Source organism: Rhodococcus sp. PAE-6, assembly GCF_025290685.1.
GTDB classification, from domain to species: Bacteria; Actinomycetota; Actinomycetes; order Mycobacteriales; family Mycobacteriaceae; genus Rhodococcus; species Rhodococcus pyridinivorans.
In genome coordinates this window covers 167,904-601,382 of record NZ_JAOCLZ010000003.1, presented here as the reverse complement: position 1 = coordinate 601,382, position 433,479 = coordinate 167,904, and the positions used below count along the sequence as shown (strand labels likewise).

Sequence of the window (433,479 nt, the reverse complement as noted above, 5' to 3'; positions counted from 1 at the left end):
ACCCCACGTCCTCTTTTCACGCCACACCGTTCGGATGTCTTTGCTGTCGTCGGTGACTCTCTGGTGAGAAAACCTCAATAACTAACCTGTGCAATTTCTGACGCAGGACACTAGATGAGCTTGGCCCAACCACAGGCTACGGAAGACGATCCGTGCGATCCGACCCGAGCACGCCCTACCGTTCCCGTAGACGAAGCCGATCACGAACCGCGCTACGTTATGGAAGCAATTATGCACGGATCTGAGGCCCAGGAGCCAATCCTCTTGTCTGCGCAGCAGCAACGGGAACGCCACTTTATCGATCGCAGCTTCGACGACCAAGGGAGCGCATCGTCTACTCATGCCCGATACGTCGTGGACTCTGGTCCTAGCGGGCGAGAACCAGAGTCCACGCGCGAAGCGCCTACGAACGCAACCGAGTCATATTATCCCGGTACCAAGAGATCGTTGAAGCGATCCCCTCGCGCAAACCGATACGCGGCGACCAGCCAGAAGCTCGCAGCTTCGAGACATCGAGAAGCTTTCGGGGCGTCCCGTCGGGTTTACTGGTATCCCAATCGATCCGACCTACATACCCAACCTCGTCGGCAACGACTTGAGCGATCTCCGCGATCGTATGGTCGACGCCCGTCCCAACATTTACATGCTCGGGTCCGTCGTAATTCTCCATGAGGTGTAAGCACGCTGCCGCCATATCATCGACGTGAAGGAACTCTCGACGTGGTGCCCCCGTGCCCCAATTAGTTACGGATTCGGAACCAGTCAATCGCGCCTCATCGAACCTACGAATCAGCGCTGGCAACACGTGGGATCCCTCAGGCGAGAAGTTGTCTCCTGGACCGTAAAGGTTCGTCGGCATGGCAGAAATCCACGGCATATCGTACTGGCGTCGCACTGCTTGGACATGAAGAATTCCCGCAATCTTCGCAATCGCGTACGCGTCATTCGTAGGCTCTAGATGACCTGTTAGGAGGTACTCTTCCTTTATCGGTTGTGGAGCGAGTTTGGGGTAGATGCACGAGGACCCTAAGAAAAGCAAGCGCTGTGCACCATACTCCCGAGCAGCATCTAGCACGTTCGTCTGGATCCGCAGATTGTCAGACAAGAAATCGACCGGGCGCGTGCTATTCGCAAGAATTCCCCCGACCTTGGCGGCCGCAAGCACGACGTTTAAAGGTCGCTCCGTCGCGAAAAAATTGAAAACCGCGTCACGGTCACGAAGATCAAGCTCGCTTGAGGACCGACCAATAAGCCTACTAAAACCCTCCAATTGGAGAAGCCGCCATACGGCACCGCCGACCAAACCCCGATGGCCAGCAACATAGAACGGGGCGGACCTGTCAAGCGCCTGAGGTTCGAAGATACCTGACATCAGAGGATCTCCCAGTCGGGATGAGCCGGTCGGTCGATCCACGGCCGCCCCTCGTGACCGAGCGCATCGATGTCCGCGTCGACCATAATCCGAGCAAGCTCGGGGGTATGAACCCGCGCTTTCCAGCCCAATTTTTCCTGAGCTCTTGTAGAATCACCAATTAGGGAGTCTACCTCAGTGGGTCTGAGGTACCGCTCATCAAACTTGACGTGCTCTTCCCAGTCCAATCCGGCGTGTTCAAACGCGACCTGGAGGAAGTCTCTTACGGAATAGGCCTGGCCAGTGGCAAGAACAAAGTCGTCCGGTTCGTCTGCCTGAAGCATACGCCACATACCTTCGACATACTCCGGCGCATACCCCCAGTCGCGAACCGCGTCGATATTTCCCATGTAGAGGTGTTTCTCGACGCCAGCTTTAATCCTGGCTACAGCGCGGGTGATTTTCCGAGTGACAAAGGTCTCTCCTCGTCGCGGTGACTCATGGTTGAACAAAATTCCATTAACCGCGAACATATCGTAGGCTTCACGATAGTTCTTTGTAACCCAGTAAGAATACACTTTGGCCGCACCGTAGGGCGACCTCGGGTAAAAGCGCGTATCCTCATTCTGAGGCGGCGGACTTGCTCCAAACATTTCAGAGCTGGACGCCTGGTAATATCGACACTTGACGCCGGCCAATCGCACCGCTTCCAACAATCTGATCGAGCCGATCCCGGTCGTATCGCCAGTGTGTTCCGGCTCGTCAAAGCTCACCCGAACATGAGATTGAGCTCCAAGATTATATACCTCATCAGGGTTAATCGATGATAGTAGCGTGACCAATCGCGCCCCATCGCTTAGATCACCGTAGTGGAGAAACAGCTTTGCATCCGGCTCGTGCGGGTCAACGTACAGATGGTCGATGCGCGAAGTGTTGAAGGACGAGGATCGGCGAATAAGGCCGTGCACTTCGTACCCCTTCGATAACAGCAACTCCGCTAGGTACGATCCGTCCTGCCCAGTGATACCGGTGATCAACGCAACTTTCACAGTCATTTACCTTTCTCGTGGAGATATTCGTATGCGAGCTAAAAGGTCAGATTTGCGATGATTTTTCCAAAATCACCACGGGCCCAAAGGCGTCCGCCCACTCAATCGGGGAGAACGCGCGTCCCACCTGAGCGCAAGACGCCACGAAGGACTGCGCGCACAAAGGTCGCGTTGCCGAACAGATAACGCTTCCACAATCTCTTCGGATCCGACATCAGTCGATATGCCCACTCAAAGCCCGACCGTTGCGCCCACTCAGGCGCTTCTCGGCTTGACCCCGCAGAGAAATCAAATGCCGCCCCGACACCTAAACACGGAAGCTCAAGCATCTGCGACAGACGAAGAGCTACGTAGTCTTGTTTCGGGGTACCTAGACCAACCCAAACGATATCAGCCCCTGATTCTAATACCGCTGCTCGGCACGCCCCCATGAAGTCATCGTCAACCGGCGCGAACGGAGGGGCGTACGAACCAGATACAAGAAGGCCGGGAAAATCCTCCTTCAGACTTCGTTCCAGTTTCGTCAGTGTTTCAGGAGTAGTTCCAAGCAAGAAGTGCCGAAGCCTGTACGGCCGGCCCTTGTCAACCACCTCGCGGAAAAAAGAAGGCCCACGAACCCGTCCCGGCGATTTTACCGAGTTGGCACTCAGTAATCGCATCGCCCAAACCACCGGCATCCCATCCGGGAAGTTAAGCCCCGGCCCGTTCAAGAGTCCGCGATAATCATCGTCGCCTTCAGCGAGGGCCACACAGTATGCATTCGATAAACGAACAGGTAAAACTCCTCCTTTGGTCGCCGCCTCTATTGTCACGCGCACGGCATCGTTCATGGAGACACATTCGAACGGAACTTTCCCCACTTCGATTCGATCGAAAGATCGGTAGTCGTTTTCTGTAGTAATTTTTGCCTCCTGGCTGACCGTCGGGGAGCCGCCGGTATATTTACTTACCAAATTACGCAACATTCAACACGCTCTCGTAGATCTTTAGCAAAGCTTGCCCGCCCCCCTTTGGGGAGTACCGATCGGCCCATATGGATTCAGCCGTGCTCGATTCGTGGCGAAATTGGACTTCCGTCAGGTCCACGATCGCTCTCACGATTGACGAATACGATGCCACCGTGTTCTCTTGTGCCACAAGCGAGAGCCCTAATCCCTGCACGATCTCGGGTAAACCCCCGTAGGATGGAACAATTGGTAGCGCACCAACGCTGATTGCCTCAGCAGCGACTCGGCCGAATGGTTCTTCCCACTGGGACGGGACGACCACAGCTCGGACGCTGGCCATGATCCCGGCGCAGCCCTCGTGGGTCAATTCGCCCTTATAAATGACATTTCTGCACCTATCTGCCACCACACGAACTTTTCCCTCCAGCGGTCCCGATCCGACGATAAAGAAATCGACCTCCGGGTTTTCCTCTGCCACCCTTAGAAAGACGTCAATTCCTTTCTCCTCCGTAAGACGTCCCACAAACGCGCAGCCAGCGCGCTTGCGTTCGCCCGGGGTTATAGCTGGACGCGAAACGATATTTGGCCGGATGTGCAGAGGGACGTCTGAAATACGCGCACTGAGGCGCTGCTGCATCGCTGCGCTGAGAACAATATAAGCCGAGGGTTGAAATTTTTCCGCCGATTTCTTCTCAATGGCGCTGTACACAAGCGCGCCGGCACTCGCGGCAGTGCTATTCCGATAGCATGCGTGTCGCACTCCCGGATACGCTGTTGCACTATCGTTGCAATCGAAGCAGGCTTGGCCGTCCCGGCGGTGATTTGCAGACAGGCAAGTCAATCTATAGTTTCGCAGTGTCCGGACCCAAGGCACCCGTGCACGCCCCACGGCGTTAATAGCGCCCCCTCCCAATCGAGGGAACAAGTTCTGCGCATGCACGATATCAGGTCGAAAACGTTCGATCGCATGCTCCACTTCTCGACGACCACCTCGAAAAACCGTGCGTATCACGTCGATTTTTGACGAGGACCCAGCGCCCAACTGATCATTGGTCACGGTAAATAGGTGTACGTCAACTCCAATCGATCGTAGGGCTTCGGCTTCTGCGCGCACAGAGAAATACTCCCCACCAACTTGCATATAATCGTTATGCAACATGAGAACTCGCATTATTTGACCCCGTATGAATTACGTAACACGGACACCAAGGCCGACTTCGTCCATCCCCGAAAAGTGTGGTCACTGTCCTTGTTGACCGCGTCAAGCACTGCCATCGCTAAACGGTCCGGCAACGAGTCCGTAGGGGAGTGGGGCACCACGTAGGCTTTTGTGCCGGCCACATGGGCGACACCGGACACGTCTAAACAAACCACTGGAACTCCAATCCCAGCCGCCTCAGCGGCGACCCAAGGTGCAGAGTCATGAAAACTCGGCAAAATCAATACATCACTCTGCGCCAGCTCGTGCAGGAATTCATCACGGGCCATACGATCGATATGCCTGACGCGCCGCAGAACGTTCTCCGTCGCATTCTGTTTCAGAAGTTCCCACTCACCGTCTCCGACAACGGAAAACGTCCACTCATCTGGTAGCCGAGAAAAGGCTTGAAATGACAGCGACAAGCCTTTCCAGGCTAAAAGACGACCTGCGAACAACAATCGCTTGCCCTCATTCGAATTCCCCCGCCGGGGTAGGGACGAGTAGGCGATTACCGCATTTGCAGCGAGCTTTACATCGCCCAGCTGCTTGAGCGAACGGACCGAGTCGGGATTGAGCGCCAAAGTTGCGTCTACGCGACCGCGGAGTAACCTGAGAGTGATCTTCCTAAATATCCTCGTCGCCGCCGACCGTACCAAATCGGCTCTTCTTGCCCGAGGAGATAAGAACTTTCGCAATTCTGGCGGCGTATATGTTGAACCGCCCACAGGGCCCCAGACAGACCGGTTCTGACTCTTTCGTGAGACACCTAGAAGAGGCGTAAGAAACCAATCGCTTGCGTAGGTTGCGTGATGAAATACCAATCCGCGCCGGATTTGGCGATCGTAATTGTAAACGAGGCGGATGGCAGACAAAATCCAACCAAAGTACTTTACGTATACCCGACGAGAAGATGAAAAAGCGCCAGCCACGCGGATAACGTTCACGTTCGGACCAAGGACACTACATTCCTCTTCGAGACAACGATTGCATGTTTCCCTTGTGATTAGATCGATCGGCATTCCAAGCTCTGCTACGGCACTTAGGACTGCCCACCCCGCGCCGGGCTCGCTTCCGGAATGCGGGTCGCAGGCATATGCAAGCAGTACGACTTTCTGCGGTCCTCCATTTTCGACAGCCTGCTGAAAATCGCTTAACTTCGCGACTTCTTCAGGCTCTTTACCGTGCCACACTTTGAATGCGCTCCTTGTTCAGATCAATCTCGGATTGAAGATTCTCGCGCAGCGCCGCCACGTTGTTCTTGAGATTGCGACGAATTTCAAGCTCCCGACTCGATAGCACCTCAAACACCTCCACCATCTGGGTAGATGAAACCGCATCGCTCGGAATCGACCATTCCTCCATGCATACAGAGAGGGAGAAATCCAAACACTTTGGCTTGTACATGACGGAAATAAAGGGAACGCCGGCCGCTGCTGCGAGAATACAAAGATGAAGTCGCGGACCAACCACGACATTACATTCCGAGATAGCCCTGACAGTTTCGTCAACAGAGTTTCTGTAATTAAACAACTCTACGTGGGGGTGCTCTCTGACGAAATGCTCGGCCAGCCTTTGGTCTCCGGCCGTCATGGACAAGAGGCGAGACGACACTCCGAGCGCCCGGAGGCGTTCGACAAAGTGTCCAAGTTCAACCACATATCGCGACATTGAGCCGCCCCACGAGTCTTCAACCTGTGCAACATTAATGCCCACCACGTGCTTTTCGCGCTGTGGTACGGGACGGGAAATTGGAACGTTGAGCAAGAGAGCGGGGTCTCCGACCACGCGGGTCTCAACGCCATATTTTTCCAGAATAGCGGCAGATAGCGGGCCTCGTACGCTGACCGAATCAAACCCTTGCAGGCGCGTACTCCAAGCACGCATATGTTCGTCCGAGGTATACACGCGCCGTCCGGTAAAGCTCGGATCTTCGACCCCGACACCAGTTGCAAACTTCAGTGCATCTGGAAAAGTACCTGTGATCCTATCCACCCTCGGAAGCCAATCGTGCCGGCCAACGAGGGTCCCGCCTCCAAGAAGGACGGCCTTGGTCTTAGCAGATGGTCGAGCCAACCGCGCGAAGCGATCCGCAGGATATGGCGCCATAGAACCAAGGCCGCTTCGTCGATGGGCAAGATAGATCGCCTCATCGCCGAGATTCCCTCGTCCGGTCCAACCCAGGTAGGCAACTTCGCGAGGCCGACGATTCATCATTGAGACCGCCCGCAAGTCCACCGCAGCGTTGCGCAATTGAGCAAATCGGTGTTCTAGAAAACCCATCGGTAACTCTCCGGTCGATTGACATAGGAAATCAGGACTCGAGTACCCGAAACCGCGAGGTAGCACAGAGCCGCCACGAATGCTGCTGTCGTTAGATCGTTCAGGAATACCGTTGCCGCCAGCAGCAATCCGCAGTAGAAGACACACACTGCACCCACCATCCAGTTCCTTAACACTCGCGAGTCTATCCACCATCGCGTAGGTATACTTACGACCTGGATTGAGTACATTGAACAGAAATAGAGAGCAAGAGGCCACAGAACGTTTGTTGTTTCGTTCCAATTCTCCCCGAAAACTTTAATTAGCGTAGCGTTCAGTAGGCCCGACGAATAAAATGCTAGGGACACGGTTCCGCATCCGAGTATGGCGAGCCAAATGAGCAGGACCCGGACCGGGATAACTTGTTGAGTCATCTTATCGCGAACAATCCGACCCAACGAGGCCGATAGGGCCTGACTAACCATTCCCGTCGGCGTCCCAATTACCTGGTATACCAGGAGGACACCAACTGCCACACCTGGGGATATAGAGGTTAAGAGGACCGTTGCCGTCGACTGAAGCAGTGCATTGCCGGCAGTTTCGAATCCAAAATTTCGCGCAAAACGCCCGTGAGCGGTGCTAAACCACGACACCCCTGCATTTCTGCACGCACGCAATTGCAAAAAATAGATCGCCGCAAATGCACAGTTGCTGGCGGATGTAACAATGAGAATAGTGATAACAGAGACGCTACCTGATCCTACTAGATAGAAAATACAGCTGAAGGAAAGCTGCGCAGTTGTTGTCCAGCTATGGCGCCGCATCCGGGTGTCGAATCGAGCGCCTGCAAATCTCCAAATATCTATAAATACGGAAGTTGAAACCCATGCAGCAGCAGCGGACGCAATAGACCAGCGCCCTGTCAGCGCGATAGCCAGTAGGAATGAGACAACGAGGTGAAAAAGAGCGGTCCGCCAACTCCAGATCAATATCTGGCGAAGATCGTTTGAAAATATGTTGTCGGAGTACCTTTGAACCCGTGCTACCACAAGGGCCTGGCGCCCCCACGCCATGGATACGGATTGTATAGCGTAGCAGGTTAATATTGCGCTTAGTGCCACCACATCTGCGGTTCGCGAAAGCATGGCCGTTGTGAATAACACGGCTAGGCTGAAACATATCTGGCTATATAGCGGTGCACCAGCGAAATGGACTACTCTTCGAGCGAGCGCAGGAAAGACTTTTCTCTTTACATTACCTGACGGAGCTCGCATCACGAATCTGCATTCTTGCGCGGATCAGCAGGCCGGCGCCAAAGGATCGAATCGTCCCAGGTAGGTTCGGTGTGCTTCGACGAAGAAAATGAAGCGCATATAATCCCAAGCACGAACGTACTATATCCAAATGGGGATTCCATGATGACGCCAACGAGACTCGCGACCAGAACCCCGGAAATTACGCACCACCCGAAAATCTCAAGTTCACTTGCCCGATATGCACGGGCGGCCTGCCATAGCAGCGCACCAAGTGCTAGGAGCACGATCAGGGTGCCGGCTGCCCCCAGCATGGCATACCAACTCACCACAAAATTATGAGGTTGCCGAACCGACGGGTCGCCCGATAAGAACTCGATCGCTCCGCTTCGCTGGATATAGTCGGTTCCAAAACCCAAACCAAGCATTTCGCCGTCTTGATATTCGACATAGCGCATGATTCGGCTCCAGGCTAATGACCGTGCCTCGGAAGTGTTTAACGCGCTTGCATAATCGCTGTTCTCGGAAGGAATGAGCTTTCTGAGGACCTTAGACCATTCCATATTCAGGGTATCTGCCGCGAGCATTACAAGCGAAATGGCAGCGCCGATACAGACAGCAGATATGATGTAAGGACCGTTCTTTCGGGATTGCCAGGGCCGCTGCAAGACCGCATAGACGGCTATCGCTAACAACGCCCCGAGAAATCCTGCTCGGGAACCGTTAGCTAGAATGCACACCGAAGCACCAAGCACCAAAAGCCACCTGGCAGAGACACGCCCAATTCCAAGGACAAAAGCTGCGACGATGGCGAGTCCAGACACCAAAGCGTCAAAGTCATTTCGCGGCAAGAATGCGGGCACGCTTGATATTAGGCCCAAGCTTATTGGCTTCAGTAGACCTAGAGTGATCGGTAAATACCACAATGTGTGAAAAATTAGTGCTCGAAACAGCCACTTACGTACCAATTGGCCGTCCAGAGACCTTATTGCAGAAATAAATATTGGCAATAGAAGGAGGTACACGAAGGTTGCAGCATCACGGAGGACCAGACTTGAGAACGTGCCGGTAATATACAGCGCTACGACGATCACTAGCGCCAAGCATAAGGAATACAAACCAACCAAGCGTCCACGTAAATTGACGTATTGGGTCGAACTCAAGTAAATGGCGACTCCTGCGAGTACCAGCATGTCGGCAATCGATACGCCAGCTAAGGATATACCCAGGTACGAACCCCACCGTCCGCACGCAACGCCAATGAGGAGCCCAAACAGAATGAGCTTCGCTCCAACAAGTGCTGTTCGTGGGCGCGGCTGGTCCATCGAGGAGAAACCGAATACGTCGGCGTCCGATTGTCCGGGCCTCAAATGTTTTTCCCTCCGCGTTGACGGGATCCAAGTACGGACTGCCTGATGATGCCGACGCCGCGCCATACTAGCGCCTCGGCATCGTTATACCGCCAGGAAGGGATCCGTGAGACGGGCGTGAGGGAGGCGAGTTTTGAGAGAAGCGTCTTTCCAATGCCTGCTGCGATCCGAAGGGTGCCAGCGCCCAACAACCACGTCGTCGATTTATCATGGTAAATGGTTAAGGCCAATATCTCGCCGTTGTTCTGAAACCGACGTCTGATGTATTGGCGATTGAGACGGTCGGCAGCAACAAACTCCGCGACGGAAACGCCATTCGACCAAACGATGCGTGCACCATCGCGATGTAACCTCATCGTCCAATCGGTATCTTCACCCCCGGTGAAATTGTACTGTTCATCAAAATTCGGAAGATTTCTCAGGCGACTCGTGTCGAGGAACAAGTTGTTGGAGCTACAAACCTCTAATTCCTGTCCATCTTTCCGGTCAGGGGATGAAAATACGCGCCTTGCGTGAATCCATCCGGCTGCAGGATCTGAGATGATGTACTGGACGGGTCCGGCAATGACATCGGCGTTATACTTCCGCAATTCTGACAAGCCTGTCGCTATCCAGTCTGGATTGACGACTTCGTCGTCATCGACCATTGCGAGTACGCTTGCGTCCAGGTTTTTTATTATGGCGTTTCGCGCGTTGGAGTATCCTCGGTTGGGTTCGTGGACCGTCTCGATTTCTACGTTATCGGGAAGAAAGTAATCCATGTGTCCGTGAACGGAAGCCGTGGTGCCGTTAAAAACGAGAAGTATCTTTACCCTACAATCGGTGCGGGCGGCAGAATTTATTACGCTGTCGATTGTGGCGGACAAGGATTCCCGTCCCATGGTCGGAATCGCCACCATGACGTGATATCGGGGTTTCCCTGTTCCCACCCTGTTCCTCCAGCCAATCGCAGTAATTAGTTCACCATCGAGACAGATTCAACCGACCCGCGACCAAGTCCACGGTACGTCCATTCGTCTTTAAGCCAGTCCGCTGGATTTAGGCAGTTGCGCCCGTCGAGTATGACTTTTTCTCGCACGACACCCCCCAGTGTCCGCGGGTCCAAGTTCTTGAATTCTTCCCACTCTGTAAGGACGAGGACGGCATCCGCTTTATGGCAGGCGTCAAGCGCGGTATCCGCGTATTCAAGGGTGGGAAAGAGTCGCCGTGAGTTTTCGATCGCCTTCGGATCGTAGACAACTACGGAAGCTCCTTGGAGCTGTATCTGTCCAGCGATATTTAGTGCTGGTGAGTCACGAACGTCATCGGAATCGGGTTTGAATGCCGCTCCGAGAACGGCGATTCGCGAGCCCAAAAGGGTGCCTCCGATCGCCTCTGCAGTCAGCTCGACCATCCGCGATCGCCTTCTCATGTTGATCGTGTCGACCTCCCTCAGGAAGGTCAAAGCCTGATCGGCTCCTAGTTCACCGGCACGCGCCATGAAGGCTCGGATATCCTTTGGAAGGCAGCCGCCTCCAAAACCAATGCCCGCGTTAAGGAACCTGCGGCCGATTCGGGCGTCGTACCCGATTGCATCCGCTAGGATTGTGACGTCAGCATTCGCAGCCTCACATACTTCCGCCATTGCGTTAATGAATGAGATCTTCGTGGCGAGAAAAGCATTAGCAGCGGTTTTTACGAGTTCGGAAGTAGCTAGATCCATAACGAGCAGCGGAATATTATTATTCAGCAGCGTCTTGTATACTTTTCGAGTTTCCTCTTCGGCGCGACCGTTCCTGGCCTGGTCGATTCCGAGCACGAGTCGATCTGGCTGGAGGGTGTCTTGTACAGCGTACCCTTCGCGCAGAAATTCTGGGTTCCAAGCGAGTTCTAGTGCGTCGCCAATAGGGGATAATTGGCGAGCTCGTTCACCGAGCCTTGCGGCCGTGCCGACGGGAACTGTTGACTTGCCGAGAATCACTGCAGGGCGCGTGATGAGCGGTGCGAGGTTCTCAATTACTGCCTCTACAGCGGTCAGATCAGCACCAAATTCACCCTTTTTTTGAGGCGTCCCGACACCAATAAAATGCACATCGGCGAAGTCAGCGGCTTCTTGGTACGAACTCGAAAAGCGAAGTCTGCCGTTGTCAAGATTCTTTCGAAGAACTTCTTCCAGACCCGGCTCAAAGAAGGGAACCTGTCCGCTCTCAAGTTTGGCGAGTTTGGAAGGATCGATATCGACTCCAATGACTTCGTGGCCTAGCTCGGCCATACAAGCAGCGTGTGTGGCGCCCAAGTAGCCGGTGCCAAAAACGGCGATACGACAGTTCATTTACGTTGCTCCCACAGGTCGTGTCAATGATTTCAGGCTAGCGATGGGTTCCGTTAGCTCTCGGGGTGCTCAGTAGGCGCCGTCGCTGTCGAGCACTGCCTTGACGGTTTTACCGATGATCAACACATCCGAGACCATCGACCAGTTCTCCACATACGACAGGTCCAGGCGCACCGACTCGTCCCACGACAGATCCGAGCGACCCGACACCTGCCAGAGCCCGGTGACTCCGGGGCGCACCAGCAGGCGGCGCTTGACCCGACCGTCGTAGGCCTCCACCTCACGCCGCAGCGGCGGACGCGGACCCACCACACTCATCTCCCCGCGAATGACGTTGAGGAACTGCGGGAGTTCGTCGATGCTGAACCGCCGCATCACCTTGCCGATACGGGTGACGCGCGGATCGTCCTTCATCTTGAACAACGGGCCCGCGCCCTCGTTCTGCGCCAACAGGGTGTCGACCATCTTGTCGGCATTGGTGACCATCGACCGGAACTTGATCATCCCGAACGGCGTGCCATCGATGCCGATGCGCTCGGCCTTGTAGAAGACCGGACCCCGATCCTCGAGCTTGATCAACAGGGCAACGACCGCGAACACCGGCGCCAACGCCACCAGCGCCGCACCGGCGAAGACCAGATCGAAGATCCGCTTCCCCGACCGCTTCGCCCCGTGATAGCTGGGCTTCTCGACGTGGATGAGCGGCAGACCGGCCACCGGACGCATCTCGATCCGCGGCCCCGCCACATCGACCACACCCGTGGCGACGACCAGGTCGGTGTCGAGCGGCTCGAGCTGCCAGACCAGATCGTGCAAACCGTCGCTGCCCAGGGTCTCGGTGGCGGTGACCACCACCGTGTCCGCCCCCGACAACTTGAGCGCCTCGACCACCGAATGCTCATCACCGTAGATAGTGATCTCCCGGCCGTCGACATCGATCACATCACCCGGCGCCCCCGAATAACGCGGCACACACACACCGACGACGCGATAACCCTCCCCGTCCTTGCGGGAGAAGGTGCTCGCCATGTGCCGCACCGCCCGCGCACCACCCACAACGAGTACCGACGTCTGAAAGTCGCCCCGAGCACGCTTGCGCGCGATCACCTTCCGCCACACCCACCGAGTGAGCAGCAAGCCCGCGAGGCCGACCGGCAACGCAATGGCAAGGAATCCGCGCGCGATCTGCTCGTTGGTGATGAGCGCGATGATGGCGATGGTGCCGAACATGGCGAGCGTCGCCGAAATGACTCGCTGATACTCGTCGTAGCCGGCACCGATCACTCGACGCGACCGGGAGCGAAAGAGTGAGAGAGCGGTCCACCAGAGACCGACGAGACCTGCCGAGATCAGCGTGTAACCTGGCTCCGAAACCGAATCCGTCGTCAGTAGGTCGCTCTGTCCGAAACGTAAGCTGTGTGCCACAACTACGGCAAATACAACGACAATCGCGTCGGACCAGATCACACGGCTGACGTAGAGCTGCTGCCAGTTTCGCCGGTATGCCGACTGTGACGGCTGGCATTGTCCGTGAGCGGAATTAGGGTTGTTCCCCACGAGTGCGTCAGGCGCAATGCGACTCGCCGCCCCGATGGCAGTCATAGACCAACCACCCTCATCGTTGTCTCCTCCCCGAGACATCTCCTGTTCCCTCAAACAAGCAACACCGGACCCGATCCGCGAACCCTCCCCGGTCGCGTGATCTGCCCGTTGCGTGCCCCGTCGGGTTCAGGTCCTCCAGTTGTGCGCGCATCGCGTCCATGCGAAATCGCTCTTTGAGACTGTAACGTTACGTACGAGATATAGCAGCTTGAACCACCGTCCAGTTCTAGGCTCGCTCGGGCGAGCCGCGTGTCGGGCTTCACGTCAAGCAACAGTGCTCCGGAAACAGCCGATCTTGCAATTACCCCTGCTGTCTTGGACTTTCAGCGCATTCTTCGATTCGCGAAGGAAGAAGGCGGCCCTTAGACTGCGCTTACCGACCCCACGCTGCGTGGGATTGATGGTCGGGATCTGTTAGGTGAGATGCATCTCACCATCGTTCAACGTTTTGACCGCGCACACCGGGGTACCCCGGCGCGGTCATGCGCTCGACAGGGGAGGCGAGGGTAGAACCATGCACGAAAAAGTAAGAGTAGGTTTCCGAACAGCTGTGGTGCCGGCAGCAGGCATGGGGACCAGATTCCTACCGGCCACAAAGACTGTGCCGAAGGAACTTCTGCCCGTGGTCGATACGCCGGGTATCGAACTTGTAGCGACGGAAGCCGCCCACTCGGGAGCTCAACGACTACTCATCGTGACGTCCCCCGGAAAGGACGGAGTTGTAGCGCATTTCGTAGACGACTTCGACCTTGAGGAACATCTCGCAGCAAAGGGCAAAGTCAAGCTGCTCGAGAAAGTACGACGCGCACCCAACCTACTCATGGTGGAATCGGTCGTCCAGGAGAAGCCGCTTGGCCTGGGCCACGCTGTCGGCTGCGCAGAAGCCGCGCTGGAGCCGGATGAAGGCGCGATCGCCGTTCTTCTCCCCGACGATCTCGTGCAACCTAGCGGCATCCTGGAAACGATGGCTCGTGTCCGCGCTATCCATGGCGGAAGTGTGCTGTGCGCGATCGATGTCCCGAAGAGCCAAGTGAGTTCGTATGGCGTGTTCGAGGTCGAGGAAGTGCCCAATATCGCGAATCCGGATGTTCTGCGAGTCCGTGGAATGGTGGAGAAGCCGGCGCTTGCCGATGCCCCATCCACACTTGCGGCCGCTGGCCGTTACCTCCTGGACCGTGAGATCTTCGACGCCCTACGTCGAATCAAGCCAGGCACTGGCGGAGAACTCCAACTGACCGACGCGATTGCGCTGATGATTGAGGAAGGTCATCCGGTACACGTCGTCGTGCATCGCGGAACCCGCCACGATCTCGGCAACCCGGGCGGATATCTTCGGGCGGCGGTCGATGCAGCACTCGAAAGCGATGAATACGGCGACGGGCTCCGTAAGTGGCTCCACCAGCGACTGCAACTCGATGATCCCGACGCTAACTGAACAGCGCCTTCGAACGTATAGGACTTAGGTCCTCACCCGCGCGCCGAAAGGCACCGGTTCTGGTTAAACTCTCAAGCGTGTTGCCTCCCCGCAACATGCCGCGCGTCCCGTCTCCCCGGGAGGGCGGTGATTGAAGCCCCGCTGGCTCCTCCCCTTTGCCAGCGGGGCTTGCCGTAATCAGGTAACACCGACCTATCTCTGCGATCCACCTAGCACATTTTCTGGGACGTAGACCGATTGGTAAGTCGGCGCCGAATCTCGAGCTTGGCTTGCCACCACACCCCCGACGAGTACCGCAACCCCAGTTACCAACGCCGCGATCCCAGCGATAAACCACAGGTCAGGAACCTTCCGCTCCTTAAATACAATCCGCTTCGAAGAAGAGCGATCTGCCGATGCTTGCAAGCGCTCTGAACCGCCGCCGTTATTGGAAGACAACGTACGGGCGCGACGACGCGACGTCCCGTCCTCGACGCGCTGGAACTGGACCGTATCGGCCGCTTCGCCGCCCAACAGACGTTCACTCATGGGGACCCCTATCGAAGATGCACTGACACTGCACTGTTCGTGAAGTCCGATTGTCCCGTTACGTAATTTACGAAATCGCCCCGACATTTCATTCGAACGGGGGACAATACGCGCCCGCGACGCGACATAGCGGCCATATATGAAGTTGTTGACGCGTCCAACCTGGGGTGTAAGGATGGTCAACCACACTCGAACGAGCGTGCGAACAACTTCAAAACAGATGGCCCGCCGCGACTGGCATCGCGACGGGCCGGATGTCCGACTAATAGGGAGTCGAACATGCGTCAGCATACCTATGCGCAGGTGACGTCGTGAGCATCGAAGCGATCACGTGGGCGCTCGAACGTGCCGACATTCCGTCCCCCACTCCTCCCGGCATGCCCTCGGCGCCGGCGCTGACAGTAGTGCTACTCGGCCTGGCCAATCATGCGTCCCGACATGGCGCGGATGCGTATCCGTCCGTGCGGACGCTCGCCGGGTACGCCCGCATCAGCGAACGTCAGGTACAGCGTTGCCTGAAGGCGCTTGCCGCACTCGGCCTCATTTCCAAAGGCGATCAAGAGCGGATTGCGGCGACTATTCCTCGCGAAGACCGCCGTCCCGTCCTGTACAACCTGTCGATGAATCGGGGTGACACGTCGTCACCCTGCAGTCCCGAACGAGGTGACAAGGTGGAGCGCGACGGGGTGACAGGAATGACCAAGCGGGGTGACACCCCGGTCACCCGAACCGTCCTTGAACCAAGAGATGAACCCGCTGCACTCCCCCACCCGAAAAATCGCACCGGCGACGCAACACGCGAGCAGCAGCCATCTCCCATCGACCGACTGGCCACGGCGTGCCGCCGGGCCGGTCTGTCTGCACGGTTCGACACCCTGACGCCGGCGAAGTGCACCCTCGTCGAGCAATCGATCGACACTCACGGCGTAGATGCTCTCGTCCGCGCCGCGCTCGAACGCCATCGACCGTGGGACCCAGCTCGCTCCGCAGCAGCATGGATACCGCTCTGGCAGTCACTGCAACCGCCCCGTCAGAAGCTCCCGCCACGATGCGGTCGGTGCGACGAATATGGCTGGTTACCCGATGACGACCTCGGGCGAGCGGTGCGGTGCCCATGCCGCCGAACGACGTCGCATAGGATTCCCACCTCACCTCAGGAGCCAATGTTGTTGGCATCGTGAGTGTGCTCTCCCCTGTCGGCAGAGAGCCGACACCGTAGTTGCCCTCATAACAACAGATTCCAATCGACTCGACGGTGCTGCGGGAGATGTGACACCGCCGTGAATCAGGCATCGCAGATTCCCCCGCTCGGTACCATGAGCCCGTATTTCGTGGAGACGAGCGGCGGTATGCCACGGAGGATGTGAAGCAACTGGCACCCGAAAAGATCCAGCGTCATCCGAAAGCAGTGTGCGTGGTCGGGACTGGCGCGATCGGACATACGGTGATTGACGCTCTGCACGCCGGCTCGGTGCCGGACGTAAGCCTCACGGCCGTGTTGAACTCACGAAGCGGCCCTGAGGAAGCCGCTGCTGCGTTCGACGCTGCTGACATCGTGGTCGAAGCTGCCACGGTCGATGCAGCCCGGACAGTGCTACCCGACGTGGTGAAGCGCGGTAAGGACATCATCGTCTGTTCGTGTGGAGTCTTCGCCGACCGCGGCTTCGAGGTGGAATCGTTCGGCTCCGGACCAGGCCGTGTACTGCTCCCGACGGGCGCGATCGGCGGCTTCGATGTTCTGGCCGCAGCGGCACGAGCAGGAACACGTGACGCACGCCTGACCCACACGACGATCAAGCGACCCAGTGCTCTCGGCATCGAAGAAAGTCTGGATGTGGAACGGGAGGTGTTCCGAGGATCGGCCAGGGAAGCGGCGCTGACTTTCCCTCGAACCTCGAATTCGTCGGTGGCTCTCGCGCTCGCGACGCTCGGGCTCGATCGGGTCGAGGTGGTGGTCGTTGCCGACCCGGATGCCACCAGTACACGCCACGTCGTCGAGTGGGAGTCACCGCTGGGCCGGTACGAGTTGATGTTCGAGAACGCGATCGACCCGGCGTCGAGTGGACGCACGTCTTCGATCACTGCGTGGTCGGTGATCGAGGTTCTTGCTGCGTTACCGCTCGGGATCGGTCCCGGCGCGGTCGTGCTCGGGCCTCCCTATAGGTCGTAGCCGACGTCGGCCCCGACGCTTCGAGGAGGATTAGTCGCTTTCGCGTGTTTGGACCAAAATTTCGGGACGAAAGTCCCCAACGCCTGGGCGGAATCGTAACCACTTCTGTCACATTCGTGTTTCCTGATAGTTGCCCGGGTAGCGGAGCGTGAACGAGTCCTGTACACAGTGTGAAACAACACATTTCACAGGTGAAGGTGTAACTCCCTACCGGGAGTGGCAATTCGGTTTCACCTGACCTACTCGCACCCTGGAGCAGCCTGTGACGACATCATCGCTTTCGGACCGACCGGCACGGGTACTTTTCCTCGGCACTCCCTCCAGCGCTGTCGCACTCGACAGGTGGACAGAACTGCAGGATCGCCTCGACCTCGCGGGGATCGAGACCACCACCGCTTTCGAAGGCGAGGTGGACTACGCGATCCTCACCGAGGATATTCTCGACGGCTACTGCACCGCTGCGGAGGCACTCACCCTGCAGAAGCTCCGTGCTCGCGGGATCACATGCGCAAGCACTTGCACCGGTCCCGAGCAGCTTCTCGCTGCGCTGGCGGAAACCTCCGCTGACGTTGCTTCGGTGGTACCGATCTCGGCGGCCAGGGCACGCACTTACGGACGCGCTGTAGGCAACGCGGTCTAACCACGGAACGAGTCGTGCGCGTCGGTGGACATCCACCGACGCGCACGATTACTTTGGACAGCTCTCTACGGTGAGGGCATCCCGCCGTTGACGTGGATCGTCGCCCCAACCACGTAGCTCGATTCGGGCGACGCCAGGAACACGTACGCCGGCGCCAGTTCGGTCGGCTGCCCGGCCCGCCCGAGCGGGGTGTTCTGGCCGAACTCGGGCAGTTCTTCCTTCGGCTGGCCGTCCGAGGGCTGGAGGGGCGTCCAGATCGGTCCGGGCGCAACCGCGTTCACGCGGATACCCTTCTCCGCCAGCTGGGTCGCCATGTTCTTCGTGAAGTTGTTGATTGCGGCCTTTGTCGATGAGTAGTCGATCAACGCCGGTGACGGCTGATAAGCCACGATCGACGTGGTGTTGATGATCGTCGAACCTGGCTGCAAGTGCTTCAATGCAGCACGCGTGGTGCGGAACATCGCGAGGATGTTCACCTGGAAGGTCTGCTCGAGCTGATCGTCGGGCAGGTCGTCCAACCCCTCGACTGCAATCTGCTTGCCAGCATTGTTGACGAGGATGTCCAGTCCGCCGAGCTGCTCGACCGCCTGGTCGACGACGTTGAAGCAGAACGAGGCATCCGTCAGATCGCCGGGGAGAGTGACTGCCTTGCGACCGCTTTCGGTGATGATGCGTGCGACATTTTTCGCGTCGGGTTCTTCGTCAGGCAGATACGAGATCGCGACGTCGGCGCCCTCCCGGGCAAAAGCGATGGCCGTGGCTGCGCCGATGCCCGAGTCACCCCCGGTGATCAGCGCCTTACGACCTTCGAGCCGGCCCGTGCCTCGGTAGGAGAACTCGCCGATGTCTGCCTTGGGCACCATGTCGGCGTCGAGGCCCGGCTCGGGTTGATCCTGCTTCGGAGGGGATATGGACGGGTAGCGGGTAGTCGGATCTTGAAACCTCAGTTGATCGGTCGTATTGGTGTGTACGTCTTCTTCAGCCATGGATACCCTCCTGTGGATCGAGGTTGTCTTCAAATGGGTAGGCGCCGCTAATATTTATGCCTTCCCATGGCAGTGAGGACGCAAACCCTCAAAGTCACGATTGTCTATGACCGTCCTTCTAGACCAGATTCCGAAAGTCCGTTGCTTCATAACTTGATTGATCGCAGCGATCTGAACGGTGGCAGACGAAACGCGTTGGAGCGCGCGGTCACCGGCCGGGAGATCGAACACTGGCGCACGCTCAGCACCCGAACCACGGCAGCGACGGTAGGCGAGGCGACCAAAGGAGCGCAGAGACCGATCCGACGTTGCTGCGGATAGGATCGGATCGCATAGAAACTGAGAGTTATTCACCGACGCAAGCGAGGGAGCCCAGGCCAGACCGAAACATGCTGCACGCCGTCCACAACAACGACGAACTGCAGACTGCCACCGAGCTGGCTGGCGCTAAGCAAGTGCGAGCGGACGTAAATGCTGTGCAGCTTCGTCGCCCCATAGTAAAGACTTCTGTGCACAATCAGGGTAGGTTCACTCATCACTCCGCCGGGTTACTCAACCTGCGTGCCCTCGTGTGGGTGAAGAAATAATCCTTGCCTTTTGCCCTATCGCGACGGCACCAGCGGGCACGTCGGTTAGCACAATGGCGCCTGCTCCGATGTACGCGTCATCGCCTACGGTGATCCCGCCTAGGAGGACGGCATTCGCCCCAATGGTCACATTGTTGCGCAATTGAGGGGCCGCATTGTCCTTTTCACCAAGAGTAACGTTCTGGTGAATTTCACACCCGTCACCGATGGTGCTTTTCCAGGAGATAACAATCCCCTGACCATGGCGCAGTATCAATCCGGGGCCAATTTGCGTCTGTAGCGGCAAAGAGATTCCCATAACGATATCCACAATGACGTAATAGACCGGATGGTAGAGACGCCGGACTCGGGGAGGTAGCGCCTGTCCGAGTCGGAATAGTTTCATTACTAAGCGGCCTTTCGCGCTGCCTTGGTTTGCAACAAGGTCGGCCTGAAGCGCGTGTCGATTGAAAGCCATGCACAGAATCTTGCCGGATTTCATCCTGATCGGCATTACAAGTTCTCCGCACGCAGACTAGGTCAACGGTAGAAGGCCCCGCCGGAAGGGCATGCGAGTAGCCTCCCGGCGGGGCCGATCGTCACCGTGCAGGGGACGGCGACAGCTTGAGACACTACCGCGAAGTTGATCTTGGGGCGAGGACTGTTTCGCCCGAAGATCAGTACGCGCCTTCGCTGGCGACGACCGCCTTCACCGTCTTGATGATGATCAGAACGTCGGAGACCATGGACCAGTTCTCTACGTACGACAAGTCCAGACGCACCGACTCGTCCCACGACAGATCCGACCGGCCACTGACCTGCCACAGGCCCGTCACACCCGGACGCACCAGCAGGCGACGCTTGACCCGACCGTCGTAGCTCTCCACCTCACGGCGCAGCGGCGGACGCGGACCCACCACGCTCATCTCGCCGCGCACGACGTTGATGAACTGCGGCAACTCGTCGAGGCTGAAGCGACGCAGGACTCGACCCACACGGGTGACGCGCGGGTCCTCCTTCATCTTGAAGAGCAGGCCGGCGCCCTCGTTCTGATCGAGCAATTGGTCGACCAGCTTGTCGGCGTTCTGCACCATCGAGCGGAACTTGATCATTCCGAACGGAGTTCCGTCGAGTCCGATGCGCTCGGCCCTGTAGAAGATCGGGCCGCCGTCCTCGAGCTTGATCAGCAGCGCGACGACAGCGAAGACCGGAGCGAGGCACAGCAGCGCGGTGAGCGAGAACGCGAGGTCGAACAGACGCTTCCCGCTGCGCTTGGCGCCGTGATAGCTCGGCTTCTCCACATGGATCAGCGGCAACCCGGCGACCGGACGCATCTCGATGCGCGGGCCGGCGACGTCGACGACGCCGGTCGCCACCACCAGATCGGCGCGCTCGGGTTCGAGCTGCCACAGCAGGTCGCGGATGCCCTCGTGACCGAGGGTCTCGGTGGCGGTCACCGCGACGGTGTCGGCACCCGAGGCACGCAACGCTTCGACGACGGTGTTCTCGTCGCCGTGGATCGGGATCTGACGACCGTCCACATCGATGCTCTCGCCCGGCACACCGGAATAACGCGGCACGCACACACCCACGACGCGATAACCCTCACCGCTGCGACGCTGGAACGTGCTGGCCATGTGACGAACTGCGCGAGCACCGCCCACTACCAGCACCGACGTCGTGAACTCGCCCTTCCGGCGACGGCGTGCGACGGCCCTCCGCCAGACCCACCGGAAGAACAGCAGACCCGCCAGACCGACGGGCAGAGCGATGGCCAGATAACCGCGGGCGAGCTCCATCCGGAAGATGAGCGCCACGATGGCAACGAGGCCGAAAAGATTGAGCGTCGCCGAAACGACGCGCTGATATTCCTCGAAGCCGGCGCCGATCACCCGCCTGGAGCGTGTACGGAACAGAGAAAGAAATGCGATCCACGCGGCGCCGAGCGCAACGGAGATCAGCGTGTAACTCAGCGTTCCGATGCCGTCCATGGTGACGAGTGAGTCCTGACCGAACCGCACCACATGCGCGAGCGCGACAGCCAGCACGACGACCAGAGCGTCGGTGACGAACAGAGTGTTGACGTAGGACTTCTGCCAGCCCCACCTGGTGGACATCCGATTACCGGCCGGAGCGTCAGTACCGGCATCGACACGTGAAATGCTGTGCACAGCATCGTAGTTCGCTGGACGAACTGTGGTCATGACGGAAGAACCCTCATAGTGTGTCTCCTCCCCGAGACGCTTCGACGCTCGAGCACCTCCCTGCACTCGGACGTCGACAACCCCGTATATCGAAGCCGCGTCCTCCGTAGCGGCTCCGATACGTTATGCGATTGAGATCGTCTCACAGAACTGTTGCGTGCGCGCGACAACAAAAGGGAAGTTATCGAGAAACTCATCCGTGGGTAGCGTGCTCGGGGTCGAGATTGAGGCGCCGGAGCGTCTGCGCGTTGAGCGCCACGACGATCGTCGACGCCGACATGAGCACCGCGGCGAGAGCCGGCGAGATCGCGACACCGGCGAAAGCGAGCACACCGCCTGCCAACGGAACGGCGACGACGTTGTATCCGGTTGCCCACAGCAGGTTCTGCCACATCTTGCGGTAACTCGCGTGCGAGAGTTCGACGATCGACAGCACCGCTCGCGGATCGTTCGCGGCGAGGACGACGCCGGCCGACTCGATCGCGACGTCCGTGCCCGCTCCGATCGCGATGCCTACGTCGGCCCGCGCGAGGGCAGGCGCGTCGTTGACCCCGTCGCCGACCATCGCGACGGTGTGCCCGCGCTTCTGCAACTCGGCGACCTTCGCGTCCTTGTTCTCCGGCAACACTTCGGCGAACACTTCGTCGATGCCCAGATCGGCGGCCACCGCGTCGGCCACCTGCTGGGCATCACCGGTAATCATCGCGACCGTCACGCCGCGCGCATGCAGAGCGTCGACGGCCTGCCGCGATTCGTCGCGCACGGTGTCCTCGAGCGCCACTGCTCCGAGTACCCGCCCGTCGGAGGCGACGTGCAGCACCGATGCGCCACGTCGTACCCATCCGTCGGTGACAGCAGCGACGTCGTCGGGCACCGACAGTTGCAGGGAGCTCAGCATGGACGGTCCGCCGATCGTCACCTCCACTCCGTCGACCAGTCCACGCACGCCGCGGCCGGGCAACGAGCGGAAGTCCGTCACTGCCATTCGCTCGGCCGACGGCACGCGGGCATGGGCGGCAGCGACGATGGCTCGCGCGACCGGGTGCTCGCTGTCGGCTTCGACCGCTGCTGCCAGGGCGAGCAGATGATCCTCGTCCGTTCCCGCCGTCGCGACGACACCGGTGACCTCGTGCCTGCCCTGCGTGAGGGTGCCGGTCTTGTCGAACAACACCGCGTCGACGGTACGCATGCGTTCGAGCGCCAACCGATCCTTGACGAGCACACCCGCGCGAGCTGCGCGCTCGGTCGAGATCGCGATCACCAATGGAATTGCCAGACCCAGCGCGTGAGGGCAGGCGATGACGAGAACGGTCACGGTACGGACCACCGCTTCGTCGAGATCGCCGAGCAACGTCCACACGACGAAGGTGAGAACACCCGCGATCGCGGCGAAGTAGAAGAGGAAGGCCGCGGCGCGATCCGCCAAGGCCTGTGCGCGGGACGAGGACGCCTGGGCATCGGCGACCATGCGCTGGATACCGGCCAAGGCGGTGTCCTCCCCCACCGCCGTGATTCGCACCCGCAGCGCGCTGTCGGTGGCGACGGTGCCCGCGACCACCGTGTCGCCGACGTCGCGGGTGACCGTCTTGGATTCACCGGTGACCATCGACTCGTCGACCTCGGCGGTGCCGTCGATGACCGTGCCGTCGGCGGGCACACGTGCGCCCGCGCGCACGAGCACCACGTCGCCGAGAGCCACGTCGTGCAGCGGCACCTCGACCACACCGTCGTCGGTGACCTTCTCGGCGGTGTCGGGCAGCATCGCGGCCAGCGCTTCGAGTGCTCCGGAGGCCGACCCCAGTGCCCGCATCTCGAGCCAGTGACCGAGCAGCATGATGACGATCAGCAGCGCCAGTTCCCACCAGAAGTCCAGGTCGAAACCGCCGACCTCGAGAGTCGTGGCCCACGACGCGACGAAGGCGACCGTGATGGCCATCGCGATCAGCAGCATCATCCCCGGTCGGCGGGAACGTAATTCGGCCCAGCCTCCGGTCAGGAACGGCACGCCGCCGTAGAAGAAGATGACAGTGCCCAGCACCGGTGGGATCCACTCGATGCCCGGAACATCCGGAAGGTGATAACCGAAGAGCTCGGCGACCATGTGGCTGAAGACCACGACCGGCACCGACAGGACCAGACTGACCCAGAACCGTCGCCGAAACATCTCACCGTGCGCGCCGTGCCCCGCGTGACGATCGTGGCCGGCGTGCTCGTGGGTGTGTTCGTGCACATGCTGGGACATCGACAGCTCCTGACTCGGCCGGCGGGACGACCCCGCGACGCGGATCGGCTACAGAGTGGTCAACAACTGACGCATCGTGTCGATTTCCTTCTGCTGGGTGTCGGCGATGGTGCGGGCCAGCTCGACGGTCGCGGGGTACTGCCCGTCCTCGATCTCGTCCTGCGCCATCTCGATCGCTCCCTCGTGGTGGACGATCATCTGCTCCAGATACAGGCGGGCCGCGTCGACACCCTGCGCGTCGGACAGTGCCTGCATGTCCTGCTCGCTCATCATCCCGTCCATGTGCGGCATATCGTCCATACCCGGCATGCCCGAGACAGACGGCATGCCGGACATGTGGCCGTTCATTCCAGGAGCGTCGTCACCGCGCATGGGCATGCCCCATTCCTCGAGCCATGCCTCGAACTGCTCGATCTCGGGTTGTTGCTCTGCCTTGATCTGCTCGGCCAGCGCCCTCACCGGCTCCGGGATGCCGTCCTTTGCCAGCAGCATGTCGCTCATCTCGATGGCCTGCGCATGGTGCGGGATCATCATGCGCGAGAACATCACATCGTCCTGGTCGAACCGCGCGGAGTTCGTCTCGGCGGATGTCGGGGCCGAAGTGGCGGTCGCCGTGGTTGCTTCGTTGCCACCGGAATCACTGCACGCAGACGTCGTGAATGCCACTGCCAGCGCGATCGCACCGGCGGCCAGAGCCTTCTTGTTCATGGCATCCACCCTCGCGTGTGCGCTCCCGGGTTCCGGTGGAGATCTCATGAAGATTTGCTCAAGAAGTGCGGGCACATCGTCAGCACCACGGCGGGTGGTGATGATGGATGCCATGCCTTCCTCTGTTCGCCCGACGGGACCATCCGGCGGATCCGCACCCGCCCCGAACTCGACCGGCCGGATGCGAGCCATGGTCGTCGAGGACGAGGAGTCGTTGGCGAATCTCGTGGGTTCGTATCTCGAACGCGACGGCTTCGACGTGACGATCACCGGCGACGGATCCGAGGCCGTGACCCTCGCGCGGCAGGTCGACCCCGACATCCTGGTGCTCGACCTCGGCCTACCCGGACTCGACGGTGTCGAGGTGTGCCGGCAGCTGCGAACCTTCTCCGACGCGTACGTCGTGATGCTCACCGCGCGCACCGAGGAAGTCGACACCCTGATCGGCCTGTCCGTCGGAGCCGACGACTACCTCACGAAACCGTTCAGCCCGCGCGAACTCATGGCCCGCATCCAGGCCATGCTGCGTCGTCCCCGGACCGCCGCGCCGATCGCAGCCTCTCCGGACCGACAGGACCGCGTGTTCGGAGATCTGTCCATCGACGTCGACGGACGCGAGGTCACCGTGTGCGGCACACCGGTCGCGCTCACCCGCACCGAGTTCGACATCCTCGCCGCCCTGTCCCAGGACCCCGGCGTCGTGTTCACCCGCGCACAGCTCATCGCGGCCGTGTGGGGGCAGAACTGGGTCGGCGACGACCACCTCGTGGACGTGCACATCGGCCATCTGCGCCGCAAACTCGGCGACGACGCGAACCGGGGACGTTTCGTGCGCACCGTCCGCGGCGTCGGCTACCGGATGGGAACAGGGCGATGACGTCCCGCTCCCCCACCGCGACGAGTTTCGGCACCCGCCTGTTCCTCGCGTTCGTCGCCGTCGTCGTCGGATGTGCCGTCAGCGCATGGCTGGTCGCGTCCGCTCTCGCTCCCGGGATCTTCCACGACCATCTCGGACAAGCAGGGATCGATCACGATTCGAGCCAGGCCGCCCACGTCGAAGAGGCCTTCACCTGGGCCATCGTTCTCGCGTGGGGTCTGGCGGTCGCGATCGCGGTGCTGTTGGCCTCGGCGGTCAGTTGGTACATCGCGCGTCGCATCCAACGGTCGCTCGATACGGTAACCACCTCTACCGCGCAGATCGCGGGAGGTCGTTACGACACACGCGTCCCCGGCCCCGAGCTCGGCCACGAATTCGACGAACTGGCAACCAGTTTCAACGAGCTGGCACGACGCCTCGAAGCCACCGAAATCACAAGGCGCAGAATGCTCGCCGACCTCGGGCACGAAATGCGCACACCCATCGCCACACTCGACTCCTATCTGGAAGCACTCGAGGACGGCGTCCGCACTCTCGACGACGACACCCGGCAGATTCTGCGAGCCGCCACCCACCGGCTGAACCGCCTGGCACAGGACATCACCGCGGTCTCCCGGGCGGAAGAGCACCTCACCCGCATCCATCGGGTGCCCACTACCACCGGCACCCTCGTCGCCACGGCGGTCGACGCGGTGCGCGAGCAGTACGACGGCAAAGGCGTGACGTTGCAGGCCGAGGTCGTCGAATCTGCGCCGGTGACGGTCGATCCCGACCGGCTCGGACAGGTGCTGGCGAACCTGCTGGACAACGCCCTACGGCACACCCGGGAAGGTGGCACCGTCACCGTCGCCACGCGCATACTCGACCGCGCGCGGACAGAGATCACCGTGACCGACACAGGCAGCGGAATCTCGTCCGATCACCTCGACCATCTCTTCGACAGGTTCTACCGCGCGGACACCGCGCGCGACCGGAACCACGGCGGCACCGGCATCGGGCTGACGATCGCGCGGGCACTCGTCGAAGCCCACGAGGGTCACATCCACGCGCACAGTGACGGACCGGGCTGCGGAGCCCGGTTCACTCTGGAACTGCCGACGGCGAGTCAGGCGTAATTGGACAGGACGAACTCGGTCAGCCCCTTCCGGACCGCTTCGACCGCATGCTTCTGCCCGCGCTTCAGCACGAAGCCGGGAACCGGAACCTTCGGTTCGAGCGACATGGTGACGTGCACCCGGGTGCCGCGCGCAATCTGTTCGAGGGCGTACTCCCCGTCCTGGCTGCGCTGCATCCCACTCTCGACGAGCGTCCACGACGTCGAACTCTCCGTCCACGAATGCTCGATGGTCTGGGTGTCGGAGAAGCCGAGCAGCGACAGGGTCATGCGGATCCGGAGCGGCCGGCCGTCGTCGTCCCGGGTGAGTACCTCGACGCTCTTGTGGGCCGACGACCACTCGGGGATGCGCTCGACATCCTCGAGGGCGCGCATCACCTGCTCGGGTGTGGCGTCGATGTCGAAACGGTCGGAGACGCTGGCCGCCATGTCGGATCCTCCTCGTCGGGAAACGCGGTACAGGGACCAGATGCCCCCGGATACCGCACGGCGAAACCCTGCCGATGGTGCCGGCGGGGTTCGGTCCGTGCTGTCGATCAGCTGTCGACGCGCACCTCATCGCCGGTGATGAGGAAGGTCATCAGGTCGGTGCCGACGGTCAGCGGGCCGTCGTAGTTCTCGCGGGTGCGTTCGACGAGCATCTCATCGGAGATGCCGGGGACGCGGCCGGGGATGCCGTTGACGATGTGGCTGTAGACCGCCATCTTCGGCTGGGTCTGCTCGAAGATGTCGCCTGCCTGCTGCGGGTTCGTGTGATGCGCGTACACGCTGGGGAGCGCCGACGGATCCTCGAAGTCGGCGACCTCGTGCACCAGCACGTCGACGCCTTCACCGAACTTCAGGACGTTCTCGGTGGGAACGGTGTCGCCGCTGATAAGCACCGACTTGCCCGCATAGTCGACGCGATAGCCGACCGCCGGCTGGATCGCACCGACCGGATCGTGCTCCACGGTGAACATCGTGACGGTGACGCCGTCCTGGTCGAAGACGACGCCGTCTTCTGCGAACTCGTGCGATTCGATCGGCGTGGTCGCGGGATCGACTTCCTTGTCCGCGACGCGCACGTCGATGTCGTTGCGGTAGGTGCTCTGCATTCCGTCGCCGATGTTCCGGACGCCGACGGGTCCGTAGAGCTGGAAGGCGCCCTCGCGCCCACCGAGTGCCGGGACGTAGCTACTCATCCAGAGGTCGGACAGACCGTTGATGTGGTCGGAATGGAAGTGGGTGAGGAAGACGGCATCGACCTGACCGACCGGAACGCCGGCCTGCGTCAGGCGCACCGTGGCTCCGCGTCCCGCATCGAAGACGAGGTTCAGGCCGTTGGCCTGGACCAGCGTGGACATGCCGTAACGCTCGGTGCTCGGCACCGGGCTGCCCGTGCCGAGCAGCGTCACGCGCATTTCGCCCTCGGCAGGGGCGTCGGCCGCGGGGTGGGCGGAGTCCGAGGCAGAGCCGTCCGACTCCGCCGTTTCCTGCACAGTCTCCTGAGCAGCGGATTCTCCGGTGCTGCAGCCTGCGAGGACGAGCGCAAGCACACCCGACCCCACTATTGCCGCAGTGCGGAGTCGGCCGAATTCGAATGAGCGTCGTGACACCGGAGGTTCCTTCCGAGGGAACGAGAGATTCTGTACGCACTGCGTACGACATGAACGCTGTGCGTACATACTGTGCGGGTCATCACAGCGGAAAGTCAAATCACGGTTGGGTGTCGGAGATCGAGAACGGCCCCGGAGTCGAAACCCCGAGGCCGTTCCGATCGAACTGCGGTCAGTTCTGCATGAGGACCTGCTGGCTCTTCACCAGCGGATACGACGCCAGTTCGCTCCCGTCGAGGTCCTCTTTGTGCATGTCCACGCCGGTGATCTGGCTGTTCTCGTAGGTGCGGTAGTAGTAGATGCCTTTGTGGGTGTTGCAGCATGACGAGTAGATGGTGATCTCGTACTTGTCGTCGAGCCGAACACATCCGCGTTGTTGCTCCACGGAACCGAGGATGTGGAAGAACTGGCTGATCGCCTCGGACTCCGATTCGCCCGATACCGAATTCACCTTGGTGAAGGCGGCCTTGACGAAACGCGACATCGAGGACAGGTCTCCCGGCAACCCCACAGCACCGAGGCCGCGACTGTAGGTATCGAAGGGGATCTCCTTCGAGAAGCGCGGCTCGGGTGGATCGACCGACAGACTCATGTAGTTGTTGATGTTGAACAACTGGATGTCGAACGTCGGGTTGTTCGTGAGGACCTGGATCGGGTTGTCGTGGACCTTCAAGCCCTCGTCGACGGATTCGACGGTGATGGACTCGTCACGGTCGGAAATGATCCAGTGCAGTGGAGACGGCGGGAACTCCTCACTGAATGCGAGGTCGACGATGCGCACGTCCGATAGTGCGTCCCGTACCTGCGCGACGGTCTCGAACTGCCCGAGGACCCAGGGAATGAACTCGAACGACGCGACGTTCGTCCCGTCCTCCGATACGGGCTTGTAGTCGGCATTGTCGGGGAAGTTCAGCCCCGCCATGCTCAAGCCCTTCTCGTTGGTCGCGTCGTAGTAGAGCGGATAACCGTCGGCGACGGTCGCCATGCCGATCATGGCGTGATGAGTGTTCAGCGGGGGCACCTTGCGGAACTCGAAGGGGAAGTTTCGCGGCGTGACCGTCACCGCTTCCCGGTAGGAGAATTCGAGATCGAGATTCCGGCCGAAGTAGTGGTCCTTGGCAATGTAGTTGGCGGCTGTGCACATGCGACTACCTCCGAACGTTTCGTCCACGGTATCCGCCTGTGCATGTACTCATCGCGATTCGAGCCTTTCCGCAGCACGCCGCTTCAGTTCCCGAGCCGCATGCCGGTACGAGGACGGACGAGCAGGGAGCAGCCACTGCAGCAGACGGGTGGCCGGCCCGACATTCAAGCCGATCTCGTCGAGGACCTCGTCGACCTGCCGAAGAGAGAACGGGATGATGTTCGTACCGCGTGCCTGCTTACCCTCGGTGCGCTCGATCATCCAATCCAGTCGCGTACGGACGAACGCGCGGCGCTCCTCCACCGGCGGGATCTCACCACCCAGCATGTGGTTGACGGTCCACAGCGCTGCGGCCTCCGCACTGAGCGGACTGAACAACGACGATCCGTAGCCGACGAAGTACAGGTTGGCCACGTCGTTGGGCAGGATCTGGCGGTAGAGCAGGAAGTTGCCGTCCTCATCGAACAGGCGCGCCTGAACCTCCGCCTGGAGGAACGGCGCTTGCTGTACGAACCCGGTGGCGCAGACGACCACGTCGGCCGGCAGTACCGATCCGTCGTCGAGTTCGGCGACCGGCCTTCCGTCCTTCTCCCGCAGCACCGCGATGGACCTGCCTCGCCGCACCGAGATCGTGCCGGCCTCGACCTTCTCGTAGAAACCCTCGGTGGCGAGGCTGACCGCGTGACGGACGATCCGTTCGAACGAGCCCTCCGGCACCAGACCGGTCCGGTCGAGTCGCAGTTGCCGACGCGCGATCCTCTCGATGGCACCGAGCAGACCGTTCCGGACGAACTTCCCCCGTCCGATCAAAAACCGCCCGAATCCCCGCTGCTCGATGTGCTCGAACAACCCCTCGCTGAGACGAGTGAGCAGGATGTACTTGTAATTGAGCACGTTCGCGAGCTTGCGCGGCATCTTCCAGGTGACCTCGCGGGCCACGACGGCGGTGGACGCCGCCACCTCACTCAGCGCCTCTGCGACATCGCAGGACGACTTGCCGTACCCGACCACCAGCACGTCGCGGCCCGCTGCATCGGCGAGATCATGGAAATCCGACGCCGCACAGAGCCGTCCGCCCGCAGCCTCGTACTCCTCCTTACCTTCGTAGGGAGGAATGAACGGGTCGCAGAAGATGCCGTTGGCCACGACCAGATAGTCGTACTCCCCTACCGCGGTCTCGTCCGAATCGACGCTCCGGCTGGTGACCGTCCACCGTTCCGATTCCGGGTCCTGTTCCGCAGCGACCACTTCGGTGCTCAGACGCAGCAGGCGCCGGAGCCCGAAATGCTCGACGTAGTCCTCGAGATACCGCTGGACCTGTTCACCGGTAGGCCATTCCGGGTACTCGTCCGGCATCGGGAAATCCGAGAACGCATATGTGCCCTTGTTGTTCTGAGTGGTGACACCGGGATACCGGCGCGTCGCACTCCACACTCCGCCGACATCGGGGGTCCGATCGTAGACGTGGACGTCGAACCCGAACTCCGACAGAAGTTTCGCCGAACACAGGCCGGCTATACCCGCACCGACCACTGCAACGCTTCGTCCCCGGACGGTCATGCCTCGTTCGCCTCCGCAGAGTCCTCGGCGAAGAAAGCGCTCACCAATTGTTGGAAGCGCGCGGCGTGCTCGATCTGAGTCCAGTGCCCGCACTTGCCGAAGACGTGCAGTTGGGAGTTCGGGATCAGATCGAACATCTTCTGCGAGGCCGCAACCGGTACCACCCGATCCTCGCGTCCGTGCAGGATGAGCACCTCGTGTTCGATGGCGGCCAGGTCTTCATCGGGCACGATCTGCGCATCCAGCCACCGCTGCCGGGGCTCGGGGAAGACCTGCTCGAAGGCCTCCTGTGCGCCGGGTCGTGCGGTCGCCTTGTACCGCAATTCGGCCAGTTCGTCGGTCACCAGAGACCGATCGTAGGCCATGATGTCCATGATCTTCTTCATGTTCTCGACCGAGGGGGTGTAGCCCCAGAGCGCATCGAGTTCGGGTGTGAAGTCGAACTGCACGCCACCGGCTCCCATCAGCACGATCCGGCCGAGTCGCTGCGGGTGCCGGACCGCGAGGTGCAGCGCGAGGCCACCACCGAACGAGTTGCCGACCACGTGCACCTTCGGGATCTCGAGTCCGTCGAGGAGAGCGAGAATCTGATCGATCCAGGTATCGAAGATCTCGAACCGGACCGGATCGGGAAGGGTGGTGTATCCGAAGCCGACCAGGTCGGGAGCGATCACTCGACACTGTTCTGCGAGGACGGGGATCAACCCCCGCCAGTTGGCCCAGGCCGAGACACCGGCGCCGGAACCGTGAAGGAGCAGCACCGGAATGCCGTCTCCCTCCCCCACGTCGTGATAGTTGGTCTCGAATCCGCCGGTGCGGATGGTCTGCGCGACTTCGGGGTTGGTATCGACCTGCATCAGGACTCCTTGGAAGGGAAGACGGAAGCCACCGCGGCGAGCAGGTCGTCCTGCGGCCGTTCGGGAGAGGGGTAGGCCTGCTTGCTGTGCGACAGGCCGGTCTGCACGAGCATCTCGCACATCTTGTAAGCGACAACACCGGGATTGAGCACCGGCACGTCGAGGACGGTGGACAGGTGGGCGTGACTCTGGTGCATCGTCGTCGAGCCCAGAATGATGACGTCGGCGCCGTCCTCCGCGATCGCGGCCTTCGCCTCGCGCTCGAGTGCGGCAAAGACGAAGTCCTCCTTGCCCGCGAGCAGTTCGGCGGCGTCGGGGCGGACACCGATGTCACGCACGGAGGCAAGCCGGGACGTGATGCCGTTCTCGCGAGCGGCCTTGTGGTACAACTCGTGCCACTGCGGCCACATGGTGATCACCGAGAACTTCTTGCCGAGCATGCATGCCAGCAGCATGGTGGCCTGACTCGGTGCGACGACCGGGATGGACAGTCGCGAGCGCAGGGCGGCGAGTGCCGAATCGCTCATCGAGTTCACGCAGACCCCGACGTAACCCTGTTCTTCCGCCCGACAACCCGCGTCGAGCACGAAGGCGTCCGCGAGGGTCGTCTCGTAGGCGCTGTCGAGGGTGCCGCCGCCGTTGCGTGCCGAAACGAAGACATTCTCGAACGCGGGGTGCACGAAGTCACCGGAGAGCTGGGCAGCGAAGGCGTCCAACGCTTCCGGTGGAAGCGGAACGGGGACGATGTTCAGTACGCGCTTCACAGGTCGAGTTCCTCTCGGGTACGGGTCAAAGTGTCGACGACCGCGAACGCGATCGCCCGGGTCGCCATCATCACGTCGGTCACCGAGGCGACACCCATGCCGCCGAGACCCTCGTCGAGTTCGGCCGGGGCGCTTGCCGGCGGCCAGGGGTAACCGATTCGGGCGCAAGGGACTCCGAGACGACGGATCAGAGTGCCGTCGGTCTGCCCACCCAGCAACGGGGTGGACTCGTAGGGCCTGCCCTCGACTTCCTCCCAACCTCGCTGACAGCTCCGGATGATCCAGTTGTCGGGATCGGTCATGCCGCCCGGCAGGGATCCGTACATCTCCCAATCGAGTTCGATGTCGGGATGCCGCGCGCGCAAGGTCCGGATCATCTCGGCGAATTGGTGGCGCACCTCGCCGGGTGTGGTCCGCGGATTGACCCGCACATCGAGGTAGATCTCGGTCGCGGCAGACGGGAAGGCCGGCTTGTCGGGATTACCGGAACGGACCGCCGAGATCCAACCCTCCGGCAGAGTCGATCCGGACGTGTTGCGCGCGGTGTACTCCGGCAGCCAGGCCTCGATCTCCTGGATCACGGTGGCCGCGGGCACGATCGACGACCGGAAACCCTCCGTGCCGCGGCTGATACCGGCATATCCGAAGGTGCCGCGCACGGTCACCTTGAACCAGCACATGCCGGGTTCCTCCGGATACACCGCCCACCACGGCTTCAGCACGATCGCGTGATCGGGCATCATGCCGTGGGTGAGCAGATGGAACACACCGGAGCTCATGCCGACCTGGTCGCGATTGCTCATGCTCACCGGCATTCCGCCGCCGGCGAAGCCGATGGCGAGATCACCCAGCAGGGGCAGGTCGGCGTCGACGACCGCGTGCAGCACCTCGGTCAGTCCCGCCACCATGCACTTCGGATTGGAGGCACCGAGCCCGATCACCAGATCACCGTCGACCTTCGCCTCCGGAATCATGTCGGGCCGCAGCGACTTCCCTACCCACGGCACGTCGGCTTCGGGATCGATGTGGGTGTCGATGGGTGCGTACAAGAGCAGTCGGCTACCGCCACCACTGCCCGGTAACTCACCGATCGCGTTACCGGTGTGCTCGGAGATCGGTTGGTATCGGGCACCGATACCAACCTTCTCCTGGAGGTAGGTCGCCATGTACTCGGACGCAGGTCGCTCGCGACCGGTCGGGCTGTGGATGTTCACCAGGTCGACGAGCAGATCGCGGAACCGATCGGGATTCAGTTTCGCCAGAACCTTCTCGTACATCTCCCGCCGGGCGGGATCGAGTGTCGCAGTGTCGGTGGTATCGAGAGTGTCGGTCACGGTCGGCCCCCTTCGTCATGAACCTCGAAGCGATGCGCCAGTCCGACGCGGTCGGTCAGACACGTTGCAATGCGGACCAGCCCCTGGTCGGCATGGTGTGGTGCGATGATCTGGATGCCGAGGGGCAGACCATGTGCCCCTCGCCCGGCGGGTAATCCGACAGCAGGACATCCGGCGATGCTGGCGAGCTTGTTGAACACCGGGTCCCCGGTGCCGGACTCGATCGGAGGCGCCTCGCCCGGCGCCGCGAGAGTGACCAGCACATCTACCTCGTCGAAGGCACGACCGACGAACGCCCGGACATCCCGCAGCACCTGACGCGCCCGCTGAATCTCGCTCGGGGCAGCGGTGCGCCCGTCGTTCAGGAACCGATGCAGTTGCTCGGACACCCGCTCGACATGCGGACGAGCAATGCGGTCGGTGAGCGATGCGGACGCCTCGACCGCCATGATCAGGGTGTGTGCCCGGTCCAGTGCGTCCAACTCGTCGGGTACCGGCACGTCCCGTACCTCGGTGACGACCCCGCACAGGTTCTCCGCGAACTCGTCGAGCAACGCCACTGCGGCCGGGGTGGCCCGATCGGCCCACGGCGGCCGGATAATCCCCACCCGCAGGTTCCGCAGCGCAGGAAGAACAGTGGTCCGCGGGGTGGTGATCCCGTCAGTCGAAAGCGACTCGTCCACCGCCCCCAGCCACGCCGGATGGCGGGCGAACGCACCGACGGTGTCGAAGGTCAGTGCGACGGGCAGGACGCCGTCGAACGGCCAGCGCCCGTAGGTCGGCTTCAGGGTGAACACACCGCAGAACGAACCCGGTCGCAGGACCGAGCCCGCCGTCTGGGTGCCGAGCGCGAGCGGCACCTGACCGTCGGCGACCGCGGCGGCGGATCCACTCGACGATCCGCCCGGAGTCCGGTCGAGTCCGTGCGGATTGCGGGTCGCAGTGGGTCGGTAGGTAGCAAACTCCGTGGTGGTCGTCTTGCCGAGGATGACCGCGCCGTCCCGCCGGAGCCGGCGGACGACCTCCGCATCCTGGGGCGGCTGCCATCCGGACCACAGGTTCGACCCGTAACCGGTCGGTTGATCGCCGGTCTCGATGATGTCCTTGAGACCCACCGGAATACCGTGCAGCGGTGAGCGTCGCTGCTCTCCGTCTCGCGCCCGCGCCTGCTCGATCGCAAGGCCCGGGTCGAGGTGCGCCCAAGCCCCGACGACGTGGTCACGCTTCGCGATCCGGTCCAGACAATGTTCGACGGCGGAGACACTCGGGTGCTCGTCGGCGAGGATGTCCGCGATCGGGGAGACGGTATTGGACCCGGTCACGGTACTCATCCGACCTTCTGCGGTTCGTGGCCCCATCGCGACGGCGAACGGAAGGTCTTGACCTCCCAGTCGTCGGAGTCGATCGTGTCGCCTCCGTAGCCGATCTCGATTGCGAAGCCGGACGGTGTGCGCATGTAGAAGGAGGTGACGCCGTCATTGGTGTGCCGGCCGAAGGTCATCTGCAGCGCGATGCCCGCGCCGGTGACGAGATCGTAGGCGCGGCCCACGTCGTCGAGTGATGCCACCTCGATCATCAGATGGTTGAAGTCGCCACCCGTGAAGCTGAAGCACTCGTTCATCAAGGCAAGGCTGTGGTGTCGCGGATTGCAGTGCAGGAAGGTGGCATCCGCACCGTCCCAGACGATGTAGTCGGTGAGCCGGAACCCGAGGACCCGGGTGTAGAAGTCCACAGCCGCGGGGTAGTCCTTGCACATCAGGACCACGTGACCGAGACCGAGTTCACCGGTGACGAACCCACTGATCACCCCTCCCCCGGCAAGCGGGGTGTGGTCGATGGTGGGCCCGAAGACCACCTCGTTCGGGAAACCGTCGGCGTCGGTGAACCGGAACGCCGCGACGGCCAGTCGCTCCTCCGGCGAACCGGTATCGATCCACTCGACGTCGATGCCCTCCGCCGCGACCCGGTCCGCGACGCCGCGGAGCTCGTCGAGCCCGTCGACCTCCCACGTGATGGCCCGGATCCGGTCCTCGGATGCGGGGTACAACGCGATGCGGTGGTGATGGTCGTCGAGCCGAATCAGCAGCGGATCGGTGTCATTGTGCCGAGGTCGTGCCTGCAGTCCGAGCAGATCGACCAAGACCTGACGCCAGGTGTCGAGATCGGAGACATCGACACTCAGAGCGCCCAAGCGGGTGATGCTCATATCGTCCTCTGTTTCGAAAGGGGTGCCGCGAGCAGGCGGCTAGCTGGGAAGGAATTGCTCGGCGTGAATGCGCTCGGCGGGCAGGCCGAGTTCGACCAGCCGGTCGTGCGCGGCGGCGAGCATCGCAGGAGGTCCGCACAGGTACGCGGACGTACGCGGGTCGCGAACGTCGTCCTCGGTGAGGACGGTGACCGGGTTCCCGGTGAGGACCCCGCCGAGGGAGGTCGGCTCGTCGGACACCACCCGCACGTCGAGGGTGCGCATGAAACTCCGGCGGGCTTCGAGTTCGTCGAGATGGAACAGGTCCGCCTCCCGGGCGCATCCGAACACCAGACGGATCGGGTGGTCCTCGCGGGCGGTCTGCAGGTTCTCGAGCATGGACAACATCGGTGCGAGACCGGTGCCGCCGGCAATCATCAACGTGGGGCCAGGTTCGTCGGAGAGACCGAAACCTCCACTGGGTCCTTCGATTTCGATCGTGTCACCGACGGTGGCGACGTTGCGGAGATAGTCCGACATCGCCCCGGACGGCAGGACCCGGATCGTGAAGGCGAGCTTCTTTCGGTCGCGCTCCCCCGAGGCCATCGAGTACGAACGCCACTCCTCGGTGCCCGGCACCTGCATCCGGACGTACTGACCCGCGCGGAAGGCGAACCGGACGGACTTCGGCAGTTTGAGTACGAGCTCCACCACCGACTCTCCGAGCCAGGTAATCGCCCCGACCTTGGCGGTGGCGGCAACGAGCGGATACTCGTCCAGCATCGAGGCCGGATAGTCGAGTTCGACCTCACTGTCCGCGCACGCCACCGACTGGCACAACAGTCGCTGGCCCTCGCGGATCTCGTCTTGACGCAGAGAGAACACACGAGCCTGCGGCATCGCGAGGTCGCCACGAACGACCTTGCCGACGCACGTGCCACACGTCCCGACGGTGCACTGGCTGACCAGTCGGACCCCGGCGGCCGTGGCCGCCTCGAGCACCGTCGAACCGGCCGGCACGGACACCGTCTTGGTGCCGTCGGCGAAGGTCAGATCTACCGTGTGGACGACTCCGGCCTCGGACGCCGCCACCGCTTCGGTCGAGGTGATCGTCATGGGTCAGTCCTCGTCCAGGTACGGCGACTCGAAGAAACCGCGCGGGTGACGAGCCGCCATCTTGCGCCAGGCGATGATGGAATAGTCCATGTCGCACAGCATCTCGTTGTTCCATCCGTCGAAGCGGGTGTAGTGCTCCTCGGTGGCCTCACGAGCGAAGACGTCGCTGTTGTTGAAGCCCTCCAGCGCCAGCGGCAGCATGAAGTTGTCGTACTTGAAGTTGAACTCCGCGATCTCCTCGTCGGTACGGGCGCGAGTCGCGATGATCTCCCAGTACTCGTGGTGATGGTCGTCGATCGGGACGTAGAACTCGTACTGGACGTGGTCGGTGATGGGCCAGTGCTCGACCATCAGGACACCGGGGACCCACAACGAGGTGCGGAAGTAGTGCGGCACCGTGCCGCGGGCCTTCATGTTGACCTTGGGATTGTCGAGCACCGGCTGGTACAGGTCGGGGCGGTCGTAGCGGTTCATCACGCCCTTGGGACCGTCCTCGATGTCGATCTCCTCGGTCGCCGAGTCGGTGAGAGCGTTGACGCCGAGAGGCAGGGCACGGTCCAGAGCGACGAGAATCTGGTTGTCCCAGTGCACCAGCAGGTGGCCCGGGTCGAGACCGTTCTCGGCCGCAAGGCGCCAGTTGCCGACCAGCTTGCGGTGGATGCCGCGGATCACGATGCCCTCGTCGAGCAGGTGCGGCACCGGAGAATCGTTGGGATCGTTGGTGACCGGCGCAGGAAGGTCGCTGGCCAGCGGAGGCGGAGTCCCGAAGTCCTCCTCACCCACGAACACGTAGATGATCCCGTTGACCTCTTCCACCGGGTACGTCCGGATGCCGGCCTTCCCGATCAGCGAGTCGTCGGGATTGCCGACGATCGTGGTCAGGCTGCCGTCCTCGAGCCCGTAGGTGAAGCCGTGGTACCAGCAGGTGATGGTGCCTTCGGACAGGCACATCGGCTTCGCCGAGAGCTTCACGCCGCGGTGGATGCAGCGGTCGGATACGGCGTAGGTCTTGCCTGCACTGCGGCGCAACGCGATGTCGTGCCCGCCGATGGTGACGCCCTTGGCGCTGCCGTCCTCGAGTTCACTGGACAACAGAGCGGGATACCAGTGGTTGGCGAAGCCCCAGTCTGCCTGGACATACGGGGCGTACTGGCGGGTGACGCCCGCCGAGGATCCGCTGTGCGAGATAGCGGTCATGGGATGACCTCCCTGGAGGTGGTGGGTGGAGTTCGGTCGGCCCTGTGGGCTGAGGCGCGACCGCTGGGGGGACCCGGAAGCCGGGATTTCAGAGAAGTGTGGGGTGACACATCGCTGTGTCTGAAGCCACAGTATCGAAGTTTCGTGGAACGTCAATAGAAAATCCACGTAATTTACATTGATGACATGTGCGCAATCTTGATACCGTTGACCCGCGCGGCGCACCCCGCCGCGGGGCGATGAGCCCGGGCCTATCGCGGAAGACAGTGATGACCAGCGCAGACTCCGAGCCGACCAGCGACACCACGCCCCTGCCCACCGGCAGGCGTTGGCATCTCGCCGAGAACGCCTACGAGGACGCCCTGACGTCTTTCGAGTTCGCGATCCTCCAAGCCGAAGGCGGCTTCCAACGCTTCGCCATCCAGGCGATCCGGGCGGCCACAGACCTCGACCTGGCTTTCAACGAGATCGTCGCGCTGCACGTCGTGCGAATGCAGGAGCGCTCGAAAGACACCGCAACGATCGCCCAACTGACCAACCGGGAGGATCTGCCGAACCTGCAGTACAACCTCCGCAAGCTCGTCAGTCTCGGCCTACTGGAACGACGGAAGGCCGGCACCTCCTCCGTCTTCACCGTCACCGAGAAGGGCCGGGCCGTCACCGACCGTTACGCCCAGCTGCGCCGCGAGACCCTGGTGTCCAACCTCGAGGAACTCAGCGACATCACCACGAAGATGCGGCACGCGTCGCGATCGATGCAGGTACTGACCGGCCTGTACGAGGCCGCGAGCCGCGAACTCGCCACCCTCAACACCGCCGTGCTGTTCGAGCCGCTGGAGAACGGGTCGCGGTCACGCCGTTCGACGAAGCGCGCTTCCGACTGAGCCGCATCGCCGCGGTCGGACACTTACGCAAGAACGGCCCCGGAGTCGAAACTCCGAGGCCGTTTGTTCAAGTTGTTGGTCAGTAGGCGCCGTCGCTGGCGAGCACGGCTTTGACGGTCTTGCCGATGATCAGCACATCGCTCACCATCGACCAGTTCTCCACATACGACAGGTCCAGTCGCACCGACTCGTCCCAGGACAGATCCGAGCGGCCCGAGACCTGCCACAGCCCGGTCACCCCTGGGCGCACCAACAACCGGCGCTTGACCCGACCGTCATAGGCCTCGACCTCACGCCGCAACGGCGGACGCGGACCCACCACACTCATCTCCCCGCGAATGACATTGAGGAACTGCGGCAACTCGTCGATGCTGAACCGCCGCATCACCTTGCCGATACGGGTGACCCGCGGATCCTCTTTCATCTTGAACAACGGGCCGGCGCCCTCGTTCTGCGCCAGCAACGTGTCGACCATCTTGTCTGCATTGGTCACCATCGACCGGAACTTGATCATCCCGAACGGCGTGCCGTCGATACCGATGCGCTCCGCCTTGTAGAAGACCGGACCCCGATCCTCGAGCTTGATCAGCAGCGCGATGACCGCGAACACCGGCGCCAACGCCACCAGCGCCGCGCTCGCGAAGACGAGATCGAAGATCCGCTTCCCCGACCGCTTCGCCCCGTGATAGCTGGGCTTTTCCACGTGGATCAGCGGCAGACCTGCGACCGGGCGCATCTCGATGCGCGGGCCGGCCACATCCACCACACCCGTGGCGACGACCAGGTCGGTGTCGAGCGGCTCGAGCTGCCAGACCAGATCGTGCAAACCGTCGCTGCCCAAGGTTTCGGTGGCGGTGACCACCACCGTGTCCGCCCCCGACAGCTCGAGCGCTTCGACGACGGAGTGTTCGTCGCCGTAGACGGTGATCTCCCGGCCGTCGACATCGATCACATCACCTGGCGCACCCGAACAACGCGGCACGCACACGCCGACGACGCAATACCCCTCCCCGTCCTGACGGGCAAAGGTGCGGGCCATGTGCCGCACCGCCCGAGCACCACCGACCACCAGCACCGAGGTCTGGAACTCACCCCGAGCACGCTTGCGCGCGATCACCTTCCGCCACACCCACCGAATGAGCAGCAAACCGGCCAGACCCACCGGCAGAGCGATAGCAAGGAAGCCACGCGCGATCTGCTGGTTGGTGATGAGCGCGATGATGGCGATGGTGCCGAATACGGCGAGCGTCGCCGAGATGACCCGCTGATACTCGTCGTAGCCGGCACCGATCACGCGACGCGACCGCGTACGGAAGACGCTCAGCGCGCCCAGCCAGGCCACGATGAGGACGGCAGATACCACCGTGTAATCGAGCTGACCGCCACCTCCGGCGCGGAGTAGATCCTCGTAGCCGAAGCGGACGGTCTGCGCCAGGATCACGGAGAGGACCACGGTGATCGCGTCCGTGAGGCACAGCCTCTTCACGTACACGTTCTGCCACTTCCACCGGTTGACACCGGTGCCGGGCGACGCGTCCGCGGGCGCACGGTCAGGTGCGCGCCGCGGAGCGTCGGACGAGTCGAGCCCTCGATCATCGACCGTCGTCATCCCGCAGTCCTCCCCATGAATGTGTCTCCTCCCCGAGACAAAACTATTTCCCGACGAATCCGGCCCCGGCGCTGGAACCGGACTCGAGCGAGCGTTACCCGAACTATCCCTGAGAAATAACTGAGCGTTACGTGTGAATCGAAGTCTTGTCGCAGATCAGCCGGGAAATCCAGACCCTGTTCGGTAGCCGGTCATGGGATCGTGTCGCGTGTTCGGTTGAATCCCTTGGTCTTCGAGTGCATCTACCTGGTCGTAGTCCGAACGATGGGAATACGAGAAGTGATGATAATCACGTTTATGTGACGTTCTTTCCAACCCGGGACCCGATCGATTTCCCGAGATCGACGAGAGCCGGGCGCCGAATAGTGTTACTTCGAGTTTCCGAAACATCAAGCGCCCCCTGCCAGGTGGTGAGGACACCACGCGGCCCGCGCAACCCGACCGCCATGCCGATAGCCGGAGATGTGGCCGGGATAGGCTTCGGTATCGCTAGCGAGAGCCCCGAGGAGAACTGTTGAGCACCCTCCAGACCCTTGATCGCGGTCTACGCGCGCTGGACATCGTGTCGCAGCGACCAGGGGGAATCTCGATCGCGGAACTCTCGGCCGAGCTGGAGGTCGCTCGGGCCATCGGCTATCGAATCGTTGCGACTCTCGAAGCACACTCGCTCGTAGCTCGAACACAGGACGGCCGGATCAGACTGGCGGTCGGAGCGGCCCTCCTCGGCTCACGCTTCCGCCCCCGCTTGCGCGAGGTGACGCAACCGCTCCTGCGAGACCTGGCACAGCAGACATCGGCCACTGCTTTCCTGTCGACCCTCGAGGGCGACGAGTGCGTAGTGATCGCGGTGGCCGAACCCGATTCGGGCATCCTCCGAGTGGGTTACCGAGTCGGCACCAGACATCCGGTGTCCAAGGGCGCGGCCGGTATCGCCATCCTCGCCGGGCGCCCCGCATCGGAATCCGACACCGACGCGATCCGACGCGCACGCGAGGACGGCTTCAGCATCACCGCCGGCGAACTCGAACACGGCGCTGTCGGCGTGGCAGCAAGCGTGCGTTCCCCCCTCGGCCACGAGGGCATGGGATTCGAGGCGAGCGTCGGCGTCGTCGCGATCGAAGGTCTCGATACCGACACTGCGGCAACCGCCGTTGTGGCGACCGCCGCACGGATCAACAGCCTGCTCGATACCTGACCAGTACAGCCGCGCTCGAGGACGCCCGCTGAGGGCGTCCTTTTCTTGCCCTCAGCACAGAGATCCAACCCCGGCATTGACGCCGAGTGTGACCACCGTTACCGTCTGGATGTGCGTTCAACGAACACATATGTTCGATAAAAGTAAATTCGCAGTTCGCAGATGGAGAGCATCATGACGAGTCAGTCGATCGGCACCGTCCTCGACACCCCGCAACCCGCCGCGGAGAGCCGCTGCCCCATCGACCACACCGCCTTCACCTCCCCGACCGGCTGCCCCGTCTCCCCGCGCGCCGCATCGTTCGATCCCTTCACCGGGCCGTACCAGGTGGATCCGGCCGCATCTCTGCGCTGGTCCCGTGACGAAGAACCGGTCTTCTACAGTCCCGAACTCGGGTACTGGGTGGTCACGCGCTACGAAGATGTCAAAGCCGTCTTCCGCGACAACGAACTCTTCTCGCCTTCGATCGCGCTCGAGAAGATCACCCCGACCTCCGACGAGGCGAACGCTGTTCTGGCCCGCTACGGCTATGCCATGAACCGCACCCTCGTCAACGAGGACGAACCTGCACACATGCCGCGACGGCGAGCGCTGATGGAGCCCTTCACTCCCGCCGCGCTCGCCCACCACGAACCGATGGTGCGCCGGCTGACCCGCGAATACGTCGATCGTTTCATCGATGCCGGTCACGTCGACCTCGTCGACGAGATGCTCTGGGAGGTTCCGCTCACCGTCGCCCTGCACTTCCTCGGTGTGCCCGAGGAGGACATGGACACCCTGCGCGAGTACTCGATCGCGCACACCGTCAACACGTGGGGACGTCCGGCTCCCGAGCAGCAGGTCGCCGTCGCCGACGCGGTCGGGAAGTTCTGGCAGTTCGCGGGCACCGTTCTCGACAAGATGCGCAAGGATCCCGACGGGCACGGCTGGATGCCTTTCGGCATCCGCGTTCAGCAGGAACAACCGGATGTCGTCACCGACTCCTACCTGCACTCGATGATGATGGCCGGCATCGTCGCCGCGCACGAGACGACGGCCAACGCCTCCGCGAATGCCTTACGGCTACTGCTCGAGCACCGCGACGTATGGGAGGAGATCTGCGCCGACCCGAGCCTGATCCCCAACGCCGTCGAGGAATGCCTGCGTCATTCCGGATCGGTAGCGGCGTGGCGGCGTCTCGTCACTGCCGACACCACGATCAACGGTGTCGCCATTCCTGCCGGGGCGAAGTTGCTGATCGTCAACTCGTCCGCCAATCACGACGAACGTCACTTCGATCAGGCCGACGACTTCGACATCCGGCGCGACAACGCCAGCGACCATCTCACCTTCGGGTACGGCAGCCATCAGTGCATGGGAAAGAACCTCGCACGCATGGAGATCCAGATCTTCCTCGAAGAGCTGACCCGGCGCCTGCCCCACATGGAACTGGTGCCCGATCAGGAATTCACCTACCTGCCCAACACCTCGTTCCGCGGACCCGATCACGTGTGGGTTCGTTGGGATCCGGCGCGCAACCCCGAACGAGCCGATCCGGAACTGCTGTCCCGGCGACAGCCGGTGAAGATCGGCGAACCGTCGAAGAACACGATCGCACGCACGATGGCGGTGTCCGGGCTGGAAAGCATCGCCGACGACATCCTGCTGATCACCCTGCGCGACACCTCCGGGCGGCCGCTCCCGAAGTGGTCGGCGGGATCGCACATCGACGTCGACTGCGGTGCGGTGTCGCGGCAGTACTCACTGTGCGGTGATCCGCACGACCGCACCACTTTCCAGGTGGCCGTCCTCCACGATCGGGAGAGTCGGGGCGGGTCGCGCTGGATCCACACGGAACTTGCCGTCGGCGCCACGCTGCGTGTACGCGGTCCCCGCAACCACTTCAAACTCGACCCCGACGCGAAGCGGTACGTCTTCGTCGCCGGCGGCATCGGCATCACCCCGGTGATCGCGATGGCCGACCAGGTCAAGGCCGCCGGCGGCGACTACGAGATCCACTACGCCGGGCGCTCGCGTACCTCGATGGCGTTCCTCGACCGGCTCGCCCGCGACCACGGCGAGAGTGTCCGGGTCTATCCCGGCGACGAAGGTGTCCGCATGGACCTTCCCGCTCTCTTCGCCGACCCGGAAGAGGGCACGCAGGTGTACTCGTGCGGTCCCGAGCGTCTGCTCTCCGCACTCGGCGAGGCCACCGCACATTGGCCCGACGACACCCTGCACGTCGAACACTTCTCCTCCACGCTCGAAGAACTCGATCCCTCCAAGGAGCACGGCTTCGAGGTAGTGCTGAAGGATTCCGGCATCACCGTCCCGGTCGCTGCCGATCAGACAGTGCTCCAGGCACTTCGAGCCGCCAACATCGACGCCCAGAGCGATTGTGAGGAAGGCATCTGCGGCGCATGCGAGGTACCTGTCCTCGACGGCGAGGTCGACCACCGCGACCTGGTCCTCACCAAGGCCGAGCGCGCAGCCGGAAAAACCATGATGACCTGCTGCTCCCGCGCATGCGGCGACAAGCTGACCCTCCAGCTGTGACACAGCAACCCTCGAAACTGATCCGAAAGGCACGACATGACCACCATCGAGCAGTCGGGTACGCCGTCCGTCCCACCGGACTCCGGCACACCGACCACCAGAACGCCGTTCAAACGGGTTCTGGCCGGCAGCATGGCCGGCGCCGTCCTCGAGTGGTACGACTTCGCGATCTACGGCATCCTTGCCGCGACCGTCCTCGGCCCTCTGTTCTTCCCCAGCGGCAACCCGGTCGCCTCGTTGTTGATGGCACTTGCGACACAGGGACTCGGGTTCGTCGCCCGGCCCCTCGGCGGCATCGTCTTCGGTCATCTCGGTGACAAGTTCGGACGCAAACCCATCCTGGTTGCAACGTTCCTCATGCTGGGCGGCGCGACCGCCGCGATCGGACTGCTCCCCACCTACGGCCAGATCGGCATCTGGGCCACCGTCGCCCTGGTCGTCCTGCGCATGATCCAGGGCTTCGCCCTCGGTGGCGAGTTCGGTGCCGCAGTCATCCTGGTCAGCGAATACGGCGAACCCAGGCGCCGGGGATTCTGGGCGGCATGGCCGCAGTCCGGAGCTCCGGCCGGTACCGTCCTGGCCACCGTCACGGTGGGCATCCTTGCGGTCGTCTTCCCCGGGGACGCATTCGACGACTGGGGCTGGCGCGTCGCCTTCCTCCTCGCCGTGCCGTTGCTCGTCATCGGATTCCTCATCCGACGGGGTGTCGAGGAATCGCCGGTCTACCGGGCCGCGCAGGCGAAGGCCGAGTCCGCCGAGAACAAGGCTGCCCGCAAGGAATCGTCCAGCATCATCGAGGCTCTGCGCAAGCCGCGCCCGCTGCTCCACGGCCTCGGCATGCGCCTGGGCGAGAACATCGCGTTCTACGTCTACACGATCTTCGTCATCGCGTACGCCACGACCTATTTCGACTACACCCGCGGCGCGATCGTCACCACCGTCGCCTTCGCATCGGTCTGCCAGTTCCTCGGAATGATCGGCGGCGGATGGTGGTCCGACCGGGTGGGACGCAAGATCGCCATGCTCGTCCCGGCCGTCTCGCTCATCATCTGGGCGCCGATCTTCTTCTCCCTGGTGCACACCGAGAACATGACCGCGCTCGGTGTGGGTGTGTGCGTCGGCGCACTGCTGCACGGCATGCTCGCCGGCCCGGAAGCCGCATGGATCACGGAACTGTTCCCCACCAAGTACCGCTTCGCCGGTTCGTCGCTGGTGTTCCAGGGCTCGTCGATCATCGCCGGAGCGCCTGCCCCGTTCATCGCGGTGTGGCTGGTCGACCGATTCAGTGCCACCGCAGTCATCGTCTACCTGGTGATTACCATGTCGATCACCGTGATCGCCGTGGCCACCAGTCGCGAAACCAAGGGTGTCGATCTCGACAAGCTCGAAGAGCTCTACTGAGCACACCTTGATGTCGAGCCCCACCGACGCTGTCCCCGGCGCCGGTGGGGCTCGGCTTTTGCGAAACAACTTCGCGCGGTGAAACGAGGTTCGCCCGGCGTGTTGCAGGGGCGAACCTCGTTTCACCGCGTCAACCGGTGGGGGTCAGACGCCTTCGGGCGCGAGCACGATGTCGAATCGGGCCTTGGCCCAGGAGCTGCCCCCGAGGTCGCGTCCGTCCGGCGTCGGGGTGCCGGGCGCCTGCTGCGCGAACTCCTTGACGAGTGAGTCCTTCACGCCGAAGACGCTGTCGCCGATCTCGAGCTGCGGGTCGCCGTCGACGAAGATGTGGGTGACCAGGGTCCGCAGCTCGTCGGCGCTCACCATGAAGTGCAGGTGCGCGGCACGCACGGGTGAGCGACCGGTCGCGTCGAGCATCTTCCCCACCGGACCGTCGTGCGGGATGGGATACGGGACGGGTGTCAGTGCCCAGAATCGGTAGGCGCCCTGGTCGTCGGTGAACAGATGCGCGCGACCCGCGATACGCCCGTCGGTGTACTGCACGTCGTAGAAGCCGTCCTCGTCGCACTCCCACACCTCGATGCGAGCATTGGGCACGGGGTTGCCGTCGGTGTCGGTGACGGTGCCCTCGATCCAGCACGGCTGGCCCGACGCGCCGCCGGCCATGTCGCCGCCGAGCGGGATCTCGGGTGCGTCCTCGACGAAGAACGGGCCGAAGACGGTCGCGTCGGTCGCACCCTTGTACGCCTGGTTGTTCACGGCGATGGTCTGCATCGACGCACCGAGAACGTCGGAGAGCAGGACGAATTCCTGACGCTTGTCGTCGGTGATGTGCCCGACGGCGGTGAGGAACTCGATGGCCTTGTTCCACTCGGCTTCGGTCAGGCGCACGTCGCGGATGAAGGCGTGCAGGTGCGTCGTCAGCGATTGCATGATCTGCTTCAACCGTGGGTCGGGGGTGTTGTCGAAGGACGCCAGCACCCGGCCGATCAGTTCTTCTTCGAGGGCCTGTTGGGCGGGGGTGGTGCGGGTACCGGGTTCGACGGTCATGGCCGCTGTCCTTTCTACGACGGGAAGTTGTCGCCGGCGTGCGCACTGCGGAGCAGATCGCGCAGGTCGTCGGCGGAGACGGAGCGAGGGTTCGACGGTGGTACGACGGGCAGGACCAGCTCGACCGCTTCGTCGATATTCGACTCGTCGAAGCCGTAGTCCTTCAGCGCGCGCGGAGCATTCAGCTCGGCGCGCAACGCGTTCAGGCCGGCGACGGCGGTATCGGCACCGAAGGCCGCGGCCATCCGGCGTTCGGCATCAGGCGCTGCCGGCGCGTTGAACGCCAGCACGTAGGGCAGCACCGTGGCGTGGGTCTGGGCGTGTGGCAGGTCGTAGGCGCCGCCGAGGACGTGACAGATCTTGTGATGCAAGCCCGAACCGGCGGAGGCGAACGCCACCGCCGAGAGGTAGGCGCCATAGAGGGCCTGTTCGCGCCCCTCGAGATTCGACGGGTCGGCCTGGATCGCCGGCAGTCCTTCGGTGAGCGCCCGGATGCCTTCGGCGCCGAGTGCCCGGTTGATCGGGTCGGCGCGCGGTGCCCACATGGAGTCGACGCAGTGCGCGAGCGCGTTGAGACCCGACGCCACCGACAGTTCTGCCGGCAGCGACAGGGTGAGCTGTGCGTCGTAGACGACGCTGACGGGCAGCACCGCTGTGTCCACGCCGGTGGTCTTCCGCGAGGCCTCCGTCAGACCCCATACGTTTGTTGCCTCGGATCCGGCGTAGGTAGTGGGCACCGCGACGATCGGGATGCCGGACGTGAGTGCGACGGCCTTGGCGAGTCCGGTGGTGGAGCCGCCTCCGACGCTCACGATCAGGTCGATTGCATGCTCTGCGGCCGCCTTTCGTGCAGCCTCGGCGCGCTCGACCGGCACGTGCGGGGCGACACCGTCGTGGAAGACGGCGACGTCGATGTCGCGGCACACCTGCTGCGCCACAGTCTCTTCGGCGGGTGAGGCCACAACCATCACGCGGGTCGCGCCGAGGCGGGACACCTCTCCGGCAACGTTCTCGGCCGCTCGTCCCGCTCCGAACAACACGCGTTGGCCGAGGGTGACGTGGTGGAAATCCATAGCCATGGTCGATCTTCCTTTCACGCGGCCGGGGCGGTCACGTCGACGGTCAGGTGGAGGCCGGCGAGGATCGTGTCGAGCGAGGCCTGCAGCCCGGCAGTATCCGACGCGGTGGCGGCGACATAGAAGTCGGGTCGCAGAATCACGAACTCCGCTCCGATCTCGTCGAGCCATGCGCTGTACATTCCGTCGACGTCCGTCACGTCGCACTCCGCTTCTCCGATACGCACGCAGCGACCGTCGAGATCGGCCCACCGCCGCGACTGTTCGACGGTCAGCAGGTCGGCCGGTGACTCTCCACGTCCCAGGATGATCCACCCGCGCCCGACCACGTCGTCGAACCGTCCGGACCGGCCGTTCGCCTCCACGATGCCCTGCACCGACAGTTCGCCTGCGTGCGCGGAGCCTTGCTGCCAGATGCCCGGTCCGAGGGAGGCGATGTCGGTGTCGACCGGGGCACCGTCGGACGAGGCTGCCTCTGCGATCATGCGACGATCTCGCTCCGCCGCCTCCTCGGGGTCGGCGATGCAGATGACCTGCCCGAGACGCATCGAGAAGTCGATGTAGTGACGCACGTGCCCCTTGCGTTCGGTGCCGTACGAGTCGAGAACGGCGTCGTCCGCCCGGCCCGACAGCACCAGGTCGAGGCGCCACGCCAGAGCGACGGAGTCGCGCAGGCCCGCACACATACCCTCGCCCGCGAAGGGCGGCATGAGGTGTGCGGCGTCTCCCGCGATCAGTCCCCTTCCGCGACGCCATGTCTCGGCCCAGCGCGCCTGGAACCGGTAGACGGCGGAGCGTTCGAGCTCCGCATTGTCGGGGTTCACGCCCCACGGCTCGAGCAGTCGCCAGGCAGATTCCTCCGACGCAAGTTCGGTCGGGTCCTCGCCGGGCAGCACCATGTACTCCCAGCGGCGCCGGCCGGGGCCGCCGGGAACGATGGTCGTCGGTCGCACCGGGTCGCACAGCTGCCAGTGAGTGGGACCCAGGTCGGGCAGGTCGCCCTTCGGGATCATGTCGAGGATCAGCCAGTCGAAGAAGAAGCCGTGGTCGGTAAAGTCCAGCTCGAGGGCTTGGCGGACGAAGCTGTTGGCACCGTCGGCTCCCACGACGTACTGCGCGCGGATCTGTTCCTGCACGGACGCACTGGCGATGTCGGTCACCGTGCCGCTGACTGTGATGCCGTTCTCGTCCTGTTCGAGACCCACTGCGGTCCAGCCGCGCCGGATGGTCACCGTGGGCAGTTCGGCCGCGACCTCACGCAGACGTTTCTCGAGCTCGGGCTGGGAGAACCAGTAGCGCGTGCGCCACCCCGAGGCAGCGACGGACTTCCAATCCACCTCGAGCAGGGTCTCCCCGGCGGCGTTGCGCCAGTAGTAGAGATCGTCGTGGAACTCGATCGCCGGATCGTCGTCCGAATCGATGCCGAGAACGGCAAGGATGCGGGCGATCTCGTGATCGAACGTCACGGCGCGCGGTTGCTCGTAGGGGGTGGGCCACTTGTCGACGACGGTGACGCGATGCCCTTGCCGGCCGAGAAGGACCGCCAGGAGGGTGCCGACCGGTCCGCAGCCGACGACGGCGACATCGGTGTCGAACTGTCGGACGTCGTCCGCGGGAAGAGTGTGGAGGTTCGTCATGGCGAGTGGCCTTTCGGGTGATCTACGTCATACCGACTGAGACTATGGTGACACAGTCCTCAATATTGAGCAATCCCTCAGTTTTGATTGCATGCTCATATCCCTGTTCGCCTGGCGTACGGTACGGACGTGCCCACCACTCCGAACGAAGCCGCAACGCCTGCCACGTCGCGCCACCAGCGCCGACGCGAGAAGACTCGCGCGCGCCTCATCGAGGCTGCGCGCACGTTGGTCGCCGAACGGGGCGTGGACGCGGTCGGACTGTCCGACATCACCGAAGTCGCCGACCTCGGCGTCGGCACGTTCTACAACTACTTCGCGTCCCGCGACGAGATCGTCGAAGCCGTCGCCGAAGAATCCATCGAATACCTCGGCGCCCGTATGGATTCGATGACCGAGGACATGCCGGATACGGCGGAGAGGTTCGCGTCGTCGCTGCGACACCTCGTGCGGCACGCGATGAGCGACCCGCTGTGGGGATGGTTCGTCGTCCGGCTCGGTATCGCACACCCGAAACTCATCGGTATCCTCGGCCCGCGCGCCGCGCGCGACCTGCGCTACGGCGTCGACGCCGGCCGGTTCACCATCACGGATATCGACATCGCGACGGCCTGCGTGTTCGGCTCTCTGCTGTCGACGCTGCACCACGTGGTCTCGGCCGAGGCTCCCGAGAACATCGACGAGATCTACGCACGGGCGATGCTGTGCATGGTGGGGATGGATCCCGCGGAAGCGGAAGAAGTCGCCACGCGCCCGCTGCCGGAACTGCCCTGACGGGCGTCGTTCAGAGACGTTTCAGGAAGCTGAAGAAACCGGGGGTGTGCACCTCACGCAGACGCGTGAGCTTGCGGTAGGAGATCAGCCAGACACCGTCGACCTTGCGGTACTTCTCGTGGTAGTGCCCCCACCCGTGCAGCGACTCCTCGACGCCGTCGTTGTCCCACCACAGCTCGTCTTCCATCGCCCAGATGCCTCGCGCGGTGGTGGCGGATTCGAGGACGATCTCGGGGCAGTGGCCGTGGTGCGCCGAGGTGATCGCCACCGGTCCGTCGAGGAAGTTGCTGATGGCGCGGGTGAGTGCCTCGCGACCCACCACGCGACCGGCTTCCTCACCGGTGCGGGGCTGCTTGTCGCTGGGGAGTCCGCCCCACGTCTCGCTCACGACGTCCTCGGTGTGCAAGGTGGGGTACAGCTCCCACTGCTTGGTGTCCATCACCCGCAGCCGGGCCGAGAAGACCTGCTGGATCTCGTGGATGGCGAGAAGCTGTTCGGCCGCAGACAGGTCGCTGGTCGGGCGGTCCGTGGTCTCGGTCATGGCGATCCTTCCGGAGCGGGCGGTCAGCTGCTTGTCTACCGATCGCCGGACGGAATCTCCTGCGACATCCCGTTGATCGGAACAACCGGCATCCTCGCGCGGTGAAACGGGTCCGGCGCGGCGTGTTGCAGGGGCGAGCCTCGTTTCATGGCGTCAACATGAGCGCGGCCCCTCCGAGTTGCCCAGGATGTTCCGTTCAACGGAAACACCGGTGCGCGCTCACATCACAGCTGGGACTGTTCGACACGCCACACCTGCACAGCGCAAGTCGCTCCGTACCGCGGAGCACCCCTCCACGTAGTCCCGGCTCGTCAGCAGCCGATTCCCAGGAAGAGTCACCGTCATGGGCCAAGTATTGGACAGGATCATGCAGCACGCGGACGAGATCCGCAGTGAAGGCATCGTCGGCGACGAGCAGATGCGACTGTCGGACATCTCGGCGAAGCACCTGCGCGACTCCGGCATCATCCGCATGTTGCAGCCGAAGGAATTCGGCGGCGCGGAAGCCCACCCCCGCGAGTTCGCCGAGACCGTCATGTCCATCGGTGCTCTCGACGGTGCGACCGGCTGGGTGGCCGGCATCGTCGGTGTGCATCCGTGGGAGCTCACCTTCTTCGACACGAAGGCCCAGGAGGAGATCTGGGGCGACGACAACGACATGTGGATGGCGTCGCCGTACGCACCGATGGGTGTCGCTGTGCCGGTCGACGGGGGTTACATCCTCAACGGCCGCTGGTCGTTCTCGTCCGGTACCGACCACTGCGGTTGGGTGATGATCGGTGCTGCCGTCGGCGACAAGGACGGCAACCGCACCGGCCAGGTCCTGCACGTGCTGCTCCCCCGCTCGGACTACGAGATCGACGCGGACAGCTGGAACGTCATCGGCCTGCGCGGCACCGGATCGAAGGATCTGATCGTCAAGGACGCGTTCCTGCCCGAGTACCGCACGATCGATGCGGACATCGTGCTCAGCGGAAACGGCTGGCGACACGCGGGTCGCGACGAGACGCTGTACAAGTTCCCCTTCTCGTACATCTTCCCGCTGGGCATCACCTCGTCGCTGATCGGCATGACCGAGGGCGCGCTGGCCTGCTACATCGCCGCGCAGAAGGAGCGCGTTCAGGTCACCGGTGTCCCGATCAAGGAGGACCCGTACGTCCTGTTCGCAATCAGCGAGGCAGCCGCCGAGATCTCCGCGTCGCGGCTCGCGTTGCTCGAGACCGTCGACCGGTTCTGGGACAAGACCGACCGCGGTGAGGAGATCAGCTTCGAGGAGCGCGCCATCGGCCGGCGCACCCAGATCTCGTCGGCGTGGCGTGCGGTGCGGGCGATGGACGAGATCTTCGCGCGCGCCGGCGGTGCGGCAGTGCACCTGAAGACACCGATGCAGCGCTTCTGGCGCGACGCGCACGTGGGTCTGACCCACGCCATCCACGTGCCGGGCATGATCTACCACTCCGCAGCTCTCACTCAGCTCGGTGGCGACCCGCAGGGCCCCTACCGCGCAATGATCTGATTCCCTTCCACTTTCGAGGACGACGACATGACTGAACTGAGAGGTCTCGGCTACCTCCGCATCCAGACGCAGGATGTGCCGCGCTGGCGCGCCCTGCTGCTCGACGGGCTCGGCATGGCCGAGGGAACCGGGCCCGAGGCCGACGGCTTCTACGCCCGCATCGACGAGCGTCGCTCGCGCATCCAGGTGCTGCCCGGCGAGTCCGACAAGGCACTGGCCGTGGGCTGGGAGGTGCGTGACGAGTTCGCGCTCCAGCGCGTGCGTGAGGCCGTAGAGAAGTCGGGACGCACCGTCGAGGTGCTCTCGCACAAGGAAGCGACCTACATCGACGCCGAGGGTGCCATCGCGTTCGAGGATCCGGCCGGAACCCGTCTCGAGGTGTTCTTCGGGCCGGTGCTCGACCACAGCCCGGTCGTGACGCGGTTCGGTGGACGCTGGGTGACCGGCGGCCTCGGCCTGGGCCACGTCGTGCTGCCGACGGCGAACTTCGCCGAGACGTACGAGTTCTACACGCAGGTGCTCGGTTTCCTGCCGCGCGGCTCGATCCGCCTCGACGAGGACGGTCTCGTGCGCGTCCGCTTCCTCGGCATCAACGAGCGGCACCACAGCCTCGCGCTGTGCCCGGCTCCGCCCAACAAGGAACCCGGCCTGGTGCACTTGATGACCGAGGTCGACACGCTCGACGCGGTCGGCCAGGCGCTCGATCGGGTGAACAAGCTCGACTTCTCGATCTCGTCGACACTCGGCCGGCACACCAACGACAAGATGATCTCGTTCTACGTTCGTGCACCCGGAGGCTGGGACCTCGAGTTCGGCACCGAGGGCATGCTCGTCGACGAGCGTCACTACACGTCCGAGGAGATCACGGCAGATGCGTACTGGGGCCACGACCAGTCGGGATCCGAGCCGTTGAAGGCGTTCCTGCCACCCACTGCCTGACACCCCACGGTCCGTCCGACGAAAATGCACCGCGACTTCCGGTCGCGGTGCATTTTCGTTGTTCCTGAAATTCGTTCTTCCGCGGAGCTCCGAGTGGCGCTACAGTCGTAGATACTCATTGATCGGTCGATCAATCAACGAATATGCCACGGAGAAGACCATGCCCGAAGTCCTCCCCACCCCCTCGTCCGTCATGGATCGCCTCGGCCTGCTGCTCGAACCGTTCCGCGACACGGACGGCCTCACCCTCACCGAGCTGTGCCGACGAACAGGCTTCCCCCGTTCGTCCGCTCATCGGATGCTTCTCCAACTCGTGCGGGTCGGGTGGATGCGTCGCAGCGGCACCACCTATCACCTCGGTCCGAAGATCGTCGAGCTCGGCGCCCTCGCGCAGGCACACGACCGCATCCACAGCGCCGCCCTCCGCTCGATGTACGACCTGCACCGAGAGACCGGCCTCGCCGTCCACCTGACCGTTCTCGACGACGACCAGGTCGTCTACCTGGAGAAGGTGAGCGGCGCGCAGTTCACCGACACCACATGGGCGGGCCAGCGGCGCCTTGCCGAGGACACCGTCGCCGGCCTGGCGCTGCTGGCGCGACGCGACGGAACCCACCCCGCCCTGACGGGCAGCAACGGGCACTCACTCGTCGGCGGTGTCGTACACGGAGGCGAGTGCTTCCGGCACGCCGTCGCCGCCTTCGCTGCGGGCGACGGCGAGATCGCCGCACTGTCGCTGGCCGGCCCGGTGGAGGCGATCAGCGAGGACGCGGTCCGGCGGTTGCGTCGGGCAGCCGACCATCTGGAGACGACCTTGACCGCCTGACATCACACCCCTCAACCGATCCGCTGATCAATCGATCAGTCGATGGCTTCGATGTATTGCGAGGATCCCATGGCACTCGACGACGAGTTCTCCAACGCCTTCATCGCCCGCGTGGCCGGACTGCTGGACGAGTTCCACACCGGCGATCGGCTCACCCTCTCCGAGCTCTCGACTCGCACGGGTCTGCCACGCTCGTCCACTCACCGCTTGCTCACACAGCTCGTCGAGCACGGCTGGGTGAGCAAGCGCGGCAAGACCTACGCCCTCGGACGCACCCCCCTCGAATGGGGCGCGTTGGCTCGGAACCACGACCGTCTGCACCGAGCGGCCCATCCCGTCCTGCACGACCTGCATTCGGCGACGGGTCTCGTCGTGCATCTGGCCGTCCTCGAAGGTGGCGACGTGCGCTACGTCGACAAGATCGGACGTGGACCCCTCGTGCTCCCTTCGCGCATCGGCGGGCGGCAGCCGGCACATCGCACCGCCCTCGGTAAGGCCCTTCTGGCCCACACCCGACTGCACGCCTCCCTTCCTGCAACAGGATGCACGTACCCCAGTGCCCCGAGAGCAGAGCATCTGCTGTCCCGCAACGAGATCGCACATATTCGCGAGCGACGTGTCGCGCACGAGCGTGAGGAATCGGTGCCGGGTGTCGCGTGCGTGGCGGCGCCCATCGGAAACGGGCAGACGTGCGTGGGCGCACTGTCCGTGACAGGACCCGTCGACATCGTCGACACCGTCGGCCTGGCCACCCCGGTCCGGCTCGCGGCGCGGGCGGTGTGGCGTGCCCTGTCCCCGAGCGATTCTCGGCCACACCTCACCCGATCGGTGGGTCAGCGCACCAGCGCCTGACCTCCGTCCACCGGAAGCGAATGGCCCGTGATGTAGCGGGCCGCCTCGCTGCACAGGAAGACGACAGCGGGTCCGATGTCGGTCTCGGGATCGCCGAGCCGACCGAGCGGGATCGAACTCGCGTACGCGGCTGCTTCTTCCGGCTCGCGTTCCGCCCACTCCTGCATTGCTACCGAATCGGCGAGGGGCAGAATCGAATTGACGCGGATCCCGTCCGCCGCCCACTCACAGGCGGCGGTGCGGGTGAGAACCCGGATCGCTTCCTTCGCAGCGGCGTATCCGCCCGTCCCCAAGGGGTTCCACCGAATACCGGCCGCCGATCCGAGATTGACGATCGAACCACCGCCACGCAGGTACGGATGGCAGGCCCGCATCATCCGCCAGGTCGCGGTGGGCCCGGATTCCATACCTCCGCGGTACACGTCCTCGTCGAGTTCGAGGAGCGTTCCCGGCGCCGGCGACTGCGCGTTGTTCACCAGGATGGACAGTCCGCCGAACTCCTGCACCACGGCGGCGACCGTCTCCTCGACCGCCGCACCATCGGTCACGTCGCACACATACGGCACCGCGCGACCACCACGGTCGGTGATCTCCACGGCAGTCGCACCGATCGTCTCCGCGGTGCGACCCACGACAGCAACAGCGGCGCCGGCGGCGGCGAGCGCGAGTGCAATCCCCCTCCCGATACCCTGACCTGCGCCGGTCACGAGAGCTGTGGCGCCTGCCAGCGGCGTAGCGGGAACGATCGGGTCCATCCGGGACACGGCCATGCATACTCCTGAAGACGTGAAGAACATGAACCCATTGATCGGTTGATCAATGGGTGTGGCAGAATACGGTCCGAAGCAGGCCTGTACGGGCCTTACGAGAGGACGACGGTGGACCCGCAGGAGCGAAAGCGGCAGATACTCGACCGGTCGGCGGAGATCTTCGCCCGCAAGGGGGTCACCGCCACCACCATCCGCGAGATCGCGGACGCGGTCGGTGTCTATTCCGGAGCGCTCTACCACTACTTCCCGTCGAAGGAAGCGATCGTCACCGAGCTCATCCGCGAATACATCACCGACCTCAACCAACGATGCCGCGAGGTGCTGGCGCGGTCGCTACCGCCCGTCGAGCGACTCGTGGCATTCACACAGATCGCACTGGAGACCTCCGAGGACTACCACGGAGCAACCTCCATCTGGCGACGCGAAGGCGAGTACATGCGTGAGCGCGTCGTCGAGGCCGACATGGTCTCCTCGGCCGACGCCATGCAGGTCGCGTGGCGAGAAGCCATCCGCGACGGCATCGCCGAAGGCGTCTTCCGTACCGACATCGATCCCGAGACGTTCCGGGAACTGATCTACGACGCGGTCTGGCACGCCTCCCGCTGGTACCGGCCCGGTCCGGACCGTACTCTCGCCGCCCTCGCGCGCACCATCGTGTCGGTGTTCGTCGACGGTTTCCGTCGCCGCGAAGCGTGATCCGTCCCGCCGCACGCAGCGGGACGGATCATCGGATCACTCCGCCGAACCGGCGAGGTTCTCCTCGACTTCCTTGTGCCACGATTCGAGCGCACGGGAGGTATCCACTTCGAACTCGAAACGCTGGGTCATGTCCGGTGTGACGTCCTCGAGGTCGACGTAGAACTGGTTGTACCAGCGACGCAGCTGATAGACCGGGCCGTCCTCCTCGGTGAGGAGCGGATTCTCGATGCGGGACTTGTGCTTCCAGATCTCGATGTCCTGGGCGAACTGCTCCTCGAGACCGTCGGTGAACATCTTCGCCATCTCGGCGGCCTGCTCCTCGGACATACCCTCGATCTTCTTGACGATCGTGCCGAACTGCAGCACGAACGAGTTGTTCGTGACCGGGTAGTGGCAGTTGATCAGCTTCGACTCGATGGTCGTGCCCTCGGAGACCGTGTAGATCGTATCGAGCATGAAGGACGGACCGTAGTAGAAAGCGTCCGAGATGGTCTGCGCCTCCGGCAGATCCATCTGCACACCGGTCTTGATGTCGTCGCGTCCGTAGGAGCGCATGTGCTGGCCGGCGATGTGCCCGTCGAAGACGTTCTTGAAGTACTCGGGCATCTGGAAGTGCACGTAGAAGAAGTGCGCCATGTCGACGACGTTGTCGACGATCTCGCGGCAGTGCGAACCCTCGACGTGGATGGTCGTCCACGTCCAGTCGCTCCACTGACGGTCCTCGTAACCCTCGATCTCGGGGATCGCGAGTTCCGGTGTGGGTTCGCTGTTCTGCGGGCAGTGCCAGACGAACAGAACACCGTTGCGTTCCATCGTCGTCCACGCCTTGGTGCGACCGAGCTTCGGCGTGCGGCGCGCGTACGGTACGGCTTCGCAACGGCCCTGTCCGTTCCAGCGCCAGTCGTGGAACGGACAGGCGATGGTGTCGCCCTTGATCTCACCACGCGCGAGGTTCCCGCCCATGTGCCGGCAGAAGGCATCGAGCACGTGCAGCTTTCCGGCCGTATCGGCGAAGACCACCAGATCGGTGCCGAACACCTTGACCTGGTGCGTCTTTCCGTCGCGGAAGTCCTTTGCGAGGCCGATGCAGTGCCATCCGCGCGCGAAGCGGGTGGGGTTGGTACCTGGATCGATGTTGCGGATCTCGATCCGCTCCTGGGGGACGGTCATGTTTTCTCCTGCGCTGACGAGAGGTGATGGGGCTGACGAGAGTCGAAGGCGAGCGACGGTCACCGGGCTGGGGCGACCGTCTCCGTGGAAGCGAGAGGAGCGATCGTAGGATCGATCCGGTTCCCGGTCCGGATCACACCGTCGGCCACCGCCTCGTCCACGGCGCGATCGAGCGCCTCGCACCGCATCACGTAGGCACCCGGACCAGCGGTGGCGATCTCTCGGCACGACTCCCGGGCCTCGTCGGACCATTGGATGCTGGTATGAGCTGGGCTGTACTTCGCGACGAGCACACGAGCGCCGCAGGTATGACAGGCGAGCGACTGCATTGTTGCCGGTTCCCTTCCTCGGATGAGCCGAGACTAGGAACCGCGATGTGGGCGGCGACACAGCTTTTCAGCCCAGCGGGACAAACGGAGTTCTATCGAACGCCCGGCGACTTCTCGTCGCGCGGTGAAACGGGGTTCACGCGGCGTGTTACAGGGGCGAACCCCGTTTCAGCGCGTCAGCTGGGGAGTAGCCGTGGGATGCGGACACGGAAGGTAGAGCCGACACCCTTCTCGGACTCCACCTCCACCTTCCCGCCGTGCGCCGCGACCAGCGCAGCGACGATCGACAGGCCCAGACCACTCCCACCCGACGCGCGGGTGCGGGAGGCGTCGGCGCGGTAGAAGCGTTCGAAGACGCGCTCGCGGTCGTCGGGATCGAGGCCGGGGCCGGTGTCGGCGACTTCCAAGATCGCATCGGAGTCCGAGGTACCCACCCGCACCGTGACATCGGCGTCTGGTGGGGTGTGGGTCAGGGCGTTTGTGACGAGATTGCTCAACACCTGACGCAGACGGGCGTCGTCGCCGAGAACCTCGGGAGTGCCTGGGCCGTCGATGATGTCGAGGGTAACGGTCCGTTCTGGTGCGACGGCGCGCGCGTTGTGCACCGCGTCGGCGGCGACCGCGAGCAGATCCACCGGGGAACGGTCGAGCGGACGTTGTTCGTCGAGTCGCGCGAGCATCAGCAGGTCTTCGACGAGCAGGCCCATGCGGCGGGCCTCGCGTTCGATGCGGTCCATGAGCATGCCGGTGTCGGTACTCGCGCCCTGCCGGTACAACTCGGCGAAACCGCGGATGGTGGTGAGCGGAGTTCGGAGTTCGTGGCTGGCATCGGCGACGAAGCGACGCATCTTCTCCTCCGAGCGTCGCGCCGACTCCTCGGATGCTGCGGTTGCTGCGAAGGCTGATTCGATCCTGCCGAGCATGGCGTTGAAGGTCACCGACAACCGCCCGATCTCGGTTCGGGGATCGCCCTCGGGCACCCGCTCGCTGAGGTCGCCTTCAGCGATCGCGGCGGCGGTGCGCTCGACCTCGTCGAGGGGACGCAGGCTCATCCGCACGACGACACCGCCGCCCACCGCCAGTGCGACCAGCACGACCGCACCGATCACCGTCTGCAGCACGACGAGGCTGTCCACCGTCTCGTCGGCCTCGGCCAGGCTCATCCCGACGGTGGTCACGACACCCGACGCGTTCTCGGTGCTCATCACCCGCCAGTGCGGACCGTCGTTGCCCACGGATCCGACGGTGACGGGCCTACCCGTCGGATCCTCAGGCACATCCGGTGCGGTCGACTCGTCATTGACGACGAACAGCACTTGTCCGTCGGCGTCGACGACCTGCACGTAGAAGGGGCTCGGCGGTCGCCGGGAGGTGGGGGCGTCCAGCGGTGGCGTCAGTGGGGGTCGGTCGGGTCGCGCCCAGGTCCGTGCGGCCTCCTCGAGGTCCCGGTCGACGCGCGACAGCAGAGAGTTCTGCAGAGCCGAGGTGACGGCAACACCCGACGCGAGCAGACCGATGCCGGCCAGGAGCACCAGGGCGGCCACCAGCGTCCAACGGAGTGGCAGCGCCCGCAGCCGGTTCATGTGCGGGGTTCCCGCATCACGTAGCCCACCCCGCGAACGGTGTGGATGAGGGGGACGTCGCCGATGTCCACCTTGCGTCGCAGATACGACACGTACGACTCGACAACCCCGACCTCACCGCCGAAGTCGTAGTTCCACACGTGCTCGAGGATGCGGGGCTTGCTCAGCACCGTCCCGGCGTTGAGCATGAAGTACCGCAGCAGCGTGAACTCGGTCGGCGACAGCGACACGGGCTTGCCGGCCTTGAACACCTCGTGGGTGTCCTCGTCGAGTTCGAGGTCGGCGAAGGTGATGCGGGAACTGCGTTCGGTCTCGGACACCTTGCCGGCGCGGCGCAGGATCGTGCGCAGCCGGGCGATGACCTCTTCGAGGCTGAACGGTTTGGTGACGTAGTCGTCGGCGCCGAGCGTCAGGCCCGCGACCTTGTCCTCCACCGCGTCTTTCGCGGTCAGGAACAGCACGGGCGCGTCGATGCCGTCGGCGCGCAGGCGGCGCAGCAGGCCCATGCCGTCCATCCCGGGCATCATCACGTCGAGGATCACTGCGTCGGGCCGGAAGCGTCGCGCCTTGTCCAGTCCTTCGGCGCCGTTGCTCGCGGTCTCCACCTCGAAGCCCTGGAACTTCAGGCTCACGGACAGCAGTTCGACGATGCTCGGCTCGTCGTCGACGACGAGCACGCGCGCTTCGGGAATCCGGTCGGTCACGACTTCGATTGTCGCGGGTAGGGCTGGCACCGCGCTCGAGATTTCCTGGCAGGTTCCTGTGAGCTTTCCGATTGTCAGGAAGTTGCCAGGAGAACTTCACGGAACCTCGAGATCACGAGTGTGTGCTGTGGGGGTGAACAACGGCTATCAACAGACCGCGAGCAGACTGCACGCGTTCAACCGGTACGAGATCAAGTATTTCGTCGACGAGATGAAGGTGCCCGAACTACGGCGCGAGCTCGCCGCTCGGATGGACACCGATCCGTACTCCCCACACGGGGGCTATCCGGTGACGTCGCTGTACTACGACACCCCGGATCTGCGGTTCTACTGGGAGAAGATCGAGGGCCTGAAGTTCCGCCGCAAGGTACGCATGCGGCTGTACGGCGATCCGGCCGCATGCACCGACGACTCTGCCGTGCAGGTCGAGATCAAGCAGCGCGTCAACCGGGTGACCCAGAAGCGTCGCACTGCCCTCCCGTACGGCGTCGCCCTGCGATGGCTGAACGGACGCGAGGACATCGAGTGCGACGACTCGCAGCGGCCGTTCGTCGACGAGGTCTCCGGTCTCGTGGGGAATCTGGATCTGCGACCGATCGTGACCACCGGCTATCTGCGCGAGGCGTTCGTCGGACGCGACGCCGACCTCGGCCTGCGCGTGACGATCGACCACAAGGTGCACGGCCGCGACCGCGACTTCCACTTCGCGTCCGGCGCAGAGAACCGCTTCATCATCCCGCCGAAGCTGGCCGTCGTAGAGCTCAAGGCCAACGAGCGGGTGCCCTACTGGGCGACTGATTTGACGGCCCGGCTGGACATGTCGGTGATCCGGGTGTCGAAGTACTGCCAGTCGGTCGAAGCGTTCGGGCTCGCACCCAGGTCCCGTTTCGGTGCACCGGAACTGGTGTCGCCGGACGGCTCCGACGCGCGGGTACCCGCCGATCTTCTGTCCACCGAACCGATCCCGGCTCGCTGACCTTCCCTTCTCCGAAACAAGGACGGATATGAACTTCGATTTCCAAGATCTCAGTGGCACGTTCACGACCTTCGACATCGTGGTGTCGCTGGCGTTGTCGTTCGTGCTGTCGAGCGTCATTGCGTGGGTCTACCGCTACACGCACAAGAACGTCTCCTACAGCCAGTCCTACGTGCAGACGCTGGTGCTGGTCGGCATGGTCATCGCGCTCATCATGTTGGTGGTCGGATCGAACATCGCCCGGGCGTTCGCTCTCGTCGGCGCGCTCTCGGTGGTGCGATTCCGCAACGCCATCAAAGAAACTCGCGATGTCGGGTTCATCTTCCTGGTGATGGCCATCGGCATGACCACCGGTACCCGCTTCTACGTGCTCGCCATCGCGGCGACCGTCGCGATCTGCCTCGTACTGCTGATCATGAACAAGTTCAACTGGTTCACGCTCGACGTGCAGCGTCAGGTGGTCAAGGTGCAGGTGCCGCCGGAGCCGGCCTACACCAGCACCGTCGAGGACATTCTCATCAAGCACTGCAGTGAATACGAGTTGGTGTCCACCGAATCCGTCCGCGCCGGCGCCCTGGTGGAGCTGTACTACACGGCTCAGCTGAAGAAGGGCACGAGCTCGAACGACCTGATCGCTGCATTGAGCGCCGTCAATGCCGGCCAGCGGGTGAGCGTCCTGACCGGATACGACCAGACCGACCTGTGATGACGGCACCCACCCCGCGGCGCCGTCTGCGGCACCGGATACCGACCTCGCTGCGGCGGCACTGGAAACTGCCAGTGGCGTTCATCGCGTTCGTCGCGATCGTGGCCACGGCATTCGGAGCGACACGCGTGCGGCCCTACATCACAGGCGACCCGACGATCATCTCCTCGGAGATCACCCAGAACGTCGCCGGCACAGTCGATCTGTTCGACACCTCCGCCACACACGAGTTGTCGCTCGAGATCGGCGACGCCGAGTACGACGACATGATCTCCGCATACGAGAAGGACGGCGACAAGGAGTGGGTGGTCGCCGATGTGGTCATCGACGGCACCCGCATCGACGACGTGGGTGTGCGCCTGAAGGGCAACTCGACGCTGCGCGGCCTGCAGGGCGAGGGTTTCGATCAGGCGCAAGGCCCGCCCGGGATGGAGGGCACGGTTCAGGTGGATCCGGAGGATCCGACCTCGTTGCCCTTGCTGATCCGTTTCGACGAGTACGTCGACGGTCGCGCGTATCAGGGCATGACAGAACTGTCGGTGCGGCCCGGCTCGCCGGTGATCAACGAGGCGATGGCGTTGTCGCTCACCGCCGAGACCGATCAACCGACCCAGCGGTACGCGTACACGGTGTACTCGGTCAACGACAGCGCCACCGCGACGCGACTGGTGCTCGAGCATCCCGATGAGCAGTACGCCAACTCGCTGTTCGACTCCCCTGGCTATCTCTACAAGGCCGATGCGTCGTCGCGGTTCGAGTACGTCGGCGACGACCAGTCGGACTACGCCGACCAGTTCGAGGAGATCAATGCCGCCGACTCCGGGACGCTGCAACCCATCATCAGCTTCCTGAAGTGGATGGACTCGGCCGACGACGCAGAGTTCGACGCGCACCTCGCCGACTGGGTCGACGTCGAGTCCTTCGCCCGGTACGTCGCCACACAGAACCTGCTCGTCAACTTCGACGACATGGCCGGACCCGGTCAGAACTACTACCTCTGGTACGACCTCGACACGAAGAAGCTCTCGGTGGTCTCGTGGGATCTGAACATGGCCATGCAGGGTGATACTTCCGCCGGCCCGGACGACTCCATCTCCATGATGGGCGGCATGGGACCGGGCGGTCGCCCGCAGGGCATGGCGGACGCCACGCCACCGGAGGGGATGCCTCAGGCCATGCCACCTGGAATGCCTGGAGGTGAGAGTCGCGGACCAGGCGGCGGCAATACCTTGAAGACCCGTTTCCTCGAATCCGACGCCTTCACGGAGATCTACCACCGGGTGTATCAGGAGCTGTCCGAGCAGATCTACGGCAACGGTCTGGCGCTCGAGGTGCTCGACGAGGTGGCGGAGTCGGTGCCGACCTCCGACGGACTCACCGCCGAGGCGCTGCAGGAGAGCGTCGACTCGATGCGCTCCTGGATCGGGGAACGTACGCAGGCACAAGTTCAGTGGATTCAGCCCCGCTGAGCGAGGTCGGATCCACCGAAGTTACGGATACTGTCGGGCCATGACTTCCGAAGAAATCCTGCTCGTCGAGCAGCGCGATTCCGTCCGCATTCTCACCTTCAACCGCCCGGAGGCGCGGAATGCGCTGAGCTCGGCGCTCATCGATGCTCTGCGCACCGAGATCGCTGCAGCGGAGGCGGACGACGAGACGAACGTCGTGGTCCTTACCGGCACCGACCCGGCCTTCTGCGCCGGACTCGACCTGCAGGAACTCGGGGAAGGTGGAGGCAACCTGTCGCTGGTGTCCGGCGCCGACCTCCCCGTCGGTCATCCGTGGAAGCCCATCTCCAAGCCGATCATCGGCGCGGTGAACGGCGCCGCCATCACCGGTGGTCTCGAAATGGCACTCGCGTGCGACTTCCTCATCGCGTCCGAGCGCGCCCGCTTCGCCGACACCCACGCGCGAGTCGGCGTCCTGCCGGGTTGGGGACTCACCCAGCGCCTGCCCGCGGCGGTGGGTCCGGGCTTCGCGCGTCGCATAAGCCTGTCCGGCAACTTCGTGGGTGCCGAGGAGGCGCTGCGTGCGGGTCTGGTGACGCAGGTCGTCGCGCATGACGAACTGCTCGGCACGGCCGTGGAGGTCGCGCGGACGATCGCCGGCAACGACCAATCCGGTGTGCGGGCGTTGCTCGCGTCGTACCGCCGGGCCGAGGAGCATGTCGTCGAACCGGCCCTACGGGTGGAGCAGCAGACCTCGGAAGAGTGGATGCGGGAGTTCTCGCCGTCGCGGGTCGCCGAGCGACGGGCTGCGGTGATCGAACGCGGAAAGTCCCAGAACGCCGTGAATCCCAAGTCCTGAAACGCCCATGATCAAAGGGCATTTCGGTCTAGTCGGACACTTTTATCACAGAAATATAACAACTAGTGACGGCAGGTAACAGGCTTTGAGGCCTTCGCGAAGTATGGGACGGAAGTGAATTGATCTTGCGGATCTATTCACTTCCCGCGCTCGTTCGCGGGCGTGCCCATCCACAACAACATGGAGGTATTCCTATGCTGCTCGGATCTCTCGCACTGACCCTCGGTGGACTGCTCGCCGCTCTCGGCATCATTCTCTGACAGCTGGACGATCGACTCCGCGCCCGCACCACCCCCTGCGTGCGGGCGCGGTTCGGTCTATTCGGACGGATTCACTTCCGGCGTCCGGAAAACCGTGTCCTCACTACGCTTCTCGGACATCCTCTTCTCGAGTTCGTCCTTCTCGCGCTGCGCCATCTCGGGGTCGACGTCCTCACCCGGGACGGGTCCGGGATCTGTAGCCGGTGCGCCCTGACCGGGATCGGCCGCGTCGATCTCGTCGGAGCCGGTGTGCTTGATCGGGAGAAACGGTTCCATGCTTGCCATGGATACGGATTCCCGACACCGATGCGCGCAAACAACTACTCCGGCAACGGAACGTTCTGCAGTCGCAGCTGACCGCGAGCGAGGACCTTGCCGGTCGTGGTGTCGGTGATGATCACCAGCCACAGTTGCTGAGTCCTCCCCTGCTGCAACGGTTCTGCCGTGACCGACGCACGGCATCCCGTCGTCGAGCGCAGGAAGTCGGTCGAGTTGTTGACGCCGACGGCGAACTGACCGCGCTCGAGTACCGCGGCGCTTGCGCCGATGCTGCCGGCAGTTTCGACGATGGTCGCATAGAGCCCACCGTGCACGACTCCCCACGGGGTGTGATGGTCGGGGCCCAGGTCGACGTATCCGGCGACCTTCGTTCCGGTGGCTTCCTCGACGACGAAGCCGCTCGCCTCGACGAATCGGCTCGGCGGCTTCTGGCCGTAGTCCTCGATGGTCGGACGGGCCTCGGTAGTTCCGGTCATGACAACTCCTCGTTCACGCTGACTTCGATATCCACAGTTAGCCAGTGCCTAGGCTGACTGTCAAGGATTAAGTCAGCTACCCTGTGGGCATGCAGTGGCTCGACTACAGCACCGACAACTGCTCGGTCCAGCGCACGATGGACGTCATCGGCGAGAAATGGACGATGATCGTTCTCCGCGAAGTGTTCAACGGCGTGCGACGTTTCGAGCAGATGCGCCGGCACACCGGCATCTCCGACCCCGTGCTGTCCGCCCGACTGCGCACCCTCGTCGAGGCCGGGATCCTCGACACCGTCCCCTACCGCGAGGAAGGCCGCCGCACGCGCAACGAGTACCGGCTCACCGACAAGGGTCGCGATCTCTATCCGATCCTCGTCGCCCTGCTCCAGTGGGGGGACAAATACTGTGCAGATCCCGACGGCCCGTCACTGCTCATCGAACACCGCGACTGTGGCGCTCCGGTCGAAGCGGTCGTGCAATGCGCCCACGGCCACGGTCCGCTGCGGCCGAGCGAGTCGCAGACCCGGCCGGGTCCGACCGCGCGAAAACTCCCCGAGGGCACGAAAACATAACGAAGTGAATTTTCGGTCCGCGGCAGTGTTTCGCACCGAGGCGGCGGGTACTCCTCGGTCAGCGTCCCGGTGCGGACGCAGTCCGGATAACCGAACGACAGGAGGAACACATATGCACTTCGGATCTCTTGCGCTCCTCGGCGGACTGCCTGCGAAACCGGGCATCGCCCACTGAGCCAGCGCACACCGCGTCCGCATCCGTGATGGGTGCGGACGCGGTCGTATGTGCGATGAGTTTTCCGGGTGGCGCGAGTCGGTATGGTCACCGACCCCAGAAGGAGCCGACATGCCCGAATTCGTCACCCACTCGATCGACGTCCCCGGCGCGACTCTCGTCTACGACGTCCGCACCGTCCCCGGCGACGCCACCCCGCTGCTGCTCGCCGGATCCCCGATGGACGCGAGCGGCTTCACGAGCCTCGTCTCCTACCTCGACGACCGGACGGTGATCACCTACGACCCGCGCGGCACGGGCCGCGGTACGCGCACCGACACGTCGATGCAGTCCACTCCCGCTCTGCACGCCGACGACCTGCACCGGATCCTCGTCGAACTCGATCTCGGTCCCGTCGACATCTTCGCCAGCAGCGGCGGCGCAGTCAACGCGCTCGAACTCGTCTCGCGCCATCCCGAGCAGGTGCGCACGCTGGTCGCGCACGAACCGCCGATCATGGAACTGTTGCCCGATCGCATCGGGGCCGAAGCGGTGCGCGACGACATTCGCGACACCTATCAGCGCAGCGGCCTCGGACCGGCCATGGCGAAGTTCATCGCCCTGGTCAGCTACGAAGGCGAACTGACCTCCGACTATCTCGACCGGCCCGCTCCGAGCCCGTCCGAGTTCGGACTGCCCAGCGAGGACGACGGGACCCGCGACGACGTGCTGCTGGGTCAGAACTGGATGTCGTGCACGGGCTACCACCCCGATCTCGACGCTCTCGCGAACGCGTCCACGCGCATCGTCGTCGCAGGTGGTCGCGAGTCGGTACGCCAGCTGTGCGGCCGCGCCTCGGCAGCGCTCGCCGACCGGCTCGGCACAACTCCGACGCTGTTCCCCGGCGATCACGGTGGCTTCATGGGGGCCGCAGAGGGTATGTCCGGCGATCCCGGAGCTTTCGCCGCCGTGCTCCGCGACGTGCTCCAACCGAGCCGCGTGTAATCCGTCCGATTGTCGAGTTCATGGGCTACACCCAGCCCTGGTATTCGGTGCGCGACCTCGCCGAACCCGTGGGCGGAGCGATGATGCCGCGCGCCGTGGCCGCGCCTTCGTCTACATCCCGAAGAGCGGGTACGTCGGCATCGGAGTCGTCACCGTGATGTCGTTCTTCGAGAGTGCTCACAACAGGGATGGGTGACAGCAGAAGCTTTTTCGCACGATCACTCCGTGTCGCGCAGCACGTTTCTGCGTTCGACGCGGCGCCGATCGGCCAGGTGGGCGTCGCGCAGCACTTCGAGCAGACGCGGTGTGGTCCGCTCGCCGGGTTCGACGACCGCGACCCATCCCAGTGAGCCGTAGAGCGGATGAGGGATGAAGACGTCGGCCTCGGCGAAGTCGATCGTCGAGGGGTCGACGGACCGGGGTGGGTAGCCGAGCAACTCGGTGAACAGCTGCGTCCCCGCATGCACGTTCACGCGCCATCGGCCCGGCTCGTCGAGGCGTGAATCCCCATCGTTCGGATAGTTCTTCGTCACGATCGTCGCGTAGGGCTGCCGATTGGGCGGGACCTCGCCGTCCGGGGCGTAGTAGAAGAAATGGTCGCCCCACGAAATCTCGGGGAGCCCACTCCCTTCCTGTGGTGCGAGCTCGAGGACACCGCTGAAGCTTCTGATCTGCGCGAGGATCTGTTCCATGGTCATACTTCGAGTGTCATCTTGAAGTGCTTATGGAGGGTTCGAGCAGTGGAGCACACGATGACGACGGGGCGCCTGGCCGCAGCCACCGGATACTCCGTGCAGCAGGTGCGCGATCTCGAACGCCTCGGAGTGATTCCTCCCGCCGTACGAATGCCCAACGGCTATCGCAGATTCGGTCCCGAACACGTCACGGCCCTGCGTGCGTACCGCGCACTGGCTGTCGCGGTGGGTCCCGTCGAGGCGCGCAGTGTCATGCACGATGTGCAGGTCCTCCCCTACGACGAAGCACTCGCCCGTGTCGTCGAACTCCACAGTGGGCTCGCGCGGGCACGCGCCGAGAGTCTCACCGCGCTCCGCGCACTCGACACCATCGTCGACGAGGCCGCCCACGACGCGCCTCCACTACCCGGCGACGCCATGAGCATCACCGAGGTGGCGAACGCCATCGGAGTGCGATCGTCCACCCTGAGGTTCTGGGAGAAGGAGGGATTGGTCGCGCCCGAACGGATCGACCGTAACGCTGCGCGGAGCTACTCCCCCGCCGCGGCGCGGGATGCACGGATCGTTGCCGCACTACGCGCGGGTGGCTACCGCATCCCGGCGGTCCGGGCGGTGATGGCAGCGATCGGAACCGACAATGACACCGATACTGCTAGGGACGCACTCCACGAGCGCCTGCACACCATCGCAGTGCAGTCCGAAACGTTGCTGCGAGCCGGTGCAGACATCGCGAACCTGATCGAGAACCGGACTCCGCGCTCGTCTAACTCGAATCCGAAGAGTGCAACCGCCACGGCACACTCGTCACCATCACCCCGGGCTGGAACAGCAGACGACTCTTGAGTCGCAGCGCGCTCTGATTGTGGAGCAGATTCTCCCACCAGTGCCCCACGACGTATTCGGGGATGAAGACGGTCACCACGTCGCGCGGCGAGTTGCCACGCACCCGCCTGACGTAGTCGAGTACCGGTCGCGTGATCTCCCGGTACGGCGACTCCAGCACCTTCAACGGAATCGTGATGTCGCTGGCTTCCCATTCGCGCACGAGAGCGCGGGTGTCCTCCTCGTCGACGTCGACGGTGATCGCTTCGAGGGTGTCGGGGTGGGTGGCCGAGGCGTACGCGAGCGCGCGACGTGTCGGGTGGTGCAGCTTGGCCACGAGCACGATCGAATACGTGCGGCTGGGCAGCAGACCGTCCCATTTGCCGGCGTCGAGTTCGGCCGCCACGCGTCGGTAGTGGTGGTTGACGGCCCGCATCGTCACGAAGACGATCACCATGGCGAGGATCGCGATCCACGCGCCGGCGAGGAATTTCGTGATGAGCACGATGATCAGGACGGTCCCCGTCATCGCCAGACCCACACCGTTGACGACGCGCGAACGCTGCATTCTCCGGCGGTGACGCGAGTCGGTTTCGGTGGCCAACAGCCGTGTCCAGTGACGAACCATTCCGGTCTGGCTCAACGTGAAGGAGACGAACACTCCGACGATGTAGAGCTGGATGAGATGGGTGACCTCGGCGTCGAACACCCATACCAGCACGATCGCTCCGAGAGCCAGGAAGACGATGCCGTTGCTGAACGCGAGCCGATCGCCCCGGGTGCGCAGCTGGGTCGGCAGGTGTTTGTCCTGCGCGAGTACCGACGCGAGAACCGGGAACCCGTTGAATGCCGTATTCGCGGCGAGGACGAGGATCAACGCGGTCACGGCGGTGACGAGGTAGAAACCGAGCGGGAAACCGGTGAAGACCGTCTCGGCGACCTGCGCGATCAGTGTCTTCTGGTGATAGTCGGCCGGTGCCCCGCTCAACTGTGTCGCGGGATCTGCGGCGACGACGACCCCCAGTCGCTCGGCGAGGACGATGATGCCCATCAGCAGCGTGATCGCGATGGCGCCCAGCAGGAGCAGGGTGGTGGCAGCGTTGTGCGATTTCGGTTTCCGGAAGGCCGGCACCCCGTTGCTGATGGCCTCCACTCCCGTCAGGGCCGCACATCCCGACGAGAACGCGCGGGCGAGGAGGAAGGCGAAGGCCAGCCCGGCCAGGTGGGATTGTTCGGCGGGGAGTTCGTAGTGCGACGACTCGGCGCGCAGAGGGACGTCGGACACGACGAGACGCACGAAGCCCCAGACGAGCATCACCCCGACACAGAACATGAAGGCGTAGGTGGGCACGGCGAAAGCTGTTCCGGCTTCGCGGAGTCCGCGCAGATTGACCGCGGTGAGGAGTGTGATCGCGGTGATGGCGAACAGCACTTTGTGGTGTTCGACGAAGGGGACGGCCGACCCGATGTTCTGGGCGGCCGACGAGATCGACACGGCGACCGTCAGCACGTAGTCGACGATCAGCGCGCTGCCCACCGTCAGGCCGGCGATCGCACCGAGGTTCTTCGTCGCCACCTCGTAGTCGCCGCCCCCCGACGGATAGGCATGCACGTTCTGCCGGTAGCTCGCGACCACTACGACGAGGACGACGGCGACCGCGAGACCGATCCACCCGGAGAATGCGTAGGCGGACAGGCCCGCCACCGACAACACGAGGAAGATCTCCTCCGGCGCATAGGCGACGGACGACAGAGCGTCGGACGCGAAGACCGGCAGGGCTATCCGTTTCGGCAACAGCGTGTGGCCGAGCGTGTCGCTTCGCAGCGGCCTTCCCAGCAACATCCGTTTGGTGATGTTGTCACGGCCCTTGTGGATGGTTACGGCCACGACCATCGACTCCTGTCCGGCGCATACCCGCGCACGCAGAAGGGAACGGTACGCTTGTATTACCACGCTCGCCATGGGTGCAGATAGGCAAATTCACCCCGTCGATCACCCGTCGGCAACGTTGGCAGATGAAAGAATCGTGGGTAGCGTGGAGTCGTTGTTGCTCCTCGCAACAAAGCGTGCCGTGTCTCCTCCCCTTTGACACGGCACGAACGGACCCCGTCGGCCCCTCCCCTCGTTGAGCCGACGGGGTTCACTCATTGGTTCCCGTCTATGCCGCGGTTCACACGTTTTCGTACAGAACGGTCCGTTTTACGGATTTTGCGGCGATCCCGGACAGCGGCAGCAGAACTTGACTCGTCCACAGTGCGCGCGGTCGACTACTTTCTTTCACCACGCTCACGATCCGGAGAACCCTGATGACCGATTCCATCCTCGAGCTCTACGTCAACGACGGATTGTCCGACGAGGAAATCGATCAGCAGAGGGCCACCTACGGTCCGCTCACCGAGGACGTGCGCGAGCTGATCCAGCTCGCACTGCAGACGCGTGTGGATGCCGACGACGTCGCGCGGGCGCGGGAACATCTCGCAGCTGCGCGCGAGATCCTCGAACGCGACCGGGAGGACGGGCCGTACGGCACCCGGTTCAACGATTCGGGCCGATTCCGTAACTGGGGAAACGCCGCAATAGGCCTGCGCAACGCCATCGCCCCGATCGGCGACATCCACGAGGACGACGACGGCCGCGTGTGGGCGGACATCCACCTCGGTCCCGTCTACGAGGGGCCGGCCGGGCACGTGCACGGCGGGGTCTCCGCACTGCTGCTCGACCAGATCCTCGGCGACGCCGCGCGCATCTCGGGACATCCGGGAATGACGGGCACGCTCACCATCCGCTACCGCAAGCGCATTCCCCTCGGCGCTCTGCGCGTGGAGGCGAAACTCGACCGCGTCGAGGGACGTAAGGCGTTCGTCGTGGGGCACATCGCCGACCCGGAGGGGATCTGCGTGGAAGCGGAAGGCATCTTCATCGCTCCGGTGTGGATGGTTCAGCAGCGCGACTCGTTCGCGGAGATACCGAGACCCGAATAGGCTCACAACGCCCATGGTCGACCATCAGGGTTGTGAGCCTCACCCGTGTGTTGTGAACCTCCGGACGCCGGAGCCGACGATCAGGTGCTTGCTCTGATGACCGTCACCCTGCAACGCCTGAGCTGATGCTCCTGTTGCGAGGGTCACGACTTGCGACTCGGTAGGTCCGGCTCCTCCGCCAGTACAGTTGATCGATATCCGGCAGGAGCGAGAGGAGTCGACCGTGCAGAACGCCGTGTTCTACTCGCTCGTCGCGATGTGTTCGTTGTTCGCCGCGTCGACGTGGTGCCTCTCGCGCCCCCACCTGCTGTCGAGCTCGGCCGCGTTCGTGGCCTCCGGGCTCTGGGTGCTGATGAACGGACCTCTCGAGGGCCGTGTGCTGCACTCGGTGACGCCGAACCACGGACTGACCGAGGCCGACCTGCTCTCGGGAGTGGGCGTGTGCATCGCAGCCTGGGGTTTCTGGACGACGCGGAACCGTCGGCGACGGCGGCGTTCGCAGCGACCGGCGTCGTACCGCAGGCATCCCGACCGGTCCAGAGCCATGCCGACCCCCGTCTTTCCGGCGGAAAGCGACGTCGAAACGGGCCCCATCCGCCGCAAAGCAGGATGAACGTCTCGGTTCGACCCCGAGAAGATTCTCAGGTCTCGTTTCAGTATCGACTCTGGACGAGTGCCCAGCTGTCACCTAAGCTCCAAAGCGGCCACGGCGTAGGTGGCCGTGTCTCCCTAGAGTCCTCCCCGACACAGGAGATACAGCGCGAGGCCCCCGCCGGCTCCTCCCCTCGAATCGCTGGCGGGGGCCCTTCCCTGTCGGCCTCCCCGACGACAGGGGCAGATCGATGGTAATCAGGTCCCGATGTCCGATTCGTCCTGCGTTCGGACGAAACGCCGGGTAACCCTTGTGACCTTCGTCTCTGCGGCGCTGTCCACAGCATAGAGCAATCTGCTCACTCGCGTGCATAGGTCTTTCTCGAGTTCACCGAAAGATCAACTCGCAGAGTCCGTTCTGCCGCTTTCGCGCGCTTCGCACTCTTCCGTCAGGCACGATCCGCCAGCTCGGCGTGCCCGGCCTGACGAGCACAATGCGCGCAGCAGAAGACGGCATCCGCCGACTCCACGCCGTGCCCGAGGATGCGGCAGTGACAGTGGGCGCACTGCGGCGCCATCTCCTCCTCTTCCGGCGTCACGATCGGACGGTGTCTGCTTTCCTTCCGGTCGGGTACCCGGAACCGCCGGAACACACGAGCCCGCCCACACCGATTCGGTGCGGGCGGGCTCGTGGACGACGGATCTATACCGGTTCAGGTTCCCTCGCTTCGTGCTTCGCGGCTTCCTGCTGCGCGGCCTCGAGCTTCAGGCGTTGTCCGAGCACCGACTTGCGGCGACCGTAGACGAAGTAGATCGCCACTCCCAGGATCATCCAGACGGTGAAGCGGATCCACGTCTCGACCGAGAGGTTGAGCATGAGCCAGCCGCAGGCGAGGACCGCGAGGATCGGGACCAGCGGCACGAGCGGCACCCGGAATCCGCGGGGCAGGTCGGGGCGGGTACGGCGGAGTACCATCACGCCGACGCAGACCAGGACGAAGGCGAACAGCGTGCCGATGTTGACCATCTCCTCGAGCACACCCATCGGGAACACCGCGGCGAGGACGGCCACGACACCACCGACCATCAGGGTGATGCGCACGGGCACACCCTTGTGGTTCGTGACGGCGAGCTTGCGGGTGACGAGTCCGTCGCGGGACATCGCGAACAGCACGCGGGTCTGGCCGAGCATCATCACCATCACGACGGTGGTGAGGCCGGCGAGGCCACCGATGTTGATGGCCATCTGCGCCCAGGTGATGCCGTGTGCCTCGAAGGCCGTGGCCAGCGTGGCACTGCCGTCACCGACCAGCTCGCTGCCGGTGCGCAGGTCGGTGTACTTCACCATGCCGGTGAGCACGAGCGTGACGCCGACGTAGAGGACGGTGACGATCGCCAGCGAACCGAAGATGCCGCGGGGTAGGGCCTTCTGGGGGTTCTTGGTCTCCTCGGCGGTGGTGGCGACGACGTCGAAGCCGATGAAGGCGAAGAAGACCAGGCTCGCTGCGGCGAGGAGGCCGTACCAGCCGTAGGTGCTGCCGCCCGCGCCGGTGAGCGCCGAGAACAGCGACTGATGCAGACCGGATGCGGCGCTCTCCGCCTCTTCGGCCTGCGGGACGTACGGCGAGTAGTTGGACTTGTCGATGTAGAAGATGCCGACGACGATGACGAGCAGGACCACCGCGACCTTGATGGCGGTGACGACGGCGGAGACCCGCGACGAGACCTTGGTGCCGATCGCGAGGATGATCGTGATGGCGCCGACGATGAGCAGCGACCCCCAGTCGACCGTGATCGGTCCGAGGTCGATCGACGCGTCCCCGCCGAACATGCCCCCGAGATACATCGACCATCCCTTGGCGACGACCGCGGAGGCGAGGGCGAACTCGAGGATCAGGTCCCATCCGATGATCCAGGCGACGAACTCACCGAAGGTGGCGTAGGAGAAGGTGTAGGCGCTGCCGGCGACCGGTACCGCAGAGGCGAACTCCGCGTAACACAGTGCGGCGAGACCGCACGCGATCGCGGCGAGGACGAACGCCAGCGAGATGGACGGTCCGGCGAGATTGCCGGCGGTGCGGGCGGTGAGGGTGAAGATTCCGGCTCCGACCACGACGGCGACGCCGAACACGGTCAGATCCTTGGCGGTCAGTTCTCGTCGTAGCCGCGAACCGGGTTCATCGGTATCCGCGATCGACTGTTCGACGGATTTGGTCCGCCAGATGCCGACTCCGGGCATTGTGTGCTCCTCGGGGTGATTGCGGCGCCCGCCACGCCCGGTCCGGGCGAGGGGTAGGCATGTCGCTCACTTCGCGCGCATTACGTTGCAGCAAGCAGTGTTTGCGTGAGCATTTGATGTAGCAATCATGGCACTGGCTCGTGAAGTGTCAATATCTTTCTGTTCGGCTGAGCATTATGCTCGAGTGGTGACGCGCATCACAACGGAAAGGGTGTCATCGTGTTCAGTCTCGACCGGCTCGACGCAGCTCTCCTCGGAGAGCTCACGCACAACCCCCGGGCAGGAATCGTCGACCTGTCGGCGAAGCTCGGCATCGCCCGCAACACCGTGCAGTCGCGCATCAGAAAACTCGAGGAGTCCGGTGCCGTCACCGGATACCGACCGGTCGTCGACCTGCCGAAGCTGGGTGTGCCGCTGCAGGCGTTCATCGGCGCCGAGCTCGTCCAGGCACAGATGGGGCATGTGATCGCCCAATTAGGCCGATTCCCAGAGGTATTGGAAGTCCACGCGACAACGGGCCGGGAGGATCTCCTGATCCGGATGGCGGCGCAGTCCCAGGAGGACCTCCTGTTGGTCCTCGAACGGCTCCACGCCATCGAGGGCGTCGCGCACACCACCACGACGCTCGCGCTCACCACGCCGATCGAGTACCGGACGCAGCCACTCGTCGAGCACATCACCCGCAATGCGGGGCACGGGCGTTCCTCGTCGGCCGGAAACTCCTGAAGACACGAGAAGGGGAGGCACCTCGCGGCGCCTCCCCTTGTTCCCCTGTGCGGATCAGTTCCCCTGTGCGGATCAGTTCCCCTGTGCGGATCAGTTCCCCTGTGCGGATCAGTTCCCCTGTACGGATCAGGCAGTATCGATGCGGCGCTCGGCGATCCGGTTGGCCGCTGCGCCCGGCGTGACGCCGAGAGTGCTGGAGACGTCGAAGATCTCGGCGGTGCGCTCGAAGATCGACTCCACTCGTGTGCGGACGACGTCGGCGGCGGATCCGTCGACCTCGCCGGCGACCTGGATCAGTCCGCCCGCGTTCGCGACATAGTCGGGCACCCAGACGATTCCGCGCTTGCCCAGCAGGCCCTCCACCTCGGGCTGCGCGAGCTGGTTGTTGGCCGCACCGCACACGAGACGTGCGTCGAGGTGGGCAGCGGTGGTCGAGGTCAGCGTGCCGCCGAGAGCGCACGGGGCGTAGACGTCGGCGGACGAGGCGACGACGTTGTCGGTGACCTGCGCCGGGAACTCGTCGACCACGCGGGCGACCGCGGCGGGGTTCACGTCGGAGACGATCACCTCGGCACCGTCGGCGACGAGCAGCTTCACGAGTTCGTAGCCGACCTTGCCGAGACCCTCGACACCGACCGTGCGACCCGCGAGAGTCGTTTCGCCCCAGACCGTCCGAGCGCCGGCACGCATGGCCTGGAAGACACCGAGTGCGGTCAGCGGCGAGCTGTCGCCGGATCCGCCGGCGGCGACGGTGCGCCCCACGGCGTGGGCGGTGTGCCGACCCACCACGTCGAGGTCCTCCGCGCGGGTTCCCACGTCGGCGGCGGTGATGTAGCGACCACCGAGTGACTCGACGAATCGTCCGTAGGCGGCGAGCAGTTCGTCGTTCTTGTCCATCTTCGGATCACCGATGATGACGGCCTTGCCGCCACCGAGGTTCACACCGGACACCGCGGCCTTGTAGGTCATGCCCCACGACAGTCGCAGCACGTCCTCGAGTGCCGACATCTCGTCCGCGTAGGGGTAGAAGCGGGTGCCGCCGAGGGCGGGTCCGAGTGCGGTGGAGTGGATCGCGACGATGGCGCGCAAGCCGGTGGCCGCGTCGTGATGGAAGACGACCTGCTCGTGCGGACGGTCGGTCAGACGGGCCGAGCGGCCGAACACGCCGTCGGACGTGGTGAACTCGGGGAGGTCGAGGGCAGAGGTGGTCATCGGTGGGTTCCTTTGCAGCAGAGGGTGTTCGTGCTTCAGAAGTCGGTGTCGATGCCGAGCTCGGCGAGGCGGGCCCGGTACTGCTCGACGGAGCGGAGCTTGACGTCCTCGTAGCCGCGCACCATCTCGGGCAGGGCCGCGATCTCGACGGCGCGGTCGTAGGAGTCGACGTCCAGGCCGGCGGCGAGCCGCTGGATCGTGGCGGTGTAGTGGGCGAGCAGAGCACGCTCGACGCGGCGGACGTGGGCGTAGCCGAAGGGATCGAGCTTCGTGCCGCGCAGACGCTTCGCCTTGGCCAGAGCCTTCAACGCGACATGCGATTTCGGTCCGAAGCCGACCTTCTTCTCACGGCCGAGTGCACGCAGCGCCGGCGGGTGCAGGCGGTAGGTGAGCTTGCGCCCACCGGGGACCTGGCCCTGCACCTCGTCGAGGAAGGCCGGGTCGACGAGCATGCGGGCGACCTCGTACTCGTCCTTGTAGGCGGTGAACTTGAACAGTCCGCGGGCGACGGCCTCGCTGAAGTCCGTGCGGTTCGTGACGCGACGCTCGGCCTCCCAAGCCGCCTGCACCTGCGCGATGTAGCGGGCGGCGAGGGCTTCGCTCTGGAAGTCGATCAGCGACGCGGCGCGGATCCGCACGAGCCGCTCGACCTCGCCGGTGAAGGTGGTGCCGGCGAACAGACGCTCCGGTGCGACGGTGGCGGCGCGCTCCGTGGGGGCCGGTGCGGTCGCGGCGGCGAAGGCCGCGGGATCCGCGACGGCCACCCGGCCCCAGCGGAAGGCGGCGATGTTGGTCGCGACGGCCACACCGTTGATCTCGATGGCCTCCTCGATGGCGTCGGCGGGGATCTCGAGTCCGCCGAGCTGATGGGCGGCGCCCACGACGAGGAAGTTCGCGGCCGAGGTCTCACCGAACAGCGCCTGGGCTGCGGCGAGGGCGTCGAACGAGACGGTCGTGCGGGTCGCGGTGTCGAGGCGGGCGAGCAGGTCGTGCTCGTCGGGGTGCCGGACAGAGCGGTCGTAGACCATGTCGCCGGTGGGGACGCGGCTCGTCGACGCGACTGCCACGGTCTCCTCACGGTTCGCGTAGGCGAGGTTCTTCGGCTCGGTCGCGGTGAGCAGGTCGAGCGCGAGCAGAGCGGTGGCACCGCCCGGGCCGACGCGGTTGCCGGGCTCGAGTCCGTCGGCGGCGAAGCGCAGGTGGGAGACCACCGGGCCGGCTTTCTGGCTCATGCCGATCTGGTCGAGCGACTCGACCTCGAATCCGGCGCGTAGCGCGGCCGTGGCGAGCACCTGGTTGACGGTGACGATGCCGGTGCCGCCGATGCCCGCGAGGAAGACGTTGCGGGTGCCCTTCGGGGTGTCGATGGCGGCGTCCGGGATGCGCGGCGGGGTCGGAGCCTTGCGGCGCTTGGGCTTCTCCGGCGACGTCTCGACGGTCACGAAGGACGGGCAGTCGCCGTCGAGGCACGAGTAGTCGGTGTTGCAGGAGGTCTGATCGATGCGGGTCTTCGAACCGAATTCGGTGTCGACCGGCTGCACCGACAGGCAGTTGCTCTTGACGCCGCAGTCGCCGCAGCCCTCGCACACCGCTTCGTTGATGACGACGCGGGTCGTGCGGGCGGGCAGGGTGCCACGCTTGCGCTGACGGCGTGCGTCGGCGGCGCAGTGCTGGTCGTAGATGAGCACGGTGACGCCCTCGATCTCGCGCAGCAGCTTCTGCGCCTCGTCGAGCCGGTCGCGGTGCCAGACCTCGGTGCCGCGGGCAAGGGTGCGCTTGCGGAGGCGCTTCGGTTCGTCGGAGCAGACGATGATCTTGCGGACACCCTCGGTGGTGAGCTTGTGGGTCAGCGCCGGGATCTTCAGGGCGCCTTCGGCGTCCTGCGCGCCGGTCATCGCCACGACGTCGTTGTAGAGCAGCTTGAAGGTGATGTTCACGCCGGCGGCGACGCACGCCTGGACGGCGAGCTGACCGGAGTGGAAGTAGGTTCCGTCGCCGAGGTTCTGGAACATGTGGCCGATGTCGGTGAACGGCGCCTGGCCGATCCACTGCGCACCTTCGCCACCCATCTGGGTCAGGCCGGTGACGGCGCTGTCCTTGCGGCCGGACAGGGTGACGAGGGTGTGGCAGCCGATGCCGCCGCCGCCGATCGAACCCTCCGGCAGTGCGGTGGATCGGTTGTGCGGGCAGCCGCTGCAGAAGTAGGGGGTGCGCTGGGTCGACAGCACCTCGAGCGACAACTGCGGCAGCGGTGCGGGGCCGAGTTCGACGTGGCCGCGGAGCACGCGACGCAGCGGGCCGCGCAGGCGACCGGCGGTGAGCTCACCGTCGACGGGCACGAGCGGGCGGCCGTCGGCGTCCTTCTTGCCGACGATCTGCGGGGCGTTCGCGGTGCCGTAGAGGATCTCGCGGATCTGGGTCTCGACGAAGGCGGTCTTGTCCTCGACCACGATCAGTTCGTCGAGGCCGCGGGCGAATTCGCGGACGATCTCGGGACCGATGGGGTACGGCATGCCGATGCGCAGCAGGCGGATGCCGGCGCGGTGCAGCGCGGCGTCGTCGACACCGAGGTCGAGCAGGGCCTGGCGCAGGGCGTCGAAGGTGGTGCCGGTGGCGGCGAGGCCGACGCGGGCCTGCGGCGGGTCGACCTCGATCACGTCGAGGCCGTTGAGGCGACCGTATTCCTGGACGATCTTCCAGCGCGGGCCGTAGAGGTCGGCCTCGGCGATGACGCTGTCGCCGGGCGCGGCCATGGGGCGCTGCTTGTAGACGAACGGCCGTCCTTCCCATTCGATCTCGGGGACCGTGATGGGCAGGTCGGAGATGGAGCCGTCGACGGACCAGGCGCCGTCGGCGACGTCCGCGACGATCTTGAGGGCGACGAGGCAGCCCGAGGCACGCGACAGCGCGACGCCGTGCAGGCCCAGGGTGACGATCTCGGCGGCGTTGCGCGGGAACAGGACTGGGATGCCGAGGGCGGCGAGGGATCGCTCGCTGACGGCGGGCACGGTCGACGACTTCGACGCGGGGTCGTCGCCCACCATGAGCAGCACGCCGCCGTTCGGGTTCACGCCGTACATGTTGGCGTGACGCAGTGCGTCGGTGGCGCGGTCGAGGCCGGGGCCCTTGCCGTACCAGACGCCGACGACGCCGTCGTGAGTCGGTGTGCCGGCGCCGAGCTGTCCCTGGCTGCCCCACACCGCGGTGGCGGCGAGTTCCTCGTTGAATCCGGGCACGAAGGTGATGTCGTGCTCGGCGAGGACCTTCGGCATGCCGTGGAGCATCTTGTCGAGACCACCGAGGGGGCTGCCCTGATATCCGGAGACGAAGGTCGCCACCCGGCGACCGTCCCGCATGGCCCGTACCTGCTGTTCGACGAACAGCCGGGCGATGGCCTGCACGCCGGTGAGCAGCACGGTGCCGGAGCCCGAGCGATATCGGTCGTCGAGGTCGTAGGGAAGTCGTTCGCTCTCCCGGATTGCGGTCTCGGTCATTGCGTACCACCCGTCCTTCGTCGCGGCGTCCGATTGTGTCTGCGCCACTTCGATCGCGTCATTTGGTACAGCAATAGTTGATTGAGCTAGGCGAACTCGTCAACATAAGATTTTCCAGCGCATCATTTTGATTAGATGTGATGCACGACACACTGGATGGATGCGCACGGTGCTCAGTTCCGGACGATCCGGCGCATCCGCCTGGGGAGGATTCGCTCTACCGTTCACGCGGAGGTCGGGCGGTCTCGACCACTTCGACGGCAAGGTCGCGCACGAGTTGATTGCGCTCCTGGGACAACCTGCGCAGCATTTCGAATGCGCTCTCCGCGTCGATGCCGAAGCGTTCCATGAGAACGCCCTTCGCCTGCCCGATGACATCCCTCGAAGCCAGGGCCGCGCGGAACTGCTCCTCGCGCACCGCGGCCACCGCGTCGAAGGCCGCATGCGTCGCCAGGGTCGAGGCGATGTCGATGCTGCCGTCGTCGAACGCACCCGCGTGCGAGCTGTGCAGATTGAGGGCTCCGATCGTGTCGTCCGTCGTGTACAGCCGGACCGCGAGCATGGAGCGAACACCCAGACGGGCCGCTCGGGAAGCGAACGCGGGCCATCGGTCGTCGTGCATCTCACGAGCGAGTTCCTCGATGGATTCTCGCAATTGTCGTTCGAACCTCACCGAGTTCGCACTACGAGCGCCGCGGCCTTCACCGGTGTCCATACTGCATCGTGGCATCGAAACGGCGACGGGGTTGCAGCGTTCGACCGAGGGGTATTGCCCTCGGTAGCCGGAATCGGTGTCCGGACGCCGCACCCGGTGAGGTGCTGCCGGTTCAGACATGCAGCCGGCAGCACCGCCCGGGGCTACTGCACCGAACCGGTCAGCGTGAACGGTCCATCAGGCCGGTTCCCATCGCAGCCGCGGCCACGCCCAGGACGAACACGATCGCACCCACGATGACGTGGGACCAGATCATGGACGTACTGGTATCTACTCCGCTGACCAGCCACGGCGAGACGAACAACCACAGACCGAGCAGCGGCGCGACGAACGCCAGGCCGTGGGTGCGGCCGTAGGCCGAACCGAGCGCCATGGCGAGCAGTGCGACCGCGAGGCCGCAGATCAGATTGGTGGTGGCGAGTGCCGTCTGATCGGCGAAGCCGATGATCCAGGCGGATGCCGCCGCGTACAGACCGGCAACCATCATCAATCCGTCGGTGACCTGGACTGTGGGCTGTTCGCCCATCCGGTCGTAGCGTTCGCGCATCTCGACGATGTCGGGATGGGTGTGCATTGCAGAATGAGCCGATGATGTCGACATTGTCCTCATCTCCTCGTGGGTGAGAAGTCCGAGGGGCCCTCCTGGGTCCGACACTATTATCGTCGTCCCGGGCGGGATGTTCCCGTAGGGTAGAAAGTCCCGACTTGGTGATCTCGGGCGGAGCGCACCGTATCGATCCGGACCATCAGGGGACGAGGACGGCAGCGCCGCGCACGCGGTCGCCGGCGAGATCCGCCAGCGCGCGATCGGCGTCGTCCAGCCCGTATCGCATCGTCGCGACCCTGATGCGGTGCTGCCCCGCGAACGCGAGGAACTCCCGGGAATCCTTACGGGTATTGGCGGTCACCGACCGGATCTCGCGCTCGTAGAACAGGTGCCGCTGGTAGTTCAGCTGCGGAACGTCGGTCAGGTGGATGCCGGCGATCGAGAGGATGCCGCCGCGGTCGAGTGCTTCGAGTGCAGGCGGCACGAGGTCGCCGACCGGTGCGAAGAGGATGGCGGCGTCGAGGGGCACCGGTGGTGCGTCCGCGGCGCCCTGCACCGACGCGGCCCCGAGTTCGCGAGCGAGATTCCGCGCGTCCTCACTCCTCGTCATGACGTGCACCTCGGCACCTCGCGCCAGGGCGACCTGCGCCGCGATGTGGGCGCTGCCGCCGAAGCCGTAGATGCCGAGCCTCCCGCCGTCGGGGACCGAGGCGCGCTTCAGCGCGCGGTAGCCGATGATGCCGGCACAGAGGAGCGGAGCGAGTTCGATGTCCTCGTATCCGTCGGGCAGCGGGAGGGCGTACGCCGCCGGTACGGCGACGAACTCGGCGTACCCGCCGTCCTCGTCCCAACCGGTGTATCTCGAATCCGGACACAGGTTCTCGTCGCCACGACGACAGTAGCGGCACTGCCCACAGGTCGAACGCAGCCAGGCCACGCCGACGCGGTCGCCGTCGGCGAACCCTTCGACCGCCTCCCCCGCTCGATGGACTACCCCGACCACCTCGTGCCCCGGGACGACACCCGCCCGGTGGACGGGGAGATCGCCCTCGGCGACGTGCAGGTCGGTGCGGCACACACCGCACGCCAGCACGCGCACCAGAAGATCGTTCGGTCCGGTCTCGGGAAGCGGGACGGATTCGAACCGCAAAGGGTGACCGGCGACGGGGCCGGGCTCCACCACGCGCCACGCTCGCATCGACTCAGGCAGAGCCCGCCGAACCCCCGCCCTCCGGACCCCCGCCCTCCGAAGCTCCGCCGCCCGGACCTTCGGTGTGCCAGGGCCGCACATCCGGATCGTCGTCGGCCGGCGGCTCCGGATCGCGTGCCTCGTCGGCGCGGGTCGGACGGTTGGCGCGGATCATTCCTTCGGTTTCCTCTGCGAGCGCGTCGTCCTTCTTCGGACCGTGCTTGTCGCTCCCTCGTTCCATCTCTCTGCTCCTTCCGATGGTTCGCCGAGAATCCGTCTGTAACGCAGCGGCTACTCGGTTGCGGGTGGGACGTGGTCGGGGTCGTAGTCCTCGACGCCGGCGGCAATGCGTTCCTGCTCCGTGCGGTACTCGAGATAGTCGTCGTCGACGCGGTCCGGCGACTTGCCGTGCTCGCGCCGATCCTTGGGCGCGGACTCGGTCGGGTCGATCACGTCGTCGAGATCGGGAGTGTCGTGCGGTCCGGTCATGATCTTCCTCCGAACATTTCTCGGTGAAAGGCGGTCTCCCTAGGACTACCCCCGCCCGGCTCCCCGAACCACCTACCCCGGCAGGATGCGAATCCCCGTCGGTCGCCGGAGTGTTTGCCCTCGCCGGTAGTGGTGAACCCCTTGGTACATGAGCAGCACAGACGGTTCTGCCGATCCGTACGACGCAGCCGAAGATCCCGACGCCGATCCCGACAACCTCCTCTCCAAGGCTCCGCAGCAGCCCGACCAGGCGGAGGGCGAGGACGAACCGGACGAGACCGGCGATACCGGACGATCCTGACCGTTCGAAGGAGACATCGATGACCGAAACCGCCCACGAGGGACCGAATTCCGGCGGCACGGATGTCGTCACCATCCTCACCGAGGACCATCGGGAGATGCTCGAACTTCTGGGCCGAGCGGAGACCACGCTCGACGCGGAGGAGCGCCGCGATCTCACCGATGCGGCGATCGCCGAGGTGATGAGGCACTCGGTCGCCGAGGAAATGTTCGTCTATCCCGAGATGGAGAAGCACCTCCCCGGCGGCACGGACGCCGTCGAACACGACAAGGAGGAGCACGACGAGATCGTGCAGGTGATGAAGCAACTCGAGGGCGCGGAAGCATCGAGTGCGGAGTTCACGACGTTGGTGAAGAAGTTGCAGGATCTTCTGCGCCACCACGCGAACGACGAAGAATCCGACCAGTTCCCGGCGTTGAGGACGCATCTCGGGCAGGACACCCTCGTGGAGGTCGGCACCAAGGTACAGGCCGCCAAGAAGCTGGCCCCGACCCGACCGCATCCGTCCGCGCCGCATTCCGAACTGTTCCACAAGACCGTCGGACCGGGGGTCGGCATGGTGGACCGACTGCGCGACGCACTGACCGGACGCAATACCTGAGCGTCAGGACGGCGCGGCACCCCGTCACGCCGGGTCGGGTTCCTCCGGCGCGCCGTCCTGAGCGCTCGTCCGGGCGAAGAAGGAGATCCTCCCGTTCGTCTCGAGCACCGCGAGGTCGATGTCGGCGAACCGCCGGATGCCCTGTTGACGCGCGGCGGCCATGAGGTCGTCGAGGGACAGACGTTCCCGTTTCAGGTTCTGCAGGTCGGGTTCACCGTCCTGGACGATCACCACGGGGACCCCGTGCGTGATGCCGCGCATCCGCGGAAATCGGGCGTTGATCATCGACAGGGCCAGGGTCAGCACCGCGAAGACACCGATGGTGAGGACCGCACTCGTCATCGACACGTCGTCCTGGGTGATCCCCTGCTGCACGAGATCACCCATAGCCACGAACAGCACGAGTTGGAAGGTGCTCAGTTCGCCGACACTCGACCGGCCGACGAGGCGGGTGATCCCCCACAGGAACAGGAACAGGACGAGCGCGCGGATCACGATTTCCATCAGGGCACCAACCAGGTCTCGAAAAAGATTGTCACTGCCGATTTCTCGCCGTCCATCACCGAGACGGAGCCCGATTCGCCCCATTGCCTCCCGGCCCGGATCCGCACGTCGAGCGCGAAGGTGAACTCGTCGCCGGGTGGCGGGTCGAAGGTCAGGTACGCCAGCCCCTCGCCCGCGGTCTCCGAGGACGGCTCGGGCAGCCGGCCCCGCATCTCGAGGACCTCGAAATAGGACGTGTCGATCGCCAGGACGATCTCCCCGTCGAAACCGCCGTCACGGCGCACCGTCACCTCCCAGGGAACGTCGAGACCGGAACGCGCGATGCGCGGATAGGTCAGGTCGAGTTCGTACCCGCCGCCCTGCACGGTGGCCGTCGAACTCCGGACGCCGAGAAAGCCCAGCACCCCGGCCACCAGCACGATCACGAGCACGGCCGCTGCAGCGGTCCGCAACCGCGCCACGCCCTTGCTGCGAGCCACCTTCCCGACATCGTCGAGGGTGGATTCCGGCCCGTTCTCCATCTGTCCACGTTGACACACAACCGGTGACAAACGGTGGATATCCCCAGGCGTTTGAGCTGCTCGAGCAGGGGTAGCCGCACATAGCACCACGGGCCAACCGAGGCGGCGTCGAGACCAGGCGCCACGGGGTGTCTTCACGGGCGCGTCTTCATGCGCAACGCGTCTTCGCACGACAATCGGCATTCGAGGGAGCAACATGTTTCGTCACACAGACCATCTGCAGTTCGACGCCAAGCCGGAGAAGCCCGATCCCGTCTACGCCCGCAAGCTCCAGGAGCTGATCGGCGGCGCGTACGGTGAGATGACCGTGACCATGCAGTACCTGTTCCAGGGCTGGAACTGTCGAATGCCCGGCAAGTACAAGGACATGATCATGGACGTCGCCACCGAGGAGATCGGGCACGTCGAAATGATCGCCACCATGGTGGCGCGTCTCCTCGAAGGCGCACCCGCCACGGAGTCCACCAAGAACGCCGCCGCCGACCCGGTGGTCGCAGCGGTACTCGGTGGCATGGATCCGCAGCAGGCCATCATCTCCGGTGGCGGCCCCACCCTCTCCGACAGCAACGGTGTGCCCTGGAACGGGCGTTTCATCGTGGCCAGCGGTAATCTCCTCGCCGACTTCCAGGCCAACGTCGCCGCCGAAGCGCAGGGCAGGGTGCAGACCGCACGCCTGTACAACATGACGGACGATCCGGGCGTCAAGGACATGCTCCGGTTCAACCTCGCCCGCGACACCTACCACCAGAACCTGTGGCTCGCGGCCATCGAGGAACTGAAGGCCGACGGTATCGAGCCCAGCCCGATCGCACCGAACGCGTTGTTCGACGAGGAGCACTCCGAGCACGCATCGAGCCTGTGGCACCTGTCCGACGGCGCGGCCTCCGATCAGGGTCGCTGGGCGCACGGCACCGGTCCCGACGGCACGACACCCATGTCGTTCCTCGCCGACCCGGTCCCGCTGGGCGATGTGGCGAGCGCACCGCCGCCGGACCCGAAGCTGTACGCGAGCTACGACGGATCGCAGGGCAAGCCCCGTTCTGCCGCAATGGGAACGGAGAAGGGACTCATGGGCAAGATGAAGGACGCCCTCGACCCCGACAATCCCTGATACTTCCTTCCGATGCAACCGCCCCGGCTCCCCGTGAGCCGGGGCGGTTGCGCGTGAAAGTACCTTCCCGACGGTTTGTTTCGTTACCGGTTTGTTTTGTGACGTGAGGGAGCGGGAAGGCTTCATCAATGAGCACCAACATTTTCGTCCTCGGACTCACCGACATCCAGCGCAAGGAACTGGAGACCGTACGCGGCGCCGACCAGCTGAGCTTCCACGGCCTCCTCGACTACGAAACATTGGTGGAGCCCGACGAATACGTGTTCGACGATCTTCTCGACGCTTGCCGGCGCGAACTCGACGACTTCCCCGGCAGCGTGGACGGGATCATCGCCCACTGGGACTTCCCCACGAGCGTCCTCGCCCCGATCCTCGCCGCCGAACGGAACATCCCCTCGCCGTCGCTGCGCAGCATCGTCGCCACCGAACACAAGTACTGGAGCCGTCTCGCCCAGAAGGAATCGGTTCCCGAGTGCGTCCCGCAGTTCAACTCGTTCGACCCCTTCGACGACAACGCCCTCGACAGCATCGAGCTCGACTTCCCGTTCTGGGTCAAGCCGGTGAAGTCGCATTCGTCGCAACTCGGATTCGAGATCCACAACGAGCAGGAGTTCGCCGACGCCCTCGTCGAGATCCGCGAGAAGATCGGACTCGTCGGTAACGCCTTCGACGAGGTCCTGCGCCGCGTCGACCTCCCCGACGAGATCGGGAAGAGCTCGGGCACCACCTGCCTCGCCGAGCAGGTCGTCAGCGGTATCCAGGCCGCCCCCGAGGGCACGATGTTCCAGGGACAGTTCAACGTCCACGGCGTGTTCGACATGCGCAAGGACGCCGCCGGGCACAGCTTCGAACGTCTCGACTACCCAGCGAGCACCGTGCCCGAAGAAGTGCAGGCACGCATGATCGACATCACCGAGCGCTACCTGCGCCACGTCGGCTTCGACAACGGCTGCTTCAACTCCGAGTTCATGTGGGACGAGGAGAACGACAAGCTCTGGCTGATCGAGGTCAACACCCGGATCTCCCAGTCGCACAGCGAATTGTTCGCCAAGGTCGACGGCAGCTCCAACCACGAGGTGGCCATCGACATCGCCCTCGGCCGGCAGCCCCGCATGCCGTACCGGCAGGGCGAATACGCCGTCGCGGCGAAGTGCATCATCCCGCACTACGAGGACGGCATCGTCACCTCGGTGCCTTCGGAAGCCGACATCGCCCGTCTCCGCGAACGGATCCCCGGCGCGCTGGTGTGCATCGACGTCGCTCCCGGTGACCGGCTCGCCGATCTGCCCAACCAGGACGCCTACCGCTACGAACTGGGCACGATGTACATCGGCGCCGACAGTGTCGAACAGCTCGAGCAGCGCTATCACGAAGGCCTGGAGACACTTCCGTTCGCCTTCGATCCGGCACCCGAGGACTAGGAGGAGCACTACATGCGCACGATCACAGACCTCCCCCATGAGGTCCGTGTCATCGAGAACGTCTTCATCACGATGCGCGACGGCGTTCGGCTCGCGGCGCGGGTCTGGCTGCCCGTCGACGCCGAAGCACATCCGGTACCCGCTGTGCTGGAATACATCCCGTACCGCAAGCGGGACTCCACGCGCGGACGTGACGCGTTGAACCACCCCTACATGGCCGGCCACGGCTACGCCTGCGTGCGGGTGGACATGCGCGGCAGCGGCGACTCCGACGGGGTGCTACGCGACGAGTACCTCGCCGACGAGCACGACGACGCCTGCGAGGTCATCGAATGGCTTGCGGCGCAACCGTGGTGCGACGGTTCGGTCGGCATGATGGGCATCTCGTGGGGTGGCTTCAACAGCCTGCAGGTCGCGGCACGCCGGCCACCCGCCCTGAAGGCCATCGTCAGCGCTTCCGCCACCGAGGACCTGTACGTCGACAACATGCATTACATGGGTGGTTGCCTGTTGTCCGACAACCTGTCCGAGGCGACGGTGATGTTCGCCTTCAACAGCCTGCCTCCCGATCCCGCCATCGTCGGCGATCGCTGGCGCGAGATGTGGCACGAACGTCTCGAGGGCAGCGGCCTGTGGATCGAGAAGTGGCTCGAACATCAGCACCGGGACGACTACTGGAAGCGCGCCTCCGTCAATGAGGACTACTCCTCCGTGCAGTGCCCGGTCCTCGCTGTGGGTGGCTGGGCCGACGGCTACACCAATGCCATCTTCCGGTTGATGGAACATCTCGACGTCCCCCGCAAGGGGCTGATCGGACCGTGGGGCCACAAGTACCCGCATCTCGGGGTCCCCGGCCCGGAGATCGGTTTCCTGCAGGAGGTCGTGCGGTGGTGGGACCACTGGCTCAAGGGCGTCGACACCGGAGTGATGGACGAACCGATGGTGCGCGCCTGGATGCAGGATTCCATCGAACCGAACCCGTCCTACGCGGAACGTCCGGGCCGCTGGGTGGCCGAACCGTCGTGGCCGTCGCCGAATATCGAGAACCGCCGCTACACCTTCGACCGGTACGCGCTGCATCCCGACGACGACGGCACCCTCACCGTCGACGAACGGCCCCTGGCACTGCAATCCCCGTTGGGTGTCGGCATGTTCGCCGGCAAGTGGGCGTCCTACGCCGCGACTCCCGACCTGCCGTCGGATCAGCGCGAGGAGGATGGCGGTGCGCTCGTCTTCGAGACCGAGGCGCTCGACACCACGACGGAGGTTCTCGGCCGTCCCGAGCTGGAGCTCGAGGTCTCGCCCGACAGACCGGTGGCGATGCTCGCCGCCCGGCTGTCCGACGTCGCGCCCAACGGCGAGGCGACACGCGTGACCTACGGGTTGCTCAATCTCACGCATCGCGACAGCAGCGAGAAACCGGAAGCTCTCGAACCGGGACGGCGTTATCGCGTCCGGATCGAGCTCAACGGCATGGGCCACGTGTTCCCGGCAGGTCACCGTCTGCGGTTGTCGCTGTCCACCTCCTACTTCCCGCTGGCGTGGCCGTCGCCGACACCCGCCGAGGTGACGGTGTACACCGGTGGCGGTCTGTATCTGCCGGTGCGCCCGTCCCGAGCGGAAGATGCGCATCTCCGCGAATTCGGTGAACCGGAAGCGGCTCCGGAGCTCGGGATCACCCTGCTGCAGCCGGGCGAGCACCATTGGCGGACCACCCGCGACCTCGCGACCGGCGTGTCGACGCTCGACATCCTCGACGACCAGGGGTCGTTCCGGATCGACGAGACCGGTACGGTCATCCGGCGTCGCACCCAGGAGTGGTTCAGTTTCGGGGGTAACGATCCCAACTCGGTGCGCGGCGAGACGCAGACCCTGCGCCGCTACGAGAGGGACGACTGGCGCACCGAGGTCCGTACCCGCACGATCCTCACGTCCACCACGGAGGAGTTCGTGATCAACGCCGAGCTCGACGCTTTCGAACTCGACGACGATCACGGCGATCGACGGGTCCACTCGGAGAGCTGGCAGCGACGGATCCCGCGTGATCTGGTCTGACGACGGCGATCCGGCCTGACGGAATCACAACGGAAGCCCACCCTGCGACGTGGCGCGGGGTGGGCTTCCTGCGTTCTGCGCGAACAGTGTTCAGGCGCTCCTGCGCGAATCGTTGCCGACGTCGAAGTGCTCGTCGTACCACTTCTTCGCCTCGTCGAGCACACCCTTGCTCAGGCGGGCATGGGGCCGGACGTCGACGAGCAGCGGCTCGTGGTCGGGACCGCGCCCGGCCATCCTGCCGGTCAGAAGCCACGCGAACCGCCCGTCCTCCTCGGCGAGCTCCGAGTACTTGCAGACGCGACGGGCGACCCAGTCCTTGACGGGTCGTCGCCACCACGGTTCGGGAGAGAGCGTGGTGGCCGAGAGCCCCGGCAAGGTCACGTTCGCCTCGTAGTCGCGGCTCGGTCCGTCCTCGGCGTCCGCCGCCGGCCCCTTCGAGTACCGCAGGTAGAGCAGCGGATCCGTCGCCAGATCGGCGAGCTGGTCGAGTGAGGTGATCAGCGGGATGTCGTCGGGGTCGGGATGGAAACTTCGGACGGACGTGCTCACCTTCTCCTCCTGCCGATACTCCAGGACGAATTCGAAGAGTTCCCCGCTCCCCTGCCGCGAAACCCCGCACCGCGGTCGGGTCAGCGCGGTCGGTCAGTAGGCGCCGTCGCTCGCGAGCACCGCCCGCACCGTCTTCACGACGATGAGCAGATCCTGCACCATCGACCAGTTCGCCACATAGAACAGATCGAGGCGGATGCGGTCGGCTTCGGACAGATCGGATCGCCCGGAGACCTGCCACAATCCCGTCATGCCGGGTCGCACCAGGATGCGGCGCGGAACGAAGCCCGGGATCTTCTCGCCCTCACCCACCGCGAGGGGACGCGGCCCCACGAGACTCATGTCGCGGGCGAGGACGTTGAACAGCTGTGGCAGTTCGTCGATGCTGGTGCGGCGGATGAACCGTCCCACCTGCGTGATCCGCGGGTCGCGGGCGGACTTGTAGAAGGTCGCGTCCTCCTGACCGGTCTGCGCGCGGACCGTATCGACCATCCGGTCGGCATCGACGACCATCGATCGGAACTTCCACATCCGGAAGACGGTGCCGCCCAGGCCGACGCGTTCCTGCCGATAGAAGACCGGACCGCCGTCCTGGAGTTTGATCAGCGCGGCGACCACAAGCATGACCGGCGCCGCGATCGTGAGGGCGAGGACCGCGCACACGAGGTCGAAGGTCGTCTTGGCGATCCGATGCGACCCGCGGTACTGCGGCTCCTCGACGTGCACGAACGGCAACCCACCCACGGGATGCATCGACAGTCGCGGCAGGGCGATGTCGGTGACGCCGGGAGCCACCACGAGATCGACGCGATACGGCTCGAGTTCCCATGCGAGCTCGCCGATATCACCGTTCCCCCAGTGCGTTCCGGCAGCGATCGCGACGGTGTCGGCGCCGGAGAGCTTGACGGCGTTGATCACGTCGGTTTCCGCACCGAGTACCGGGATCTCCTGTCCGGCGACGGTGATGGTGCGCCCGCTCTCCCCCGTGTACCCGGTGGTGCACACACCGGCGACGCGGTATCCGGCCGAGGTGTCGCGGACGAACGATCCGACCATCGCATCCACCGCGCGTTCGGAGCCGACGACGAGCACCGAGGTCCGGAACTCGCCCCGCACACGCCGGCGTTCGATCGAACGACGGCACCATCGACGTCCGAGCGGCAGAACGACCAGGCCGACCGGCATGGCCAGCAACACGTAGACCCGGATCGTGTCGAGGTCGGTGGCGAACGAGTCGACGAGGAACGAGGCGATCGCGAGCAGACCGAAGGTCTGCAGGGTCGCCCTCGTGACGAGCCGGTACTCCTCCTCGCCGCTGCCCACGATCGGCTTCTTGCGAGTTCCGTTGAGTGCCAGAATCGCAAGCCACAGGCCGGCCACCACGATCGCCGAGGCGAGTCCCCGGGTCACCGAGGACCCCGGGTCGACCGGTCCACCGATCATCGTTCCGGCCCCCTGCGCCAGGACGACGGTAGTGACGACGATCGTCGTGTCGGTGATCGCCAGCGACCGGAGATAGGTGCGCTGCCATTGTCTGCGCGGGACACTTCCGTGACCGTCGCTCGTGTCGTGGGTCGGCGCGTTGCGGCGCGCCAACTCGGGTCCGATCCCCATACTTCTCCTGCTTGCCTACTCCACGCGAAGTGGCCCCGACAGCCAGATGAACGATTCGGTGATTATGTCCGTTCTCTCGAAGGAACGCGAATCCTGTTTCAGTGCAACGGATCACAGTGACGCGGGTGATTCCACCCTGAAGCGAAGAAGCTACGCGTAACTCGAATTACTTGTGCGCGTAGTTACTTCAGCAAAGAACACATTCATGAAGCGGCGACGAACGCAGCCCGGCCGGCGGCAGTGAGCCATGACGATCCCCCATCGAACCCCATCAGCAGGCCCCCGACCCGGGAGAAAGGTACAACAGAGACGAACCGGCGACAAGAGTTCGTCTACTCGTCGGTAGTATGATGTGAGTCACGCCGTTCCGATCCCCTCCCCGACCCAGTCGCGGATGTGCTGCCGGAAGTTTTCCGAGGACAGCGCGGCGACGGCCTCGTTACGGCCCTTCGGCACACCGTCGATCGCCGCGATGCACTCGGCGACCGCCTCCACCCTGTCCTCGCGGAAACACAACCCGTCGACCCCCTCGGCAACCGTCTCACCAGCACCTCCGAGCGCGTTGACGACCACACGCGCCCCTGCCGCACGTGCCTCGACGGGCATGATCCCGAAGTCCTCCAGCGCAGGAAAGACGTAGACGTGGGCCTGCTGGTAGAGCGCGTAGAGCAGGGCGTCCGACGGCCGAGCGAGCACGTGGACCGGCACCGTCGCCTCGTCGGCGAGCTGCCGCAGCCGGCCCTCCTCCGGCCCCGATCCCGCGATCACCGCCGGCACCCCGGCGAGGTCGGCTGCCCGGATCACCCAATCCAGTCGCTTGTACGGCACGAACCTCGACGCCCCCAGCACGAAGGTCTCCGGAAGCCCCTCCAGCAGGGCGGATTCGGCGGCGGACAGTTCGTCACGCCAGTCGGGCACCGACGAGATGCGGGCCGTCTCGACGGGAGGGAAGATCACACGCGCCTCGACACCCCAGGCCCGCTCGATGCGACGACGCACGAAATCGCTGTTCGCGGCGAAGTGTGCACCTTCCCGCGCGCGACGCCGATCGAGGGCACGCAACGGAGGTGCCGCGCACCGCACCGCGAGCGAGGCACCCCGATCGTCGAGTTCCGGATTCCACAGGTAGCGCGCCGGAGTGTGTACGTAGACGAACTTCTCGAACCCGCTCGGTGCGCCCCGGAAGGTCACGTGGTGGGCGAAACAATGCGAGCTGACCAGGGCGAAGTCGTACGAACCGGGTCGGCGACGCCAGACGTACGGCATGGCCGACAACGCCAGCGCCTTGCTCCTACGCAGAGGTGTGCGTGCCAGACCGCTCTCGTGCACCGTCCGCCCCGGATACCGGTCGGCGTCGTCCCACAGGCACAGGACGTCGGCGTCGGGAAAGGTGCGGACGAACTCGTCGAGAACCTTCTCCGAACCTCCGTCGCGTGCGATCCATTCGTGCACCAAGATTCCAGGCACAGCCATCCCTCCGAAGACCCCGAGCCGATCGGGAGGGTACTTTATGACCCTGCCGACGCCGAGAGGTAACGGGTCGGCACAATCCCTCGATACGAATGCGTCCGAACGGCAAGAAGATTCAGGGTCCGAGACGGGGCGGGAAATCACCCCCTCTTTCACCCCCTCGACAGTGGAGGTCACGGAGTGGATGTGCGACACGCGTCGTGGTTCGGCGACCCTGCGTCCCCGATCCTCGGGCACGTCCACCTTCCCGCCGACCGCCGCGCGCGCGGCGCGGTGGTGCTGTGCCCACCCCTCGGCAAGGAACACCTCGACACCTATCGAGGCGTCAAGGCTCTCGCCGAGCAACTCGCCGAGCGGGGACTGGCGGCAGTGCGCTTCGACTACACGGGCACCGGAGACTCGGCCGGCGATCAGGATTCGCCCGACGCGGTCGCGGCATGGCAGCGCAGCGTCGTCACCGCAGTGGAGACGGCCCGCGCGAGCGGCGCCGAGCACATCACCGTCGTCGGACTGCGCGCCGGCGCACTGATCGCGGCGACGGCACTGCCCGAGTGCGGACGGGCCGACGCCGTCGTGCTGTGGGATCCGATCGTCTCGGGCCGAGCGATGTTGCGCGAACAACGCGCCCTCTACCGTCTCGCCCTCGGCGCCGACGATCCCGAAGACCCCCGGGTTTCGATCGTCGGCGGGGTTCTCGCCCCCGAAGCTGCCGACGCGCTCGGCGCCCTGAAGATCGATCCGAGGTCGCTGAACGGCACACGAACCCTGCTCGCGACCCGACCCACAGCCCGCGAGACCGCCGCGGTGTCGGCGCTCGCCACCGCACTCGGCGGTGACGAGCTCTCCCTCGACGCCCACGAATCCTTCGTCACCCCCAGCACACTCCACTCCGCGATCCCGATCGAGCAGCTCACCCGGATCGCCGATTGGGTAGTTGCGGGCGCGCCGGCTGCCACCCGCGAGGTCCACTTCCCCGAGTGCGGCCGCGCGGTCGTCGCGACCACCGACTCCGGGCTCCCGATCCACGAGAGCGTCGAATATCTCGGCCCGAACGAGATGTTCGCGCTGCGCACGCACGGGGTCGCCCCCGAACGGTTCGACACCGAGGGGTTCGACACCGAGGGGTTCGACACCGAGGGGTTCGACACCGGCAGGTTCGGCGCCCCGCGCCGGTCCACCCCGACGGTGTTGTTCTTCGGCACCGCCTACGAGCACCGACTCGGCCCGAGTCGTCTCTGGGTCGAGCTCGCACGCGAGTTCGCCGCGCACGGCATCTCCACTATCCGGTTCGACCGGACCGGGGTCGGCGATACCGGCACGGCACACGGGGCGACGCCCACGCCGCTGTACTCCGACGACTCCGACCGCGACGCCCTCGATGCTGTCGCCGCCCTCGGCATCGATCCGCAGGACCTGGTGGTGATCGGCCTGTGTTCGGGTGCGTGGTACTCGTCGTGGGTCGCCCTCCGGGGTGCAGCACACTCCGCCGTGCTCGTGAACGTGATCCTGTGGTGCACCCACCGCCGGAAGTCGTTGCGCGCAGATCTCGGTCCGAACGCACCCGATGTTCCGGCGATCGCAGCCCCGGCGGAACCGCAGACGATCTCCCTGCGAGCCCGCATCAAACCGTGGGCGCAGAAGTACCTGCCCTATCCATTGTGGCTGCTGCTGGGCCGAATCGGCGTGACCCAGGTTCCCGAGGTCGGGTTGGAGGCACTGCGTCGCGCGGGTGTGTCGACCACGGTCGTGCTGTCCGCCGAGGACCACCGGTGGTTCCTGACCCAGCGCGGAGAAGAAGGACTTCGCCGCCTGCGCCGACGGGGCTTCACCGGGGACATCCTCACCAGGGAGGTCGGTGAGCACAGCGGTCGGCAGCGGGACGGGCGCGAGTTCCTCCGCACGGCGGTCACCTCGACCGTGCTCTCCCGTTTCGGGTCCCGCACCGCGGATCCCGCTGCAGGCGAGTACGTCTCATGACTCCCCTGCTGATGCTCGCCGTTCCGGTCGTGCTCGTGCTGGGAGTGTTGCTCTGGCGGCGACCCCAACGCGGGTTGCTGGCGATCGCCGCGCTCACGCCGTTCCACGGCCTGCTCGCGATCGTCCCCGGCGGTGAATCACTGTCGCCGTGGAAGGAGGGGCTGCTGCTCCTCACTCTCGCCGCGACCTTCGTCAGCCCCTACCGACGGCGGCTGCCGGCACCGTCCTATCCGTGGTGGCCGGCCGTGGTCGCATGGGTGGCAATCGGAGTCCTGTCGGCGTTGCTCGTCTCGGGGCTCGCCGGCATCATCGCCATCAAGATTACCTACTTCTACCTCGTCATCCCGGTGATCCTGTGGCGTGCACCGTTCGACGCCCGCGACCGCGACCACCTGGTGACGATCCTCATGGGCACGACGGCCGTCACCGCCGTCATCGGACTCGCGCAACAGGTGATCGGCGGTGAGCGACTCGCCGAACTCGGCTACCGCTGGGACGAGCATCTGCGCATCAGCGGCGGAATCCTGCGCAGTTTCAGCACGTTCACGACACCCTTCGCCTTCGGCCTGTTCGTGATGATCGGACTGATCGTGGGGTGCTCGGTCTCCTTCGCCGATCCGCACCGGCTCCGCAACAGACTGTTCCTGTGCGCGACACCGATCATGGTGCTGGGCATGGGTGTGACGATCGTGCGCGCCAGCTACATCGGTCTCGCCGTCGCATTGTTGTGGCTGGCGGTCCACCGCTACCGCACCCTGCTCCTCGGTTTCGGCGCCACCGCGGCGCTCGCACCGCTCGTCCTCTTCGCCGTGCCGAGTTCGATTCTCGCTCCACTGTTCTCCTCGTCGAGCCTCGGTGAGCGCGGGGACGGCTGGTCGCAGACCCTGTCGTCGCTGTGGGTGCACCCCTTCGGTCAGGGTCTCGGCGCGACCGGCTCGGCTGCCGCCGACACGGTGGCCCAGAGCAACCCGATGCTGTCGGAACTGTCGTACACGGCGGCCGTGCAGTTCGGGTTCATGCCCTATCAGCCCGACAACTACTACATGAAGCTCGCCGTGGAACTCGGCCCGATCGGCGTGTGGCTGTTCGTCCTCGTACTCGTGTGCGCCGCGGTCTCGACGCTGCGTGCATCCCGGGTGCTGAGCGGGCAGGACGCCGCACTCGCACTCGGGGTGAGCGGCACGATCGTCGCGGCGGCGGTCGCCTCCACCGTGGCGACCTATCTCGAGATCTTCCCTCTCGACGTCTATTTCTGGCTACTGTTAGGAACTGTCGGATGCGCACTGACGCAACACTGGTCACCTCACCGAAGCTCGCTCACCGCATCGGATTCGGCGCCCTCGCACTCCGTCCGTCCGGCAGTGGAGTCCAGACCTACGTCCGCGAGCTGCTGACCGCGCTCGACCCGTTGTTCCCCTCGGCTGCGCTGCGCGCGACGGTGCAGTGCGATGCCGTGGGTGAACTGCCCCCTCGCGTGACCCCGTCGGTACGACCGGTCGCCGACGGGGTGCGGCGGATGCTGTACGCCAAGATGCCCGTCCGCGGGGTCGACCTGTTCCACAGCCTCGACGTCGACCTGCCCGTCCTGTGTTCCGGTGTCACCGTCTCGACGTTCCACGATCTCGCCGTCTTCGACACCCCGTGGGCGTTCAGCAAGTACCGCGCCGCCGGTGAGCGCGCGCTGCTGCGCGATGCCATGCGACGGGCCGACGTGCTCGTCGCGGTCTCGAACTTCACCGCCGAACGTCTCCACGCGCTGTGCGGCCGCGACGCGGCGGTCACCCCGCTCGCCCCCGCGGCGTGGGCGAAACCTCCCACTCCCGAGGAGGTGCGGGACATCCGCCGGGTCTACGGGCTGGCCGAACGGTTCGTCCTGCAGGTCGGCACCGTCGAACCCCGCAAGGACGTCGCGCTCGTCGCCGACGCGTGCCGTATCCTCGACGTCCCGCTGGTGCTCGCCGGAGCCGGATCCACCGGACCCGACGCACCGGCCGGTTCGATCGGTCTCGATTACGTTCCCACCGCACACCTTCCCGCGCTGTACGCCGCAGCGACCGCCGTCGCATACGCCTCACGCTACGAGGGTTTCGGGTTACCGCCGCTCGAGGCGATGGCGTGTGGTGGGGCGGTGGTGACGAGCGCTGTCGGTGCACTGCCCGACGTCGTCGACGACGGAGCGCTGCTCGTCACCGAACACACCGTGACCTCGTGGACCGCGGCCCTGCGCGTCGTCGTCCACGACCGTGATACCGCGGATGCGCTGCGTACCCGTGGACGCGAGGTCGCCGCGACCTCGACATGGACGCGCACCGCCGAGCTCACGCGCGATGCCTACCGCTCCGCGGGCCTGAGAATCTGACGAGGCCGTCGCGTGGGTAGACATTCGCTGGCCGACCGGATGGCCGAAACCGTCGTGATGGAGCGGATCGTCGCGGCGCACGACCCCGGCGGTACTCTCCACGAACCGCAGACCCTGGAGCTCGACGGGCGGGCCGCGCGACGCAACACCGTCGTGATGCTCGGCAGCCGGTTGGCCGTCGCCTCGATGGGCTGGGCCGGTTCGATGATCGTCGCCCGCGCGTTGGCACCGGACGACTTCGGCAAGTTCTCCTTCGTATTCGGCCTGCTCGGGTTGCTGTCCGTCGTCACCGATCTCGGCGTGGGCCGAGTGGTGCTCGCCAAGCTCGTCGAGTGCAATCCGTGGGAGGTCTCCTACGTCACCACCGCGTTCATCGCGTTGCGCGGTGTGCTCGGTCTGCTCGGGTACGCGCTGGCCATCGGGTACGTGCTGCTGCTCGGATACTCGTCCGATGTCGTCTGGGCGACGGTGATCGCCGGTCTCGTCGTGGTGATCGCGACGCCCAACAACGCCCTGTCGGTGATGTACCAGAGTCGACTACGCATGGCATCGGTCGCGGTCGCCGAGACCTTCGGCCAGCTCGCGCAGCTGATCGCCACCATCGCCGCGGTGCTGTGGAATCCGGTGCTGCTCGTGCTCGTCGTGCCGGCCGTGATCAACGAGGTCGTCGGCGCAGGCATCCTCGTGCGCGGCGTGCGAGCGGGCAAGGCCGGTCCCCTGCCCGCCGCACGTGCCCAGTTGTGGCGGTGGCGCGAGATGCTCGTCGAGGCCGTCCCCCTCAGCATCGGTTTCGCTCTGCTCACCCTGCTGTCGAAGATCGACGTGCTGATGCTCGGGCGGATGGACACTTTCGACTCGGTAGGTCTCTACACCGTCGGATACAAGTTCGCCGATCTGCTGTCGATGGTGTCGTCGACCGTCGTGGGTCCGGTGACCACGCTGCTGGTCGCCACCTGGCCGGCGCAGAGCGAGATGTTCCGGCAGCGCACGCGGGAGGCGGCGATGCTCCTCGCGGTGCTGGGCGCGACCGCTACCGCGGCCTTCTGGTCGTCGGCGGACGGCGTGCTGTCCCTCCTCTACGGCGAGCGGTTCGCCGAGGCGGCCGGCGCCTCGCGCATGCTGGTGCTCGGCAGCGCTCTGTCGATGCTCACCGAACTCGGTCTCATGGTGCTCATCGCGACCGGACGCCACCGCGTCTACCCGTGGGTGGCACTGGCCGCGCTCGCCGGGAACATCGGTGCGAACCTCGTCCTCATCCCCCGCATGTCGTTCGACGGGGCGGCGCTGGCGACGGTGCTCACCGAGGCTGCGATGCTCGTCGCCATCTGGATCGTGGTGGTCCGGAGCGTCCGGATCAGGGGTCTGTTCCCCTTCACCCAGACCATGGCGATCGCGATGCTGGGTGTTTCGGTGGCCGTGTGGATGTCGCTCTTCGCGGAACGCTACGATCTTCCCTGGCCCGTCACCGCTGTCCTCTCGGCTGTCTGTGTTCTGGCCGGAACCCATGTCCTTCCCATCACCGGCGGGCTCGGCCTCGCCGGTCTCGTCAAGTCCCGTTGAGGTTGCAGTGTCCCTTTCGCGGTCGATGCCGCGTCGCGTGTCGCGGTCCATGCCGCTCCGCGCCGTTCTCACCCTTGTCGGTGTGTTCGCTCTGTCGTGTACCCAGAGCACCGAGGCACGCGACTGCCGAACAGATCTGACCGCCGACAGTCTCGGGGTCGCGACGGGAGCCGGTCTCGACTCCCTCGACGCCGACGACCTCGACGCGTACATGTCGAAGGTCGCCGACAGCGGCGCCGGCTGGATCCGGTTCGACATGGACTGGTCGATCATCGAACCCGCGCGCGGACGCTTCGACTGGAGGGGCACCGACCGGGTCGTCGCCGCGGCCGACGCGCACGACCTGCAGGTGCTGGGCCTGCTCACCCACACTCCGCACTGGGCGCGGACGTCGGAGGCCGACCCCGGCGATCCGCACGGGATGCCTGCCGACCCCGGCGAATTCGGGCGCTTCGCAGGCGACGTCGCCGATCGCTACTCGGACAGTGTCACGCACTGGGAGATCTGGAACGAGCCGAACCTGACGGCCTTCTTCACCCCGCAACCCGACGTCGGCGCGTACGCCGACCTGCTCGTGGCGGCGTCGGAGGCGATCCGCAACGTCGACCCCGGGGCGGTGGTGATCACCGGCGGCCTGTCCCCCGGCACCGACAACGGCTCCGACATCGCCCCGACGACCTTCCTCACCGAGTTGTACGATCAGGGCGTGTCGCCGGCCTTCGACGTGGTGGGCATGCATCCCTACAGCTATCCCGCTCTCCCGTCCGACGCCTCGACCTCCGACTGGAACTCCTTCTACCGCATGCGCGAGATGCGCACCGTCATGGTCGAGCACGGGGATTCCGACAAGCCCATCTGGGCAACGGAGTTCGGGGCACCGACGGGCACGGACACCGACGCGGTCGGGCCCACGGAGCAGGCCGACATCCTGCGCGACGGGATCACCGAGCAACGCGCGTTGGGCTTCGTCGACAAGCTGTTCGTCTACAGCCTCCTCGACCGGGGCACCGAGGTGGCCGATCGCGAACAGAACTTCGGGGTCCTCACACACGACGGGTCGCCCAAGCCGGCCTGGGACGTGCTGCGCACGGCCGCGGTCACTCCCGGTTGCCTCTGATCAGCAGCGATTCGACGTGAGAGCATCGCGCGCCGCCAGGCGCAGGGGACGGACGAGGTCGGCTCCGAGATCCGCGGCGCGGAGGGTCCATCGGTGGTGCGGTCGCGAGGTGGGGACGGCGACGATCCGCCCCACCCGGTAGTCACCGTTCGACCACTGCTCCTTGAATTCCGATGTGCCGAGCAGATAGTCGAAGCGGTCGATGCCCAGCTCGTCGTGGCGGTCGGCGAGGTGGCGCTGCAGCAACTGGCCGGGCTGGTAGCGGCGTGCCTCGGGATGGAAGCGGCTCAACCACATCTCGGCCGTGGTCCCGGTGCGGAACATGATCTCGTGTGCCGTCCATCGGTCGCCGACGAGCAGGCCCACGATGAGCAGCCGGCCGGCGCGGGCCTCGGCGTCGAGCAGCGGCCGGGTGAACGCGGTGAACGGCGGCGCACAGAAGTTGTCGCGCCCGCTGTGTGCGTCGGCGGCCGCGGCGACCGCGGTGATATCGCGCCACCTCTGCGCGAGATGGTCCGGATCGCGCACCACTTCGACGGAGACCGGGGTGCCTTCGCGTTCCAGCGAGCGTTCGAGCCGGGACAGTGTTCTCAGTGTGCGCCGACCACGCAGCGATTCGGCGCCGGCACCGGTGGCGACATCGACAGTCAGGCACCGCTCGGTTCCGGCGATGTCGATGCTCCAGCGAGGCGAGGCATGCAGCATCTCGACGAGAGGGTCGGTGAGATCGACGTGGTCGAGTTGCAGTGCCATGTTCCGATCGGCGATGCCGTCGAGCAGGTCGGCGAGCGCGGCCTCGTCGGTCGCGAGGAAGGTTCCTATCGTGGCGAGGCCGTGAGCCGGGAGTCGTAGAGCGGTGACCCCGAGACGGGTGCGGGCGTGCAGGGGCGCGAGTCCGACGAGGCGCCCGTCGCGCCGGACGGTGCACACGGCCGATCGGCCGCGCCCCATCCGATTCCAGGCCAGTAGGTAGGAGGGGCGGGTCGCGACGCGCCGACCCACCTCCTGGGCGAGATCGTCCCATTCCGCGGAGAGCCGGACTGCGGATGTTTCGTCGTGGATCTCGAAATTCACGGTGCGCATGCACCGAAACCTTCGGTCCACGAATCCCGCATCTTCCGGCCTCCTGCTCGTTACAGTGAATTCGCGGCGTCGGTCTGCCGCTCGCTCCACCGCAAGAATCGCAGGTCGGCGGCGCGACGTTACGACCGATGCCTGAATTGTCCGAATGGTACATCAGGAGAGTCGATGGGTCGTCTCGCACACGTTGCACTGGCCACAGCCCTCTCGTGCACCCTCGCCGCACTCGCAGCGTGCGCTCCACCGCCCCAACCCCCTCCGCCGACCACCTGCGCGACCGACGACATCGGCATCGCCGCCGGCGCACCGCTGATGTATCTGCCGGACTCCGAACTCGACCGCGAACTCGACACGATCCGGGCGGTCGGCGCCCGGTGGCTGCGCGTGGACATCGACTGGTCGGTGATCGAACCGAACCGCGGACAACAGAACTGGTCGGTGCCCGACCGTGTGGTGGATCGTGCTCGGGCCCGCGGACTCGAGGTGGTCGGCATCGTCGCGTACACCCCGGCCTGGGCGCGCGTCGCGGGCGGCGGCGACACTCACGGATACCCCGCCGACCCGGCAGCCTTCGCCGGTTTCGCCCGGCAGGCGGCACAGCGCTATTCGACCCGCGTGACGCACTGGGAGATCTGGAACGAACCGAACCTGACGAACTTCTTCCGTCCCCGTCCCGACGTCGGCAAGTACGTCGAGTTGCTCGCCGCGGCCGCTCCGGCCGTCAAGTCCGTGCAACCGAATGCCCGGATCCTCAACGGCGGACTCGCACCGGCGGTGGACAACGGTTCCGACATCTCCCCCGTCACCTACGTGCAGCAGCTCTACGCGCGCGGGGCGCACCAGTACTTCGACATCCTCTCCGTCCACCCCTACAGTTATCCGGCACTGCCGTCCGATGTGAGCACGCAGAGCTGGAACACCTTCTACCGCATGCGTCTGATGCGCGACACCATGGTGCAGTACGGCGACGCCGCGACACCGGTGTGGGCCACCGAGTTCGGCGCCCCGACCGGCACCGCCGCGAACGCGGTGAGCACGCAACGGCAGGCCGACATCATCGCCGACGGTATCGCAGAGGCCCGCCGGCTCGGCTGGGTACAGAAGGTTTTCGTCTACTCGATGCGCGACCGCGGGACGAACCAGGCCGACGTCGAGCAGAACTTCGGGCTGCTCTACCAGAACTTCTCGGCCAAGCCCTCACGCGCCGTGGTCGCTTCGGCGACCTCCGGATGCGCGGCCGCGAACGACACACTCGAGTCCACGAACACCCCGGCCGACGCGGTGTGGTGACGGGGTGTGCTGACGATCAGGCACCGAGCGCGTCGGTGATCCCGTCGAGGATGCGATCGAGGATCGGCCCCGACGTCGCGAAGTTGATGCGCAGGACGTTGCGTGCGCCCGACCCGAACCGCACCCCACCGTCGGCGAGGACACGTCCCCGATCGCGGACGGTCGACACCGGATCGTCGATGCCGAGCGGCCCGGTGTTCAACCACGTCAGGTAGGTACCCTGCGGCAGGTGGTGCCGCAGATCCGGAATCCGTTCGCGCAGAACCTCGTCCACCCGTCGACGGTTCCGGTCGAGGACCTGCAGCAGGTCGCGCTGCCATGCACCGCCCTCGCGCCACGCGGCGAGCGTCGCGACCACGCCCGGCACCGAGACCGTCCCGTACAGGTCGAACGGCTCCGCGTCCCGGCGCTTCAACAGGGCCTCGGAGCCGTAGTGCACCACCGCGCACCGCATCCCCGCGAGATTGAACGCCTTGCTGGCGGAGGTGAGAGTCACCGTGCGGGCAGCGGTCTCCGGCCCGAGCGAAGCGAACGGGATATGCCGGTGCGGTTCGTAGATCAGTTCGGCATGGATCTCGTCGCTGACGACGAGCATGTCGAGCCGTTCGGCGAGATCGGCGATCCGCTCGAGTTCCTCACGCGTGAGCACCCGTCCGGTGGGGTTGTGCGGGTTGACGAGCACCAGCACCCGCGGACGACGACGCGCCGCCAACAGCTCGAACACATCGAAGTCGAGCACCCACCCGTCGCCCCGGTCGACGAACGGAAAGTCGATCTGCTGCAGACCCATCCGTCGCACTGACGCGAGGAACGGCGGGTAGTTCGGTGTCTGGATCGCCACCGCATCGCCGCGCGTGGTGCTCAGGTGCAACACGAGCTGCAACGCCTGGATGAGATCCGTCTGCTCGCGCACGGCTCCGGGATCGGGTTCCCATCCGTAGCGCGTTCGCATGCGCTGTGCGAACTCCTCGCGCAGCGGCGTCCCGTGGAACCAGTCGGGATAGCCGAGATCGCTACGGTCGACCAGCTCGTGCAGCGCACGCGCGATCGGCGGTGCGACCGGGAAATCCATGTCGGCGACCCAGGCGGGGGCCAGCCCGTCGGCGGCCGCCCGTGCCCACTTGGCACCGGACCGCACCGACAGAGCATCGAAGTCGAGGTCGTCGAACCCGGGCACCCCAGGACCGCCGACCGAGAGGCGCTCGTCGCGGGTCATGGTGAGAGAATCGCACGGTTCGCGGCAGTGCGCGCGGCGAAGTCAGGCAGCCGGTCGTTGGCCCGTGACGAAGAAGATCAACCGATCGGCGACGTCGACGGCCTGGTCGCCGAACCGCCCGTAGAAACGCGCGAGGAGTGCGGTGTCGACCGCGGTCCGGATGTCGCCGTCCCATTCGGGGCTCTCGAGCAGGGTGAGCAGTCGCGAGTGCACCGCATCGAGTTCGGTCTCGATGGCGTGTGTGCCCTTGATCGTCTCGAGGTCGAAGTCGGTGAACGCGTCGCGCAGGATCGCGACGATCTGCGCGGCGAGTTCGGCCATCCGGCGAAGATCGTCGCGCAGGAGGTCGTACACCAGCGACTCGGGATGGCGACGCCGTACGACCCGCGCGATGTGCAGGCTCAGTTCGCCCATCCTGGTGAGATCGCCCGTGATACGAACCGCGGAGAAGACCAACCGCAGGTCGGCCGCCACGGGACCCTGCAGGGCGAGGATCCGCACCGCTCGCTCGGCACAGTCGGTGTCGAGTTCGGCGATCCGTGCATCGAGATCGAGGGCGGCCTGGGCTGCGTCGAGATCGGTGTCGAACAGGGCGCGAGTGGCCAGGTCGAGCCCTTCGGCTGCGACCGCAGCGAGCTCACCGAGACGTTCGACCAGGTCGTCGAGCTGTCCTCGGAACAACTCCCTCATGTCTCGCTCCCTCCGTCGCCCGGTTCACGGCACGTGTACCCGGCTGGTCCTCTGTGCAGTCCTGGAGATGAGCCTAACGGCGCGCGTCGACGACACTCTCGGTGGCGATGTCCTCGGAGGGCGATGCGGAGCCCGCACCGTCGTCCATGCGGGCGAGATGAGCCTTGATCCATTCGGTGCTTCCCGGCGTCGCGGTGCTGTGCTGCGGTGTGCCGGCAATGCAGATAGACAAATCATTTTCCTCGTCGTGACGCCGATATGCTCGGCTGCGCAGGCCAAACCCATCCCCTGGAGTGACCGCCATCACTATAGCCTGTCGGCGCGAAGCTTCAACTCGGGCGGGAACACGGTCAGTAGCGCGACGTCTCCCGAGATTCGCCGTAACCGTTCTGCTCGGGATGAGCGTGCCCGTCCCGGTAGCTCTGTTGGTCGGCGTATCCGTAGTCGTGCCCCTCGTCGTAGCGGTACTGCCGGTAGGCCGAATCCTGGGGCGGGACGAACAGCGACTCGGGTTGCGACGGCACCGGCTGCGGAGCCCGGTGACGGTCGTCGGGCACCGGTCGCGGTGCAGGCGCCGCAGGTGCAGGTGCAGGTGCAGGTGCGGGCTGAGGTGCGGCGGCCGGGACGGGAGCCGGGGGCTCGGGAGCCGCCTCCACGGCCGTTTCGCGGCGCCGGGCCGGAAGCACGGGCACCAACTCGCGTCCTGCACCGAGCAGGACGAGACGCGTGGGCACCTCGATCTCGGCCAGGGCACGCAGTGTGTCCTCCGCCTGCGCTCGCTCCTCGGCCCCGGCCTGCAGCACGATCACGGCGAGCGCGAGCCCCTCGGTCTTCGCGCGGATCCACCACTGTTCCCCGACTCCGCAGCACACGATCCGGTCGCGGGCATCGCCGAAGGCGTCGGTCTCGACGGTCACGCCCTCGCCGGTGAGGAGGAGGATGTGGTCGCCGAGCGAAGCGCGCTGTCCGAGCATGACGATCGTGTCGAGAGGAAGCGTCTCCCGATCGTCGCGCTCGATCTGCACAGCTGTCCGGTGGCGACGCGCGACCCGCCGGGCCCAGGCCGGGCTGTTCGACGCTCCGAAGCGTCCGTTCAGCGCGACCAGCAACTCGGCGACGAGGACGAACACGGCGAGAAAGGCGACCGCGGCCTCGGCGCGCGGCATCGGGGACACCTTCGTCCCGGTACCGGCGGGCATCGACAGCACCTGGAGGTATTCGAGGCTCGCGCCCGAGCGTGCCTGCCGGAGCTGCTCGAGCCGCGCATCGAGTTCGGCCTGCACCACCGGATCGGCTACGCCCTCCTCGTCGGTGGCGATACTCGCGGCGAGGTCGGCACGCAGACCGGCGACGACCGCGTCCAGCTCGGCGATGCGCGCGTCGAGGGCGACGCGATTGCGTTCGGTCTGCGCGCGGTCGAGCTGCGTGACGACCGTCTGCGCGAGCCGGTCGGCGTCTGCCTGCGAGTCGTCGCGGGCGGTCACGGTGAGCAGGGTGGGCGACGAGCCGTAGCCGACGTCGATCCTCGACGGCAGCTTCGCGGGGTCCTCGTTCGTCTCGGCTGCGATCGCGGCCACGACCGCCGAGTCCTGCGACAGCGCGACATAGGGAGCGATGAGCTGCCCGAGGGTCGCGTCGTTGCCGGACACGGATGCCGACGAGCGGATCTCCGCGACGAGCGACGACTCGTACACCCCGGGGCCGCTGTCACGGACGAAGAAGACCGCGACCGCGGCGAGCGCGGCGACGAGTGCGGCGGGCACGGCCACGCGAGCGAGATCGCGGGCATGCCCCACAAGATCGACGGTGGGAGGAACACCGAGCTCACGACGCAGTTCGGCGTCGCGGATGCTTCGTTCGGACACGATGCACAGGCCTTTCGCTGTCGCCCCGGGGAGTGGGCACGTCGCCAGTGTGTCGCGACGAATCGGGCAAATGTTACCGACCCGAACGTCCGTCAGCTGCCGAGCAGCCAGCGCGGACGGGACCACATCTGCCAGGTCTCGGCGACGCGCGCTCCGGCCGCGAGATAGAGCGGGGTGACACGCGGCCTGGTGAGTCCGCACATCGCGACCGGGCCGCGCTGCGTGTGGGTGTGGGCGGCGCCGGCCCGGATCAGCCGGTTCGCGTATCCGCGACGTTGCCGGCCGGTGCGGGTGCCGAGCGACCACACCGTCCGGATCGGTCCGCTGTCGACGAGCAGGGTGCAGGACTGCAGAACTGCAGCCCCGTCGTCCGCATCCGCGTCGTCGAAGATCCCGATCACCTCGACGCCGGTGGTGCGGGCGACGACGTCGGCGTAGGCGACCGCGGCGGTCCCCGGGGCGATCCCGAAGGTCGCGGCGGCGAGTTCGCGGGCATGCACCATGTCGTCCTCGCCGAGAACCCGAAGGCCCGGATCGATCGGAGCGTCGTGGGCGACGAGGTAGGTCAGGTCCAGCGAACCTGCACACACCCAGCCGTGGTCGGCGAGAACCTGGGCGGCGCCGAGGCCGTCCCCGGCGAGCAGGACGATCGACGGGTGACCGGCCTCCGTCAGCGTCTCGTAGACATGCTGGGCGTGAGCGGTCACGTCGCCGCCGTGGACGAGCGCGAGGTTGTAGTCGGGGTCGGGGGCTGCGGTGATGCCGATCCACCAGCCGTCACCCTCGGACCAGTGGCCCCCGGACGTCAGCGGCCGCATGCTCGCGCCGTACGCACGTCGCAGTTGCAGCGACGATGCGAGAACCGTCGCGATCGAGGCGGCGTCCACCCCTTCTCCTTCCACTGCCACAGAAATCGACCCCGGACCACATCTACAGGGTCGGCACGAAAACGGCATCGGCGGCACCCGATGGGTGCCGCCGATGCCGTCACGTGCGGATCGGAGTGTGGACTCCGATCAGAGGTAGGCGCCGATCAAGTCGCGCAGGAACTTGATCGCGAACTGGAGCGGGTCGACCGGCTCCGGCTGCGACTGGGGGGCCGGCGGAACATTGTCGGCCTGGGGCGCGGCCTCGCCCTGCGGTGCGGGCGCGGACTCGGCCTGCGGCGCGGACTGTGCCTGCGGAGCCGACTCGCCCTGCGGTGCGGACCCGCCGTCGCCGACCGTCACGGAGATGCCACCGGTGAAGGGGCGACCGGACGCGTCGAAGATGTTCTCGTACTGCGCACCCGAGGCGTCCTGGCAGCCCCAGAAGACGTTGTAGGTGCCGTCGGTGATCGACTCCGGGCCGGCCTGCGAGGGTGCGCCGTCCTTGATGTACAGCGCGCTCGAGGTGCTCGTGTTGGTCACCGAGAAGCTCGTGCCGGCGGGCTGCGCGTCGATGCGGCCCGACGGATCGGCCGTGTCGACGGTGCCCGGCTTCAGGACGTAGGTGACGCAGGTGACGCCGCGGTCGACGTCGGCGCGCGTCAGATCGAAGTCGACGACGATGGCGCCGTTCTCCGCCTTCGCCGAGACGCTCGGACCCGCAGCGGACGAGACGCCCGGAACGACCAGTGCCAGCAGTGCGGCACCGGAGGCCGCGACTGCAGCCTTCTTCGCAACAGAATTCATCGATTTTCCTCCCCGTATTTCGATGTCGGCGACCACTTTCGTGAGCGGCACGCCGTCGACCGTGCCCGACGCGCGTAGAACGCGGGCACATATACGAGAACGTTACCGCTAGATGTCGTTGCTGTCGCGACGAGGTGGGGCATCGGCCCGGGCGGCCCGATCCACATGCCCGAGATCACGATCCGGCTCCACGAGATCACGCACTCGCCGTTTGAGCACGACGATCTCGGGAAAGCCCTTGTCCTCCTTGCGGTCCCACACGACCGTGTCGTCGACAACGATGCGGAACACTCCCCCCGTCCCGGGAACGAGCGCGACCTCGCCGAGAGCGGTACCGAAAGTGTTCAGCATTTCCTGCGCCATCCATCCGGCGCGCAGCAGCCACTCGCACTGCGTGCAATAGGTGATCGCGACGCGGGGAGCCTGCTCGGTCATGAGCGACAGGATATCTCCGCCGGAAACAGGCCCGAGAATAGGTGAAGCCCCGGCAATCGTGGTGGTGGATCGGCCGGGGCTTCTGCACGAACCGGTGATGGGGGGTAACCGACCCGTGCGGCCGTCCTCACATGGGGGACAGGAGGACGACGCGGAACCGAGTCTAGACACGAGAAATTGTTACTCGCGAGTATCGCGCAGGCGGACGTCCGGCGTGTCAGGAAGCGACGGGAGGATTCGCAGGATCGCGCTGCTCCCGCTGCATCTCGACGAGCTGTTCCTCCCTCTCGGAGACGAACAGGAACCGACCGACCGCGAGCGCGCCGAGAGCCGAGAGGCCCAGCCACGCCGCCAGCGCCGATGCGATCCACACCCACATGGCTCACAGTGTGCGCGAATCCGCCGGGAACACCAAACATCGGCGATCACAACATGGTTGCAAAAGCAATACTCGAGGCCGCCTCACGATGTGACGCCCGTCGCCCACAAGGCGTTCACCATGGCCGGCAACGTGACTTCGATGTCGTGGCGCTCCTCCACCCGGCGACGCGCGGTGACGGCAATGTCGTTCCGCAGGTCGGGAGCGGACATCAGTCGCCGCAATGCCTCTGCCAGAGCCTTCGCATCGCCGGGCGGAACGAGCAGTCCCGCGCCGTCGGCCAGGTGCTCGGCGGTCCCTCCGTGATCGGTGCCGACGACGGGCACACCGTGCGCCATCGCCTCCAGTGCGACCAGCGGCCCCGCCTCCGGCGAGGTGCTCGCGGAGACCATCACGTCCCACACCGCGAAGACCTCGGCGGGATCGACCCGACCCAGGAACGACACTCGTCCGCGCAGGTCGGGGGCGTGTGCGCGACGCCGCAGTTCGTCGAGGAAGGCTTCGTCGCCGGGGAACGGTTCCCCCGCCACATCGAGACGGATCCCGGGCACCTCGGCCACCGCCTCGAGAAGGACGCGGTGTCCCTTCCATTCCGTCACCGACGCGAGGATGCCCACCCGCACGGTCGAGGCATCGGGAGTCGAGTCCTCGGGAGTCGAGGCATCGGGAGATGTCGACCGGGACGGAACAGGCGGGATCGGGACGCCGTGCGGTGCGACGACCACCGGATATCCGCATTCACGGACCGGCACGGCCGAGGCCCGCGAGACGGCGACCGCTCCACCCACGGCACCCCTGCCCATCCGGGCGACGATGCGCTGCTTTCGGGAGGACAGAGTGTCGTGCACCAGCCACCCGGCACGTTCACGGTGGGACGTGCCGAGCACGGCGAGCCGCAGGGACGGCAATGCGAACAACGAGTTGCACACGACCCGCGGCCGCTCCGCGGCGAGCACGCGACGGAGCCTGCGCGCTCCCACCAGCCACCGCACCGGAAGACCCGCCAGGCCCGCGATCCGCCCGACTCCCCTCTGACCCCACATGCCCAGCCGGGGCAACCGGACACGGACGCATCCGGCCGGGAGGGCGTCGGCGAGCGGCCCGTCAGGGCACGCCACCACGACCCGACGCCCCTGCGCGAGAGCGACGTCGACGAGCATCAGCATGACCTTCTCGGCACCCGACCGCTCACCGGTGTGCGCGACGAACAACAGCGGATCGCTCACGGCGCCGCAACCGTCCGATCCCTCGCTGCTTCCGCCACGGGGCCTCCTGATTCGTCCGATTCGAGTCGTCGGCTGAAATCGAGGCCGGCCGTCGTTCCGTTACAACAGCGCAACGTCACACCGAATTGTCGCCGCGTCTGCAATATTCTCGTGATCGGACGCAATACGCTGCTCGAGTGACATCGCCCAGAACCGGTCGCCGTTCCCGTCGCACCCTCGTGCTGGCTCTTGCCGCCTCGATGACGTTGTGCGCGAACCCGCTTACCGCTGCAGCGCAGGATCTCGAACCGACGGAACCGACTCCTCCGGGCGAGGTCGCATTCCCGACCCGCAAGCTCGGGCTCGGGCCGAACATCGAATTCCGTGGCAATTCCGATGTCGTCACACTCGCATTTCCTGTCCCGGCCGGAAATACTCCCGCCTTCCTGGACACCACCGCCGAACTGCCCACGAATGTCGCGCGCGGATGGATCGACGTCGTCTCGGACGGGCGCCTGCTCACCCGCGTGGAACTGCCGCCCGGTGGCGCCATCGTGCCCCTGACGATTCCGCTCGCCGGGGCGAAGGTGGAGAACGGCGCCGCGGTGGTCTCGCTCGATCTGCACCTGGTCGCCGTCGACAACATCTGCCCCGACGACTGGACGCTGGGTTCGGTACGTCTGCGCGACGGTCTGGTCCGGTACGCGGGCACACCCGCGGCGCCGCAAGCGGTCGCCGACTACCTCCCGCCGGTCCTCGATCGCCTCGAGTTGTATCTGGCCGAGGACCCCACGGACGCCGAAGCGGGCGTCGCCCTCGACCTCGCAGCGACCGTGAGCGCCCGGTATCCCGGGCGGCAGGTGCCCGTGGACGTACGTGAACTCCCGGCGAACGGCGTACCCCCCGCAGCCGACACCCCGCTCGTCCGGCAGATCGTCGTCAGCGAGGGCGACCAGACGGGTGCGGAGGTCGTGCCGGTGCCCGACGGGCCGCCCGCCCTGTACGTCCGAGGCGACGCCCAGACCCTCCTCGACCAGGTAGGCCTGGTGAACAGCATCCTGTCCGGTCTTGCCGTCGGTTCCGACGTCGCCGTCGGCACCTTCGACGTCCCGCCCATCCTCGCTCCGGACTCGACCACCCTGTACGACCTACGCGTGTCCGACCTCGAGACGAGCGGCCTCGGCCTCGCCGACGTACACCTCTTCCTCGACCAGACCGAATTCGGGCGGCCGGTGCGCGATGTGCGCATCGACCTGCAGGGCACCTACACCCCGCTCCCCGCCACCCAGGGCGGGTCGATCACCGTCTCCGTCGGCGACATCATGCTCGATTCGTGGGCCGCCGACGCGAGCGGCGTCATCGACCGTGTCGTCACGGTTCCGAACTCGGCCCTCGGGCGGCTCACCGACATCAGTGTCGAACTCCGCACCACCGGCGCGCAGCAGCAGTGCGGTCTGCAACAACCCGTCACCCTGCGCATCGACGGCGGCAGTCGTGTCTTCAGCACCCTCGCGGATCCTCCGCTGCCCGTCGGCTTCCCGTCGCTGCCCCAGACGCTGATGCCGAAGGTCGACGTCGCCACCTCCGATCGCAGCCTCGTCGACGTCGCCCGTGCCGTCGAGCTCGTCGCCGGGCTCCAGTCGCTCACCAGCCGTCCGCTCGACCCCGCATGGGTGACGATCGACGAAGCGCTCGCCTCGTCGGGACCGGCAGTGATCGTAGCCGCGAACGGTCTCCTGCCCGAAGATCTGCAGTCGCAGCTGCCGCTCGTCCGCACCGAGGACCGCCGGTTCGAGTTCCGCAACGCCGACGGCGAGAGCACCAGCCTCACTTTCGGCACCGAGGTGGACTTCGCCTCGTTGCAGGTCGTGCGGGACGACGGACGCACCGTGCTGGTCGCCACGTCGACCGGTGCTCCCGAGGAACTCGATCGGACGCTCGACTGGCTCGCCGCCGAGCCCGGTCGCTGGTTCGAACTCGAGGGCAGCGTGCTGTTCACCGCGCCCGACCGCGAACCGATCACCCTCATCGATCCCCACACCCGGGACGACGACGTCGACGCGGCGTCGTCGGAATCGGACAGCACGGTGACCGCAGTGGTCGTCGCGGGGATCGTCCTGCTCGTCGTCGGTGCGGCGGGCGCCGCGGTGTGGTCGCTCACCCGTCGGCGCCGTCCGCAGTCGCGGTGAACACGATGACCACGACAACCGAGCATCCGTCGTTCATCGAGCGGTTCTTCACGAACGCGATGCTGCACACCACCAATCGGTGGATCGCGATAGTCGCCGCAACCCTGATCGGCTTCCACTCCACCTGGCTGCAGCTGCTCGACGAGATCCGCACCGGCACCACGGGTGGTTACGTCCTCATCGTGCCGCCTCTCGTCGCGATCGTTGCGATCGGCATCACGCGGCAGCGGAAGAACGAACTGCCGATCCACGACCGGCAGACCGACATCATCACGTCGGTGCTCCTGCTGCTGATCGCGCTCGCGATCAAGGGGCTGCTGATGCCGCGCTACGCGACGAACTATCAGGTGATGCACCTCGACGTGCTCGCCGCGTGGGTGTTCGTGTGCGGGGCGTGCGTCGCGATGTTCGGCCTGCGCGTGACCGCGGCGTACTGGCAGGCGTGGGCGATGCTCTTCCTGAGCTCGCCCGTGCTCTACCGGATCGTGCTCGTCGAGGCCGGGGGCACGAAGCTCGCGGCGGGACAGGTCACGCTCGTGCTCGCCGCCACGGCTGTCGGACTCGCGACGCGGCGCAACCGGGCCCGCGGATTCTTCTACGGCTCCGCAACATTCGTGACCGGTCTGGTGGTGCTCGTCCTGGTCGATCAGCGGTGGCCGGACGCACCCATCGCCGTGTCGCAGTACGTGCCGGCGGTGGTCGCGACGGTGGTCGTCGGGGCCGGTGCCTATCTGTGGACCTACCGCGGGCTCGCGCCACGCACGCTGCCACCGAATCCGGTGTCGGTTCCCCAGGCCGTGCGCGGAGCGATGTGCGTCGCGGTGGCCACCCTGCTCGCCGCACTCCTGCCGCTTCCCGACCAGCGCCTGACGCCGGTCTCGGTCGGGCCCCCTTACTCGGGCACCGCCACCCAGATCGTCCCATCCGGATGGGTGCAGTTGTCGTCCGTCGACTACGACTGGCCCCGCGCATACTTCCGTCAGGGATCGGTGCTGCGCCGGCAGATGCTCCGGGCGGAGGAACCGAACCCGGAGTGGGATCGGCTGCTGCGTCCCCGCACCGTCGCCGTGCAGACCCTGCAGGTGCGTCGTGTCGGTTCGTTCGCGGTGTACCCCACCGAATCGATGTACGCACTGGGCAAATCACGGGTGAGCCCGAAGGAATATGTCGATCTGGGTCGCGGCGTCACCGCCGAGTACTTCACCGTCGTCGACGACAACCTGCTCCTGACGTGGAGCCTGCTCAGCTTCGTGTGGACCCGCAGCGACACCGTCGCCCAGCGGGTGAGCCTGCTGACGGTGGACAACCACGAACTCGATGCGCCGTTCCCGCAGCCCGAGCCGAACACCGTCACCAATGCGCGCACGTTGATGCGAGTGTTGCTGCGCGGCAACGGCACCGTCGAGGACACCGATCCCGAGTACAAGGACCGTTCCATGCTCATCGAGGTGGGTCGCGAACTCGTGGAGGCGCAATGGCAGGGCGAGTGAACGTCGGCTCGGGACACGATGTTCCGCCCGAAGACACCGTCGAGTTCGACGCCTACCGGACCGCGGCCCTGCACGAAGCGGTGCACGGACTGCGCGAACGCAGCCCCGTCTCGTCGGCGTCGGCCGCGTTCGTGCCGTGGCAGAAATACCTCGGATTCGCACTCGCGGGGGCCTTCGTGCTCGCGCTCGTCGTGGCGACGAAACCGACCCTGATCGTCTTCACCGTGCTGTGCACCTTCGGGTACATCGCGACCCTCGCCGACCGGCTGCTGCTGTTCACCCGCGGCATGGCACGCGACGCGCAGTTCATCGTCGACGACGAGGAAGCTCTCGCCCTCACCGACGACCAGTTGCCGCCGTACACGGTGCTCGTCCCCGCTTACAACGAACCCGAGGTGGTGGGCGATCTGCTCGCCGCGATGGCCGCGCTCGACTATCCGGCCGACAAGCTCCAGGTGTTGTTGCTCCTCGAGGAGGACGACACCGTCACGATCGAGGCCGCGGAGAAGGCCGGGCTCGGCGAGAGCGTCGAGATCCTGCTCGTCCCGGCCGCCGACCCACGGACGAAACCGAAGGCGTGCAATTACGGACTGCACTTCACCACCGGTGAGATCGTCACGATCTTCGACGCCGAGGACCTCCCCGAGCCCCTGCAGTTGCGTCGGGTGGTCGTCGTCTTCGACCGTCTCGGCGACGACGTGGCATGTGTACAGGCGAAGCTGGCTTTCCACAACGGAACCCAGAATCTGCTGACCGGCTGGTTCACCGCCGACTACGCACTGTGGTTCAACTTCATCCTGCCCGGACTGATGAAGTCGCACTCGCCGATCCCGCTCGGCGGGACGTCGAACCATATCCGCCGATCGGTGTTCGACGAGATCGGTGCGTGGGATCCGTACAACGTCACCGAGGACGCCGACCTCGGCGTCCGGATCGCCGAATCCGGCTACTCCACTGCGGTTCTCGACTCGACCACGCTGGAGGAGGCGAACAGCGATCCGATCAACTGGGTGCGGCAGCGATCCCGGTGGTACAAGGGCTATCTGCAGACCTGGCTGGTCCACATGCGCCGGCCCGTCCGGTTGTGGCGGGTGATCGGCACCGCGGGGATGCTGCGTTTCACGACCCTGCTCGCGGGCACGCCGATCATCGCGTGCCTGAACATGGTGTTCTGGATGACGACGCTCGCGTGGCTGCTCGGCCAGGCGGAACTGATCGAGGAGATCTTCCCCTGGTACGCCTACTTCCCCGCGCTGATCTCGCTCGTGTTCGGCAACGTCGCCGTGATGTACATGAACTTCGTGGCGTGCCGCGAGACGGGCCACTCGAACCTGTGGTGGCCGTGCCTGACCGTGCCGTTCTACTGGGTCCTCATGTCGATCGCGGCGATCAAAGGCACCTATCAGCTCATCCGTAATCCTTCCTACTGGGAGAAGACCTTCCACGGGTTGTCGTCGTGAGGACCCGCAGCACGTGGGTGTTCTGGACCGCCTGCCTGATCTATCTGGTGGTAGGACTGTGGCTCGCGCTGGACGTGCAGTACTACCAGGGTGATTCGCTCAGCCGTGTCAGCGCTGCGCGGTCGGTGCTGCTCAGCCGCGACCCGCACCTCGCCGCCATCGGTTTCGTGTTCACACCCCTCACCGCGCTCGTCCAGGTGCCCCTCACAGGACTGTCGGCGTGGTTCCCGGGACTGTCGGCCTATGCGGTGACGGCCGTGCTCATGTCGGCGCCGTTCATGGCCGGCGCGGCGGTGCAGATCCACCGCATCGCGTGCGATCGCGGCTGCACGCCGTGGTTCGTGTGGACGGTGACGGCGATGTTCGCCCTGAACCCGATGATCGTCTACTACGGCGCGAACGGGATGAGCGAGGCGCCGTTCCTGTTCGCCTTGTGCTGGGCCGCGCGTCGTCTGATCCGCTGGTGCAGCACCGACGACATCCACGACCTGGCGCTGGCCGGAATCGCCCTGGCACTGGCGTATCTCGCGCGGTACGACGCGCTGGCCGTCGGCGGGGCGGTGACGGTCTTCGTCGCACTGCTCGTCCGGTACCGATCGCGACGATACGCTCCCGGCTCGGGATGGCAGCCGGCGATCATGGACGCGATCCTCGTCGCCGCTCCCCTCGCTCTGGCCTTCGTCGCGTTCGTCGTGACGAGCTGGCTCGTCACCGGTGAATGGCTCGCGCAGTTCACCTCGGCCTACGGCAACGCCGCCATCCTCGAGCAGAGCGGTGGCGGGTCGTCGGGCGGGCTCGGTGCGATCGCCTTCTCGCTCGCCGAGACCGTCGTGCTCGGGCCGGCGCTTCCGCTGCTGATCCCGGTCGTGGCGGTGCTCGCATGGCGACGACGCGATCTCGAACCGCTCGTGCCGTTCGTCGTCTTCGGCGCGGTCCTGGGCTTCGCGGCCCTGTCCTATGCACGCGGAATGACCTTCCCGTTCCTGCGCTTCTACATCTGCGCGATCCCGCTGCTCGCGGTGTGGGTCGTACAACTGGCTCCGCGACGTGGACTGCTCACGGCACGACGCCCCGGGCCGCATGCCGTTCCGAGGACGGAGGACCCCAGCGGCGCAGCACCCTTGGGTGCGGTGCTCCTGGTGTGCAGCCTGCCCGTCACGTTCGTCGCGATGGGCTCGCCCACCCTGTCGCAGGAACAGCACGCGCTGCGCACGGTCCTGTTCCCGGACGACAACGATCCGTCCGAGGTGCGTGAGAAGCAGCGACAGGTGATCGCGGCATTCTCCACAGAACGGCGCATCGCCGAATACCTCGACGCGATGGACCTACCGCCGGGCTCGGTGCTGATGGACACGGTCTACGGGTTCGCGATCTTCTCGGCCACCGAACGCCCCGAGACGTTCGTCATCCCTTCGGACTCCGACTTCACGGCCGTGCTCAACCGCCCTTCCGCCTCCGGGGTCGAGTACATCCTGACCGTCCCCAACGAGGGCCGCGGAACATCGGACGCCGTCAACCGCCGCTACCCCACCATCTACGAGACCGGCAGCGACATCGCGGTACTCGAACTCGAAATCCCCAACGACGGTGCCGACCAACCCGATTGGCGACTCTTCCGGGTACTCGACCGGACGTCACCCTGAGCCGTGGTGACGCCGTAGGACGTAGTGGACCGGGTCGTCCGGGCCGATGTCGTAGGTGCACTCGTCCGGTCGCGGGTCGGGGACGAACGACCACATCAGTGCGCCGTCGGCCCCGAGATCGCGGTACCGCGTGAGCGTGCGGTCGACGATATCGGCACGTTCGCTCACCGCGCGGCACGAACCGGCCCGGACACCGAGTTCGGCGACGAGCATCGGCTTCGACAATCCGTCGAGCCGCCGTTCGAGGAACTGTGCGTCGTCGTAGTCGTGGTACTGCACCACGTCGAGCTGCTCGGCGTCGGTGACGGTCGCGAAATCGTCGCCGGCGGAACCGCACTGGTCGCCTCCGATGGTGCCGACGGTGACGAGCCGGTCCGGGTCGTGCTCGCGGACTATGCCGGCTGCTTCGTCGATCCAGTTGCGGAGCAGCCGAGCACCGCCGGGCAAGCACTCGCGTCGTTCGAGGGTGCACTCGTCGTCGGTGCAGGTCGCGGTCTCGGGTTCGCCGATCAGCTCCCACATCGCGACCGCCGGTGACGAACCCCACCGTTCGACGGCGGTCGCGACCCAGTCGTCGTAGGCGAGCACATGACCCGGCAGCGGGTCGTGCCAAGCGGCGTCGTACCAGTCCGCCTGCTTGTATCCACCCGCGTCGCAATCACTGTCCTGCGGGGCGAGCACCGGGATCAGGTACACCCTGTGCCGCTCGGCGGCGTCGAAGACGGCATCGAGCGCCGTGAAGTCGAGCGTGCCGCCGATCCGGTGGACAGTGTGGGACTGGAAGGCGTCGAAACGCACGATCGAACGCGGCGCCAGCGTGCCGAAGAAGTCGTCGAGGTCCACCTCGGCACCGCATCCGTGGTTGACCTCCCAGCGGGTACCGAGCTGGTATGCGTTGAGTCCGGCGGGCCACCACGTCCGGCCGTCGAGGACGAGCCGGTCACCGTCGGCACGCACTACCGGGAGATCCTCGGGAGGCGAGGGGCGCGACGAGGTGTCCTGCGCGCAGGCCGCGAGCAGGAGCAGCAGTGTGGTGGCGACCGCAGCGACGCGCACATGCAGAGATTAACCCGGGCGAGAGGGTGCCCGACCCGCACGGACGAGATTCACCCCGGGGTTCGTCTGCGACGTGCGCAGGACGAACTAGCTCGGGCGCGCGTCGGGATGCTTGTGCACGAAGTTCAGGTACGCCTTCGACGGCGTAGGCCCGCGCTGGCCCTGGTACTTGGACCCGACCTTCGCGCTGCCGTACGGGTGCTCGGCGGGGCTCGTCAGCCGGAACAGGCACAGCTGACCGATCTTCATGCCCGGCCACAGGGTGATCGGCAGGTTAGCGACATTGGACAGCTCGAGGGTGATGTGCCCGTCGAAACCCGGGTCGATGAACCCGGCCGTCGAGTGCGTGAGCAGACCGAGCCGGCCCAGCGACGACTTGCCTTCGAGGCGACCGGCGAGGTCGGCCGGCAGGGTGCACCGCTCCATCGTCGATCCGAGCACGAACTCGCCGGGGTGCAGCACGAACGGCTCACCCTCGGGAACCTGCACCAGCGACGTCAGTTCGTCCTGCTGCTTCGCCGGGTCGATGTGCGTGTAACGCGTGTTGTTGAAGACGCGGAACAGGCTGTCGAGTTTGACGTCGACACTCGAGGGCTGCACCAGCTCCGGATCGAACGGGTCGATGCCCAGATGTCCGGAGGCGATCTGGGCGCGGATGTCGCGATCGGAGAGCAGCACGCGTAGAGGTTAACAATCGCGCGGCCGCGGGGTTCTACGTGGCCGAGTCGCGTCGCAATTGGGCCGACATCGTGATCAGCAGTTCGGTGCACTCCTCGACGACGTCGTCGTGGCTCAGCGGCACGGTGCCGTCGAGCCAGGCCGTCAGCGCCTGGGCGAGTCCGCCGACGACGTAGTGCGCCGCCAGGTCGAGCCGGGGGCTCGGGGTGATGGCGTAGATGTTCTCGGCCTGGGCGGTGACCAGCCCGGCGAACATGCGGGTCGAGTCGAGGCGCCGCTTCGCGAGCTGCGTGTTGGCCTGGCTGACGGAGAACAGCATGCGGCCGAGCCGCGGGTCCTCGTCGATCTCGCGGACGATGTTCTCGACGCAGGCCCGCACGATCGCGCGGTCGTCGTCGGCCGGTGCCGAGGCCACGGCGGCGAGCGTGCTCTCGGCGATGCGCTGGACGACGTGGTCGTAAACGGCACCGGTGAGCTCGTCGCGGTCGGCGAAGCTCTCGTAGAAGTAGCGCGAGGCCAGACTTGCGCGCTTGCAGACACCGCGCACCGACAGGGTGGCTTCGCCGTCGGCAGCTCCGAGGAGATCGAGACCGGCCTCGATCAGCTGCGCTCGCCGATCGGCCTGTCGTTCCTCGCCTGCGCGTCCACCGTAGAGCCGTCCAGTTGCCATGCCTCTATCTTCGCAGCGCCCGCTTCCGTGCCGCGCAACCTCCGGTCTTTACCGTCGGCGCGCATCTGGGTGACAGTCGTGGTCACTTCTGACGATGGAGGGACATTCGATGACGACGCCCGTCGACAAGGCACACGCGCAGGTGCGCTCCACCGAGTCGAGCCCGGTCGAATACAACGCGATGGACCCGGAAAGCAGTACTGGGAGGACAACCTCCACAAGATGAAGATCGACGACACGATTTTCGAGCAGATGCTGCTGCCGTGGACGCCGCGCGACCAGCGTCGCTTCGACCGCGTCTGCGGGCTCTCGGTGTGGTCCAGGGGTCCCGCGATCGACCCGGAGAGTCTGCTACAGTTTGCTCCGAAAGCTCGGGCCGGAGTCGACGAGAATCGGCAAAAGCCCAGCGTGCCGATGTAGTTCAATGGTAGAACATCAGCTTCCCAAGCTGAATACGCGGGTTCGATTCCCGTCATCGGCTCTCACACGAAGCCCCGACCACACGGTCGGGGCTTCGTCGTATGCGGGGCCTTCGTCGTATCGGGGCCGACGTTGTTGTCGATTTTCCCGCGTTCTTCGACAACAACACCTACCTCGACAGCCCTACCGGCAGCCTTCGAGGTACGCGCGGCTCCCCGAAGTTCACTGGAGGTACGACGCGTAATCGGCGTAGGGCACCTGACCCGTGGGGCTCGCCTCGATGGCCTCGGCAACCTCGGGCGGGATGGGAGCCCAGTAGGCCGGCATCGCGGCCGCGAGGGAAGGGCTCACGGCGTAGATGAGAGCGAAGTTCACGATCCACAGCGGTGGCGCCATCGACATGCCGACGGTCGAGACGACGTCGCCCTTCGTATTGGTGACCAGCTGTGCGGCGCCGGATATCTGTTGCGCCGCGAAACCGAAGGTCGCTTCGATCGGGTACGCCGACCGGTACAGCGCCACCAGCGTGTCCGTCGCGTCGTTGTTCCGCAGCCAGGTGTCGACGTACCCGCCGGGCGCGATGAGCGTGTTCACCTGCCTCGTCGGCGCCGACGCGTTGGCCGGGCTCTGCAGCATCCCGTCGGGCGTCACGTAGAGGCCGTAACTGCCCAGCACCGTCGGGGTGGAGACACCGTTCACGTCGGAGTACAGGGGGTGGCCGGTCGTATTGATGAGGATGTCGATGGAACCCTGGATGATCTCGGCGGCCTCCTTGCTGCCGCCCACTCCCCCGCCGGTGGTGAAATCACGGGCCTGCTGCTCCGACAACGCATCTTCCGGCTTCAGCCCGATCTGCCGGGCGATGTCCTCGGCCCATTCCCGACCGAGCGGAGCGTGCAACCGGGACGGGTCGGTGACCTGCGTCGGCGCCAGATGCTCGTAGGCCGGTGCTCCGGAGAAGGGAAGCGAGAATCCCGTGGACTCGTCCGCCAACGCCGCGGGATTCACCCACAGGGCGACCAGTCCCATGAGCGCCACCGCCGTGGCGGCTCTGCGATACAGGCGTCCTTCGCGTCTGCGCCGCCGTTCGGACTTCCGTGTGCTGCGCATAGGTCGACCTCCTGGGACACCGTCGCGATGGGGACACACGTACGCATTTCAGTGAAGCGCCGGGGTAAAGAGCGCGTCAATGCCTGTGCTGGGTGAATTGGGGGAGGATATGGGCGATTTCCGCAGAATCTTCGACAACAACCTCCCCGAGGAAGCAACGTGGCCGCCACCCGGAAGGGGTGACGGCCACAGGGCTGCAGTGACGCCTAGACGGTCGCAGCGACCGCTTCCTCGGCCTGGGCCGGGGCGCTCGTGCGGATGAGGTGGTCGAACGCGCCGAGCGCGGCCGTCGCACCCGCACCTGCGGAGACGATGATCTGCTTGTACGGGACGGTCGTGCAGTCGCCGGCGGCGAACACGCCGGGCACCGAGGTGCGGCCGTGATCGTCGACGACGATCTCGCCGCGCGGACTGAGTTCGACCGTGCCGGTGAGCCATTCGGTGTTCGGCAGCAGACCGATCTGGACGAACACGCCGTCGAGCTCGAGGGTGCGCGACTCGTCGGTGGTGCGGTCGGTGTAGGTCAGGCCGGTGACCTTCGAACCGTCGCCGAGGACCTCGGTGGTGAGGGCGCTGACGATGATGTCGACGTTGGGCAGGCTGCGGAGCTTGCGCTGCAGCACCTCGTCGGCGCGCAGGACCGAGTCGAACTCGATGAGGGTCACGTGGGCGACGACGCCGGCGAGGTCGATCGCGGCCTCGACACCGGAGTTACCGCCACCGATGACCGCGACGCGCTTGCCCTTGAACAGCGGGCCGTCGCAGTGCGGGCAGTAGGTGACACCCTTGTTGCGGTATTCCTGCTCGCCCGGCACGTTCATCGCGCGCCAGCGGGCACCGGTCGCGAGAACGACGCTGCGCGAGAGCAACCGGGCGCCGTTCTCGAGCTCGACCTCGACGAGACCACCCTCGGTGGGGGCCGGGGTGAGCTTCGAGGCCTTCTGGACGTTCATGATGTCGACGTCGTACTGGCGCACGTGGTTCTCGAGCTCGGCGGCGAACTTCGGGCCCTCCGTGTAGGGAACGGAGGAGAAGTTCTCGATGGCCATGGTGTCGAGCACCTGGCCGCCGAAGCGCTCGGCGAGAACGCCGGTGCGGATTCCCTTGCGGGAGGCGTAGATCGCGGCAGTCGCGCCGGCGGGGCCGCCACCGACGACGAGGACGTCGAAGGGATCCTTCTCGCTGATCGCGGCGGCGGTGCGCTCGGCGGAGCCGCTGTCGAGCTTGCCGACGATCTGCTCGAGGTTCATCCGGCCGGAGCCGAACAGCTCACCGTTGAGGAAGACGGTCGGCACTGCCATCACCTGGCGTGCGTCGACCTCGTCCTGGAAGAGCGAGCCTTCGATGGCGGTGTGCTTGATGCGCGAGTTGGTCACGCACATCACGTTCAGGGCCTGCACCACGTCGGGGCAGTTCTGGCACGACAGCGAGAAGTAGGTCTCGAAGTGGAAGTCGCCCTCGAGGTCGCGCACCTGCTCGAGCAGCTCCACGGCCTCCTTCGAGGGGTGTCCGCCGACCTGCAGCAGGGCGAGCACGAGGGAGGTGAACTCGTGGCCGAGCGGGATGCCCGCGAACTCGACCGCGATGTCGGTGCCGACCCGGCGGATCAGGAAGGAGGGGCGACGGGCGGCTTCACCGTCGCGCACATGGGTGACCAGATCGGACATGCCGGCGATCTGATCGAGGAGGTCGGCGAGTTCCTTCGACTTCGGCCGGTCGTCGAGGGACGACACGAGCTCGATCGGCTGGGTGACCTTTTCGAGAAGGGACTTCAACTGGGCGGCGAGGGAGGCATCGAGCATGAGGATTCACTCCAGAGGTGGAAGAACTGTGACCGGAAGAGATGGGAGTCGGCGAACTTCTCAGCTCGAGCCGAGCGGACCCGGACGGTGCCCGGTGGCACGGGACGTTCGATCCCGTGCCACCGGAACGAATTTCCGTCGACGAATCAGATCTTGCCGACGAGCTCCAGCGACGGAGCGAGGGTGTCGTCGCCCTCTTCCCACTTGGCCGGGCAGACCTCGCCCGGGTGGCTGCGGACGTACTGAGCGGCCTTGACCTTGCGGACGAGCTCGGCGGCGTTGCGGCCGATGCCCTCAGCGGTGACCTCGGTGAACTGGACGACGCCGTCCGGGTCGACCAGGAAGGTGCCGCGATCGGCGAGGCCCTGGTCCTCACGGAGGACCTCGAAGTCGGTGCTGATCTGCAGGGTCGGGTCACCGATCATGGCGTACTTGATCTTGCCGATGGTCTCCGACGAGCCGTGCCACGCCTTGTGCGTGAAGTGCGTGTCGGTCGAGACGGAGAAGACCTCGACGCCGAGCTTCTGCAGCTCCTCGTAGTGGTCCGCGAGGTCGCCGAGCTCCGTCGGGCAGACGAACGTGAAGTCTGCGGGGTAGAAGAAGAAGATCGCCCACTTGTCCTTGATGTCCTCGTCGGACACGGTCACGAAGGCGCCGTCCTTGAAAGCCTCGGCCTTGAAGGGCTTGATCTTCTTGTTGATCAGCGACATGTAAGAACCTCACTCGTCTCGATGGGGTTGACGGCTTCGACGTTATCCGCGAACTATTAATTGTGCCAATCGATAGTTTCTAGAAATTCGATAAGGAAGGGCTATAACACGCCGTTCGACCAGGTCGTTGTTTTTCCTCCTTCACAAATGTGACAGAACACACAACCTTTGCGACAGAGCACTCCGGCCCGCCCGACAGGGAAGAATGGAACCGATGCACTCACGACTGAGCTACCGCCGCACCGGATCCGGTGAACCCCTACTCCTCCTGCACGGGATCGGCGCCACGATGGACGACTTCTCCACCCTCGTCCCGCGACTCGCCGAGCACTTCGACGTGCTGAACGTCGACCTACCCGGCCACGGCTCGTCGCCGAAACAGAGCGGCCGACCCACCATCGGCGCCCTCACCGACACTCTCGAGGCGGAACTCGACGCCCACGGACTCGACCGGGTGCACGTTCTGGGCAACTCGCTCGGTGGACGACTCGCGATCGAACTCGCCGTGCGCGACCGCGCCCTGTCTGTGGTCGCCCTGTCACCCTCCGGACTCGGACTGCCGCCGGAACGCGTCTACCAGGGCGCGCTCATGACGACCGCGCGCCTGCTCAACAAGGCCCGCAGGCCGCTCATCGAACCGATGTCGCGCAGCGTCCTCGGCCGTACCGCACTCACCGCGGGTCTACGCGCGAAGCCGTGGAAGACGACCCGTGCCGAAGCACTGGCGGTCAAGGGCGGATTCGCCGATTCGGCCGGTTTCTGGTCGATGCTGTGGGACGCGATCCTGACCGATGTGCCGACGGGTCTCGACCGGATCGACTGTCCCGTCACTCTGGCGCAGGGCGTCCTCGACACGGTCGCGTCGGCGCAGACCGTGCGGTACGTCCCGCTGATCCCCGGGGCACGGTTCGTGCCGCTCCCCTGGGCCGGCCACGCGCCGCAGTCCGACCGCCCCGAGGACATCGTCGACCTTGTGCGCCGGACCGCCGCGCGTGCGAGCACCTACTGCCGATAGGACTCGACCTCGTCGACCGGTCGTGCCTGCGCCTCGTCCGGATCGTCACCGAACTCGGCCTTCGCGCGACGCTGACGCAGCAGGTCCCAGCACTGGTCGAGTCGCTTCTCGACGGCGCGCAGGCGCTGCAGATCCTCGTCGCTCAGACCGTCCGCGCCCGTCCGCGAGCGCAGCGTCTTCTCCTCGTCCACCAGCTCCTCGATGTGCTGGAAGAGATCGTTCTCGTCCATGTGTGGCTCCCTCGATGTGGTGTTCCGACGGCATAGCCTGATCCGCCCGGAGTGAAACCGCCGACGGTTTCGCACTCGCCCGGCCGGGTATCTCCTCGACATGAGCATCGAAGATGGTCCCGGCGACACCCTCAGCCCCAGCGAAGGCCTCGACGCCGACGAGGTGCGGAACGACGACGGCGACGAGGTCGTCGATCCGCCCGAGGACTGGAGTGGAGCCGACAAGTTCGGAACGACCCAGCGTGAGGAGCAGGAAGGCGAGTCGCTCGACCAGCGTCTCGCCGAGGAGGAACCCGACGTCGAACCCGCCGAGCCGCTCGACAAGCCTGTCGCGGCGACGCCGGAGGACGAACTGACCGAAGACGTGGACGAGGTGGTCGACGACGCCACCACCGGCGCTCCGGAGGATCAGAAACTCGCCGATGACGTCGACGGGGTGATCGTGGAGGATTCGCGCGTCGACCGCGGTCAGGTCAGCGGCGCACCCGAGGACGGAGAGTCGATCTTCCCGATCGTGGAGTAGGAGTTAGGCGAACAGACGAAGGGGAGGTTGTGTGCGTGTCCGGTAGACGGACACGCACACAACCTCCCCTTACTTCGCGCTACAGCACCTTCGAGCCGTACATCTCGCCGAGCGGGTCGGCGATGAGTTCGAGGCGGGCTCCGTCCGGGTCGCGGAAGTACAACGAGACGTCGCTGTGTTCGACGAGCTCGACGCCCGCGTCGATCAGCTTGGCGCGCAGACGCTCCCAGGTGGGCAGGGCGACACTGATCGCGATGTGATGCAGACCGCCGAAGACCTCCTGATAGGGGCCGACGTCGAGGCCGGGGAAGTCGAAGAAGGCCAGTAGGTTGCCGTTGCCGATGTCGAAGAAGAAGTGCGAGGAGCCTGGATAGTCGCGGTTCTCGATCAGCTCCGTCAGCGGGAACTCGAGGAGATCCTGGTAGAAGCGCACGGTTCGTTCGACGTCGCTGCTGATCAGCGCGGTGTGGTGCAGTCCCCGCGCCGACGACTGCGGGCGCGCGTCGGCGGGCTTCAGGTACGCGTCGCGGATGAGTGCACGCCGACGCTCGAATTCTTCGGAGCGCTGCTGCTCGTCGGCGATCATCGATCCACCGTCCTCCCATGTAGTTGCATTCTCAACAACCAGAATGATCCCTATTAGTTGCGTTGTCAACTAGTTTGGTCGAAGTGGTAGCACTTCGTGACCCGGGGAGTCACGGACCGAGTACGACGATCTCGTCGCCGTCACGCCTTCTTCACGAACATCCGATTCGCCCGTTCCCGCAGGTATCGGGTGCGGACGATGAATGTGTCGGGGGCTCAACGCCGTTCCGAGGAGATCCCATGAACCATCGCAGGACCCTGCGTGCGACGGTCGCGTCGCTCGCACCGCTCGCACTGCTCGCCGGTTTCGCACCCGCCGCGAGCGCAGCAGCGGACACCGACACCCGAGGACTGTGGACTGTCAGCACCCGCGGAGACACCGTGCTGGTGAAGCTGATCTACACCTCCCCACCGGACGAGGACTACCCCTACCTCTGCGTCGCGGCGCTCGGCACCGGCGAGTCCGGAACCGCGGAGATCTACGGAGCGAACTACCAGACCATCGAGTTCACCGGGATCGCCGCTGGGCCCAATGTCGCTACCGCCAGTTGCGAGGACAACGACGGGGAGCTGCGGCCGGTGGGCGCGATCGAATTCGACCTGCCCGGCCCACCGACCCTCCACTACGTCGCGACCGAGTCCTTCTGGTTCGACGACGCGGACGACTGAGCGTCACATCTTCGCGTCGCGGGCCATGACGAAGCTGTAGAGGCCGTAGACCGCGATACCGAGACCCATGAGGACGAGCAGCACCGTGCCGAAAGGCTGCGAGCCCAACGTCTTCAGCGCGCCGTCGAGCCCCGCTGCCTTCTGCGGGTCGGCCTGGAAGACCGCGACGATCACCAGCACACCGACGAGACCGAGCGCGAGACCCTTCGCGACGTACCCGACGAGCCCGAGGCGCTTCACGAACGTGCTCGGGTGGCTCTTCAGGTCGTCGACGAAGTTCTTCGACGCGCCCTTGTAGACGTGGTAGGCGCCCACCCCGAGGATGACGAGTCCCGCGACGACGAGGACGAACTTGCCGGCACCGGACTGCAGCAGCTTCGCCGTCAGTCCCGCGTTCTGTTCACCGCTCGACTTGCCGCTGCCGCGGGCGAACCCGAACGCGGTGTACGCGAAGGCGAGATAGACGACACCGACGCAGGCGGCCTTGAACCGGTCGAACGCCTTGTCCTTCATGTCGGCGCCGGACTGCTCCGGCTCGGACGCCTTGCCGAAGGCCGCCTCGGCGAACCGCCACAGGCCCATCATCACGAAGACGACGACGGCGACCCACAACGCGATCTTCCCGCCGGGCTGCTCACCCAGCTCCGCCATCGCACCGGACTGCGATGCCTCCTGCTCGCTGCGACCGAACGCGACCCTGATCGCGAGGTAGCCGATGAGCAGGTGCACGATGCCACTGCCGACGTAGCCGGCACGGGCGAACTTCTCGAACACACCGTTCTGCGCGACGCGCTCGGCGGATGTCGCCGCGCCACGCGACGCCGGGGCCTGACGGTTCACTCTCGTCTCCTCATCGGTCGGGACTGTCCCCTCGCGCTGTATTCCCGACACCGCGGACCACAAACGCGAACCGGCTCCGGTGGGTAGATTGGCGTCAGGTTCGAAACGCCGTCGATCGGAGGCGCATCGTGCGGATCGTCGAGGATGCTGTCGCCCTGGCCCGCCGGTGGGTGGAGGAATCGTCGGAGGTCGCACCCGACCGTGCGGCCCGCCACCTCGCCGACGTCCTGAAGGACCCCCACGGACTCGAGTTCACCGTGCGCTTCGTCGACGAGGTCATCCGCCCCGAGGATCCTGCGACCGCCGCGCACGCCCTGGCCGAATTGTCCCGGAACATACCGGATTTCCTTCCCGTCCATCTCCGCGCGGCCGTGCGGGCGGGCGGCACGATCGGTCCCCGCTTCCCGCACCTCGTCGTCCCCGCCGCGCGTCGCGCGCTCCGGGCGATGGTGGGGCACCTCGTCGTCGACACGGACGAGGCCGCGCTGGGCCGGGCCATCGCACGACTGCGACGACCCGGCATCCGGCTCAACCTCAATCTGCTGGGCGAGGCCGTCCTCGGCGACGACGAGGCCCGCCGCCGTTTCGAGGGCACCCTCGCACTGCTGGCACGCGACGACGTCGACTACGTCTCGCTCAAGGTCTCGGCGGCCGTCGCGCCGCACTCGCCGTGGGCCTTCGACGAGACCGTCGCCGACATCGTCGAGCGGCTCGCCCCGCTGTACCGCCTCGCCGCGACCTCGCCGACGCCGAAGTTCGTCAACCTCGACATGGAGGAGTACCACGACCTGGACGTGACGGTCGCGGCGTTCACGACGCTGCTCGACCGTCCCGAGTTCCTCCATCTCGAGGCTGGGATCGTGCTGCAGGCGTATCTGCCCGACGCCCTGACCGCCATGATCGAACTGCAGCGGTGGGCGGCGTCGCGACGCGCGCGCGGCGGCGCCGCGATCAAGATCCGGGTGGTCAAGGGCGCCAACTTGCCGATGGAACGGGTCGACGCGTCGCTGCACGGGTGGCCGCTCGCGACGTGGAGCACCAAGCAGGAGACCGACACGAACTACAAGCGGCTGCTGCACTACGCGTTCACACCCGAGCGGATCGAGAACGTGCGGATCGGAGTGGCCGGGCACAACCTTTTCGACATCGCCTACGCGTGGGAGCTCGCCGGTCGCCGGCAGGTGCGCAACGGGATCGACTTCGAGATGCTGCTCGGCATGGCGCAGAGCCAGGCCGAAGTGATCCGTCGGCACGTCGGCAGCCTGTTGCTCTACACGCCCGTCGTCCGTCCCGACGAGTTCGACGTCGCGATCTCGTATCTGGTGCGTCGACTCGACGAGGGTTCGGGGCAGGAGAACTTCATGTCGGCGGTGTTCGATCTCGCCGACGACCCCGCCCTGTTCGAGCGCGAGGAGCAGCGGTTCCGCGCGTCGGTGGCGGCGCTCGACGAGGACGCCCCCTCCCCCAACCGCACGCAGAACCGACAGGAGCCGCCCATCCCAGCGCCGCCGGTGTTCACGAACACGCCGGACACCGATCCGTCCCTGCCGCAGAACCGGGAGTGGGGTCGCCGCATCCTCGAGCGGGTGCCGTCGTCGAAGCTCGGCATCGACACCGTGCGTGCGCACGCCCTCTCCTCCGAGGAACAACTCGAACGCGTGCTGGTCGATGCGACGGCGGCCGGTCGCGCCTGGGGTGCCCGCAGCGGTGCCGAGCGCGCACGGATCCTCGAACAGGTGGCCGATGTGCTCGAAGCGCGTCGCGCCGATCTGCTCGAGGTGATGGCGGCCGAGGGCGGTAAGACCCTCGACCAGTCCGATCCGGAGGTCTCGGAAGCGATCGACTTCGCGCGGTACTACGCCGAGCGGGCCCGCGCGCTCGACGAGATCGACGGTGCGCGGTTCGTGCCGTCGACCCTCACCGTCGTCACGCCGCCCTGGAACTTCCCCGTCGCGATCCCGGCGGGGTCGACGCTCGGAGCACTGGCGTCCGGTTCGGCGGTGGTCCTCAAGCCCGCGACCCTCACGGCACGGTGCGGGTCGGTGCTCGCCGAGGCGATGTGGGATGCCGGTGTGCCCCGCGACGTTCTGCACCTCGTCCACGCCGACGAACGGTCGCTGGGCACGAAGCTCGTCTCCGATCCCCGCGTCGACCGGGTGGTGCTCACCGGTGCCTACGAGACCGCCGAACTGTTCCGTTCGCTGCGTCCGGGGATGCGGCTGCTCGCCGAGACGAGCGGCAAGAACGCGATCGTCGTGACGCCGAGCGCCGATCCGGATCTCACGGTGCGCGACGTCGTGCAGTCGGCGTTCGGGCATGCCGGGCAGAAGTGCTCGGCGTCGTCGCTCGTGATCCTCGTCGGCTCCGTGGCGACCTCCCGCCGTTTCCGCGACCAGCTCGTCGACGCGGTGCGGTCGCTGCCGGTCGGTCCCGCACACGATCCGCGAACCCGCATGGGGCCGTTGATCGAACCGGCTCGGGGCAAGCTGCTCACCGCGCTCACCGAACTCGAGGACGGCGAGTCGTGGCTCGTCGAACCGCGACGGCTCGACGAGGAGGGTCGGCTGTGGACGCCCGGCGTACGCACCGGAGTGCGACGCGGGTCGCGCACGCATCTCGTCGAGTTCTTCGGTCCGGTGCTGGGGGTGATGACCGCGGCCGATCTGGACGAGGCGATCGCGATCCAGAACGAGGTGGACTACGGACTCACGGCGGGTCTGCACTCGCTGGATTCGGACGAGATCGCCCGCTGGCTCGATCGGGTGCAGGCCGGGAATGTGTACGTCAATCGCGGTATCACCGGTGCCATCGTGCGACGGCAGCCGTTCGGCGGTTGGAAGAAGTCGTCGGTGGGAGCCGGCTTCAAGGCGGGCGGGCCGAACTATCTCTTCGGCTTCGGTTCCTGGGAACCGTGCATCTGGGACGAGGACACGCTGCGTCGGGCGTTCGAAGACGACGAACAGGTGTGGACGTCGGAATTCGCTGTGGCACACGATGTCACAGGACTCTCGGCAGAGCGGAACCTGTTCCGGTACCGGCCCGTTCGCACACACGTACGCCTCGGTGAGGCCGGGCGGCCCGACGAACTCGTGCGCGTACTCGGTGCCGCAGCCCGGGCGGGCGCGCCGGTGGAAATCTCTTCGGCTTTCGCCCTCGATCTCGTAAGATGCTCGAATACAGCACGTTTCGGCGGTCGCGTGCGCGTGGAGAGTGATGTGGAATGGGAGGAACGGATCGTCGACACGACCCCGGCGCGTGTCCGCCTGATCGGCGCCGCGCCGCCCGCCGAATGGAACACCCGATGCGACATCGCGGTGTTCGACCATCCGGTGACCGGATCCGGACGAATCGAAATGCTGCCGTTCCTGGCCGAACAGTCCGTCACGATCACCGCTCATCGATTCGGCACACCGCACCGGCTCACCGACGAGATCATCTGAAAACAAACCCCGAAGCGGTTCTGCCGAAGCCCTGTGAACCCCGACACTGTGAGGTGGAATAGGAAAATGGAAATCGCCACGACACCCCCTACCGAACGTCGCAAGCTCGCACTCGCCGCAGTGAAGGAACTCGGACCCCAGCGCACCGAGAAGGCCGTCCTCAAAATTCGTTGTCCCAAGGGCCACACCGTAGCGGCGGTGTACAACACCACCGAGGGTCAGGTCGTGGTCTCCCGCAGCGGTCCCGGCGGCCGCGGCAACCGCGACCGCGAAGCGACACCGCACAACGGCACATCACTCAATTCGGAGTATGTGGACACCCTGGAGGTGACGCAGTTCGAGGACGACGCCATTCCGTCGGGATGCGCGTGCGGTCCGCGCTCGCTGTCGCGGAAGAAGATGCAGGACGCCGTGGCGACACACGCTCACGTCATCAACCTGACCTGATCCCTCACAGACCTAAACGCAACTGCACCCGGAACACGTCGAGCACCTCGTCGACCCACCCCAGGATCGACAGCGTCGAATCGATGTTCTGCGGTGGCGTACGCACAAGGGTGTCGTGCCGGAGCAGACGCTCGAAATCCACGGCGACAGGACCGTTTCGCACCGTTCCGTTCGGCGACCGGAATTCGACGCCGGCACGCACCATCACGTCGATGATCTCCTGGGCGAGAATCCCGTAGGCGACCGTCGTCGGGTGCACACCGTCCAGGGAGAACAATCCCCCGCTGTCGCGACCGCCGTGACCGTCGGCCGACAGGAAACGCGTGTCCGGTACCGGGTCGAGCGCGGCGAGCGCCGGCGGTAGCGGGTACGGCTGCCACCACGCGGGTCGCGCATCGAGGTCGTCGACGTAGCGGCGCGCGGCCAGGCGGTCGAGGATGCCCGCGGTGTCGAGCAGATACCAGTCCAGTCCGGCACGTCGCGCGTCGGCGACCGCTTCGGTGATCGTCTCGTCGAACAGGTCGATCGCGGCGTCGACCATGCGGGCCTGCGCACCGGTGATGTGTTCGTCGCGGCTCGCATCGAAGCGGCGCGCGTCCACCCACGGCCGGGTGTAGTAGGGGAAGTACGGCGAGCCGTTCTTCGTCCCGATCCCCCGGGCGATCGGGGCGATGGTGACGTGTGGGACGGTGCACAGCACCACGTGCCGCGCGTCGATATCGCGGAGCTTCGCGACGACCTCCGCGAACTCGCTGTCGAAATGTTCGGGCCGCCAGATCGTGTAGGCCTGTTTCGCGTCGAGGTCGCGGAAGTCGTCGCCGCTCCACACGACCTGCAATTCGGTGACGGTCTGCAGCGCGTTGTTCGAACCGAGGAAGACGACGAGTGTCTCGATGCCCGCCTCGGTGTCGCCGTCGTGCTCGGCACCGAGTTCGGCCGCGACGTCGAACAGTGTCATCTCGCGGCGCCGGTCGTCGGTGTTCGGATAGACGTACAGCGCCGCCCGCTCCCCGTTGTTCTCGACGAGTTGCCGCACGAGATCGTCGCGGGGTGTGGCGATGCGTTCGGCGCAGACGCGGGCGGTCTTCTGCAGCGCGTCGCGCAGATCCCAGCCGAAACACGACAGGTTGTGGAGATATCCGACGAGCGGTGGTGTCGCGCCGGGTCCGCGTTCCCAGTAGTCCTCGACCTCGTCCATGAAGCCGCGCGCCGTGAACAGCGCCGTCGGCAGCTCCCACGGTTCGAGCGTCGATCCGTGCCGGTCCTCGATCCGGCGCAACAGCACTTCGACGTTCAGCGGCAGTCCGCCCGGTCCACCGAAGCGCGGGTATCGGAGATCGGCGCCGAGCTCGTGGGCGACGATCGCCGGGACGGAGACGTCGGTGTTGTAGATCGCGCCGCTCTGGAAGCCCTGCAGCAGGGAGTCGCCGAGCGCCACCAATCGGTGTGGCGGTGTGCCGCGGAAGGACCGGGGAACGTCGATGCCGAGGGTCGGGTCGAACACCGGCACCCGCGGCGGCCGGGCGGCACGGGCCACGACCGTGTCGGGTGTGCCCTCCGGGATCTCGTCGGCCGTCATCACGCCTCCTCGGCCCCCTCATCGAGGGTAGACAGACGGCAGCACCGTCGTGGCCGGATCCGGGATCGTCGACGGTGAACCCGATCCGGGCCGGCGCGTACCTTCGGAGCATGAGCGACGCCGACTTCGCCCACACCGATCGCGCCGAGAAGAACCGGCGGGACAAGGCCGTGACCCTGGCCCGGTATGCATGGAACCGCGGCATCTCGGGAGCCGAACTGCTCGCCATGACCGACGAGACGCGACGCAAGCTGGCGCGGGCCGCGGATGCGCATCCGCCGCGCACGATGGAGACCTGGGAACTCGCCGCGAGATTGATGGACGAGAAGACGGCGTGGGCGCAGAAGCACCCGGATCATCCGGCAGCGGTCCGCACCGACGAGGACGAGAAGATCATGTGGGTCAAACCGCCCGTGCGGTCCTGGTTCGAGTGACCCGGAGGAAATTGCCTTGCAGCAGAAGTTACCGAGTGCAACAATTTCCGATCGCCTCACCTCTGTGCAGGCCACATTCGCCTAACAGCTCGATATTCCTATTCCGACAGGAACACCGTGACCACCACTTCGGAACCTCTGGTTCTCACCCAGCGACGGATCTGGATCATCTTCTCCGCGCTCATCGCGGGCATGATGCTCGCCAGCCTGGACCAGACGATCGTCTCCACTGCCATGCCCACGATCGTCGGGCAACTCGGCGGCGTCGAACACCAGGCGTGGATCACCACCGCCTACCTACTCGCGGTGACCATCGTGATGCCGATCTACGGCAAGTTCGGCGACGTCTTCGGGCGCCGGTACCTGTTCCTCATCGCGATCGGTGTGTTCACCCTCGCCTCCGCGGCGTGCTCGATGACCGACGACTTCTGGACCTTCGTGGTCTTCCGCGCGATCCAGGGCTTCGGCGGTGGCGGTCTGATGATCCTGTCGCAGGCGATCATCGCCGACATCGTGCCCGCGAGCGAACGCGGTAAGTACATGGGCCCGCTCGGCGCGATCTTCGGTCTGTCGGCCGTCGGTGGCCCGCTGATCGGCGGCTTCTTCGTCGACCACTTGACGTGGGAGTGGTGCTTCTACATCAACGTGCCGGTCGGCATCATCGCGTTCGTCATCACCTGGTTCGCGCTGCGCCTGCCGGTGAAGAAGCCGACGAAGCGGATCGACATCCTCGGCGTGCTCACGCTCTCCCTCGCCACGACCTGCCTGATCTTCTTCACGGATTTCGGTGGCGACGCCGATCGCGGCTGGACCGCTCCGCTCACGTGGATGTTCGGCGCCGGACTCGTGGTGTTCGTGTGCCTGTTCGTGCTCGTCGAGTCGCGGGCGCAGGATCCGATCATCCCGCTGTCGCTGTTCCGCAACTCGATCTTCGTCAACGCCACGGCCATCGGCTTCGTCCTCGGCCTCGGCATGTTCTCGGCGATCGCGTTCATGCCGACCTTCCTGCAGATGTCGTCGCGCACCTCGGCCGCGGTCTCGGGTCTGTTGCTGCTGCCGATGATGGCCGGTCTGATGATCACCTCGATCGGCTCGGGTCTGGCCATCACCAAGACCCAGCGCTACAAGATCTATCCGATCGTCGGTTCGCTCATCACCGCGGCGGGCATGCTGTGGCTGACCACGCTCGAGGGCGACACCCCGCTGTGGGTGATCTGCTCGATGCTGTTCGTCTTCGGTCTGGGTCTCGGCCTGATCATGCAGGTCGTCATCCTGATCGTGCAGAACGCGGTGCCCGCCGACGAGATCGGCACCGCGACGAGCTCGAACAACTACTTCCGTGAGGTCGGTGCGGCGCTCGGTGTCGCGATCTTCGGCACCATCTTCACCAACCGCCTGGCGGAGAAGCTCGTCGAGGTCTTCACCGCGGCCGGTGCGACACCGGAGCAGGCCGGCCAGGCCACCGCGACCGTCGATCCGGCGGCGATGAAGCTGCTGCCCGATCCCGTCCGCGAAGGCATCGTCGACGCCTACGCCGACTCGCTGGCGCCGGTGTTCTGGTACCTCATCCCGTTCCTGCTCATCGCATTCGTCCTGGCGTGCTTCATCAAGGAGATCCCGCTCTCCGACGAAGCACTCATGGTCGCGCGTGGCGAGGCGATCGCCGACCCGTCGAAGGCGGCGAAGGACGACGCCGTCGTGGTCGTCGAGGGGACCGAGTCCGGTGCGGACACTGCGGACAGCGGTTCGAAGCGGTCGTGATCGAATAGGGCCGATCATCGGACGAGGGAACGGAGACGGCACGTGGGACGAACGATCACACCGGTTCGCGTCAAGGACGTGGTGATCGGTGAAGGCGCACCCACGATCCTCGTCCCCGTCACCGGCCGCACCCCCGAGGTGCTGCGCGAACAGATCGCGGCCGTCGCCGAGCGGGCCGACGTCGTCGAATGGCGCGTGGACTTCTTCCACACCGTCGACGACGTCGCCTCGGTGGTCGCGCAGGCCGGCTCGTTGTCCGAGCAGTTGCAGGGCACTCCCCTGCTCGCGACCTGCCGCACCGCCGACGAGGGCGGCGAGATCGCGATCGACGACGAGGCGTACGCCGATCTGACGGTCGCACTCGCCGAGAGCGGCGCGGTGGATCTGGTGGACGTCGAGTACCGCCGCGACCGTGCCGCCGTCGAGCGGATCGTCGCGGCGGCCCACGCCTGCGGTGTTGCGGTGGTGGCGTCGAACCACGACTTCGACGCCACTCCGCCGAAGGACGAGATCGTCGCGCGGCTACGCGAGATGCAGGAACTCGGCGCCGACATCTGCAAGATCGCTGTCATGCCGCAGTCGACGGCCGACGTGCTCACCCTGCTCGACGCGACCCGCACCATGCACGAGGACCACGCCGACCGCCCGTTGATCACCATGTCGATGGGCGGCCTCGGCGTGGTGTCGCGGATCGCCGGGCAGGTCTTCGGATCGGCGGCGACGTTCGGGATGGTCGGCACCGCCTCGGCACCCGGACAGGTCGACGCCGACGAACTGCGCTCGGTGCTCGGCCTCATCGACCGCGCTCGCTGATCACCACACGGCGGCGAGCGCGAGCCCGGCGGCCGCCGCGATGAGCGTGGTCGCCAGGGTGCCCAGCGCGATCGCGCAGGCGGCACCGTAGCGGCGCGCCACGATCAGGCGGACGGAGTCGACGCTGGTCGTGCTGAAGGTGGTGAACCCGCCGCAGAACCCCACCCCGACGACGGCGAGCAACTCCGCGGCGGCGTCGTGGAACAGCACCGCACCGGTGAGCAGCCCCAGCAGCAACGAACCGATGACGTTGATCAGCACGGTCGGCCACGGCAGGGACGATCCGGAGCGGGCACGCAGAGCACCGTCGACGACGAACCGCGTCACCGCACCGGCGCTGCCTGCCAACGCCACCCACACCGCGATCATCGCCGTGCCGCTCGGCGACTCCCGAACCACGTGCCCAGCGCGACACCGATGCCGGTCGCGAGAAGGCCGACGAGCACCGTGCCGAGCGCATAGGTTGCCGCGGCGACGAGTTCACCGTCGCGCAGCAGCAGGTCGGTGTCGACCGCGAGCGCGCTGTAGGTGGTGAACGAGCCCAGCGCACCGGTGCCCACCCCGAGCCGGACCACCTGACGCCAGGAGGTGTCGGGACCGATGCGGATCAGTGCCTCGAGCAGGAATCCGAGCAGCAGCGCACCGAGGACGTTGATCGCGAAGGTCGTGACCGGCCAGCCCCCGGACTCGACGGGGAACCACCGGCCGAGGCCGTAGCGGGCACTCGTCCCGAGCAGACCGCCCACGGCGACCGCCGCCAGCGCCGACGGTCGCAGGTGCAGCGCTCTCGGCAGCGGGCGTTCGCCCTCGGTCAGTCCTGGTCCCACAACTTCAGAACCGTAGTGAGGATCTCCTCCGACGCACCGAGACCCCCGAGATGACTCTCGCCGGGCAGGTGGTGGAACTGGGCGTCGGGCAGCAGGTCCACCATGTGCAGGCCGTGTTCGATCGGGATGATGTGGTCGGTGTCGCCGTGCCACCACCGCACGGGCACCTTCACGTCGGAGACGCGGAAACCCCAGTCGCGGGTGAATACGACGATGTCGGCGAACGGCGCGGAGATCTGACGTCGGCTGCCGTTGAGCAGGTCGTCGAGGAACATCGTCTTGAACTCGGGACGGGCGAGCAGGCGGCGGTCGGCCTCGGGTGAGAACCGTCCGTACAGGTCGATGATCGGCGACGCGAACGGGCGCACCACGCGGATCGCCGCGCTCATCGCCACGCCGATGGGGACGCCCGCGGTCTGCAGTGCCGGCGCGACGAAGGCGCCCAGCTTCATCAGGTTGCTGTCGATCGACTCGGGACCGACGACCGGTGCCACACCGCCGAGGACCGCAGCCGCGACGACCCGTTCGCGCAGTGCATAGGCCGCGGCGAGGGTGTAGGGGCCGCCGCCGGACAGTCCGACGAGGGCCATGCGGTCGACCCCGAGGGTGTCGGCGACGATGCGCAGGTCGTCGCTGAACGCGAGGACGTTCTCGTAGATGTGCGGTGTAGACGAGCCGATCCCCGGGCGGTCGATCCCGATGAGGCGGATGTGGTTCCGTTCGGCGAAGGCGCGGGCCTCGATGGGAACCTGGCGGCGCGCACCCGGCGTGCCGTGCAGCCAGAACACCGTGCGGCCCTGGGCCGACCCGAACTCGGCGAAACCGAGCCGGCGGCCCTCCCCGACCGCGACGGTGCCTTCGAGCTTGGGGCGTTCGACGTCCATGGCGCCAGCATGGCACGCACCCGCACGCCCGACCAGCGACCGTCCCGTGGGACGAATCGACGCAACCGAGATGTGATGCACGCTTCCCGAGCGGTTCTCGCCGGAGCGCCGCGAGGACAAGGTGCACAAGTACGCGCGTGGGCGCCCTTCGGCGGTGGCGCGCATCGGTGCCTGGGCATGCATTTCTCGGGAGCGGAGATCAAGACGGTGCTGCACCATCTGCTGTTGCGTTCCGCTGGCACGTGCCGGCCGACTACGTCGCGCCGATGAACTTCACGTCGTTGCCGTTCCCGAACGACGGGGGGCCGATCCACCTCTTTCCGAGGTGATCGGGCGTAGAAAGAAGGAGTGACCGCCGCCGACGAACTCGACGAACGTTTCGTCACCGCGGTGCGCGCTCTGCCCGGGCACGCACCGCCGACGCGTCCGGTCGACCGGCGGGTCGACGGCGACCTGTTGGTGCGGTACTTCGACGCCCAGGTGCAGTCGCGGCACCTCGATGTCGCGGCCCGCACCCTGCAGGGACGCGGCGAAGGCTTCTACACCATCGCATCGGCGGGCCACGAATCGAACGCCGCGCTGGGCCTGTGCACGCGGGTGACGGATCCCGCTCTGCTGCACTACCGTTCGGGCGGTTTCTACGCGGCTCGCGCGTCGCTCGTCGAGGACAGCACCCCGATCCGCGACGTGCTCGCCGGATGTGCGGCGTCCACGCTCGATCCGATCTCGGCGGGCCGGCACAAGGTGTTCGGCAACGCCGGCCTGAACATCCTGCCGCAGACGTCGACCATCGCCTCGCACCTGCCGCGGGCCGTCGGTCTCGCCCTCGCGCTACCGCGGATGCAGCGACTCGGGCTCGACGCGGCGTGGCCGTGGGATTCGGTGGTGGTGTGCAGTTTCGGTGATGCCTCGGCGAACCATTCGACGGCCGTCGGCGCCCTGAACGCGGCCGCCTACTGCCGGCACCGCGGGTTGCCGTTGCCGTTGCTGCTGGTGTGTGAGGACAACGGACTCGGCATCAGTGTGCCCACCCCGCCCGGCTGGCTCGAGCGGTCGCTGTCGTCGTATCCGGGGATCGAGTACCGGTCGGTGGACGGCGCCGATGCGGTGGAGATGCTCGCTGCCGCAACCGATGCCGTGGAGACGGTGCGCACGACCCGGGCTCCGGTCCTGTTGCACGTGCGGGCAGTGCGTTTCCTCGGCCATGCCGGTTCCGACGTCGAGTCGGCCTACCGCAGCCCGTCGGATCTTGCCGCGGACCACGAGCGGGACCCACTGGTGGGTACGGCCCGTGAACTCGTCGCACGCGGAATGCTCGATGCGGCAGGGGTTCTCGACCGGTACGAGCGGATACGGGTCGAAGTCGGCTCCGTCGCGGACTCACTGACCCGGCCGCCGCGACTGGCGACCGCCGCCGACGTGATGCGCCCGCTCGAATCCGGGCTCGTGCTCGTCGACGACGATCCGCATCCTGCCGGTGAACCGCTCACGCTCGCCCGGGCCGTCACCCGCACGCTCGGACAGCTCCTCGAGGAGGATCCCCACGCCTGCGTGTTCGGCGAGGACGTCGGCCTCAAAGGCGGGGTCTACGGCGTCACCCGAGGGCTGCAGGAGCGCTTCGGGCGCCTGCGCGTGTTCGACACCCTGCTCGACGAGCAGACGATCCTCGGCACCGCGCTGGGCTTCGCCGTCGCGGGCATGCTGCCGATCCCGGAGATCCAGTACCTGGCTTACCTGCACAACGCCGAGGACCAGTTGCGCGGGGAGGCGGCGAGTCTGGCGTTCTTCTCCGACGGGCGGTACCGCAATCCGATGGTCGTGCGCATCGCGGGCCTGCCCTACCAGCGCGGCTTCGGCGGGCACTTCCACAACGACAATTCCGTCGCCGTGCTGCGCGACATCCCCGGTCTCGTGCTGGCCGTGCCGAGTTCACCCGCCACGGCCGGCGCCCTGCTGCGCACGTGCGTCGAGCTGGCTCGTCAGGAGGGCCGGGTGTGCGTCTACCTGGAACCGATCGCGCTGTACCACCGGCGCGACCTCTACGACGAGGGCGACGGACTGTGGCAGCAGATCCCCGACACCGCCGGGCTTCCACCGGGATCGGTGTGCGTCTACGGCGACGGGCGCGACGTGCTGGTGGTGACTTTCGGGAACGGGGTGCCGATGAGTCTGCGTGCCGTCCGTCGCGCGGAAGTCGCGGCAACCGTCCTCGACCTGCAGTGGTTGTCGCCGCTGCCGACGACCGCGCTGCTCGAGCACGTCCGCCGCTTCGAGCGCGTGGTGGTGGTCGACGAGACGCGCCGCAGCGGAGGTGTCGCGGAATCGGTCGTCGCGACGCTCGTCGACGATGCGTGGCAGGGCCGGATCACGCGGGTCTCCTCCCACGACAGCTACGTGCCCCTCGGGCCGGCCGCGGCGCACGTACTGATGTCGGAGGATGACATCGCGCGGGCCCTGCTGGAGGCGTGATCAGCAGGAAGCGGTATCAGCAGGAGGAGAGGATCCGCGACATCGCGTCGTGTTCAGCCTGGGTGACCCACAGTTCGTAGGTCGTCTTCACCTCGATCTGCCGCACGACGTACTCGCAATGGAAGGCGGTATTCGGCGGCAGCCACTCCGACGCGTCGGAGTCGCCCTTGCCCTGGTTGGTGGGGCCGTCGACGGCGATCAGGTTGCGCGGATCGTTCGCAAGATTCCGCTTCTGCTGGTCGTCGAGATGGCGGGCGCCCTTCTTCCACGCATCCGACAGGGCGACGACGTGGTCGATCTGCACGGCGGACGAGGTCTCGACCCCGCGACGGAAGGAAATCGTCTTCCCCGTGTACGGGTCCTCGAGCGTGCCGGCAGTGACCGTGCACTGCTTCTTCCCGGGCTCGAAGGAGACGTCGACGAGATCGCGCTGCAGGATGTCGTTACGAGTGTCGCAGCCGTTGCGCCCCAGGTCGACGGTCACTTCGTCGGTCCACGCCGAGCCGAACAGTGAGCGGTCGTAGCCGCTCTGCGATTCGGCGGGCCGGACGGGCAGTGCCTCCAGCGCCTCGAGGGCTTCGGAGGGGTTCTCGACCGTGCCCCCGCCGGTACCGCCCGGCTCGTCGTCCCCGATCGGTTCGAGGAGGACGACGGCCACGGAGACCACGACGAAGCACAGGATCCAGACCCAACGGGGAACGGACGACGTGCGAATACTCGCCATATGTCGATACTGCTACGAAGTCGTATTGCTACCGCTGCTTCCTACTTCGCGAGCGGGGGCATCTTCACGACCTGGCCCGCATAGGACAGGCCGGCACCGAACGCGAGGAGCAGCGCGGTGGATCCGACCCCGACCTGGCCGGTGCGCAGCATCTTCTCCATCGCCAGCGGGATGGACGCGGCGGAGGTGTTGCCGGTCTCGATGATGTCGTCGGCGACCGCGACGGTCTCGGGCAGTTCGAGCTGCTTGACGATGACGTCGTTGATGCGCAGGTTGGCCTGGTGCGGGACGAAGGCGTCGAGGTCCGCGAGGGCCACGCCGGCCTTGTCGGCGATCTGCCGGGCGAACTTGCTCATCTCGAAGGCGGCCCAGCGGAAGACCGCGGTGCCCTCCATGATGATCCAGGGACGCTTCTGGTCCGGGTTGGTGGCGAAATCGACCCAGTCGGGTTCCTGACGGATCGCGTTGGCCTGCGAACCGTCGGAGCCCCAGACGGTGGGACCGACGCCGACCTCGTCGGACGGGCCGACGACCACGGCACCGGCCCCGTCGCCGAAGATGAAGCGCACCGAGCGATCGGTGGGCTCGGTGGTGTCGCTCATGCGCTCGACACCGACGACGAGCACGTGCTCGGCCGTTCCGGCGCGCACGAGATCGGAGGCGACACCGAGGGCGTAGCAGAAGCCCGCGCAGCCGGCCTGGATGTCGAGCGCCGCGGCACCGCCGGTGCCGATGCGGTCGGCGACGAGAGCTGCCGCCTGCGGGGTCTGGAAGGGGTAGGTGGAGGTCGCGACGATCACGGTGTCGATCTGCGCACCCGTGAGGCCGGCGGCCACGAGGGCCTGCTCGGCGGAGCTCGTCGCCATGTCGACGACCGACTCCTCCGGATGCTGCTTCGCGAAGCGGCGCTCCTTGATGCCGGAGCGCGACTGGATCCATTCGTCGCTCGAGTCGATCTGCTGGCAGATCTCGTCGTTGGTGACGATGCGCTCGGGGCGGTGCACACCCAGACCGAGCAGCGCGCTGTTCCTCAGCGGGGCAGGGACAGCGATCTGTGCACCCATCAGACGAACTCCTCCTCCTCGACGTACCGCGTGTCGGCACATCGCATCCGGTCAACGATATCGCAGGTCACGATTTCGTCACAGCGCCACCCCGACGATGCGCTTCCGTAACCCTCACCGCAAGCGGGGGTCCCAATCGCCACGCGAGGCTAGCGTCGCGGTCATGGATGCACAGGCCTGGAACGAGAAGTACGCGGCGTCGGAACTGATCTGGGGCGCGCCGCCCAATCCGGTGATCGTCGAACACGTGGCGTCGCTACCGCACGGTCGCGCCCTCGATCTCGGCTGCGGTGAAGGTCGTCACTCCCTGTGGTTGGCGACGCGCGGATGGGAAGTCGTGGGCGTCGACTTCTCCGAGGTCGCCCTCGACAAGGCCCGGCAGGTCGCTGCGCAGGCGCCGTCCCGCTCACGAGACCGGCTCCGCTACGTCCGCGCGGATGTGACGGCCGACTCGTTCGACGGAGAATATGACCTGATCCTCTCGGTCTTCCTGCATTTTCCTCCGCCACAGCGGAAGGCGCTTCTCGACCACGCGATCAATTCACTGAAACCTGAAGGAATCCTCATATTCCTGGGGCACGACGCAATAAATCCCGACGAAGGAGTGGGCGGACCCCAGGACAAGGAAATCCTCTACACACCAACCGATCTCGTCGAGGAAATCGACGGCAGATTGGACATCAGGATTGCCGAACGGCGATATCGGGAAACCGATGCGGGAACCGCGATCGACGCGCTCGTCGTGGCGAGCAAACCACCTCTTGGCAGTTAGTTGCCCGACGAGTAACATGGAGATGTTACCGACGAGTAATAACTTGGGCGGTACTTGAAGCCAGCTGGACCGCACCACACTGGGAGACACCGACGACATGGGCCATTACAAGAGCAACCTCCGCGACCTCGAGTTCAACCTCTTCGAGTTCCTGAAGATTCAGAAGGTCCTCGAAGCAGGCAAGTTCGGCGACCTGGACGAGGACACCGCGCGCGGCATCCTCGCCGAGGTCAAGACACTGACCGAGGGGCCGGCAGCCGAAGGCTTCGCCGACGCCGACCGCAACCCGCCGGTCTTCGACCCCGAGACCCATTCGGTGTCGCTTCCCGAGCCGTTCAAGAAGTCGTTCCGCGCCTGGTGGGACGCCGGTTACTGGTCCATGGGCATCCCCGAGGAGCTCGGCGGCACCGACTCACCGCGCAGCCTCCTGTGGGCCGTCAACGAGATGATGCTCGGCGCCCAGCCCGCGGCCTTCATGTACGCGGCCGGCCCCGCCTTCGCAGGCGTGCTCTACGACAACGGCACCGATGAGCAGAAGAAGTGGGCCGCCACCTGCGTCGAGCGCGGCTGGGGCGCCACCATGGTCCTCACCGAGCCCGACGCCGGCTCCGACGTCGGCGCCGGTCGCACCAAGGCGATCAAGCAGGACGACGGCTCCTGGCACATCGAAGGTGTCAAGCGGTTCATCACCTCGGCCGACTCCGACGACCTGTTCGAGAACATCTTCCACCTCGTCCTCGCCCGCCCCGAGGGTGCCGGCCCCGGCACCAAGGGCCTGTCGCTGTTCTTCGTCCCGAAGTTCCACTTCGACTTCGAGAAGGACGAGTTGGGCGAGCGCAACGGCGTGTTCGTCACCAACGTCGAACACAAGATGGGCCTCAATGCCTCCGCGACCTGCGAGGTCACCTTCGGTGGCCACGGCGTTCCGGCCAAGGGCTGGCTCGTCGGCGAGGTTCACAACGGCATCGCACAGATGTTCGACGTCATCGAGCACGCCCGCATGATGGTCGGCACGAAGGCCATCGCGACCCTGTCGACCGGCTACCTCAATGCCCTCGACTACGCCAAGGAGCGCATCCAGGGCGCCGACCTGACCCAGATGTCCGACAAGACCGCCCCGCGCGTGTCGATCATGCACCACCCGGACGTGCGGCGTTCGCTGGCGATGCAGAAGGCCTACTCCGAGGGTCTGCGCGCCGTGTACCTGTACACCGCGGCGCACCAGGACGACGTCGTCGCCGAGCAGGTCTCGGGTGCCGACGCCGCTCTCGCGCACCGCATCAACGACCTGCTGCTGCCGGTCGTCAAGGGTTGCGGCTCCGAGCGGGCCTACCAGTACCTGAAGGATTCGCTCCAGACCCTCGGCGGTTCGGGCTTCCTGCAGGACTACCCGATCGAGCAGTACATCCGCGACTCGAAGATCGACTCGCTGTACGAGGGCACCACGGCCATCCAGGCGCAGGACTTCTTCTTCCGCAAGATCGCCCGCGACCGTGGCGTGGCGCTCGCCCACATCGCCGGTGAGATCAAGAAGTTCGTCGAGCGCGACGACGCCGACCAGCGTCTGAAGAAGGAGCGCACGCTCCTGGCCACCGCGCTCGGCGAGACCCAGACGATGGTCGCGACGCTCACCCAGTACCTCATGGGTGCGCAGGAACAGCCCACCGAGCTGTACAAGGTCGGCCTCGGTTCGGTCCGCTTCCTCGAGGCGTTCGGCGACCTGATGATCGGCTGGCTGCTGCTCGAGCACGCCGAGATCGCTCTCTCCGCGCTCGATGCCGGCGTCGATGCCTCGGACAAGGCGTTCTACGAGGGCAAGGTCGCGGCCGCGTCCTTCTTCGCCAAGAACGTCCTGCCGGAGCTGAGCGTCGCGCGTCAGATCATCACCGACGTCGACCTCGACATCATGGAGCTCGACGAAGCAGCGTTCTGATCGAACCGCTCACGGCGGTAGCGCGATAGACGAGACCGACGTTGTGCGCGATTTCCCCCACGGATTTCGCACACGACGTCGGTCTCGTCGTTTCTCGGGAGCAGCTCCGCATCCTCGACGGCCAGATCCCCGACGTGGTGCCGCTTCCGGAGTGACGAAGTAAGGGGAGGTTGTGTGCGTGTTCCTTCACCGGAACCGCACACAACCTCCCCGAAGTTTCGAGGACGTCCGCTACTCCTCTTCGGTTCCACCCGCTGCAGGTGCCTCGACTGCCGGCGCTTCGGCCGCAGGCGATTCGGGTGCGGGCGCCGGTGCGTCCTCGGCCTCGGCGTCCTCCGATCCGGTGTCGCCGGAGGTCGCGTCGTCGCCGCCGCCCGAGGGCTCGTCGCTCGGTTCCGGTTCGGGGCTGATGCACTTCACGATCGGGACCGGGTCGTACCGGACCGTGCGGGTCGCGCTCGAGATCTGCGCGCCCGTCCGTGCGTCGGTGACGATCCGGGTGTCGGTGACGGTGAAGCCCTGCGCGCCGCTCGACGGAATGCAGGCCGAACCGGCGGGCAACGTGATCGTGTTGGGCGAGGTGAAGTTCGTGCGGTTGCCGGTGACCGACTGGACGTCGACGGTCTTGGTGCCCCAGATGCGCACCGTGATGTCCGAGCTCGTGCCGATCGTCTGGATCAGGACGCCCGTGTCGAACGGGTTGCGGAACTTCAGGTCGATGGCGCCGTCGTAGATCGTGGCCTCGCGGGCCGCCGGGTACCGGGAGATGTAGTAACTGTGCTCGGTGTGCTCGACGTCCTCCATCCCGGCGAAGTAGGTCGCGTTGTAGAGGGTGGTCGCGAGCTGGCTGATGCCACCGCCCACGGCCTTACCGGGACGTCCGGCCTCGATGATGCCCGACTCGATGTACCCCTGAGCCGCACCGCGCGGACCGGTGTAGTCGTTGAAGGAGAAGGTCTCCCCCGGCTTCACGATGGCGCCGTTGATCTCCTGCGCGGCCAGCCGGATGTTGACGCCGGAAGCGTATTCGAAGCCGCTGGTGGTGAACTCCGAGACCACTTCCCTGATGCCGAGCTTCTCGGCGCCTTCGGTGGTGAGTTCGGGTTCGGCCTTCCTGTACACCGCGTCGGTGCTGCGGTCGCCCGCTTCCTTCAGCAGGTCGGGCAACCTCTCGAGGGTGACGGGCCAGTCGACCATCTCGCCGGTCTCGCTGGGCACGATCGTCGGACGACCACCGTCGAGGACGATCCGCGCATCCTTCGGTTCGGTCTCCGACGGGGCGAGCTGCGGCGCCAGGACGCCGATCGCGGCCTCGGTGTCGTACTGCGGTTCGAGTCCGCCCGAACCGTCCGGCACGAACGACAGGACAGCGCCCACCGCATCGCGCGGCAGCACACCGACGGCCCCGTCGAGTCCCCGGACGACCAGATCCTGTGCCACGGCCGGAACGGCGACCTCCGCCAGCGCCCGGTCGAGGCCCTCGCGGGTGACGGTGACGTCGACGCTCTCGACGGGCAGCGAGACATCACCGTAAGGCCAGCGCTCGGCGAAGACGTCGCCCGCGACTGCGACGTCGAGCTGCTGGCCGGGCTGCGGCGTCACCGGAACGGGTGTGCCGTCCTCGAAGACGATGTTGCCCTCGCGCGGTTCGTGCGCGGCGGCAGCGGCGGCCTTTTCGATGGCTGCGGACAGGGCGACCTCGTCGCGTGTGGAGACCACGCCGACCTCGTCGTTCCCGAAGAACGACGCGAGTCGCGTGAACGGATTGAGCGGCTGCGAACCCACCTGGTCGAGGGTCGCGGGCCAGTCGATCCCGATCCCGGCCTCCGAGGGCACGATCTGCCCCTGAGTGTCGCCGGCGGTGACGTCGACGGGCATGTCGAGCCGCGGCGTCAGTTGTTCGGTGAGCTCTGCCTCCGCCGCGTCGAGCGACATGCCGCCGATCTCGACACCTGCGACGGTGACACCGCGCGGCACCTTGCCCGACGACAACGCCAGATCGGCCACGTAGAACACGGCGAACAGTGCGACGACGCCACCGACGACGAGCGCGATCGTGCGCCGGGGCAGATTCGATCCAGACTTGCCCGGTTCGTCGCCGTCTCCGCCGGAACCTCGCGGTCCGCCGGTGGGCGGAGGAGTGACAGGAGGCGGTCCCTGCGGCGGCGGACCCGCCTGCATCTGCTGGGTCGGCTGGTCGCCTTGCGGTGGGTGGGCGGCCGAGGGCATTGCCGTCGACGTGGGTGGGACGGGAGCCCCCGCCTGTTCGGGACCGGGCTGTGCCGGGTTCTGTTGCCCCTGCAAACGGAGGAGCCGATCGGTGGCGGCGGACGATCCGTCACCCGGTGCCCGGTTTCCCGGCGCGACGACCGGGATGACCGCGGTGGGCTCCTCCGAGGGATGGACCTTCTGGGTCGGGGGTTCGTCAGCACCGGTGGGAGCCGCCTGGTTCGTGCCATCGGCTCGGACCTCTGTGGGAGCCTGCGAGGCAGCCGGGGCCTCGGTTTGCGGCTCGGTCACATCACTCGCCTGCGACTCGGTGACACTGCTCGCCTGCGACTCGGTCACATCACTCGCCTGCGACTCGGTGACACTGCTCGCCTGCGACTCGGTGACACTGCTCGCCTGCGACTCGGTGACACTGCTCGCCTTCGCCTCGGCCACCTCCCGGTGAGGATCGACCGCTTCGAACCGCTCGGTAGGAGCCGACGCGCCTTCACCCTCACGAGCGGATTCCGGCGACGAACCGATGTTCTCGGTCCGTGCGTCGTCGTGCTCGTGAGGGGACTCGTCGGTCCCGTTGCTGCCGCTCACCCAGATCCCTTCGCAAAGCTGGGCACGCCTTCGAATTCGCGCGCCGACTACCTGCTTTCAAGGGTAGTGCCCCGGTTCAGAGCGGCTGCGCCCGGAATGCGAAGACCCCGCGTTGCTACCAGGTCGGGGGTCAGGCAGCAGCGCGGGGTCGATGGGTCTATCGCTGTCCGTCGCGGAGCGTTACACACCGAACGGAACTTTCCTCTCTCAACGACTTCCGAGGGGTATCGATCAGGCCTCGAGAATCGCCGTCACACCCTGTCCACCTGCGGCGCAGATGGAGATCAGGCCGCGGACGGGCTTGCCGGTCTCCTGCTTCTTCTCGTGCAGCATCTTGGCCAGCGAGGCCACGATCCGGCCGCCGGTCGCGGCGAACGGGTGGCCGGCCGCGAGCGACGAGCCGTTGACGTTGAGCTTGCTGCGGTCGATCGAGCCGAGCGGGGCGTCGAGGCCCAGCTTGCCCTTGCAGTACTCCTCCGATTCGAACGCCTGGAGGGTGGCGAGCACCACGGAAGCGAACGCCTCGTGGATCTCGTAGAAGTCGAAATCCTGCAGGGTCAGGCCGTTGCGCTGCAGCAGGCGCGGGATGGCGTAGGTGGGTGCCATGAGCAGCCCGTCGCCACCGTGGATGTAGTCGACCGCGGCGGTCTCGGAGTCGACGAGGTAGGCAAGCACGGGGAGCTTACGCTCGGCGGCCCACTCCTCGCTCGCCAGCAACGCGGCCGACGCGCCGTCGGTGAGCGGCGTCGAGTTACCGGCGGTCATGGTGGCGTCGCCCAGCTTGGTGCCGAAGACCGGCTTCAGCGTCGACAGCTTCTCGACCGACGAGTCGGGACGCAGGTTGTCGTCGCGGGTCAGCCCGAGGAACGGGGTGACGAGGTCATCGAAGAAGCCCCGGTCGTAGGCGGCGGCCATGTTGCGGTGGCTCGCCACGGCCAGTTCGTCCTGCGCCTCGCGGGAGACACCGAATTCCTTGGCGGTGATCGCGGCGTGCTCACCCATCGACAGGCCGGTACGCGGCTCGCCGTTGCGCGGGATCTCGATGCCGAGCATCGACGGGCGGACGTTGCCGAGCAGCTTGACCCGGTCGGCCGTGGTGCGGGCCCGGTTCAGGGAGAGCAGGAACTCGCGGAGCTGGTTGTTCACGGCGATCGGGGCGTCGGAGGTGGTGTCGACGCCGCCGCCGATACCCGCCTCGATCCGTCCGGCGGCGATGGCGTCGCCGACCGCGATGATCGACTGCAGGCCGGTGCCGCAGGCCTGCTGGAGATCCCAGGCCGGGGTGTAGGGGCTCAGCGCGCTGCCGAGCACGCTCTCGCGGACGAGGTTGAAGTCGCGGGCGTGCTTGAGGACCGCACCGCCGACGACGGCACCGAGGCGCTCACCCTGCAGGTTGAAGCGGCCGACGAGACCGTCGAGGGTGGCGGTGAACATGTCCTGGTTGGACGCGCGGGCGTACTTGCGGTCGGACCGGGCGAACGGGATCCGGTTGCCTCCGAGAACGGCGACACGGCGCTGCTGCGTGGAACGGGCTTTGGTGGTCACTGGTGTCTCCCGGTTTCGGACGGATTCGAATTCTGGCTACTATTCTTACTCACGGGTAAGTTTGTTGTCGAACACGCTTGCTGTCGAACACTGCACCGACGACCGAATCGAAGAAGGTGGAATCGTGGCCGAAGCCAAGGGCGCACCCAAGCTCTACGCCCAGCTCATCTCGTCCGCACCCGGAGCGTTCCTCGCCAAGCAGTTCGGTCTGCCACAGCCCGAGAAGCTCCGGCGCTACCAGCCCGGCGAGCCCCCGCTCCCCGGCCCCGTCCTGCTCGGCGGCAACGGCCGCCTGGTCGAACCGATCCGCAACCTCCTGAGCGACTACACGTTCGCCGAGCCGTCCGACACGAAGTTCGGCGCACTCGTCTTCGACGCTACCGGCATCACCGACCCCGCGGGGCTCGAACAGCTCTTCACGTTCTTCCAGCCCACCCTGCGCAATCTCGCCCCGAGCGGCCGCGTCGTCGTCCTCGGCACCACGCCCGAGGAGGCCGGGTCGGTCGACGAGCGCATCGCCCAGCGCGCCCTCGAGGGCTTCACGCGCAGCGTCGGCAAGGAACTGCGTCGCGGTGCCACCGTGCAGCTCGTCTACGTCTCCCCGAAGGCCGCGACCGGCCTGACCGGCGTGGAGTCGACGCTGCGCTTCCTGCTCTCGGCGAAGTCGGCCTTCGTCGACGCCCAGGTGATCCGTATCGGTGAGGGCGACGCCACCGCCCCCGAGTCCTGGGACCGTCCGCTTGCCGGCAAGGTCGCGGTCGTCACCGGCGCGGCCCGCGGCATCGGCGCGACGATCGCCGAGGTCCTCGCCCGCGACGGCGCGACCGTCGTCGCCGCCGACGTCCCCGCTGCAGGCGACGCGCTGACGCAGACCGCCAACAAGGTCGGCGGCACCGCCTTCGCGCTCGACGTCACCGCCCCCGACGCCGGCGAGAAGCTCGCCGCTCACCTGCTCGAGCGTCACGGCGGCGCCGACATCATCGTCCACAACGCCGGCATCACCCGCGACAAGCTGCTCGTCAACATGGACGCCGCTCGCTGGAATTCCGTGATGGGCGTGAATCTGATCGCCCCGCGGAAGATCACCGACGTGCTCGTCGAGAAGGGCGCGCTGAAGGAGGGTGGCCGGGTCATCGACGTGTCGTCGATCGCCGGTATCGCCGGTAACCGCGGCCAGACCAATTACGGCGCCTCGAAGGCCGGTGTCATCGGCCTCGTCCAGGCGACCAGCGAGGCGCTCGCCGACAAGAAGATCACCGTCAACGCCGTCGCTCCGGGCTTCATCGAGACCGCCATGACGGCCGCGATCCCGGTCGCCACCCGCGAGGCCGGTCGTCTGATGAGCTCGCTGCAGCAGGGCGGTGAGACCGTCGACGTCGCCGAGACCGTCGCGTGGTTCGCGAACCCCGCGTCGAGCGCCGTGACCGGGCAGGTCGTGCGCGTGTGCGGCCAGTCCATGCTGGGGGCCTAGATGGCACGGATCGAACTGCCCTCGCTGCCGTCGACCTTCGACATCTACAGCCGGGCCGTACTCGGGGCGCTGCCCGTGGTGGGCGCGTCGGGCGACAGTCTGCCCGAGGACGTCCTGGTCCTGCGGTCGCTGAAGGTCGATCCCGACGATCTCGCCGAGTACACCAAGGTGTGCGGGTTGCGGTTCGGCGACAGCCTGCCGCTGACCTATCCGTTCATCCTCACGTTCCCGCTCGTGATGAAACTGATGGTGTCGAAGGGCTTTCCGTTCGCCGCCGTCGGTTCGGTGCACGCCGAGAACGTGATCGAGCAGTTCCGGCCGATCTCGGTCACCGAGCCGCTCGACATCGCGGTGCACGCGGAGAACATGCGCGAACACCGTAAGGGCCTGCTCGTCGATCTCGTCAGCGAGGTCAACGTCGGACGCGAGTTGGTGTGGCGGCAGACGTCGACCTTCCTGCACCAGCAGCGCACGTCGCTGTCGGGTCAGCCCAAGCCGGAGCCGAAGGAGGAGGAGATCCCCCCGGTCCCCACCTCCACACTGCGGGTCGACCAGAAGGTCATCGACCGCTATGCGGCGGTCTCCGGTGACCGCAACCCGATCCACGTGTCGACCCTGGGCGCCAAGGCCTTCGGATTCCCGAAGACCATCGCCCACGGCATGTGGAGCGCGGCGGCCACCCTCTCGGCCGTCGAGGGACGGATCCCCGGCAAGGTGACCTACGCGGTGCGATTCGGGAAGCCGGTCCTGCTGCCGTCGTCGCTGAGCCTGTACGCGCAGCACGTCGCCGACGGATGGGATCTGGCACTGCGGCATCCGAAGAAGCAGTACCCGCACCTGACCGCCACCCTGCGGTAGGGCGGGGAATCACCGAGATTTCGGGCGGGGCGGGACGCGATGGGGGCGTCCCGCCCCGCCCGAACCCTCGTGCGGTGAATATCCTTGTGGCCGAGGTGTTCCCGGCGGGACGGATCAGTGCATCCGATCGGAGCGCTTGCGTCCCGCGAGACCGCGCCACGCGAGGTTCTCGAGCAGATCCGCTGCCTGCTGCACATCGATCTCACCGCCGGCGATGCGATCGGCGACGGCCTCACCGGCACCGACGAGCGCGACGGCCATGATCGTGAAGTTCGTGTCGGGTTCCGGATCGCGCGTGCTCGATTCGAGCAGGTGCGCGGTGAGTTCGATCAGCCGGTCGCGGCTGCCCTGCACCTGGGGCGCGAAGGCCTGCTGCGACAGCGCCTGACGATAGAGGACCATCCACGACGGCCGGTGCTCGTCGACGAAGCCGAGGAACGACTCGAGCGCGACCCGCAGTTGTTCACGCGGGGCGAGGGTGGGGTCGCCCGCCGGTGTGAGTGCCTCGACGAACCGCTGCCCTTCGCGGGCGATACACGCCGCGAACAACTCGTCCTTCGACCCGTAGTACAGGTAGAGCATCGGCTTGGAGATCGACGCCCGCGCCGCGATGGCGTCCATGGATGTGTTGTGGAAACCGTGCTCGGAGAACACTTCGACGGCGGCGTCCAGCATCTGTTGCTCGCGGACCGCACGCGGCAGTCGCTTGGTTCCGCCCGCCATGACTCCTCCCGGACTCCTCGAATGAAGTTCTTACTCTACGGTAGGAAGCCTGCGGTCGAAGCAACCTGCGACATTTCAGCAGTCCAGAGCGCCCTTCGCGCGTGTCACGGTCCGTACCGACTCGTCGACCCATTCCGGTGAGAGCGTGCCCTCCGCGACGACCTGCTCGAGATGGTCGAGCACGGCGGGCACCTCGTCGGTGGTCAGCCACAGTGCCTGGTTCACGCCCGCCACCATCGCGGCCTCGACGGCCTCGGTGATGCCGTAGGTGTCGGTGATCGCGCGCATCCCCGACAGATCGTCGGTGAAGATCACGCCACCGAAGGCGGGGCCGCCGTAGGCACCCGAGCGGAGCAGGTCCACCGCTGCCGGGCTGATGCTCGCGGGCAGCCCGCCGGTCAGACCCGGCACGTCGAGGTGGCCGAGCATGACGCCCACCTCGGGCGAGACCAGGCTGCGGTACGGCACGAGATCGCTCTGCTGCAGTTGCTCGATCGGCGGGGTGGTCACGGCACCGGTGTGCGAATCACCGGAGGCCGAGCCGTGTCCCGGGAAGTGCTTGAGCACCGGCATGATGCCCGCGTCGATCAGTCCCCGCGCATAGGCGCCGGCGTACTGCGTGACGACCTCGGGATCGTCGGAGAACGAGCGGTCGCCGATGACGGAGTCGTCGGGCTGGCTGCTCACGTCGACGTCCGGCGCGAAGTCGACCGTGATGCCCAGCGACTTCAGTTCCTGTCCACGTTCGAACGCCATTCGGTAGGTCTCGTCGACCGTCATCGTCTGCGCCGTCACCCGCGCGGACGGATCGGGCCCGAACAGGTCGCCCACGCGCGACACGCGGCCGCCCTCCTCGTCGATCGTGACCATGAGCGGCAATGCGCTCCGCGCGGCCACCTGCGGCACGAGACGGTCGGTGAGCATCGACGCGTCGGTCCAGCTGCCGATGAAGATGCCACCGATCTGCTCGGATTCGACGACGGCCTGCGCGTCGGCGGCTCCGGTGACCCCGACGTTGAGCAACTGGGCGAGCTTCTGCCGCAGCGTCAACCGGGCGAGCAGATCGTCGCCGCAGGTCGCCGACGTCGCGGCCGCGGTCGCCTCGGTGGTCGTGGCGGTCGCTGTGGTGGACGAGGCGGGCGCGGTGTCGGACGTCGTCTCGACCGGGTCGTCGCCGCCCGAATCGGACGAACCGCATCCCGCGGTGGTGAGGGCGACCGCGAGCACGGCGGCGACAGTGTGACGGATCCGCATGGTGCCGACGGTAGCGGACGAACCTCGCGGATCCACAGCTCGAACCTCCCCCGGGGACGCTCCGGCGGGTTAAGGTGCACCCGAGCATCCGAATCCGACCCAGGGGGTACGCGGTGGGCGCAGATCTGATCCTCATCGCCTACGACGGTTCCGAGAACTCGAAGCGTGCCGTGCAGTATGCGGGTCGTTTCCTCGAGTCGTGCCGTGCCGTCGTCGTCACCGCCTGGGAGCCGATGGTCCGGCAGGCCGCCCGCATGTCCGGCCTGTCCGGTGTCATGCAACCCGACTGGGTGCCCGACGAGGACAGCGAGGACGTCGCCCTGTCCGACGCGCGCATCACCAACGACGAGGGGCTCGAGATGGCCCGCTCGGTGGGTCTGCACGCCGAGGGCCGCACCGTCGAGGTCGTCAACGCGGTGTGGTCGGCGATCATCGAGGCCGCCGACGAGCTGGACGTCGACATCATCGTCACCGGCACCCGCGGCACCACCGGTCTGCGGTCCCTGTTGCAGTCGTCGGTGGCCGATCACGTGCTCCGGCACAGTCACCGGCCGGTCCTGATCGTGCCGCCGGGTCGCTGACGCCCCGCACCGGGTCACCGGCGCCGGGTGCGGGCAGGGATATTGTCGATCCACCATGGACGGATTCCTGCTCTCGCGCACCGAACGCTCGGTGCACGCCACCGGCACCCGCCGGTTCTTCGACGACGTCCACTCCGCCACGCAGGCACTCCGCAGCGGTAAGGCGACGATCGTCGTCGGTGCACTGCCGTTCTCGCGGCACCGTCCGGTGGCCCTCGCGCAGCCCGACGACGTCGAGATCCTCGACGGCCCGTGGCAGGCCCCGCCCGACCTGTCGGACCTGCCGCCGGTGCGGATCTCCGCCGAACTGCCACTGCCCCGCGTGCACGTCGAGCGGGTGCGCCGGCTCGTGGAGCAGATGTCCCTCGGGGAGATGGAGAAGGTCGTCGCCGCCCGGCGGGTCGCCCTCGAGGCCGACGCACCGCTCGACCCGCTCGCTCTCGCGGCCCGCATGATCGAACGCCATCCCGACGCGGCGACGTACGCGCTGGATCTGAGCGCGGCGGGCGAACGCTATTGGGGTCACACGCTGGTCGGGGCGACGCCCGAACTGCTCGTGAGCCGCCGTGGCGAGACCGTCACGTGCCGTCCCCTCGCCGGGACCGCCGCGCGCCGGGCCGATCCGGACGAGGACCGCCGCGCCGGTGAGGATCTGCTGACCTCGGACAAGAACCTCACCGAGCACGGTTACGTCGTCGACTGGATCCGCACGCGACTGGCCCCGCTGTGCAGCGACCTCGACATCCCCGACAAGCCCGAGCTCACCGCGACACCCGATGTCTGGCATCTCGCCACGCCGATCACCGGCACCCTCCGCGACCCCGACACCGACGCGCTCACCCTCGCCCACGTTCTGCACCCCACCCCGGCCGTGGCGGGCACCCCCACCGAGGCCGCGCTGGACGTCATCTCCCGGGTCGAGGGCGACCGGCGCTTCTACGGCGGCGCGGTGGGCTGGTGCGACGAACAAGGCGACGGCGACTGGTTCGTCGCCATCCGGTGCGCGGAGCTCAGTTCCGACGGCCGACGCGCCGTGGCCTGGGCAGGAGGCGGCATCGTGGCCGACTCCGACCCCCTCGCCGAACTCGACGAGACCACCGCGAAACTGCGCACACTGCTCGGCGCACTGGGCGTCTAGCGCACCGCGGCGACGGTAAAGATCGACTCGGAGGCTCGCATCGTCCGCCACCGCCTTCCGGGGTGATAGTTTGACGCGGACCGATAGACAGCGTGGCGGCCGGCGATGACTGCCTGCGTCACTGGAGATGGGGAGACGGAATGGGGAAGTTCCTGGGACCGGGCCTGGGTAGCGTGGTCGTCGGTGCCGTACTCGGCGCCGTGGCGGTCTTCGGCGTAACGGCCGCTGTGCAGGAGAATTCGCGTCCTCAGATCGATCGCAGTGGCAACGCCGATTCGTCCCTCCTGAACCAGGTTGAGTACGGCAGCCGCTGACGGCGCCGGCAACGCTTCGAGTTCACGCACGTACCGAGGCGAGACGGAGCTCCCGTCCGCCGAACCGCTGTCCCGCCGGTGGCTGTACGCAGTCACCGCGGTGGCGGTGGTCCTGTCCTTCGCCCAGGTTCCGGGCCTGGTCGTCGCCGACACCAAGTACGACCTGACGCAGAACCCGATCGGATTCCTCACGCGCGCCGCTCACCAGTGGAGCAGTGTGGCGCCGCTCGGGCAGGTGCAGAACCAGGCGTACGGCTACTTCTTCCCGCACGGCTCGTTCTTCGCCGCGGGTCAACTGCTGCACATCCCCCCGTGGATCACCCAGCGGGTGTGGTGGGTGCTGCTGCTCGTCGCCGGATTCTGGGGTCTCGTCCGCCTCGCCGAAGCCCTCGGTATCGGGAGCCGTAGCTCCCGTCTGATCGCGGCGACGGTGTTCGTGCTGTCCCCGCGCGTCCTCACGACGCTCGGTTCCATCTCGTCGGAAGCACATCCGATGATGTTGGCGCCGTGGGTGCTGCTGCCGCTGGTGCGGTATCTGAACACGCAGAATCCGGGCTCGGCCCGCCGGCTCGCCGCGCAGTCCGCCGTGGCGGTGGCGCTCATGGGCGCGATCAACGCGGTCGCGACCGCCGCGGCCTGTCTCGTCGCGGCGCTGTGGTGGGCCGCGCACCGTCCGAACCGGCGCTGGTGGCACTTCACCCTGTGGTGGCTGCCGCTGTGCGTCGTCGCGGTGACCTGGTGGATGGTGCCGCTGCTGCTGCTCGGTCGCGTCAGTCCGCCCTTCCTCGACTTCATCGAATCGTCCGGTGTCACCACCGAATGGACGTCGCTCGCCGAGGTGCTGCGCGGCACCAGCAGCTGGACGCCCTTCGTCTCCCCCGAACGCATCGCGGGCGCCGTGCTCGTCACGCAACCGGCCGCGGTCCTCGTCACCGGCGCCCTGGCCGCGGCCGGTCTCGCCGGTCTCGCGATGCGGTCGATGCCCGCGCGCGGTCGTTTCACCCTGATCCTCGTGGTGGGTCTCGTCGGCATGGGCGTCGGTTACGTCGGCCAGCTCGACTCGCCGTTCGCCGAGCAGGTCCGGTTGTTCCTCGACACCGCCGGTGCGCCGCTGCGCAACGTCCACAAGCTCGAACCGCTCGTGCGACTGCCGATCGTGCTCGGGATCGCGCACCTACTGCGCGCCGTTCCTCTGCCCGGATCGGTGCCGTGGACGCGTGCCCGGAACGCCTTCGCGCATCCCGAACGCAATCCGATGGTCGCGGTGACGACGCTGATCCTCGTCGCGATGACGCTCGCGACCTCACTCGCGTGGACCGGGCGGCTCGCTCCGCGCGGCGCTTTCGACGAGGTCCCCGAGCACTGGCACGCCACGGCGGCCTGGCTCGAGGACAACACGAGCGAGCGCGGCGAACGCGCCCTCATCGTTCCCGGCGCGCCGTTCGGCAGCCAGATGTGGGGGCTCACCCGCGACGAACCGCTGCAGGCACTCGCATCGACGCCGTGGGCGGTGCGCGACGCCGTCCCGCTCGTGCCACCCGGCGCCATCCGTGCCCTCGACGCCGTGCAACGCGACATCGCCGACGGCCGCCCGTCCGTCGGTCTCGCCGCGACCCTGCGCGGTCAGGGCATCGGCTTCCTGGTGGTGCGCAACGACCTCGATCCCGACACCTCTCCCGCCGCGCGACCGGCACTCGTGCATCGCGCGCTCGACGGTTCGCCGGGCATCGAGCGGGTCGCCGAGTTCGGTGACGACATCGTCTTCGACAACCCCGACGACTTCGTCACCGACGCCGACCTGCGACCTGCCTATCCGGCCGTGGAGATCTACCGCGTCGCCGAACCCGCCGCGGCACCCGTCGGTCCCTACGTCGTGGACATCGCCGACGTGCCGGTCGTGCAGGGCGGCCCCGAAGCGCTGCTGCGCCGCAACACCGCGCAGCCCGAGTTCGTCGGTCCCACGCTCCTCGCCGCCGACGCGGCCCGCGCGGGTCTGCCCGTCGACGAGGTGACGGTCACCGACACCCCGACGGACCGCGAGACGGACTACGGGCAGGTCGACCATCATTCGTCGACGATCCGGACCGCCGACGACCCGCGTCGCACCCACAACGCCGTCCCCGACTATCCGGTGCCCGACACCGAACTCGTCCGGGCCGAATGGGAAGGCGCCCGCATCAGCGTGTCCAGCGCGGCGTCGGATGCCACCCAGCTCGGTGGCACGTCGGTCGCAAGCAGCCCGGCCGCGGTGGTCGACGGCGATCCGACGACCGGCTGGCACAGCAACGGACTCGAATCGGCGATCGGCCAGTGGCTGCAGCTCGACCTCGACCGGCCGATCGAAGCGGGTCTGCTGCACCTGACGACCAGCTCCGGTGCTCTCGGCGATCCCGTCAAGTGGCTCGAGGTGTCCACCGACCGGGGCAGCACGGCGGTGCGCGTCGACGAACCGGGACGCGAACAGACGGTCGCGCTGCCGCTGGGCACCACCTCGTGGATCCGCATCACGTCCGTGCACACCGAACGCGGCACGGTCGGCAACCAGTTCGGTCTCACCGAGGTGGTCGTCGAGGACTTCACCGACCGGAACGAACCACGCCCGATCGACATCCGTCGCCGCATCGTGGTGCCGGGCCCGGTCGAGGACGCCGCGGTACGCGGATGGCAGCTCGGCCAGGAATTCCCCGGCCGCGGCAGCTGCGTCGACACCGACGACCGTGTCCGTTGCGCGCGGGGACTCGCCACCTCCGCCGAGGAACCCGGCATGTTCACCCGCACCCTGGACGTGCCGCAGGAGACCTGGGTCCGCCCGGAACTGCTGCTGCGCGCGCGCCCCGGGCCGGCGCTCGAGGACCTCACGGACCGTTCGGATCGGGTCGTCGCGCGCGGTGACGCCGACGTCGTCGACCTGCATGGCTCGGCGTTCGCCCTCACCGACGGCGACCCGCGGACGTCGTGGACCGCGGAGGAGAGCTCGCTCGAAGCGGGTGCGCCGCGGCCGTCGCTCACGCTGGAGCTTCCTGAGGAACAACGCGTCACGGGATTGGAGATCAGGACGGCGCTGGGAGCGCTGCCGGTCGCGCCGTCGCGGGTCGCGGTGAATCTCGGCAACGGACCGCAGGTGCGCGAACTCGACGGTGACGACACGATCGTCGATCTGACCCCGCACGTCACGGACCGGATCGAACTCACCGTGGTGCACTGGCGCGACACCCTCGATCGCACAGTGCTGGGTTTCTCGAAACTCACCCCGCCCGGGCTCGCCGAGGTGTCGGTGCTCGGCGACGACGGGCCGATCGGGGCACAGGGATCCGTCTACGACGAGACGGTGACCGTCGACTGCGAGCGCGGACCCGTCGTGGAGATCGACGGACGCAGCTACCGCACGTCGCTCACCGCGCGGGTCGCCGATCTCGCGGCGGGCGTGGAGGTCCCCGCGACACTGTGCGGCACCGACGTCGTCGGCATGAACCCGGGCCGGGTCGACATCGACGTCGATCCCGGTGCGGCCTTCGTCGTCTCGGGCCTTCGGCTCGACGTCCCCGGTCCCGACGCGCCCGTCGCGGAGCCGACGGAACTCGACAAGGGCCGCTGGACGGAGAACCTGCGCGAAGTGATGGTTCCGGCGGGCGACGAGGACCGGCTCGTGGTGGTGCCCGAGAGCACGAACGTCGGCTGGGTGGCGCGCACCCCGGACGGTGCCGTGGCGACGCCGGTCGTCGTGGACGGCTGGCAGCAGGGCTGGATCGTGCCGGCCGGGCCGGAGCAGACGCTGACACTCGAGTTCGCGACCGACCGCTGGTACCGGCTCGGGATCTTCGGCGGGTTGCTGTTGCTCGTCCCGTTGTTCGCGGCGGCCGTGTGGCCGCGGCGGCGGGTCGAGGATCCGGGTCCGATGCCGCGCACCTGGGGTTCGTCGGTTCTCGCGCTGACCGGTGTGCTGGTCGCCGCGACGCTCCTCGCGGGATGGGCCGGTGCCGCCGTCGCGGTCGCCGGCGCGGTGGGGATCGGTGCGCTCGCGGTGCGCCGCGGCCCCGTCCTGGCGTCGCGTGTGCTCGTAGGCACCGCGGGTGGCGCGACGATGCTGGCGATGGCGCTGCTGTCCACCGGGCCGTGGCGATCACCCGACGGATATGTCGGGCACTCGTTCCTGATTCAGTTCGCGGCGCTCGTCGGCGTGGTCGCGGTGGGCCTGGCGGCGGTACCGCGCCGGGCCTTGTCCCAACGGTGGAAGGCGGCCCGCGCCGGCTCCTCGACGAGGGCGTAGCTGACGGACGCGACGGCCAGACTCAGCACGACCGTCACCGTCAGGACGAACCAGAAGTGCCCCGCAAAAGCCGGGATCCCGAAGACGGGGAAGACGATCGACAGCACCGCGAGATGCCAGATGAACACGCCGTACGACCAGCGTCCGACGGCCAGTGCGGCCGGGCTCGCCAGGACGCGGTGCTGGCGGCGCGGTGCGAGGGTCAGCGGGGCGAGCAGGGCGAAGCTCATGATCGCGCCCAGGGCGATCTTGGCGAGATATTCGGTGGGTGCGAGATCGGTGAGCGTCTCCGGTCCGGCCAGCGGGGTGGTGGCGGCAGCGAAGGCGGCGACGGCGATCGCTCCCATCACCGCGCGCCGCGCCGCGAACCGGTGCATCCACGTCTCGGGGCCGGTGACGAGTTCGGCGAGGATCATTCCCGCCGCGAACCAGGGCAGATAGCCGGGCAGCCAGTTGGTGTGGTTGATGTGGTCGGGGGTGCCGACCGGTAGCCACGCCCACAGCAGCGACAGTGCGCTCACGGCGAGCAGCAGCGGGACGCGGTAGCGGGCGGCGTCCCCGCGCAGCCCGCTCACCGCCAGCGCCAGCAGCGGCAGCACGAGATAGAAGGCGACCTCCACCGACAGACTCCACATCTGGGTGAGGCCCTCGGTGAGGGTCAGTGGGACGAACACTTGCACGAGCGCGAGATTCGACCACCACACCGTCGCGCCGCCGCCCGCGCCGGGCAGCAACCACAGCACCAGGATCACGACGGTCCAGTAGGCGGGGAGGATGCGGGTCGCGCGGGAGAGGAAGTAGCGGGTCGTCGAGGGGGACGGCCCGAGCGCGCGGGCCGCGGCGGCGTGCGGTCGCCACAGCAGGAAGCCGGACAGGGCGAAGAACAGGGCGACGGCGAGGTCGAACCGCGCCCACACCCGGCCGATCAGTGGGTCGTGCACCGCGCCGGTCTGGAACGCGACGTGGGTGATCAACACGCCCACTGCGGCGAAACCGCGCATTCCTTCGAGTGCCGGAAGGAATCCGCTCATGCTGCGGTTCCGGTCGGTGGTGGTGGTCATCGGGCACCAGTGTGCCGTGTCGCGGGGGCGGTGGACAGAGCAGGATCACCCGGCACGGGACGATCCCGGCAGCGACGAAGATCGACTACCGATCCGTCCCAGCGGCGAGCGAGCGCGCATATTGCCATACCGGGCTGTTAGTGTCTGAGCTCACGTGGTGTTCGCGGGCCGGATGCCAGGCGATCCGTGCAGCCCTGCTGCTGCCGGTGGGGGTACTCGATGACGACCGTTGAGTGAGGAGAAAGCATGGCTGAGCGTTCGAGCTCCGGCCGGATACTGGCAATGATTCTGGTGGGCCTGGGGGCCTTCCTCCTGGTGATCGCGATTCTCGTGCCGACGTACACGCTCGGGAAGCTGAGAACGACACCGCTCGATCTCGAGGTGACCACGGTCGCCGAAGGCACGGGCGACATCCTCAATTCCCGTCAGCTGCTCGCCGGCAACGCGCAGGTCGACCGCGACGTGCCGATCGTCGCGCAGCGCTTCGTCACCGTCGAGGATCCCTCGAACGCCGAGGTCATGACGCTGCAGGCAGGCCAGACCGTGCGACGACTCGACATGCAAGGGGACACGGGCCTGGTCTCGGCCGTCGTCGACCGTCTCACGATCGACCGGAAGACCTCCATGCCCGTCTCGGAGGAGGAGTTCCCGGAGCGCGTGAGCACGATCCAGGTGAGCGCCGACAAGCCGCCGGTGGAGATCGACAACCGCGCCGGACTGCAGTACAAGTTCCCGTTCGACGTCCAGCAGGAGTCGTACCCGTACTACGACATCAACGCTCGCGAGAACTTCCCCATCGACTTCGTCGGTGAGGAGGAGATCAACGGCATGAAGGTCTACCACTTCAGCCAGGAGATCGGGCCGATCGACCTCTCGAAGGCCGACCCCGAGGTCCCGACCTACAAGCTCAGCCTGCCCGCCTCCACCTGGGGTGTCGGTGAGGGCGACGAGCCGATCACGATGACCCGCTGGTACAACAACATCCGCGACCTGTGGGTCGACCCGGTCACCGGTGTCGTCGTCAAGGGCCAGGAGCAGCAGGACCAGTACTACGCCCGCGAGGCCGACAAGCCCGAGGTGACGGTCCTCAACGTGACACTGCCGTTCGACGAGGAGACGATCGAGTACCAGATCGGCCAGGCCAAGGACGGCCAGGACACCATCTCGCTGTTCGGCCGCACCCTGCCGATCATCCTCGGCATCCTCGGCGTCATTCTGCTGATCGTCGGCTTCGTGCTCGGCATCCGCGGTGGCGGCAACCGTCGTCCCGCCACCGCGACCGGCGGTCCCGCCCCGGCAGGCCCGGCCACGACCACGGTCGGCCCGGCGCATTCGGGCGGCGCGCGGCGCGATCACACCGAGGACCGCACCGAGGTCATCCCGCGCCAGACCGATCCGAACGCGCAGCAGCGTGATTGGACGACGGATCGAACGCAGGAGATCCCGCGCACCGATCTGCGGAAGCCTCCGACGCAGGAGTGATCGTCCGGTAGACGAACCGAGCCGCCCCTCACCGATCCCGGTGGGGGGCGGTGTCGTTCGCGGGTGACTCGTCGGTGGACGGGGTCGCCGCGTCGTCCGTGGACGACCGGGTCGCCCCAGCACCGCGCAGAGCGAGCACCGCGACCACCGCGGCCGTCGCGGCGGCCACACCGACAGCGACGGCGATGAACTGCCGCAGGGTCGACGCCACCGTGAACATCAGCACCGCCTCGAGGGCGAGGCCCACCCACGCGACGAGCGCGAGATGGGTACGTTCCCCGGCGATCGCCGACAGCAGCGCGCCCTGCAGGACGGCCAGACACGCGCCCTGCAGTGCGAACAGCCACAGCAGCGACTGCACCGGCCCGTAGGCGTCGCCGACCAGCATCGGGACGATCGGTGCGCAGATCGCCGCGCCGGCGACGAGCACCGCGCCGATCGCGACGAGGACGGTGAGCGCCGACCGCACCGCGGCCGCCGACTGGGCGGGATTCGCCATCCGCGGATAGAGCACCACACCGACCGCCTGCGGCAACCAGAAGGCGACCTTCGTCGCCACCGCCCCCAGCGCGTACAACCCGGCGGAATCGGGATCGAGCAGCATGCGGGCGAGCAGCAGGTCGAGCGACGTGAGCGCGATGAGGGCCAGCTGCACCTGGGAGGCACGCAGCACCGCCCCGGCGGTCGGGACCGGTTCCGTCCGTCCACCCGACGTCCGGCCCACGAGCACACTCGCGGCCAGCGCGACCGCACCCGTGCCGAGCGCCCCGGCGAACAGCGCGGCACCGGGGCCGCCTCCGACGGCGAGCACCGCCACGGCCGGCACCACTTTCGCGACGCCCGCGGCGGACAGGACGACGCTGAGCGCTGCGAACCTGCCCCGCCCCTGCAGCAGGCCCTGTTCGGCGGCGAGGAGGACGAGCAGCGGCGCGGTGACGAGCGACCCGAACGCCCCGCCGACACTCGTGTCGAGCGCCCACGCCACGACGGGCACGAGGAGCATCGCGACGACGATGGCGAGCACGGCGCAGCGGTAACCGAGACGACGCAGCGCCGCGGCGCCGGTGCCGTGCACGGCCTCCCGGGCGACGACCGTCTGCAACGCCAGTGCCGGCACGGCGAGGACGAGCTGCGCGGCGAGCAGGCTCGCGAACTCGCCGTATCCGGCGGGCCCGAGCCAGCGTCCCGCCGGCAGGTGCAACAGATAGGACGCGAGGTTCGCGGTCATCGCGCCGACCGTCACCAGTGTCATGCCGGTGACGGCGGTTCCCGTCGTCGAACCACGAGTGGTCTCGGTTCCCTCCGACGCGGGTCGGGGTGTTCGCGGCATCCGCTCATCCTCCCATCCGGAACGACACCGTATTCTGCCGCCATGTCCCGCCCGGAGTCGTCCCGCATGTCCACGACGGCGGCTCTCCCGGCGGTCTGGTCCCTCGTCCTGACGGTCGCGGTGCTCGGTCCGTTCCTCGTCTCCCCCGGCTACCTGGTCTTCCGCGACGCGGTGAGCACTCCCCGATCGTTCCTCACCGATTCTGCGCTCGGTCTGTCCGACGCCGCCGCCCGCGCGGTGCCGCAGGACGCCCTGCTGGCGTGGGTGAGCACCGTCGTCGACGGTGGTGTCGCGGTCACGGCGCTGCTCGTCGCGTCGTTGTGGGCGGCGGGATGGGGTGCGGCACGGCTGGTCGCGGTGGTGCTGCCGACGAGCGGAACCGGCGCCCGGCTCGTCGCGGCGACGGTCGCGATCTGGAATCCCTATGTCGCCGAGCGGCTGCTGCAGGGCCACTGGAGTCTGCTCGCCGGGTACGCCGCGCTGCCGTGGACGATCTGTGCGGCCGTCGCGATCCGGCGACGGAGACGCGGCGGCTGGGCGTCGCTGGCGGTCTGCCTGGCCGCTGCAGGGCTGACCCCGACCGGTGCCCTGCTGGCGATCGTGACGGCCTGCGCCGTCCTCGTCGCGCCCGGTGGGCGGACGCGGGTGCTGCCGCGCGTGGGCGGCGCACTCGCGCTGGGTGTCGCGGTGTCGTTGCCGTGGCTGATCGCGACGGCGCTCGCCGGTGGCGGTACCGAAGCGGACCCGGCCGGTGTGCGCGCCTTCGCCGCCCGGGCCGAACCACTGCTCGGCACGATCGGTTCGGTGGCAGGGCTCGGCGGGATCTGGAACGCCGAATCCGTCCCCACCTCGCGCACTACCGCATGGGCGCTGATGGGCACCTTGCTGCTGCTCACGGTGGTGGCGTGCGGGGTGCCGGCACTGTGGCGGCGACGTAGGAACTCCGTGATCGTCGCGGTCGCGGTGCCTGCCGTCCTTGCGGTGCTCGTCATCGCCCTCGCCGCGACCGGCCCGGGACTCGCCGTCGGCGAATGGGCGATGGTGAACGTGCCCGGCGCGGGACTGCTGCGCGACACCCAGAAGTGGGTCGCGTGGGCGATGCCCGCCTACGCGCTCGCCGCGGCGGCCGGCACGACCGTCCTCGCCCGGCGCTTCGTGGCGCCCGAACCGGTGTGGGCGGCGGCCGCGATCGCCGCCGTGCTGGTCGCGCTGCCCGACCTGGTGTGGGGTGTGGGCGGGCAACTGCAGCCCGTGCGCTATCCGTTGGGCTGGGAGAAGGTGTCGCAGATCGTCATGGCCGACGACGGCGACGTGGCGGTGCTGCCCGTGGGCATGTTCCGGGTCTTCGACTTCTCCGGGCCCGTACCGGTGCTCGATCCGTCCCCGCGCATGCTGCGCGCCGACGTCCTGCAGACCGGAACCCTGATCGTCGCCGAGGGCAGTGTCGCCGGGGAGGGTCGTCGCGCGGAGGACGTCGAAGCCCTGCTGCTGTCCGGCGCGGATCCGAGTGCGCTCGCCGCCCGCGGGGTGGGCTGGGTGCTCGTCGAGCACGGCACGCCGGGCGAACTCGGTGACGCGCAGAGCACGCTCGGAGCCCTCGAGACCGCTTATCAGGACGAGGATCTGAGCCTGTACCGGGTGGAGGGAGGCACTTCGACCCCGTCACCCCATCGCGCCCTGGCGATCGGGGCGCACGTCGTGTGGCTACTGGTACTGGCCGGCGGCGCTGGCTGCGCGCTCGGGCAGCGGGTCGGCGAGCGTCGACGGCTCGTCGGCGCGCGGGAACAGTCCTGAGACGGTGTGCCCGAAGGTCGTGACGGACAGGACCTCGTGCACGCCCTCTCCCGTGGCCTCCCACGAGAACTCGCCCGCGCGGATGCGGGCCTTGTTGCCGAGCTGACGACGACGGTCGGCGTCGGCGATCAGATCGGCGACGGCGGCGGTCAGTTCGGCGGGCGAGTCCACGAGCACACCGGTCACGCCGTCGATGATCGAGTCGGTCAATCCCTTGGAGCTGCGGTAACCGATGGTGGGCACACCGTGCTGGGCGGCCTCGACCACCGCCAGTCCCCACCCCTCCTTGCGCGAGGGCATCACGTGAATCCAAGCGCGGGAGAGCAATTCGTGCTTGCGCTGCTCGTCGACATGGCCGTGGAAGGTGACGGCGTCGCCGATGCCGAGTTCGGCGGCCGCATCGCGGAGGTTCTGCTCCCACCAGCCGCCGCCGATGACGTCGAGATGCAGACCCGGGACGGTGCCGCGCAGCGCCGCGACCGCGGCGAGGGCGTCCTCGATCTGCTTGTGCGGCACCAGCCTCGAGAGCACGCACACGCTCGGGTGGGCCGTGCGCGTGTCGTCGCCACCCACCGCGACACCGGCGGGAACGGCGTCGACACCGTTGCGGACCACCGCGATCCGCTCCCGGTCGACCCCGAGAGCGCGCAGTTCGTCGGCGGACGGAAGGGAGACGGTGAGGTACTGGTTGCGGTGGTGCACGCGCGGCGAGAGCGACGACTCGATCCACCAGCCGAGCTTGGCCATCAGCCTGCCCGCGACCGGCCACTGTTCGCGGTGGCAGTGGTGCACGAGCACCGTGACGGGCGCACCGGCGACGAGCCGGGCGAAGAACGGAATGCCGTTCTGGGTGTCGATGACGGCGTCGGGACGGATACCGGCGAGGGGGCCGACACCGAATCTGCCTGCGAGGATCGCGGCGAGCGCGCGCGGATAGACGGTGAGCCGTCCCCCGCCGCGGCTGACGGTGATGCCGTCGATCCGGTCTCGCTCGGCGGCTCCGGGATAGGAGGCAGTCCGCAGGACGACGCGGACGCCGCGCGCCGCGAGCTGCGCCCCGACCTGTTCGAGATACCGCTCGCTGCCACCACCCTGCGGATGTCCGCTATCGCGCCAGCAAAGCAGCAGAACCTCCCGCACGCGGTGACCCCCTGTATGTCGACTCGACCACCCGGCCGGGCAGATGTGACTCGGACGATGACAGGGACACAGTAGCGGGTGCCGGGCGGCAACAGGTGAGGGACGAGTGTGAGGCCCGCACTAAGGTGACTGGACGTGCCATCGACGACCCGACCCCGCACCGACGTGACCCGGCTGTTCGCCCGCCGCGCCACACTGCGCCGCTCCGTGGGGTTGCTCGGCAGCTTCCGGTTCGAGCAGACGGCACCCGAGAAGTTCTACGGCGGTCTCGCGCGCGACACCGTCGACCTCATCGGCGATCTCTACACGGGTCTGACCGGCGCCGATCTGACGGGCACCACGGTCGTCGACGTCGGCGGCGGACCGGGCTACTTCGCCGACGCGTTCACCGAGGTGGGTTCGCGCTACGTGCCGATCGAGCCCGACCCGTCGGAGATGCACGCCGCCGGCCTGCAGGTGGGCGGCGCGATCCGCGGCTCCGGCCTGGCGCTGCCGTTGCGCACCGGGTCGGTGGACGTGTGCTTCTCGTCGAACGTCGCCGAACACGTCGCGACGCCGTGGGTGATGGCCGACGAGATGCTGCGCGTCACGCGGCCCGGCGGACTGATGGTGCTGTCGTACACCCTGTGGTGGGGACCGTTCGGCGGGCACGAGACCGGTCCGTGGCACGCCTTCGGCGGCGAGTACGCGGCCCGGCGCTACGCTCGCAAGCACGGCAGGGAGCCGAAGAACCGGTACGGGGTGTCGCTGTTCGACGTGGGCGCGAGCGACGGTCTGCGCTGGGCACGTTCGACACCCGATGGCGAACTGCTCGCGGCCTTTCCCCGCTACCACCCGAGTTGGGCGTGGTGGCTCGTGGACGTGCCCGGCGTCCGGGAGTTCCTCGTCAGCAACCTGGTACTGGTCCTGCGCCGACGCTGACCCGTCGCTTAGTGTCGTCGCCATGACCGCATTGGCCCTGGACGTCGGCGGCACCAAGCTCGCCGCGGCCGTCGCCGCCGACGACGGCACCCCGCTCGAAGCCCGATCCGTGCCGGTTCCCCGGAAGGACGTGTGGGGCGCGTGCGCGGGACTGTTGCGGGAGGTCGCGGAGATCGGCGAGGGACCGGTGACCGCCGTGGGTATCGCCGCGGCAGGACCGGTCGACACGAACGCCGGGACGATCGGCCCGATCAACATCTCCGAGTGGAGCTCCGGCTTCGCACTCGTCGACGCCGTGCGTTCGGTGTTCCCCGACGCCCGCGTCGATCCGGTGATGGACGGCGCGGCCGCGACCCTCGCCGAACAGCGCTTCGGTGCCGGACGCGATGTCGCCGACCTGCTCGGGGTCGTGCTCGGCACCGGCATCGGCGGCGGTCTCGTGCTCGGCGGCCGGATCGTGCGCGGCCGCACCGGAAACGCCGGCCACATCGGGCACGTCGTCTCGCCCTACGGCACGACGGTGTGCGCGTGCGGAGGCGTCGGCTGCATCGAGACCGTGGCGAGCGGCCCGTCGGCGGTGCGCTGGGCCCGTGCCCACGGCTGGGAAGGACCCGACGGTGTCGCGCTGGCCACGGACGCCGAGGCCGGGGTCGGCGTCGCCGCCGCGGCCCTCGAACGGGCCGGGACGGCACTGGGCCAGGTCATCGCGTCGGCAGCAGCACTGACGGATGTGGGACGCGTGGTCGTCGGCGGCGGCTTCGCGCAATCGGGCGGGCACCTGTGGCGGCCGATGCTCGCGTCGGCGGCCCGGCACGCCCGCCTACGGTTCGTGCAGGACCTGCAGATCGTCCCCGCCGAACTCGGCGCACTGGGCACCCTCACCGGCGCATCGATCGTCGCCGCAGGTCACGACTGGATAACCTGACCGGGCACACCCGGTTTTCCGGCCTACCCTGAGGACCACATCGGAGTCCCGGCGGAAACCGGTGAGGGGCCGCCGGGATGCTCTGCGAGCAGATCGGCGGTACCGGATGCGGATTGCTGACATTGTGCGGAACAAGGGCTCGGCGGTGCACACGGTCGAGCCCGACACCACGGTGTGCGAGCTCATCGGCGACTTCGCGCGGTTCAACATCGGCGCGATGGTGGTGTGCGAGGGCAAGACCGTCGCCGGGATCGTCACCGAACGCGACGTCGTACGCGCCCTGCACGAACGCGGACCGTCGATCCTCGCCGCCCCGGCACACGAACTGATGTCGCGGACGGTGACGACCTGCCTGCCCACCGATTCGGTCGACAGTCTCGCCGAGACCATGACCGAACAACGGATCCGGCACCTACCGGTCGTGGTGGACGCTCGGCTGGTGGGGATCGTCAGTATCGGCGACGTGGTCAAGAGCCGCATCGACGAACTACAGACCGAACGCGACCAGCTCGCCTCCTACATCCACGATGGTGGCTAGAACTGATCAGTTCTCGCCGGTCGCGGCGTCGTCGGGAGCGGTGTCGCCGGTGGCACTCTCCTCTGCGGCACCGCCCTCGGTGGCGCTCGGGCGATCGAGGATGCTCACGCTCATCCCGTAGGGCAGGAACCGCACCGAGCGTCGCGGGTCGGTGTTGCCCTTGAGCGTGCGCAGCGCGTCGAGTTCGGTGCGATGGACCTGGTCGACGCGGGCCACGCCGTCGTCCTCGGTGGTGTAGACGACCCAGACGCCGTCGCCCTTCTCACCGGTGGTCTCGGGCCGCGGCTGCGTGCGCGTCGGCGCCACCGGCGGTTCGAGGAAGGAGAAGATACGGTCCTTCAGTTCCCGCAGTTCCTCACCGGCTTCCCGCACCACGCGGTCGAGATCTTCGGGGTCGAACCCGAACGGATTGTTCTCCGCCATGACATGTCTCCTGACCGTTGGGCACCCTCCAGTGTGGTGACGGTCGCCGATTCGCGCCACCCGGCTCCTCCCCCGCCCTACGGTGCAGTCGAGGGAGGAAGGAGACGTCCATGGTGAACGACACGGATCTGCAGCATCTGCGGCGGTGCGTCGAACTCGCGGAGGAGGCGGTCGCGGCAGGTGACGAGCCGTTCGGGTCGGTGCTCGTCGACGCGGACGGCACGGTCCTGGCCGAGGACCGCAACCGCATCGCCGGCGGCGACCGCACCCGGCATCCCGAGTTCGCGCTCGCGCGGTGGGCGGCCGAACATCTCGAACCCGACCGGCGTGCCACCGCCACCGTCTACACCTCCGGTGAGCACTGCCCGATGTGCGCGGCCGCACACGGCTGGGTGGGCCTGGGGCGGATCGTCTACGCGGCGTCCTCCGAGCAACTGGTCCGGTGGCTCGGCGAGATGGGCGTGCCGCCGGCACCGGTCCGTCCGCTGCCGATCCGCGAGGTCGTGCCGGAGGCCGTCGTCGACGGGCCCGTTCCCGAGTTCGAGCAGGAGATTCGGCTCCTGCACCGTCGCTGCCATCTCGGAGATCGAGCCTTCCCGTCCCGCCCGGTCTGGTCACCCCCTGGTCAATAGTTGTAACGTGTTCTAGTGTTCGAGGTCACACGAATGCGGCCGATACACGAGCACAGCCAGGTGAGGAAGCGACATGACCGACTACGACAAGTTGTTCATCGGCGGCCGATGGGTGGCACCGTCGACCGACGAGAGACTCGAGGTGTTCTCCCCCGCCACGGAAGAGCGCGTCGGTTCCGTGCCCGTCGCGGGACCGCAGGACATCGATGCCGCGGTGTCCGCCGCCCGCACGGCCTTCGACGAAGGCCCGTGGTCGCGCACCACCCCGAGCGAGCGCGCCGAGATCCTCGGCAAGGCAGCAAAGCTCATCGAGGAGCGTCGTGCGGAGATCGGCGCCTCGCTCACCGCGGAGATGGGCCAGCCGCCGGCCTCGGTCGAGATGATGCAGCTGACGTCGGGCCTGGCCACACTCGACTACTATGCGGGGCTTGCCGATTCGTTCCCGTGGACCGAGGAGCGCACCGGCCTGTTCGGTCGCAGCCGCGTCAGCCGCGAACCCGTCGGCGTCGTCGCCGCCGTCATCGCGTGGAACGTGCCGCTGTTCCTGATGCTCAACAAACTCGGACCCGCCCTGCTCGCCGGATGCACGGTGGTCCTCAAGCCCGCTCCCGAATCGCCGCTGACGACGAACGTCCTCGCCGAGATCTTCACGGAGGCAGGACTTCCCGAGGGCGTCCTCTCACTCGTGCCCGGCGGCGCCGAGACCGGCGAGTACCTGGTCTCGCACCCCCACGTCGACAAGATCACCTTCACCGGTTCGACGGCCGTGGGTCGTCACATCGGTGAGATCGCCGCGCGCGGACTCAAGCGCTGCTCACTCGAACTCGGCGGCAAGTCGGCAGCGATCATCCTCGAGGACGCCGACCTCGACTCGACGATGCCGATGCTGGTGATGTCCGGCCTGATGAACACCGGTCAGGCCTGCGTCGGGCAGACCCGCGTCCTCGCGCCGCGGTCGCGCTACGACGAGGTGATCGAGAAGATGACCGCGACCGCGGCCTTCTTCCCCGTCGGACTGCCCGATACCGAAGGCGCACAACTCGGTCCGCTGATCTCCGCGAAGCAGCGCGATCGCGTCGAGTCCTACATCGCCAAGGGCAAGGAGGAAGGCGCGCGTCTCGTGCTCGGCGGTGGTCGCCCCGAGGGCATCGAGACGGGCTACTTCGTCGAACCGACGATCTTCGCCGACGTCGACAACTCCATGACCATCGCCCGCGAGGAGATCTTCGGACCTGTCATCTGCGTGATTCCCTACGACAGCGTCGACGAGGCCGTGAAGATCGCCAACGATTCCGACTACGGCCTGGCCGGTTCGGTGTACACCACCGACGTCGAGAAGGGCCTCGAGATCGCCTCGCGCGTGCGCACCGGCACGTACGGAATCAACTGGTACGCATTCGATCCGGGTTCACCGTTCGGCGGCTACAAGAACTCCGGTATCGGCCGCGAGAACGGTCCCGAGGGCGTCGAGGCGTACTGCGAAACCAAGTCGGTGCTGTACCCGCTCGGTTACGAGGGCTGATCCCGGAAAAAGGGGAGGATATGTGCGTTCTCGACGGAGAACTCGCACATATCCTCCCCTCTTTCGTGTTTCGGGAGGACGCGACCTCAGATGTACATCGCGGGATCGATGTACGTCGTCGGATCCACGAGCGGTTCGTGCTTCTTGCGGGACCGGACGGTCGCGGGGATACCCGTTGCGATCGAATCCGCCGGCACGTCGTGGGTGACCACGGCGTTGGCGCCGATCGCGCTGTCGTCCCCGATCACCACCGGGCCGAGGACCTTCGCCCCCGCCCCGACGGTGACCCGGTTGCCCAGCGTCGGATGACGCTTTTCCTTCGCCAGCGACCGGCCGCCGAGCGTCACGCCGTGGTAGAGCATCACATCGTCGCCGATCTCGGCCGTCTCACCGATGACCACGCCCATGCCGTGGTCGATGAAGAAGCGCCGGCCGATGGTCGCGCCGGGGTGGATCTCGATGCCGGTGAGGAACCGGGTGAACTGCGCGAGGATCCGCGCAGGTCCCTTCAGGGCGGGCACCTGCCACATCCGGTTCGCGATGCGGTGCGACCAGATCGCGTGCAGCCCCGAATAGACGATGGCGTTCTCCGCGTCGCTGCGCGCGGCCGGATCGTGGCCGCGCGCCGACTGCAGATCCTCCCGGAGAGTGTGCAGGATACCCACGACGGCGATCAGTCCCGGATGTGCTCGAAGAGCGGGGTGGAGATGTAGCGCTCGCCGAAGTCGGGAACGACGACGACGATCAGCTTGCCGACGTTCTCCGGACGCTTCGCGATCTCGAGTGCGGCCCACACGTTGGCGCCGGCCGAGATGCCTCCGAGGATGCCCTCGTCGGTGCCCAGGCGGCGGGCGACCTCGATGGCGTCGTCGAACTTCACGTCGACGATCTCATCGTAGATCTCGCGGTCGAGGACCTCGGGCACGAAGTTCGCGCCGATGCCCTGGATCTTGTGGGGGCCGGGCTCACCGCCGGTGAGGATCGGCGAGTCGGCGGGCTCGACACCGACGACCTTCACGTCGGGCTTGCGGTCCTTGAGGGTGCGGCCGACACCGGTGAGCGTGCCACCCGTGCCGATGCCCGCGACGAAGATGTCGACGGCACCGTCGGTGTCGTTCCAGACCTCTTCACCGGTGGTGCGCTCGTGGATCTCCGGGTTGGCCGGGTTGCCGAACTGGCGGGCCAGGATGGCATTCTCGGTGTTCGCGACGATCTCCTCGGCCTTCGCGACGGCACCCTTCATGCCCTCGGAGCCGGGGGTGAGGACGATCTCGGCGCCGTAGGCGCGGAGCATCACGCGACGCTCGGTCGACATCGTCTCGGGCATCGTGAGGATGACCTTGTAGCCGCGCGCAGCGCCGACCATGGCGAGCGCGATACCGGTGTTGCCGGAGGTGCCCTCGACGATGGTGCCGCCGGGCTTCAGCTCACCGGACTTCTCGGCGGCGTCGACGATCGCGACACCGATGCGGTCCTTGACGCTGTTGGCCGGGTTGTAGAACTCGAGCTTCGCGGCGACGGTGGCGCCGGCTCCCTCGGTCAGACGGTTGAGCTTGACGATCGGGGTCCGTCCGACCAGCTCGGTGACGTTGTCGTAGATCCTGCTCATGCTCGATCCTCCTCATGGCCACACACGGCGGCTCGGGTCGCGGTCTCGGTCTATTGCACCATTTCGCCGTCATCGGACGACTCGGCGGGCCCATCGATGTACGAACGTATCCGTACGCCGTCGTTATTCCCCGGCGAGTCGGCGTGTCGTCGCCCGGCCCGGCCTCGACGGGTTCGTGCCCCGCGAGATTTCGGACCGGCTCGACCGGGTTTGCCCGGCCACCGAGCACGGGTAGCCGACCATATGAGTCGTCACGATCTTCCCGTCCCCGATTACGACGAACTGGCGCCGGGCACGCTCGCGCCGAGGATCCGTGCACTCGACGAAGCACAGTGGACGATCACCCCCCGCTACGGCACGGTGTCGCCGAACAGACGCCGAAACGCGGAAGACCCTGACTAGACCGAACACCGAACACCGAGTACCGGACACCGACCCGAGCATCCGAGCAAGGAGACGACCGTGGTCGACTTCAACAGAGTCGTGCAGAACGCGAGTCGAGTCGTGGAGAACGCGAACAGGGCGATCGACGACGCCGGTCGCTCGGTGGGCGGATTCGTCCGGCGCGCCGTCGACCGGCCCGTCGACGCTCGGAAACCGCAGACGGTGACCGTCGCGGCTCCGCGCGCACAGGTCATGCAGTTCTGGCGCGATCCCGAGAACCTGAGCAGAGTCTTCGGCGACCACGTCCGGGTGGAGACGGTCGAAGCGAACCGGCTGCGCTGGACCTGGGAGAGCCCCGGCGGGACGACGACCTGGGACACCCGCGTCGACGTCACCTCGGAAGGACTCGCGTTCGTCGGCGAGGACGACGCGGACACCCCGGGTCCGCGCGTAGTGCTCGCGGTGTCCGACGCGCCCCGGGGCGGCACCGAGATGACCCTGCGCGCCGAGGTTCCCGTCCCCGATCTCGTCACCGGCGCCCTGACCTTCACTGCGCTCTACCGTGCGCGGGCTCTCATGCAGACCGGTGAGATCCCCACCCTGCAGGGCAGTCCGAGTGCCCGTGAATCGGAAGGAGACGCGTGATGCGAGCCCTGTGCTGGATGGGGGTGAACGAGTTGTCGGTGGAGACGGTCGACGATCCCGGCCTGGTCAACCCGCACGACGTGATCGTGGGGGTCCGCCTCACCACGACCTGCGGGTCCGATCTGCACTTCCTCGGCGGGTACCTGCCGGGGATGCGGGAGGGCGACGTGATCGGCCACGAGTTCATGGGCGAGATCGTCGACACCGGCCCGGAGGTGACGAACGTGCGGGTCGGCGACCGGGTGGTCGTGCCGTCGTTCATCGGATGCGGGAAGTGCCCGTACTGCGCCGACGGCCTGCACGCGGTGTGCGACACCACCAACCCGAACGCCGCGATGCAGCAACCCGTGCTGGGCTATCCCACCGGCGGAATCTACGGCTACACCCATCCCTTCGGCGGGTACCAGGGTTCGCACGCCGAGTACATCCGCGTGCCCTTCGGCGACGTCAACTGCTTCCAGATCCCCGACGGTGTCGGCGACGAACAGGCCCTGTTCCTGTCGGACGCGGTACCGACGGGCTACATGGGCGCCGACTTCTGCGACATCACCCCGGGCGACACCGTGGCGGTCTGGGGCGCCGGCGCCGTCGGTCTCATGGCCGCGGCAAGCGCGAAGATCATGGGCGCCGACAGGGTGATCGTGATCGACCGTTTCCGAGACCGCCTCGACCGCGCCGCGAAGAAGGTCGGCGCCGAAACCGTGGACTACGCCGAGGTCGACAGCGTCTACGAGACGCTCCGCGAGAGCACCGGCGGACGCGGACCGGACGCCTGCATCGACGCTGTGGGCATGGAGGGTCACGAAACGGGCGTCATGCAGGCCTACGACAAGGTCAAGCAGGCGCTGCGGATGGAGAGCGACCGCGCGACCTCCCTGCGCGAGGCGATCCTGTCCTGCGGCAAGGGCGGAGTCGTGTCGGTGCTCGGCATCTACGGTGTCACCGACAAGTTCCCGATGGCGGTGCTGACGAACAAGAGCTTGACCCTGCGGACGGCGCAGCAACACGGCCAGCGGTACATGCCCACCCTGTTCGAACACGTCCTCGAGAGCAGGTTGGACCCGAGTTGGCTCATGACGCACGACCTTCCGCTCACCGACGCGGTACGCGGCTACGAGATGTTCGAGAACAAGGAGGACGACTGCCTGCGCGCGGTCTTCCGCCCCTAGGTCGTCACCGGTCGGATTTCTTCAATACGAGCGCACGGTCGGCGTCCGACACTGGCGCCATGACGAATTCGGTGAACCCCATCCCCGAGGGATACACCTCCCTCACCCCCTTCCTCGTCGTCGACGGTGCCTCCCGCGCGATCGACTTCTACTGCGACGCGTTCGGAGCGACCGTCGTCGAGCGGATGGACGGCCCCGACGGGACGGTGATGCACGCAGAGCTCGACTTCGACAACGGCCGACTGCAATTGAGCGATCCCCATCCCGGCATCGGCCTGCACGCGCCGAGCGGAACGAACGACGTCGACCATTCGTACGTGCTGTACTGCGCGGACGCCGACGCCCTGTTCGCGCGGGCCGTCGCCCTCGGTGCCCGGGTGTTCGAGGAACCGTCGACCTTCGTCACCGGCGACCGGTTCGCGTCGATCCTCGATCCGTTCGGTCATCGGTGGGTCGTGATGACGCGGGTCGAGAACGTGCCCGCGGAGGAAGCGAAGCGACGGCTCGACGAGTGGGCGGCAACGCAGAACGCGTGACGCTCAGGGCGTCACTGGTGCGGCGGCCCCGACGAAGGCCACCATCTCGGAGCCGCCGGGATTGGTCTGGATCGGGATCTGCTTCCAACCGTTCGCCACCCACACGTTCCCGGCCTGGTCGATCGTGATGCCGGTGTTGTGCACGAGGCCGTCGAGTCCGTAGCCGGTGACGTCCGGGGAGATCGATGCGCCCGTGGTGGTTACGGGGCGGTAGGCCACTGCCCTGCTGCCGCAGCACTGGGAGACGGCCCGGCCGGCGAATTTCGCGACCCAGATGTTGTCGTTGCCGTCGACGACCACACCCCACGGAACCCGGAGGCCGCCGCGCCTCGGTGGCGGGGCCGTTCGGGGAAGTTCCGAGTACCGGGGCAATTGCGCCAGCGTGTAAGCCGCTGCCACCGTGGTCTTCTCGTCAAGAACGACGTCCGCCGACGAAGTTGCTTTTCGCTCTGTGCGGTGGCGGGTGCCGCCAGGAGCGCCCAGGCCAGCGCCGTCGCCCCCACCAGTGCCGCACACTTCCGACCGATACGATTCGAACCACGCACGAGACGACCCGCTCGCCGACGGAAGTAGTTGCAGTGCATCGTCGAACTACGTCACCGGTCGGCGTGGCACAACCGAGACGAGATGTCCGCTGTGAACGATTTCCCGGATTTCACCCCACAGACGGCGAATGCCGCCCCCGGGAAACCGGGAACGGCATTCGTCGTCGTGTACGGACTCAGCCGAGGCGCTGCTTGAGGGCCTCGAACTCGTCGCGGATGCCCGAGGGCACCTTCTCACCGAGGAACTCGAACCACTCGGCGATGCCGTCGATCTCGGACTTCCACTCCTCGACGTCGACCTTCAGGGCCTCGTCGACGTCGGCGGGATCGACATCGAGACCGTCGAGCGTGAGGTCGGCGGCGCTGGGCACGTAGCCGATCGGCGTGGACTGCGCGCCGGCCTTGTGCTCGATGCGGTCGACGATCCACTTGAGCACGCGCGAGTTCTCGCCGAAGCCGGGCCACAGGAAGCGGCCGTCGTCGCCGCGACGGAACCAGTTGACGTAGAAGATCTTCGGCAGCTTGTCCTCGTCGGCGTTCTTGCCGAGCGTGATCCAGTGGTTCAGGTAGTCGCCGGCGTTGTAGCCGAGGAAGGGCAGCATCGCCATCGGGTCGCGACGGACGCTACCGACCTTGCCCTCTGCCGCGGCGGTCTGCTCGGACGACAGGGTCGCGCCGAGGAAGGTGCCGTGCTGCCAGTCGAAGGACTCGCTGACGAGGGGCACCGTCGTCTTGCGGCGGCCACCGAACAGGATCGCGGAGATCGGCACACCCTGCGGGTCGTCCCACTCGGGGGCGAGGATCGGGCACTGCGACATCGGGGTGCAGTAACGCGAGTTCGGGTGCGCGGCGTTGGTGCCGGACTCGGGGGTCCAGTCGTTGCCCAGCCAGTCGGTGAGGTGCGCCGGGGTCTCGCCGCCGATGCCCTCCCACCAGATGTCGCCGTCGTCGGTCTTCGCGACGTTGGTGTAGATGGTGTTGCCGGCCTCGATGGTCGCCATCGCGTTCGGGTTCGAGTCGGCGCTGGTGCCCGGCGCGACGCCGAAGAAGCCGAACTCGGGGTTCACGGCGTAGAGGCGGCCGTCCTTGCCGAAACGCATCCACGCGATGTCGTCGCCGAGGGTCTCGGCACGCCAGCCCGGAATGGTCGGCTGGATCATCGCGAGGTTGGTCTTGCCACAGGCCGACGGGAACGCCGCGGCGATGTAGTAGGCCTTCTCCTCGGGCGAGATCAGCTTGAGGATCAGCATGTGCTCGGCCAGCCAGCCCTCGTCGTGCGCCATGGCCGACGCGATGCGCAGCGAGTAGCACTTCTTGCCGAGCAGGGCGTTGCCGCCGTAGCCGGAGCCGAAGCTCCAGATCTCACGGGTCTCGGGGAAGTGGGTGATGTACTTCGTGTCGTTGCACGGCCACGGGACATCCTGCTGACCGGCCTCGAGCGGCGCACCCACGGAGTGCAGCGCCTTGACGAACGGACGGTCGGTGCCGAGCTTCTCGAGAGCCGCGCTGCCCATGCGGGTCATGATGCGCATCGAGACGACGACGTACTCCGAGTCGGTCAGCTCGACGCCGAGCTTCGGGTCCTCGGCTCCGAGCGGGCCCATGCAGAAGGGCACGACGAAGAGGGTGCGTCCGCGCATGCTGCCGCGGTACAGCTCGGTCATCGTGGCACGCATCTCGTCGGGGTCGACCCAGTTGTTGGTCGGGCCCGCGTCGATCTCGTTCTTCGAGCAGATGAAGGTGCGCGACTCGACGCGTGCGACGTCCGACGGATCGGAATTGGCCAGGAACGAGTTCGGCTTCTTCTCGTCGTTCAGACGCGTGAAGGTGCCTGCCTCGACCAGCTGAGAGGTCAGACGGTCCCATTCCTCATCGGATCCGTCGGCCCATACGACACGATCGGGCTGGGTGAGCTCGGCAATCTCCTGGACCCAGGCAAGCAACTCGGCATGCTGGGTCGGGAGCTTGTCGTCGGTACCGTTCAAACCGGGAATGGTCGCTGAGGTCATCAAAACTCTCCTGGGGTGTGCCCGGAACCGGGATCCCACCTCCGACCTGCACGTTCTTCTGTGCGGACGAGGGCAGACCCGGGCTTGCCCCTCTCGGCAGGGGTACCACCTACTTCGTCCGTGGCCGGACAGGCGAAGTAGGCGCCGGATGTCCTTTTCATAGAGGTTAACGTCGGAATGCCGACCGGCGTCACTCGGGGCCGGTCGGAAATCTCACAGAAACGATTCAGAACTTGCGCACAATACCGTCCCCTCCCCCTGCTGCGCAGCCGGATATGAATCACTTCGACTCTTCTCCGTGGTGTACGTCGTATTCAAGGCTACCTGTGTCCAGTCGACTCCACCGACCCGATCCGTCGAGCTCGCGACAGTATTCCCACACGCCGTAACGGCCGTCGTCCGCGATCACCGAGAGGCGATCGCTGCTGCCGTCGAGATCGGTGTCGGTGGCCACCACCAGACCGTCGCCCCAGTCGCCACCGACTCCCCAGTGCTCGGTATCGGCGACGACCGTCTCGGCGGCGCCGTCACCGTCGAGGTCGGTCGTCGGGGCGAGCTCGTCGGCCCAGGCGGCCAACTCGGACGGATCGAACCCGGACGGATCGAAGGGATCGGTGAACGGCTGGGGTGTGCCACCCGAGCCGGCGAATTCGGCCATCGTCTCCCCTTTCCGACCCGGCACGCGCCGGATCGCTCCTACCCGGTTGGACGCACCCCGGCACCTTGCGGTTCCGGGATGTGTCCGAGTGCCGCCAGGTCGCGTTCGCACGCGGCGGTGCGGGCACGCCGCTCGCCCCGGCGACGGGTGATCTCCGCGTCGATCGCGGCGACGCGTTCCCGCACGCGGGTCGCGTGCCGGTCGCGCGCAGCGACCGCGAGCGCGGTGGACTGCAGTTCCGTCTCGTGGATGCGGGTGCGGATCCAGGTGTCGAGTTCCGCCCGTACGGTCGCGAGCTCGTCGGCGATCCACCGCCGCATCCGGTCGCGGTAGGCGATTCGCCTACGGATCCGCATCAGCCATCCGGCGGCCGGAACCGCACACGCGATCGCGACCACCAGCGACATCCAGCCCGGCAGGTCCCCGAACGGGGTGAGGAGCAGTCTGCCGAGACCCGCGCCTGCCGACGCACCGAAGACCACCGTCAGCGTGTCCTCCATCGACCGCGCGGTCTGCGGTGGGCGGGCGGTGCGCGTGGGTTCCGGCGCCGGAGTGCCCGGTGCGATCCGGGCCGTCTCGTCGGTGAGCCGCGCACACAGGTCGTCGACGTGGGTGTCGATCGTCGTGACCACCGCATCCGCGTCCGAGGTCTCGAGCACCTCGCCCGCGGCGGTGGACGCCGCCCGCACGCGCATCGCGACCTCCTGCAACAGCGTCACCTGCAGCCGGCGCAGGTCGGGGCCGGAGGTCGCGGGTGGTGCTGCGGCGGTGAGGCGGGAGCGCTCCGCACGCAGGCCCCCTTCCTCGTCCTCCGCGCTCAGTCGTCCGATCTCCTCCTCGATCATCGGCCGGGTGGCGGCGACGACCGCGGCGCGTGCTCGTCGCGGGTCGTGCGACGACCGGACCGTGGCGGCCAGGACGTCCCGCAGTTCGACGAGTCCGGACGCGGTGAGCAGGGTCTGCCGGACCGCCTCGCTCGCGTCGTCCTCGAGTTCGCGTGCCCGCCGAGCGGCCGCGGCGCTCACGGGCAGGACCACGACCCTCGGCAGCCAGGATGCGTGCCGCTGCAGGATCTCGACGTCGGCGTCGCGGACCGCACGCCAGTCGGGAAAGCGGTCGATGTCCGTCAGTGCGCAGACGACCTCGATCGACTCGGCTGCCGCCGCGCGGACGAGGTCGAGTTCGGTGCGGCCGATCGTCGCCGACGGGTCGAACACCACGAGGGTGACGGCGCGGCCATCGTCCGTGATGTCCAGCCCGCCCAGAGGTCGTAGCTCCGCTGCCAGCGTGCCGGCGCCGGAACCGGGCACTCCGACGACCCGCACGCCGGTCGCGGCCGGCCGGTGCAGTCCCATCCATCCGCGCGGGTTCCATCGGCGCAGGACGTCGTCGGCCGGATCCACGAGTCCGCTCGGCGGTGTCACCGTAGTCCCGCGGCGACGGACTCCATCGGGTCCAGCCCGACCAGGTCGAGTGTCTGTTCGACGAGTTCGCGCACCTGCGGTGCCGCCGGGACACCCGCCACGACCCGGGCGAGCTCCTCGTCACGTAGGCGGCGCGCCACGACCGCACGCGCGGCGAGCCGTTCCCCGAGCAGTTCCTCATCGCGGACCGCGACCACCTGATCCGGCGGCACCCCCGTCGCACGCGCGACGAGAGCGCACTCGCTGTCATCCGTCCCACCCGTCACCACGAGGACGAGGCGACAAGGATCCACGGCCGTCAGCGCGGCGCGGTCGGCCGGATGGGCGACGGCCGGGTCGAGACGACGCGGCACGACGTAGACGACGACGTCACCGTCGAGGACCGGGTCGGGACCATCCGGCGTGTCCACTGCCACTCCGCCCACGGCCGCGTCTACTTGCCCACCCTCGATATCGACCCTGCGGAGCAGCAGTTCGCGTACCTGCGTCTCGACGCTCTCCCGGCCGGTCCCGGCCCGCCCCGCGACCTGCACCCGCAGCGCGGCCGTATGCTCGGTCAGCGCCCTGCGAATCAACCGCCCTGCCTGCGCATCCAGTTGTTCGACCTGCGCGGCGAGGTGGTGCCACAACTCCCCCGTCATGATCCCCCGATCGTCGGCGGAAATTGTCGCAGAGAGATCGCTGACAGGCAGCCGAACGAATGCTTCCCTGAGAAAACACTGTGGCCACTCAGGTCACTCCCGCCACACACTCTCGGAATACGCGACAATGGACCGGTGAACGAAGCCGATCAGCACACCACCGAGACGCTCGAGGAGCGCCCGACCCGCGGGAACCGCCTATACCCCAGGGTGACGAGTTTCCGGTCCCGCCGTGGATCGCTGACCGACCCCCAGCAGCAGTGCTGGGACCGTCGTTGGCCCGAACTCGGCAAGGAAGTCGGCGACGAACCGCTCGACGTCGACGCCTGGTTCGGTCGCTCCGCGCCCCTCGTCCTCGAGATCGGATCCGGAACAGGAACCGCCGCGGTCGCTATGGCCCAAGCCGAGCCCGAGGTGAACCTCATCGCCGTGGAGGTCTACAAGCCCGGCATCGCCCAGACACTGCAGAACATCGAACGCAGCTGCAACACCGACGCGCCGATCCGGAACCTGCGGATCCTGCGCGGCGACGCCGTCGAGGTGCTCGAGAAGATGCTGACCACCGCGTCACTCACCGGCGTGCGGGTGTTCTTCCCGGATCCGTGGCCCAAGGCCCGCCACCACAAGCGCCGACTCCTGCAGGCCCCGACGTTCGCCCTGATCGCCGACCGATTGAAGCCCGGTGGAGTGCTGCACGTGGCCACCGACCACGCCGATTACGCCGAGGCCATCGCCGAGGTGGGCGATGCCGAACCGCGCCTCGCCCGCTTCACCGGCACCTCCCCGATCAGCCTCGAACGCCCCGTCACCAAGTTCGAGGACAAGGCACACCAGGTGGGTAGCGCTATCAACGAGTTCGTCTGGGGGAAGATCGGAGCATGAGTGTCCATGAAGAGCTTCCCGGCGTGACCGACCCCTCCGCGATCGACGGTGTCGAGCCGGTCCGAAAGGTCCTGCTCGTCTGGGACGCACCCAACCTCGACATGGGCCTCGGCGCGATCCTCGGCGGCCGGCCCACCGCGGCCTACCGCCCGCGCTTCGACGCTCTCGGCCGGTGGCTGCTCGGACGCACCGCCGAACTGTCGCGTCTGCACTCCGCGACCCTCGAACCCGAAGCCACGGTGTTCACCAATATCGCCCCCGGCAGCGCGGACGTCGTCCGCCCCTGGGTCGAGGCCTTGCGTAATGTGGGCTTCGCGGTGTTCGCCAAGCCGAAGATCGACGAGGACAGCGATGTCGACTCCGACATGCTGGACCACATCGAGCTGAGGCACCGGGAAGGTCTCGCGGGTGTCATGGTGGCCTCCGCCGACGGGCAGGCGTTCCGTGAACCCCTCGAGCGGCTCGCACAGGAGGGCATCGCGACCCAGGTGCTCGGTTTCCGCGAGCACGCCAGCTGGGCGGTGACCTCCGAGATCATCCAGTTCCTCGATCTCGAGGACATTCCCGGTGTGTTCCGCGAACCGCTGCCCCGCGTCAGCCTGGAATCGCTGCCCGACGAGGGTGCCTGGCTGCAGCCGTTCCGACCGCTTTCTGCTCTCCTGGTGGGGCGCAAGAGCGTCGCCGAATAGGAGACTTACGTGTTCGACCGTTGGGGAGAGCTCGTCTACCGCGCGCGCTTCACCGTCATTGCGGTGATGGTCGCGGGGTTGCTCGCGCTCGCCGGGTACGGGCTGAGCCTGAACGATCACCTCAGCCAGAGCGGCTGGGACGATCCCGGTTCGGAGTCCGTCGCCGCTGCCAAGCTCGCCGACGGCACCTTCGGCCGCGACACCGCGGGCGACGTGCTGGTGCTGTACACGGCACCCGAGGGCAGCACGGTCGACGATCCCGAGTTCGCGGCGAAGGTCACCGACAGCCTGAACTCGCTGGTCGCCGAGCATCCCGACGAAATCCTCAAGATCAACGGTGCGTACTGGCCCACCGACGACGCGCCGTCGCTGCCGTCGCTGGCCGATCCGTCGCGTCAGCACGCGATCGCGTCGGTCGCGATCGCCGGCGAGGACGACACGGAGCTGACCGGCAACTTCCGCGAGATCAAGGACGCCTTCTACATCGACGGCGTCGACGTGCAGCTCGCCGGTCTGCAGCCGATCTCCGGCGCACTGAACGACACGATGGCCAACGACATCAAGCGCATGGAGATCCTCGCGATCCCGGCCGTCGGCATCCTGTTGTTCTTCGTCTTCGGTGGCGTCGTCGCGGCCGCTCTCCCGCTGATCACCGGTGGTCTCACGATCGTCGCGGCGAACGGCATCGTCCGGTTGATCACCAACTTCACCGAGGTCAACTCGTTCGTCGCACCGGTCGTCTCACTGATCGGCCTGGGCCTGGCGATCGACTACGGCCTGTTCATGGTGTCGCGGTTCCGTGAGGAACTCGCCGAGGGTTACGACACCCCGGCGGCGGTGCGACGCACCGTCGTCACCGCAGGTCGCACGGTGGTGTTCTCGGCGACGATGGTCGTCACCAGCCTCGGTGGTCTCGTGCTGTTCCCGCAGGGCTTCCTCAAGTCGGTCGCCTACGGCGCGATCTCGGCGGTCTCACTGGCTGCCCTGCTGTCGATCACGATCCTGCCCGCCATCCTGAGCATCCTCGGCAGGCGCATCGACAAGTTCGGCATGAAACGCTTCGGGCAGATCCAGTCGAACGAGCAGGTCGAGAACAGTTTCCTCGGCCGCCTGTGCCGCTGGGTGATGGTCAACCCGATGAAGGTGACCATCCCGACGGTCATCGGCCTGCTGCTGCTCATCATGCCGCTGACCGGCATCAAGTTCGGCGGCATCAACGAGACCTACCTGCCGCCCGAGCACCCCACGCGCGTCGCGCAGGAGACCTTCGACGAACTGTTCCCAGGCCAGCGCGCCGAGCCGGTCAAGCTCGTGGTCCGCGGCGCCGAGGGCGGCGACCTCAACAAGATCATCACGACGGCCAGCGAAGCTCCCGGCCTCGTCGAGAAGTTCCAGATCACCGGCCCCGCGAAGGACGGCGTCCGTGTGCTCAAGGCCGGTCTGACCGACCGCAACGAGTCCGCCGACACCGTCGAGTACCTGCACGCAGCCGAATGGCCCGAGGGTGTCGAAGTGCTCGTCGGCGGCACCCCGGCGATCGAGCAGGACTCCATCGGGGCCCTGCTCGAAACCCTGCCACTGATGGTCGTGGTCGTCGTGCTGTTGACGACGTTGCTGATGTTCCTGGCGTTCGGCTCGCTCGTGCTGCCGGTCAAGGCCGTGTTGATGAGCGCCCTGGGTCTCGGCTCGACGCTGGGCATCCTCACCTGGATCTTCATCGACGGCAACGGCGCCGACCTGCTCAACTTCACCCCGGGGCCGATCATGTCGCCGGTGCTCGTGCTGATCATCGCGATCGTGTACGGCCTGTCGACCGACTACGAGGTGTTCCTGCTCTCCAGAATGGTCGAGGCGAGATCGATGGGGGCGAGCACCACCGAGTCGATCCGTATCGGTACCGCCCACACCGGTCGCATCATCACCGCGGCCGCCCTGATCCTCATCGTCGTCACCGGTGCCTTCGGGTTCTCGGAGCTGGTGATGATGAAGTACATCGCGTTCGGCATGATCGCCGCGCTGATCATCGACGCGACCGTCATCCGCATGTTCCTCGTGCCCGCCGTGATGAAGCTGCTCGGCGACGACTGCTGGTGGGCTCCGGCGTGGATGAAGCGGATCCAGGAGAAGATCGGCTTGGGCGAGCCGATCCTCGCCGACGAACTGATGCCCGAGGACGTTCCCGAGCTCATCACCGTCGGCATGTTCGGGCCGGCGACGGTCGCGGCCACGGGCGCGCACCGCTTCCCGGCAGGTGCCTTCGAGGGCGGCTCCGACCTCACGCAGCCGCTGCCCAAGATCGCTCCGCCGAGGCCGGCCGCCGAACAGCGCAAGCTCCGCGATCTCACGCCGCCGCCGGTGCGACGGCAGGCCCCGGGCCGCCCCCCGGTCCGTCCGGCCGCGCCCGCGTCCGGTCGTCCCCCTGCTGCTCCGCGGAACGGCGAACGGGTGCCGCCCGCAGCCGGGCGTCCGATGCCGGCGAGCCGTCCGGTGCAGCCCGGTACGGGTCCGGGGCGTCCGTCGCGTCCGATCCCGGAGCCGCGTCGTCGCCCGGAGGGTCGGCCGCCGGTGGACGAGCGCAACGGCTCGGCTCTTCCGGGGCTCGGAGGCCCGGAGAAGGGTGTCCCGGAGAAGCCCGAACGTCGTGCCCCCGAGATGCCGCAGCGCGATGTCACGCAGCGCGGTGCGCTCGATCAGACACAGCGCGGTGCGCTCGATCAGACACAGCGCGGTGCGCTCGATCAGACACAGCGCGGTGCGCTCGATGCCACACAGCGCGGTGCGCTCGATGCCACACAGCGCGGTGCGTCCGACCCGTCGTCGCCGTCGTCGGTGCCTCCGCTCCCCCGCCGTCAGCGCGGGGAGGTTCCGCCGCCGCTGCCGCAGTCCTTCATCCGACCGCCCGCTGTCCCGGGCGATGCGGAAGCTCTGCCCGGTGCCCCGGCTCCGCGTCCGAGCGAACCCGGCACCGGTCGTGGACGGGATCCGCAGGCGATCGAGAACTGGCTGTCGCAGTTGCGCCGTACGTCGCCCGGCGGGGAGTCTTCGGCCCAGCGACCGAGGCCCACTTCCGACGCACCGCGCCCCTCGGCGCCGGACTCGCAACGTCCCCCGACATCGGAGGCCCAGCGACCTCCGGCGCAGGGACCTGCCCGACCGCCCGTGCCGGGCACTCAGCAGCCGCCGACGCAGGGCATGCAGCCGCCGACACAGAACGGTCCCCGTCCGCCTCTGCCCTCCCGGTCCCGTGGTCCGGAGCAGCCGCCCCGCCCGGCCGGCGAGCGGCCGGAAGCGCGAGCGGACGAATCGCAGCCGGAGCAGAACGACGCGGAGTCGCGGAGGCGTGGACGCCACGGTCCCGACAGCGGCCGTTCGATCAGCGTCAGTGAGCTGATCGCCCGGCAGCGTCGCGACTGATCTGACGAACGAACTCGAGGCGACCCGCAGAGCGGGTCGCCTCGGGTGTTTCCGGGGTCAGCTGCCGTTGAAGAACTTCCGCAGCCGCGTGGACAGCGGATGGGTGACGTTGAAGCTCCCGCCGCGGACCTTGCCTGTCACCACGACGTGCAGCGGTCCGTACGGCGCTCCGCCGCGCACCTTCGACGACACGCTCGACGCGACGTTCTCGACGCCGTTGACGTCGGCCGTGGCCTCGGCGGGGAGCACGATGTTGATCGAGCTGAGGTAGTCGCTCACGTCGATCCGCACGACCTGCGTCTGCATCACCGCTTCGGTGAAATCGAGGGTCACGGAGGACGCGACGGTGTCGAGAACGACGGCGGGCGGCACGTGCCAGCGACCCTTGCGTTCGATGCCGGAGACGCGGCCCTTGATCACGAGAGGAGCGCCCTGGCCGGTCGCGGGGAAAGCAGCTGCACTCGGCGCGGGGAAGCCGGCCGCACTCGGCGCCGGATAGTGCGCCTGCGACATGCCCGGCAGATTCTGCTCCTGGAACTCGGGCCGGATCTGGATACCGGGCAGGTCGACGAGCACCTGGTTCAGGTCGCCTCGGGTCTTGGCCGCGAGGACGGTGTCCATCCGTTCGGTGAACTCCCCGAGCGAGAGCATTCCCTGCCCGACCGCCCGCTGCAGAAGTTCGCCGACGTGCTCGCGCTCGGCGTCCGACACCCGCAGATCCTTCGGTTCCATGCCCTGAGCTTAACGGGACGAACGGTATGCCTCCGAAGTCGTCGGAGCCACTGTGCGGGGCGCTATTCGAGGCCCTGTTCGATGACGTAGCGGGTGAGTTCGACGCGGTTGGCGAGCTGCAGTTTGCGTAGCGCCGCTTGGACGTGGTTCTCCACCGTGCGGTGGCTGAGCGTCAGTCGCGCTGCGATCTGTTTCGCCGACAACCCTTTCGCGACGAGACGCAACACTTCGGTCTCCCTGCCGGTCAGGGTCGGTGGGGGTCTCCGGTCGGCGACGTCGTTCGACATCCGGCGGTACTCGCCGAGCACGAGCCCGGCCAGTCCGGGGGTGAAAACGGCCTGTCCCCGCGCGGTCGCGAGGACGGCGTCGACGAGTTCGTGCACCGAGGCGCTCTTCACGAGATAGCCGGACGCGCCCGCCTTGACCGCGCCGAGGACGTCGTCGCGTTCGGAGGACGCCGACAGGACCAGCACCCGGCTGTCCGGGGAGACCTCGAGGACCGCGCGGGTCGCCTCCGTGCCGGTGCCGTCGGGCATCGCCATGTCCATGAGCACGACGTCGGGGCGGACGACGGCGGCACGGCGCGCGGCGCTCGCGACACCGTCGGCCTCGGCGACGACGGTGAACCCGGCCTCCTCGAGGTCACGTCCGACGGCGTTGCGCCAGATCGGGTGGTCGTCGACCACCATCACGCTGACGGTGCTGCGTTCCTCTGTGCTGTTCTCGTGTGTTTCCGCGCTGATCTCGGCCACTCATTCCCCTTCGGTACCCGGATCTCCCATTCGGTTCCTTCGCCTACATCGCTGTCGAGCAGTGCGACGCCGCCGAGCCATTCCGCTCGCCCGACGATCGACTTGGACACCCCCATGCGTCCCTGTTCGCGAGCTTCGTCGAGTCTGCCCGGTTCGATCCCGACGCCGTCGTCCCGGATGCTGAGTACGATCTCGTCGCCGAGATCCTCGAGGAGGATGTAGGCGGCGGCACCGGCGCCGGCGTGCAGTTGCGTGTTCGACAGCGCCGCTGTCGTGAGCGCCGCGAGTTCCTCCGCTCGATCCCGCGGGATCATGATCGGGCCGGCGGGAGCGGACACCGTCGCACCGGTCCCGGCCCTGGCCCGGACGAGGGCGGTGAGGTCGGCATGCTCACCGCCGCGGTCGACGTCGGTGTCCTGTTCGGAGATCAGCTGCCGCAGCGCGGTCTCCTGTTCGCGGGCCAACTCGGCGAGTTCCGTCGCATCACCGCCCAGCTCGAGTCCGCGCCGCTGCACGAGCGCGAGCACCTGCAGCACGCCGTCGTGCACCTGCCGGGCGAGCCGGTCCCGTTCCTCGGTGGCCGCTGCCACGCGCACGGCCTGCTCGAGTTGCCGGTGCGCACTGCGCGCGGTGGTGGTGGCGAAACCCATTGCCACACCGCACGCGACGAGCACCGGCGCCGTCGCGTCGCGCCACAGGTCGAGGTTGATCTGGTCGCGCACCACCGCGCTGACGACGGACATCAGCAGCGCCGAGCCGATGCCCGTGAGCGGACCGCCGAGGATCGCGGCCGACAGCACGGCGTTGGCGACCCACAGCGTGGTGGGCATGGTCTGGTGGTTGCTGTACCAGTCGTGGTCGGCGACCAGCCGGGTCGCCGCCATCAACGCGACGGCGAGGATCTGGTCCACCACGGTGACCGTGCGGCGCAGTCGTGCCTCGCGGGAGAGCAACACCGCCGAGACGAGCGACCACGTCACGAGCACCCCGGTGAAGAACCACGACAAGCCCGGACGGGTGTAGTTCACGACGGTCGAGAACTGCGATCCCACCGCATATGCGACGGTCACGAGCCGAAAGACCTGGGCGGCCCGCCACAGGGGTGCATCCGCGTCGGGACCGGTCGGAGGCGGCCTCATGTGTACGTTTCGCACCTTTCGTCACAGTAGGTGGGGCGAGTGAATCCAACCACTCCGCGCCTCCAACAGTGACCGCCCCATCCTGTGACCGTCCGCACAGTGGTTTGATTTGAAGTCGTGCTGAGGTCGTACCGAGCTGTCGCCGCCACCTTGCGGAGTCGTTGGCCGCTCTACATGGTCTCCATGGGCGCGTCGAACCTGTTCGGTGCGATGCTCGTGTTCGCCTTCGTCCGGTACGGCATCCCCATCGCCGAGACCGACGCCATCATCGCGGATCGGGTCCGCAACTTCGCGGTCTTCGCGGTGTACCTGGTCTTCGCCGGCATCGTGAGCCTCGGCGCCGCAGCGATCACGCTGCGCTCTGTCGTCCGGTGGCAGCTCCGCGGCGGCCCGCCCACCCGGGCCGAACAGATGGCGGCCCTGCACGCCCCGCTGCGACAGGCGATCGTGCACCTCGGTCTGTGGCTGCTCGGCGGCGTGCTCTTCGTCTTCCTCACCGCCGAGGAGATGCCGTCGCTCGCAGTGGCGGTCTCGGTCACCGTCGCGATGGCCGCGACCAGCACCTTCGGTTTCACCTACATGCTCGGTGAACGCATCCTGCGGCCGGTCGCCGCGCGGGCGCTGAGCGAGGGGAACTTCGACCGGACGATGGCTCCCGGCGTCGGCACGCGCCTGGCCATGACCTGGGGTCTGGGCACGCTCATGCCGGTCGCCGGGATCGTGCTGCTGTGCGTGACGCAGTTGAGCGCCAACACCGACTTCGACGCCGACGCGCTCGCCCTGTCCGTGCTCGCCCTCGCGGTGACGTCGATCGGTCTCGCGCTCGTGTTGTCGCTGCTGACGTCGGCGCAGATCTCCGACCCGATCAAGCAGTTGCGCTGGGCGATCGAACGCGTGCAGCGCGGCGCCTCGGGAGTGCAGGTCGAGGTGTTCGACGGCAGTGAGATCGGACGCCTACAGGTCGGCTTCAACCGCATGATGGCCGAGTCCGACGAACGCCGGCGTCTGCGGGAGTTGTTCGGTCAGCACGTCGGTGAGGACGTCGCGCGCCGGGCCCTGCAGTACGGCACCGAGCTCGGTGGTGAGACGCGCTACGTCGCGGTGCTGTTCGTCGACATGGTGGGTTCGACGGCGACGGCCGCCGAGCGCCCACCGAGCGAGGTCGTCGAACTGCTCAACGAGTTCTTCCGTGTCGTCGTCGAGGTGGTCGACCATCATCACGGCTTCGTCAACAAGTTCATGGGCGACGCGGCATTGGTGATCTTCGGCGCTCCCCTCGACCGGCCGGACGCCCCCACGGCGGCGCTCGCGGCGGCCCGCGAACTGCGTTTCGCTCTGGACGAGATCACCGGACTCGATGTCGGGATCGGCGTGTCGGCGGGACTCGCGGTGGCCGGCAACATCGGCGCGGCGGAGCGCTTCGAGTACACGGTGATCGGCGACCCGGTCAACGAGGCCTCGCGCCTGACCGAGCTGGCGAAACTGCGTCCGAGTAGGGTTCTCGCGTCGTCGAGCGCGTTGTACTTCGCGGACGACGAGGAGCGCAGCCACTGGGAACTCGGCGACGAGGTGCAGCTTCGCGGCCGGCGGCGGATGACCCATCTCGCATGGCCGGTTCGCTATCCCGGAGCCCCCGGAGAAGCGAACGGGACGGACGAATCGAACACTTCGACGGACGAGTGACGGTCCGTCCCGCGACACCCGCGAACGACGCGGAACGGCCACAGCGCCCTCTTCGTGACCCGACGGTCGGTTACGGTGAACAGCGTGGCGCAGCCGCACGACGATCCTCCATGCCCCGACGCCACGCCGCGTCGGGGCTCGTTCCGGTGGATCAAGTGGGTGTCGGCGATCGCCCTCGTGGCTCTGCTGACGGTCGAGGCGATCTACCTGTGGCCGACGATGAGCGACTCGTGGCGCGCGGTCACGGAGATGCACTGGGGCTGGTTCGCGGCGGCCGTGCTGGCGCAGATGATCTCCCTCAGCGGCTTCGCGGGAGTGCAGCAGCGACTGCTCCGCGCCGGCGGGGTGCGCGTCGGGCACTGGCGTTCGGCGTCGGTGATCTACGGCAGCACGGCGATGGCGGTGACCCTGCCCGCAGGTCCGGTCTTCTCCACGGCCTTCACCTACAAGCAGACCCGCAAGTGGGGTGCGACCCCCGTGGTCGCCTCGTGGCAACTCGCGGTTTCCGGCGTCATCGCGGCCGTGACCCTGGCGTCGGTGGGCATGATCGGTGCGTTCGCGGTGGGCAGCCGGATCAGCCCCGTCACTCTCGTGTTGTCGCTCGCGGGCGCGATCGCGTTGATTTTCGGCCTGCGGTACGTCGCGAAGAACCCCACGTCGATCGAGGCGGCGGGCACGTGGGTGCTCCGTCGGGTCAACCGCATCACGAGGAAGCCGAGGGACACCGGCTTCGACGTCTTCGAACGCACCCTCGCGCAGCTCGAGTCCGTCGAACTCGCGCGTCGCGACGGTGTGGCCGCGGTGGCGTGGTCGGCCGTGCACCGTGCAGCCGATGTCGCGTGCCTCGGACTGGCGTGCTGGGCTGTCGGCGGCTCCCCGTCGGTGGCGGGGTTGTTCATCGCGTTCGCGGCGGCGAAGGCCGTGGGCAGCGTGCCGCTCGCACCGGGCGGCCTCGGATTCGTGGACGGCACCCTCATCGCGACGCTCACCGCTGCCGGGCTGAGCGCGTCGCAGTCGCTGGCAGCGGTCTTCGTGTATCGGATGGTGAGCTTCGCGTTCGTGGCCCTGGCGGGCTGGGCCACCGTCGCCGCGATGTACCGGGGCAACGGACCCGACGAGATCGATCCGATCGCCGAGCGCGCAGAACACGAGCGCAGCGCCCTGGAGCGGCGGCGTCGTCCGGTCGAGAATCCCGAGCCGGCGTGATCCACCTCACGATGTAGTTGCGCATGCAACTATTTGGTGGCATGGTTGTCGACAAGCAGTTGAAAGTTTGACCATCGAGGAGGACCACCATGACGACCGCCACCACCACCTTCCCCGGCCTGACCACCGGCACCTGGGCCATCGATCCCGTCCACTCGAACGTGGGCTTCACCGTCCGGCACCTCGTCGTCAGCAAGGTTCGCGGCACCTTCGAGAACTTCTCCGGCGCCATCACCGTCGCCGAGGACGGCACCGCATCGGTGAACGCCGAGATCGACGTCAAGTCGATCAACACCAAGAACGCCGACCGCGACGCGCACATCCGCTCCGCCGACTTCTTCGACGCCGAGCAGTTCCCCGTCGCCACCTTCACCTCGACCGACGTGCGTGCCGACGGTGATAACTACATCGTCACGGGCGACTTCACGCTCCACGGCGTCACCCGCCCGGTCGACCTGAAGCTCGAGTTCAACGGCGTCAACCCCGGCATGGGCCAGGGCCCGGTCGCCGGCTTCGAGGCCACCACCGTCATCAACCGCAAGGATTTCGGCATCAGCATCGAAATGCCGCTCGAAGGCGGCGGAGCCGTCGTCGGCGACAAGATCACCATCACCCTCGAGATCGAGGCCGGCCTGCAGGCCTGACCCCTCTCGCACAGACAGCGCCCCTGCTCCGGCAGGGGCGCTGCCGCGTTCCACCCGCTCTACCGGTCCGGATCGTGCTCGAGAGCACGCGCCGGAGATTCCGACGCGCCCCGCGCCGCCGCTACTCTGGACCCGTGAAGAAGTACATCCCGGCGTTGGCGATCGACGTCGTTCTCGTCGTCGTATTCGCCGTGCTCGGTCGTTCCAGTCACGACGAAGTGCTCGATCTCGTGGGGCTCGCAGGAACGGCGTGGCCGTTCCTCGGCGGCCTCACCGTCGGATGGTTCTTCACCGCGTGGCTCTACCGCGACAAGTTCGACGCCTTCGCGGCCGTTCCCACCGGACTGCTCGTGTGGGTGAGCACCCTCGTCGTGGGGTTGCTGCTGCGGGCCGTCACCGGTCAGGGCACCGCAACCGCCTTCATCATCGTCGCGACGATCTTCTTGGGCCTGTTCCTGGTGGGCTGGCGCGTGGTCGTCGGACTGCTCCAGCACCGCAAGGTCGACGCTCACTGACCTCGCCGAGGTCGACCAGTACCGACCCTCCGGTCGCAGCTCTCGCACTCGCACGCGAAGTGTGATCTGCGACCGCGGGATACGCGAATTTTTCGCGCTCGCGCCCCGTGCGGTGGAACAGTGGAGATCATGTCCACGCTGGAACCACCTACTCTGACCGGGTCGCGATCCGACCATCGGTTCTTCGGTCAGCCACTACCCCTGGCCAACCTGTTCGGTGTCGAGATGTGGGAGCGATTCTCCTTCTACGGCATGCAGGGCATCCTGATCTACTACCTGTACTACTCGGCATCCGAGGGCGGGCTGGGGATCAGCCAGGGGGCTGCGACCTCCATCGTCGGCGCCTACGGCGGCACGGTCTACCTGTCGACGATTCTCGGGGCGTGGATCGCCGACCGGCTGCTGGGTTCCGAACGGACCCTGTTCTACAGCGCCGTGCTCATCATGTTCGGCCACATCGCGCTCGCGGTGCTGCCCGGTTTCGTCGGGGTGGGTATCGGCCTGGTGCTGGTCGCGTTCGGTAGCGGTGGTCTGAAGGCCACGGCGACGTCGATCGTCGGCGATCTCTACGACGAGCAGGACCCGCGACGCGACGCCGGTTTCTCCATCTTCTACATGGGCGTGAACATCGGCGCGCTCGTCGGCCCGCTGCTCACCGGCTTCCTACAGACGCGTTACGGCTTCCACTGGGGCTTCGGTCTCGCCGCGGTCGGCATGTTCCTCGGCCTGCTGCAGTACACGATCTACCGCAAGCATCTCGGCGACATCGGCAAGGTGCCACCCCATCCGCTTCCCGCCGAGACGCGCACGAAAGCCGCCGGGATCGGTCTGGTCGCCGTGGTCCTCATCGCGGTCGCCGCGCTGACCGGCCTCGTCACGACGAGCAACATGTCCGACATCGTCGTCGCCCTGACCATCATCGCGACGATCACCTACTTCGTCCTCATGCTGTCGAGCAAGCAGATCACGCCGGTCGAGCGCAGCCGGGTGCTGTCGTTCATCCCGATGTTCATCGCGAGCGCGGTGTTCTGGTCGCTCTTCCAGCAACAGTTCACGATGGTCGCCGTCTACGCCGACACACGCCTGGACCGTAATCTGTTCGGGTGGGAGTTCCCGCCGTCCTGGGTGCAGTCGATCAACCCGGTCTTCATCATCCTGTTCGCGGGTGTCTTCGCCGCCGTGTGGACCAAACTCGGACCGCGTCAGCCCTCGTCGCCCATCAAGTTCGCCGCAGGCACGATCATCATGGGCATCGCCTTCCTATGCTTCATCCCCATGGCCGGTGGCGGCCCCAACAGCGCTCCGCTGCTCGGACTGGTCTTCATCCTGCTGCTGTTCACCTTCGCCGAGCTGTTCCTGTCCCCCGTCGGACTGTCGCTGTCGACGAAGCTCGCGCCGAAGAACTTCCACACGCAGATGGTCGCGTTGTTCTACCTGTCCGTCGCATGCGGTACGGCCATGGCCGGCACCCTCGCGGGGTTCTACGACGAGAACAACGAGGTGCCGTACTACCTGTGGATCGGCGGAGCGTCGATCGCAGTGGGCATCGTGCTGGCCCTCTTCGCGCCGCACATCAAGAAGCTCATGCACGGCGTGCAGTAGCACCACTGCACAGGACGCTGCTCAGCGGAGAGCGAGCCATACCGCCAACCCGAACCCTGCGAGCGCGACACCCACGCGCAGCAGGTTCGGGGGTATGCGCCGCACGAGCGGCGGACCGCAGTAGCCACCCGCGAACGCGCCGACGGCCATGGCGGCCGCCGCACCCCAGTGCACGGGTCCGAAGACTGCGAACCCGATCGCCGCGACCAGGTTGGCGACGCCGAGCAGGTAGCTCTTGAGGATGCTCGCGCGCCAAATCTGCTCGGACGTGCAGATAAGCACCAGCGCGTAGAAGACGACGCCGGCGCCGGCACCGAAGTATCCGCCGTAGACCGCGACGACGAAGACCGCCACGGAGAACACCCGCGGCATGTCGCGACCGCCGGCCAGGGTGCGGATGCGTGGTTGGAGCAGCAGCGCGAGAGCGGCGAGCGCGACGAAACCCGGAACGATCGCCTCGAACGAGTCGGGCGGCGCGACGAGCAGGACAGCCGCGCCGACCACGCCGCCGAGCGCGGCGTAGAGCGTCCACCACCACACGCGGGGGCCGGTGTCGACGACCTCCCGCGCCGAATTGGTCAGCGCCCCGACACCCACACCGACCATCGCGACGGTGTTGGTGACGTTCGCCGCGACCGGCGGGAGGCCGACGGCGAGCAACGCCGGATACGAGACGATCGACGCCAGGCCGGTGACGAACCCGACGACACCCGCGAAGAATCCGGCAACCACGAGCAGTGCCAGGTCGAGGACGGTCACGGTCGCTCAACGTACCTGTACGCCGCGGACCGGCCTCCGGCGGATCAGCGCACCATGGACCGGCCTCCGGCCGATCAGCGCACCATGGACCGGCCTCCGGCCGATCACTCCCCGAGCAGGGGTTCTCCGAGCTTGCGCAGGAAGGTGTCGGCCATCTTGATCGCGCGGTCGCCGCCGTCGGCATCGGCGACGAAGACCGCGAAGGCCAGGTCGCCGCCGGTGTAGCCGAAGAACCAGCGGTCCTCACCGCTCGCCGCGGCGATACCCGCGAGACCGGCGTGTCCGCGGAGGAAGGACGCCGGACCGTTCTGCACGTTGTCGATCATCATGCCGCGCAGGGCGTCGATCACAGAACCGGGCAGCGCCTCGGGGGCGTCGTGGACGACCGTCTCCTGGCCCTGCACGATCGTCGGGGCAGCGACGCTGCCCCGTGCGACCGAGGCGGCCAGCACCGCGGCGCCGAGCGGCGTGATCAGGTTCTCGTCGGAATCCGATCCAGCGAACTGGACAACTCCGGAGCGGTTGTGCCCGATCTGCGAGGTCTCGAACTCGAAGCCCGGCACGTCGTAGTCGACGCCGAGGCCGAGGCGACGGGCGGTCGAGGCGACGTCATCGGATCCCACGTCGTTCGGATCGACGCCGCGCTCGAGGCCGGCCGCGAGCCGGACCGGATCGAGAACGCCGCCGGCCGGGTAGAGACCGTGGGTGATGACGGGACCGAGTTCCATGGCCCAGTTGTTGACGTCGGCGGCGAGGATGCCACCGGTCGAGGGCTGGATGGCGACCACCGCGGCCGGGGTACCTGCGGTGACGACCGCTTCCTTCGCGGCGAGCTGCACCTGGGAGTCGACGGTCGCCTGCAGGTCCGGAGGCGGCGGGCCCTGGAAGCCCGCCACCTGGATCGGGCCCTCCTCGGGATCCTCGAGGGTGACCGCCCAGCCTGCCGTCCGGTCGCGTTCGAGCTGCCAGGCCGAGCGCAGCGAGTCGAGCAGCGGCGTGGAGATCCGCCGATCGGCGCTGATCAGGGTGGGTGTCGTGAGCACCTCGACCCCGGGGATCGACACGATGCCGCCCTCGAGGAACTGGTAGTCCTGGTCGCGGAGCTTGACCGCGGTGATCCGGTTTCCGGGGTTCTCCGCCATCCGCTCCTGCATCAGCTGGGCGGTGATGACGGGTGCGACCGGCTCGAGAACCGCCGCGAGACGAGTGGTGGTGTCGACGGGGTCGGGCATCGCCGCCGGGTCGAGCACCACGGCGTTGATGGTCTGTTCCTCCATGAGGAGGCGGCCCGTGCGGTCGAAGATCTTCGGCGGCGCGGCGTCGGTGCGCACGTGGTGGACGGTGCGTCCGCCGGACAGGTCGGGGACGACGACCTCCGGGTCCCAGGACACACGCCAGCCGACGGCGAGCTTCCGCACCGAACCGGTGACCTGATACGACCAGTCCTTGCCCTCACCGAAATTCCAGCCGGCGGAGAGCGTGAAGTATCCCGAGTCGTCGTTGAGTTCGACCAGCTGGGTGACGTCGTAGTCGACGGTGCCGTCGGACAGACCGTCGTACATCTGCGAGATCGTTTCCTCCGCCGCGTTCGGGTAGGAGGTCAGGGCCGCCGCTGCGCCCGCATCACGATCGTCGAGGGCGGCAACGAAGTCGTCGACGAGGCGTTGCGCCTCGCTTCGAGAATCCGAGAACACAACCGTCGTCAGAGCGACGACAGCCACGACGAGGCACACGGCCAGCGCGACGATGCGCCCCCGCTTCCCCCGCCAATCACGAAATCTCATATGTAACAACCTTCACTTCAGTCACACGAGATACCAGCACGCGTTGTGCACGAACACATCACAATTGCGCCACGCGTCCTACCCCCTCAGCCATCGCCCCGCCGCCTCGACGGCAGGGGCGGAGCCGTCCGCCCCCGACACGAACACCGCAAAGGCAAGATTATCCTGTGATCCGATAAACCAGCCGTGCGCCCCGACGTTGTCACCGTACTCCGCCGTCCCCGTCTTCCCCGCCAGATCGGGAATGTCGCGCAACGTGCCGGCTGTACCCTCGATCACAGTCTCGCGCATCATCTCTCGCAGTGCCGTCAGCACGTCCCCGGGCATCGGTTCGGCCTCCCGATCCGCGGTCGCCGGCTGCCCCTCCACGATCGTCGGAACCGGCGTGCGGCCGTTCGCCGCCGAGGCTGCGACCAGCGCCATCCCGAACGGCGACGCCGTCACCCGACCTTGTCCGATCGCTGCCTCCACGCGGGCAGCATCGGTGTCTGCGACCGGCACGTTACCCGTGACCGTGACGAGACCGGGCGTGACGTAATCGATGCCGAGACCGAAGCGTTCCGCGGTGGCGCGCAGGGCGTCGGGCGGCAGGTCCAGAGCGAGCTGCCCCATGGTCGTATTGCACGAGAACGCGAACGCGGTGTGCAGCGGCACGGGGCCGAGATCGAAGTTCTCGTCGTTCGGGATCGTTCGTGAGCCGACCGATGCGACGCCCGGGCACGGCAGCACGGTGTCGGGTTCGGCGAGCCCGGCATCGAGCGCCGCCGCCGTCGTCACCACCTTGAACGTCGACCCCGGCGGATAGAGGCCGGTCGCGGCGATCGGCCCCTCGGCGTCGGCCGCGTCGTTCTGGGCCATCGTGCGGATCGCGCCCGTCGAGGGTTCGATCCCGACGATCACCGCGGGCGTGTCGAAACCCGCGAGGACCTCCTCGGCCCGTCGCTGCAGGTCGAGGTCGATCGTGCTGGTCAGGTCGGGTGCCTCCGGTCCGGCTTCGCCGGCGACCTGGCTCGTCGTGCCGTCCGCCGCGACCCGCCGGATCACCCAGCCGGCCGAGGCGTCCTGCCCCTCCTGCCACAGTTCGGCGAGGCCGGACCACACGGGCGAGGCGAGGTCGCGCTCGGTGGTGAGGAGACGGGTCTGCGGCACGAGCGTCACGCCGGGCAGCGCGGCGAGGCGATCCTCGATCGGTGCGAGGTCCTCCTCACGCAGCGTGATCACTCCCGCAGCGCCGCCGGCGGCCACCGCGACCTGCTCGGCGAGACTCTCCGCCGTGATCGTCGGGACGACCGTGGCCAGCACGGGAGCGACCGCGGCGGGATCGGCGGTGGCATCCAGGTTCACGACGGTGACGACCTGCTCCCCCATGAGCGGCCGCCCGGCCCGGTCGAAGATCGTCGGCGGGGCGCCGACGGTGGTCAGATACTCCAGCGACGCGCCGCCCGCCAGTTCCGGTGACAGCACCGTGGGGTCCCAGCGGACCCGCCACGCGTCGGCCTCGGGGTCCTCCGTCGCGCTGCCGGTGGTGCGGTACGACCAGTCGCGGCCCTCCCCGAAGTTCCACGTCACGTCGAGGTCGAAGGTGTCGCCGTCGCCCGTCCCCGCGACACTCACGGTCGGGTCGTCGTGGCCGAGGCCGGCGAAGAGGACATCGATCGCGGACTCCGCGGCTACCGGATCGGTGGTCAGCGCTGCCGCTCCGGAGACGTCGCCGGCGTCGAGAGCGGCAGCGAACTCCTCCGCGATCGTCTCGGGCTGATCGGGGCCGAGGGCACACGCCGACAGCGACAGCACCGTGGCTGTCGCGACTCCCATACCGATCAGTCGGATCCACACGGTCCCGATCATGCCTGCACTTTCGAGCCCGTGCCTGTTATCGCAGGTAGGAGTCGGGGTGAAATATTCGGTTGCATCCCGGACGGTGCGGGCTCACCATGGTGTTCGCATCCCGTACCCGTCGATCGGAGAAGTCCGTTGCTCCTGTGAGAGGTCCCGTCCCCGCGCACTCGCGCAATCGACCCTCACCCTTCGGGAGCCATCATGTCTTCATCCGGTATCACGCTGTCCGCACTCTCCTACGCCCATCCGGACGGCACCATCGCCGTGCAGGATCTCGACGCCGTCGTCCCGGCGGGGCGGATCGGCCTGGTGGGACGCAACGGAAGTGGGAAGACCACCCTGCTCCGGTTGATCGCGGGTGAACTCCGCCCGACCTCCGGTTCGTCGACGGTGCGGGGACGGGTCGCCTACCTCCCTCAGGACGTGACCCTCGATCCGACGGTGCCGGTCGATTCCGTCCTCGGCATCGGCGATATCCGAAAGTCCCTGCGCCGCATCGAATCAGGATCGTTCGACGATCGGGACTTCGAGGTCGTAGCCGATCGGTGGGACATCGAGGACCGCGCTCTTGCGCTCATGCATCGCGTCGGCCTCGACCGGATCCTGCACGACGTCGGGGATTTCGACCGCACCGTCGGTCAGCTCTCCGGCGGGGAGACGGTGCTGCTCGCCTTCACCGCACGCCTGCTCGACGAGCCGGACGCGCTGTTGCTCGACGAGCCGACGAACAATCTCGACGCCGACGGACGTGCGCGCCTGCAGGATGCGCTCGACCGGTTCCCCGGCACGGTGCTCGTCGCCGGGCACGACCGGGAACTGCTCGACCGCATGGACTCGATCGCCGAACTGCGCAACGGGGCTCTGCGCCTGTTCGGCGGCGGATTCGGCGAGTACGAACGGATCGTCGCGGAGGAGCAGGAGGCGGCACGGGCCGCAGTGCGGGACGCCCGTAACGACGTGCGGCGTCAGGCACGCGAATTGGCGGCGGCGCACGTCACGCTCGCCCGGCGGCAACGCTACGGGCAGAAGATGTACGAGCAGAAGCGCGAACCCAAGATCGTCATGGGCGCGCGCAAACGGCAGGCGCAGGAATCCGCCGGGCGATTCCGCCGTGAGCACGAGGAGGATCTGACCACTGCACGGGAGAACCTCGATCGCGCGAAGGACGCCGTGCGCGACGATCCGGAGATCCGCATCGACCTGCCCGGAACCGCGGTTCCACCCGGCCGGCGTGTGGCGGACGCACCGCTCGAGATCGTCGGGCCGGAACGGATCGCGCTGCGCGGCCCCAACGGGTCGGGGAAGACGACCCTGCTGCACCGCATCGTCGAGGCGGAACCCCACGTTCCCTTCGCGTTGCTCCCGCAGCGGCTCGACATCTTCGACGACGATCGTTCGGTCGCGGAGAACGCCGAGGATCGTGCGCCGCACCTGACTCCGCAGCAGGTGCGGGCACGTCTGGCGCGCTTCCTGTTCCGCGGCCGGCACGCCGAGGTCGCCGTGGGGGCACTGTCGGGTGGGGAACGACTGCGGGCCGCGCTCGCGATCGTGCTCGCGGCCGATCCCGCTCCGCAGTTGTTGCTGCTGGACGAGCCCACCAACAACCTCGACCTGGCCGGTCTCGCGCACCTGACCCAGGCCCTGCGTGCCTACAGCGGTGCGCTCGTGGTGGTCTCGCACGACGAACGATTCCTGGAGGAGGTGGAGGTGGATCGGTCGGTCGAGCTCGGGCGGTGAGCCGTTCGGCGATACTGCTGGGATGAGCCACGCGACGAATCCCGCCGACGGCACCCGGATCCGGTTCACCACGGCAGGTCCCGAGGGGGCACCGGTCGTGCTGCTGGTCCACGGCAGTGCCCTGTCGTCGGCGGTGTGGCGGGCCTTCGGCTACGTGAAGGCGCTCAGCGGGGATTTCCGGCTGGTCATGCCCGACCTGCGTGGGCACGGCCGCAGCGACACCCCTCACGACGAGGACGCCTACGCGATGGACGCGATCGTCGGGGACCTGCTGGCCGTCCTGGATGCGGCCGGGGTCGACCGGGTGCACTACGTCGGCTATTCGTTCGGCGCCCGTGCGGGACTCGCGCTCGCCGTCGACGCTCCGGACAGACTGTCGAGTCTGACGCTGCTCGGCGGGAGCGCACGCCCCCAGGCGGGATCGATGGACGCGATGTTCTTCCCCGGCACCGTCGACGTGCTCGAGCGCGAGGGCATGGACGGTTTCGTCCGTGCCTGGGAGGAGCGGCGTCGCACGCCGGTCGATCCCGCGACGCGCTCGGCCTTCCTGAAGAACGACGCGCAGGCTCTCGCCGCCTATTTCCGCCGGTCGAATCGGGAACCGGGGATCGACGACGAGATGCTCGCCGACATCGACGTGCCCGTGCTCGCCGTCGTCGGGTCGGACGATCGCCTGCGCGTGGAGGACACCCGCGCGTTGTCGCGCACCGTCCCCGGTGCGCGACTCGCGATCCTGCGCGGGGTGGACCATGCCGAGACGGTCTCGGCCGCGCTGCCTGCGGTCGAGACCTTTCTCTCGGCACGCGCCGGTCGGAAACCGACCGACACGCTCTGATGCTCAGGCCGGGCGCTCAGGCCGGGACGACGACCTGTTCCCGCGGTGTCATCGCCGGCACCGGCCGGGACTGCTGCGCCCTCCGGTGCGGTGCGACCGCGGCCTTCTCCTGCGCAACACGGGCCACCGCCTGCTGCCGGCCGGCTCCGGATGCCTCCGCGAGCAGCGCCGACACCGACCGCTTCATGACCTCGACGGCTTCGGGCACCGGCAAACGCAGTACGTCCCGCAGCGACACCCAGGTGGGCCAGGTCGTCGACACACCCAGCAGGTTCTCGATGTGGGTGCGGACGGTGCCGTCGACGCCCTCGAACTGGTCGGAGAACAACGCCCCGATCTCGTATCGCGCCCGGTCGAGATAACGCACGCGGTTGCGCTGCAACTCGCGCGAGAACGGCACCCGGATCTCGGACGACCGTGCGAACGGCGCGATGTATTCGAGCATCTCCGCCCGCTGCCTGCAGTAGGCGTCGATCCGCTCCTCGAGCGGCAGCGACGGATCGATCGGCTCGTAGGCGTCGACCTGGCGCCGCATCAGCTCGGCGCCGGTGACGGCGAACAATGTCTCGAGGTCGCCGAAGTGTCCCCACAACGATCGCAGGGACACCCCGGCCCGCGAGGCGATCTGCGCCCCTGTGGGTTTGAGCTCTCCCGCCCTGATCAGCGCGATATGAGCCTCTATGACGGCCTGCCGGGTGCGCTCTGCGCGAGCGCTCCTGCCGTCCGTCGTGACCGACGGCTTTTCGCCGTCCCTTCGTTCCGCGTACATCGCTCCCCCGATTTCCGCTCGGACTCCCCTCCGGACCGGTCGCTCCCCTCGTCGGCGACCGGCATAACTTTTCTCATGGCGAACAATAGTCGACACAGTGGGGGAATTGTCATCCCCCCTCCGAAAATTGTCCTTTTTGCTAATTTCGAGCGGTCGTATTCAGGGCTTACTGTGCGAGCAATCCCTTCGCGATATGTGTTACTTGAATTTCGTTACTACCGGCGTAGATCATCAACGATTTCGCATCACGCGCGAGTTGTTCGACGCGAAATTCGGCCATGTATCCGTTTCCTCCGAACAGCTGCACGGCCTCCATCGCCACCTCGGTCGCAGCCCGCGACGAGTACAGCTTCATCGCCGACGCCTCCGACAGGCTCACCGGCTTCCCCGCCTGCGTGCGTTCGATCGCGCTGAAGACCATGTTGCGGACGTTCACCCGCGCGATCTCCATCTCGGCGAGCTTGAGCTGGATCAACTGGAACTGTGCGATCTCCTTGCCCCACAGCTTCCGCGACTTCGCGTACTCGGTGCACAGCTTCAGACACTGCTCGATGATGCCCAGGGCCAGATAGGCGATGCCGATACGTTCGGTGGCGAAGGATTCGCGCGCGCTGTCCTTGCCGTCGCTGCGACCGCCGTCCTCGGTCTCACCCAGCAGCCGGTCGCGGGTCAGGCGCACGTTGTCGAAGAACAGCTCGCCCGTCGGCGAGGAGTTCATGCCCATCTTCTTGAAGGGCGGGCTCTGGGTGAGCCCTTCCATGCCCTTGTCCAGCACGAATGCGAGCACCTTGCGGTCGCGGCGATCCACCGAGGAGTCGCCCTCGTCGAGCTTCGCGTACACGATGATCACGTCGGCGTACGGACCGTTGGTGATGAAGGTCTTCTGGCCGTTGAGGACGTAGTCCTCCCCGTCGCGGCGCACCGTCGTCTTCATCCCGCCGAAGGCGTCCGAACCCGAATCGGGTTCGGTGATCGCCCACGCTCCGACCTTCTCGAAGGTCACCAACTCGGGCAGCCATCGCTTCTTCTGCGCGAGGGTGCCGCGGCTGCGGATCGTGCCCGCGGTCAGGCCCAGGCTGACGCCCAGCGAGGCGATGAGCCCGAGGCTCACCCCGGCGATCTCGATGTTGAGCAACGCCGCCATCCCCGGCGACCCGCCGGTACCACCGGACGACCCCGAAGGCTTCTCTCCGCGTTCCTCTTTCGCGAGGGCGCGTTCGAGCGACTCACGGGCCATCTCGTCGATGCCGAAAGTCGCGTACAACTTCCGGATGATGTCGTACGGCGGCAGTTCTCCCGATTCGAGACTGTCGACGTGCGGGCGGATTTCCTTCTCGATGAAACCGCGAAGCGCATCGCGGAACATGAGGTCTGTGTCGGACCACTCGTACATGACGCAAATATAGAACGGGTTTCACTTTTTGCCCAGGCTCCCGTCCCGCCGAGCTCTCGAAAACGCTCCGCCTCCCCCGATGCCGGTACTAGCCTTCGCCGCAGAGCACTCCGTCGGCGAGAGGGACATCGGAGATGGTCGATTCGAGTGGGTTTGCCGGCACGGACGTCCTCGCCCTGCACATGGGCGACGGCCTGATCGCCGACCGCGCGTCCGCGTGGTTCTTCGTCATCGCCGTGATCGGGGTCAGCATCGCCGCCTGGTACGCACGCAGCGACCTGAGCAAGAGGTCGGTGCCCACTGCGGCGGTGGTCTGCGCCCTGTTGTTCGCCCTGCAGGTGGTCGACGTTCCGGTGCTGCCGGACGTGAGCGGCCACGTCGTGGGCGGCGCGCTCGCGGCGATCCTGCTCGGCCCGTTCGTGGGTGCGGTCGCATTGACGATCGTCCTCGTGGTGCAGGCCTTCGTCTTCGCCGACGGCGGCCTGTCGGCACTGGGCGCCAACGTCACGAACATGGTGCTCGTCGCCATCGCCGCCGGTTTCCTCGCCGCGACGGTGCTGCGCGCACTGTGCGAACACCACGGGGTGCGGCGGTTCGTCATGCTCGGTCTGGTCTCGTTCGTCGCAGGGTTCGTCTCGGTCCTTGCGGCGGTGACGGGTTTCGTCGTCGAGTACGCCCTCGGCGGCACCTTTGCGGTTCCGGTGTCGAACATCGGATTCCTCTACGCCACGCACATTCCCGTCGGGCTGGTCGAGGGTGTGGTGACGGCCGCCGTCGTGCTCGCCGTTGCGCGGATCTCCCCGGAATCCGTCCATCTCACCCGGCTTCCGGTCAATCCTCTCGACGCGACCGCCTCGCCGCCCCCGCCTCCGCGTCCGCGCGCTCGCGGGACGCTGTTCATCGGCCTGGCGTTCACCTCGCTCGTCGTCGCGGGGATCCTCGCGCCGCTCGCCGTCGACACCCCCGGCGCTCTCGAGGTGGCCACCTCACGCGGCTGCGAGATCGACTCGCTCGCCGAGGATCTCACAGGCGACTGCATGGCACGGGACGTCGAGGAACATCGGCTCGCCGACAGCGCACTGGCCGACTACACCATCGACGACCGTCCCGGTTCGACGGGCATTGCCGCGGTGCTGGGAACGCTCGGCACCTTCGTCCTGGCCAGCGTGTGTTTCCGCGCTCTCGTGCCGCGGCCGGCAATCTCCGCGACCACGGAGCGCCGCACACAGCAGCGGAGCAACTCGGCAGGCTGAGTCCACGGGTCGACGCGGACCCCGGGTCAGCGGGGGAGGTGCGTCTCGATGATCGCTGCAGCCATGTCGCGGCCGAGCCGGATCGGTTCGACGGAGTGCTCGAACTTGCTGCCGGACAAGGCACCGTCGTAGATCAGTTGCACGCGCCCGGCCACCACCTCGGATTCGGTCGCCCCGGCGAGATTCAGCAGGTCGACGAGCGTCGAATTCAGCCATTCCCGGTGCGCGAGCACCGGTTCGAGAGGATCCTGGGGGAATTCCGTCGCGGCGTTGGCGTACTGGCATCCCCGGAAGTTCTTCTTCGGCGCCGACTGCATCGCGAGATCGAAGAAGGTGAGGATCTTCGCGATCGGATCGTCGAGCGGTTCGGCGGCGGCGTGCCACCGCTGCCGGTCGCGCTGGTCGAGATCCTCCAGATAGGCGAGCACCAGTGCATCCTTCGACCCGTACGACGAGTAGAGGCTCGCGCGGGCGACGCCGGCCTCGGCGAGGATGCGGTCGATGCCCACCGCACGGATGCCGTGCTCGGCGAAGAGCGTGCTCGCGGTGTCGAGCAGACGTGTGGAGGGTGAGGGCTTGGACGGCGATCGCTCGGCTCTCCCCTTCGGACCGGCCGTGCCCTTCGGAGTGCCGATCGATTCACTCTCGACGAACGTACGCACGTACCCAGAGTAACGGACAGGGCGCGATAGACAGACCGTTCTATTCACAGTACGGTGAAGCACGTGACACACAGCCTTCTGACTCGCCGCCTGCACGTGGATCTCGTGCGGGTGTCGACTGCTGCGTGTTGTCGCTCCTCTCTCTGACCGGCCTCGTCTGCGTGCGCCGCATGCCGTAGTCGCCCCGTCCGAAGACGAAACGGCGCCCCGCCGTGCCCGGACCGGTCACAGTTCCAACCCGCTTTCCCGGAAGGTGACCCCATGTCGCTGTATCTCTACGAACTCGTCCCCACCGAGGGCCAGGCCGAAGCTGCCATCAAGGCCTTCGACGATGCTGTCGTCGCCGCCGGCGGCGAACTGATCGAATCGCAGGTCACCACTGGCGGCACGCGTGTCTTCGCGATCGCCGAGTTCGACGCCTGCCGCCCCGCCCAGCTCGAGTCGGCCTCCCTCGATGTCGCCGAGATCGTCGGCCCGAACGAGGTCCGTCTGGTCGGCGCCGAGCTCGACCAGATCAAGGCCACCCGCCCCGAGGCCGGTTACCTCGTCGAGTGGGACATCCCCGACACCATCGACATGGAGACCTACCTCGCGCGCAAGAAGGCGAATTCACCGAAGTACGCCGACGTCCCCGAGGTGAGCTTCCTGCGCACCTACGTCCGCGAGGACATGGACAAGTGCCTGTGCTTCTACAACGCCCCCGACGAGGCCGCCGTCGTGCGCGCCCGCGAGGTCGTCAGCACGCCCATCGACCGTCTCCACTCCCTCGAAGGATAAGCATCCGATGACCGCGGCCATTGACCGGACGAGCGAGGAACCGCGCGCGGCGATCGCAGAGTTCGTACGCGATCGCGCAGCTGCTCTCGATCGCGGAGAAACCGACATCCGCACCGACATCGCCCGTACAGGCGAGCTCGGCCTGCTCCGCAAGGGGCTGAGCGGGGAGTGTCTCTCCGAGATGGTCGCGGTCATCGACGAGGTCGCCGCCGAATCGCTCACCGTCGGCTTCTCGCTGTGGGCGCAGCGCATGGCGCTCGAATACATCGATCGCGCACCGCAGTTCCTGCGCGATCGTTACCGGGACGACCTCGCGTCCGGCCGCACGATCGGCGTCACCGCCATGGCCGCGGCGCTCAAGCATCTTGCCGGTCTCGGCGAGCTCCCCCTCGTCGCCGAACGAACCGACGACGGCATCACCGTCACCGGCCCGATCCACTGGGCGTCCAACGTCTTTCCCGACTCGGTGATCGTCTTCCCGGCCCGCACCGCCGACGGTGATCGCCTCGTCGCCGTCGTCCGCGCCGACGCCGAGGGCATCACCATCGCGGATTCACCCGAACTGCTCGCGCTCGGCGCCACGTCGTCGACCTCGCTGAAGCTCGACGGTGTGCGGATTCCGCAGTCGCACATCCTCACCGAGGATCTCGCAAACTTCTGCGGTTCGATCCGGCCCACCTTCATGATGCTGCAGACCTCGTTCTGCGTCGGCATGGCACGCGCATCGCTCACTGAGGCCGTCGGCCGTCTGCACGGACTGGGCGAGCAGTTCACCGGTGAGTACGAAGAGCTTTCGGCGCAGTACGAGTCACTGCGCGAACGGCTGTACCGCTTCGCCACCGATCCCACCTCGATCGCTCCTGCGGAGTTCATCCGCCTGCGTCTCGACGGTTCGGTCGTCGCCGTCGCCGCGACCCGCCTCGAAGCGACACTGCGCGGCGGTGCCGGATACGCGACGGCCAGCGCCACCAACCGCCGATTCCGTGAGGCGGCCTTCCTGCCCATTCAATCGCCGTCGGAAGGACAGCTGCGGTGGGAACTGTCGCAGTACGAATAGCGAACGGATACAAGAGTTTCGCCGGTCGCCGTAGCCCGGTTCTCCAGGGGGTGGATCTGGATATCGCGACCGGCGAGTTCCTCGTGGTGCTCGGCAGCAGCGGTAGCGGCAAGTCGACGCTGCTGCGGATCGTCGCGGGTCTCGATCACCTCGATCGCGGTTCCGTCGACTGGCCCGACACCGAGGGCGACAACCGTCCGCACACCGGGATGGTCTTCCAACAGCCCTTCCTGATGCCGTGGCTCACCGTGCGCGAGAACATCGCCTTCGGTGGACGGTTCGCCGCGCACCGCGAGCGGTTCGACACCGCCTACGCCGATTCGCTCCTCGAGCGTTTCGGCCTCTCCGCGCTCGCCGGCTACTACCCCGACCAGCTGTCCGGTGGTCAGGCCCAGCGCATCGCCGTCATCCGCGCCGTCGCGGTGCGTCCGCGACTGCTGCTGCTCGACGAACCGTTCAGCGCCCTCGACCCGGCCACCCGCTCCGATTTGCGGTCGTGGCTCGGCGAACTCGCGCGCGATCTCGGTTTCACGACGGTCCTCGTCACCCACGACATCGACGAGGCGCTCGAACTCGCCGACCGCATCGCACTGTTCGGGAGTTCGGGTGTGGTGCAGCAGGAATGGACGCTCGGCGGCATGTCTGCGCTCGACCGCGACGCGCTGCGTCCGGCCATCCTGGCGCACTACCGCGATTCGTCGCTGTCCGCGACATGACCGATCCGGGCCTGTTCAGCCGTCGCACCCTCATGCGCGGTGCGCTCGGCCTCGCGGCAGCCGGGGGTATCGCCGGCACGATCGACCTCGCGCGCACCGCGACCACCGACCGCGCCAATCGCACGGGGCAACTGCGCATCGGCTACCTGCCGATCACCGACGCCGCGCCGCTGCTCGTCGCGCACGGGTCGAGCCTGTATCCCTCCGGCGTCGTCGATTCCGCGAAGCCGGTGCTCTTCCGCAGTTGGGCGTCGCTCGCCGAGGCCTTCATCAGCCGGCGCGTCGACGTCGTGCACCTGCTCATGCCCATGGCGGTCCAGTTGCGGTACAGCCTGGGTAGTTCCGTGCGGATCCTCGGCTGGAACCACACCAACGGCTCGGCGCTGACGGTCGCCCCGCACATCACCGACCTGAGCGATCTCGCAGGTCAGACGGTGGCGATCCCGTTCTGGTGGTCGATCCACAACATCGCTCTGCAACAGCTGTTGCGGGCGCACGGACTGACACCGGTCGTGCGGGAGGCGCCGTCGAAGTCCGCCCGTACCGTGGGCCTCGTCGTGATGGGTCCGTCCGACATGATCCCGGCCCTGGCGAACGGCTCGATCGCCGCGTTCACCGTCGCCGATCCGTTCAACGCCGCCGCGGAGGTCCGCGGGGTGGGGCGGATCCACCGTTTCCTCGGTGATGTGTGGCGCGACCACGCGTGCTGCGCCCTGCTCGTGCACGAGGACCTGATCGAACGCGACCCCGTCGCCGTACAGTCCCTCACCGACTCGGTGGTCTCCGCCCAGTTGCAGATCGGCGCCGACCGTCAGGCCGCGGCCGCGATGTTGTCCGCCGGATACCTTCCGCAGCCGTTGCCCGCGATCACGAAGGCCCTCACCTATCCCGACCGCGAGGCCGGCACGGTGCACCCGCAGTGGCAGCCGCAACGCATCGGGTACCAGCCGTTCCCCTTCCCGACCTTCACCGCGGCACTGATCGAGGCGATGCACGACACCGTCGTCGACGGCGACACGCGGTTCCTCTCTCGTCTCGACCCTGCGACGGTGCACGACGACCTCGTCGACGACCGCTTCGTCCGCACATCCCTCACCCGCGTCGATGGCACCGATGCCTTCGGCCTTCCCTCCGATCTCACCCGCACAGAGGAGGTCGATCCTTCGTGAGCGCCCCGACCGGCACGGCGCCGGAGACGGCCCGCACCGTCCGGCAGCTGCCCCTCGTCCCCCAGGCCGTCGCCATCGTCATCGCGATCGCCTTGTGGTGGCTGGTGACGACGGTGCTCGTCGCGCCGGATTCGCTCGTGCGGGACTTCGCCCCGCAGTACGTCTTCCCGGCGATCGTCGACCTGTTCGCACGCGGCGTCCTGCTGCCCGACACGCTCGCGAGCCTGTGGCGGTTGCTGGTGGGTCTGCTGATCGCCGCGACGCTCGGCATCCCGCTCGGGTTGCTGATCGGACTCAACCCGTTGGTCGAGCGCGCGACGATGCCCATCATGCAGTTCCTGCGGATGATCTCGCCGCTGTCGTGGGCGCCGATCGCCGTGGCGTTGTTCGGCATCGGCCACCAGCCCGTCTTCTTCCTCATCGCCGCCGCCGCGATCTGGCCGATCGTCATCAACACGGCGGCCGGTGTGCACGGCATCGACCAGGGCTATCTGATGGTGGCCCGCTCGTTCGGTGCGACGCGACTCGAACTGCTCACCACCGTCGTCCTGCCGGCCATCCGCGCGCAGGTGCAGACCGGTCTGCGGGTCGGTCTCGGTATCGCGTGGGTCGTGCTCGTCCCCGCCGAGATGCTCGGCGTGCGGTCCGGTCTCGGCTACCAGATCCTCAACGCCCGCGACCAGCTCGCCTACGACCAGGTCATGGCCGTGATCGTCGTGATCGGTTTCCTCGGGTTCTGGCTCGACTGGGCGGCGCGGCACCTGCTGCGCGAACGGCGGAGGCCGGTGAGCGTCGAGGAAGCCGACCGCCCGCTCTGACCTGCGATCAGGACTCGAGCGACGTCAGTACGAAGACGGGGAGCACCCGGTCGGTGCGCTTCGCGTACAGCGCGTAGTTCGGCCACGTCTGCAGCAGCACCTGCCACAGCCGCGCGCGTTCGTCGCCCTCCGCGATCCGCACCGACACCGCGTGCTCGTGCCCGTCGTACAGCACCTGCGCCTGGTCGGCCGCGCGCAGGTTGATCGCCCAGGACGGGGCTTTCGGGTGTCCCCAGTTCGACCCCACCACGAGCCATCCCCCGTCGTGCGGCACACACAGCAGCGGTGTGGACCGCGGCACCCCGCTCTTGCGGCCCTTCACGGTGAGCACGAGCGAGGGCAGTCCCGCGATCGCGAGCAGGGTGACCTTGCCGCGCGTGGCCCGTTGGATGGTCTTGTCCACCGCGATGATCGGCTGTGAATACCGCGGCAACCACGGCAACGCTCCGATACGGACGGCGACCGGTCGGAGCGGATTCATGCGGTCATCTCCCCCAGACTGCCAGCAGCGTCCGGGCTGCGGCGACGACGGCCAGCGGCTGATCGATCATCGGATGGTGGCCCGAGGCCGGAAGATCGATCAACAACGCATCAGGACCCAGATTGTCGACCATCCGCCCGTAGAGCGCGTCGTCGATGATGCCGCGTTCGCAGCGGAAGTAGGCGACGGCGCATCCCGGACTCATCGCCTCGAGGCTACGGCGCCCCTCACGTCCCATGCGGAGATTGTCGAATTTCCACGACCAGCCGCCGTCGACCTGCTTCAGCGATCCGCGGGCGATGTGCTCGAGCACGTAGGGTTCGGCGTCGTCCTGCGGCGGCACGAGGCGGAATCGGGCGACGGCGTCCTCCGCCGCGGCGTACACCTTCGGCGGTCCGGCGTTCGCGACGGCCTTCGCGCGCATCTCGAGTTCCTCGGGCGTCATGTCGCGGATCGGCGAATCGATGATCACCACACCGGCGAGTTCGTCGCCGTGGAGATGTGAGGCGGCGAACGAGACGATCCCGCCCATGCTGTGACCGATGAGGACCGGTGGACCGCTGATACCGCCGGCGCGGGCCGCAGCGACGACCTCCGCGGACCACGCTTCCAGGGTGTAGTGCTCGCGGTGGTCACTGTCGCCGTGACCGCTCAGATCGAGCGCGACGACACGACGTCCGGCGGCAAGCTGCGGGCCGATGTGGTCCCACCACCCCGAATGCGCCATGCCGCCGTGGACCAGCACGATGCCCGGCAGACCGGATTCGCCCCACGCCCGGTAGGCGATGGTCGCACCGGCTGCCTCGACCTTCCCGGTCTCGACGGGTGTGGCCAGGGCGTCGACGAACCACTGAGGAGCAGATCCACTATTGCTCATTATTCGAACTTATGTCAGATGTGACGAGCGCCGACATCCGGGCCATCAGTTCGATCCGTCGCACCTCGAGTTCCGGCTGCGGATGCACCGTCGACGCCAGCGCTTCGCCGTCGAACATGTGCACGAGCGACAGCAGGAGGGTGTCGAAGACGTCGGCCGGGAACCGTGCCGCGACAGGCAGCGACCTGCCGAGATCGACGATCTGGGCGTGGTAGCGCTCGGCCATCGGCGTTAGATGCTCCCGCAACGCCGGGTCGGTGCGCGCCGCGCCGAGCAGTTCGTACCAGGCTGCGTTCATCGGGGCCCGGCAGGCGGTGCGCAGCAGTTCGAGGCACACCCGCAGGACTCGGAGATGTCCGCGTGCTCGTCGCCGAGCGCCGCGAGACCCGCTTCGAAGTTCGCGAACTGGCGTTCCCGGACGGCGTCGGCCGCCGCGATCATCAGGTCGAGTCGCGTGGGGCAGTGCCGGAACACCCCACCCGACGACACCCCCGAGCGCCGGCACACCTCACCGATCGTGGTCGCGGTATAGCCGAGCTCGGCGAGGGCAGTGATGGTCGCGTCGAGGATGCGGCCGATCGTCTCCTCCCTGCGCTCCTGCTGGGTACGGCGTACTACGGATGCACTCACGCGACGGGCTCACCCGCCGAGATGCGCATCGGCGCGGGTCCGCGCTCCTCCACCCCGGCGCGCAGGAACCGGCCGGTGCCGACGGTATGTCCGTAACCGGGCACGAACTCGCCGTCGCGGAAGACCACCCGGCCGGCGACCGCCGTCGCCGTCACCGCGCGGTCATTGCGGTTGACCATGCGGCGGATTCCGCCGAACTCCTCGAGCGGCGACTCGTGATAGGCATCGACGTCGGCGTTCAGTCCGGCAGGTCTACGGTTCGGCCATGGACCTCGACACCACCCCGGCACTGCTCGTCGACCGCGACATCCTCGACCGCAACATCGCGCGGATGGCGCAGTCCGCCGCCTCACGAGGCCTGTCGCTGCGACCCCACGCGAAGACGCACAAGTGCTCCGAGATCGGACGACGCCAGCTCGGTGCGGGAGCCCGCGGCCTGACGGTCGCGACCGTCTCCGAAGCCGAAGTCTTCGCCGACGAGGGTTTCGACGACCTGTTCGTCGCGTACCCGCTGTGGGTCGACGCTGCCCGCGGTGCACGGCTGCGCGCGTTGACCGACCGGGTGCGCCTGACGGTCGGGATCGATTCCGCGACCGGAGCCCGGCAATTCGTCGAGCACGCCGGCACCGCGATCGGGGTGCTCGTCGAGATCGACAGCGGGCACCACCGCACCGGCGTGTTGCCCGAACAGGCCGGAACCGTGGCGTCGGCGGCCCGCGAGGCGGGCCTCGACGTGCGCGGCGTCTTCACCTTCCCCGGCCACTCGTACGCACCCGACGCGCCCGACAGCGCAGCACGGGAGGAAGCCGACGCACTGGCGGCAGCAGCGGCGTCGCTACGAGCAGCGGGGATCGAGCCGACCGTGATCAGTGGGGGTTCCTCCCCCACGGCACATCTCGACGTGCCCACGGTTGCAACCGAGTTGCGTCCCGGCGTGTACGTCTTCGGTGATGCGCAGCAACTCGAACTCGGCGCGGTGAGCGAATCCGACATCGCGCTGACCGCCCTGGCGACCGTCGTTTCCGCTCGCGACGAGGTGATCGTGCTCGATGCCGGTTCCAAGGCGCTCGGCGCCGATCGAGCCGCGTGGGCCACGGGGTACGGACGCATCCTCGGGGAACCGGACGCGCGCATCACCGCACTGTCGGAGCATCACGCGACGGTGCAGTGGCCGGAGGCATCGACCCGCCCACAACTCGGCGACAGGGTGCGGGTGATCCCCAACCACGTGTGCAATGCCGTGAACCTCGCGGACGAGTTGATCACGGTCTCCGGCGACGCGGTAGTCGAGCGATGGAAGGTCGCGGCACGAGGGTGCAACACGTGATCCCGAGACGGTCCCCCACACGATCACCTCGAATTCGGCGTGTAGGTCACGAACACGACACCGATCCTCCCCGCACGTCGCTACGCTGCGTTGATGCCGCTGAACCCCGACCTTGCCGGACGCATCTTTCCGCCGACGTCCTATCTCGTCGGCCGGGAGAAGATCCGGGAATTCGCCCGCGCCGTCCGATCGACGCATCCGATCCATCTCGACCCGGAGGCAGCCCGGGCCGCCGGCTTCCCTGATGTCGTGGCTCCTACGACCTTCACCACCGTCGTCCAGAGTCCGTCGGTGACACAGCTTCTGGAGACGCCGGGTACCGGTCTCGAGCTGCACCGGGTGGTGCACGGGTCGGAGAAGGTCGAGCACCGGCGCCCGATCGTGGCCGGCGACGATTTGACCGCGACGCTCACCATCACGGAGGTCACCGAACGCGCCGGCAACCACATCCTGTCCACGATCTGCGAGATCCGGGACGACACGGACGATCTGGTCGCGGTAGTCACTTCGACACTGCTTCACCGAGGAGACGACGCATGACACTCGGCACCGCACTACGATTCGACGAACTCGAGGTCGGTGCGGTCATCGCGAAGACCGAACTGACGGTGACCCGCAGCGATCTGGTCCGCTACGCCGGTGCCTCGGGCGACTTCAACCCGATCCACTACGACGACGTCGTCGCGGCCGGCGAAGGGCTCCCCGGCGTGCTCTGCCAGGGAATGCTCACCGCAGCCCTCGCCCTGCAGAGCCTCACGGAACGGCTCGGCGATCCCACCGTGGTCGTCTCCTACGAGACACGGTTCACGCGACCCGTTGTGGTCGACCCGATGTACGGTGCCGTCCTGTCGGTGTCTGCGAGGGTCGCCCGCCGCGACGAGGCGGAGCGCACCGCACGGATCGATATCACCGTATCCGTCGACGACCGGCGGGTGCTCGGCAGGACCCAGGTCCGGCTCGCGTTCTCGTCCTGACTCCGAGCGCCGGGAATTCGCCGACGGAACGGACCTCGGTAAGAGAGGATCGACCCATGTCGCGGACACTTCTCGCCGGCTTGGCCGCCGCAGCAACAGCCGTGTACCTCGGGGCATGTGCGTCCCCGTCGAGTCCGTCCGTCGACGAGGGCACCGCCCGGGTGAGCCGTACCGTCACCGAGCCCTCGACGCCCGGGACGGGTACTCCGCGCGTGACCGGCACCGTCGCGTCCGGTCTCGACACTCCGTGGGGAGTTGCTTTTCTTCCCGGTGGTTCTGCACTGGTGAACGAGCGCAACACCGGCCGGATCGTCGAGATCACCGACGGCGAGGTCCGCGAGGTCGGTCGCGTCGGAGAGACCCTCGCGCAGGGCGAATCGGGACTGCTGGGAATCGCGGTGTCGCCGACCTTCGACACCGACCGCTTCGTGTACCTGTACGTGACAACCGGCAGCGACAACCGGGTACTCCGAGCCGTTTTCGACGGCACCACGCTCGCCGAACCGGAGGTGATCCTCGACGGTATCCCGGCCGGACGGATCCACGACGGCGGGCGGATGATCTTCGGTCCCGACGGGATGCTGTACGTCGCGACCGGCGAGGCGGGCGAGCGCGAACTCGCCCAGGATCCGGAATCACTCGGCGGCAAGATTCTTCGCATCACCGGCGACGGCGAACCCGCGCCCGACAACCCGGATCCGGCGTCGCCGGTGTACTCGCTCGGTCACCGCAACGTGCAGGGACTCGCATTCGACGGCCGGGGACGGTTGTGGGCGTCGGAGTTCGGGCAGAACGACGTCGACGAGCTGAATCTCGTGACGGCCGGTGCGAACTACGGCTGGCCCGTGACCGAAGGGGCCGGGGGCTCCGGCGAATTCGTCGATCCGGTCCTCACCTGGCCGGTCTCGCAGGCGTCGCCGTCGGGCCTGGCATGGTTCGACGGCAGCCTGTGGATGGCAGGCCTGCGCGGAGAACGCCTCTGGCGCATCGATATCCCGGATACTGATGTGCAGGACACCGCAGTCACCGCGACCGACTTCTTCGTCGGCGAGTACGGACGATTGCGGACCGTCGTCGCCGCGCCGGACGGCTCACTGTGGCTGACGACGTCCAATCGGGACGGTCGCGGCAGCCCGGCCGACGACGACGACCGCATCCTCCGGATCGAGATCTCCTGACGATCAGGGGACGAGAACGACCACCGTCTCGGCGACCAGCGCCGGGCGCTCTCCACCCTCGATCTCGATGGTGTATCCGACGACGAGGTTCGCACCCTTGGCGGTGCGCTCGAGCGATGTGAACTCGGCGCCGGCACGGATCCGCGAGCCGACGGGGACCGGCGCGGGATAGCGAACCTTGTTGCTGCCGTAGTTGACCTTCATCTTCAGGCCCTCGAGGGAGAAGATCTGGGTGCCGAGCACCGGCAGCAGCGACAGGGTCAGGTAACCGTGGGCGATGGTCTTGCCGTACGGGCCGTCCTTCGCACGCTCGGGGTCGACGTGGATCCACTGGTGATCACCGGTGGCCTCGGCGAACAGGTCGATGCGCTTCTGGTCGATCTCGAGCCAATCGCTGTAGCCGAGGTGCTCGCCGACGGCCTTCTCGACCTCGTCGATTCCGTTGAGAACCCGCATTGTTGCTCCTGTCGATGTGCGGCGACGGTCAGAGACCGGCTCGCCTGAGGGTGACGCGATAGGTGTAGTGCTCGGGCAGAAAGTAACTCACCGACAACTCGGTGGGCACGCCATCGTCGTTCGAGTACAACCGGTCGACGCGCAGCAAGGGATGTCCTACTTCACAATTCAGTTCGCTCGCCACCTGTTCGGTGGCGAGCGCGACCGTGATGGACTGTGCGGCTTCGACGATGGGACTGTCGAGATGGGGTTCGAGCAGGCCGATCATCGTGTTCCGACTCGACGCGCCCGCTTGCAGCTCGGGCGAATCGAGCACGTGTGCCGCGACGTGCTCGGGCAGATGAACGGTGGTGAGGACGAACGGGATTCCGTCGTGCAGACGCTTGAAGACCGCGGTGTACAGCACGTCGGTGTCGAGGCGGAGCCGGCTCGCCGCATCGATGTCGACCCCGCGCCGCAACGGCGAGACGATCTGCATGACCGTGTCGGCCGACAGAGCGAGCAGATCCTCGATCGAGCCGAGCTGGCGCCGATAACGCCGGCCCGACTCGTTCGCGAAGGTGCCGCGGCCGGGAACACGGTAGACGATGCCGTCGGCCACGAGATCCTGGAAGGCGCGACGCACCGTCTGCCGGCTCACGCCGTGTTCCTCGGCGAGTTCGGCCTCGGTGGGCAGCCGCGTGCCGTCGCTGTACCGTCCCGCCTCGACGGCCTCCCGGAGCTGGCGCGCGAGTTGCGCGTAGGCCGGTTCCGTTTCCCGCACCTTGTAGTCCATGACGGACCGATCCTAGCGGCCGGTCGTCACAGTCCGCCGCGTGCTACGAGCTGGCTCGCGATGACGTTGCGCTGGATCTCGTTGGTGCCCTCGCCGACGATCATCAGCGGCGCGTCGCGGAAGTAGCGCTCGACGTCGTACTCGGTGGAGTAGCCGTAGCCGCCGTGGATGCGCACCGCGTTCAGGGCGATCTCCATCGCGATCTCCGAGCAGTACAGCTTGGCCATACCGGCTTCCATGTCGCAGCGCTCGCCGCTGTCGTACTTCTCCGCCGCGTAGCGCGCCAGCTGCCGCGCGGCGGTGAGCTTGGTGGCCATCTCCGCCAGGTAGTTGCCGATGGACTGGTGCTTCCAGATCGGCTGACCGAAGCTCTCGCGCTGCTGCGCGTAGGCGAGGGAATCCTCGAGTGCAGCGGTCGCGACACCGAGGGCGCGGGAGGCGACCTGCAGACGGCCGGTCTCGAGGCCCTTCATCATGTGGGCGAAGCCCTTGCCGGGCTCGCCGCCGAGGATCGCGTCGACGGAGATGCGGTAGTTGTCGAAGCTCAGCTCGCACGACTCGACGCCCTTGTAACCCAGCTTGGGCAGGTCGCGTGAGACGGTCAGGCCCGGGCCGTGCTCGACGAGCACGACGGAGATGCCCTTGTGGCGCGGCTGCGCGGTGGGGTCGGTCTTGCACAGCAGCGCGATCAGCCCCGAGCGACGCGCGTTGGTGATCCACGTCTTGGCACCGTTGATGACCAGCTCGTCGCCGTCACGCTTGGCGGTCGTGGTCATCGCTTGCAGGTCGGAGCCGCCGCCGGGCTCGGTCAGCGCCATCGTCGCCCGGATCTCACCGGTGGCGAGCTTGGGCAGATACTTGCTCCTCTGCTCCTCGGTGCCGAACAGGGTCAGCAGCTTGGCGACGACGGTGTGCCCGCCCATCGCACCCGACAGCGACATCCATCCGCGGGCGAGTTCCTCGGTGACCTGGACGTAGCAGGGCATCGACACCGGCGAGCCGCCGTACTCCTCGGGCACGGCGAGCCCGTAGATGCCGATCTGCTTCATCTGCTCGATCCACTTCTCGGGGTACTCGTTGGCGTGCTCGACCTCCTGCACCGACGGCTTGACCTCCCGATCGATGAAGTCGCGGACGGTCTCGACCAGAAAAGTCTCTTCGTCGTTCAGGTAGGTCACGGGGCATCCTTCGTTGGGGACGGGCCACACGGACCCGGCAAACTTTGTACGGCCATTTTGTGGACCGAGTTCGGACGTTGTCAACGCAAAGACCGTCATTCGAAGGCGTGATTGCAGAGTTTTCGACGATACGAACGACTGCACCTTCCTATGAGCACACCTCTCCGTGGGGTGGCATACCGCCAACAATGGCCGTACATTTAGCGCCGTCATTGCCGACCGAACTCCCCGAGGTCCCCGTGTCTTCCGAGCAACACCTCCGCCGGCGCGCCGTTCTCGTCGCCCCCGGATCCGACGAACGCAAAGCCGGTAAGGCCCTCGCCTCCGCCGCCGACGAGGTCGTCCTCGACCTCGAGGACGCCGTCACCGCCGCCCAGAAGGACGCCGCCCGCGAACTCGTGGCTCCCCTGGTCCGCGAACACGGCGCCGCACGCACCGTCTCCGTGCGCATCAACGGACGCGGCACCCCCTGGTTCGAGGACGACCTGCGCACGTGCGCCGCACTCGGCGACGCCCTCGCCTCGATCGTGATCCCCAAGGTCGAGAGCGCCGACGACCTCGTCGAGGCCGACCGCATCCTCGGCGATTCGACCGTCCCGGTGCAGGCCCTCATCGAGACCCCTGCCGGCGTGCAGCGCATCGACGAGATCGTCGCCGGGCCCCGGGTTGCCGGCGTGATCATCGGCTACGCCGACCTCGGCGCCTCCCTGGGCCGCGCCCGCACCGCCGCGCCCGAGCACTGGCTCTACGTGCAGGACCGCGTGCTGCACGCCGCCCGCGCTGCGGGTGTCCAGGCGATCGACGGCCCGTTCCTCGGCATCGCCGACGACGACGCCTTCCGTCACTCGGCGCAGTGGGTGTCCGATCTCGGATTCGACGGAAAGTGGGTCATCCACCCTGCGCAGATCACCTCTGCGGCAGCGGCCTTCACCCCCACCGACGATCAGGTCGACGCCGCCCGCAAGGTTCTCGACGCGCTCGAGGAAGCCGAGAACCGCGGCGCCGGAGCCGCCCAGCTCGACGGGCAGATGCTCGACGAGGCCGTCGCCGTCGCCGCCCGCCGCACCCTGTCGAAGATCGGAGCCTGAAAGCCATGACCACCTCGTACGTCGGCGGACCCTATTTCGACGAACTGACCGTCGGCCAGGTCTTCGACACCGCCCCCGCCGTGACGCTCACCGACGGCCTCGCCGCCGCGCACCAGAGCATTCTCGGTGACCGCCTGCGTCTTCCGCTCGACAAGCACCTCTCGGCCGCCGTCGCGGGTGGGCCGGTCGCGCACGCCGGTTTCGTCACCGACATCGCGATCGGGCAGTCCACGCTCGTCACGCACCACGTCAAGGCCAACCTCTTCTACCGCGGCCTGCGTTTCCGCCGCTTCCCGCACATCGGCGACACCCTCTACACCACCACCGAAGTCGTGGGACTGAAGGAGAATTCGGCGAAGCCCGGACGCAGGCCCACCGGTCTCGCGGCGTTGCGCATGAACACGGTCGATCAGGACGGCAACACCGTCCTCGATTTCTACCGCTGCGCGATGCTGCCGCTGAGGGAGAACCCCGACCCCGACCGCGTCGTGCACTCCGACGACCTCTCGGCCATCGGACCGCAGGACGAACCGCAGTGGTCCGCGCCCGCCGACTGGAATTTGGATGTCTACCGGTCGAAGGTGCCGGGCGAGCACTTCGACAAGTCCCTCGCCGGTGCCGTGCTGCAGTCCAGCGGCGATGTCGTCTCGAGCGCACCGGAACTCGCGCGCCTGAGCCTCAACATCGCGGCGACGCACCACGACGAGCGGGTCGGCGCGTCGGGTCGTCTCGTGTACGGCGGCCACACCATCGGCCTGGCCTTCTCGCAGGCGACGCGCGCGCTGCCGAATCTCGTGACGGTGCTGGGTTGGAAGGCGTGCGACCACACCGGTCCGGTGCAGGAGGGCGACACCCTCACCAGCGACCTGCACGTCGAATCCGCCGAGCCCCTCGCCGAGGGCGGTGGCGTGCTGAACCTGCGGTCGGTCGTCTACGCGCACCGCGGCGGTGCCGCGAATGGCAACCGCGGCGGTGCCGAGCCGGCGCCCGTGCTGGATTGGCGGTTCACCGCACTCATGGCCTGACAGCCCCTGCCGAAACCGACGTTGTGCGCGAAATCGTTTGGAAAATCGCGAACAATGTCGGTTTCGTCGTTATGCATCAACTCGTTTGACGAGGCGCTCGTAGCGCTGCCGGGCCGCCTGGGTGCTTCCCAGACCGAGGCCGAAAGCGATCTCCTGCCAGGTCATCCCGCGCTCCCGCGCGATGCGGAGGATCAGCGCCTCGAGTTGGTCCATCTCGGCGCGCGCCTTCGGGACGAGGCCGAGCGCGGCGATGACGTCGGCGTCGTCGACCTCGGGTTCGTCGGGGCCGGGACTGTGCACGCCGCCCGCCAGTGCCGCGACGAGACGGATGGCGCCGAGCGAGTCGAGCATCTCGGGGTGCGACTGCCTGGCCCGTTGTTCGGGAGTGCTGCCGTGCCGTTCGGCGATCCGGAACAGCCCCGCGTACTCACGATGGGCGCGTTCGCGACTCGGATCGGGTGGAGTGAAACCTTCCTCGGACATGATCCCAGGATGACGCGTGAACAAGTTGTTGTCAACAAATTGTTCACAGATGCCCGATCCGCAACGACTTCGACCATCCGCCACAGCAATTGCGGCGGCGAATAGCCAGGACGGTAGCGAATACGGGCATCAGGGCACGGTCCACGTGTTGTCGCCCCGCAGCAACTGCTGCAGGTCGGCGGTGCCGGACTCCCGCGCGGTCCGCACCCGAGCGCGCTCCGCGTCGTCGTAGGTCGTCCGCCCGACCTGCCGCGCGATCCCCGTGACGACGTAACGAAGGTCCTGGTCCGACAGCCGCGACAGCGCGTACGCGTATTCGGGGTCGTCGGTGTGCGCGTCGTGCACGACGATGTCGGCGGCGTCCACCTCGGAGCGTTGCGCCACACGCAGACCGAAACCCTTTCGGACGACGCACCGCTCGTCGTCGACGCCGAAGATGATCGGTTCGCCGTGCCGCAGCGGGATCAGGTGCGACGGCGCTTCGTCCTTGCGCAACACGTCGAACGAGCCGTCGTTGAAGATCGGGCAGTCCTGCAGGATCTCGACGAAGGCCGCACCGCGATGGTGTGCCGCCGCGCGCAGGACCTCCGTCAGTCCGGCGCGATCGGAGTCGAGAGCACGTGCGACGAAGGACGCCTCGGCGCCGAGCGCGAGCGACAGGGTGTTGAACGGCGCGTCGACCGACCCACCGGGTGAGGACTTGGTGACCTTGCCGACCTCCGAGGTCGGCGAGTACTGCCCCTTGGTCAGGCCGTAGATCCGGTTGTTGAACAACAGGATCCGCATGTTCACGTTGCGACGCAGGGCGTGGACGAGATGGTTGCCGCCGATCGACAGGGCGTCGCCGTCGCCGGTCACGACCCACACCGACAGATCCGGACGCGTCACCGCCAGACCGGTCGCGAGTGTCGGGGCGCGTCCGTGGATCGAGTGCACACCGTAGGTGTCGAGATAGTAGGGGAAGCGCGACGAGCATCCGATACCGGAGACGAACACGAGATTCTCACGCCGGACACCCAATTCGGGCAGCAGGCTGCGGACCGTCGCGAGGATGACGTAGTCGCCGCAACCCGGACACCACCGCACTTCCTGGTCGGACGTGAAGTCCTTCGCCTTCTGTGGGTCGTCCGTCCGGGGCACACCGTCGAGTGCGTCGGTGTGCGGGCGGAGTCCGAGATCGTGGCCGAGGAGTCCGGTCATGCTCGTGCCCTCTCTGCTGTCGGGTCGAGTTTCGTCGACGAGGCGACCGCGGCCGGCGTCCGGGATCGTTCGGTGTCGGCGAGTGTTCCGGCGAACTCGGCTTCGATGGCGTCGTGGAGTTCGTCGGCGCGGAACGCCATGCCGGATACCTTCGTCACCGGCTGGATGTCGGCATCGAACCGCGACCGCAGCAGGAAGGACAGCTGACCGAGGTTCATCTCCGGGACCAGCACGCGCCGGTAGCGGCCGAGCACGTCGCCGAGATTCTTCGGCATCGGCGCCAGGTGCCGGAGGTGCGCGCGGGCGACGACATGCCCCGCTCGCCGGGCGCGACGCACGGCCTCCCCGATCGGCCCGTACGACGAACCCCAGCCGAGCACGAGCACCTCGGCGTCGCCGGTGGGGTCGTCGACGTCGAGATCCGGGACGTCGATGCCGGCCACCCGCGCGACCCGCAGTCGGGTCATCAGCTCGTGGTTGGTGTGGTGGTACGAGATGTCGCCGGTGCCGTCGGCCTTCTCGAGTCCGCCGATCCGATGCTCGCGACCTGCGGTGCCGGGTGTCGCCCAGTCGCGCGCGAGGGTGTCGGCGTGGCGGGCGTAGGGCAGGTAGCCGGGATCGTCGTCACCCGGCGACGCGGCGAAGCGCGGATCGATGCGGGGCAGGTCGTCGATGTCGGGGATCCGCCACGGTTCGGATCCGTTGGCGATCGCACCGTCGGACAACAGCATGACCGGGGTGCGGTAGGTGATGGCGATGCGCGCGGCTTCGAGTGCGGCGTCGAAGCAGTCGGCGGGTGACTGCGGAGCGACGATCGCGACGGGCGATTCGCCGTTGCGGCCGAACATCGCCTGCACCAGGTCGGCCTGTTCGGTCTTCGTCGGAAGGCCCGTGGACGGTCCACCACGCTGGACGTCGACGACGATCAGCGGCAGCTCGGTCATCACCGCCAGACCGATGGCCTCGGATTGCAGGGCGATCCCCGGACCCGACGTGCTCGTGACCCCGAGCGCGCCACCGTAGGACGCGCCGATCGCAGCGCCGATACCCGCGATCTCGTCCTCGGCCTGGAAGGTGTGCACGCCGAACCGTTCGAGCCTGCTCAGTTCGTGGAGGATGTCGGAGGCCGGGGTGATCGGGTAGGTGCCGAGGAAGACGTCCATCCCCGCCGCGCGACCCGCCGCGACGAGACCGTAGGCGAGGGCGGTGTTGCCGGTGATCTGCCGATACGTGCCGGGTGGCAGTGCCGCGCGGGCCACCTCGTAGGTTGCGGCGAACGTCTCGGTGGTCTCCCCGTAGTTCCAGCCGGCGCGCAGGGCGAGGACGTTCGCGTGCGCGATGTCGGGCTTCGACGCGAACTTGCGCTCGAGGAACGTCTCGACCGGCGCGATCGGCCTCCCGTACATCCACGACAGGAGACCGAGCGCGAACATGTTCTTCGAGCGCTGCGCATCCTTCTTGCCGACGCCGGCGGGTTCGACGGCTCCAGCGGTGAGCGTGCTCATCGGCAGGGCGTGGACGGTCAGGTACTCCACCGCGTCGGTGCCGAGCGGATCGGCGTCGTAGCCCGCCTTGCTCAGGTTCCGTTTGGTGAACTCGTCGCTGTTCACGATGACGGTGCCGCCTCGGGGCAGGTCGCCGACGTTGGCCTTGAAGGCCGCCGGGTTCATCGCGACCAGCACGTCGGGCCGGTCGCCGGCGGTGAGGATGTCGTGGTCGGCGATCTGGATCTGGAAGCTCGAGACCCCGGGAAGAGTGCCCTGAGGTGCGCGGATCTCGGCGGGGAAGTTGGGTTGTGTGGCAAGGTCGTTGCCGAAGGCCGCCGCCTCGGCGGTGAACCTGTCACCGGCGAGTTGCATGCCGTCGCCGGAGTCGCCGGCGATGCGGATGACGACCTGTTCGAGTTTCGCGCTCGACGCCATGCGCTCCATCGTGGCCCTCACGCGCGCATGTGCAACCGTTTCTCCCGAAAATTCTGCTCATCCGCTACAAGATCGGCTTTCCGCTACAGCAATTGCCGGCAATCACCGCAGCGGAAAGCCAACTTTGTAGCGAACGCGTCAGGAGCGGACGGTGTCGCCGACGAAGCTCAACGCCTGTGGCCACGACACGGCGTAGGCGTCGGCGTTGACGGGATTGCCGTGCCGGTCGCGGGAGGAGAAACCGTGTTCGGCGCCCGGGTAGACATGGGTGATGGTCGCGCCGGTCTCGCGCTGTTGCAGCGTCGCCTGCAGGTTCGCGAAGGTCTCGGCGCTCATGATCGTGTCGGCGCCGGCGTGCAGCACCATGACGGGTGCAGCGACGCGACCTGCCTGTTCGACGGCGTCGATCGTGTGGTTCGGGGCGGGCGGCACCGCGATCGACGGGTGGTAGGCCACGACGTTCGCGACCCGCGTGTCGCGGGCGCCGAGGATCAGGGCGAGGCGTCCGCCGAGGCACCATCCGATCACGCCGACCTTCTCCAGGCGCAGCTCACCGAAAGCATGGTCGAGCAGGGTCGCCATCTCCGCGACGCACTTCTCGTCGTCGAGGCCCCGCATCAACTCCACGAGTTCCTCGCGCGAGGTGTCGTCGGCGCTCGGTCCGTGCCAGGGATCCCAGACGAGCGCGGTCACACCGGTTCCGGCGATGTCGTGCGCGTACTCGCGGACCTGGGCGTCGATGCCGGTGATCATGGGCAGCAGCAGCATTCCTCCGGTGGCACCGCCGAGCGGCCTGGCCAGATAGGCGCGCAGACCTGCGATGTGAACGAATTCTGCCTCGATGTCGGTCATCGACCGTCCTTCCACTTTGCGTCGTTGATTCGTCATGATCTTCGTACGAAGTCGTTCAGCGGGTAGCACATCCACCCGTCACTGCAGCTCAGGGGCCGTCCGTCCCACCCACCGAAAAAAATGAGAGCATCATTTCCATTTTGCGGTATCGTTCCTCTCAAGCACCGACGTACGGTCGGAGCACGGCAGACGGCTCGCTCGAAAGGGATACAGGCAGATGGCTCGCACCGTATTGGTCAGTGGTGGCACCGGCGGCCTCGGCAGCGCCGTGACGAAACATCTCCTCGACACCGGATGGCGGGTCGTGGTGCCGTGGCTGGTCCGTGACGAGCTCGAGCGCGTGGGCATGCATCCGAACCTCCAACTCGTCCAGGCCGACGTCTCCGACGAGCAGCAGCTCGAGGACGCCCTGAACCTGGCGTGCGACGATCCCGACGCTCCCCTGTTCGGCGTCGTCAACCTCGTCGGCGGCTTCGCCTCGGGACCGCGGGTGCACGAAACCCCGATCGAGGTCCTCGACTCCCAGCTCGATCTCAACCTGCGCACCGCCTATTCCGTCAGCCAGGCGGCGCTGCCCCACCTGATCCGCCGCGGCGGTGGATCGATCGTCTGCATCTCCACCGCCGCGACGCTCAACCCCTTCCCGGGCGGCGCCCCCTACATCGCTTCCAAGGCTGCGGTGTCGGCGCTGGTCGAGACGATGGCGCTCGAGTACCGCGACGACCACATCCGCGTCAACGCGCTGCTGCCCGTCGTCATCGACACCCCGGCCAACCGCGCCGCGATGCCCGACGCCGACACGAGCCGCTGGTCGAAGCCGGCCGACATCGCGAAGGTCATCGAGTTCCTGATCTCCGATGCGGGCGCCTCCGTCACCGGTGGTCTGATCCCCGTCACCAATGTCGACTGACAGCGTCAGACCGACTGGAGGCGACCGAGTTTCATCGCACGTTCGAAGGCTCGCCGTTCGGCGTAGTTCATGCCGCCCCACACGCCGTGCGTCTCTCCGGTGCGCACGGCGTGCGCTCGGCACGCGTCGATCACCGGACAGGAGCGACAGACCTCCTTCGCCTGCCGCTCGGCCCGGAGCACCGCACCACGGCCGTCCTCGGGCTGAGGGAAGAACATCGACGTGTCCACCCCGCGGCACCGCGCCGCGACCACCCAGTCACGGTCGCCGGATCCGTACATCGCCGCCTCCTTGCCCATCGGGTCATCGCGACCCGCACTCGTCGAACGAGTGTTTGTACGGCCATTTTTCGGTACCCGGCGGGGATCGTCAATCGTTGAGCAGCGCGGATCCATCAGAATCGACGATGCCAGTCGCTTCGGATACCTATAAGCACCGGACGCTATGGCCGCACATTTGGCGAGCGGGCGAGGCCGAGCGGACCAGCGGGGCGGATCAGCCGACGATGCCGGCCTTCTTCAGACCCGCGATCTGCTCGTCGGTGAGCCCGAGATCGGCGAGCACCGTGTCGGTGTGCTGACCGAGCCCCGGCACCGCGCCCATCGGCAGTTCGACGTCGCGGAAGTTCATCGGCGGCAGGATGCCGCGCACCGGACCCGCCTCGGTCTGCACCTCACGCCAGCGGTCGCGCGTCGCGAGCTGGGGGTGTTCGATGAGCCCGCGTAGATCCCGCAGCTGCGCGGCCGGCACACCGGCGTCGGCGAGCTTCTCGTCGAGCTCCGCGCTCGTGAACTGCTTGGTGGCCTGCCCGACCAGCGCATCGACCTCCTCGCGGCGACGCACCCGCTCGAGATTGGTGGCGTAACGCGGATCGTCGCCCAGTTCGGGCATGCCGAGCACATCGGTGAGCGTGCGCCAGCCCCGGTCGTTCTGCACGCCGATGAGGATCTCGCCGTCCGAGGTGGGGTACTTGTCGTACGGCGCGATCGAGGTGTGCGACAGACCCATCCGTGGCACCTGGCGTCCCTGGTACATCTGCAGGTACATCGGATAACCGAGCCATTCGGCGGTCGCGTCGAACATCGACACGTCGATCGTCGCGCCGACGCCCGTGCGGTGCCGGCGCAACAGCGCCGCCTGGATGGAGGTGAGCGCATACATGCCCGCGGCGATGTCCGAGGTGGGGATGCCCGTCTTCACCGCAGTCTCGGGCGTGCCGGTGATCGAGCACAGGCCGGTCTCGGACTGCACGAGCATGTCGTAGGCCTTGCGGTCGCGCATCGGTCCGTCGGTGCCGTAACCGGACATGTTGACCACCACCAGTTCCGGGTGGTCGGCACGCAGGTCGTCGGCACCGAGTCCGAGACGCTCCACCGCGCCGGGAGCGAGATTCTGCAAGAAGACGTCCGCACCGCGGATCAGCGCCTTCACCGCATCGATGCCCTCGGGAGCCTTGAGATCCACCGCGAACGATTCCTTGCCGCGGTTGAGCCAGACGAAGTGTGCGGCCAGGCCGTGCACGGCACCGTCGTAGGCGCGCGCGAAGTCGCCGTCGCCGACGCGTTCGACCTTGACGACACGGGCTCCGAGGTCTGCGAGATGGCGCGTCGCGAGGGGCGCGGCGACCGCCTGCTCGAGGCTCACCACAGTGATGCCCTCCAGCGGCAGGCCGGCAGAAACCTCCACCTCGGTCCGATCGGTTCGGTCGCTCGTCACCTGATGTCCTTTCGCGTTCGCGGTTCCCCCATCCGGCGTCGCTGCATGTCTACCAGGACGAACACGGACTCCCCAGTAATACCTCTGCGGTATCGATTCGGGTCCTATTGGGTATTGGACTGGAAATCCGAGCCCTGCCACTCTCTGTTGAGACGCAGACCACATTCCACCCGCCTCGTCCGGGGGCGTAGCAGACGGAGGGCGCATGAGTTCGTCCACACCCACCGATCAGGAGATCGCGAGGAAGGCCCGCAAGGCCGGTATCGCCTCCTTCATCGGCACCACCATCGAGTGGTACGACTTCTACATCTACGGCACGGCCGCCGCGCTGGTGTTCGGCCAGGTCTTCTTCTCGGACGAACTCTCGAGCGGTGTCGCGACCCTCCTCGCGTTCGTCACCCTCTGGGCCGGCTTCCTCGCCCGCCCACTCGGTGGCGTCATCTTCGGCCATCTCGGAGACCGCCTCGGACGCAAGAACACCCTCGTCATCACGCTCGTCATGATGGGCATCGCGACGGTGGGCATCGGTTTGCTCCCCACCTACGCGCAGATCGGAATGTGGGCGCCGGTCCTGCTGGTCTTCCTGCGCATCGTGCAGGGCGTCGCGGTCGGCGGCGAATGGGGCGGCGCCGTCCTCATCGCCAGCGAGAACGCCCCGAAGGGCAAGGGAATCCTGTATTCGGCGTTCGCGCAGCAGGGTTCGCCCGCCGGCAACCTGCTGTCGACGATGGCCTTCTTCTTCCTCGCAGCGCTGCCCACCCCGCAGTTCATGATGTGGGGCTGGCGCATCCCGTTCCTGCTGTCGGGCGTGCTGGTCGTCATAGGCATGGTGATCCGCCTCAAGCTCGAGGAATCGGACGCGATGAAAGCCGTTCTGGCACGCAAGAAGACCGTCAAGCTCCCGATCAAGGAAGTGCTGCGCAAGCACTGGGTCCTGGTCCTGCTCGGCGCCGGTGCACTGCCCCTCGCCCAGGTGACCTATTTCAAGAACACCTTCGCGCTGTCGTGGGCGACGAGCGAACTCGGTTACGAGCGCGGCACCTTCCTCGCGATCATCGCCATCGCCCTCGTCGTGCAGTTCATCGTGCAGCCGTTCGGTGCCGTGCTGGTGTCGAAAATCGACATGCGCAGGGCCATGCTCCTGATGATCGTCCCGGAGCTGTTCCTCATGCCGGCGATGTTCTTCGCGATCCGCACCGAGACCTTCGCGGTCGCCGTGATCGGTATGTGCCTCGCGACGATTCCGCACTCGATGTTCTACGGCGCGATCGCCGGCATCCTGGCCCGCGCCTTCCCGGCAAACATCCGGTACTCGGGCCTGTCGCTCGCCTACCAGCTGTGCTCGCTGATCGTCGGTGGTGGCACCCCGGTTCTCGCCCAGTACCTGCTCAACTCGTCCGGTGACGTCACCGGCGTGGCCATCGCGGCGGCCTGCTACGCAGCGGTTTCCCTCGTGTGCACCCTGGCACTGCTCGAGCGCACCGGATACGACCCGAAGGCACCCTCGGTCGCCGAGAAGTCCGACGCCGACGAACTCGCCCTCGAGCAGTCGGAGGCGGCCGAGCACGACCGCCGTACTCCGGGAACCGACGACACCCCACGAGATCGCGTCCATGCCTAGGACGGATCGCTCGCACTCGGGGCCGGCCGGCGCAGTCGCCGGCCGGCCCCGGTCAATCCGGAGTCGGCAGCGCTTCCTCGGAGAGGCGGAGAACCTCCCGCAGCGCGGCACTGTCGTCGTCCTCCCGCCACACGAGCCGCACGTCGAGCGGCTCGGGATGATCTGCGAGAGGAACGAACACGACCTCGGGGTTGATGACGTTCGCTGCGACCGACGAGACCGTCATCGAACATCCCACCCCGGCCGAGACCAGGGCGATCAGCGACAGCGAATCCGGGGCGCTCTGAACGATTCTGGGCGTGAATCCGACGTCGTGGGCGATACGGAGCAACAGCTCGCGCAGCATCGATCCGGGTTCGGCGGGCAGCATCACCCACGCCTCGTGCGCGAGGTCCTCGAGCCGGACCTGCTCACGGTCGGCGAGCGGGTGCTCCTTGGGCAGCGCCACGACGAGGTTCTCTCGGGCCACGACGCGCGACGCGATCCCCGGTGGGAAGAACAACAGGCGCACGATGCCGATGTCGAGCTTGCCCGCGGCCAGCTTGTTGAGCGCCTCGCTCGCGTACGCCGAACTGTCGAGCACGAATTCGATACCGGGATGAGTGCGCCGCACGAGCTTCGCCCACCGGCCCACGAGATAGTGCGAGGACGAACCGGCGAAACCGATACGGACCCTGCCGGTCTGGCCCGACCCCGCGGCGGTCACCGCCATCTCGGCCAGCCGGCAGGCGTCGAGGATGTTCCGGGCCGGCTCCACGAGCGCGCGACCGCTCTCCGTCAACCGCACGCTGCGGGTGTTGCGTTCGAAGAGTTCGGCTCCGAGTTCTTTCTCGAGCCTGCGGATCGTGCGGCTGAGCGGCGGCTGGGCCATGTGCAGCCGCTGCGCCGCGCGACCGAAATGCAGTTCCTCCGCCACCGCCAGGAACGCCTTCACCTGCTGGATCTCCACCCGTCGATTATTGCGCCTGCGGGCGCCTGATATCCGACACCGAATTACCGACCACACGGAGGACGACCGGGTATGCCGGACAAACTCATGACCCTGCGCGAGGCGATCGCCACCTATGTCGAGGACGGCATGACCGTTGCCCTCGAGGGTTTCTCGCACCTCATCCCGTTCGCCGCGGCGCACGAGATCATCCGGCAGGGCAGGCGCGACCTGACGTTGTGCCGCATGACCCCCGACATCATCTCCGATCAGCTCATCGCCGCCGACTGCGTGTCGAAGCTCGTCGCCTCGTTTTTCGCCAGCGGCTCGGCCGGGTCGCTGTACGAGATCCGCCGGCGCATCGAGAGCCACGACCCCGTCGCACTCGAGGTCGAGGAGTACAGCCACTACGGCATGGTCTGCCGCTACCAGGCCGGCGCGGCCGGGCTGCCCTTCTTCCCGCTGCGCTCGTATGCCGGCAGCGACCTGCCGAAGATCAACCCGAACATCCGGCTCGTCGAGGATCCCTTCAGCGGCGGCAGCGTCTACGTCGTGCCTCCGCTGAACCCGGACGTGACGATCATCCACGCGCAGCGCGCCGACCGCTCCGGCAACGTCCAGATCTGGGGCATCGCCGGTGTGCAGCAGGAAGCGGTCTACGCTGCGAAGAAGGCCATCGTGGTGGTCGAAGAGATCGTCGACGACGACGTGATCCGCTCCGATCCCAGCCGCACCCTCGTCCCCTCGCACGCGGTGGACGCGGTGGTGCTGAGCCCGCGCGGAGCGCACCCCTCCTACGCGCAGGGTTACTACGACCGCGACTGCGCGTTCTACCGCCGATGGACCGCGATCAGCAAGGACCCCCAGCAACTGCGCACCTGGTTGAAGGAATGGGTCCTCACCACCGCCGATCACGCCGAATACCTCGAGAAACTGGGCGAAGAGTACTGGGCCGACCTCGAGGTCGCGCCGCGCCCCTCCGGGACCGTCGACTACGGGAGCCGAAAGTGACCACCGCCGAAACCTTCTCCACCACCGAACTGATCGTCTCCGTCGCCGCGCGGGCCCTGGCCGGCAAGGCCCGGGTCTTCGCCGGGGTGGGTCTGCCCACCCTCGCCGTCGACCTCGCCGCCCGCACGTCGAACCCCGACGTCGAGCTGATCTACGAATCCGGGGTCTGTGGTGCGCACCCCGAGGCGATGGCCGAGGGCATCGCCGACTCCGTCGTGGTCTCCGGCGCCGAATCCGTGGTGTCCATGGCGTCGCTGTTCGGGTATGTGCTCCAAGGCGGCAACGTCGACGTCGGGTTCCTCGGGGCGGCGCAGATCGACCGCGACGGCAGCCTCAACACCAGCATCATCGGCGACTGGGACAAGCCCACCGTGCGCCTGCCCGGCGGCGGCGGAGCCGTCGAGATCATGCCCAACGCCGGCGAGGTGTTCGTGATCATGCGACGCCACGATCCGAGTGCCTTCCCCGCCGAACTGGACTTCTGCACGACCCCGAGCCCGGTGCGCGCCCGTGAGGCGGGCGTCGGCATCATGCCCCGCGGCCGCGGGGTGACGAAGGTGTTCACCAGTCTGGGCGTGCTGTCGCGGCAAGATTCCTTCGACGAACTCGAACTGACCAGCATCCACCGCGGTGTCACCGTCGACCAGGTCCGCGCCGCCACCGGCTGGGATCTGAAGGTCTCCGACGAGCTGACGCTGACCGAGGATCCCACCGCCGAGGAGATCGACCTGCTGCGCAACGAGATCGACAAGGTCCGCCTGTATCTGCGGTGATCCCGTCGACGTGACCGACGTGGCGGCTGGCAGGATGTCCGCAACGGACGACGCCCCGGATCCTGCGAGCCTGCGCGCGTCCGGCGTGATGCTCGGCGGACGGACCGCCGCGTGATGCGGGAAGGCGGCACGTCATGCACGCGAGCACGATCCACGACCTCGTGGACGACACGGTCGTCGCGGCTGTGATGCCGTTGACCGACCTCGCGCACAGGCCGGTGGCCGGACGCGATGCCGTCGCACTGGTCGACGAGCACGAGGTGTTCGCCGATCCCCCGACGGTCCTGCACCGGATCGCCGCTGTGCGCGAGCGCGGATTCGCCGTGGCGGTACGCATCGCGGAATCGGCGTCCCGCGCCACGGTCGTCCTGGCTCTGGTCGAGCCGGAGGTGGTCGTCGTACCGGCCGAGGCGCTCGTCGCATCCGACCTGCGGGCCGCCACTACCCTGCTGTCGTTGCGGGCCCACTGCGAGCGCACGAACTCCGTCGTTCTCGCCGAGGGCGTCGACTCCGACCTTCATCGCGAGGCGGCCCTCGCCCACGGTATCGATTTCGGTTGCGGTACAGCACTACACGTTGCGGAGGGTGAAGCCGGCCCTTCGTCGCCGCGCGGAGGGTTGTTCCGTGAACCCACCTGGAGTGCGCCGCTCGACGACGCGACCGCCGCGCCCTTCCGCATCCTGTCTGCCGGTCGGGAACGCGTGCGGAGCGGCAAGGGTCTGCTCGTGTCCATGAGCGCCGACCTCGAGGCGCGAGCCGGGGAGGCCGGACCCGACACGATCGCCCTCGGCACCTTCCAGCACCACGACCACTTCACCGGGGCCGCACGCAGACGATGGCTGTCGATGGCCGACACCCTCGCGCACGTCGCGGTCTTCGCGGTCGGGTTCGGCACGAGCACCTCGGGCCCGGACCTCGTCCCGATCGAGCCGCACGATCCCCTCGTCGACGAGTGGAACGTCATCCTCCTGGGAGAGTCGTTCGCGTGCGCGCTCTCTGCCCTCGACCTGCACCGTCGAACGGCCGGCGGCGAGCGGGAGTTCGAGTACGTCGTCTCCTACGACCGGGAGTCCGTCGCCCGCGCGGCGCGCGCGACCCTGTCCCGTCCCCGACCGGTCCCCTTGGAGGTCCCACCCTCGTCCTGAGCCGCTCTCCCTCGGGTCACCCCTCGAAACGCGCCAGGATGCTGTGGGCACACCGGATCACGGTGCCGCGGTCGTAGGACAGCACGTAGCGGAACTCTCGGTCGAGATCCGCTGCGTCGGTGTGCATGTCGAGCGCGGCGAGTACGCACGCGAAGTGCGGACCGAGGACGACGACGTTCCATTCGTCGACGATCGGATCGTTCGGGTCCAACGGCGCGTGGTGTACCGCGGAGTCCACGTAGGGATCGATTCCGACGCCGTAGACCCCGGTGTAGGCGACCTGCTCGGCGAGCTGCGCCCATCGAACCCGGGAGGTCGGGGTGAAGTGCTCGGCGCGCTGGAAGGTGCCGAGCACGATCGTCTCCGGTCCGGCTCCCACCGCGTTGGTCTCGAGCAGCTTGCTCATCGACACCAGAAGTCGCTTGAAACTACTTGTGCGTCTGCGTCCTTCGGACGCCAGAGCGAAGGGAGTGAGTTCGGGGCCGCCGGGAACGGCCCGTCGCGGACGCAGCGATATCGGTTCGACATCCGAATCCGCTTGCGCGGCATCCCCGGTCGATCCGACTGTCGGATACAGCGCGCCCATTCCGTATTCGGCGGCCAATCCCAGAGCGCGGCGGCGATGCAGTTCCGAATCGACGCCCTGCGCGATGACGACCGCGCTGCTGGATTCGATGTACGCGGCGACGGCGTGGGCAATCCTCGCCGTCGAGGCGTCGGCCGCACGCGCGATCAGGGCCGGCGACGTGATGATCACATCCGGTTCGACGAGCGGCAGCAGCGCGAGGGCCTGAGCACGCGCTCCCACACCGTCCACCGCGACGAGCATGCCGGCGGTGCGCGCCGCCGCAATGGTGCGCAGCGTCCTGGCAGGGGCGGCGATCAGCGCCTGCTCGGTGATGAGAGCGACCGTGGTCGGGCCCGCTCGATCCCCGAGCGCGCCGAGTTCGTCGAGCGAATCGAGATCGACGGTCACCAGATGCGGAACCGCCGACTCGGCTTGCCGTCCGGCCCTGCGCCACTTGATCCGGTCCAGTTCCGACTTCTGATGCATCGCCCGGGCGGCCTCGCTCAGAGCGGTCGCATCGTGCAACGATGATCCTTCCGGACCACGCAGTTGCAGTTCGACGGCGGACAGCGCACCGCTGCCGAGCCGATGGATGGGGGCGAGCTCCGTCTCCACGACGAGGCCGCCGAACGCGGCCTCCGCGTCGGCGGCAGCGTCGGCAGGAACAGCGCTCATGGATCCAGCATCCCATCTCCGGCCACCGATCGTCCGCTCGGGCCGACGGAGCCAGGAACATAGGATATTTTCGCAGCTCCGAACGCCTACGTTACAGAACCGTGATGTTTCGTTATCGTTCCGTTATGGAACGGGTGGTGGCGAAGCGACATCCGTCGGACAGGCTCTGTGCAAGCCCGAGGCGAGTTCTCACCGGACCCCGACGTTCTCACCACGACCCCAGCAGGCCGACCGTCTGCTCGTGATCCAGCCCGCACCGGACGGCACGAAATCCACGCCGACAGGAGACCGCAATGAGCACACCTACGAGCACCACCCGCAGGATCGTCACCCACACCGGCGCACTCTCACGAGTCGGTGCAGAGACGGTCGCCCGAGCACCGCGCTACCGTCTCGACGTCCACTCGCCCTCCCGTCGCTGCAGCGTCCTGCGGGCGAAGGGAGATCTCGACATGACCGCCCGAGCGGAGTTCGCCTCCACTCTCGGCGACCTCGCACACTCGGGCGACCACGTCGTCGTCGATCTGTCCGAGGTGACCTTCATGTACTCCGAGGTCGCCTCGATGCTCGCCGATGCCGTTCACATCCGGCCCGGCCGTTTCCACGTCGTCGCACCCACACGCCAGGTGCGCATGCTGCTCGACATCCTCGCTCCCGGCCTCGACGTCACAGCCGATGCCGCACCCTGCGACGCGGGCACAGCACCCGCTGCCTGATCACAGCAAGGGGCGCGTGACGGCGTCCGGCCGGCGTGCAACCGACTGCTGTAGCAGTGCGCGCCCGCCACGTGCGCGCGTCGCAACACCTCGGACACGACTGCAGCATCGGATCCACCCACGACCGCGGCGACATGTGTGTGGGGGGCGAACCCATAAGGTGGTGGTAAAGGCCAATTCAAGCCCTCGGTTGTCAGGTTTGGCAGCCCTTACACTCTATCGGTGCTCAGCCCGTTCTTCCGCAAGGAACATCCTCGCGTGCGTTTCGTCCTCCATCTGGAAGACTTCGGTGACGCCCCAGCCTTGATCACCCAGCAGGAAACCGTCACCTACAGCGACCTGGCCGACCGAGTCCATCGGGCAACTGCCCGGCTGGGCAACACCCGCCGACTGGTGTTGATCGCAGGTGCCAACGAGATCGATGTTCTTGTCGTCTACCTTGCAGCGCTACTCGCCGGACATCCGGTTCTGCTGGCGCCGGGCGACCACCCCGCAGCCTTCGAAGGCCTGATCGCCGCATACCGACCCGACGTGGTGGTGCGCAGTATCGACGGGACCGTGACGATCGAGGAACGGGGTGACGGTTCTGCGCATGTACTGCACCCCGACCTGGCGCTGCTGCTGAGCACCTCCGGCTCGACGGGCTCCCCGAAACTCGTCCGCCTGTCCCATCGCAACGTGCAGTCCAATGCAGAGTCGATCGCGGAGTACCTCGACATCCGTAGTACCGACCGGGCAGTGACGACGCTGCCGATGCATTACTGCTACGGGCTCTCTGTCATCCACAGCCACCTACTGCGCGGAGCCGCAGTGATCCTCACGAGCCGCTCGGTGACCGACCCGGCGTTCTGGGAGCTGTTCCGAGACCACCGCGGCACCAGCTTCGCCGGCGTGCCCTACACGTTCGATCTGCTCGATCGGTTCGGATTCGACGAACTGGACCTAGCCGACCTGCGCTACATCACCCAGGCCGGCGGTCGACTCTCACCGGATCGGGTCCGCGCCTATACGCAGTCGGGCCGTGAGCGGGGCTGGGATTTCTTCGTCATGTACGGGCAGACGGAGGCGACCGCACGGATGGCGTACCTGCCTCCGGAACTCGCCTCCGACTATCCGCAGTCGATCGGACGAGCTGTTCCCGGTGGATCCTTCCGGCTCGAGCCGATACCGGACGCTCCGGACGGCACCGGTGAACTGATCTACACGGGGCCGAACGTAATGCTCGGCTACGCGCACACGCCCGAGGATCTGGGTCTCGGGGACGTCCTCGAGGGTGAACTGCGGACCGGCGACCTCGCGCGGCAGATCGACGGCGGCGTGTACGAGGTGGTGGGCCGACGCAGCCGTTTCGTCAAGATCTTCGGGCTACGGATCGACCTGCAGCAGGTCGAGTCGACCCTCGCCGAACAGGGACTGACGGCATGCTGTGTCGGCGGGACGGACGACATGATCGTGGCGGTCGAGGGCGCGAGCGATCTCGAGGCGGTCCGGTCCGCGAGCGCACGGGCCTGTGGTCTTCCCGTCGCGGCCGTGCGGGTGTGTCTCGTCGACGAGCTTCCGCGGACCGGCACGGGCAAACCCGACCTTCGGGCAGTGGCCGAGCTCGTGCACCACGCGACGCCCGATTCACCCGAGGCAGAGAGCACCGTCGTGGACACGGCCGCCCTGCGGACCCTGTATGCCGAGGTGCTGCACAGTGGGCAGGTCACCGACGACAGCTCGTTCGTGAGCCTGGGCGGCGACTCGCTGTCCTATGTGCAGATGTCTCTGCGGCTCGAGCGCATGCTCGGCTATCTACCCCAGAACTGGCACACCACCGCGATCAAGGATTTCGTGCCTACGCCCCGGCGACGATGGTGGCGGGCGGTCGAGACCAACGTGCTGCTCCGCGCTGTTGCGATCGTGCTGATCGTCGGTTCGCACATCCGGTTGTTCGGGGTTCTCGGCGGCGCGCATGTGCTGCTGGGGGTCACCGGATACAACTTCGCACGCTTTCATCTCGCCACTCCCCGTACCGAACGGGTGCGACATGTCCTGGGCAGCGTCGCCCGAATTGCCGTACCCAGCATGGTGTGGCTCGGCGTCGTGATCGCACTGACCGGGGACTATCTCGTGACCAGTGCGTTGTTGCTCAACGGCATTCTCGGCCCCGACGGGTGGACGCCCGAATGGCGGTACTGGTTCATCGAAGCGATCGTGTACATCCTGCTCGTAGTCATCGCGGTGTTGTCCATCCCGCTCATCGACCGTGTTGAGCGCAGGCACTCGTTCTGGTTCGCGATGGCCTTGGTGGGTGTGGGTCTGCTCCCCCGCTACCGCGTGATCGAGCTCGGGGACGGCAACAATCTGATTCTGAGCGCGTCGATGGTCTTCTGGTTGTTCGCCCTGGGCTGGGCTGCCGCTACGTCGACGACCGTGTGGCACCGAATGATCGTCACGGCGGTGATCGCAGCCACGGTGCCCGGATACTTCTCGGGTGATCTCCAGCGAGAACTTCTCGTCATCGGTGGGCTGGGCCTGCTGGTGTGGCTCGAGTCCGTTCCCTGCCCACCTGTGCTGAGCCGGATCGCAGGGGTGCTGGCGAGCGCGTCGCTCTACATCTACCTGACGCACTTCCAGGTGTATCTGCCGCTGCGAGAGGACCATCCCTGGTTGGCGTTCGCCCTGTCGATTCTGGTCGGCATTCTCTTCTGGCAAGCCGTGACGGTCACCCTTGCTCTGCGTCGACGGGTCGGTGCTGCGCGGGCGAAATCCGATCCGAATCCGGCCGGTACCAGCAGTGGTTCGCCCCCGTCCCACGCTGCGGAGATGCCGGGGAGATCCCCGGTGGCGTGAACTGTCACTGCTACTGGTTCGAAGATCCCGGGACGCGTGGTGTGCAGTCCTCGCCCCTGTGAACGACATCGATAAGACCGCGTTGAAGCATGCACCGACATGTCTCGTGCTCGTCAGCGTGCCGGGCCACCCGTGATCAACGCCCACACGTCCCCGGCTTCACCGGCCGCGGCGAGCAGTTCGGAATCCCACGACGCGACCGTGCCGAATTCGCTGCGCCACGACAGGATCCGGTTGGCGTGCCGATGCAGCTCGTGTTCCATCGTGAAGCCGATCGCGCCGAGTGCCTGATGCGCGTTTCGGGCGACGACCGACGCCGCATGTCCGGCACACGACGCGGCCGCCGCGATCGCGAAGCGGGTCGACGCGTCATCGAAACCACCGGCGAGAACGGCGTCGACCGCACCATCCGCGGCGGCGTGCACGAGCGAGGCCTCGGTGGCGATGTCGGCGACGAGCGCCTGCACCGCCTGGAACTTGGCCAGCGGACGACCGAACTGCACGCGGGCAGTGGTGTGATCGACGACGAGCTCGAGAACCCGATCCATCGCACCCGCGGTGGCCAGCGCACGGACGAGCGCGCCCCGGTGGCGGAACTCGTCGGCGGTGCCCGCCGGAACGTCGCGCCCGGACAGTGCCGACAGGTCGACGCACATGTGATCGCGGGGCTCCGCCGCCAGGTTCACGGCCTCGACGATCTCGACATCGCCGCGAGCGACCTCGGCGACCTGCCATCCCTGCGGTGACTCCCACAACACGACGATCGAGTCCGCGAACCGGGCCCACGGCACGTGGCGTGCGCGGCCGTCGGCGTCGAGCACCGCGGCGGTACGCACCGCCGGCGCCGCATCGAGGCCCGCCTGCTCGAGGAGCCAGCCCGCGAGCAGATCGTTCTCGGCCACCGGCACGGCAGCAGCAGCGCTGCCGGCGGCCTCGAGCAGCAGGGCGGCCTCGAGCCATCCCGCGCCGCTTCCGCCGCTCTCCTCCGAACCCGTGAGCCGATCGAGGCCGAGCTCGGTGAGGGTGCTCCACAGGGCACGATCGAGTTCCACGACCTCACCGATGCGGTGGTCGTCACCCGAGGTGAACACCTCGGACAACATCTGTGCGAAATCGCGCAGTTCCGTCGACTGCAGTGCGTCCTGCCCGCTCATCTCATCCCCAATCCTCGTGCGATGACCCCGCGGAGGATCTCGCTCGTGCCGCCGCGCAGTGTGAAGCCCGGTCGTTGCATGACTCCTGCCCGGACGAGCTCGGCCAGATGTGCGTCGGCCGCGGTGTATCCCGCGACCTCGTCGGCGAGATCCGCCAGGTCACCTTCGGTCTTCGTGCCGAGCACCTTCACGACCGACGCCGCGAGTTCGGCGTTCTCGCCACGTTCGAGGGACTCGGAGACCGCGGTGGACATGCGGTGCAGGCCCGCCATGCGTCCGATGGTCGCTCCGATGCGGGTGTCCGCTTCGACGCTGCCGTCGGCCACACCGTGTACGAGGGATTCGAGCACCCCGAAGGTCGACAGGAAACGTTCGGGACCGCTGCGCTCGTAACCGAGCTCGCTCGTCACCTGTTCCCAGCCGGCGCCGATCTGTCCGAGCACCAGGTCGTCCGGGACGAAGACGTCGTCGAGCAGCACCTCGTTGAAGTGGTGGTCGCCGGACATCGACAGGATCGGGCGGATGGTCACGCCCGGGGAGTCGAGCAGCACGATGAACTGGCTCAGCCCGTCGTGGCGGTGCGCGGGATCGAGCGGGGCGGACCGCGCGAGGCCGAAGAAGGCGTCGGCGTGGTGGGCCCCGGACGTCCACAACTTGGTGCCGGAGATCCGCCACCCACCGTCCACCTGCGTGGCCTTCGTCTTGACGCTCGCGAGGTCGGATCCGGAGTCGGGCTCGGACATTCCGATGGCCCAGCAGATCTCACCGGCCGCGATGCCCGGCAGGAACCGCTGCTTCTGCTCTTCGGTGCCGTACTTCAGTAGCGACGGTGCGGCCTGGCGGTCGGCGACCCACTGGGCGGCGACCGGAGCGCCCACTGCGAGCAACTCCTCGGTGACGACGAAGCGCTCCATGAAGGTTCGTCCGTGTCCGCCGTACTCGACGGGGATCGTCATGCCGACCCAGCCGCGAGCGGCGAGCGCACGCGTGAAATCGGGGTTCCATCGCGTCAGCCAGGTGTCGATGCCCGGGGTGAACACGCCCGCGTCGATCTGTTCCTTCAGGAACGCCCGTACCTCGGCACGGAGTTCCGTCAGTGCCGGATCGGGGGTACCCGCCCTCGGCACGAGTCGTGCACTCATCGTCGATCTCCTTCTCCACCGGTGATGGTGGGACACAGCAGCGCCAGCGACAGGTCCGCGTAGCGTTCCGCGATCTCGTCCGGGTCGTCCGGGCCCGCGGGGTCATACCAGTTGGCGATAGCCGAGACCATCGCCAAAATCGATCGGCGGCAGTCGTCGGGATACTTCGTGGTGAAGACGCCTTGTGCGACACCGCGATCGATGATGTCGCGGATCCGCCTTCGGCCGGCGCGCCGGCGTTCCTCGTACAGTCGCGCACCCTCGGGTTCGAGATTGCGCACCTCCGTCGCGATCATGCGACCCTGTTCGGGGAACTGCGTGCGGAAGATGACGTTCCCCTTGACGAACGCGCGGATCTGCTCGACCGGATCGTCGCCGACGCGGGCGAGTTCGGCGTTACAGACCGCGTCGTAGGTGTCGACGCCGTCGAGCAGGATCGCCAGCAGCAGATCCTGTTTGTTCTTGTAGTGGTAGTACAGGGCGGACAGGCTCACGCCTGCCTCCTGCGCGATGGTCCGGATCGACGACGAGCCGTATCCGTTGCGCACGAACTCCTTCCGGCCCGCCTCGATGAAGACGCGCTGCTTCGGCGACAGCACTCTCACGACAACGCTCCGGTATCGGCGTACTGCGCGATCAGCTCGCCGAGCCTGCCCTCGACCATCTTGCCCGTCGGCGTGCGCGGCAGTTCGTCGACGAACCGCACGTGCCGGGGGAACTTGAAACGCGAGAGGCGCTCCCGGCAGAACCCGATGATGTCGTCCTCGGCCTCGTCGGATCCCTCTGCCCCGGGGACGAGCTGCACGAACGCTTCGACACGTTCACCGCGGTCCGCATCCGGCACGCCGACCACCGCGACATCCGCGATCAACCGGTGCAGCGCGAGGACGTTCTCGATCTCCTGCAGATAGATGTTCACCCCACCCGAGATGATCGTGAACTTGTCGCGCCCGGTGAGGAACAGATAATCGTCCTCGTCGAGAGATCCGATGTCGCCGGTCGTGTACCAGTTGCCCTCGAAGGGGTGCCTGGTCGACGCCGTCTTCTCCGGATCCGTGTAGTACTCGAACGAGAAGTCGTCCCGCTCGAAGTAGACGGTGCCGATCTCGCCGGTGGGTAGCCGATTGCCGTTCTCGTCGCAGATGCGCGCCAGGCCGAGTGTGCCCGGGCCACCGAGCGCCTGCGTCGACACGCCGTACCGCAAGAGCGCGGCGTGGTAGATCGGTGCCGGCGACAGGTAGACGGTGTTCTCGTCGAAGGCGACACGGTGCGTCACCTTCGGGGTGAGCGGCACGATCGCCTCGGCGAGATCGGCGAGCGGCGCCGAGACGACGAGCACCTTCGCGTCGCAGTCGTCGACGAGGTAGGCCGCCTCGACGGGAGCGAGATGCGTGTTGACGAAGGTGACGTAGACGCCCGAACGAACTGCCCCCCAGTATAGTTCGAACGCAGTGGCGTCGTTGACGGTGACGACCGCGATGTGGTCGCCCTTCCCGACGTCGTGTGCGCGCAGCCAGTGCGCGAACCGGACGGACGCGCCCTCGAGCTCCCGATAGGTGAGTGTCCGGCCGGTCGCGGCCTCGTGCACGGCGGGCCGATCCGGGGCGACGGCGGCGTAACGGCCCGGGTACATGCCTACAGCCCCAGATCCTTGGAGATGATCGTCTTCATGACCTCGCTGGTGCCACCGTAGATCCGGGTCACGCGGGTGTCGGCGTACAGCCGGGCGATCGGATACTCGGTGATGTAGCCGTAGCCGCCGTGCAGTTGCAGGCACTTGTCGATGACGCGACCGGAGACCTCGGTGCAGAACAGCTTCGCGCGGGCCGCATCGGCGACCGTCAGTTCCTTGCGGTCGAGCAGTTCGAGGCAGTGGTCGACGTAGACACGCGCGGCCTGGGTCTCGGCCGAGCACTCGGCGAGCACGAATTTGGTGTTCTGGAACGAGGCGACGGGCTTGCCGAAGACCTTGCGTTCCTTGGTGTATGCGATCGCGTGGGCGATGGCGGCCTCGGCGAAGCCGACCTGGTTCAGAGCGATGCTCAGACGCTCCTGCGGCAGGTTGTGGGTGAGGTAGCCGAAGCCCGCGCCTTCCTCACCGAGGAGGTTCTCGACCGGCACCTTCACGTCGGTGTACGAGAGCTCGGCGGTGTCCTGCTGGTGCAGGCCGATCTTGTCGAGCTTGCGGCCTACCGCGAAGCCCTCGGTGTCGGTGGGCACCGCGATGATCGACAGGCCGCCGCGGCGGTTCTCAGGATCGAACGGACTCGTACGGCAGACCGTGAGGATGAGGTCGGCGGTGACGCCGCCGGTGATGAAGGTCTTCGCGCCGTTGATGATGTAGTGCTTGCCGTCCTCGGACAGCTTCGCCGAGGTCGCGATGTTGGCGAGGTCGGAGCCGGTGCCGGGCTCGGTCATCGCGATCGCGGTCATGATCGAGCCGTCGGCGAAGCCGGGCAGCCAGCGCTGCTTCTGCTCCTCGGTCGCGTACTCGAGCAGGTAGGGCAGGATCAGGCAGGCGTGCACGGTGTAGGAGCCGAACGAGACTCCGGCGCGCGCAACCTCTTCGAAGACGATCGTGTTGAACTTGAAGCCGGACTCGCCCCCTCCGCCGAACTCCTCGGGGACCTGGATCCCCAGGATGCCGAGTTCGCCCAGCCGGCGGAAGAATTCGCGGGGCGGGCGACCCATCTCGTCCCATTCCTCGCGATGCGGCGCGACCTCACGTTCGATGAAGTCGCGCACCATCTTCCGGAACTGCTCGTGTTCTTCGGTGAAGATCGTCCGCTGCATGGCTTGTCTTCCGGGGTGTGGGGGCAAGGAGAGGGGAAGGTCAGTTGCCGGTGAAGTCGCCGGTGCGTCGTTCTAGGAACGCCGAGAGGGCTTCGCGGTGGTCCTCGGTGTGGTGCGAGAGCGCCTGGAAGGAGGCCGACAGTTCGAGGAGCGTGTCGAGATCGACGCGCTGACCTTCGCGCAGCAACTTCTTCGTCATGCGCAGTGCGTTCGGGGGGTTGACGGCGACGCGGGCGGCGAGCGCGTTCGCGGCGTCGAGGAGCTGCTCGGGTTCGACGACCTGCGAGACCATGCCCCAGTCGAGGGCCGTCGCGGCGTCGACGCGGTCGCCGGTGAAGGCCATCTCGGCGGCGCGCGCCGCACCGACCGCGCGCGGAAGCAGCCAGGCGCCGCCGTCGCCGGGGATGATGCCGAGCTTGACGAAGCTCTCCGCGAAGAACGCCTTCGTCGAGGCGATCCGCATGTCGCACATCATCGCGAGGTCGCAGCCGGCGCCCACGGCGGGTCCGTTGACGGCCGCGATGATCGGGACCTCGCAGTGGTAGATGGCGCGGGGCAGGCGCTGGATGCCGTAACGGTAGCCCTCGCGCAGGGCGTGGGGGCTGCCGCCGAACATGCCGCGACGTTCGTCCATGTCCTTGACGTTGCCGCCGGCGGAGAAGGCCGATCCGGCGCCGGTGAGAATGACGACGCGGGTGTCGATGTCGCGGTTTGCCTCCTCGGCGAGCTCGACGAGGCGATCGATGACGTCGTCACCCGAGATCGGGTTGCGCGCCTCCGGAAGGTTGATCGTCCAGGTCACGACGTTTCCGTCGCGCGTGCTCAGTACGACGTCCTGCGAAGTTGCCATTGCGGTCGCGGTCCTTCCGGTAGCCAGTGTGTGGCTCGCACCATAATTTGGTCGAACGATCGTTCAAATTACGGGGCCGGTCGGATCCTGTAAAGACCGAACGGGCTCGTGGCTCAGTCGGGCAGGCTCACGTTCGATTCGGCGATTCTTATGGCTACCTCGTCCGGGAAGATGTTCCGGAAGACGAAGGGATCGCGGCCGAGCACCCAGCCCGGCGCCAGCGCGGTCGCGTAGCGCTCGAAATATCCGAGCTGCTTCCCGAACAACACGAGTTCCTCGGGCGTCGACGTGTTCCACTTGCGGCCGAGCGAGACGAGCGCACCGATCAGTTCGCTGAGCCGCAACTCCCCCACGTCCTGACCGAGCAGCGGACCGAAGATCTCGGCAACCTGCCGGCCGACCGCCGCGTCGTCGACGTCGAGATCGGCGGCGACACCGAGCGCCCGCACACTCTGCGCGACCGCCGTGAAGTCCCCGTCGAGCAGGGCCGCGCGGAACAACGCCCGCAGCAGCGCGCGCCACTTCTCGGGCAGTTCGCCGACGATGCCGAAGTCGAGCAGCGCGACACGTCCGTCGTCGAGCAGCCAGAGATTGCCCGCGTGCACGTCGCCGTGGAACGGGCCGTGACAGAGCACCGCCTCCATCCACACCTTCACTCCGCGGCGCACGAGCAGGGAGGTGTCGAGATCGTCCTGGCCCGGCACCACCCGGTCGACGGGCTTGCCCTGCAGACGCTCCATGCAGATCACCCGCGGACCGCACCACTGCCAGTACACCTCGGGCACCGTGACGTAGGCGTTGTCGCCGAACGCGGAGATGTTGCGGCGGAAACGATCCTGACGATCCGCTTCGACCGCCGCGTTGAGCTCGGTCATCGTCGCGTTGTAGAGATCGCGGATGATCCCCGGAGTGTTCGCGATACGGAAGAACTCGAAGAGCTGCAGCAGCTTCGCGCCCATGTAGGCGGCGCGCAGATCGACGAGCATGCGGTGCGCGATCCCCGGTCGCTGCACCTTCACCACGGCCCGTCGGCCGTCGCGCAGCACGCACCCGTGCACCTGGGCCACAGACGCCGCGGCGAGCGGCACATCGTCGAACGACTCGAACATCTCGTCGATGCGGTGTCCGAGATCCTCCTCGATCACCGCGCGGGCCTGCTCGGAAGGGAAGGTCGGCACGTCGTCAAGCATGCGCAGGCACGCGTCGGCGAGGGCCGCGGGGAACAGTCCGGGTGACGACGCGATGAGCTGGCCCAGCTTCACGAAGGTCGGCCCGAGATGTTCGAAGGCGTCGACGGTGCCGTGCGCGGCCGCTTCGACGACGCTGTGCTGCCGGGGCCGGACGGTCCACCGCAACACCGCCCACACCACGAAGGCGATCAGGACGGCGGCGACGACCACGGCCCGTCCGAGCTCGGCCGGCCTGAACCGGTCGAGCGGAGGCCGCTCGACGTCCAGTGCCCCGGGTGGAAGGACGTCGGCGAAGGGGCCGACGGGCCCGTTGCGCTCGGGCCTGCTGTGACCCCGCGCTCCGGATACGCCTTCGCGCAGCGTGTACTCGTGCACGACCTGTCCCCACTCCGTCCACCACGCGCTCACCTCGGCGCGACTTCGTGCACGGTACCTGTATCCGGCCCCCCGATCGAGACCCGGCGATCATCTGTCTTCTGTCGGTGCCCCCGACTACTCTCTGACGGGTAGCGGATTCGGGTCCGACCAGCCGGGGGTATCGCGCTCATGACCGAACAACTGCTCGAAGAATCTGCCGGTTCGACATCGACGTCGACCGATTTCATGGAACTCGCCGAGCCGTTCCGTCGCGAATTGCTCGCCCACTGTTATCGCATGAGCGGGTCGCTGCACGATGCGGAAGACCTGGTCCAGGAGACCTACCTGCGCGCCTGGCGCGGTTACGAGAACTTCGGCGGCCGCTCCTCACTGCGCACGTGGCTGCACCGGATCGCCACCAACGTGTGCCTGACGGCGCTCGAAGGCCGCAGTCGCCGGCCGTTGCCCACCGGGCTCGGCGCGCCCAGCTCCGATCCCACCGACGATCTGGTCACCCGCCCCGAGGTGCCGTGGCTCGAGCCGTTCCCCGTGGGGTACGCCACCGACGATCCGTCGGATCCCGCCACCATCGCTGCCTCCCGCGATTCCGTCCGCCTCGCCTTCGTCGCGGCCCTGCAGCATCTCTCCGCTCGTCAGCGCGCGGTCCTGCTGCTCCGCGAGGTCCTGCAGTGGCGCGCCACCGAGGTCGCAGCCGCGCTCGACACGTCGACGGCGGCGGTCAACAGCCTTCTGCAACGGGCACGTGCGCAGCTGAAAGACGCCCAGGTCCGCGACGACGACCTCGCCGAACCCGACAGCGCCGAGACCAAGGCGTTGCTGCAGCGCTGGGTCGACGGTTTCGAGAAGTACGACATCGATTCGCTCGTCGAGATGCTCACCCAGGACGCCGTCTGGGAGATGCCGCCCTTCGAGGGCTGGTACCAGGGCCCCGACGCGATCGTCACCCTCATCAAGCACAAGTGCCCCGCGAAGGGCCCTGGCGACCAGGTGCTGCTTCCCACCGTGGCCAACGGCCAGCCGGCATTCGGGTTGTACATGCGAGGGGAGGACGGCCGCCACCACCCTTTCCAACTGCAGGTGCTCGACATCGTCGACGGTAGGGTCGCGCACGCCACCGTCTTCTTCTCCGACGACACCACGGCGTTGTTCGCGCGATTCGGGCTGCCGGAGGACCCGGCAGCCCGCTGACGTCGAAGGTCACGCCTCGGCAGGCGCAGCTTCCGTAGCATCGGCCTGCTGAGCGGCGGCCATGTCCATCCACATGACCTCCCAGACGTGGTTGTCGAGGTCGCGGAACGCCCGCTGGTACGCGTAGTCCCCCATCTCCTCCTGCGCCTTCTGCGCGCCGGTCGTCACCCATTCGCTGCCACCGGCCGCGATCGCGCCGTCGACGAGCGCGTCGACACCTTCGCGACTGTCGGCCGACACGCACATCAGCGCCTCACGGGCCTTCGTGGTGTCGCAGATGTCGTCGTTGATGAAGTCGCGGAATCGCGGCTTCTCGAGCAACATCACGTAGGTCTGCTCGTTGATCTCCAGGCACGCGGTGTTCTCGTCGCAGAACATGTCGTTGAAGGTGAATCCGAGCGTGTCGAAGAATGCACGGGAGGCGGCGACGTTCTCTACGGCGAGGTTGACGAACAGCATGCGCGACATGGTTTCTCCTGCGTTCGGCCCGTCCTGCGCGGGCGCGGTGTGGGTGTCACGGATACAGACCGGCCGCCCCGCGAGAACTCATCGCGCACCCGAGATTTCTCGCCGCGGTGTGGTCGTTACTGCTTGCCGAGCACCCAGACCGGGCCCGTGATCAGCCAGATCACCGTGATCGTGGCGAGGGTGGGGAAGATTCCGTACAGCGCCGAGGCCTGTTCGCCGTTCGCGACGGTCGACCCGAGCCCGAGCACGGCTGCCGCACTGATCCCGGCCGCGAGCAGCCATCGCCCGAAGTCCACACATTCCTTGCGGAAGGCCTCCGGGCCCTCCTTCGGAGCGCGTTCCGGTTTCGGACCACCCGCGAGGTGATAGGCGAACCGCCGGTCGGCCCACCGGACGACGCTCGGCCCGAAGGCGACACTCGCACCGAGATAGATACCCGCGGCGCGGTGGACCCAGCCGACCTCCGCCCCGTTGTGCAGATCCACCGCGACGGCCGCGAGCAGAACGACGTCGATCAGCGGGATCAGGGCGAGCAGCACCGTGCCCGTCCTCCGGAGCCGGAGCAGATACCGGCACACGAGGCCGACCGCGAGCACGACCCAGAACGCGATCTCGCACCCGACGATGAAAGCGGCGATGTGGCTGAACATGACCTCAGAATCGCGCGCACATCCCCCCGCGCGCGTCGCCCGATGGGCGGCAGATGCCTCATCACTTCGGGTGACGCCGACCCTGATCCTCCCCGGTTGTGGTCGAATCGTTGCCGTGGACAACCGTGAATCCGAGATTCGAGTGGGATTCGTGAACCCGCGCTACAACTCCCTGCTCGTCGCCCTCGCGTACTTCGTGGGTGGCGCGCTGTTGTACGCGCTGGATCTCGGTGTGCTCGTCGAGGATCGGCCGCCGCAGCCGCTGTGGGTGTGGCTGGTTCTGCTCGCGTGCGTGTGTGCACCGATGACGATGCGTCGCACACGACCGCTTCTCGCACTCCTGCTGGGCACGGTTCCGGTACTGGTCGACCTCGTCGTCGGCCCTTCGCTGCCGGTCTGGATCGCATACGGCGACCTGCTGTACACCGCAACGCTCTTCGGCTCGGCGCGGACCAGCCGCTTCCTCGAACGCGCCCCGTTGGTCCCGATCGTCGTCGGCGCCGTCGCGCTCGGTGTGTACTTCGGAGAACTGCGCATCGCCGTATGGGCCGTGTCGATCGCCGCGCTCGTGATCGTCGTCCCGATCTGGTGGGCCCGATCCGTCCGCACACATCGGGACGCCGCCGAGATCGAACGGGCACGCGCCGAGGCTCTCTCGCGGGTCGCGGAACTGGACCGTCGCGCCGCCATCACCACCGAGCGACAGCGTCTGGCCCGCGACCTGCACGACGTCGTGGCGGGGCACCTGTCGTCGATCGCGATCCAGAGCGAGGCCGCGCTCCGCCTCCGCGATTCCGATCCCGACAGAGCGCTGACCGTGCTCGAGTCCGTGCGCTCCGGCAGCGTGGCCGCCCTGCAGGAGATGCAGTCGATGGTGCGTCTGCTGCGCAGCGACGACACCGACGACGAGATCACCACCGCGGGTCGCCTCGCCGACCTCGAACCGCTCACCGCATCCGCACGCGCCGCCGGCACCTCCGTCCGGATCGACGGTCGTCCACCCGCAGACCTCGACGCGGAGGTCGATCTCACGGCCTACCGCATCGTCCAGGAGACCCTGACGAACGCGGTCAAGCATGCACCCGGACGGCCGGTGGCCCTTCGTTTCGACGACACCGACGGCCGCCTCGGGATCGAGGTGGTGAACCCGATCGGCGACCCGGACACCCCGGACCCGTCACCGGCCCGCGGCGCCGGGCACGGCCTGCGCAACATCGCCGAACGCGCCGCCGCGGTGGGCGGGCACGCCCGCTCCGGTCGCGACGGGAACGAATGGAGGACATACGTGCAACTGCCGATCGCGAAGAGGAGCACGACGTGACGATCAGGGTGTTGCTCGCCGACGACCACAGTGCCATCCGCGCGGGCCTGCGGCTCCTGCTCCACACGAGCGAGGACATCGAGGTGGTGGGCGAAGCCGCCGACGGTGCCGTCGCGGTGTCGCAGACGCGCGCCCTCGCCCCGGATGTCGTCCTCATGGACATCCGCATGCCGCACGTCGACGGGATCGCCGCGACCCGCACCATCACCGAGGAGACGAGTGCCCGGGTGCTGGTGCTGACGAGTTTCGAGATCGACGAGTACGTCTTCGAGAGTCTTCGGGCCGGAGCGGCCGGATACCTCCTCAAGACCGCCTCCGCGGATGCCATGCTCGACGCGATCCGGGCGGTGCACTCCGGGGAGTCCGTGCTCTCACCGCAGATCACGCGAACCGTCATCGACGCGTTCGTCTCGAGATCGACTCGGAGGGAGGATGTTCCGGACGGTCCGGATATCGACGCCCTCACCGCACGCGAACAGGAGGTCTTCGCGTGCCTGGGCGAGGGATTGTCCAACCGCCAGATCGCCACCCGCCTCGGCATCGGTGAGAACACGGCGAAGACACACGTCGCCCGGGTGCTCCACAAACTCGGGCTGCAATCGCGGATCCAGGCGGCCATCCTCGCCCGGGACATGCCCGACCATCAGCTCTAGGATCGGGGATGCACCAGGATTCGACAACCGACTCCGAAAGCGCGGGAAAAACAATGACCGGCACTTCCGATCACGACGACCTGCTGCTCAGCGACGCCGAACGCATGCACGCGTTGAACGCACTCGGCGAACACTACGCCGCGGGCCGGCTCGACAGCGCCGAGTTCTACGAACGATCCGGAGAGATATCTTCGGCGCGAACGTTTTCGGCGTTGCTCCCCTCCTTCCGGGGGCTACCCGGCGGTGTTCCCCTCGAACAGGTCGACGGTCACATCCGGATGACCCACGACTCCTCCGCGCCGGCGGTCAGCCACGACAGCTCCTCTGCGACGGCACCCCAGTCCCCGGAGGACGAACTGGCCTCGCTCCGCGAACGGGGCAGCATGGTCGAGACGCTGGACTGGATCATCATCGGCGTCACGCTCGTGACCTTCCTCGTCCTGCAGATCGCTCTCGACTGGAGCTACGCGTGGATCGTGTGGCCGTCGCTGATCGTCACGCTCAGCGTTCCGCGGTTGATCCTGAAGTACAGCGACGACGACGAGAAGGTCTACGAAGAGCTCAAGAAGTCGGAGGCCGCCGAACGGAAGAAGCGGCTCGAGGAGGCGTCGAAGCGGATCCGGGAACTCGAGGGTCGTCGCGGTCCGGAGACGCCACGGAGCTGAAGCGACCGACAGTCACGGGGCTGAAGCGACCGACAGTCACGGGGCTGAAGCGACCGACAGTCACGGAGCTGAGCCGAGGGGTGACCGCAGAGCGGGGGCGACCGGTGATCGCGGACCGGGACGAACCACTCCCCGATTGCTCTTTATTGCGCTGTTCCTGGTAGAAGCAAGGAATGGCAATCGAGACCGCACAGTTCACCGTCGATCGTCCGGGTCGTTTCATGGGCGTCGGCATCGAGGTCGCCGACGACGCGTCGGTCTCGGTCACCCAGTCCGTCGGATCGCACCTGTTCGACCACCGCGGGCAGACCACGCTCGCCTCCATCGGCGTCTTCACCGACGTCGCCGCGGGCGCACCCGCCGGTATCGCGCGATTCGCGGAGACCGGTGAGCGACCGCAGAGCGTGCTGTCGCACGTGACGGCGACGCTCGCCCACCCCTTCCCCGCCTCGGGGGCCCTCGTCGGTCACGGCAGCAGCCTGTTCTTCGACGAGTCCACCGCCGTGTCGGGCACCGACGTGCGCGACGAGCAGGGTGCTCTCGTCGCGCACCTGGTCGGCCGCTCCATCGTCGTCGGGCGCACGCCGATGGAACTCGGCGCCGAGGCGTCGGAGGCCGTGCCGGAGCGGGACGAGCCGGAACCGTGGTCCGATGTGGCGATCCTGGCCGAACTGCCCGGCCTCGACATCGTCACGGGCATCTCCACCGGGACTCTTCCGCGCGGACCGCTCGCCGGGCTGCTCGGACTCGAGGTGACAGCCGCCGAGCGCGGCGTCGTGCAGGCCCGGCTGTCGCCGCGCGAGTGGATGGCCAACGTGATCGGTTCGGTGCAGGGCGGTGTGCTCGTGTCGATGGCGGAGGCCGTCACCGGCCTGGCCGCACAGACGCTGACAGGCATCGATCAGAACTATCGCGTGCTGGAGATCGGCCTCGACTACCTCCGCTCGCCCGCCGTCCCCGGGCCGGTCATCGAACTGCGATCCGAAGCGGTGCGGGCCGGACGGCGACTCGCGTCGTTCGAGACGACGCTGTGCGCCACCGACGGCACCGTCTACGTGCGCGCACACGCCAACGTCCAGCTGCTGCACCGCGCGTAACGGATTCGCAGGAATCTCCCAGCTTTCTCGCACCGTGCCTCGAGCGTCCGGACGCACGATGGTCGGAACGAGGACGCACGGAGGAGAGATCATGAACGAGGACGGTCGAGCCGTACACCGAGCACAGCGGCCGCGACACTCGCAACGACACCGACTCGATCCACGACCCGACGGGGACGACGGTCACCGCACGTGAGGGTGACCGGGTCCTCGCCGCGGTCAACGTGGGTGTCGACGTCTGATCACGCTGCTCTGCGCGCGGCCGTCACCGCCGCGGCGCCGAGCCTCGGGAACCGGCCGTCGGAGATCGTGGTGAAGGTGTTGCCCATGCGGTTGGTGACGAACGCGACCGACAGTCCGGTCTCCGGGTCGGCGAACGCTCCCGAGCCGCCGAAGCCGTAGTGGCCGACCGACCGCAGCGGCTGCTGCCTCAGGGCGACCCATCCGGGGTGGTAACCCAGCCGCCAGTTGGGCCGGATGCCGAGGACGTAGTCGCGTCGCCGGGTCTGCACTTCGAGCAACTGGCCGACGGTGTCCTCCTTCAACAGGCGGGCACCGTCGATCGCTCCGCCGTTCGCGATCGCCGCGTACATGCGGGCCAGGGCCCGAGCGGTGAACACACCGTTCCATCCCGGCATGACGGCGTCGTGCGCGGACGGACTGCGCATCAACTCGTCGAAGCCCTCCGCCATGCCCGCCTCGGCGAGACCCCGCACGCCCGGCGCGCGCGACAGCACCGCCGACGCCGTCGTCCACGGTGCCGGCAGGAAGTTGACCTTGGGGAACACCCGGGCGATGCGGTGCCGTTGGTCCTCGGGCACGTGGTACCAGAACTCGTCCGTGCCGAGCGGCTCGGCGATCTCGGTGCGCACGAGTTCCTGGAAGGACACCCCGGTCACGCGCGATGCGATCTCGGCGACGAGGTTGCCGTAGGTGACGGCGTGATAACCCGGCCCGTGGAAACGTCGTGGATCGGGTGGGGAGGCGGCGAGCGCGGCGGCCACCGCCTCGGAATCGAGCAGTCCTTCCCTGCCGGGCACGAGACCGCGGGACCTGTGCAGTCCGGCGCGATGCGACATGAGCTGTCGCAGGGTGATCGTCTCTTTGCCGGCCGCGGCGAACTCCGGCCAGTACTCGGCCACGGCTGCGTCGTAGTCGAGCAGGCCACGCTCGGCGAGGCGGTGCACCACCGTGCTGGCCACCCCCTTGCCGGTGGAGAACGACAGCACCACGGTGTCGCGGGTCCACCGCTTGTCGCGTGCGGCCCAGCCCGCCCAGATGTCGAGGACGGGTTCGCCGTGGAGATAGCAGGCGAGAGCGCCGCCGCCCTGGCTCGGCTTGTAGAACATCCGGAAGAACAGATCCGCGACAGGCATGAAGCGCGGATCGACCAGCATCTGTGTGGACGGGGTCGCCACGGGCGGCTCCGTCGTGGAACCTTCGGTCATGAGGGCGATGGTAGGAGTATGTAAACGCTCCCGAGGGTGTTCTCCCACTTCCACGGCGGTCCGGTCCGCAGGGTGACTGCACGACCTGCCCTTCCGGTGTAAGGATGGGGAGCATGACCCTCGCGCAGAACTCGGAGATTCGCTCCGGCATCGATCTCGGACACGTCGACGAACGGGTCCGCCCCCAGGACGACCTCTTCGAACACGTGAACGGCCGATGGCTCGCCGAACACGAGATCCCCGCCGACCGCGCGCTCGACGGAGCCTTCCGCACGCTCGCCGACAAGGCCGAGGTCGACGTGCGGACCATCATCGAAGAGGCCGCGGCGTCCGGCGCCGAGCCGGGCACCGACGCCCAGAAGATCGGCGACCTGTACACCTCGTTCATGGACACCGCGACGATCGAGGCAGCCGGTCTCGATCCGATCCGCGGGGAACTCCGGGCGGTCTCCGGCGCTGCCGACCGCGCCGCGCTCGCGGCAGTACTGGGCGGGTTGCAGCGCGCCGGCGTGACGGGTGCGCTCGCGCACTACGTCGACACCGATTCGAAGAACTCCGAGCGGTACCTGATGCACGTTTCGCAGGGCGGGCTCGGGCTGCCCGACGAGTCGTACTACCGCGAGGACCGCTACGCCGAGATCCGTGACCAGTACACCGCCCACATCGGCCGGATGTTCGCCCTCGCCGACCTGCCCTACGACGCGGCGAAGGTGGTCGCGCTCGAGACGAGGCTGGCCGCCGGGCACTGGGACGTCGTCAAGCGTCGCGACGCCGACCTGAGTTACAACCTGCTCACCCTCGACTCGCTGCGCACCGATCTTCCGCAGTTCGACTGGACGGGATGGATCACCGCGACCGGCGCGACCACCGAACAGTGGGCCGAGATCGTCGTTCGTCAGCCGAGCTTCCTCGAGACGTTCGCGACGTTGTGGGCCGACGAGGACCTCGACGACTGGAAGGCCTGGGCGGTGTGGCGGGTGCTGCGCGCGCGGGCTCCGTACCTGTCCGAGGCGTTCGTCGACGAGAACTTCGCGTTCTACGGCCGCACGCTCACCGGTACGCAGGAGATCCGCGACCGCTGGAAGCGCGGTGTGTCGCTCGTGCAGGACCTGCTCGGCGAGGCCGTCGGCAAGCTCTACGTCGAACGGCACTTCCCCGCCGAGGCGAAGACGCGCATGCAGGTGCTCGTCGACAATCTCACCGAGGCGTACCGGCAGTCCATCACCGACCTCGAATGGATGAGCCCGGCCACGCGCGAGGCCGCGCTGCGCAAGCTCGAGAAGTTCACCCCCAAGGTCGGCTATCCCGACACCTGGCGCGACTACTCCGCTGTGACGATCACCCCGGACGACGTGGTGGGCAACTACCGCAGCGGGTACGCCGCGGAATACGACCGCGATCTCGGCAAGCTCGGTGGTCCGGTCGATCGCGGCGAGTGGTTCATGACCCCGCAGACGGTCAACGCCTACTACAACCCGGGGATGAACGAGATCGTCTTCCCCGCCGCGATTCTCCAGCCCCCGTTCTTCGACCTGCATGCCGACGACGCCGCGAACTACGGCGGTATCGGCGCGGTCATCGGGCACGAGATCGGCCACGGATTCGACGATCAGGGCGCGAAGTACGACGGCGACGGCAATCTGGAGAACTGGTGGACCGATTCGGACCGCGAGGAGTTCGGTAAGCGCACCGCGGCCCTCATCGCGCAGTACGACGAGTTCGAGCCGAAGGCCCTTCCCGGACAGCGTGTCAACGGCAGCTTCACGATCGGCGAGAACATCGGTGATCTCGGTGGCCTGTCGATCGCGTTGAAGGCCTACGAGATCGCGCTCGACGGCAAGCCCGCGCCGGTCATCGACGGCCTGACCGGCCTGCAGCGCGTGTTCTTCGGATGGGCGCAGGTGTGGCGTACGAAGGTTCGCGACGAAGAGGCGTCACGACGCCTCGCCGTCGACCCGCACTCGCCGCCGGAGTTCCGCTGCAACGGCGTGATCCGCAACATCGACGCGTTCTACGAGGCGTTCGGCGTCACCGAGGGCGACAGGCTGTATCTCGATCCTTCGGAGCGCGTGCGCATCTGGTAACTCCACGCACGACTCTGCCCCGACGCGGACAGCGTCGGGGCAGTGGTCGTTTCGGGGCGTTCGTTTCGGGGGCCGTTCTCGGGCTGTCGCCTACCGGATCAGCCGAGGTGCGAGCTCGGCACCGGAACGCCGCGCGCGTGGAACCACGGGATGGGGTCGACCTTGGCGCCGCCCGGCTGCCACACCTCGTAGTGCAGGTGCGGGCCGGTGGACTGGCCGCGGTTGCCCATTGTGGCGATCTGCTCACCGGCGCGGACGTGCTGGCCGACCGAGACGAGGGACTGATCGATGTGGCCGTAGACACCGGTCGTGCCGTCGTCCTGCGCGATGCGCACCCACAGGCCGAAGCCCGAGGCCGGACCGGATTCGATCACGACGCCGTCGGTGACGGAGAGGATGGGCGTGCCGATCGAGTTGGCGACGTCGATACCGTTGTGGTTGGTCCCCCAGCGCGGACCGTAGCCCGAGGTCAGCGTTCCTGCAGCGGGGAAGGCGAGCGCGGGGCGACGCGCGGCCTCCTCACGAGCGGCCTGCTCGGCGGCCTCGCGGGCGATCCGCTCGGCCTCGGCACGCTGTGCTGCCTCCTGGGCAGCGATCGCCTCGACGACACGCTGTGCTTCCCTCTCGGCGGCGCGGTTCAGCTTCTCGGTGTAGTGGGATGCGTCGACACCGGCGACCTTCAGCACCTGCGGTGCGGTCGAGAGGTTCTCCCCGGCGCCCGTCCATGCGGTGGCGGACTCGACGCGGACCCGGTCGCCTGCGGCGTTCGCGACCGTCGTTCCGCCGACGGTGACGGCGCTCGCGAGGACCGCGACTGCCATCCACCTGCCGGCGCGGGTTGCGCGCCGTCGCAGATCGGTGGCTTCTCGGGTGTGGGTGGATTCAGGATTTCGGATCACAGCAGTTTCCTCTGGGACAGGCCCTCGGTAACGAAAGGGTCACGATTCCATCACAGAGTACTTCGACCTTTGACGACCTCAGCGTGTCGCCTTGACTCCAAACCGACCGGTATCGGACAAAAAGCGCCCGATTTGCCCTACTCGATTCACATCGCCACCATCGACCTCACGCGTTGGTCGCAAAACCGGGGTGAACCGTGAGTGACGTCACGCCATCGGATAACAGGGAAACGATCTCCGAGGGGGTATCGAGGCGGTATTGCGGCCCCAGCCGAGAGAGCCCTACCGCACCGCGAAACGCAGACCGAAATTGTCGAACGTCGCGGGCAGCGGACGCGCCGGATCCGGCTTCATATCCGACACCACGGTGAACTCGGCGGACCGGAGCAGAGTCGCAAGGAAGGTGCTCGCCGCGAACAGCACGATGCTGCGCCCGGGGCACACCGTCGGTCCGGCGCTGAACGGCACGAGCGCGGGATAGCGCTCGGCGCGGCCGTCGAGCCAGATCTCGGGTTCGAAGGTGTCGGCGAACGGCAGGTCGTCGGAGCGGTGGAAGGCCGAGGACAGGATCACGAAGCCCGTACCGGCGGGAATCGTGGAGGTACCACCCGCACCGTCGCTCCACGTGGTCTCTTCCACGGAGTCCCGGAGGATCACCGGAGTGGTCGGCCACAGCCGGGTCGTGTCCAGCACGCAGGCCCGCAGGTACTCGTAGACCTGCGGTGTCCCGGCTTCGGTTCCCGACAATTCCGACTCGACGCGCAGACGCTGCTCGGAATGGGTCGACAACACCGCCAGGGTTCGGGCGCTGACCATGCCTGCGGCGTCGAACGCGAACAACCAGTGCGGCATCTGCCCGATCGGGTCGACGGACGCCGGCGCTGCGAGGTCCCGGACCACCCCGGCCAGACTCTGGGACGGAGCCGCCGTGACATGACGGTGCAGGTTCTGGGTGAACCGATCGCGCAGGCGGTGCCGGAGCGGATGCGCGAACGACCAGTTCCCGTTCGAGCGCAGCGTCCACAACTGGTCGGTGATGCTCTCGTCGTCGCGGGCGGCGTCGCCGAACGCGAGTCGCCGAACGAGGCGCCACCAGGTCTTCACGAAATCAGGAGCGTCGAGTTCACCGCGCGACCTCGCATGCTCGAGCAGATCCTGCGCCTCCTGCTCGATCACGGGAACCCATTCGGCCGCGAGACGGTGCAGGGCGTGTTCCGGTTCGAGGACGGACTCGTTGAACGCGCGTCGCTGGGCGCGGATGTTCCCTCGGGAGATGAGCACACCGTTGGGCTGGAACGGGCTGAGTGCGGCCACCTTCTCTTTGTTGGCCGCAGTGAACGATGCCGTGTCGGTGCGCAGGATCCGGTCCACATCCTCGGGCGTCAGGACGATCGCGAGGGTGCGGCCGGGGATCGGCACGACCACCGGTCCGTCACCGTGCCGCTTCCGTAGATCGGCGACCAGGCGGACCACGCCGGCATCGGATTGGTTCTTCTCGAGCAGCTTCATCGCCCAACGCCGACGAGCGATCGGTCCCACCGCCACGAATGGCACGGCCACCTGCCCGAGGAGCCGAGCGGCGTCGGTGGGCGAAACGGTCGCGGTCGTTGCAGGCACAGGTGCTCCCGGCGTCGGAGGGGCAGGACTTGTGAAGGCTTCCCGTCGGGAGCACATCCAAACGTCCGTCCGGACCCGCAGAGGGAGATCACCGCAACCCCGGAACGAGCAGGCTTGCACGGTCCGCGGACAGAAGCACGCCTTCGGACGGCATGCAACTGTCTTCAGGGCGCGCAAACGTTCGGCGCTGCAGTGACAACTACCCGTCCCGATTTCCCTTGTGCCCTATTTTCCGCGCGCCTGCTTGCCGCGAGAGCGCCTTGTCGGCCGCCTCCCAGTGCGCATCGAACAGATCGCCACGACCGTCGGAAACCCCTGCGACGGTGTGGAAGTGAGCATCGCCGACGACAGCGAGGTGCTAATCCGCGGATACAACGTGATGCAGGGCTATCTCGACGATCCGGAGGCCACCGCCGCAACCGTCGACTCCGCAGCGGGCCGGCGTGAGCGGGCACGGTTATGCCTCGTCGGTACGCCCGCTCAGCAGATTGTCCGCCTGACCACGGCTTCGAGGAACTTCACGGGAACCGGTTTCGCCCTCCCTCGACTCGGGTATTCGCCGAGGCACCGAGCTCGATCGGAGGGGGCAATCGTGGAGAACGGTTCCGTCGACCCGACACCGGACGCTCACGAAGAGCAGCCGGAGACGGTACGGCGCGCTATCGGTGCGTCGGCCATGGGTAATTTCACCGAGTGGTTCGACTACGGCGTCTATGCCTACACGGCCACCTACATCGCCGATTCGTTCTTCCCCGGCGATCTCGAATCCGCGACACTGCTCACGCTGGGTGTCTTTGCGGTCTCCTTCGTCATGCGGCCGCTGGGCGGTTTCGTGTGGGGTCCACTCGGCGACCGGTTGGGTCGGCGCCAGATCCTGGCGCTCACCATCCTGTTGATGGGTGGTTCGACGGTTCTGCTCGGCGCGGTCCCGTCGTACGAGTCGATCGGGTTCTGGGCACCTCTGCTGCTCGTGCTGTTGCGCATGATCCAGGGGTTCTCCACCGGCGGTGAGTACGGTGGCGCAGCGACTTTCATGGCCGAGTACTCCCCCGACCACAAACGTGGCTTCTACGGTAGTTTCCTCGAGTTCGGCACGCTGGGTGGTTTCTCCGTCGGTGCGTTCCTCGTCCTGATGATCGATCTGATGTCCACCGATGCCTTCATGGCGACCTGGGGCTGGCGACTGCCGTTCTTCGTCGCCGGCCCGCTCGCACTGGTGGGCCTCTACCTTCGTTCGAAACTCGACGAGACGCCGGTCTTCAAGGAACTGGAGGAGGCGCACCAGGAGGAGGCCAGCGTCGGCGCCGAGTTCAAGGACCTGCTCACCCGCTACTGGCGACCGATCATCACGATGATGGGTCTGGTCATCGCGCTGAACGTCTGCAACTACACGTTGCTGAGCTACATGCCGACCTATCTCGAGGACCGGATCGGTCTGACGACCACTTCGGCACTGATCCTGGTGTTGATCGGTCAGCTCGCGATGATGGCGGTCATCCCGTTCTCCGGCTCCTTGTCGGACCGCATCGGGCGCAAGCCCCTCTGGGCGGCGTCGCTGGGTGGTCTGTTCGTTCTCGCCGTGCCGATGTACATGTTGATGTCGGTAGGCTTCGGCTGGGCGATCCTCGGCTTCACCGTGCTCGGCCTGCTGTACGTGATGCAGTTGTCGACCATCTCGGCGACCTTCCCCGCGATGTTCCCCACGCAGGTCCGGTTCGCCGGGTTCGCGATCTCGTACAACGTGGCCACCTCGATCTTCGGAGGTACGGCTCCCGCGATCAACGAATGGCTCGTCGAGCGGACCGGCAACGATCTCATGCCGGCCTTCTACATGATGGGCGCGTGCGCGGTCGGTCTCGTCGCCCTCTACTTCGTGGCGGAGACCGCGGGCGCATCGCTGCGGGGACGCGGTATCCCGGGTATCGATACCGAAGCACGCCCCGCGGCCTTGTCCCATCACTGATGTTGCCCCGGTTCGAGGTTCGAGGTTCGGAGACGGCTCGTGAATCGACGACCCGGTCGTCGATGTGGACGGTGGCACCGTCTCGGCCTTCCTGCTGTGGTTCGAACACGACCGGCTGTGGGAGATCCTCGTCGGGATGTTCCTGTTCGGCGTCGGCATGGGCACGACCTACGCCGCGATGCCCGCGCTCATCGCACGCAGCGTGGCCGACACCGAGCTCGGCAGCGCCGTCAGTTTCAACCAGGTCCTCCGCACCGTCGGCGGCGCCTTCGGCAGTGCCCTGTCCGGCGCCGTCCTCGCCGCACACATGGGCGCCGACCTGCATCGGACCGACGGAGGCATCACGCTCGCGTTCGCCCTCGGGGCGTGCGGCAGCGTGATCGTGTTCGCCGCGCTCGTGGTCAACCATGTCCGGTCGCTCCGTCCATCCGATACCTCGGTGAGCACGCCGGCCCTTCGCGGTGCCGATCTGCGCCGCTGACCGGATACCGCCGATACGCGAAGGTCGTCGCGTCGCTCTTCCTCCCGTCGACTCCACCGACCCATCGTCGGCGTGAAGTCACCCATCGGACATTCCGACGATGAACACATCCCGTGCCCGTACCCGAACTTTCCGAGGCTCGAGTACGGGCATGTTGTCGCTTCTGCGGTTACACACATTTCAAGATCGAACACAGCACATCGATCGTCGTCACGTTATCCATCACAAGTCCGAAATGCACGAAAGATCCTCTCGCGCCCAACTTTCGAACCCGTGGTTGGATGTGCGGTCGAGATACGGACTCGAGCGCGCGACGCCGCGTGGCGAAGCCGAACTCCATCACAGCCACCGCCTGCCCCGGGAGGAACCATGACCGACATCGAGACGAAGAACTTCTTCACCGATCCGGAACTCGTCGAGGACCCGTACCCCTACTACGACGCCCTGCGCGAGGGATGCCCGGTCACGCGCGAACCCCACCACAACGTCATGATGGTCACCGGCTACGAAGAGGCGATCCAGGTCCTGAGCGACGAGCAGACCTTCTCGTCGTGCATCTCGGTGACCGGTCCGTTCTCCGGCCTTCCGGCCTGCCCCGAGAGCGACGACATCACCGACTTCATCGAGGAGCACCGCCCCTCGCTGCCGATGAACGACCAGCTCCCCACCATGGATCCCCCGCAGCACACCGACCATCGCGGCCTGCTGATGCGGCTCATCACGCCCAAGCGCCTCGAGGAGAACGAGGCCTTCATCGAGCGCATCGCCGACCGCCTCCTCGACGATCTGCTCGCCCGAGGCGAGGGCGACTACATCACCGGCTTCGCCGCTCCGTTCGCGATGCTCGTCATCGCCGACCTGCTGGGCGTGCCGGAGAGTGACCATCAAGAATTCATCGAGGGCCTGAAGATCCAAGTGGAGAAAGGCTTCTCGCTCGGCAGCACCGAGGGTGAGACGCTGAAGCTCAACCCGCTCGAGTTCCTGTACAAGAAGTTCGGCCAGTACATCGAGGACCGCCGCGCGAACCCCACCGACGACGTGCTGACGGGCCTCGCCACCGCAACCTTCCCCGACGGCACCCTGCCGCCCGTCGACGACGTCCTGCGTATCGCCGCGAACGTGTTCTCCGCCGGCCAGGAGACCACCGTGCGTCTGTTGAGTTCCGCGTTGCGGATCATCGCCGAGCAGCCCGAACTCCAGAAGACCCTGCGCAGCGAGCCCGATCGCATCCCGAACTTCATCGAAGAGACGCTGCGTTTCGAGAGCCCGATCAAGGGCGACTTCCGGCTCGCGAAGACCCCCACCACCGTCGGCGGGGTCGACGTCTCGGCCGGCACGATCATGATGCTGGTCAACGGCGCCGCCAACCGCGACCCGCGCCAGTTCTCCGACCCGAACGAGTTCGACATCGATCGCCGCAACGCACGCACCCACATCGCGTTCGGTCGCGGCGTGCACTCGTGTCCTGGCGCCCCGCTCGCCCGAACCGAAGGACGCGTGGGCATCGCGCGCCTGCTCGAGCGCACCAGCGAGATCCGGATCTCCGAGAAGGTGCACGGCCCCGAGGACGACCGGAAGTTCGGTTACCTGCCGACCTTCATCCTGCGTGGCCTGCTCGCCCTGCACCTCGAGTACACGCCGGCGGAAGGTGAGTCGAAGTGAAGGTCGTCGTCGACGACGACGCCTGCCGCGGACACGGCGTCTGCCTCGCGGCCTGCCCGGAGGTCTTCGACCTGAGCGACGGCGGATACGCCGTCACCCTGATGTCCGAGGTCCCGGCCGAACACCAGGACTCCGTGCGGGAGGCCGCAGGGGGTTGCCCCGAAAGGGCGATCCGGCTCGACTGAGATCAGAGCGCGCCGTTCTTCGACGGGTCCGGCGTCCGGCCGGGTGCGCTCCGATCCCCGCGTTGGTTGTCAGGATGTCTCACGGCCATCCTGACAACCAGCGAATTGCCGCAGCGGATGGCGAGAACGGCAGCGGATTCCGTCCCGGGTGCGCATTCCGACTTGCCTCTTTCCGGCCCCGAATCAGCCGTATCGGGATGAGAACAAGGTTTCTTTTTCTGATAGCAACAGTCTCGAGTCGGGACGGAAAGCGGAAGGACGGCCCCGCGTTGCCTCCCTATCCTCCGGTACAGTGTCCCCATGTCCACTCCACGCGACACAGGGCGATCCGGGCAGTGACGGGCGCCAGCGAAGAGCCGGCCTGGAAGCAGCGCGCGGTGGAGCGTTCCATCCGGACCGCGAAGCTGCGCGCCGAGCAGCGCGTTCAGCGCTTTCTCGATGCCGCACAGGCGATCATCGCGGAAAAGGGCAGCACCGACTTCACGGTTCAGGAAGTTGTCGACCGGTCGAAGCAGTCGCTTCGCAGCTTCTACCTACAATTCGACGGTAAGCACGAGCTGTTGCTGGCACTCTTCGAGGATGCTCTGAGCCGCTCTGCCGATCAGATCCGTGCCGCTGCCGCCGACGAGAAGGATCCTCTCGATCAGCTGCGCGTCGCAGTGGAACTGCTGTTCGAGTCGTCCCGACCCGATCCGGCGGCCCCGCGACCCCTGTTCACCGACCTCGCGCCGCAGCTGGTGCTCACCCATCCTGCCGAGGTGAAGGTCGCACACGCACCGATGCTCACGCTGTTCACGGAGCTGATGGAGAAGGTCGATGCCGAGGGCAGCCTTCGCGAGGGAACGAACGCGAAGCGAATGGCCGCCATGACAATGCAGACCGTGATGTCCATTGCCCAGTCGAGCGGGGGCGACGACACCACGACCCTTCTCATCTCGGCCGACGAGGTATGGAGTTTCTGCTCGCAGGGATTCGCCGCCCGCTGACGAGAGCAGCATTCTCGAACAGCAAAGTTCATCCCTCTCGCTCGGTGATCACGAGAAGCCAATCCCCGTCTCCATCCGTGTTCGGCCCCGGTATAGGGATGTCGCCGTTCTCGTCGGAAGTCGCCGGCTGCCGAGGCCCGGTCGCGTCGGCGGGGTCGACCCACTCGAGGGTCGCCTCCTCCGGTACCAACGCAGGATCGAGCCGGATCGTGCGCTGCGTCGGAAGGTAGACGACGGCGAGTGAACCGTCGGGTGTCCGGGCAGCGGTGACGTACTCGTCGTCGAGAACGTCGATCATCTCGTCACTCGTCCACGGGGTGCCGCGACCTGCGACGACGAGCGGTTCGTCGATATCCGGCACGAGCTCCCACCACGGCCACGACTGCCACAGTTCACGTATCGCTCGCAGCTGTGCGACAGCGGGAGTATCCAGACGGGTTTCCCACCCGTCCGGGAACTCCCAGTCGTCGGAACCCCGGAACTCGCCGGGCGAACCGGAGGTCAGTGCCCACAACGCCTGACGTCGGAGTGTCTCGTCGGTGGTCGGTGCCGTGTCCTCCTGGTTGTTCTCACCTTCGTAGTTGCCCTCCGAGAACAGTGCGGGTCGCGGGTCGCGGGTTCCGTCGGCACGCTCGTAGGCCTGCAGGACGGCCTGATAGGTGGGCGCGTAGGTGTAGACGAAGTTCCAGTCCACGACCGGTTCCCAGAACGGGTGATCCGTGGACAGCAGCTTGTCCCACCCCAGTTGGATCGTGAACGGTGCGTCGGAGCCGGCATCACGGATCCCGTCGAGCATCGCGTGCAGCACGAGATCCGACTCGGCACCGGCCGCGAGATCCTCCGCCTCCGGTGAGTAGTCCCCGCCGGTCATCCAGACGATGTTCGGGAATTCCGCGTACCGCTGCGCGAATCTCCGGCCGTATTCGAAGGCTTCCTCTGGTGTGGTCGAGGCGAAGACGTGGGTGAGATTCCATCCGTCCATCGGATACAGGAACACCGTGTTCCCGTGGCGGCACGCGATCCGGAGATAGTCGTCGACGCGCGACCAGTACGCCTCGTTCCACTGCGTGATGTCGCCGTCGACGAACGGTTCGATGCCGTCGAAGGTGGCGCCTTCGTAGCTCGGCCCGCCGTTCACCGGCACGACGATCGCCGACATGATCGATGCGTTGAATCCGTTGCTCTCGCGGTCGGTGAAGTACAGCTCGGCCTGCTCGGGCGACCAGTCGGCCATCCCCGACCACGGCGAGTCACCGCGGACGAGGACGGGATCGCCGTACTGATCCTCGAAATAGCGACCGTCGGCGCTGACGGACGAGACGAAGCGATGGTCGGCGGCATCGCAGTCCGCTTCGACCGCCGGGACGTTCGTCCGCTGTTCCTGCTCTCCCGCGTTCGAACAGGCCGCGACCAGCAGCAACACCATCACAAGGACTGCCTGTTTCATCGTCACCCCACCGCGCCCGTGGTACGTCCAGGCTACGGAGGAGATCGTGGCTCCGAGCGAAAACACGGAACCCGTCGTCGGCGACAACCCGCGCTGGGGACTTCTTCCTCGACAAGGACCGACGTTCAATTCCGACGGACGCGGACGGCGGTGCCGGCGCACAGCACGACGACGGCACCGCCCGCAAACACTGCCCATGTCAATGGTTCTCCCAGCAGCCAGGCGGCCCAGCCGACCGTCATGATCGGCTGGGTCAGTTGCACCTGCCCGACCCGAGCCATCGGCCCGATGGCCAGACCTCGGTACCACGCGAAGAACCCGAGGAACATGCTGACGATGCCGAGGTACGCGAACGACGCCCAGTGCGTCACCCCACCCTGCGGCGGTCCGTCGGCGAGCGAGACCAGGGTGAGTGTCACCATCAACGGTGACCCCAGCACCAGTGCCCACGAGATCGTCTGCCACGCACCGATCTCCCGCGCCAGCAGCCCGCCTTCTGCGTAACCGACGGCGGCGGCGACCACCGCGCCGAGCAACAGCAGATCGGCTCGACCGAATCCCGCGGCACCTCCGCCACGCAGGCCCGCGAAGGCCATGACGGCGACCGTCCCCGCACCCGCCGCGACCCAGAACGGGGTGGGCGGCCGTTCGTGGGCCCGCAACACCGCGACCACCGCGGTCGCAGCCGGAAGGATCGCGATGACGATCGCGCTGTGGTTCGCCGGTGCCATGGTCAGGGCGTACGAGGTGAGCATGGGGAATCCGATCACCACCCCACCTGTGACGACGGCGATCCTGCGCCACTGATGCGTGTTCGGGAGTCGTTGCCCCGTGAGCGCGAGCGCCAGAGCGGCGAGAACCGCCGCGACGACCGCGCGGCCGGCGGCGACGAACAGCGGTGACATCGCCCCGTTCTCGACGGCGATGCGGGTGAGCGGCACGGTCAGGGAGAAGCCTGCGACGCCGAGCAGACCCCAGGCGAGCCCGCGAGGATCGGACGATAGCACTGGCCTGCCGGACACGATAGCGCTACTCTTTAATCTCATGTCGAACAGTAGCAGTTCCCAGCTCGTGGCGGAACTGACCCGGTGGATCGCCACCGCAGCACCCGGCGCCCGGTTGCCGTCGACGAGATCGCTCGTCGCGCAGTACGGCGTCAGCCCCGTCACGGTGCAGAAAGCATTGAAGACACTCCAGATCCGGGGTCTCGTGGAGAGTCGCACCGGTGTGGGAACCTTCGTCCGCCGGATCCGCACGTCGAACACGATCGATCACAGCTGGCAGACGGAAGCGCTCGGAACGGCTCCCTCGTTGCCTCGCGCCTCCGCCGCCCTGCGCACCGTGTCCAACGATGTGGTCTCACTCCACTCGGGCTATCCCGACCGCACGCTGCTTCCCGAACGCCTTGTCCGCGGAGCTTATTCACGCGCAGCCCGCAGCGACGCCGCTGTAGGACGGACACCTGCTGCAGGACTTCCCGAACTGCAGGAGTGGTTCGCCGCGGAGCTGTCGGAAGCGACGAACGCGCGCACGGCCCCGCCGTCCGCGGGCGACGTGATCATCACCCCCGGCAGTCAGAGCGGGCTCGGGTCGATCTTCCGCGCACTCGTCGGCGCCGGTAATCCCCTCATCGTGGAGTCACCGACCTATTGGGGTGCAATCCTCGCGGCCACGAAGGCCGGCGTGCAGCTCGTACCGGTTTCCAGCGGACCCAATGGGCCCGATCCCGACGAATTGGCCCGCGCCTTCGATCGGACCCGGGCCCGCGCCTTCTACGCACAACCGAACTTCGCGAATCCCACCGGGGCGCAATGGTCGTCGTCGACCGGCGAGCGGGTCCTCGACGTCGTGCGCGATGCGGGAGCGTTCGTCATCGAGGACGACTGGGCCCACGACTTCGGGATCTCGGTCCCGTCCGTTCCGCTGTTCGCCCGCGACGATTCGGGCCACGTCGTCTATGTCCGCTCCCTGACCAAGAGTGTCGCGCCGTCGGTGCGGGTCGCGGCGATCGTCGCGCGTGGACCGGCTCGCGAACGCATCCTCGCCGACGTGCAGGCCGAATCCGTCTATGTGAGCGGCGTTCTCCAGACGGTCGCGCTCGACGTCGTCACCCAGCCGGCATGGCAGACCCATCTGCGGGCGGTGCGGCGCGAGCTCGAATCGCGCCGCAACCTTCTCGTGAGCGAACTTCGTGAGCTCGCACCGGATGTGGCTGTCGACGGGCTACCGTCCGGTGGGCTCAACCTGTGGGGCAGGCTCCCGGACGACGTCGACGCCGAGGCCGTCGCGCACGAGTGCGAGGCCGCCGGGGTGCTCGTCGCGGCAGGTGACGAGTGGTTCCCGGCGGAGCCCACCGGTCAGTACCTCCGGCTCAACTACGCAGGACCGAATCCGGCGGCCTTCCGGGAGGCCGCGCGGGTCATCGGAAAAGTCGTCTCCGGCGGGTGAGGGCGAGCGGACGTCACCGGCTCGTGCGGCGCCGGCGGGCCTTCCTCACCCGGGTGCGTTCGTCCTCTGTGAGCCCACCCCAGATCCCGTAGCGTTCACCGGAATCGAGGGCGTACTGCAGGCACTTCTCCCGCACCGGACAACGAGCGCAGACCTTCTTGGCCGAGGCCATCCGGTTCTCCCTCGCGTCGCCCCGCTCGTTGTCCGGGTGGAAGAACAACGATCCGTCTGCGTCGCGACAAGCCGCGTCCATCTGCCAATCCCATTCCTCGGTAACGGGAGGCGGCAGATAGAGCAACTTCAGCGCGGGCATGTCCTATCTCCCTCCGTCGCGCAGGGTGCGGTAAACCTCGATCAGGTGGTCGGTGGACGCGTCGCCGGTCTCGGGGATCTCGTCGCCGGCGAGCACCGTCTGCAGGGCGGTGGCCTGGGTCTTGCCGAGTTCGACGCCCCACTGGTCGAACGAGTCGATCCCCCACACGACGCCTTGGACGAAGGTCTGATGTTCGTAGAAGGCGATGATCTGCCCGACCACCGACGGGGTCAGTTCCGGGGCGAGGATCGTCGTCGACGGCCGATCCCCGGGCATCACCTTGTGCGCCACCAACGCCTCGTCGACGCCGTCGGCGCGGACCTCGTCGGCATCACGCCCGAAGGCCAACACTTTGGCCTGGGCGAACATGTTCGCCAGCAACAACACCTGCATGCTGGTCTGCCCGTCGCGGGCCGGTAGGTCGTCGCCGCTACGGGCCAGGCCGAGGAAGTCGACGGGGACGATCTCGGTGCCCTGGTGCAGCAGCTGGAAGAAGGCGTGCTGACCGTTGGTACCGGGCTCACCCCAGAACACCTCCCCGGTCGGACACACCACCGGTGTGCCGTCGGCGCGCACGGATTTGCCGTTCGATTCCATGGTCAGCTGCTGCAGATAGGCCGGCAGCCGCGCCAGATCCTGCGCATAGGGCACCACCGCGCGCGACCGATAACCGAGGATGCTCGCATTCCACACCCCGATCACCCCCGCCAGCAACGGTGCGTTCCGGGCCGGGGCGGTGGTGGCGAAGTGGGTGTCGATGGTGTGCATGCCGGCGAGGAACTCGGCGAACCGCTCGCGTCCGATGGCGCACATCACCGCCAGCCCGATCGCCGAGCCGACCGAATAACGCCCGCCGACCCAGTCCCAGAATTCGAACATGTTCGCCGGGTCGATACCGAACTCGACCACCCGCTCGGTGTGCGTCGACACCGCGACGAAATGCTTCGCCACCGCGTCTTCACCGAGGGCGTCGACGAGCCAGCGGCGGGCGGCGGTGGCGTTGGAGAGGGTTTCGAGGGTGGAAAACGTCTTCGACGCGACGATGAACACGGTCGTCGCCGGGTCCAGGTCGGCCAGCGCCGCGGTCAGATCGGCGGGGTCGACGTTGGAGACGAACCGCGTCGCCGGCCCGTCGTGGAAGCGCCGCAGTGCGCGGGTGACCATCGCCGGGCCGAGATCGGAGCCGCCGATGCCGATGTTGACCACCGTGGTGATCTGCTGCCCGGTGGCGCCGCGCCAGTCGCCGCTGCGGAGGCGGTCGGTGAACTCGCCCATCCGGTCGAGCACGGCATGGACATCGGCGACGACATCGACCCCGTCGACGATCAACTGCGCATCGCGTGGCAGGCGCAGGGCGGTGTGCAGCACCGCCCGATCCTCGGTGACGTTGATGTGCGCACCCGAGAGCATCGCCTCCCGAGCCGCGGCCACACCCGTCTGCTCCGCCAGCTGGAGGAGCAGTTCGAGAGTGCGACCGGTGAGACGTTGTTTGCTGAAGTCGACCACCAGATCCCCGGCGTGCGAGGTCAACGCCTGCGCGCGCTGCGGTTCGATCGCGAACAGCTCCCGCAAGGACACCGCGGCGATCTCGTCGCGATGGGCATCGAGGGCTCGCCAGGCCTCCGTGGTCGTCACATCCTGTGTTTCCGTATCCATGTTTCTGCCAACGCCTTTCGTCACGCCAGTGCGCGCAGGCGCGGGGCGAGGTCGCGCTCGAACAACTCCAGGAACCGCTTCTGATCATGACCCGGCGCATGGAACACCAGATGATTCAACCCCGCATCGACATACGCCCTGACCTGCTCGACCGCCTCATCCGGATCCGACGCCACGATCCACCGCTTGGCGACCTGCTCGATCGGCAACGCATCCGCCGCCGCCTCCATCTCCATCGGATCATCGATCGAATGCTTCTGCTCCGGCGTCAGCGACAACGGTGCCCAGAACCGGGTGTTCTCCAACGCCTTGTCCGGCTCGGTGTCGTACGAGATCTTGATCTCGATCATCTTGTCGATCCCCGCCACATCCCGCTCCGCCTTACCCGCCCCCTCGGCGACGGCCGGCAACAGCTTGTCGGTGTAGAGCTCCATGCCCTTACCCGAGGTGCAGATGAACCCGTCCCCCGCGCGTCCGGCATAGCGTGCAACCACCGGACCGCCGGCGGCGACGTAGACCGGGATACCGCCTTCGGGCACGTCGTAGATCGACGCCCCCTTCGTCGTGTAGTACTCGCCCTCGAAATCGACCCGGTCTCCACGCCACAGCTCACGCATCAACCGCACCGATTCACGCAGCCGGGCGAAACGTTCCTTGAACTCCGGCCACTGGCCGGCATAACCGGTGGCGATCTCGTTGAGTGCTTCACCGGTGCCGACCCCGAGGAAGATCCGTCCCGGATACAGACACCCCATCGTCGCGAAGGCCTGCGCGATCACCGCCGGGTTGTACCGGAACGTCGGCGTGAGCACACTCGTGCCCAGCTGCAACCTTTCGGTGCGCTCCCCCACAGCGGTCATCCACGCCAACGAGAACGGCGCATGCCCACCGTTGTGCCGCCACGGCTGGAAATGATCCGACACCGTCGCCGAATCCATCCCGTGCGCCTCGGCCAACACACCCAACTCCACCAGCTCGCGCGGCCCGAACTGCTCCGCCGACGCCTTGTATCCCAACTTCAGCATTACCGTGCAACCTCCGAACAACGTGGTGCCAGCGAAACGATCACGCACTATCGCGCAAATCCTGCACGAAATCATGCACACTGAGCGCAGACAGTGTCAATATCCACGCAAAGGTGTGTCGCCCGTGCGTTATGGTCGTGCACCGACCCCCGACCACGGCGTCCGAGTACCCAAAAATTCGAGTGCCCAGAGCCCTAGGAGCAATCGTGTCAGCGACCGCACGGCGACGTGAGATCTTCCACCGAATCCTCGCCGACGGATATGTCGATGCGAAGACCCTCTCGGCCGATCTCGGCGTCGACGCGTCCACGATCCGTCGCGACCTCGATTCGCTCGCCCGTGAAGGGAAGGTCGAGCGCACGCACGGGGGCGCCCGAGCGGTCGAGGGCGCGGGCCTCGAGGTGCCGTACGCCCTCAAGAAGGACGTACGCCGTGAGGAGAAGGTGGCGATCGCGGCGGTAGCGGCCGCCATGGTGTCCGACGGCGACAGCGTGGTGCTCGACAGTGGATCCACAACCTACGAGGTAGCGGTCGCACTGCGACACAAGGCGTCACTGACGGTCCTCACCAATGACCTGCGTATCGCGAAATACGTTGCGGCATTTCCCGATGTCCGGCTTCTCGTGTCCGGAGGCGAGCTCCTCGGCTCGGTCTACACCCTGGTCGGCGACCATGCCGTGCAGTTCCTCTCGGACTACTCGGCCGACTGGGCGTTCCTCGGTGCCGACGCCGTGCACCCCACTGCCGGCATCACCAACACCAACACGCTGGAGATCCCGATCAAGCGGGCGATGATCCGGTCGGCCGAGAAGACGATCGTCGTGGCGGATCGTTCGAAGTTCGGAGAGCGCGCGCTCGCCCGGGTCGCGAGCCTCGACGAGGTCTCGTGCATCGTCACCGACGGCGGCTTCGACGAGGAGAAGCGGGCAGCCTACGGCGACCGACTCGTGATCGCTTCGAACTCTTGACATACAATCATTCGGTTGTACATTTGGGATGTGAGCGGAGACGACGAGGACCGGGCCGATGCCCTGTTCCACGCGCTCTCCGACCGGACCCGACGAGACATCATGCGACGCGTCCTGGCCGGGGAGCACTCGGTGTCCGCTCTCGCAGCGAACTACGACATGTCCTTCGCCGCAGTACAGAAACACGTCGCCGTGCTGGAGAAGGCCGGTCTGCTCGTGAAGCGACGCAGCGGTCGCGAGCAGTTGGCCAGTGGTGACGTGGCGGCAGTGCGGTCGGTGGCGTCCATGCTCACCGAGATGGAGCAGCTCTGGCGCGGACGCATCGCGCGCATCGACGAACTCATCGCATCCGAATCCTCCGAGGAAGGCTGAGAAATTCCTGTAACCGACGTCCGGCACGACTCCGACCAGCCGACCCTGACCATTACCGCGGAGTTCGCCGCCCCGGTGTCCCGCATCTGGCAGGTCTACGCCGATCCCCGTCAGCTGGAGAAGATCTGGGGACCCCCGACCTTCCCCGCGACGGTGGTCGACCACAATCTGAAGCCCGGCACCCGTACCACCTACTTCATGACCGGCCCCGATGGTGAGAAGTACGCCGGCTACTGGGATATCACTACCGTCGACGAACCGACGGGCTTCTCGTTCCTGGACGGCTTCGCGGAGCCGGACTTCACCCCGAAGCCGGAACTACCCGTCTCACGGTGCGTCTACAGTTTCGAGGAGTTCGAGGGCGGCACGCGCGCAACCTATGTCAGCACCTACGAGAGCGCCGAAGCGCTCCAGCAGGTTCTGGACATGGGCGTGGTCGAGGGCGCCTCGTCCGCCATCAACCAGATCGACGCATTGGTAGCGGAGCAGTAGCACCGAGCCGAACCCCGGTCCGTGCGGAGAAGAAGTACACCTCGTCGGGTTTCGGGATCACGTGGATCTCGGAACCCGACGAGACGGGCACATGCCGATCCCACCGGACGACGATCCTGTCGGCATCTCCGTCCACGGTGTCCTTCGGCACCGCGTACACGAACGACTCGGCACCGAGTTCCTCGACCAGGACCGTCCGTAGCGACCAGGAGTCGGATCGCCACGCCCCCACGGTCGTCCACGATTCCGGACGGACCCCGATCACCACGCGATCGGAATCCACCGAACGCGGAACGCGGATTCGCAGCGCTCCGAGTTCGGCGTACCCGTCGTGTACAGCTGCCTCGACGAGGTTCATCCCCGGCGACCCCACGAACCCGGCGACGAAGGTGTTCACCGGCTCGTCGTACAACTTCCGAGGCGACGCGACCTGCTGAAGGCGGCCGTTCTCCAGGACGGCGACACGATCTCCCATCGTCATCGCCTCGATCTGGTCGTGGGTCACGTACACGGTGGTGGTGCCGAGCGACCGCTGCAACTCGGCGATCTGCGCGCGGGTGCTGACCCGCAGTTTCGCATCGAGATTCGAAAGCGGCTCGTCCATGCAGAACACTGCCGGGTGACGGACGATCGCGCGCCCCATCGCGACACGCTGACGCTGACCACCCGACAGCTTTCCGGGCTTGCGGTCCAGCAGTGATTCCAGTTCGAGCATCCGGGCGGCTTCGAGCACTCGGGCCGTGCGCTCGTCCTTCTTCATCCCCGCGTTCTGCAGAGCGAAAGCCATGTTCTCCGCCACGGTCATGTTCGGGTAGAGCGCATAGTTCTGGAAAACCATCGCGACGTCACGGGCCTTCGGTGGCAGTCCTGTGACGTCACGACCACCGATCTCCACGCGCCCGGAGTCGACCGCCTCGAGACCGGCGAGCATGCGCAGGCTCGTCGACTTGCCGCATCCCGAGGGCCCGACGAGGACGAGGAATTCCCCGTCCTCGATGTCGAGGTCCAGTCGGTCCACGGCAGGACGATCGGCACCGGGATACCGATGGGTGACGTTGCGGAAGGCGATGGCAGCCAATGGTGTTCCTTCTACTTCAGGTTGGGGGTGATCTGCCTGTCGACGACCGCCTGCAGCTGCTGCTGCACGTCGGCGAAGGTCGTTGCGACGTCGGCGTTCTGCAGTGCGATCCGTTCCAGGCCGGTCCCGATGATCTGATCGCCACCGGGGACGAACACCCGGGCGTAGTCCTGGGAGCGCGTGACGGCCAGCTGGTCGACCGCGGTCCGTGCGTTGGGGTTGTCCTCGAGGTACTCCTTCATGGCGGGGTTGTCCACCGCGGACTTCCGGACCGGCATGTAACCGATGTTCTGTGAGAAGTACGCGGTGTTGTCGCCGTTGGTGACGAACTCGACGAACTTCAGGGCATTGCGCTTGCGTTCGTCGGAGATACCGGACGGAATCGCCAGACCCGCACCACCGGTGGGGCATCCCGCGACGCCTTCGGGAGCCGGCAGGAAGGCCGTCCCGAATTCGAAGGACGCGTTCTGCGTGATACCCGACAGGTCTCCCGTGGACGCGATCGTGGAGGCGATGAGACCGGCGGAGAAGTCGTTCGCGATATCGGTCGTCACCGCGGCGTACTTCTTGTCGTGGATCATGCGCTTCAGGAATTCACCTGCCGCAATTGTCTTCTCGTCGGTGAACTTCAGGTCCCATCCGTCGGAATAGGCACCACCGAAGGTCCAGATCGGGCCCTCGAAGGTCCATCCGAGGTAATCCTTGGCGTTGCCCCAGCCGTGCGCGAGCCTGCCGTCGCCGACCACCCCCTGGATGCGGGGACCCCACTCGTCGAACTCCTCCCAGGTGTCGGGTCCGCGATCGGGAAGTCCGGCCTGCTGCCACACCTGCTTGTTGTAGTAGAACAGCGGAGTCGACCGCGCGTACGGAAGAGCGAAGTGACTCCCCTCGTAGAGATAGTCCGCGAGCAGGGAATCGACGTAGTCGCCGGTGTCCACTCCCACCTCGCGGAACAGATCGTCGAGCGGGGTGATCGCACCGGTGATCGCATAGTTGAACCACCACACGTCCGACAGCACGACCACGTCGGGCAGGTCGCCGCCGGAGAGCGCGGCGTTGAACTTCTGTGAGACCTCCTCGTAGTTCTTGCCACCGTCGATGAGATCGACCGTGATGCCCGGGTTCGCGTCCTGGAACCGCCGGATCAGCTCCTTCTCCACGTCCTGGGATTTGCCGGGGTGGTTGGACCAGAAGCTGATCCGCGATGCATCGCCGGATACCGATCCCGTTCCCGAAGTCTGGGACGAGCCACCGCCCGTCCCTGCACATGCGGTCAGCGCAGCGCTCGCAGCCACGAGACCGGTCAGCCCGAGGAAACGACGCCTGTCGATGTTCCTGATGTCCATTCCCAGCTCCCTGAGGATTCAGCCCTTGACCGCACCGGAGGTGAGGCCCTTGATCATGTGCTTTTGCAGCACAAGGAAAATCACGAGAATCGGCAGCATCGCGAGCACGGTGCCGGCCATGACCGGACCCCAGTTCGTGACACCGTCGTTGTTCTGGAGTTGTGTCAGCCCGATCGGTAACGGCGCAACGGATGCGTCGTCGGCCATCAGGAACGGCCATAGATACTCGTTCCACTCGTTCACGACGGTGATGAGCGCGAACGCGACCATGGTCGGGCCGGATACGGGGAGGACCACGCGCCACAGCAGCCGGAACGGGCCCGCTCCGTCCATCCGTGCGGCTTCGATGATCTCGGCCGGAATGGACAGGAAATGGTTGCGCATGAGGAACGTTCCGAAGGCCACGCCTGCCAACGGCACGATGATGCCCTGGAAGGTGTTGCGCCAACCCCAGTCCGCGACGAGCGCATAATTGGAGATGACGGTGATCTGGTTCGGCACCATCAGCGCGGCGATGATGCCGAGGAAGACGATGTTCTTGCCGGGGAACCGCAGGAACACGAGACCGAACGCACTGAACACTCCGAGGACGAACTTCACCGTCGCCAGTATCGTCGTGATGACGATCGAGTTGCGCAGGAACAACCCGAACGGCACAGATTCGGTTGCCTCCGTGTAGTTCTGCGGATGGAAGACGCTCGGCCACCAGGTCACCGGCAGCGTGTAGATGTCGGGCCGCTCCTTGAACGATGTCACGACAATCCAGTACAAGGGCAGAGCCACCACCAGCAGCACGAGCACCATGGCGACATAGGCCAAAGCCGTGACGGCGCGCTCTCGTCTTCGGTGCGAACGCGTTTCGTCTGCGGGTGCGACCAGGTGCACGACAGACTTCTCCGCGACAGCGGTCACGAGTGACCTCCTCGGTCCATGATGCGCACCTGATAAACGGTCACCGCGAGCAGTACCAGGAACATGATGGTGGCAACGGTGGCGCCGTAGCCGGCACGGAAGTTGCGGAACGACTCGTCGTAGATCTGGTAGACCATCGTGGTCGTGCCGGTCCCCAACGGACCCCCACGAGTCATGACGTTGATGATGTCGAAGACCTGGAACGAATTGAGCAGCACGGTGATCGACAGGAAGTAGGTGGTGGGCCGCAATTGCGGAAGGACGACGCGCCGGAAGGTCGTCCCCCGGGAGGCACCGTCGATGGCGGCGGCTTCGCTCAACTCGGGCCGGAGTCCCTGCAGTGCAGCGAGATAGATGACGAAGGTGTAGCCGAGGTTCTTCCACATGTACGTCAGGGTCACCATCACCAACGCCCAGTTGGGGTCCTGGTAGAAGTCCGGCGTCGGAATTCCCACCCGGGTCAGGACGTCCTGCACCAGACCGAAGTTCGGATCGAAGACGAACTGGAAGGCGATTCCGACGGCTGCACCGGAGATGACGAACGGTGCGAACAGCGCCGACCGGACGAGATTGCGTCCGTGGAGCCTACGGTCCAGAAGCAGTGCGAGCCCGAGTCCCAGTGCCATCGAACCGGCAACGGTCGCCACGGTGAACACGATGGTGTTGCCGACGATCTCCCAACTGTCGGGACGCGTGAACCATTCTCGGTAGTTGGCGAGTCCGACGAAGGTCGAGTTCGGGCTCGCGATGTTCCACTCGAAGAAGGAGAGCCGGATGTTGTCGGCGAGAGGCCGGTAGGTGAACAGGATCAACAGCGCGAGATTGGGCCCGACCAATGCCGCGAAGAGCGCGTAATCGCGCCACGGGCGGTGGCGGAGGCCGCGTTCGTGTTGCGGCAGGGTTCGTTCCGGACTCGGTGACACCGGAGCAGTGTGTGCCGACAGAACGAACCATGGGTTACGAAAGGGCGACGCCCCCTGCTATTCCGGACGAACGTTACGAACCGGAAGCAGGGGGCGTCGGAGATGTGCGTCGGTGTCAGAGATTCCAGTCGCCGAGACCGTCCCAGCCGTTGAGGGTTCCACCGGCCGTGTTCTGCACGATCACCGGATCGCCCTTCTTGGCGTTCTCGTAGAACCACTTGCCGTCCTCGGTGCTCACGTTGAGGCAGCCGTGGCTGACGTTGGTGTTGCCCTGCGCGCCGACCGACCACGGTGCGGCGTGGAGGAAGATGCCGCTGTTTGACATCCGCGTCGCGTACTCGACGTAGGTGCGATATCCCTCGGGGCTGTCGACGGGCACCCCGTAGGTCGACGAGTCCATGTACATGTCGCGGTACTTCTCACCGACGATGTACGTGCCGTTCGGGGTGTCGTGGCCGGGCTTGCCGAAGGACGTCGGCATGGTGCGGACGACCTCGCCGTTACGGGTGACGGTGATGGTCTTGGTGTTGTTGTCGGCGACCGTCACCAGAGCGTCACCGATGGTGAACGACGACTGAGTGTCGCCGGCCTTCACGGTCACCGCGGTGTTCGCAGGCCAGAACTCGAACGGCTTCCAGCGGACCTGCGTGTTCGACGCCCAGTAGAAGTGCCCGTCGACGGGCGGCTGTGTGGTGATGCGGATGGCGCGTTCGGCGGCTGCACGATCTCCGACGGCCTCGTTGAAGCGGATGATGATCGGCTGCGCGACACCCACCGTCTCCCCGTTCGACGGGTTGACGGACGGAGCGGAGAACGGGGCGGCCGGCTCGGGAGCGAGCTGGGGCGGAAGCTGCGGCGGCGTCACCCCGGGCGGCGTAAGCCCTTCGATCAGCTCTTGGACACTCGGCACCTCGGGCCCACCGGGCCACAGCGGTGCCGCGCTCGCAGGACCGGCGGTGGCCAGTGCCACGGCGGCTGCGCCCACGAGTGCAGCACCGATCCGCGCAGATCGGCGGCCCGTGCGGCGACCGTTCGACAAAGCTCGCTTTTCGAACATTCCACAACCCATCGTTCAGCGGTGCGCCGCGCCTTACTTCCCCTGCGCGGCGTGCTCGTACCCGTTCATTAGACACAGGACGGTTACGGACGGGCAATTCGAATGCGGACGGTCTCGGCGTTTTCCCAGGTCAGCGGACCGAGTGGTCTATTACGAATGCGGACGGCCACGGCGCGGGTGAACGGATATCACCCGCGCCGCAGACCCGCGGTCACACCGTTTCCGGGACGTCGAGGTGGGCGATGACGAGCTCGAACTCACCGGTATCGAGCACCCTGGCGCCTGCTGCCCGAGTCACCTCGGAGCGGATGTCGTCGACATGTGCTCTGGTGCGGTCCATCGCCTCGGCACTGTCGAACGTCAACGAGGTCACCCCGCGACCACCGGGACGGTCGAGCATCAGGCTGGCGCTGCAGAAACCCTCGAGTTCCTCCATCCGCGGCAGCGCGGCCATCTTCCACATGTCCACACCGCGATCCACCTGCGCGGGATCGATGTCGACCCAGGTGACACTGCAGCAGGACCCACGGGTCGAGTGGTGATCGCGGTGCATGACGGCGATCTCCCAGTTGGCCACGTCCGTGGTGGCATGGAACATCCGGGCCGCCTCGTCCCGGAGCATGCGGGCCATGCCTTCGCTGGAGCGCAACACGTCCTCGTCCCGCCAGGAGCTGGTGGCGATGCATCGGCCCGAGCCGCGGTCGATCAGCAGGGACAGCCCCAGGCAACCGTTCATGTCCGCCAGGGCAGGCATCACGATGTCGCGTACGTGCTTGATCCCGGCGTCGATGTACGACGGATGCGCATGAATTGTGGTGGAGCGTGCAAACACGATCGGCACCCCTCTCCTCAGGGCGGCGCCGACGCGGCGTCGCCGGTCGTTTCGGCGCGACCCCCCACCCGAAACCACCCGTGTTCACACTGCTCCCCTACTCGGCCGTAGGCAATAGACGGACAGCGTGCGTCTGTCATCCTCGAAGGGTGGCGGCCTCGAACGGCATCGACCGCATCGGTCCCGGAGACCTGATCGAACTCGTCTCGGACGTGGGACGGGTACCCATGAATGTCGGTGCTGCGATCTTCTTCGCCGGTGAGAACCTGACGAACCCCACGACACTGATGACCGTGCTCGCCGAACGCCTCGTCCGGATTCGACGCCTGCGGCAATGCCTGATCGAGCCGGCCTTCGGACTCGGGCGTCCCTACTGGCTCGACGACGCCCACTTCGACATCGATGCCCACTTCTCCCAGGTGCGGTGCCCCGGTCCCCGCGACAGGGACGCCGCACTGACGCTCGCCGCGGACGCTCTTACCCGGCCGCTGCCCCGATCGCAACCGTTGTGGCGCGCGCTGCTCGTCACCGACATCGCGGACCCGAACGGGCACACGGCGTTGGTGATGGTGCTGCACCACGTCCTGGCCGACGGGATCGGTGGTCTGTCGATCCTGGCGCATCTCGTCGACGGCACGGACAGCACACCGCCCATGCCCGAACAGCGCGCTTCAACGCAACCAACCAGACGAGAGTTGTTCTACGACAATGTAATCGGTCACTTGCGGGCGCTCCGCCGGGCACCGCGAGCCGTCGCGCGTCTTCCTGCAGCATGGACAGAACTCGGGAGGGGCGCCGGCGGACGTGCCCCGCGGTGTTCGTTGAACGCGCCCATCGGGTCTCGTCTGGCGCTCAGGACCGTCGAGGTGGATCTGGACACGCTCCGTCGGGCGGGACGGCAGTGGGACGCAACGATCAACGATGTGCTGCTGGTCGCCGTCGGGGGCGCCCTCGCCACCATCCTGCACAAGCGCGGCGAGTTCCCGTCCGAGCTGATGATCTCGGTGCCGGTCTCCGCCCGCACCGCTGCCACGGGTGGGCAACTGTGCAATCGCGTCGGCGTCATGCCCGTCCGGGTACCGCTGGACGGGACCCCGGAGCACCGGTCGGTATCCGTCTCCCGCACGACCCGACTGCAGAAGGCGAACGTGCGGGGCCTGTCTGCCGAACTACTGGGTCCGGTCTTCCGCGCCCTTGCGGCCGTCGGGGCGTTCCGCCGGTTCGTGGACCGGCAGCGCCGGGTCAACTCGTTCCTGTCCGACCTGCCGGGACCGTCGTCGACGCTCACCGTTGCCGGAGTGCCTGTCGCGTCGATGGTGCCGATGATCGTCACCACGGGCAACGTCGCTGTCGCTTTCGCGGCCCTGTCCTATGCCGGCACGCTGACCGTGGCGGTCGTCGTCGACCCCGATCTCGTCCCCGAACACCGTGACCTCACGGAGGCCCTGCGCGAACAGTTCCGCTCGATCGTCGCCTCCGCACAGTGACTGCCGGCCGCTCCGATGTGGCGGTCGGGAACCGAGGAGCGGAGTACCTTGCTGTGCATGTCGGAGAAGATCGCCGAGATCCGTACCCTCGCCGATGCCCGGAAGGTGTTGGCATCGCAACCGTTCAGCGTCCTGATCGGAGCCCGTCTGACCGAGTACGAGCGCGGCCGGGCAGTCCTGGAAGTACCGCTCAGGGAGGAACTGCTCCAGCAGTTCGGCTTCGCGCACGGAGGTGTTCTGGCCTACGCGGCCGACAATGCGCTCACGTTCGCCGCAGGCACGGCCCTCGGGCCGTCGATCGTGACGACCGGCATGAGCCTCGACTACCTGCGGCCCGCCGGGGGCGCACTCCTACGCGCGGTCGCCACGATCGTCAGCACCAGTCGCAGGCAGGCACTGTGTCGTTGCGAGATCTACGCCGTCACCGAGGACGGGACGGAGAAGATGTGTGCGGCGGCGCAGGGCAGCGCTCGCCTGATCGATCTGAATCGTTGAGCGGGACAATCTGTTCCACCCTCCGTTCAGAGACCGAAGATCCTCGCCAGTCGCGCATCGGAGTTGTACAGGGCGTCGGTGTCGAAAGTGGATGCGGAACTGAGCACCTCGTTCGCCCCGGTGGAGGCGAGCAGTTTCTCGAGCCCTTCGGCCACCTGATCCTCGGTGCCGGCCAGCGAACCCTTCGCGGTCTCGTCGACGATGCGGCGGCGCCGCTCGGTCATCGGCTGCCGGCGGATCTCCTCGATCGGGGACAGCGGCGGGAACGCCCCCTCTTCGCGTGAGACGGCCATCGCCCAGGCCTCCGGAAGCTGCAGCTCCCGAGCCTCGGCTTCGGTGTCGGCGATGAGGATGTCCAGGCCGACGACAACATAGGGCTCAGCGCCGGGTGTGGCCGGGCGGAAGTCGGCGCGATAACGGTCGAACGGTTCCGATCCCTGCCACAGAAGCGGTCCGGCGACGACGACGGGCAGGCCCAGACGCGCCGCCAGCCGCATACCCTGCCCGGTGCCGAGGACGAAGATCGGAGGCGGCTCGGACAGTCGAGGACGCACCGTCACTTCGGCGGTGCCGTGCAGATAACCGCGCAGTTCCTCGATGTCGGCGGCGAAGTCGTCCGCGTCGGCCTTGTGGGTCCGCAGCGCATCGCGCACAGGCGCGGTGAATCCGAGGGAACGACCGACACCCAGATCGATCCGTCCCGGGTGCATCGCTTCGAGCATCGCGAACTGTTCGGCGACGACGATCGGTTGATGGTTGGGCAGCATGACGCCGCCGGATCCCACCCGGATCCGGCTCGTCCGCTCCGCGATCGTGCCGATGAGCAGCGGTGGAGCTCCCGACGCGATGCCTGGGACGGCGTGGTGCTCGGCCACCCAGAAGCGGTGGTAGCCGGCCGCCTCGGCGAGTTCGGCGCGACGCAGGGTCTGCTGCAATGCGGCAGCGTCCGGCTGCCCCTCCCGGGTCCGGGAGCGGTCCAGCAACGACAACGCCACCTGCACGGTCGTCTCAACACCGCGACCGTCCCGGATCTTCCCTGCAGGTCAGGGATCTTCGGGACCCCAAACGCGTCCGGCTGCGATCCAGTCCCCGTGGAAGTGGAGTTGCCCGTGCTCCGAGGCCTTCTGCGCCGCGGCGACACCGTGTGCATCGGCGAGGTACAGCAGGAGATCGGCGATCGCGTCTCCGACCGCGACGACCTGGTCGCGGGCATCACCCGCTCGGATCGCCATCTCGGCGAGTACGCGCCCGATGCCGATCGCCCCTGTCAGGGACCGGTGGTGGAGCTGGGTGCAACCGGCACGACCGCAGGACAGACACAGATCCGATACGTGACTACCCATCGGAGTCCTCATGTCATTTCCTGCCGAAACATAAAGCCTATTATGTCCGATTTCGTTTCGGTGTCGAATGGGAGGTGTCGACGTACTGGACAATGCCACCCCACTCGGCGTCCCGGACGAACTGCTCACGGCCGCGGGTTCTTCCGGGTCCACCGCGGCCGGTCGTTGCGGGTGGCCGCCGTGCAGCGACGACACGGGACGACTCCGTGTTCACTCAGCTCCGCCAGGTACAGCGCGTCGCTCCACGGCACGTGCGGAAAGCGGTCGAGTCGGGCACGGGAGAGCGGCACCCCGCACAGGGTCTGATTGGTGCCGGGCGTCCATGCGTGGGTGTCGCCGGACGGGTAGCGGATCCCGTCGGTATCGATCCATCGTCCCGACGCAGCGACTGCCGGGTGGGCGTGCTGAGCCATGGGTCCGGGTTCCCGCCACCGGACGGGATTACTCGATCCGCGACGCTGCGAGCATCTCCTCGATCGAGACGAACTTCAGGCGCGAGCGTCCCGCCGCCGATCCGCGGGCCTTCTCCTGCTTGTCGATCTGCAGCCAGCCCCGGTAATCGATGTGCTCCGGACGCCGCTCGGCGACCAGCGCCGCCAGCTTCTCCCGATCGGCGACCGGCTCGGGCAGCTTGCCCTCGACGAAATCGTCGAGGATCTTCTCGACCGTTTCGGCAGAGCACTGCTTGTTGGTGCCGATCACGCCGCTGGGACCACGCTTGATCCAACCGGCGGTGTAGACACCGGGCACCGGTGCTCCGGTCTCGGCGTCGATCACCCGGCCGCCCTCGTTCGGGATGACCCCGCGCCGCTCGTCGAAGGGCAGACCGGCCGGCGCGGTGCCGCGGTAACCGATCGAACGCAGCACCAATCCCGCCTCGAGGATTTCGGTCTGTCCGGTCGGGCGGGCCTCGAGACGGCCGTCGACCTCGACCAGTTCGTTGCGCTCGAGGGTGATCGATTCGACAACACCGTCGCCGGAGATCTCCACCGGCGAGGCGAGATAGCGCAGCACGATCCGCTTGTTGCCCTCGGTGGGAGTGCGCTGCGCGAAGCCCTCGACCTGCCGCACCTTGAGCGTCAGGCGGGGTTCGACCTCCGGATCGTCGATCAGCGCGCGGCTGACCGGGTCGAGTTCGACCTCGACCGGGTCGACGACCACATCGACACCGGGCAGCGAGCCGAGCGCGAGCAGCTCCGGGTTGGTGTAGGCGGCCTGCGCCGGGCCGCGCCGGCCCACGACCACGACCTCGCGGATGTTCGACTTCCGCAGCGCCTCGAGCGCGTGCTCGGCGATGTCGGTGCGCGCGAGCTCGTCGGGGTCCATCACCAGGGCTCGCGCGACGTCCAGGGCGACGTTGCCGTTGCCGATGATCACCGCGCGTTCGGCCGACAGATCGAAGGTGTGGTCGGCGAAATCAGGGTGTCCGTTGTACCAGGCGACGAACTCGGTCGCGGCGCGGCTGCCCACGAGGTCCTCTCCCGGGATGCCCAGCGTGCGGTCGCCTGCGGCACCGACGGCGTAGATCACGGCGTGATGGTGCGCGAGCAGTTCCTCGTGGGTGATGTGGGTGCCGACCTCGACGTTGAAATAGCACTGGGTGTTCTTGTGGCCGATGGCGCTGCGGAAGAGGTCGCCGACTCCCTTGGTGCTCTGATGATCGGGGGCCACACCGGCACGCACGAGCCCGTAGGGGGTGGGCAGGCGGTCGAAGATGTCGACCTGCACCGCCGAGTGCGTCACCAGATCCATCGCGGCATAGCACGCCGCAGGACCCGAGCCGACGATCGCCACCCGCAGCGTGCCCAGCTCGGCGGGCAGCTTGCGGCGCGTGCGCAGCTCGGGCCAGTCCGGTCCGATCGGGTAGCGACGGTAGTACTCGGCGTTGATCTCGAGATACGGCTCCTGCGCCGGCGTGAGTTCGTTGTCGGCGGCGATCGCATCCACCGGGCACTCGTCGACACAGGCCCCGCAGTCGATGCACGTGTCGGGATCGATGTAGAGCATCTCCGTGGTCGCGAAGGGTGCTTCGTCGGGTGTCGGGTGGATGCAGTTGACCGGGCAGACCTCGACACACGAGGCGTCGTTGCAGCACGCCTGGGTGATTACATAAGCCACAGTTGTACCTGCCTACAGTGCCGATTCCGGACAACGAACGAGCCTCAGACTAGTACACGTTCCAGTTTCGGTCGAGAACCACGTTCTCAAAGCCATATCATCGAATTTCCGGCTGTCGAGGTGCCTCAGATGTCCGTTTCGGCGCTCGATTCGATGCGGAAACCGATCTTGAGAGTGACCTGCGTGTGGGCCACCCGGCCGTCGTCGATGTGGCCCCGGATGTTGACCGTCTCGAACCACTCGAGATGCCGCGTGGTCTCCGCTGCTCGCGCCACCGCTTTCGCGATCGCGTCGTCGACTCCCGTCGTCGACGATCCGACGACCTCGATCACCCGGTAGACATGGCTCATGGCTGAACTCCTCGAATCGACGATGCTCCGATTCGGATCGTCCCGCCCCCGAGGGACCCCCGTCCCCGGAACCACGAAAATGACAGAAAGATTCAGGCACGACGAGCGAGCAACCGGGCGAGTTCGCCCAGCCGCGCCAGACGCAGGTCCCCGAGCGGGATCGCGCCGGCACCGAGCCGGTTGGTGACGAAGGCGAGCGACAGACCGGTGTCGAGATCGGCGTACGCCCCCGAGCCACCCACTCCGTAGTGCCCGAGCGCACCGCGCGGACGCTGGATGCTCGCGAAGATGGGCTGGTGGTAGCCGAGCCGCCACGCCATCGGCACACCGAGCACGTAGTCCCGGCTGCGCACCCGCACGCGCGACATCTCGTCGATCGTGGTGGCGTCGAGGAACTTCACGCCGTCGATCGTCCCGCCGGCGGCTATCGCCCCGTACATACGCGCGAGCGAGCGGGCGGTGAACACACCGTTCCAGCCCGGCATCACCGAGTCGTGCACGGCCGGGTCGCCGACGAGCCTGTCGAAGCCGTCGGGCATCGCGGCCTCGGCGAGACCGCGGGTCGGTTCGAGTCGCGACAGGACCGCGGCGCTCGCACCCCAGTGCAGGCCGACCGGGGCGAGCCGCGGGAAGAGCTTCGCGATACGGCCCCGTTCGTCGTGAGGCACGCGGTACCAGAAATCGGGATCGCCGAGGGGCCGGGCGATCTCCTGCTCCACGACCTCCACGAAGGGCAGACCGGTCACCCGCTGCACGAGTTCGGCGACGAGCCATCCGTAGGTGACGGCGTGGTAGCCCGAGCCGCGTCGCCGCCGTCGATCCGGTGCCGCCTGCTCGAGCGCCGCGACGGTCGTCTCGTAGTCGAGGATCCCGCGCGTCCCCGGAACCAGACCGCGCACCCGGTGCAGGCCGGATCGGTGGGTCATGACGTCCGCGACGGTGATGTCATCTTTGCCGTTCGCGGCGAACTCCGGCCAGTACTGCGCAACGGGCGCGAAGTAGTCGATCACTCCGCGCTCGGCCAGACGGTGCACGACGGTCGACGCCACGCCCTTACCGGTCGAGAACGACAACGCCATGGTGTCGCGGCTCCACCGCTTGTCGGGGGCCGACCAGCCGGACCAGATGTCGAGGACCTTCTCACCGTGGAGATAGGCGGTGAGTGCGCCGCCGCCGTCCCGGGGCCGCTTGTACAGCGAGAAGAACGCGTCGGCCAGCCGCAGGAATCGCGGATCGACGACCATCTCGGTCGGCGCCGCCGGGCCCGGCCGGGCGTCGATCCGCCCCGGGACGTGCACCGGTGCGAACGACGCTGTCGCCCCGGCAGGTTCGAAGACTGCTCCGGTCGTCATCGCGACACCTCCATCGGCATGTGCGACAGGCTACGACGACACGGAACGTAAAGGAAGGGTTTACGTACAGTCTGTCTGTCGAGGATCCCGGCGAGACGCGCCGAATCTACGGCAGGGGCGACGGCGGCGTCTGCGCGCCAGGAGTGAAGTACCGGAAGTCGCCCAGCACGACACACCCGCGTGCGGCCTCGAGTTCGAACGCGGCCGCCGCCGTGCCCTCGCACAACACCGGATCGTCGGCGTCGCCCACATAGGCCTGCGACTGCGGACCCGCGGCGACGACCGCCGTGCCCGGACTTTCGAGCACACCGAGCGCCAGGGCCTCCTCCCCCACGCCGATCGCGAACAGCCGTCCCGACGTGCTTTCCCCGGCGCCGACACCGCCGTCGAATCCGGCGGCCACCACCTGTGCGGCACTGCGGGCATCGGCGAATCCCACGCCCCGCTCGGCATAGCTCCACGCCTCGGCGGTGCCGTCGGTGGACGCACCACACGCTTCGCCCCCGTCGATCTGCACGATCTCGGCCGGGGCACCCGGCGGTGCCGTGCACGTCGTGGCCGCGGACGCGGTCTGAGGAATGAGGAAACCGACCCCGATGGCGGCAGCGAATACTGCCCCGACGCCGAGAACCCGACCGGACGCCCACGAGCGAATCACGACATCGACCCTTCCGAACCTCGAGTGACTGTTCTCTCGGACAGTTTATGGACTCGCACCTCGGGAGGACTCATACTCGAGGTCACGACAGGGACGCGATTCCCCGAACGTTCCGGTTCACGTGTCCTTTGCCCGGTCGGTGTCGCGGGACGGTTGGACGCGCTTCGGCTCCCCCGGCATCTTCGGGTGATTCGGCGGATACGGCAGGTCGCCGATACCGTTCGCCTCGTCCCGTTCGGCCATCTCGAGCAGAACGTCCAGCGAGTGCGCATGCGCATCGAGATCCGCCATCGGATCGCCGCGCTTCGCCAGCAGATCCGGCACCGTGGCGATCGTGAAGTCGTCAGGTTCGGCGTCGACCAGCTCGTCCCAGGTCAGCGGAGTCGAGACGGTCGCGATCGGGGTGCGACGGGCCGAGTAGGCCGAGGCGATCGTCTTGTCGCGCGCGTTCTGGTTGTAGTCGAGGAAGAGCCGCTCTCCGCGCTCCTCCTTCCACCACGCCGTCGTCGCCCGCCCGTCGCTGCGCCGCTCGATCTCACGCATGAGCGCGATCCCCGCACGACGGACTCCGACGAAATCCCATTCGGGCACGATCCGCAGATAGATGTGGAGTCCCCGCCCACCGGACGTCTTGGGATATCCGGCGAGTCCCAGTTCGTCGAGAAGCGGGCGCACGACCTCCAGCGCCACGGTCCGCGCGTCGCCGAAATCGGTTCCCGGTTGCGGGTCGAGGTCGATGCGCAATTCGTCGGGACGGTCGGTGTCGCCGCAGCGCACCGGCCACGGATGGAAGGTCACGCACCCGAGATTGGCCGCCCACACCACGTCGGCGGCCGAACACACACGCAGCGCATCGGCGGTACGCCCCGACGGGAACGTGATCTCGCAGGTCGCCACGTGGTCGGGTCGCTTGACCGGTGCCCGCTTCTGATAGATCTCCTCCCCCTCGATGCCGTCGGGAAAGCGCTGCAGATGCGTCGGCCGATCGCGCAGAGCCGTCAGGATCGGTGCGTCGAACTCGGTGGCGACCCTGCGGTAGTACTCCACGAGGTGCCGCTTCGTGCCACCTGCGGCGCCGAGCTGCGGGAAGTAGATCTTGTCGGGGTTCGACAACCGCACGGGCGTGCCGTCGACGTCCAACTCCTCCGCGGGCGAACGCTTCGTGGCCATGTCAGTCCTCCGTCCGGTCGAGCACATCCGACAGGTCGTAGCGCACCGGCACCTCCAGCTGGTCGAACGTGCAGCTCTCGGGGTCACGGTCGGGACGCCACCGCAGGAACTTCGCTGCGTGCCGGAACCGCATCCCCGCTCCCGACACACCTTCCATCTGGTCGTACGCGACCTCCACGACACGTTCGGGACGCAACGGCACCCAGCTGCGGTCCACCGCCGAACGCCACCGCGTCGGTTCGCCCTGCTCGACGACGTCGTCCCCGAGTCGCAGCGGTTGCAGTTCGGCGAGCAGTTCCTCGCGCCGCTCCCGCGTGAACGCCGAGGCTCCGCCGACCATCGTAAGTTCGCCGTCGTGATAGAGCCCGAGCAGCAACGACCCGATTCCCTCGACGCTCTTGTGCATGCGGTAGCCCATGAGGACGCAGTCGGCGGTGCGGGCATGTTTGAGCTTGAGCATCTCCCGCTTGTCGGGCACATAGAGCCCGTCGAGTCGCTTGGCGATCACGCCGTCGAGGCCGGCCCCTTCGAACTCCTCGAACCAGCGGCGGGCGGTATCGGTGTCGGTCGTGGCCACCGTGACATGACAGCTCTTACCCCCGCCGATCTCGGACCGCAGCCGCGCGCGCCGCTCCGCGGACGGGGTCTCCATGAGATTCTCGTCGGCGAGAGCGAGCAGATCGAAACCGACGAACACGGCCGGTGTCTGCTCGGCGAGCATCGTGACCCGGCTGGCGGCCGGATGGATCCGCTCGGACAGCGCCTGCCAGTCGAGTCGGGTGCGGCCGTCGTGTTCGCGCGGGACGACGATCTCCCCGTCGACCACGCACCTGCGGGGCAGTTCGGCGCGCGCGGCGTCGGCGAGTTCCGGGAAGTAGCGCACGAGGTCCTTACCTCCGCGCGAGCCGAGAACCACCTCGTCACCGTCGCGGAAGACGATCGCCCGGAAACCGTCCCATTTGGGTTCGTAGGACCACTCGTCGGGACCGTCTTCGGGTTGGGAGGGGACGGTGGAGGAGACCTTGGCGAGCATCGGGGCGATCGGCGGCACCACAGGCAGGTCCATGCGGCACATCGTTCCACCCTGTACGGGTACCGGCAGCACTTCCGTAGGCTCTTCGACCATGAACATTCTCCGAGGGGCGGCCGGTGCCGCGGTGGCGTTGGCGGCAGCAGGGGTGCTTGGAGGATGCGCGACCCAGGTCGAAGGGCAGGCCGTGCCCGCCGCGAACGCCCTGGACACGTCCACGGCGCCGTCCTTCTCCCTACCCACCACGACCCCGTCGGCGTCGTCGTCGACCGAGTTGAGCGTCGACGTCGCAGCCGGCGAATGCGTCGCGCTCGGCGGCACGGTCGACGACGCGACCATCGACTACGCGGTGTGCGGCAGCCCGAGCTCGAATTACAAGGTCGTCGACGTCGTCGATGCCAGTGCCATGTGCCCCGGCGACATCGACCAGACCTACTACGAGTCCTTCGGCGGCATCGAGGTCGGCGCGTTGTGTCTCGACATCGACTGGGTGGTGGGCGACTGCATCGACCTCGGCGGCGAGGATCCGCAGCGCATCGACTGCGGTGAGCCCGCGGTCCAGGGCGAGGAGGTCACCGAGATCCTGCTCGACACCTCCGACGTGAACGCCTGCTCGACGTCCGAGGGTGGGTTCGTGTACCGGGAACGCAACTTCGTGGTCTGCACCGACACCATCTGAGGTTCTCTCCTTGTGCGGATGCCCGTCGCGGCCGCGACGGAGCATGTCGGTGCCTCCCGCAACAATGCGTTCGACAGATCATCATCCGACGGACGCGAGGACGGAACATGACGCACTGGCCGGACAGACCGATCTGCGCGTTCGATCTCGAGACCACCGACCGGGATCCCCGCAACGCCCGCATCGTCACGGCATGCGTCGCGACCTTCGACGGCGACCGCATCGACACACGCTCGTGGCTGCTCGACCCGGGTATCGCGATACCCGAGGAGACCACCGCGATCCACGGCATCACCACCGCCCACGCCCGCGCCGAAGGACTCGACTATCTCGAGGGATACAAGCAGATCCGGCAGGCCGTGAGCGACGCGTGGGCGCGCGGCCACATCGTCGTCGCATTCAACGCCAGCTACGACCTGACGGTCCTCGACGCCGAAGGACGCCGGCTCGGCCTGACGGGGCTCGACATCGGCACGGTCGTCGACCCGTACGTCATCGACCGGGAGATGGACCGCAGCCGGCCCGGCAGGCGCACACTGCAGGCGGTGTGCGAGGCGTACGGGGTGTCGCTGCCGAATCCGCACGAGGCCGAGGCCGACGCGCTCGCCGCCGGCCACCTGACCCGCGCGCTCGTGGCGAGATTCCCCGAGCTCGCCGAACTCGACATCATGGCCGATCAGGCCGCCTGGCACGCCGAACGGCAACGCAGCTTTGCCGAGTACCTGCGCGGGCTGGGTCGCGAGGTCGTCGACGTCGACGACAGCTGGCCCGTCCGGCTCCCCACGCCGGTGGGTACCGATGTCCTCGAGCGTCCCGCGACCGAGACCAGGTTCCGGCGCGCGCTGCGCGCGATCCGCGAGTTCTTCCGGCGACTGCGCCGCCGCTGATCAGGAGTGCGGTCGATCAGGGCAGCAGTCCCTGCCGCCGCGCCTCGACGACCGCCGCGTGCCGACTGCGCACATCGAGTTTGTCCATGGCGTTGCGCAGATAGGTCTTCACCGTCTCCACGCGCAGCGACAACCTGTCGGCGATCTCCGCGTTGCGGCAGCCCAGCGCCACATGACTCAGCACGTCGTGCTCGCGCGCGGTCAGATGCGTCCGCGGCTGCGACGCACCGTCGCGCGCCCGGGCCAGTGTCTCCTCGACGTTCCGCACCTGTTCCCTGATCACCGGGTCGTCGGTGCGCGCCGCGATCGCCCGCAGCGCCACGAGGCTTTCCGTCAGCGCTTCGGAGACGGAGGCAGGCACGGTGGCGCCGTGCGCGGCCCGCGTGTTCCCGATCAGCGACACGCGACGGTCCACCTCGTCGCGGATTTCGATCTCCCGCGCGAGCTCCGCGGCCGACCGCACGACCTTCTCCGCTACGACGTCGCCGATGGGCCGATTGACCCTCAGCCCGCCGTAGATCGCCGCCCGGGTGCGTCCGCGCACCACCACCGGCACGGCGAGCAACGACTCGATTCCCTCCCCGGCGACCTGCCGGTCGTAGTGGTGGGTGATGTGCGGGGAGGTGAAGTAGTCGGCGACCGCGCCGGGACGTTGTTCGACGACCACCCGACCGCCGAGTCCACGTTCGGCGGCGATCACCAGATTGCGCAGGGCACGACCGCGGGTTCCGACGAATCCGGACAGGACGACGTCCGAGCCCTGCACCGCGCCACCGAAGAGCACCGGTAGTTCCGTCGTCGCCTCGAGGTCGCGCAGCGTGGCGCGGAGGGTGTCGAGATCGTCGGGACGCAACACACCCGGCACGGCGACATCCATCGATTGCTCCTGCTCTTCCCTCCGAACACCCACTTTCGAGGGTAGAGGGGCCAGTTCCACGATTTGTAACCTGCACATCGCCCGGTGTTGCAACGATCACAGAAGACGCCGGAATCCGAGTAGGCCACCCCGGAGGTATCCGTGTCCATCGCCCCCGTCCGTCCCGGCTCGACCGGAGCCGCGAACTACAGCCAGATGAGCCCGCTGCGCTTCCTCGAACGGTCCGCGGCGGTGTTCCCGGATCGCACCGCGATCATCCACGGCGACCGCACGTACACCTACGCCGAGTTCGCCGACGAGGCGCAGCGGCTCGCGCGCGTGCTGCGCAGCCGTATCGAGCCGGGCGACAAGATCGCGTACCTGACTCCGAACGTGCCCGAGATGCTCATCGCGCATTTCGCGGTTCCGCTCGCAGGCGGTGTGCTGGTCGCGCTGAACTCGCGCCTGGCCGGGCCGGAACTCGAGTACATCCTCGACCACTCCGAGACGAAGCTGCTGTTCGTCGACTCCGAACTGCTCGGATCGGTCGCGAACGTCCGCGACAACGTTCCGGGCGTCGCCGAGATCATCGAGGTCCCCGACTCCACCGTGCCCGCTCCCGAGGTACCCGCCGGGGTGGCCACCGCCCGGTACGACGAGTTCCTCGCGCAGGCCGACTCGCTCGATGCGACGCCGCTGCCGTGGAGCGTCGACGACGAGCTCGGCGTCATCACCCTCAACTACACCTCGGGCACGACCGGCAAACCCAAGGGCGTGATGTACACCCATCGCGGCGCGTACCTGAACTCGCTGGGCGAGACCTTCCACAACAGCTTCGACGGGCAGAGCAAGTATCTGTGGACACTGCCGATGTTCCACTGCAACGGCTGGTGTACGCCCTGGGCGGTGACCGCTGCGGCGGGCACCCACATCTGCCTGCGGGCGGTGCGGGCCGACGCGATCTGGGATGCCATCGACAACCTCGGTGTCACCAACCTGTGCGGTGCGCCCGCGGTGTGCTCGACCATCGCGAACGCCGAGCAGGCTCATCCACTCGACCGTCCGTTGCGGATCACCACGGCCGGCGCGCCGCCGTCGCCGACGGTGATCGCCCAGCTCGAACAGATCGGCATCACGGTTGTCCACGTCTACGGACTCACCGAGGTGTACGGCCCGTACACGATCTGCGAGTACCAGGACAGCTGGGACGACAAGCCGGCCGACGAACGCGCCGCGCTGCTCTCCCGTCAGGGTGTGGGCATGCTGCAGGCCGAGACCGCGCGGGTCGTCGACGAGGACATGAACGACGTGCCCGCCGACGGCGAGACCATGGGCGAGATCGTGCTGCGCGGCAACAACGTCATGCTCGGCTACTACAAGGACCCGGACGCGACCGAGGAGGCGTTCCGCGGCGGCTGGTTCCACACCGGCGACCTCGGCGTGATGTACCCGGACGGATACATCCAGCTCAAGGACCGCGCGAAGGACATCATCATCTCCGGCGGCGAGAACATCTCGACCGTGGAGGTCGAGCAGGCGATCGTCAGCCACCCGGCGGTGCTCGACGTCGCGGTCGTCGGCGTTCCGGACGAGAAGTGGGGTGAGCGTCCCAAGGCGTTCGTGATCCTGAAGAAGGGCGAATCGGTCACGGCCGAGGAGATCATCGACTACACGCGCACGCTGCTCGCCGGGTACAAGGTGCCGCGCGACATCGTCTTCCCGCTGGAGCTGCCCCGCACCTCGACCGGCAAGATCCTGAAGTTCGAGCTGCGATCGGCCGAAGCCGCCGAGGGGTGAGCCGACCCCTCACGACTGCATTGGATACTCGACGCCATGACATCCGGTACCGGTAACAGCACCCGTCGCCTCGATTCGACGGGCCCCGATCCCGCCCAGTTCCGGGTGCATGTCGTCACGCAGGCGATCCGTTTGTTCTCCGAGTTCGGCTACGAGTCGACCACCGTCGAGCAGATCGCCGCGGCCGCAGGGGTGTCGCGGCGGACCTTCTTCCGGCAGTTCCGGTCGAAGGAGGACGTGATCTTCGCCGATCACGAGTCGCTGCTCGAGCAGGTCGCCGAGTACCTCTCGCAGGATTTCGACGATCCGTGGGCGGCGGCCTGCGAGGGGGCCAAGCTCGTCTTCGGGCACTTCCGGGACCGGCGCGAGCTGGCGGTGTGGCGGTATCGGGTGGTGCAGCGGGTGCCGGCGCTGCGGGAGCGCGAACTCGTCACCACCTACCGCTACGAGCGGTTGTTCACCGACTTCCTGCGCGCCGCCGTCCCGACGGAGAAGCCGGTGCGCACCGTCAGCTTCGCGGCGGCGATGACCGCCACGCACAATTTCGTGTTGCGCGCGATGATCCGCGGCGACGAGACCGCCACTGCCGAACGCCTCGAGCAGGAGCTGCTCGAGCTCCGCCGCACGTACGGGGTGGTTCCGGTGCCAGAAGGCGCGACGAACGGGAAGGTCGCGCCGGCTCCGCCGGCGGTCGCGGTGGTGACCTATCCGGCCCACCTGACACCGGCCGAGATCGCCGAGCAGGTTCGGCTCCAACTCGAAGGCGCACAGCAGCGCCGTTGACCTGGCACTGAGTGCCGTGGTTACAATCGACTCATTCCGTCACGTCGCGAACCCTCGCCCCGATATCGTCGAGGGAGCTACGTTCGCAAATCTGGCACCGCGTGCCGTTAGGAGTCCGCCGTCATGGCCCTCAATCCCGACTTCGATCTGTTCAAGCTCTCCGAGGAGCACGACGCGCTGCGCGAGGCCATCCGCGCGCTCGCCGAGAAGGAGATCGCGCCCTACGCCAAGGACGTCGACGAGAACTCCCGCTTCCCGCAGGAAGCCCTCGACGCCCTCAACAAGTCGGGCTTCAACGCCATCCACGTGCCCGAGCAGTTCGAAGGCCAGGGCGCCGACTCGATCGCCGCCTGCATCGTCATCGAAGAGGTCGCCCGAGTATGCGGCTCCTCCTCGCTGATCCCCGCCGTCAACAAGCTCGGCACCATGGGCCTGATCCTCCGCGGCTCCGACGAACTCAAGGCCAAGGTCCTCCCCGATATCGTCAACGGCGCGATGGCCTCCTACGCGCTGTCCGAGCGCGAAGCCGGCTCCGACGCCGCCTCCATGCGCACCCGCGCCAAGGCCGACGGCGACGACTGGATCCTCAACGGCTCCAAGTGCTGGATCACCAACGGTGGTAAGTCCACCTGGTACACCGTCATGGCCGTCACCGACCCCGAGAAGGGCGCCAACGGCATCTCCTCCTTCATGGTCCACAAGGACGACGAGGGCTTCGTCGTCGGACCGAAGGAGAAGAAGCTCGGCATCAAGGGCTCCCCCACCGCCGAGCTGTACTTCGAGAACTGCCGCATCCCCGGCGACCGCATCGTCGGCGAGCCGGGCACCGGCTTCAAGACCGCTCTCGCGACCCTCGACCACACCCGCCCCACCATCGGTGCGCAGGCCGTCGGCCTCGCCCAGGGCGCCCTCGACGCGGCGACCGCCTACGTCAAGGACCGCAAGCAGTTCGGCCGCCCGATCTCCGACAACCAGGGTGTGCAGTTCATGCTCGCCGACATGGCGATGAAGGTCGAGGCCGCACGCCTGATGGTCTACACCTCCGCTGCTCGCGCCGAGCGCGGCGAGCCCAACCTCGGCTTCATCTCGGCCGCCGCGAAGTGCTTCGCCTCGGACGTCGCCATGGAGGTCACCACCGACGCCGTGCAGCTGTTCGGTGGCGCCGGCTACACCACCGACTTCCCGGTCGAGCGCATGATGCGCGACGCGAAGATCACGCAGATCTACGAGGGCACCAACCAGATCCAGCGCGTCGTCATGTCGCGCGCGCTGCTGCGCTGACACCGGTCGCGTAGGTTACCCCCGGAACATCGAAGCGATCAGGAGTTACCGCAGTGGCAGTGGAAAAGGTAGGCGTGATCGGCGGCGGCACCATGGGTGCCGGTATCGCCGAGGTGTGCGCCAAGGCCGGTAGCGACGTCCTCGTCAAGGAGACCACCGAGGAGTTCGCCGCCGCGGCACGCGAGCGTCTGAAGAAGTCGATCGGACGTGGCGTCAAGTCCGGCAAGATCACGCAGGAGGACGCCGACGCGGTCCTCGGACGGATCCGCGTCACCCTCGACCTGAAGGAGTTCGCCGACCGCGACCTCGTCGTCGAGGCCGCCCCCGAGATCGAGTCTCTCAAGGTGGAGATCTTCTCCGAGCTCGACAAGATCGTGAAGCCCGAAGGCATCCTCGCCACCAACACGTCGTCGATCCCCGTCATCAAGATGGCGCAGGCGACGCAGCGGCCCGGCAAGGTCGTGGGCGTGCACTTCTTCAACCCGGTGCCGGTGATGCCGCTCGTCGAGATCATTTCGGCGCTCACCACCGATGAGGCCACCGCCGACACGGTGTTCGACTACGCGAAGAACACCCTCGGCAAGACGGCCGTGCGCGCAGGCGACCGTGCGGGTTTCATCGTCAACGCCCTGCTCATCCCGTACCTGTGCTCGGCAGTGCGCATGCTCGAGTCGGGCTACGCGACGAAGGAAGACATCGACGCCGCGATGAAGGGCGGCTGCGGCTACCCGATGGGTCCGCTGACCCTCATCGACACCGTCGGCCTCGACATCACCCTCAACGCCGCGCAGTCGCTGTACGACGAGTTCGCCGAGCCGCACTACGCACCCCCGGCACTGCTGCGCCGCATGGTCGACGCGGGTCGCCTGGGTCGCAAGACCGGCGAGGGCTTCTACAGCTACAAGTAGGCCTCACTCGGACGCCCCTGCCGTTCCTTCTCGGAACGGCGGGGGCGTCTGCGCATCCGGACAGCCGGGAGGTACGCAACAACAGTTCCGGGTTCGCAACACGGCCAGCGACTGCCGGTGTTGCGAGCCTTCACGAGGTGTTGCGTGCCTCCTGATCAACCACGAGTACGGTCCGAACGCGTTCCCCCTCTCCACTCCGACTCGGGAGACACCTTCTGCTATCGTCCCCACCCGGACGTATCGGGGGATTCTGTCGGGGGGCAGTGGTGACATTGCACGTGGATCCTGAAGTGCTGCGCACATTCGCAGCCTTCGTGGCGGACACCGCCGACGCGATCGACGACTGGGACGTCGGCGAACCGTATGCCGTGTCGCAATCAGCACTTCCCGGAACAGAATTCGCGGCCGCCTGCGCACGAGCCTTCACCGCCACCGATCAAGCACTCGGCAACGTGTGCAGTCGCCTGCGCGAGATCGTCGACATCACCGACGGCGCCGCGAACGACTACGTCGTCACAGAGACAGACTTCGTGGCTGCACTCTCGGCGATGGATCAGCACGGATGAGACCGGGAGTCGCTGCGGTCCGGTCCTGGAATCCCGACGCGCTGCGAATCACCGCCGACCACCTCGACGTGCTCGTCGACACACTCGACGACCGCATGAAAGGTCTGCTCACCGAGCAGGATGTGCTCACCGAGCGATGGTCCGGCGACGCCGCGCGTGCCGCCGCCGCGCGAGTGGTCCGCGAACGCTCGCTGGGCAGCTCCATCGCCGAAGCCCTCCTGCAGGTCGCGGAGGCGTACCGCACCGGCGCGTGGCTCGTCGAAGGCACCCGCCTGCACCTCCTGTCGGTCGTGGGCGGCGCCGAACAGTCCGGGTTCACCGTGCACGACGACGGCACCGTCGACCCCTCCGACCAGATCCACACCCTCTCGGCGACGCTGCCGGCCGAAGCCGTCGCAGAGACCCGCGTCCGTCTCGAACACGAAGCAACGGAACTGACCCACGCCGTCACCGGCGCTGTCGAACAAGCGTCGCGAGCCGCAACCGAAACAGCCGATCGCATCAACACCGTCGTTGCGGTACTCGAAGCAGCCCGGGATGCCGCGACGCCGGGGAAGGTCGTGCAGAACGAGAACGGCGAGTTCTCCTGGTGGCCTGACTGGGCAGCTACGACGGCAGCCTCCACCATCGGCGTGATGGCCGACGGAACGAAAGAGGGTCTTACAGCGGCAGCAACAGCGTCCGGTGACGACCTCGCCCGTGGAGTCTCGCAAAAGCTCGGGCCGGCTGGGGCGGCACTCGGAGTGGTCCCAGCGATAGTCAACGACATCGAAGGTGGGATGCATCCTGCCGAGGCAGTCGTAACAGAAGGCGCCGGCGCTGCGCTCGGCTACTGGGGCGGCCTGAAGGCCGGAGCTTTTGTTGGATCCCTTGTCGCGCCGGGGATCGGAACCGCAGTCGGACTGGTGGCGGGCGCGACGGCCGGCGCTTCCATTTCCTGGTTGACCTCCAAGGTTCTACAAGCAGCACTGCATTGATTCGAGTCGTCCACCGCGTTGAAAGGAACAGGCCAGACTTATGCAACACCAGCACCCAACGATGCCCGTCGGCCTTCCGGACGACAACCAGGCATGGCCTCAGTGCCTTCGCTGCACAGATGCCGTTTTCTCCGTCGCCATGTTCAGTCTTGCAATCCTTCTCGCATACTCGTCTTTCCAGGGCGCCGAGCGTGGGGACGCTACCTACTTCGTCGGCTTCGCAGGTGGAACAGCACTAGCAATTTCGCTCTTCGTCATCGGCATCCGTGATGCCGGAATCCGATATCTCGGGTTATCCCGGTCGATTACGGTTCATGAGGATCCCGTGCGAGGACTCGGCTTGGCGATCCCGGTTCGAAAATCGAACACCCGGATCCTCTCGGGAATCCTCTTCGGCACCGCCGCATATGGTGCTTCCGCTTCACTTGGATGGTTCCTGGGATTCGGCGAGTCCCTGATGCCTTCCGGTCGCGACACACTCCCCGGTGCCGTGCTTCTACTCGCCGGTGCAATCGTCATGACCGCTCTTGCGCTCTTTGTCTTCGCCTTCCGCGCAACAACCGAATTAAGGATCTTTCCGTCCGGGGTGGAGCGAATTCGGAGGCGACGATCATTCCTCTCTGTACGAGATGATTCGACTTTCCTACCCTGGGACGATATCGGTCGCATAGAACCCAGGGAACTACCACCACGTACAGGATCCGCGGGTCGGCCGATCATCCACCTTTACAGCGCAACTGGAGCCGACACTTCGAGCACCGGGCATGATTCGACCCACCCCGTAAGCATTACAGCGCATCAACTGGTGGCGGAGCCGAACACACTTTTCGCGCTTCTCGAACACCTACGGACGAATCCGGATCAGCGGAGCTATGTAGGACAAAGGGGGGCAGTCGAACTGCTCCGCCCTCCCCCGCTTCGAAAACGGCTTCGTGAAGCCAGAATTGCTCACACGACGCGGTGAGGAAACACGTAGGTTGCGCGCGGACGCGTCAGAGAATCCACCGGCCGGAGTCCCAGGTCATTTCGCGGTTTCAGGTCTTGGCCAGTAGGTGTGGAAATGATCTCACCCCTCACGTACGAGCGAGGTGCTTGTTGAAGCGAGGAAAAAAAGTTCGGACACCTGACGAACTCGTCGACAACATCCGATCGACGCCATCCGAAGCGCCCTGGCCACAACCGCTCAGGATAGTGCCACTAGTTCTGTCGATTGCGCTGCTTATCGCAGCTTGCGTGAGCTTCGCATTCGTCCAGGACACGATCCGAACGAACGACTTCCAAGTCACACTCGGTGCGGCAGGCGGCTCGATTGCGCTGTTCGTCATCGCCCGATCCTCGTTTCGGCGTGCGGGTCTTCGGGACCTTCGACCGCACCGGGACATCAGATTTCGTCACGATCGCGACCGCGGTCCGGGTATCAGCATCCCAACACGAAGAACCGAAGTGTGGACAACAGTCGCAGTCATGCTGGGGTTGGCCGCCTATGGTTCCGCAGCAGCATTCACATGGCACAGCGGCCTCGGCGAAGCACTGTTGCCGATCAACCGAGACAACAGTGAGAGTGCCCTCTTCATAGCGGTATGCGCCGCCGGCATGGGCCTGATCGCGGTCCTGATCGTCTCCATCCGTTTCGAGACGACCCTGTACATCAGCCCACGAGGTGTACGCCGCTACGTACGTCGTCGAGTCTTCTTCAAGAAACAGGTATTCGACATCTCCCTGTCCTGGGAAGGTATTGCCCGGATTGGGGTAGGTAGCCTCGGAGTCGGTGGTGGAACTACGGTCCACCCGGTAATCGATCTTCATACGAACGAACCGATTCCACCAGAAGCTCGGACTCGACATGATTCGGAGTGTCGAGTGGCGGTCATGGCCCACCAGCTCGTGACGGAGCCGAACACTCTGTTCGCGCTTTTGGAACGGTTGGCAGAGAACCCGCGCGATCGCGAACTTCTCACGAAATCCGATGCAGTCGACCTTTTGCGCCCTCCGCCGCTGCGGGAACGATTCCGCGCAGCACGCAAGCCGTCGCGTCAGCACGGGAACAACCGGTAGGTACGCAACAGCAACATCGGGTTCGCAACGCGGCCAGTAACTGACGGCGTTGCGAACCCTCACTGCATGTTGCGTACCTCGATCCCCTGCCGCAGCAAGTGACGACCGGTTCGTCACCCCAGAGACAGCGCCGCCACGCCGTACACATTCAAAATGATTCAGGAAGTTGTAGTGACAGCCGGACACAACCGACCTTCTGGGACCGACTTTGCGAGAACGATTCCGGATGGCACGCCACCAGGAGGCGTCTCGATGAACGCTTCGATTCAGACGACTACAGGTAGGCCTCACTCGGACACCCCTGCCGTTCCTTCTTGGAACGGCGGGGGCGTCTGTGTATCCGCACCCTCGATCTCGTACCGGCGCCCGATACCGACGGTCAGCCGTCCCCACTCACTGCGGGCCACCCGCGTTCGATGCATCTCGAACGCGGTGACGTCGACGAAGGTTTCCTCGACGCGCCACACCATAGGGTCGTCGGTCGGCAGGACTTCGAACGAGACACAACCGGGTTCGGCGCGCGTCAGGTCAATATGACACTGCAGATGGCCGAGCATGATCTCACGCTCGGCCTCGCTGTGGCACAGCAGTTCTCCCCTGAGACGGACGTAGGACATCTCGGCTCCTTCCACGGCACCCCGACCGATCGCTGCTACCGTCACGCGCGGCGTATCGGAGAATTCAGTCGGAAGGGTAGACGATTTCGCGCAGCACGCACCTCGTCACGCCAGCGCGCACACAACCGGGAGGTACGCAACAACAGTTCCGGGTTCGCAACACGGCCAGCAACTGCCGGCGTTGCAAACCTTCACTACGTGTTGCGTACCTCGTGTACGACCGACGCCCCGCTCGAAGTCGCCCGACGGTCCGCTCCGGCTCCGTGAGGGCGCCGTCTGCTATCGTCCCCACCCGGACGTATCGGGGGATTCTGTCGGGGGGCAGTGGTGACATTGCACGTGGATCCTGAAGTGCTGCGCACATTCGCAGCCTTCGTGGCGGACACCGCCGACGCGATGAACGACTGGGACGTCGGCGAACCGTATGCCGTGTCGCAATCAGCACTTCCCGGAACAGAATTCGCGGCCGTCTGCGCACGAGCCTTCACCGCCACCGATCAAGCACTCGGCAACGTGTGCAGTCGCCTGCGCGAGATCGTCGACATCACCGACGGCGCCGCGAACGACTACGTCGTCGCAGAGACGGACTTCGTGGCTGCACTCTCGGCGATGGATCAGCACGGATGAGACCGGGAGTCGCCGCCGTCCGCTCCTGGAATCCCGACGCGCTGCGAATCACCGCCGACCACCTCGACGTGCTCGTCGACACACTCGACGACCGCATGAAAGGTCTGCTCACCGAGCAGGATGTGCTCGCCGAGCGATGGTCCGGCGACGCCGCGCGTGCCGCCGCCGCGCGAGTGGTCCGCGAACGCTCATTGGGCAGCTCCATCGCCGAAGCCCTCCTGCAGGTCGCGGAGGCGTACCGCACCGGCGCGTGGCTCGTCGAAGGCACCCGCCTGCACCTCCTGTCGGTCGTGGGCGGCGCCGAACAGTCCGGGTTCACCGTGCACGACGACGGCACCGTCGACCCCTCCGACCAGATCCACATCCTCTCGGCGATGGTGCCGGCCGAAGCCGTCGCAGAGACCCGTGCACGTCTCGAACACGAAGCAACGGACCTGACCCACGCCATCCGCGGCGCTCTCGAACAGGCGTCGCGAGCCGCAACGGAAACTGCCGATCGCATCACCGCCGCCGTTGCGGTACTCGAAGCAGCCCGGGATGCCGCGGCGCCGGGGAAGGTCGTGCAGAACGAGAACGGTGAGTTCTCGTTCTGGCCTCCGGATTGGCCGGCCTCTATAGCGGGAGCCACTATCGGGTTGACCGCAGACTCGACGAAGGAGGGACTGAAGAGTGCTGCGACAGCGTCCGGGGACGACGTTGCCGGCCGTATTGCGTCTCGAATTGGGCCCGTGGGAGCAGCATTAGGAGTGATCCCCGCGATCTCGAACGACATCGAGACCGGAATGGACCCGGCCGAAGCAGTCGTTACCGAGAGTATTGGCGCTGCATTTGGATACAGGATCGGCTCCGGTTTGGGCAAACTTGTCGGAGGAGTGGCAGGGTCATTGATCGCACCGGGCGTGGGAACCGGCGTAGGTCTTGTTGCCGGGACCGTGCTCGGTGCCACGATTGGGCTGGGTGTCTCGAGAGGATTACAAGGACTATGGCGTTGAGCAATCTATTCAATTGGCGCTCAGCGCTCTTCAGGTCACGCATGATGAAGCCAGACAAGCCACCTGAAAATGCGTGTGCCATCCATTGGCCGTGGCCACAGCACTTTCATGTTGTGGCAATGTTGATCTCAGTACTCATGATTGCGCTGGTGCCTGTCTTCGCTGCACTCACGCTGCAACAGTGGAGACAGGATGATGTCCTAGCCGCCGTCGGTTTCGCAGGAATCACGCTCGGACTCGCCCTATCGAGTCCGATCTGCTTCTACGAAGCGGGAATCCGTCATCTCGCCTTGTCACGGCTGGTGGTTCATCACCATCATCCCGAGCACGGTGCTGGAATCCGGATACCGACACGTCGTTGGGGAATCTCGACTGTCGTCGGTACCGCACTCGCGCTCGGAACCTACAGTCTCGCTGCAGCGATCGCGGTTTCACATCGGTCCGGCGAAAGCCTTCTCCCACACGGTCGAGCCGAGAGCGAGGGGCTTCCCTTCTTGATTGTTCTGGTATTCGTCTGCTTTGCGACGGCGGTGTTTCTTCTGGCCGTCCGATCGGACACGCGACTCGACATATATCGCGGGGGTATCCGGAGGCGGGTCTGTAGACGAGTTCTGACTCATGCGCAGGTGATCGATCACTTCATTCCCTGGAACGAGATCGAGCGTATCGAGGTCGGAGATCTCGGCGTCCGCTTGGGGTCCGCACAGTATCCGGTAGTCGACCTTTTCACCGTTTCACCGACGGCAGAAGACCTCCGGACCCGTCACGACGGAGTCAACAGGTTTGCGGTGATGGTTCATCAACTCGCTGTGGAGCCCAACACTCTGTTCACACTCATGAAACGTCTGGTAGAGAATCCGTGCGATCGCGAACTCCTCACGAAATCCGATGCAGTCGAACTTTTGCGCCCTCCGCCGCTGCGGGAACGATTCCGCGCAGCACGCAAGCCGTCGCGTCAGCACGGGAACAACCGGTAGGTACGCAACAGCAACATCGGGTTCGCAACGCGGCCAGTAACTGACGTCGTTGTGAACCCTCACTGCATGTTGCGTACCTCGATCCCCTGCCGCAGCAAGTGACGACCGGTTCGTCACCCCAGAGACAGCGCCGCCACGCCGTACACATTCAAAATGATTCAGGAAGTTGTAGTGACAGCCGGACACAACCGACCTTCTGGGACCGACTTTGCGAGAACGATTCCGGATGGCACGCCACCAGGAGGCGTCTCGATGAACGCTTCGATTCAGACGACTACAAGTAGGCCTCACTCGGACGCCCCTGCCGTTCCTTCTCGGAACGGCGGGGGCGTCTGTGTATCCGGACAGCCGGGAGGTACGCAACAACAGTTCCGGGTTCGCAACACGGCCAGCAACTGCCGGCGTTGCGAACCTTCACTACGTGTTGCGTACCTCGCGTACGACCGATGCCCCGCTCGAAGTCGCCCGACGGTCCGCTCCGGCTCCGTGAGGGCGCCGTCTGCTATCGTCCCCACCCGGACGTATCGGGGGATTCTGTCGGGGGGCAGTGGTGACATTGCACGTAGATCCTGAAGTGCTGCGCACATTCGCAACCTTCGTGGCGGACACCGCCGACGCGATCGACGACTGGGACGTCGGCGAACCGTATGCCGTGTCGCAATCAGCACTTCCCGGAACAGAATTCACGGCCGCCTGCGCACGAGCCTTCACCGCCACCGATCAAGCACTCGGCAACGTGTGCAGTCGCCTGCGCGAGATCGTCGACATCACCGACGGCGCCGCGAACGACTACGTCGTCACAGAGACAGACTTCGTGGCTGCACTCTCGGCGATGGATCAGCACGGATGAGACCGGGAGTCGCCGCGGTCCGGTCCTGGAATCCCGACGCGCTGCGAATCACCGCCGACCACCTCGACGTGCTCGTCGACACACTCGACGACCGCATGAAAGGTCTGCTCACCGAGCAGGATGTGCTCGCCGAGCGATGGTCCGGCGACGCCGCGCGTGCCGCCGCCGCGCGAGTGGTCCGCGAACGCTCGCTGGGCAGCTCCATCGCCGAAGCCCTCCTGCAGGTCGCGGAGGCGTACCGCACCGGCGCGTGGCTCGTCGAAGGCACCCGCCTGCACCTCCTGTCGGTCGTGGGCGGCGCCGAACAGTCCGGGTTCACCGTGCACGACGACGGCACCGTCGACCCCTCCGACCAGATCCACACCCTCTCGGCGATACTGCCGGCCGAAGCCGTCGCAGAGACCCGCGTTCGCCTCGAACACGAAGCAACGGAACTGACCCACGCCGTCACCGGCGCTCTCGAACAGGCGTCGCGAGCCGCAACGGAAACTGCCGATCGCATCACCGCCGCCGTTGCGGTACTCGAAGCGACCCGGGATGCCGCGGCGCCGGGGAAGGTCGTGCAGAACGAGAACGGCGAGTTCTCCTGGTGGCCTGACTGGCCATCGACCATCGCAGCGTCGTCCATCGGCGCAATGTCCGGAGCTACCAAGGAACTCCTGACCGACGCGGCAGTGGCCTCGGGCGACGATGTCGCACGCAACATCGCACGTGGAATGAACCCGGCTGCCGCTGCAGTAGGCACCGTTCCTGCGATCGTCAACGACATCAAGGGAGGCATGGATCCCACCGAGGCGGTGGTGTCCGAGAGCGCCGGAACCGTTGTCGGCATGGTCGGTGCATTCCTGGCGTCGAAGGGAACTACCGCGGCTATCGGCGCTGCGACCGGCTCGGTCGTTCCAGGGGTCGGCACCGCCGCCGGCTTCGCTGTCGGGCTTGTGTTCGGGGGCTTTGCCACGTGGTACACATCCAAGAGGATCCAGGAGTTGTGGTGACGACCGAAGGCACGCCGGAAGACCGGAATCACGTTCGCGCCGATAGTTCCTCCGACGCGCCCTGTTGGCCGCAACGTCTTCGAATCGGATGGTGCATAACAGGGGTATGTGTTCTGGTCTTCGCTACGTGGAGTCTGGTTGACAGTTCTGCGAATATCCTCCACGAGGAGTTGGTATCCACGATCGGTTCGCTGTTGTACGGAGCAGCAATGCTGCTCATGGGCGTGATGTGTGTCAGACTCGGCGGGATTCGACATGTCCTGTATTCGCCACGCATCAGAAGTTACAGGCATCCGGAATATGGCACGGGCATCGTTGTTCCTGGAGGACTTACGCCTCTAACCATTTTCATGGTCCTGCTCGTCGTGGTCGGCCTCGGATGCCTGGCCGTAGCGGCGCTGACCATCTACATCACCGACAAATCCGAGTTGCCTTACGGTCGCGACCCTCACGCCACTGCAATCTTCATGTTCGTGGGTGGGGTCGTCGCCCTGATCGCATCGGCAGTGTTCGCATGGTTCCGGCTCCCGACAACATTGGGGTTGTACCCGCAAGGAATCGAAAGAGTCGTGCGCTCTCGCAAGCTCCGACGAAACAATGCCACCGTGCAGTTCGTGCGTTGGGACGCTATCGAAGGCATCATCGGAACGGATATCGTGACCCGTTCCGGATCCGGCGACGTCCGCACTCCGATGATCCACATCCACACGACCGGGCATATTCCGCCCGAAGCGCGCATCCCCCACGACGAAGAACACACTCTCGCCATCGTCTGCACCTGGCTCATCGCCGAACCCAACGCCCTCTTGACCCTGATCCGACAGATGAGCGAACGCCCGAACGACCGCACGCTCCTCGCTCGGGAAGACGCGGCCGAACTTCTCAGACCACCGCCGTTGCGAGAACGATTCCGGATGGTACGCCACCAGGAAGCGTCTCGGTGAACGCTTCGATTCAGGCGACGCTCTCCGACTACCTCGCAACACACGAAGTCGGACTGAGCCCCTGCGACCCGGACGATCCGCGGCACCCGCAACCGGAACTCCAGGCGCCGGAGGGTTGGATAGTTCTCCCTCGCGATGTCTTTCCGCATGCACATACGGTTCTCGTGGCTCCCGAGCACGTCGCGGACGATTGGGTGCCCAACGCCGTCCTCCTCCACTGCGCACTGTCGAAATGGCGGCCGACGGACGAACTGCTGGAGGTCGCGGCGCGTGAAGCTCGCGAACTGCCCGCGTGGAGGGAGACGCTCCGCGACACATCCGATTTCCGCGGGCACCGATCGGTGATCATCCAAGGCTCCTATCGAGTGGACGACGTCGAGTACACCGCCGTGACGCGATATCTCGTGATCGACCACGAGTACGACCGCTACCTGACGCAACTGACGGCAACTGCACGCTCCGACAGTCTCGGGTCGCTCGACGTTCACATTCACACAATCCACGAAAGTCTGATCATGCGGCAGGAGGGAAGGCTACATGAGTGACTATGCCGGAAACTCTTCTGTACAGCGCCAATTCGATCCTGTATGGCCACAACGCTTCCGGCCGTTCTTGTTTGCCCTCGGTGCCATTCCGGCCTGGCTCACCGTCACGGTGCTGGCCTGGGGCGCCGGTGAGGATCATTCGACCTCGATGATCGACTCCTTGTTCATCGCCGCAGTGGTCATGCTGCCCGCAGCACACATGTTCCACATGGCAGGATTCCAACGGATCGGATTGCACCCCGGGATCCGGCACTGTCACGACGACACCCATGGACGTGGAATCGAAATTCCCTATCAACGGTTGCTTTACGCGCACGCGGCCTTCTGGCTGTCCTTCTTCACTGTGATAGTGGCGATCGGCATCCGTTCAGCCGACGAGCGACGAGGGATGAACGAGCTTTCCGACCCTCACCCTCCGGACGGTTCTTTCTGGATGTGGACGACCTTGGCCGTGGTCCTCGCGGGTGCCCTTCCGTTCCTGTTGCGACCACGTGGAGGTCTGTACCTCTATACAGAAGGCATTCAGCGTCGCACGAGTTGGCTCTACCGTCGCGCAGTGTCGGATGTATTCGTCCGGTGGGAGGACATCGAGCAGATCGTGCCCGACGTCTACACAGTGACGTCTCGTGGTGCGGAGATACACCATCCGCTCATGAGGTTCCGTGTTCCGGGATTCCGTGTGACACGTCCGCGCGTGCCTCACGACCAGCCGGGTGCCTTCACCGTGATGGCGTACGTTCTCGTCAGCGAACCCAACACGCTGCTCGGACTCATCGACCGCCTCCATGGGTGTCCCGAAGATCGCCATCTCGTCACCACACCCGAGGCCCCAGAACTCCTCCGTCCCCTCCCTGTGCGTGAACGCTTACGTATCGCGCGGAAGATTCCGCGTCAACAGTGGGAATGGTGATGGGCACGCAACACCGGTGGTGGGTTCGCAACGCCGACAGTGACCGACCACGTTGCGAGCCTTCACCCCGCATTGCGTACCTCGGTCAGTTCCCGTTGTTCGGGCCGTGGACGCGGCGGTGCAGTGCTTCCATCCGCAGGTCCAGATCGCGCGCAGTTTCCGCGGCGAGGCGGAGCTCCTCGCGCAGTTCGTCCGGTACCTCGCGGTCGTGCTTGTAGTAGATCTTGTGTTCCAGGCTCGCCCAGAAGTCCATGGCGACCGTGCGGATCTGCAGTTCGACGTAGACGCGCTCGACCCGGTCGGACATGTACACCGGGATCTGGACGATCACGTGCACGCTGCTGTACCCGTTGGGCTTCGGGCGCGCGATGTAGTCCTCGATCTCGACGACCGTCACGTCGAGCTGGCTCGTGATCATGTCGATGATCCGGTAGACGTCCGACGTGAAGCTGCACGTGATGCGGATGCCTGCGATATCGCGGACGGCCTCGCGGATGCCGTCGAGCGAGGCGGGCGCACCCTTCCGTTCCGCCTTGGCGAGGATCGACTCGGGACTCTTCAACCGCGACTTCACGTGCTCGATCGGGTTGTACTCGCGGGCGTAGGTGAACTCCTCGCGCAGGATGTTGATCTTCGTCATCATCTCGTCGATGCCGAACTTGTACACCATGAGTGCGCGTCGCAGATCTTGCGCGAGATGCTCCACTGCGACCAGCGGTGCCTGCACGTCGTCCGGTGTCGGTAGTCCCGGTTCGGGTTCGCCCACCGTCGTCTTCACTCGATTCCTCCTCGATCACTTCCGGGATCGAGTCTGCCAGTCCGACCACGACAGGCGGTTCTGACCGCCCTGACCTGCAGTGATGCGAGACGGTCCACTCGAACAGGACTCCCGCCGATCGTCGATCGAGGCATCCGGACGCCTCGAAGCCCAGTGCTTGCCCCAACCGAGTTCAGCGCTTACCCCGACCGAGTCGGTCGAGCACGACCGCCCGCAGCGAACGCGCTTCGATGCCGGCCTCGCGGCGGGCGCGTCCTCGGGTCACGAGCACCCCGATGAGCGCGATCACCCAGATCGGGTACTGCGCGAACCATGCGACGCGGAAGGCGTCGAAGGTGTAGCCGCCGAGCCGGTCGAGCACGATGCCCATCGTCTGCACGACCAGCAGTGTCGCGAGGAAGCCACCGATGTTGACGATGCCGTTGGCCGTGCCGAGCGCGGTCCCGGGATTGAAGGTGCGGGCGTAGTCGAAGCCGATCATCGATCCCGGCCCGCCCACCGAGATGACGACGACGAGCACCACGAGCAGCCACAGCGGTGCGGGTCCGGGCAGGGCGAGCACCGCCGACCACGTCACTGCGCTGGCGAGGATGATCATGAGCACGAGCCACGAGCGTCTGGTCGGGAAACGTCCCGACAGCACGCCGAGGATGGGTCCGGCGGAGATGGCGGTGACCACCGAGACGGTCAGCATCGAGCCGGCCGCCGCGGGTGACAGGCCCTGAGCGGAGACCAGATACGGCACGCCCCACATGAGCGCGAAGGTCGTCACCGAGAACTGCGTGCCCATGTGGGTGAAGAAGCCGAGTTTGGTGCCGGGGCGCCGCCACACCGTGCCGAGCCCGCCGATCACCTCCCGCAGCCCTGACGCGGTGGCTTCGCGCGTCTCACCGGGCGGGGTGTCGCGCACGACCGCGAACACCAGCACGCACGCGAGCAGGCCGAGCGCCGCGGCACTGCCGTAGGCGGCCGTCCATCCCGTGCCGGTGAGCAGCAGGACGAACGGCACCGCCGACAGCACCTGGCCGAGCTGGCCGAAGATGCCCGTCAGCTGCGAAACGACAGGTACGCGGCGCGGCGCGAACCACACCGGCACGAGCCGCAGCACCGAGATGAACGTCAGGGCGTCACCGACACCGACCAGCACTCGGGCCAGATACGCGACCGGCAGCGACTCGGTGACGGCGAGGATCGCCTGACCGACGGCGAGGATCACGGCGCCGGTCGCGATCATCCGCCGCGAACCGAACCTGTCGAGGAGCACACCGGCCGGGATCTGCATCCCCGCGTAGACGATGAGCTGGAGGACGACGAAGCCGGACAGCACCGACGGTGAGATATCGAAGCGTTCGGTGGCGGCGAGTCCGGAGACACCGAACGCCGTCCGGTGGAGGACGGCGACGATGTAGGCGAAGACTCCGATACCCCAGACCAGCCATGCCCTCATGTCACAAGGACGATACGCGTCGGTCTGTTAACGGTGCTGATTACTCACGTCCGAGCGACACCCACGTCGGGTCGGCCGCACGCGGACCGGCGACCTTGTCGGCGAGACGATCCAGCCGTGCGACCTGCTCGTCGGTGAGCGTCACGTCGAGCGCTCCGGCGTTCTCGGTGACGCGACTCGCGTAGCGGGTGCCGGGGATCGACACCGACGGCAAGCCGAACTCGCGCCCCTTCGCGTCCAGCCATGCCAGGGCGATCTGCGCGATGGTCGCGTCCGCCTCCTTCGCAACCGCCCGCACCTCTTCACGGACCGCGAGGTTGGTCGGCAGGGCGTCGGCGTCGAAGCGCGGGAAGCGCTTGCGCAGGTCGTTCTCGGCGACCTGTCCGGGATCGAAGGCGTCGGTGAGCAGCCCCCGGCTCACCGGCGAGTACGGCACGAAGCCGATGCCGAGTTCGGCGGCGGTGGGCACCACGTGCCGTTCGACGTCGCGCGAGACGATGCTCCACTCCGACTGGATCACCGCGATCGGGTGGACGGCGTGCGCGCGGCGCAGTTCGTCGCCCGTGGCCTCCGACAGTCCGATGTGCTGCACCTTGCCGGCCTGCACGAGTTCGGCGAGGGCACCGACCGTATCCTCGACCGGCACGTCCGGATCCACGCGGTGCAGGTAGTACAGGTCGACGTGGTCGACGCCGAGACGCCCGAGCGACTCGTCGATGGCCTGCTTCGCGTATTCGGGACGGCCGTTGATGCGACGGTTGGCGGTGCCCGTGCCGCCGACCGCGCCGACGAGACCGAACTTCGTCGCCAGCTGGACCTCGTCCCGCCGGTCGGCGAGCAGCGTGCCGACCACCTTCTCGCTGGTGCCGTCGCCGTAGACGTCGGCGGTGTCGATGAAGGTGATGCCCAGATCCACGGCGTGGTGCAGGGTCGCGAGTGCCTCGTCGAGATTCACCTCGCCGTATGCGGGGGCGACGGACATCGCGCCGTAACCCTGGGCGCTGACGACGAGACCGGGCGCGAGCTGGACGGTGGGGACAGGCATGTACTTCTCCTCGACGACGACACGGTGCGACTCCCGATCGTCCCGCATCCCGCGCATGATCGCAGGAGTTGAAATCGCCGTGATCCGAGCAGCCCGCGCCCTAGGCTGAGATCCATGGTGACCGACTGGCTTTCCCTGCAACGAACCGCGCGTCGCGAGTTCGACGACCGTGTCGCGCAGATCCGCGACTGGCACGCACCCACCCCGGACACCGAGTGGGACGTCACCGACCTGGTGTGGCACATGGTCGACGAGCAGCGCTGGATCCAGCCGCTGCTCTCCGGCCGTTCCCTCGACGACGCGAAGGCCGCACTCGAACCGATCGGGGACGATCTCGCCGCCGAATGGGCACGCTTCGCCGAGCAGGCGACCGCCGCGTGGGCGATGACGTCACCGTCCCAGGAGGTCCACCTGTCCTACGGCACCGTCCCGTGCCTCGACTACATGAAACAGCAGGTCGCGGACATCACCGTGCACACTTGGGATCTCGCCCGGGCCATCGGTGCCGACGAAACGCTCGACGCCGACCTCGTCGACGCCGTGCTTGCCGACATCGAACCGCAGAAGGACATGCTCGCCTCGAGCGGTCTGTTCGCCGATCCCGTCCCGGTCCCCGACGATGCGTCCCCGCAGGACCGGCTCATCGCCCTCACCGGCCGCGACCCCAGGAAGGCGTCATGACGGACCGACCCGATATCAAGCCCCGTAGCCGCGACGTCACCGACGGCATGGAGAAGGCCGCCTCGCGCGGCATGCTCCGTGCGGTGGGGATGGGAGACGAGGACTGGGGCAAGCCGCAGATCGGTGTGGCGTCGTCGTGGAACGAGATCACCCCCTGCAACCTCCCGCTCGAACGCCTCGCGCGATCGGTGAAGGAGGGCGTGCACGCCGCGGGCGGTTATCCGCTCGAATTCGGCACCATCTCCGTGTCCGACGGGATCTCGATGGGGCATGAGGGTATGCACTTCTCCCTGGTCTCCCGGGAGGTCATCGCCGACAGCGTCGAGACGGTGATGCAGGCCGAGCGACTCGACGGCTCGGTGCTGCTCGCGGGATGCGACAAGTCCCTGCCCGGCATGCTCATGGCTGCCGCCCGCCTCGATCTCGCCGCCGTCTTCCTGTACGCCGGGTCGATCCTGCCGGGCATCGCGAAACTGTCCGACGGCACCGAACGCGACGTGACGATCATCGATGCCTTCGAGGCGGTCGGGGCGTGTGCGCGGGGCCTGATGTCCGAGACCGATCTCGACGCGATCGAGCGTGCCATCTGCCCCGGCGAGGGTGCGTGCGGCGGCATGTATACCGCGAACACGATGGCCGCCTCGGCCGAGGCGCTCGGCATGTCGCTGCCGGGAAGCGCGTCGCCGCCCGCCACGGATCGTCGCCGCGACGGTTTCGCCCGGCGCAGCGGGCAGGCGGTGGTCGAGTTGTTGCGTCGCGGAATCACGGCCTCCGACATCCTCACCAAGGAGGCGTTCGAGAACGCCATCGCGGTGGTCATGGCCTTCGGGGGATCCACGAACGCCGTGCTCCACCTGCTCGCGATCGCGCACGAGGCGCAGGTGGATCTGAGCCTCGACGACTTCGTCCGCGTGGGTGCGCGGGTGCCGCATCTCGCCGACGTCAAACCGTTCGGCCGGCACGTGATGAAGGACGTCGACCACATCGGCGGTGTCCCGGTCATCATGAAGGCGTTGCTCGACGCGGGTCTGCTGCACGGTGACTGCCTCACCGTCACCGGGAAGACCGTCGCGGAGAACCTCTCCGGCATCGCGCCCCCGGACCCCGACGGCAAGGTGCTGCGCGCCCTGAGCGACCCGATCCATCCCACGGGGGGCATCACGATCCTGCGGGGCAGTCTCGCTCCCGGCGGAGCGGTGGTGAAGTCCGCAGGCTTCGACGAGTCGGTCTTCGAGGGAACGGCGCGGGTCTTCGAACGCGAACGCGCCGCGATGGACGCGCTCGAGGACGGCACCATCACCGCAGGCGACGTGGTGGTCATCCGGTACGAGGGTCCCAAGGGTGGCCCGGGCATGCGCGAGATGCTCGCGATCACCGGTGCGATCAAGGGCGCCGGGCTAGGCAAGGACGTCCTGCTGCTCACCGACGGACGATTCTCCGGTGGTACCACCGGGTTGTGCGTCGGGCACGTCGCCCCGGAGGCCGTCGACGGCGGCCCTATCGCCTTCGTCCGCGACGGCGACCGGATTCGTCTCGACGTCTCGAACGGCCTGCTCGACGTGCTGGTCGACGAGAAGGAAATGGAAACGCGGCGACAGGGCTGGGAGCCACTGCCGCCGCGCTACACCCGGGGTGTACTGGCGAAGTACACGAAGCTGGTCGGTTCCGCATCGAACGGTGCGGTGTGCGGATGAGGGTCGGGTGAACCCTCCCGCTCCGGGGGTGCTGCTAGATCGGACGGAAACCTGCGCCCGGCCCGCCCCGACCGTTGATGTCGGCCATGATCACGTCGATGTTCGTTCCGACCTCGGGGCCGGCGCACGGCGCGAGCAGGTAGGCGTTGACCATCGCGACGAGCGTCGTGCCCACCACGAGCGGTGCGCCCGAGTCGCCTTCGATGACGCACACCTGCGTCCAGGTCTCCTGCGAGCCGAACACGTCGCCCCAGACGATGCCGCAGGTGTTGCCCGTGGTGCGGCCTTCCTTGCAGGCGATGTTCGGGAAGCCCGCGGGGGCACCGAGGCCGGTGATCGTCACGTTGCCGACGCGGTTGACCGGAACGACCTTGCTCCGGTCGAACTCGATCACGGCGTAGTCGAGCCGTTCGTTGGTCGACACGATGCGGCCCACCGAGCCGGCAGCGAGGTCGTATTCGGCTTTCACCGTCATGCCGGGAGAGCCGCAGTGCGCGGCAGTGAGACCCACGAGGCGTCCGGCGGCGTCGTTGCCGATCGTGGTGAGCGTGCAGTCGAAGATGTCCTGCCCGTTGTCTCCGAGAGTGATGCCCGAACCGCCACCGAGGGTGACCGGAGGAGCCGCGACGGCCACCCCGGAACCCGCGCCGACCAGCGCGACCGCGCTCGCGATTGCAACAACCAGTTTTCTGAACATGGAGGCCCTCCTGCGCTGCGCCGTCCGGCAGCCGTCGGGCTGAGCGTACTAGAGGTTTCCGCCGGATTTCCGGGTTGCGCCCAAGCTTTCCAGAGCTTGACGGGCCTCCTCGAGCTCGCGGCTGAGCTGCGCGACCCGCTCCTCGGCCGCGCGACGCGCCTCCTCGATCACCGACTGGACGGCCTCGGTGGCCGTGGGATCGCCGAGTTCCTTCACCGCACGTTCGACGGCGTCGGGTGCGACCGTTGCGGGCTTACCGACCTTGCGGGTGCCGTGCGCGACCCCCACCGTCCACTCGTTCTCCGGGTCGATCGTGACGGTGATCGTGATCGACGGCGCCTTCTTCGCTTTGCGGGCCGGGGCCTTCGGCTTCGCCGGTGCCGGCGGCCGGGAGGCGGGAGTGTCGGACGAAGCGGGGGTCGTCTGGGTCACGGGCTTCTTCTCCTGGGCGCGGGGAACCGCAGCGACTGCTGGGCTCTCGGATTTCTGGGGAGCAGGCTTCGGTGCAGCAGGCCTGGATGCGGTAGCCCGTGGGGTCGCGGGTTGCACGGGTGCCACCTTCGCGGGAGCTGCCTTCGCCGGAGCGGGCTTCGCACCACCGGACGTGCGTGCGGTCTTCGCCGGTGCGCGCTTCGTTCCGGCCGGCTCGCGGGTGGCGCGCAGTTCGTCGGTCTCGAACGGCAACTCGTCGTCGACGCCCTTCGGCCGCACCATCACGGTGCTGCCGCTGATCGATACCACCCGCGCCGACGTCCCCGGGTCGATGCCGAGACTCGGAATGCCCTCGACGAGGTAGACGGTCGGGCGGCGCCCCTCGGCGAGAGCGGCACCGAGCTCTCCGAGTTGTTCCTCCGTCAGGTGGTCCGCGCGTCTGCGGGGCGACATGCGACGTCCTTTCTCGGTTCGCCGAAGGGTCGGCAGGGCTTCGATGTCGGTCACTGTCGCACATCCGTACGACACGCCTGTACACCTGTTCGATACGACCTGCCGCGCGCATGGGCCCGGGGCACGGTAAGGATGGAGGAGTGACCCCGTCCGATCCGGCACCTGCATCAGGAACCGACGTGCTGTCAGTGATCCAGTCACAGCTGGAGAACGCGCTGCTCGGTGGTCCTCTTCGTTACACCCTGAACGAGGTGGCCGAGTTGTGCGGGCTCGCACCTGCGCGGGTGCGCCGGCTGTGGCAGGCACTCGGTCTGACCGTCGATCCCGATCCCGACGTCGTGATGTTCACCGACGGCGACGTCGAGGCCCTGCGTGCGACGGCGGCCATCATCGCGAGCGGCGCGATCGACGAAAGCCTCGAGGTGCCCGCGGCCCGGTCGATCGGACAGTCGATGTCGCGGCTGACCGAGTGGCAACTGAATCTGCTCAACACCCACGTCTTCACCCAGTTGGCCTCCGCCTACGCGAAAACGGAGACTCCCCCGCAGGAAGAGGAGATCCGCGCGCTGATCGACCACATCGTCGATCGCACGACCGAGCTCGCGGTGAGCCTCCAGAGCCACATGTGGCGTCGGCACCTGGTGGCCACGACCGCCCGGGCCGCCGCGCGCCCGCAGGATTCCGGGGAGCTCCACGAGTTGGTCGTCGGTTTCGCCGACATGGTCGGCTACACACGGTTGACCCGGCAGATCGATGCGGCCGCGCTGAGCGAGCTGCTCGACTACTTCGAATCGGAGGTCTCCGACGTCATCGCCCGGCACAACGGCTGGGTGATCAAAACCGTCGGCGATGAGGTGATGTTCGCGGCCGAACGTCCGGTCGACGCCGCACGGATCGCCCTCGAACTGCAGGATTCGTTCAGGTCCCAGAAGGACTATCCGGACCTGCGGATCGGACTGGCGTGGGGCCAGGCGTTGCCGCGCTTCGGCGACCTGTTCGGTTCGGTCGTCAACATCGCGGCCCGTCTCACCGGCGCGGCGCGGCCGGGCACGATCCTCGTCGACGAGAACCTCGCCGATGCCCTCTCCGACTGCGAGGAGTTCCGCTTCCAGACGGTGCGCACGCTGCGGCTGCGGGACTTCCAGCATTCGCGGCTGTACGTCCTGCGTCGTCCGCGCGAGGAGAAGAAGGCGGCGGTGGGCGTGGAGGGTCTGCACGACGAGGACATGGGTCTGTGACCGGCGGGCTGACAACAGTCGACGAGAAGCCCGATACTCCTTCATACCCACTGATACTTCTTCCGACCTCCTTCGCCCTCGAGGAGACCACGAAGTACCGCGGCATCCTGCGTAGCACCACAGGTTCACATCCCCCGGTCGCCGAACCGGTTCCGATCACCGCACTATCGCAGAAACAACCCTCGTGTATCCAGGGACGACTCCTCCGCGCGCACCCCACCACGCCGTAGTGGTGCGGGCCGAACAGAACATGCCGGTACCCCGCGATACCGTCACCGCCGAGATCTGACACCGGCACCGCCGGAAAGGAACGCGTGCGGCAGCCTCAGTGCTGCCCGCACCGGGGCGAAAGGGGGGACGCGATCGCCGGCACCGAACTGACCGACCACCGTCGGTTCGCGTTCACCACCCGCCCCCATTCGGCGGTCGACGACGCGACCCGCGAGATCGGTGCGGCGATCGGTGTTGCGATCACGGGCAGCGTCCTGGCCGCAGCCTACGGGCACGGCATCGATCCGGTGGCGCCGATGATCCCCGAGCCGGCCCGGGCCGCCGTGCAGGATTCGCTCGCCGCCGCGATACAGGTCGCCGAGCATGCGGGTCCGCAGGGCGAGCAACTCGCCGAACTCGCACAGAACGCCTTCCTCGACGGCTTGCAGCAGGCATCGTGGGCAGTCGCCGCGATCTTGCTGGTCGGAGCGTTGATCTCCGCCTTCTGGCCACCCCGGCGCTCGTAACCCTCCCCTCTCTTTTCTTTCTCGATGCCCGCGACGCAGGTCGCGGGCATTGTGCTGTTCGCGTGATCGCGCTAACCTGGATAACAGTTACTAGTCGTCACACTAAAAAGGTGGAGGCATGACCGCATCGCTCACCCGCGAGACCAGCAAGGGCTTCATCCCCGGCGTCGCACTGTCCGATCGCGAAGAAACCGCCGGACGACTGCTCGCCTCGTCCGCACGTAAGTCGTACGACCCGGTCGTCGAGGTGGACTGGGAAGCCCCCGTCCCCGACGACAAGTTCGGAATGACCCCCGAATGGAGCACGCTCTACGGCACCGCACTGTGGGACGAGCTCACCGACGAACAGCGCATCGAGCTGACCAAGCATGAGGCCGCGAGCGTTTCGAGCGTCGGCCTGTGGTTCGAGATCCTGCTCATGCAGATGCTCCTGCGCGACGTCTACGACCGCGACAAGCATTCGCGTCACGTCCAGTTCGCCCTCACCGAGGTCGCCGACGAGTGCCGCCACTCGGTGATGTTCGCGCGCGCCGGCGAACGGCTGAACATGCCGGGCTACGGTCCGGCCCGCTACATCCACCAGCTCGGTCGCCTGTGGGGCCATTTCTTCAAGGGCGCCAACGCCTATGCATCGGTCATGGCTGCCGAGGAGATCCTCGACATGATGCAGCGCGACTTCATGCGCGACGAGCGGGTGCAGCCCGTCACCCGCGCGGTGTCGAAGATCCACGTCCTCGAGGAAGCGCGCCACATCCGCTTCGCCCGCGAGGAGGTCGCACGCCGACTCGCCGGTGCGAGCCGCACGCGACTCGCGTTCGAGCGGTTCAACACCGCGCTCGTGGTGTTCTTCGTCGTCAAGAGCATGATCCACCCCGACGTTTACGCCAATGCGGGCCTCGATCGCGAGCGCGCTCTGCAAGAGGCGAAGGGCAACAAGCACTATCACGATCGCGTGCGCAAGTCCGGCGCGAAGCTGATGACCTTCCTCGACAACGTCGGCCTCATCGGCGGACCGTCGAAGATCCTCTACAAGAAGGTCCACCTGCTCTGACACGGCCTACGGCCATACAACGAACTGTGCGCAGTTCTCGTCGATCTCCTCGAGGGATTTCCGACGAGAACTGCGCACAGTCCTTCGTGGCGAAAGCCGAAAGGCGTCAGCCCACCTTCTCGGTGGCCTGCAGGCTGTCGTCGCGCTCCTGCTCCGGGAACAGCGTGCGCGTGATCTTTCGAGCGGTATCGGCGACGATCGGCGCCACCCACTCCAGGCGGGTCGAACGCGCGTCTGCTGCCAGCGACAGGGCGGCGACCGGGCCGTCGACGCCGCGGAGCGCGACGCCCACGCATCCGATGCCCCGCGCAGCTTCCTCACGTTCGAACGCGACGCCACGACGCTTGCGAATGCGGTTGAGCTCCTGGTGCAGTGCGACGTGATCGCGGATGGTGCGCTCGGTGCACGGCACGAGAGTCTTGCCGTACAGCGCGTCGATGCGTTCGGGCTCGAGCCACGCGAGGATGGACTTGCCGGCCGCGGTGGCGTAGGCGGGGAACCGACCGCCCACCCGTGACGGCACGCTCGACGCGAACTGTCCACCAACCTTGTCGAGGTAGAGCACCTCGTTGCCCTCGAGGACCGTCAAGTGGACGACGGCGCCGGTCTGCATCGCCAGGTCGTGGAGATGCGGCGCAGCGGCCTCCCGGATGCGGCGGTGGCCCGTGTCGCTGCCACCGAGACCGAGGGCACGCGGGCCGAGGCAGTAGCCGAAGGATGCGTGCTCGATCCAGTCGCGACGCACGAGGTGATCGAGGATGCGGTGCACCGTCGAACGGGGCAACCCGGAGCGACAGGTGACCTCTTCGAGAGTGAGTGCGCCGCGGCTGTCGAAGGCCTCCAGGATGAGGGTCATCCGATCGACCATCGATGGTGGAAGTTCTCGTTTCGACGAGGTTCCGACGGGCTCGAGCGCGGAGTCGACGGCGGTCAACTGCACCTCCATAAGTCCTGGCCACGACCCTGCGCGCCTCATGAAACTGGAATCTGTTCCAGAACGTTAGCAGTAACAGAGGTCACACCGGAAGGGGTACACACAGACTGTAGGTACTCCGGAGTCAGTTTCCTGGCGAGAGCGAATTCCTATGAGTCTGGTCGGAATCGTGCGGACAGGTTATTGTCGGGACCGTGAGCAAGACGTACGAGCGCGCGAGCCGGTCGCCGCACCGTCGTGCCCAACTCTCGTGTATCCGCGGGTGCCTGGCCCGCTGACCGCCGCACCCGTTCCTGCCCCCTCCACACCGCCGTACGGTGATGTCGTGTGCGGGGCCCGAAGGTCAGCATGTCGACGATCAGAACACATCCCGAATCCGGAGCAGAGCCATGAGCGACACCACCCCTGAAGCAACCGATCCCAGCGCGAACTGGAGCTTCGAGACCAAGCAGATCCACGTGGGACAGCCCGCCGGCGGCGACACGAAGGCCCGGGCCCTGCCCATCTACCAGACCACCAGCTACACCTTCGACAACACCGATCACGCCGCGGCGCTGTTCGGTCTCGCCGAACCGGGCAACATCTACACCCGCATCATGAACCCGACGCAGGACGCGGTCGAGCAGCGCATCGCTGCCCTCGAAGGTGGCGTCGCCGCCCTCCTCCTCGCGTCCGGACAGGCCGCCGAGACCTTCGCGATCCTCAACCTGGCGCAGGCCGGCGATCACATCGTGTCGAGCCCGTATCTCTACGGCGGCACGTACAACCTGTTCCACTACACGCTGCCCAAGCTCGGCATCGAGGTCACCTTCGTCCAGGATCCCGACAACCTCGACCAGTGGCGCGAAGCCGTCCGCGACAACACCCGCGCGTTCTTCGGCGAGACGATCGCCAACCCGAAGAACCACATCCTCGATCTGCCCGGCATCTCGGGTGTCGCCCACGAGAACGGGCTACCGCTGATCGTCGACAACACGGTCGCCACCCCCTACCTGCTCCGCCCGCTCGAGCACGGTGCCGACATCGTCGTGCACTCGGCCACCAAGTACCTCGGCGGCCACGGCACGGCCATCGCCGGTGTCATCGTCGACGGCGGCACGTTCGACTGGACGCAGGGCCGCCACGTCGGTTTCACGACCCCCGACCCGAGCTACCACGGTGTCGTCTTCGCCGACCTCGGCGCTCCGGCCTACGCACTCAAGGCGCGCGTGCAACTGCTGCGCGACATGGGCGCGGCGGTCTCCCCGTTCAACGCCTTCCTCATCTCGCAGGGCATCGAGACGCTGAGTCTGCGCATCGAGCGGCACGTGGAGAACGCACAGAAGGTCGCCGAGTTCCTCGAGGGACGCCCGGAGGTCACCTCCGTCGCCTACGCCGGCCTGAAGTCCTCGCCGTGGTACGACCGCGCCCAGCAGCTCACCCCGCGCGGCGCCGGTGCGATCGTGGTGTTCGAGCTCTCCGGCGGCATCGACGCCGGCAAGCGCTTCGTCAACGCGCTGACCCTGCACAGCCACGTCGCGAACATCGGCGACGTCCGTTCGCTGGTCATCCACCCCGCGTCGACCACCCACTCGCAGCTCACCGGCGAGGAGCAGATCGCCGCGGGTGTCACCCCGGGTCTCGTGCGACTCGCCGTGGGCATCGAGAACATCGACGACATCCTTGCCGACATCACCACCGGTCTCGAGGCTGCCGGCAGCTGATTCCGGCACATCGAGAACGGCGACGGCCCATCCCTCGGGGTGGGCCGTCGCCGCGTTCGGCGTATGTGCGCTCAGTCGTTGCGTGCGAGCGCCTGCGCGATCCGCTCGGCCTGCGTGCTGCTCTCGAGCAACTGCCTGACCAGCCACAGACGCAGGACACGAGTGACCGCGGCGGCGAGATGGACCGCCACACCGATCAGAGTGACAGCCACGAAGCCGAGAGCGAGCAACTGGTAGGACAGCAGGTCACGGGTATCGGAGAGGGTCAGCGACGCAATGTAGACGACGAAGATCGCGATGGCGCCGATCACCATCAGGGCCAGGCCGACGATGCGGGCCTTTCCTCCCGAATCCGGACGGGGAGCGTCGAGACCCAGCGCTGCAACGTCCTTCTTGAACTGTTCACGTCGCTCGTCGGCGAGTGCGGTCATGGTCATCCTCCTAGATAGGTGGTGGAAAGTTCTTCTTCGATCTCCGCCGGATCGCCCGTGCGCACCACCCGGCCCTGCAACATCAGCGCGGCACTGGTGGCGATCGGGAGCACCGCTCGCGCGAACTGTTCGGCTACGAGAATCGACACCCCCTCGGCGGCGAGTTCGCCGACGATGTCGTAGATCCGGGAGACGATGCGCGGTGCCAGACCCATCGACAGTTCGTCGAGCAACAGCACCGTGGGATGGGTACCGAGCGCCCGCGACAGCGCAAGCATCTGCTGTTCGCCGCCGGACATCGAACCGGCCAGCTGCGATCGGCGCTCACCGAGAACGGGGAATCGCGTGTACGCCACCTCTTCGAGGTCTGCGAGAGGAACACCGGTGCCGGTTCCGATCCACAGGTTCTCGCGGACGGTGAGGTTGGGGAAGATGCCGCGTCCCTCGGGAATCGAGCACACCCCCAGACGTGCGAATTCCGCTGCGGACACACCGTTGACGACGCGGCCGGCCAGCCGGAACTCACCCGACGAGACCGGATGGATACCCGAGCACACGCGCAGGGTCGTCGTCTTACCTCCGCCGTTGGGCCCGAGCAGGGCGACCACCGCGCCCGGTTCGAGTATGAGATCCACGCTGTGCAGCACCTCGATCGCACCGTATCCGGCCCGGACACCCGACAGTTCGAGCAACGGTTCGACGCTCATACCGCTTCCTCCTCGGTGCCGATGTAGGCGTTGATCACTGCCGGATCGTTCTTGATCTCGTCCGGGACGCCACTGGCCAGCACCGCGCCGTAGTCGAGCACGTGAATCCGGGAGCAGATCTTCATCACGAGCGGAATGTCGTGCTCGACGAGGCAGATCGCGAGACCCGAATCGGCCAGATCGCGGAGCAGGGCGGCGAACGCCTCCGTTTCCTGTTCCGTCTGCCCGGAGGCGGGTTCGTCGAGCAGCAGCACCCGCGGCGAGGTCATCAACGCGCGGGCGACCTCCACGACGCGGGCGCGGCCGGTGGGTACGTCCGAGACGTCGGTGCTCGCGATATCGGCCAGGCCGGTCAGCTCGAGGAGCCGGTCGACTTCCTCGTCCAGATCGATCTTGTTGCGTCCGTTGGCATTGTGGATGTCCCCGGCCACTCGGAGATTGTCGCGCACGGACAGCGACACGAACAACTCGAGACGCTGGAACGTGCGGGCCATACCCATGCGGGCCCGCTTGTAGGGCGGTAGCGACGTGATGTCACGACCATCGAGGAAGACCTTGCCTACCGTCGGCCGTTGCAGGCCGGTGATCGTGTTGAACAGGGTCGTCTTCCCGGCCCCGTTGGGTCCGATCAGGCCCGTCACCGTTCCCGGTTCGATTCCGAGGCTCACGTCCTCGACCGCGACGTGTCCGCCGAATCGGACTGTGATTCCGCGTGTTTCCAGAATGAGTGTCTCAGCCATGAGGAATCAGTTCCTTCTCCGACCCGGTGGCACGTGCGGCCAGAAGTTCGTCGATGCCGAGTTCACGGTCGATCTCGTCCCGTGCCTGCTCGTTGTAGGGCTCGTCGATTCCGATCCGTTCGGGAACCAGCGGCGCGCGACGTTGCGCTTCCTCTGCGCCGAGCACAGCTTCGGGCATCAGCCACTGTCCCACGACCGGAAGCATGAACACCGTCGCGATGGTGATCGACGCGAACCACCAGTTGTCGAGCACGCCGACGAGCGCGAGCAGGTAGGACACGAGCACCACCGCGGCACCCCCGACCAGCACGGGCTCCGCGTTCTTCAGGTGACGGTAGCCCTCCACCATCTGGTGGACGCTGCCGCTCGGGTTGGCCGCGACGCCGATACCGATGAGCGCGGGGCTCACTGCGGCGACGTGACCGAGGAAGGTCCACATTCCGGCCAGTTCCGGCTGTCCCGCAGCGAGATCGGAGAACGAAACCATGATGACGGCGAAGCCGATACCCGACATCAGACCACCGAACAGCGCACCGGAGACGTAACCGATACCGGCCACGACGGTGAGCATCAGCAGCGACAAGCTCACCATGATCGAGAAGCTTTCGTTCGACACCGAGCCCATCGCACTCGACATGAACAGCCCGCCCAGTCCGGCGATGCCCGCCGACAGGGTGAAGACTCCGAGCTTCAGACGCACCAGGCTCTGGCCGAGCATCGCCGCCGCGGCGGGGCTGTCCTTCATCGCTGCGAGCCGGCGGCCGTAGCCGCTGTTGCGCAGGGCGATGAGGCCCACGCCGAGAACGGCGAAGATCACCGTCACCGTCATGAGGAAGGCCGTCTCGTTCCGCAGGTCGAGTGGGCCGACCTTCAACGGCGGGATCGCGATGTTGCCGTCGGTGAACAGCGAGAACCTGATGCCGAACAGCTCGTGCTGGGTGGTGTCGCGCAGCACCATGTTCGACAGGAACACACCGAACGCCATCGTGGCCAGGGCGAGATAGAGGCCGCGCAACCGCAGGGCCGGAAGCGCAATGAGCCCGCCGATCACGGCCGTGACGGCGACGCCGAGCGCCACGCCCCACAGGTTCAGGTGGGCAGCCAGTCCGCTCCCGGAGATACCGAAGTGGAACGCCACGATCGTCGCGATGGCACCGAAAGATACCGGCGCGAGGTTCATCTCGCCCGCGTATCCGGTCAGCAGGGTCAGCGACAACGCGATGATCGCGAAGGCCATGCCGATCGTGAGGGTCGTGACCGCCGACGTCACCATGAGCAGGCGGATGGCATAGACGATGACGACGAGCGCGACCGCCCAGGCGATCGCCTTGCGCACCGACGGCACGTGGTAGCGCTCCCGGGTACGGGTGACGGCACCGCGCAACCGATCCTGCGGCAGTACGACGAGAACCACGAACAGCGCGATCATCGGCAGGGACACCCGCAGATTCGACGTCCACGTCCACGCGGTCGGGAAGTAGGCGAGCACGTATGTGGCTGCCAGGCCGAGGAACAGCGCACCGGCGAAGGTGCGCGGAATGCTGCGCAGCCGGCCGAACATCGCCGCCGCGAACGCGTCGATGACGAGCAGGGTCAGCATGTTCGCTTCGAGGGTGCCACCGTTGATCGGTGTCACGAGGACACCTGCCAGCACCGCGAGGGTCGAACCCATCATCCAGGACAGCGCGGCGAGCCGGTCGGGGTCGTGCCCGTTCAGGCGCAGCAGATCGGGATCATCGACCACCCCTCGCATCGCCACTCCGACGCGGGTGCGCACGAACATGATCCGCAGTCCCACGGCGATGAGCACCGCGGCGGCGAGACAGATCAATTCGTGGTAGCGAATGGTGACGCCGAAGAGGTCGATCCTTGCCTGGTCGCCGAAGAACATCGTCATGGTGCGTGCGGTCTCCGGATGCCAGAACCAGTGCGACACCGAGACCATGCCGAGCAGGATCGACACGGTGACGACGATTTTGGTGACCTCGGCGGTGTCACGCATGCCGCGCATGATCACGACGTAGAGCAACAGGCCCGTCATCGGGCCGAGGACGCCGAGGACGAGAAGCAACGCGACGGGTGTGGGCAGCCCCCAGCCGTAGCGCAGTTGCCAGTAGGCGAACGCACCGAGCATCGCCTGTGCGCCGTGCGCGAAGTTGAAGATGCCGGACGTGTTGTAGGTGAGAACGAGGCCCGATGCAGCGATCGCATAAACCGATCCGAGCACCAACCCCACGATCGTGAAGGTCAGAAAGGTGTCCATACGAGTACCTCTGGTCGGGGTGCCGGCGAGTGCGTGTCAGGCCTCGCCGGCACCGGGCGCTCGGATCAGACGGTCGGTCTGATGATGTTCGGGTTCAGGTATTTCGTCGCGACGCGGTCGGGTCCGAGTTCGGTGCCCCACGTGCTCGGATCGGTTGCGACGCGGTAGCGGTCGTCGCACTTGAAGGTGCCGGCCTCCGTGGGGAACGCCTGGGTGTATTCGGCGCCGGTGAGCCTCACGACGAGCCCGCAGGTTGCCGGCATGTTGTTCCCGGGATCGGTGACGGCGTGCAGCCCGCCTCCGTCCCACTCGTCGATTCGGGACAGTTCGTCGATGACGCACTGACGGGACAGGTCCGATCCGCAGGCGTCCGCAGCGGTCGCCCACAACAGGAACGAAGAGGTGGCCTGCATGCCGAGCAGCGCGGTCTTGCCGTCCTGCTCGGTGACCAGCTCGACGTACTTCTTCACGGCCGGTACGGCATCAGCGTTCTCGATCATCTGGAAGGTCATGCCGGCGTGGAGGTTGTCGAGCAGACCGCTCTCCCCGTTCCACGCCTGGGCGGCGTTGCCGTACCAGGTGGCCTCACCGAGCAGGATCGGGTCGATGCCGGCCTGGTCGAGTGCCTTCACGAAGTTGAACTCGGCCGGCACCGGAGAACGGGACGTCCACAGGCCCTTGACGCCGCACTGCTTGAACTTCTCGGCGAAGGGCGCGTAACTCGACTCGCCCTCGTAGTTGAGCGTGACACCGCAGTTCTTCAGCGTGAAGCCGGCGGCCTCGGCGATGGACCGGATCTTGGTGCTCGCCGAGATGATCGTGGGCATCGTGCTGTCGATGACGTCGAACTCGCCGACCAGGTCCGGGTACATCTCGGCGATCTGGAACCACTGCGAGCCGTTCGCGTAGTCGACCGGGAACGGGACGCCCTGGTAGGTCATCGGGCCGTTGGCCGCGTCGGGGGACACGGTGAAGGCGGGGACAGCGGCGAGATTGCACGCGACCCGAGTCTGCTCGGACGTCTGGTCCATGGCGAAGCCGTGACCGACCATCATGAACTCGCTCGCACACGCGTTCTGCATCACGGCGTTGGCCTGCGTCATCGCAGCGTCGTAGTGGGTACCGACGATCGTGCGACCGTTGATGCCACCCTGGGCATTGCACCAGTCGATCATCGCGGAGACGGCATCACCGATCTCCTTGTTGAGTCCGGGACTTTTCGAGTAGCCCCGGTCGTCGCCGTATCCGATGCGGATCTCGGTATCCGACACTCCCTGGTCGGTGCTTCCTGCCGCATCCCCCGGCCCGCACGGAGACGCGAGGGTTCCGAACGATTCCTCGGCCTTGGGGGCCGCCGCTGCGGCGGCTGCCGGAGCGAGGGCGCCCGCCGACGGGTCGGCGCCGCGGTCCGACGCACAAGCGGACGTCGCCACTACGACGGCGAACAGACCCGCCATCGATTTCGAGGCAGCGCTGAGTTTCACGACGATGGACTCCTTGGTCTCGGTCTGGGCTGAAGCGCAATTCCGGGGCGCCGGACGGTAGGCCGGGTGTCGCGAAGGTAGCCACCCCACAGAGTGAGACCTGGGCCACTCTCACTCACCGGGACAAATCTGTGACAGTGAACACAGCGCCTAGGGTTCGATGCACTACGTCACCCGAAACAGTTCTCCGATCCCCCTGTGTACGTCCTGCTGCGCGACGAAACCGTGCGGGACCGAGAAAGGCGAATCCTTGACAGCACAAGCAGATCTGCAGCAGATGTTGCAGATGGTCGTTTCCCAGCTCACCGGCCCCGGTGGCCGATTCGAAATCGTCGAAGAGGACGTGCGCGGCAACCGGATGCAGGTCATGCGCAACCGCGACCGCCGCATCGGCGACCTCGTCGCCGCGTCCCGGCAATGGGGCGACCGCGACTACCTCGTGACGGCCGATCGCCGCCTCTCGTTCAGCGCGCACGCCGACGCCGTCGCCGCCCTGGCGACCGTCCTGCGCGACGACCACGGCGTGAAGAAGGGCGACCGCGTCGCGCTTCTCGCGGCCAACTCCCCCGAATGGATCATCACCTTCTGGGCCGCTCAGTGCCTGGGTGCAATTGCAGTGGGCCTGAACTCCTGGTGGACGCCGCCCGAGATCGCGTACGGCGTGAACCTGGTGCGGCCCAAGGTGATCGTCGCCGACGCCAAGCGCGCCGAGTTGCTGGCGAGAGCGGGGGTCTCCGGGTTCGATCTGCTCACCACCGAGCAGGACGTGCCCCGGATCGTGGCCGCGGCGTCCGGCGCCGAACTGCCGTCGGCGGACGTGGAGGAGGACGATCCCGCGGTCATCCTGTTCACGAGCGGTACCAGTGGGCGTCCCAAGGGGGCACTGCACTCCCACCGCAACGTGCTCGCCGTCGTCGACTATCACCGATACTCCGACGCGCTGGTTGCCGCGATGCAGCAGCGCCCCTATGACGACTCGGTGCCCAACGACAACCGGTATCTCCTGACCTCACCGTTGTTCCACATCGCGAGCCTGCACAACCTTGCGGTGCCGCGACTCGCAACGGGAAGCGCCGCTGTCATGACGGAAGGCGGGTTCGACGTCGACAAGGTCTTCACGCTCATCGAGCGCGAGAGGGTGACCAACTGGGGTGCGGTGCCGACGATGGCTTCGCGCATGCTCGAGCACGAGAACACCGACAAGTACGACCTCGGCTCGCTCACTGCGTTCGCGCTGGCTTCTGCTCCGTCCTCCCCCGAGTTCAAGCAACGCCTGCAGGCGAAGTTCCCCTTCGCGCGACAGGCTCTGGTGGACAGCTATGGGCTGACCGAGTGCAGCACCGCGATCGCCATGGCGACGGCCCCGGAAATCGAGGCCTTCCCCGGAACCCTCGGCTCCCCCATCATCACGGTGAGCATGGAGATCCGCGATCCGTTCGGCGAACGGGTGCCCGACGGCACCGAGGGTGAGATCTGCGTCCGCAGTCCCTACGTAATGCTCGGCTACTGGGAGGATCCGGCCGCAACGGACGCGGCCATCACCCCGGAGGGATGGTTGCGTACCGGCGACTACGGCGCGATCGAGAACGGACGTCTGCGGCTCACGGGCCGACGGTCCGATCTCATCCTGCGCGGCGGCGAGAACGTCTATCCCACGGAGATCGAACAGTGCCTCGACGAGCACCCCGGCGTCGTCGAGAGCGCCGTGATCGGCGTGGACCACGAGGATCTGGGACAGGAGATCGCCGCCGTCGTCGTGCTGCGACTCGGCAGCACGATCACCGAGGACGAGTTGCGAGCCTTCTGCGCCGAGCGACTGGCCTACTACAAGGTCCCTACCGTCTGGCGGATCACGCAGGATCTGCTCCCCCGCAACGCGACCGGCAAGATCGTCCGACGCTCGATCACCGTCTGACCGGCGAACCCGTCGATCACTCGCCGAGCCCGAACAGCGACGTGGCGTTGTCGCGGCACACCGCGCGGATCCACTCGCTGTCGGGCGCGACGCGCTCGAGCACCTCGAGCTGGTGCAGATAGTCGTACGGAATGTTCGGAAAATCCGTGCCGAGCAGGATCTTCCGACGCAGCGCGTCGAGACGCGGCAGCTGATCCCTCGGGAAGGGTGTGTCCTCCTCGACGAAATCGGTGAACGCCATCGTCGTGTCGAGATACACCCGCTCGTACTGTTCCGCGAGGTCGAGGAACTCGCGGTACTCGGGCAGGCCCATGTGCGCGACGATCACCGTCAGCTGCGGGTACCGGCGCATGAGTTCCTGCATCGGAGCCGGACCGGTGTACGTGCCGGGCGCCGGGCCCGACCCGCAGTGCACGACGATGGGCACGCCCGAGTCCTCGAGCAGGCCCCACACGTCGTCGAGGAGCGGATCGAGCGGCGAGTAATCGCCGACCTGGATGTGGGATTTGAACACGCGCGCGCCCGCCTCGATCGCCGACGCGACGTACTCCTTCGCCTCGGCCTCCGGGTAGAAGGTGGCGGTGTGGAGACAGTCGGGGGTCCGGGCCGCGAAGTCGGCCGCCCACGAGTTGAGCCACGCCGCCATCTCCGGCTTGTGCGGGTACAGCATGGCGGTGAACCGGCGTACCCCGAAGTCGCGGAGACGCGCGACGCGTTCCTCCTCGTCGTGCCGGTAGGTGATCGGCCAGGGCCGTCCGACGAGCGGACCTGCGGAGTCGAAATACGCCCAGACCTTGTCCATGACCTGACGGGGCATGAAGTGGGTGTGAACATCGATGAGGTCGTCGACGCCGTGACGGCGCCGGAACTGCGCTACCTGTTCGATTTCGTTCACGGTGCGACCGTACCGAAGTGACGCCGACCGAGGGGACCCGGCAGAAAAATACCAGGTCACAGGTGACATCCGACCCAGCACCGGACATTCCCCGAGGTTAGGTTAAGCTAACCATCACATAGGGTGTCCTAAATGCCTTATCCATTCCCTGTGATCGAACCCAAGGAACATCGATGAACGCATCCCGCCTGTACCGAGGTGCCGTACTCGGCACCCTGGCTGCCCTCGCCCTGACGGCATGCTCGAGCGACCCGGCCACCGAGTCGTCCGACACCGCCGCCGCCACCGTCACGGTCGAGGACAACTTCGGTACGCAGACCGTCACCGTGCCGCCCAAGTCCGTGGTCGCCACCGACAACGGCACGTTCGAGACGCTCGATACGTGGGGCGTTCCCCTCGCCGCAGGCGCGGTCTCGCTGATGCCGAAGACGATCTCCTACACCGAGGACGACAGCATCGTCGATCTGGGATCGCATCGTGAACCCAATCTCGAAGCCGTCGTCGCGGTCGAGCCGGATCTGATCATCAACGGCGGGCGCTACGCGCAGTTCAGGGAGCAGTTCGAGGAGCTCGCACCGGACGCCACCATCGTCGAGGTCGCGCCGCGCGACGGCGAGGACTTCGCCGAGGAACTCAAGCGCGGCACCACTGTCCTCGGTGAGATCTTCGCCAAGGAAGCGGAGGCACAGGAACTCAACGACGCGTTGGACGCGTCGATTGCCCGCGTCCAGGCCGCATACTCTCCGGATCAGTCGGTGATGGGTCTGATCGTCTCCGGCGGCGAGATCGGTTACGTCGCCCCGAGCACCGGGCGCACCATCGGCCCCATGTTCGACATCTTCGGCCTCACCCCGGCTCTCGAGGTTCCCGAAGGCACCGACAACCACCAGGGTGATGACATCTCCGTCGAAGCTATCGCCGCATCCAACCCGGGCCTGATCATCGTCATGGACCGTGACGCGGGTACCTCGACCGGTGGCGGCCCCGACTACGTGCCGGCGACCACGGTCATCAACGACTCGCAGGCACTGCAGAACGTGAAGGCAGTCCAGGAGGGCAACATCATCTACCTGCCCGCCGACACCTACACCAACGAGAGCATCCAGACCTACACGGAGTTCTTCAACTCCCTGGCGGACCTGCTCGAGAAGAACGCGCAGACCGCAGAGAACAAGTGACCTCCGCGCAGAGCGCAACGAAGTACTGAATTCACAGCGTCGACCGCCGTGGACTCGGCCGCGAGCCGGGTCCACGGCCGACGTGCTTCCGGAGCAGAGATGCCGAAATGACGACCCAAGCCCTACCGTCCCGAACGCGGGAAAGACTTTTCGACCGGAAACTGCTGCTGGGTTTCCTCGGCGTCGGCGCCCTGCTGATCGCCTCACTGTTCACCGGGGTGTTCGACATCTTCGGCGGTGACTTCGGCTGGGAGATGTTCAACATCACCCGCGTCCCTCGCACGATCGCCCTGGTGCTGGCCGGGGCTGCGATGGCGATGTCCGGACTCGTCATGCAGTTGCTCACCCAGAACCGCTTCGTCGAACCGACGACCACCGGCACGACGGAGTGGGCAGGATTGGGGTTGCTGATCATGATGATCGTCGTCCCGACCGCAGGTCTTCTGCCCAGAATGATCGGTGCCGTCGTGGCAGCCTTCATCGGAACGATGATCTTCTTCCTGTTCCTCCGGCGAGTGCAACTGTCCTCGTCGCTGATCGTGCCCATCGTCGGCATCATGCTGGGCGCCGTCGTCGGCTCCATCACCACCTACATCGCTCTCGCCACCGACAAACTCCAGAGCCTGGGCATCTGGTTCGCGGGGAGTTTCACGTCGATCATCAAGGGCCAGTACGAGGTTCTCTGGATCGTCGCGGTCGTCGCGGTCCTGGTGTTCATCGCCGCCGACCGGTTCACCGTCGCCGGTCTCGGTGAGGACGTCGCGACCAACGTCGGCCTGAACTACAACCGCATCATCCTGCTGGGAACCGGCCTCATCGCGATTGCCACCGGAGTGGTCACCGTCGTGGTCGGTTCGCTTCCCTTCCTGGGGCTCATCGTCCCCAACATCGTGTCGATGTTCCGCGGCGACGATCTGCGCAGCAACCTTCCCTGGGTCTGCCTGCTCGGTATCGCCATCGTGACGGTCTGCGACCTGATCGGCCGGACGATCATCATGCCGTTCGAGATCCCGGTATCGCTCATCCTCGGCGTCGTCGGCTCCGTCGTCTTCATCGCCATGCTTCTGCGGAGTCGCCGCAATGTCTGACATCACCGAGTCGATCTCCCCGGCAGAATCGATCCCCACGGCCACGCCGACCGCTACAACTGCAACAAGGGCCGAGCGCACAGGCTCCGGCGCATTCGCGACTGCGCGCCAGCTACGCCGCTACTGGATTCTCGTGGGGACTCTCGCGCTCCTCTCGGTCGCCATCGCCGTGGGTATCGTGACCTGGGACAATCCCATGCCCTTCGGGACCGCGGGCTTCTGGCGGATCACCCAGATGCGCGCGACCAACCTCGTCGTGATCGCGATCGTCGTCGTCTGTCAGGCCGTTGCCACGGTTTCGTTCCAATCTGCGACGAACAACCGCATCATCACCCCGTCGATCATGGGATTCGAGGCCCTCTACGTCGCGCTCCAGACCGCCGCCGTCTTCTTCATGGGCGCGGTCGGGGTCACGGCGCTCACGGGGGTGCCGCAGTTCGCACTCATGGTCGTATTGATGGTCGGCTTCTCGCTGATGCTCTACGGATGGCTGCTCTCCGGCAAGTACGGGAACATGCAGGTGATGCTCCTCGTCGGCATCGTCCTGGGTGGCGGTCTCGGATCCGTGGCGACCTTCATGCAGCGCATGCTCACCCCCAGCGAGTTCGACATCCTCACCGCCAAGCTGTTCGGGTCGGTCTCCAATGCGGATGCCTCCTACCTACCGCTGGCGATCCCGCTCTGTATCGGGGCGGCAGGAACACTGTGGTGGCGTTCCCGCAGACTCAACATCATTGCGCTGGGCAAGGACGTCACCACGAATCTCGGCCTGGACCACCGCCGAGAGATCATGCTCGTACTGTTTCTCGTGTCGGTCCTCATGGCCACCACCACCGCGCTCGTCGGCCCGCTGACGTTCCTCGGCTTCCTCGTCGCGACGTTGGCCTACCAGTTCGCGACCACACACGATCACCGCTTCGTGTTCCCGGTGGCGATCCTGACCGGGTTCGTCATCCTCGGGGGCGCCTACTTCGTTCTGAAGAACATCTTCTACGCAGAGGGTGCCGTGTCCATCATCATCGAGGCCGTCGGCGGCACGGCCTTCCTCTACGTGATCCTTCGGAAGGGCAGACTGTGATCGAGATCAAGGGTCTCCGTAAGGAATACAGCAAGACGGTCACGATCGGTGAGATCGATCTGACCATTCCCGCAGGCGGCATCACGGCCCTGGTCGGACCGAACGGTGCGGGCAAGTCGACGATGCTGACCATCGTGGGCCGCTTGCTCGGGGCCGACGCCGGCACCATCGAGATCGCCGGCTACGACGTGTCGAGCACTGCCTCGAAGGACCTCGCGAAGATCGTCTCGATCCTCCGCCAGGAGAACCACTTCGTCACCCGCCTGACGGTGCGGCAACTCGTCGGGTTCGGCCGATACCCGCACTCGAAGGGCCGACTCACCCGCAAGGACGAGGAGGCCATCAGCAACGCCATCGAGTTCTTCGACCTCACCGACCTCGAACACCGCTACCTGGACCAACTGTCCGGAGGACAACGCCAGCGAGCCTATGTGGCCATGGTGCTGTGCCAGGACACCGACTACATCCTCCTGGACGAACCGCTGAACAACCTGGACATGAAGCATTCGGTCCAGATGATGAAGCATCTTCACAAGGTGGCCGTCGAATTGGGGCGCACGGTCGTCATCGTGCTGCACGACATCAATTTCGCAGGCCACTACGCGGACCGGATCTGCGCGATGAAGGACGGCAAGGTCGTCGAGTTCGGAACCCCGGAAGAGATCTTGGTGGACGAGACCTTGACGCGCGTCTTCGATACTCCGGTGACGTGCGTCGAAGGACCCAACGGCCGCCTCGCCGTCTACTACTGACTCAGAACAAGGTCAGTTCGGCGTCGTCGGCGCGCTTCGGCGACTTGTGCGCGACCACGGGCGTGCTGGGCACCTCGATCGGTCCGGGCTTCGCCGCGATCTCGCGGGCGGCCTGGCCGGCGAGCGTGTCGGCCATCTCGTTGAAGTGGTTGCCGACGTGGCCGCGCACCCAGCGGAACCGCACCGGACCGGTGCGGTCGGTGAGCTCGCGGTCGATGGCGCGCACGAGTTCGAGGTTCTTCACCGGCGCGCCGGTGGCCGTCTTCCAACCCTTGCGCTTCCATCCGGGCAGCCATTCGGAGGCGCACTTGATCGCGTACTGCGAATCGGATTCGATGATTATCGGCTCGGCGCCGGGATGCGCGCGCAGTGCCTCGAGCACCGCCCGGAGCTCGGCGATCTGATTCGTGCCCGAACGCTCACCGCCCGACGCGCTGGGCCCCTCGTGATTGACCCACGCCCACCCGATGGCGCCACCGGGATTGCGAAGGCAGGATCCGTCGGTGCTCACGATGATCATGCGCCCGACCATAGCCGCACCCTCCGACACCACGAAAGTCGGCTCGAGCGCACAGAGTCGCGAAAGTCGGCTCCAGCGCACAGAGTCGCGAAAGTCGGCTCCAGCGCACAGAGTACGGTAGGACGGTGACCGTGTCCGACGAGCGAGGCCGTCGCATCGCGAGCGTGGCGGACGAAGCACCCCTCGACACCCGCGTGCGCGTGCCGTGGCCGGTCGACGTGGTGCGCACCCTGCGCCCGCTGCAGCGCGGGCCGTGGGATCCGTGTCATCGCGTCGTCGCCGGCGCCGTCTGGCGTACCTCCCGGATGAACACCGGTGCCGTGACGTACCGACTCACCCAGGACGGTCCGCACGGCGCGCGGTGTCTGGCGTGGGGTCCGGGCGCATCCGAGTTGGTCGATCGGCTTCCGGCGCTGCTCGGCGCCGACGACGACCCGTCCGGCTTCGTACCCGAGCATCCCCTGCTCGTCGAGGCGCACCGACGCATGCCTGCCCTGCGCATCACCCGCACGGGCCGGGTGCTCGAATCCTTGGTGCCGGCCATCCTGGAACAGCGGGTGCACGGGGTGGCGGCGTTCGCGTCCTGGCGTCGTCTCGTCACGTGGTTCGGCGATCCGGCGCCCGGTCCGGCCCCGGAGGGCATGCGCGTGCCGCCCTCCGCGGCGACCTGGCGGACCGTGCCGTCCTGGGAGTTCCATCGGGCGAACGTCGACCCCGGCCGCGCACGCACTGTGGTGCGGTGCGCGCAGGTCGCCGACTCCCTCGAGCGCCTCGTGCATGAACCGGCCGCCGACGCCCGGCGGAAGTTGCGGGTCGTGCCGGGGGTGGGCGTGTGGACGGCCGCGGAGGTCGCCCAGCGCGCGTTCGGCGACACCGATGCGCTCTCCGTCGGCGACTACCACCTCGCGAAGGTCGTCGGATGGGCGCTGCTCGGTAAGCCCCTCGACGATCCCGGCATGATCGAATACCTCGAACCCCTGCGCCCGCAACGCTATCGGGCGGTTCGACTGATCGTGGAGTCCGGTGGGTACGCGCAGGTTCCGAAACGCGGCCCTCGCACCCCCATCACCGACCACCGTCGGCGGTGACGGGGTCTCGATCCACAGGGCCCGTAATCGTAGACTCGGTCACATGTCCGCCACCCACGACGCGGCCGGCCCCGATCGGCTCGGACACCTCCCGAGCTATCTGATGACCCTGGCGGCGCGACACGTGCATCGCGTCGTGTTCGACCGCCTCGATTCCGCCGATGCCCGAGGTCACCACTACCGGATCCTGGCCGCCCTCGAGGTACACGGTCCGTCCAGTCAGATCGACCTCGCCCGTCGCTGCGGACTCGATCGCAGCGACGTCGCCGCCGCCGTCGACGCACTCGTCGACCGGCGTTTCGTCGAACGAGCACCCGACCCGACCGATCGGCGACGCAACATCATCACCCTCCCCCAGCGCGGGCGCCGGCGACTGTTCGATCTCGACCGGATGCTCACCGCGGCGCAGGACGAGGCGTTCGCTCCCCTCGACGCGGCCGAACGCGCACAGCTCACCGCCATGCTGACCAGGATTGTCGAGTATCACACCAGGCCTGCGCCGATTTCCGCGCAGCAGTCGTAGGCTTGTAGAGGTGCATCCGGCGGAGATCCCGCCGTGAGCACGATCTACGAAAGGACCATCGGCGTGCAGGCCAAACCTTGCCGAGAATCGCGAGTCGTCAAGACCAGCAGGGTGTTTCCCAACGACGTCAACGACCACAACACGTTGTTCGGCGGGAAGCTGATGAGCGACATCGACATGACCGCGTCGATCTCGGCGACCCGTCACAGTCGTGCCTCGGTTGTGACGGCCTCGACCGATTCCGTGGCCTTCCTCGAACCCGTCCGTCCGTCCGATTCGGTGTGCCTCGAGTCGTTCGTGACGTGGACCGGACGTAGCTCGATGGAGGTCTTCGTCAAGGTCACCGCCGAAGATCTGCGCAGCGGGGAGCGGCGCATCGCCGCCACCGCCTTCCTCACCTTCGTCGCCGTCGACGACGGCGGTCGAACCATGCAGGTCCCACCGGTGCTGCCCGAATCCGACGAGGAACGCAAGCTGAACGAGTCCGGTGACGAGCGGGCGGAGCACCGCCGCATGCACCGCGCGCAGAGTCAGGAGATGGCGAAGTATCTCACCACGAGCCGGCCGTGGTGAGATACTTCGCCCGGTGAAGGTCCGTCAACGGCCCGTCGCGAAGGCCGGCGAGCAGCCTCGTGAGGTAGATCGGGCAGTGGGACACTGCGCGGACGACATTCGCAGCATCCTCGGGTGGTACGGCGTCGAGTCGCCGGCTCGCGTTCCGGAGGATCGGTCGTTGGAGCCGTGCCCAGGCCCGCTCACCGAGCACCCGCGCCGCTGCCGCCGACGGAAACTGCGCAATGAACGACAAGCCGATACGGAACTCCCTCCATGACAAACGTTTCCGACCGCGACTCGGACTGACAGCAGCCGGCGAACGTGCACGGCCATGGCGTTCGAGTTCGAACCCGACCTGTCCACGGAGGGAGTTCCCGACGATGTGGCAGGTGCCCCAGCCCGATGCGTCGAGTTCACGCTCGATACCGTCGGCGATTCCGCGGACCCGACCTCATGCACCCTGACACGTTCCCGACGACGAGAAAGGAGCATCGTGACCGAGTATTGGAATCACAACACGGCCTTCCACTCGGAGTTGCTCGCAGCGGTTCCGCACCGTGACAGCAGCGTCCTCGATATCGGCTGCGGCGACGGACTTCTCCTTCGGAAACTCGCCACGGCAGCTGCATCGGTCACCGGCATCGATTCGGATCACTCGGCTGTCGCCCGAGCGCGCGCACGCCTTGCCGACACCCCCGACGCGCACGTCGTCGAGGGAGATGTCCTCACCTCGTCGGAACTCGATGATCGGCGCTTCGACCTGATCACGTGCGTCGCCACCCTCCATCACATGCCGCTGATCATCGCGCTCGAACGCATGCGAGAACTTCTGGCCCCGGGAGGGAGCCTGCGCATCGTGGGGCTGTCTGCCAACAAGACCGTGATCGATCGGCTCGTCGCCGGGGCCCTTGTTCTTCCCGTTCGCGTAGCGAGCACCATCCACCGCGAATCCGGCTACCCCGGCATGACGACCGAACAACCCCGCGAGTCACTCGCCGATATCCGTCGCGCGGCCGCGATGGTGCTGCCCGGAAGCCGTATCCATCGACGCTTCTACTACCGCTACACGCTGGACTGGACCAAGCCCCTCTGAGGGAATCAGTGAAATCCCGGTGATCTGCGTCGAACTGTGGAAGTATCTCGACGACTCGACGCGAAGGGGGATCGCGTGTTCGACATCGAGCTTTCGGCAGGAACGATCGAGTACGAGGACACCGGTGGCGACGGACCGGTTCTCGTGTTCATCCACGGTCTACTGATGGACGGAACCGCGTGGCGAAACGTCGTGGAACAACTCCGCGGCACCTACCGCTGCATCGCGCCGACCTGGCCTCTCGGCTCGCACCGCATACCGATGCGCCCGGAGGCAGACCTCACCCTCGTCGGCATGGGCCATCTCATCGGGGAGTTCCTCGACGCTCTCGACCTGGGTGACGTCACGCTGATCCAGAACGATTGGGGCGGCGCCCAGGCCTTCTTCGCCGTGTCGAATCCCGAACGGGTCTCGCGACTCGTGCTCGCCGCGTGCGAGGCATTCGACAACTACCCTCCCGGCCCGGTGAAACGACTCCTGCCGCTGGTCAAGCTTCCGGGTGGGGTACGCCTGCTCATGGCGGTGCTCGGCACGAAGTTCGGCCGGCGTGGCCCCGGCACCTGGGGATGGATGAGCAAACGTCCGGTACCCGGACCCGTCATGGACGCCTGGTTCCGCCCGGCCACCGTCGACCGGAACATCCGGCGTGATCTGGCCAAGTACGCACTCTCGGCCCCGCCCAAGCAACAGCTGCTCGAGATCGCTGCGAAAGCGGCGCAATTCTCCGGGCCGGTGCTGGTCGTGTGGGCCACCGAGGACCGCATGATGCCGCGCGATCACGGGCGACGCCTCGCCGAGGCCTTCCCCGACGCGCGGCTGGTCGAAATCGACGACAGCTACACCCTGCTGGCCGAAGACCAGCCCGAGAAGCTCACGGCGGCGATCGAAGAGTTCTCGACCGCCACAGCCCGCTGAGACGTCCCGCATCCGGATACGACTCGGCGGTTACAGGGCCCGCGCGATGATCTGCTTCATGACCTCGTTCGCGCCGGCGTAGATCCGCTGGACGCGCGCGTCCTCGTACATCCGCGCGATGAGGTATTCGCGCATGTAGCCGTAGCCGCCGTGCAGCTGCACGCACCGGTCGATGACCTCGCACTGCTTGTCGGTCAGCCAGTACTTGACCATCGCGGCATCGGACGGATCGAGTTGGCCCTTCAGGTGCTGCTCGATGCAGTGGTCGAGGAAGATGCGGCAGGTGCGGGCGATGGTTTGGCACTCGGCGAGTTCGAAGGCCGTGTTCTGGAACTCGAACAGGCTGTGCCCGAACGCCTGTCGCGCCTTGGTGTAGCGGACGGTCTCCTCGACGGCCCGGTCCATCGCACCGGCGGCCTGCGCGCCGATGATCAGACGTTCCTGCACGAGCTGTGCCATGAGCTGACCGAAGCCGAGACCTTCGGATTCGCCGAGCAGGTTCGTCACGGGCACGCGCACGTCGACGAACGACAGCTCGGAGGTGTCGGCGGCGTGCTGGCCGACCTTGTCGAGCACACGGCCCACCGAGAAGCCCGGGGCGTCACGGAGATCCACGATGAGCAGCGACACACCCTTGGCGCCTGCCTTCGGGTCGGTTTTGACGGCGAGGACGATGACGTCGGCCGAAGAACCGTTGGTGATGAAGGTCTTCGAGCCGTTGACGACGTAGTGGTCGCCGTCGCGCACCGCGGTGGTCTTGATCGCTTTGAGGTCCGAACCCGCGCCGGGTTCGGTCATGCCGATGGCACCGAGGATCTCGCCGGTGGCCATGCCCGGCAGCCACGTCTTCTTCTGCTCCTCGTTGCCGTATTCGAGGATGTAGTGCGCGACGATGCCGCTGTGCACGGAGTTGCCGAACGCGAGATCGCCGGAGTAGCCCTGCGCGTCGAACACCGCGAGGTCGTGCGCGAAGGTACCGCCGCCACCCCCGTATTCCTCGGGGATCGAGCAGCACAGCAGACCGAGTTTGCCGGCCTCGAGCCACACCTCACGATCGATACGACGCTGCGAATCCCACTTCTCGGCCTTGCCCATGACCTCGCGATCGAAGAACTCGCGCGCGAGATCGTAGACGGCAGAGACCTCGTCGTCGTACCAGGAGGCGACGTGCTTCTTCGGCATCGGGTTCAGTTTTCCTTTTCGCAGTGTTCGGAGAGTGTGGTCAGGATCCACGTAGTTCGCGCTTGAGGAGCTTGCCGCTCTGGTTACGCGGCAGGACGTCGACGAAGCGAACGGCCTTGGGCACCTTGAACGGTGCGAGACGCTGCTTGACGTGGTCGATCAGGGTGGGCTCGTCGAGTTCGTGACCGTCCTTGAGGACGACCACCGCGGTCACGGCTTCGATCCACTTCTCGTCCGGAGTACCGATCACCGCGACCTCGGCGACAGCCGGGTGCGTGTAGATCGCGTCCTCGACCTCACGCGAGGCGACGAGGATGCCGCCGGTGTTGATGACGTCCTTGATGCGGTCGACGACGGTGATGAAGCCTTCGGCGTCGCGGGTGACGAGGTCGCCGGAGTGGAACCAGCCGTCGCGGAAGGCCTCCTCGGTCGCGGTGGGGTTCTCCCAGTAGCCGAGGCACAGTTGCGGCGAGCGGTACAGGATCTCGCCGGGTTCTCCGTCGGGGACGTCGTTGCCGTCGGCGTCGACGACGCGGGTCTCGACGAACAGGACCGCCCGGCCACACGAGGCGGGACGCGCGTCGTGCTCCTCGGGACGGAGGACGGTGGCGAGCGGACCGATCTCGGACTGCCCGAAGCAGTTGTAGAAGCCGAGCTCGGGGTAGCGGCCGCGGAGGCGCTCGAGGACGGTGACCGGCATGATCGACGCGCCGTACTGAGCCTTGCGCAGCGACGACAGGTCACGCTTGTCGAGGTCGGGATGGTTGGTCAGCGGCACCCACACGGTCGGGGCGAGGAACAGCGATCCGATGCGCTCCTCCTCCACCAGCCGGAGGATCTCGGCGACGTCGGGTGCCGGGAGCAGCCGCACGGTCGCGCCGACCGCGAAGTACGGGATGAGGAAGACGTGCATCGCGGCGGAGTGGTAGAGCGGCATGCACACGAGCGGGTCGTCGCCGGCCGACAGGTCGAGCGCCTCGATCGACGACATGTATTCGAAGGTGAGCGCCCGGTGGGTCATCATGGCGCCCTTGGGCTTCGACGTGGTGCCCGAGGTGTAGAGGAGCTGGACGAGGTCGGTGTCGGCCACCGCCACGTCGAGCGTCGGCACGTCGCCGCTCTGCGTGACCGTCACCAGGGAATCGTCGGCGTCGCGGAGCAGGACGACGGTCTCGGCCGGCACGTCGGCCAGGACGGCGTCGAGGTTGTCCCGCAGCGCCGGGTCGACGAGCACGGCCTTCGCCCCCGACTGGCCGAGCAGGTACGACAGTTCCTCGCCGCGCAGTGCGTAGTTGATCGGCACGTGCACCAGGCCGGCGCGGGCAGCGGCGAGATATCCGATCGCGTAGCCGTCGGAGTTGGTGCCGTAGGCGGCCACGCGGTCGCCCTTGGACAGGCCCAACGAGAGCAGATGTGCGGCGGCGCGGGTGACGGCGTCGTCGAGTTCCCGGTAGGTGAACTGCCGGTCGCCGAAGCGGAGCGCGACGCGGGCGGGATAGCGTGCGGCGGTGCGGTGGAGGATGCCGTCGACGGTGCTCTGACGCGGATCGGGGGTCATGCAGCGAACTTTATAGGACGTCCAACCAACTAGTCCAGACTTAGCGATCGCTCGAGATCAACGGCCCTTCCAGACCGGGGCCCGCTTCTCGAGGAAGGCCGTCATCCCCTCCTGCGCGTCGTCGATCATCGCGTTCGACGCCATCGTCTCCGCCATCGCGGCATAGGCCGTCTCCTGCGGCAGATCGATCTGCCGGTAGAACGCCTCCTTGCCGATCCGCATCGTCGCGGGGGACGACGTGGCGATCTTCAGGGCGAGCTCGGTGGTCGCGGTCTCCAGTGTCTCCGGTTCGACGACGTAGTTCACCAGCCCCCAGTCGGCGGCGGTCTCCGCATCGATGGTGTCGCCGGTCAGCAGCATCTGCAGCGCCCGCTTGCGTCCGATCGCGCGGCTGACCGCGACCATCGGCGTCGAGCAGAACAACCCGATCCGCACACCCGGGGTGCCGAAGCGAGCGTCGCCGGCAGCGACGGCGAGGTCGCACGCAGCGACGAGCTGGCATCCCGCCGCGAGCGCCGTGCCCTGCACCGATGCGATCACCGGTTGAGGGATCGACTGCACGGTCCGCATCATCTCGTTGCACGTCTCGAAGATCGCGCGTTCCTCGTCGAGCGTGCGTCCGATCATCTGCCGCAGGTCGTGCCCGGCCGAGAACACCGGGCCTTCCGCGCGGACCACGATCACCTTCGTGTCGGCCGCGAGCGCCGTCAGACCGGCGATGACCTCGCGCATCGTCTCCACCGACAGCGGGTTGCGCTGCTCCGGGCGGTCGAGGGTGAGCACCCCGATACCGCTGGCCTCGTCGACAGCGATGAGCACGGGCGGGGGCAGGGTGTCGACGGCGTCGGGGCCGTCCGCAGAGCGATCCGTCACGTTCCCTTTCCTACACCACCGGCGGGTTACCGGCGCGGCATCGACGAGACGAGATCCGCGACGCGGGCGGGCGCCCGACCGAGCAGTGCCGCCGTCACGGCGCTCCCTGCGACGAAGCCGTGATCGTCGTAGAAGTCGAACATCGCCGCCAGACGCTCCCGGGTATCCGCGGGCAGGTCGCGGCCGTGGCGCTCCATCCACACCGGGACGGACACCTGCTCGATCTCCACCGACCGCCCGGCGACCGCGCACAGCTGCCGCACACTCACCGAGTCCGGTCCCCCGAGCTCGTAGGTGGCGCCGTGGTGGATGTCCGTACCCTCGACGAGGACACGGGCCGCCACCGTCGCGACGTCCGACAGGGCGACGAACGAGAACGACGCGTCGGGGTCGTAGGGGACGTCGAGTGCATCGACCGAGCCCTCGAGGACGGATGCGAAGTTCTCCGTGTACGCGCAGGGCTGCAGAACGGTCCACCGCACCCCGGAAGCGTGCAGGATGTCCTCGCAACGCGCCTTGTCGAGGTGGTGCGGCATCGCCGGCGTGTACGGCCAGGCGACGGAGTGGTAGACGACGTGATCGACACCTGCCTCGGCCACCGCCGCGAGGAACCGTTCGAACAGCGCCGGTTCGTCGGGGTGCATGTTCGGGGCGATGAAGTAGACGCCACGGCAGCCCGACAGGGCGTCGACGAGCCCGGCACCGGTCTCGAGGTCGACAGCACGATCCCCCGCCTGCCGAGCGGTGTGCACCACTCGGCGGACGGGGGTCGTGTCTGCTGTCTCCAGCGCCGCGATGACAGCCGTTCCGGTCTTCCCCGCGGCACCGATCACTGCGAGATCGGTGCCGCGGGAGAAAGTGGCCGTCGTCGACATCAGTTGCCGATGAAGTCGTACTCGGCGAACTCGGCACCACCCGACAGGCGGGCGTAACCGGGACCGCGGTCGAAGAAGGGCTCTTCCTCGCCGCGCTCGGCGCGCATCTGCGCACGCAACGCCTCGGTGGCCTCGACGTCGGCGACGGGCTCCTCCGCCGAGGTGTCCTTCAGGATCACGCCGTAGTCGTCGCGGGCGCCCTCGACGGACACCTTGCGCCACAGCACGTCCCGGACCACCTCGTCGATCGGACGATCGAGCGGGTCGCCCCAGCCACCGCCACCGGTGGTGCGGATGCGCACGACCTCGCCGGCCTTGATCGGCTCGGCGTCCGTGAGGGCGTCGAACTCGCGCTCGTTCGGGCCGCCGGGATCGAGGGTGACGGAGAACGGCTTGCCGGCCTTGCCGCCCTTGACGCCCCAGCAGGCGAGGATCGAACGGTCCGCGATGGACATGAAGTTCGCGTCCTTGAGCATGCGGATGTGCTTCTCGTAGCCGAGACCACCGCGGTAGCGGCCGGCCCCACCGGAATCGATTGCCAGACCCAGCTTCTCGACGATGAACGGGAAACGGCTCTCGGTGAACTCCGTGGGCAGGTTCCGCGAGTCGGGCACCACGTGGATGGTGTCCTCACCGTCGGCGTAGTGCCGGCCGCCGGAGCCGCCGCCGAGCACCTCACGCATGAGGTAGGAGTGGCCGTCGAAGTCCTCGCCGTACACACCGGTGTAGCGGATGGTCTCCTGGTCGGCGGGCATGTTGCCGTCGACCGCCTTGGCGACCACACCGGAGAGCACACCGAGCAGACGCAGGATCACGAACGTGCGAGCGTTGGTGGGAGCGGGGAAGATCGGCGTGATGAGCGTGCCCGGCTCCGGGAACCTCATCTCGATCAGCGGCACGACACCTTCGTTGACGTCCAGTTCCGCCATGCGGTCCGGGGTGTCGGCCAGGTTGCGGAGGATCGGCGCCAGCCACTTGATGAGGAAGTTGCCGTCGGCGTAGTCACCGCAGTGGTTGATCGGGCCCTTCGCCTGCGGACCGGTGCCGTTGAAGTCCAGGATCAGGCGCTCGCCGCCCTCGTCCTCCGGGGAGGTCTTGGTGAGGGTGATGCGCTGCACGTGCAGCATGGGCTCGTCCACACCGTCGTGCTCGGCGTAGTCCTCCCAGGTGTACGTGCCCACCGGGATCTTGCTGAGGATCTCGCGGCGGTAGGTCTCCGTGGTGGCGTCGAGGATCGCGTCGAAGCAGGCCTCGACGGTCTCGACACCGTAGCGTTCGAACAGTTCCGACAGTCGACGCGCACCCATGAGGCACGCCGAGCACTCGGCGTCGAGGTCGGCGGCGAGCGAATCGGGCATGCGGGAGTTGCGGGTCATGATCCGCAGTGCCGCCTCGTTGGGAACGCCCTGGTCCCACAGCTTGATCGGCGGGACCATCAGTCCCTCCTCGTACACGGTGGTCGCACCCGAGGGCATGGAGCCCGGGCAGCAACCGCCGATGTCGTCGTGGTGGCCGAAGGCCTGCACGAACGCGACCACCGAAGGCTCGGTGTCGCCGGGGCGGGTCGCGAAGACCGGGACCGTGACGCACAGGTCGGGCAGGTGCCCGATGCCGCCTTCGGAGAGGTAGACGTCGTTGTGGAAGAAGACGTCGCCGGGCTTCATCGTCTCGAGCGGGAAGTCCCGCGCCACCGGATGCACGAGCGCCGAGTACGAACGACCGGTGAGCTTGCGCAGGTTGCGGTCGTGGATGCCGGCACGGAAGTCGTGGGCGTCGCGGATCATCGGCGAGCGCGAGGTCCGGGAGATGGAGGTCTCCACCTCCATCTCGACACTGGCGAGGTAGCCGGCGACGATCTCGACCAGCACCGGATCGGGAGCGCTACCCGAAGCGTCGGTCAGCCGGAAGGGCTTGCGGGTGGTGGCCGCGGCGGGTTCGAGAGTCGCAGTCATCGGGTGGCTCCGTTCGAGTCGGACGTCTTGCTGAGGCGGATGTTGCCGAAAGTGTCGATGCGAGCGCGGAATCCGGGATGAACCGGGATGGTCGAGCTGAATTCCTCGATCACGGCGGGACCTTCGAGTTCGTCGCCGGCGCCGAGGCGGGCGCGGTCGTACACGCGGGTGGTGACCCACTCGTCGAAGTACGCCTGACGGGTGCCGGTGAGCGCGTCGTCCGCCCCCGTGCCCGGGGCGATCTCGGCGAGTTCCGGTCGCTTGATGGGGCCGATACCACTGACGCGGAGGTTGACCCATTCCACGTGCTGGTGGGGATCGTTGCGGAAGTCGTAGCCGTAGAGCTCGCGATGGGCCTGGTGGAAGCGTTCGGCCGCCTCGTCCATCAGTTCCTGGGTGATGGGGCCGTCGCCGACCGGCACACGCACCTCGAAGGCCTGGCCGAAATAGCGCAGGTCCGCCGAGCGGGCGTACTGCCGCTGATCGGGCCCGAATCCCTCGTCCCCCAGGGCACGTTCGGCCTCGGCGGCGAGGGCGTCGAGTCCGGCCTGTAGTTCCTCGATCTCCAACCGGTCGTGGCGGCTGACGTGCGTCTGCACATAGTCGTTGCGGACATCGACGGTCAGCAGCCCGAAGGCCGAGACGTTGCCGGGCTCGAGCGGCACGAGGACGTCCTTGAGACCGAGGATGTCGATGAGGCGACAGGCCAGCAGCGACCCGGAGCCGCCGAAGGTCACCAAGGTGAAGTCGCGGACGTCGAGACCACGCTTGACGGTGATCTGGCGCAGCGCGTTGGCCTGGTTCCAGGCCGACACTTCGAGAATGCCCGTGGCGCACGCCTCGAATTCGAGGCCGAGACGGTGTGCGAGCTCCTCGACGCCCTTGCGGGCGAGTTCGGTGTCGAGCGGGATCTCACCGCCGAGCAGGTGGGGAGGGATGCGACCGAGCAGGACGTGGGCGTCGGTGATGGTCGGCTCGTTGCCACCCTTGGCGTAGCACAGGGGTCCGGGATCGGCGCCCGCCGACTGCGGGCCGACGCGCAGGGTGCCCTCGGGGGTCATCCACGCGATGGAGCCACCGCCGGCGCCGACGGTCACCACGTCGATCATGGGGATCTTGGACGGGTAGACACCCACGCGACCTTCCGTGGTGAGTGCCGGCTCGCCGCCGACGACCACGGTGACGTCCGTGGAGGTGCCGCCACCGTCGCAGGTCAGCACCTGGTCGACACCGGCGACGCCGGCAATCAGCGCCGCACCCAGGGCACCGGCTGCAGGGCCGGAGAGCACGGTCGTGATCGGCTGGTGCACGACCTCCTTCGCCGACAGCACGCCACCGTTGGACTTCATCACGTAGAACGGGATGTCGCGCTGTTCGCCCTCGGCGGAGGAGAACTCGCGGAGCCGGTTCGCGATGTTGTTGACGTAGTTGCGGATGTTGGGCTTGACCGCGGCGTCGACGAGGGTCGTGATGGACCGCTCGTACTCGCGGTACTCGCGCAGCACCTCGCTGGAGATGCTCACGGTCGCCTCCGGGTACTCCTCCATGAGGATGTCGCGGACGCGGCGCTCGTGCTCGGGGTTGGCGTAAGAGTGCATGAGGCACACGCCGACGGTGCGGATCTCGCGGTCCTTGAAGAAGCGGGCGGCGGCGCGGACGTCGTCCTCGTTCAGGGGACGGATCTCGCTGCCGTTGTAGGCGAGACGACCGCGGATGGTGCGGACACGGTCGGCCGGCACGATGCGGTCGGGCTTGACCCAGAAGTAGGAGTTGCCGTAGCCGTCGGGGACCGACTGGCGGGCGATCTCGAGGACGTGTTCGTAGCCCTCGGTGGTGATGAATCCGAGGGTGCCGACCTTGCCCTCGAGGAGCTTGTTGGTCGCGACGGTGGTGCCGTGACTGACGGCGTCGATCGCGTCGCCGGTCTCGCCGAGCTGCGCGAGGACCTTCTCGATGCCTGCGAGGAAGCCGATGGCCGGATCCTGCGGTGTCGACGGGGTCTTCGTGGTGACGATGGCGCCGGACTCGTCGTCCACCGCGACCACGTCCGTGAATGTTCCGCCGGTATCGATACCGACCCGAATCTTCCTGGATCCCATGTTTCCTCCTGGGTTCGTCTCGCCGGTGTCCCACCTGACGTCTGATGACATTCCACCCCCTGAGCGGCGGTGTTTCTTTGTCACATCTCGCCGAACTCGTCGCCTGGAGTTCGGGGTTCGTGCACCTGCCACCTGCAGACGACGGCACCCCCGGGCCGTGATGGCCCGGGGGTGCCGTGGAGATTCGACGAGAAGGTCAGCGTCGGGCGAGGATCGCTCCCAGGGCGACGCCCGCCAGCGCGATACCGGCGCCCACTCCCGCGGACAGAAGAACGGTTGCTACCGAAGGTGTTCCGGCCGGTACCGGTGCAGCGGACGCAGCGGCCACGGGCAGCGCGGCGGTCTTCACACCCGCACCCTCGGCGACCTCGGCCACCTCGGCTCCGTTCACGCCCGCGACAACTTCGGCTTCGGCCGCACTCGGCGCCGCCGGCAGACCGTCGGCGATCACACCGTCGATGCCGTTGAAGAACACACCGGCCATCTTCTTGGCGACACCGGTGATCATCCGTTGTCCGACACCACCGACCATGCCGCCGACGACCGCGTCCGCGTCGTAGGTGAGCACGGTGCCGCCGTCGCGTTCTTCGAGACGCACCGTCACATCGGCCTTGACCGTTCCCGGGGCACCGGATCCCGATGCCGTCATAACGAACGATTCGGGGCGATTCTGCTGCGACAGAACCACTTCCCCGTCGTAGGTGCCCTTGATGGAGGCCACTCCGGCGGTGATGGACAGCTTGTAGTGGTTGTCGTTGATCTGCTCGAGCGACTGCACACCCGGGATCGTCGCCGCGAGAACACGGCCGTCCTGCAGGCTGTCGTACACCACGTCGGGAGGTGCCTGCAGTTGCGCGGTACCGGCGATTCTCATTCGTTCTCCTTGTTTCGGGACGCCGCGTGGGTCAGACGCAGCTCGAACAACTCCGAGGGGGAAATCGGCATGCTGGTGATCGGGATACCCTCCGCGTCCTCGACGGCCGCGGCGATCACCGCCGAGGTCGGGATGACACCGGCCTCACCTGCGCCCTTCATCCCGAGGGGATTGAGCGCGGACGGGGTGACGGTGTGGTCCATCTCGAGAGAGTCGGGCATCTCCGTCACGAAGGGCATGAGGAAGTCCATGTACGACGCGTTGAGCATCTGCCCGTGCTCGTCGTAGACGATCTTCTCATAGAGTGCGCCGCCGATGCCCTGCGCAACCGCGCCCTGCACCTGGCCTTCGACGATGCGCGGGTTGATGACGTTGCCGCAGTCGTGCACCACCGCGTACCGGAGCACCCGGATCTCGGCGGTGACGGGATCGGTCTCGACGATCGCCGCGTGGATTCCCGACGCGAACGTCGAGGTGGGCGGCGAGTAGTAGCCGGTCGCCTCCAGGCCGGGCTGCTCACCCTCGAGGACGGGCGGCACCGACATGTCGGTCTCGGCGTTCGCGAATCCCGTTGCGCGACGGGATGCGTCGTCGAAGGCGTAGCGGAGCGGGTTCGACAGTACGGCCACGACACCGAGTGGGATCGAGGTACCCTCCGCGCCGGGTTCGGTGCCCACCACGCACACGTGCCCCTCGCGCAGTTCGAGATCGGCGACGTCGGCGTGGAGGTGGTCCGCGGCGATCTTCTTCGCCTTCTCCGCCACCATCTGCGCGGCGACGTGGAAGGCGGATCCGGACATCACGGCACCGCGCGAGGCGAACGTGCCGACCGCGTACCCGAATCGGCGGGTGTCGCCGGTGACGATCTCGACATCGGAGACCGGCACACCGAGATCATCGGCGACGATCTGCGCGAAGGAGGTCTGGTGTCCCTGGCCCTGGGTGGTCAGGCCCGTGGCGGCCTTGACCTTGCCCGAGGTCTCGATGAGCACGTGTGCGCCCTCGTACGGGCCCGGTCCCGTGCCCTCGACGTACGCTCCCACACCGATTCCGACGCGGCGGCCCTCGGCGCGGGCACGTTCCTTGTACTCGGCGAACTCGTCCCAGCCGATGAGCTTCTTGAGCTTGTCCATTCCGGCCTGGTAGTCGCCGGTGTCGTAGATGAGGGGACGGCCGTCCTGGAAGATCAGGTGGAAGTCGTAGGGCATCTCCTCGGGGCGGATGAAGTTGGTCTCGCGGACCTCGAGGACGTCCTTGCCGAGATGCTTGGCGATGGCGTCCATCGCCCGCTCCATTGCGAACACGCCCTGGGGTCGTCCCGCGCCGCGGTAGGGCGTGACGATGACCGTGTTGGTGTACAGCGAATAGGCGTCCACCCGGAAGGCGCGCGGTTTGTAGGGGCCGAGCACCTGGGTGGAGGTGTTGAGCAGCACGATGATTCCGTACGGCAGGTACGCGCCGTTGTCGTGCCAGATCGAGAAGTCGAAGGCCAGCAGCCTGCCGTCGTCATCGAACCCGACGGTGACCTCGTGGACCTGCCCGCGCTCGTGGGCGCTCGAGATGAAATGTTCGCGCCGGTCCTCGACCCACTTGACCTCGCTGGAGATCCCGGCCTGCCCCAGCTTGCGGGCGGCCCAGGTGACCATGACCTCCTCGGGCCACGGGTGGACGATCTTCACACCGAAACCACCACCGACGTCGGGGGCGATGCAATGGACCTTGTTGTGCGCCATGCCCAGTCGCGCGGCGATCGCAGCACGGGCGGACGTCGAGGTTTGGGTGGACGTCCAGAAGGTCAGCACCTTCTCGTCGTCGTCCCAGCGGGCGTAGACGCCCTTGCCCTCCATCGGCATCGACGCCGAACGTTCGATCTCGAGGTCGAGGGTCAACGTGTGCGGTGCCGCGGCGAGTTCCGCCTCGATGTCGCCGAACCCGTGCTGGAGGTGCGCCGCGACGTTGTCGGGCACATCCGGATGGACGACGTGCTCGGCGTTGCGTGCGGTGTCGACACCGACCACGGCCGGAAGGGCCTCGTAGGTGATGTCGATCAGCGCGCAGGCGTCCTCGGCGATGTACCGGTTGTCGGCCACGACCATCACGATCGCCTCACCGACATGGTTCACCTCGTCCTTGGCGAGCGGATATCCGTTGCGCGGAGCGGTGATCGCGGGGTGCGGGATGAGCAGTGGGAGATTCTCGGCCATCTCGGGCGAGTCGGCCTCGAGATCGTCGTAGGTGTAGATGGCGTGCACGCCCGGCAGTTCGAGAGCCGCATCGACGGCGATGTCGAGGATGCGGGCGTGCGCGTGCGGCGACCGGACGAAGGCCGCGGCGAGCGCGCCGTGCCCGAGATCGTCGAGATAGCGGCCGTTACCACTGACGAGCCGGTTGTCCTCGACACGCGGGATGGGCTTGCCGAACGACTTGCCCGACTCGGTGGCACCACCGATGTCGGCGGGGGCGAGGTCGGTTGCCGTGCTCGTCGAGACCGAGGTGGAGACGGGCGAATCGGAGACGCTGGTCATGCTCGTCCTGCCTTTCCTCCGACCGGAGCGGTGGCGCCGCGGACCTTGGCGTCGAGCGAGGCGCGTGCCGCCTCGCTGTCGGGGCCGAGCGGTGAGCCTCCGGACCGTTCGCGCTTGATCTCGGCGGCGCGCAGCACGGCCGCCCGGATGTTCTGGTAGCCCGTGCACCGGCAGAGGTTGCCGGCGATCGCATCGGTCGCCTCCTCGTGGGTGGGCGACGGGTTCTCCTCGAGGAAGGCGGCGATCGTGGTGACGAATCCCGGTGTGCAGAAACCGCATTGCAGACCGTGGCAGTCGACGAACGCCTCCTGCACGGGATGTAGGGTGCCGTCCGGTTCGACGAGCCCTTCGACCGTCGTCACCGAGCGGCCCTCGAGGCTCGCAGCGAGCACGAGGCACGACCGCACCGGCTTGCCGTCGAGCAGCACCGTGCACGCGCCGCACACACCGTGCTCGCATCCCACATGGGTCCCGGTCTGGCGGAGGTGATGACGGATCGCGTCCGATGCCAGCGTGCGCGAGGGCAGCACCACGGTCTGCGTCACGCCGTTGAGGGTGAAGGTCACGGCGACGTGGTGCTCGCCGGTCTCCGCCTGCAGCTCGTCGACCTGTTCGGCGACGGTCCGCCGCGAGGCATCGCGACCACCCTTGTGGATCGAGCTCGTCATCGACTTCCTCCCGTGTGCATCGGTACCCGTGTGTCGTCGCGGATCGCGTCCTGCGCGGCCGCGAAGCCGACACGGCCGGTCAGTGCCGCCACCAGCTGCGACCGGTAGCGGTCGGTGGCGTGGATGTCCGCCTCCGTCTCGACGGTCTCGCGTGCCTTCTCCGCGACCTGCTGCCAGAGCGGGTCGCGCTCGTCGTGCGCCGAGGCTCCGCGCAGGATGTCGGTGTAGTCGACGACCTGCCCGAGTTCTCCCGCGGAGACGTAGGTCATCCGGGCGGACGTCACCGCGCCGTCCTCGACCTCCACCTGCGCGACCACGCCGACGAGGGCGTAGTCGCCGTGGCGTCGTGCGATCTCGTCGATGGCGGTGCCGGTGCCCGGCCGCGCAGCCGGCACCGTCACGCTGGTGGCGATCTCGTCGGCCTCGAGGGTCGATTCGAGCGGCCCGGCGAACAGCTCGGCGGCGGGGATCTGCCGGACTCCGCGGACGGAGCGAACGGTGAGCGTTCCCCCGAGCAGCGACAGCACGGCCGGCATCTCCGCGGACGGATCGGCGTGGACGATCGATCCCACGGTCGTTCCGCGATTGCGGATGGTCGGGTGTGCGACCAACCGGAGCGCGCGGCCCAGCAGGGGCTGGACCTGCGCGACCGTCGAATCGGATTCGAGCGCTGTGTGGGTGGTGAGAGCGTCGAAGGTGACGCCGAGTTCCGGTGAAGCGGAGATCGCGTCGAGGCGCGGGATCGAGCCGATGTCGACGATGTGAGCCGGTGCCGCCAGGCGCATCGACAGCAGTGGAATCAGTGACTGGCCGCCGGCGAGCACTTTGCCCTCGTGCGCGATCCCCGCGAGGATCTCGCAGGCTTCATCGATCGACCGCGGTCGGTGATAGGTGAGTGGCGACGGTTTCATTGAACAGATCCTGCCCGCATAGTGTGATCGGCGTTTCGTGGAGAAGTGACAAAGCTCACCGGTCGACAATGTCAGATGTAATAGAGGTCACGCGAACTCCTTCAGCCTCCCGGCGCCGCTCTCCCCGTCGGGATCGGGCTCCGTCCGGACCGGTTCTCCCTGATCGGAGGGGGTATCGGGATCCTCGGGGGCGATGTCCTTGGGGGCGATGACCCGGCACAGGTGGTAGAGGCCGATAACGACGATGGTGCCCAGCGCGATGCCGCTCAGCGAGAACGTGTCGGTGAACTCGAGGCTGGTGTCGCCGATGGCGATGATCAGGCCGGCCGCGACGGGCATGAGGTTGCGCGGGTCGCCGAAGTCGACGCCGTTCTCCTTCCAGATCTTGGCGCCGAGCAGGCCGATGATGCCGTAGAGGACCACGGTGATGCCGCCGAGCACGCCGCCGGGGGTCGCGGAGATGACCGCGCCGAACTTCGGGGAGAAGCCGAGGAGCATCGCGATGACACCGGCCGCGGCGTAGGCGGCCGTCGAGTACACGCGGGTCGCGGCCATGACGCCGATGTTCTCCGCGTAGGTCGTCGTCGGGGAACCGCCGACACCGGTGGCGAGGGCCGTGGCGAGACCGTCACCGGCCAGCGCGCGTCCCATCATGGGGTCGAGATCGGTCTTGGTGATCTCGGCGACCGCTTTGACGTGTCCGGCGTTCTCCGCGATCAGGGCGATGACGCCGGGCAGCACGAGCACGATGAAGGTGAGGCTGAACGACGGGGCATGGATGCCGACGACACCGGCGGCTTCGTCCGTGAACGGCGGCAGACCGAACCACGGCGCGGACGCGACGCCGTCCCAGTTCACGCGGAAGTGTTCGGTGACGGCGTCGGCACTGGCGTCGTAGGAGGTGATCGGTCCGCTGATCCGGTCGAGGATCCACGACAGTGCGTAGCCGAACAGCAATGCCAGGAAGATGGCGACGCGGCCGAGGAAGCCGCGCAGCACGACACTGCCCACGATCAGCGCGATCATCACCGTCAGCGCGACCCACTGATCCTGCGGCCAGTAGGTACCGGCCACCACCGGTGCCAGGTTGAAGCCGATGAGCATGACCACCGCGCCGGTGACGACCGGCGGCAGGATCTTGAAGACCAGCGAGCCGCCGAGGAAGTGGATCACCACACCGATCGCGGCGAGCACGAGCCCGGAGACCATGATCGCGCCGGTGACCTCCGACGGCGAGCCGCCCTGGGCGTAGATCGCGGCGATGCCGCCGACGAAGGCCGCGGAGGTACCGAGATAGCTGGGGATCCGGCCCTTGACGACAGCGAGGAAGAACAGGGTGCAGAAGCCCGAAAGCATGACTGCGAGTTGCGGGTTGAGTCCCATGATGATGGGGAAGACGAAGGTGGCGCCGAACATCGACACCACGTGCTGGCCGCCCAGGCCGATGGTGCGGCCCCAACTCAGGCGCTCCATCGGCGCCACGACCTGTCCCGGTTCTATGTTCTTGCCGTCTCCGTGCACTGTCCAGATGGGCATATCGGACCTTTCAGCAGAGTGTGGGTGCCGATAGCGTTCACGTGGATCGTTACGCCTGTGTTGCCGATCACACGTGTACTTCGGTAGCCGCAAACGCTAACGGAGCAGCTCCGGCCCGGCGTGGGAGGAATCTGCCAGGAGCGACCTTCCGAAATTGGCAAGATCGGTGGTTGATCGTCAGGAATCGATCCCGCGCATCGCGATGATCTTGAGGGCGAGCGAAAGGTCCAGCCGCAGTTCGGGCTGCTCGGTGAAGGGACCGAGGATCTTTTCGAGTTTCGCCACACGATAGCGCAGAGTGTTGTAATGAAAATGTAACTGGCGCGCAGCTTCTGCGATGTTGATGTTGGTGGCGAGGAGCACCTCGAGGGTACGGCACATGTCCTGCGCCTCGGCCGTGCCGTCGGTCAGTTCCTTGAGCGTCTCGCGCGCGAACGACTCGAGTTCCTCGGTGTCCTCGACGAGGCTCAGCAACCGGTACACACCCAGATCGTCGAAATGGGTCACCGCCCACGGCCCGGAGATCTTGCGCCCCACTTCGAGTGCCGTGCGCGCCTGGGCGTAGAGCACCGGCAGGTCGTCGGTGGACGACGACGCACGCGAGACCCCCACACCGAACGGGCGACGTCCTCCCCCACCGGCTCCGCGCACCTGGGCGACGAGTTCGTGCACGAGGGTCATCGTGTCGCTGCCCTCACCCATGAGCACGACGGTCTCGGTCGCCAGGGCCGTGACGGACGCTCCGGAATCGCGGCCGGCGAGCGCACCCGCGAACGCGCGGGCCTGCCGTTCCACGACGGGCAGTCGCGCCGGTGCCGCCGAGGAATCGTCGTCCACGCGATCGGGTTCGACGGCGACCACCACCACCGGGCGGTCGAGATTCCAGCCGAACATCTGGGCGTGCACGATCACCTGTTCGGGTTCACCGGCGCGGCCGCGCAACAGGTCCCGGACGAAGTTGGCCCGGTGCTTCTCCTCGACCGCCGACACTGCGAGTTCACGACTGACGACGAGCGCACACACCGTCGCCGCCTGCTCCACGAGATACAGATCCGGCGCGGAGAGATCGCGTGCGGGACAGAAGAACACGAGCCGGCCGTGGTCTATGCCATTGGCGGAGATCGCGGCGATCGCCACGTACTCGTTGCCGAATCGGTGCAGACCGAGCCCGCCCTCGATCGAATCGGTCCGCACCCGGCCAGTCGCGTCGACAGCCGCCGTCGAGGACAGCCAGGCGAAATCGGACTCTTTTCCGGCCCTGTAGGTCTGGCGTCCGTCGGGCGTGGTGATCAGAACCGCCCCGCCGAGCCGGCGCGAGATGCCTTCGGCGAGCGCCCTGTGCCCACCACCCGCCATGACGATCTCGAGCAGCCCGCGACGGAGGTGATCCGCCTCGAAGACCGCTTCCACCTGAGCGACGGCCATGTCGCGGAGATCCCGCGCGAGACGGTGATCCGCGACGACCTCCTCCGGCGTCGTCAGCACAGGGAGGGGAACGTCGTCCGTGAGACCCTGCGGCAGCGGGTGTCCGGTGTCGAGTCGGACCACCAGAGCCGAGACCTCGCTCCGGTCCAGCCGCGCCAGGAAGTCGGCGATCGGCACGGCGAGTCGCGCGAGCACGGTGGTGGAGGTGACGAGCAGCAGTCCCGGACGCAACCAGGGACCGATCTCGGGGAGCATCATCACCGCGACCCCGGTGACGGCTCGCGCCGTGGAGACGTCACCGGCGAGCACCGTCGGTGCGACGAGGAAGCCCGAGGAGACGACGTCCGTGAGCGGGCAGGGTTCGAATGCGACCGCTGCGCTGTCCTCCGGATCGGCTGCGCTGCGATCCGGTTCGGCTGCGCTGGGCCCCGGTTTCTCAGCCTTGCGCACCGTCACAGCAATACCCGTCCACCTGCCAGTCGTTCACCCCTGCGTGGGAGACACGTGACATTAGAGGGCTGTGGCAACACCGTCAATCGCAGGCGGACAAGCCGCAGGTCGGGCAGCACGTCCCGCCGGGACCCGGTGGATGGGTCCGCGCAGTGTCGCGAGGCTGCGTCCGGTGGCACCGCGCGTGCTCACGAGGACCTCGGCGAAGATCGACACGGCCGTTTCCTCCGGGGTGCGCGCCCCGAGGTCGAGTCCGATCGGCGAGTGCAGCCGTCCCAGCTCGTCGGCGGACAGACCGGCCTCGCGCAACAGGGCGACCCGGCGCTCGTGCGTGGAGCGGCTGCCCATCGCCCCGATGTATCCGGCCTCGCAGCGGAGGGCGCGTTCGAGCAGTGGGATGTCGAACTTCTCGTCGTGGGTGAGCACCGCGACGACCGTGGTGGGGTCGATCGGCGCCGACTCGAGGAAGACGTGCGGCCACGCCACCACGACCTCGTCGGCGTCGGGGAATCGGGCGGGCGTCGCGAAGACGGGCCGGGCGTCGATCACCGTCACGCGGTAACCGGCAAACTTCCCCAGCGTGCACAGGGCGGACGCGAAGTCGATGGCACCGAAGACGTACATCCGCGGTCGCGGCGCGAAGATCTCCACGATCTGTGCACGCCCCTCGTCGACATAGACCTCCGAAGCGCCGTAGGACAGGCGCAGGCGCACCTCGTCCCCGACGTCGGTGCCGTCGCCCCCGTCGAGGGTGACCACACGATGGTCGGCGGACTCCCGATCGGTAACGACGGCGACCGGCTCTCCAGCCCCGATCCGCCGTGCCACCTCGGGGAACTCGGGATAGGTCGCGGCATCGACCCGCTGCACGAACACCTCGATGGTGCCGCCGCAGGTCAGACCCACTCCGAAGGCGTCGTCGTCAGTGACGCGGAAGACCTCGGTCCGTGCACGCCCGTCGGCGAGCACGTCACCCGCGATGTCGTACAGCGCGCCTTCGATGCACCCTCCCGAGACACTGCCCACCACCTCGCCCGACCGCGAGACGGCCATCGCGGCGCCGGGTTCGCGCGGCGACGACTTCCAGGTGCGCACGACGGTTGCGAGCGCGAACGTCTCACCGTCGTCGAACCATCGCGACAGCTCGTCGAGAATGTCCCGCACAGCGGTCTCCTTACCGGTGTGTCACAGACGCGCGGCGACGGCCAGCGCGACGTGGTCGTGGAAGGGGCGCGCGACGACCTGCACGCCGATGGGCATGCCGTCACTCGTCCGCCCGACAGGGACGACGACGGACGGGAGGCCGGTGACGCTGATCGTGCGGCAGCTCGCCAGTGCCTCCTGCCAGGTGAGCAGCCGGTCGCCGACAGCGAAACGATCGTCGCTGAGCGGAGGCGCCCCGATGGACGCGACCGGCAGCACCAGCACGTCGCCCATCTCGTCGAGCAGGCGATGGATCAGCGCGGTGCGCCACGCCCAGAGGCCCTCCACCTCCCGATGTTCGGCGCGACCGGCCGTGGACAGCAGGTCGCGGATGACAGCACCGAAGCGGTCGGTCCTCGCCAGCGCGTCGATGTCGGCGTGGGTCTGGGTGGCCCTCAGCCGCCCGAACAACTCGTTCCCCTCTACCAGGGCCGACCCGCGGTATTCACGGGCACCGAGGCGCCGCGCGCTCTCGCGGACGACGTCCTCGATCTCGTCGTCGACGGGCACGGTGCCCTCCCCGGGCGCCCAGGTGATCGTCAGCGTGTCGACGTCGACGGTCGCCGGGTCGGTCCACGCGACGTGCGGTTCGGAGATCATGCGCAGGGCGAGGACGAGGTCGTCGAGGTTCCGTGTCATGGGCCCGACGGTCTGCAGCGCGCCGTGCACCGTCGTCGGATTGGCACGTACATGATCGCCGACGAGCACCCCCGGGTACTGGCCGTCCGCGGACACCCGGCCGACGGTGGGGCGGATCGAGCACAGGCCGGTGCAGTGCGCGGGCCAGCGCACGGACCCGCCGAAATCGGTGCCCAATCCGAGGACGCTCATGCCCGACGCGATCGACGCGGCTTCGCCCCCGCTGGATCCGCCGGGTGAGCGCGGCGACTCGGGGCTGCCGAGCGGGTTCACGGCCGGTCCGAACATCTCGTTGTCGGTGAGCCCGGAGGTCCCGAATTCGGGCGTGTTGGTCTTGCCGACGAGGATCGCGCCGGCCGCCTTCATCGCGGCGACGGCAGGTGCATCGACGACGGGGACGTTGTCGGCCAGCGCCCTCGAGGCGGCCGTCGTGCGCACGCCTGCGGTGGCGATGAGGTCCTTGACGGTGAACGGCACCCCGGCGAGCGGACCGGCCACCTCGCCGCGGTCGAGGCGTCGGTCGAGGGCGTCGGCCTCGGCGAGGGCACTCTCCGCCGCGACGGTGACGATCGCGTTGAGGCGCGTGTTCTGCTCGGCGATCAGGGCGAGATGGTCCTCGACGACCCGACGGGCGGTGACCTGGCGGTTGCGGACCACGGCGGCGATCGACCGCGCGTCGGCGCCGGTCCACGTGCCGGTGCGCTCGGTGTCGAGCGTCGGGGATCGACCGTCTACCGCCACTGGCCCTCCTTGGTCTGCGTTCGACGAGAACGCTATGGCCGGCTCCGGGCCCCTCCTACGTCCACACTCCACAGGAAGCCGGTCGCCGCGGTGTGAAGAGTTGATACTTTCCCGCCGGAACGGGCCTGAGAGGATCGGGGAATGATTCCGTCCTGGGCTCGTCTCGCGTTCGCCGTATTCGCGGTGAGCTGGGGCGCCAATCAGTTCGCTCCGATGCAGCTCGTCTACCGCGACCACCTGGGACTCGGCAGCGACTCGTTCACCGCCATGCTCGGCTCCTACATCGTCGGGTTGATCCCCGCCCTGCTCTACTTCGGGCGCGTGGCCGACCGGATAGGGCGTCGTCCGGTGATCCGGGCGATGATCCCGGTGAGCATCGTGTCGTCGATCGTCCTGCTTCTCGGCGCCGATATCCCGGCGTTGCTGTATCTCGGCCGGGTCCTCGCCGGATTGGCATCCGGGATGGCGTTCGGAGCCGGCACCGCGTGGATGAAGGAACTGAGCGAAGGTCCAGGTGTGGGAGCGCGCCGAGCCGCCGTCTCACTGTCTGCGGGATTCGGCAGCGGCGCCCTGTTCGCCGGTCTCATCGCGCAGTGGCTGCCCGCCCCCGACCGTCTGCCCTATCTCGTGCACATCGCTCTGATGGTGGTCGCGCTGGTACTGGTGTGGACCGTCCCCGACGCCCACCGGCCCCGCACCGTGCAGGGCTCGTGGCGCCTGTCGACGCTGTCGTCCCCGCGCTTCCGCTGGGGTGTCGTGCCGTGGGCCCCGTGGGTCTTCGGATGCGCGACCGTCTCGTTCGCCACGATGCCGCCGATCGTCTCGGACCGCGTGGACAGCGTGGCCGTCGCGTTCACCGGCGTGGTCGCCGCCCTGACCCTGCTCACCGGTGCGTTGATCCAGCCCGTGGCCCGGCGCATCACCCGGCACGGTGAGGACCGTGGCGTCTGGACGGGGGTGGGTCTCGGTGTGCTGGGCTTCGTGACCGCCGGCGTCGCAGTGCTCGTCGACGGCCCGGTATCGGTGCTTGCCGTCCTCGTCACCGCCGTCCTTCTCGGCGGGGGTTACGGCATGCTACTCGTCTCCGGTCTCGTCACCGTCGAGCACATCGCTCCGCCGGACGAGCTGGCGCAGACCGTCGCCGTCTTCTACTGCCTGATCTATCTGGGTTTCGCGGTGCCCTTCGTCATCTCGCTCGCCGCACCCCACGTCGGGTTCGTCGCATGCTTCGCGGTCGCCGTGGCACTGCTCGTGCTCGCGCTCGTCCCCCGGAAGTTGCTCGCCGATCAGGAAGCGACCCTCGTCGGCTCGCGCTGAGCGAGGCCGACGGGGTCCAGGCCGACAGGGTCCAGGCCGACGGGGTCCAGGGCGCGCACGTGCCCGAGCAGATCCGACAGCGCACCGGCGACCTCCTGGGGACGGTCGGCGAGCACGCGGTGACCGGCACCGACGAACCGCACGAGGTTCGCGTGCGGCAGCCGCGCCGTCATCATCTCCGACAACGACAAGGGCACGAAGACGTCCTCCGTGCCCGCCGCGACGACCACCGGCACTCTGGCGAGCACATCGAGGGCGGCGGACTCGTCGAGCACCGCGAAGTCGGCCAGCAGTCGCGACCAGGTGACGACGGAGGTCTCGTTCGACAGCGCCGATCCGACCACCCGCAGCCACGATTCCTCCGTGCGCCTGCGTGCGGCAACCGTGCACACCCGGCCCCCGGCGCGTTTCGACAACTCCATGACGCGCGGTGCACGCGACACCGCCCGGTGCACGATGGAGGCGGCCGGATGCCGCAAATAGCGTCCGATACCGCCGTCCGCGAGTCCCGATGCTGCGGTGGCGAACAGGCCGACACCCACGATGCGGTCGCCGACGGCGTCAGGGTGACGACGGACGTAGGACAGTGCGACCATGCCGCCCATCGAATATCCCGCCAGCACCACCGGTCCGTCCGGCGCGAGGGTCCGGAGCACCGCGTCGAGGTCGTCGGCCATCCCGGAGACCATGCACGCCGTGACGTCGCCGGTCCCGGAACGACCGTGTCCTCGCTGGTCGTAGCGGACGATGCGCAGACCCGGCAGGTCCACCGATTCGCAGACGGCATCCCAGCTCGCGGCGTCCTGGCAGTGGCCGTGCAGGCACACGAGGGTCAGACCCGCATCCCGCGATCCGGTCACCGTGGTGGCCAACGGCACTCCGTCGTCGGCAACCACGGTCACACGAGCGATCGTGTTCGGGTCCGTACTCGACGTCGGCTCGGCCATCTCGCCTCCTGCACAGCGCATCTGCAGGAGTTGTCGCGTCGCCCTCGGGTGCCGTTAACCACCGACATCGAATCGTGACGTCCGGTCGTCAGCGCGGGGCGAGCGCCCGGATCATCGGTGCGGGATCGCCCGAGGGCACCAGGGCGATGGCCGGTGTGGTCACACCTGCCTCGACGTAGCGCTCCACATGCTCGCGGCAGGCCTCGGGTTCGCCGTGGATCACGAGGGCGTCCACGACGTGGTCCGGGATCGCTTCGAGGGCGGACTTGCGGTCGCCTTCCGCCCACGCCTTCCACATGCCGGCGAAATCGTCCGAACGGCCGAGGAATTCGTGGAAGGCCCGATAGACGGGGACGTTCATGTAGGCGGCGATCATGCGGCGGCCGATGGCGCGGGCGGTCTCGGTGTCGAAGCCGGGGAGCACGAAGATCCGCGCGACGATCTCCTTGTTCTCGCCGCCCTCGTGGACGTAGGGCGCCACGGTGCGGACGTCGTCGGCGGACAGCCAGTTGATGATGGCGCCGTCGGCCTCACGTCCGGCCAGACGCAGCATGCCCGGGCGCAGTGCCGCCAGCAGCACCGGCGGCGCCGGGTCGGGTACGACGCCGGCCCGGAAGCCGTCGACGGCGAAGGTGTCGTACTTCTCGGAGACCTTCTCCCCCGCCAGCGCCGCACGCAGGAACCGCAGGGTGTCACGGGCACGCTTGAACGGTTCCTCGAAGGGGATGCCGTTCCACTTCTCCACGATGACGTCGGAGGAGGTGCCCACCCCGAGCACGAAGCGGCCGGGTGCGGCGGCGGCGAGGCTCGCGGCCGACATGGCCAGCGTCGCGGGGCCGCGAGTGTAGACGGGGACGATCGCGGTACCCAGGCGCAGGCCGGGAGCCCACACGCTCGCGAGGGTCAGCGGGGTGAACGCATCGGCAGCGCCGGCCTCGGACGACCACACGTCCGTGTACCCGAGGTCGGGGAGCTCTTCGATGATGCGTCGCTGGTCGGGCAGGGGGATGCCGTCGAGCGGGACGGTCAGGCCCCATCGTCGTGTCGTGTTCTCCGTCATGACCGTCACCCTAGCCACACTGTGGTTCAGGTCATATCCGGGCGTGTCCCGCCCCGGGCGATCGAGCCCGCCCCGCGCCCACTCCGGTCCTCGGTGTCCGGTCAGCTGTGTCCAGACTCTGTCCGAAGGTGGGCAAAGGAAGTCACGACGACCGCATCAGCCGATCGGTGCATTGAGGCTAAATCCTGTTGACGGCGCTCGGAAGTCGGACAGTTCCGACCACGCTGATGCCGTCCCGACGGAGGTCCGCGATCTGGATCCGCTAGTCTTCGGGCAGACAGAGGGAACTGATCTCGCGGACGACGAGGCGGTCGAGTGGGGCGACGGTCGTGATCGATCTGCCGTCCCACTCGAGGATTTAGCCGTCGGCCCAACTCCCCGGCGGCAGGTCGGGCTCCAACCTGTCGAGCGACGGTGCGTACGCCCTATCGGCGGGCACACAGCTCGAGGAATCGTCGGGGTTTGGCAGACAGTGGGCGCCGCCCCGCGCCCTATTGACATATCGAGTCGACGGCACAGCCTCCAGATGTGCAGGTGCGTGTCGCACACGATGGAGTGCGACCACCTCGGGGCCAGCTGCTCACTTTTCGACCGGACCCAACAACGAAGCTCAGGGATGCTCCCCGAATCATCCCTGACACGTCTCATTTCCGGTGCAGCCGAAAATGTCCCGACGATTCACCCTTTCCGTTCGGCTATCCCGAACAGTGCGACGCACAGCCGACGATTCCGACCATCCTCGTGACATCAGACACAAACCGACGCGGTTCGGTGAAGTTGGGAAGCCGGATCCTGCGGGCTCATGCCCGACGCTATTCGTGTGCGCGCCGCCACCCGCCGGCCGCCACACCACCTCTCACTCCGCCGCAGGTGACGAAGGAGAACGACGCATGAGTGACCGCCGCGACCGGTTCGATATCCAATCTCTGGCGCACGCGAAACCACTGAGCCTCCAACCCCGGGGAACTGAGATCGTCTTTACGCGGTTTCTAGGCGTGGACGGGGACCCATAGTGAGGTCCGAGCAGCTTGTCTGCGCTGCTACGAAGATCCGCGCCAGTGGCGTCCGAGGATGAACGAGGCCCCTGACACACGACTCGACCGTGCAGCACTTCGTACCAGCTCTCTCGACGCTCTCGAGCGCAGCACACGCTAGCGATCAGGCCCCATCAGACATCCCGATAATCGGCACACCCGACTGACGTTTGTCGCGGCCAGCTCACACAGACATTTACCAGCGCTTCGCTGACCCGACGATCACCTCCGCCTGGTCAACCGAAGCAGCTCACAGCCGCCTCAGCCCGCCTCCCGGCTCAAAGCACCCGAAATCAGAAGGAGCATGATGACTTCCACCCGCAGCTTCATCGACGAAATCACCATCGAGGAGCTCGAGGCCGATCCATACCCGTTCTACGAGCGCCTCCGCAAAGAGGCACCCATTGCCTACGTTCCCGCCCTCGGCATGCACATCGTCTCGACGAAAGAACTGTGTGCTGAGATCTCCAAAGACGACACAACCTGGCCTGCGGTGATCTCCGCTGCCGGCGGCCGCACCTTCGGCCCTCAGGCATTGCTGAATACCAACGGAGACGAGCACCGCAACCTGAGGGACATGGTCGAACCACACCTGCAGCCCTCAGCCGTCGACAAGTACATCGACGATCTCGTCCGACCGTTTGCGCGACAGCGCATTGCCGAGTTCGAGAACGACGGGCACGCGGATATCGTCGCCGCCTACTGCGAGCCGGTGAGTGTCCGCGCACTGGGCGACCTGCTCGGTCTCGGGGATGTCAGCACCGAAAAACTGCGCGAGTGGTTCCACAATCTGAGCGTGTCGTTCACCAATGCGGCAGTCGACGAAAACGGTGAGTTCGCCAACCCCGAAGGGTTCGCCCCCGGCGACCGCGCCAAAGCGGAAATCATCGCGCATGTCGACCCGAAGATCGACAAATGGATCGTCGAACCGGACCATTCAGCCATCTCGCACTGGCTGCACGACGGGATGCCGGAGGGCCAGACCCGCAGTCGCGACGTCATCTACCCCAACCTGTATGTCTTCCTGCTCGGAGCAATGCAGGAGCCCGGTCATGCCATGGCCACGACCTTGGCCGGACTGTTCAGCCGACCGGACCAGCTCGAACGTGTCATCGACGATCCGACTCTGATCCCCCGCGCCGCATCCGAGGGCATGCGCTGGGTTGCCCCGATCTGGTCCGCCGCGGTCAAGCGCGCCGCGAGAGAAGTTACCGTGGGCGGGGTCACGCTTCCTGAGGGTTCGATCGTGATGCTGTCGTACGGTTCGGCCAATCAGGACGAAAACGCGTACAACGCCCCCACCGAATACGACCTCGATCGTGCCCTGGTGCCGAACATGACCTTCGGCGGCGGAAAACACGCATGCGCCGGAACCTATTTCGCCAATGCAGTCGTCCGAATCGGACTCGAAGAATTGCTCGAGGCAATTCCGAACATCGAACGAGACGAAACCCACGAGGTGGACTTTTGGGGATGGGGTTTCCGCGGCCCCAAGCAGCTGTTTGTCGAATGGGAAGTGTAGGCGACCTCGACCTCACCCCTCCTGAATCATCTGCACAGATACGGCGAGCATCGGGAACACCCGAGGTTATCGATATTGAATTGGAGCGCTACCGGAAATGTCTGATCAATATTTGGTCCGTATAGAGGGAAAGAACACGGACATTGCCGTTGAAGAAACCCAATCCATTCTCGATGCTGCCCTGCGGGCCAACGAGTGGCTGCCCCACTCGTGCACTCAGGGAACCTGCGGGACATGCAAACTCAAGGTGCTGTGCGGTGAGGTCGACCACCGTCAGACTCCGGAGTACACCCTGACCGTCGAGGAAAGGGCCGAAGGACTGGCTCTGGGGTGTATGGCCACTCCCCGCTCGGACTTGACCGTCGAGCCGCTCGGCAACGTCAGCGATGACGGCGTGCCTCGTCATCCTCTACGCGACTATGAAGGCACCGTCGTCGTGTTGGACGACATCGCTGCCAACACGCGCAGACTGGTGATCGAGTTGGACACTCCGATGCAGTTCAATGCCGGTCAGTACGCCGAACTCATCGTTCCTGAGCACGCAGGGGCGCGGCAGTACTCGATGGCTAATCCTCCGACCGAGACTCGGCGGCTGGAATTTCACATCAAGCTCACCGCGGGCGGGTTGTCGACCGATGGGTGGATCTTCCGCTCAATGACGCTCGGGGAACGAGTCTCGCTGCGCGGCCCCCTCGGGCAGTTCAATCTCGTCGCGAAACAGGATGAACCGGCGATCTTGATCGGCGGTGGGACGGGGTTGGCTCCACTGAAATCGATCGTCCAACACGCCCTCGTCGAGGACCTCGTCCCAGAACTGTTCCTCTACCACGGCGGCCGCCGGCGGGAAGACCTCTACGATGTCGAATTCTTCCGCGATCTCGAACACCGGCACCCGCATTTCCACTACCGACCCGTTCTCAGCGAGGAGCAGTGGGAAGGGGCGACCGGGCTGGTCACCGATGTCGTGGTCAGCGACTTTCCCTCGTGCAAGGGGATGAGCGCATTCCTGTGCGGCCCACCCGCGATGGTCGATGCGGCGGTCAAGGCACTCAAGCGCAGGCGTATGGCTCCTCGATTGATCTTCCGCGAGGAGTTCGCCATCACGCCCGCAACCAGCACAGCGCCGGCAGTGCTCTGACCTTCAGGATCCACCACGACAAGAGTCTGGGGCAGCGCGTATGTACTCGCTGCCCCAGACTTTGTTCGTTGCCAGTTCATTCGCCCGGGGACGTAACCCGCAGATCTTCCGCAAAGCTGGACCCGAAGGCCGTTCTGTAACCCCGCCCCCGTGAACCGCCGAGCATGCAAGAACCCCAATTGCGCGACTTCAGTGACGTCGGCGGATGCACGGTCCTGCGCGGTTAGGCGTCACCGTATCCAGCTCGCGTCCTCGGATGTTCCGAGTCCCGATTTATCGAGCATGGCAAGTGGCGGGAAATATTGCCTTCAGCCCGAGTAATCCGAGGAGGCTGGCTCGCCCGGCAGCTCGCTCTGCGCTCTGCTGCAGTTCACCAACGGCATCGGTCCATCAGTCTTGACCACCGTGTTCACAGGCAATCGCCCCTCCGAACCAGGGGCCGCCATCACCTCGGCCTTCGTCACAATCCTTGGTATCGCGACTGCCGGCCTTTTTCGCATTCCTACCCCTGCCCGCCACAGCTCTAGGCGAGCACAAGCATCTCGTACAGGCCAGTTCTACTGTGCACCAGAGCAATGCACCATCGAATTCGACAGTATGTCTTCACAACTGATGCGGGATATCCACACGAGACATCCTCTCGAGGTCGAGAGCAGACTCGACAGCCTCGATATCAACGGCCTCCATAGGGCGACCGGTCAGCGCTTGCAGCACTACCTCGAGATCGCGTGCGGTCACCGATTCGGTCGCCGAATCTGATATTCGATAACGAATGGGATACTCCATGACATCTCCTGACAGGATAGGGAGACAAGACATCTGGTAGCACTGCTCAACGGACCCAGCTGGGCTGCGACGGTATCCCTGCGAACTTCGCCATCAGCGCCAGCAGCCCTTCCCAGGGTGGAGTTGACGCTCAATGCCGTCATCCCGAACCGACACCGATTTCCTTCACAGCAGAGGAAGAACTCGACCGCCACGGACCTCATTCGAGACCACCCGCCGATGGACATCGCCCCTCAGTCCGTCGATTCGACTACACCAACGGCAATTCTGTATGGGAAGCGCTCCTGTACACACAAAGGTCTCCGATGTGGAGAGTTGTTCAACTCGCTGTCCACATCGGAGACCTCAGGCTCTCAACAACAATCACACGATTGCGGTTGAGCGGGTGCACGATCCCGATCAGGCGGGCGAACCGGAAACCGCCCGCGAGTGGTCGATGTCGTCCGGGATGGCCTGCTCGGCAGCAGCCACATCCGGATCCTCGATCGGCGCGCCGGGACCGAAGTGGGCGAACTTTTCGATGTGCTGGTCCAGCGCGAGCGGATTGGGAGTGCCGTACGTAAAGTACGTTTCCCACGGCAGCTGCGCACCGCCAACAGCGAGACCGGTATCGATGTCGGACATCTGCCAGGTCTTGGTCTCAGCGTCAGGATCGAGATGCAGATAGCCGGCTTCACCGAACAGCTCGATACGGTTTCCACCGGGCTCGAACACGTACAGGAACTGCCCCTGGGTGATGCCGTGCTTATCCGGACCAGCCTCGATCCGGATGTCATAGTCACGGAACATCTCGACCGCGTCGGCCAGGTGCTGTCCGGTGCCGTAGTAGAACGCCACGTGATGAAGCTTGCCGTTCCCACCGGTCATGTCGCGCATACAGGCAACTTCGTGACCGAGCAGGTTCGAGCTCATCCACGCCCCGATTTCGACGTTGCCGTCGACGACACGTTCAGTGGTCCGGAACCCGAGGTGCTGCTCGAACGATTCCTTGAGCGCGGTGACATTCGACGCCATCAGGTTGAGGTGATCGATGCGCTTGACCGGAATACCCGACAGCGGCTTCTTGGAAGGACGCGAAAGGATCTTGCTCTGCAGTGCCGTCGGGGCGACGTACTTCTCGACCTCCCACAACAACTGCAGGTTGTGTCCATCCGGGGACTGGAACTCGAAGGTCTTGCCGTAACCGAACTGGTCCTCGCTCCACTTACCGTCGACGTTGCCCTGCTCGAGCGATGCCACCCGACGTTCGAGTGCTTCCGGAGAGCTCGCGCGCAGCGCGGCGTGACCCATTCCTGCCTCGGGTGCCTCGGTGATCTTCAAGCTCCACTGGTACGGATCCTCGTAGCCTCGAAGGTATACGGACTGACCCTCCCGATGAGTGACATACATGCCGAGGAACTTGGTGAAGAAGTCGAGCGTCTCCTGCGGCTTGGGAGTGAACAGTTCGGCGCGGGCGAGATGCGCGATATCGAATCGAGCAGTGAGTTCGGTCATGGCTACTCCTGATCTGAGCTGTCCGGGCGAGCTGCACCGGGCTGTGGTGGTGACCACGAGCTTGCGGCGATGTAAACCAGGCAGTCGCCGACATCCGGGATAACCGAACAGGGACGTTCCCGACCGCGCACATGTTCAGGACCACAGGATTTCCGCCTTCCGACCAGCAACCCCTTCCTAGCGTCGAGCCCATCACCCGAGAGTTCAGGGAAGGCCGCACAGATGAGTCGATTGAAAGCTGCGATCGTCGGATCCGGCAACATCGGAACAGACCTGATGTACAAGTTGCTGCGATCCGAGCACGTCGATCCCATGTACATGATCGGTATCGATCCGACCAGCGAGGGGCTCGAACGAGCCCGACAGGAAGGCCTCGAGGCCTCCGCAAAGGGAATCGACTGGCTGCTCAACCGGCCCGACCTTCCCGACGTGGTCTTCGAAGCGACGTCAGCGAAAGTCCACGCCGCCGCTGCCCCGCGCTACGCCGAAGCCGGGATCCGCGCGATCGATCTGACACCTGCCTCAGTGGGCCCGTACGTGGTGCCGGCCGTGAACCTCAGCACGCACCTGGACGCGCCGAACGTGAACATGGTCAGTTGCGCCGGCCAGGCCACCATCCCGATCCTGTATGCCATCAACGAGGTCGCCGACGCGTCCTACGGCGAGATCGTCGCTGCCATCGCCTCGCACAGCGCCGGACCCGGCACCCGGCAGAACCTCAGCGAATTCAGCGAGAAAACCGGCAAGGCACTTGCCCAGGTCGCCGGAGCCGATCGCGCCAAGGCCATCTCGGTGATCAACCCAGCCGAACCACCGATGAACATGCGCGACACGGTCTACGCCAAAGTCCGCAACCCCGACCCGGCCGCGATCGAGCGCGCAGTGATCGACATGGTCGCCAAGGTCCAGCAGTACGTCCCCGGCTACACCCTGCGCCTGGTCGACGTCGACGGCGACCAGGTCACCGTCATGCTCGAGGTCGTCGGCGCCGGCGACTTCTTGCCCACCTACGCCGGAAATCTCGACATCATCACCGCCGCCGCCGTGCAGGTCGCCGACGTCATGGCCCAGCGCACCCTCGTCAAGGAAGCAATCCAGTGACCACCACCGCCACCACCGACACGCCCCGCAAGGTCACCCTCGTCGACACCACACTGCGCGACGGCATGTCGTCGGTCTCGCATCAGTTCACCACGCAGAACGTCGCCGATATCGCCCGCGGACTCGATCAGGCCGGCATCCCGACCATCGAGGTCGCCCACGGCATCGGCCTCGGCGCCTCGTCCATCCAGTACGGCTTCGCCGCCGCCACCGACCCCGAGTACGTGCGCGCCGCGGTCGACGCCGTCGACAACGCCGACATCGCCGCGCTCTACGTGCCGGGCATCGCTACCCTCGCCGAACTGCAAAGAGCGATCGAAGCGGGCATCAAAACCGTCCGGGTAGCGGTGCACTGCACCGAAGCCGACTGCGGCCAGCAACCCATCGAATGGGCGAAAGAACACGGCCTCAACGTCATGACGTTCCTGATGATGAGCCACAAACTCGACCCCGAGCCGCTCGCCGAGCAAGCCGCCAAGCTCGATTCCTACGGCGCCGACGTCGTCTACGTCGTCGACTCTGCCGGCGCCATGGTGCCGCAGCACGCCGGCGAGCGCGTCGCCGCGCTGCGGCAGGCGATCTCCGCCGACATCGGCTTCCACGCCCACAACAACCTCGGGGTCGGTATCGCCAACGCGCTCACTGCCGCCGAGAATGGGGCGACGTTCATCGACGGATCTCTGCGCGGGCTCGGCGCCAGCGCCGGCAACGCCCAGACCGAGGTATTGGCCGCCGCGTTCGAACGAGCCGGCTGGGACACCGGCGTCGACCTGTTCCCGCTCATCGACACCGCCGAGCACGTCGTCGCGCCGCTGATGAAAGAACCCCAGATCGTCGACGAGACCGCACTGATCCTCGGCTACGCCGGTGTCTACTCGACGTTCTTCCATCCCACCAAGCGTGCCGCGAAGAAATTCGGTGTCTCCACCCGCGACATCCTGATCGAACTCGGCCGACGCGGTGTCATCGGCGGCCAGGAGGACATGATCATCGACGTCGCTTCCGAGCTCGCCGGCCGCACCTACGAACTCCCGGCCCGCGCCGGAGTCTGACACAGGAGACTGTCATGACCCACACCCACAACGCGCCGTCGATCACACAGGTCCGTCATCTCATCGGCGGCGAATGGAAGCACGCATCGGACGGAGCAACTTTCGAATCGGTCGATCCGCACGACGGGTCGCTGCTCGGTGTCGTGCCCAAGGGCACCGCCGAAGACGGACAAGCAGCGATCACCGCCGCCCGGAACGCCTTCGACAGCGGGCCCTGGCCACAGATGTCGCCGAAGGAACGCGCAAAGATCCTGCACGCGGTCGCCGACAAGGTCGACGAGCACCGCGAAGAACTCGCCCAGCTCGAAACCCGCGACGGCGGTAAGGGCATCAACCAGTCCCTGCACGCCGAGATCCCGCGCGTGGCGCACAACCTGCGGTTCTTCGCCGACTACGCGTCGATGGCCGCCAACGAGGCCTACCCCGACGGGGATCTGCTGTCCTACGTGCTCTACCCGCCTGCCGGCGTGGTCTCGGCGATCAGCCCCTGGAACGCACCCCTGATGCTGGCCACCTGGAAGATCGCGCCCGCCCTGGCGTTCGGCAACACCGCAATCCTCAAACCGGCACCCCAAACCCCACTGACTGCACACCGCTTCGCCGAACTCGCACTCGAAGCCGGACTGCCCGACGGAGTACTCAACGTAGTACACGGTTTCGGTGGCGAAGCCGTCGCCGGCCCGCTGACCTCCGATCCGCGAGTCGACCGGATCACCTTCACCGGGTCGAGTGCCACAGGAGTCAAGATCCTTCAGGCAGCAGCACCCAACCACACGCCGGTCTCGGCCGAGATGGGCGGCAAGTCCGCAAACATCATCTTCGCCGACGCCGACCTCGACGTGGCCGTACCGATGTCGATCCGTGCGATCTTCGGCGGCAACGGACAGGTGTGCCTGGCCGGATCCCGACTGCTCGTGCAGAACAGCATCATGGACGAGTTCCTCGAGCGGTTCGTCGACGAGGCGAACAAGCTCAGCGTCGGCGATCCGAAGGATCCGTCGAACTTCATCGGCCCGCTCATCGAACAACGCCATCTCGACAAAGTCCACGGCTATGTCGAACTCGCGCAGCAGGAAGGCGGGAAAGTCGTCACCGGCGGCGCCCGTCTGACCGGCGACGCCCACGCCAAGGGCTTCTACTATCCCCCCACCGTCATCACTGGGCTGACCAATGACTCCCGGACCGCGCAAGAGGAGATCTTCGGGCCCGTCGAAACCGTCCTGGGTTTCGACACAGAAGACGAGGCACTGCGCATCGCCAACGACTCACGCTATGGCCTGGCCGGGATGCTGTTCACCCAGAACCTCGACCGCGCCCACCGGATGGCCGCGCGCTGGAAGGCCGGCACCGTATGGATCAACTGCTTCTTCGAACGCGACCTGCGTCTCCCCTTCGGAGGCGAAGGCGCCAGCGGCCTGGGACGTGAAGGCGGTCAGTACTCCCGCGACTTCTTCACCGAACCGCGCGCCGTGACCCTTCGGCTGCGCGGCTGATCCGGTCCTTCGACTCATCCACGTGGGCGGCCGGTGCAGTAGGTGCTGCACCGGCCGTCCCCGCTTCTCCCCGAGGAGTAACCACCCGTGACCTGCCCCAAGTTGTGTGTCGTCGTCGGCGCCACCGGTGCGATGGGCACCGAGTTCACCCGACGCCTGGTCCGTCGAGGCCTACGCGTGATCGCGGTCGCGCGCAACGCCGAAGACCTCAAAACCCTTGCAGCCGAAAACAGCCTGATCATCCCCTGTGTCGCCGACATCAGCGACGACAGTGCGATCGAGGCGATCTCCGCCTATGTCGACGCGCCGATCCGGATGGCCGTGTTCGCCGCGGGTCTGCCGGTACGTGGTTCCGCCGACACCATCAGCCCCGGCGAGCTTGCTGTAGGGGCGAACATCAAGGTCGGCGGGCTGGTACGGCTGCTGCACGCAGTCCGCGGCCAGCTGGTCCCCGGATCGCGATTCGTCGCCGTCGCCGGATCGCTCGGTTTCGAACCCGGCCCGCTCGACGCCGCGCCGGGCACCGTCAACGCCGCAGTGTTCAATCTGATGCGCCAGCTCAGCGCCCTGTACGGACCGAAGGGCATCACCACACACACCATCGCGCCCGGCCCGGTCGACACGCCACGGCTCCGCAAATTCGTCGAAACCGAAGCAGCCGAGACCGGCCGCGATCTCGACACCATTTGGGAGCGCTACCGCGCCAAGACCACGCTCGGCCGGTTACCGACGCTGGACGAGCTCGGCTGGATCCTCGAGATGCTGCTCGCCCCCGAGGCGAGCGTGCTGCACGGCAGCGTCCTCAACGTCGACGCCGGCACACGCCACGGCGTCCAGTAGAGCACCACTCCCGAAAGGCCCGCTCATGCCTGTTGCACATTTCCATCTGCTCGACGGACGGTTCACCGTCGAGCAGCGGCACCGTCTGCTTGTCGAGGCGAGCCACTGCTATTCGGAGGTTCTCGACTCCCCGCTCGAGCGAGTTCGGACCTTCATCGTCCGCTACACCACCGATGATGTCGCGGTCGCCGGCGCGGTTGCCTCCGAGAGCAGCACGGCTGCACCGTACTTTACAGCCATCGTGCTGGCGGGTCGTCGTCGCGCACAGCGCGAGGAGCTCGCGGCCCGGTTCACCGACCTGATCGTCGATGTACTCGGGGTGCCGCGTTCGGCCGTCCGTGGTCGGATCATCGAGGTGGACCCGGCGAACTGGTTCATCGGCGGCCACTCAGCAGCGGGGGTACGCGCCGACGAAATCGCCGCTCGCGCGGACAGCGGATCGTCCATCTGATCTACCCGACACCGCAAGGGGGTGGGATCGACCTTCGGCAATCCCACCCCCTGTCCGAGGGGTTTACTCAGAACCCCCACGGGTCGTCGCGCAGCAACTCGAGCGACCGGAAGCTACCGGTGTAGAAGACGAGCGGATGTCCGTCGTCATACCACAGTTGCTCCACTCGGCCCACGTGCAACATGTGGTCACCGGCGGGATACGAGGCGTCCACCGAACAGGCCAGGTGCACCAGCGCGCCTTCGAGGAGAGGAACCTCCCGGCGCCAGACGAATCGCACCAGATCGGGTTGATGGGCAGCTCCTGCGAAGTGCAGTGACAACGGCTCCTGATCTGTCGCCAGGATCGAAACACCGTACTTGCCGGTCTTGTTGATCCGCTCGTTCGTCTTGGCTCGGTTCGCGATGGATATCAGAACAAGCGGGGGGTCGAGCGAAACGGAGGTGAATGCGTTGGCCGTCATACCGTGCACCGACGCGTCGTCCTCGCTTTCGGCGGTGGTGACGATGGTGACGCCGCTGGCGAACCGGCCGAGGGCCTTCCGCATCTGTAGGGGGGTGACCTCGATCCCGCCGTTCGGGGTGTTGTCGGTCATGGTCGTGCTCGTCATCGTCGCGTCCCGTTCAACCACGCACGATCTTCAGATCATCATTGCTGATCAAGTCCGGACGTGTCCACCCGTCGACGTTGTACTCGGACATGCACTTCTCGGCGAAGCCCTTGAGCTCGGTATCCAGTCCCTGGGCCTGGTAGGCGAACAATGTCTGGAAGCGGACGGCCTCGTGGTCGCCACCGTAGTTGCGCTCGTACAGCTCGTGCCGACCTCCGAACTCGGTGCCCACGGCATCCCACAGCAGCTTGAGCAGCTGCACACGATCGATCGCGGTGATGCCGTTGGACCCGCGCACGTACTGGTCGAGGTAGGGCCGGATGTCGGGGTTACCCCAGTCGCTCGAATGCGAATTCAGGTAGATCAAGCTGCTACCGAGCGTCTGCTGGATGATCTCCTTGATCCGCGGATAGCCCACCCCCATGAACGTGCGATAGGCCAGACCGTAGTTCAGGTTCGGCTGCACAGCCCCGTTCACCCACTCATCGGGAGACTTGGCCATCGCATCCGACAAGCCCCAGAACATATCGCGCCAGTTGAGGATCTCGCCGATCTGCATCTGGACACCACGAAAATTGTTGGTACCTGTCGTCTCCACCGCCTTCAGAACACAGCCGGCGATGAAGTCGAGCTTGACCGCCAAGCGTGCACAACCATGGAACATGAACCGAGCCATGAACCCGGACTTCGTCACAAATCCGTTCGTGGTGTCCGCGTCATAGGCAAACACGTTCTCCCATGGAACCAGCACACGATCGAACACCATGATCGCGTCGTTCTCGTCGAAGCGGCTCGACAAGGGATTATCGAACGGGCTGCCCATCACTGCAGCGTTCATCTCGTAGGACGTCCGACAGAACAGCTTCAAGCCCGGCGAGTCCATCGGAACAGTGAAGATCAACCCGAACTTCTTGTTGCGCAGCGGAAGTCCATAATGGGCGATGAAATTGGCATTGGTGATCGCAGACCCGGTCGCCACCACTTTGGCGCCGGAAACGATCACGCCGGCGTCGGTTTCCTCCACCACATGTACGCAGATGTCCGCGGTCTCGTCGGCAGGCTTATCACGGTCGATGGGCGGATTGACGATCGCGTGATTGAGATAGAGCACCCGCTCCTGCGCCTTCTTGTACCAGTCGAGTGCGTTCTGCCTGTACTCACCGTAGAAGTCCGCGTTGGCACCGAGGGTCCCGAGGAAAGAGGCCTTGTAGTCGGGCGACCGGCCCATCCACCCGTACACCTCACGTTGCCACGCGACGATCGCGTCGCGGGACAGAAGAAGATCGTCGGAACTGTGGGCGGTCTTGAAGAACGGGTGCGTGAATCCACCGTTACCCGTATCGGTCGGCACCGCCAGCACCCCCTGGGCTTCGGGGGTATGAAGCGCGTCGTACATCCGAGCGATCGAGCGAACCGAATTCCGGAAAGCCGGATGAGTCGTGACATCCGGGACACGTTCTCCGCGGAAATACACTTCGCGTCCATCCTTCAAGGACTCGATGTACTCCGCGCCGGTCATCGGCCGGACATCGTTGGGGGTTCCGGTGGAGGTCTCGAGAATAGTTGGCGTCGTCACGTGGTCACTCCTGTTGTCGAGCTCAGACCGAGACGGTGTTCTCGGCCGATGCGAATCCAGGCGCCGCTCCGAGGCAATTCCGCACTCGACGGTCCGTACAGAGCCGGCTCCCTGTGACACGGAACACTAGATTCCGGAGGTACCGATAAACATGACTGAGCGCGAACGATGGAGTGACTCCACGCGTAAATCCACCAAACCCACTGTGGTATCTCTCGATACGCGAGGACTCGACTCCACGGAAGGCCGTAATCTGTGGGCGAACACAGTCGGCACCCTCTATTGCGAGTCGGACGTGGCATGGCCCAATCCACGCCAACCGTTCATCGCAGAATGGGGCGGTCATCCCATCGGAGAACTGCATGTCAGCACGATGCGCGCGGACGTCCACTCGGTCATCCGTTCGCCGGCGATGGTGCGTTCGGACGACGCGGGAGACTTCCTCGTGTTGGTGGTGACCGACGGTAACGTCCGCGTCACCCAAAACGGACGCAGCGGAGTTCTCGAGCAGGGATCGTTCGCGTTACTGGACTGCGCCGCCCCGTTCGAATTCGAAGCCGAGTCGAATTTTCGTCAGGTCGTCATCGACACTCCCAGACCCCTGCTCGAAGCGCGGTTACCCCAGCGAGTACTCGAGCAGGGAACCGGGCTGCCCATCAGTGGGATCTCGGGAACGGGCCGACTCGTGAGCAGGTTCCTCCTCGACGTCGCCGAACAGGACCGGACACTGCCGACGAGGTCAGCGGTCTCGATATCATCCGTCGCTCTCGACCTGCTGGTCACCGCCCTCACCGACAGCGCCACCGAGACCGACCCGACGAAGATCAGTCACGCGCGTGATCTGGCCGAAGTGCAGCGGATCGTCGAGCGACAGCTACACGATCCCGCTTTATCACTTTCCAGGGTCGCTGCAGAAGCGGGGATGTCTGTGCGACACATTCAAAACCTCTTCCGTGAGCAAGGCACGACCCCCCGCGCCTGGCTGTACCGCACACGGGTGGAGCGAGCACGTAAGTACCTCCTGAGCACCGATCTGACAGTCGCCGAAGTGAGTGAGCAATCAGGCTTTCGCGATGTGTCCCATTTCAGCCGCACATTCCGCGCCGCATACGGTTCCAGCCCTGGCCGTTATCGAACCGAACACCGCTGACCTACACAGGTGGCCCGATTCACTCCGGGTCACCTCCGCGGCTCATGCCGACAGTCGAGCCGGTCCTGCGCCCACTACCGCGGACTCTTCCGTCGAGACAGTTCGCGAGATCGACACCAGATGCATGCCGACTACGCGGACGTAGGACACGGGTGCTTCGCGGCGAAGTCGAGCGTCATGGGGTTCCGGTCGGTGTCACTCATTCAGGTGATCCAATCGCCCCAAGCGGAGCAGCGCGGGTCACGATCTACTCCGTTCGGGACGAGTGCGGACGTGGAACTTGTGGGCGTGACTCCGGAGATCGAATACCTCCTACATTCGAAGCCGGTGTGATCTGCAACACTAGAATATGGAGGTGGGCAGCGACATGACCGACAGTGCACAGAACAATGACTCCGATTGCACCGACAAGGCCAGCGCCAAGGTCGTAATCAGCACACGCGAGCTCGAATCGAGCGAGGTACGTTCGCGGTGGATAGACACACTCGACTCGACATACTGCGAACTCGACGTCGACTGGCCTGACATATCGAACTCGTTCGGGGCGGAACTGTCGGTGCGTCCGTTCGTCGACGTCACAGTCAGTGTCGTACGCGCAGACCCACACACAGTAATCCGCACCCCGAACATGATCTCGTCCGATCCCAACGACGACTACCTACTGTGCTTGATCACGAGCGGTACAGCGGTCATCGGTCAACACTCTCGGTCCGCAAAGCTCGAAAGCGGGGCGTTCGGAATCCTCGACTCATCGGCGCCGTTCATCGTCGACGCCCAGACCGAGTTCGAGCAGATTGTCGTCCGCGCGCCGCGCGCGGTGTTTGCGCCACATCTTCCCCTGGAAGCCGTAGCGGAGATTACCGGTGAAGGTTTTTCCGGCCGCAGCGGCATCAGCCGATACGTCTCTCGCCTATTCGTCGACATGGCAACTGACGACTCCCTTCTTTCGCCCAACTCCTCAGCCTCCGTTGCCGCGTGCGCGATGGACCTACTCGTATCCGCCATCAGTGAACGCACAACTCCGTTCAACACCACTAAACGAGTTCACAACAAGGACTTTCGAGTCATACAGCAGGCAATGCAACGACACATGACAGACCCCGATTACTCGATCAGCGACCTTGCAGTCGAACTGGGAATGTCCGTGCGGTACATCCACAAAATTTTCAGCGCAGCAGGCACGACACCACGCACATGGCTGAATCAACAGCGGCTCGAGCGAGCTCGCAAACTCTTGCTGAGCACCGACGCCACGATCTCTACCATCAGCGTCCGCGTAGGTTTCCGCGATGTCTCGCATTTCAGTCGAGCGTTCCGACGTCGCTTCGGGACCAGCCCACTGCATTTCCGCATGCAGCAACTCGGCACCAGCACCAGCAGCGACAACGGGTGATCCAGACCGCCACGTTCTGACCTGTAGCCGTCATCGTGTATCCAATAGCAGTTTCCGAACTCCCGCGAAGGTTTTCAGCAACCGCTGGCAAGCTGTTGAGCAATCTCGTCTACCCGGCGTGCTGGCGCGTCCGCAAATCGAACGCGCCAGCACCAGCGTTGAATCTCGTCGACTCCCTCGTAGATTTCCGACGATCTCGCCTGCGACGTCCAACCGCAGCCATCTGCGACGTTGCTCGTCTGTCCCCGGTCAAGGCATTGCCGGCGACGACGTGCCGTCGTCATAGCGACTCCCCGAACGAGAGAAGGAACAGGGCAGTCCGTCCCAAGCCCGGTCTACGTGTCCCTTGCACTCATCGTCTTGTCCCAACTCGCTTGCATTGACACGAAGATCGTTCGGGAGAATCAAACGAAAGTCATTGAGCAGGAGATCGTTCTGCAATCGTCACATCACCGGCGGCAAAGTGAGTAGCCGGAACTTCACGCAGCACCACCCGAATGTTGCTCAACGGCGCGTCCACGGCCCGCTGGGCGGCAAAGGTGAGTTCATGTATCAGTGCGCGGAGCTGTTCGGGCGAACGCCCTGCGGAAATAGTCACCTCGATGAACGGCATCATCAGCCTCCTGACACATTTACGGTACCGAGATGAGTGAAGTGAGCAGCGATCCGCGCCCCCGGCCGGACCGGAACCGCATCCGTCATCCCCCCGGTGAGGATCACCCAGCCCGGCTCGATTGCCAGGCCACGCTCGGCGAGGGTGTTCGCCGCGAAAGCCAGCGCCTCCGCCGGATGGCCGTGCACAGCAGCTCCTGTCGCCGAATCGACGATCTCACCGTCCACTTCGAGCAAGCAGGCTTCGAGACCGAGGTCCAGCGAGTCCGGCCGCACACTGATGGGACCGGTGACGTACCGGCCGGACGAATTGTTGTCCGCGACAGCATCCATCATGGAGAACTTGTAACCCGAGAACCGGCTGTCGATGATTTCGATCGCACCGACCACATGGTCGACCGCCGCGAGCGCAGTCGCCGCCGAGACCCCGGGCCCTTCGAGTCGACGTCCCATGACGAACGCAATCTCCGGTTCGGCACGCGCGTGGATCATCTTCTCCCGGGGCACCGGCTCACCGATCGGAAGGATCATCGCGTCCGTCAACCACGCCGTCGACGGCGAGTCGACTCCCACCTGACGCTGCTTCGCCTTGGAGGTCACACCCAGTTTGACACCGGTGACCTTCTCCCCCCGCGAGATCCGCATTTGCAGCGCAATATCTTGAGCCTCATATGCCGCGGCCAGATCGAGACCGTCCCATTCTGCGAGGATCGACGTCTGCGCGACGCCGCTATCCTCCGCTCGTATAAGAACATCGGCCACTTTGGCCGGGCTCCATAGTTGCTCGGTCACTGTTCGTCCTTTCCGCCGAGCACGGCGGTGACGGTGCCGAGCCCACTGATAGTCGCGACGATGGAATCGCCGGGTGCGACAGGATACGCACCGGTCATCGAGCCGGGCAGCACCACGTGCCCCGGCTCGAGGGTCACGCCGAGCGGACCCACCGTGTTGGCCAGCCACACCAGCGCACTGAGCGGTGACCCGAGAACTGCGCCACCGGCACCGGTTGCGACGAGCTCGCCGTTGATGTGCAGGTTACAGCCAGCCAGACGCAGATCCAGCTGGTCCAACGAGACCGGGCAACTGCCGAGTATGACCCCGCCGGACGAAGCGTTGTCGGCGATGGTGTCGAAAATTCCGATCTTCCAATCCTTGATCCGCGAATCCACAATCTCCAGCGCAGGCAGGACGAAATCCACTGCCCGCGCTGCCTCTGCGGCAGTCACGCCTGGGCCGGCCAGTGGACGACCAAGGACGAATGCAATCTCCGGTTCGATACGCGGTTGCAGAAATGTGCCGCTGGCGATGGGATGGTGCTCCAGATGAAACATGCTCTGGGTGAGATGCCCGAAGTCGGGCTGGTCGACCCCCATCTGTCGCTGAATTGCTCGCGACGCGAGGCCTACCTTGTGTCCCTTGACGACATCGCCGGCCGATGTCCACTGCTCTACCTGCGCCTGCTGGATGCGGTATGCCACTTCTAGGGACGCGTCGGGATACTCGGGTGTCAGCGGGTCGATCGGCTCGGCGGTGCGATACGCGTCGAGCAGACGATCCGCTGCCTTCTGAACAGCAATATCCATAGTTCCTCGGTTGTGTCGTGCGGTTGATACAGATGTCAGGACGCTCGGGGACAGCTACCGACCGGCTCCAGCGATGGGTGGTTCCGGGATTCGAGTGGAACGATGTCCGCCGCCTCGGCAATAGAGCGAGTGATCTTGTTTGCGGCAGCGATCACAGCGCGCTCGAGTTGAGCTCGCCGCGAAGCGAATCGGGTGGCCGGAACACTTATGCTCACTGCAGCCACCACCGAACCCATGTCGTCACGAACCGGTGCGGCGACACAGTGCACCTCCGACACCGTCTCGCCCATGTCCACCGCGACACCAGTTGAGCGAGTCATTTCCAGAGCGTCGGCGAGGGCATACGGACTCGTAGTCGTCGACGGTGTTAGTCGCCGTAATGGACGCGCTGTCAAGTACCGCTGCAATTCAGTCTTGTCGAGTTGCGCGAGCAGGACCTTGCCCACAGCTGTGGAGTGGGCATCGAGCCGGGTACCCACTCGAGCCCCCTGCACGGTGATGTTGTGCGTACCGATCACCTTGTCGACGTAGAGGACACTCCAGCGTTCCATGATGGCCAGGTGTGTCGTCTCTCCATAGTTCTCGACCAGCTCCTCCAACACAGGAGCGGAACAAGAACGTACGTCCACAGTGCTGCGGAGCGTTTCCCCGAGTTCGACGATGCGCCAGCCGAGCCGGTATCGGCCGCGATTCCGGCACTGCAACAACCCGGTGTCGACGAGACTGGCCAGCAAAGCATGAGCACTCGACCGGGGCACGTCGATGGCCGCTGCAACTTCCGAAACACCCCATTCCGGACGCTGAACTGTGAACAGATCGAGCACCGGACCAATCTTTTGCACTGTTTGCAGACCAGCCATGCCGACAGCCACCTTTCAAAGTTCAATCTGGATGACGGTTGAGCAACCCCGTCGCATCACTGTGAGGTGGAACACTAGGTGGCCGAGCAGAGAACGAACATGTCCTGAAGCGCACGAATGAATGACCCGAAGCGCACGAGCCACGATCTACGGCCCACCGAGCTACCTTCGATCCCCCGTGGCACTGATAGCACAGCAAGTGCGTATCTCCCGCGGGACTGATGGCCTACCGGCTCTCCCGACTCGACTGGACCGGCCCTCCCCGACCGAACGCAAGATCCATGGCTACGAACAGTTTGGTGATGACGCCGCAGACGCGGCGCACCGACTCGTCGTGTCCGCACCGTCATGCCGACCACACAGGAGCTACCGGCGCCCGACGAACATCGACGCACCCTGCAGGAGCAGTTGGCAGCAGAGCTTGTTGTGAAAAAAGTGGCCGTTGCGGTCCGTACTCGATGAGAGTCGCAACGCCCAGTTGGAGCACACACAGACCAGCGCCCGGAAGGTCACGAGCCACACGCCACACAACAGTGCGAAGCAAGCCACTACTTGCCAAACAGAAAAGTCGCAATGAACCTACTTTCCCGACCGGCAGGTAGCCCTCAGGAAGCAGGCACCATCGTGAACCATGAACGTGACGAAGCCCTTGACGCGTTGCGGGAAATCCACGCCCGCCGAAGCCAGATTCTCGCTACGACCCGACCGGCCCAACTGCCCCGGTCCTATCTGATCACCACCGCACTGGCGTTCACCGCGGTAGGTATCAGCACCGACCTGACCGTCCCGCTACGCCCGATCGTGCAACTGGCCGCCCTCCTGTGCCTGTTGGCGGCAGTAGCCACCCTCACCGGCGGCGCACCGGCCCGGCCGAACCGCACCGAAGTGCGCACCTCCCCGCAAGCAGCAACCGGAGTCGTCGTGCTGGCCGTCGGCGCTCTCGCCGGAGCAGGCGCCGTCCGGGCGGGCCTGCCCCTGGCCCGGATCACTCGGTGGATTGGCCGCCGCGATGACCTGGTTTACGTTGGCACCGCTGGCCCATCGACGCTCCATCCGGCCGGGACGTCCTGCATGAACCCCCCGTCGTGCAGCCGGACGGATTCAACGAGCTGATCCACGCTCCCCCGCGCCTGTCCCTGATGTCCCTGCTCGCACCTACCGAATGGACCGAATTCGTTTACCTACGCGACACTCTCCATCTCAGCGACTCCGCTCTGAGCAAACAGTTGACGCTCCTCCAGTACGCCGGTTATGTGCACGTCCAGTGGAACGCCACGGAGCCAGCCGCCGCGTGACAGTGGCGCTCACTCCCCTCGGGCGCCAAGCATTCACCGATCACGTCGCCGCCCTGCGCGCCTTACTGGACCTTCACTGACACGAGCGTCAACATGGGGGACACCTGAACTTGAGACGGCTCGTCGTAGTCCGTATTCTCGGCGCGCTGTGCGACGTTCCTGGCACAGGCGATACGGACTGTTCGGGGGACGACTGCACCGCCGACTGATCACCGGACACCGTCGATAACAGTCAGAGATCGCGAAGCCAACGCCGAATTCGGTTGCGTGCGTTTGTATACGGTGAGATTGTATTCAATGAGATCATACGTCCCATAGTCCATTTACCATACCAGGGCGAGCCGTAGAGTTCCTCGTCGGAGTAACCCTCGACCAGTTCCATGATCTTTCTCTTTGCATCGGCGAGTCGAAGACGCAGACTCGCCCAGGACTCGTCCTGATGCTCGGCATAGTAGCGTTGCGCCAGTAGCCCGAGCTCGTTCCACTTGATTCCCTGAGCGGGAAACTCGTCGGGCAACCCAGCAGCGCGGCGTTGGTGCCAGGTCAAAACCTGTTCATTCCACCCGATCAGATACGCCACCAAATCGGCCGGGCTCATCGAAGTGCCCTTGACGTGCCCTTCGAGGACAGCCTCGCGCACCGACTCCGGCGGCACCCGGTCGAGGTCATCGCAGAGCCGGGAGAACGCCTTTTCGATCCCAGAAATGAGTTCACTTCTGGACGCAGGAACTACCACATCTTCCTTCTTTCTGTGCAGTCCGAAAGCCACACCGCCACTTCGATCTAGGAGCCGTACCAAACGGTAGTGCGCTGGGTGCAGACCGGATGGAAGCATCTGCAGTATGAGTTCCACGTCCCTGCCTACTGTTGTGAACGCGCGATCGAGGATCCGATACGCCGCTTCGATCGGTGTACTGGCCTCAGCTCTGGTGGTGGCCGATCAGCTCACGACGTGGTGGGCCGAGACGACGCTGATCGTGGGCGCAACCACGCCGATGGTCGGCGAGTTCGTTCAGTGGAAGCTGGTGTAAAACCCGGTGCAGCATTCGGACTGGGCAGTGAGTTCACGTGAGTTCTCACCATGATCGCGGCTATCGCCGTCGTCGGACTGCTGGTGTTGGCCCTGCGTGTACGCACTCCGAGCTGGGCGGTAGGCGTCGGTCTACTTCTCGGCGGCGCCGTGACCCATCTCGGCGATCGGGTCGCACGAGAGCCCGGTTTCGCTCGTGGCCACGTCGTGGACTCCATCGACAACAGCGGTTTGTTCGTCGGCAATGTCGCCGACATCGCCCTCGTCGTCCGGGGCCGCCCTGTTGATGCTTCTCAGTGTGCTGGACGTGGAGTCCGTCCCTCGCGCCCCTATCACTGCTTCCGGCGACGAGCAGCTTCGATCAGGGAAACAACAATAAAGACCGAACCAGCTGCATCACCGGTGTACATCCCTCCTCTTGCCGTCACGGGACGATGCTCGTCACTCGGAGTGGTCGCGAAGAAACGTCGTGGCAGGTCTCTGCCGAACCGGGTCCTGCACTGCGTTCCACCTCCATCAGTTGCACCCTCGGTCCTGCAGCCATGCCCGTGCAGTCTCTTCGGCATTCTCGGGTGAAGTGACGTAATCGGGCAGGATTGGTACCTCAGCGAGACTCATGCCATTGCGGTCGACGTACAGACTCTCGGTAAGCACGAGGAGCGCTCCATCGAAGAGGGGTCGCGCCGAATTCGCAGAGGTGTATCCCGCGCTGTTCGTCCCGAACGACCGAATGTTGTCGAGCCCTCGGAAGGACGCGAGCACCACCTCGCCGCTCGATGCCGTCTCAGCGTCTTGGAGCACCGCGACAGGTTGATCCGCAATCTTCGTCACGACACCGACCGAGATGGCGGTTCTGCCGATTCCGGCACCGTCCTCATAGATAGTTACGGGCGTATCCGCCCCGGTGCGTGTGCGGAACGTCATGGCGGTACCGTTCGGCAGAAGCGGGGTCATACCCGAAAGCATCGGATACATCGTCCCGCCCGTGTTCCCCCGCAGGTCGATAATCCACCCACAGGTCTGATCAGCGGCGTCGGCGATGCCGCTCGCTGCGGTTCGCGCGTAGTGACGCTGCATCTCCTCCGAGACCGCACCCACGGCGGGAACTGTCACAGTGGTGATGCCATCCGCGGTCGTGACGGTGGGCGCAGAGAACTCGTCGAGAGCCGAGACGGACCACCGTTCGACTTCCGTCGGTTCGAGAAGGAAGGAGTGTTTGCCACCGGCCGCTTCAACTGCGGCCGCCAGGGGCGCATGTATCTCCCCCATACTCGTGGCGCCTTCGGCTTTCGCCTCGACTTCTGCGCGCTGCGCCGCCCATTCCGGTCCTGCTGCGTAGTAACCGTTTCTCCATGAGATCCGGCGCGATATCGGCGTAGCGTTGCGGTGACGGTTTCACCAAATACACACCGAACTGCGGACCGAGCGAATGCAACGCCCAAACGCCTGCAACTCCTGCCAGCACAGTCGAGACTCCGATCACGGACACGACCACTCCCACCCCAGCAGCCATCGACCGGATCAGCGACCTTCGTCGCCGGCGTGACTGTCGCGCGGGCACATTGGTGTCCGCGATAGAGTGCGAATTCGCATCGATCCCAGTTCGGTTGACACCTCGGGCTCGGCCACGACGGTCTTCGGCCATCAGCGGCCCGCCGAGGAAGCGCCGACAATACGGGTGAGGAAACCGTCGAGCCGACGACGTAGATTCTCGATTCGTGTCTCACTGAGCAGTGAACGCTCCGGTTGCGGATCCGACAACGGCTTTGCGTTGCGCACATACAGCGAACAGTCGAAGTCCACGCAGATATAGGTACCGACGCTATTGGCTGCCTTTCCCGCAGGCCCGGCCTTCTGTGCGGTGAACAGCGCTGCTTCCCCACTACGCCGCATGGAGCGACACAGATTGCACATGACCCCGCGCGTACGGATCGGGTCGACAGCGGCGACGCGGAACTCGACTGCGACGAGTTCACTGCGATGGTCGGTGACCAGATATGCGCGATGAGATGCACGCGGATCGATCCATCCGTAGAAGTCCCGGTCGCTCCACTGCACCTCGTCGAAGTTGTTGGGGAACGACATCGACTTGGCCTTGTTGCGCGAGCTGTTGACGAGGCTGGACATGATCTCGGTCTTCGTCGGGTGTCTCACGGCGTCCTCCATCCTTTATGAAACGATCGTAGTATAAACTCGTGTCATGGGCCGCCCCAAGGACGATGCACGCCGACACGAGCTACTCACCGCATGCGTGCGTTATGCGCAAGAACGAGGACTGTTCGGATTGACCGTCCGCCCGCTCGCAGACGAAATCGGGACATCGGCGCGAAACCTTTTGTACCACTTCGAAAGCCGAGAGCATCTGATCTCGGAGATTGTCGACGAGGTACTCGCCGACCAACTCGAAACCTCTCGTGCACTGTTATCGCGCATACGACGTCAAAAAACGGCCGCCACGGCACCGCCCCGGAACGTGGTAGCCGACGTGATCGCAGACGGACTCGAGCTCTCCTGGGCGCACACCACGACCCCCCAGGGTCGCATCCAAATGGCGATGTTCTTCGAAATCTACGCAGCAGCCATGCGTGACAATGACCTTCGAAAGAGGTTCGTCGATCCTGTCATCACCGAATGGGTCACCCCGATGGCACAGGCCCTCGAGCAAGCGAGTGTCGTGAACGCCCTGTCATTGGCCCACCGCGTACTCGCTGTTCATCGAGGACTCCTACTCCAGGCCACAGCAACCGGTGCCACTCCGGAGATCGCAGCCGCTCACAAGGATGCTGTCCACTGCATCCGCAACGAAATCTGCACCGCTTGACAGAACAGTCCACTACAGCACAAGAATCACGGCTTGCATCGGTGCAGGTGCAGCATGATCCGATCGACGTAGCGGCCTTCATTCGCAAGGTCCACAACGTACGCGGCCAGTGGCGGTCCACTCCTCGGCTCCAGTCGATGCAGACCATCCTCGGCGCCCCGCGGTTCACCGGCTGCCCAGACCACCATGCAGATCATTACCGCCGCGACCGCACGGCACCACGGCGGCGAGAACTCCGCCGTAGCAACGACTCGCGGTGGCGTTCGTTGCGTAGCAGGTCCGAACGCATGTGCGGAATGGGGTCCGAGTGCCCCACCCCCACAACTTTCGGGCGGGGCGTCACTCCCTATCTGAGTCTGTCCGGGTGTCAGCGGCTGCGGTCGCCGACCGTCCCATGCTCGCCGGAGACTGCGTTCCAGCCGAACTACCGTTTCACGAGGGCCTACATCATCGGTTCAACCCGCGCCAGCTCGGCAAAACACACATCACAGATCGTTGACGAAGCCCGGGGATACCTCCGGGGCCATTCCCGGCTGTTCCTTCAATGCTCTCTGGACGGCGACTTCTACATATCATCGGAGGGGTCGACAAGAACTTTCATCTTCCGGCCCGCATGCAGTGCCTCGAATCCCTCGTTGATCACATCATCGATTCTGACTGTGGTGACCCACCCTGTGGTGTCGTAGACACCTTGCGCCATGAACGCAATAACGGCTTCGAAGTCGGTGGATGTGTAGCACAGCGAGCCCTGGATCCGAGATTCGTTCATTACCAGGTTCAGTAGCGGTACGGTCAACGGCTTTTCGTAGATGGCGACGCTGATGGTCGGTCGCCGTGCACCGACACTCGCAGTCGCAGCCTCGATTGCCGACTTCACACCCGCTGCGTCAAATGCGGCATCTGCTCCACGGCCGCCCGTGACGTCGGTGACGAACGCAGACACGTCAACCTGGGTCGGGTCAAGGGTATGGGCGCCCAACGCCTCGATTGCAGTGCGGCGAGTCGGCGACGGTTCCGCGACAAATACCGACTCGAGCCCCATGCCTCGCAGCGCGAACCACAGTCCGATACCAATGGGCCCGGCGCCGAAGATTATCGCCGTGTCGCCGGGCCCGACGTCACCGAGTGCCGCAGCGTGATACGCGACTGCCATCGGCTCGACCAGTGCACCGAGTTCGAGTGAGACGTTGTCGGGCAGTCGATGCAACATATTGACCGGCACGATGGTGTACTCCGCCATACCGCCGTCGGACATCAGGCCATGGAAGCCGATCTGCTGACACACGTTGTACGTTCCGGCCCGACAGGGCGCACAGCGCCCGCATCGGTAGATCGGCTCGATCGCCACTCGGTCGCCTGGGACATAGCCGGTGACGCCCGCGCCGACCTCAATGATGGTCCCGGCGAACTCATGGCCCATCGTCAGCGGCAGTTCCCGACCGGTCAGCGGATGCGGCTCGGTCGGGACGAAGATCGGGCCTGCATAGTATTCATGCAGGTCAGTACCACAAATTCCGTTGAAACCTACCTTCACCTTGACCGTGCCCGGTCCAGGTTGCGGTTCAGGAACGTCAGCGATTTCCAGTTTGTTGGGTCCGTAGTAGACAGCAGCTTTCATACCTCAAGTAGTAGTGACTCACGACACATTCTGAAAGAGTTGCAGCGCGTTGCAACCGATATCCAAGTTGTTACCCCGCGGGGGTGCATGAGGCTCGACAGAAGCCATGGACAAGTGCCGCGAATTTGAAGACACGTCGCAGCACTCGACGTGAAACCCGCGCGCCGCGCTGAAACCGTCTCATTACCAATGCCTCGACACGTCCGCTTGCATCGATCCCCTCACGGCCTTGCAGGAGATCGCCCCCGCGTGCTCCTCCAGTCCTCGCGTATCTGCACGTCTGTACCTGTGCAGACCGGCGCCTCGAGAACGAAGCGCAGAATCATCACCCCCACTGGGCTTTCCGATGATTGGATTCTGCAGTAACCTCGTACCCCGGGTCGGCGAATCCCTGTCACCGGCCCGAGAAATCACCGCCCCCCTCTGCGCGGTGGCCGCAGCCCTACCGCAGCATCCCCTGTGCTCGGTAGGGCTGCTTCACTTCTTCACCAAGACCGTCTCTCGAGGTACGCACAACGAACTGACCTTCCCAGTAGGTGACCGAGCGATGTGTGCACGTGAACCCCACACGTCGAATCGGACAAGAGCGCCGAGTACGCCGAACCGCGATCAGGCAACCGGACGGTTCTCCCGAGTCACAGTCGACGCTCAGGCCGTTGGAGACGTCACGGCCCATTCCATTACTGGGCGACGATGGCTGCTCAACTGCCGCCGTACGGATGCAACGCTGTGCAACTCTGTACTCCTTCCCCCACCTCCGATAGGAATACTTGCACCATCGCGGAGACCTCAGGAGGACATCAGGAGGCATCGATGCACACAGCTGCACTATCGCCGGCGAAAGATGGCGGTGCCCGGCGACGCCGGCCGACACTCAGCGAGCCGGAAACCGCAGCGAGTGCATCTCAGGTACTGACGTTCACAGCTTCCCCTCGGCCATCTCCATCCTCGCCGAGCCACACTCACGGCGTGCGGCCGACAGGCACAGTGTCAGTCGGGCGGCACGTAACCACGGCTTCGAGAACGCTCCGCATGAGCAGCCGGATAAAGGCAACTGCCGAATCTCAGGAAGGACCAACATGACCGTCGCACTCGTCACAGGAGGCGGACAGGGAATCGGCCGCGGCATCGCACTGCGCCTAGCCCGGGACGGACACGATATTGCGCTCGTCGACGTGAACGAGGCCAACATGCAGTCGGTTGCCGCCGAGATTCGTGGGATCGGCAGAAAGGAAACCACATTCGTTGCCGATGTCAGCGACCGTAATGCCGTGTTCGCGGCAGTGAACCATGTGCACGAAACTCTCGGCGGTCTCGACGTTATGGTCAATAATGCTGGTATCGCGCAGGTTGCTCCGATCGCGGATGTTCGCCCTGCGGATCTGCAGAAGATCTGGGCGGTCAATGTTGATGGCGTACTGTGGGGGATCCAGGCTGCAGCAGAAAGATTCAAGTCGGAGGGGCGTAAAGGCAAGATCATCAACGCGTCCTCGATCGCTGGACATGATGGTTTCGCGATGCTCGGTGTCTATAGTGCAACGAAGTTTGCGGTTCGCGCCTTGACGCAGGCTGCAGCCAAAGAATATGCGGCGTACGGGATCACCGTGAACGCGTACTGCCCCGGAGTTGTCGGTACCGACATGTGGGTGACCATCGACGAGCGTTTCGCCGAACTGACCGGCGCTGCGAAGGGCGAGACCTACCAGAAATTTGTCGGCGGCATTGCGCTCGGAAGAGCCCAGACGCCGGAGGACGTAGCCGCGTTCGTATCGTATCTTGCCGGTCCTGATTCGGATTACGTGACCGGTCAGGCACCTCTGATCGACGGCGGTCTTCTTTATCGCTGAGCAGCCTCCTTGTACCGATGTATACGATCGAGCACGATGACGCGACTCGCGAATGCCGAGCGCCCGCATGATCTACCCAGATCGGCACAATGAGGGAACGTTTCACACCATACGACCAGTAATCGTCCGTCCCATGACGTCTGAGCAGCCCACCGGTTCGACTACGGATCTGGAATACAACCTCCCCGGTGAGCTGGAGGTATATGTATGACCAGTTCGACTCATCAGCGACTCCTGGCTGTCGATTTCGGAACCGACCTCGCGCGGCATGCGCGAGTCCTGAATCGGGTACGCGACGCCGTACTTTCCGGACAGCAACCACCTATGCCGCCACGCGAAGTCGTCGCCCGGTCGTGGTCACGATTACAGACAGTGGGCGTCAGCCCCGCACGGTGTGAGGATATCGTCGTCGTAGAGTGCGCAGATCTCGAGTCTCGTCGCACACGAACGCCTCTTCGCGCGGTTCTTCCGGAACTTCGGAGCACGTTGACCACGGTGGCGGGCGAGGCAAATTTCGTCGTCGTACTTGCCGACGCTGACGGAGTCGTGTTGTGGCGGGAAGGTTCCCACTCCGTCTGCAGGCGAGCTGACGCTCTCGGTTTCGTAGAGGGTGCCCAATGGTCAGAACGCGTTGTCGGCACCAACTCCGTTGGCACTGCGTTGATCGAGAGAGCACCGGTACAACTGTTCTCGGCCGAACACTATGCACGGTCGCACAATGACTGGTCGTGTACCGGGTCACCGGTACACGATCCACGGACTGGTGACATACTCGGCGTGATCGATATCAGCGGTTCGGCAATGTCGATCCATCCCGCCACCATGGCTCTCGTGCAGACGGCGGTGAGATTGGTGGAGTCGATATTATGGCGTGAACACATCACCCAAATTGAGAAGCTCCGCGCGAAGGTGGCCCCAGTGCTTGCCACCGTCGGCGGGCCAGCACTCGTCTTGGACCGGCACGGTTGGGTTGTCGAGTCGGTCGGGATCGGTGTTCCTGAACGGTTGGCACCTCCGTGTGCGGAAAAACCCTTGCTGGTACCAGGTCTTGGTTTGTGCGTTCCCGAGCCACTCAGTGAGGGATGGTTAGTGCGCCGTAGGCAGGACGGACCGACGATCGAACTCGAACTCGATCTCGGTGCCCAACCCCGGGCTACGGTGCGCGGAGACGTGGATTGGACACGTGCCCTGTCACCGCGACATGCGCAGATTCTGCGGGTGCTCGCGAGCGCCGGACCTACGGGGATCGATGCCGCCACAATGAGCGAAGTCCTGTTCGGGGACCGTGATCACGTGGTCGCAGTCCGTGCCGAGATTTCTCGACTACGAAGGAGTCTGGGGCCGGTTCTGACCACTCACCCATACAGATTCGCGCAGGACGTCACGGTTCGAACCCTCGACTGAGCTCATCCTTCTCCTGCCCTGCAGTACGTCGACGTGCACGCATGCGCGCTTTGGTATTCACGCATCGTCGAACCCGCTTCGAAACTCTCGCTGCCGGCTGGACCTGAACGACCTCGGGTGACCCAGGAACGCAGCGAGTGCGCGGTCGGCAAGACCGTGTAGTTGTCATGGTCCCCGCGATCGGTAGCCTCGAAACTGTACCCGATCCCAACTCGGTCGATACGCGCTCGGTGACCGATCGGATCCGAGTCTCCCCACCTGAAGAGCACCTTGGCCTGGTTGTCGACTATCACCGCGGTCGCGTCCCGCACCCGCTCTGCCGTGGCCGTATAGACCACGCGAACCTGTTCTCACGGCGCTGCAGCCATCCAGTTCCCCACGACAACCAGATCGCCTAATTCCTCTGTCCAACAATTGCTTCTGCGTCTTCAGGTGCACGCCAGTGCACGCTACGACGAACAGACCACTACTCCCCATCACATCCCGAGGATTACTGCACGACTTTGCGAACCCCTGGAGTTCGAACTCCTGGAATATCTCTGAGGCCTTCACAAAGCCCTAAGCTTGATTCCGACATCGTGGGTTCGGCCTGCAACCTCACGGACTCAGGCGGTCGTTCTCACGGAGGCGATCGTCTGGAGTCGGCCATCGACCGTTCCGCGTTCGAGCTGAATCCCCAGCTCGAACGGTCCCCTCCTCGTATCGAGACCGGACGAGAGGCGTTGGGGTCGATCACTTCTGCGGACCGACGTCATGCACCGACCGGATCGCCGCTCGCCACTTCCCATGAGTCCCACCATACGCAGCGTATCCCTACCTCCACCCATGAAGTCGCCTGGACGGTGCCTCGGCCCGATCCACTCCACCTTCGATGGTTTCTGCGTCCGGAGACTGCTGGGATGCACAGACTGCACGCTGCTCGAACCTCGAGATTCGACCGATCGTAGAACGTGAATCCAGCCGAGAATCGGGTTCGTCGGGTGCGCACGTACCTCAGTCCGGGATTCGACGTCGACTTCGGCAACCCCTTGTGATGTTCGGAATACCGAACATCACAAAGACCACGCACCTTCTGCGAAATGTTCGGGACGTGCCCGCTCATACCCGTCACCCCGGCCACGACTGCAATCAACTGCAATGTTGAGGGAACGCCACGTTCTCCTTACATTCGTGATCCGGGTAACACAAGCTGCTGCGCCAGAAGAGATCGCAGCCCCGTAATCGCTTGGGGTCCAGTGATAGTGGCCCGATGCTGGAGACAGAGGAGAACAATGGCGCTGACGAAAAGTGCACTTTTGAGCGCGTACCGGAAGATGACCGAGATCCGAGCGTTCGAAGACCGGTTGCACGAGGAGAACGCTACGGGTGACATTCCTGGATTCATCCACCTGTACTCGGGCCAGGAGGCGATTGCTGTCGGGGTGTGCGAGAACCTGAACGACACCGACTACATTGGATCGACACACCGCGGCCACGGTCACTGCATTGCCAAGGGATGCGACCTCAACGGGATGATGGCCGAAATCTTCGGGAAGAACGACGGTTTGTGTCATGGAAAAGGTGGGTCGATGCACATTGCCGACCTCTCGGTCGGCATGCTCGGCGCAAACGCGATCGTCGGAGGCGCTCCCTCGCTCGCGATCGGCGCTGCGCTGAGCGCTAAGACCCTCGGCAATGGCGGCGTTGCGGCCTCGTTCACCGGCGACGGTGGATCCAATCAGGGAACCGTATTCGAGGCGATGAACATGGCGGTCGTGCTCGAGTTGCCGATCGTGTTCGTCATCGAGAACAACGGATTCGGTGAGGCCACCGGACGGGACTACGCGGTCGGTGCTCCGAGCATCGCGGGACGAGCAGCTTCGTTCGGAATGCCGTCGACCACAGTCGATGGTACCGACTTCTTCGAGGTCTACGACGCGACGTACGAGGCCGTCGAGCGCGCTCGAAGAGGAGGTGGACCGTCCACCATCGAGGCGACGGCACACCGCTGGCACGGTCACTTCGAGGGCGATGCGCAGCTGTACCGGACCGCCGACCAGGTCGCCGAGCTCCGCAAGAATCAGGATCCTTTGATGAAGTTCCGTGCGAAGGTCATCGGCAAGAAAGTCACCGCGAAAGAGCTCGATGCGATCGACGCCGAGGCTCGTGAACGGGTCGACGTCGCTGTTGCGAAGGCCCGAGCTGCCGAGTACCCGCCGCAGGAGAGCCTGCTGTCGGACGTTTACGTGTCGTACTGAGAGAGAGAACGAAATGGCCATGTCGAAGACGACATATCGCGAAGCGATCAAAGCTGCACTTGCCCAGGAGATGCAACGGGATGCGACGGTCGTGCAGATCGGTGAGGATCTGCGCGGCGGTCAGGCCGGCACCAATCCGGAACTCGAATCCGGGAAGGTGGAGGCTTTCGGCGGTGTGCTGGGGGTGACGAAGGGTCTGTGGACCGAGTTCGGTTCCGACCGTGTCATCGACACCCCGATTACTGAGTCCGCGATCATCGGGATGGCAGCCGGTGCAGCTCTGACCGGGCTCCGCCCGGTCGCCGAGTTGATGTTCATGGACTTCTTCGGAGTTTGTTACGACGCGCTCTACAACCAGGCCGCGAAGTTTCGGTACATGTTCGGCGGCAAGGCCCGCACCCCCCTTGTCGTACGAGGGATGATCGGTGCCGGTTTCTCCGCTGCCGCCCAACACTCACAATCACCGTACAACGTATTCGCCGCTGTTCCGGGCCTGAAGGTTGTCGCTCCATCGAACGCGTACGACGCCAAAGGCCTGCTGATCCAGTCGATTCGCGACGATGATCCGGTCGTGTTCTGTGAACACAAGACACTCTACGACGTCAAGGGCGAGGTTCCGGACGAGCCGTACACGATCCCGTTCGGTGTCGCCAACTACACCCGCGAAGGCACAGACGTCACGATCATTGCCCTATCGGCGATGGTGAACGCTGCCAACACCGCCGCGGACAAGCTGGCCGCCGAGGGAGTTTCCGTCGAGGTCGTCGACCCCCGCACGGTGTCGCCCCTCGACGAGGAAGGCATCCTAGAATCTGTCGACTCCACCGGCCGAGTAGTGATCGTCGACGAGTCCGCGGCGCGCTGCGGGTTCGGTCACGACGTCGCCGCGCTGATCGCAACGCGTGCGTTCGGATCACTGAAGGCACCGATCGAACTGGTCACCCCGCCGCACACCCCGGTGCCGTTCTCTCCCGTTCTCGAACAAGCGTGGCTGCCCGACGCCGCTCGGATCGAAGCTGCCGTCCGCAAGGTCGTGAGTGCTTGATATGAGTGAGATCAAACTGATCGAAGTTCCCAAGTGGGGTCTGTCCATGGAGGAAGGCACCGTAACTGAATGGCTGGTCGAGGAGGGAGCATCCTTTTCGAAGGGCGACTTGATCTGCGAGATCGAGACCAGCAAGATCGCCAACCAGCTGGAAGCACCGTTCAACGGCGTGCTTCGACGGATCGTCGCCAAGCCGGGTGAGACGTTGCCGGTCGGTGCGGTACTGGCGGTGTCTGCCGAGGCTGCAGTCTCCGACGCCGAGATCGAGGAGTTCCTTGCCGCTATCGGCGCAGACCAAGTGCCGACGCCGGCCGAGGCGGGCGGGTCACCGGGCGGGCATCCCGCCCCTGCGCAACCGACGCTCGAGAGCAGCCCACCGTCTCCGGCGGCCCACGAATCGGTGCCTGTGACCGAGACGACCAACGGATCCCGTCAGCGTCCTGGTTCCACGATCGTTCCCGAGGCTTTGCAAGGGCGGACGAACGGTGACGTGTTCGCGACTCCCCACGCCCGCCGGTTGGCAGACGATTTGTCGATCGACCTGGCCCGTGTGGCTGGGACCGGCCGGGAGGGCCGGATCTCCGTTGCCGACATCCACGACACGATTCGCGCAGCCGGTGGAACCGTTGCTCCTCCGGTGTCGCCCGTGCGGTCAGGTGTACCGGGACGATCGTTCGAGGACGACAGCACCGTCCCAGCCACCCCCGTGGCCCGCCGTCTGGCAGCGTCTCTCGGGATCAATCTGCACGACTGCCGTGCTACCGGTTCAAGGGGCAGGGTGTGTGAGTCCGACGTCCGCGAGGCAGAACGCCGATTCCGGCTGCAACCGGAAGTCGGTGCAGCTCCTGAACCCGCCGCAGAGGCGGAGTTCGAGACGATTCCGTTCACGACGATGCGTAAAGCAATCGGGCAGCGGTTGCAACAGTCGAAGCGCAACGCCCCGCACTTTCGGCTCACCACCGATCTACAGATCGATGATCTCCTTGCTCTGAGGAAAGAGATCAATGCGACCGTTCCGGCCGTCAAGCTGTCGGTCAACGATTTCATCGTCAAGGCGTGTGCTGCGGCGCTGCAGAAGGTGCCCGACGTCAACATTCAGTTCGATGAGGCAACACAGTCGGTGCTGCGCTATGCGCGCGCCGACATCTCGGTGGCTGTCGCATTGCCGTCGGGTCTGATCACCCCGATCGTGCGCAATGCCGACGGCAAGACTCTCGCCGAGATCTCCGGGGAGGTGCAATCGCTGGTGACCAAGGCCAAGACCGGGAAGCTGACTGCCGACGAGTTCCAAGGTGGCACCTTCACAGTGTCCAACCTAGGCATGTTCGATGTGCGGAAATTCGACGCGATCATCAACCCACCGCAGGGCGCCATCCTCGCGGTCGGTGCCGGCCAGGAGCGTCCCGTCGTCGTCGACGGCCAGGTCGTTGCCCGTACGATGCTCACCGTCACGCTCTCGTGTGATCATCGAGTGATCGACGGCGCGCTCGGCGCGGCCTTCCTGCGCGAACTCCGACGTTTCGTCGAGTCACCCGCGCTGATGCTGGTCTGAGAGGTACACCATGACAGAGAAATACGACGTCCTCGTCGTCGGCAGCGGACCGGGTGGTTATGTTGCGGCCATCCGCGCCGCGCAGCACGGTTTGCGCACCGCGATCGTCGAACGGGACCGGCTCGGAGGGATCTGCCTGAACTGGGGATGCATTCCCACCAAGGCCTTGCTGCACGGCGCCGATGTCGCCCACACGTTGGTGAATCTCCAGCCCCTCGGGTTCAGCACCAGTAGTGTGGAATTCGATATGGGACGCCTCGTCGAGTTCAGCAGGTCGGTGTCCGGACGACTGTCCGACGGTATCGGGTACCTGATGAAGAAGAACGACATCGATGTCGTCGAAGGAGCGGCGCGATTGCTCGACAAGGGCGTCGTCGCAGTGACGACAGCAGACGAGACGGTGTCCGAATACCGGGCCGACCACGTGATCCTGGCAACCGGAGCCCGGCCGCGTCCGGTTCCCGGCGTCATTCCCGACGGCGACCGCATCTGGACATACTTCGACGCTCTCGTCCCGACGGATCTGCCGAAATCATTGTTGGTCATCGGCTCTGGCGCAGTCGGCGTCGAATTCGCGAGCTTGTACAAGGATCTCGGCACCGACGTCACCCTCGTAGAGATGGCGCCGCAGATCATGCCGGTGGAGGACTTCGCTGTCGCAAGCCACGTACGGCGTCAGTTCGAGCAACGAGGTATCAAGATTCACACCGGCGCCTCGGTATCCGAACTGGCAGCCGGTCCGGATACTGTCACCGTTACCGTGCAGTCGACCGCCGGAACCGTCGATGAACTCACTGTGGACAGGGTGCTCGTCGCAGCCGGCATCCAGGGCAACGTCGAGGATCTCGGCCTCACAGAACTTGGCATCGAGGTCGAACACGGTTTCATCACCACCGATCAGTGGTGTCGCACCAGCGCATTCGGGGTATACGCGATCGGCGACGTGGCAGGCGCACCTTGTCTCGCCCACAAGGCGAGCCACGAGGCTGTGCTTTGCGTGGATAAGCTTGCAGGTGTGCAGCACGTCCGGCCGTTGGACCGGGACTACGTTCCGGGCTGTACGTACGCGAGGCCGCAGGTCGCCAGCCTCGGTCTCACCGAAGAGCAAGCGCGGGCGACCGGGCGTCGCCTGCAAGTCGGGCAATTCGATCTGCAAGCATCCGGAAAGGCACTCGCTATCGGTGAAGCCGACGGCTTCGTGAAAACGATCTTCGACGCCGACAGCGGTGAACTTCTCGGTGCCCATATGGTCGGCCCGGACGTCACCGAGCAGATTCAGGGCTTCGGTATCGCCCGAGCCCTGGAGGCAACTGCCGACGATCTCGCCGAAGTCGTCTTCGCACACCCGACACTGTCTGAAGCAATGCACGAATCGGTCCTGTCCGCGCTAGGCCGTCCGATCAACATGTAGTGACTCTCGCCGAACCGTGGACTTTCGTGGACCGCGGTTCGGCGGGAACCTCACCCAGGAATGGAACGCCACGTGAATGCCGCACCCGGAAGACCACTCGAGGCGTCGGCCCCGACAGACCGCAAACTGCTCCGGCTGGAAGTCCGCAACGCTCAGACCCCCATCGAACGCAAACCGAACTGGATCAAGACCCGCGTCAGGATGGGCCCCGAATACACCGAACTCGAGAGCCTGGTCCAACGCCAAGGACTGCACACGGTGTGTGCCGAAGCCGGCTGTCCCAACATCTTCGAGTGCTGGGAAGACCGCGAAGCCACGTTCCTGATCGGGGGGCAGCAGTGCACGCGCCGTTGCGACTTCTGCCAGATCGAGACCGGCAAACCCACCGACCTCGACCGGGACGAGCCCCGCCGCGTTGCCGAGTCCGTGCGGACGATGGGACTCCGGTATTCCACCATCACCGGTGTCGCTCGCGACGACCTGCCCGACGGCGGAGCCTGGCTATACGCCGAAACCGTGCGACAAATCCACGCTTTCAGCCCCGGAAGCGGCGTCGAGAATCTCATCCCCGATTTTGGGGGCAAACCCCACCTCCTGGCCGAAGTGTTCGAATCTCGTCCCGAGGTGCTTGCCCACAATGTCGAGACCGTACCGCGGCTCTTCAAGCGTATCCGGCCCGCGTTTGACTACGATCGATCCCTCGGCGTGCTTACAGCGGCCCGCAAGTTCGGTCTGATCACCAAGTCGAACCTGATCCTCGGCCTGGGCGAGACCCCTCGCGAAGTGCAGCAGACGATGCTCGACCTACACGATGCCGGCTGTGACATCCTTACCATCACTCAGTACCTGCGACCTTCGCCGCGGCACCATCCAGTCGAGCGCTGGGTACAGCCCGAAGAATTTCTCGAACACTCCAGATTCGCAGAGGAAATCGGTTTCGCAGGTGTCCTGGCTGGACCCCTCGTCCGTTCCTCGTATCGTGCCGGACGCCTCTACGCCCAAGCCATGTCCCACCATCGCCGTGAGCTCGAGACTCCCCCCATGCACCTCGGAGCAGCTCATCCGGCCACAAACCCCACCCACGGAGTCCACCCTCGTCGACGACCACATCATTGAAGGCAGTCGTCGCCAATCGGCATCATCAACCCCTTTCGCCTTCAGTACAGGAGTCCTTTGATGAACACGGTGGTAAGCAAATTGTTCGCTACCCCTATCTCGTGGTTGCTGGCCGTCCCAATCGTGTTGCTCGACCGCCTGATGTCTCCGGAAATGACCGATGGACCGGTCTGTAATACACGCTCTGCGCGGCGGCACTGCACCGACCGCTACGAATCCACTTGACGACTCCTCACCTCACCGAACGATTCTCATCGGTTACGCGGCCGAATCCGCGAACACCGGAACTTCACAGTCCTTTCCTTATTACTGCAACGACAGTTTGATGCCTGCGAGCGAAGTGACATCGCGTTCGCGCCTGATGGACGCGCCGCCATAACGACCAACGCCGGAGGCGTGCGGGCGAATGACGGATCGAATGGACAATTCGGTTGAACAGTTGCTGTATCTCGCTGACAGAGAAAGAATCTGAGGTCGATACCGACCCTCGGCCGTGAACCCGGTGCGGCAACCCGGTTCGAGGCCGGTTGGGCAGTCCTTTTTCCATACCGCGGTGCAAGATCGTCAGGAAGACGATCGCGGCCATGGACGGGTGATGTTCCGGTACCAGGGGGTGTATCCCCGAACCTGGTAATGGTCGAGGCCAGTCTCGTTTTCGCGCTCCGGAAGCACTCCTCGATCGCCGAGCGACCGCCTGCCACTCGAACGAGCTCGACGAGTCCGTCAGCGGTCTTGACCTGAGGAAGAGCGGCCGGTGCCTGCTGTGCGGCCGGCGTAGGCGTCGATCGGATCGGACTTGCCGAACCGTCGCTGTGAGTTCCTACCTGGGCCTGAGGATGTCGCAAATCTTTACGTCGTGTGTCCTCAGGTACCGGCCCCGTATGAACTGGCGCCTTCGATGCCAACGAGTCGAACACTGTCTAGCGATCAGATGTAGCCGAGGAGTTGTTCGTAGCTGGTGGAGGTCGCAGGGACCGAGAAGTCACCGAGTCGGGTGCCGGTGATGCCGAGAACCGCGACGTAATGGATGTCGGAGTGCGTGTCGACTCCGGCAACGACAGCGCCGCCGCCGGCCGCGAACGGATCAGTTCGTGGACAAGTCCTGCGGGCGCCGACCACCTGCAGAGTCACACATCGACGACGAAGGCCTTCTATCATCGACGTCACCTGTTCCTACATCAATCCCGACCACATTCGCTCAATTGCAGTCTTGTACCCGCCTCGCGGCACAAAGGTGCCTTCTCGAGAATCCTCAGTCCTGCCAGCGCATGACAAGCACACCTTCGGCCACATCGTCGCCCAAGGCTTGATAGCTGTGTTTACTGTCCGCTATCCACGTCGCCGCTTCCCCGGCAACGAGCATGACCTCATCGCCGACCTTTCCTACTCTCGCGAGACCACGTGTGAGGACGAGATGCTCGACGACACCAGACCCGTGCTCCTCAGATACATGCGGGGGCCCAGGATCGAGTCGCAGGATGTAGACCTCGATCGTCACACCATCGCAGGCGGTCGAGTCCAGCAATCGCGCCGTGATCCCAGGGGACTGAACTTCAGCGCCGACACGGTCAGCAAGTAGCCAAGACAGCGGTACCTCGAGTGCGCGAGCGAGCGCATAGAGCGTCGATAGAGTGGGATTGCGGGTGCCGTTCTCGATCTCTGACAAGGAGCCCTTGCCCACCGAAGCCAGGCGGGCCAGAGTCGCGAGCGAGAACTTCCGGACGGCGCGCGCAGTACGCACACGTTCGCCGATCAATGACGAGAGCTCGCCGCTGTCCATAGTCCTAGCCTACCCGTAGGGTTCTGTTTGCAGAACACGACGATGCCATCTAGCGTTCTGTTTATGGAACGCAACCTGTGGCAGTCGGTGTCGGTGGGAATAACCACCGCCATGGTGGGCTTCACAAGCTCTTTTGCCATAGTGCTTGCGGGACTCACCGCCGTGGGGGCGACAACAGCTCAAGCCACGACCGGACTCATCTTCCTGTGCGCACTGGTGGGGACTGGAACGATTTGGCTGACTTTGCGACACCGCGCACCACTGACACTTGCGTGGTCGACGCCTGGCGCGGCGATCCTCGTCTCCACCGGGGCCGCCGAAGACAGCTGGCCTACAACAGTAGGCGCGTTTCTGGTCACGGGTTCGCTGCTCGTGCTCACCGCAGCGCTGCCGCGCCTGGGTCGCCTCATCACGGCCATCCCCGCGCCACTTGCGCAAGCGATGCTGGCCGGCGTTCTCCTGAGTTTGTGTGTTCAGCCCATAGCTGCCGTGATCGATACGCCTTTGACGGTCGGCCCGGTGCTACTCACCTGGGTTGTGCTGGCACGTTTCGCCCCGCGGTGGGCTACGCCGACGGCGTTAGTGCTCGCCCTCGCGCTCGCGGTACTCGACGTACTCGGGCGAGAGGAAACGCTTGACGTGCCTTCCCCCCTATTCACGTTCACAATGCCCTCACCCACCGTGTCCGCGGTCATCGGCATCGCACTGCCGCTCTACATCGTCACCATGGCATCGCAGAATGTGCCTGGCGTGGCGATCATGGCATCCTACGGATATACCGTGCCATGGCGGGAGTCGCTTTTCCTTACGGGTGCTGGAACGATGCTTGGGTCCCCGGCAGGCGGACACGCCATCAATCTGGCCGCGATCACCGCAGCTCTTCCCGCATCACCCGGAGCTCACCCGGATCGCCAACGGCGCTGGCTCGCCGCCCATGCAGCCGGATGGGCATATATAGCCCTCGCCGTCCTGACTCCGACGCTCGTCACACTCGCCTCCGCCGCACCCGCCGGTCTGATCGAAGCCGTGGCTGGACTCGCTTTGCTCGGAACCCTCACATCAGCACTGTCTGCAGCCATGAGGGAGCGCACGCAGCAGCTCGCGGTAGTCATCACCTTCGTTACCGCAGCCAGCCCCATCGTGGTATTCGGCATCGGCCCCAGTCTGTGGAGCCTCGTCGTAGGCCTCATCGTCTGGACGATTTTCGCATCGAAGAAGACACCTTCCGATCCACAAGAACGATAACGCGTCCCTCCATTGTGCAACCTCTCCGACAGTGCACTGAATGGTCGCCCTACGGTGGCTCATCGATCTCGTCCGGGCACGCGAGAAGTATTGCGTGTGCCTCAGATTCGCAGGAATACTCTATCGACGACGCTCATTCCCGAGGCGGGCGTCGCAAATGGTGGCCTTCATATACGAACTGCTGATGTAGACGGTTTTTTGGTCTGAGATCAGCAATCTGAGGGCGGATAGGCATCGACGCGCTGTGCCCGAGAACTGGGTGTCGGCGGTCAAACCGGGGTGCCGGTGATCGTCGTAGCCAAAGCAGCGCGGACTTCGTCGACCGTGCTGATCTCGGCCAGTAGCGCGAGGGAGTCGATGCTGGCTTGATGCGCTGCGAGAGTGGCCGCAGAGCATGCATCCTCGACGATCACCACTCGGTATCCGAGATCGCCTGCGACCCTGGCTGTTCCCTCGACGGAGGCGTTTGTGGCCACACCGGCGAAGAGGAGGGTGGTGACGCCTTTGCTGCGTAGGATGGTATCGAGGTCGGTACGGGCGAAGGCTCCGATGCGCTGGTGAGTGAGCACGATGTCCTCATCATGCGGCGTGAGGGGTTCGATGATCTCGGCGAGTTCGCTGCCTTCCTTGAGGCAACCGGATTGGGCGACGATGCCGAGTAGGGGCGAGTTGGCGTCGAGATCGGACAAGTCCGGCTTCCATGCGACCCGGGTGTAGACGATCGTGGTGTGGGCGGTACGGGCGGCGGTGATGAGCGTGGCTATGCGGTCGATGACCTTGCGCTCGGTCACCTGCTGGTAGAAGAAGTCGGCGAAGGCGCCGGTAGGTTCGACGACGTCGCCTTGACAGTGGACAGCCACGAGCGCAGTGGTACGCGGGTCGAGTTCCATCAGTATCTCCTGGGCAGAACGGGGAAGGATCAGACGTGGGCGAGGATCGAATGCCCGATGTTGTCGATGTCACGGGCGGCTGTGCGTGGGTTGGACAGGAAGACTTGAAGGATGTCGACGCCGGCTTCGCGCATCAGGGCTGTTTTTTCTCGTAGCTCGGCAGGAGAGCCGTACAGGCACCAGTAGTCGACGAGTTCCTTGGTGATGATCGGACGGTGCCGGGGGTCGAGGCCGCGCAGGTACTTCGCCCAGACGTCGAGATAGTGCGGTTGGTCCGCGGATTTCGGGTCGCCGAGGTATTGCTGGGCGGCGGTGAGTGAGGCGTCGACGATCGAGTCGCCGAGTTCGTCGCGGTGTTGGTCCATCAGTCCGGCGTTGGTGATGCATGAGCTGATCGGTCCGGATCCGAAGCCGTTGGTGACGCCGTCTTCCCAGGTTTCTCCGTTGCCGAGTTGGTAGAACCAGGACAACGAGACGAGCTTGACAGAGCCTGGGGCTCGTCCTGCATCGGCGACGGCTTTGTCCAGGAGCCTACGAATCATCTGGATCATGTCGATGTTCGGTCCGAGGCAGTAGACGACGGCGTCGGCGTACTTGGCTGCTTCGGCAAGACCGCGGGGCCCGCCGGCAGCAACCCAGATCGGGATGTGGTCGGTGACGTTGTAGAAGCCACTTTCTTTGTCGAGGAACTCCACTTCCCGGGACTGTCCGAGCCAGGTGTGGTTGACCCGGTGGCCTGCCATCAGTTCACGGGAGACCTCGATGGCGTGGGACAGTTCGGAGATCTTCGCGGTGCGGTTACCCATGGAACGCAGCGCGTTGTTGGCGGTACCGATACCGAGGAAGGTTCGGCCTGGCGCCAGGGCATTGAGAGTGGCCATGGAGTTCGCGGTGACCGGGGCGATGCGGGTCAATGGATTGGTGACCATGGTGCCCAGGTGGATGCCGGTGGTCTGCTGCGAAGCCAGGGCGAGGAACTGGTACGGATCGGAGAACAGCAACGGGCCTTCGCCGACACCGAAGTGAGTGACCCCGAGGTCCTCGGCCTGCTTCACCATCGCGACCTGGTCGATCTTGGCGCAGGTGCCGATACAGAATTCCATAAGTTTCTCCTTGCACGGGGCCCAGGGGTGTGCACTTGGCTCGTCCTACCCGTCGTAGCGGGGATGTGTCCGACGGCCTCACTACGGGTGTGCATGCCTCCGGAGTGGATTCCGCAATCGGGGATGCTGCCCACTGATCGCGAACTGGAATGCTAGCGTTCCAGATGAACGTAGCTCACAGTGACTCACACCACAAGTACTAGAATGCAAGTCGCTGCCTTCAACTCCCAGCACCACCCGATAACCGACGGAAAGCCTGAGCCGATGACCTCGACCGATCCCGGCCCGACGGCTAGCACCGAGGCTGCCGCCCTCCTTGCGCACGTCCGCACCTCCGGGGCACGCCTGTCCTCCGCGCTCTACGACATCTTGAAGACCCGATTGCTCGAAGGCCGCTATACAGCTGGCGAGAAGATCGTCGTCGAGTCGATTCGGCAGGAATTCGGGGTGAGCAAACAGCCGGTCATGGATGCCCTGCGTCGCCTCTCGAGCGACAAACTGGTCTACATCGTCCCCCAGGTCGGGTGCGAGGTCGTTTCCTACACCCCGCGTGAGGTCGAGGACTTCTTCACCCTGTTCGGTGGTTTCGAAGGAGCCATTGCTGCGGTGGCGGCCACACGGCGAACCGAGGCGCAGGTGCGGGAGCTGGATCTGATCTCTGCACGCGTCGATGCCTTGATCGCCTCCGACGACCCCGAGGTCCGCGCCCACGGATACCGAGTTCACAACAGGGAATTCCATGCCGCCATCCATGCGATGGCGCATTCACGGATCATGGAGGAGACCAGTCAGCGGATGTGGGATCTGTCGGATTTCCTGATCAACACCGCCGGCATCACCAACCCGCTCGCGAGTGCGTTACCCAACCGCCAGCACGACCATCACGAGATCGCCGAGGCGATCCGAAATCGCGATGCCGCTGCGGCGCGTGAGGCGATGGAGCGCCATATCGTCGGCACGATTGCGGTCATTCGCGACGAATCGAGTGCTCAGCCATCGCGCTGATGGTGAGCCGCTCGCTGTAACGGGTTCTGTGCCACCGGACAGGCCTACAGGCTTCCGCCCCGCCTGCGGCGCTGTATCTTCAGGCAGCGCAACATCACATTGATCGCCACAGAGCGATCCACCCTCCTCCGACAGAGACTTGCGTCACCATTCGCGCTGGAGTAGCTTCGCAACTAGACGTCTAGCATTCCAGTTGCTCGCCCCCTTTCTGCGGTGGCCCACTTCGACATCCCGACGAATCTCAGACGAAAGGCGCGGCCATGACCGCCTCGCACCCAGCATTGTTCGCAGTGCCAGCCTGCCCCGCCCCTCGCAGCGGGGGAACCACACCGTGACCACCGCGCCGACTTCCGCAACGAAGACCTCCCCGATGCGGGTGGCCCTGGCCAGCTTCGTAGGGACCACCGTCGAGTACTACGACTTCTTCATCTACGGCACCGCGGCCGCACTGGTCTTCCCCACCTTGTTCTTCCCCGATGTCTCACCTGCTATCGGAATCCTGTTGTCCTTCGCTACTTTCGGCGTCGGATTCCTCGCCCGACCCCTCGGAGGCATCGTCTTCGGCCACTTCGGTGACCGGGTCGGCCGCAAACAGATGCTCGTTATCTCTCTCGTCGGTATGGGTGCCGCCACAGTACTGATGGGACTGCTGCCCGGTTACGCCCAGATCGGCATCGCCGCTCCGATCCTGCTCACCTTGCTGCGCCTGGTTCAAGGCTTCGCCGTAGGCGGTGAATGGGGTGGCGCCACCTTGATGGCCGTCGAGCATGCCCCCACCGCGAAGAAAGGATTCTTCGGCTCCTTCTCACAGATGGGTGCTCCCGCCGGGACGAGCATTGCGACCCTGGCGTTTTTCGCCGCTTCTCAACTCCCGGACGAGCAGTTCCTCAGTTGGGGCTGGCGGCTACCGTTCCTGTTCAGCGCGGTCCTGATCGTAATCGGCCTGTTCATCCGCCTGTCCCTGACCGAAAGCCCCGACTTCGCCGAGATCAAAGCCAACAGTGCTGTAGTGCGGATGCCGATCGCCGTCGCATTCCGAAAGCACTCGAAAGAAATCTTCCTCATTGCCGGCACCTACCTGTCCCAGGGAGTGTTCGCCTACATCTGCATGGCGTATCTCGTCTCCTACGGCACCACCGTCGCCGGAATCAGCCGCACCTTCGCCCTGGCCGGCGTGTTCGTCGCCGGCCTCGTCGCCGTCCTCCTCTATCCCGTCTTCGGCGCCCTGTCGGACACCTTCGGCCGCAAGACCATGTACCTGCTCGGCGCCGTCACCATGGGGGTGGCGATCGGCCCGGCCTTCGCACTGATCAACACCGGAAACCCCTGGCTTTTCATGACCGCGCAGGTACTGGTCTTCGGCATCGCCATGGCCCCCGCCGCCGGAGTAACCGGATCGCTGTTCACCATGATCTTCGATGCAGATGTGCGCTACAGCGGCGTCTCGATCGGCTACACGATCTCCCAGGTCGCGGGCTCGGCGTTCGCCCCGACCATTGCGACCGCCCTGTACGCCTCCACCAACACCAGCAACTCGATAGTGCTCTACCTGTTGATCGTCTCGACCATCTCGGTGGTCTCGGTGGTCCTGCTGCCCGGCGGCTGGGGACGCAAGGGCGCGACACGCCAACTGGATGCCGACCAGCGCACCTCGACACCGAGCGCAACTGCCACCGCAGCTTCTTCGACTCCGCCCACCACCGACGCCGCACAGTCCCTGCGGACCTTGGACAAGTGAAGTGACCACCATGAACGACCACGACCCCACCTACGACACCGACGTCATCGTCGTCGGACTCGGTCCCGCCGGCGGCACAGCCGCTCTCGCCCTGGCCACCTACGGTGCACGCGTCCACGCCGTCTCGATGTTCCCCTGGGTCGCAAACTCACCCCGCGCGCACATCACCAACCAACGCGCCGTCGAAGTACTCCGCGACCTGGGCGTCGAAGACGAAGCCCGCACATACGCCACCCCGTGGGACCAGATGGGCGACACCCTGTTCACCACCAGTCTGGCCGGTGAAGAAATCGTCCGGATGCAAACATGGGGCACCGGCGCCCGGTACGGCGACTATCTCGCCGGCAGCCCGTGCGCGATGCTCGACATCCCTCAGCCCCTGATGGAACCGGTACTGATCAAGAACGCGGCCGAACGCGGTGCGTTGATCAGTTTCAACACCGAATACCTCGATCACAGCCAGGACAAGGACGGTGTCACGGTGAGATTCCGGGATGTGCGCTCGGGCACCGAGTTCACCCAGCGAGCGCGCTTCCTGCTCGGCTTCGACGGTGCCCGCTCGAAGATCGCCGAACAGATCGGACTGCCCTTCGAAGGCGAGCTCGCCCGTGCCGGCACCGCCTACATCCTGTTCAACGCGGATCTGAGCAAGTACGTCGCTCACCGGCCAAGCATTCTGCATTGGATCTTCAACTCCAAGGCCGGTTTCGGTGAGATCGGCATGGGTCTGCTGCGGGCGATCAGACCTTGGGGCCAGTGGATCGCCGGATGGGGCTTCGACATGTCCCAAGGTGAACCCGACATATCCGATGACGTTGTGCTCGAACAGATCCGTACCCTTGTCGGCGACCCTGAGCTGACCATCGACATCGTGTCGCGCTCGTTCTGGTACGTCAATCAGCAGTGGGCCGAGCATTATCAATCCGGCCGGGTGTTCTGTGGCGGCGACGCCGTACACCGGCATCCGCCGAGCAGCGGCCTGGGCTCGAACACCTCCATGCAGGACGCATTCAACCTTGCCTGGAAGATCGCCTACGCCGTCAAGGGATACGCGGGACCGGGACTGCTCGAGTCCTACTCCCCCGAGCGGGTCCCGGTCGGCAGGCAGATCGTCGCGCGCGCCAACCAGTCCCGCAAGGACTACGCCGGTCTGCGCGAGTGGTTCGATCCCACCAGCGACGACCCGGTCACCGCCGGCCTGATCACGCTCAAAGACCCCTCCCCCGAAGGCGCGGCCCTGCGCGAGCGCCTGTACGAGGCACTCGAGGTCAAGAACACCGAGTTCAATGCCCACGGCGTCGAACTCAACCAGCGTTACGCCTCGTCTGCGGTGGTCCCCGACCTTGAAGCCGGTGAGGAGGTATGGGGACGCGACCGGGAACTGTACCTGCAGGCCACCACTCGTCCTGGCGCCAAGCTGCCACACGCCTGGTTGGTCGGCCCGGACGGTACCCGGGTCTCGACCCTCGACGTCACCGGCAAGGGACAGATGACCCTGCTCACCGGCATCGGCGGCCAGGCATGGAAACGTGCCTCTGCCACATTGGACCTACCGTTCCTGCGCACCATAGTCATCGGTGAAGCGGGCATCAACGACTCGTACGGGTACTGGCGGCAGATCCGTGAAATCCATGAGGCCGGGGCTCTTCTCGTGCGCCCCGACGGCTACGTCGCCTGGCGGTACAGCGCTCCGGTATGGGACGACAGCGAAGCACTCACCCACCTCAAGAACGCGCTCACCATCGTCCTCGACCGCGCCCCGCACGAGACCCCAAGCGCCAGGAACGGCGGTACGCCCCAGTACAGCACCCACGCCGTACCGATCGTCGTCCCGCACGTCACCGCCGACGACGCAACACCAGCCTCCACAGCCAGCATCACACCAATCGAGGGAGCACACGCATGACCCGCCCGTACACCAGCGTCTGGGACGATCTGAACCAGGTCGAGTTCAGCCAGGGGTTCATCCAGGCCGGCCCATACCGCACCCGCTATCTGCACGCCGGGGACGACTCCAAGCCCACACTCATTCTCCTACATGGCATCACCGGCCACGCCGAAGCATATGTCCGCAATCTGCGTTCACACGCCGAGCATTTCAATGTCTGGGCCATCGACTTCATCGGCCATGGCTACTCCGCCAAACCCGATCACCCGCTCGAGATCAAGCACTACATCGACCACGTGCTGCACCTCATGGATGCCATCGGCGTCGAGAAGGCATCCTTCTCAGGCGAGTCACTGGGCGGATGGGTCACCGCCCAGTTCGCTCACGACCACCCGGACAAAGTCGAGCGGATCGTGCTCAACACCATGGGCGGCACCATGGCCAACCCACAGGTAATGGAACGGCTCTACACCCTGTCGATGGAAGCCGCCAAAGACCCGAGCTGGGAACGCGTCAAAGCACGCCTCGAATGGCTCATGGCCGACCCGAACATGGTCACCGACGACCTCATCCGCACCCGCCAGGCCATCTTCCAACAACCGGACTGGCTCAAGGCATGCGAAATGAACATGGCCTTGCAGGACCTCGAAACCCGCAAACGGAACATGATCACCGATGCCACCCTCCAAGGCATCACCGTGCCAACGATGGTTCTGTGGACTACCAAAGATCCCTCCGGTCCGGTCGACGAAGCAGAGCGCATCGCCTCCCACATCCCTGGCGCCAAGCTGGCGGTCATGGAGAACTGCGGACACTGGCCCCAGTACGAAGACCCCGACACCTTCAACAAACTGCACCTGGATTTTCTCCTCGATCGCAGTTGACACAGATGCAGCCGGTGCCGCCCTCCCCTGAAACCCCTGGCGGCACCGGCCGGACGCACCCATCCGACGAACCTCATCCGCTCTCGCTCGAACCATCCGGGCAGAGGCCGTGAAGTACCAGTAAGGAGGCTCCGCGATGCCTGTGGCGCTGTGCGCGATGTCGCACTCCCCCCTGATGGGACGCAACGACCCCGATCAAGAAGTCATCGACGCCGTCGACGCCGCCTTCGACCACGCGCGCCGGTTCATCGCCGATTTCGCCCCAGATCTGATCGTGATCTTCGCCCCCGACCACTACAACGGGGTCTTCTACGACCTGCTGCCACCGTTCTGCATCGGAGCCGGCGCGCAGTCCGTCGGCGACTATGGCACCGAAGCCGGCCCCCTCGACGTCGACCGTGACGCCGCCCGCACTATTACGCGCGAAGTACTCGACAGCGGTATCGACGCCGCGTTCTCCGAACGCATGCACGTCGACCACGGTTTCGCCCAGGCTCTACAACTACTCGTCGGATCGATCATCGCAGTACCGACCGTGCCGATCTTCATCAACTCCGTCGCCGAACCCCTCGGCCCCGTCAGCCGAGTTCGGCTGCTCGGCGAAGCTGTCGGACGAGCAGCCAACAAACTGGACAAACGCGTCCTGTTCGTCGGATCCGGAGGGCTCTCCCACGACCCACCGATTCCGCAGTTCACCAGCTCGCCTGAGCAGGTGCGCGAACGGTTGATCGACGGCCGCAATCCGAGCGACGCCGAACGCAAGGCCCGCGAACAACGCGTCATCACCGCAGGTCGAGACTTCGCTGCCGGTACCGCCACCATTCAGCCGTTGAACCCCCACTGGGACCAGCATCTTCTCGAGATTCTGGCATCCGGCGAACTCGAACAAATCGACACGTGGACCAATGACTGGTTCGTCGAGCAGGCCGGCCACTCGTCCCATGAGGTGCGCACCTGGATCGCCGCCTACGCCGCGCTCCATGCCAACGGCCCCTACCAGGTCACCTCGAGCTTTTACCGCGCAATCCCGGAGTGGATAGCAGGATTCGCAATCACGACAGCCCTCACCCTCTCCTCGAACCACACGAAATGACCGGCACCTGCACCCACGGAAAAGGTTCCTGTCGTTGTTCGACAAATCCGACTGAGCGCGACCATCACCGCACCGCCGCGGTTATCAAGCAGTGCACTACTGCAGGCTCGCGGGCTTTCTGCCATGCCGAGCCCTTGTTCTGAGTACATCCCCCGACACACGGTTCAACAATGAACACCACTGCGAAACAAGGCTATTGATTTCGAATTGCAGTTACCGGAGCTCGAGTGCATCGATGAGCTTGCGGCACTCGTCATCGGTGAAGTGCTTCCGCACCGCCGCGGCCAGCACATCCGGATCCGCTCCCAGGCGCTTGAGTGCCTGAGCCACCTTGTCCACCGGCTCGAGCTTGCTCGCAGGTTCTTTCGGCTGCGGCGCCTCAGGCTCGCGGGTTGCGGGGGTTGGCGATGAGCTGATCGACCGGAACGTCGGCGAGCAGTTGGCCTTCGAGAGGCTCGATCGTCGTCTTCGTCTTTTGTGGGTGCGGGGGTGCGCTTGCGGTCGACCGGGGAGTTGTCGCGACTGCTCCGACGAGGGAGGCGAAGTTCGCGCGCCCACCCTTGGGCGGCATCAGCGACCACCGTCCGCGAGCTCGAGGCTGAGCTTGTAGAAATCCTCCCGTGCCTGCAACGAGACGCGGTTGGCTTCGTATTCGGTGACGACGCGGCCTTCGGCGGCGGCACGGGTGTGGACCTTGTAGTGCCGCAACACCGTTCGGGCGAGGGACCATCCGTTGGCCTGGACGAACTCGCAGGTCTGTTCGAGGTCGACCTTGCCGTCGCGGGGATCCCAATTGTTCACCACGACAATGAATTTCTTGCCGAGCGGTTCGATGACCTGCTTGATCGTGCGCGCGGTGGGATCGAAGCACAGCGGTTCGGGTTCGATCGGAACGATGACCAGATCGGCGACCTCGAGCACCGCGCGCAACGCGTCGGCGGAACTACCGGTGCCGAGGACATCGGTGCCGTCGTCGGCACCGGACAGGTCGATCCAGTCCGGGGTGTCGACATAGACGTGCTTGATGCCGGGCAACTTGTCGAGATTACGTAGCACGTCGAGGTTGTCGTGGACCTGGTCGATCATAAACGGCAGTTCCTCGACACGTGAGGCCCACCAGACTGCGGAGCCCTGGGGGTCGACGGAGATCGCGGCAACCGGGGACTGAACATCGTCGTCGTCACCGCCGGCGAGTTGATCTTCTTCTCCCCGGCTTGCGCAGCACCGCTACTCCGAACGACGACTGTCGCCGCCATATGCAGTACGCACTCACCCTCCGGTTACACCGGGGATGGCCCTGCTGCCCGACAACCCGCCGACATGGGTGAGATAGGCGCCGGTCCGCAACCCTGACTCCGCGTCAGGGTTGCGCACATTGCCTAGGCTGCGCGACCGAACCGACGTTCGTAGTCCTCGCGTTCACGCGAGGCACGCGCCTGCGCCTTCGCACCGAGCAGATCAGGATCGAGACCGTGTTGCTGAAGTCGATGACGTTGCCAGATGCTCATCAACGCCACAGAAAAGTACGTCCAGGGCAAGAGCAGCAACATCATCATGGAGACGGGAATCCATACCGGTCCCGGGATCAGCAGGAACAACAGCAGCAGCGGGATGACCGGTACATTCCACCTGAGAAGATAGCGGCGCACGCCGCCCGGCCCCAGGATGTCGTTACGGACCCAGTCCTGCATCTGCGGAGGCAGGGGGCGGCCTACCACATAGGCCAGGCGCTGAATTACGGTAGGTCGTGTGCGAAGTGGGGTCGTCACAGCGTTCCCTTCGTTGTATCCGGTGGCTCGGATGGATCTCGGGACGGACGTCGATCCGAACTGGTTATTGCATGTGCTGCAGCATCATTGAGAAGGGTCAGTGCCCGATGCAGTTCCTGGAGCTCCGCCGGCGAAACACCGAGCTTCTCGACCACGGCGACCGGGACTTTCTGGGCTTCGTTCCGCAGGGCTCGACCTTGGGCAGTGAGATCGATGACCAGTTGACGTTCGTCTACACGACTGCGCGAACGAGTGATCAGCTGTGAGGCTTCGAGGCGCTTCAACAAAGGCGAGAGCGTGGGCGAGTCCAGAGCCAGCGCTTCGCCGATCGCCTTGACCGACATCGGAGCTTTCTCCCACAGCGCCAACATCACCAGGTATTGCGGGTGAGTGAGGCCTAGAGGCTCGAGGATAGGCCGGTAGACAGCCAGGACGGCCCGGTTGGCAACGGCAAGCGCGAAGCAGACCTGCCGGTCCAACGCCAGGAGGTCGTCGTTCCCGATCGAAGCGAGGTCACCTGTGGTCACAGGACGAGCATACCGGACTCAGTCGTGCACGAACGAATCGTGTGCGAGCAATATTCGAGATGTGCATCACCGGCACGACCCGCGATGCAGTTCGATATCCGAACAAGTGCGCCTCGCACCTGCGCACCCACTCCGATCCCTCGAAGTGTCGCGAATACCGAACCCAGCGGCGCCACGCGCATCACCGGCCAGTAACTTCATCAGTTTCCCATTGGGTCGAGCGGCGACGAACTCTGCCTGGCCTGCGGGTCGGCACGATGCGGCGCCTCACGATCGCCGGACGGCGACGAGTCGGGAAACGGTGGGTCCAGTCCGGGGGCAGACCACCACCGCCAGCGGCTGTGCATCGATCCGGTACATCGATGATGCGCACGTCACTGGACCTCGGGTACATCTCGCACGTAGGTCCGCCACTGCAGAGGAGGCCGATGCGCCTTACTTGTAAGGTTGTTCGTCGATCCACTTCTGCAGGCTGTACCCCAGCGAAGCCAACGACTTATCGAGAGTGGTCAACACCTCACTGGGGGATGCGGGAGACCTCACTCCCTCGCGCAGGACGGCGAGCACCACGGACTGCACCGCACCCCCGACAGCAGCCGGCACCACCGCCGCCGGACGCGTACCGATACGGGACGCAACGAACGTCGAGACGACCTCGGACCACACCAACCACCGTTGAGCACCCTCGGCCTGCAATTCCGGTGAGGCGTCGAGGATCCGAATCTGGGCGGTCCAGACGCCCTCGTCGTCGAGTCGGGCCGCTACCGTATCGATCACCCCGACCCGGATCGCCTCCATGACCGGCACCTCGTCGTCAACCGTGCCGAAGGAGCGCTGGAGGTCGCGGGTACTTTCCTCGAAAGGAAACCACACGAGTGCCGCTTTGCTGGAGAAGTACCGGAAGAAGGTGGTCTTGCTGATCCCCGCGGCCGCAACGATATCCATGATCGACGTCTCCGCATAGCCTCGTTCGAGGAACAGTTCGAACGCGGCGACCTCGACCTGCGCACGAGACGACACCTGAGGACGTCCACGTCTGCCGGTAGCCATCGCATTCCCCCCTCTTTTCGACCCGAAACTTGATTTTGGGTACTCGGTACCGTAAATATAGTCGACGCGCGATGCGACCGATAAAGACGATCTTGCAACACCACCACGATCCGTCACCCCCCCCCTGTAGGCGGACCGTGGTTCCCGGTCGGTGAACCGACCCCGTCCCGGATGCCCTGCCTGCCCCCCTCCAACGGGCAGGGCATCCGGGAACTTCCACACCGACCCGTGTAGGGCGGGTTGTGCCCTATCCGTTCGATTGAAGGGCCCGCCATGTCCCATCGATGCCGTTCGTCGGTGTTTGCTTGCGGGACAGCCGGTACGCCGATCGCTCCCACCGTCGGAGCGCTCTCCCTTATCGGAATCCTCTTTACGCTTTCCCACGAACGAAGGCAGTGCCGCTCACAGAGACCGATTCGGGAGTCCGACTGCTCGTTCGGCGCGTGGCATGATCGACTTGATTTTCGGAACCGGGTAGCATAATTATAGTTGAATACTCGATTACCGCTGCTGTCGTCCGAGCTGAACCGCCCGGACGATCACCTCCGGCACGTAGATGGCAGGTCTGATCGCGATCGGCAGACCCGTTCTCCCGACGGGACGCCTCGGCTCCACCGAACGACATACGACCAAGGAAGACCGTTCTCTGATGATTTCCAGCCTCGTAATCCGGCCTCTGGCCCGCGCAATCGCAGTCGTGCTGATCGTCGCCGATACCGCCCTCGCCACCCGAGTGCCGGCCCTGCCCGACTGGGATGAAGACGGCTCCGCCGCCCGGAGCTGACGTCGCAGGGACATCACCCGCACAATGCTGTGCCGCTTCCGGCGATCACCGACACGCCAACGCACCGAACCGGCACCGAGATGACCGAGACCACATCATGAAGCGTCGACGGCCTCATACCGTCGCGCGGCGAGCAGGACCGAGCACGGCGACATTGCCGGGTGCCGCAGCCGCCGGCAGGTCGAGGACCGTCGACGTACGCAAGCGATGCAGCAGGAACGCTGCCCCGAGCCGGCTGCGCCCGAATCCCTCGAACGGGTTGAAACCGAGTGTCGCAGTGATGGTATCGATCCTGCTCTGAAGCGTGCTGTGGTGGATGTTGAGCAGTCGCGCCGCTTCCCGAACGGACTGCGCAGCGACGACGGCATCGATCGTCTCCATCCCCCAGGCGTAGTGTGCGATGGCCTCGACACGGTCGGCGTCGCTGTGCGGAGCCTGCTCATCGGCGTCGGCAAGCAGTTCGATCAGACCCCCGTAGGAGTCGGCCACAACCTGGGGTTCCTTCGGGGCTCGGCACAGGCGCAGAGCGACCATCGCGGTCCGGAACGACCGATCCAACGAGTCCGGCGGCGTGGCTGTTCCGATACCGCACGGCGAAGCGCCGAACGGCGGGTACCGCTCCGGCACAACGATGGCGTGGACCGGACCGAACGGGGTGGCGATCACATCCTCCGGGCCGGCGGGATGATTGCGCCACACCGCGAACAGCGGTGCCACAACGAGGCGATACATGCCCGTTGCCGACAATCCGAGCGCACTCGCCGCGATCAAGCGCTCGTCGGGAATGCTCTCGCGACCGGTGAGTATGCCTAGGTGGCGGCGATTGTCGATCTCCCGGGCTCCACGCCCGTTCCGGATCCGCACAGCCAGTGCCAAGCGCTCCAGGATGAGTGCGTCGTTCGGCCCTGCAGCACCGTCGCGTTCGAGCCAGACGTCGATGCCGTCCTCCGACGTCACGTGCAGATTCGAAGGATCTGTCGGCGATTCACCCTGCACTGCTTCTCCTTTCGGAGTGACTCGTAGAATCCGCGGCGGGACGCTCTGCCGGAACCCTGCAGTACAACCGGCCAGCGCGGCAGCGGTTGCGAGCAGGGCACGGGTGTTGACGTTGCCGACGATCAACTCGTCGAAGCACGCGATGACACGCAGACCCAAACTGGCGCTGGGATCGAGGCGGGCGATCCGTCCGAGTAGCTCTTGCATATTCGTTCCTGCCCTCAGTCCGCAAGGATTTTCTCGACCCAGGTGTTGCGGGTCCGGATCATGGACCGGCCCACGCTGGTGTGCGGGGCGAAAATGTCGCACGCGTGAAAGGCGCCGGACCATACGTGCAACTCGGCATCGCCACCGGCTTGCCAGATCCTGTTGGCATAGTCGATCGCCTCGTCCCGGAAGATCTCGGCCGCACCGACGTCGATGAAGGCCGGCGGCAATCCGGGCAGATTCTGCGCGCGGGCCGGGGCTGCATACGGCGAGACAAGGTCGGTGCCCCGCTGCTCACCCAGCAGGGCGGTCCAGCCGGTTTCGTTGCTGATCCGGTCCCACACACCGATACCGTCGAACTGCTCGATCGAAGCGGTCGTGCACCGGTCGTCGAGCATCGGATAGTCGAGCACCTGCCCACACAACCGGGGACCACCGCGGTCCCGCGCAGCCAGCGCGAGACCGGCTGCCAGTCCGCCACCGGAGCTGGCACCTGCGACCAGGATCCGGTCCGCCCGCACGTCCAGATCGGTGACATGCGCAGCCAACCACTCCAGGGCGGCATACATGTCCTCACGCGGGTAGGGGTCGGGATACTCAGGGGCCAAACGATATTCGACCGTGACAAGAACCGCCCCCAGTTCGGTCACCCAGTCCAGCACCAGGTCCAGGCCGCTGAACATGTCTCCGAACATCAATCCTCCGGAGTGCGCGTACAGCACCGCAGGACGGGGCCCGCTGAAGTCCCGGGAACGAAGCACCGCAGCGTTGACGGCAGTGCCATCACCCCCGGGGAAGGTCACGTCGTTCACCGCGATCCGTCGGCGGTCGAATTCCTCGTCCATCGGAGGGGACGCATAGGACGTACGCATGAACTCGATCAGGTCCGCAGTGATGGTCGGAGGGAACATACCGCCTACCACAGCCAATCCCGCCTTGAGTTCGGCATCGAATGGTGGACGGGGCACGGCTCGGGCCATCGTCACCTCCTCGAAGACTCGCATCGAGGATACGGCGGCCGCTCGACCGAGGGACCCGCCATTCGGCGGGGAAACAGAGCGAAACTGCGCCGCTGCGTCGGTTGAGACACCCATCACACTCTTGTGAAACTTGGAGCAGCGTCACTGTCGACCGAACGAGAGGAACAACCCCCATGTCCGATACCCAACGCGTCGTCGACTCAGCCCGCGAAGTCATCCACACCACGGTGAACAGCGGTGCCGTGCCCGGAGTAGTAGCGGGCATGACGAACGACCAGGAAACCCTGTTCATCGAGTCCGCTGGGGTACGGTCTGTCGACAACGATCAACCGATGACCGATGACACCGTCTTCAGCATCTTCTCGACCACCAAAGCCCTCACCGGCACCGTGGCGCTGCAACTCGTGGAATCCGGTGATCTCGACCTGGATTCCCCGGCCGAGGAGTACGCGCCCGCGATCGGCGAACTCCAGGTCATCGAGGGCTTCGACTCGAACGGCGAGCCGATGCTGCGAGCACCGAAGACCGACATCACGACCCGCCAACTACTGCTGCACACCGCCGGCTTCGGATACGACTTCTTCAACGAGACGTACAACCGCCTCGCCGAGAACCACGGTCAGCCCAGCATCGTCACCGCCACCAAGGACGCGCTCGAGACACCGCTGCTGTTCGATCCCGGCACCCAGTGGGAGTACGGCTCGAATATCGACTGGGCAGGCCAGGTGATCGAAGGCATCGTCGGCACCCGCCTCGGCGAGGCGCTGAAGACACGAGTCCTCGACCCCCTCGGCATGACATCGACGTCCTTCACTCCGTCCGACGACATGCGCGCGCGTCTGGCGACCATGCACCAGCGCACCGACGACGGACTCCAGGCCACCGATTTCGTCATCCCCACCCCGCCCGAGGTCGACATGGGTGGGCACGGACTGTTCTCCACCGTCGGTGACTACCTCGCCTTCATCCGGATGTGGCTCAACGACGGCGAGGCAGACGACGGCACCGTCATCCTCCGCCCCGACACCGTCGAGTGGGCGACCAGAAACGACCTCGGCGACCTGACCGTGAAGATGCTTCCGGGTGTCATCAGGTCTCTGTCGAACGACGCCGAGTTCTTCCCTGGCCAGCGCAAGGGCTGGTGCTACACGTTCATGACCAACGAAACCGAAGCACCCACGGGCCGTCCCGCAGGCTCTCTCGCCTGGGCAGGCCTGGCCAACCTCTACTACTGGATCGACCGGCACAACAAGATCGGAGGCTACTGGGCGACGCAGATCTTCCCGTTCGCCGACCCCAGCTCGCTCGGTGGTTACCTCGACATGGAGACCGCCGTCTACCGAGCCCTTTCCTGACCCCGGTTCCATCCCGGGCCGCGGCACCGGACATCGACCTCGATCCGTTGACCGCTCGCGTAACCGGCGCGCTCGCCGAACAGCCACACGACGACATCAACGAGATCGGGTGAAATCCCCACCCGACGCACGGACACCACACCGCTGCGGGTGTCGAAACACCCGCAGCGGTGTGGTGTTGCCACGCTGTTCGAGGTCTGGGTGCAACAGGTCGAGCGCGAACACCGTCTCCCACGGGCTTGCCGCGAGGGCCGCACCTTCCGACAGTCACCGCTACCGCACGCAAGGCCATAGGACGACTCTCGGATCACGCATTCTGCGCGATCACACGTGGATGCCGAACGTGTCGATCTTGCGGTAGAGAGACGACCTTGCGATCCCCAGCAATTTCGCGGCGGCGACACGATTGCCACCGCTGTCCCGTAGCGCAGCCACTATGGCATCGCGCTCGACTCTTTCCATTGCCGTCATCGTCCGGCGAGGCGCGGAGCTGAGCGCTGGAGGCAGATCAGCGACTGCGATCGTTCCCGCGGGCTTGGCGCGAAGTACGTGATTGAGAGTGCCGACCAGTTCACGGACGTTGCCGGGCCAGTGGTACTTCTTCAGGGTTCGCATCGTGTCGTCGCTGAAAGCGGTTTCGCGGTGAGGTGCAAGGTGCATTCGGATGATGTCCGGGATGTCATCGGGGTGATGACGCAATGCGAGGACCTCGACGGTGGCGATGAAATGCTCGGCGAGAGCAGAATCCTGAAGTGCTTCCCCATCAGTGGATGTGGTCGCGACGATCCACCGAGCGGGGTATCGGTGCTGGTCGGCGGATATGAGGTCGGCAAAGAGCTCATCGGTGCTCGCGTCGAGTCGGTCGATGCGACGAAGGACGATCGTGGTCGCCGCGGAGTCGAGCGCAGTGCGCAATTCCTCGTGAGCGGACTTTTCAGCAGAGCAATCCACGACGACAATCGGGGCCTGCGGATTCTTGTACAGGTGCATGCCCCGAACGAGAGTGAGTTTGCCGCTTCCTGGTTCACCTTTGAGGATCACGTTGGCATCTGTCGCGGCGAGGGACGTCAACTCCCCTCGACACCGGTTCCATTGGAGCGAAGACCCCGCCACCCCCGGAAACACGGGAACCGTGCGCCGGGGTTGCATGATCTTCGTGGGACACGATGTCGCCTCGACTTCGAAGACGATGCCGGCGATGTCGCCGCCATGTTCGACGAGAGTGCGCTTGACGGTGATGCTACCTCCGGACGGAAGGCGCAGGTCGAACTGGGCAACTCGTGACGGATCGAGCATCGACTGTGCTTCCTCGCGGAGAAAAGCCTCGTCGATCGGGTCGAGAAGGCGCGAGCCGATCTCGTTCGACATGAAAACACCGCAACTGAGTGAGTACACCGCCGTCTGCCGGCGCCGACAGGCGACGAGGAACTCGCCGAGCACGAGCTGTTGCTTGATCGATCCCGTGGCGCGAAGAGCCGACTCGATATCACGAGCCGCTCCAAGGGCGAGCTGGCGCATCAACGGGTTCGATGTGTGGGTCAAGCCTGTGATGTCGATCAGTCCTTCGACACGGCCGGTGGTGGGGTTGTGAATGGGCGCGCCGGCACAGGTGAAATACTGGATCGATTCGTGATAGTGCTGAGCGCCGTCGACGTAGACGGCCATCCCGGTCTCGAGGGCTGTGCCCACTCCATTGGTACCGACGAGCTCTTCGGCGTAGGTGAACCCGGGAGCGAAGTACACCTTGTCCAGCTTCGCGGCGAGGACGGGATCATTGTCCCGCCGGACCAGCACACGCGCATGCTCGTCACTCAACGCGACACTGAGGGACATGTCGGACAGGTCGTCATGGAGCCGATCGAGGATCGGCAGGGCGCATCGCACCAGTCGTCGGCGAAGATCGAGGTCTTCGACGTACTGTAGCTGTGGAAGGTGCGAGCCGTCCGGGATGACACCCGCCTGACGTGAGCGTCGCCATGACTGCGCGATGAGGGGCGAGACGTCCTCGGAGGGGGAACCGGCGAGGTCATGGAGATGCCGGGCGGTGGTCACGCGGCGCCGGCGGTTATCACTGTCCATCACATTTCCTTGCAGGTCGCAGTACTGCCATCCCCCTCAATGTGCCGCACGTCACATTCTGTGGATGTCCCAGAATAGGACATCGATCTGCCGTCTCCAACGGCAGTAGCGGGGCGGGTACGGCCACCCCGCCGGCCGGAGATCGGCACTCGCGGTCCGCACCGCGCCTACTCCTCGGACCACCGACTGCCGCGATCCGGGGTGCACACCACCATCAGGAGACTGACGTCAGGTCGTCGACGGCGACCGGATCACCGGGCTCGGCTTCACCCCGCAGGGGAAGCCGAGCCCGTTCCATCACCTGCCCCGCCCTACGCATAGAGGTCGACATCGCCGGCAACCGCGCAAGAATCTCGATGTTCTCTGCCGCCACGACCGCCGGCGGGCACACTCACTACCGTCCCGCCCACGTGGACCGTTGTCGTGGCGGCACCGCTTCAGACCTCGATCGCGAGAAGATCCGCAAGGTGGCGGTCGATCTGCGGCATGTAGGTCGGAGCGACAGCGAACAGGCCCAAATGCCCGAGCACATCTTCGACCACGCGCAGTTCACTGCCCTTGATCAGTTCCTGCTCGGCAGCACAGTCGCGGACCGGGAACAACTGGTCTTCGTCGATGGGAATCACGAAGGTCTTGGCGGTGATCCGTCCGAGTGCAGCGGCCAGGTCTCCCCCGGTATGCCGAGAGACGTCGCCGCGTTGCCAGGCCCAGGATTGAGTGAGGAGTGCGTTGGGATCCATCGCCGTGAAGTAGGGCTCGAGGAATCCGGTCAGGAACGCGTCCAGGGATTCGAACTCCATTGCTCGCCATACTTCTTGCTTCCAGAACTCGGTCGAGAATCCGAGCACTCCCCAGATGTGAGCCTGCCTGGTGAGGCCGTCGACGACCTGCGTATGCGAGGTGTATTCGCCGCCGTTCCAGCCCGGATCCGACAGGATCGCTTCGCGCATGATCTCCGCGATCAAGAAATCACCGGGAGTGTTGCGTGCCGTACCGGCAATCGGTGCGGCGCGCAGAACCTTGTCGGGGAACCTCACCGCCCATTCGTAGGTCTGTTGAGCTCCCATGGAGCCTCCCGTCACCAACGCGAGGCGTTCGATACCGAAATGCTCCCGGAGCAGCCGCTCCTGGGCCACGACATTGTCCCCGATCCGAACACGAGGGAAGTTCGACATGGCGATCTCTGCGTTGACGCCGGTGGCGTTGTGGGGAGACGTCGACAGACCGTTGCCGATCTGATCCACGCAGACGATGAAATACTTGCTCGGGTCGAGAGCATGGTCAGGACCGATGTATGCGTCGCGCCAGATCTGGTGGGTCCCCGAGTACCAGGTGGGGATGAGGATTGCGTTGTCCTTGGCTTCGTTCAGCGTTCCGAACGTTGCCACTGCGAGCCGGCAGTCCGGGATCGAGCCACCCTCCTCGAGGTCGAGGGCTCCGATGCCGATCAGGTCGTAATCACCGTGGAAGTCGTGCGTGTAGTACGGGTTGTCGATCATCGAGATCGTCCTCCTGAGCTATGAGAAAGCGGTAGCAGCGCGTGCTCACCCGATGACATGTGCGTACGCCGCCGTGAGACGAGCAGTGGTCGACCGCAGGGGTCGGATATCCGAGAAGGTCAGCTCAGCTGGAATCCCTTGTAGCCGGCCGCGGCGGCCGCGAGAGTGAGTTCTCGATAGGTGCCGACCCCGCCGGTGTAGGACAGCACACGGCGAGGTTTTCCGGGAACGTTCGCGCCGTTGTACCAGGAATTGGTCTTCGAGATCAGCGTGGCATTCGCGGTTTCGTCGTGGTGGGCGACCCATTCGCCCTCACCCTCGACGGTCGGTTCGATGACGGTGTACCCGTGCTCACGCATGTGCCGGATGCATTCGGTGATCCATTCGGTCTGTTGCTGCAGACAGGTGGTCATGTTGCACAGAGCCGCGGAGGGGGCGAGTGGGGCACCGGTGGTCAGCATGTTGGGATAGCCGTGCACCATCAGGCCCATCGTCGTGCGGATGTCACGCGACCAGTCGCTCGTGAGCGATCGGTCCTCACGTCCACGGATGTCGATTCGTGTCAGCGCGCCGGATCCCGCATCGAATCCCGTGGCCAGGATGATGACGTCGACTTCGTGCAGCGTGCCGTCGTCCAACAGGATCCCTTCCGGGACGATTCGGCTGATCGGATTGGTGCGCACCCCGACTGCTTCGACATTCGGACGGTGGTAGACCTCGAGATAATTGGTTTCCAGCGGTACCCGGTGTGTACCGAAGCCGTAGTCGGTCGGAATCAACAGTTCACACAGCTTCGGATCCTTCAGTCGCGCACGCATCTTCTCTCGCACGAACTCGGACACCTGCTCACTGACCTCTTCATCGGAGAACACCTCCGCGAAAGAAGCGAGCCAGAGCTTGAGTGAACCGTTGTCATAGATCTCTTCGAGCCTTTCCCGCCGTTGCTCGGGAGTCAGGTCGACCCATGCATGCTCGAAGTCGTATTCGAAGCCACTGAACGTATGCGGCAACGTCGCGCGAAGTTCCTCGAAGCGCTCCTTGTACGCGGCAACATCCCGGTCGTCGTAGGACGGATTCTTCATCGGCAGGGCGTACTGCGGTGTACGGATGAACACCTTCAGATGTTCGACCTTGTCGGCGATGGTCTGGATGACCTGGATCCCGGTGGCGCCGACACCGATCACTGCAACTTTCTTGCCCGCGACATCGGCGCCCTCCTTCGGCCATCGAGAGGTGTGGAAGATCGGGCCGGCGAAGCTTTCCTGACCCTCGAACACCGACGACATCGGTGCCGACAGCATGCCGGCGCAGGTGATCAGGAACTGGGTGGCAATCGTGTCCCCGCGATCGGTGCGCACGATCCATCGCTTCGAGTCCTCGACGTAATGCGCACTGGTGATCGTCGTCGAGAATTGGATGTCGCGACGCAGATCGAGACTGTCGGTCACATAATGCAACCACTGCTCGATCTCGGGTTGGCCGGGGAAACGCTGACTCCAGCTCCAGTTCTTGTACAGCTCATCGGAAAACAGGTACTGGTAGATGTAGGCCTCCGAATCGAATCGAGCACCCGGATAACGATTCCAGTACCAGGTGCCGCCGACGTCGGAGGCGGTATCGAAGGCGCGCACCCGCAGCCCCAGCTCGCGAAGCTGATGCAGCTGATACAGGCCGGCGACTCCCGCACCGATGATCAACGCGTCCAGCTCGAGTGACACCTCGGTATCAGCAAGTCCGACCGCAGAGGAAGAGTGAGGCGACATGTCCTAGCCTTTCTGTAGTTCAGGTCACGTGGAAGCCATCATCGTGATGTGCGCCTCACTCAGCTGTCCCATCTTCGGACACTTCCCGGCTTCGCAGACACGGATATCACCGAGTCCGGCGCCTCTCGCACCGCCAGCACCCCAGCAGAACCGATTTACAACTCGGGGGGTGTTTTCGACGACGCGGTGGGCAACCTTCGGCAAAGAGGCCTGCAGTATATCCGGAATATACTGTTACGCAATGATTTCTACCACCAGTCCAGTTCCGGACCCATCTTGCCGCATGCTCGACACCGCCGCGATCGCCATCTCGATTCGGGTCGCCGCCGCACCGATATGAGCACACAGTCGGCGATCCGACACATTCCGGCCTTCCAACCGCGACCGTTGGATGCCACAGAATCCGAACTCTGTTCTGGTAGCTGCAATTCGAATTGCCATCGCCTGATCCCTCATCCCCCGGTAGCCGCCACGAAGACGGGACGAACCACAGCTTCCCGACTACCCGAATGAAAGGGAGATTCACCGAATCATGGCCACGAGACCGAATAAACCTGTTCAGAGTACGCATGATCATGCAAAACGAACAGTCTGTCGCTGCTCGGAGGGCCGAGATCGCAGTCCTGCCCGAACGGTTCGGCGCATCACCGCCGGCGCAGGTGCTCGAGCGTGCCTTGGTAAGGAACACTGATGTCACACGAAATGCACCATCTCGATCTGGGACTGTGGGCGCTCTTTCTCGCCTACGGCACCTCGATCGCCGGGTCCTTCGTCGGCCTGTCCTGCGCTCGCCGAGCCGCTACCACCCCACTCGGTCCGACATGCTGGCGCTGGTTGGTGATGGCAGCCTTGTCCATCAGCGGTGTCGGGATCCGGATGACCCACTTCATCGCCATGATGAGCTTCGCGGTGAGCCTGATGCACTACTGCGGCATGGCTGGATTTCACGCGTCCTTGGACTCGACGGCCACCACGCCGGAGGGCGCGACGCTCCTCGATTCGATGCTTCAGGCATACATTTTCGGCACGACCATACTGGCGGCGCCGCTCGTCGCATTGGTGCTCGCTCGTCAGAGTGCCGACACCGAGGTCGACGAAGCGATCGCCACGTGGAGCGCGGAGATCAATGATGCTGTCCCCTACCCCGGTGACCGAGGGCAGGAGGCCACAGCTGAACTCGACACCCGTCGAGACGTTCCGCGTCGACCTGCCGACCCCCTTCGCAAGGGTGATGTGCAGGTAGTGCCACACGAACGAGTGCGGCAACCATCTCTCTGGTGAAGGACCCACCGTTCGGCGGGTCCTTCACCAGCCCCCCCAGCGCACGAGTGTTTGTTGAGGGCAGGGGCATTCGCCGGTCTGGATGCTGCCACTGGTGATCAGTGTGCGATGTACTTGGTGGCGAGATACTCGTCGATACCTTCGACCGATCCTTCGCGGCCGAAGCCGGACTCCTTCACCCCTCCGAAGGGCGCGGCCGCGTCGGCGATGATGCCTCGGTTGATTCCGACCATGCCGGTCTCGAGTGCGTTGGCGACTCGGGACGCTCGGTCGAGATTCTGGGTGTAGAAGTACGCAGCGAGGCCGTATTCGGTGTTGTTCGCCGCCGCGGTCGCTTCGTCCTCCGTATCGAAGGTGGTGATCGCGGCTACCGGGCCGAAAATCTCCTCACGCAGCAGACGCGCGTCGGGACTCACGCCGTCGAGAACGGTGGGGGAATAGAACGTTCCCGTCCCGTCAGGACGGCCACCGCCGATGCGGATACGCGCACCCTTCGCGACGGCGTCTTCGACCAGAGCATCGACGGTGGCGCACTGCTTCGCGGTGATCAGCGGTCCGATATCGGTTCCTGCGTCGAGACCGTGTCCGGTGCGCAAGGCACCGATGCGTGCCGTGAACTTCTCGCTGAACTCTTCTGCGACGCTACGTGCGACGTGGAATCGGTTGGCTGCTGTACATGCTTGGCCGCCGTTGCGGAATTTTGCAGCCATCGCGCCGTCGACCGCTGCATCGACATCAGCGTCATCGAACACGAGGAAGGGGGCATTGCCTCCGAGTTCCATCGACATCCGCAGGAGCCGATCCGCTGATTGACGAACCAGCATCTTGCCGACACCGGTGGATCCGGTGAACGTGATCTTGCGCAGATCAGCGCTGCTGATCAGTGGTGCGGTCAGCGCTGCAGCATCGGAGGTCGGCAGAATCGAGAGCACACCCTCGGGCAGACCCGCATCGGCGAAAATCTGACCGACGAGCAGCATCGTCAAAGGCGTTTCGGCCGCTGGTTTGACGATGATCGAACATCCGGCCGCCAATGCTGGACCGATCTTGCGCGTGGCCATGGCCAACGGAAAGTTCCAGGGGGTGATGGCCAGTACCGGCCCGACCGGTTCTCTGGTGACGACGATGGTGCCGGTTCCCGAGGGGGACGGCGAGACTCGCCCGCTGATTCGGTTCGCTTCCTCGGCAAACCAGTGCAGGAATGATGCGCCGTATTCGATCTCCGCATACGCCTCGTGGAGCGGTTTACCCATCTCGAGAGTGATGGTGCGCGCGAGGTCGTCTGCCCGCTGGTGGATGAGTTCGAATGCGGTGCGCAGTATTTCGGCACGTCGACGCGAGGGAGTCCGCGCCCAGTCCCCCTGCACAGCAGTGGCGTGTTCGAGAGCTCGGCGTCCATCCTCGGGCGCGGCATCGGCGACATGCGCAATCACGGCACCGGTCGCGGGGTCCTCTACGGGGAAAGTGGTGCCGGTAGACGAATCGACGAGTTCTCCACCGACCCAGAGTTGGGTGGGGACGCCCGCGGGGAGAGTGTGGGTCATAGCTCCTGCCGAGTGTGTGAAGGTTCATCGCCACGCCCGACCAGTCGGCACCCGAACCGGGAGCCGAGGCCGATGCAGGTCGCTCGGGTGTAGCCACGCGCGTTCGGTGGCCACACCCGAGCGGGCGAGCGGGTACTAGCTGGTGGTGATGGACTTGCGTGCCTTGTCCTGGAGGGTTTCGAGTGCCCGGATGAGATATCCACGGAAGACAGTGTGGTTTTCGCTCATCGGGAAGTGGCCGATCTCCTTCATCTCGATGAACTCGGCGTTCGGGATCTGCGCCGCGGTCCGGGCGCTGTCCTCGGGGGTGGTGAGGTAGTCGTAGTCACCGGTCAGCATCACAACCGGGCACCGGTCACCGTCGATGTCCGCGAGCTTTCCGCGCAGGTCGTGATCGACCGAGTAGAAGTGCAGGTCACCGCGGAAGGACTCGGAACCCTGGCTGTAGTAGAACCAGGTCTTCCAGCGATCCGCCTCCGGCGACTGAGGTGCCATCAGGTCCCACACGCCGCTCGCGCAGACCTGTGCCGCGTTGGCGTGGGGGTGCTGCCACCAGTCGAGGTAGAAGCCCGGCGAATAGTCCGCACCCTCGACAGGGATGACGCCGGCGAAGCGGTCAGGGTGCCGAAGCGCAAGCTGCAGGGCGATGTTCCCACCGAACGAGGATCCCATGAAGATCGGGTTCTCGAGTTCGAGCGCGTCGCACAACGCCACGATGAAATTGGCGAAGTGGTCCGCGGAAAGCTGGTACTCCTCGGTCCACCATTCGGTGTTCTCCGGCGGATCGGACTTCCCGTGTCGCGGCAGGTCGTAGGCGATGACACGGTAGTTGGCGGTGATCTCCTCGTCTTCGAGCAGACCGCGCCACTGGTGGTTGTGGCAGCCGGCGGTGTGCTGGCACACCAGCGGCTGGCCGGTGCCGTTCTCGAGGTAGAAGACCTTGTACAGCAGTCCGTCGACGTCGACGTCGACGTAGTGGCCGGTGACCGGGGAAATCTTGCTCATCAGTGTTCCTTACGGCTCAAAGGGGGTGGGAGGATCAGACCGGGACGCCGACGGTGCGCAGGAGTTCGATCTGGCGGGTGATGCACCGCAGGTTCTGCATCAGCACCAGGATGTCGCCTTCGAGCTTCATGTCGCGCTGGAAGCTCGCGGCCCAGATGCCGTGGTACATCGGGGCGGGCACCGGGACGCCGAAGTTGCGCCAGGTCTCAGCGCTGGCACGCAGCGCGAACTGGTACGGCACATCCAGCGGACCCGGGTCGATCGCGATGTCCACCACGTTGCCGCGGCTCATCTGGATGACGAACGTGTGGTCGGTCATGTCGAGCAGGTACGAGCAGGTGAAGTACTTGCCGTGTGCCTGGATCTCGGGGTCGGTGTTGTTCGCCTCGGTGAACGAGGCAGCCCAGTCGGCCGTGTCGAGGGCACGCGTAGTGACGGTCATGTGGGATTCCTTCGATGAGGGAGACAGCGAGGCCGAGTGCGAGCACTCGCTCCGGTATGCCGACCCGAATCCGGAAAGTGCTGGCCTCCCGGATGCCGTGCCGGCCATGACAGCCATCACACCTCGTGTCCGCCGGGTGCGTCCAATACCTATCCGGCCCGGATCGATAGGCAATGACTACTGGTCTCCCGGGGTGGTGTTGGCTATCTTCGGAAACATGCAACCCCAGCTCGACCTGCGACTTCTGTCCTATTTTGTGGCAGTTGCGGAAGAGCTGCACTTCGGGCGCGCAGCCGCCCGTCTGCACATCGCTCAGCCCTCATTGAGCGTGCAGATCCGCAAACTCGAGCAGAACCTCGGCGCGGTGCTGCTGCTGCGCAGCAGCAGGCATGTCGAACTGACCCCTGCCGGCCAGATCCTGCTCGACGAAAGCCGCCGGTTGCTGGCGAACGCCGAACGAGCCGTCAACCTCACCCGCGAAGCCGCCCACGGCGTCAGTACCCGCAAGTTGGTCATCGGCTTTCAAGGCAACGCAGCTGCCGAGCTCACACCGCACATTCTCAGTACGTTCCAGTCGCTGCATCCGGGCATCCAGGTGCAGATGCATTCCTACGATTTCTCCGACCCGTATGTCGGGTTGGCCGACGGATCCTCCGATGTCGCCTTCGTCCGGCCCCCGCTGTTGATGCAGGACTGGCTGGGCATGGAAGCCCTGTTCGTCGAACCCCGGGTGATGGTCGTGTCCGCGAATCATCCGCTCGCCCAGTTGCCCGAGGTGAGCGTCGAACAGGTCACCAACGAGTTCTTCGTCGCACGCAAAGCCCCCGAGAACTGGCGAAACTACTGGCTGGCCACAGAATCGCGCCAAGGCGAACCGGTGCGGGTCGGCGCAGACGTCGCCACCGTCGACGAATGCTTCGAAGCGATCCTCGCCGAGCGCGGCGTGGCATTCTCACAAGCATCGACGCAACGCTTCTACAGCAGACCGAGCCTGGCATTCGTGCCGGTGACCGACATCCCTCCCACGGCGCTGTCCATCGCCTGGCGCACGGATGTCGCGTCCAAACCCGTACAGGATTTCATCGACACAGCACGCGCTGTGGCCTCGCTCCACACCGTGCCCGGAGCATGGTCCACCCGGCCTCACAACTCGATCACCGAAGGTGCCCACCGCACGACAGGCTGACTTCTCCTGGCCCCTCGAATCAGCATTCCGATCACTGGTGCCTTCTTACCGAACCCATTGCTCAGCGTGCGAGTACCGCTCGACGTCACGAACGGTCACAGTCTTTCCCGAGCCGACGTGGACCTGTTGCAGACAACCAACGACACGGCGGCCTCCCTCCGGAGACCGCCGTGTCGTTGGTTGTGCAGCACACCTGGGCGTGACTACCCGCGCTGCTCCGGAAGGTTGTGTGACACAACGCCACATGCAAACCCGGTCCGAAGCCACGCAACAGACGTAGTCCTCTGCGCACCCAGTCCGAACCGAGGCGACATCGCGAGCAGCGATGGCCCTACGACAGCCGGCCGTTCACCCGGCGGGGGATACCCCACGGGTTCGCATCGACGAGAGCGGACGGCAGGTTCGCTTCGGGCACCGACTGGTAGGCGACCGGACGCAGGAACCGCCGAATCGCGGTCGCTCCGACGGAGGTGTGTACCGAGTTGGTGGCCGGGTAGGGACCACCGTGGTGCTGAGCCCAGCCCACGGCCACACCGGTGGGCCATCCATTCCAGATGACGCGCCCCGCACGGCGCGCAAGCGCACCGAGCAGTCCCGCAGCATCGGGATCGTCATCGGTTCCGTGGACGGTCGCTGTCAACGTGCCCGGCAGGACAGCCATCGCCGCGTACAACTCGTCGATCGATGTGTAGGTCACGATCAGCCCGAACGGACCGAAGCATTCTTCGAGCAGGTCCTGAGGGTTTCGACGCAGTGCCCGAGCGTCGGTCACGCCGATGACCGGCCGCACCGACAGTTCGTCCAGACCACTCTGCTCGGGCACTGCCACCGGCCGGACCTCGGGATGGTCGAGGATCTGCTGGGACACCTCGAGAAACGACTGCCGGATCCCTGCGTGCAGCAGACGGAACGAATCATCGGCGACCGCGGTTCGAACGAGCCACTCGATCGAACTCTGCTCGGGAACGAACAGCAGCCCCGGCTTGGTGCAGAACTGCCCCGCGCCGAGCAGCAACGATTCGAGGAACTCGCCGGCGATCTTGCCCGACCGGTCCTCGGCGGCCGCAGGTGTCACGAACACCGGATTGGTGCTGCCGAGCTCACCGTAGAACGGGATGGGATCCGGGCGGCCGGCTGCCAGATCGGCCAGCGCACGGCCACCCGATGTCGAGCCGGTGAACCCGACGGCGGTGATACGCCGATCCTGGACGAGCTGACGTCCGATCTCGGCGCCCTGCACAACCCCGAAGGTGCCGTCCGGGGCGCCGCCCGCCCGCAGTCCCTCGTCGATCGCCCGCGCATAAGCGGCGGTCAATCGCGGCTGAGCAGGGTGGGCTTTGGCCACGACGGGGCAGCCGGCAGCCAATGCCGAAGCAGTGTCTCCGCCGCCGAGTCCGAATGCGAACGGAAAGTTGCTCGCACCGAACACTGCGACAGGTCCGGTGGGTACGAGCATCCGACGCAGATCGGGACGCGGAGCAGGGTGCGCATCCGGATCGGCCGTGTCGATGATCGCTTCCAGCCAGGAGCCCTCCTCGACGACCTCGGCGAACATCCGCAGCTGCGTCGTCGTCCGCGTGACTTCGCCGCGCAGGCGCGGCTCGGGCAGTGAACTGTCGGCGGCCGCCAGCGGCACCAGTTCCGACGCTGTGGCGTCGAGCGCATCGGCCACCGACCGCAGAAGGTGCGCTCGCTCGTGCAGGTCCGTACGAGCAAGAGGCGCCGCGGCGGCCTCGGCGGCGTCGAGAATCCGCTCGTAATCCTGCGCGGTGGTGTCGAGAAGAGTGTCTGTCGCAGTGGTTTCCATTGCTGTCCTGTCGAATTCGGAGCATTCCGTGCTGAGTGTGTGGATCTCAGTGTGCGGGAGAACCGATGTGATGCGACATCTCCACATGGAGATGGTGTGAGTGCAGTCACCGCCTCCAGGATGGGCATCACACGAGATACCGGATGACTTTGGAGGACGACGATGACCGCAACGACAGGACCACTCGCGGGGGTTCGGGTACTGGATATGACACGTCTGGCGCCCGGACCGTACGCGAGCATGCTGCTCGCGGACCTCGGCGCAGAAGTGATCGCAATCGGTGGTGGTCGTTCCGGGCTTCCGGTGCCCGCGCTGTCGCGAGGCAAGGAATTCATCTCGCTCGATCTCAAGACCGCCGACGGCCTCGACGCCCTGCACACCCTCGTTTCGGAAGCCGACGTCTTCATGGAAGGATTCCGCCCCGGAGTGGCAGACAAGCTGGGCGCCGGTTACACGGAACTGTCGGCCCTCAATCCCGGACTCGTCTACTGCAGCGTGACGGGCTACGGCCAGAACGGGCCCATGGCGCAGCGCGCCGGGCACGACATCAACTACCTGGCCATCGCCGGTGCCCTCGGGACCTTCGGCCCCTCGGATCACCCGCCGACACTGCCGCTGAACCTGGTCGCCGACTTCGCAGGCGGCGGATTGCTGTCGGCATTCGGCATCATGTCCGCCCTCTACGACCGCACGCGTACAGGCAAAGGCCGGTACATCGATGCCGCCATGGTCGACGGCGTGCTGTCGATGATGGGAATGAACTTCGTCGATTGGCAGACGCCGACGCTGCCCGGACGTGGACACGGCGTACTGACCGGATCGATGCCGTTCTATCGGTGCTACCGCTGCTCCGACGATCGCTACGTCGCAGTCGGGGCCCTCGAGACCGCCTTCTTCGAACGGTTGTGGACCACCCTCGACCTCGGTGCCGTTCCGAACCATTTCGACGAGTCCACCTGGGACCACATCGAAAAGTCACTGACCACAGCATTCGAGACGAAGACGATGGCGGAGTGGACCACAGTGTTCGCCGATGTCGATGCCTGCGTGACACCGGTACTCGAACCGCACGAACTCGCCACCTTCGATCAGATCGTCGCCCGGGACCCGGACTTCGCACTGGATTCGGTCCCCGTGGTCCCGGTGTTCTCCGACGGCCCGACACGGCGCGCCACCGACACCCATGTCAAGACCGAGGAAGTGCTGCGCCGTGCCGGTGTCGCCGAAGACCTCGCCCACCGGGCGGCCGCAGCCGGTATCCCCTCGTCCGTGACGGGTCTGAGCTGGCCCCCACTGTGACCGTCGAACTTCCGAATCATCGCCTTCCCCACACAGACCAGGAGTAATTCATGAGTATCGAGTATCGCGAATTCCGCGAGAGCGTCCGCAAACTCGCGCAGACCAAGATCGCACCGCACGCCGCCGATGTGGACGACAAGGAACGATTCCCCTCGGAATCCTGGGCAGCCCTGCGCAGCAACGACCTGCCCGGACTCGCCTACCCCGAGAGCCTCGGCGGCAGTGGAGCCGACCTGCTCGCCCAGGTCATCGCTGTAGAAGAAGTCGCAGCGTCCTGTGCAAGCACGGCACTGGTCATGCTGGTCAACTGGGCCGGCACCTCCACCGTGCTCCGTCAAGGCTCCGACGAACTCAAGCAACTGGTGGTACCGAACGTCGCATCGGGCGCCGCCGGCGCCGCATGGTGCATGACCGAGCCGCGCGTGGGCTCGGACCTGTCGGCGATCGCAACGACCGCAACCCAGGATGGGTCCGACTGGATCCTCAACGGTCAGAAGCGGTTCATCAGCAATGCGCCGTGGGCCGACTGGTACGCCGTGCTGGCGAAGACCGGAGAGAAGTCACTCGGCATCTTCATGGTGCACAAGGACGACGCCGGCGTCAGTTTCGGCGCTCCCGAAAAGAAGATGGGTATGCGCGGCAGCCCCACGACCGACGTGAACTTCGACGAGTGCCGACTGCCCGCCGTCCGGGTCGTCAACGACCCCTACCAGGGGTTCGCGTACATCTCCGAGGAACTGAACGTCAGCCGGGCACTCATCGCCGCGCAGGCTCTCGGCATCGCACAGGGCGCATTCGATGCCGCCGTGTCGTACACGACCGACCGCGAGCAGTTCGGCCAGTCCATCTCCCGCTTCCAGCTTCTGCGCGGCATGGTCGCCGATATGGCCGTCAAGATCGAGTCGGCCCGCACGCTGCTGTACGACGCAGCCCGTCTCATCGACGACGGGGAACCGGCGGGACGGACGAAGGCGGCCATGGCGAAGCTGCTGTGCAGCGACACCGCCATGTCGGTGACCACCGATGCGCTCCAACTGCACGGCGGATACGGCTATGTCCGTGATTATCCGGTCGAGCGGATGATGCGCGACGCCAAGATCACCCAGATCTATGAGGGCACCAACCAGATCCAGCGACTCATCATCGCCAAGTCGGTATACGGAAAGTAGGCGCACCGTGCACCACCCCCAGCAACAACAAGCGCTGAGCGGCATCCGGGTCCTCGACCTCGGCGAGATCATGCAGGCGCCCGTGGCCGCGCAGGTTCTCGGCGACCTCGGCGCCGAAGTGATCAAGGTCGAGCGCGGTGTCAACGGAGACATGCTGCGAGGCCTCGATCGCGAGTCACTCGACGAAGGTCGCCCCAGTGCCTACTTCGCCGCGGTCAACCGCAACAAGCGCAGCATCGCACTGAACCTGAAAACCTCTGAGGGGCAGGACATTCTCCATCAGCTCCTCGCGGAGGCGGATGTTCTCATCCACAGCTACCGGACCGCGGCAGTCGAACGACTGGGCTTGACCTACGACGATCTGCACGAGCGCTATCCTCGGCTCGTCTACGGCACTGCGACCGGATTCGGCGAGACCGGGCCATACGCCCACAAAGCAGGCCAGGACATGCTCGCGCAGGCACTGAGCGGAATGGCACGCGCGTGCGGCGACCCGTCGATCTCGGCATACGTACATCCGGTACCGACCGTGGACTACGCCTCGGGTATGGCCCTCGCCCAGGGAATCTTGGCAGCACTGTTCGAACGCGAGCGCTCCGGCCGCGGCCAGAAGGTCAGCGTCAACCTCTTCGATACAGCACTGGCCCTGCAGACTCTCGAAAGCTCCACACTGCTGGCGTACCAGCGTGAGACCAACTGGGTCAGCGACTGGTACAGCGGCATCTTCGAAACGACCGACGGTCTGCTCTTGGTACTCGGCCTGTTCCGCGAGAACGCTCTGGGTCTGGCATGCAAAGCTCTCGACATCGACGATCTGTCCGTCCAGCCGACGTTCGCCACACCACAGCTCCAGGCAGAGAACAAAGAGGCCGCCAACGCGGTTCTGCGTCCGCTGGTCGCACAGTTGAGCACCGCCGAGGCGGCAGAGTTGTTCGACGGGGTCGATCTGCTGTGCGCACCGCTGCTCACCCTGCAAGAAGCGCTCGATCATCCCCAGACGCGGCACAACGGCACGCTCGTCGACGTCGAGATCGAGGGTGTGCGCACCACCCGGTTGATGGGCAACCCTGTCACGTTGTCCCGCACCCCCGCCCAGGTGCACCGTGGAGTGCCGGCGGTCAGTGAACATGCCGACGAAATCCTCCATGAGCTCGGTATCTCCGAGTCCGATGTCCAGACCTTGCGCAATAAGGGAGTGATCCGATGAGTAATGCGATGCAGACGGACCCGACGAGCCCGACCACCGGCACCGCCACCGCGATGGTGCTCGAAGGCTTCGGACAGACCATGACCGCGACGACGTTTCCGCGCGTGACCCCCGATGCCGGCGCGGTCGTCGTCGACGTCACGCACGCGGGAATCTGCGGAACCGACATCCACCTGCAGCAAGGTCGCCTGCCCATTCCGGTACCGCTCATCCTCGGACACGAGGCGGTCGGTCGCGTACACGCCCTCGGCGAGGGAGTCACCACCGATGCCCGGGGCGAGCAACTGCACGTCGGGGACGCGATCTCATGGGCGTCCAACATCCCCTGCGGGCACTGCTACTACTGCCAGGACCAGCACGAACCGTCGCTGTGCGAGACCCGCAAGGTGTACGGCATCAACCAGTCGTCGGCCGACTGGCCCCATCTGTCGGGTGGGTGGTCCGAACAGATCTACCTCCAGCCCGGCTCGACGATCATCCGCATCCCGTCCTCGGTGACCCCGCAGCAGGTGATCGCACTCGGCTGCGCCGGCCCGACGGCCGTGCACGCCGTGAACGATATCGCCAAGCCGCAGACAGGTGATGTCGTCGTGGTCCAGGGCAGCGGACCGGTCGGCCTGGCCTGCGCCATGTACGCCACACTCGCCGGCGCAGCAAAAGTGATCATCGTCGGCGGGCCGGCCAACCGTCTCGAGGTCGCGCAGGCCGCCGGCATCGGCGACATCCACATCGACATCTTCACCGAGACCGATCAAGAGGCCCGCCTGGAACGGATCCTCGCGCACACACCGGACGGGCGCGGCGCCGACGTCGTCATCGAGGCCACCGGCGTCCCGACCGCAGTAGCCGAAGGCATCGACCTCGCCCGCCGCGGCGGCAAGTACCTCGTCGTCGGGCAGTACACCGACCACGGCACCACTCCGATCAACCCCCACTACATCACCAAAAAGCAGCTGCAGGTGCTGGGAAGCTGGGCGTTCTCTCCGCAGAACCACCTCGAATACGTCGAATCCCTCCCCCGGCTGACCGCCCACTTCGATCTCGCGTCGATGGTCACCGAATACCCGCTCACCGAGGCGGACGATGCCATGACCGATATGCGGGACGGGCGCACGCTCAAGTCGGTCCTCACCACCGGAGGCCGGTCGTGACCAACTCCCCGTACACCGCGGCGATCGAGGCGATGCTAGAGCGGATCGACTCGACCGCCAAGCAGACCGACGGCACCTTCCCGCACTACGGCGACATCGAATCCGGCGAATGGACCACCACCGCCGACGGAAACTGGACCGGAGGATTCTGGGGTGGCTTGGCCGCACTCGGCTTCGCCGCCTCGGGTGACGAGCGCCTGGCGCACCTCGCCGACGACATCACCGCGCAGATCCTGCCCCGGCAGAATTCCGACACCGCATTCCGCGGCTTCCTCTTCTGGTACGGGGCCGCAGTCAACCACCTCGTCACCGGAAGCGACGACGCGGCGCAGACCGCTCTGGCAGGTGCCCACGGCCTGCTCACCAGCTTCAACGATCGCGCCGGCATCATCCCACTCGGAGCAGAAGCAGAAGAAGCAGAGGCGGTCGGAGAAGGCGCCGCGAACATCGACGCCGTCCCGGGCACTGTCGCGCTGCTGTCGTGGGCCTCGGCACATACCGGCGACCCACGCTTCCTCGACGCCGCGATCCGCCACGCGCAGCGGCACATCGAACTGTGCATCCGCACCGATGGCTCGGTCTGCCAGTCGGCACGATTCGACACATCCAATGGTGCACTGCTGGATCGCTACACCCACAAGGGCATGAACGCCGACAGTACCTGGGGCCGGGCACAGGCGTGGGCGATGGTGGCATACGCCCAGGCTGCGCAGTGGGCATCGCCGTCCTTCCTGCCGACCGCCGTCCGACTGGCCGAATGGTGGCTCGACCGCACACCGAACGGCGGCGTCGTGTCCTGGGACTTCGACGCCGGCAGCGGTCCGGACGTACCGATCGACACCTCCGCCACGGCCATCGCCGCTGCCGCGCTGCTCAAGCTCGATCGGCTCGTCCCTGAGCGGACCGACTTCCGGGACCGGGCCGTCGCCCACGTCGAGGCACTCCTCGATCACCTCACCCCCACCGGACCACACGACAGCAGACCGGCCGGGATCCTGATGGACGGTTGCTTCGACAAACGCCGCGACTTCGCGACCCGAAACGAACTGATCTGGGGCGACTACTTCCTGCTCGAGTGCCTGATCAACCTGAACAACCGGTCCGATACGCTGAAGTTGTGACCGAACTACCATGACGGGTCACCCGAGACCCCGGAAAGAAGATCGAGGAAAGCCGGTGTCGGAAAATACACCTACTGCAGCTCACGAGTTCACCCACTCGGACCTCAAACCGTCGATCCTCGACAATCTCGCACTTTCGCGCGCCGAGCTGCTGGTTCTGACCGACGAAGCGTCGGCGATGACCACAGCAGGCCAGCGGATCCGGGAGATCGGCGACTTCGACATGTCGCTCATCGGGCGCGTCGAGGTCGATGGGGTGATGGTTCACCGCAGTTGGCAGGGCACGAAGAGCAACGCTCTGCACCGACTGGTGGTGCCGGAAGGGATCGGGCTCGGCGGCAAGAGCATCATGCTCCAACAACCCGTCTGGGTACGGGACTATCTGTCCGATCCCGGAATCACCCACGACTTCGACGCGCTCGTCGAACAGGAGTCACTGCGAGGAATGCTTGCCGTGCCCATGGCTTATGAAGGTCATGTACTCGGCGCCATGTACGTCGGCACCCGCGAATATTCGTCCTTCGGTGATCGAGTCATCGCAGAGATCCAATCGATCGCCGAAACGGCCGCCGTCACTCTCCTCAGCGCCCAAAGGGCCGCCACCCAGACAGAACTCGCCCTCGAAGCCGAACGGAAACGGCTCGCCGAATCCCTACACGATTCCGTGAGCCCGGTCCTTTTCCGGATCGGTGCCGAACTGCAGAGCCTGCGCGCCCTCGCTGACGCGCAGGCGATCCACGATCGCCTGCAGGAGATCACCGAACAGGTACACGCCGTCAATGCTTCCATCCGCAGATCGCTGACCGACCTCACCGCGCGGCCCCCCGAACGGAATCTTCCGGTCGGCATCGAGGAGGACTGCCAGGCATTCACGCTCCGGACCGGTATCCCGGCCCGTTTCGTGCCCCTGACCGAATCCCCCGACCTCGATGCCAGCCGCGTCGAGGCACTCCAACGCCTTGTTCGCGAAGCGCTGGTCAACGTGGAGAAACACGCCGACGCGTCCACTGTGGTGGTCAGCTTGTCGGCGCGGTCGGGCAAGGTGACGGTCGTCATCAGCGACGACGGCCGGGGCGTCGACGGCACCGACGATCCGATGCGAGGAAGCCAGCTGGGGCTCGGATTGGCTGCAGGGCGCCTCGAGCGGCTCGGGGGCGGCATGTCGGTGGTCAGCGACGACGAAAGCGGCACCACCGTGCGCGGCTGGGTAGACGCTCTGGAGGGACCGAGCACATGACCGCGCCACCGAAGACCATCCGCATCCTCGTCGTCGACGATCATCCGATCGTGCGTGGCGGCGTGGAACTACTCGCCCGCGAGGACACCGACCTCGAAGTCGTGGGAGGTGCACTGACCGGCTCTGCCGCGGTCGAATTGGCCCGCACCCTGTCCGTCGACGTCATCCTCCTCGATCTTCGGCTCCCCGATATCCCTGCACCGGAACTGATTCCGCGTCTTCGTCGAGTCGCGCCGCACGCGCGGATACTGCTGTTCACCGCGTTCGCCGATCACGGTGCCATCGATCTACTGATGGAAGCAGGCGCCGACGGCTGCCTCGTCAAGGACATCAGCGGACAGGACTTCGCCACAGCCATTCACCGTGTGTCCAGCGGAATCCGGGTGGTCGACCCGAGGTTGACGGGACCACGAAAAGTCGTGACCTCCGAGGCGCTGTACCGGGCCGGCCTGACCCGGCGCGAGTACGAAGTGCTGCGTTTTGCGGCCATGGGTCACAGCAATCCCGAAATCGCTCAGGAACTGTCTCTCACCCGCAA

396 protein-coding genes, 1 tRNA gene and 6 pseudogenes (1 of these 403 cut by a window edge) are annotated in these 433,479 nt (G+C 66.1%); 190 read left to right on the top strand and 213 right to left on the bottom strand.

Annotated features, from left to right (window positions below; genetic code table 11):
* Positions 1 to 403: 403 nt before the first annotated feature.
* From NVV99_RS10695 to NVV99_RS10650, 10 genes are all read right to left on the bottom strand, one after another.
* The gene (locus NVV99_RS10695; protein WP_260782870.1) at positions 404 to 1,372 is read right to left on the bottom strand and encodes a GDP-L-fucose synthase; all 969 of its coding nucleotides are present in this window, start codon (positions 1,370 to 1,372) and stop codon (positions 404 to 406) included.
* Complete coding sequence (gene gmd, locus NVV99_RS10690; protein WP_174246989.1) at positions 1,372 to 2,400, bottom strand: GDP-mannose 4,6-dehydratase; 1,029 nt, start codon at positions 2,398 to 2,400, stop codon at positions 1,372 to 1,374. Before gmd ends, NVV99_RS10695 begins: the two co-directional genes overlap by 1 nt.
* Positions 2,401 to 2,501: 101 nt before the next feature.
* Positions 2,502 to 3,365 carry a WecB/TagA/CpsF family glycosyltransferase gene (locus NVV99_RS10685; protein ID WP_260782869.1) on the bottom strand — a complete coding sequence of 288 codons (864 nt, stop codon included), beginning with the start codon at positions 3,363 to 3,365 and terminating at the stop codon, positions 2,502 to 2,504.
* Positions 3,355 to 4,488, bottom strand: coding sequence for a glycosyltransferase (locus NVV99_RS10680; RefSeq protein ID WP_260782880.1), 1,134 nt, complete (start codon positions 4,486 to 4,488; stop codon positions 3,355 to 3,357). Before NVV99_RS10680 ends, NVV99_RS10685 begins: the two co-directional genes overlap by 11 nt.
* Positions 4,489 to 4,517: 29 nt before the next feature.
* Positions 4,518 to 5,129 (bottom strand): glycosyltransferase, encoded by a 612-nt coding sequence (locus tag NVV99_RS10675; protein WP_260782868.1) that lies wholly within the window; start codon positions 5,127 to 5,129, stop codon positions 4,518 to 4,520.
* Positions 5,130 to 5,724: 595 nt separating this feature from the next.
* Complete coding sequence (locus NVV99_RS10670) at positions 5,725 to 6,828, bottom strand: polysaccharide pyruvyl transferase family protein (protein WP_260782867.1); 1,104 nt, start codon at positions 6,826 to 6,828, stop codon at positions 5,725 to 5,727.
* 1,252 nt (positions 6,829 to 8,080) lie between these two features.
* Entirely contained in the window at positions 8,081 to 8,923 is an 843-nt protein-coding gene (locus tag NVV99_RS10665) for an O-antigen ligase family protein (protein WP_260782866.1), read from the bottom strand.
* Between the two features lie 503 nt (positions 8,924 to 9,426).
* Positions 9,427 to 10,359: a glycosyltransferase family 2 protein gene (locus NVV99_RS10660; protein ID WP_260782865.1), complete on the bottom strand. Its 933-nt coding sequence runs from the start codon at positions 10,357 to 10,359 to the stop codon at positions 9,427 to 9,429.
* A 26-nt stretch (positions 10,360 to 10,385) separates the two neighbouring features.
* The gene (locus NVV99_RS10655; protein ID WP_260782864.1) at positions 10,386 to 11,741 is read right to left on the bottom strand and encodes a UDP-glucose/GDP-mannose dehydrogenase family protein; all 1,356 of its coding nucleotides are present in this window, start codon (positions 11,739 to 11,741) and stop codon (positions 10,386 to 10,388) included.
* Between the two features lie 69 nt (positions 11,742 to 11,810).
* Positions 11,811 to 13,208, bottom strand: coding sequence for a sugar transferase (locus NVV99_RS10650; protein WP_260782863.1), 1,398 nt, complete (start codon positions 13,206 to 13,208; stop codon positions 11,811 to 11,813).
* 649 nt (positions 13,209 to 13,857) lie between these two features.
* Between NVV99_RS10650 and NVV99_RS10645 the strand changes: the two genes are divergently transcribed.
* From NVV99_RS10645 to NVV99_RS10630, 4 genes are all read left to right on the top strand, one after another.
* Entirely contained in the window at positions 13,858 to 14,778 is a 921-nt protein-coding gene (locus NVV99_RS10645) for a UTP--glucose-1-phosphate uridylyltransferase (RefSeq protein ID WP_260782862.1), read from the top strand.
* A gap of 839 nt (positions 14,779 to 15,617) precedes the next feature.
* Positions 15,618 to 16,487 carry a helix-turn-helix domain-containing protein gene (locus NVV99_RS10640; RefSeq protein ID WP_260782861.1) on the top strand — a complete coding sequence of 290 codons (870 nt, stop codon included), beginning with the start codon at positions 15,618 to 15,620 and terminating at the stop codon, positions 16,485 to 16,487.
* 182 nt (positions 16,488 to 16,669) lie between these two features.
* Positions 16,670 to 17,476 (top strand): aspartate dehydrogenase domain-containing protein, encoded by an 807-nt coding sequence (locus tag NVV99_RS10635; protein WP_313906245.1) that lies wholly within the window; start codon positions 16,670 to 16,672, stop codon positions 17,474 to 17,476.
* 262 nt (positions 17,477 to 17,738) lie between these two features.
* Positions 17,739 to 18,116, top strand: a complete 378-nt coding sequence (locus NVV99_RS10630; protein ID WP_260782860.1) for a hypothetical protein — start codon at positions 17,739 to 17,741, stop codon at positions 18,114 to 18,116.
* Positions 18,117 to 18,181: 65 nt separating this feature from the next.
* Here the strand turns inward: NVV99_RS10630 and NVV99_RS10625 are convergent, their stop codons facing one another.
* The 5 genes from NVV99_RS10625 to NVV99_RS10605 form a co-directional block, all read right to left on the bottom strand.
* Positions 18,182 to 19,102: an SDR family oxidoreductase gene (locus NVV99_RS10625; RefSeq protein ID WP_159417565.1), complete on the bottom strand. Its 921-nt coding sequence runs from the start codon at positions 19,100 to 19,102 to the stop codon at positions 18,182 to 18,184.
* Positions 19,103 to 19,654: 552 nt separating this feature from the next.
* Positions 19,655 to 20,182 carry a serine O-acetyltransferase gene (locus NVV99_RS10620; protein WP_260782859.1) on the bottom strand — a complete coding sequence of 176 codons (528 nt, stop codon included), beginning with the start codon at positions 20,180 to 20,182 and terminating at the stop codon, positions 19,655 to 19,657.
* A 163-nt stretch (positions 20,183 to 20,345) separates the two neighbouring features.
* Positions 20,346 to 21,785 carry a sugar transferase gene (locus tag NVV99_RS10615; RefSeq protein ID WP_313906244.1) on the bottom strand — a complete coding sequence of 480 codons (1,440 nt, stop codon included), beginning with the start codon at positions 21,783 to 21,785 and terminating at the stop codon, positions 20,346 to 20,348.
* A gap of 280 nt (positions 21,786 to 22,065) precedes the next feature.
* Positions 22,066 to 24,114 carry a heavy metal translocating P-type ATPase gene (locus NVV99_RS10610; RefSeq protein WP_260782858.1) on the bottom strand — a complete coding sequence of 683 codons (2,049 nt, stop codon included), beginning with the start codon at positions 24,112 to 24,114 and terminating at the stop codon, positions 22,066 to 22,068.
* A gap of 48 nt (positions 24,115 to 24,162) precedes the next feature.
* Entirely contained in the window at positions 24,163 to 24,822 is a 660-nt protein-coding gene (locus NVV99_RS10605) for a DUF305 domain-containing protein (protein ID WP_260782878.1), read from the bottom strand.
* Positions 24,823 to 25,012: 190 nt separating this feature from the next.
* On the opposite strand from NVV99_RS10605, the gene NVV99_RS10600 reads away from it, so the two are divergent.
* Positions 25,013 to 25,699, top strand: a complete 687-nt coding sequence (locus NVV99_RS10600) for a response regulator transcription factor (RefSeq protein ID WP_313906246.1) — start codon at positions 25,013 to 25,015, stop codon at positions 25,697 to 25,699.
* Positions 25,696 to 26,814, top strand: coding sequence for a cell wall metabolism sensor histidine kinase WalK (locus NVV99_RS10595; RefSeq protein ID WP_260782857.1), 1,119 nt, complete (start codon positions 25,696 to 25,698; stop codon positions 26,812 to 26,814). The genes NVV99_RS10600 and NVV99_RS10595 overlap by 4 nt, the downstream gene beginning before the upstream one ends.
* Here the strand turns inward: NVV99_RS10595 and NVV99_RS10590 are convergent.
* The 11 genes from NVV99_RS10590 to NVV99_RS10540 form a co-directional block, all read right to left on the bottom strand.
* Complete coding sequence (locus NVV99_RS10590) at positions 26,805 to 27,242, bottom strand: SRPBCC family protein (protein ID WP_033096261.1); 438 nt, start codon at positions 27,240 to 27,242, stop codon at positions 26,805 to 26,807. The genes NVV99_RS10595 and NVV99_RS10590 overlap by 10 nt on opposite strands.
* Positions 27,243 to 27,349: 107 nt before the next feature.
* Complete coding sequence (locus NVV99_RS10585; protein ID WP_260782856.1) at positions 27,350 to 28,291, bottom strand: MBL fold metallo-hydrolase; 942 nt, start codon at positions 28,289 to 28,291, stop codon at positions 27,350 to 27,352.
* 289 nt (positions 28,292 to 28,580) lie between these two features.
* Positions 28,581 to 29,552: a choloylglycine hydrolase gene (bsh, locus tag NVV99_RS10580; RefSeq protein WP_260782855.1), complete on the bottom strand. Its 972-nt coding sequence runs from the start codon at positions 29,550 to 29,552 to the stop codon at positions 28,581 to 28,583.
* A gap of 48 nt (positions 29,553 to 29,600) precedes the next feature.
* Positions 29,601 to 31,112, bottom strand: a complete 1,512-nt coding sequence (locus tag NVV99_RS10575) for an NAD(P)/FAD-dependent oxidoreductase (RefSeq protein WP_260782854.1) — start codon at positions 31,110 to 31,112, stop codon at positions 29,601 to 29,603.
* Complete coding sequence (locus tag NVV99_RS10570) at positions 31,109 to 31,969, bottom strand: alpha/beta fold hydrolase (RefSeq protein WP_138844418.1); 861 nt, start codon at positions 31,967 to 31,969, stop codon at positions 31,109 to 31,111. Before NVV99_RS10570 ends, NVV99_RS10575 begins: the two co-directional genes overlap by 4 nt.
* Entirely contained in the window at positions 31,969 to 32,733 is a 765-nt protein-coding gene (locus tag NVV99_RS10565) for an aspartate/glutamate racemase family protein (RefSeq protein ID WP_138844420.1), read from the bottom strand. The genes NVV99_RS10570 and NVV99_RS10565 overlap by 1 nt, the downstream gene beginning before the upstream one ends.
* Positions 32,730 to 34,067, bottom strand: a complete 1,338-nt coding sequence (locus NVV99_RS10560; RefSeq protein WP_254704656.1) for a M20 family metallopeptidase — start codon at positions 34,065 to 34,067, stop codon at positions 32,730 to 32,732. The genes NVV99_RS10565 and NVV99_RS10560 overlap by 4 nt, the downstream gene beginning before the upstream one ends.
* Positions 34,064 to 35,398: an amidase gene (locus tag NVV99_RS10555; protein WP_260782853.1), complete on the bottom strand. Its 1,335-nt coding sequence runs from the start codon at positions 35,396 to 35,398 to the stop codon at positions 34,064 to 34,066. The genes NVV99_RS10560 and NVV99_RS10555 overlap by 4 nt, the downstream gene beginning before the upstream one ends.
* Positions 35,395 to 36,273 carry a VOC family protein gene (locus tag NVV99_RS10550; protein WP_060650427.1) on the bottom strand — a complete coding sequence of 293 codons (879 nt, stop codon included), beginning with the start codon at positions 36,271 to 36,273 and terminating at the stop codon, positions 35,395 to 35,397. Before NVV99_RS10550 ends, NVV99_RS10555 begins: the two co-directional genes overlap by 4 nt.
* Positions 36,274 to 36,312: 39 nt before the next feature.
* Complete coding sequence (locus NVV99_RS10545) at positions 36,313 to 37,368, bottom strand: 2Fe-2S iron-sulfur cluster binding domain-containing protein (protein ID WP_138844426.1); 1,056 nt, start codon at positions 37,366 to 37,368, stop codon at positions 36,313 to 36,315.
* Positions 37,369 to 37,371: 3 nt separating this feature from the next.
* Positions 37,372 to 38,565, bottom strand: a complete 1,194-nt coding sequence (locus NVV99_RS10540; protein ID WP_138844428.1) for a Rieske 2Fe-2S domain-containing protein — start codon at positions 38,563 to 38,565, stop codon at positions 37,372 to 37,374.
* A 269-nt stretch (positions 38,566 to 38,834) separates the two neighbouring features.
* Here NVV99_RS10540 and NVV99_RS10535 point away from each other — a divergent pair, with 269 nt between their 5' ends.
* Entirely contained in the window at positions 38,835 to 39,449 is a 615-nt protein-coding gene (locus NVV99_RS10535; protein ID WP_260782852.1) for a winged helix DNA-binding protein, read from the top strand.
* A gap of 79 nt (positions 39,450 to 39,528) precedes the next feature.
* Here NVV99_RS10535 and NVV99_RS10530 read toward each other — a convergent pair whose 3' ends face one another.
* Positions 39,529 to 41,058: a sugar transferase gene (locus NVV99_RS10530; RefSeq protein WP_260782851.1), complete on the bottom strand. Its 1,530-nt coding sequence runs from the start codon at positions 41,056 to 41,058 to the stop codon at positions 39,529 to 39,531.
* Positions 41,059 to 41,572: 514 nt separating this feature from the next.
* Here NVV99_RS10530 and NVV99_RS10525 point away from each other — a divergent pair.
* The 3 genes from NVV99_RS10525 to NVV99_RS10515 all read left to right on the top strand — a co-directional run bounded on the left by NVV99_RS10525 (position 41,573) and on the right by NVV99_RS10515 (position 46,189).
* Positions 41,573 to 42,253, top strand: coding sequence for an IclR family transcriptional regulator (locus NVV99_RS10525; protein ID WP_260782850.1), 681 nt, complete (start codon positions 41,573 to 41,575; stop codon positions 42,251 to 42,253).
* Positions 42,254 to 42,427: 174 nt separating this feature from the next.
* A complete protein-coding gene (locus NVV99_RS10520; RefSeq protein WP_260782849.1) occupies positions 42,428 to 44,788 on the top strand; it encodes a cytochrome P450/oxidoreductase in 2,361 nt (786 codons plus the stop codon).
* Positions 44,789 to 44,824: 36 nt separating this feature from the next.
* Entirely contained in the window at positions 44,825 to 46,189 is a 1,365-nt protein-coding gene (locus NVV99_RS10515; RefSeq protein ID WP_260782848.1) for an MFS transporter, read from the top strand.
* Positions 46,190 to 46,333: 144 nt separating this feature from the next.
* Here the strand turns inward: NVV99_RS10515 and NVV99_RS10510 are convergent, their stop codons facing one another.
* Genes NVV99_RS10510 through NVV99_RS10500 form a run of 3 tightly spaced genes read right to left on the bottom strand, consistent with a single transcriptional unit; the run spans position 46,334 to position 49,952 of the window.
* Positions 46,334 to 47,239: a dioxygenase gene (locus NVV99_RS10510; protein WP_260782847.1), complete on the bottom strand. Its 906-nt coding sequence runs from the start codon at positions 47,237 to 47,239 to the stop codon at positions 46,334 to 46,336.
* A 14-nt stretch (positions 47,240 to 47,253) separates the two neighbouring features.
* On the bottom strand, positions 47,254 to 48,318 hold the full coding sequence (locus NVV99_RS10505; protein ID WP_145692266.1) for a maleylacetate reductase: 1,065 nt from the start codon (positions 48,316 to 48,318) through the stop codon (positions 47,254 to 47,256).
* Positions 48,319 to 48,332: 14 nt separating this feature from the next.
* Complete coding sequence (locus NVV99_RS10500) at positions 48,333 to 49,952, bottom strand: bifunctional 3-(3-hydroxy-phenyl)propionate/3-hydroxycinnamic acid hydroxylase (protein ID WP_260782846.1); 1,620 nt, start codon at positions 49,950 to 49,952, stop codon at positions 48,333 to 48,335.
* Positions 49,953 to 50,081: 129 nt separating this feature from the next.
* Between NVV99_RS10500 and NVV99_RS10495 the strand changes: the two genes are divergently transcribed.
* The gene (locus tag NVV99_RS10495) at positions 50,082 to 50,726 is read left to right on the top strand and encodes a TetR/AcrR family transcriptional regulator (protein WP_260782845.1); all 645 of its coding nucleotides are present in this window, start codon (positions 50,082 to 50,084) and stop codon (positions 50,724 to 50,726) included.
* A gap of 10 nt (positions 50,727 to 50,736) precedes the next feature.
* On the opposite strand, the gene NVV99_RS10490 is transcribed toward NVV99_RS10495, so the two are convergent.
* Entirely contained in the window at positions 50,737 to 51,267 is a 531-nt protein-coding gene (locus tag NVV99_RS10490; RefSeq protein ID WP_260782844.1) for a nuclear transport factor 2 family protein, read from the bottom strand.
* A gap of 343 nt (positions 51,268 to 51,610) precedes the next feature.
* Here NVV99_RS10490 and NVV99_RS10485 point away from each other — a divergent pair, with 343 nt between their 5' ends.
* The 4 genes from NVV99_RS10485 to NVV99_RS10470 all read left to right on the top strand — a co-directional run bounded on the left by NVV99_RS10485 (position 51,611) and on the right by NVV99_RS10470 (position 55,400).
* Positions 51,611 to 52,783 (top strand): acyl-CoA dehydrogenase family protein, encoded by a 1,173-nt coding sequence (locus tag NVV99_RS10485; RefSeq protein WP_006553083.1) that lies wholly within the window; start codon positions 51,611 to 51,613, stop codon positions 52,781 to 52,783.
* Positions 52,784 to 52,810: 27 nt separating this feature from the next.
* Complete coding sequence (gene bphC, locus NVV99_RS10480) at positions 52,811 to 53,722, top strand: biphenyl-2,3-diol 1,2-dioxygenase (RefSeq protein WP_260782843.1); 912 nt, start codon at positions 52,811 to 52,813, stop codon at positions 53,720 to 53,722.
* 160 nt (positions 53,723 to 53,882) lie between these two features.
* Entirely contained in the window at positions 53,883 to 54,548 is a 666-nt protein-coding gene (locus NVV99_RS10475) for an IclR family transcriptional regulator (RefSeq protein ID WP_260782842.1), read from the top strand.
* A gap of 69 nt (positions 54,549 to 54,617) precedes the next feature.
* Complete coding sequence (locus NVV99_RS10470) at positions 54,618 to 55,400, top strand: IclR family transcriptional regulator (RefSeq protein ID WP_260782841.1); 783 nt, start codon at positions 54,618 to 54,620, stop codon at positions 55,398 to 55,400.
* Here NVV99_RS10470 and NVV99_RS10465 read toward each other — a convergent pair.
* The gene (locus NVV99_RS10465; RefSeq protein ID WP_260782840.1) at positions 55,382 to 56,170 is read right to left on the bottom strand and encodes an SDR family NAD(P)-dependent oxidoreductase; all 789 of its coding nucleotides are present in this window, start codon (positions 56,168 to 56,170) and stop codon (positions 55,382 to 55,384) included. The genes NVV99_RS10470 and NVV99_RS10465 overlap by 19 nt on opposite strands.
* A 108-nt stretch (positions 56,171 to 56,278) precedes the next feature.
* Between NVV99_RS10465 and NVV99_RS10460 the strand changes: the two genes are divergently transcribed.
* A complete protein-coding gene (locus NVV99_RS10460; protein ID WP_260782839.1) occupies positions 56,279 to 56,866 on the top strand; it encodes a TetR/AcrR family transcriptional regulator in 588 nt (195 codons plus the stop codon).
* Between the two features lie 36 nt (positions 56,867 to 56,902).
* On the opposite strand, the gene NVV99_RS10455 is transcribed toward NVV99_RS10460, so the two are convergent.
* From NVV99_RS10455 to NVV99_RS10445, 3 genes are all read right to left on the bottom strand, one after another.
* Entirely contained in the window at positions 56,903 to 58,039 is a 1,137-nt protein-coding gene (locus NVV99_RS10455; protein WP_260782838.1) for an aromatic ring-hydroxylating dioxygenase subunit alpha, read from the bottom strand.
* Positions 58,040 to 58,544: 505 nt separating this feature from the next.
* On the bottom strand, positions 58,545 to 59,951 hold the full coding sequence (locus tag NVV99_RS10450) for a cell wall metabolism sensor histidine kinase WalK (protein WP_260782837.1): 1,407 nt from the start codon (positions 59,949 to 59,951) through the stop codon (positions 58,545 to 58,547).
* Entirely contained in the window at positions 59,948 to 60,655 is a 708-nt protein-coding gene (locus tag NVV99_RS10445) for a response regulator transcription factor (protein WP_024101966.1), read from the bottom strand. The genes NVV99_RS10450 and NVV99_RS10445 overlap by 4 nt, the downstream gene beginning before the upstream one ends.
* Before the next feature lie 133 nt (positions 60,656 to 60,788).
* Here NVV99_RS10445 and NVV99_RS10440 point away from each other — a divergent pair, with 133 nt between their 5' ends.
* Genes NVV99_RS10440 through NVV99_RS10425 form a run of 4 tightly spaced genes read left to right on the top strand, consistent with a single transcriptional unit; the run spans position 60,789 to position 64,644 of the window.
* A complete protein-coding gene (locus tag NVV99_RS10440; RefSeq protein ID WP_260782876.1) occupies positions 60,789 to 61,631 on the top strand; it encodes a polyphosphate polymerase domain-containing protein in 843 nt (280 codons plus the stop codon).
* A 28-nt stretch (positions 61,632 to 61,659) separates the two neighbouring features.
* Positions 61,660 to 62,337, top strand: coding sequence for a DUF4956 domain-containing protein (locus NVV99_RS10435; protein ID WP_006553093.1), 678 nt, complete (start codon positions 61,660 to 61,662; stop codon positions 62,335 to 62,337).
* Positions 62,337 to 63,806, top strand: a complete 1,470-nt coding sequence (locus NVV99_RS10430; protein ID WP_260782836.1) for a CotH kinase family protein — start codon at positions 62,337 to 62,339, stop codon at positions 63,804 to 63,806. The genes NVV99_RS10435 and NVV99_RS10430 overlap by 1 nt, the downstream gene beginning before the upstream one ends.
* Before the next feature lie 40 nt (positions 63,807 to 63,846).
* On the top strand, positions 63,847 to 64,644 hold the full coding sequence (locus tag NVV99_RS10425; RefSeq protein WP_260782834.1) for an enoyl-CoA hydratase: 798 nt from the start codon (positions 63,847 to 63,849) through the stop codon (positions 64,642 to 64,644).
* 317 nt (positions 64,645 to 64,961) lie between these two features.
* Here the strand turns inward: NVV99_RS10425 and NVV99_RS10420 are convergent, their stop codons facing one another.
* Together NVV99_RS10420 and NVV99_RS10415 are read right to left on the bottom strand one after the other, a co-directional pair.
* Positions 64,962 to 65,180 carry a hypothetical protein gene (locus NVV99_RS10420; protein ID WP_138844501.1) on the bottom strand — a complete coding sequence of 73 codons (219 nt, stop codon included), beginning with the start codon at positions 65,178 to 65,180 and terminating at the stop codon, positions 64,962 to 64,964.
* A 44-nt stretch (positions 65,181 to 65,224) separates the two neighbouring features.
* A complete protein-coding gene (locus NVV99_RS10415) occupies positions 65,225 to 65,659 on the bottom strand; it encodes a PaaI family thioesterase (RefSeq protein WP_006553096.1) in 435 nt (144 codons plus the stop codon).
* 89 nt (positions 65,660 to 65,748) lie between these two features.
* On the opposite strand from NVV99_RS10415, the gene NVV99_RS10410 reads away from it, so the two are divergent.
* Positions 65,749 to 66,231, top strand: coding sequence for a helix-turn-helix domain-containing protein (locus tag NVV99_RS10410; RefSeq protein WP_024101971.1), 483 nt, complete (start codon positions 65,749 to 65,751; stop codon positions 66,229 to 66,231).
* Between the two features lie 286 nt (positions 66,232 to 66,517).
* Positions 66,518 to 67,390, top strand: a complete 873-nt coding sequence (locus NVV99_RS10405) for an alpha/beta fold hydrolase (protein WP_260782833.1) — start codon at positions 66,518 to 66,520, stop codon at positions 67,388 to 67,390.
* A gap of 25 nt (positions 67,391 to 67,415) precedes the next feature.
* On the opposite strand, the gene NVV99_RS10400 is transcribed toward NVV99_RS10405, so the two are convergent.
* Together NVV99_RS10400 and NVV99_RS10395 are read right to left on the bottom strand one after the other, a co-directional pair.
* Complete coding sequence (locus NVV99_RS10400) at positions 67,416 to 67,571, bottom strand: hypothetical protein (protein WP_198040568.1); 156 nt, start codon at positions 67,569 to 67,571, stop codon at positions 67,416 to 67,418.
* Between the two features lie 37 nt (positions 67,572 to 67,608).
* On the bottom strand, positions 67,609 to 68,088 hold the full coding sequence (locus tag NVV99_RS10395; protein ID WP_260782832.1) for a DUF6194 family protein: 480 nt from the start codon (positions 68,086 to 68,088) through the stop codon (positions 67,609 to 67,611).
* Positions 68,089 to 68,142: 54 nt separating this feature from the next.
* On the opposite strand from NVV99_RS10395, the gene NVV99_RS10390 reads away from it, so the two are divergent.
* On the top strand, positions 68,143 to 68,928 hold the full coding sequence (locus tag NVV99_RS10390; RefSeq protein ID WP_260782831.1) for a MerR family transcriptional regulator: 786 nt from the start codon (positions 68,143 to 68,145) through the stop codon (positions 68,926 to 68,928).
* Here NVV99_RS10390 and NVV99_RS10385 read toward each other — a convergent pair.
* Entirely contained in the window at positions 68,849 to 70,801 is a 1,953-nt protein-coding gene (locus tag NVV99_RS10385) for an APC family permease (protein WP_024101977.1), read from the bottom strand. The genes NVV99_RS10390 and NVV99_RS10385 overlap by 80 nt on opposite strands.
* Positions 70,802 to 71,214: 413 nt before the next feature.
* On the opposite strand from NVV99_RS10385, the gene NVV99_RS10380 reads away from it, so the two are divergent.
* Together NVV99_RS10380 and NVV99_RS10375 are read left to right on the top strand one after the other, a co-directional pair.
* Positions 71,215 to 71,889, top strand: a complete 675-nt coding sequence (locus NVV99_RS10380; protein WP_041803454.1) for a PaaI family thioesterase — start codon at positions 71,215 to 71,217, stop codon at positions 71,887 to 71,889.
* A 223-nt stretch (positions 71,890 to 72,112) separates the two neighbouring features.
* Positions 72,113 to 72,502: a hypothetical protein gene (locus tag NVV99_RS10375; protein ID WP_024101979.1), complete on the top strand. Its 390-nt coding sequence runs from the start codon at positions 72,113 to 72,115 to the stop codon at positions 72,500 to 72,502.
* Positions 72,503 to 72,929: 427 nt separating this feature from the next.
* Here the strand turns inward: NVV99_RS10375 and NVV99_RS10370 are convergent, their stop codons facing one another.
* The gene (locus tag NVV99_RS10370; RefSeq protein ID WP_006553103.1) at positions 72,930 to 73,079 is read right to left on the bottom strand and encodes a hypothetical protein; all 150 of its coding nucleotides are present in this window, start codon (positions 73,077 to 73,079) and stop codon (positions 72,930 to 72,932) included.
* 104 nt (positions 73,080 to 73,183) lie between these two features.
* Positions 73,184 to 74,719: an amino acid permease gene (locus NVV99_RS10365; RefSeq protein ID WP_024101981.1), complete on the bottom strand. Its 1,536-nt coding sequence runs from the start codon at positions 74,717 to 74,719 to the stop codon at positions 73,184 to 73,186.
* A 219-nt stretch (positions 74,720 to 74,938) separates the two neighbouring features.
* On the opposite strand from NVV99_RS10365, the gene NVV99_RS10360 reads away from it, so the two are divergent.
* Entirely contained in the window at positions 74,939 to 75,445 is a 507-nt protein-coding gene (locus tag NVV99_RS10360) for an Lrp/AsnC family transcriptional regulator (RefSeq protein WP_006553105.1), read from the top strand.
* Positions 75,446 to 75,571: 126 nt separating this feature from the next.
* Here NVV99_RS10360 and NVV99_RS10355 read toward each other — a convergent pair whose 3' ends face one another.
* The 7 genes from NVV99_RS10355 to NVV99_RS10325 all read right to left on the bottom strand — a co-directional run bounded on the left by NVV99_RS10355 (position 75,572) and on the right by NVV99_RS10325 (position 83,091).
* Entirely contained in the window at positions 75,572 to 76,657 is a 1,086-nt protein-coding gene (locus tag NVV99_RS10355) for a Glu/Leu/Phe/Val dehydrogenase (protein ID WP_193902621.1), read from the bottom strand.
* A gap of 35 nt (positions 76,658 to 76,692) precedes the next feature.
* Positions 76,693 to 80,151, bottom strand: a complete 3,459-nt coding sequence (locus tag NVV99_RS10350) for an indolepyruvate ferredoxin oxidoreductase family protein (protein ID WP_024101983.1) — start codon at positions 80,149 to 80,151, stop codon at positions 76,693 to 76,695.
* 217 nt (positions 80,152 to 80,368) lie between these two features.
* Positions 80,369 to 80,824: a GAF and ANTAR domain-containing protein gene (locus NVV99_RS10345; RefSeq protein WP_260782830.1), complete on the bottom strand. Its 456-nt coding sequence runs from the start codon at positions 80,822 to 80,824 to the stop codon at positions 80,369 to 80,371.
* Between the two features lie 202 nt (positions 80,825 to 81,026).
* Positions 81,027 to 81,440: an SPW repeat protein gene (locus tag NVV99_RS10340; RefSeq protein ID WP_024101985.1), complete on the bottom strand. Its 414-nt coding sequence runs from the start codon at positions 81,438 to 81,440 to the stop codon at positions 81,027 to 81,029.
* A gap of 172 nt (positions 81,441 to 81,612) precedes the next feature.
* A complete protein-coding gene (locus NVV99_RS10335) occupies positions 81,613 to 82,611 on the bottom strand; it encodes a zinc-binding alcohol dehydrogenase family protein (protein ID WP_024101986.1) in 999 nt (332 codons plus the stop codon).
* 4 nt (positions 82,612 to 82,615) lie between these two features.
* Positions 82,616 to 82,843, bottom strand: a complete 228-nt coding sequence (locus NVV99_RS10330; protein ID WP_024101987.1) for a hypothetical protein — start codon at positions 82,841 to 82,843, stop codon at positions 82,616 to 82,618.
* A 50-nt stretch (positions 82,844 to 82,893) separates the two neighbouring features.
* A complete protein-coding gene (locus tag NVV99_RS10325) occupies positions 82,894 to 83,091 on the bottom strand; it encodes a hypothetical protein (RefSeq protein WP_006552608.1) in 198 nt (65 codons plus the stop codon).
* Positions 83,092 to 83,239: 148 nt separating this feature from the next.
* Here NVV99_RS10325 and NVV99_RS10320 point away from each other — a divergent pair, with 148 nt between their 5' ends.
* Positions 83,240 to 83,392: a hypothetical protein gene (locus tag NVV99_RS10320; RefSeq protein WP_019290944.1), complete on the top strand. Its 153-nt coding sequence runs from the start codon at positions 83,240 to 83,242 to the stop codon at positions 83,390 to 83,392.
* Positions 83,393 to 83,411: 19 nt separating this feature from the next.
* Positions 83,412 to 83,993 (top strand): hemerythrin domain-containing protein, encoded by a 582-nt coding sequence (locus NVV99_RS10315; protein ID WP_024101988.1) that lies wholly within the window; start codon positions 83,412 to 83,414, stop codon positions 83,991 to 83,993.
* 24 nt (positions 83,994 to 84,017) lie between these two features.
* Here NVV99_RS10315 and NVV99_RS10310 read toward each other — a convergent pair whose 3' ends face one another.
* Positions 84,018 to 84,497, bottom strand: coding sequence for a DUF421 domain-containing protein (locus NVV99_RS10310; RefSeq protein WP_024101989.1), 480 nt, complete (start codon positions 84,495 to 84,497; stop codon positions 84,018 to 84,020).
* The gene (locus tag NVV99_RS10305) at positions 84,497 to 85,018 is read right to left on the bottom strand and encodes a hypothetical protein (protein WP_024101990.1); all 522 of its coding nucleotides are present in this window, start codon (positions 85,016 to 85,018) and stop codon (positions 84,497 to 84,499) included. Before NVV99_RS10305 ends, NVV99_RS10310 begins: the two co-directional genes overlap by 1 nt.
* Before the next feature lie 196 nt (positions 85,019 to 85,214).
* Here NVV99_RS10305 and NVV99_RS10300 point away from each other — a divergent pair, with 196 nt between their 5' ends.
* The 3 genes from NVV99_RS10300 (at position 85,215) to NVV99_RS10290 (ending at position 89,605) form a co-directional block, all read left to right on the top strand.
* Positions 85,215 to 86,129 carry a manganese catalase family protein gene (locus NVV99_RS10300; RefSeq protein ID WP_024101991.1) on the top strand — a complete coding sequence of 305 codons (915 nt, stop codon included), beginning with the start codon at positions 85,215 to 85,217 and terminating at the stop codon, positions 86,127 to 86,129.
* Positions 86,130 to 86,257: 128 nt separating this feature from the next.
* Positions 86,258 to 87,550 carry an acetyl-CoA carboxylase biotin carboxylase subunit family protein gene (locus NVV99_RS10295; protein ID WP_024101992.1) on the top strand — a complete coding sequence of 431 codons (1,293 nt, stop codon included), beginning with the start codon at positions 86,258 to 86,260 and terminating at the stop codon, positions 87,548 to 87,550.
* Positions 87,551 to 87,562: 12 nt separating this feature from the next.
* Positions 87,563 to 89,605: a CocE/NonD family hydrolase gene (locus NVV99_RS10290; RefSeq protein WP_024101993.1), complete on the top strand. Its 2,043-nt coding sequence runs from the start codon at positions 87,563 to 87,565 to the stop codon at positions 89,603 to 89,605.
* Between the two features lie 90 nt (positions 89,606 to 89,695).
* Here NVV99_RS10290 and NVV99_RS10285 read toward each other — a convergent pair whose 3' ends face one another.
* The 3 genes from NVV99_RS10285 to NVV99_RS10275 form a co-directional block, all read right to left on the bottom strand.
* Positions 89,696 to 90,154 carry a DUF6098 family protein gene (locus NVV99_RS10285; protein ID WP_024101994.1) on the bottom strand — a complete coding sequence of 153 codons (459 nt, stop codon included), beginning with the start codon at positions 90,152 to 90,154 and terminating at the stop codon, positions 89,696 to 89,698.
* A 93-nt stretch (positions 90,155 to 90,247) separates the two neighbouring features.
* Positions 90,248 to 91,768: a sugar transferase gene (locus tag NVV99_RS10280; protein ID WP_024101995.1), complete on the bottom strand. Its 1,521-nt coding sequence runs from the start codon at positions 91,766 to 91,768 to the stop codon at positions 90,248 to 90,250.
* Between the two features lie 357 nt (positions 91,769 to 92,125).
* On the bottom strand, positions 92,126 to 93,241 hold the full coding sequence (locus NVV99_RS10275; protein WP_051424855.1) for a glycosyltransferase: 1,116 nt from the start codon (positions 93,239 to 93,241) through the stop codon (positions 92,126 to 92,128).
* Between the two features lie 177 nt (positions 93,242 to 93,418).
* Between NVV99_RS10275 and NVV99_RS10270 the strand changes: the two genes are divergently transcribed.
* From NVV99_RS10270 to NVV99_RS10250, 5 genes are read left to right on the top strand one after another with little or no spacing between them, the layout of a single operon-like run.
* Positions 93,419 to 95,215 carry an alpha/beta fold hydrolase gene (locus NVV99_RS10270; protein WP_024101997.1) on the top strand — a complete coding sequence of 599 codons (1,797 nt, stop codon included), beginning with the start codon at positions 93,419 to 93,421 and terminating at the stop codon, positions 95,213 to 95,215.
* Positions 95,212 to 96,609 (top strand): O-antigen ligase, encoded by a 1,398-nt coding sequence (locus NVV99_RS10265; RefSeq protein WP_144376954.1) that lies wholly within the window; start codon positions 95,212 to 95,214, stop codon positions 96,607 to 96,609. Before NVV99_RS10270 ends, NVV99_RS10265 begins: the two co-directional genes overlap by 4 nt.
* Positions 96,492 to 97,574, top strand: coding sequence for a glycosyltransferase family 1 protein (locus NVV99_RS10260; RefSeq protein WP_024101999.1), 1,083 nt, complete (start codon positions 96,492 to 96,494; stop codon positions 97,572 to 97,574). Before NVV99_RS10265 ends, NVV99_RS10260 begins: the two co-directional genes overlap by 118 nt.
* 12 nt (positions 97,575 to 97,586) lie before the next feature.
* On the top strand, positions 97,587 to 99,134 hold the full coding sequence (locus NVV99_RS10255) for a flippase (RefSeq protein ID WP_242411661.1): 1,548 nt from the start codon (positions 97,587 to 97,589) through the stop codon (positions 99,132 to 99,134).
* Positions 99,135 to 99,141: 7 nt separating this feature from the next.
* A complete protein-coding gene (locus tag NVV99_RS10250) occupies positions 99,142 to 100,251 on the top strand; it encodes a cellulase family glycosylhydrolase (RefSeq protein ID WP_242411662.1) in 1,110 nt (369 codons plus the stop codon).
* Here NVV99_RS10250 and NVV99_RS10245 read toward each other — a convergent pair whose 3' ends face one another.
* Positions 100,252 to 101,334, bottom strand: a complete 1,083-nt coding sequence (locus NVV99_RS10245; protein ID WP_024102002.1) for a GNAT family N-acetyltransferase — start codon at positions 101,332 to 101,334, stop codon at positions 100,252 to 100,254.
* 165 nt (positions 101,335 to 101,499) lie between these two features.
* Between NVV99_RS10245 and NVV99_RS10240 the strand changes: the two genes are divergently transcribed.
* Positions 101,500 to 102,621, top strand: coding sequence for a glycosyl hydrolase (locus NVV99_RS10240; RefSeq protein ID WP_024102003.1), 1,122 nt, complete (start codon positions 101,500 to 101,502; stop codon positions 102,619 to 102,621).
* A 16-nt stretch (positions 102,622 to 102,637) separates the two neighbouring features.
* Here the strand turns inward: NVV99_RS10240 and NVV99_RS10235 are convergent, their stop codons facing one another.
* From NVV99_RS10235 to NVV99_RS10195, 9 genes are all read right to left on the bottom strand, one after another.
* A complete protein-coding gene (locus tag NVV99_RS10235) occupies positions 102,638 to 103,837 on the bottom strand; it encodes a MalY/PatB family protein (protein WP_024102004.1) in 1,200 nt (399 codons plus the stop codon).
* Between the two features lie 42 nt (positions 103,838 to 103,879).
* The gene (locus tag NVV99_RS10230; protein ID WP_024102005.1) at positions 103,880 to 104,527 is read right to left on the bottom strand and encodes a PhoU domain-containing protein; all 648 of its coding nucleotides are present in this window, start codon (positions 104,525 to 104,527) and stop codon (positions 103,880 to 103,882) included.
* 73 nt (positions 104,528 to 104,600) lie between these two features.
* Complete coding sequence (locus NVV99_RS10225) at positions 104,601 to 104,759, bottom strand: hypothetical protein (protein WP_024102006.1); 159 nt, start codon at positions 104,757 to 104,759, stop codon at positions 104,601 to 104,603.
* A 118-nt stretch (positions 104,760 to 104,877) separates the two neighbouring features.
* On the bottom strand, positions 104,878 to 106,392 hold the full coding sequence (locus NVV99_RS10220; protein WP_024102007.1) for a hypothetical protein: 1,515 nt from the start codon (positions 106,390 to 106,392) through the stop codon (positions 104,878 to 104,880).
* 92 nt (positions 106,393 to 106,484) lie between these two features.
* Positions 106,485 to 107,279, bottom strand: coding sequence for a hypothetical protein (locus tag NVV99_RS10215; RefSeq protein WP_024102008.1), 795 nt, complete (start codon positions 107,277 to 107,279; stop codon positions 106,485 to 106,487).
* Positions 107,280 to 107,408: 129 nt separating this feature from the next.
* Positions 107,409 to 108,065 (bottom strand): hypothetical protein, encoded by a 657-nt coding sequence (locus NVV99_RS10210; RefSeq protein ID WP_024102009.1) that lies wholly within the window; start codon positions 108,063 to 108,065, stop codon positions 107,409 to 107,411.
* Between the two features lie 108 nt (positions 108,066 to 108,173).
* Positions 108,174 to 108,500 (bottom strand): SelT/SelW/SelH family protein, encoded by a 327-nt coding sequence (locus NVV99_RS10205; protein ID WP_024102010.1) that lies wholly within the window; start codon positions 108,498 to 108,500, stop codon positions 108,174 to 108,176.
* Positions 108,501 to 108,717: 217 nt separating this feature from the next.
* The gene (locus tag NVV99_RS10200) at positions 108,718 to 108,879 is read right to left on the bottom strand and encodes a hypothetical protein (RefSeq protein WP_019290926.1); all 162 of its coding nucleotides are present in this window, start codon (positions 108,877 to 108,879) and stop codon (positions 108,718 to 108,720) included.
* A gap of 83 nt (positions 108,880 to 108,962) precedes the next feature.
* On the bottom strand, positions 108,963 to 110,105 hold the full coding sequence (locus NVV99_RS10195; protein WP_024102011.1) for a glycosyltransferase family 4 protein: 1,143 nt from the start codon (positions 110,103 to 110,105) through the stop codon (positions 108,963 to 108,965).
* Between the two features lie 176 nt (positions 110,106 to 110,281).
* On the opposite strand from NVV99_RS10195, the gene NVV99_RS10190 reads away from it, so the two are divergent.
* Genes NVV99_RS10190 through NVV99_RS10175 form a run of 4 tightly spaced genes read left to right on the top strand, consistent with a single transcriptional unit; the run spans position 110,282 to position 116,866 of the window.
* Positions 110,282 to 112,273: a hypothetical protein gene (locus tag NVV99_RS10190; RefSeq protein ID WP_051424856.1), complete on the top strand. Its 1,992-nt coding sequence runs from the start codon at positions 110,282 to 110,284 to the stop codon at positions 112,271 to 112,273.
* A 5-nt stretch (positions 112,274 to 112,278) separates the two neighbouring features.
* Positions 112,279 to 113,763: an archaeosortase/exosortase family protein gene (locus NVV99_RS10185; RefSeq protein ID WP_242411663.1), complete on the top strand. Its 1,485-nt coding sequence runs from the start codon at positions 112,279 to 112,281 to the stop codon at positions 113,761 to 113,763.
* Entirely contained in the window at positions 113,748 to 115,223 is a 1,476-nt protein-coding gene (locus NVV99_RS10180; RefSeq protein WP_041803455.1) for a glycosyltransferase, read from the top strand. Before NVV99_RS10185 ends, NVV99_RS10180 begins: the two co-directional genes overlap by 16 nt.
* On the top strand, positions 115,220 to 116,866 hold the full coding sequence (locus tag NVV99_RS10175) for a glycosyltransferase family 39 protein (protein WP_024102015.1): 1,647 nt from the start codon (positions 115,220 to 115,222) through the stop codon (positions 116,864 to 116,866). The genes NVV99_RS10180 and NVV99_RS10175 overlap by 4 nt, the downstream gene beginning before the upstream one ends.
* On the opposite strand, the gene NVV99_RS10170 is transcribed toward NVV99_RS10175, so the two are convergent.
* The 3 genes from NVV99_RS10170 to NVV99_RS10160 form a co-directional block, all read right to left on the bottom strand.
* Entirely contained in the window at positions 116,858 to 117,922 is a 1,065-nt protein-coding gene (locus NVV99_RS10170) for a mannan endo-1,4-beta-mannosidase (protein WP_024102016.1), read from the bottom strand. The two genes, NVV99_RS10175 and NVV99_RS10170, sit on opposite strands and share 9 nt — an antisense overlap.
* Before the next feature lie 87 nt (positions 117,923 to 118,009).
* On the bottom strand, positions 118,010 to 118,600 hold the full coding sequence (gene dcd, locus NVV99_RS10165) for a dCTP deaminase (RefSeq protein ID WP_016696219.1): 591 nt from the start codon (positions 118,598 to 118,600) through the stop codon (positions 118,010 to 118,012).
* A gap of 34 nt (positions 118,601 to 118,634) precedes the next feature.
* Positions 118,635 to 119,270 carry a TetR/AcrR family transcriptional regulator gene (locus tag NVV99_RS10160; protein ID WP_006552639.1) on the bottom strand — a complete coding sequence of 212 codons (636 nt, stop codon included), beginning with the start codon at positions 119,268 to 119,270 and terminating at the stop codon, positions 118,635 to 118,637.
* 222 nt (positions 119,271 to 119,492) lie between these two features.
* On the opposite strand from NVV99_RS10160, the gene NVV99_RS10155 reads away from it, so the two are divergent.
* Positions 119,493 to 119,690, top strand: coding sequence for a hypothetical protein (locus tag NVV99_RS10155; protein ID WP_024102017.1), 198 nt, complete (start codon positions 119,493 to 119,495; stop codon positions 119,688 to 119,690).
* A tRNA-Gly gene (locus NVV99_RS10150) sits at positions 119,681 to 119,751 on the top strand. The genes NVV99_RS10155 and NVV99_RS10150 overlap by 10 nt, the downstream gene beginning before the upstream one ends.
* 161 nt (positions 119,752 to 119,912) lie before the next feature.
* Here the strand turns inward: NVV99_RS10150 and NVV99_RS10145 are convergent.
* The 3 genes from NVV99_RS10145 to ahpC all read right to left on the bottom strand — a co-directional run bounded on the left by NVV99_RS10145 (position 119,913) and on the right by ahpC (position 123,312).
* Positions 119,913 to 120,719 (bottom strand): hypothetical protein, encoded by an 807-nt coding sequence (locus NVV99_RS10145; RefSeq protein ID WP_242411752.1) that lies wholly within the window; start codon positions 120,717 to 120,719, stop codon positions 119,913 to 119,915.
* Positions 120,720 to 121,006: 287 nt separating this feature from the next.
* Positions 121,007 to 122,602 (bottom strand): alkyl hydroperoxide reductase subunit F, encoded by a 1,596-nt coding sequence (gene ahpF, locus NVV99_RS10140; protein WP_024102019.1) that lies wholly within the window; start codon positions 122,600 to 122,602, stop codon positions 121,007 to 121,009.
* 146 nt (positions 122,603 to 122,748) lie between these two features.
* Complete coding sequence (ahpC, locus tag NVV99_RS10135; RefSeq protein WP_024102020.1) at positions 122,749 to 123,312, bottom strand: alkyl hydroperoxide reductase subunit C; 564 nt, start codon at positions 123,310 to 123,312, stop codon at positions 122,749 to 122,751.
* A gap of 214 nt (positions 123,313 to 123,526) precedes the next feature.
* Here ahpC and NVV99_RS10130 point away from each other — a divergent pair, with 214 nt between their 5' ends.
* Positions 123,527 to 124,327, top strand: a complete 801-nt coding sequence (locus tag NVV99_RS10130; RefSeq protein WP_242411664.1) for an alpha/beta fold hydrolase — start codon at positions 123,527 to 123,529, stop codon at positions 124,325 to 124,327.
* Here the strand turns inward: NVV99_RS10130 and NVV99_RS10125 are convergent.
* Positions 124,315 to 124,557 carry a DUF2630 family protein gene (locus NVV99_RS10125; RefSeq protein WP_024102022.1) on the bottom strand — a complete coding sequence of 81 codons (243 nt, stop codon included), beginning with the start codon at positions 124,555 to 124,557 and terminating at the stop codon, positions 124,315 to 124,317. The two genes, NVV99_RS10130 and NVV99_RS10125, sit on opposite strands and share 13 nt — an antisense overlap.
* Positions 124,558 to 124,657: 100 nt before the next feature.
* Here NVV99_RS10125 and NVV99_RS10120 point away from each other — a divergent pair, with 100 nt between their 5' ends.
* Positions 124,658 to 125,080, top strand: coding sequence for a hypothetical protein (locus NVV99_RS10120; RefSeq protein WP_024102023.1), 423 nt, complete (start codon positions 124,658 to 124,660; stop codon positions 125,078 to 125,080).
* 79 nt (positions 125,081 to 125,159) lie between these two features.
* On the opposite strand, the gene NVV99_RS10115 is transcribed toward NVV99_RS10120, so the two are convergent.
* The gene (locus NVV99_RS10115) at positions 125,160 to 125,666 is read right to left on the bottom strand and encodes a VOC family protein (protein ID WP_024102024.1); all 507 of its coding nucleotides are present in this window, start codon (positions 125,664 to 125,666) and stop codon (positions 125,160 to 125,162) included.
* 239 nt (positions 125,667 to 125,905) lie between these two features.
* On the opposite strand from NVV99_RS10115, the gene NVV99_RS10110 reads away from it, so the two are divergent.
* Positions 125,906 to 126,334 carry a hypothetical protein gene (locus NVV99_RS10110; RefSeq protein ID WP_024102025.1) on the top strand — a complete coding sequence of 143 codons (429 nt, stop codon included), beginning with the start codon at positions 125,906 to 125,908 and terminating at the stop codon, positions 126,332 to 126,334.
* A gap of 3 nt (positions 126,335 to 126,337) precedes the next feature.
* Here the strand turns inward: NVV99_RS10110 and NVV99_RS10105 are convergent, their stop codons facing one another.
* On the bottom strand, positions 126,338 to 127,174 hold the full coding sequence (locus tag NVV99_RS10105; protein ID WP_024102026.1) for a DUF1206 domain-containing protein: 837 nt from the start codon (positions 127,172 to 127,174) through the stop codon (positions 126,338 to 126,340).
* A 128-nt stretch (positions 127,175 to 127,302) separates the two neighbouring features.
* On the opposite strand from NVV99_RS10105, the gene NVV99_RS10100 reads away from it, so the two are divergent.
* Positions 127,303 to 130,614 carry a bifunctional proline dehydrogenase/L-glutamate gamma-semialdehyde dehydrogenase gene (locus NVV99_RS10100; RefSeq protein ID WP_024102027.1) on the top strand — a complete coding sequence of 1,104 codons (3,312 nt, stop codon included), beginning with the start codon at positions 127,303 to 127,305 and terminating at the stop codon, positions 130,612 to 130,614.
* 66 nt (positions 130,615 to 130,680) lie between these two features.
* Complete coding sequence (locus NVV99_RS10095; RefSeq protein WP_260782829.1) at positions 130,681 to 131,061, top strand: hypothetical protein; 381 nt, start codon at positions 130,681 to 130,683, stop codon at positions 131,059 to 131,061.
* Positions 131,062 to 131,065: 4 nt separating this feature from the next.
* Here NVV99_RS10095 and NVV99_RS10090 read toward each other — a convergent pair whose 3' ends face one another.
* Positions 131,066 to 132,640, bottom strand: coding sequence for a hypothetical protein (locus NVV99_RS10090; RefSeq protein WP_024102028.1), 1,575 nt, complete (start codon positions 132,638 to 132,640; stop codon positions 131,066 to 131,068).
* A gap of 110 nt (positions 132,641 to 132,750) precedes the next feature.
* Here NVV99_RS10090 and NVV99_RS10085 point away from each other — a divergent pair, with 110 nt between their 5' ends.
* The 3 genes from NVV99_RS10085 (at position 132,751) to aroD (ending at position 135,648) form a co-directional block, all read left to right on the top strand.
* Complete coding sequence (locus NVV99_RS10085; protein ID WP_024102029.1) at positions 132,751 to 133,074, top strand: hypothetical protein; 324 nt, start codon at positions 132,751 to 132,753, stop codon at positions 133,072 to 133,074.
* 117 nt (positions 133,075 to 133,191) lie between these two features.
* Complete coding sequence (locus NVV99_RS10080; RefSeq protein WP_024102030.1) at positions 133,192 to 134,835, top strand: MDR family MFS transporter; 1,644 nt, start codon at positions 133,192 to 133,194, stop codon at positions 134,833 to 134,835.
* Between the two features lie 42 nt (positions 134,836 to 134,877).
* Positions 134,878 to 135,648 (top strand): type I 3-dehydroquinate dehydratase, encoded by a 771-nt coding sequence (aroD, locus tag NVV99_RS10075; RefSeq protein WP_006552654.1) that lies wholly within the window; start codon positions 134,878 to 134,880, stop codon positions 135,646 to 135,648.
* On the opposite strand, the gene crcB is transcribed toward aroD, so the two are convergent.
* The 3 genes from crcB to NVV99_RS10060 are packed head-to-tail and all read right to left on the bottom strand — an operon-like array spanning position 135,649 to position 137,359.
* The gene (gene crcB / locus NVV99_RS10070) at positions 135,649 to 136,017 is read right to left on the bottom strand and encodes a fluoride efflux transporter CrcB (RefSeq protein ID WP_024102032.1); all 369 of its coding nucleotides are present in this window, start codon (positions 136,015 to 136,017) and stop codon (positions 135,649 to 135,651) included.
* Positions 136,014 to 136,475, bottom strand: coding sequence for a CrcB family protein (locus tag NVV99_RS10065; RefSeq protein WP_024102033.1), 462 nt, complete (start codon positions 136,473 to 136,475; stop codon positions 136,014 to 136,016). Before NVV99_RS10065 ends, crcB begins: the two co-directional genes overlap by 4 nt.
* Complete coding sequence (locus NVV99_RS10060; protein WP_006552657.1) at positions 136,460 to 137,359, bottom strand: alpha/beta fold hydrolase; 900 nt, start codon at positions 137,357 to 137,359, stop codon at positions 136,460 to 136,462. The genes NVV99_RS10065 and NVV99_RS10060 overlap by 16 nt, the downstream gene beginning before the upstream one ends.
* A gap of 85 nt (positions 137,360 to 137,444) precedes the next feature.
* Here NVV99_RS10060 and NVV99_RS10055 point away from each other — a divergent pair.
* Positions 137,445 to 137,688: pseudogene (locus NVV99_RS10055) on the top strand (cytochrome P450); the annotation flags it as partial.
* Positions 137,689 to 137,707: 19 nt separating this feature from the next.
* Positions 137,708 to 139,828 (top strand): thiamine pyrophosphate-dependent enzyme, encoded by a 2,121-nt coding sequence (locus tag NVV99_RS10050; protein ID WP_260782828.1) that lies wholly within the window; start codon positions 137,708 to 137,710, stop codon positions 139,826 to 139,828.
* 16 nt (positions 139,829 to 139,844) lie between these two features.
* Here the strand turns inward: NVV99_RS10050 and NVV99_RS10045 are convergent, their stop codons facing one another.
* Both NVV99_RS10045 and NVV99_RS10040 read right to left on the bottom strand, forming a co-directional pair.
* Positions 139,845 to 140,552 carry an HNH endonuclease family protein gene (locus NVV99_RS10045; protein ID WP_006552660.1) on the bottom strand — a complete coding sequence of 236 codons (708 nt, stop codon included), beginning with the start codon at positions 140,550 to 140,552 and terminating at the stop codon, positions 139,845 to 139,847.
* A gap of 41 nt (positions 140,553 to 140,593) precedes the next feature.
* On the bottom strand, positions 140,594 to 141,616 hold the full coding sequence (locus NVV99_RS10040; RefSeq protein ID WP_006552661.1) for a beta-ketoacyl-ACP synthase III: 1,023 nt from the start codon (positions 141,614 to 141,616) through the stop codon (positions 140,594 to 140,596).
* 163 nt (positions 141,617 to 141,779) lie between these two features.
* On the opposite strand from NVV99_RS10040, the gene NVV99_RS10035 reads away from it, so the two are divergent.
* Together NVV99_RS10035 and NVV99_RS10030 are read left to right on the top strand one after the other, a co-directional pair.
* Positions 141,780 to 142,388: a bifunctional 2-polyprenyl-6-hydroxyphenol methylase/3-demethylubiquinol 3-O-methyltransferase UbiG gene (locus NVV99_RS10035; protein ID WP_024102039.1), complete on the top strand. Its 609-nt coding sequence runs from the start codon at positions 141,780 to 141,782 to the stop codon at positions 142,386 to 142,388.
* Positions 142,389 to 142,485: 97 nt separating this feature from the next.
* The gene (locus NVV99_RS10030) at positions 142,486 to 144,321 is read left to right on the top strand and encodes an acyl-CoA dehydrogenase (protein WP_006552663.1); all 1,836 of its coding nucleotides are present in this window, start codon (positions 142,486 to 142,488) and stop codon (positions 144,319 to 144,321) included.
* A gap of 231 nt (positions 144,322 to 144,552) precedes the next feature.
* Here NVV99_RS10030 and NVV99_RS10025 read toward each other — a convergent pair whose 3' ends face one another.
* Complete coding sequence (locus NVV99_RS10025; RefSeq protein ID WP_260782827.1) at positions 144,553 to 147,135, bottom strand: VanW family protein; 2,583 nt, start codon at positions 147,133 to 147,135, stop codon at positions 144,553 to 144,555.
* Between the two features lie 231 nt (positions 147,136 to 147,366).
* Positions 147,367 to 148,680: an acetyl-CoA C-acetyltransferase gene (locus NVV99_RS10020; RefSeq protein WP_006552665.1), complete on the bottom strand. Its 1,314-nt coding sequence runs from the start codon at positions 148,678 to 148,680 to the stop codon at positions 147,367 to 147,369.
* Between the two features lie 124 nt (positions 148,681 to 148,804).
* On the opposite strand from NVV99_RS10020, the gene NVV99_RS10015 reads away from it, so the two are divergent.
* Both NVV99_RS10015 and NVV99_RS10010 read left to right on the top strand, forming a co-directional pair.
* Positions 148,805 to 150,151: a 3-oxoacyl-ACP reductase gene (locus NVV99_RS10015; RefSeq protein ID WP_024102043.1), complete on the top strand. Its 1,347-nt coding sequence runs from the start codon at positions 148,805 to 148,807 to the stop codon at positions 150,149 to 150,151.
* Entirely contained in the window at positions 150,152 to 151,009 is an 858-nt protein-coding gene (locus NVV99_RS10010) for a MaoC/PaaZ C-terminal domain-containing protein (protein WP_219129492.1), read from the top strand.
* Between the two features lie 114 nt (positions 151,010 to 151,123).
* Here NVV99_RS10010 and NVV99_RS10005 read toward each other — a convergent pair whose 3' ends face one another.
* Entirely contained in the window at positions 151,124 to 151,732 is a 609-nt protein-coding gene (locus NVV99_RS10005; RefSeq protein WP_024102045.1) for a TetR/AcrR family transcriptional regulator, read from the bottom strand.
* Positions 151,733 to 151,807: 75 nt separating this feature from the next.
* Complete coding sequence (locus NVV99_RS10000; RefSeq protein WP_024102046.1) at positions 151,808 to 152,986, bottom strand: glycoside hydrolase family 3 N-terminal domain-containing protein; 1,179 nt, start codon at positions 152,984 to 152,986, stop codon at positions 151,808 to 151,810.
* A 113-nt stretch (positions 152,987 to 153,099) separates the two neighbouring features.
* On the opposite strand from NVV99_RS10000, the gene NVV99_RS09995 reads away from it, so the two are divergent.
* The 4 genes from NVV99_RS09995 (at position 153,100) to NVV99_RS09980 (ending at position 159,286) form a co-directional block, all read left to right on the top strand.
* On the top strand, positions 153,100 to 153,567 hold the full coding sequence (locus tag NVV99_RS09995) for a universal stress protein (RefSeq protein ID WP_019290888.1): 468 nt from the start codon (positions 153,100 to 153,102) through the stop codon (positions 153,565 to 153,567).
* 55 nt (positions 153,568 to 153,622) lie between these two features.
* Positions 153,623 to 154,705 carry an isochorismate synthase MenF gene (locus tag NVV99_RS09990; RefSeq protein ID WP_006552671.1) on the top strand — a complete coding sequence of 361 codons (1,083 nt, stop codon included), beginning with the start codon at positions 153,623 to 153,625 and terminating at the stop codon, positions 154,703 to 154,705.
* A gap of 140 nt (positions 154,706 to 154,845) precedes the next feature.
* A complete protein-coding gene (locus NVV99_RS09985; protein WP_006552672.1) occupies positions 154,846 to 155,019 on the top strand; it encodes a DUF2613 domain-containing protein in 174 nt (57 codons plus the stop codon).
* Positions 155,000 to 159,286 carry an alpha-(1->3)-arabinofuranosyltransferase gene (locus NVV99_RS09980; RefSeq protein ID WP_260782826.1) on the top strand — a complete coding sequence of 1,429 codons (4,287 nt, stop codon included), beginning with the start codon at positions 155,000 to 155,002 and terminating at the stop codon, positions 159,284 to 159,286. Before NVV99_RS09985 ends, NVV99_RS09980 begins: the two co-directional genes overlap by 20 nt.
* Here NVV99_RS09980 and NVV99_RS09975 read toward each other — a convergent pair.
* A complete protein-coding gene (locus NVV99_RS09975) occupies positions 159,175 to 160,347 on the bottom strand; it encodes an acyltransferase (RefSeq protein ID WP_024102048.1) in 1,173 nt (390 codons plus the stop codon). The genes NVV99_RS09980 and NVV99_RS09975 overlap by 112 nt on opposite strands.
* 246 nt (positions 160,348 to 160,593) lie before the next feature.
* On the opposite strand from NVV99_RS09975, the gene NVV99_RS09970 reads away from it, so the two are divergent.
* Positions 160,594 to 161,829, top strand: coding sequence for a DUF3068 domain-containing protein (locus tag NVV99_RS09970; RefSeq protein WP_260782825.1), 1,236 nt, complete (start codon positions 160,594 to 160,596; stop codon positions 161,827 to 161,829).
* A 28-nt stretch (positions 161,830 to 161,857) separates the two neighbouring features.
* Here NVV99_RS09970 and NVV99_RS09965 read toward each other — a convergent pair whose 3' ends face one another.
* A complete protein-coding gene (locus tag NVV99_RS09965; RefSeq protein WP_024102050.1) occupies positions 161,858 to 163,081 on the bottom strand; it encodes a xylose transporter in 1,224 nt (407 codons plus the stop codon).
* Positions 163,082 to 163,201: 120 nt separating this feature from the next.
* On the opposite strand from NVV99_RS09965, the gene NVV99_RS09960 reads away from it, so the two are divergent.
* Complete coding sequence (locus NVV99_RS09960) at positions 163,202 to 164,953, top strand: hypothetical protein (protein ID WP_260782824.1); 1,752 nt, start codon at positions 163,202 to 163,204, stop codon at positions 164,951 to 164,953.
* Here NVV99_RS09960 and NVV99_RS09955 read toward each other — a convergent pair.
* A complete protein-coding gene (locus NVV99_RS09955; RefSeq protein WP_019290883.1) occupies positions 164,864 to 166,093 on the bottom strand; it encodes a glycosyltransferase family 4 protein in 1,230 nt (409 codons plus the stop codon). The two genes, NVV99_RS09960 and NVV99_RS09955, sit on opposite strands and share 90 nt — an antisense overlap.
* 165 nt (positions 166,094 to 166,258) lie before the next feature.
* Here NVV99_RS09955 and NVV99_RS09950 point away from each other — a divergent pair, with 165 nt between their 5' ends.
* The 3 genes from NVV99_RS09950 to NVV99_RS09940 all read left to right on the top strand — a co-directional run bounded on the left by NVV99_RS09950 (position 166,259) and on the right by NVV99_RS09940 (position 168,477).
* Complete coding sequence (locus NVV99_RS09950) at positions 166,259 to 167,014, top strand: class I SAM-dependent methyltransferase (RefSeq protein WP_260782875.1); 756 nt, start codon at positions 166,259 to 166,261, stop codon at positions 167,012 to 167,014.
* Between the two features lie 22 nt (positions 167,015 to 167,036).
* Positions 167,037 to 167,939, top strand: coding sequence for an ROK family protein (locus tag NVV99_RS09945; protein WP_006552682.1), 903 nt, complete (start codon positions 167,037 to 167,039; stop codon positions 167,937 to 167,939).
* 106 nt (positions 167,940 to 168,045) lie between these two features.
* A complete protein-coding gene (locus NVV99_RS09940) occupies positions 168,046 to 168,477 on the top strand; it encodes a CBS domain-containing protein (protein WP_024102052.1) in 432 nt (143 codons plus the stop codon).
* A 6-nt stretch (positions 168,478 to 168,483) separates the two neighbouring features.
* Here NVV99_RS09940 and NVV99_RS09935 read toward each other — a convergent pair whose 3' ends face one another.
* On the bottom strand, positions 168,484 to 168,900 hold the full coding sequence (locus NVV99_RS09935) for a hypothetical protein (protein WP_006552684.1): 417 nt from the start codon (positions 168,898 to 168,900) through the stop codon (positions 168,484 to 168,486).
* A 110-nt stretch (positions 168,901 to 169,010) separates the two neighbouring features.
* Here NVV99_RS09935 and NVV99_RS09930 point away from each other — a divergent pair, with 110 nt between their 5' ends.
* Both NVV99_RS09930 and NVV99_RS09925 read left to right on the top strand, forming a co-directional pair.
* On the top strand, positions 169,011 to 169,532 hold the full coding sequence (locus NVV99_RS09930) for a nucleoside deaminase (protein WP_064256136.1): 522 nt from the start codon (positions 169,011 to 169,013) through the stop codon (positions 169,530 to 169,532).
* 73 nt (positions 169,533 to 169,605) lie between these two features.
* Positions 169,606 to 171,054: an aldehyde dehydrogenase gene (locus tag NVV99_RS09925; protein ID WP_260782823.1), complete on the top strand. Its 1,449-nt coding sequence runs from the start codon at positions 169,606 to 169,608 to the stop codon at positions 171,052 to 171,054.
* An 86-nt stretch (positions 171,055 to 171,140) separates the two neighbouring features.
* Here NVV99_RS09925 and epsC read toward each other — a convergent pair whose 3' ends face one another.
* Both epsC and cysK read right to left on the bottom strand, forming a co-directional pair.
* The gene (gene epsC / locus NVV99_RS09920; RefSeq protein WP_248690649.1) at positions 171,141 to 171,719 is read right to left on the bottom strand and encodes a serine O-acetyltransferase EpsC; all 579 of its coding nucleotides are present in this window, start codon (positions 171,717 to 171,719) and stop codon (positions 171,141 to 171,143) included.
* Between the two features lie 8 nt (positions 171,720 to 171,727).
* Entirely contained in the window at positions 171,728 to 172,663 is a 936-nt protein-coding gene (gene cysK / locus NVV99_RS09915) for a cysteine synthase A (protein ID WP_024102055.1), read from the bottom strand.
* Positions 172,664 to 173,125: 462 nt separating this feature from the next.
* On the opposite strand from cysK, the gene NVV99_RS09910 reads away from it, so the two are divergent.
* The 3 genes from NVV99_RS09910 to NVV99_RS09900 are packed head-to-tail and all read left to right on the top strand — an operon-like array spanning position 173,126 to position 175,397.
* Positions 173,126 to 173,692 (top strand): SRPBCC family protein, encoded by a 567-nt coding sequence (locus NVV99_RS09910; protein ID WP_019290874.1) that lies wholly within the window; start codon positions 173,126 to 173,128, stop codon positions 173,690 to 173,692.
* A complete protein-coding gene (locus NVV99_RS09905; RefSeq protein WP_260782874.1) occupies positions 173,692 to 174,861 on the top strand; it encodes a zinc-dependent alcohol dehydrogenase in 1,170 nt (389 codons plus the stop codon). The genes NVV99_RS09910 and NVV99_RS09905 overlap by 1 nt, the downstream gene beginning before the upstream one ends.
* Before the next feature lie 59 nt (positions 174,862 to 174,920).
* A complete protein-coding gene (locus NVV99_RS09900; protein WP_260782822.1) occupies positions 174,921 to 175,397 on the top strand; it encodes a glyoxalase/bleomycin resistance/extradiol dioxygenase family protein in 477 nt (158 codons plus the stop codon).
* A 3-nt stretch (positions 175,398 to 175,400) separates the two neighbouring features.
* Here NVV99_RS09900 and NVV99_RS09895 read toward each other — a convergent pair whose 3' ends face one another.
* From NVV99_RS09895 to NVV99_RS09875, 5 genes are all read right to left on the bottom strand, one after another.
* On the bottom strand, positions 175,401 to 175,796 hold the full coding sequence (locus NVV99_RS09895) for a hypothetical protein (RefSeq protein WP_260782821.1): 396 nt from the start codon (positions 175,794 to 175,796) through the stop codon (positions 175,401 to 175,403).
* 322 nt (positions 175,797 to 176,118) lie between these two features.
* Entirely contained in the window at positions 176,119 to 177,951 is a 1,833-nt protein-coding gene (locus NVV99_RS09890) for a phosphoenolpyruvate carboxykinase (GTP) (RefSeq protein ID WP_006552694.1), read from the bottom strand.
* Between the two features lie 280 nt (positions 177,952 to 178,231).
* Positions 178,232 to 178,609, bottom strand: coding sequence for a DUF6802 family protein (locus NVV99_RS09885; protein WP_006552695.1), 378 nt, complete (start codon positions 178,607 to 178,609; stop codon positions 178,232 to 178,234).
* Between the two features lie 38 nt (positions 178,610 to 178,647).
* Positions 178,648 to 180,033, bottom strand: coding sequence for a hypothetical protein (locus tag NVV99_RS09880; protein ID WP_024102058.1), 1,386 nt, complete (start codon positions 180,031 to 180,033; stop codon positions 178,648 to 178,650).
* Complete coding sequence (locus NVV99_RS09875) at positions 180,030 to 180,674, bottom strand: hypothetical protein (RefSeq protein WP_024102059.1); 645 nt, start codon at positions 180,672 to 180,674, stop codon at positions 180,030 to 180,032. The genes NVV99_RS09880 and NVV99_RS09875 overlap by 4 nt, the downstream gene beginning before the upstream one ends.
* Before the next feature lie 135 nt (positions 180,675 to 180,809).
* On the opposite strand from NVV99_RS09875, the gene trmB reads away from it, so the two are divergent.
* Genes trmB through NVV99_RS09860 form a run of 3 tightly spaced genes read left to right on the top strand, consistent with a single transcriptional unit; the run spans position 180,810 to position 185,659 of the window.
* Positions 180,810 to 181,556: a tRNA (guanosine(46)-N7)-methyltransferase TrmB gene (gene trmB / locus NVV99_RS09870; RefSeq protein ID WP_006552698.1), complete on the top strand. Its 747-nt coding sequence runs from the start codon at positions 180,810 to 180,812 to the stop codon at positions 181,554 to 181,556.
* Positions 181,553 to 182,245 carry an NYN domain-containing protein gene (locus tag NVV99_RS09865; protein ID WP_006552699.1) on the top strand — a complete coding sequence of 231 codons (693 nt, stop codon included), beginning with the start codon at positions 181,553 to 181,555 and terminating at the stop codon, positions 182,243 to 182,245. The genes trmB and NVV99_RS09865 overlap by 4 nt, the downstream gene beginning before the upstream one ends.
* Positions 182,246 to 182,254: 9 nt before the next feature.
* The gene (locus NVV99_RS09860) at positions 182,255 to 185,659 is read left to right on the top strand and encodes an MMPL family transporter (protein ID WP_024102060.1); all 3,405 of its coding nucleotides are present in this window, start codon (positions 182,255 to 182,257) and stop codon (positions 185,657 to 185,659) included.
* A 57-nt stretch (positions 185,660 to 185,716) separates the two neighbouring features.
* Here the strand turns inward: NVV99_RS09860 and NVV99_RS09855 are convergent, their stop codons facing one another.
* The 3 genes from NVV99_RS09855 to macS all read right to left on the bottom strand — a co-directional run bounded on the left by NVV99_RS09855 (position 185,717) and on the right by macS (position 188,282).
* Positions 185,717 to 186,391 carry a DUF1707 domain-containing protein gene (locus NVV99_RS09855; RefSeq protein WP_024102061.1) on the bottom strand — a complete coding sequence of 225 codons (675 nt, stop codon included), beginning with the start codon at positions 186,389 to 186,391 and terminating at the stop codon, positions 185,717 to 185,719.
* A gap of 62 nt (positions 186,392 to 186,453) precedes the next feature.
* Complete coding sequence (locus NVV99_RS09850; protein ID WP_006552702.1) at positions 186,454 to 187,080, bottom strand: response regulator transcription factor; 627 nt, start codon at positions 187,078 to 187,080, stop codon at positions 186,454 to 186,456.
* A complete protein-coding gene (gene macS / locus NVV99_RS09845) occupies positions 187,080 to 188,282 on the bottom strand; it encodes a MacS family sensor histidine kinase (protein WP_024102063.1) in 1,203 nt (400 codons plus the stop codon). The genes NVV99_RS09850 and macS overlap by 1 nt, the downstream gene beginning before the upstream one ends.
* Positions 188,283 to 188,456: 174 nt before the next feature.
* On the opposite strand from macS, the gene NVV99_RS09840 reads away from it, so the two are divergent.
* From NVV99_RS09840 to NVV99_RS09820, 5 genes are all read left to right on the top strand, one after another.
* Entirely contained in the window at positions 188,457 to 189,965 is a 1,509-nt protein-coding gene (locus tag NVV99_RS09840) for an adenylate/guanylate cyclase domain-containing protein (protein ID WP_019290866.1), read from the top strand.
* A gap of 84 nt (positions 189,966 to 190,049) precedes the next feature.
* On the top strand, positions 190,050 to 191,171 hold the full coding sequence (locus NVV99_RS09835) for a YbhN family protein (RefSeq protein ID WP_228044692.1): 1,122 nt from the start codon (positions 190,050 to 190,052) through the stop codon (positions 191,169 to 191,171).
* An 89-nt stretch (positions 191,172 to 191,260) separates the two neighbouring features.
* Entirely contained in the window at positions 191,261 to 191,815 is a 555-nt protein-coding gene (locus NVV99_RS09830) for a YceI family protein (protein WP_019290865.1), read from the top strand.
* A gap of 134 nt (positions 191,816 to 191,949) precedes the next feature.
* A complete protein-coding gene (locus NVV99_RS09825) occupies positions 191,950 to 192,330 on the top strand; it encodes a DUF3054 domain-containing protein (protein WP_024102064.1) in 381 nt (126 codons plus the stop codon).
* Positions 192,331 to 192,459: 129 nt separating this feature from the next.
* Positions 192,460 to 193,932: a peptide MFS transporter gene (locus NVV99_RS09820; protein ID WP_033096407.1), complete on the top strand. Its 1,473-nt coding sequence runs from the start codon at positions 192,460 to 192,462 to the stop codon at positions 193,930 to 193,932.
* Between the two features lie 21 nt (positions 193,933 to 193,953).
* On the opposite strand, the gene NVV99_RS09815 is transcribed toward NVV99_RS09820, so the two are convergent.
* From NVV99_RS09815 to NVV99_RS09805, 3 genes are all read right to left on the bottom strand, one after another.
* Entirely contained in the window at positions 193,954 to 194,691 is a 738-nt protein-coding gene (locus NVV99_RS09815; protein WP_024102065.1) for a sulfite exporter TauE/SafE family protein, read from the bottom strand.
* A 104-nt stretch (positions 194,692 to 194,795) separates the two neighbouring features.
* Positions 194,796 to 196,475 (bottom strand): NTF2-like N-terminal transpeptidase domain-containing protein, encoded by a 1,680-nt coding sequence (locus tag NVV99_RS09810; protein WP_024102066.1) that lies wholly within the window; start codon positions 196,473 to 196,475, stop codon positions 194,796 to 194,798.
* 78 nt (positions 196,476 to 196,553) lie between these two features.
* Positions 196,554 to 198,323 carry a penicillin-binding transpeptidase domain-containing protein gene (locus tag NVV99_RS09805; RefSeq protein ID WP_024102067.1) on the bottom strand — a complete coding sequence of 590 codons (1,770 nt, stop codon included), beginning with the start codon at positions 198,321 to 198,323 and terminating at the stop codon, positions 196,554 to 196,556.
* Positions 198,324 to 198,515: 192 nt separating this feature from the next.
* Between NVV99_RS09805 and NVV99_RS09800 the strand changes: the two genes are divergently transcribed.
* Together NVV99_RS09800 and NVV99_RS09795 are read left to right on the top strand one after the other, a co-directional pair.
* Positions 198,516 to 200,051, top strand: a complete 1,536-nt coding sequence (locus NVV99_RS09800; protein WP_006552712.1) for an ABC-F family ATP-binding cassette domain-containing protein — start codon at positions 198,516 to 198,518, stop codon at positions 200,049 to 200,051.
* 22 nt (positions 200,052 to 200,073) lie between these two features.
* Positions 200,074 to 200,886 carry an alpha/beta fold hydrolase gene (locus NVV99_RS09795; protein ID WP_024102068.1) on the top strand — a complete coding sequence of 271 codons (813 nt, stop codon included), beginning with the start codon at positions 200,074 to 200,076 and terminating at the stop codon, positions 200,884 to 200,886.
* A 16-nt stretch (positions 200,887 to 200,902) separates the two neighbouring features.
* Here the strand turns inward: NVV99_RS09795 and NVV99_RS09790 are convergent, their stop codons facing one another.
* On the bottom strand, positions 200,903 to 201,655 hold the full coding sequence (locus NVV99_RS09790; RefSeq protein ID WP_024102069.1) for a TetR/AcrR family transcriptional regulator: 753 nt from the start codon (positions 201,653 to 201,655) through the stop codon (positions 200,903 to 200,905).
* 166 nt (positions 201,656 to 201,821) lie between these two features.
* Entirely contained in the window at positions 201,822 to 203,048 is a 1,227-nt protein-coding gene (locus NVV99_RS09785; protein ID WP_024102070.1) for an acyl-CoA dehydrogenase family protein, read from the bottom strand.
* Positions 203,049 to 203,182: 134 nt separating this feature from the next.
* Between NVV99_RS09785 and NVV99_RS09780 the strand changes: the two genes are divergently transcribed.
* Entirely contained in the window at positions 203,183 to 204,301 is a 1,119-nt protein-coding gene (locus tag NVV99_RS09780) for an energy-coupling factor ABC transporter permease (RefSeq protein ID WP_024102071.1), read from the top strand.
* A 26-nt stretch (positions 204,302 to 204,327) separates the two neighbouring features.
* Here the strand turns inward: NVV99_RS09780 and NVV99_RS09775 are convergent, their stop codons facing one another.
* Positions 204,328 to 204,858: a TetR/AcrR family transcriptional regulator gene (locus tag NVV99_RS09775; RefSeq protein WP_242411753.1), complete on the bottom strand. Its 531-nt coding sequence runs from the start codon at positions 204,856 to 204,858 to the stop codon at positions 204,328 to 204,330.
* Between the two features lie 159 nt (positions 204,859 to 205,017).
* On the opposite strand from NVV99_RS09775, the gene NVV99_RS27260 reads away from it, so the two are divergent.
* The 6 genes from NVV99_RS27260 (at position 205,018) to NVV99_RS09750 (ending at position 209,500) form a co-directional block, all read left to right on the top strand.
* Entirely contained in the window at positions 205,018 to 205,110 is a 93-nt protein-coding gene (locus NVV99_RS27260) for a putative leader peptide (protein WP_369011260.1), read from the top strand.
* A gap of 114 nt (positions 205,111 to 205,224) precedes the next feature.
* A complete protein-coding gene (locus NVV99_RS09770) occupies positions 205,225 to 205,740 on the top strand; it encodes a DUF4242 domain-containing protein (RefSeq protein ID WP_016694511.1) in 516 nt (171 codons plus the stop codon).
* A gap of 7 nt (positions 205,741 to 205,747) precedes the next feature.
* Entirely contained in the window at positions 205,748 to 206,797 is a 1,050-nt protein-coding gene (locus tag NVV99_RS09765) for an acyl-CoA dehydrogenase family protein (RefSeq protein ID WP_024102073.1), read from the top strand.
* A complete protein-coding gene (locus NVV99_RS09760; protein WP_024102074.1) occupies positions 206,773 to 207,513 on the top strand; it encodes an ABC transporter ATP-binding protein in 741 nt (246 codons plus the stop codon). Before NVV99_RS09765 ends, NVV99_RS09760 begins: the two co-directional genes overlap by 25 nt.
* On the top strand, positions 207,510 to 208,682 hold the full coding sequence (locus tag NVV99_RS09755; RefSeq protein ID WP_024102075.1) for an ABC transporter substrate-binding protein: 1,173 nt from the start codon (positions 207,510 to 207,512) through the stop codon (positions 208,680 to 208,682). Before NVV99_RS09760 ends, NVV99_RS09755 begins: the two co-directional genes overlap by 4 nt.
* Positions 208,679 to 209,500, top strand: coding sequence for an ABC transporter permease (locus tag NVV99_RS09750; RefSeq protein WP_006553699.1), 822 nt, complete (start codon positions 208,679 to 208,681; stop codon positions 209,498 to 209,500). The genes NVV99_RS09755 and NVV99_RS09750 overlap by 4 nt, the downstream gene beginning before the upstream one ends.
* 7 nt (positions 209,501 to 209,507) lie before the next feature.
* Here NVV99_RS09750 and NVV99_RS09745 read toward each other — a convergent pair whose 3' ends face one another.
* The 4 genes and pseudogenes from NVV99_RS09745 to NVV99_RS09725 all read right to left on the bottom strand — a co-directional run.
* On the bottom strand, positions 209,508 to 209,981 hold the full coding sequence (locus NVV99_RS09745) for a nitroreductase family deazaflavin-dependent oxidoreductase (RefSeq protein ID WP_024102076.1): 474 nt from the start codon (positions 209,979 to 209,981) through the stop codon (positions 209,508 to 209,510).
* A gap of 4 nt (positions 209,982 to 209,985) precedes the next feature.
* On the bottom strand, positions 209,986 to 210,858 hold the full coding sequence (locus NVV99_RS09740; protein WP_024102077.1) for an alpha/beta fold hydrolase: 873 nt from the start codon (positions 210,856 to 210,858) through the stop codon (positions 209,986 to 209,988).
* A pseudogene (locus NVV99_RS27100) lies at positions 210,848 to 211,488 on the bottom strand (TetR/AcrR family transcriptional regulator). Before NVV99_RS27100 ends, NVV99_RS09740 begins: the two are co-directional and overlap by 11 nt.
* A pseudogene (locus NVV99_RS09725) lies at positions 211,485 to 211,739 on the bottom strand (hypothetical protein); the annotation flags it as partial. The pseudogenes NVV99_RS09725 and NVV99_RS27100, both read right to left, overlap by 4 nt.
* 14 nt (positions 211,740 to 211,753) lie before the next feature.
* On the opposite strand from NVV99_RS09725, the gene NVV99_RS09720 reads away from it, so the two are divergent.
* The 4 genes from NVV99_RS09720 (at position 211,754) to NVV99_RS09705 (ending at position 214,967) form a co-directional block, all read left to right on the top strand.
* Positions 211,754 to 212,815, top strand: coding sequence for an alanine racemase (locus NVV99_RS09720; protein WP_024102079.1), 1,062 nt, complete (start codon positions 211,754 to 211,756; stop codon positions 212,813 to 212,815).
* Between the two features lie 93 nt (positions 212,816 to 212,908).
* Positions 212,909 to 213,355, top strand: coding sequence for a MaoC family dehydratase N-terminal domain-containing protein (locus NVV99_RS09715; RefSeq protein WP_019290845.1), 447 nt, complete (start codon positions 212,909 to 212,911; stop codon positions 213,353 to 213,355).
* Positions 213,352 to 213,789 (top strand): MaoC/PaaZ C-terminal domain-containing protein, encoded by a 438-nt coding sequence (locus NVV99_RS09710; protein WP_260782820.1) that lies wholly within the window; start codon positions 213,352 to 213,354, stop codon positions 213,787 to 213,789. The genes NVV99_RS09715 and NVV99_RS09710 overlap by 4 nt, the downstream gene beginning before the upstream one ends.
* Positions 213,790 to 213,845: 56 nt before the next feature.
* Positions 213,846 to 214,967: a sorbosone dehydrogenase family protein gene (locus NVV99_RS09705; protein WP_024102081.1), complete on the top strand. Its 1,122-nt coding sequence runs from the start codon at positions 213,846 to 213,848 to the stop codon at positions 214,965 to 214,967.
* A gap of 3 nt (positions 214,968 to 214,970) precedes the next feature.
* Here NVV99_RS09705 and NVV99_RS09700 read toward each other — a convergent pair whose 3' ends face one another.
* The 3 genes from NVV99_RS09700 to NVV99_RS09690 are packed head-to-tail and all read right to left on the bottom strand — an operon-like array spanning position 214,971 to position 217,376.
* The gene (locus NVV99_RS09700; RefSeq protein WP_006553710.1) at positions 214,971 to 215,423 is read right to left on the bottom strand and encodes a MaoC family dehydratase; all 453 of its coding nucleotides are present in this window, start codon (positions 215,421 to 215,423) and stop codon (positions 214,971 to 214,973) included.
* Between the two features lie 28 nt (positions 215,424 to 215,451).
* Positions 215,452 to 216,198, bottom strand: a complete 747-nt coding sequence (locus tag NVV99_RS09695; protein WP_024102082.1) for a GntR family transcriptional regulator — start codon at positions 216,196 to 216,198, stop codon at positions 215,452 to 215,454.
* Positions 216,199 to 216,224: 26 nt separating this feature from the next.
* Positions 216,225 to 217,376 carry an acyl-CoA dehydrogenase family protein gene (locus tag NVV99_RS09690; protein ID WP_024102083.1) on the bottom strand — a complete coding sequence of 384 codons (1,152 nt, stop codon included), beginning with the start codon at positions 217,374 to 217,376 and terminating at the stop codon, positions 216,225 to 216,227.
* 212 nt (positions 217,377 to 217,588) lie between these two features.
* Here NVV99_RS09690 and NVV99_RS09685 point away from each other — a divergent pair, with 212 nt between their 5' ends.
* Both NVV99_RS09685 and NVV99_RS09680 read left to right on the top strand, forming a co-directional pair.
* Positions 217,589 to 218,464, top strand: coding sequence for a CoA ester lyase (locus NVV99_RS09685; RefSeq protein WP_051424858.1), 876 nt, complete (start codon positions 217,589 to 217,591; stop codon positions 218,462 to 218,464).
* 5 nt (positions 218,465 to 218,469) lie between these two features.
* A complete protein-coding gene (locus NVV99_RS09680; protein WP_024102085.1) occupies positions 218,470 to 219,489 on the top strand; it encodes a MaoC family dehydratase in 1,020 nt (339 codons plus the stop codon).
* 69 nt (positions 219,490 to 219,558) lie between these two features.
* Here the strand turns inward: NVV99_RS09680 and NVV99_RS09675 are convergent, their stop codons facing one another.
* From NVV99_RS09675 to NVV99_RS09660, 4 genes are all read right to left on the bottom strand, one after another.
* Positions 219,559 to 219,972, bottom strand: coding sequence for a hypothetical protein (locus tag NVV99_RS09675; RefSeq protein ID WP_024102086.1), 414 nt, complete (start codon positions 219,970 to 219,972; stop codon positions 219,559 to 219,561).
* Between the two features lie 129 nt (positions 219,973 to 220,101).
* On the bottom strand, positions 220,102 to 221,172 hold the full coding sequence (locus NVV99_RS09670; RefSeq protein WP_024102087.1) for a 2-oxoacid:ferredoxin oxidoreductase subunit beta: 1,071 nt from the start codon (positions 221,170 to 221,172) through the stop codon (positions 220,102 to 220,104).
* Positions 221,169 to 223,103 carry a 2-oxoacid:acceptor oxidoreductase subunit alpha gene (locus NVV99_RS09665; protein WP_024102088.1) on the bottom strand — a complete coding sequence of 645 codons (1,935 nt, stop codon included), beginning with the start codon at positions 223,101 to 223,103 and terminating at the stop codon, positions 221,169 to 221,171. Before NVV99_RS09665 ends, NVV99_RS09670 begins: the two co-directional genes overlap by 4 nt.
* A 129-nt stretch (positions 223,104 to 223,232) precedes the next feature.
* The gene (locus tag NVV99_RS09660; RefSeq protein ID WP_024102089.1) at positions 223,233 to 223,946 is read right to left on the bottom strand and encodes a dienelactone hydrolase family protein; all 714 of its coding nucleotides are present in this window, start codon (positions 223,944 to 223,946) and stop codon (positions 223,233 to 223,235) included.
* A gap of 217 nt (positions 223,947 to 224,163) precedes the next feature.
* On the opposite strand from NVV99_RS09660, the gene NVV99_RS09655 reads away from it, so the two are divergent.
* Positions 224,164 to 224,856 carry an SDR family NAD(P)-dependent oxidoreductase gene (locus NVV99_RS09655; RefSeq protein ID WP_024102090.1) on the top strand — a complete coding sequence of 231 codons (693 nt, stop codon included), beginning with the start codon at positions 224,164 to 224,166 and terminating at the stop codon, positions 224,854 to 224,856.
* A gap of 5 nt (positions 224,857 to 224,861) precedes the next feature.
* Here the strand turns inward: NVV99_RS09655 and NVV99_RS09650 are convergent, their stop codons facing one another.
* On the bottom strand, positions 224,862 to 225,155 hold the full coding sequence (locus NVV99_RS09650; RefSeq protein ID WP_016692367.1) for a WhiB family transcriptional regulator: 294 nt from the start codon (positions 225,153 to 225,155) through the stop codon (positions 224,862 to 224,864).
* A gap of 196 nt (positions 225,156 to 225,351) precedes the next feature.
* Positions 225,352 to 226,572: a CaiB/BaiF CoA-transferase family protein gene (locus tag NVV99_RS09645; RefSeq protein ID WP_024102091.1), complete on the bottom strand. Its 1,221-nt coding sequence runs from the start codon at positions 226,570 to 226,572 to the stop codon at positions 225,352 to 225,354.
* A gap of 205 nt (positions 226,573 to 226,777) precedes the next feature.
* Between NVV99_RS09645 and NVV99_RS09640 the strand changes: the two genes are divergently transcribed.
* Positions 226,778 to 228,193, top strand: a complete 1,416-nt coding sequence (locus NVV99_RS09640; RefSeq protein WP_024102092.1) for an MFS transporter — start codon at positions 226,778 to 226,780, stop codon at positions 228,191 to 228,193.
* 52 nt (positions 228,194 to 228,245) lie between these two features.
* Here NVV99_RS09640 and NVV99_RS09635 read toward each other — a convergent pair whose 3' ends face one another.
* Positions 228,246 to 229,142 carry a LysR family transcriptional regulator gene (locus tag NVV99_RS09635; RefSeq protein WP_024102093.1) on the bottom strand — a complete coding sequence of 299 codons (897 nt, stop codon included), beginning with the start codon at positions 229,140 to 229,142 and terminating at the stop codon, positions 228,246 to 228,248.
* Positions 229,143 to 229,214: 72 nt separating this feature from the next.
* On the opposite strand from NVV99_RS09635, the gene NVV99_RS09630 reads away from it, so the two are divergent.
* The 3 genes from NVV99_RS09630 (at position 229,215) to NVV99_RS09620 (ending at position 232,050) form a co-directional block, all read left to right on the top strand.
* The gene (locus NVV99_RS09630; RefSeq protein ID WP_006553722.1) at positions 229,215 to 230,132 is read left to right on the top strand and encodes a CoA transferase subunit A; all 918 of its coding nucleotides are present in this window, start codon (positions 229,215 to 229,217) and stop codon (positions 230,130 to 230,132) included.
* A complete protein-coding gene (locus NVV99_RS09625; RefSeq protein WP_024102094.1) occupies positions 230,129 to 230,905 on the top strand; it encodes a 3-oxoadipate--succinyl-CoA transferase subunit B in 777 nt (258 codons plus the stop codon). The genes NVV99_RS09630 and NVV99_RS09625 overlap by 4 nt, the downstream gene beginning before the upstream one ends.
* 134 nt (positions 230,906 to 231,039) lie before the next feature.
* Entirely contained in the window at positions 231,040 to 232,050 is a 1,011-nt protein-coding gene (locus NVV99_RS09620) for a DICT sensory domain-containing protein (protein ID WP_024102096.1), read from the top strand.
* Positions 232,051 to 232,066: 16 nt separating this feature from the next.
* Here NVV99_RS09620 and NVV99_RS09615 read toward each other — a convergent pair whose 3' ends face one another.
* A complete protein-coding gene (locus NVV99_RS09615) occupies positions 232,067 to 233,293 on the bottom strand; it encodes a DICT sensory domain-containing protein (RefSeq protein WP_024102097.1) in 1,227 nt (408 codons plus the stop codon).
* 293 nt (positions 233,294 to 233,586) lie between these two features.
* On the opposite strand from NVV99_RS09615, the gene NVV99_RS09610 reads away from it, so the two are divergent.
* Together NVV99_RS09610 and NVV99_RS09605 are read left to right on the top strand one after the other, a co-directional pair.
* Positions 233,587 to 234,009, top strand: coding sequence for an STAS domain-containing protein (locus tag NVV99_RS09610; protein ID WP_024102098.1), 423 nt, complete (start codon positions 233,587 to 233,589; stop codon positions 234,007 to 234,009).
* Positions 234,010 to 234,267: 258 nt separating this feature from the next.
* A complete protein-coding gene (locus tag NVV99_RS09605) occupies positions 234,268 to 236,844 on the top strand; it encodes an AMP-binding protein (protein WP_024102099.1) in 2,577 nt (858 codons plus the stop codon).
* A 113-nt stretch (positions 236,845 to 236,957) separates the two neighbouring features.
* On the opposite strand, the gene NVV99_RS09600 is transcribed toward NVV99_RS09605, so the two are convergent.
* The 7 genes from NVV99_RS09600 to NVV99_RS09570 form a co-directional block, all read right to left on the bottom strand.
* Positions 236,958 to 237,998 (bottom strand): acyl-CoA dehydrogenase family protein, encoded by a 1,041-nt coding sequence (locus NVV99_RS09600; protein WP_024102100.1) that lies wholly within the window; start codon positions 237,996 to 237,998, stop codon positions 236,958 to 236,960.
* Positions 237,995 to 239,140 carry an acyl-CoA dehydrogenase family protein gene (locus tag NVV99_RS09595; RefSeq protein WP_024102101.1) on the bottom strand — a complete coding sequence of 382 codons (1,146 nt, stop codon included), beginning with the start codon at positions 239,138 to 239,140 and terminating at the stop codon, positions 237,995 to 237,997. The genes NVV99_RS09600 and NVV99_RS09595 overlap by 4 nt, the downstream gene beginning before the upstream one ends.
* On the bottom strand, positions 239,137 to 239,745 hold the full coding sequence (locus tag NVV99_RS09590) for a TetR/AcrR family transcriptional regulator (protein ID WP_228044701.1): 609 nt from the start codon (positions 239,743 to 239,745) through the stop codon (positions 239,137 to 239,139). Before NVV99_RS09590 ends, NVV99_RS09595 begins: the two co-directional genes overlap by 4 nt.
* Entirely contained in the window at positions 239,742 to 240,773 is a 1,032-nt protein-coding gene (locus NVV99_RS09585) for an AMP-binding protein (RefSeq protein WP_024102103.1), read from the bottom strand. Before NVV99_RS09585 ends, NVV99_RS09590 begins: the two co-directional genes overlap by 4 nt.
* Positions 240,774 to 240,775: 2 nt before the next feature.
* Complete coding sequence (locus tag NVV99_RS09580) at positions 240,776 to 241,933, bottom strand: acyl-CoA dehydrogenase family protein (RefSeq protein WP_006553733.1); 1,158 nt, start codon at positions 241,931 to 241,933, stop codon at positions 240,776 to 240,778.
* Between the two features lie 40 nt (positions 241,934 to 241,973).
* Positions 241,974 to 242,783, bottom strand: coding sequence for a crotonase/enoyl-CoA hydratase family protein (locus NVV99_RS09575; RefSeq protein ID WP_024102104.1), 810 nt, complete (start codon positions 242,781 to 242,783; stop codon positions 241,974 to 241,976).
* A 113-nt stretch (positions 242,784 to 242,896) separates the two neighbouring features.
* Positions 242,897 to 244,333: an AarF/ABC1/UbiB kinase family protein gene (locus NVV99_RS09570; RefSeq protein WP_051424940.1), complete on the bottom strand. Its 1,437-nt coding sequence runs from the start codon at positions 244,331 to 244,333 to the stop codon at positions 242,897 to 242,899.
* Positions 244,334 to 244,519: 186 nt separating this feature from the next.
* On the opposite strand from NVV99_RS09570, the gene NVV99_RS09565 reads away from it, so the two are divergent.
* A complete protein-coding gene (locus NVV99_RS09565; RefSeq protein ID WP_024102106.1) occupies positions 244,520 to 245,539 on the top strand; it encodes a sigma-70 family RNA polymerase sigma factor in 1,020 nt (339 codons plus the stop codon).
* A 9-nt stretch (positions 245,540 to 245,548) separates the two neighbouring features.
* Here NVV99_RS09565 and NVV99_RS09560 read toward each other — a convergent pair whose 3' ends face one another.
* Both NVV99_RS09560 and NVV99_RS09555 read right to left on the bottom strand, forming a co-directional pair.
* Positions 245,549 to 246,007, bottom strand: a complete 459-nt coding sequence (locus NVV99_RS09560; protein ID WP_024102107.1) for a VOC family protein — start codon at positions 246,005 to 246,007, stop codon at positions 245,549 to 245,551.
* A 116-nt stretch (positions 246,008 to 246,123) separates the two neighbouring features.
* Entirely contained in the window at positions 246,124 to 246,657 is a 534-nt protein-coding gene (locus NVV99_RS09555) for a hypothetical protein (RefSeq protein WP_024102108.1), read from the bottom strand.
* 115 nt (positions 246,658 to 246,772) lie between these two features.
* On the opposite strand from NVV99_RS09555, the gene NVV99_RS09550 reads away from it, so the two are divergent.
* The 4 genes from NVV99_RS09550 (at position 246,773) to NVV99_RS09535 (ending at position 250,393) form a co-directional block, all read left to right on the top strand.
* The gene (locus tag NVV99_RS09550) at positions 246,773 to 247,978 is read left to right on the top strand and encodes a sensor histidine kinase (protein WP_051424859.1); all 1,206 of its coding nucleotides are present in this window, start codon (positions 246,773 to 246,775) and stop codon (positions 247,976 to 247,978) included.
* Positions 247,975 to 248,631 carry a response regulator transcription factor gene (locus tag NVV99_RS09545; RefSeq protein WP_024102110.1) on the top strand — a complete coding sequence of 219 codons (657 nt, stop codon included), beginning with the start codon at positions 247,975 to 247,977 and terminating at the stop codon, positions 248,629 to 248,631. Before NVV99_RS09550 ends, NVV99_RS09545 begins: the two co-directional genes overlap by 4 nt.
* Before the next feature lie 53 nt (positions 248,632 to 248,684).
* Positions 248,685 to 249,296, top strand: coding sequence for a DUF1707 domain-containing protein (locus NVV99_RS09540; RefSeq protein WP_006553741.1), 612 nt, complete (start codon positions 248,685 to 248,687; stop codon positions 249,294 to 249,296).
* Between the two features lie 173 nt (positions 249,297 to 249,469).
* Complete coding sequence (locus tag NVV99_RS09535; RefSeq protein WP_024102111.1) at positions 249,470 to 250,393, top strand: PaaI family thioesterase; 924 nt, start codon at positions 249,470 to 249,472, stop codon at positions 250,391 to 250,393.
* A 242-nt stretch (positions 250,394 to 250,635) separates the two neighbouring features.
* Here NVV99_RS09535 and NVV99_RS09530 read toward each other — a convergent pair whose 3' ends face one another.
* The gene (locus NVV99_RS09530; RefSeq protein ID WP_138844642.1) at positions 250,636 to 251,841 is read right to left on the bottom strand and encodes a serine hydrolase domain-containing protein; all 1,206 of its coding nucleotides are present in this window, start codon (positions 251,839 to 251,841) and stop codon (positions 250,636 to 250,638) included.
* Positions 251,842 to 251,954: 113 nt separating this feature from the next.
* Between NVV99_RS09530 and NVV99_RS09525 the strand changes: the two genes are divergently transcribed.
* The gene (locus tag NVV99_RS09525; protein ID WP_006553744.1) at positions 251,955 to 253,925 is read left to right on the top strand and encodes a M13 family metallopeptidase; all 1,971 of its coding nucleotides are present in this window, start codon (positions 251,955 to 251,957) and stop codon (positions 253,923 to 253,925) included.
* A 98-nt stretch (positions 253,926 to 254,023) separates the two neighbouring features.
* Here the strand turns inward: NVV99_RS09525 and NVV99_RS09520 are convergent, their stop codons facing one another.
* Together NVV99_RS09520 and NVV99_RS09515 are read right to left on the bottom strand one after the other, a co-directional pair.
* A complete protein-coding gene (locus NVV99_RS09520) occupies positions 254,024 to 254,746 on the bottom strand; it encodes a M23 family metallopeptidase (RefSeq protein ID WP_006553745.1) in 723 nt (240 codons plus the stop codon).
* A 360-nt stretch (positions 254,747 to 255,106) separates the two neighbouring features.
* Complete coding sequence (locus tag NVV99_RS09515; protein WP_033096344.1) at positions 255,107 to 256,441, bottom strand: cytochrome P450; 1,335 nt, start codon at positions 256,439 to 256,441, stop codon at positions 255,107 to 255,109.
* Between the two features lie 676 nt (positions 256,442 to 257,117).
* On the opposite strand from NVV99_RS09515, the gene NVV99_RS09510 reads away from it, so the two are divergent.
* The 5 genes and pseudogenes from NVV99_RS09510 (at position 257,118) to NVV99_RS09490 (ending at position 261,718) form a co-directional block, all read left to right on the top strand.
* The gene (locus NVV99_RS09510; RefSeq protein ID WP_228045185.1) at positions 257,118 to 258,404 is read left to right on the top strand and encodes an MFS transporter; all 1,287 of its coding nucleotides are present in this window, start codon (positions 257,118 to 257,120) and stop codon (positions 258,402 to 258,404) included.
* Positions 258,405 to 258,480: 76 nt separating this feature from the next.
* Positions 258,481 to 258,885: pseudogene (locus tag NVV99_RS09505) on the top strand (MFS transporter); the annotation flags it as partial.
* Positions 258,886 to 259,254: 369 nt separating this feature from the next.
* Positions 259,255 to 260,547: a cytochrome P450 gene (locus tag NVV99_RS09500; RefSeq protein ID WP_024102116.1), complete on the top strand. Its 1,293-nt coding sequence runs from the start codon at positions 259,255 to 259,257 to the stop codon at positions 260,545 to 260,547.
* Positions 260,544 to 260,732, top strand: a complete 189-nt coding sequence (locus tag NVV99_RS09495; RefSeq protein ID WP_006553751.1) for a ferredoxin — start codon at positions 260,544 to 260,546, stop codon at positions 260,730 to 260,732. Before NVV99_RS09500 ends, NVV99_RS09495 begins: the two co-directional genes overlap by 4 nt.
* 335 nt (positions 260,733 to 261,067) lie before the next feature.
* Positions 261,068 to 261,718: a TetR/AcrR family transcriptional regulator gene (locus NVV99_RS09490; protein ID WP_019290814.1), complete on the top strand. Its 651-nt coding sequence runs from the start codon at positions 261,068 to 261,070 to the stop codon at positions 261,716 to 261,718.
* Between the two features lie 28 nt (positions 261,719 to 261,746).
* Here the strand turns inward: NVV99_RS09490 and NVV99_RS09485 are convergent, their stop codons facing one another.
* Together NVV99_RS09485 and NVV99_RS09480 are read right to left on the bottom strand one after the other, a co-directional pair.
* Positions 261,747 to 263,165, bottom strand: coding sequence for a DUF4038 domain-containing protein (locus NVV99_RS09485; protein WP_041803863.1), 1,419 nt, complete (start codon positions 263,163 to 263,165; stop codon positions 261,747 to 261,749).
* Positions 263,166 to 263,290: 125 nt separating this feature from the next.
* Entirely contained in the window at positions 263,291 to 264,172 is an 882-nt protein-coding gene (locus NVV99_RS09480; RefSeq protein WP_006553753.1) for a DMT family transporter, read from the bottom strand.
* A gap of 37 nt (positions 264,173 to 264,209) precedes the next feature.
* Here NVV99_RS09480 and NVV99_RS09475 point away from each other — a divergent pair, with 37 nt between their 5' ends.
* A complete protein-coding gene (locus NVV99_RS09475; RefSeq protein WP_024102119.1) occupies positions 264,210 to 265,613 on the top strand; it encodes a PLP-dependent aminotransferase family protein in 1,404 nt (467 codons plus the stop codon).
* A gap of 13 nt (positions 265,614 to 265,626) precedes the next feature.
* On the opposite strand, the gene NVV99_RS09470 is transcribed toward NVV99_RS09475, so the two are convergent.
* The 3 genes from NVV99_RS09470 to fgd are packed head-to-tail and all read right to left on the bottom strand — an operon-like array spanning position 265,627 to position 268,607.
* A complete protein-coding gene (locus NVV99_RS09470; RefSeq protein ID WP_006553755.1) occupies positions 265,627 to 265,926 on the bottom strand; it encodes a WhiB family transcriptional regulator in 300 nt (99 codons plus the stop codon).
* A 3-nt stretch (positions 265,927 to 265,929) separates the two neighbouring features.
* A complete protein-coding gene (pgi, locus tag NVV99_RS09465) occupies positions 265,930 to 267,582 on the bottom strand; it encodes a glucose-6-phosphate isomerase (protein ID WP_024102120.1) in 1,653 nt (550 codons plus the stop codon).
* A 20-nt stretch (positions 267,583 to 267,602) separates the two neighbouring features.
* Entirely contained in the window at positions 267,603 to 268,607 is a 1,005-nt protein-coding gene (gene fgd, locus NVV99_RS09460; RefSeq protein ID WP_041803461.1) for a glucose-6-phosphate dehydrogenase (coenzyme-F420), read from the bottom strand.
* A 206-nt stretch (positions 268,608 to 268,813) separates the two neighbouring features.
* Here fgd and NVV99_RS09455 point away from each other — a divergent pair, with 206 nt between their 5' ends.
* The 3 genes from NVV99_RS09455 to NVV99_RS09445 are packed head-to-tail and all read left to right on the top strand — an operon-like array spanning position 268,814 to position 270,439.
* Positions 268,814 to 269,575, top strand: a complete 762-nt coding sequence (locus NVV99_RS09455) for a DeoR/GlpR family DNA-binding transcription regulator (protein WP_024102122.1) — start codon at positions 268,814 to 268,816, stop codon at positions 269,573 to 269,575.
* Between the two features lie 30 nt (positions 269,576 to 269,605).
* Positions 269,606 to 269,947, top strand: coding sequence for a helix-turn-helix transcriptional regulator (locus NVV99_RS09450; RefSeq protein ID WP_006553668.1), 342 nt, complete (start codon positions 269,606 to 269,608; stop codon positions 269,945 to 269,947).
* A gap of 3 nt (positions 269,948 to 269,950) precedes the next feature.
* Positions 269,951 to 270,439 carry an SRPBCC domain-containing protein gene (locus NVV99_RS09445; protein ID WP_024102123.1) on the top strand — a complete coding sequence of 163 codons (489 nt, stop codon included), beginning with the start codon at positions 269,951 to 269,953 and terminating at the stop codon, positions 270,437 to 270,439.
* Here NVV99_RS09445 and NVV99_RS09440 read toward each other — a convergent pair.
* The 6 genes from NVV99_RS09440 to NVV99_RS09415 all read right to left on the bottom strand — a co-directional run bounded on the left by NVV99_RS09440 (position 270,405) and on the right by NVV99_RS09415 (position 276,596).
* A complete protein-coding gene (locus tag NVV99_RS09440) occupies positions 270,405 to 271,517 on the bottom strand; it encodes an ABC transporter ATP-binding protein (protein WP_024102124.1) in 1,113 nt (370 codons plus the stop codon). The two genes, NVV99_RS09445 and NVV99_RS09440, sit on opposite strands and share 35 nt — an antisense overlap.
* Before the next feature lie 11 nt (positions 271,518 to 271,528).
* On the bottom strand, positions 271,529 to 272,857 hold the full coding sequence (locus NVV99_RS09435; RefSeq protein WP_039585301.1) for an ABC transporter substrate-binding protein: 1,329 nt from the start codon (positions 272,855 to 272,857) through the stop codon (positions 271,529 to 271,531).
* Between the two features lie 24 nt (positions 272,858 to 272,881).
* A complete protein-coding gene (locus NVV99_RS09430; RefSeq protein ID WP_228045187.1) occupies positions 272,882 to 273,748 on the bottom strand; it encodes a carbohydrate ABC transporter permease in 867 nt (288 codons plus the stop codon).
* A 23-nt stretch (positions 273,749 to 273,771) separates the two neighbouring features.
* Positions 273,772 to 274,698: a carbohydrate ABC transporter permease gene (locus tag NVV99_RS09425; protein ID WP_024102126.1), complete on the bottom strand. Its 927-nt coding sequence runs from the start codon at positions 274,696 to 274,698 to the stop codon at positions 273,772 to 273,774.
* Between the two features lie 115 nt (positions 274,699 to 274,813).
* The gene (locus NVV99_RS09420) at positions 274,814 to 275,755 is read right to left on the bottom strand and encodes an Ig-like domain-containing protein (protein WP_006553674.1); all 942 of its coding nucleotides are present in this window, start codon (positions 275,753 to 275,755) and stop codon (positions 274,814 to 274,816) included.
* A 211-nt stretch (positions 275,756 to 275,966) separates the two neighbouring features.
* Positions 275,967 to 276,596 (bottom strand): hypothetical protein, encoded by a 630-nt coding sequence (locus tag NVV99_RS09415; RefSeq protein WP_041803463.1) that lies wholly within the window; start codon positions 276,594 to 276,596, stop codon positions 275,967 to 275,969.
* Between the two features lie 140 nt (positions 276,597 to 276,736).
* On the opposite strand from NVV99_RS09415, the gene NVV99_RS09410 reads away from it, so the two are divergent.
* Both NVV99_RS09410 and NVV99_RS09405 read left to right on the top strand, forming a co-directional pair.
* Entirely contained in the window at positions 276,737 to 278,074 is a 1,338-nt protein-coding gene (locus NVV99_RS09410; RefSeq protein WP_024102128.1) for a wax ester/triacylglycerol synthase domain-containing protein, read from the top strand.
* Positions 278,075 to 278,131: 57 nt separating this feature from the next.
* Positions 278,132 to 278,569, top strand: a complete 438-nt coding sequence (locus NVV99_RS09405) for a PaaI family thioesterase (RefSeq protein ID WP_041803865.1) — start codon at positions 278,132 to 278,134, stop codon at positions 278,567 to 278,569.
* Positions 278,570 to 278,595: 26 nt separating this feature from the next.
* On the opposite strand, the gene NVV99_RS09400 is transcribed toward NVV99_RS09405, so the two are convergent.
* The 9 genes from NVV99_RS09400 to NVV99_RS09360 form a co-directional block, all read right to left on the bottom strand.
* Positions 278,596 to 279,564 carry an MsnO8 family LLM class oxidoreductase gene (locus NVV99_RS09400; protein ID WP_024102130.1) on the bottom strand — a complete coding sequence of 323 codons (969 nt, stop codon included), beginning with the start codon at positions 279,562 to 279,564 and terminating at the stop codon, positions 278,596 to 278,598.
* Positions 279,565 to 279,612: 48 nt separating this feature from the next.
* Complete coding sequence (locus NVV99_RS09395) at positions 279,613 to 279,912, bottom strand: hypothetical protein (RefSeq protein ID WP_024102131.1); 300 nt, start codon at positions 279,910 to 279,912, stop codon at positions 279,613 to 279,615.
* A 125-nt stretch (positions 279,913 to 280,037) separates the two neighbouring features.
* Positions 280,038 to 280,325, bottom strand: coding sequence for a hypothetical protein (locus tag NVV99_RS09390; protein WP_024102132.1), 288 nt, complete (start codon positions 280,323 to 280,325; stop codon positions 280,038 to 280,040).
* A gap of 28 nt (positions 280,326 to 280,353) precedes the next feature.
* Positions 280,354 to 282,030 carry an FAD-dependent oxidoreductase gene (locus NVV99_RS09385; protein WP_006553681.1) on the bottom strand — a complete coding sequence of 559 codons (1,677 nt, stop codon included), beginning with the start codon at positions 282,028 to 282,030 and terminating at the stop codon, positions 280,354 to 280,356.
* A gap of 125 nt (positions 282,031 to 282,155) precedes the next feature.
* Positions 282,156 to 282,380 carry a dodecin gene (locus NVV99_RS09380; RefSeq protein WP_006553682.1) on the bottom strand — a complete coding sequence of 75 codons (225 nt, stop codon included), beginning with the start codon at positions 282,378 to 282,380 and terminating at the stop codon, positions 282,156 to 282,158.
* Between the two features lie 92 nt (positions 282,381 to 282,472).
* On the bottom strand, positions 282,473 to 283,732 hold the full coding sequence (locus NVV99_RS09375) for a serine hydrolase (protein WP_051424860.1): 1,260 nt from the start codon (positions 283,730 to 283,732) through the stop codon (positions 282,473 to 282,475).
* Positions 283,733 to 283,838: 106 nt separating this feature from the next.
* Entirely contained in the window at positions 283,839 to 284,390 is a 552-nt protein-coding gene (locus tag NVV99_RS09370; RefSeq protein ID WP_006553684.1) for a DUF6764 family protein, read from the bottom strand.
* Between the two features lie 117 nt (positions 284,391 to 284,507).
* The gene (locus NVV99_RS09365; protein ID WP_024102134.1) at positions 284,508 to 285,560 is read right to left on the bottom strand and encodes a DNA polymerase domain-containing protein; all 1,053 of its coding nucleotides are present in this window, start codon (positions 285,558 to 285,560) and stop codon (positions 284,508 to 284,510) included.
* A gap of 1 nt (position 285,561) precedes the next feature.
* Complete coding sequence (locus NVV99_RS09360) at positions 285,562 to 286,626, bottom strand: ATP-dependent DNA ligase (protein WP_024102135.1); 1,065 nt, start codon at positions 286,624 to 286,626, stop codon at positions 285,562 to 285,564.
* Between the two features lie 58 nt (positions 286,627 to 286,684).
* Between NVV99_RS09360 and NVV99_RS09355 the strand changes: the two genes are divergently transcribed.
* Complete coding sequence (locus NVV99_RS09355; protein WP_041803464.1) at positions 286,685 to 287,269, top strand: hypothetical protein; 585 nt, start codon at positions 286,685 to 286,687, stop codon at positions 287,267 to 287,269.
* Between the two features lie 107 nt (positions 287,270 to 287,376).
* Positions 287,377 to 288,156: a 3'-5' exonuclease gene (locus NVV99_RS09350; RefSeq protein WP_024102137.1), complete on the top strand. Its 780-nt coding sequence runs from the start codon at positions 287,377 to 287,379 to the stop codon at positions 288,154 to 288,156.
* A 16-nt stretch (positions 288,157 to 288,172) separates the two neighbouring features.
* Here NVV99_RS09350 and NVV99_RS09345 read toward each other — a convergent pair whose 3' ends face one another.
* Positions 288,173 to 289,033, bottom strand: a complete 861-nt coding sequence (locus NVV99_RS09345; RefSeq protein ID WP_006553688.1) for a LuxR C-terminal-related transcriptional regulator — start codon at positions 289,031 to 289,033, stop codon at positions 288,173 to 288,175.
* Positions 289,034 to 289,174: 141 nt separating this feature from the next.
* On the opposite strand from NVV99_RS09345, the gene NVV99_RS09340 reads away from it, so the two are divergent.
* From NVV99_RS09340 to NVV99_RS09310, 7 genes are all read left to right on the top strand, one after another.
* Positions 289,175 to 290,809 carry an acyl--CoA ligase family protein gene (locus tag NVV99_RS09340; protein ID WP_024102138.1) on the top strand — a complete coding sequence of 545 codons (1,635 nt, stop codon included), beginning with the start codon at positions 289,175 to 289,177 and terminating at the stop codon, positions 290,807 to 290,809.
* A gap of 36 nt (positions 290,810 to 290,845) precedes the next feature.
* Positions 290,846 to 291,592, top strand: coding sequence for a TetR family transcriptional regulator (locus NVV99_RS09335; RefSeq protein ID WP_006553690.1), 747 nt, complete (start codon positions 290,846 to 290,848; stop codon positions 291,590 to 291,592).
* Between the two features lie 123 nt (positions 291,593 to 291,715).
* Positions 291,716 to 292,873, top strand: coding sequence for an acyl-CoA dehydrogenase (locus NVV99_RS09330; protein WP_006553691.1), 1,158 nt, complete (start codon positions 291,716 to 291,718; stop codon positions 292,871 to 292,873).
* 59 nt (positions 292,874 to 292,932) lie between these two features.
* Positions 292,933 to 293,781, top strand: a complete 849-nt coding sequence (locus NVV99_RS09325) for a 3-hydroxybutyryl-CoA dehydrogenase (protein WP_006553692.1) — start codon at positions 292,933 to 292,935, stop codon at positions 293,779 to 293,781.
* Between the two features lie 290 nt (positions 293,782 to 294,071).
* Positions 294,072 to 294,347 carry a hypothetical protein gene (locus tag NVV99_RS09320; RefSeq protein ID WP_260782819.1) on the top strand — a complete coding sequence of 92 codons (276 nt, stop codon included), beginning with the start codon at positions 294,072 to 294,074 and terminating at the stop codon, positions 294,345 to 294,347.
* Positions 294,344 to 295,324, top strand: coding sequence for a hypothetical protein (locus NVV99_RS09315; RefSeq protein WP_024102140.1), 981 nt, complete (start codon positions 294,344 to 294,346; stop codon positions 295,322 to 295,324). Before NVV99_RS09320 ends, NVV99_RS09315 begins: the two co-directional genes overlap by 4 nt.
* Positions 295,325 to 296,557: 1,233 nt before the next feature.
* Positions 296,558 to 297,379 (top strand): hypothetical protein, encoded by an 822-nt coding sequence (locus NVV99_RS09310; RefSeq protein ID WP_144376956.1) that lies wholly within the window; start codon positions 296,558 to 296,560, stop codon positions 297,377 to 297,379.
* A gap of 287 nt (positions 297,380 to 297,666) precedes the next feature.
* On the opposite strand, the gene NVV99_RS09305 is transcribed toward NVV99_RS09310, so the two are convergent.
* Positions 297,667 to 297,996 (bottom strand): putative quinol monooxygenase, encoded by a 330-nt coding sequence (locus tag NVV99_RS09305; protein WP_024102142.1) that lies wholly within the window; start codon positions 297,994 to 297,996, stop codon positions 297,667 to 297,669.
* A 351-nt stretch (positions 297,997 to 298,347) separates the two neighbouring features.
* Between NVV99_RS09305 and NVV99_RS09300 the strand changes: the two genes are divergently transcribed.
* The 8 genes from NVV99_RS09300 (at position 298,348) to NVV99_RS09265 (ending at position 304,836) form a co-directional block, all read left to right on the top strand.
* Positions 298,348 to 298,623: a hypothetical protein gene (locus NVV99_RS09300; RefSeq protein WP_254707489.1), complete on the top strand. Its 276-nt coding sequence runs from the start codon at positions 298,348 to 298,350 to the stop codon at positions 298,621 to 298,623.
* Positions 298,620 to 299,615: a hypothetical protein gene (locus NVV99_RS09295; RefSeq protein ID WP_024102144.1), complete on the top strand. Its 996-nt coding sequence runs from the start codon at positions 298,620 to 298,622 to the stop codon at positions 299,613 to 299,615. The genes NVV99_RS09300 and NVV99_RS09295 overlap by 4 nt, the downstream gene beginning before the upstream one ends.
* Positions 299,616 to 299,656: 41 nt before the next feature.
* Positions 299,657 to 300,592, top strand: a complete 936-nt coding sequence (locus NVV99_RS09290) for a hypothetical protein (RefSeq protein WP_260782818.1) — start codon at positions 299,657 to 299,659, stop codon at positions 300,590 to 300,592.
* A gap of 550 nt (positions 300,593 to 301,142) precedes the next feature.
* On the top strand, positions 301,143 to 301,442 hold the full coding sequence (locus NVV99_RS09285; protein ID WP_260782817.1) for a hypothetical protein: 300 nt from the start codon (positions 301,143 to 301,145) through the stop codon (positions 301,440 to 301,442).
* Positions 301,439 to 302,437 (top strand): hypothetical protein, encoded by a 999-nt coding sequence (locus NVV99_RS09280; protein WP_024102147.1) that lies wholly within the window; start codon positions 301,439 to 301,441, stop codon positions 302,435 to 302,437. Before NVV99_RS09285 ends, NVV99_RS09280 begins: the two co-directional genes overlap by 4 nt.
* Entirely contained in the window at positions 302,434 to 303,381 is a 948-nt protein-coding gene (locus NVV99_RS09275) for a hypothetical protein (RefSeq protein ID WP_242411643.1), read from the top strand. Before NVV99_RS09280 ends, NVV99_RS09275 begins: the two co-directional genes overlap by 4 nt.
* Positions 303,378 to 303,926, top strand: a complete 549-nt coding sequence (locus tag NVV99_RS09270; protein ID WP_024102149.1) for an LpqN/LpqT family lipoprotein — start codon at positions 303,378 to 303,380, stop codon at positions 303,924 to 303,926. Before NVV99_RS09275 ends, NVV99_RS09270 begins: the two co-directional genes overlap by 4 nt.
* Positions 303,919 to 304,836, top strand: coding sequence for a hypothetical protein (locus NVV99_RS09265; protein WP_197539092.1), 918 nt, complete (start codon positions 303,919 to 303,921; stop codon positions 304,834 to 304,836). Before NVV99_RS09270 ends, NVV99_RS09265 begins: the two co-directional genes overlap by 8 nt.
* Positions 304,837 to 304,921: 85 nt before the next feature.
* Here NVV99_RS09265 and NVV99_RS09260 read toward each other — a convergent pair whose 3' ends face one another.
* The 3 genes from NVV99_RS09260 to NVV99_RS09250 all read right to left on the bottom strand — a co-directional run bounded on the left by NVV99_RS09260 (position 304,922) and on the right by NVV99_RS09250 (position 308,106).
* Positions 304,922 to 305,614 carry a GTP pyrophosphokinase family protein gene (locus tag NVV99_RS09260; RefSeq protein WP_024102151.1) on the bottom strand — a complete coding sequence of 231 codons (693 nt, stop codon included), beginning with the start codon at positions 305,612 to 305,614 and terminating at the stop codon, positions 304,922 to 304,924.
* A 172-nt stretch (positions 305,615 to 305,786) separates the two neighbouring features.
* Positions 305,787 to 307,061 (bottom strand): nitrate/nitrite transporter, encoded by a 1,275-nt coding sequence (locus NVV99_RS09255; protein ID WP_024102152.1) that lies wholly within the window; start codon positions 307,059 to 307,061, stop codon positions 305,787 to 305,789.
* A gap of 40 nt (positions 307,062 to 307,101) precedes the next feature.
* A complete protein-coding gene (locus NVV99_RS09250) occupies positions 307,102 to 308,106 on the bottom strand; it encodes an aldo/keto reductase (RefSeq protein WP_024102153.1) in 1,005 nt (334 codons plus the stop codon).
* Positions 308,107 to 308,220: 114 nt separating this feature from the next.
* Between NVV99_RS09250 and NVV99_RS09245 the strand changes: the two genes are divergently transcribed.
* Together NVV99_RS09245 and ilvD are read left to right on the top strand one after the other, a co-directional pair.
* Positions 308,221 to 308,787, top strand: a complete 567-nt coding sequence (locus NVV99_RS09245; RefSeq protein ID WP_024102154.1) for a TIGR03086 family metal-binding protein — start codon at positions 308,221 to 308,223, stop codon at positions 308,785 to 308,787.
* Positions 308,784 to 310,481 (top strand): dihydroxy-acid dehydratase, encoded by a 1,698-nt coding sequence (gene ilvD / locus NVV99_RS09240; protein WP_024102155.1) that lies wholly within the window; start codon positions 308,784 to 308,786, stop codon positions 310,479 to 310,481. Before NVV99_RS09245 ends, ilvD begins: the two co-directional genes overlap by 4 nt.
* Positions 310,482 to 310,515: 34 nt before the next feature.
* Here the strand turns inward: ilvD and NVV99_RS09235 are convergent, their stop codons facing one another.
* Together NVV99_RS09235 and NVV99_RS09230 are read right to left on the bottom strand one after the other, a co-directional pair.
* Entirely contained in the window at positions 310,516 to 311,178 is a 663-nt protein-coding gene (locus NVV99_RS09235) for a hypothetical protein (protein ID WP_006550994.1), read from the bottom strand.
* 48 nt (positions 311,179 to 311,226) lie between these two features.
* Entirely contained in the window at positions 311,227 to 312,063 is an 837-nt protein-coding gene (locus NVV99_RS09230) for a DUF6319 family protein (protein WP_024102156.1), read from the bottom strand.
* 110 nt (positions 312,064 to 312,173) lie between these two features.
* Here NVV99_RS09230 and NVV99_RS09225 point away from each other — a divergent pair, with 110 nt between their 5' ends.
* The 3 genes from NVV99_RS09225 (at position 312,174) to NVV99_RS09215 (ending at position 315,089) form a co-directional block, all read left to right on the top strand.
* The gene (locus NVV99_RS09225) at positions 312,174 to 313,301 is read left to right on the top strand and encodes an adenylate/guanylate cyclase domain-containing protein (protein ID WP_242411644.1); all 1,128 of its coding nucleotides are present in this window, start codon (positions 312,174 to 312,176) and stop codon (positions 313,299 to 313,301) included.
* A 314-nt stretch (positions 313,302 to 313,615) separates the two neighbouring features.
* On the top strand, positions 313,616 to 314,038 hold the full coding sequence (locus NVV99_RS09220) for a hypothetical protein (protein WP_024102158.1): 423 nt from the start codon (positions 313,616 to 313,618) through the stop codon (positions 314,036 to 314,038).
* Between the two features lie 118 nt (positions 314,039 to 314,156).
* Positions 314,157 to 315,089, top strand: coding sequence for a diiron oxygenase (locus NVV99_RS09215; protein WP_006550998.1), 933 nt, complete (start codon positions 314,157 to 314,159; stop codon positions 315,087 to 315,089).
* A gap of 106 nt (positions 315,090 to 315,195) precedes the next feature.
* On the opposite strand, the gene NVV99_RS09210 is transcribed toward NVV99_RS09215, so the two are convergent.
* Entirely contained in the window at positions 315,196 to 316,035 is an 840-nt protein-coding gene (locus NVV99_RS09210; protein ID WP_041803465.1) for an IclR family transcriptional regulator, read from the bottom strand.
* 377 nt (positions 316,036 to 316,412) lie between these two features.
* Between NVV99_RS09210 and NVV99_RS09205 the strand changes: the two genes are divergently transcribed.
* Entirely contained in the window at positions 316,413 to 317,726 is a 1,314-nt protein-coding gene (locus NVV99_RS09205; protein WP_006551000.1) for a bifunctional o-acetylhomoserine/o-acetylserine sulfhydrylase, read from the top strand.
* A gap of 71 nt (positions 317,727 to 317,797) precedes the next feature.
* Here the strand turns inward: NVV99_RS09205 and NVV99_RS09200 are convergent, their stop codons facing one another.
* From NVV99_RS09200 to NVV99_RS09180, 5 genes are all read right to left on the bottom strand, one after another.
* Positions 317,798 to 318,163, bottom strand: a complete 366-nt coding sequence (locus NVV99_RS09200; RefSeq protein WP_019290778.1) for a hypothetical protein — start codon at positions 318,161 to 318,163, stop codon at positions 317,798 to 317,800.
* Positions 318,160 to 318,864, bottom strand: coding sequence for an ABC transporter ATP-binding protein (locus NVV99_RS09195; RefSeq protein WP_006551002.1), 705 nt, complete (start codon positions 318,862 to 318,864; stop codon positions 318,160 to 318,162). Before NVV99_RS09195 ends, NVV99_RS09200 begins: the two co-directional genes overlap by 4 nt.
* Positions 318,861 to 319,604 carry an ABC transporter ATP-binding protein gene (locus tag NVV99_RS09190; protein WP_024102160.1) on the bottom strand — a complete coding sequence of 248 codons (744 nt, stop codon included), beginning with the start codon at positions 319,602 to 319,604 and terminating at the stop codon, positions 318,861 to 318,863. The genes NVV99_RS09195 and NVV99_RS09190 overlap by 4 nt, the downstream gene beginning before the upstream one ends.
* Entirely contained in the window at positions 319,597 to 321,867 is a 2,271-nt protein-coding gene (locus tag NVV99_RS09185) for an ABC transporter permease (RefSeq protein ID WP_024102161.1), read from the bottom strand. Before NVV99_RS09185 ends, NVV99_RS09190 begins: the two co-directional genes overlap by 8 nt.
* 65 nt (positions 321,868 to 321,932) lie before the next feature.
* A complete protein-coding gene (locus NVV99_RS09180) occupies positions 321,933 to 323,324 on the bottom strand; it encodes an ABC transporter substrate-binding protein (RefSeq protein WP_197481885.1) in 1,392 nt (463 codons plus the stop codon).
* 304 nt (positions 323,325 to 323,628) lie between these two features.
* Between NVV99_RS09180 and NVV99_RS09175 the strand changes: the two genes are divergently transcribed.
* Entirely contained in the window at positions 323,629 to 325,266 is a 1,638-nt protein-coding gene (locus tag NVV99_RS09175) for a class I adenylate-forming enzyme family protein (protein ID WP_197539140.1), read from the top strand.
* Positions 325,267 to 325,282: 16 nt separating this feature from the next.
* On the opposite strand, the gene NVV99_RS09170 is transcribed toward NVV99_RS09175, so the two are convergent.
* Entirely contained in the window at positions 325,283 to 326,161 is an 879-nt protein-coding gene (locus NVV99_RS09170) for an amidohydrolase family protein (protein WP_024102164.1), read from the bottom strand.
* Positions 326,162 to 326,334: 173 nt separating this feature from the next.
* Here NVV99_RS09170 and NVV99_RS09165 point away from each other — a divergent pair, with 173 nt between their 5' ends.
* The 4 genes from NVV99_RS09165 (at position 326,335) to NVV99_RS09150 (ending at position 330,257) form a co-directional block, all read left to right on the top strand.
* Positions 326,335 to 327,339, top strand: a complete 1,005-nt coding sequence (locus NVV99_RS09165) for a siderophore ABC transporter substrate-binding protein (protein WP_024102165.1) — start codon at positions 326,335 to 326,337, stop codon at positions 327,337 to 327,339.
* A gap of 107 nt (positions 327,340 to 327,446) precedes the next feature.
* On the top strand, positions 327,447 to 328,427 hold the full coding sequence (locus NVV99_RS09160) for an ABC transporter permease (RefSeq protein ID WP_024102166.1): 981 nt from the start codon (positions 327,447 to 327,449) through the stop codon (positions 328,425 to 328,427).
* Positions 328,420 to 329,505 (top strand): iron chelate uptake ABC transporter family permease subunit, encoded by a 1,086-nt coding sequence (locus tag NVV99_RS09155; RefSeq protein WP_080678503.1) that lies wholly within the window; start codon positions 328,420 to 328,422, stop codon positions 329,503 to 329,505. The genes NVV99_RS09160 and NVV99_RS09155 overlap by 8 nt, the downstream gene beginning before the upstream one ends.
* Positions 329,502 to 330,257: an ABC transporter ATP-binding protein gene (locus NVV99_RS09150; protein ID WP_024102168.1), complete on the top strand. Its 756-nt coding sequence runs from the start codon at positions 329,502 to 329,504 to the stop codon at positions 330,255 to 330,257. Before NVV99_RS09155 ends, NVV99_RS09150 begins: the two co-directional genes overlap by 4 nt.
* Position 330,258: 1 nt before the next feature.
* Here the strand turns inward: NVV99_RS09150 and NVV99_RS09145 are convergent, their stop codons facing one another.
* On the bottom strand, positions 330,259 to 330,777 hold the full coding sequence (locus NVV99_RS09145) for a ribonuclease H (RefSeq protein ID WP_024102169.1): 519 nt from the start codon (positions 330,775 to 330,777) through the stop codon (positions 330,259 to 330,261).
* Positions 330,778 to 330,932: 155 nt separating this feature from the next.
* On the opposite strand from NVV99_RS09145, the gene NVV99_RS09140 reads away from it, so the two are divergent.
* From NVV99_RS09140 to NVV99_RS09120, 5 genes are all read left to right on the top strand, one after another.
* Positions 330,933 to 331,865, top strand: coding sequence for a DNA-3-methyladenine glycosylase (locus tag NVV99_RS09140; protein ID WP_228045189.1), 933 nt, complete (start codon positions 330,933 to 330,935; stop codon positions 331,863 to 331,865).
* Positions 331,866 to 331,908: 43 nt separating this feature from the next.
* Entirely contained in the window at positions 331,909 to 332,388 is a 480-nt protein-coding gene (locus tag NVV99_RS09135; RefSeq protein ID WP_019290768.1) for a MarR family winged helix-turn-helix transcriptional regulator, read from the top strand.
* Between the two features lie 33 nt (positions 332,389 to 332,421).
* Positions 332,422 to 332,961 carry an acyl-CoA thioesterase gene (locus NVV99_RS09130; RefSeq protein ID WP_019290767.1) on the top strand — a complete coding sequence of 180 codons (540 nt, stop codon included), beginning with the start codon at positions 332,422 to 332,424 and terminating at the stop codon, positions 332,959 to 332,961.
* Positions 332,962 to 333,436: 475 nt separating this feature from the next.
* Positions 333,437 to 334,036, top strand: a complete 600-nt coding sequence (locus NVV99_RS09125; protein WP_024102171.1) for a bifunctional 2-polyprenyl-6-hydroxyphenol methylase/3-demethylubiquinol 3-O-methyltransferase UbiG — start codon at positions 333,437 to 333,439, stop codon at positions 334,034 to 334,036.
* 75 nt (positions 334,037 to 334,111) lie between these two features.
* The gene (locus NVV99_RS09120) at positions 334,112 to 334,951 is read left to right on the top strand and encodes an alpha/beta fold hydrolase (protein WP_024102172.1); all 840 of its coding nucleotides are present in this window, start codon (positions 334,112 to 334,114) and stop codon (positions 334,949 to 334,951) included.
* A gap of 30 nt (positions 334,952 to 334,981) precedes the next feature.
* Here NVV99_RS09120 and NVV99_RS09115 read toward each other — a convergent pair whose 3' ends face one another.
* The 14 genes from NVV99_RS09115 to NVV99_RS09050 form a co-directional block, all read right to left on the bottom strand.
* A complete protein-coding gene (locus NVV99_RS09115; RefSeq protein WP_006551018.1) occupies positions 334,982 to 336,133 on the bottom strand; it encodes an acyl-CoA dehydrogenase family protein in 1,152 nt (383 codons plus the stop codon).
* A gap of 40 nt (positions 336,134 to 336,173) precedes the next feature.
* Positions 336,174 to 337,691, bottom strand: coding sequence for an acyl-CoA synthetase (locus NVV99_RS09110; protein WP_024102173.1), 1,518 nt, complete (start codon positions 337,689 to 337,691; stop codon positions 336,174 to 336,176).
* Between the two features lie 57 nt (positions 337,692 to 337,748).
* Entirely contained in the window at positions 337,749 to 338,564 is an 816-nt protein-coding gene (locus NVV99_RS09105; RefSeq protein WP_041803466.1) for an enoyl-CoA hydratase, read from the bottom strand.
* A gap of 26 nt (positions 338,565 to 338,590) precedes the next feature.
* On the bottom strand, positions 338,591 to 339,439 hold the full coding sequence (locus tag NVV99_RS09100) for an SDR family oxidoreductase (RefSeq protein WP_024102175.1): 849 nt from the start codon (positions 339,437 to 339,439) through the stop codon (positions 338,591 to 338,593).
* Entirely contained in the window at positions 339,439 to 341,391 is a 1,953-nt protein-coding gene (locus tag NVV99_RS09095) for a hydantoinase B/oxoprolinase family protein (RefSeq protein WP_006551022.1), read from the bottom strand. Before NVV99_RS09095 ends, NVV99_RS09100 begins: the two co-directional genes overlap by 1 nt.
* Positions 341,388 to 343,490 (bottom strand): hydantoinase/oxoprolinase family protein, encoded by a 2,103-nt coding sequence (locus NVV99_RS09090; protein ID WP_024102176.1) that lies wholly within the window; start codon positions 343,488 to 343,490, stop codon positions 341,388 to 341,390. Before NVV99_RS09090 ends, NVV99_RS09095 begins: the two co-directional genes overlap by 4 nt.
* A 196-nt stretch (positions 343,491 to 343,686) precedes the next feature.
* Positions 343,687 to 344,364: a carbon monoxide dehydrogenase subunit G gene (locus NVV99_RS09085; RefSeq protein WP_024102177.1), complete on the bottom strand. Its 678-nt coding sequence runs from the start codon at positions 344,362 to 344,364 to the stop codon at positions 343,687 to 343,689.
* Positions 344,361 to 346,889: an aerobic carbon-monoxide dehydrogenase large subunit gene (gene cutA, locus NVV99_RS09080; RefSeq protein WP_006551026.1), complete on the bottom strand. Its 2,529-nt coding sequence runs from the start codon at positions 346,887 to 346,889 to the stop codon at positions 344,361 to 344,363. The genes NVV99_RS09085 and cutA overlap by 4 nt, the downstream gene beginning before the upstream one ends.
* A complete protein-coding gene (locus tag NVV99_RS09075; protein ID WP_006551027.1) occupies positions 346,886 to 347,557 on the bottom strand; it encodes a (2Fe-2S)-binding protein in 672 nt (223 codons plus the stop codon). The genes cutA and NVV99_RS09075 overlap by 4 nt, the downstream gene beginning before the upstream one ends.
* Entirely contained in the window at positions 347,554 to 348,468 is a 915-nt protein-coding gene (locus NVV99_RS09070) for a xanthine dehydrogenase family protein subunit M (RefSeq protein ID WP_024102178.1), read from the bottom strand. Before NVV99_RS09070 ends, NVV99_RS09075 begins: the two co-directional genes overlap by 4 nt.
* Before the next feature lie 87 nt (positions 348,469 to 348,555).
* A complete protein-coding gene (locus NVV99_RS09065) occupies positions 348,556 to 350,004 on the bottom strand; it encodes a uracil-xanthine permease family protein (protein WP_024102179.1) in 1,449 nt (482 codons plus the stop codon).
* Between the two features lie 177 nt (positions 350,005 to 350,181).
* Entirely contained in the window at positions 350,182 to 351,885 is a 1,704-nt protein-coding gene (locus NVV99_RS09060) for a PucR family transcriptional regulator (RefSeq protein ID WP_024102180.1), read from the bottom strand.
* A 54-nt stretch (positions 351,886 to 351,939) separates the two neighbouring features.
* Complete coding sequence (locus NVV99_RS09055; RefSeq protein ID WP_024102181.1) at positions 351,940 to 353,043, bottom strand: XdhC family protein; 1,104 nt, start codon at positions 353,041 to 353,043, stop codon at positions 351,940 to 351,942.
* 21 nt (positions 353,044 to 353,064) lie between these two features.
* The gene (locus tag NVV99_RS09050) at positions 353,065 to 354,462 is read right to left on the bottom strand and encodes an amidase (protein WP_024102182.1); all 1,398 of its coding nucleotides are present in this window, start codon (positions 354,460 to 354,462) and stop codon (positions 353,065 to 353,067) included.
* A gap of 141 nt (positions 354,463 to 354,603) precedes the next feature.
* Between NVV99_RS09050 and NVV99_RS09045 the strand changes: the two genes are divergently transcribed.
* On the top strand, positions 354,604 to 355,779 hold the full coding sequence (locus NVV99_RS09045) for an MFS transporter (protein WP_024102183.1): 1,176 nt from the start codon (positions 354,604 to 354,606) through the stop codon (positions 355,777 to 355,779).
* Here the strand turns inward: NVV99_RS09045 and NVV99_RS09040 are convergent.
* Together NVV99_RS09040 and NVV99_RS09035 are read right to left on the bottom strand one after the other, a co-directional pair.
* Complete coding sequence (locus NVV99_RS09040; protein WP_024102184.1) at positions 355,749 to 356,726, bottom strand: alpha/beta fold hydrolase; 978 nt, start codon at positions 356,724 to 356,726, stop codon at positions 355,749 to 355,751. The genes NVV99_RS09045 and NVV99_RS09040 overlap by 31 nt on opposite strands.
* Positions 356,727 to 356,814: 88 nt before the next feature.
* Complete coding sequence (locus NVV99_RS09035; protein WP_024102185.1) at positions 356,815 to 357,786, bottom strand: LLM class F420-dependent oxidoreductase; 972 nt, start codon at positions 357,784 to 357,786, stop codon at positions 356,815 to 356,817.
* Positions 357,787 to 359,127: 1,341 nt separating this feature from the next.
* On the opposite strand from NVV99_RS09035, the gene NVV99_RS09030 reads away from it, so the two are divergent.
* Entirely contained in the window at positions 359,128 to 360,342 is a 1,215-nt protein-coding gene (locus tag NVV99_RS09030) for a cytochrome P450 (protein WP_024102186.1), read from the top strand.
* A 97-nt stretch (positions 360,343 to 360,439) separates the two neighbouring features.
* Positions 360,440 to 361,480 (top strand): NADH:ubiquinone reductase (Na(+)-transporting) subunit F, encoded by a 1,041-nt coding sequence (locus tag NVV99_RS09025; protein ID WP_024102187.1) that lies wholly within the window; start codon positions 360,440 to 360,442, stop codon positions 361,478 to 361,480.
* A 603-nt stretch (positions 361,481 to 362,083) separates the two neighbouring features.
* On the opposite strand, the gene NVV99_RS09020 is transcribed toward NVV99_RS09025, so the two are convergent.
* Positions 362,084 to 362,266: a hypothetical protein gene (locus NVV99_RS09020; RefSeq protein ID WP_144376958.1), complete on the bottom strand. Its 183-nt coding sequence runs from the start codon at positions 362,264 to 362,266 to the stop codon at positions 362,084 to 362,086.
* Positions 362,267 to 362,665: 399 nt separating this feature from the next.
* Positions 362,666 to 363,760 carry a VOC family protein gene (locus NVV99_RS09015; RefSeq protein WP_024102189.1) on the bottom strand — a complete coding sequence of 365 codons (1,095 nt, stop codon included), beginning with the start codon at positions 363,758 to 363,760 and terminating at the stop codon, positions 362,666 to 362,668.
* Positions 363,761 to 363,982: 222 nt separating this feature from the next.
* On the opposite strand from NVV99_RS09015, the gene NVV99_RS09010 reads away from it, so the two are divergent.
* From NVV99_RS09010 to NVV99_RS08990, 5 genes are all read left to right on the top strand, one after another.
* Entirely contained in the window at positions 363,983 to 364,861 is an 879-nt protein-coding gene (locus NVV99_RS09010; protein WP_006551041.1) for an acetaldehyde dehydrogenase (acetylating), read from the top strand.
* The gene (gene dmpG / locus NVV99_RS09005) at positions 364,858 to 365,913 is read left to right on the top strand and encodes a 4-hydroxy-2-oxovalerate aldolase (RefSeq protein WP_024102190.1); all 1,056 of its coding nucleotides are present in this window, start codon (positions 364,858 to 364,860) and stop codon (positions 365,911 to 365,913) included. Before NVV99_RS09010 ends, dmpG begins: the two co-directional genes overlap by 4 nt.
* A gap of 14 nt (positions 365,914 to 365,927) precedes the next feature.
* The gene (locus tag NVV99_RS09000) at positions 365,928 to 367,406 is read left to right on the top strand and encodes an aldehyde dehydrogenase (protein ID WP_024102191.1); all 1,479 of its coding nucleotides are present in this window, start codon (positions 365,928 to 365,930) and stop codon (positions 367,404 to 367,406) included.
* Positions 367,407 to 367,493: 87 nt separating this feature from the next.
* On the top strand, positions 367,494 to 368,246 hold the full coding sequence (locus tag NVV99_RS08995) for an SDR family NAD(P)-dependent oxidoreductase (protein WP_024102192.1): 753 nt from the start codon (positions 367,494 to 367,496) through the stop codon (positions 368,244 to 368,246).
* Between the two features lie 25 nt (positions 368,247 to 368,271).
* Positions 368,272 to 368,697, top strand: coding sequence for a tautomerase family protein (locus NVV99_RS08990; RefSeq protein WP_024102193.1), 426 nt, complete (start codon positions 368,272 to 368,274; stop codon positions 368,695 to 368,697).
* A gap of 67 nt (positions 368,698 to 368,764) precedes the next feature.
* Here NVV99_RS08990 and nphA read toward each other — a convergent pair whose 3' ends face one another.
* Positions 368,765 to 369,292: an NADH-dependent flavin reductase gene (gene nphA, locus NVV99_RS08985; RefSeq protein WP_024102194.1), complete on the bottom strand. Its 528-nt coding sequence runs from the start codon at positions 369,290 to 369,292 to the stop codon at positions 368,765 to 368,767.
* Between the two features lie 28 nt (positions 369,293 to 369,320).
* Positions 369,321 to 370,826, bottom strand: coding sequence for a 4-hydroxyphenylacetate 3-hydroxylase family protein (locus NVV99_RS08980; protein WP_006551048.1), 1,506 nt, complete (start codon positions 370,824 to 370,826; stop codon positions 369,321 to 369,323).
* Positions 370,827 to 371,034: 208 nt separating this feature from the next.
* Between NVV99_RS08980 and NVV99_RS08975 the strand changes: the two genes are divergently transcribed.
* Both NVV99_RS08975 and NVV99_RS08970 read left to right on the top strand, forming a co-directional pair.
* Positions 371,035 to 372,033 carry a helix-turn-helix domain-containing protein gene (locus NVV99_RS08975; protein WP_024102196.1) on the top strand — a complete coding sequence of 333 codons (999 nt, stop codon included), beginning with the start codon at positions 371,035 to 371,037 and terminating at the stop codon, positions 372,031 to 372,033.
* A gap of 367 nt (positions 372,034 to 372,400) precedes the next feature.
* Entirely contained in the window at positions 372,401 to 373,426 is a 1,026-nt protein-coding gene (locus tag NVV99_RS08970; protein WP_260782873.1) for an AraC family transcriptional regulator, read from the top strand.
* 415 nt (positions 373,427 to 373,841) lie between these two features.
* Here NVV99_RS08970 and NVV99_RS08965 read toward each other — a convergent pair whose 3' ends face one another.
* Genes NVV99_RS08965 through NVV99_RS08950 form a run of 4 tightly spaced genes read right to left on the bottom strand, consistent with a single transcriptional unit; the run spans position 373,842 to position 376,481 of the window.
* Positions 373,842 to 374,039: a tautomerase family protein gene (locus tag NVV99_RS08965; RefSeq protein WP_006551052.1), complete on the bottom strand. Its 198-nt coding sequence runs from the start codon at positions 374,037 to 374,039 to the stop codon at positions 373,842 to 373,844.
* Between the two features lie 2 nt (positions 374,040 to 374,041).
* Entirely contained in the window at positions 374,042 to 374,830 is a 789-nt protein-coding gene (locus tag NVV99_RS08960; RefSeq protein WP_024102199.1) for a 2-keto-4-pentenoate hydratase, read from the bottom strand.
* A complete protein-coding gene (locus tag NVV99_RS08955; RefSeq protein ID WP_024102200.1) occupies positions 374,827 to 375,621 on the bottom strand; it encodes a 2-keto-4-pentenoate hydratase in 795 nt (264 codons plus the stop codon). The genes NVV99_RS08960 and NVV99_RS08955 overlap by 4 nt, the downstream gene beginning before the upstream one ends.
* Before the next feature lie 35 nt (positions 375,622 to 375,656).
* Positions 375,657 to 376,481, bottom strand: a complete 825-nt coding sequence (locus NVV99_RS08950; RefSeq protein ID WP_024102201.1) for an IclR family transcriptional regulator — start codon at positions 376,479 to 376,481, stop codon at positions 375,657 to 375,659.
* A 624-nt stretch (positions 376,482 to 377,105) separates the two neighbouring features.
* Here NVV99_RS08950 and NVV99_RS08945 point away from each other — a divergent pair.
* Complete coding sequence (locus tag NVV99_RS08945; protein ID WP_144376959.1) at positions 377,106 to 377,594, top strand: hypothetical protein; 489 nt, start codon at positions 377,106 to 377,108, stop codon at positions 377,592 to 377,594.
* On the top strand, positions 377,567 to 377,776 hold the full coding sequence (locus NVV99_RS08940) for a transcriptional regulator (RefSeq protein ID WP_260782816.1): 210 nt from the start codon (positions 377,567 to 377,569) through the stop codon (positions 377,774 to 377,776). Before NVV99_RS08945 ends, NVV99_RS08940 begins: the two co-directional genes overlap by 28 nt.
* A gap of 232 nt (positions 377,777 to 378,008) precedes the next feature.
* Here NVV99_RS08940 and NVV99_RS08935 read toward each other — a convergent pair whose 3' ends face one another.
* A complete protein-coding gene (locus NVV99_RS08935; RefSeq protein ID WP_242411645.1) occupies positions 378,009 to 378,545 on the bottom strand; it encodes a ClbS/DfsB family four-helix bundle protein in 537 nt (178 codons plus the stop codon).
* 73 nt (positions 378,546 to 378,618) lie between these two features.
* Here NVV99_RS08935 and NVV99_RS08930 point away from each other — a divergent pair, with 73 nt between their 5' ends.
* Together NVV99_RS08930 and NVV99_RS27255 are read left to right on the top strand one after the other, a co-directional pair.
* A complete protein-coding gene (locus NVV99_RS08930) occupies positions 378,619 to 378,807 on the top strand; it encodes a hypothetical protein (protein ID WP_144376960.1) in 189 nt (62 codons plus the stop codon).
* 50 nt (positions 378,808 to 378,857) lie between these two features.
* A complete protein-coding gene (locus NVV99_RS27255; protein ID WP_144376961.1) occupies positions 378,858 to 379,382 on the top strand; it encodes a signal peptidase II in 525 nt (174 codons plus the stop codon).
* Here the strand turns inward: NVV99_RS27255 and NVV99_RS08925 are convergent.
* Together NVV99_RS08925 and NVV99_RS08920 are read right to left on the bottom strand one after the other, a co-directional pair.
* Positions 379,323 to 380,075 carry a S41 family peptidase gene (locus NVV99_RS08925; RefSeq protein ID WP_051424861.1) on the bottom strand — a complete coding sequence of 251 codons (753 nt, stop codon included), beginning with the start codon at positions 380,073 to 380,075 and terminating at the stop codon, positions 379,323 to 379,325. The genes NVV99_RS27255 and NVV99_RS08925 overlap by 60 nt on opposite strands.
* Positions 380,076 to 380,450: 375 nt before the next feature.
* Entirely contained in the window at positions 380,451 to 380,960 is a 510-nt protein-coding gene (locus NVV99_RS08920) for an FBP domain-containing protein (RefSeq protein WP_024102205.1), read from the bottom strand.
* A gap of 46 nt (positions 380,961 to 381,006) precedes the next feature.
* Here NVV99_RS08920 and NVV99_RS08915 point away from each other — a divergent pair, with 46 nt between their 5' ends.
* Complete coding sequence (locus NVV99_RS08915; protein WP_080678505.1) at positions 381,007 to 381,627, top strand: TetR/AcrR family transcriptional regulator; 621 nt, start codon at positions 381,007 to 381,009, stop codon at positions 381,625 to 381,627.
* A 565-nt stretch (positions 381,628 to 382,192) separates the two neighbouring features.
* On the opposite strand, the gene NVV99_RS08910 is transcribed toward NVV99_RS08915, so the two are convergent.
* Positions 382,193 to 383,245 carry a 2,3-butanediol dehydrogenase gene (locus tag NVV99_RS08910; protein ID WP_024102207.1) on the bottom strand — a complete coding sequence of 351 codons (1,053 nt, stop codon included), beginning with the start codon at positions 383,243 to 383,245 and terminating at the stop codon, positions 382,193 to 382,195.
* A gap of 1,079 nt (positions 383,246 to 384,324) precedes the next feature.
* Between NVV99_RS08910 and NVV99_RS08905 the strand changes: the two genes are divergently transcribed.
* From NVV99_RS08905 to lipA, 7 genes are all read left to right on the top strand, one after another.
* Entirely contained in the window at positions 384,325 to 385,092 is a 768-nt protein-coding gene (locus NVV99_RS08905; protein WP_024102208.1) for an acetoin reductase, read from the top strand.
* Between the two features lie 207 nt (positions 385,093 to 385,299).
* Entirely contained in the window at positions 385,300 to 386,496 is a 1,197-nt protein-coding gene (locus tag NVV99_RS08900; protein WP_080678506.1) for a GAF domain-containing protein, read from the top strand.
* A gap of 1,271 nt (positions 386,497 to 387,767) precedes the next feature.
* A complete protein-coding gene (locus NVV99_RS08895; protein ID WP_024102210.1) occupies positions 387,768 to 388,733 on the top strand; it encodes a thiamine pyrophosphate-dependent dehydrogenase E1 component subunit alpha in 966 nt (321 codons plus the stop codon).
* Between the two features lie 13 nt (positions 388,734 to 388,746).
* A complete protein-coding gene (locus tag NVV99_RS08890) occupies positions 388,747 to 389,778 on the top strand; it encodes an alpha-ketoacid dehydrogenase subunit beta (RefSeq protein WP_271038927.1) in 1,032 nt (343 codons plus the stop codon).
* Position 389,779: 1 nt separating this feature from the next.
* Complete coding sequence (locus NVV99_RS08885; RefSeq protein WP_024102212.1) at positions 389,780 to 391,330, top strand: 2-oxo acid dehydrogenase subunit E2; 1,551 nt, start codon at positions 389,780 to 389,782, stop codon at positions 391,328 to 391,330.
* 10 nt (positions 391,331 to 391,340) lie between these two features.
* Positions 391,341 to 392,741, top strand: a complete 1,401-nt coding sequence (gene lpdA / locus NVV99_RS08880; RefSeq protein WP_024102213.1) for a dihydrolipoyl dehydrogenase — start codon at positions 391,341 to 391,343, stop codon at positions 392,739 to 392,741.
* A 72-nt stretch (positions 392,742 to 392,813) separates the two neighbouring features.
* The gene (lipA, locus tag NVV99_RS08875) at positions 392,814 to 393,857 is read left to right on the top strand and encodes a lipoyl synthase (protein WP_024102214.1); all 1,044 of its coding nucleotides are present in this window, start codon (positions 392,814 to 392,816) and stop codon (positions 393,855 to 393,857) included.
* Between the two features lie 289 nt (positions 393,858 to 394,146).
* Here lipA and NVV99_RS08870 read toward each other — a convergent pair.
* The 3 genes and pseudogenes from NVV99_RS08870 to NVV99_RS08860 form a co-directional block, all read right to left on the bottom strand.
* A pseudogene (locus tag NVV99_RS08870) lies at positions 394,147 to 394,570 on the bottom strand (hypothetical protein); the annotation flags it as partial.
* 214 nt (positions 394,571 to 394,784) lie between these two features.
* On the bottom strand, positions 394,785 to 394,988 hold the full coding sequence (locus NVV99_RS08865) for a hypothetical protein (protein ID WP_024102215.1): 204 nt from the start codon (positions 394,986 to 394,988) through the stop codon (positions 394,785 to 394,787).
* Positions 394,989 to 395,109: 121 nt separating this feature from the next.
* The gene (locus tag NVV99_RS08860; protein WP_024102216.1) at positions 395,110 to 395,637 is read right to left on the bottom strand and encodes a helix-turn-helix domain-containing protein; all 528 of its coding nucleotides are present in this window, start codon (positions 395,635 to 395,637) and stop codon (positions 395,110 to 395,112) included.
* A gap of 63 nt (positions 395,638 to 395,700) precedes the next feature.
* Here NVV99_RS08860 and NVV99_RS08855 point away from each other — a divergent pair, with 63 nt between their 5' ends.
* Positions 395,701 to 396,882 (top strand): benzoate/H(+) symporter BenE family transporter, encoded by a 1,182-nt coding sequence (locus NVV99_RS08855; RefSeq protein ID WP_041803469.1) that lies wholly within the window; start codon positions 395,701 to 395,703, stop codon positions 396,880 to 396,882.
* 269 nt (positions 396,883 to 397,151) lie between these two features.
* On the opposite strand, the gene NVV99_RS08850 is transcribed toward NVV99_RS08855, so the two are convergent.
* Entirely contained in the window at positions 397,152 to 397,772 is a 621-nt protein-coding gene (locus NVV99_RS08850; RefSeq protein ID WP_024102218.1) for a cysteine hydrolase family protein, read from the bottom strand.
* Between the two features lie 29 nt (positions 397,773 to 397,801).
* Entirely contained in the window at positions 397,802 to 398,875 is a 1,074-nt protein-coding gene (locus NVV99_RS08845) for an LLM class flavin-dependent oxidoreductase (RefSeq protein ID WP_006551092.1), read from the bottom strand.
* 264 nt (positions 398,876 to 399,139) lie between these two features.
* Between NVV99_RS08845 and NVV99_RS08840 the strand changes: the two genes are divergently transcribed.
* The 5 genes from NVV99_RS08840 (at position 399,140) to NVV99_RS08820 (ending at position 405,483) form a co-directional block, all read left to right on the top strand.
* Positions 399,140 to 399,880 (top strand): GntR family transcriptional regulator, encoded by a 741-nt coding sequence (locus NVV99_RS08840; RefSeq protein ID WP_006551093.1) that lies wholly within the window; start codon positions 399,140 to 399,142, stop codon positions 399,878 to 399,880.
* Positions 399,881 to 400,250: 370 nt separating this feature from the next.
* Complete coding sequence (locus tag NVV99_RS08835; protein WP_024102219.1) at positions 400,251 to 401,618, top strand: MFS transporter; 1,368 nt, start codon at positions 400,251 to 400,253, stop codon at positions 401,616 to 401,618.
* A gap of 1 nt (position 401,619) precedes the next feature.
* On the top strand, positions 401,620 to 403,524 hold the full coding sequence (locus NVV99_RS08830) for an FAD-dependent monooxygenase (protein ID WP_041803471.1): 1,905 nt from the start codon (positions 401,620 to 401,622) through the stop codon (positions 403,522 to 403,524).
* Positions 403,521 to 404,390: an alpha/beta fold hydrolase gene (locus tag NVV99_RS08825; RefSeq protein ID WP_006551096.1), complete on the top strand. Its 870-nt coding sequence runs from the start codon at positions 403,521 to 403,523 to the stop codon at positions 404,388 to 404,390. The genes NVV99_RS08830 and NVV99_RS08825 overlap by 4 nt, the downstream gene beginning before the upstream one ends.
* 136 nt (positions 404,391 to 404,526) lie before the next feature.
* A complete protein-coding gene (locus NVV99_RS08820) occupies positions 404,527 to 405,483 on the top strand; it encodes a 3-carboxyethylcatechol 2,3-dioxygenase (protein ID WP_024102221.1) in 957 nt (318 codons plus the stop codon).
* Between the two features lie 213 nt (positions 405,484 to 405,696).
* Here the strand turns inward: NVV99_RS08820 and NVV99_RS08815 are convergent, their stop codons facing one another.
* From NVV99_RS08815 to NVV99_RS08790, 6 genes and pseudogenes are all read right to left on the bottom strand, one after another.
* On the bottom strand, positions 405,697 to 405,822 hold the full coding sequence (locus tag NVV99_RS08815) for a hypothetical protein (protein WP_024102222.1): 126 nt from the start codon (positions 405,820 to 405,822) through the stop codon (positions 405,697 to 405,699).
* A gap of 40 nt (positions 405,823 to 405,862) precedes the next feature.
* Complete coding sequence (locus NVV99_RS08810; protein WP_024102223.1) at positions 405,863 to 406,054, bottom strand: hypothetical protein; 192 nt, start codon at positions 406,052 to 406,054, stop codon at positions 405,863 to 405,865.
* A pseudogene (locus NVV99_RS08805) lies at positions 406,054 to 406,668 on the bottom strand (ParA family protein); the annotation flags it as partial. The gene NVV99_RS08810 and the pseudogene NVV99_RS08805, both read right to left, overlap by 1 nt.
* Before the next feature lie 194 nt (positions 406,669 to 406,862).
* A complete protein-coding gene (locus NVV99_RS08800) occupies positions 406,863 to 407,252 on the bottom strand; it encodes a DUF5313 family protein (RefSeq protein ID WP_024102225.1) in 390 nt (129 codons plus the stop codon).
* The gene (locus tag NVV99_RS08795; RefSeq protein WP_072740544.1) at positions 407,249 to 407,779 is read right to left on the bottom strand and encodes a MarR family winged helix-turn-helix transcriptional regulator; all 531 of its coding nucleotides are present in this window, start codon (positions 407,777 to 407,779) and stop codon (positions 407,249 to 407,251) included. The genes NVV99_RS08800 and NVV99_RS08795 overlap by 4 nt, the downstream gene beginning before the upstream one ends.
* Before the next feature lie 435 nt (positions 407,780 to 408,214).
* Positions 408,215 to 408,799 carry a TetR family transcriptional regulator gene (locus NVV99_RS08790; RefSeq protein ID WP_242411647.1) on the bottom strand — a complete coding sequence of 195 codons (585 nt, stop codon included), beginning with the start codon at positions 408,797 to 408,799 and terminating at the stop codon, positions 408,215 to 408,217.
* Positions 408,800 to 409,385: 586 nt separating this feature from the next.
* Between NVV99_RS08790 and NVV99_RS08785 the strand changes: the two genes are divergently transcribed.
* Positions 409,386 to 409,613, top strand: coding sequence for a hypothetical protein (locus tag NVV99_RS08785; RefSeq protein ID WP_024102228.1), 228 nt, complete (start codon positions 409,386 to 409,388; stop codon positions 409,611 to 409,613).
* A 114-nt stretch (positions 409,614 to 409,727) separates the two neighbouring features.
* On the opposite strand, the gene NVV99_RS08780 is transcribed toward NVV99_RS08785, so the two are convergent.
* Together NVV99_RS08780 and NVV99_RS08775 are read right to left on the bottom strand one after the other, a co-directional pair.
* Positions 409,728 to 410,816 carry a helix-turn-helix domain-containing protein gene (locus NVV99_RS08780; RefSeq protein ID WP_024102229.1) on the bottom strand — a complete coding sequence of 363 codons (1,089 nt, stop codon included), beginning with the start codon at positions 410,814 to 410,816 and terminating at the stop codon, positions 409,728 to 409,730.
* Between the two features lie 14 nt (positions 410,817 to 410,830).
* A complete protein-coding gene (locus NVV99_RS08775) occupies positions 410,831 to 411,661 on the bottom strand; it encodes an alpha/beta hydrolase (protein ID WP_260782872.1) in 831 nt (276 codons plus the stop codon).
* Positions 411,662 to 411,969: 308 nt separating this feature from the next.
* Here NVV99_RS08775 and NVV99_RS08770 point away from each other — a divergent pair, with 308 nt between their 5' ends.
* The gene (locus NVV99_RS08770) at positions 411,970 to 413,151 is read left to right on the top strand and encodes a serine hydrolase (RefSeq protein ID WP_006553291.1); all 1,182 of its coding nucleotides are present in this window, start codon (positions 411,970 to 411,972) and stop codon (positions 413,149 to 413,151) included.
* Between the two features lie 324 nt (positions 413,152 to 413,475).
* On the opposite strand, the gene NVV99_RS08765 is transcribed toward NVV99_RS08770, so the two are convergent.
* From NVV99_RS08765 to NVV99_RS08755, 3 genes are all read right to left on the bottom strand, one after another.
* On the bottom strand, positions 413,476 to 415,203 hold the full coding sequence (locus tag NVV99_RS08765) for a sigma-54-dependent Fis family transcriptional regulator (RefSeq protein ID WP_232512527.1): 1,728 nt from the start codon (positions 415,201 to 415,203) through the stop codon (positions 413,476 to 413,478).
* A 464-nt stretch (positions 415,204 to 415,667) separates the two neighbouring features.
* Positions 415,668 to 416,729, bottom strand: coding sequence for an alpha/beta fold hydrolase (locus NVV99_RS08760; RefSeq protein ID WP_024102233.1), 1,062 nt, complete (start codon positions 416,727 to 416,729; stop codon positions 415,668 to 415,670).
* 119 nt (positions 416,730 to 416,848) lie between these two features.
* Complete coding sequence (locus NVV99_RS08755; protein ID WP_024102234.1) at positions 416,849 to 418,492, bottom strand: NAD(P)/FAD-dependent oxidoreductase; 1,644 nt, start codon at positions 418,490 to 418,492, stop codon at positions 416,849 to 416,851.
* A gap of 876 nt (positions 418,493 to 419,368) precedes the next feature.
* Between NVV99_RS08755 and NVV99_RS08750 the strand changes: the two genes are divergently transcribed.
* On the top strand, positions 419,369 to 419,773 hold the full coding sequence (locus NVV99_RS08750) for an MHYT domain-containing protein (RefSeq protein ID WP_260782815.1): 405 nt from the start codon (positions 419,369 to 419,371) through the stop codon (positions 419,771 to 419,773).
* Positions 419,774 to 419,871: 98 nt separating this feature from the next.
* On the opposite strand, the gene NVV99_RS08745 is transcribed toward NVV99_RS08750, so the two are convergent.
* The 3 genes from NVV99_RS08745 to NVV99_RS08735 form a co-directional block, all read right to left on the bottom strand.
* The gene (locus NVV99_RS08745) at positions 419,872 to 421,317 is read right to left on the bottom strand and encodes an NAD-dependent succinate-semialdehyde dehydrogenase (RefSeq protein WP_024102236.1); all 1,446 of its coding nucleotides are present in this window, start codon (positions 421,315 to 421,317) and stop codon (positions 419,872 to 419,874) included.
* A 135-nt stretch (positions 421,318 to 421,452) separates the two neighbouring features.
* Positions 421,453 to 422,322 carry an alpha/beta fold hydrolase gene (locus NVV99_RS08740; RefSeq protein ID WP_019288297.1) on the bottom strand — a complete coding sequence of 290 codons (870 nt, stop codon included), beginning with the start codon at positions 422,320 to 422,322 and terminating at the stop codon, positions 421,453 to 421,455.
* A gap of 34 nt (positions 422,323 to 422,356) precedes the next feature.
* A complete protein-coding gene (locus NVV99_RS08735) occupies positions 422,357 to 422,764 on the bottom strand; it encodes a hypothetical protein (protein ID WP_006553284.1) in 408 nt (135 codons plus the stop codon).
* Between NVV99_RS08735 and NVV99_RS08730 the strand changes: the two genes are divergently transcribed.
* A complete protein-coding gene (locus tag NVV99_RS08730) occupies positions 422,763 to 423,950 on the top strand; it encodes a LysR family transcriptional regulator (RefSeq protein WP_269324910.1) in 1,188 nt (395 codons plus the stop codon). The genes NVV99_RS08735 and NVV99_RS08730 overlap by 2 nt on opposite strands.
* 331 nt (positions 423,951 to 424,281) lie before the next feature.
* On the opposite strand, the gene NVV99_RS08725 is transcribed toward NVV99_RS08730, so the two are convergent.
* Positions 424,282 to 425,757, bottom strand: coding sequence for an aldehyde dehydrogenase (NADP(+)) (locus NVV99_RS08725; protein ID WP_260782814.1), 1,476 nt, complete (start codon positions 425,755 to 425,757; stop codon positions 424,282 to 424,284).
* A gap of 162 nt (positions 425,758 to 425,919) precedes the next feature.
* Here NVV99_RS08725 and NVV99_RS08720 point away from each other — a divergent pair, with 162 nt between their 5' ends.
* The 7 genes in view from NVV99_RS08720 to NVV99_RS08690 are tightly spaced (at most 55 nt apart) and all read left to right on the top strand, a layout consistent with a single transcriptional unit that may run on beyond the window.
* Positions 425,920 to 427,056, top strand: a complete 1,137-nt coding sequence (locus NVV99_RS08720) for a CaiB/BaiF CoA-transferase family protein (protein WP_082921039.1) — start codon at positions 425,920 to 425,922, stop codon at positions 427,054 to 427,056.
* Positions 427,057 to 427,106: 50 nt separating this feature from the next.
* Positions 427,107 to 428,225, top strand: a complete 1,119-nt coding sequence (locus NVV99_RS08715) for an acyl-CoA dehydrogenase family protein (protein ID WP_006552209.1) — start codon at positions 427,107 to 427,109, stop codon at positions 428,223 to 428,225.
* Between the two features lie 7 nt (positions 428,226 to 428,232).
* The gene (locus NVV99_RS08710) at positions 428,233 to 429,432 is read left to right on the top strand and encodes a CaiB/BaiF CoA-transferase family protein (RefSeq protein ID WP_024102240.1); all 1,200 of its coding nucleotides are present in this window, start codon (positions 428,233 to 428,235) and stop codon (positions 429,430 to 429,432) included.
* Positions 429,429 to 430,583 carry a zinc-binding dehydrogenase gene (locus NVV99_RS08705; RefSeq protein WP_033097427.1) on the top strand — a complete coding sequence of 385 codons (1,155 nt, stop codon included), beginning with the start codon at positions 429,429 to 429,431 and terminating at the stop codon, positions 430,581 to 430,583. Before NVV99_RS08710 ends, NVV99_RS08705 begins: the two co-directional genes overlap by 4 nt.
* Positions 430,580 to 431,704: a glycoside hydrolase family 88 protein gene (locus NVV99_RS08700; RefSeq protein WP_064256495.1), complete on the top strand. Its 1,125-nt coding sequence runs from the start codon at positions 430,580 to 430,582 to the stop codon at positions 431,702 to 431,704. The genes NVV99_RS08705 and NVV99_RS08700 overlap by 4 nt, the downstream gene beginning before the upstream one ends.
* Before the next feature lie 55 nt (positions 431,705 to 431,759).
* Positions 431,760 to 432,941, top strand: a complete 1,182-nt coding sequence (locus tag NVV99_RS08695) for a GAF domain-containing sensor histidine kinase (RefSeq protein ID WP_254583351.1) — start codon at positions 431,760 to 431,762, stop codon at positions 432,939 to 432,941.
* A protein-coding gene (locus NVV99_RS08690) for a response regulator transcription factor (protein WP_006552214.1) crosses the window boundary here: on the top strand, positions 432,938 to 433,479 show its 5' portion. It continues 97 nt past the right edge of the window; only the first 542 of its 639 coding nucleotides appear in the window; it begins with the start codon at positions 432,938 to 432,940; its stop codon lies beyond the right edge, outside the window. The genes NVV99_RS08695 and NVV99_RS08690 overlap by 4 nt, the downstream gene beginning before the upstream one ends.

Coding starts and splice junctions, on each gene's coding strand:
- NVV99_RS09875 (WP_024102059.1), bottom strand. CDS start 180,674: ATGACGGGGGAGTTGTGGCACCACCTCGCCGCGCAGGTCGAACAACTG.
- NVV99_RS10600 (WP_313906246.1), top strand. CDS start 25,013: ATGGTCGTCGAGGACGAGGAGTCGTTGGCGAATCTCGTGGGTTCGTAT.
- NVV99_RS08715 (WP_006552209.1), top strand. CDS start 427,107: ATGAGTATCGAGTATCGCGAATTCCGCGAGAGCGTCCGCAAACTCGCG.
- NVV99_RS10180 (WP_041803455.1), top strand. CDS start 113,748: ATGGCAGGGCGAGTGAACGTCGGCTCGGGACACGATGTTCCGCCCGAA.
- NVV99_RS09580 (WP_006553733.1), bottom strand. CDS start 241,933: ATGCAGCGGACGATCTTCACCGAAGAACACGAGCAGTTCCGGAAGATG.
- NVV99_RS09175 (WP_197539140.1), top strand. CDS start 323,629: ATGTTGCAGATGGTCGTTTCCCAGCTCACCGGCCCCGGTGGCCGATTC.
- NVV99_RS08855 (WP_041803469.1), top strand. CDS start 395,701: ATGGAACGCAACCTGTGGCAGTCGGTGTCGGTGGGAATAACCACCGCC.
- NVV99_RS09630 (WP_006553722.1), top strand. CDS start 229,215: ATGCCGGACAAACTCATGACCCTGCGCGAGGCGATCGCCACCTATGTC.
- NVV99_RS09160 (WP_024102166.1), top strand. CDS start 327,447: ATGACGACCCAAGCCCTACCGTCCCGAACGCGGGAAAGACTTTTCGAC.
- NVV99_RS09990 (WP_006552671.1), top strand. CDS start 153,623: ATGGACGGATTCCTGCTCTCGCGCACCGAACGCTCGGTGCACGCCACC.
- NVV99_RS10045 (WP_006552660.1), bottom strand. CDS start 140,552: ATGGCGAGTATTCGCACGTCGTCCGTTCCCCGTTGGGTCTGGATCCTG.
- NVV99_RS09790 (WP_024102069.1), bottom strand. CDS start 201,655: ATGTACGCGGAACGAAGGGACGGCGAAAAGCCGTCGGTCACGACGGAC.
- NVV99_RS10615 (WP_313906244.1), bottom strand. CDS start 21,785: ATGTCCACCAGGTGGGGCTGGCAGAAGTCCTACGTCAACACTCTGTTC.
- NVV99_RS10645 (WP_260782862.1), top strand. CDS start 13,858: ATGCACGAAAAAGTAAGAGTAGGTTTCCGAACAGCTGTGGTGCCGGCA.
- NVV99_RS10590 (WP_033096261.1), bottom strand. CDS start 27,242: ATGGCGGCCAGCGTCTCCGACCGTTTCGACATCGACGCCACACCCGAG.
- NVV99_RS09215 (WP_006550998.1), top strand. CDS start 314,157: ATGACCGCATCGCTCACCCGCGAGACCAGCAAGGGCTTCATCCCCGGC.
- NVV99_RS10035 (WP_024102039.1), top strand. CDS start 141,780: ATGGATGCACAGGCCTGGAACGAGAAGTACGCGGCGTCGGAACTGATC.
- NVV99_RS08970 (WP_260782873.1), top strand. CDS start 372,401: ATGACCGACAGTGCACAGAACAATGACTCCGATTGCACCGACAAGGCC.
- NVV99_RS08840 (WP_006551093.1), top strand. CDS start 399,140: ATGACCTCGACCGATCCCGGCCCGACGGCTAGCACCGAGGCTGCCGCC.
- NVV99_RS10335 (WP_024101986.1), bottom strand. CDS start 82,611: ATGCGAGCGTGGCGCGTGGTGGAGCCCGGCCCCGTCGCCGGTCACCCT.
- NVV99_RS10320 (WP_019290944.1), top strand. CDS start 83,240: ATGAGCAGCACAGACGGTTCTGCCGATCCGTACGACGCAGCCGAAGAT.
- NVV99_RS09575 (WP_024102104.1), bottom strand. CDS start 242,783: ATGGCAACTTCGCAGGACGTCGTACTGAGCACGCGCGACGGAAACGTC.
- NVV99_RS10280 (WP_024101995.1), bottom strand. CDS start 91,768: ATGGGGATCGGACCCGAGTTGGCGCGCCGCAACGCGCCGACCCACGAC.
- NVV99_RS09295 (WP_024102144.1), top strand. CDS start 298,620: ATGAGACCGGGAGTCGCCGCCGTCCGCTCCTGGAATCCCGACGCGCTG.
- fgd (WP_041803461.1), bottom strand. CDS start 268,607: ATGCTGAAGTTGGGATACAAGGCGTCGGCGGAGCAGTTCGGGCCGCGC.
- NVV99_RS09375 (WP_051424860.1), bottom strand. CDS start 283,732: ATGACGACCGGAGCAGTCTTCGAACCTGCCGGGGCGACAGCGTCGTTC.
- NVV99_RS10155 (WP_024102017.1), top strand. CDS start 119,493: ATGAAGATCGACGACACGATTTTCGAGCAGATGCTGCTGCCGTGGACG.
- NVV99_RS08705 (WP_033097427.1), top strand. CDS start 429,429: ATGAGTAATGCGATGCAGACGGACCCGACGAGCCCGACCACCGGCACC.
- NVV99_RS09165 (WP_024102165.1), top strand. CDS start 326,335: ATGAACGCATCCCGCCTGTACCGAGGTGCCGTACTCGGCACCCTGGCT.
- NVV99_RS10570 (WP_138844418.1), bottom strand. CDS start 31,969: ATGCAGGTCGATACCAACCCCGAAGTCGCGCAGACCATCCGCACCGGC.
- NVV99_RS10435 (WP_006553093.1), top strand. CDS start 61,660: ATGAACTTCGATTTCCAAGATCTCAGTGGCACGTTCACGACCTTCGAC.
- NVV99_RS09235 (WP_006550994.1), bottom strand. CDS start 311,178: ATGTTCAGAAAACTGGTTGTTGCAATCGCGAGCGCGGTCGCGCTGGTC.
- NVV99_RS09940 (WP_024102052.1), top strand. CDS start 168,046: ATGCGGATTGCTGACATTGTGCGGAACAAGGGCTCGGCGGTGCACACG.
- NVV99_RS10575 (WP_260782854.1), bottom strand. CDS start 31,112: ATGACCGTCCGGGGACGAAGCGTTGCAGTGGTCGGTGCGGGTATAGCC.
- cutA (WP_006551026.1), bottom strand. CDS start 346,889: ATGACCAGCGTCTCCGATTCGCCCGTCTCCACCTCGGTCTCGACGAGC.
- NVV99_RS09540 (WP_006553741.1), top strand. CDS start 248,685: ATGACCGGCACTTCCGATCACGACGACCTGCTGCTCAGCGACGCCGAA.
- NVV99_RS09820 (WP_033096407.1), top strand. CDS start 192,460: ATGTCCACGCTGGAACCACCTACTCTGACCGGGTCGCGATCCGACCAT.
- NVV99_RS10110 (WP_024102025.1), top strand. CDS start 125,906: ATGAACCATCGCAGGACCCTGCGTGCGACGGTCGCGTCGCTCGCACCG.
- NVV99_RS10230 (WP_024102005.1), bottom strand. CDS start 104,527: ATGAGGGAGTTGTTCCGAGGACAGCTCGACGACCTGGTCGAACGTCTC.
- NVV99_RS09365 (WP_024102134.1), bottom strand. CDS start 285,560: ATGGCCACGAAGCGTTCGCCCGCGGAGGAGTTGGACGTCGACGGCACG.
- NVV99_RS09380 (WP_006553682.1), bottom strand. CDS start 282,380: ATGAGCCATGTCTACCGGGTGATCGAGGTCGTCGGATCGTCGACGACG.
- NVV99_RS09025 (WP_024102187.1), top strand. CDS start 360,440: ATGTCTGATCAATATTTGGTCCGTATAGAGGGAAAGAACACGGACATT.
- NVV99_RS09785 (WP_024102070.1), bottom strand. CDS start 203,048: ATGTACGAGTGGTCCGACACAGACCTCATGTTCCGCGATGCGCTTCGC.
- NVV99_RS08860 (WP_024102216.1), bottom strand. CDS start 395,637: ATGGACAGCGGCGAGCTCTCGTCATTGATCGGCGAACGTGTGCGTACT.
- NVV99_RS09555 (WP_024102108.1), bottom strand. CDS start 246,657: ATGTTCAGCCACATCGCCGCTTTCATCGTCGGGTGCGAGATCGCGTTC.
- NVV99_RS10620 (WP_260782859.1), bottom strand. CDS start 20,182: ATGCCGATCAGGATGAAATCCGGCAAGATTCTGTGCATGGCTTTCAAT.
- NVV99_RS09155 (WP_080678503.1), top strand. CDS start 328,420: ATGTCTGACATCACCGAGTCGATCTCCCCGGCAGAATCGATCCCCACG.
- NVV99_RS08980 (WP_006551048.1), bottom strand. CDS start 370,826: ATGACCGGCGCGGAGTACATCGAGTCCTTGAAGGATGGACGCGAAGTG.
- NVV99_RS08905 (WP_024102208.1), top strand. CDS start 384,325: ATGACCGTCGCACTCGTCACAGGAGGCGGACAGGGAATCGGCCGCGGC.
- NVV99_RS09075 (WP_006551027.1), bottom strand. CDS start 347,557: ATGACGAGCTCGATCCACAAGGGTGGTCGCGATGCCTCGCGGCGGACC.
- NVV99_RS10385 (WP_024101977.1), bottom strand. CDS start 70,801: ATGGTCGTGGCCGTAACCATCCACAAGGGCCGTGACAACATCACCAAA.
- NVV99_RS09700 (WP_006553710.1), bottom strand. CDS start 215,423: ATGCGGGTTCTCAACGGAATCGACGAGGTCGAGAAGGCCGTCGGCGAG.
- nphA (WP_024102194.1), bottom strand. CDS start 369,292: ATGACCGACAACACCCCGAACGGCGGGATCGAGGTCACCCCCCTACAG.
- NVV99_RS09680 (WP_024102085.1), top strand. CDS start 218,470: ATGACCACCTCGTACGTCGGCGGACCCTATTTCGACGAACTGACCGTC.
- NVV99_RS08930 (WP_144376960.1), top strand. CDS start 378,619: ATGAGTTCCACGTCCCTGCCTACTGTTGTGAACGCGCGATCGAGGATC.
- NVV99_RS09755 (WP_024102075.1), top strand. CDS start 207,510: ATGACCGATCCGGGCCTGTTCAGCCGTCGCACCCTCATGCGCGGTGCG.
- NVV99_RS09020 (WP_144376958.1), bottom strand. CDS start 362,266: ATGGAGTATCCCATTCGTTATCGAATATCAGATTCGGCGACCGAATCG.
- NVV99_RS10415 (WP_006553096.1), bottom strand. CDS start 65,659: ATGACCGGAACTACCGAGGCCCGTCCGACCATCGAGGACTACGGCCAG.
- NVV99_RS08770 (WP_006553291.1), top strand. CDS start 411,970: ATGTCCGATACCCAACGCGTCGTCGACTCAGCCCGCGAAGTCATCCAC.
- NVV99_RS09350 (WP_024102137.1), top strand. CDS start 287,377: ATGACGCACTGGCCGGACAGACCGATCTGCGCGTTCGATCTCGAGACC.
- NVV99_RS10310 (WP_024101989.1), bottom strand. CDS start 84,497: ATGGAAATCGTGATCCGCGCGCTCGTCCTGTTCCTGTTCCTGTGGGGG.
- NVV99_RS10475 (WP_260782842.1), top strand. CDS start 53,883: ATGCCCGAAGTCCTCCCCACCCCCTCGTCCGTCATGGATCGCCTCGGC.
- NVV99_RS09095 (WP_006551022.1), bottom strand. CDS start 341,391: ATGACTGCGACTCTCGAACCCGCCGCGGCCACCACCCGCAAGCCCTTC.
- NVV99_RS10235 (WP_024102004.1), bottom strand. CDS start 103,837: ATGACCCGCGACGAGCGCCTCTCGGTCGGCGGTCCTGGGGTGCCCGGG.
- NVV99_RS09085 (WP_024102177.1), bottom strand. CDS start 344,364: ATGAGAATCGCCGGTACCGCGCAACTGCAGGCACCTCCCGACGTGGTG.
- NVV99_RS09395 (WP_024102131.1), bottom strand. CDS start 279,912: ATGGGTAGTCACGTATCGGATCTGTGTCTGTCCTGCGGTCGTGCCGGT.
- NVV99_RS09525 (WP_006553744.1), top strand. CDS start 251,955: ATGACCCTCGCGCAGAACTCGGAGATTCGCTCCGGCATCGATCTCGGA.
- NVV99_RS10595 (WP_260782857.1), top strand. CDS start 25,696: ATGACGTCCCGCTCCCCCACCGCGACGAGTTTCGGCACCCGCCTGTTC.
- NVV99_RS09850 (WP_006552702.1), bottom strand. CDS start 187,080: ATGGTGGTCGACGACCACCCGATCTGGCGCAACGCCGTCGGACGTGAC.
- NVV99_RS08955 (WP_024102200.1), bottom strand. CDS start 375,621: ATGGATATTGCTGTTCAGAAGGCAGCGGATCGTCTGCTCGACGCGTAT.
- NVV99_RS10060 (WP_006552657.1), bottom strand. CDS start 137,359: ATGGACGTCGAACGCCCCAAGCTCGAAGGCACCGTCGCGGTCGGGGAG.
- NVV99_RS09470 (WP_006553755.1), bottom strand. CDS start 265,926: ATGCCCGCGCTGAAGTTGCTCTATCTGCCGCCTCCCGTTACCGAGGAA.
- NVV99_RS08965 (WP_006551052.1), bottom strand. CDS start 374,039: ATGCCGTTCATCGAGGTGACTATTTCCGCAGGGCGTTCGCCCGAACAG.
- NVV99_RS09560 (WP_024102107.1), bottom strand. CDS start 246,007: ATGTCGCGCATGCTGTTCGTCAACCTCGCCGTAGAGAACGTCGCCGCC.
- NVV99_RS09900 (WP_260782822.1), top strand. CDS start 174,921: ATGACGAATTCGGTGAACCCCATCCCCGAGGGATACACCTCCCTCACC.
- NVV99_RS10295 (WP_024101992.1), top strand. CDS start 86,258: ATGAGCACCAACATTTTCGTCCTCGGACTCACCGACATCCAGCGCAAG.
- NVV99_RS10545 (WP_138844426.1), bottom strand. CDS start 37,368: ATGACGATCACCTCGACCGAAGCGGTGGCGGCGTCCGAGGCCGGAGTC.
- macS (WP_024102063.1), bottom strand. CDS start 188,282: ATGAGGCCGCCTCCGACCGGTCCCGACGCGGATGCACCCCTGTGGCGG.
- NVV99_RS10005 (WP_024102045.1), bottom strand. CDS start 151,732: ATGGCGGGCGGAACCAAGCGACTGCCGCGTGCGGTCCGCGAGCAACAG.
- NVV99_RS10185 (WP_242411663.1), top strand. CDS start 112,279: ATGACCACGACAACCGAGCATCCGTCGTTCATCGAGCGGTTCTTCACG.
- NVV99_RS10030 (WP_006552663.1), top strand. CDS start 142,486: ATGGGCCATTACAAGAGCAACCTCCGCGACCTCGAGTTCAACCTCTTC.
- NVV99_RS08735 (WP_006553284.1), bottom strand. CDS start 422,764: ATGACCGTCACTACGCGTGCCCTCGACACGGCCGACTGGGCTGCCTCG.
- NVV99_RS10515 (WP_260782848.1), top strand. CDS start 44,825: ATGACCACCATCGAGCAGTCGGGTACGCCGTCCGTCCCACCGGACTCC.
- NVV99_RS09420 (WP_006553674.1), bottom strand. CDS start 275,755: ATGTTCGAAAAGCGAGCTTTGTCGAACGGTCGCCGCACGGGCCGCCGA.
- NVV99_RS09360 (WP_024102135.1), bottom strand. CDS start 286,626: ATGGACCTGCCTGTGGTGCCGCCGATCGCCCCGATGCTCGCCAAGGTC.
- NVV99_RS10520 (WP_260782849.1), top strand. CDS start 42,428: ATGACGAGTCAGTCGATCGGCACCGTCCTCGACACCCCGCAACCCGCC.
- NVV99_RS09905 (WP_260782874.1), top strand. CDS start 173,692: ATGCGAGCCCTGTGCTGGATGGGGGTGAACGAGTTGTCGGTGGAGACG.
- NVV99_RS10125 (WP_024102022.1), bottom strand. CDS start 124,557: ATGGACGAGAACGATCTCTTCCAGCACATCGAGGAGCTGGTGGACGAG.
- NVV99_RS09250 (WP_024102153.1), bottom strand. CDS start 308,106: ATGCCTGTCCCCACCGTCCAGCTCGCGCCCGGTCTCGTCGTCAGCGCC.
- NVV99_RS08740 (WP_019288297.1), bottom strand. CDS start 422,322: ATGAGCAAGATTTCCCCGGTCACCGGCCACTACGTCGACGTCGACGTC.
- NVV99_RS09705 (WP_024102081.1), top strand. CDS start 213,846: ATGTCGCGGACACTTCTCGCCGGCTTGGCCGCCGCAGCAACAGCCGTG.
- NVV99_RS08890 (WP_271038927.1), top strand. CDS start 388,747: ATGGCCATGTCGAAGACGACATATCGCGAAGCGATCAAAGCTGCACTT.
- NVV99_RS10455 (WP_260782838.1), bottom strand. CDS start 58,039: ATGACCGTCCCCCAGGAGCGGATCGAGATCCGCAACATCGATCCAGGT.
- NVV99_RS10160 (WP_006552639.1), bottom strand. CDS start 119,270: ATGGCAACTGGACGGCTCTACGGTGGACGCGCAGGCGAGGAACGACAG.
- NVV99_RS09035 (WP_024102185.1), bottom strand. CDS start 357,786: ATGACGGAGAACACGACACGACGATGGGGCCTGACCGTCCCGCTCGAC.
- NVV99_RS09620 (WP_024102096.1), top strand. CDS start 231,040: ATGCACGCGAGCACGATCCACGACCTCGTGGACGACACGGTCGTCGCG.
- NVV99_RS10240 (WP_024102003.1), top strand. CDS start 101,500: ATGGGTCGTCTCGCACACGTTGCACTGGCCACAGCCCTCTCGTGCACC.
- NVV99_RS09710 (WP_260782820.1), top strand. CDS start 213,352: ATGACACTCGGCACCGCACTACGATTCGACGAACTCGAGGTCGGTGCG.
- NVV99_RS08845 (WP_006551092.1), bottom strand. CDS start 398,875: ATGGAATTCTGTATCGGCACCTGCGCCAAGATCGACCAGGTCGCGATG.
- ahpC (WP_024102020.1), bottom strand. CDS start 123,312: ATGTCGCTGATCAACAAGAAGATCAAGCCCTTCAAGGCCGAGGCTTTC.
- NVV99_RS10115 (WP_024102024.1), bottom strand. CDS start 125,666: ATGATCGCCGACGAGCAGCAGCGCTCCGAAGAATTCGAGCGTCGGCGT.
- NVV99_RS09535 (WP_024102111.1), top strand. CDS start 249,470: ATGGCAATCGAGACCGCACAGTTCACCGTCGATCGTCCGGGTCGTTTC.
- NVV99_RS09585 (WP_024102103.1), bottom strand. CDS start 240,773: ATGTACCCGGGCCGTTACGCCGCCGTCGCCCCGGATCGGCCCGCCGTG.
- NVV99_RS10685 (WP_260782869.1), bottom strand. CDS start 3,365: ATGTTGCGTAATTTGGTAAGTAAATATACCGGCGGCTCCCCGACGGTC.
- NVV99_RS10390 (WP_260782831.1), top strand. CDS start 68,143: ATGACGACGGGGCGCCTGGCCGCAGCCACCGGATACTCCGTGCAGCAG.
- NVV99_RS10680 (WP_260782880.1), bottom strand. CDS start 4,488: ATGCAAGTTGGTGGGGAGTATTTCTCTGTGCGCGCAGAAGCCGAAGCC.
- NVV99_RS10090 (WP_024102028.1), bottom strand. CDS start 132,640: ATGACGGCCGACGAGATCCCGGAGGGCACACCCGACACGGTCGTGGCC.
- NVV99_RS10625 (WP_159417565.1), bottom strand. CDS start 19,102: ATGGCTGAAGAAGACGTACACACCAATACGACCGATCAACTGAGGTTT.
- NVV99_RS10450 (WP_260782837.1), bottom strand. CDS start 59,951: ATGAACCGGCTGCGGGCGCTGCCACTCCGTTGGACGCTGGTGGCCGCC.
- NVV99_RS09615 (WP_024102097.1), bottom strand. CDS start 233,293: ATGAGCGCTGTTCCTGCCGACGCTGCCGCCGACGCGGAGGCCGCGTTC.
- NVV99_RS09985 (WP_006552672.1), top strand. CDS start 154,846: ATGGGGAAGTTCCTGGGACCGGGCCTGGGTAGCGTGGTCGTCGGTGCC.
- NVV99_RS09945 (WP_006552682.1), top strand. CDS start 167,037: ATGACCGCATTGGCCCTGGACGTCGGCGGCACCAAGCTCGCCGCGGCC.
- NVV99_RS09315 (WP_024102140.1), top strand. CDS start 294,344: ATGAGACCGGGAGTCGCTGCGGTCCGGTCCTGGAATCCCGACGCGCTG.
- NVV99_RS09245 (WP_024102154.1), top strand. CDS start 308,221: ATGGTGACCGACTGGCTTTCCCTGCAACGAACCGCGCGTCGCGAGTTC.
- NVV99_RS08910 (WP_024102207.1), bottom strand. CDS start 383,245: ATGAAAGCTGCTGTCTACTACGGACCCAACAAACTGGAAATCGCTGAC.
- NVV99_RS09135 (WP_019290768.1), top strand. CDS start 331,909: ATGTCCGCCACCCACGACGCGGCCGGCCCCGATCGGCTCGGACACCTC.
- NVV99_RS10465 (WP_260782840.1), bottom strand. CDS start 56,170: ATGGCCGTGTCCCGGATGGACCCGATCGTTCCCGCTACGCCGCTGGCA.
- NVV99_RS08950 (WP_024102201.1), bottom strand. CDS start 376,481: ATGGCTGGTCTGCAAACAGTGCAAAAGATTGGTCCGGTGCTCGATCTG.
- NVV99_RS08820 (WP_024102221.1), top strand. CDS start 404,527: ATGCCTGTGGCGCTGTGCGCGATGTCGCACTCCCCCCTGATGGGACGC.
- NVV99_RS09405 (WP_041803865.1), top strand. CDS start 278,132: ATGTCGGAGAAGATCGCCGAGATCCGTACCCTCGCCGATGCCCGGAAG.
- NVV99_RS09345 (WP_006553688.1), bottom strand. CDS start 289,033: ATGGATGTCGCCGTGCCGGGTGTGTTGCGTCCCGACGATCTCGACACC.
- NVV99_RS09930 (WP_064256136.1), top strand. CDS start 169,011: ATGGTGAACGACACGGATCTGCAGCATCTGCGGCGGTGCGTCGAACTC.
- NVV99_RS10485 (WP_006553083.1), top strand. CDS start 51,611: ATGGGCCAAGTATTGGACAGGATCATGCAGCACGCGGACGAGATCCGC.
- crcB (WP_024102032.1), bottom strand. CDS start 136,017: ATGATCGCGGTGTGGGTGGCGTTGGCAGGCAGCGCCGGTGCGGTGACG.
- NVV99_RS09015 (WP_024102189.1), bottom strand. CDS start 363,760: ATGACCGAACTCACTGCTCGATTCGATATCGCGCATCTCGCCCGCGCC.
- NVV99_RS09670 (WP_024102087.1), bottom strand. CDS start 221,172: ATGACCGGACTCCTCGGCCACGATCTCGGACTCCGCCCGCACACCGAC.
- NVV99_RS09740 (WP_024102077.1), bottom strand. CDS start 210,858: ATGAGCAATAGTGGATCTGCTCCTCAGTGGTTCGTCGACGCCCTGGCC.
- NVV99_RS09780 (WP_024102071.1), top strand. CDS start 203,183: ATGGTCGATTCGAGTGGGTTTGCCGGCACGGACGTCCTCGCCCTGCAC.
- NVV99_RS10505 (WP_145692266.1), bottom strand. CDS start 48,318: ATGGCTATGGATTTCCACCACGTCACCCTCGGCCAACGCGTGTTGTTC.
- NVV99_RS10555 (WP_260782853.1), bottom strand. CDS start 35,398: ATGAGTACCGTGACCGGGTCCAATACCGTCTCCCCGATCGCGGACATC.
- NVV99_RS09040 (WP_024102184.1), bottom strand. CDS start 356,726: ATGGCCGAGCCGACGTCGAGTACGGACCCGAACACGATCGCTCGTGTG.
- NVV99_RS09290 (WP_260782818.1), top strand. CDS start 299,657: ATGATGAAGCCAGACAAGCCACCTGAAAATGCGTGTGCCATCCATTGG.
- NVV99_RS09595 (WP_024102101.1), bottom strand. CDS start 239,140: ATGAGTGCACGACTCGTGCCGAGGGCGGGTACCCCCGATCCGGCACTG.
- NVV99_RS09600 (WP_024102100.1), bottom strand. CDS start 237,998: ATGAGCGGGCAGGACGCACTGCAGTCGACGGAACTGCGCGATTTCGCA.
- NVV99_RS09765 (WP_024102073.1), top strand. CDS start 205,748: ATGACCGCGGCCATTGACCGGACGAGCGAGGAACCGCGCGCGGCGATC.
- NVV99_RS10420 (WP_138844501.1), bottom strand. CDS start 65,180: ATGGAACCGTTTCTCCCGATCAAGCACACCGGCTCCGACGAGATCGAC.
- NVV99_RS09960 (WP_260782824.1), top strand. CDS start 163,202: ATGTCCCGCCCGGAGTCGTCCCGCATGTCCACGACGGCGGCTCTCCCG.
- NVV99_RS09530 (WP_138844642.1), bottom strand. CDS start 251,841: ATGACCGAAGGTTCCACGACGGAGCCGCCCGTGGCGACCCCGTCCACA.
- NVV99_RS08975 (WP_024102196.1), top strand. CDS start 371,035: ATGACTGAGCGCGAACGATGGAGTGACTCCACGCGTAAATCCACCAAA.
- NVV99_RS09255 (WP_024102152.1), bottom strand. CDS start 307,061: ATGAGGGCATGGCTGGTCTGGGGTATCGGAGTCTTCGCCTACATCGTC.
- NVV99_RS09485 (WP_041803863.1), bottom strand. CDS start 263,165: ATGAAACAGGCAGTCCTTGTGATGGTGTTGCTGCTGGTCGCGGCCTGT.
- NVV99_RS08810 (WP_024102223.1), bottom strand. CDS start 406,054: ATGCCGCCCAAGGGTGGGCGCGCGAACTTCGCCTCCCTCGTCGGAGCA.
- NVV99_RS09265 (WP_197539092.1), top strand. CDS start 303,919: ATGAGTGACTATGCCGGAAACTCTTCTGTACAGCGCCAATTCGATCCT.
- NVV99_RS10490 (WP_260782844.1), bottom strand. CDS start 51,267: ATGACCGAGACCACGGACCGCCCGACCAGCGACCTGTCTGCGGCCGAA.
- NVV99_RS08915 (WP_080678505.1), top strand. CDS start 381,007: ATGGGCCGCCCCAAGGACGATGCACGCCGACACGAGCTACTCACCGCA.
- NVV99_RS09390 (WP_024102132.1), bottom strand. CDS start 280,325: ATGGCTCAGCACGCCCACCCGGCAGTCGCTGCGTCGGGACGATGGATC.
- NVV99_RS10305 (WP_024101990.1), bottom strand. CDS start 85,018: ATGGAGAACGGGCCGGAATCCACCCTCGACGATGTCGGGAAGGTGGCT.
- NVV99_RS10085 (WP_024102029.1), top strand. CDS start 132,751: ATGAGCGACGCCGACTTCGCCCACACCGATCGCGCCGAGAAGAACCGG.
- NVV99_RS10510 (WP_260782847.1), bottom strand. CDS start 47,239: ATGACCGTCGAACCCGGTACCCGCACCACCCCCGCCCAACAGGCCCTC.
- NVV99_RS09115 (WP_006551018.1), bottom strand. CDS start 336,133: ATGCCGAAGAAGCACGTCGCCTCCTGGTACGACGACGAGGTCTCTGCC.
- pgi (WP_024102120.1), bottom strand. CDS start 267,582: ATGGATACGGAAACACAGGATGTGACGACCACGGAGGCCTGGCGAGCC.
- NVV99_RS09935 (WP_006552684.1), bottom strand. CDS start 168,900: ATGGCGGAGAACAATCCGTTCGGGTTCGACCCCGAAGATCTCGACCGC.
- NVV99_RS08925 (WP_051424861.1), bottom strand. CDS start 380,075: ATGGGGGAGATACATGCGCCCCTGGCGGCCGCAGTTGAAGCGGCCGGT.
- NVV99_RS10670 (WP_260782867.1), bottom strand. CDS start 6,828: ATGGGTTTTCTAGAACACCGATTTGCTCAATTGCGCAACGCTGCGGTG.
- NVV99_RS10245 (WP_024102002.1), bottom strand. CDS start 101,334: ATGCGCACCGTGAATTTCGAGATCCACGACGAAACATCCGCAGTCCGG.
- NVV99_RS09925 (WP_260782823.1), top strand. CDS start 169,606: ATGACCGACTACGACAAGTTGTTCATCGGCGGCCGATGGGTGGCACCG.
- NVV99_RS10365 (WP_024101981.1), bottom strand. CDS start 74,719: ATGCCCGGAGTCGGCATCTGGCGGACCAAATCCGTCGAACAGTCGATC.
- NVV99_RS09970 (WP_260782825.1), top strand. CDS start 160,594: ATGGCTGAGCGTTCGAGCTCCGGCCGGATACTGGCAATGATTCTGGTG.
- NVV99_RS08850 (WP_024102218.1), bottom strand. CDS start 397,772: ATGGAACTCGACCCGCGTACCACTGCGCTCGTGGCTGTCCACTGTCAA.
- NVV99_RS08895 (WP_024102210.1), top strand. CDS start 387,768: ATGGCGCTGACGAAAAGTGCACTTTTGAGCGCGTACCGGAAGATGACC.
- NVV99_RS09885 (WP_006552695.1), bottom strand. CDS start 178,609: ATGGCCGAATTCGCCGGCTCGGGTGGCACACCCCAGCCGTTCACCGAT.
- NVV99_RS10300 (WP_024101991.1), top strand. CDS start 85,215: ATGTTTCGTCACACAGACCATCTGCAGTTCGACGCCAAGCCGGAGAAG.
- NVV99_RS09665 (WP_024102088.1), bottom strand. CDS start 223,103: ATGGAGCGCATGGCGTCGAGCGCGAAACTCGAACAGGTCGTCATCCGC.
- NVV99_RS09070 (WP_024102178.1), bottom strand. CDS start 348,468: ATGAAACCGTCGCCACTCACCTATCACCGACCGCGGTCGATCGATGAA.
- NVV99_RS09565 (WP_024102106.1), top strand. CDS start 244,520: ATGACCGAACAACTGCTCGAAGAATCTGCCGGTTCGACATCGACGTCG.
- NVV99_RS10395 (WP_260782832.1), bottom strand. CDS start 68,088: ATGACCATGGAACAGATCCTCGCGCAGATCAGAAGCTTCAGCGGTGTC.
- NVV99_RS10425 (WP_260782834.1), top strand. CDS start 63,847: ATGACTTCCGAAGAAATCCTGCTCGTCGAGCAGCGCGATTCCGTCCGC.
- NVV99_RS09890 (WP_006552694.1), bottom strand. CDS start 177,951: ATGACCTCAGCGACCATTCCCGGTTTGAACGGTACCGACGACAAGCTC.
- NVV99_RS09010 (WP_006551041.1), top strand. CDS start 363,983: ATGAGTCGATTGAAAGCTGCGATCGTCGGATCCGGCAACATCGGAACA.
- NVV99_RS09640 (WP_024102092.1), top strand. CDS start 226,778: ATGAGTTCGTCCACACCCACCGATCAGGAGATCGCGAGGAAGGCCCGC.
- NVV99_RS10130 (WP_242411664.1), top strand. CDS start 123,527: ATGCACTCACGACTGAGCTACCGCCGCACCGGATCCGGTGAACCCCTA.
- NVV99_RS09660 (WP_024102089.1), bottom strand. CDS start 223,946: ATGACCGACATCGAGGCAGAATTCGTTCACATCGCAGGTCTGCGCGCC.
- NVV99_RS09180 (WP_197481885.1), bottom strand. CDS start 323,324: ATGGCGGGTCTGTTCGCCGTCGTAGTGGCGACGTCCGCTTGTGCGTCG.
- NVV99_RS10145 (WP_242411752.1), bottom strand. CDS start 120,719: ATGGGACTGGTCGCCCTGTGGGTGAATCCCGCGGCGTTGGCGGACGAG.
- NVV99_RS10540 (WP_138844428.1), bottom strand. CDS start 38,565: ATGACCGCTATCTCGCACAGCGGATCCTCGGCGGGCGTCACCCGCCAG.
- NVV99_RS09210 (WP_041803465.1), bottom strand. CDS start 316,035: ATGGAGGTGCAGTTGACCGCCGTCGACTCCGCGCTCGAGCCCGTCGGA.
- NVV99_RS08730 (WP_269324910.1), top strand. CDS start 422,763: ATGTGGGATTCCTTCGATGAGGGAGACAGCGAGGCCGAGTGCGAGCAC.
- NVV99_RS10470 (WP_260782841.1), top strand. CDS start 54,618: ATGGCACTCGACGACGAGTTCTCCAACGCCTTCATCGCCCGCGTGGCC.
- NVV99_RS08835 (WP_024102219.1), top strand. CDS start 400,251: ATGCGGGTGGCCCTGGCCAGCTTCGTAGGGACCACCGTCGAGTACTAC.
- NVV99_RS09335 (WP_006553690.1), top strand. CDS start 290,846: ATGACATCCGGTACCGGTAACAGCACCCGTCGCCTCGATTCGACGGGC.
- NVV99_RS09865 (WP_006552699.1), top strand. CDS start 181,553: ATGAGTGTCCATGAAGAGCTTCCCGGCGTGACCGACCCCTCCGCGATC.
- NVV99_RS10120 (WP_024102023.1), top strand. CDS start 124,658: ATGAGCATCGAAGATGGTCCCGGCGACACCCTCAGCCCCAGCGAAGGC.
- NVV99_RS08720 (WP_082921039.1), top strand. CDS start 425,920: ATGACCGCAACGACAGGACCACTCGCGGGGGTTCGGGTACTGGATATG.
- NVV99_RS10340 (WP_024101985.1), bottom strand. CDS start 81,440: ATGCACACCCATCCCGACATCGTCGAGATGCGCGAACGCTACGACCGG.
- NVV99_RS09840 (WP_019290866.1), top strand. CDS start 188,457: ATGGTCTCCATGGGCGCGTCGAACCTGTTCGGTGCGATGCTCGTGTTC.
- NVV99_RS10530 (WP_260782851.1), bottom strand. CDS start 41,058: ATGACGACGGTCGATGATCGAGGGCTCGACTCGTCCGACGCTCCGCGG.
- NVV99_RS09195 (WP_006551002.1), bottom strand. CDS start 318,864: ATGAGCGTCGAACCGTTGCTCGAACTGTCGGGTGTCCGGGCCGGATAC.
- NVV99_RS10355 (WP_193902621.1), bottom strand. CDS start 76,657: ATGACCACCTCTGCCCTCGACCTCCCCGAGTTCACCACGTCCGACGGC.
- NVV99_RS09200 (WP_019290778.1), bottom strand. CDS start 318,163: ATGACCATGACCGCACTCGCCGACGAGCGACGTGAACAGTTCAAGAAG.
- NVV99_RS09810 (WP_024102066.1), bottom strand. CDS start 196,475: ATGAGATTTCGTGATTGGCGGGGGAAGCGGGGGCGCATCGTCGCGCTG.
- NVV99_RS09190 (WP_024102160.1), bottom strand. CDS start 319,604: ATGGCTGAGACACTCATTCTGGAAACACGCGGAATCACAGTCCGATTC.
- NVV99_RS10655 (WP_260782864.1), bottom strand. CDS start 11,741: ATGAACTGTCGTATCGCCGTTTTTGGCACCGGCTACTTGGGCGCCACA.
- NVV99_RS09770 (WP_016694511.1), top strand. CDS start 205,225: ATGTCGCTGTATCTCTACGAACTCGTCCCCACCGAGGGCCAGGCCGAA.
- NVV99_RS09520 (WP_006553745.1), bottom strand. CDS start 254,746: ATGGCAGTCGCGGTCCTCGCGAGCGCCGTCACCGTCGGCGGAACGACG.
- NVV99_RS09000 (WP_024102191.1), top strand. CDS start 365,928: ATGACCCACACCCACAACGCGCCGTCGATCACACAGGTCCGTCATCTC.
- NVV99_RS10695 (WP_260782870.1), bottom strand. CDS start 1,372: ATGTCAGGTATCTTCGAACCTCAGGCGCTTGACAGGTCCGCCCCGTTC.
- NVV99_RS10535 (WP_260782852.1), top strand. CDS start 38,835: ATGACCAGCGCAGACTCCGAGCCGACCAGCGACACCACGCCCCTGCCC.
- NVV99_RS09230 (WP_024102156.1), bottom strand. CDS start 312,063: ATGTCGCCCCGCAGACGCGCGGACCACCTGACGGAGGAACAACTCGGA.
- bphC (WP_260782843.1), top strand. CDS start 52,811: ATGACTGAACTGAGAGGTCTCGGCTACCTCCGCATCCAGACGCAGGAT.
- NVV99_RS10410 (WP_024101971.1), top strand. CDS start 65,749: ATGCAGTGGCTCGACTACAGCACCGACAACTGCTCGGTCCAGCGCACG.
- NVV99_RS08825 (WP_006551096.1), top strand. CDS start 403,521: ATGACCCGCCCGTACACCAGCGTCTGGGACGATCTGAACCAGGTCGAG.
- NVV99_RS09695 (WP_024102082.1), bottom strand. CDS start 216,198: ATGGACTACAAGGTGCGGGAAACGGAACCGGCCTACGCGCAACTCGCG.
- NVV99_RS10260 (WP_024101999.1), top strand. CDS start 96,492: ATGCGCACTGACGCAACACTGGTCACCTCACCGAAGCTCGCTCACCGC.
- NVV99_RS10200 (WP_019290926.1), bottom strand. CDS start 108,879: ATGTGGGTGTGGATCGCATCGGCGCTGGCGGCGTGGCTGGGCCTCTCG.
- NVV99_RS10275 (WP_051424855.1), bottom strand. CDS start 93,241: ATGGCTGTGCCTGGAATCTTGGTGCACGAATGGATCGCACGCGACGGA.
- NVV99_RS09100 (WP_024102175.1), bottom strand. CDS start 339,439: ATGTCGACGACGGCCACTTTCTCCCGCGGCACCGATCTCGCAGTGATC.
- NVV99_RS10500 (WP_260782846.1), bottom strand. CDS start 49,952: ATGACGAACCTCCACACTCTTCCCGCGGACGACGTCCGACAGTTCGAC.
- NVV99_RS09830 (WP_019290865.1), top strand. CDS start 191,261: ATGACGACCGCCACCACCACCTTCCCCGGCCTGACCACCGGCACCTGG.
- NVV99_RS09800 (WP_006552712.1), top strand. CDS start 198,516: ATGTCTTCATCCGGTATCACGCTGTCCGCACTCTCCTACGCCCATCCG.
- NVV99_RS08750 (WP_260782815.1), top strand. CDS start 419,369: ATGACCCACTTCATCGCCATGATGAGCTTCGCGGTGAGCCTGATGCAC.
- NVV99_RS08760 (WP_024102233.1), bottom strand. CDS start 416,729: ATGATCGACAACCCGTACTACACGCACGACTTCCACGGTGATTACGAC.
- NVV99_RS10380 (WP_041803454.1), top strand. CDS start 71,215: ATGACCGATTCCATCCTCGAGCTCTACGTCAACGACGGATTGTCCGAC.
- NVV99_RS09500 (WP_024102116.1), top strand. CDS start 259,255: ATGACCGACATCGAGACGAAGAACTTCTTCACCGATCCGGAACTCGTC.
- NVV99_RS09065 (WP_024102179.1), bottom strand. CDS start 350,004: ATGCCCATCTGGACAGTGCACGGAGACGGCAAGAACATAGAACCGGGA.
- NVV99_RS09205 (WP_006551000.1), top strand. CDS start 316,413: ATGAGCGACACCACCCCTGAAGCAACCGATCCCAGCGCGAACTGGAGC.
- NVV99_RS10330 (WP_024101987.1), bottom strand. CDS start 82,843: ATGGAACGAGGGAGCGACAAGCACGGTCCGAAGAAGGACGACGCGCTC.
- NVV99_RS08900 (WP_080678506.1), top strand. CDS start 385,300: ATGACCAGTTCGACTCATCAGCGACTCCTGGCTGTCGATTTCGGAACC.
- NVV99_RS09720 (WP_024102079.1), top strand. CDS start 211,754: ATGGACCTCGACACCACCCCGGCACTGCTCGTCGACCGCGACATCCTC.
- NVV99_RS10010 (WP_219129492.1), top strand. CDS start 150,152: ATGGCACGGATCGAACTGCCCTCGCTGCCGTCGACCTTCGACATCTAC.
- NVV99_RS09090 (WP_024102176.1), bottom strand. CDS start 343,490: ATGGGATCCAGGAAGATTCGGGTCGGTATCGATACCGGCGGAACATTC.
- NVV99_RS10350 (WP_024101983.1), bottom strand. CDS start 80,151: ATGACCGAGACCGCAATCCGGGAGAGCGAACGACTTCCCTACGACCTC.
- NVV99_RS10265 (WP_144376954.1), top strand. CDS start 95,212: ATGACTCCCCTGCTGATGCTCGCCGTTCCGGTCGTGCTCGTGCTGGGA.
- NVV99_RS09715 (WP_019290845.1), top strand. CDS start 212,909: ATGCCGCTGAACCCCGACCTTGCCGGACGCATCTTTCCGCCGACGTCC.
- ahpF (WP_024102019.1), bottom strand. CDS start 122,602: ATGCTCGATGCCTCCCTCGCCGCCCAGTTGAAGTCCCTTCTCGAAAAG.
- NVV99_RS08745 (WP_024102236.1), bottom strand. CDS start 421,317: ATGACCCACACTCTCCCCGCGGGCGTCCCCACCCAACTCTGGGTCGGT.
- NVV99_RS09855 (WP_024102061.1), bottom strand. CDS start 186,391: ATGGAACCGAAGGATCTGCGGGTGTCGGACGCCGAGCGCGAGCACGTC.
- NVV99_RS09045 (WP_024102183.1), top strand. CDS start 354,604: ATGATTCCGTCCTGGGCTCGTCTCGCGTTCGCCGTATTCGCGGTGAGC.
- NVV99_RS09225 (WP_242411644.1), top strand. CDS start 312,174: ATGGGCCCGGGGCACGGTAAGGATGGAGGAGTGACCCCGTCCGATCCG.
- NVV99_RS09510 (WP_228045185.1), top strand. CDS start 257,118: ATGGGTAATTTCACCGAGTGGTTCGACTACGGCGTCTATGCCTACACG.
- NVV99_RS09610 (WP_024102098.1), top strand. CDS start 233,587: ATGAGCACACCTACGAGCACCACCCGCAGGATCGTCACCCACACCGGC.
- NVV99_RS10210 (WP_024102009.1), bottom strand. CDS start 108,065: ATGAATTCTGTTGCGAAGAAGGCTGCAGTCGCGGCCTCCGGTGCCGCA.
- bsh (WP_260782855.1), bottom strand. CDS start 29,552: ATGTGCACAGCCGCCAACTACATTGCCAAGGACCACTACTTCGGCCGG.
- NVV99_RS08785 (WP_024102228.1), top strand. CDS start 409,386: ATGGCAGGTCTGATCGCGATCGGCAGACCCGTTCTCCCGACGGGACGC.
- NVV99_RS08775 (WP_260782872.1), bottom strand. CDS start 411,661: ATGGACGAGGAATTCGACCGCCGACGGATCGCGGTGAACGACGTGACC.
- NVV99_RS10315 (WP_024101988.1), top strand. CDS start 83,412: ATGACCGAAACCGCCCACGAGGGACCGAATTCCGGCGGCACGGATGTC.
- NVV99_RS10095 (WP_260782829.1), top strand. CDS start 130,681: ATGGAAATCGCCACGACACCCCCTACCGAACGTCGCAAGCTCGCACTC.
- NVV99_RS08885 (WP_024102212.1), top strand. CDS start 389,780: ATGAGTGAGATCAAACTGATCGAAGTTCCCAAGTGGGGTCTGTCCATG.
- NVV99_RS08725 (WP_260782814.1), bottom strand. CDS start 425,757: ATGGAAACCACTGCGACAGACACTCTTCTCGACACCACCGCGCAGGAT.
- NVV99_RS09110 (WP_024102173.1), bottom strand. CDS start 337,691: ATGACCCCCGATCCGCGTCAGAGCACCGTCGACGGCATCCTCCACCGC.
- NVV99_RS10550 (WP_060650427.1), bottom strand. CDS start 36,273: ATGAGCATCACCCGCTTGGGCGCTCTGAGTGTCGATGTCTCCGATCTC.
- NVV99_RS09675 (WP_024102086.1), bottom strand. CDS start 219,972: ATGTCCGAGGAAGGTTTCACTCCACCCGATCCGAGTCGCGAACGCGCC.
- NVV99_RS10000 (WP_024102046.1), bottom strand. CDS start 152,986: ATGCGGATCCGTCACACTGTCGCCGCCGTGCTCGCGGTCGCCCTCACC.
- NVV99_RS10325 (WP_006552608.1), bottom strand. CDS start 83,091: ATGACCGGACCGCACGACACTCCCGATCTCGACGACGTGATCGACCCG.
- lpdA (WP_024102213.1), top strand. CDS start 391,341: ATGACAGAGAAATACGACGTCCTCGTCGTCGGCAGCGGACCGGGTGGT.
- NVV99_RS10290 (WP_024101993.1), top strand. CDS start 87,563: ATGCGCACGATCACAGACCTCCCCCATGAGGTCCGTGTCATCGAGAAC.
- NVV99_RS09475 (WP_024102119.1), top strand. CDS start 264,210: ATGTCGAACAGTAGCAGTTCCCAGCTCGTGGCGGAACTGACCCGGTGG.
- NVV99_RS09805 (WP_024102067.1), bottom strand. CDS start 198,323: ATGATCGGGACCGTGTGGATCCGACTGATCGGTATGGGAGTCGCGACA.
- NVV99_RS10205 (WP_024102010.1), bottom strand. CDS start 108,500: ATGACCGAGCAGGCTCCCCGCGTCGCGATCACCTATTGCACGCAGTGC.
- NVV99_RS09795 (WP_024102068.1), top strand. CDS start 200,074: ATGAGCCACGCGACGAATCCCGCCGACGGCACCCGGATCCGGTTCACC.
- NVV99_RS10430 (WP_260782836.1), top strand. CDS start 62,337: ATGACGGCACCCACCCCGCGGCGCCGTCTGCGGCACCGGATACCGACC.
- NVV99_RS09745 (WP_024102076.1), bottom strand. CDS start 209,981: ATGAATCCGCTCCGACCGGTCGCCGTCCGTATCGGAGCGTTGCCGTGG.
- NVV99_RS09330 (WP_006553691.1), top strand. CDS start 291,716: ATGGCCCTCAATCCCGACTTCGATCTGTTCAAGCTCTCCGAGGAGCAC.
- NVV99_RS10605 (WP_260782878.1), bottom strand. CDS start 24,822: ATGAACAAGAAGGCTCTGGCCGCCGGTGCGATCGCGCTGGCAGTGGCA.
- ilvD (WP_024102155.1), top strand. CDS start 308,784: ATGACGGACCGACCCGATATCAAGCCCCGTAGCCGCGACGTCACCGAC.
- NVV99_RS09355 (WP_041803464.1), top strand. CDS start 286,685: ATGAACATTCTCCGAGGGGCGGCCGGTGCCGCGGTGGCGTTGGCGGCA.
- NVV99_RS10040 (WP_006552661.1), bottom strand. CDS start 141,616: ATGGGTGCACAGATCGCTGTCCCTGCCCCGCTGAGGAACAGCGCGCTG.
- NVV99_RS09280 (WP_024102147.1), top strand. CDS start 301,439: ATGAGACCGGGAGTCGCCGCGGTCCGGTCCTGGAATCCCGACGCGCTG.
- NVV99_RS10610 (WP_260782858.1), bottom strand. CDS start 24,114: ATGTCCCAGCATGTGCACGAACACACCCACGAGCACGCCGGCCACGAT.
- NVV99_RS09185 (WP_024102161.1), bottom strand. CDS start 321,867: ATGGACACCTTTCTGACCTTCACGATCGTGGGGTTGGTGCTCGGATCG.
- cysK (WP_024102055.1), bottom strand. CDS start 172,663: ATGAGCAGGATCTACGACAACGTCACCGAGCTGGTCGGACGGACCCCG.
- NVV99_RS08780 (WP_024102229.1), bottom strand. CDS start 410,816: ATGCAAGAGCTACTCGGACGGATCGCCCGCCTCGATCCCAGCGCCAGT.
- NVV99_RS09305 (WP_024102142.1), bottom strand. CDS start 297,996: ATGTCCTACGTCCGTCTCAGGGGAGAACTGCTGTGCCACAGCGAGGCC.
- NVV99_RS09145 (WP_024102169.1), bottom strand. CDS start 330,777: ATGATCATCGTGAGCACCGACGGATCCTGCCTTCGCAATCCCGGTGGC.
- NVV99_RS08755 (WP_024102234.1), bottom strand. CDS start 418,492: ATGTCGCCTCACTCTTCCTCTGCGGTCGGACTTGCTGATACCGAGGTG.
- NVV99_RS09030 (WP_024102186.1), top strand. CDS start 359,128: ATGACTTCCACCCGCAGCTTCATCGACGAAATCACCATCGAGGAGCTC.
- NVV99_RS09975 (WP_024102048.1), bottom strand. CDS start 160,347: ATGACCACCACCACCGACCGGAACCGCAGCATGAGCGGATTCCTTCCG.
- NVV99_RS27255 (WP_144376961.1), top strand. CDS start 378,858: ATGATCGCGGCTATCGCCGTCGTCGGACTGCTGGTGTTGGCCCTGCGT.
- NVV99_RS09655 (WP_024102090.1), top strand. CDS start 224,164: ATGGCTCGCACCGTATTGGTCAGTGGTGGCACCGGCGGCCTCGGCAGC.
- NVV99_RS08990 (WP_024102193.1), top strand. CDS start 368,272: ATGCCTGTTGCACATTTCCATCTGCTCGACGGACGGTTCACCGTCGAG.
- NVV99_RS10405 (WP_260782833.1), top strand. CDS start 66,518: ATGCCCGAATTCGTCACCCACTCGATCGACGTCCCCGGCGCGACTCTC.
- NVV99_RS09965 (WP_024102050.1), bottom strand. CDS start 163,081: ATGACACTGGTGACGGTCGGCGCGATGACCGCGAACCTCGCGTCCTAT.
- NVV99_RS09650 (WP_016692367.1), bottom strand. CDS start 225,155: ATGGGCAAGGAGGCGGCGATGTACGGATCCGGCGACCGTGACTGGGTG.